General features: G+C 64.4%; 462 protein-coding genes, 9 tRNA genes, 1 other RNA gene and 2 pseudogenes (1 of these 474 only partly in view). 274 read left to right on the top strand and 200 right to left on the bottom strand.

Annotation, left to right across the window (positions count from 1 at the left end; translation table 11 throughout):
* Positions 1–1,951 carry the 5' portion of a phosphoenolpyruvate--protein phosphotransferase gene (ptsP, locus tag WJS89_RS05730; RefSeq protein ID WP_346339959.1) on the bottom strand. The gene continues 311 nt to the left of window position 1, outside the view, so the window shows 1,951 of its 2,262 coding nt (coding positions 1–1,951); it begins with the start codon at positions 1,949–1,951; the stop codon falls past the left edge of the window.
* Positions 1,952–2,079: 128 nt separating this feature from the next.
* Between ptsP and WJS89_RS05725 the strand changes: the two genes are divergently transcribed.
* On the top strand, positions 2,080–2,484 hold the full coding sequence (locus tag WJS89_RS05725) for a hypothetical protein (protein ID WP_346339958.1): 405 nt from the start codon (positions 2,080–2,082) through the stop codon (positions 2,482–2,484).
* A gap of 69 nt (positions 2,485–2,553) precedes the next feature.
* Here WJS89_RS05725 and WJS89_RS05720 read toward each other — a convergent pair whose 3' ends face one another.
* The 3 genes from WJS89_RS05720 to WJS89_RS05710 form a co-directional block, all read right to left on the bottom strand.
* On the bottom strand, positions 2,554–4,221 hold the full coding sequence (locus tag WJS89_RS05720; RefSeq protein ID WP_346339957.1) for a serine hydrolase domain-containing protein: 1,668 nt from the start codon (positions 4,219–4,221) through the stop codon (positions 2,554–2,556).
* A 92-nt stretch (positions 4,222–4,313) separates the two neighbouring features.
* Positions 4,314–5,324 carry an NAD(P)H-dependent flavin oxidoreductase gene (locus WJS89_RS05715; RefSeq protein WP_346339956.1) on the bottom strand — a complete coding sequence of 337 codons (1,011 nt, stop codon included), beginning with the start codon at positions 5,322–5,324 and terminating at the stop codon, positions 4,314–4,316.
* A 2-nt stretch (positions 5,325–5,326) separates the two neighbouring features.
* On the bottom strand, positions 5,327–6,520 hold the full coding sequence (locus tag WJS89_RS05710) for an aspartate kinase (RefSeq protein ID WP_346340082.1): 1,194 nt from the start codon (positions 6,518–6,520) through the stop codon (positions 5,327–5,329).
* 45 nt (positions 6,521–6,565) lie between these two features.
* On the opposite strand from WJS89_RS05710, the gene ubiG reads away from it, so the two are divergent.
* Positions 6,566–7,285, top strand: a complete 720-nt coding sequence (ubiG, locus tag WJS89_RS05705) for a bifunctional 2-polyprenyl-6-hydroxyphenol methylase/3-demethylubiquinol 3-O-methyltransferase UbiG (RefSeq protein ID WP_346339955.1) — start codon at positions 6,566–6,568, stop codon at positions 7,283–7,285.
* 140 nt (positions 7,286–7,425) lie between these two features.
* Here ubiG and WJS89_RS05700 read toward each other — a convergent pair whose 3' ends face one another.
* The 5 genes from WJS89_RS05700 to WJS89_RS05680 all read right to left on the bottom strand — a co-directional run bounded on the left by WJS89_RS05700 (position 7,426) and on the right by WJS89_RS05680 (position 11,392).
* Positions 7,426–8,097, bottom strand: coding sequence for a glutathione S-transferase family protein (locus WJS89_RS05700; protein WP_346339954.1), 672 nt, complete (start codon positions 8,095–8,097; stop codon positions 7,426–7,428).
* A gap of 78 nt (positions 8,098–8,175) precedes the next feature.
* Positions 8,176–9,150 (bottom strand): DUF2059 domain-containing protein, encoded by a 975-nt coding sequence (locus WJS89_RS05695; protein WP_346339953.1) that lies wholly within the window; start codon positions 9,148–9,150, stop codon positions 8,176–8,178.
* Between the two features lie 28 nt (positions 9,151–9,178).
* Complete coding sequence (locus WJS89_RS05690; RefSeq protein WP_346339952.1) at positions 9,179–10,006, bottom strand: undecaprenyl-diphosphate phosphatase; 828 nt, start codon at positions 10,004–10,006, stop codon at positions 9,179–9,181.
* 6 nt (positions 10,007–10,012) lie between these two features.
* Positions 10,013–10,966, bottom strand: a complete 954-nt coding sequence (locus WJS89_RS05685; protein WP_346339951.1) for a complex I NDUFA9 subunit family protein — start codon at positions 10,964–10,966, stop codon at positions 10,013–10,015.
* A gap of 117 nt (positions 10,967–11,083) precedes the next feature.
* Complete coding sequence (locus tag WJS89_RS05680; protein WP_346339950.1) at positions 11,084–11,392, bottom strand: PilZ domain-containing protein; 309 nt, start codon at positions 11,390–11,392, stop codon at positions 11,084–11,086.
* Between the two features lie 175 nt (positions 11,393–11,567).
* On the opposite strand from WJS89_RS05680, the gene WJS89_RS05675 reads away from it, so the two are divergent.
* Together WJS89_RS05675 and WJS89_RS05670 are read left to right on the top strand one after the other, a co-directional pair.
* Positions 11,568–11,654, top strand: a tRNA-Leu gene (locus tag WJS89_RS05675).
* Positions 11,655–11,945: 291 nt separating this feature from the next.
* Positions 11,946–12,212 (top strand): hypothetical protein, encoded by a 267-nt coding sequence (locus WJS89_RS05670; RefSeq protein ID WP_346339949.1) that lies wholly within the window; start codon positions 11,946–11,948, stop codon positions 12,210–12,212.
* A gap of 9 nt (positions 12,213–12,221) precedes the next feature.
* Here the strand turns inward: WJS89_RS05670 and WJS89_RS12435 are convergent.
* From WJS89_RS12435 to WJS89_RS05595, 16 genes and pseudogenes are all read right to left on the bottom strand, one after another.
* Positions 12,222–13,250 (bottom strand): annotated as a pseudogene (locus WJS89_RS12435) (recombinase family protein); the annotation flags it as partial.
* Positions 13,247–15,007 carry a hypothetical protein gene (locus WJS89_RS05665; RefSeq protein ID WP_346339948.1) on the bottom strand — a complete coding sequence of 587 codons (1,761 nt, stop codon included), beginning with the start codon at positions 15,005–15,007 and terminating at the stop codon, positions 13,247–13,249. The gene WJS89_RS05665 and the pseudogene WJS89_RS12435, both read right to left, overlap by 4 nt.
* A 98-nt stretch (positions 15,008–15,105) precedes the next feature.
* Positions 15,106–15,348: a hypothetical protein gene (locus WJS89_RS05660; protein WP_346339947.1), complete on the bottom strand. Its 243-nt coding sequence runs from the start codon at positions 15,346–15,348 to the stop codon at positions 15,106–15,108.
* A complete protein-coding gene (locus tag WJS89_RS05655; protein ID WP_346339946.1) occupies positions 15,341–15,988 on the bottom strand; it encodes a hypothetical protein in 648 nt (215 codons plus the stop codon). The genes WJS89_RS05660 and WJS89_RS05655 overlap by 8 nt, the downstream gene beginning before the upstream one ends.
* 87 nt (positions 15,989–16,075) lie before the next feature.
* Complete coding sequence (locus WJS89_RS05650) at positions 16,076–17,950, bottom strand: MobA/MobL family protein (protein WP_346339945.1); 1,875 nt, start codon at positions 17,948–17,950, stop codon at positions 16,076–16,078.
* Positions 17,951–18,103: 153 nt separating this feature from the next.
* Positions 18,104–18,742: a hypothetical protein gene (locus tag WJS89_RS05645; RefSeq protein ID WP_346339944.1), complete on the bottom strand. Its 639-nt coding sequence runs from the start codon at positions 18,740–18,742 to the stop codon at positions 18,104–18,106.
* Between the two features lie 11 nt (positions 18,743–18,753).
* Positions 18,754–19,314 carry a hypothetical protein gene (locus WJS89_RS05640; protein WP_346339943.1) on the bottom strand — a complete coding sequence of 187 codons (561 nt, stop codon included), beginning with the start codon at positions 19,312–19,314 and terminating at the stop codon, positions 18,754–18,756.
* 269 nt (positions 19,315–19,583) lie between these two features.
* Positions 19,584–20,309 carry a M48 family metallopeptidase gene (locus WJS89_RS05635; RefSeq protein ID WP_346339942.1) on the bottom strand — a complete coding sequence of 242 codons (726 nt, stop codon included), beginning with the start codon at positions 20,307–20,309 and terminating at the stop codon, positions 19,584–19,586.
* On the bottom strand, positions 20,306–23,590 hold the full coding sequence (locus WJS89_RS05630) for a type I restriction endonuclease subunit R (protein WP_346339941.1): 3,285 nt from the start codon (positions 23,588–23,590) through the stop codon (positions 20,306–20,308). The genes WJS89_RS05635 and WJS89_RS05630 overlap by 4 nt, the downstream gene beginning before the upstream one ends.
* Positions 23,587–24,657 (bottom strand): DUF4917 family protein, encoded by a 1,071-nt coding sequence (locus tag WJS89_RS05625; protein WP_346339940.1) that lies wholly within the window; start codon positions 24,655–24,657, stop codon positions 23,587–23,589. The genes WJS89_RS05630 and WJS89_RS05625 overlap by 4 nt, the downstream gene beginning before the upstream one ends.
* Entirely contained in the window at positions 24,657–25,829 is a 1,173-nt protein-coding gene (locus tag WJS89_RS05620) for a restriction endonuclease subunit S (RefSeq protein WP_346339939.1), read from the bottom strand. Before WJS89_RS05620 ends, WJS89_RS05625 begins: the two co-directional genes overlap by 1 nt.
* Positions 25,826–26,860, bottom strand: coding sequence for a RhuM family protein (locus tag WJS89_RS05615; RefSeq protein WP_346339938.1), 1,035 nt, complete (start codon positions 26,858–26,860; stop codon positions 25,826–25,828). The genes WJS89_RS05620 and WJS89_RS05615 overlap by 4 nt, the downstream gene beginning before the upstream one ends.
* Positions 26,860–28,368 carry a type I restriction-modification system subunit M gene (locus WJS89_RS05610; RefSeq protein ID WP_346339937.1) on the bottom strand — a complete coding sequence of 503 codons (1,509 nt, stop codon included), beginning with the start codon at positions 28,366–28,368 and terminating at the stop codon, positions 26,860–26,862. Before WJS89_RS05610 ends, WJS89_RS05615 begins: the two co-directional genes overlap by 1 nt.
* A complete protein-coding gene (locus WJS89_RS05605) occupies positions 28,365–28,988 on the bottom strand; it encodes a restriction endonuclease subunit S (RefSeq protein ID WP_346339936.1) in 624 nt (207 codons plus the stop codon). The genes WJS89_RS05610 and WJS89_RS05605 overlap by 4 nt, the downstream gene beginning before the upstream one ends.
* 503 nt (positions 28,989–29,491) lie before the next feature.
* The gene (locus WJS89_RS05600) at positions 29,492–30,145 is read right to left on the bottom strand and encodes a hypothetical protein (protein ID WP_346339935.1); all 654 of its coding nucleotides are present in this window, start codon (positions 30,143–30,145) and stop codon (positions 29,492–29,494) included.
* Between the two features lie 76 nt (positions 30,146–30,221).
* A complete protein-coding gene (locus tag WJS89_RS05595) occupies positions 30,222–30,368 on the bottom strand; it encodes a hypothetical protein (RefSeq protein ID WP_346339934.1) in 147 nt (48 codons plus the stop codon).
* 633 nt (positions 30,369–31,001) lie between these two features.
* On the opposite strand from WJS89_RS05595, the gene WJS89_RS05590 reads away from it, so the two are divergent.
* Positions 31,002–31,433 (top strand): thermonuclease family protein, encoded by a 432-nt coding sequence (locus WJS89_RS05590; RefSeq protein ID WP_346339933.1) that lies wholly within the window; start codon positions 31,002–31,004, stop codon positions 31,431–31,433.
* Positions 31,434–31,582: 149 nt separating this feature from the next.
* On the opposite strand, the gene WJS89_RS05585 is transcribed toward WJS89_RS05590, so the two are convergent.
* The gene (locus WJS89_RS05585; RefSeq protein ID WP_346339932.1) at positions 31,583–31,957 is read right to left on the bottom strand and encodes a hypothetical protein; all 375 of its coding nucleotides are present in this window, start codon (positions 31,955–31,957) and stop codon (positions 31,583–31,585) included.
* Positions 31,958–32,454: 497 nt separating this feature from the next.
* On the opposite strand from WJS89_RS05585, the gene WJS89_RS05580 reads away from it, so the two are divergent.
* The gene (locus WJS89_RS05580; RefSeq protein ID WP_346339931.1) at positions 32,455–34,251 is read left to right on the top strand and encodes an ATP-binding protein; all 1,797 of its coding nucleotides are present in this window, start codon (positions 32,455–32,457) and stop codon (positions 34,249–34,251) included.
* A 228-nt stretch (positions 34,252–34,479) separates the two neighbouring features.
* On the top strand, positions 34,480–35,004 hold the full coding sequence (locus WJS89_RS05575; RefSeq protein WP_346339930.1) for a gamma carbonic anhydrase family protein: 525 nt from the start codon (positions 34,480–34,482) through the stop codon (positions 35,002–35,004).
* A 54-nt stretch (positions 35,005–35,058) separates the two neighbouring features.
* Here WJS89_RS05575 and WJS89_RS05570 read toward each other — a convergent pair whose 3' ends face one another.
* Genes WJS89_RS05570 through WJS89_RS05560 form a run of 3 tightly spaced genes read right to left on the bottom strand, consistent with a single transcriptional unit; the run spans position 35,059 to position 39,704 of the window.
* Positions 35,059–36,252: a beta-barrel domain-containing protein gene (locus WJS89_RS05570; protein ID WP_346339929.1), complete on the bottom strand. Its 1,194-nt coding sequence runs from the start codon at positions 36,250–36,252 to the stop codon at positions 35,059–35,061.
* Between the two features lie 12 nt (positions 36,253–36,264).
* A complete protein-coding gene (locus WJS89_RS05565; protein ID WP_346339928.1) occupies positions 36,265–38,385 on the bottom strand; it encodes an ATP-binding cassette domain-containing protein in 2,121 nt (706 codons plus the stop codon).
* Positions 38,382–39,704 (bottom strand): TolC family protein, encoded by a 1,323-nt coding sequence (locus tag WJS89_RS05560; protein ID WP_346339927.1) that lies wholly within the window; start codon positions 39,702–39,704, stop codon positions 38,382–38,384. The genes WJS89_RS05565 and WJS89_RS05560 overlap by 4 nt, the downstream gene beginning before the upstream one ends.
* Positions 39,705–40,112: 408 nt before the next feature.
* Here WJS89_RS05560 and WJS89_RS05555 point away from each other — a divergent pair, with 408 nt between their 5' ends.
* The 3 genes from WJS89_RS05555 to WJS89_RS05545 all read left to right on the top strand — a co-directional run bounded on the left by WJS89_RS05555 (position 40,113) and on the right by WJS89_RS05545 (position 50,110).
* Positions 40,113–42,779: an Ig-like domain-containing protein gene (locus tag WJS89_RS05555; RefSeq protein ID WP_346339926.1), complete on the top strand. Its 2,667-nt coding sequence runs from the start codon at positions 40,113–40,115 to the stop codon at positions 42,777–42,779.
* A gap of 353 nt (positions 42,780–43,132) precedes the next feature.
* The gene (locus tag WJS89_RS05550) at positions 43,133–47,887 is read left to right on the top strand and encodes a beta strand repeat-containing protein (protein WP_346339925.1); all 4,755 of its coding nucleotides are present in this window, start codon (positions 43,133–43,135) and stop codon (positions 47,885–47,887) included.
* 483 nt (positions 47,888–48,370) lie between these two features.
* Entirely contained in the window at positions 48,371–50,110 is a 1,740-nt protein-coding gene (locus WJS89_RS05545; protein ID WP_346339924.1) for a calcium-binding protein, read from the top strand.
* A 15-nt stretch (positions 50,111–50,125) separates the two neighbouring features.
* Here the strand turns inward: WJS89_RS05545 and WJS89_RS05540 are convergent, their stop codons facing one another.
* Positions 50,126–50,371: a hypothetical protein gene (locus WJS89_RS05540; RefSeq protein ID WP_346339923.1), complete on the bottom strand. Its 246-nt coding sequence runs from the start codon at positions 50,369–50,371 to the stop codon at positions 50,126–50,128.
* A 155-nt stretch (positions 50,372–50,526) separates the two neighbouring features.
* Between WJS89_RS05540 and WJS89_RS05535 the strand changes: the two genes are divergently transcribed.
* Positions 50,527–51,222 carry a pirin family protein gene (locus WJS89_RS05535; protein WP_346339922.1) on the top strand — a complete coding sequence of 232 codons (696 nt, stop codon included), beginning with the start codon at positions 50,527–50,529 and terminating at the stop codon, positions 51,220–51,222.
* Positions 51,223–51,265: 43 nt separating this feature from the next.
* On the top strand, positions 51,266–52,588 hold the full coding sequence (locus WJS89_RS05530) for a hypothetical protein (protein ID WP_346339921.1): 1,323 nt from the start codon (positions 51,266–51,268) through the stop codon (positions 52,586–52,588).
* Positions 52,589–52,597: 9 nt separating this feature from the next.
* Here the strand turns inward: WJS89_RS05530 and WJS89_RS05525 are convergent, their stop codons facing one another.
* The 15 genes from WJS89_RS05525 to WJS89_RS05455 form a co-directional block, all read right to left on the bottom strand.
* A complete protein-coding gene (locus WJS89_RS05525; RefSeq protein ID WP_346339920.1) occupies positions 52,598–53,215 on the bottom strand; it encodes a DNA-3-methyladenine glycosylase family protein in 618 nt (205 codons plus the stop codon).
* A gap of 1 nt (position 53,216) precedes the next feature.
* A complete protein-coding gene (gene rlmB, locus WJS89_RS05520; protein ID WP_346339919.1) occupies positions 53,217–53,960 on the bottom strand; it encodes a 23S rRNA (guanosine(2251)-2'-O)-methyltransferase RlmB in 744 nt (247 codons plus the stop codon).
* Positions 53,961–53,997: 37 nt separating this feature from the next.
* On the bottom strand, positions 53,998–54,330 hold the full coding sequence (locus tag WJS89_RS05515) for a hypothetical protein (protein ID WP_346339918.1): 333 nt from the start codon (positions 54,328–54,330) through the stop codon (positions 53,998–54,000).
* Between the two features lie 102 nt (positions 54,331–54,432).
* Complete coding sequence (gene phoB, locus WJS89_RS05510) at positions 54,433–55,131, bottom strand: phosphate regulon transcriptional regulator PhoB (RefSeq protein WP_346339917.1); 699 nt, start codon at positions 55,129–55,131, stop codon at positions 54,433–54,435.
* Between the two features lie 20 nt (positions 55,132–55,151).
* Entirely contained in the window at positions 55,152–55,871 is a 720-nt protein-coding gene (phoU, locus tag WJS89_RS05505) for a phosphate signaling complex protein PhoU (RefSeq protein WP_346339916.1), read from the bottom strand.
* Complete coding sequence (gene pstB, locus WJS89_RS05500) at positions 55,864–56,643, bottom strand: phosphate ABC transporter ATP-binding protein PstB (protein ID WP_346340081.1); 780 nt, start codon at positions 56,641–56,643, stop codon at positions 55,864–55,866. The genes phoU and pstB overlap by 8 nt, the downstream gene beginning before the upstream one ends.
* An 85-nt stretch (positions 56,644–56,728) precedes the next feature.
* On the bottom strand, positions 56,729–57,994 hold the full coding sequence (pstA, locus tag WJS89_RS05495; protein ID WP_346339915.1) for a phosphate ABC transporter permease PstA: 1,266 nt from the start codon (positions 57,992–57,994) through the stop codon (positions 56,729–56,731).
* Entirely contained in the window at positions 57,987–59,366 is a 1,380-nt protein-coding gene (gene pstC, locus WJS89_RS05490) for a phosphate ABC transporter permease subunit PstC (protein ID WP_346339914.1), read from the bottom strand. Before pstC ends, pstA begins: the two co-directional genes overlap by 8 nt.
* Positions 59,367–59,397: 31 nt before the next feature.
* Positions 59,398–60,432, bottom strand: coding sequence for a substrate-binding domain-containing protein (locus WJS89_RS05485; RefSeq protein WP_346339913.1), 1,035 nt, complete (start codon positions 60,430–60,432; stop codon positions 59,398–59,400).
* 125 nt (positions 60,433–60,557) lie between these two features.
* Positions 60,558–61,562 carry a sensor histidine kinase gene (locus WJS89_RS05480; RefSeq protein WP_346339912.1) on the bottom strand — a complete coding sequence of 335 codons (1,005 nt, stop codon included), beginning with the start codon at positions 61,560–61,562 and terminating at the stop codon, positions 60,558–60,560.
* 59 nt (positions 61,563–61,621) lie between these two features.
* Positions 61,622–62,062 (bottom strand): hypothetical protein, encoded by a 441-nt coding sequence (locus tag WJS89_RS05475; RefSeq protein WP_346339911.1) that lies wholly within the window; start codon positions 62,060–62,062, stop codon positions 61,622–61,624.
* A 75-nt stretch (positions 62,063–62,137) separates the two neighbouring features.
* Complete coding sequence (locus WJS89_RS05470) at positions 62,138–62,482, bottom strand: hypothetical protein (protein ID WP_346339910.1); 345 nt, start codon at positions 62,480–62,482, stop codon at positions 62,138–62,140.
* Positions 62,483–62,533: 51 nt separating this feature from the next.
* On the bottom strand, positions 62,534–63,100 hold the full coding sequence (locus WJS89_RS05465) for a LuxR C-terminal-related transcriptional regulator (protein WP_346339909.1): 567 nt from the start codon (positions 63,098–63,100) through the stop codon (positions 62,534–62,536).
* 177 nt (positions 63,101–63,277) lie between these two features.
* A tRNA-Tyr gene (locus WJS89_RS05460) sits at positions 63,278–63,363 on the bottom strand.
* Positions 63,364–63,463: 100 nt separating this feature from the next.
* Positions 63,464–63,537: transfer RNA gene (locus WJS89_RS05455), tRNA-Gly, on the bottom strand.
* Between the two features lie 108 nt (positions 63,538–63,645).
* On the opposite strand from WJS89_RS05455, the gene ku reads away from it, so the two are divergent.
* Both ku and ligD read left to right on the top strand, forming a co-directional pair.
* The gene (gene ku / locus WJS89_RS05450) at positions 63,646–64,485 is read left to right on the top strand and encodes a non-homologous end joining protein Ku (protein ID WP_346339908.1); all 840 of its coding nucleotides are present in this window, start codon (positions 63,646–63,648) and stop codon (positions 64,483–64,485) included.
* A complete protein-coding gene (gene ligD / locus WJS89_RS05445; protein WP_346339907.1) occupies positions 64,482–66,269 on the top strand; it encodes a DNA ligase D in 1,788 nt (595 codons plus the stop codon). Before ku ends, ligD begins: the two co-directional genes overlap by 4 nt.
* On the opposite strand, the gene WJS89_RS05440 is transcribed toward ligD, so the two are convergent.
* The 4 genes from WJS89_RS05440 to WJS89_RS05425 are packed head-to-tail and all read right to left on the bottom strand — an operon-like array spanning position 66,266 to position 69,721.
* The gene (locus WJS89_RS05440) at positions 66,266–66,610 is read right to left on the bottom strand and encodes a hypothetical protein (RefSeq protein ID WP_346339906.1); all 345 of its coding nucleotides are present in this window, start codon (positions 66,608–66,610) and stop codon (positions 66,266–66,268) included. The genes ligD and WJS89_RS05440 overlap by 4 nt on opposite strands.
* Positions 66,607–67,560: a prolyl aminopeptidase gene (pip, locus tag WJS89_RS05435; RefSeq protein ID WP_346339905.1), complete on the bottom strand. Its 954-nt coding sequence runs from the start codon at positions 67,558–67,560 to the stop codon at positions 66,607–66,609. The genes WJS89_RS05440 and pip overlap by 4 nt, the downstream gene beginning before the upstream one ends.
* A gap of 8 nt (positions 67,561–67,568) precedes the next feature.
* Positions 67,569–68,939, bottom strand: a complete 1,371-nt coding sequence (locus WJS89_RS05430) for a glutamate--cysteine ligase (RefSeq protein ID WP_346339904.1) — start codon at positions 68,937–68,939, stop codon at positions 67,569–67,571.
* Between the two features lie 41 nt (positions 68,940–68,980).
* Positions 68,981–69,721, bottom strand: a complete 741-nt coding sequence (locus tag WJS89_RS05425) for a 16S rRNA (uracil(1498)-N(3))-methyltransferase (RefSeq protein WP_346339903.1) — start codon at positions 69,719–69,721, stop codon at positions 68,981–68,983.
* Positions 69,722–69,776: 55 nt separating this feature from the next.
* Between WJS89_RS05425 and WJS89_RS05420 the strand changes: the two genes are divergently transcribed.
* Genes WJS89_RS05420 through WJS89_RS05410 form a run of 3 tightly spaced genes read left to right on the top strand, consistent with a single transcriptional unit; the run spans position 69,777 to position 73,578 of the window.
* Entirely contained in the window at positions 69,777–71,276 is a 1,500-nt protein-coding gene (locus WJS89_RS05420) for a phospholipase D-like domain-containing protein (RefSeq protein WP_346339902.1), read from the top strand.
* A gap of 31 nt (positions 71,277–71,307) precedes the next feature.
* Positions 71,308–72,213 carry a 4-hydroxybenzoate octaprenyltransferase gene (ubiA, locus tag WJS89_RS05415; RefSeq protein WP_346339901.1) on the top strand — a complete coding sequence of 302 codons (906 nt, stop codon included), beginning with the start codon at positions 71,308–71,310 and terminating at the stop codon, positions 72,211–72,213.
* A gap of 18 nt (positions 72,214–72,231) precedes the next feature.
* Positions 72,232–73,578: a TldD/PmbA family protein gene (locus tag WJS89_RS05410; RefSeq protein ID WP_346339900.1), complete on the top strand. Its 1,347-nt coding sequence runs from the start codon at positions 72,232–72,234 to the stop codon at positions 73,576–73,578.
* On the opposite strand, the gene WJS89_RS05405 is transcribed toward WJS89_RS05410, so the two are convergent.
* The 4 genes from WJS89_RS05405 to WJS89_RS05390 form a co-directional block, all read right to left on the bottom strand.
* Positions 73,575–74,612 carry a zinc metalloprotease gene (locus tag WJS89_RS05405; RefSeq protein WP_346339899.1) on the bottom strand — a complete coding sequence of 346 codons (1,038 nt, stop codon included), beginning with the start codon at positions 74,610–74,612 and terminating at the stop codon, positions 73,575–73,577. The genes WJS89_RS05410 and WJS89_RS05405 overlap by 4 nt on opposite strands.
* Positions 74,613–74,822: 210 nt before the next feature.
* A complete protein-coding gene (locus tag WJS89_RS05400) occupies positions 74,823–75,734 on the bottom strand; it encodes a zinc metalloprotease (RefSeq protein WP_346339898.1) in 912 nt (303 codons plus the stop codon).
* 123 nt (positions 75,735–75,857) lie between these two features.
* Positions 75,858–76,295 (bottom strand): CoA-binding protein, encoded by a 438-nt coding sequence (locus WJS89_RS05395; protein WP_346339897.1) that lies wholly within the window; start codon positions 76,293–76,295, stop codon positions 75,858–75,860.
* A gap of 31 nt (positions 76,296–76,326) precedes the next feature.
* A complete protein-coding gene (locus tag WJS89_RS05390) occupies positions 76,327–77,295 on the bottom strand; it encodes an Mrp/NBP35 family ATP-binding protein (protein ID WP_346339896.1) in 969 nt (322 codons plus the stop codon).
* Between the two features lie 71 nt (positions 77,296–77,366).
* On the opposite strand from WJS89_RS05390, the gene hflK reads away from it, so the two are divergent.
* The 6 genes from hflK (at position 77,367) to WJS89_RS05360 (ending at position 83,499) form a co-directional block, all read left to right on the top strand.
* Positions 77,367–78,500: an FtsH protease activity modulator HflK gene (gene hflK, locus WJS89_RS05385; RefSeq protein WP_346339895.1), complete on the top strand. Its 1,134-nt coding sequence runs from the start codon at positions 77,367–77,369 to the stop codon at positions 78,498–78,500.
* A 4-nt stretch (positions 78,501–78,504) separates the two neighbouring features.
* Positions 78,505–79,359 carry a protease modulator HflC gene (gene hflC, locus WJS89_RS05380; RefSeq protein ID WP_431993780.1) on the top strand — a complete coding sequence of 285 codons (855 nt, stop codon included), beginning with the start codon at positions 78,505–78,507 and terminating at the stop codon, positions 79,357–79,359.
* Between the two features lie 142 nt (positions 79,360–79,501).
* Positions 79,502–81,067, top strand: a complete 1,566-nt coding sequence (locus tag WJS89_RS05375) for a Do family serine endopeptidase (protein WP_346339893.1) — start codon at positions 79,502–79,504, stop codon at positions 81,065–81,067.
* A 72-nt stretch (positions 81,068–81,139) separates the two neighbouring features.
* Positions 81,140–82,741, top strand: coding sequence for a helicase HerA-like domain-containing protein (locus WJS89_RS05370; protein ID WP_346339892.1), 1,602 nt, complete (start codon positions 81,140–81,142; stop codon positions 82,739–82,741).
* Complete coding sequence (locus WJS89_RS05365; protein ID WP_346339891.1) at positions 82,738–83,118, top strand: nuclear transport factor 2 family protein; 381 nt, start codon at positions 82,738–82,740, stop codon at positions 83,116–83,118. The genes WJS89_RS05370 and WJS89_RS05365 overlap by 4 nt, the downstream gene beginning before the upstream one ends.
* A 72-nt stretch (positions 83,119–83,190) precedes the next feature.
* Positions 83,191–83,499 carry a hypothetical protein gene (locus WJS89_RS05360; RefSeq protein ID WP_346339890.1) on the top strand — a complete coding sequence of 103 codons (309 nt, stop codon included), beginning with the start codon at positions 83,191–83,193 and terminating at the stop codon, positions 83,497–83,499.
* Positions 83,500–83,502: 3 nt separating this feature from the next.
* Here the strand turns inward: WJS89_RS05360 and queF are convergent, their stop codons facing one another.
* Positions 83,503–83,949 (bottom strand): preQ(1) synthase, encoded by a 447-nt coding sequence (queF, locus tag WJS89_RS05355; RefSeq protein ID WP_346339889.1) that lies wholly within the window; start codon positions 83,947–83,949, stop codon positions 83,503–83,505.
* 121 nt (positions 83,950–84,070) lie between these two features.
* On the opposite strand from queF, the gene WJS89_RS05350 reads away from it, so the two are divergent.
* Positions 84,071–84,298 (top strand): hypervirulence associated TUDOR domain-containing protein, encoded by a 228-nt coding sequence (locus WJS89_RS05350; RefSeq protein ID WP_346339888.1) that lies wholly within the window; start codon positions 84,071–84,073, stop codon positions 84,296–84,298.
* Between the two features lie 62 nt (positions 84,299–84,360).
* Positions 84,361–85,191 carry a sulfurtransferase gene (locus WJS89_RS05345; RefSeq protein ID WP_346339887.1) on the top strand — a complete coding sequence of 277 codons (831 nt, stop codon included), beginning with the start codon at positions 84,361–84,363 and terminating at the stop codon, positions 85,189–85,191.
* Between the two features lie 181 nt (positions 85,192–85,372).
* On the opposite strand, the gene WJS89_RS05340 is transcribed toward WJS89_RS05345, so the two are convergent.
* The 6 genes from WJS89_RS05340 to WJS89_RS05315 all read right to left on the bottom strand — a co-directional run bounded on the left by WJS89_RS05340 (position 85,373) and on the right by WJS89_RS05315 (position 91,775).
* Positions 85,373–85,918 carry a winged helix-turn-helix domain-containing protein gene (locus WJS89_RS05340; RefSeq protein WP_346339886.1) on the bottom strand — a complete coding sequence of 182 codons (546 nt, stop codon included), beginning with the start codon at positions 85,916–85,918 and terminating at the stop codon, positions 85,373–85,375.
* A gap of 1 nt (position 85,919) precedes the next feature.
* Positions 85,920–86,315 (bottom strand): DUF3035 domain-containing protein, encoded by a 396-nt coding sequence (locus WJS89_RS05335; RefSeq protein ID WP_346339885.1) that lies wholly within the window; start codon positions 86,313–86,315, stop codon positions 85,920–85,922.
* Positions 86,308–86,796 carry a signal peptidase II gene (gene lspA / locus WJS89_RS05330; RefSeq protein ID WP_346339884.1) on the bottom strand — a complete coding sequence of 163 codons (489 nt, stop codon included), beginning with the start codon at positions 86,794–86,796 and terminating at the stop codon, positions 86,308–86,310. Before lspA ends, WJS89_RS05335 begins: the two co-directional genes overlap by 8 nt.
* Positions 86,793–89,612: an isoleucine--tRNA ligase gene (ileS, locus tag WJS89_RS05325; RefSeq protein WP_346339883.1), complete on the bottom strand. Its 2,820-nt coding sequence runs from the start codon at positions 89,610–89,612 to the stop codon at positions 86,793–86,795. Before ileS ends, lspA begins: the two co-directional genes overlap by 4 nt.
* Positions 89,613–89,684: 72 nt before the next feature.
* Positions 89,685–90,611, bottom strand: coding sequence for a bifunctional riboflavin kinase/FAD synthetase (locus tag WJS89_RS05320; protein ID WP_346339882.1), 927 nt, complete (start codon positions 90,609–90,611; stop codon positions 89,685–89,687).
* A gap of 129 nt (positions 90,612–90,740) precedes the next feature.
* Positions 90,741–91,775 carry a succinylglutamate desuccinylase/aspartoacylase family protein gene (locus WJS89_RS05315; RefSeq protein ID WP_346339881.1) on the bottom strand — a complete coding sequence of 345 codons (1,035 nt, stop codon included), beginning with the start codon at positions 91,773–91,775 and terminating at the stop codon, positions 90,741–90,743.
* Between the two features lie 238 nt (positions 91,776–92,013).
* Between WJS89_RS05315 and rpsM the strand changes: the two genes are divergently transcribed.
* From rpsM to WJS89_RS05300, 3 genes are all read left to right on the top strand, one after another.
* Positions 92,014–92,382, top strand: coding sequence for a 30S ribosomal protein S13 (rpsM, locus tag WJS89_RS05310; protein ID WP_346339880.1), 369 nt, complete (start codon positions 92,014–92,016; stop codon positions 92,380–92,382).
* 60 nt (positions 92,383–92,442) lie between these two features.
* A complete protein-coding gene (rpsK, locus tag WJS89_RS05305; RefSeq protein ID WP_343343767.1) occupies positions 92,443–92,832 on the top strand; it encodes a 30S ribosomal protein S11 in 390 nt (129 codons plus the stop codon).
* Positions 92,833–92,927: 95 nt separating this feature from the next.
* A complete protein-coding gene (locus tag WJS89_RS05300) occupies positions 92,928–93,983 on the top strand; it encodes a DNA-directed RNA polymerase subunit alpha (protein WP_346339879.1) in 1,056 nt (351 codons plus the stop codon).
* Positions 93,984–94,293: 310 nt separating this feature from the next.
* Here WJS89_RS05300 and WJS89_RS05295 read toward each other — a convergent pair whose 3' ends face one another.
* Both WJS89_RS05295 and WJS89_RS05290 read right to left on the bottom strand, forming a co-directional pair.
* The gene (locus WJS89_RS05295) at positions 94,294–94,872 is read right to left on the bottom strand and encodes a hypothetical protein (protein ID WP_346339878.1); all 579 of its coding nucleotides are present in this window, start codon (positions 94,870–94,872) and stop codon (positions 94,294–94,296) included.
* 219 nt (positions 94,873–95,091) lie between these two features.
* Positions 95,092–95,526: a globin domain-containing protein gene (locus WJS89_RS05290; RefSeq protein ID WP_346339877.1), complete on the bottom strand. Its 435-nt coding sequence runs from the start codon at positions 95,524–95,526 to the stop codon at positions 95,092–95,094.
* A 281-nt stretch (positions 95,527–95,807) separates the two neighbouring features.
* Here WJS89_RS05290 and rplQ point away from each other — a divergent pair, with 281 nt between their 5' ends.
* Together rplQ and WJS89_RS05280 are read left to right on the top strand one after the other, a co-directional pair.
* Positions 95,808–96,224 carry a 50S ribosomal protein L17 gene (gene rplQ / locus WJS89_RS05285; RefSeq protein WP_346339876.1) on the top strand — a complete coding sequence of 139 codons (417 nt, stop codon included), beginning with the start codon at positions 95,808–95,810 and terminating at the stop codon, positions 96,222–96,224.
* A 148-nt stretch (positions 96,225–96,372) separates the two neighbouring features.
* Positions 96,373–97,002, top strand: a complete 630-nt coding sequence (locus WJS89_RS05280; RefSeq protein WP_346339875.1) for a DUF305 domain-containing protein — start codon at positions 96,373–96,375, stop codon at positions 97,000–97,002.
* Here WJS89_RS05280 and WJS89_RS05275 read toward each other — a convergent pair whose 3' ends face one another.
* Together WJS89_RS05275 and WJS89_RS05270 are read right to left on the bottom strand one after the other, a co-directional pair.
* A complete protein-coding gene (locus WJS89_RS05275; protein WP_346339874.1) occupies positions 97,003–97,734 on the bottom strand; it encodes a MauE/DoxX family redox-associated membrane protein in 732 nt (243 codons plus the stop codon).
* Positions 97,731–98,006, bottom strand: coding sequence for a metal-sensitive transcriptional regulator (locus WJS89_RS05270; RefSeq protein ID WP_346339873.1), 276 nt, complete (start codon positions 98,004–98,006; stop codon positions 97,731–97,733). Before WJS89_RS05270 ends, WJS89_RS05275 begins: the two co-directional genes overlap by 4 nt.
* 81 nt (positions 98,007–98,087) lie before the next feature.
* Between WJS89_RS05270 and WJS89_RS05265 the strand changes: the two genes are divergently transcribed.
* The 7 genes from WJS89_RS05265 to WJS89_RS05235 all read left to right on the top strand — a co-directional run bounded on the left by WJS89_RS05265 (position 98,088) and on the right by WJS89_RS05235 (position 104,954).
* Entirely contained in the window at positions 98,088–99,806 is a 1,719-nt protein-coding gene (locus tag WJS89_RS05265) for a copper resistance system multicopper oxidase (protein WP_346339872.1), read from the top strand.
* Complete coding sequence (locus WJS89_RS05260; RefSeq protein WP_346339871.1) at positions 99,803–100,873, top strand: copper resistance protein B; 1,071 nt, start codon at positions 99,803–99,805, stop codon at positions 100,871–100,873. The genes WJS89_RS05265 and WJS89_RS05260 overlap by 4 nt, the downstream gene beginning before the upstream one ends.
* Before the next feature lie 71 nt (positions 100,874–100,944).
* Positions 100,945–101,187 carry a hypothetical protein gene (locus tag WJS89_RS05255; RefSeq protein WP_346339870.1) on the top strand — a complete coding sequence of 81 codons (243 nt, stop codon included), beginning with the start codon at positions 100,945–100,947 and terminating at the stop codon, positions 101,185–101,187.
* Complete coding sequence (locus WJS89_RS05250) at positions 101,184–101,345, top strand: hypothetical protein (RefSeq protein ID WP_346339869.1); 162 nt, start codon at positions 101,184–101,186, stop codon at positions 101,343–101,345. The genes WJS89_RS05255 and WJS89_RS05250 overlap by 4 nt, the downstream gene beginning before the upstream one ends.
* On the top strand, positions 101,345–102,064 hold the full coding sequence (gene gntA, locus WJS89_RS05245) for a guanitoxin biosynthesis heme-dependent pre-guanitoxin N-hydroxylase GntA (RefSeq protein ID WP_346339868.1): 720 nt from the start codon (positions 101,345–101,347) through the stop codon (positions 102,062–102,064). The genes WJS89_RS05250 and gntA overlap by 1 nt, the downstream gene beginning before the upstream one ends.
* The gene (locus tag WJS89_RS05240) at positions 102,064–102,645 is read left to right on the top strand and encodes a DUF1989 domain-containing protein (RefSeq protein ID WP_346339867.1); all 582 of its coding nucleotides are present in this window, start codon (positions 102,064–102,066) and stop codon (positions 102,643–102,645) included. Before gntA ends, WJS89_RS05240 begins: the two co-directional genes overlap by 1 nt.
* Before the next feature lie 98 nt (positions 102,646–102,743).
* Entirely contained in the window at positions 102,744–104,954 is a 2,211-nt protein-coding gene (locus WJS89_RS05235; RefSeq protein ID WP_346339866.1) for a prolyl oligopeptidase family serine peptidase, read from the top strand.
* A gap of 46 nt (positions 104,955–105,000) precedes the next feature.
* Here the strand turns inward: WJS89_RS05235 and WJS89_RS05230 are convergent, their stop codons facing one another.
* The 6 genes from WJS89_RS05230 to WJS89_RS05205 all read right to left on the bottom strand — a co-directional run bounded on the left by WJS89_RS05230 (position 105,001) and on the right by WJS89_RS05205 (position 110,939).
* Complete coding sequence (locus WJS89_RS05230; protein WP_346339865.1) at positions 105,001–105,870, bottom strand: sugar-transfer associated ATP-grasp domain-containing protein; 870 nt, start codon at positions 105,868–105,870, stop codon at positions 105,001–105,003.
* On the bottom strand, positions 105,867–106,646 hold the full coding sequence (locus WJS89_RS05225) for a 7TM domain-containing protein (RefSeq protein ID WP_346339864.1): 780 nt from the start codon (positions 106,644–106,646) through the stop codon (positions 105,867–105,869). The genes WJS89_RS05230 and WJS89_RS05225 overlap by 4 nt, the downstream gene beginning before the upstream one ends.
* Entirely contained in the window at positions 106,630–107,520 is an 891-nt protein-coding gene (locus WJS89_RS05220) for a hypothetical protein (protein WP_346339863.1), read from the bottom strand. The genes WJS89_RS05225 and WJS89_RS05220 overlap by 17 nt, the downstream gene beginning before the upstream one ends.
* 150 nt (positions 107,521–107,670) lie before the next feature.
* Positions 107,671–109,779 carry a hybrid sensor histidine kinase/response regulator gene (locus tag WJS89_RS05215; RefSeq protein ID WP_346339862.1) on the bottom strand — a complete coding sequence of 703 codons (2,109 nt, stop codon included), beginning with the start codon at positions 109,777–109,779 and terminating at the stop codon, positions 107,671–107,673.
* Positions 109,776–110,156 carry a response regulator transcription factor gene (locus tag WJS89_RS05210; RefSeq protein WP_346339861.1) on the bottom strand — a complete coding sequence of 127 codons (381 nt, stop codon included), beginning with the start codon at positions 110,154–110,156 and terminating at the stop codon, positions 109,776–109,778. The genes WJS89_RS05215 and WJS89_RS05210 overlap by 4 nt, the downstream gene beginning before the upstream one ends.
* 84 nt (positions 110,157–110,240) lie before the next feature.
* Complete coding sequence (locus tag WJS89_RS05205; RefSeq protein ID WP_346339860.1) at positions 110,241–110,939, bottom strand: hypothetical protein; 699 nt, start codon at positions 110,937–110,939, stop codon at positions 110,241–110,243.
* Positions 110,940–111,241: 302 nt separating this feature from the next.
* On the opposite strand from WJS89_RS05205, the gene WJS89_RS05200 reads away from it, so the two are divergent.
* Positions 111,242–111,793: a hypothetical protein gene (locus WJS89_RS05200; RefSeq protein WP_346339859.1), complete on the top strand. Its 552-nt coding sequence runs from the start codon at positions 111,242–111,244 to the stop codon at positions 111,791–111,793.
* Between the two features lie 185 nt (positions 111,794–111,978).
* Here WJS89_RS05200 and WJS89_RS05195 read toward each other — a convergent pair whose 3' ends face one another.
* The gene (locus tag WJS89_RS05195; protein WP_346339858.1) at positions 111,979–112,359 is read right to left on the bottom strand and encodes a response regulator transcription factor; all 381 of its coding nucleotides are present in this window, start codon (positions 112,357–112,359) and stop codon (positions 111,979–111,981) included.
* 296 nt (positions 112,360–112,655) lie between these two features.
* Between WJS89_RS05195 and guaA the strand changes: the two genes are divergently transcribed.
* The 3 genes from guaA (at position 112,656) to WJS89_RS05180 (ending at position 115,628) form a co-directional block, all read left to right on the top strand.
* Positions 112,656–114,230, top strand: coding sequence for a glutamine-hydrolyzing GMP synthase (gene guaA, locus WJS89_RS05190; RefSeq protein WP_346339857.1), 1,575 nt, complete (start codon positions 112,656–112,658; stop codon positions 114,228–114,230).
* Positions 114,227–115,078, top strand: coding sequence for an ATP-grasp fold amidoligase family protein (locus WJS89_RS05185; RefSeq protein WP_346339856.1), 852 nt, complete (start codon positions 114,227–114,229; stop codon positions 115,076–115,078). Before guaA ends, WJS89_RS05185 begins: the two co-directional genes overlap by 4 nt.
* A 103-nt stretch (positions 115,079–115,181) precedes the next feature.
* Positions 115,182–115,628, top strand: a complete 447-nt coding sequence (locus WJS89_RS05180) for a CHRD domain-containing protein (protein ID WP_346339855.1) — start codon at positions 115,182–115,184, stop codon at positions 115,626–115,628.
* A 16-nt stretch (positions 115,629–115,644) separates the two neighbouring features.
* Here the strand turns inward: WJS89_RS05180 and WJS89_RS05175 are convergent, their stop codons facing one another.
* Together WJS89_RS05175 and WJS89_RS05170 are read right to left on the bottom strand one after the other, a co-directional pair.
* Positions 115,645–115,887, bottom strand: coding sequence for a hypothetical protein (locus tag WJS89_RS05175; protein WP_346339854.1), 243 nt, complete (start codon positions 115,885–115,887; stop codon positions 115,645–115,647).
* Position 115,888: 1 nt separating this feature from the next.
* Positions 115,889–116,962, bottom strand: a complete 1,074-nt coding sequence (locus tag WJS89_RS05170) for an AI-2E family transporter (RefSeq protein WP_346339852.1) — start codon at positions 116,960–116,962, stop codon at positions 115,889–115,891.
* Between the two features lie 163 nt (positions 116,963–117,125).
* On the opposite strand from WJS89_RS05170, the gene WJS89_RS05165 reads away from it, so the two are divergent.
* The 4 genes from WJS89_RS05165 (at position 117,126) to WJS89_RS05150 (ending at position 122,668) form a co-directional block, all read left to right on the top strand.
* Positions 117,126–119,165 carry an acyltransferase family protein gene (locus tag WJS89_RS05165; RefSeq protein ID WP_346339851.1) on the top strand — a complete coding sequence of 680 codons (2,040 nt, stop codon included), beginning with the start codon at positions 117,126–117,128 and terminating at the stop codon, positions 119,163–119,165.
* 75 nt (positions 119,166–119,240) lie between these two features.
* Positions 119,241–120,419, top strand: a complete 1,179-nt coding sequence (gene purT, locus WJS89_RS05160; RefSeq protein ID WP_346339850.1) for a formate-dependent phosphoribosylglycinamide formyltransferase — start codon at positions 119,241–119,243, stop codon at positions 120,417–120,419.
* The gene (locus tag WJS89_RS05155; protein WP_346339849.1) at positions 120,403–121,245 is read left to right on the top strand and encodes a DMT family transporter; all 843 of its coding nucleotides are present in this window, start codon (positions 120,403–120,405) and stop codon (positions 121,243–121,245) included. The genes purT and WJS89_RS05155 overlap by 17 nt, the downstream gene beginning before the upstream one ends.
* Positions 121,246–121,288: 43 nt before the next feature.
* Positions 121,289–122,668 (top strand): MATE family efflux transporter, encoded by a 1,380-nt coding sequence (locus WJS89_RS05150; RefSeq protein ID WP_346339848.1) that lies wholly within the window; start codon positions 121,289–121,291, stop codon positions 122,666–122,668.
* Here WJS89_RS05150 and WJS89_RS05145 read toward each other — a convergent pair.
* Positions 122,659–123,654, bottom strand: coding sequence for a serine hydrolase domain-containing protein (locus WJS89_RS05145; RefSeq protein WP_346339847.1), 996 nt, complete (start codon positions 123,652–123,654; stop codon positions 122,659–122,661). The two genes, WJS89_RS05150 and WJS89_RS05145, sit on opposite strands and share 10 nt — an antisense overlap.
* A 97-nt stretch (positions 123,655–123,751) precedes the next feature.
* Between WJS89_RS05145 and WJS89_RS05140 the strand changes: the two genes are divergently transcribed.
* Positions 123,752–124,351, top strand: a complete 600-nt coding sequence (locus WJS89_RS05140) for a phosphatase PAP2 family protein (protein WP_346339846.1) — start codon at positions 123,752–123,754, stop codon at positions 124,349–124,351.
* Positions 124,352–124,353: 2 nt separating this feature from the next.
* Here the strand turns inward: WJS89_RS05140 and WJS89_RS05135 are convergent, their stop codons facing one another.
* Positions 124,354–124,701, bottom strand: a complete 348-nt coding sequence (locus WJS89_RS05135; RefSeq protein ID WP_346339845.1) for a response regulator — start codon at positions 124,699–124,701, stop codon at positions 124,354–124,356.
* Between the two features lie 14 nt (positions 124,702–124,715).
* Positions 124,716–125,789, bottom strand: coding sequence for a PAS domain-containing protein (locus tag WJS89_RS05130; RefSeq protein WP_346339844.1), 1,074 nt, complete (start codon positions 125,787–125,789; stop codon positions 124,716–124,718).
* Between the two features lie 156 nt (positions 125,790–125,945).
* Here WJS89_RS05130 and WJS89_RS05125 point away from each other — a divergent pair, with 156 nt between their 5' ends.
* Both WJS89_RS05125 and WJS89_RS05120 read left to right on the top strand, forming a co-directional pair.
* Positions 125,946–126,308, top strand: coding sequence for an arsenate reductase (locus WJS89_RS05125; protein WP_346339843.1), 363 nt, complete (start codon positions 125,946–125,948; stop codon positions 126,306–126,308).
* A 52-nt stretch (positions 126,309–126,360) separates the two neighbouring features.
* Positions 126,361–126,642: a DUF427 domain-containing protein gene (locus WJS89_RS05120; protein ID WP_346339842.1), complete on the top strand. Its 282-nt coding sequence runs from the start codon at positions 126,361–126,363 to the stop codon at positions 126,640–126,642.
* A 24-nt stretch (positions 126,643–126,666) separates the two neighbouring features.
* Here the strand turns inward: WJS89_RS05120 and WJS89_RS05115 are convergent, their stop codons facing one another.
* Genes WJS89_RS05115 through WJS89_RS05105 form a run of 3 tightly spaced genes read right to left on the bottom strand, consistent with a single transcriptional unit; the run spans position 126,667 to position 128,850 of the window.
* A complete protein-coding gene (locus WJS89_RS05115; RefSeq protein ID WP_346339841.1) occupies positions 126,667–127,173 on the bottom strand; it encodes a hypothetical protein in 507 nt (168 codons plus the stop codon).
* A gap of 35 nt (positions 127,174–127,208) precedes the next feature.
* Positions 127,209–128,348: a hypothetical protein gene (locus tag WJS89_RS05110; RefSeq protein WP_346339840.1), complete on the bottom strand. Its 1,140-nt coding sequence runs from the start codon at positions 128,346–128,348 to the stop codon at positions 127,209–127,211.
* A 19-nt stretch (positions 128,349–128,367) separates the two neighbouring features.
* Positions 128,368–128,850, bottom strand: a complete 483-nt coding sequence (locus WJS89_RS05105) for a methyltransferase family protein (RefSeq protein WP_346339839.1) — start codon at positions 128,848–128,850, stop codon at positions 128,368–128,370.
* A 91-nt stretch (positions 128,851–128,941) separates the two neighbouring features.
* Here WJS89_RS05105 and panB point away from each other — a divergent pair, with 91 nt between their 5' ends.
* The 5 genes from panB to WJS89_RS05080 all read left to right on the top strand — a co-directional run bounded on the left by panB (position 128,942) and on the right by WJS89_RS05080 (position 133,992).
* Positions 128,942–129,811 (top strand): 3-methyl-2-oxobutanoate hydroxymethyltransferase, encoded by an 870-nt coding sequence (gene panB, locus WJS89_RS05100; protein WP_346339838.1) that lies wholly within the window; start codon positions 128,942–128,944, stop codon positions 129,809–129,811.
* A 132-nt stretch (positions 129,812–129,943) separates the two neighbouring features.
* On the top strand, positions 129,944–130,651 hold the full coding sequence (locus WJS89_RS05095) for a tetratricopeptide repeat protein (RefSeq protein WP_346339837.1): 708 nt from the start codon (positions 129,944–129,946) through the stop codon (positions 130,649–130,651).
* Positions 130,652–130,653: 2 nt separating this feature from the next.
* Complete coding sequence (locus WJS89_RS05090; protein WP_346339836.1) at positions 130,654–131,982, top strand: outer membrane protein assembly factor BamB family protein; 1,329 nt, start codon at positions 130,654–130,656, stop codon at positions 131,980–131,982.
* 49 nt (positions 131,983–132,031) lie between these two features.
* Positions 132,032–133,468: a ribosome biogenesis GTPase Der gene (gene der / locus WJS89_RS05085; protein ID WP_346339835.1), complete on the top strand. Its 1,437-nt coding sequence runs from the start codon at positions 132,032–132,034 to the stop codon at positions 133,466–133,468.
* An 83-nt stretch (positions 133,469–133,551) separates the two neighbouring features.
* On the top strand, positions 133,552–133,992 hold the full coding sequence (locus tag WJS89_RS05080; protein WP_346339834.1) for an Hpt domain-containing protein: 441 nt from the start codon (positions 133,552–133,554) through the stop codon (positions 133,990–133,992).
* Here the strand turns inward: WJS89_RS05080 and WJS89_RS05075 are convergent.
* The 5 genes from WJS89_RS05075 to WJS89_RS05055 form a co-directional block, all read right to left on the bottom strand.
* Positions 133,989–135,245, bottom strand: coding sequence for a DUF418 domain-containing protein (locus tag WJS89_RS05075; RefSeq protein ID WP_346339833.1), 1,257 nt, complete (start codon positions 135,243–135,245; stop codon positions 133,989–133,991). The two genes, WJS89_RS05080 and WJS89_RS05075, sit on opposite strands and share 4 nt — an antisense overlap.
* Positions 135,246–135,257: 12 nt before the next feature.
* A complete protein-coding gene (locus tag WJS89_RS05070) occupies positions 135,258–136,469 on the bottom strand; it encodes a DUF418 domain-containing protein (protein ID WP_346339832.1) in 1,212 nt (403 codons plus the stop codon).
* A gap of 125 nt (positions 136,470–136,594) precedes the next feature.
* Positions 136,595–137,269 (bottom strand): nitroreductase family protein, encoded by a 675-nt coding sequence (locus tag WJS89_RS05065; RefSeq protein WP_346339831.1) that lies wholly within the window; start codon positions 137,267–137,269, stop codon positions 136,595–136,597.
* Between the two features lie 109 nt (positions 137,270–137,378).
* On the bottom strand, positions 137,379–139,583 hold the full coding sequence (gene purL / locus WJS89_RS05060) for a phosphoribosylformylglycinamidine synthase subunit PurL (protein ID WP_346339830.1): 2,205 nt from the start codon (positions 139,581–139,583) through the stop codon (positions 137,379–137,381).
* Positions 139,584–139,647: 64 nt separating this feature from the next.
* Positions 139,648–140,049: a hypothetical protein gene (locus WJS89_RS05055; RefSeq protein WP_346339829.1), complete on the bottom strand. Its 402-nt coding sequence runs from the start codon at positions 140,047–140,049 to the stop codon at positions 139,648–139,650.
* A 95-nt stretch (positions 140,050–140,144) separates the two neighbouring features.
* Here WJS89_RS05055 and WJS89_RS05050 point away from each other — a divergent pair, with 95 nt between their 5' ends.
* The 31 genes from WJS89_RS05050 to tatC all read left to right on the top strand — a co-directional run bounded on the left by WJS89_RS05050 (position 140,145) and on the right by tatC (position 170,609).
* Positions 140,145–140,465 carry a hypothetical protein gene (locus tag WJS89_RS05050; RefSeq protein WP_346339828.1) on the top strand — a complete coding sequence of 107 codons (321 nt, stop codon included), beginning with the start codon at positions 140,145–140,147 and terminating at the stop codon, positions 140,463–140,465.
* A gap of 8 nt (positions 140,466–140,473) precedes the next feature.
* A complete protein-coding gene (locus tag WJS89_RS05045; protein WP_346339827.1) occupies positions 140,474–141,226 on the top strand; it encodes a motility-associated ABC transporter substrate-binding family protein in 753 nt (250 codons plus the stop codon).
* Positions 141,227–141,521: 295 nt separating this feature from the next.
* Positions 141,522–142,007, top strand: a complete 486-nt coding sequence (locus WJS89_RS05040; RefSeq protein ID WP_346339826.1) for a division/cell wall cluster transcriptional repressor MraZ — start codon at positions 141,522–141,524, stop codon at positions 142,005–142,007.
* Positions 142,004–142,930 (top strand): 16S rRNA (cytosine(1402)-N(4))-methyltransferase RsmH, encoded by a 927-nt coding sequence (gene rsmH / locus WJS89_RS05035; RefSeq protein ID WP_346339825.1) that lies wholly within the window; start codon positions 142,004–142,006, stop codon positions 142,928–142,930. The genes WJS89_RS05040 and rsmH overlap by 4 nt, the downstream gene beginning before the upstream one ends.
* The gene (locus WJS89_RS05030) at positions 142,927–143,493 is read left to right on the top strand and encodes a hypothetical protein (RefSeq protein ID WP_346339824.1); all 567 of its coding nucleotides are present in this window, start codon (positions 142,927–142,929) and stop codon (positions 143,491–143,493) included. Before rsmH ends, WJS89_RS05030 begins: the two co-directional genes overlap by 4 nt.
* Positions 143,490–145,202, top strand: coding sequence for a peptidoglycan D,D-transpeptidase FtsI family protein (locus WJS89_RS05025; protein ID WP_346339823.1), 1,713 nt, complete (start codon positions 143,490–143,492; stop codon positions 145,200–145,202). The genes WJS89_RS05030 and WJS89_RS05025 overlap by 4 nt, the downstream gene beginning before the upstream one ends.
* 6 nt (positions 145,203–145,208) lie before the next feature.
* Positions 145,209–146,624 (top strand): UDP-N-acetylmuramoyl-L-alanyl-D-glutamate--2,6-diaminopimelate ligase, encoded by a 1,416-nt coding sequence (locus WJS89_RS05020; protein WP_346339822.1) that lies wholly within the window; start codon positions 145,209–145,211, stop codon positions 146,622–146,624.
* Positions 146,621–148,012: a UDP-N-acetylmuramoyl-tripeptide--D-alanyl-D-alanine ligase gene (locus tag WJS89_RS05015; RefSeq protein ID WP_346339821.1), complete on the top strand. Its 1,392-nt coding sequence runs from the start codon at positions 146,621–146,623 to the stop codon at positions 148,010–148,012. The genes WJS89_RS05020 and WJS89_RS05015 overlap by 4 nt, the downstream gene beginning before the upstream one ends.
* On the top strand, positions 148,000–149,070 hold the full coding sequence (gene mraY / locus WJS89_RS05010; RefSeq protein ID WP_346339820.1) for a phospho-N-acetylmuramoyl-pentapeptide-transferase: 1,071 nt from the start codon (positions 148,000–148,002) through the stop codon (positions 149,068–149,070). Before WJS89_RS05015 ends, mraY begins: the two co-directional genes overlap by 13 nt.
* A complete protein-coding gene (locus tag WJS89_RS05005; protein ID WP_346339819.1) occupies positions 149,067–150,293 on the top strand; it encodes a Mur ligase family protein in 1,227 nt (408 codons plus the stop codon). The genes mraY and WJS89_RS05005 overlap by 4 nt, the downstream gene beginning before the upstream one ends.
* Positions 150,287–151,456 (top strand): FtsW/RodA/SpoVE family cell cycle protein, encoded by a 1,170-nt coding sequence (locus tag WJS89_RS05000; protein WP_346339818.1) that lies wholly within the window; start codon positions 150,287–150,289, stop codon positions 151,454–151,456. The genes WJS89_RS05005 and WJS89_RS05000 overlap by 7 nt, the downstream gene beginning before the upstream one ends.
* The gene (gene murG, locus WJS89_RS04995; protein WP_346339817.1) at positions 151,453–152,601 is read left to right on the top strand and encodes an undecaprenyldiphospho-muramoylpentapeptide beta-N-acetylglucosaminyltransferase; all 1,149 of its coding nucleotides are present in this window, start codon (positions 151,453–151,455) and stop codon (positions 152,599–152,601) included. The genes WJS89_RS05000 and murG overlap by 4 nt, the downstream gene beginning before the upstream one ends.
* A 2-nt stretch (positions 152,602–152,603) precedes the next feature.
* Positions 152,604–154,019, top strand: coding sequence for a UDP-N-acetylmuramate--L-alanine ligase (gene murC / locus WJS89_RS04990; RefSeq protein ID WP_346340080.1), 1,416 nt, complete (start codon positions 152,604–152,606; stop codon positions 154,017–154,019).
* Complete coding sequence (gene murB / locus WJS89_RS04985) at positions 154,016–154,909, top strand: UDP-N-acetylmuramate dehydrogenase (protein WP_346339816.1); 894 nt, start codon at positions 154,016–154,018, stop codon at positions 154,907–154,909. The genes murC and murB overlap by 4 nt, the downstream gene beginning before the upstream one ends.
* On the top strand, positions 154,906–155,841 hold the full coding sequence (locus WJS89_RS04980; protein ID WP_346339815.1) for a D-alanine--D-alanine ligase: 936 nt from the start codon (positions 154,906–154,908) through the stop codon (positions 155,839–155,841). Before murB ends, WJS89_RS04980 begins: the two co-directional genes overlap by 4 nt.
* Entirely contained in the window at positions 155,842–156,669 is an 828-nt protein-coding gene (locus WJS89_RS04975; protein ID WP_346339814.1) for a cell division protein FtsQ/DivIB, read from the top strand. It begins immediately after the preceding gene.
* On the top strand, positions 156,669–157,910 hold the full coding sequence (gene ftsA / locus WJS89_RS04970; protein WP_346339813.1) for a cell division protein FtsA: 1,242 nt from the start codon (positions 156,669–156,671) through the stop codon (positions 157,908–157,910). The genes WJS89_RS04975 and ftsA overlap by 1 nt, the downstream gene beginning before the upstream one ends.
* 161 nt (positions 157,911–158,071) lie before the next feature.
* The gene (ftsZ, locus tag WJS89_RS04965) at positions 158,072–159,565 is read left to right on the top strand and encodes a cell division protein FtsZ (RefSeq protein WP_346339812.1); all 1,494 of its coding nucleotides are present in this window, start codon (positions 158,072–158,074) and stop codon (positions 159,563–159,565) included.
* A 109-nt stretch (positions 159,566–159,674) separates the two neighbouring features.
* Positions 159,675–161,363, top strand: coding sequence for an SPOR domain-containing protein (locus tag WJS89_RS04960; protein WP_346339811.1), 1,689 nt, complete (start codon positions 159,675–159,677; stop codon positions 161,361–161,363).
* A 12-nt stretch (positions 161,364–161,375) separates the two neighbouring features.
* Positions 161,376–162,536: a deoxyguanosinetriphosphate triphosphohydrolase gene (locus tag WJS89_RS04955; protein ID WP_346339810.1), complete on the top strand. Its 1,161-nt coding sequence runs from the start codon at positions 161,376–161,378 to the stop codon at positions 162,534–162,536.
* A gap of 2 nt (positions 162,537–162,538) precedes the next feature.
* Positions 162,539–163,177: an NAD-dependent epimerase/dehydratase family protein gene (locus WJS89_RS04950; protein ID WP_346339809.1), complete on the top strand. Its 639-nt coding sequence runs from the start codon at positions 162,539–162,541 to the stop codon at positions 163,175–163,177.
* Positions 163,174–163,683, top strand: a complete 510-nt coding sequence (locus WJS89_RS04945; protein WP_346339808.1) for a hypothetical protein — start codon at positions 163,174–163,176, stop codon at positions 163,681–163,683. The genes WJS89_RS04950 and WJS89_RS04945 overlap by 4 nt, the downstream gene beginning before the upstream one ends.
* Positions 163,684–163,789: 106 nt before the next feature.
* Positions 163,790–164,281 (top strand): D-Ala-D-Ala carboxypeptidase family metallohydrolase, encoded by a 492-nt coding sequence (locus WJS89_RS04940; RefSeq protein WP_346339807.1) that lies wholly within the window; start codon positions 163,790–163,792, stop codon positions 164,279–164,281.
* Positions 164,282–164,365: 84 nt separating this feature from the next.
* Positions 164,366–166,090, top strand: coding sequence for an arginine--tRNA ligase (gene argS / locus WJS89_RS04935; RefSeq protein ID WP_346339806.1), 1,725 nt, complete (start codon positions 164,366–164,368; stop codon positions 166,088–166,090).
* Positions 166,090–166,755, top strand: coding sequence for an SPOR domain-containing protein (locus WJS89_RS04930; protein WP_346339805.1), 666 nt, complete (start codon positions 166,090–166,092; stop codon positions 166,753–166,755). The genes argS and WJS89_RS04930 overlap by 1 nt, the downstream gene beginning before the upstream one ends.
* Positions 166,755–167,756: a beta-N-acetylhexosaminidase gene (nagZ, locus tag WJS89_RS04925; RefSeq protein ID WP_346339804.1), complete on the top strand. Its 1,002-nt coding sequence runs from the start codon at positions 166,755–166,757 to the stop codon at positions 167,754–167,756. The genes WJS89_RS04930 and nagZ overlap by 1 nt, the downstream gene beginning before the upstream one ends.
* Before the next feature lie 40 nt (positions 167,757–167,796).
* Positions 167,797–168,549 (top strand): segregation and condensation protein A, encoded by a 753-nt coding sequence (locus WJS89_RS04920; RefSeq protein WP_346339803.1) that lies wholly within the window; start codon positions 167,797–167,799, stop codon positions 168,547–168,549.
* Positions 168,546–169,151 (top strand): SMC-Scp complex subunit ScpB, encoded by a 606-nt coding sequence (gene scpB, locus WJS89_RS04915; protein ID WP_346339802.1) that lies wholly within the window; start codon positions 168,546–168,548, stop codon positions 169,149–169,151. The genes WJS89_RS04920 and scpB overlap by 4 nt, the downstream gene beginning before the upstream one ends.
* A 41-nt stretch (positions 169,152–169,192) precedes the next feature.
* A complete protein-coding gene (locus WJS89_RS04910) occupies positions 169,193–169,438 on the top strand; it encodes a twin-arginine translocase TatA/TatE family subunit (protein ID WP_346339801.1) in 246 nt (81 codons plus the stop codon).
* A gap of 23 nt (positions 169,439–169,461) precedes the next feature.
* Positions 169,462–169,824, top strand: coding sequence for a Sec-independent protein translocase protein TatB (gene tatB, locus WJS89_RS04905; RefSeq protein ID WP_346339800.1), 363 nt, complete (start codon positions 169,462–169,464; stop codon positions 169,822–169,824).
* A 20-nt stretch (positions 169,825–169,844) separates the two neighbouring features.
* Complete coding sequence (gene tatC / locus WJS89_RS04900) at positions 169,845–170,609, top strand: twin-arginine translocase subunit TatC (protein WP_346340079.1); 765 nt, start codon at positions 169,845–169,847, stop codon at positions 170,607–170,609.
* 272 nt (positions 170,610–170,881) lie between these two features.
* Here tatC and WJS89_RS04895 read toward each other — a convergent pair whose 3' ends face one another.
* Both WJS89_RS04895 and WJS89_RS04890 read right to left on the bottom strand, forming a co-directional pair.
* A complete protein-coding gene (locus tag WJS89_RS04895; RefSeq protein ID WP_346339799.1) occupies positions 170,882–172,429 on the bottom strand; it encodes a sensor histidine kinase in 1,548 nt (515 codons plus the stop codon).
* A 33-nt stretch (positions 172,430–172,462) separates the two neighbouring features.
* Complete coding sequence (locus WJS89_RS04890) at positions 172,463–172,642, bottom strand: NepR family anti-sigma factor (protein WP_346339798.1); 180 nt, start codon at positions 172,640–172,642, stop codon at positions 172,463–172,465.
* A gap of 289 nt (positions 172,643–172,931) precedes the next feature.
* On the opposite strand from WJS89_RS04890, the gene WJS89_RS04885 reads away from it, so the two are divergent.
* Together WJS89_RS04885 and WJS89_RS04880 are read left to right on the top strand one after the other, a co-directional pair.
* The gene (locus WJS89_RS04885; RefSeq protein WP_346339797.1) at positions 172,932–173,732 is read left to right on the top strand and encodes a response regulator; all 801 of its coding nucleotides are present in this window, start codon (positions 172,932–172,934) and stop codon (positions 173,730–173,732) included.
* Positions 173,733–173,888: 156 nt separating this feature from the next.
* The gene (locus WJS89_RS04880; RefSeq protein WP_346339796.1) at positions 173,889–174,521 is read left to right on the top strand and encodes a sigma-70 family RNA polymerase sigma factor; all 633 of its coding nucleotides are present in this window, start codon (positions 173,889–173,891) and stop codon (positions 174,519–174,521) included.
* Between the two features lie 68 nt (positions 174,522–174,589).
* Here the strand turns inward: WJS89_RS04880 and WJS89_RS04875 are convergent, their stop codons facing one another.
* Entirely contained in the window at positions 174,590–174,748 is a 159-nt protein-coding gene (locus WJS89_RS04875) for a NepR family anti-sigma factor (protein ID WP_346339795.1), read from the bottom strand.
* Between the two features lie 95 nt (positions 174,749–174,843).
* On the opposite strand from WJS89_RS04875, the gene glnE reads away from it, so the two are divergent.
* From glnE to zapE, 5 genes are all read left to right on the top strand, one after another.
* Complete coding sequence (gene glnE, locus WJS89_RS04870) at positions 174,844–177,531, top strand: bifunctional [glutamate--ammonia ligase]-adenylyl-L-tyrosine phosphorylase/[glutamate--ammonia-ligase] adenylyltransferase (protein WP_346339794.1); 2,688 nt, start codon at positions 174,844–174,846, stop codon at positions 177,529–177,531.
* Positions 177,515–177,973 carry a peroxiredoxin gene (locus WJS89_RS04865; RefSeq protein ID WP_346339793.1) on the top strand — a complete coding sequence of 153 codons (459 nt, stop codon included), beginning with the start codon at positions 177,515–177,517 and terminating at the stop codon, positions 177,971–177,973. Before glnE ends, WJS89_RS04865 begins: the two co-directional genes overlap by 17 nt.
* Positions 177,974–178,058: 85 nt before the next feature.
* Positions 178,059–178,838 carry a succinate dehydrogenase iron-sulfur subunit gene (locus WJS89_RS04860; RefSeq protein WP_346339792.1) on the top strand — a complete coding sequence of 260 codons (780 nt, stop codon included), beginning with the start codon at positions 178,059–178,061 and terminating at the stop codon, positions 178,836–178,838.
* Positions 178,839–178,897: 59 nt separating this feature from the next.
* Entirely contained in the window at positions 178,898–179,395 is a 498-nt protein-coding gene (locus WJS89_RS04855; RefSeq protein WP_346339791.1) for a PaaI family thioesterase, read from the top strand.
* Positions 179,382–180,497: a cell division protein ZapE gene (gene zapE / locus WJS89_RS04850; protein WP_346339790.1), complete on the top strand. Its 1,116-nt coding sequence runs from the start codon at positions 179,382–179,384 to the stop codon at positions 180,495–180,497. The genes WJS89_RS04855 and zapE overlap by 14 nt, the downstream gene beginning before the upstream one ends.
* Here zapE and WJS89_RS04845 read toward each other — a convergent pair.
* Together WJS89_RS04845 and WJS89_RS04840 are read right to left on the bottom strand one after the other, a co-directional pair.
* Positions 180,494–181,276, bottom strand: coding sequence for a YEATS-associated helix-containing protein (locus tag WJS89_RS04845; RefSeq protein WP_346339789.1), 783 nt, complete (start codon positions 181,274–181,276; stop codon positions 180,494–180,496). The two genes, zapE and WJS89_RS04845, sit on opposite strands and share 4 nt — an antisense overlap.
* Before the next feature lie 124 nt (positions 181,277–181,400).
* Positions 181,401–181,772, bottom strand: a complete 372-nt coding sequence (locus WJS89_RS04840; protein ID WP_346339788.1) for a hypothetical protein — start codon at positions 181,770–181,772, stop codon at positions 181,401–181,403.
* A 193-nt stretch (positions 181,773–181,965) separates the two neighbouring features.
* On the opposite strand from WJS89_RS04840, the gene mdh reads away from it, so the two are divergent.
* The 3 genes from mdh to sucD are packed head-to-tail and all read left to right on the top strand — an operon-like array spanning position 181,966 to position 184,350.
* Complete coding sequence (gene mdh, locus WJS89_RS04835) at positions 181,966–182,928, top strand: malate dehydrogenase (protein WP_346339787.1); 963 nt, start codon at positions 181,966–181,968, stop codon at positions 182,926–182,928.
* A 20-nt stretch (positions 182,929–182,948) separates the two neighbouring features.
* Positions 182,949–183,437, top strand: a complete 489-nt coding sequence (locus WJS89_RS04830) for a hypothetical protein (RefSeq protein ID WP_346339786.1) — start codon at positions 182,949–182,951, stop codon at positions 183,435–183,437.
* A gap of 28 nt (positions 183,438–183,465) precedes the next feature.
* Positions 183,466–184,350, top strand: a complete 885-nt coding sequence (gene sucD, locus WJS89_RS04825) for a succinate--CoA ligase subunit alpha (protein ID WP_346339785.1) — start codon at positions 183,466–183,468, stop codon at positions 184,348–184,350.
* Positions 184,351–184,409: 59 nt separating this feature from the next.
* On the opposite strand, the gene WJS89_RS04820 is transcribed toward sucD, so the two are convergent.
* On the bottom strand, positions 184,410–185,345 hold the full coding sequence (locus WJS89_RS04820; RefSeq protein WP_346339784.1) for a glycerophosphodiester phosphodiesterase family protein: 936 nt from the start codon (positions 185,343–185,345) through the stop codon (positions 184,410–184,412).
* Between the two features lie 121 nt (positions 185,346–185,466).
* Here WJS89_RS04820 and WJS89_RS04815 point away from each other — a divergent pair, with 121 nt between their 5' ends.
* From WJS89_RS04815 to WJS89_RS04805, 3 genes are read left to right on the top strand one after another with little or no spacing between them, the layout of a single operon-like run.
* On the top strand, positions 185,467–188,235 hold the full coding sequence (locus tag WJS89_RS04815) for a 2-oxoglutarate dehydrogenase E1 component (RefSeq protein WP_346339783.1): 2,769 nt from the start codon (positions 185,467–185,469) through the stop codon (positions 188,233–188,235).
* Between the two features lie 41 nt (positions 188,236–188,276).
* Positions 188,277–189,569, top strand: coding sequence for a 2-oxoglutarate dehydrogenase complex dihydrolipoyllysine-residue succinyltransferase (gene odhB / locus WJS89_RS04810; RefSeq protein ID WP_346339782.1), 1,293 nt, complete (start codon positions 188,277–188,279; stop codon positions 189,567–189,569).
* 6 nt (positions 189,570–189,575) lie between these two features.
* On the top strand, positions 189,576–189,929 hold the full coding sequence (locus tag WJS89_RS04805; RefSeq protein ID WP_346339781.1) for a hypothetical protein: 354 nt from the start codon (positions 189,576–189,578) through the stop codon (positions 189,927–189,929).
* On the opposite strand, the gene WJS89_RS04800 is transcribed toward WJS89_RS04805, so the two are convergent.
* Positions 189,926–190,867 (bottom strand): glucokinase, encoded by a 942-nt coding sequence (locus WJS89_RS04800; RefSeq protein ID WP_346339780.1) that lies wholly within the window; start codon positions 190,865–190,867, stop codon positions 189,926–189,928. The two genes, WJS89_RS04805 and WJS89_RS04800, sit on opposite strands and share 4 nt — an antisense overlap.
* 169 nt (positions 190,868–191,036) lie before the next feature.
* Between WJS89_RS04800 and lpdA (WJS89_RS04795) the strand changes: the two genes are divergently transcribed.
* Both lpdA (WJS89_RS04795) and WJS89_RS04790 read left to right on the top strand, forming a co-directional pair.
* Positions 191,037–192,440 carry a dihydrolipoyl dehydrogenase gene (gene lpdA / locus WJS89_RS04795; RefSeq protein WP_346339779.1) on the top strand — a complete coding sequence of 468 codons (1,404 nt, stop codon included), beginning with the start codon at positions 191,037–191,039 and terminating at the stop codon, positions 192,438–192,440.
* 74 nt (positions 192,441–192,514) lie between these two features.
* Positions 192,515–193,183 (top strand): PepSY domain-containing protein, encoded by a 669-nt coding sequence (locus WJS89_RS04790; protein WP_346339778.1) that lies wholly within the window; start codon positions 192,515–192,517, stop codon positions 193,181–193,183.
* On the opposite strand, the gene sppA is transcribed toward WJS89_RS04790, so the two are convergent.
* Positions 193,180–195,039, bottom strand: a complete 1,860-nt coding sequence (gene sppA, locus WJS89_RS04785; protein WP_346339777.1) for a signal peptide peptidase SppA — start codon at positions 195,037–195,039, stop codon at positions 193,180–193,182. The two genes, WJS89_RS04790 and sppA, sit on opposite strands and share 4 nt — an antisense overlap.
* Positions 195,040–195,141: 102 nt before the next feature.
* Here sppA and WJS89_RS04780 point away from each other — a divergent pair, with 102 nt between their 5' ends.
* Positions 195,142–196,521, top strand: coding sequence for an MATE family efflux transporter (locus WJS89_RS04780; protein ID WP_346339776.1), 1,380 nt, complete (start codon positions 195,142–195,144; stop codon positions 196,519–196,521).
* Here WJS89_RS04780 and WJS89_RS04775 read toward each other — a convergent pair.
* The 3 genes from WJS89_RS04775 to WJS89_RS04765 all read right to left on the bottom strand — a co-directional run bounded on the left by WJS89_RS04775 (position 196,518) and on the right by WJS89_RS04765 (position 198,233).
* The gene (locus WJS89_RS04775) at positions 196,518–196,937 is read right to left on the bottom strand and encodes a DUF2382 domain-containing protein (protein ID WP_346339775.1); all 420 of its coding nucleotides are present in this window, start codon (positions 196,935–196,937) and stop codon (positions 196,518–196,520) included. The two genes, WJS89_RS04780 and WJS89_RS04775, sit on opposite strands and share 4 nt — an antisense overlap.
* Positions 196,938–197,037: 100 nt before the next feature.
* Positions 197,038–197,712: a DUF2382 domain-containing protein gene (locus WJS89_RS04770; protein WP_346339774.1), complete on the bottom strand. Its 675-nt coding sequence runs from the start codon at positions 197,710–197,712 to the stop codon at positions 197,038–197,040.
* Positions 197,713–197,723: 11 nt separating this feature from the next.
* Entirely contained in the window at positions 197,724–198,233 is a 510-nt protein-coding gene (locus tag WJS89_RS04765) for a hypothetical protein (protein ID WP_346339773.1), read from the bottom strand.
* A gap of 271 nt (positions 198,234–198,504) precedes the next feature.
* Between WJS89_RS04765 and groES the strand changes: the two genes are divergently transcribed.
* Together groES and groL are read left to right on the top strand one after the other, a co-directional pair.
* Positions 198,505–198,792, top strand: a complete 288-nt coding sequence (gene groES / locus WJS89_RS04760; protein ID WP_346339772.1) for a co-chaperone GroES — start codon at positions 198,505–198,507, stop codon at positions 198,790–198,792.
* A gap of 79 nt (positions 198,793–198,871) precedes the next feature.
* Positions 198,872–200,521, top strand: a complete 1,650-nt coding sequence (gene groL, locus WJS89_RS04755) for a chaperonin GroEL (protein ID WP_346339771.1) — start codon at positions 198,872–198,874, stop codon at positions 200,519–200,521.
* A 128-nt stretch (positions 200,522–200,649) separates the two neighbouring features.
* Here groL and WJS89_RS04750 read toward each other — a convergent pair whose 3' ends face one another.
* Both WJS89_RS04750 and WJS89_RS04745 read right to left on the bottom strand, forming a co-directional pair.
* Positions 200,650–200,853, bottom strand: a complete 204-nt coding sequence (locus WJS89_RS04750; protein WP_346339770.1) for a hypothetical protein — start codon at positions 200,851–200,853, stop codon at positions 200,650–200,652.
* Between the two features lie 103 nt (positions 200,854–200,956).
* Positions 200,957–201,223 (bottom strand): hypothetical protein, encoded by a 267-nt coding sequence (locus WJS89_RS04745; RefSeq protein ID WP_346339769.1) that lies wholly within the window; start codon positions 201,221–201,223, stop codon positions 200,957–200,959.
* Positions 201,224–201,416: 193 nt separating this feature from the next.
* On the opposite strand from WJS89_RS04745, the gene WJS89_RS04740 reads away from it, so the two are divergent.
* From WJS89_RS04740 to WJS89_RS04720, 5 genes are read left to right on the top strand one after another with little or no spacing between them, the layout of a single operon-like run.
* Positions 201,417–202,370 (top strand): ArsR/SmtB family transcription factor, encoded by a 954-nt coding sequence (locus tag WJS89_RS04740; RefSeq protein WP_346339768.1) that lies wholly within the window; start codon positions 201,417–201,419, stop codon positions 202,368–202,370.
* Entirely contained in the window at positions 202,367–203,263 is an 897-nt protein-coding gene (gene metF, locus WJS89_RS04735; RefSeq protein ID WP_346339767.1) for a methylenetetrahydrofolate reductase [NAD(P)H], read from the top strand. The genes WJS89_RS04740 and metF overlap by 4 nt, the downstream gene beginning before the upstream one ends.
* Positions 203,260–204,303 (top strand): homocysteine S-methyltransferase family protein, encoded by a 1,044-nt coding sequence (locus WJS89_RS04730; protein ID WP_346339766.1) that lies wholly within the window; start codon positions 203,260–203,262, stop codon positions 204,301–204,303. Before metF ends, WJS89_RS04730 begins: the two co-directional genes overlap by 4 nt.
* Entirely contained in the window at positions 204,297–206,897 is a 2,601-nt protein-coding gene (gene metH, locus WJS89_RS04725) for a methionine synthase (protein WP_431993778.1), read from the top strand. Before WJS89_RS04730 ends, metH begins: the two co-directional genes overlap by 7 nt.
* Positions 206,898–206,906: 9 nt before the next feature.
* Positions 206,907–208,886: a protein-disulfide reductase DsbD family protein gene (locus WJS89_RS04720; protein WP_346339764.1), complete on the top strand. Its 1,980-nt coding sequence runs from the start codon at positions 206,907–206,909 to the stop codon at positions 208,884–208,886.
* Here WJS89_RS04720 and WJS89_RS04715 read toward each other — a convergent pair.
* Entirely contained in the window at positions 208,883–210,535 is a 1,653-nt protein-coding gene (locus tag WJS89_RS04715) for an amidohydrolase (RefSeq protein ID WP_346339763.1), read from the bottom strand. The genes WJS89_RS04720 and WJS89_RS04715 overlap by 4 nt on opposite strands.
* Positions 210,536–210,601: 66 nt before the next feature.
* Here WJS89_RS04715 and WJS89_RS04710 point away from each other — a divergent pair, with 66 nt between their 5' ends.
* From WJS89_RS04710 to WJS89_RS04700, 3 genes are all read left to right on the top strand, one after another.
* On the top strand, positions 210,602–211,831 hold the full coding sequence (locus WJS89_RS04710) for a threonine ammonia-lyase (RefSeq protein WP_346339762.1): 1,230 nt from the start codon (positions 210,602–210,604) through the stop codon (positions 211,829–211,831).
* Positions 211,832–211,958: 127 nt separating this feature from the next.
* Positions 211,959–212,744 carry an arginyltransferase gene (locus tag WJS89_RS04705; RefSeq protein ID WP_346339761.1) on the top strand — a complete coding sequence of 262 codons (786 nt, stop codon included), beginning with the start codon at positions 211,959–211,961 and terminating at the stop codon, positions 212,742–212,744.
* A 66-nt stretch (positions 212,745–212,810) separates the two neighbouring features.
* A complete protein-coding gene (locus tag WJS89_RS04700) occupies positions 212,811–214,229 on the top strand; it encodes an HD-GYP domain-containing protein (protein ID WP_346339760.1) in 1,419 nt (472 codons plus the stop codon).
* Positions 214,230–214,298: 69 nt separating this feature from the next.
* Here WJS89_RS04700 and ctrA read toward each other — a convergent pair whose 3' ends face one another.
* Positions 214,299–215,006, bottom strand: a complete 708-nt coding sequence (gene ctrA / locus WJS89_RS04695; RefSeq protein ID WP_346339759.1) for a response regulator transcription factor CtrA — start codon at positions 215,004–215,006, stop codon at positions 214,299–214,301.
* Between the two features lie 228 nt (positions 215,007–215,234).
* Between ctrA and WJS89_RS04690 the strand changes: the two genes are divergently transcribed.
* Genes WJS89_RS04690 through WJS89_RS04680 form a run of 3 tightly spaced genes read left to right on the top strand, consistent with a single transcriptional unit; the run spans position 215,235 to position 216,826 of the window.
* The gene (locus WJS89_RS04690; protein ID WP_346339758.1) at positions 215,235–215,912 is read left to right on the top strand and encodes an RluA family pseudouridine synthase; all 678 of its coding nucleotides are present in this window, start codon (positions 215,235–215,237) and stop codon (positions 215,910–215,912) included.
* Positions 215,913–215,933: 21 nt separating this feature from the next.
* Positions 215,934–216,344, top strand: a complete 411-nt coding sequence (gene arfB, locus WJS89_RS04685) for an alternative ribosome rescue aminoacyl-tRNA hydrolase ArfB (RefSeq protein WP_346339757.1) — start codon at positions 215,934–215,936, stop codon at positions 216,342–216,344.
* A 2-nt stretch (positions 216,345–216,346) separates the two neighbouring features.
* A complete protein-coding gene (locus WJS89_RS04680) occupies positions 216,347–216,826 on the top strand; it encodes a GAF domain-containing protein (protein WP_346339756.1) in 480 nt (159 codons plus the stop codon).
* 129 nt (positions 216,827–216,955) lie between these two features.
* On the opposite strand, the gene WJS89_RS04675 is transcribed toward WJS89_RS04680, so the two are convergent.
* Positions 216,956–217,414 (bottom strand): universal stress protein, encoded by a 459-nt coding sequence (locus tag WJS89_RS04675; RefSeq protein ID WP_346339755.1) that lies wholly within the window; start codon positions 217,412–217,414, stop codon positions 216,956–216,958.
* A gap of 120 nt (positions 217,415–217,534) precedes the next feature.
* Here WJS89_RS04675 and WJS89_RS04670 point away from each other — a divergent pair, with 120 nt between their 5' ends.
* From WJS89_RS04670 to WJS89_RS04615, 12 genes are all read left to right on the top strand, one after another.
* Positions 217,535–218,872 (top strand): pyruvate dehydrogenase complex dihydrolipoamide acetyltransferase, encoded by a 1,338-nt coding sequence (locus tag WJS89_RS04670; RefSeq protein ID WP_346339754.1) that lies wholly within the window; start codon positions 217,535–217,537, stop codon positions 218,870–218,872.
* A gap of 15 nt (positions 218,873–218,887) precedes the next feature.
* Complete coding sequence (locus WJS89_RS04665) at positions 218,888–219,430, top strand: hypothetical protein (protein WP_346339753.1); 543 nt, start codon at positions 218,888–218,890, stop codon at positions 219,428–219,430.
* A gap of 195 nt (positions 219,431–219,625) precedes the next feature.
* Positions 219,626–219,904 carry a hypothetical protein gene (locus WJS89_RS04660; protein ID WP_346339752.1) on the top strand — a complete coding sequence of 93 codons (279 nt, stop codon included), beginning with the start codon at positions 219,626–219,628 and terminating at the stop codon, positions 219,902–219,904.
* Positions 219,897–220,262: an acyl-CoA thioesterase gene (locus tag WJS89_RS04655; RefSeq protein ID WP_346339751.1), complete on the top strand. Its 366-nt coding sequence runs from the start codon at positions 219,897–219,899 to the stop codon at positions 220,260–220,262. The genes WJS89_RS04660 and WJS89_RS04655 overlap by 8 nt, the downstream gene beginning before the upstream one ends.
* A 73-nt stretch (positions 220,263–220,335) precedes the next feature.
* The gene (locus WJS89_RS04650; protein ID WP_346339750.1) at positions 220,336–220,545 is read left to right on the top strand and encodes a hypothetical protein; all 210 of its coding nucleotides are present in this window, start codon (positions 220,336–220,338) and stop codon (positions 220,543–220,545) included.
* A gap of 74 nt (positions 220,546–220,619) precedes the next feature.
* Complete coding sequence (locus WJS89_RS04645; RefSeq protein WP_346339749.1) at positions 220,620–221,120, top strand: hypothetical protein; 501 nt, start codon at positions 220,620–220,622, stop codon at positions 221,118–221,120.
* Positions 221,117–221,944: a hypothetical protein gene (locus WJS89_RS04640; RefSeq protein ID WP_346339748.1), complete on the top strand. Its 828-nt coding sequence runs from the start codon at positions 221,117–221,119 to the stop codon at positions 221,942–221,944. The genes WJS89_RS04645 and WJS89_RS04640 overlap by 4 nt, the downstream gene beginning before the upstream one ends.
* A gap of 10 nt (positions 221,945–221,954) precedes the next feature.
* Positions 221,955–222,506: a hypothetical protein gene (locus tag WJS89_RS04635; RefSeq protein WP_346339747.1), complete on the top strand. Its 552-nt coding sequence runs from the start codon at positions 221,955–221,957 to the stop codon at positions 222,504–222,506.
* A gap of 18 nt (positions 222,507–222,524) precedes the next feature.
* Positions 222,525–223,940 carry a dihydrolipoyl dehydrogenase gene (lpdA, locus tag WJS89_RS04630; RefSeq protein ID WP_346339746.1) on the top strand — a complete coding sequence of 472 codons (1,416 nt, stop codon included), beginning with the start codon at positions 222,525–222,527 and terminating at the stop codon, positions 223,938–223,940.
* A gap of 72 nt (positions 223,941–224,012) precedes the next feature.
* The gene (locus WJS89_RS04625) at positions 224,013–224,777 is read left to right on the top strand and encodes a lysozyme (RefSeq protein ID WP_346339745.1); all 765 of its coding nucleotides are present in this window, start codon (positions 224,013–224,015) and stop codon (positions 224,775–224,777) included.
* A complete protein-coding gene (locus WJS89_RS04620; protein ID WP_346339744.1) occupies positions 224,758–225,435 on the top strand; it encodes a hypothetical protein in 678 nt (225 codons plus the stop codon). The genes WJS89_RS04625 and WJS89_RS04620 overlap by 20 nt, the downstream gene beginning before the upstream one ends.
* A gap of 42 nt (positions 225,436–225,477) precedes the next feature.
* Positions 225,478–225,819 (top strand): DUF3140 domain-containing protein, encoded by a 342-nt coding sequence (locus WJS89_RS04615; protein WP_346339743.1) that lies wholly within the window; start codon positions 225,478–225,480, stop codon positions 225,817–225,819.
* 6 nt (positions 225,820–225,825) lie between these two features.
* Here the strand turns inward: WJS89_RS04615 and WJS89_RS04610 are convergent, their stop codons facing one another.
* A complete protein-coding gene (locus WJS89_RS04610; RefSeq protein WP_346339742.1) occupies positions 225,826–226,911 on the bottom strand; it encodes a glycosyltransferase family 4 protein in 1,086 nt (361 codons plus the stop codon).
* The gene (locus WJS89_RS04605; RefSeq protein ID WP_346339741.1) at positions 226,908–227,792 is read right to left on the bottom strand and encodes a UDP-2,3-diacylglucosamine diphosphatase; all 885 of its coding nucleotides are present in this window, start codon (positions 227,790–227,792) and stop codon (positions 226,908–226,910) included. Before WJS89_RS04605 ends, WJS89_RS04610 begins: the two co-directional genes overlap by 4 nt.
* Positions 227,793–227,964: 172 nt before the next feature.
* Here WJS89_RS04605 and WJS89_RS04600 point away from each other — a divergent pair, with 172 nt between their 5' ends.
* The 30 genes from WJS89_RS04600 (at position 227,965) to WJS89_RS04455 (ending at position 246,852) form a co-directional block, all read left to right on the top strand.
* On the top strand, positions 227,965–228,387 hold the full coding sequence (locus WJS89_RS04600) for a hypothetical protein (protein ID WP_346339740.1): 423 nt from the start codon (positions 227,965–227,967) through the stop codon (positions 228,385–228,387).
* A gap of 200 nt (positions 228,388–228,587) precedes the next feature.
* Positions 228,588–228,959, top strand: coding sequence for a 30S ribosomal protein S12 (gene rpsL, locus WJS89_RS04595; protein WP_028969180.1), 372 nt, complete (start codon positions 228,588–228,590; stop codon positions 228,957–228,959).
* Between the two features lie 72 nt (positions 228,960–229,031).
* On the top strand, positions 229,032–229,502 hold the full coding sequence (gene rpsG, locus WJS89_RS04590) for a 30S ribosomal protein S7 (RefSeq protein ID WP_346339739.1): 471 nt from the start codon (positions 229,032–229,034) through the stop codon (positions 229,500–229,502).
* Positions 229,503–229,570: 68 nt separating this feature from the next.
* A complete protein-coding gene (gene fusA, locus WJS89_RS04585) occupies positions 229,571–231,670 on the top strand; it encodes an elongation factor G (RefSeq protein ID WP_346339738.1) in 2,100 nt (699 codons plus the stop codon).
* Positions 231,671–231,782: 112 nt separating this feature from the next.
* A complete protein-coding gene (gene tuf, locus WJS89_RS04580; RefSeq protein WP_346339737.1) occupies positions 231,783–232,973 on the top strand; it encodes an elongation factor Tu in 1,191 nt (396 codons plus the stop codon).
* A gap of 148 nt (positions 232,974–233,121) precedes the next feature.
* Entirely contained in the window at positions 233,122–233,739 is a 618-nt protein-coding gene (locus WJS89_RS04575; protein WP_346339736.1) for a hypothetical protein, read from the top strand.
* A 232-nt stretch (positions 233,740–233,971) separates the two neighbouring features.
* Positions 233,972–234,283, top strand: a complete 312-nt coding sequence (gene rpsJ / locus WJS89_RS04570) for a 30S ribosomal protein S10 (RefSeq protein ID WP_028969184.1) — start codon at positions 233,972–233,974, stop codon at positions 234,281–234,283.
* Positions 234,284–234,527: 244 nt separating this feature from the next.
* Positions 234,528–235,388 (top strand): 50S ribosomal protein L3, encoded by an 861-nt coding sequence (gene rplC, locus WJS89_RS04565; RefSeq protein WP_346339735.1) that lies wholly within the window; start codon positions 234,528–234,530, stop codon positions 235,386–235,388.
* 3 nt (positions 235,389–235,391) lie between these two features.
* On the top strand, positions 235,392–236,021 hold the full coding sequence (rplD, locus tag WJS89_RS04560; RefSeq protein ID WP_346339734.1) for a 50S ribosomal protein L4: 630 nt from the start codon (positions 235,392–235,394) through the stop codon (positions 236,019–236,021).
* Positions 236,014–236,328: a 50S ribosomal protein L23 gene (locus WJS89_RS04555; RefSeq protein WP_346339733.1), complete on the top strand. Its 315-nt coding sequence runs from the start codon at positions 236,014–236,016 to the stop codon at positions 236,326–236,328. The genes rplD and WJS89_RS04555 overlap by 8 nt, the downstream gene beginning before the upstream one ends.
* A 6-nt stretch (positions 236,329–236,334) precedes the next feature.
* Positions 236,335–237,168, top strand: a complete 834-nt coding sequence (gene rplB / locus WJS89_RS04550; protein WP_346339732.1) for a 50S ribosomal protein L2 — start codon at positions 236,335–236,337, stop codon at positions 237,166–237,168.
* Positions 237,169–237,174: 6 nt separating this feature from the next.
* Positions 237,175–237,450 (top strand): 30S ribosomal protein S19, encoded by a 276-nt coding sequence (gene rpsS, locus WJS89_RS04545; RefSeq protein ID WP_346339731.1) that lies wholly within the window; start codon positions 237,175–237,177, stop codon positions 237,448–237,450.
* The gene (gene rplV, locus WJS89_RS04540) at positions 237,450–237,827 is read left to right on the top strand and encodes a 50S ribosomal protein L22 (RefSeq protein WP_346339730.1); all 378 of its coding nucleotides are present in this window, start codon (positions 237,450–237,452) and stop codon (positions 237,825–237,827) included. Before rpsS ends, rplV begins: the two co-directional genes overlap by 1 nt.
* Positions 237,827–238,537 carry a 30S ribosomal protein S3 gene (gene rpsC, locus WJS89_RS04535; protein WP_346339729.1) on the top strand — a complete coding sequence of 237 codons (711 nt, stop codon included), beginning with the start codon at positions 237,827–237,829 and terminating at the stop codon, positions 238,535–238,537. Before rplV ends, rpsC begins: the two co-directional genes overlap by 1 nt.
* Positions 238,538–238,549: 12 nt before the next feature.
* Positions 238,550–238,984, top strand: a complete 435-nt coding sequence (gene rplP, locus WJS89_RS04530; protein ID WP_346339728.1) for a 50S ribosomal protein L16 — start codon at positions 238,550–238,552, stop codon at positions 238,982–238,984.
* Positions 238,984–239,190: a 50S ribosomal protein L29 gene (rpmC, locus tag WJS89_RS04525; protein ID WP_346339727.1), complete on the top strand. Its 207-nt coding sequence runs from the start codon at positions 238,984–238,986 to the stop codon at positions 239,188–239,190. The genes rplP and rpmC overlap by 1 nt, the downstream gene beginning before the upstream one ends.
* 15 nt (positions 239,191–239,205) lie before the next feature.
* Positions 239,206–239,475 carry a 30S ribosomal protein S17 gene (gene rpsQ, locus WJS89_RS04520; RefSeq protein WP_346339726.1) on the top strand — a complete coding sequence of 90 codons (270 nt, stop codon included), beginning with the start codon at positions 239,206–239,208 and terminating at the stop codon, positions 239,473–239,475.
* A 17-nt stretch (positions 239,476–239,492) separates the two neighbouring features.
* Positions 239,493–239,861 carry a 50S ribosomal protein L14 gene (gene rplN, locus WJS89_RS04515; protein ID WP_346339725.1) on the top strand — a complete coding sequence of 123 codons (369 nt, stop codon included), beginning with the start codon at positions 239,493–239,495 and terminating at the stop codon, positions 239,859–239,861.
* Positions 239,861–240,181 (top strand): 50S ribosomal protein L24, encoded by a 321-nt coding sequence (rplX, locus tag WJS89_RS04510; protein WP_346339724.1) that lies wholly within the window; start codon positions 239,861–239,863, stop codon positions 240,179–240,181. The genes rplN and rplX overlap by 1 nt, the downstream gene beginning before the upstream one ends.
* A complete protein-coding gene (rplE, locus tag WJS89_RS04505; RefSeq protein ID WP_346339723.1) occupies positions 240,174–240,755 on the top strand; it encodes a 50S ribosomal protein L5 in 582 nt (193 codons plus the stop codon). Before rplX ends, rplE begins: the two co-directional genes overlap by 8 nt.
* Positions 240,756–240,809: 54 nt before the next feature.
* Positions 240,810–241,115, top strand: a complete 306-nt coding sequence (gene rpsN / locus WJS89_RS04500; RefSeq protein ID WP_346339722.1) for a 30S ribosomal protein S14 — start codon at positions 240,810–240,812, stop codon at positions 241,113–241,115.
* An 11-nt stretch (positions 241,116–241,126) separates the two neighbouring features.
* The gene (gene rpsH / locus WJS89_RS04495) at positions 241,127–241,522 is read left to right on the top strand and encodes a 30S ribosomal protein S8 (RefSeq protein WP_346339721.1); all 396 of its coding nucleotides are present in this window, start codon (positions 241,127–241,129) and stop codon (positions 241,520–241,522) included.
* Positions 241,522–242,058: a 50S ribosomal protein L6 gene (gene rplF / locus WJS89_RS04490; protein ID WP_346339720.1), complete on the top strand. Its 537-nt coding sequence runs from the start codon at positions 241,522–241,524 to the stop codon at positions 242,056–242,058. The genes rpsH and rplF overlap by 1 nt, the downstream gene beginning before the upstream one ends.
* A 1-nt stretch (position 242,059) precedes the next feature.
* A complete protein-coding gene (gene rplR, locus WJS89_RS04485) occupies positions 242,060–242,410 on the top strand; it encodes a 50S ribosomal protein L18 (protein WP_346339719.1) in 351 nt (116 codons plus the stop codon).
* A 1-nt stretch (position 242,411) separates the two neighbouring features.
* Positions 242,412–243,269 carry a 30S ribosomal protein S5 gene (rpsE, locus tag WJS89_RS04480; RefSeq protein ID WP_346339718.1) on the top strand — a complete coding sequence of 286 codons (858 nt, stop codon included), beginning with the start codon at positions 242,412–242,414 and terminating at the stop codon, positions 243,267–243,269.
* A 5-nt stretch (positions 243,270–243,274) separates the two neighbouring features.
* Positions 243,275–243,472, top strand: coding sequence for a 50S ribosomal protein L30 (rpmD, locus tag WJS89_RS04475; RefSeq protein WP_346339717.1), 198 nt, complete (start codon positions 243,275–243,277; stop codon positions 243,470–243,472).
* Positions 243,473–243,552: 80 nt separating this feature from the next.
* Complete coding sequence (gene rplO, locus WJS89_RS04470; protein WP_346339716.1) at positions 243,553–244,047, top strand: 50S ribosomal protein L15; 495 nt, start codon at positions 243,553–243,555, stop codon at positions 244,045–244,047.
* Between the two features lie 105 nt (positions 244,048–244,152).
* Entirely contained in the window at positions 244,153–245,526 is a 1,374-nt protein-coding gene (gene secY, locus WJS89_RS04465; protein WP_346339715.1) for a preprotein translocase subunit SecY, read from the top strand.
* A 53-nt stretch (positions 245,527–245,579) separates the two neighbouring features.
* Positions 245,580–246,221: an adenylate kinase gene (locus WJS89_RS04460; RefSeq protein ID WP_346339714.1), complete on the top strand. Its 642-nt coding sequence runs from the start codon at positions 245,580–245,582 to the stop codon at positions 246,219–246,221.
* A gap of 103 nt (positions 246,222–246,324) precedes the next feature.
* Positions 246,325–246,852, top strand: coding sequence for a hypothetical protein (locus tag WJS89_RS04455; RefSeq protein ID WP_346339713.1), 528 nt, complete (start codon positions 246,325–246,327; stop codon positions 246,850–246,852).
* Here the strand turns inward: WJS89_RS04455 and WJS89_RS04450 are convergent, their stop codons facing one another.
* Positions 246,853–247,368, bottom strand: coding sequence for a dihydrofolate reductase (locus WJS89_RS04450; protein ID WP_346339712.1), 516 nt, complete (start codon positions 247,366–247,368; stop codon positions 246,853–246,855).
* Positions 247,369–247,420: 52 nt separating this feature from the next.
* Between WJS89_RS04450 and WJS89_RS04445 the strand changes: the two genes are divergently transcribed.
* Positions 247,421–248,824, top strand: coding sequence for an FAD-binding oxidoreductase (locus WJS89_RS04445; protein WP_346339711.1), 1,404 nt, complete (start codon positions 247,421–247,423; stop codon positions 248,822–248,824).
* Here WJS89_RS04445 and WJS89_RS04440 read toward each other — a convergent pair.
* On the bottom strand, positions 248,821–250,062 hold the full coding sequence (locus WJS89_RS04440) for a DUF2254 family protein (RefSeq protein ID WP_346339710.1): 1,242 nt from the start codon (positions 250,060–250,062) through the stop codon (positions 248,821–248,823). The genes WJS89_RS04445 and WJS89_RS04440 overlap by 4 nt on opposite strands.
* 132 nt (positions 250,063–250,194) lie before the next feature.
* On the opposite strand from WJS89_RS04440, the gene WJS89_RS04435 reads away from it, so the two are divergent.
* Positions 250,195–251,037 carry a bacteriorhodopsin gene (locus WJS89_RS04435; RefSeq protein WP_346339709.1) on the top strand — a complete coding sequence of 281 codons (843 nt, stop codon included), beginning with the start codon at positions 250,195–250,197 and terminating at the stop codon, positions 251,035–251,037.
* Entirely contained in the window at positions 251,024–251,872 is an 849-nt protein-coding gene (locus tag WJS89_RS04430; RefSeq protein ID WP_346339708.1) for a Brp/Blh family beta-carotene 15,15'-dioxygenase, read from the top strand. The genes WJS89_RS04435 and WJS89_RS04430 overlap by 14 nt, the downstream gene beginning before the upstream one ends.
* A 15-nt stretch (positions 251,873–251,887) precedes the next feature.
* Here WJS89_RS04430 and WJS89_RS04425 read toward each other — a convergent pair whose 3' ends face one another.
* Positions 251,888–253,270, bottom strand: coding sequence for an NAD-dependent succinate-semialdehyde dehydrogenase (locus WJS89_RS04425; RefSeq protein WP_346339707.1), 1,383 nt, complete (start codon positions 253,268–253,270; stop codon positions 251,888–251,890).
* 435 nt (positions 253,271–253,705) lie between these two features.
* Positions 253,706–255,454, bottom strand: coding sequence for an amidohydrolase family protein (locus WJS89_RS04420; RefSeq protein WP_346339706.1), 1,749 nt, complete (start codon positions 255,452–255,454; stop codon positions 253,706–253,708).
* 239 nt (positions 255,455–255,693) lie between these two features.
* Here WJS89_RS04420 and WJS89_RS04415 point away from each other — a divergent pair, with 239 nt between their 5' ends.
* The gene (locus WJS89_RS04415; protein ID WP_346339705.1) at positions 255,694–256,653 is read left to right on the top strand and encodes a helix-turn-helix domain-containing protein; all 960 of its coding nucleotides are present in this window, start codon (positions 255,694–255,696) and stop codon (positions 256,651–256,653) included.
* Positions 256,654–256,774: 121 nt separating this feature from the next.
* Here WJS89_RS04415 and WJS89_RS04410 read toward each other — a convergent pair whose 3' ends face one another.
* Positions 256,775–257,482 (bottom strand): VV20781 family protein, encoded by a 708-nt coding sequence (locus WJS89_RS04410; protein ID WP_346339704.1) that lies wholly within the window; start codon positions 257,480–257,482, stop codon positions 256,775–256,777.
* Between the two features lie 136 nt (positions 257,483–257,618).
* On the opposite strand from WJS89_RS04410, the gene WJS89_RS04405 reads away from it, so the two are divergent.
* Positions 257,619–258,185: a GNAT family N-acetyltransferase gene (locus WJS89_RS04405; RefSeq protein ID WP_346339703.1), complete on the top strand. Its 567-nt coding sequence runs from the start codon at positions 257,619–257,621 to the stop codon at positions 258,183–258,185.
* A 35-nt stretch (positions 258,186–258,220) separates the two neighbouring features.
* Here the strand turns inward: WJS89_RS04405 and WJS89_RS04400 are convergent, their stop codons facing one another.
* The 4 genes from WJS89_RS04400 to purS form a co-directional block, all read right to left on the bottom strand.
* Positions 258,221–258,811, bottom strand: coding sequence for a S41 family peptidase (locus WJS89_RS04400; RefSeq protein ID WP_346340078.1), 591 nt, complete (start codon positions 258,809–258,811; stop codon positions 258,221–258,223).
* A gap of 19 nt (positions 258,812–258,830) precedes the next feature.
* Positions 258,831–258,907 (bottom strand) — tRNA-Arg (locus tag WJS89_RS04395).
* A 22-nt stretch (positions 258,908–258,929) separates the two neighbouring features.
* Positions 258,930–259,595 carry a phosphoribosylformylglycinamidine synthase subunit PurQ gene (gene purQ / locus WJS89_RS04390; protein WP_346339702.1) on the bottom strand — a complete coding sequence of 222 codons (666 nt, stop codon included), beginning with the start codon at positions 259,593–259,595 and terminating at the stop codon, positions 258,930–258,932.
* Positions 259,592–259,822, bottom strand: coding sequence for a phosphoribosylformylglycinamidine synthase subunit PurS (gene purS, locus WJS89_RS04385; protein ID WP_346339701.1), 231 nt, complete (start codon positions 259,820–259,822; stop codon positions 259,592–259,594). The genes purQ and purS overlap by 4 nt, the downstream gene beginning before the upstream one ends.
* Positions 259,823–259,984: 162 nt before the next feature.
* Here purS and WJS89_RS04380 point away from each other — a divergent pair, with 162 nt between their 5' ends.
* The gene (locus tag WJS89_RS04380; RefSeq protein WP_346339700.1) at positions 259,985–260,137 is read left to right on the top strand and encodes a hypothetical protein; all 153 of its coding nucleotides are present in this window, start codon (positions 259,985–259,987) and stop codon (positions 260,135–260,137) included.
* Between the two features lie 35 nt (positions 260,138–260,172).
* Complete coding sequence (locus WJS89_RS04375; RefSeq protein ID WP_346339699.1) at positions 260,173–260,562, top strand: PaaI family thioesterase; 390 nt, start codon at positions 260,173–260,175, stop codon at positions 260,560–260,562.
* Here WJS89_RS04375 and WJS89_RS04370 read toward each other — a convergent pair.
* The 3 genes from WJS89_RS04370 to WJS89_RS04360 form a co-directional block, all read right to left on the bottom strand.
* Positions 260,559–261,680 (bottom strand): acyl-CoA dehydrogenase family protein, encoded by a 1,122-nt coding sequence (locus tag WJS89_RS04370; RefSeq protein WP_346339698.1) that lies wholly within the window; start codon positions 261,678–261,680, stop codon positions 260,559–260,561. The genes WJS89_RS04375 and WJS89_RS04370 overlap by 4 nt on opposite strands.
* Position 261,681: 1 nt before the next feature.
* Positions 261,682–262,839, bottom strand: a complete 1,158-nt coding sequence (locus WJS89_RS04365) for an acyl-CoA dehydrogenase family protein (RefSeq protein ID WP_346339697.1) — start codon at positions 262,837–262,839, stop codon at positions 261,682–261,684.
* A 72-nt stretch (positions 262,840–262,911) separates the two neighbouring features.
* Complete coding sequence (locus WJS89_RS04360; protein WP_346339696.1) at positions 262,912–263,445, bottom strand: hypothetical protein; 534 nt, start codon at positions 263,443–263,445, stop codon at positions 262,912–262,914.
* Positions 263,446–263,567: 122 nt separating this feature from the next.
* Between WJS89_RS04360 and WJS89_RS04355 the strand changes: the two genes are divergently transcribed.
* The 7 genes from WJS89_RS04355 to WJS89_RS04325 all read left to right on the top strand — a co-directional run bounded on the left by WJS89_RS04355 (position 263,568) and on the right by WJS89_RS04325 (position 271,935).
* Positions 263,568–264,815: an acyl-CoA dehydrogenase family protein gene (locus WJS89_RS04355; RefSeq protein WP_346339695.1), complete on the top strand. Its 1,248-nt coding sequence runs from the start codon at positions 263,568–263,570 to the stop codon at positions 264,813–264,815.
* Positions 264,812–265,588: an SDR family NAD(P)-dependent oxidoreductase gene (locus WJS89_RS04350; protein WP_346339694.1), complete on the top strand. Its 777-nt coding sequence runs from the start codon at positions 264,812–264,814 to the stop codon at positions 265,586–265,588. The genes WJS89_RS04355 and WJS89_RS04350 overlap by 4 nt, the downstream gene beginning before the upstream one ends.
* Positions 265,585–266,352 carry an SDR family NAD(P)-dependent oxidoreductase gene (locus WJS89_RS04345; protein ID WP_346339693.1) on the top strand — a complete coding sequence of 256 codons (768 nt, stop codon included), beginning with the start codon at positions 265,585–265,587 and terminating at the stop codon, positions 266,350–266,352. Before WJS89_RS04350 ends, WJS89_RS04345 begins: the two co-directional genes overlap by 4 nt.
* Positions 266,353–266,373: 21 nt before the next feature.
* Positions 266,374–268,440 (top strand): 3-hydroxyacyl-CoA dehydrogenase NAD-binding domain-containing protein, encoded by a 2,067-nt coding sequence (locus WJS89_RS04340; RefSeq protein ID WP_346339692.1) that lies wholly within the window; start codon positions 266,374–266,376, stop codon positions 268,438–268,440.
* A gap of 91 nt (positions 268,441–268,531) precedes the next feature.
* Positions 268,532–269,086: a cytochrome b gene (locus tag WJS89_RS04335; protein WP_346339691.1), complete on the top strand. Its 555-nt coding sequence runs from the start codon at positions 268,532–268,534 to the stop codon at positions 269,084–269,086.
* 95 nt (positions 269,087–269,181) lie between these two features.
* Entirely contained in the window at positions 269,182–270,996 is a 1,815-nt protein-coding gene (gene typA, locus WJS89_RS04330) for a translational GTPase TypA (protein WP_346339690.1), read from the top strand.
* 354 nt (positions 270,997–271,350) lie between these two features.
* Positions 271,351–271,935 carry a cell wall hydrolase gene (locus WJS89_RS04325; RefSeq protein WP_346339689.1) on the top strand — a complete coding sequence of 195 codons (585 nt, stop codon included), beginning with the start codon at positions 271,351–271,353 and terminating at the stop codon, positions 271,933–271,935.
* 107 nt (positions 271,936–272,042) lie between these two features.
* On the opposite strand, the gene WJS89_RS04320 is transcribed toward WJS89_RS04325, so the two are convergent.
* The 4 genes from WJS89_RS04320 to WJS89_RS04305 form a co-directional block, all read right to left on the bottom strand.
* Positions 272,043–273,083, bottom strand: coding sequence for an ATP-grasp domain-containing protein (locus WJS89_RS04320; protein ID WP_346339688.1), 1,041 nt, complete (start codon positions 273,081–273,083; stop codon positions 272,043–272,045).
* Complete coding sequence (locus WJS89_RS04315) at positions 273,080–274,288, bottom strand: tyrosine/phenylalanine carboxypeptidase domain-containing protein (RefSeq protein ID WP_346339687.1); 1,209 nt, start codon at positions 274,286–274,288, stop codon at positions 273,080–273,082. The genes WJS89_RS04320 and WJS89_RS04315 overlap by 4 nt, the downstream gene beginning before the upstream one ends.
* Complete coding sequence (locus WJS89_RS04310) at positions 274,267–275,082, bottom strand: N-formylglutamate amidohydrolase (RefSeq protein WP_346339686.1); 816 nt, start codon at positions 275,080–275,082, stop codon at positions 274,267–274,269. The genes WJS89_RS04315 and WJS89_RS04310 overlap by 22 nt, the downstream gene beginning before the upstream one ends.
* A gap of 75 nt (positions 275,083–275,157) precedes the next feature.
* Positions 275,158–275,231, bottom strand: a tRNA-Gln gene (locus tag WJS89_RS04305).
* 192 nt (positions 275,232–275,423) lie between these two features.
* Here WJS89_RS04305 and WJS89_RS04300 point away from each other — a divergent pair.
* Both WJS89_RS04300 and WJS89_RS04295 read left to right on the top strand, forming a co-directional pair.
* Entirely contained in the window at positions 275,424–276,458 is a 1,035-nt protein-coding gene (locus WJS89_RS04300; protein WP_346339685.1) for a Ppx/GppA phosphatase family protein, read from the top strand.
* A complete protein-coding gene (locus tag WJS89_RS04295) occupies positions 276,455–277,147 on the top strand; it encodes an RlmE family RNA methyltransferase (protein WP_346339684.1) in 693 nt (230 codons plus the stop codon). Before WJS89_RS04300 ends, WJS89_RS04295 begins: the two co-directional genes overlap by 4 nt.
* On the opposite strand, the gene WJS89_RS04290 is transcribed toward WJS89_RS04295, so the two are convergent.
* The 3 genes from WJS89_RS04290 to WJS89_RS04280 form a co-directional block, all read right to left on the bottom strand.
* Entirely contained in the window at positions 277,144–277,848 is a 705-nt protein-coding gene (locus tag WJS89_RS04290) for a DsbA family protein (protein WP_346339683.1), read from the bottom strand. The genes WJS89_RS04295 and WJS89_RS04290 overlap by 4 nt on opposite strands.
* The gene (locus WJS89_RS04285) at positions 277,848–279,212 is read right to left on the bottom strand and encodes a M48 family metalloprotease (protein WP_346339682.1); all 1,365 of its coding nucleotides are present in this window, start codon (positions 279,210–279,212) and stop codon (positions 277,848–277,850) included. Before WJS89_RS04285 ends, WJS89_RS04290 begins: the two co-directional genes overlap by 1 nt.
* Positions 279,213–279,292: 80 nt before the next feature.
* Positions 279,293–281,776: an Rne/Rng family ribonuclease gene (locus WJS89_RS04280; protein WP_346339681.1), complete on the bottom strand. Its 2,484-nt coding sequence runs from the start codon at positions 281,774–281,776 to the stop codon at positions 279,293–279,295.
* Between the two features lie 347 nt (positions 281,777–282,123).
* On the opposite strand from WJS89_RS04280, the gene WJS89_RS04275 reads away from it, so the two are divergent.
* The 7 genes from WJS89_RS04275 to WJS89_RS04245 all read left to right on the top strand — a co-directional run bounded on the left by WJS89_RS04275 (position 282,124) and on the right by WJS89_RS04245 (position 288,773).
* Entirely contained in the window at positions 282,124–283,008 is an 885-nt protein-coding gene (locus WJS89_RS04275) for an N-acetylmuramoyl-L-alanine amidase family protein (protein ID WP_346339680.1), read from the top strand.
* A 43-nt stretch (positions 283,009–283,051) separates the two neighbouring features.
* Positions 283,052–285,634 carry a penicillin-binding protein 1A gene (locus WJS89_RS04270; RefSeq protein WP_346339679.1) on the top strand — a complete coding sequence of 861 codons (2,583 nt, stop codon included), beginning with the start codon at positions 283,052–283,054 and terminating at the stop codon, positions 285,632–285,634.
* Positions 285,635–285,667: 33 nt separating this feature from the next.
* A complete protein-coding gene (gene prfB, locus WJS89_RS04265) occupies positions 285,668–286,798 on the top strand; it encodes a peptide chain release factor 2 (RefSeq protein ID WP_346339678.1) in 1,131 nt (376 codons plus the stop codon).
* On the top strand, positions 286,791–287,480 hold the full coding sequence (locus WJS89_RS04260; RefSeq protein WP_346339677.1) for a class I SAM-dependent methyltransferase: 690 nt from the start codon (positions 286,791–286,793) through the stop codon (positions 287,478–287,480). The genes prfB and WJS89_RS04260 overlap by 8 nt, the downstream gene beginning before the upstream one ends.
* Positions 287,480–288,274: a thymidylate synthase gene (locus WJS89_RS04255; protein WP_346339676.1), complete on the top strand. Its 795-nt coding sequence runs from the start codon at positions 287,480–287,482 to the stop codon at positions 288,272–288,274. The genes WJS89_RS04260 and WJS89_RS04255 overlap by 1 nt, the downstream gene beginning before the upstream one ends.
* Positions 288,275–288,347: 73 nt before the next feature.
* Positions 288,348–288,491 carry an entericidin EcnA/B family protein gene (locus tag WJS89_RS04250; RefSeq protein ID WP_346339675.1) on the top strand — a complete coding sequence of 48 codons (144 nt, stop codon included), beginning with the start codon at positions 288,348–288,350 and terminating at the stop codon, positions 288,489–288,491.
* A 138-nt stretch (positions 288,492–288,629) separates the two neighbouring features.
* Positions 288,630–288,773, top strand: coding sequence for an entericidin (locus tag WJS89_RS04245; RefSeq protein WP_346339674.1), 144 nt, complete (start codon positions 288,630–288,632; stop codon positions 288,771–288,773).
* Positions 288,774–288,889: 116 nt separating this feature from the next.
* Here WJS89_RS04245 and rpoC read toward each other — a convergent pair whose 3' ends face one another.
* From rpoC to WJS89_RS04230, 3 genes are all read right to left on the bottom strand, one after another.
* Positions 288,890–293,182, bottom strand: coding sequence for a DNA-directed RNA polymerase subunit beta' (rpoC, locus tag WJS89_RS04240; RefSeq protein WP_346339673.1), 4,293 nt, complete (start codon positions 293,180–293,182; stop codon positions 288,890–288,892).
* Between the two features lie 20 nt (positions 293,183–293,202).
* Positions 293,203–297,375 (bottom strand): DNA-directed RNA polymerase subunit beta, encoded by a 4,173-nt coding sequence (rpoB, locus tag WJS89_RS04235; RefSeq protein WP_346339672.1) that lies wholly within the window; start codon positions 297,373–297,375, stop codon positions 293,203–293,205.
* A 286-nt stretch (positions 297,376–297,661) separates the two neighbouring features.
* Complete coding sequence (locus WJS89_RS04230) at positions 297,662–298,201, bottom strand: L,D-transpeptidase family protein (RefSeq protein WP_346339671.1); 540 nt, start codon at positions 298,199–298,201, stop codon at positions 297,662–297,664.
* Positions 298,202–298,334: 133 nt separating this feature from the next.
* Here WJS89_RS04230 and WJS89_RS04225 point away from each other — a divergent pair, with 133 nt between their 5' ends.
* Together WJS89_RS04225 and WJS89_RS04220 are read left to right on the top strand one after the other, a co-directional pair.
* Positions 298,335–299,156: a YihY/virulence factor BrkB family protein gene (locus WJS89_RS04225; protein ID WP_346339670.1), complete on the top strand. Its 822-nt coding sequence runs from the start codon at positions 298,335–298,337 to the stop codon at positions 299,154–299,156.
* A 70-nt stretch (positions 299,157–299,226) separates the two neighbouring features.
* Entirely contained in the window at positions 299,227–301,233 is a 2,007-nt protein-coding gene (locus WJS89_RS04220; protein ID WP_346339669.1) for an amidohydrolase family protein, read from the top strand.
* Positions 301,234–301,236: 3 nt separating this feature from the next.
* On the opposite strand, the gene WJS89_RS04215 is transcribed toward WJS89_RS04220, so the two are convergent.
* The 6 genes from WJS89_RS04215 to rplJ form a co-directional block, all read right to left on the bottom strand.
* Entirely contained in the window at positions 301,237–302,457 is a 1,221-nt protein-coding gene (locus WJS89_RS04215) for a GGDEF domain-containing protein (RefSeq protein WP_346339668.1), read from the bottom strand.
* A 104-nt stretch (positions 302,458–302,561) separates the two neighbouring features.
* The gene (locus WJS89_RS04210) at positions 302,562–303,083 is read right to left on the bottom strand and encodes a fasciclin domain-containing protein (RefSeq protein WP_346339667.1); all 522 of its coding nucleotides are present in this window, start codon (positions 303,081–303,083) and stop codon (positions 302,562–302,564) included.
* A gap of 96 nt (positions 303,084–303,179) precedes the next feature.
* Positions 303,180–303,851, bottom strand: coding sequence for an anti-sigma factor domain-containing protein (locus WJS89_RS04205; protein ID WP_346339666.1), 672 nt, complete (start codon positions 303,849–303,851; stop codon positions 303,180–303,182).
* Between the two features lie 3 nt (positions 303,852–303,854).
* Positions 303,855–304,430 carry a sigma-70 family RNA polymerase sigma factor gene (locus tag WJS89_RS04200; RefSeq protein WP_346339665.1) on the bottom strand — a complete coding sequence of 192 codons (576 nt, stop codon included), beginning with the start codon at positions 304,428–304,430 and terminating at the stop codon, positions 303,855–303,857.
* Positions 304,431–304,531: 101 nt separating this feature from the next.
* Positions 304,532–304,906 carry a 50S ribosomal protein L7/L12 gene (gene rplL, locus WJS89_RS04195; RefSeq protein WP_346339664.1) on the bottom strand — a complete coding sequence of 125 codons (375 nt, stop codon included), beginning with the start codon at positions 304,904–304,906 and terminating at the stop codon, positions 304,532–304,534.
* 60 nt (positions 304,907–304,966) lie between these two features.
* Complete coding sequence (gene rplJ, locus WJS89_RS04190) at positions 304,967–305,473, bottom strand: 50S ribosomal protein L10 (RefSeq protein ID WP_346339663.1); 507 nt, start codon at positions 305,471–305,473, stop codon at positions 304,967–304,969.
* Positions 305,474–305,810: 337 nt separating this feature from the next.
* On the opposite strand from rplJ, the gene WJS89_RS04185 reads away from it, so the two are divergent.
* Positions 305,811–306,242 (top strand): ester cyclase, encoded by a 432-nt coding sequence (locus tag WJS89_RS04185; protein WP_346339662.1) that lies wholly within the window; start codon positions 305,811–305,813, stop codon positions 306,240–306,242.
* A 4-nt stretch (positions 306,243–306,246) separates the two neighbouring features.
* On the top strand, positions 306,247–306,510 hold the full coding sequence (locus WJS89_RS04180) for a DksA/TraR family C4-type zinc finger protein (RefSeq protein ID WP_346339661.1): 264 nt from the start codon (positions 306,247–306,249) through the stop codon (positions 306,508–306,510).
* On the opposite strand, the gene WJS89_RS04175 is transcribed toward WJS89_RS04180, so the two are convergent.
* From WJS89_RS04175 to rplK, 4 genes are all read right to left on the bottom strand, one after another.
* On the bottom strand, positions 306,507–308,126 hold the full coding sequence (locus tag WJS89_RS04175) for a glucosamine inositolphosphorylceramide transferase family protein (RefSeq protein WP_346339660.1): 1,620 nt from the start codon (positions 308,124–308,126) through the stop codon (positions 306,507–306,509). The two genes, WJS89_RS04180 and WJS89_RS04175, sit on opposite strands and share 4 nt — an antisense overlap.
* 34 nt (positions 308,127–308,160) lie before the next feature.
* Positions 308,161–309,813 (bottom strand): FAD-dependent oxidoreductase, encoded by a 1,653-nt coding sequence (locus WJS89_RS04170; RefSeq protein WP_346339659.1) that lies wholly within the window; start codon positions 309,811–309,813, stop codon positions 308,161–308,163.
* Between the two features lie 116 nt (positions 309,814–309,929).
* Positions 309,930–310,649 (bottom strand): 50S ribosomal protein L1, encoded by a 720-nt coding sequence (gene rplA / locus WJS89_RS04165; protein WP_346339658.1) that lies wholly within the window; start codon positions 310,647–310,649, stop codon positions 309,930–309,932.
* 4 nt (positions 310,650–310,653) lie between these two features.
* Positions 310,654–311,085, bottom strand: a complete 432-nt coding sequence (gene rplK / locus WJS89_RS04160; protein WP_346339657.1) for a 50S ribosomal protein L11 — start codon at positions 311,083–311,085, stop codon at positions 310,654–310,656.
* A 278-nt stretch (positions 311,086–311,363) separates the two neighbouring features.
* On the opposite strand from rplK, the gene WJS89_RS04155 reads away from it, so the two are divergent.
* Entirely contained in the window at positions 311,364–311,792 is a 429-nt protein-coding gene (locus WJS89_RS04155; RefSeq protein ID WP_346339656.1) for a ferritin-like domain-containing protein, read from the top strand.
* A gap of 71 nt (positions 311,793–311,863) precedes the next feature.
* Here the strand turns inward: WJS89_RS04155 and WJS89_RS04150 are convergent, their stop codons facing one another.
* Positions 311,864–312,037, bottom strand: a complete 174-nt coding sequence (locus WJS89_RS04150) for a DUF1328 domain-containing protein (protein ID WP_346339655.1) — start codon at positions 312,035–312,037, stop codon at positions 311,864–311,866.
* Between the two features lie 118 nt (positions 312,038–312,155).
* On the opposite strand from WJS89_RS04150, the gene WJS89_RS04145 reads away from it, so the two are divergent.
* Positions 312,156–312,815, top strand: a complete 660-nt coding sequence (locus WJS89_RS04145; protein WP_346339654.1) for a hypothetical protein — start codon at positions 312,156–312,158, stop codon at positions 312,813–312,815.
* Between the two features lie 71 nt (positions 312,816–312,886).
* Here the strand turns inward: WJS89_RS04145 and WJS89_RS04140 are convergent, their stop codons facing one another.
* The 6 genes from WJS89_RS04140 to WJS89_RS04115 form a co-directional block, all read right to left on the bottom strand.
* Positions 312,887–313,357: a hypothetical protein gene (locus tag WJS89_RS04140; RefSeq protein WP_346339653.1), complete on the bottom strand. Its 471-nt coding sequence runs from the start codon at positions 313,355–313,357 to the stop codon at positions 312,887–312,889.
* Positions 313,358–313,688: 331 nt separating this feature from the next.
* A complete protein-coding gene (nusG, locus tag WJS89_RS04135) occupies positions 313,689–314,225 on the bottom strand; it encodes a transcription termination/antitermination protein NusG (protein WP_346339652.1) in 537 nt (178 codons plus the stop codon).
* A gap of 25 nt (positions 314,226–314,250) precedes the next feature.
* Positions 314,251–314,448 (bottom strand): preprotein translocase subunit SecE, encoded by a 198-nt coding sequence (gene secE / locus WJS89_RS04130; RefSeq protein WP_346339651.1) that lies wholly within the window; start codon positions 314,446–314,448, stop codon positions 314,251–314,253.
* Between the two features lie 124 nt (positions 314,449–314,572).
* The gene (locus WJS89_RS04125) at positions 314,573–316,072 is read right to left on the bottom strand and encodes an ArnT family glycosyltransferase (protein WP_346339650.1); all 1,500 of its coding nucleotides are present in this window, start codon (positions 316,070–316,072) and stop codon (positions 314,573–314,575) included.
* Positions 316,073–316,090: 18 nt separating this feature from the next.
* A tRNA-Trp gene (locus WJS89_RS04120) sits at positions 316,091–316,166 on the bottom strand.
* A 47-nt stretch (positions 316,167–316,213) separates the two neighbouring features.
* Complete coding sequence (locus WJS89_RS04115) at positions 316,214–318,001, bottom strand: fatty acyl-AMP ligase (protein WP_346339649.1); 1,788 nt, start codon at positions 317,999–318,001, stop codon at positions 316,214–316,216.
* Between the two features lie 129 nt (positions 318,002–318,130).
* On the opposite strand from WJS89_RS04115, the gene WJS89_RS04110 reads away from it, so the two are divergent.
* From WJS89_RS04110 to WJS89_RS04090, 5 genes and pseudogenes are all read left to right on the top strand, one after another.
* Positions 318,131–318,658, top strand: coding sequence for a regulatory protein RecX (locus tag WJS89_RS04110; RefSeq protein WP_346339648.1), 528 nt, complete (start codon positions 318,131–318,133; stop codon positions 318,656–318,658).
* A gap of 109 nt (positions 318,659–318,767) precedes the next feature.
* Positions 318,768–319,328, top strand: a complete 561-nt coding sequence (locus tag WJS89_RS04105; RefSeq protein ID WP_346339647.1) for a cold-shock protein — start codon at positions 318,768–318,770, stop codon at positions 319,326–319,328.
* Between the two features lie 17 nt (positions 319,329–319,345).
* Positions 319,346–319,771 (top strand): DUF192 domain-containing protein, encoded by a 426-nt coding sequence (locus WJS89_RS04100; protein ID WP_346339646.1) that lies wholly within the window; start codon positions 319,346–319,348, stop codon positions 319,769–319,771.
* A 43-nt stretch (positions 319,772–319,814) separates the two neighbouring features.
* Positions 319,815–320,198: an NADH:ubiquinone oxidoreductase subunit NDUFA12 gene (locus tag WJS89_RS04095; protein WP_346339645.1), complete on the top strand. Its 384-nt coding sequence runs from the start codon at positions 319,815–319,817 to the stop codon at positions 320,196–320,198.
* Positions 320,176–320,577: pseudogene (locus WJS89_RS04090) on the top strand (DUF2155 domain-containing protein); the annotation flags it as partial. The gene WJS89_RS04095 and the pseudogene WJS89_RS04090, both read left to right, overlap by 23 nt.
* A 35-nt stretch (positions 320,578–320,612) precedes the next feature.
* On the opposite strand, the gene aat reads toward WJS89_RS04090, so the two are convergent.
* The 6 genes from aat to aroQ all read right to left on the bottom strand — a co-directional run bounded on the left by aat (position 320,613) and on the right by aroQ (position 324,777).
* Positions 320,613–321,329 carry a leucyl/phenylalanyl-tRNA--protein transferase gene (gene aat, locus WJS89_RS04085; RefSeq protein WP_346340077.1) on the bottom strand — a complete coding sequence of 239 codons (717 nt, stop codon included), beginning with the start codon at positions 321,327–321,329 and terminating at the stop codon, positions 320,613–320,615.
* A 353-nt stretch (positions 321,330–321,682) separates the two neighbouring features.
* On the bottom strand, positions 321,683–322,036 hold the full coding sequence (locus WJS89_RS04080; protein WP_346339644.1) for an ArsC/Spx/MgsR family protein: 354 nt from the start codon (positions 322,034–322,036) through the stop codon (positions 321,683–321,685).
* The gene (locus WJS89_RS04075) at positions 322,033–322,401 is read right to left on the bottom strand and encodes an ACT domain-containing protein (RefSeq protein WP_346339643.1); all 369 of its coding nucleotides are present in this window, start codon (positions 322,399–322,401) and stop codon (positions 322,033–322,035) included. The genes WJS89_RS04080 and WJS89_RS04075 overlap by 4 nt, the downstream gene beginning before the upstream one ends.
* A gap of 4 nt (positions 322,402–322,405) precedes the next feature.
* A complete protein-coding gene (gene accC, locus WJS89_RS04070; protein WP_346339642.1) occupies positions 322,406–323,758 on the bottom strand; it encodes an acetyl-CoA carboxylase biotin carboxylase subunit in 1,353 nt (450 codons plus the stop codon).
* A gap of 10 nt (positions 323,759–323,768) precedes the next feature.
* Positions 323,769–324,269, bottom strand: a complete 501-nt coding sequence (accB, locus tag WJS89_RS04065; protein ID WP_346339641.1) for an acetyl-CoA carboxylase biotin carboxyl carrier protein — start codon at positions 324,267–324,269, stop codon at positions 323,769–323,771.
* The gene (gene aroQ / locus WJS89_RS04060) at positions 324,253–324,777 is read right to left on the bottom strand and encodes a type II 3-dehydroquinate dehydratase (protein WP_346339640.1); all 525 of its coding nucleotides are present in this window, start codon (positions 324,775–324,777) and stop codon (positions 324,253–324,255) included. Before aroQ ends, accB begins: the two co-directional genes overlap by 17 nt.
* 50 nt (positions 324,778–324,827) lie before the next feature.
* Here aroQ and thiS point away from each other — a divergent pair, with 50 nt between their 5' ends.
* The 4 genes from thiS to WJS89_RS04040 all read left to right on the top strand — a co-directional run bounded on the left by thiS (position 324,828) and on the right by WJS89_RS04040 (position 326,563).
* Complete coding sequence (gene thiS, locus WJS89_RS04055; RefSeq protein ID WP_346339639.1) at positions 324,828–325,046, top strand: sulfur carrier protein ThiS; 219 nt, start codon at positions 324,828–324,830, stop codon at positions 325,044–325,046.
* A 17-nt stretch (positions 325,047–325,063) separates the two neighbouring features.
* Complete coding sequence (locus WJS89_RS04050; protein ID WP_346339638.1) at positions 325,064–325,846, top strand: thiazole synthase; 783 nt, start codon at positions 325,064–325,066, stop codon at positions 325,844–325,846.
* Positions 325,847–325,933: 87 nt separating this feature from the next.
* The gene (locus tag WJS89_RS04045; RefSeq protein WP_346339637.1) at positions 325,934–326,104 is read left to right on the top strand and encodes a CsbD family protein; all 171 of its coding nucleotides are present in this window, start codon (positions 325,934–325,936) and stop codon (positions 326,102–326,104) included.
* Positions 326,105–326,350: 246 nt separating this feature from the next.
* The gene (locus WJS89_RS04040) at positions 326,351–326,563 is read left to right on the top strand and encodes a hypothetical protein (protein ID WP_346339636.1); all 213 of its coding nucleotides are present in this window, start codon (positions 326,351–326,353) and stop codon (positions 326,561–326,563) included.
* Here WJS89_RS04040 and WJS89_RS04035 read toward each other — a convergent pair whose 3' ends face one another.
* The 3 genes from WJS89_RS04035 to WJS89_RS04025 all read right to left on the bottom strand — a co-directional run bounded on the left by WJS89_RS04035 (position 326,564) and on the right by WJS89_RS04025 (position 330,074).
* A complete protein-coding gene (locus tag WJS89_RS04035) occupies positions 326,564–328,228 on the bottom strand; it encodes a thiamine pyrophosphate-binding protein (protein ID WP_346339635.1) in 1,665 nt (554 codons plus the stop codon). It lies immediately after the preceding gene.
* A gap of 90 nt (positions 328,229–328,318) precedes the next feature.
* Positions 328,319–328,576 carry a hypothetical protein gene (locus WJS89_RS04030; protein WP_346339634.1) on the bottom strand — a complete coding sequence of 86 codons (258 nt, stop codon included), beginning with the start codon at positions 328,574–328,576 and terminating at the stop codon, positions 328,319–328,321.
* Between the two features lie 70 nt (positions 328,577–328,646).
* Entirely contained in the window at positions 328,647–330,074 is a 1,428-nt protein-coding gene (locus tag WJS89_RS04025) for an NAD-dependent succinate-semialdehyde dehydrogenase (RefSeq protein ID WP_346339633.1), read from the bottom strand.
* Between the two features lie 98 nt (positions 330,075–330,172).
* Here WJS89_RS04025 and WJS89_RS04020 point away from each other — a divergent pair, with 98 nt between their 5' ends.
* Together WJS89_RS04020 and WJS89_RS04015 are read left to right on the top strand one after the other, a co-directional pair.
* Positions 330,173–330,472, top strand: a complete 300-nt coding sequence (locus WJS89_RS04020) for an SCP2 sterol-binding domain-containing protein (RefSeq protein WP_346339632.1) — start codon at positions 330,173–330,175, stop codon at positions 330,470–330,472.
* A 106-nt stretch (positions 330,473–330,578) separates the two neighbouring features.
* Entirely contained in the window at positions 330,579–331,154 is a 576-nt protein-coding gene (locus WJS89_RS04015) for a hypothetical protein (protein ID WP_346339631.1), read from the top strand.
* A 284-nt stretch (positions 331,155–331,438) separates the two neighbouring features.
* On the opposite strand, the gene WJS89_RS04010 is transcribed toward WJS89_RS04015, so the two are convergent.
* The gene (locus WJS89_RS04010; protein WP_346339630.1) at positions 331,439–332,926 is read right to left on the bottom strand and encodes an ABC transporter permease; all 1,488 of its coding nucleotides are present in this window, start codon (positions 332,924–332,926) and stop codon (positions 331,439–331,441) included.
* The gene (locus tag WJS89_RS04005; RefSeq protein WP_346339629.1) at positions 332,923–333,837 is read right to left on the bottom strand and encodes an ABC transporter ATP-binding protein; all 915 of its coding nucleotides are present in this window, start codon (positions 333,835–333,837) and stop codon (positions 332,923–332,925) included. Before WJS89_RS04005 ends, WJS89_RS04010 begins: the two co-directional genes overlap by 4 nt.
* Positions 333,838–333,985: 148 nt before the next feature.
* Between WJS89_RS04005 and WJS89_RS04000 the strand changes: the two genes are divergently transcribed.
* The 7 genes from WJS89_RS04000 (at position 333,986) to WJS89_RS03970 (ending at position 338,416) form a co-directional block, all read left to right on the top strand.
* On the top strand, positions 333,986–334,693 hold the full coding sequence (locus WJS89_RS04000) for a CoA transferase subunit A (RefSeq protein ID WP_346339628.1): 708 nt from the start codon (positions 333,986–333,988) through the stop codon (positions 334,691–334,693).
* The gene (locus WJS89_RS03995; protein ID WP_346339627.1) at positions 334,694–335,227 is read left to right on the top strand and encodes a Cif family virulence factor; all 534 of its coding nucleotides are present in this window, start codon (positions 334,694–334,696) and stop codon (positions 335,225–335,227) included.
* Positions 335,227–335,868 carry a 3-oxoacid CoA-transferase subunit B gene (locus WJS89_RS03990; protein WP_346339626.1) on the top strand — a complete coding sequence of 214 codons (642 nt, stop codon included), beginning with the start codon at positions 335,227–335,229 and terminating at the stop codon, positions 335,866–335,868. Before WJS89_RS03995 ends, WJS89_RS03990 begins: the two co-directional genes overlap by 1 nt.
* A 71-nt stretch (positions 335,869–335,939) precedes the next feature.
* Complete coding sequence (locus tag WJS89_RS03985; protein WP_346339625.1) at positions 335,940–336,158, top strand: hypothetical protein; 219 nt, start codon at positions 335,940–335,942, stop codon at positions 336,156–336,158.
* Between the two features lie 19 nt (positions 336,159–336,177).
* The gene (locus WJS89_RS03980) at positions 336,178–336,993 is read left to right on the top strand and encodes an N-acyl homoserine lactonase family protein (protein ID WP_346339624.1); all 816 of its coding nucleotides are present in this window, start codon (positions 336,178–336,180) and stop codon (positions 336,991–336,993) included.
* Complete coding sequence (locus tag WJS89_RS03975; protein WP_346339623.1) at positions 336,990–337,994, top strand: NADPH:quinone oxidoreductase family protein; 1,005 nt, start codon at positions 336,990–336,992, stop codon at positions 337,992–337,994. The genes WJS89_RS03980 and WJS89_RS03975 overlap by 4 nt, the downstream gene beginning before the upstream one ends.
* Before the next feature lie 167 nt (positions 337,995–338,161).
* Positions 338,162–338,416 (top strand): hypothetical protein, encoded by a 255-nt coding sequence (locus WJS89_RS03970; RefSeq protein ID WP_346339622.1) that lies wholly within the window; start codon positions 338,162–338,164, stop codon positions 338,414–338,416.
* 205 nt (positions 338,417–338,621) lie between these two features.
* On the opposite strand, the gene WJS89_RS03965 is transcribed toward WJS89_RS03970, so the two are convergent.
* Entirely contained in the window at positions 338,622–339,530 is a 909-nt protein-coding gene (locus tag WJS89_RS03965; protein ID WP_346339621.1) for an outer membrane protein, read from the bottom strand.
* Positions 339,531–339,733: 203 nt separating this feature from the next.
* Here WJS89_RS03965 and WJS89_RS03960 point away from each other — a divergent pair, with 203 nt between their 5' ends.
* The 11 genes from WJS89_RS03960 (at position 339,734) to nadA (ending at position 348,782) form a co-directional block, all read left to right on the top strand.
* Entirely contained in the window at positions 339,734–341,077 is a 1,344-nt protein-coding gene (locus WJS89_RS03960) for a L,D-transpeptidase family protein (protein WP_346339620.1), read from the top strand.
* A gap of 66 nt (positions 341,078–341,143) precedes the next feature.
* A complete protein-coding gene (locus tag WJS89_RS03955; protein WP_346339619.1) occupies positions 341,144–341,470 on the top strand; it encodes a DUF1476 domain-containing protein in 327 nt (108 codons plus the stop codon).
* Complete coding sequence (locus WJS89_RS03950) at positions 341,470–341,730, top strand: BolA/IbaG family iron-sulfur metabolism protein (protein WP_346339618.1); 261 nt, start codon at positions 341,470–341,472, stop codon at positions 341,728–341,730. The genes WJS89_RS03955 and WJS89_RS03950 overlap by 1 nt, the downstream gene beginning before the upstream one ends.
* Positions 341,727–342,047 (top strand): Grx4 family monothiol glutaredoxin, encoded by a 321-nt coding sequence (grxD, locus tag WJS89_RS03945; RefSeq protein WP_346339617.1) that lies wholly within the window; start codon positions 341,727–341,729, stop codon positions 342,045–342,047. Before WJS89_RS03950 ends, grxD begins: the two co-directional genes overlap by 4 nt.
* A 212-nt stretch (positions 342,048–342,259) precedes the next feature.
* A complete protein-coding gene (locus tag WJS89_RS03940) occupies positions 342,260–343,513 on the top strand; it encodes a glycosyltransferase (RefSeq protein WP_346339616.1) in 1,254 nt (417 codons plus the stop codon).
* A 69-nt stretch (positions 343,514–343,582) separates the two neighbouring features.
* Positions 343,583–344,038 carry a hypothetical protein gene (locus WJS89_RS03935; RefSeq protein ID WP_346339615.1) on the top strand — a complete coding sequence of 152 codons (456 nt, stop codon included), beginning with the start codon at positions 343,583–343,585 and terminating at the stop codon, positions 344,036–344,038.
* Between the two features lie 98 nt (positions 344,039–344,136).
* Positions 344,137–344,505 carry a BlaI/MecI/CopY family transcriptional regulator gene (locus WJS89_RS03930; RefSeq protein ID WP_346339614.1) on the top strand — a complete coding sequence of 123 codons (369 nt, stop codon included), beginning with the start codon at positions 344,137–344,139 and terminating at the stop codon, positions 344,503–344,505.
* Complete coding sequence (locus WJS89_RS03925; RefSeq protein WP_346339613.1) at positions 344,502–346,124, top strand: M56 family metallopeptidase; 1,623 nt, start codon at positions 344,502–344,504, stop codon at positions 346,122–346,124. Before WJS89_RS03930 ends, WJS89_RS03925 begins: the two co-directional genes overlap by 4 nt.
* Positions 346,125–346,180: 56 nt before the next feature.
* Positions 346,181–347,047, top strand: coding sequence for an MBL fold metallo-hydrolase (locus WJS89_RS03920; RefSeq protein WP_431993775.1), 867 nt, complete (start codon positions 346,181–346,183; stop codon positions 347,045–347,047).
* Positions 347,026–347,781, top strand: a complete 756-nt coding sequence (locus WJS89_RS03915) for a DUF4230 domain-containing protein (RefSeq protein ID WP_346339611.1) — start codon at positions 347,026–347,028, stop codon at positions 347,779–347,781. Before WJS89_RS03920 ends, WJS89_RS03915 begins: the two co-directional genes overlap by 22 nt.
* On the top strand, positions 347,781–348,782 hold the full coding sequence (nadA, locus tag WJS89_RS03910; protein ID WP_346340076.1) for a quinolinate synthase NadA: 1,002 nt from the start codon (positions 347,781–347,783) through the stop codon (positions 348,780–348,782). Before WJS89_RS03915 ends, nadA begins: the two co-directional genes overlap by 1 nt.
* 66 nt (positions 348,783–348,848) lie before the next feature.
* Here nadA and WJS89_RS03905 read toward each other — a convergent pair whose 3' ends face one another.
* The 3 genes from WJS89_RS03905 to WJS89_RS03895 form a co-directional block, all read right to left on the bottom strand.
* The gene (locus WJS89_RS03905) at positions 348,849–349,535 is read right to left on the bottom strand and encodes a L,D-transpeptidase family protein (RefSeq protein WP_346339610.1); all 687 of its coding nucleotides are present in this window, start codon (positions 349,533–349,535) and stop codon (positions 348,849–348,851) included.
* A 231-nt stretch (positions 349,536–349,766) separates the two neighbouring features.
* Positions 349,767–350,174 (bottom strand): DUF4112 domain-containing protein, encoded by a 408-nt coding sequence (locus WJS89_RS03900; protein ID WP_346339609.1) that lies wholly within the window; start codon positions 350,172–350,174, stop codon positions 349,767–349,769.
* A gap of 3 nt (positions 350,175–350,177) precedes the next feature.
* Positions 350,178–351,560 (bottom strand): ABC transporter substrate-binding protein, encoded by a 1,383-nt coding sequence (locus tag WJS89_RS03895; RefSeq protein WP_346339608.1) that lies wholly within the window; start codon positions 351,558–351,560, stop codon positions 350,178–350,180.
* A gap of 180 nt (positions 351,561–351,740) precedes the next feature.
* Here WJS89_RS03895 and WJS89_RS03890 point away from each other — a divergent pair, with 180 nt between their 5' ends.
* The 3 genes from WJS89_RS03890 to WJS89_RS03880 all read left to right on the top strand — a co-directional run bounded on the left by WJS89_RS03890 (position 351,741) and on the right by WJS89_RS03880 (position 359,318).
* On the top strand, positions 351,741–353,720 hold the full coding sequence (locus WJS89_RS03890; protein ID WP_346339607.1) for a transglycosylase domain-containing protein: 1,980 nt from the start codon (positions 351,741–351,743) through the stop codon (positions 353,718–353,720).
* A 186-nt stretch (positions 353,721–353,906) separates the two neighbouring features.
* Complete coding sequence (locus WJS89_RS03885) at positions 353,907–354,062, top strand: Flp family type IVb pilin (RefSeq protein WP_346339606.1); 156 nt, start codon at positions 353,907–353,909, stop codon at positions 354,060–354,062.
* Between the two features lie 270 nt (positions 354,063–354,332).
* Positions 354,333–359,318, top strand: coding sequence for a lamin tail domain-containing protein (locus tag WJS89_RS03880; RefSeq protein WP_346339605.1), 4,986 nt, complete (start codon positions 354,333–354,335; stop codon positions 359,316–359,318).
* 60 nt (positions 359,319–359,378) lie between these two features.
* Here WJS89_RS03880 and WJS89_RS03875 read toward each other — a convergent pair whose 3' ends face one another.
* From WJS89_RS03875 to WJS89_RS03865, 3 genes are all read right to left on the bottom strand, one after another.
* Positions 359,379–359,714, bottom strand: a complete 336-nt coding sequence (locus tag WJS89_RS03875; protein ID WP_346339604.1) for a tRNA-binding protein — start codon at positions 359,712–359,714, stop codon at positions 359,379–359,381.
* An 83-nt stretch (positions 359,715–359,797) separates the two neighbouring features.
* Positions 359,798–359,873: transfer RNA gene (locus WJS89_RS03870), tRNA-Ala, on the bottom strand.
* Positions 359,874–359,952: 79 nt separating this feature from the next.
* Complete coding sequence (locus tag WJS89_RS03865; RefSeq protein WP_346339603.1) at positions 359,953–360,267, bottom strand: FYDLN acid domain-containing protein; 315 nt, start codon at positions 360,265–360,267, stop codon at positions 359,953–359,955.
* Positions 360,268–360,396: 129 nt separating this feature from the next.
* Here WJS89_RS03865 and cmk point away from each other — a divergent pair, with 129 nt between their 5' ends.
* From cmk to WJS89_RS03835, 6 genes are all read left to right on the top strand, one after another.
* Complete coding sequence (gene cmk, locus WJS89_RS03860) at positions 360,397–361,026, top strand: (d)CMP kinase (RefSeq protein WP_346340075.1); 630 nt, start codon at positions 360,397–360,399, stop codon at positions 361,024–361,026.
* Positions 361,027–361,213: 187 nt separating this feature from the next.
* Positions 361,214–362,920, top strand: coding sequence for a 30S ribosomal protein S1 (rpsA, locus tag WJS89_RS03855; RefSeq protein ID WP_346339602.1), 1,707 nt, complete (start codon positions 361,214–361,216; stop codon positions 362,918–362,920).
* A 139-nt stretch (positions 362,921–363,059) separates the two neighbouring features.
* A complete protein-coding gene (locus WJS89_RS03850) occupies positions 363,060–363,362 on the top strand; it encodes an integration host factor subunit beta (RefSeq protein WP_346339601.1) in 303 nt (100 codons plus the stop codon).
* Positions 363,363–363,427: 65 nt separating this feature from the next.
* A tRNA-Leu gene (locus WJS89_RS03845) sits at positions 363,428–363,513 on the top strand.
* 72 nt (positions 363,514–363,585) lie between these two features.
* Positions 363,586–365,202, top strand: coding sequence for a putative bifunctional diguanylate cyclase/phosphodiesterase (locus tag WJS89_RS03840; RefSeq protein ID WP_346339600.1), 1,617 nt, complete (start codon positions 363,586–363,588; stop codon positions 365,200–365,202).
* 70 nt (positions 365,203–365,272) lie between these two features.
* The gene (locus tag WJS89_RS03835; RefSeq protein ID WP_346339599.1) at positions 365,273–365,446 is read left to right on the top strand and encodes a hypothetical protein; all 174 of its coding nucleotides are present in this window, start codon (positions 365,273–365,275) and stop codon (positions 365,444–365,446) included.
* Here the strand turns inward: WJS89_RS03835 and WJS89_RS03830 are convergent.
* Positions 365,443–366,738 (bottom strand): MFS transporter, encoded by a 1,296-nt coding sequence (locus WJS89_RS03830; RefSeq protein ID WP_346339598.1) that lies wholly within the window; start codon positions 366,736–366,738, stop codon positions 365,443–365,445. The genes WJS89_RS03835 and WJS89_RS03830 overlap by 4 nt on opposite strands.
* Before the next feature lie 80 nt (positions 366,739–366,818).
* On the opposite strand from WJS89_RS03830, the gene pgsA reads away from it, so the two are divergent.
* Entirely contained in the window at positions 366,819–367,391 is a 573-nt protein-coding gene (gene pgsA / locus WJS89_RS03825) for a CDP-diacylglycerol--glycerol-3-phosphate 3-phosphatidyltransferase (RefSeq protein WP_346339597.1), read from the top strand.
* A gap of 9 nt (positions 367,392–367,400) precedes the next feature.
* Here pgsA and WJS89_RS03820 read toward each other — a convergent pair whose 3' ends face one another.
* Positions 367,401–368,315: a LysR substrate-binding domain-containing protein gene (locus WJS89_RS03820; protein WP_346339596.1), complete on the bottom strand. Its 915-nt coding sequence runs from the start codon at positions 368,313–368,315 to the stop codon at positions 367,401–367,403.
* 134 nt (positions 368,316–368,449) lie between these two features.
* Between WJS89_RS03820 and epsC the strand changes: the two genes are divergently transcribed.
* Entirely contained in the window at positions 368,450–369,133 is a 684-nt protein-coding gene (gene epsC / locus WJS89_RS03815; RefSeq protein ID WP_346339595.1) for a serine O-acetyltransferase EpsC, read from the top strand.
* On the top strand, positions 369,130–369,465 hold the full coding sequence (locus WJS89_RS03810; RefSeq protein WP_346339594.1) for a DUF2794 domain-containing protein: 336 nt from the start codon (positions 369,130–369,132) through the stop codon (positions 369,463–369,465). The genes epsC and WJS89_RS03810 overlap by 4 nt, the downstream gene beginning before the upstream one ends.
* Here WJS89_RS03810 and WJS89_RS03805 read toward each other — a convergent pair.
* Entirely contained in the window at positions 369,446–370,567 is a 1,122-nt protein-coding gene (locus WJS89_RS03805) for a hypothetical protein (RefSeq protein ID WP_346339593.1), read from the bottom strand. The two genes, WJS89_RS03810 and WJS89_RS03805, sit on opposite strands and share 20 nt — an antisense overlap.
* Before the next feature lie 78 nt (positions 370,568–370,645).
* Here WJS89_RS03805 and WJS89_RS03800 point away from each other — a divergent pair, with 78 nt between their 5' ends.
* On the top strand, positions 370,646–371,239 hold the full coding sequence (locus tag WJS89_RS03800; RefSeq protein ID WP_346339592.1) for an SOS response-associated peptidase: 594 nt from the start codon (positions 370,646–370,648) through the stop codon (positions 371,237–371,239).
* Between the two features lie 12 nt (positions 371,240–371,251).
* Positions 371,252–371,683, top strand: a complete 432-nt coding sequence (locus WJS89_RS03795) for a hypothetical protein (protein ID WP_346339591.1) — start codon at positions 371,252–371,254, stop codon at positions 371,681–371,683.
* Here the strand turns inward: WJS89_RS03795 and rsmD are convergent.
* Both rsmD and WJS89_RS03785 read right to left on the bottom strand, forming a co-directional pair.
* A complete protein-coding gene (gene rsmD, locus WJS89_RS03790; RefSeq protein WP_346339590.1) occupies positions 371,663–372,208 on the bottom strand; it encodes a 16S rRNA (guanine(966)-N(2))-methyltransferase RsmD in 546 nt (181 codons plus the stop codon). The two genes, WJS89_RS03795 and rsmD, sit on opposite strands and share 21 nt — an antisense overlap.
* Entirely contained in the window at positions 372,205–372,999 is a 795-nt protein-coding gene (locus WJS89_RS03785) for a pseudouridine synthase (RefSeq protein ID WP_346339589.1), read from the bottom strand. Before WJS89_RS03785 ends, rsmD begins: the two co-directional genes overlap by 4 nt.
* Here WJS89_RS03785 and WJS89_RS03780 point away from each other — a divergent pair.
* Together WJS89_RS03780 and WJS89_RS03775 are read left to right on the top strand one after the other, a co-directional pair.
* Positions 372,986–373,447 carry a response regulator gene (locus tag WJS89_RS03780; RefSeq protein ID WP_346339588.1) on the top strand — a complete coding sequence of 154 codons (462 nt, stop codon included), beginning with the start codon at positions 372,986–372,988 and terminating at the stop codon, positions 373,445–373,447. The two genes, WJS89_RS03785 and WJS89_RS03780, sit on opposite strands and share 14 nt — an antisense overlap.
* 96 nt (positions 373,448–373,543) lie before the next feature.
* Positions 373,544–375,253, top strand: coding sequence for an AmpG family muropeptide MFS transporter (locus WJS89_RS03775; RefSeq protein WP_346339587.1), 1,710 nt, complete (start codon positions 373,544–373,546; stop codon positions 375,251–375,253).
* Here the strand turns inward: WJS89_RS03775 and WJS89_RS03770 are convergent.
* The 4 genes from WJS89_RS03770 to WJS89_RS03755 are packed head-to-tail and all read right to left on the bottom strand — an operon-like array spanning position 375,250 to position 378,479.
* On the bottom strand, positions 375,250–376,560 hold the full coding sequence (locus tag WJS89_RS03770; RefSeq protein ID WP_346339586.1) for a bifunctional folylpolyglutamate synthase/dihydrofolate synthase: 1,311 nt from the start codon (positions 376,558–376,560) through the stop codon (positions 375,250–375,252). The genes WJS89_RS03775 and WJS89_RS03770 overlap by 4 nt on opposite strands.
* Positions 376,560–377,420, bottom strand: coding sequence for an acetyl-CoA carboxylase, carboxyltransferase subunit beta (gene accD, locus WJS89_RS03765; RefSeq protein WP_346339585.1), 861 nt, complete (start codon positions 377,418–377,420; stop codon positions 376,560–376,562). Before accD ends, WJS89_RS03770 begins: the two co-directional genes overlap by 1 nt.
* A gap of 56 nt (positions 377,421–377,476) precedes the next feature.
* Positions 377,477–378,163 carry an orotidine-5'-phosphate decarboxylase gene (pyrF, locus tag WJS89_RS03760; RefSeq protein WP_346339584.1) on the bottom strand — a complete coding sequence of 229 codons (687 nt, stop codon included), beginning with the start codon at positions 378,161–378,163 and terminating at the stop codon, positions 377,477–377,479.
* Positions 378,164–378,176: 13 nt separating this feature from the next.
* The gene (locus tag WJS89_RS03755) at positions 378,177–378,479 is read right to left on the bottom strand and encodes a hypothetical protein (protein ID WP_346339583.1); all 303 of its coding nucleotides are present in this window, start codon (positions 378,477–378,479) and stop codon (positions 378,177–378,179) included.
* Positions 378,480–378,612: 133 nt separating this feature from the next.
* Here WJS89_RS03755 and WJS89_RS03750 point away from each other — a divergent pair, with 133 nt between their 5' ends.
* From WJS89_RS03750 to WJS89_RS03740, 3 genes are all read left to right on the top strand, one after another.
* Positions 378,613–379,842 carry a serine hydrolase domain-containing protein gene (locus tag WJS89_RS03750; protein ID WP_346339582.1) on the top strand — a complete coding sequence of 410 codons (1,230 nt, stop codon included), beginning with the start codon at positions 378,613–378,615 and terminating at the stop codon, positions 379,840–379,842.
* Between the two features lie 295 nt (positions 379,843–380,137).
* Positions 380,138–380,365 (top strand): hypothetical protein, encoded by a 228-nt coding sequence (locus WJS89_RS03745; RefSeq protein WP_346339581.1) that lies wholly within the window; start codon positions 380,138–380,140, stop codon positions 380,363–380,365.
* 148 nt (positions 380,366–380,513) lie between these two features.
* A complete protein-coding gene (locus tag WJS89_RS03740) occupies positions 380,514–381,077 on the top strand; it encodes a hypothetical protein (RefSeq protein WP_346339580.1) in 564 nt (187 codons plus the stop codon).
* Here the strand turns inward: WJS89_RS03740 and WJS89_RS03735 are convergent.
* Positions 381,074–383,290: a CHASE domain-containing protein gene (locus tag WJS89_RS03735; RefSeq protein ID WP_346339579.1), complete on the bottom strand. Its 2,217-nt coding sequence runs from the start codon at positions 383,288–383,290 to the stop codon at positions 381,074–381,076. The genes WJS89_RS03740 and WJS89_RS03735 overlap by 4 nt on opposite strands.
* A gap of 120 nt (positions 383,291–383,410) precedes the next feature.
* On the opposite strand from WJS89_RS03735, the gene WJS89_RS03730 reads away from it, so the two are divergent.
* Positions 383,411–384,163, top strand: a complete 753-nt coding sequence (locus WJS89_RS03730; RefSeq protein ID WP_346339578.1) for a helix-turn-helix domain-containing protein — start codon at positions 383,411–383,413, stop codon at positions 384,161–384,163.
* Between the two features lie 38 nt (positions 384,164–384,201).
* On the opposite strand, the gene WJS89_RS03725 is transcribed toward WJS89_RS03730, so the two are convergent.
* Positions 384,202–386,580 carry an ATP-dependent helicase gene (locus WJS89_RS03725; protein WP_346339577.1) on the bottom strand — a complete coding sequence of 793 codons (2,379 nt, stop codon included), beginning with the start codon at positions 386,578–386,580 and terminating at the stop codon, positions 384,202–384,204.
* 973 nt (positions 386,581–387,553) lie between these two features.
* Here WJS89_RS03725 and WJS89_RS03720 point away from each other — a divergent pair.
* Positions 387,554–388,435 (top strand): energy transducer TonB, encoded by an 882-nt coding sequence (locus WJS89_RS03720; protein WP_346339576.1) that lies wholly within the window; start codon positions 387,554–387,556, stop codon positions 388,433–388,435.
* Positions 388,432–389,337: an energy transducer TonB gene (locus WJS89_RS03715; protein ID WP_346339575.1), complete on the top strand. Its 906-nt coding sequence runs from the start codon at positions 388,432–388,434 to the stop codon at positions 389,335–389,337. The genes WJS89_RS03720 and WJS89_RS03715 overlap by 4 nt, the downstream gene beginning before the upstream one ends.
* 27 nt (positions 389,338–389,364) lie before the next feature.
* On the opposite strand, the gene WJS89_RS03710 is transcribed toward WJS89_RS03715, so the two are convergent.
* From WJS89_RS03710 to WJS89_RS03700, 3 genes are all read right to left on the bottom strand, one after another.
* Positions 389,365–389,826, bottom strand: coding sequence for a hypothetical protein (locus tag WJS89_RS03710; RefSeq protein ID WP_346339574.1), 462 nt, complete (start codon positions 389,824–389,826; stop codon positions 389,365–389,367).
* 132 nt (positions 389,827–389,958) lie between these two features.
* Positions 389,959–390,705 carry a LytR/AlgR family response regulator transcription factor gene (locus WJS89_RS03705; protein ID WP_346339573.1) on the bottom strand — a complete coding sequence of 249 codons (747 nt, stop codon included), beginning with the start codon at positions 390,703–390,705 and terminating at the stop codon, positions 389,959–389,961.
* Positions 390,702–391,919: a sensor histidine kinase gene (locus tag WJS89_RS03700; protein ID WP_346339572.1), complete on the bottom strand. Its 1,218-nt coding sequence runs from the start codon at positions 391,917–391,919 to the stop codon at positions 390,702–390,704. The genes WJS89_RS03705 and WJS89_RS03700 overlap by 4 nt, the downstream gene beginning before the upstream one ends.
* Before the next feature lie 142 nt (positions 391,920–392,061).
* Between WJS89_RS03700 and WJS89_RS03695 the strand changes: the two genes are divergently transcribed.
* Both WJS89_RS03695 and WJS89_RS03690 read left to right on the top strand, forming a co-directional pair.
* Positions 392,062–392,265 carry a hypothetical protein gene (locus tag WJS89_RS03695; protein WP_346339571.1) on the top strand — a complete coding sequence of 68 codons (204 nt, stop codon included), beginning with the start codon at positions 392,062–392,064 and terminating at the stop codon, positions 392,263–392,265.
* 217 nt (positions 392,266–392,482) lie between these two features.
* Positions 392,483–393,034, top strand: a complete 552-nt coding sequence (locus WJS89_RS03690; RefSeq protein ID WP_346339570.1) for a hypothetical protein — start codon at positions 392,483–392,485, stop codon at positions 393,032–393,034.
* Here WJS89_RS03690 and WJS89_RS03685 read toward each other — a convergent pair.
* Genes WJS89_RS03685 through WJS89_RS03675 form a run of 3 tightly spaced genes read right to left on the bottom strand, consistent with a single transcriptional unit; the run spans position 393,031 to position 395,251 of the window.
* Positions 393,031–393,504 (bottom strand): 5' nucleotidase, NT5C type, encoded by a 474-nt coding sequence (locus WJS89_RS03685; protein WP_346339569.1) that lies wholly within the window; start codon positions 393,502–393,504, stop codon positions 393,031–393,033. The genes WJS89_RS03690 and WJS89_RS03685 overlap by 4 nt on opposite strands.
* Positions 393,501–393,872 carry a hypothetical protein gene (locus WJS89_RS03680; protein ID WP_346339568.1) on the bottom strand — a complete coding sequence of 124 codons (372 nt, stop codon included), beginning with the start codon at positions 393,870–393,872 and terminating at the stop codon, positions 393,501–393,503. Before WJS89_RS03680 ends, WJS89_RS03685 begins: the two co-directional genes overlap by 4 nt.
* A complete protein-coding gene (locus WJS89_RS03675; protein WP_346339567.1) occupies positions 393,872–395,251 on the bottom strand; it encodes a glutamate ligase domain-containing protein in 1,380 nt (459 codons plus the stop codon). The genes WJS89_RS03680 and WJS89_RS03675 overlap by 1 nt, the downstream gene beginning before the upstream one ends.
* A 47-nt stretch (positions 395,252–395,298) precedes the next feature.
* On the opposite strand from WJS89_RS03675, the gene WJS89_RS03670 reads away from it, so the two are divergent.
* The gene (locus WJS89_RS03670) at positions 395,299–396,102 is read left to right on the top strand and encodes an LD-carboxypeptidase (protein ID WP_346339566.1); all 804 of its coding nucleotides are present in this window, start codon (positions 395,299–395,301) and stop codon (positions 396,100–396,102) included.
* 106 nt (positions 396,103–396,208) lie between these two features.
* The gene (locus tag WJS89_RS03665; RefSeq protein ID WP_346339565.1) at positions 396,209–396,484 is read left to right on the top strand and encodes an SWIB/MDM2 domain-containing protein; all 276 of its coding nucleotides are present in this window, start codon (positions 396,209–396,211) and stop codon (positions 396,482–396,484) included.
* Positions 396,485–396,584: 100 nt separating this feature from the next.
* On the opposite strand, the gene WJS89_RS03660 is transcribed toward WJS89_RS03665, so the two are convergent.
* The 5 genes from WJS89_RS03660 to WJS89_RS03640 form a co-directional block, all read right to left on the bottom strand.
* Entirely contained in the window at positions 396,585–397,328 is a 744-nt protein-coding gene (locus WJS89_RS03660; protein WP_346339564.1) for an extensin-like domain-containing protein, read from the bottom strand.
* Positions 397,315–398,049 carry an NUDIX hydrolase gene (locus WJS89_RS03655; protein WP_346339563.1) on the bottom strand — a complete coding sequence of 245 codons (735 nt, stop codon included), beginning with the start codon at positions 398,047–398,049 and terminating at the stop codon, positions 397,315–397,317. The genes WJS89_RS03660 and WJS89_RS03655 overlap by 14 nt, the downstream gene beginning before the upstream one ends.
* Before the next feature lie 176 nt (positions 398,050–398,225).
* Positions 398,226–398,498: a hypothetical protein gene (locus WJS89_RS03650; RefSeq protein ID WP_346339562.1), complete on the bottom strand. Its 273-nt coding sequence runs from the start codon at positions 398,496–398,498 to the stop codon at positions 398,226–398,228.
* Positions 398,499–398,517: 19 nt separating this feature from the next.
* Positions 398,518–398,775: a hypothetical protein gene (locus WJS89_RS03645; protein ID WP_346339561.1), complete on the bottom strand. Its 258-nt coding sequence runs from the start codon at positions 398,773–398,775 to the stop codon at positions 398,518–398,520.
* A 36-nt stretch (positions 398,776–398,811) separates the two neighbouring features.
* Complete coding sequence (locus WJS89_RS03640) at positions 398,812–399,069, bottom strand: hypothetical protein (RefSeq protein ID WP_346339560.1); 258 nt, start codon at positions 399,067–399,069, stop codon at positions 398,812–398,814.
* Positions 399,070–399,188: 119 nt separating this feature from the next.
* On the opposite strand from WJS89_RS03640, the gene ssrA reads away from it, so the two are divergent.
* Positions 399,189–399,534, top strand: a transfer-messenger RNA (tmRNA) gene (gene ssrA, locus WJS89_RS03635).
* 50 nt (positions 399,535–399,584) lie between these two features.
* Here ssrA and mscL read toward each other — a convergent pair.
* Positions 399,585–400,067 (bottom strand): large conductance mechanosensitive channel protein MscL, encoded by a 483-nt coding sequence (gene mscL / locus WJS89_RS03630; protein WP_346339559.1) that lies wholly within the window; start codon positions 400,065–400,067, stop codon positions 399,585–399,587.
* A gap of 121 nt (positions 400,068–400,188) precedes the next feature.
* Here mscL and WJS89_RS03625 point away from each other — a divergent pair, with 121 nt between their 5' ends.
* The 5 genes from WJS89_RS03625 (at position 400,189) to WJS89_RS03605 (ending at position 405,180) form a co-directional block, all read left to right on the top strand.
* Positions 400,189–400,785 carry a LemA family protein gene (locus WJS89_RS03625; protein ID WP_346339558.1) on the top strand — a complete coding sequence of 199 codons (597 nt, stop codon included), beginning with the start codon at positions 400,189–400,191 and terminating at the stop codon, positions 400,783–400,785.
* An 89-nt stretch (positions 400,786–400,874) separates the two neighbouring features.
* Positions 400,875–401,750: a TPM domain-containing protein gene (locus WJS89_RS03620; protein WP_346339557.1), complete on the top strand. Its 876-nt coding sequence runs from the start codon at positions 400,875–400,877 to the stop codon at positions 401,748–401,750.
* Positions 401,751–402,422 (top strand): TPM domain-containing protein, encoded by a 672-nt coding sequence (locus tag WJS89_RS03615; protein ID WP_346339556.1) that lies wholly within the window; start codon positions 401,751–401,753, stop codon positions 402,420–402,422.
* A complete protein-coding gene (locus WJS89_RS03610; protein ID WP_346339555.1) occupies positions 402,419–402,946 on the top strand; it encodes an NUDIX hydrolase in 528 nt (175 codons plus the stop codon). Before WJS89_RS03615 ends, WJS89_RS03610 begins: the two co-directional genes overlap by 4 nt.
* 59 nt (positions 402,947–403,005) lie before the next feature.
* The gene (locus WJS89_RS03605) at positions 403,006–405,180 is read left to right on the top strand and encodes a M3 family metallopeptidase (RefSeq protein WP_346339554.1); all 2,175 of its coding nucleotides are present in this window, start codon (positions 403,006–403,008) and stop codon (positions 405,178–405,180) included.
* A 4-nt stretch (positions 405,181–405,184) separates the two neighbouring features.
* Here the strand turns inward: WJS89_RS03605 and WJS89_RS03600 are convergent, their stop codons facing one another.
* On the bottom strand, positions 405,185–406,252 hold the full coding sequence (locus tag WJS89_RS03600; RefSeq protein ID WP_346339553.1) for a phosphotransferase family protein: 1,068 nt from the start codon (positions 406,250–406,252) through the stop codon (positions 405,185–405,187).
* Between the two features lie 55 nt (positions 406,253–406,307).
* Here WJS89_RS03600 and WJS89_RS03595 point away from each other — a divergent pair, with 55 nt between their 5' ends.
* Genes WJS89_RS03595 through WJS89_RS03580 form a run of 4 tightly spaced genes read left to right on the top strand, consistent with a single transcriptional unit; the run spans position 406,308 to position 409,987 of the window.
* Positions 406,308–407,198, top strand: a complete 891-nt coding sequence (locus WJS89_RS03595; protein WP_346339552.1) for a metallophosphoesterase family protein — start codon at positions 406,308–406,310, stop codon at positions 407,196–407,198.
* Complete coding sequence (gene nadC, locus WJS89_RS03590) at positions 407,195–408,049, top strand: carboxylating nicotinate-nucleotide diphosphorylase (protein ID WP_346339551.1); 855 nt, start codon at positions 407,195–407,197, stop codon at positions 408,047–408,049. Before WJS89_RS03595 ends, nadC begins: the two co-directional genes overlap by 4 nt.
* 58 nt (positions 408,050–408,107) lie before the next feature.
* The gene (locus WJS89_RS03585; RefSeq protein WP_346339550.1) at positions 408,108–409,514 is read left to right on the top strand and encodes an NAD(P)H-dependent flavin oxidoreductase; all 1,407 of its coding nucleotides are present in this window, start codon (positions 408,108–408,110) and stop codon (positions 409,512–409,514) included.
* The gene (locus WJS89_RS03580; RefSeq protein ID WP_346339549.1) at positions 409,511–409,987 is read left to right on the top strand and encodes an SH3 domain-containing protein; all 477 of its coding nucleotides are present in this window, start codon (positions 409,511–409,513) and stop codon (positions 409,985–409,987) included. The genes WJS89_RS03585 and WJS89_RS03580 overlap by 4 nt, the downstream gene beginning before the upstream one ends.
* Before the next feature lie 18 nt (positions 409,988–410,005).
* Here the strand turns inward: WJS89_RS03580 and WJS89_RS03575 are convergent, their stop codons facing one another.
* The 3 genes from WJS89_RS03575 to WJS89_RS03565 all read right to left on the bottom strand — a co-directional run bounded on the left by WJS89_RS03575 (position 410,006) and on the right by WJS89_RS03565 (position 412,143).
* Positions 410,006–410,473 (bottom strand): hypothetical protein, encoded by a 468-nt coding sequence (locus WJS89_RS03575; RefSeq protein ID WP_346339548.1) that lies wholly within the window; start codon positions 410,471–410,473, stop codon positions 410,006–410,008.
* A 75-nt stretch (positions 410,474–410,548) separates the two neighbouring features.
* A complete protein-coding gene (locus tag WJS89_RS03570; RefSeq protein ID WP_346339547.1) occupies positions 410,549–410,962 on the bottom strand; it encodes a hypothetical protein in 414 nt (137 codons plus the stop codon).
* 2 nt (positions 410,963–410,964) lie between these two features.
* Positions 410,965–412,143: a thiolase family protein gene (locus WJS89_RS03565; RefSeq protein WP_346339546.1), complete on the bottom strand. Its 1,179-nt coding sequence runs from the start codon at positions 412,141–412,143 to the stop codon at positions 410,965–410,967.
* A 136-nt stretch (positions 412,144–412,279) separates the two neighbouring features.
* On the opposite strand from WJS89_RS03565, the gene WJS89_RS03560 reads away from it, so the two are divergent.
* The 7 genes from WJS89_RS03560 (at position 412,280) to cysQ (ending at position 419,335) form a co-directional block, all read left to right on the top strand.
* Entirely contained in the window at positions 412,280–412,528 is a 249-nt protein-coding gene (locus tag WJS89_RS03560; protein WP_346339545.1) for a hypothetical protein, read from the top strand.
* Position 412,529: 1 nt separating this feature from the next.
* Positions 412,530–412,952: a c-type cytochrome gene (locus WJS89_RS03555; protein WP_346339544.1), complete on the top strand. Its 423-nt coding sequence runs from the start codon at positions 412,530–412,532 to the stop codon at positions 412,950–412,952.
* A gap of 44 nt (positions 412,953–412,996) precedes the next feature.
* Positions 412,997–414,163 (top strand): isovaleryl-CoA dehydrogenase, encoded by a 1,167-nt coding sequence (locus tag WJS89_RS03550; RefSeq protein ID WP_346339543.1) that lies wholly within the window; start codon positions 412,997–412,999, stop codon positions 414,161–414,163.
* Positions 414,160–415,764 carry a carboxyl transferase domain-containing protein gene (locus tag WJS89_RS03545; RefSeq protein WP_346339542.1) on the top strand — a complete coding sequence of 535 codons (1,605 nt, stop codon included), beginning with the start codon at positions 414,160–414,162 and terminating at the stop codon, positions 415,762–415,764. Before WJS89_RS03550 ends, WJS89_RS03545 begins: the two co-directional genes overlap by 4 nt.
* A 9-nt stretch (positions 415,765–415,773) precedes the next feature.
* The gene (locus WJS89_RS03540; RefSeq protein ID WP_346339541.1) at positions 415,774–417,654 is read left to right on the top strand and encodes an acetyl/propionyl/methylcrotonyl-CoA carboxylase subunit alpha; all 1,881 of its coding nucleotides are present in this window, start codon (positions 415,774–415,776) and stop codon (positions 417,652–417,654) included.
* Positions 417,651–418,430 (top strand): SDR family oxidoreductase, encoded by a 780-nt coding sequence (locus tag WJS89_RS03535; protein WP_346339540.1) that lies wholly within the window; start codon positions 417,651–417,653, stop codon positions 418,428–418,430. Before WJS89_RS03540 ends, WJS89_RS03535 begins: the two co-directional genes overlap by 4 nt.
* A 98-nt stretch (positions 418,431–418,528) precedes the next feature.
* Positions 418,529–419,335, top strand: a complete 807-nt coding sequence (gene cysQ, locus WJS89_RS03530) for a 3'(2'),5'-bisphosphate nucleotidase CysQ (protein WP_346339539.1) — start codon at positions 418,529–418,531, stop codon at positions 419,333–419,335.
* Here the strand turns inward: cysQ and WJS89_RS03525 are convergent.
* Complete coding sequence (locus WJS89_RS03525) at positions 419,311–419,607, bottom strand: hypothetical protein (RefSeq protein WP_346339538.1); 297 nt, start codon at positions 419,605–419,607, stop codon at positions 419,311–419,313. The two genes, cysQ and WJS89_RS03525, sit on opposite strands and share 25 nt — an antisense overlap.
* Before the next feature lie 183 nt (positions 419,608–419,790).
* Between WJS89_RS03525 and WJS89_RS03520 the strand changes: the two genes are divergently transcribed.
* The 4 genes from WJS89_RS03520 to WJS89_RS03505 all read left to right on the top strand — a co-directional run bounded on the left by WJS89_RS03520 (position 419,791) and on the right by WJS89_RS03505 (position 421,876).
* Positions 419,791–420,702, top strand: coding sequence for a MarR family transcriptional regulator (locus WJS89_RS03520; RefSeq protein WP_346339537.1), 912 nt, complete (start codon positions 419,791–419,793; stop codon positions 420,700–420,702).
* A 62-nt stretch (positions 420,703–420,764) separates the two neighbouring features.
* The gene (locus tag WJS89_RS03515) at positions 420,765–421,265 is read left to right on the top strand and encodes a DUF2165 family protein (protein ID WP_346339536.1); all 501 of its coding nucleotides are present in this window, start codon (positions 420,765–420,767) and stop codon (positions 421,263–421,265) included.
* A 38-nt stretch (positions 421,266–421,303) separates the two neighbouring features.
* Positions 421,304–421,379: transfer RNA gene (locus WJS89_RS03510), tRNA-Val, on the top strand.
* A 62-nt stretch (positions 421,380–421,441) separates the two neighbouring features.
* Entirely contained in the window at positions 421,442–421,876 is a 435-nt protein-coding gene (locus WJS89_RS03505) for a hypothetical protein (protein WP_346339535.1), read from the top strand.
* Here the strand turns inward: WJS89_RS03505 and WJS89_RS03500 are convergent.
* Positions 421,860–423,338 carry a hypothetical protein gene (locus WJS89_RS03500; RefSeq protein ID WP_346339534.1) on the bottom strand — a complete coding sequence of 493 codons (1,479 nt, stop codon included), beginning with the start codon at positions 423,336–423,338 and terminating at the stop codon, positions 421,860–421,862. The two genes, WJS89_RS03505 and WJS89_RS03500, sit on opposite strands and share 17 nt — an antisense overlap.
* 5 nt (positions 423,339–423,343) lie before the next feature.
* Positions 423,344–423,910 carry a helix-turn-helix domain-containing protein gene (locus WJS89_RS03495; protein WP_346339533.1) on the bottom strand — a complete coding sequence of 189 codons (567 nt, stop codon included), beginning with the start codon at positions 423,908–423,910 and terminating at the stop codon, positions 423,344–423,346.
* 142 nt (positions 423,911–424,052) lie between these two features.
* Between WJS89_RS03495 and WJS89_RS03490 the strand changes: the two genes are divergently transcribed.
* From WJS89_RS03490 to WJS89_RS03480, 3 genes are read left to right on the top strand one after another with little or no spacing between them, the layout of a single operon-like run.
* Complete coding sequence (locus WJS89_RS03490) at positions 424,053–424,529, top strand: DUF6456 domain-containing protein (RefSeq protein WP_431993601.1); 477 nt, start codon at positions 424,053–424,055, stop codon at positions 424,527–424,529.
* A gap of 19 nt (positions 424,530–424,548) precedes the next feature.
* Positions 424,549–425,016: a cupin domain-containing protein gene (locus WJS89_RS03485; RefSeq protein WP_346339532.1), complete on the top strand. Its 468-nt coding sequence runs from the start codon at positions 424,549–424,551 to the stop codon at positions 425,014–425,016.
* Positions 425,013–425,699, top strand: a complete 687-nt coding sequence (locus WJS89_RS03480; protein ID WP_346339531.1) for a glutathione S-transferase family protein — start codon at positions 425,013–425,015, stop codon at positions 425,697–425,699. The genes WJS89_RS03485 and WJS89_RS03480 overlap by 4 nt, the downstream gene beginning before the upstream one ends.
* 57 nt (positions 425,700–425,756) lie before the next feature.
* Here the strand turns inward: WJS89_RS03480 and WJS89_RS03475 are convergent, their stop codons facing one another.
* The 4 genes from WJS89_RS03475 to rpsF all read right to left on the bottom strand — a co-directional run bounded on the left by WJS89_RS03475 (position 425,757) and on the right by rpsF (position 427,368).
* Positions 425,757–425,933, bottom strand: a complete 177-nt coding sequence (locus WJS89_RS03475) for a hypothetical protein (protein WP_346339530.1) — start codon at positions 425,931–425,933, stop codon at positions 425,757–425,759.
* A 120-nt stretch (positions 425,934–426,053) separates the two neighbouring features.
* A complete protein-coding gene (rplI, locus tag WJS89_RS03470) occupies positions 426,054–426,776 on the bottom strand; it encodes a 50S ribosomal protein L9 (protein WP_346339529.1) in 723 nt (240 codons plus the stop codon).
* Between the two features lie 11 nt (positions 426,777–426,787).
* A complete protein-coding gene (gene rpsR / locus WJS89_RS03465; protein ID WP_343343048.1) occupies positions 426,788–427,012 on the bottom strand; it encodes a 30S ribosomal protein S18 in 225 nt (74 codons plus the stop codon).
* A complete protein-coding gene (gene rpsF / locus WJS89_RS03460) occupies positions 427,012–427,368 on the bottom strand; it encodes a 30S ribosomal protein S6 (RefSeq protein WP_346339528.1) in 357 nt (118 codons plus the stop codon). The genes rpsR and rpsF overlap by 1 nt, the downstream gene beginning before the upstream one ends.
* A 170-nt stretch (positions 427,369–427,538) precedes the next feature.
* Between rpsF and WJS89_RS03455 the strand changes: the two genes are divergently transcribed.
* Positions 427,539–428,159: a glycosyl-4,4'-diaponeurosporenoate acyltransferase CrtO family protein gene (locus WJS89_RS03455; protein ID WP_346339527.1), complete on the top strand. Its 621-nt coding sequence runs from the start codon at positions 427,539–427,541 to the stop codon at positions 428,157–428,159.
* Between the two features lie 76 nt (positions 428,160–428,235).
* Positions 428,236–429,003 carry an SDR family oxidoreductase gene (locus WJS89_RS03450; RefSeq protein ID WP_346339526.1) on the top strand — a complete coding sequence of 256 codons (768 nt, stop codon included), beginning with the start codon at positions 428,236–428,238 and terminating at the stop codon, positions 429,001–429,003.
* A 106-nt stretch (positions 429,004–429,109) separates the two neighbouring features.
* Here the strand turns inward: WJS89_RS03450 and WJS89_RS03445 are convergent, their stop codons facing one another.
* Positions 429,110–429,712 carry an outer membrane beta-barrel protein gene (locus WJS89_RS03445; protein WP_346339525.1) on the bottom strand — a complete coding sequence of 201 codons (603 nt, stop codon included), beginning with the start codon at positions 429,710–429,712 and terminating at the stop codon, positions 429,110–429,112.
* Positions 429,713–429,899: 187 nt separating this feature from the next.
* On the opposite strand from WJS89_RS03445, the gene fabD reads away from it, so the two are divergent.
* Complete coding sequence (gene fabD / locus WJS89_RS03440) at positions 429,900–430,826, top strand: ACP S-malonyltransferase (protein ID WP_346339524.1); 927 nt, start codon at positions 429,900–429,902, stop codon at positions 430,824–430,826.
* Positions 430,826–431,563, top strand: a complete 738-nt coding sequence (fabG, locus tag WJS89_RS03435) for a 3-oxoacyl-[acyl-carrier-protein] reductase (RefSeq protein ID WP_346339523.1) — start codon at positions 430,826–430,828, stop codon at positions 431,561–431,563. Before fabD ends, fabG begins: the two co-directional genes overlap by 1 nt.
* Before the next feature lie 88 nt (positions 431,564–431,651).
* On the opposite strand, the gene WJS89_RS03430 is transcribed toward fabG, so the two are convergent.
* Positions 431,652–431,933 (bottom strand): hypothetical protein, encoded by a 282-nt coding sequence (locus tag WJS89_RS03430; protein WP_346339522.1) that lies wholly within the window; start codon positions 431,931–431,933, stop codon positions 431,652–431,654.
* 258 nt (positions 431,934–432,191) lie between these two features.
* Between WJS89_RS03430 and dnaK the strand changes: the two genes are divergently transcribed.
* Both dnaK and dnaJ read left to right on the top strand, forming a co-directional pair.
* Positions 432,192–434,141 (top strand): molecular chaperone DnaK, encoded by a 1,950-nt coding sequence (gene dnaK / locus WJS89_RS03425; RefSeq protein WP_346339521.1) that lies wholly within the window; start codon positions 432,192–432,194, stop codon positions 434,139–434,141.
* Between the two features lie 52 nt (positions 434,142–434,193).
* Positions 434,194–435,354, top strand: a complete 1,161-nt coding sequence (gene dnaJ, locus WJS89_RS03420; protein WP_346339520.1) for a molecular chaperone DnaJ — start codon at positions 434,194–434,196, stop codon at positions 435,352–435,354.
* Positions 435,355–435,381: 27 nt separating this feature from the next.
* Here the strand turns inward: dnaJ and WJS89_RS03415 are convergent, their stop codons facing one another.
* From WJS89_RS03415 to WJS89_RS03395, 5 genes are all read right to left on the bottom strand, one after another.
* Positions 435,382–437,982 (bottom strand): HWE histidine kinase domain-containing protein, encoded by a 2,601-nt coding sequence (locus WJS89_RS03415; RefSeq protein ID WP_346339519.1) that lies wholly within the window; start codon positions 437,980–437,982, stop codon positions 435,382–435,384.
* On the bottom strand, positions 437,982–438,515 hold the full coding sequence (locus WJS89_RS03410; RefSeq protein ID WP_346339518.1) for a biliverdin-producing heme oxygenase: 534 nt from the start codon (positions 438,513–438,515) through the stop codon (positions 437,982–437,984). Before WJS89_RS03410 ends, WJS89_RS03415 begins: the two co-directional genes overlap by 1 nt.
* Complete coding sequence (gene purB, locus WJS89_RS03405; RefSeq protein WP_346339517.1) at positions 438,512–439,831, bottom strand: adenylosuccinate lyase; 1,320 nt, start codon at positions 439,829–439,831, stop codon at positions 438,512–438,514. Before purB ends, WJS89_RS03410 begins: the two co-directional genes overlap by 4 nt.
* Positions 439,832–439,919: 88 nt before the next feature.
* A complete protein-coding gene (gene radC, locus WJS89_RS03400; RefSeq protein WP_346339516.1) occupies positions 439,920–440,603 on the bottom strand; it encodes a RadC family protein in 684 nt (227 codons plus the stop codon).
* 91 nt (positions 440,604–440,694) lie between these two features.
* The gene (locus WJS89_RS03395) at positions 440,695–441,540 is read right to left on the bottom strand and encodes a PdaC/SigV domain-containing protein (protein WP_346339515.1); all 846 of its coding nucleotides are present in this window, start codon (positions 441,538–441,540) and stop codon (positions 440,695–440,697) included.
* Between the two features lie 165 nt (positions 441,541–441,705).
* On the opposite strand from WJS89_RS03395, the gene WJS89_RS03390 reads away from it, so the two are divergent.
* The 5 genes from WJS89_RS03390 to WJS89_RS03370 are packed head-to-tail and all read left to right on the top strand — an operon-like array spanning position 441,706 to position 444,174.
* Positions 441,706–442,053, top strand: a complete 348-nt coding sequence (locus WJS89_RS03390; RefSeq protein ID WP_346339514.1) for an AtpZ/AtpI family protein — start codon at positions 441,706–441,708, stop codon at positions 442,051–442,053.
* Between the two features lie 35 nt (positions 442,054–442,088).
* The gene (locus WJS89_RS03385) at positions 442,089–442,844 is read left to right on the top strand and encodes a F0F1 ATP synthase subunit A (RefSeq protein WP_346340073.1); all 756 of its coding nucleotides are present in this window, start codon (positions 442,089–442,091) and stop codon (positions 442,842–442,844) included.
* A 29-nt stretch (positions 442,845–442,873) separates the two neighbouring features.
* Positions 442,874–443,101, top strand: a complete 228-nt coding sequence (locus tag WJS89_RS03380) for a F0F1 ATP synthase subunit C (RefSeq protein WP_343343015.1) — start codon at positions 442,874–442,876, stop codon at positions 443,099–443,101.
* 37 nt (positions 443,102–443,138) lie between these two features.
* Positions 443,139–443,633, top strand: a complete 495-nt coding sequence (locus WJS89_RS03375) for a F0F1 ATP synthase subunit B family protein (RefSeq protein WP_346339513.1) — start codon at positions 443,139–443,141, stop codon at positions 443,631–443,633.
* Entirely contained in the window at positions 443,626–444,174 is a 549-nt protein-coding gene (locus WJS89_RS03370; protein ID WP_346339512.1) for a F0F1 ATP synthase subunit B family protein, read from the top strand. Before WJS89_RS03375 ends, WJS89_RS03370 begins: the two co-directional genes overlap by 8 nt.
* The last annotated feature ends 20 nt before the right edge of the window (positions 444,175–444,194 follow it).

The following is a 444,194-nucleotide window of genomic DNA, read 5'->3' as shown; positions in this document are numbered from 1 at the left end:
AGCGGTCGGCCAGACGCGGATCGCCGCGATCGGCGGCGAAGAGGAACTGGGTGAGATCGTTGGTACCGATCGAAAGGAAATCGATCCGCGGCAAGAGCTGGTCGAGCATTTCGGCAAGGCTCGGCACCTCGAGCATCGCGCCATACTCGATGACGGTCGGAAGGAAACGCTTGCGCTTGCGAAGCCAGTCGACCTGGTCTTCGAAGAGCTTCCGCGCTTCCTCATATTCCCATGGCTCCGACACCATCGGGAACATGACCTTGAGGTGCCGGTTCGCGGCCGCCTCGATGAGCGCACGCGCCTGCGCCTTCATCAGGGCCGCGCGGTCGAGGCTGAGGCGGAGCGCGCGCCACCCCATCGCGGGATTTTCGGCCTCGTCCTTCTCGTCGAGATAGGGGAGCGCCTTGTCGCCGCCGATGTCGATCGTGCGGAACACGACCGGCTTTTCGCCGGCCGCTTTCAGCACGCGCTTGTAGAGTTTGTACTGGCTCTCGCGTCCGGGCAGCGTGGCCGCGACGAGGAACTGGAATTCGGTTCGGAAGAGGCCGATGCCCTCGGCGCCGAAGCCGTCGAGATGATCGACGTCTTCGGCCAAACCCGCATTGACCATCAGTTCGATTCGCTGATCGTCCTTGGTGACCGCCGGCTTGTCGCGGATCGCCGCGAACTCGGCGCGGCGTTTCTGGCTCGACGCCATCCGCCGTTCGAACAGGTCCTCGGTCTTGGCGCTCGGGCGCACGGTGATCGTTGCCATGTCGCCATCGACGAGGATCATATCGTCCTCGTAGGCGATCTGGCGGATATCCTCGATCTTGCCGACCAGCGGCACCCCCATCGCCCGCGCGACGATGGTGACGTGCGCGGTCAGCGATCCTTCCTGCAGGACGATGCCCTTGAGGCGTCGCCGGTCATAGTCGAGCAGTTCGGCGGGTCCCAGATTGCGCGCGATGAGGATCGTGTCCTGTTGCAGCCCCGTCTGCGCCGCCGTGCCCGAGCGGCCCGAGACGATCCGCACCAGCCGGTTCGACAGGTCCTCGAGATCATGCATTCGCTCCTTGAGCAGGGGATCGTCGATCTCCTGCATGCGCGCGCGCGTGTGCTGCTGGACGCGCTCGATCGCGGCCTCGGCGGTCAGGCCGCTGTCGATCGCTTCGTTGATGCGTCGGCTCCAGCCTTCGTCGTAGGCGAACATCTTGTAGGTCTCGAGCACTTCCTGATGCTCGCCGTGGACGCCGAACTCGGCGTCGCGGGTCATGTTGTCGATCTGCTCGCGCATCTTGCGAAAGGCGGTGTAGACGCGGGCGCGCTCGGCCTCGGTATCCTCCGCGACCGTCTGTTCGACGGTGACCTTGGGCTGGTGGAAGACCGCATGCCCGCGCGCCATTCCCGTGACCAGCTTCAACCCCGCCAGTTGCTGTTCGCCGGTGTCGCGGGCGCGGCCCTTGGTGCCGTCGGCGAGGCCCGCGCTGCCGAGAAGTTCGGACAGGACCATCGCCACCGTCTGCAAGGCCTCGATCTCGACATCGTCATATTTGCGGCTGTCCTCGTGCTGGACGGTCAGCACGCCGATGGGCGTTTCGCGCCGCACGATCGGCACGCCCGCGAAACTGTGGAAATGCTCCTCGCCGGTCTCGGGCCGGAAGGCGAACTGCGGGTGGCGGCTGGCTTCCTCGAGATTGAGGACGAGCATCTGTTCCGCGATCGTCCCGACGAGTCCTTCACCGAAATCGAGCCGCGTCTCGTGCACCGCTTCCTTGCGCAGGCCATGGGTCGCGTAGAGTTCGAGCTTTCCTTCTTTCAGCACGTAGATCGAGCACACTTCGCTGACCATCGCGTCGGCGATGATATCCACGACCTTGTCGAGCTTGGCCTGCGCGCCGCCGCGGCTTGCCATGACCGCGTGCAGGCCGGTGAGAATGTCGCGGGCGGAAGAAGCGGCGGTGGTGGGCATGGCCTGAAGAACTAGCAGGACGGGCAATGGCGCGCCAGCGCGATAAGAAGCTCCGTTACGGATCCGATTATGCTGGAATTATGTCTTTCGCTGCGGAATCTTGGCGCTCTTGCGGAGGACTGAAACCGATGAACATGTTCCGATCGATCGACGCCGGCGATCGCGCCATCACCGATGCCTCCGAGGAATTGCTGTCGATGGTCGATGGCTATCAGCGTGATCAGGACGGGTATCTGCTCGGGTTGCGCCTTTCGCGGCTGATGTCGGTGCTACGGCTGCACTTCGCGCGCGAAGATAGCGGAATGGTCCTGGCCGATCTCATCCGCGAGGACCGCGCCTTTGCGGACGACCTGCGCCGACGCGCCGACGAGGCGCGGCAGGTGGGCGAGACGCTCGAGCGCTATGCCGCCCGCTACGCGACCGGGGTCGGCGAGTCAGCGTTCGGCGCCTTCCGACACGAAACGCTGATGCTGGTCGGGCGGCTGGCCGAACATCTCGACAACCGGCGGAACGCTCCTCTCGCACCGAACTGACGCGGGCGCGGTGCGGGGCCGATGGCGCGTTCGCCGATCGGTCCCACGTCGCGCCGACCCTCGTCGCAACTATCGCTCGATCCGCTGCGCTTCGAGTGTCCGTGCGCCGCGCGTCATACTAAAGCCGGTGACCCTTCCGGCATGGCTCATGAATTGCAGCGTCATCGGGGTGCCGTCGATCGCGAACCGATCCTCGTCGAGCGCGCGTAGCGGCGCGGTCTGCTCGCGCTCTCCCTGCCGCATCCGCAATCTTCCATCGTCGTCCAGTTCGATATGCACGGTGACATCGGTTTCGGTTCGATAAGAGCCCGCGTAGGCAGCCAGCCGGGCGGGGTCGATCGCGACCCGTGTCTCCTCGACCCCGCCGACGCGGCGCGCTTCGATCGGTTCACGCTCGGCAGTATCGTGAAAGCGCAGCATTGGATCGCCGTCGGGTCCCCATACGAATTCGAACCAGTCGCCACGCTCCTTTTCGAAGAAGAAGCGCCGCTCGCCGAAATAGGTGACGGGCCGTGCACTGGCCCCTTCGCCCGCGAACCAGAAGCGGTCGTCGCGGTGCAGAAACTGGACGCGGCGTCCGCGCACTTCGTAGGTGCCGACCATTGGCATCGCCTTGGCCGTGTCGAGCGGTTGCTCGATGAAGCGCGGGAACGACTGTCCGAGCGCCGCTGCCGCGAGGCGTTCGGCCAGCGGGCGCACCGCGCTTCGGGGTGCGTCGCTGTTCGCGAGGATACCGACGAAGACATCGCCCTCGGGCACGTAGAGCGCCTCGGTTCGCGTGCCGCGCATCGCGCCTCCCTGAAAGTATGTGGGCTCGCCGAAGAGCTGTCCGACGCGGAAGCCGAACCCGTAGCGGGCCTCGCTACCGTCGGCGAGAACGGGCAGCGCGATCGCCTGCGCGTACATGTCGGGCCCGAGGATGCGCCCGTGGTGAAGCGCGTTCACGAAAGTCGCCAGGTCCGCGACCGTTCCCGTCATCGTCCCCGCCGCGCCCGCAATGCCCTTGTCGACGAACGGCGGGAAGGGGACCGCATCCGCGCCGGGACCATCGTAGCCTGTCATTGTCGCGCCCGGCGTGACGAAGCTGTCCAGCCCGAGTGGGCGGGCGACCAGCCGTTCCACCGATCGCTCCCATGGCTGCCCCGTCGCCTGCTCGATGATCGGCCCGAGCAGCATATAGGCACTGTTGTTATACTCCCATTCCTCGCCCGGCGCGGCCTTCGCCGGCAGCGCTGCGAGCAGCGCTACCAATTCCGCGTTGGAAAAGTCGCGGTCGAGGTTCTCGGCGATCCAGCCGGGGCGCTTGGTGATGTCGGTCAGCCCCGAGGTGTGATTGAGCAACTGACGCAGGGTCGCTGAGCTCGCGGGTTCGGAAAAACCGGAAACATAGTTCGAGATGGGGTCGTCGAGCGAGAGAACCCCTTCCTCGGCCAGCTTGGCCACCGCGGCCGCCGTAATCGTCTTGGTGATCGAGGCGAGGTTGTAGCGCTCGGTCGGGAGCATCGTGCGGCCCGTGCCGATGTCGGCCATGCCGCGAGCGTCGTGGAAAAGCGTCTTCCCGCCACGGGTTACGATGACCGCCGCACCCGGGCCGTCCGCATCATAGGCGTCGGCGAGGATGGCGGCGAGTTCGGCCTCGATCGCACGATCTTGAGAGACTGTCTCGATGGGCTGGGCGGGGCTGGCGGGGGCGATGCCGGCCCCGATCAGCAGAGGAAAGGCGATGAGCAGGTGCACGATTTTTTCTCCATCGGTTGGCATTGCCGATGGAGTGGCGTGACGCTCGCGAAAAGGCATGAGCGCGCGCTGAGGATCGCGTGAGGGTTCGCTTAGCCCCGGGTGGAAAGCGCGCCCGCGGCTTCCTCGACCAGTTCCGCGATGATCGCCGCGACCGGTTCCTCGCGCTTGACCATCCCGACCGACTGGCCCGCCATCACGCTGCCGCTCTCGACGTCGCCGTCGATGACCGCGCGCTTGAGAGCGCCTGCCCAGTAATGCTCGATCTGCAATTGCGCTTCGGCCATTTCGAGCTTGCCCGTGTCGAGATGCCCCGCAACCTCGCGCTGCTTGGCCGCGAAGGCTTCGGTTTCCTTGTTCTTCAGCGCGCGCACGGGGATGACCGGCAGGCGCGGGTCGATCTGGACGCTCGGGACGGCATCGCGGGCGCTGGCACGCAGGAACATCTTCTTGAAATTCTCGTGCGCGATACATTCTTCCGCGCACACGAAGCGGGTGCCCAATTGGACGCCGACCGCGCCCATTTCGAGATAGGCCGCGATCGCCTCGCCGCGCCCGATCCCGCCCGCGACGAAGACAGGCATGTCGGCGGCGACTTCTGGGAGGATTTCCTGCGCGAGCACGCTCGTCGACACGGGGCCGATATGACCGCCCGCCTCCATTCCCTCGACGACCAGCGCGTCGACGCCCGAGCGTTTGAGCTTCTTTGCCAGCGCCAGTGCGGGCGCGAAGGCGATCAGCTTGGCGCCGCCCGCCTTGATCCGCTCGATCGCCTTGCCGGGCGGCAGTCCGCCCGCAAGCACGATATGGCTGACGTCATGTTTGAGGCAGATATCGATCAATTCGTCGAGATCGGGGTGCATGGTGATGAGGTTGACGCCGAACGGCTTGTCGGTCTTTTCCCGCGTCGCAGCGATCTCCTTGTCGAGCAAATCGGGCGGCATCGCGCCGCAGGCGATCACGCCGAACCCGCCCGCGTTCGAAATGGCGGAGACGAGATTGCGCTCGGAAATCCAGCTCATCGCGCCGCCCATGATCGCGACCTCGCAGCCGAGAAATTCAGTGCCGCGCTGCATCAGGCGGTTCAGTTTGTCGCGGCTCATCCTCATTCCCCCAATTCGAAAGCGGCATGCAGTGCGCGGACGGCAACATCGACCTGTTCGTCCGGTACCAGCGCGCTTGCCTTGAGTTCGCTCAAGGTCGCGGCGAGCAGCGGCACCTGCCGGTCCGCGAGCACGTCATAGACTTTGGCGGCCAGCTCGGGATTTGAGCGGATGCCGACCCCCACGACCGAAATCTTGGCGACCGCATCGTCGCTTTGGATGGCGCTGTGCCCGATCGCATCGCGCGCCTTGTCGAGCGCGGCAATGGCGCGGTCGAGCGCGGTGCGTGGCACGGTAAAGTGCAGGCTGTCCGACCCCTGGCTGACCATGTCGACCGCCAGTCCCTCGTTGGCGAGTGCGGACAGCGCGGCGGCGAGGCGCCCCGGCTTGTCCTGCGCGATCAGGCGCACCAGCGCTTCTCCCCGATCGGCGGCGATGCCCGAGATTGCGGTCCGTTCCATATGATCTTCCCATGACGTGACGATGGTGGTGCCCGGCACATCCTCGAAGGCCGAGCGGACGGTGAGCGGCATGTTCTCGCGGATCGCGAGCCCGACCGAGCGGACCTGGAGCACCTTGGCCCCGGCGCCCGCCAACTCGAGCATTTCCTCCGCGCCGATGAGATCGACCTTGGCGGCGCGCGGCTCGATCCGCGGGTCGGTGGTGTAGACGCCCGCGACGTCGGTGTAGATGTCGCAGCGGTCCGCGCCGAGCCCCGCCGCGATGGCGACCGCGCTCGTGTCCGAGCCGCCGCGGCCCAGCGTGGCGATGCGTCCGTCCTCGGTCGCGCCCTGGAAGCCCGGGATGACCGCGATCGTTCCTGCCAGGAGTGCGCCGTCGAGCGCGCCGCTCTCGATCTTCTCGACGCGCGCGTTGCCGTGAACGCCCGACGCCTCGAGCAGCTGCCACCCCATGAAGCTGCGCGCGTCGGCATCCATGTTCTGGAGCGTCATCGCGAGCAGGCCCGCGGTGACCTGCTCTCCGGACGCGACCACCACGTCATATTCACGCGGGTCATGGTGCGCGGCGGCTTCCTTGCAGAATTGCACCAGCCGGTCGGTCTCCCCCGCCATCGCACTGACGACGACGCAGGTCTGGCTCTCCTCCGCCTGCCGGGCGACCAGGCGCGCGACGTGGCGGATGCGCTCGATGCCGGCCATCGAGGTGCCACCGAATTTCATCACGACGCGGGCCAGAACAATCTCCTAGGGGAAGAGCGTCCGCCCTGTTAGAAAGGGGGCATGACGAACACAAGTATCGTGGCGAGCGAAGCGGCCCATTTCGGCGGACTGGCGGGCGATTGGTGGGACCCCAAGGGCGCCAGCGCGATGCTCCACAAGCTCAATCCGGTCCGGCTGGAATTCATCCGCGAACAGCTCGACCGGCACTTCGGTCTGGACGAATGCTCCTTCACGCCGCTCGACGGCAAGAGCGCGCTCGATGTCGGGTGCGGCGCAGGACTGCTGGCCGAGCCGCTGGCGCGGCTGGGCGCGAGTGTGACGGGCGTGGACGCCGCGCCCGAACTGATCGCGGCGGCCAAGGCCCATTCGATCCAGTCGGGACTGATGATCGACTATCGCGCTGGCGAGGTGGCCGAGGTCGAGGAGCGCTTCGATGTCGTGACCGCATTGGAAGTGATTGAACATGTCGCCGATCCGCGTGCGTTTCTCTCGACCGTCGCCAGCAAAGTCGATGAGGCTGGCCTGCTGATCCTTTCGACGCCGAACAAGACGCCACTGTCGCGGCTGCTGACGATCACGCTTGCCGAAGGCACCGGCCGCATCCCGCGCGGGACGCACGACTACGAGCAGTTCATCCCGCCCGAGGCGCTGGAAGACATGCTCGCGCGCGAGGAGTTCGAGGTCGTCGAGAAAAAGGGCATCGCCTTCTCGCCGAGCAGCGGACTTCATCTCAGCGAGGACCTTCGGTTGAATTATCTGCTGAGCGCGCGGCGGATTTGACGCTCCGCGGCGATGGCCGGGATCCTTTGGCACCTAGAACCTAACGTGTGAACGTCATCCCAGCGAAGGCTGGAATCCCTGTCTCGAAGTCCAGTAACGCCAAAAAGGGCATGGGCCCCAGCCTGCGCTGGGGCGACGGACTAAAAATCCACCTTGTCGTAATGCGCCGGCGGCGCGACGCCCTCCATGCGCTCACCCAGTAGCGGTCGGAAGCAGGGGCGCGATTTCATGACCGCGTACCAGTCCTTCGACTGATCGTGCCCGCGCCAGTCCAGCGCGCCGAGATAGTCGACCACGCTGAGCTGCGCCGCTGCGGAAAAGTCCGCGAGGCTGAGACTTTGCCCCGCCAGCCAGCGGCGATGGTCGAGCAGATAGTCCATGTAATCGAGATGTCCGTTGGCTGCGCGCATCGCGTCGCGCAGGCGCACCGTGTCGGGCGGCTGGCGGGTGATGACCCGCTTCATCATTCGCTCTTCCAGCAGCGGCGCCACGACATCCGCCCAGAATTTCTGATCGAACCAGGTACACAGCCGCCGGATCTCGGCGCGCTGGCCCGCGCCCCCCGACAGCATCGCGCCTTTTTCTGACACTTCCTCGGCATATTCGCAGATGACCTGCGCGCCGATCAGCGTCAGCCCCTTTGCGGAATCGACCAGCACGGGCGTCTCGCCCGCGGGATTCATGTCGAGGAATTCGTCACGCCGCTCCCACGGATGCTCGCGCACCAGCTCGAACGCCATGCCCTTCTCGCCCAGCACGAGCCGGACTTTGCGCGAATGGGGACAGAGCGGATATTGGTACAGTTGCATCATGATCGTATCGTTCGAATAGAAAAGGCCGCCCGCCTCGTCCAGCGAAGCGAGCGGCCGTGATCGGTGGATGGGAGGGCGTTACTGCGCGCGAAGCTCGGCGGCTTCGGCGCGAAGGTCGGCGGCCATCGATTCATATTCGGCTGCCTCGCTCTCGAGCTGCGCGGCGCGCTGCTGCGGGGTCAGCTTCGCGTCCTCGGCATCGCTCGTTTCGATGCATTCGGTCTCGTCGCCTTCCTCGAGGTCGTCGCAATAGACGGGACTGGGGAACATGGGCGGCAGGTGCGCCATGCGTGCGTTCATCTTCTCGACCAGCCCCGGGACTTGCGGCACCGCGGCCGGAATCGCGCGGACGAACCCGCCATAATAGGCCGGTTCGAAACCCACGGTGGCATAGGTGCGCGCGAACTTCGCGCCCGTCGGCGTGGCGGCAAAGGCGGCAAGGTCGTTGAGTTCAGCCTCGGTGTATCGTGCGGCGAAAACCTTTGCGAGACCCTCGCGAAGCGGGCCGTCGAAGGCCGCGGCCACGGCCGGCATTTCCTCGTCCATCACCTCGCGCACGATGCGCAGGCGCTCAGGAAAATGCTCGTCCTGGTCGGCGATGAAGCTCATGATCGTGCGGTCGCCGACCATCGCCAGTCCCACGTCGACCATTTCGGCCATCGCCTCGGGATTGATCATGTCGCCCATTCCGCCGTTCTCGTCGGCCTCGATTTCCTCGCCGGTAATCTCGCTCGCCAAACCCGCGAAGTCGCCACCCAACATCGGCAGCACCTCGGCAAAGGCGGCGACGGTTTCCTTGACCCCGAATTCATTGGCAAGCTGCCGGATCGGCGTCGTCAGCATCATTTCGGCATAAGGCCCGACCATGTAATCGGCGATCGCCTCGGTATTGCCCTGCGGCCACATGATATTCACCGCCTCGCGTGCCAGCGCCAGCTTCGCTTCGCTCGGCGCGACGCGGATTTGCTCGAGCGGCTGCGCGTCGGCGGCATGCGCCGGAAGCGCGGCGGTCATGGCGGTCGCAGCGACCGCACCCAAAAGCAGTTTCTTCATCCCCAAATCCCCCAACAATCTGATCGTGTTACACGGCGCCGAGCCAGAACAGCGCGGCAATGCCGACGATGATACGATACCATGCAAACGGCGCAAACCCGATTTTCGTGACGATGGCGATGAAGGCCTTAACGACAATATAAGCGACCACGAAGCTGACGAGCGCGCCCAGCCCGATCATCCCGATATCGTCGGCAACCAGTTCGTCGCGGGCCTTGAAAAGCGAATAGACGGTCGCGCCCGAGAGGGTAGGTACCGCGAGGAAGAAGCTGAATTCGGCCGCCGTCTTACGATCCACGCCCAACGCCATCGCGCCCATGATGGTTGCGCCCGACCGGCTGACGCCAGGGATCATCGCGAGGCACTGGACGAGGCCCACCATCAGCGACTTGCCGAAGCTCATGGTCGCGACCGCGCCGCCGACCTGGTCCTCGGGAATGTCGGGACGGGCGGGCGGGTTGGCGAGTTTCTCGACCAGCAGGATCCCGACGCCGCCGATGATCAATGCCCAGGCGACGACGACCGCATTGGCCAGGAGCCCGTCGATCTGGTCACCGAAGGCAAGGCCGAGCAGAACCGCGGGCAGGAAGGCGACGACGAGATTGCGGGTGAAATCCCACGCGCCCTTCGAGCCTTCGAAAAGCCCCTTGAGAACGCCCCAGAAGGTTTTCCAGTACAGGACCACTACTGCGAGGATGGCCCCCGGCTGGATCGCGATGTTGAAGACCGCCCACTCCTCCGCCGAGAAGCCGAGCAACTCGGTCGCGAGGATGAGATGTCCCGTCGAGGACACCGGAAGATATTCGGTAAGACCCTCGACGATGCCGAGGATGATGACGAGCAGGGTGACGGACATGATGCTCTAATTCTGCTCGCGTGCACGCTGCGCGAACCGCCCGCCCGGCGTGAAACGCCCGAGCCAGTCGCCCGCAACGCTGCGCAGCGGGGTGGGGACGATGCCGAGGGCGGCCAGCCCGGGCGCGTCGTCGGCCTTCACATTGTCATGCTGGAGCAGTGTCCACTGGTCCTTGGTCATCGGCGCACCGGGCAGGAAACCGAGCTTGGAGATCATTGAGCCGAAGGCGTCAGGAAGTTCGACGAGATTGGGATCGCGTCCGGAGAGGTCGGCGATGGCGGCGTTGATCTCGCGCATGCTCATCACGTCGGGGCCCGCGATTTCGTAGGTCTTTCCGCCGTGAAGGCGCGGGTCGAGCGCCGCGGCGCTGATCGCCTGGCCGAGATCGCGGACGAACACCGGCTGGAATTTCGTGTCGGCCGCGAGAACCGGCGTCATCGGCAGGTCCATCATGCCGCCGAAACGGTTGGTGAATTCGTCTTCCGCCCCGAACACGGTGGACGGGCGCAGGATGGTCGCGCCGGCAAAGGCCTCGCGTGCCGTCTGTTCGCCTTCGCCCTTGGTGCGTGCATAGGAAGAATCGGCTTCCGCATCGGCGCCAATGGCACTGATATGCACCAGCGCGCTCGCCCCGGCCTTCGCAGCCAGTTCGGCCACGTGGCGTGCGCCCTCGACGTGAACCGCCTGTTGCTTCCCCGTATCGAAGGTGCCGACGAGATTGACGACCGCATCGGCGCCCGCGATCGACGCTTCGAGCGTTTCGGGCCGGGTGATATCGGCGGGCATCAGCGCGATCTGGCCGACGCGCGAGAGCGGCATCAGCGTATGCGCGCTCTTGGGATTGCGCTCGGCAATCCGCAGCCGGACATTATGCCGGAGCAGCGCCTCGACCGCGTAGCGGCCGATGAAGCCGCCCCCACCGATGAGCGTGATGACCTTGGGCTGGGTAGGATCGGACACGGGCGCACACACCTCTTGCTGGATCGGACGTCGAGCGCATTCAAACGCTCCGGCGTCTCTAGGCGAGGGCTCCCCCCTTCGACAAGGCGTTTTGCCGGGAGCCGCGGTCGCGCGCGTTCAGCCCTCCAGCCGGCGACGCAACAGATCGAAGACCGCAGGATAGAGCGGCTTCTCGAATGCACATCCGGCGAGAAACTTTTCAGTCCAGCAGACATGGGCCTCGAGCGGTTCGATCCCCGGCAAGGTCACCCACAACCGCTCGCCGATCCGCGGCGCATAGGGCATCTCGATGCAGCAGCCGCCGGGCGAGAGGTTGCGGATTACCGTCGGGTAGGGACGCCCGCCCTGATGGCGAGAGCGCACTTCGCCCGTCAGCGCGACGCGCGGCTGGCGGCGGTCTTCCTTCGGCGGCGTCATTGCGTTCATCGGTCGTCTCCACGGCTGTATGCGAACGAACCTCGTCGACTGGCACGCCTTCACCTCTAGAGGCGCCGCCGCTAAATAATCGTTAATTCTTCGACGTTGCGATTGGCACGCCACATTCGCGTTGACAGTCGCCATGCGCTCTCATAGAGCGCGCGGCCTACCCATCGTCTGGTGTGCCCAGGTGGCGGAATTGGTAGACGCACCGTCTTCAGGTGGCGGCGCTCGAAAGGGCGTGGAGGTTCGAGTCCTCTCCTGGGCACCACTCCCGGTCAAAGATGGGCACCTTGCCCGGCCTGTCGGGATCATGTTCGATTAGAGCCTTCTCCAAGGCTTTCGTTGTCCCGACAATTCTGACGTCATCTTCGGTCAAGATGACCTCGCTCACGAACAGTCGGAGGTAGGCCGTGCGAAAGGCATTGTCGCCAGACCGTAGAGCTGCGTTCATTCGCTGCCCGAAATCAGCAATCATCTGGTCGGTAACCTTGAGCTTCGAAGCGTCCAGCTGCGCCTGAATCAATTTCATCTCAGATTGGATCGCTGCCCTGCGGGCACGGTGTTTCGCCATTCGCGTGACGATCTCAGAGTCCTTGGCAGTGAACAGGCCACTCTCGATGCTTTCGAGCAAATTGTGCACCGCGCGCTCGACTTTCGACAGTTCCGCTTTGGCAAGTCCGAGCTCTGCGCGAAGCTGCTTGGCCTTTTCATCTGCCCTGTCCAGCAGGTGTCCCAACAACGCTACAAGACGATCGCGGCTGAAGATCTTCGCGCAGACGCTATCGAGCACGATTTCGTCGAGAATGTCGCGAGGGATGGCGGGTAGGTCGCACGCCCCCTTTGCCTTGTTCACACGCGCGGCGCAGCTGTAGTAGTGATACCGACCGCCCTTGCCAGTGCGAACGGTCAGACCCGACCCGCACCCTGGCTGGCCGCATTTGGCAATCGAAGCCGGTAGTAGCGTCGTCCCGTTGACCTCGCGCGGCGGGGTGTATTTCGGCGCGCGCTTCGTTCGGATCGCCGCCACCTCGAGAAACTCTTCCTCCGATATGATCGCGGGACATGGAACGCGTATCCATTGCGCCTCTGGAAGAGGCTCTTTAAGGTCGTTTTTCTTTCCATCGAAATAGTAGCCGACATAGTGAGTGCGCTTGAGGATGCCGTCGAGGTTCGAGTTGTTGAACTTCCCGCCGCGGATGGTGACGCCTTCGCCATTCAGCCTCTCGGAAATGGCCCTTGCCCCCATTGGGCCAGCCCCGCAGCCAACGCGAGCATAGTCGAATATCCGCCTGACGATCACTGCTTCCTCTTCGCAGATCGCCAGCTTCTTCTTCGCCTTGCTTCCCCGAGTTTCCACCGTCACGGACTTAAAACCGAAGGGGATGTTGCCTCCATTCCAGAAGCCCTCGGCCGCATTCGCATTCATCGTACGGATGGTGTTCATCGACGACTGGTCTGAGACATGCTGATTGAAGGCGCCGACGATGGAGCGCAGCAGATTGCCGCTTGCTCCCTTTTCGAACGGCTCCGTTGCCGACCGAAGATCGACCCCAGCCTTATTTAGACAACTAACGGCGACAGTCTGAGTCTCGAGATTTCGTGCGAAACGGCTTAGCGAATAGACCACGATCACGTCGAACCGCGATTTGGGCGGCTCTGCATCGGCCAGCATGCGGCGAAACACGGGGCGTCCATCGTCCTTGCCCGACATACCTGGCTCTTCGTACATCTTGACGAGGTCGTAGCCCTCGGCTTGGCAGAAGTCCTTAATACGAGCGATCTGACTCGCGATGCTGGTACCGTGCTGGGCTTGGTCCTCGGTGCTCACGCGCACATAGCCACAGGCTCGCTGCGGGCTCGTCATGTCAGCGTTTCCTTTCCTCCGATCCTTTTCCATTCTCCCTCGTCAAACCGGTCATACAGGGCCCAAAAATGGTCCACGCGAGATCGATCTCGGTCGAACTGATCGACGGCACAGCCGGAAGTTCGCAGGTAATGCACTTTCCGTGATTGCAACGGTCGCTGGCGCGGCTGCGGGGCTCGTAATGTGACATGCCCCCGATGATGGAGGATGTGCTGATTCGCCTTGTCGACCACTCCCGCCACAACTTCGCGACGCGACTGGATGAGCACTTCAGCCCAATGGATGATCCGGCTGACGCCGGTGTCGTTCGCTTCGCTCATCACGACGTCCGGGTCTCCCCATTGCCATCCGAACGGACGCCGGAATGTCGTTTCCTCCGGCAGATTGACGTTTTTCCACATGTCGACGCAGACGTCTCGACCCGACCGACCTACGACCTCACGCAAGGAGGCCGGTTCACCGCGCTGAGCAAGGCTGGCGCGGCCTGCGATTGGGTGATCTCGATCCTGTAGAAATTCGACGCGAAGGATGTCGAGGAGATGCCTCCATCGCGATTGATCGGGCCGCTCTTCCTTGTCGGCTCGCCCTCGCAGCCGGTTTGGCATGTTGTGCTCAAGCATCTCGCCAATATCGACATCAGGCCATGTCGATTTTGCGCCTTCGGCTCTGTCGATTGATCGCGCACTACTCAGAGCTAGCTTGTCGAGCGATGAAAGGTCGTGGCCCATCTTGTCGGCGATTTTCCGCTTGCGGCTCACGGTGCCTGCATCGGAGGCGCTGCCCACAATATGCTTGCCATCCCGATGCACATCCAGCCTGTCACGGGCCGTGGCCGAAGCCTCGCGCAACAAGCGGTCGATCGAATTCGTGGAGTTTCCACTTTCTGACTGATCGGCGCGCGGGCAGAATAGCTGACTGATCGCAATCGGGTCGAAGCCTAAGCGCTGTAACTGGCGCTCCCACTTGTTGATCGTCCGCTTATCATCGATACGGTCAATACCGTCGGCGCGATTCTTCTCGAAAACCTGGTTTAACTCGGACGCCAGCGAATATTGGTCGGTTGCGCGACGCAATACACCTCCGATGTAGCTCACGGGGACATAACCCACCACGATGCCGTGATGTCCTGGACGAAGCGCTCGCCAACTGAGGCATGCTTCGGTCTGAAGATATAGTGCGTCCCAGCACATAATGAGCTGCGCCACCCCCTGTGTCAGCACCGAATAATCGTCCTCGCAAGACATAGAGGCCAACACCTTAGTGACGTTATGAAGGTCACCGCGAAGAGCCGCGTCGATGAGCCTTGGGTGCTTTTCGCGCAGACGCGCCAAGTCCCAGGCGACACACCCAAAATCAAATGAGGCTTCCACATCGGAGCCTTCCCACTCGAACTCATCTCTGCAAACCGCGAGTTGAGACATGATAAGATCGGCTGCTTCATTTGACCGGGATCGACGATCTGGATCGCTCGAAGTTGTGCCAGCATGCACCATCCATCTCAGCCGAGCCTCGATTTCTTCTGCAGATTCAAGTTGGGGAAGCAGCCTGATGAACGGAGCCGCCAGATGGATATCATCCACCCTTCGAAAGTCGCTGCTGGCAAGCAGAACGAGCCCCGCCGTTTCCGGTGATGTTTGTCGTCCTGACGACAATCCCAGCGAAGCGGAACGAACAATCGCCTCTAGGCTGACGCCGGTATGAAGTTCGCCTGAAGACACGCCCCGTGCGTGGGCTTGCCGGATATCTTCAAAGTACATGGATTCCCCCTTCTTATTGCCTAAATGGCGTCATTGCCGGTCTGATTGGGGGAATTGATCTCAGGGCTCCCTTGAAAATACCCGGCACCCAGAACCTGTCAAGAACGAATTGAGAACATTTTGTCGAAGGTCTGTTCGTCGAGCAGGCGCGAGGCAGAGAGAATGGATGCTTCCAATCCATCCAACTTGTCTACCGCTCTAGCGAGAGCGTCTCGCCTTTCTTGCCCGGGCATCTCGAGAATTTGGAGCAGTTCGCCGCGAAAACTCTCGAGCTCGAATTCGATTTCCGCAAGCTCGGCCGCCCACGCCACGAGGGCGTCAAATTCGACTGCCTTACTCATCGTCACCTCCTGGCTGGATGTTCCAGATGGACGGTAGTGGCGGCGACGCGGTAAACCGCGGATTTCCCCCTGCATCTTGGATGAGGTCGAACGCGTCCCCGCGCTTAGCGATGGAGGGGGCAGATCTCCCTTCGAACTCACATATTTTCGCGACCAGGTAGCGCTGACGATTGGTTATACTCTTCTTGCGCCAGTTTTCCCGTTTGGAAACGTCCAGAGCCAGGAACTCGGCGGTCTCCTGTTCTGCCAGCTTCTTGAGCCGCTGCCACTGCAGATAGGCACCCATATGCTCCGCCCATTGTCGGACGTCCTCGAACCCCAAAAGGAGTTCGAACGCTTCCGCGAGCGTCAGATTGCGATCATCACGCTCGAGTGCGGTCATGCATAGGCCGGCGATCGGAGCCGCCAGCAGACCAGTCAGCTGGTAGCCGTCGATGCCGAGCGCATTGTGCACCTGGAAGGCAGCCCCCAGCTGATATTTCCGATTGTCGACGCTGCCCGGCGTGTCACACCGCCGTCGACCATATTGCCTCACCTCAGTCATGAGCGCGTCCAGGTCAGGTGCTGCCTCGCCGAAGAATGCAGCGAGCGACGCGATCAGTTCTTTCTGGGCCTTCTGGTTCGTGTTCGTAACAGTCATTTCTTCCTCCTTTGTTTGGAGGGAGAATCATTAAGGGGGAGCGGCGCGCTGCTTGTCGACCACTCCCCCCATTAGTTTTTGGCCCGTCTATGACCGTCCCAGGCCACCGGAGCGGGCCTTATTCAAGACATCGAGCCAATCATTATCTTCGGCGGCGTCGATGGAGGGCTCGGTTACCGTCGACTTCTGGTCGATCTTCTCTTCCATCGGTGTCTTTTCGGGCGGGGTGACGTCCTTTGTGGGGGTTGCAGTCAGGTCGGCCTCTTTCTTCTTCTCGACCTCATCGACCGTATGGCCCAATGCTGATCGATCCGCTTTGTCTGCGGTGACCTCTGCTGCCTTCGTCTGTTCTGCTCCCGCTGTCACTTTCGATGCTCGAATCTTCTCGTTGTAGTGCTTCTCTTTTTCCCGTCTGAGACGAAAGAGCCTCTCTTCTCGCAGGATATCGTCAATGATGTCGGGGACACTCTCCTCGCTCGCCAACGCCTTGAACATGTCGGGTAGCTCGTCGGCCACCAGACATGCGCTCTTCCCTTCGACGGCGATGCATCGCTCGAGCATTTCTTCGTCCCGCAGCAACTGCTGGTGCAGGACATAGGTTGGGAAGTACCAGTCGTCCCGGGCGAGATCGGTTGGACCGACGCCCTCAAAGTCGGCTGCCGAGATGCCATCGAGTCGCATGGGGTTGGGAAACTTCGCTCTGATCCGTTCCAGATAGGTCGGTTTGGCCTTCTGCTGTTCAATGGCGACACTGCCGCGGAGGTCGGCGACGGTTTCGAGCTTCTTTGAAAGATATGCGGCAATCGCCCCCATCACTCGCATGCGGGCTGCCTCATCCTTCCGAATAACGGCGTTGGCACCCTGACCAATCGCAGTCGCTGTAGATGCCTCCACGCCACGATCGGCTTGCGAAACGCCGCTGTAGCGTATCTTCGAGTTTTCGTAGGCAAGATGGCAGTTGAAGATGTCGGCCATGTGACGGCGAAGCCATTTGATCCCGTTCGGCGAATTCAGTTCGCTCGCCTTGCAGGCCTCGAAACTCCACTCGCCATCTCCTTCGACGCGAAAGGGCCGGGTGCTCACCATGAAGTGGCCGTGGAAGTTCCGGTCGTCACCGTTTGGGTCGGCCTTTTGCGCACTTGCGACGTAGGGCAGGTGAAGTTCATCGAGCAGATCTCCGATATCCTTCATCGCTGCCGAGCGTCCTTCCGGCGAGAGCTCGTATGGTAGGGCAAGGATGAGATGCAGCACGACATTGCCGTTTGGGTCGACGACGTGCTCGTGACTTTCCAGCGCGCGGCAAAAGTCGACAACCTCCTCACATTCGGGAAGTGAGATGGTCAGACCCTGCTCGCGACCCTCCGCCGGAGTGGTGACGTTGGTGAAATAGGCGAGAATGCCGTTCTCGGCCCCTTCAGGACGCAGAATATAACGGGCGAGGTTGGCCGCATCACCAGCCCGATATGCCGGGGCGTTTCTGCCCCCCTTGAAGCCGCGCGAACTTACCTTGAGAACGATATTCCGATACCCGTCGGAGGACATGCGACCTGAGGGGCGGATCCATCCCGTTGGCTTTCGAACGAGCGGTGCCTGGCGATTATAAAGCTTCTTGGGGCATACCACGGACAGCTTCGCCCGAGCGCTGGGCCAAACGCTTACATTCACCCTTAGCATTTTCGATTCTTCAAGCAGAGATCGCCGCGAGAGATAACCGATGCGCCGCAGGAGCTGATCGCGTTCGCGCTCGTCTCGCTCTGCCTTTCGTCTGGCCTTGGCCGCTGCGGTTCGCATCGCCTTTTCCTCGCGCTGCCATTGCATCATCGCGCGGTGCTGACGCTTGCGATCCTCGAATTCTTTTCCTCTTCGTTCGGCCAGCCATTCGCGCCGCGCGGCATTTGATTGCTCGCGGGCGGCGCCTGCCGAAACCCGTTTTCCATCGATGCTGAATGTCGTCTTGTTCATTCCCCTTGGACCTTCCTTCTGCGGATGATCGGGGGGTGGTGCTAAGGGGAAAAATCCGCCCAGGCGTCTGGGGCGGAAATTCCCCTTTATTGCGCACCACCCCCTAATCTCACCTTCGTGACCTGAGGTCCAAGGCATAGCTGTTCGACCAGATCAGCTTGTCGAGCACTCCTTTTGATACTGTTTCCACGACCGCAACGCGGCCTTGCGCCCGGCGTCGCTGGACACCTTCTCATCGATACCGATCCATCCGAACCGCGATAATTTTGCGGTGAGAACGAGCGCATGGACATGGCCCGGGACGTCACTCCCCACCAGGTAGGGGGCGTGTAGGACGAGGATGACGGGAAGGCGCATCCCGAGTACGAAATGCTCGCGCACCCAGGCGCGGCTTTCCTCATATTTTGAATGCAGATTGGGCGCGTCGGGGAAATGCAAGGTCACCTGCGCGATCGCGGTCGACGCATCCGACGGCAGCGCTTCTTCGTAGCGCTGCACGAGGCGATCGATGTCGACATACTCCTCGGGGGCGTCCGGGGGGAGTAACACCTCCATGCGCGCCGCGGCCCTGTGTCTTGCACCCGTCCCGGCAGGATGTCGCTTCTTCGCCAGATGTCCCTCTAGTGACGCGCGTGGCCCATCACCGTCAGGCCAGTAGAGCCTTGCAAACCCGAACTTGCCGTCGCCTTCATGCGGGTGAAACTCACCCTTAAGCGCTCGCGACGCGAGCGCATCGTCGGTCTTCGCCTTGCTTTTCTTGCGGGCCGCTGGAGGAGTGGCGGTCTTGCCCATGCGCGCAGCCATCAAATCCACCCCTTTATGACCGTGGACAGGTATTCGTTCCCCAAGGTGATCCCACGCCAACGGCCGATTTCATCGTCGAACGGCGCCTCATTGGCGAGTTCAAGCCCATTGGCGGTGAGCCTGACACACTTGCCCGGCCCAGCGCTCGGGATCAGCCATGGGGCCTGTTCGGGGTGATCTTTCCAGAGGCGATAGTCTGTGAAAGTGCGCGAATGGCCACAGAAATGCACGTCGAAGCTCATCTTCGAAATCGCGTCACCGCTCCGCGCGACAATGACATCGGTGGATAGGCTCTGAGAGAGGCTGCATGCCTCCGCGATCAGCAGCGGGCGGCACCAATCGGTGCCAACAATTCCTAAGCCAGCTTGCTGCAATATGATCACGTGCTTGATCGATGGATGACATCGGACAGGTTTTTCGTTGCTACCGCCGTCTATAAGAGTAGCCAAAGCGTGCATCAGGCGCATTGTCGCTCCGCGCGGCTGCGGGAGAGAGACGATCTCGACGTTGGTCTGGTTGTGGGGCTGATGTTTCAATTTCTCGTCCTTGCTTTTGGACACCCGTGACGGCTAAGCCCCGATGGCCACGGGCTGAATTTCATCTCGATCGGCTTAACCGATCATCCTGACCTTCTATCATTAACTCGAAAGGCCGCTCGCGCGATCGCGCGTCGAGCGGCTCGCAGAGCAACCTTCTGCAGCTTTTAAACCGATTGTGGACTGCCTGGAGCCATTGCGGAGGGGAGGGTCGGCCATCGCGCGGAATTATGGTTCGGGCGGGCATCGGCAAAGCGGCTATTCAATGAATCCAATGACGACACAGACAGTCGTCAATCATTTCCTGCCAAGACTAGCTCGGCTATCGAATCCAGCTCCCGTTTTGCGCTCTCCCAAGCCGGCATTTGCTTGGTGAGCAAGTCGAAGAAGCGCTTGCTGTGGTTGTGTTCGACCAGATGACAGAGTTCGTGCAGAATGACGTATTCAATGCAATGACGTGGTGCCCGTATGAGTGCGGGGTTCAAGTAGATCACCCCGTCCGGGGAACAGCTGCCCCACTGCGTCCTCATTCGCATAAGTTTCAGCGGTGGGAGTGCTTCTATCCAATTCAACCGGCCTGAGATTTCCGAAAATTTGTCGCTCAGGTATTCGTCTGCGCGAACATCATACCATGCATTCAATCTGCGTCTGACGGCGGCTCGATCAACCACTGGCAGGGTTACAATAAGCTTGCCTCGCAAGAGTTTGACTTCAGAAGGCTGCGCACTGCTCCCATTGACGATAAGCTTGTGTCGCCGCCCTAAATAAAAGTGCGTCTCGCCGCTCACATATTCGCGCGGTAGCGCCATTCGCCGCGCGGCGATTGCTGCGTTCCGATGTTGGAAGATCCATCTTGCGCGTCGCTGCGCTGCCGCCCTGATCTGACCCGTTTCCTTATTGCTGGGCGCTTCGATTTCGACATCACCGTTGGGGTAAACATGGATGCGGATGCGGCCCGTGACAGCTGCGGTTTGTCGAACGAGGCACGACACCTCTTGATCGCCGTATCGGACAATCACGTTCTTGCGCTACTTCCACGAGCAAGGCCAATGCGGGTTACCTCGACAACCTTCTCGGTAATAACCTTTGCCTTGTCCAAGCCGGTCAGGCCGAACAGGCGCGGTAACAAAGCTTTTCGGATAGCCGCTTCAATGTTTGCCGGGTTCAACGAGTTTTCTGCAATGGCACTCTCCACGGACTTCTCAATGTCCAGCGCTGCCTGGATGAATTCTTCTTGCTCATCCCCCTTTGCGAGCTCGTCCCCTATTTCCAACCGGATGATCCCGAAATAAGCGCTCGCATGGCGGTGACCTTCGAGGCGTTGGGGCAGGTCGTCGATGGACCTGGAGGCGAGCCTTTCCTCCAAATCCTTGAACAGGATATATTGCTTGTAAGGGTGGTCGAAAAGCGCAGATGCTTCCGCAATGGCCCGCTTGAGCAGATCGGAAAAGAACAGCTGCGCATAGGGATCGTCGGCCAGTTCCTGCTCGATCGTCTTGCGGACTCTGGATCGGATGATGTCAGTTTCGTTGCGTGTTTTCTCAGGGGACCAGGTTTCGGCGGACTGCTGATTTCCAAGCTCGTTGACGATCAAAACGCCGTCCACGTTCTCCACGTCCTCGCCCACGACATAGCGATCGACCAATCTCCTGATCTGATCCTCGTAGGCGTTGTAGTCGACGGTTTCCTGTGCGTCCTGCTTCACGATCTTGCGCAGATTAGTGAAGAACTTGAGGTCTCGCTTGTATTCCGCAATCTGTCCTTCGGTGATTGATGCGTCTTCGAAGAACGAACGCGACCCCAGAGCAATCTTCAGGCACATGCCGTAGGCTGTCAGGGCCTCATAGAAATCCTCCCGTATCTTCTGGTTCAGGTCGATCGGTATTCCATCCTCGCTCTCGCGTGTCTGAGGAACCAACAGCTGCCGATACTGCTCGATATCGGCCCTGTTCCTGACCGGCTTGAAGATTTCCCAGAGGTTGGCGTGGAGGCTGGACAATCGCTTATACTCGGTGCTGACATCGGCATAGAGTTCGTCAATGTCGGCGAGATCGAAGCCGCCTTGCGTGCGTTCGGCGAGGTCCTGATATTCAGTGAGCGCGGTATCCAGCGCCTTCAGAATTCCCCGATAGTCGATGAGCAAACCGTACTTCTTCTGCTCATGCAGCCGGTTTACGCGAGCAATGGCCTGGATCAGATTGTGCTGTTCAAGCTTCTTGTCGATGTAGAGGACAGCGTTTCGCGGCTCATCAAATCCGGTGAGGAGCTTGTCGACCACGATCAGAATGTCAGGTCGGCCCTCGGTCGAGAAGTCTTCGATGACTTGGCGCTCGTAATCTTCGGCGTCGCCTTTGACATTCTCCTTCCACCATTGCTGCACCTCCGGCAGCTCCGCCTCATCCACTTCCGAATGGCCTTCTCGAGTATCTGGGGGCGAAATGATGATGGCGCTGCTGACTAGACCGGTGGCATCCAGCGCCTTCTTGTAGCGGATGGCTGACCGCTTCGAATCAGTTGCCAGCTGACCCTTAAGGCCGAGATCTAGATCCTTGAAGTTCTCCTTGAAGTGGGTCGCGATATCGAGTGCGATCAGATTGATGCGGTCGCCAGAGCCATAGACCGCGCCCTTAGTCCCGAACTTCTTTTTGAGATCGCCCCTTTGCTCATCGGACAGGCCAGCGGTGACCTTCTCGAACCAGTTGTCGATCGCGCGCTCGTTCACGTCGAGGATCGGCTTGCGTTCCTCGTAGAGCAACGGCGTCACCGTGCCGTCCGAGACGGCGTCCTTCATCGTGTAAGCGTGGACGATCCGCCCGAACTTGTTAGCCGTCTTGTCGTCCTTCAGTAGTGGCGTACCGGTAAACGCGACATAGGCGGCGTTAGGCAGCGCCTTGCGCATCCGCTCGTGGTTCTCGCCGCCCTGGCTACGGTGGCCTTCATCAACGAGCACGATCATATCCGCGCTGTCATTTCGGCATTCGGCGTGGCGAGCAGCGCTGCCGAACTTGTTGATGATCGTGAAGATAATCCGCTCGGTGCCCTTGCCGATGCGCTTGGCTAGATCGCGGCCCGATTGCGCCTTGGCCTTGCCCGCATCTTTCGAGCCTACGTCCGAACCGAAGGCGCCGCCGGTCAGGAAGTTGCCTGCCAGCTGCTTTTCCAGATCGCGGCGGTCGGTCACCACGACCAGACGGCAGGCCTTCAGCTTCTCGTGCAGCAGCAGCGCCTTGCACAGCATCACCATCGTGAAGCTCTTGCCCGAACCGGTGGTGTGCCAGATCACCCCGCCTTCGCGCGCGCCATCGGGTTTGATCCGGCTGATCTGGTCGAGCAGCGCGCGGATGCCGAAGAATTGCTGATGGCGGGCGACGATCTTGTCTACCTTGCGGTCGAACAGGACATATGAGCGGACGAATTCGAGCAAGCGCTCGGGCGTGCACAAGCCGATCAGCAGGCGGTCCTGCGCGGTCACGGCTTGCTCGTCGCTCCACAGGTGCTGGAAGTGGTCGCGCACCTCGCGCACATGGTTCTTCAGGATCGCCGCGCGCGGATCGATTTCCTTTGCAGCGTTCTTGATCTGGCGGAAGTGATCCTCGGAAAACTCTTCCTCGCGCCATTGCGCCCAGAACTTGCGCGGGGTCTTGGTGGTACCATAGCGGCCATCTGTCATGCCGATGGACAGCAGCAGATGGGCATAGGCGAAAAGGTGCGGGATTTCCTCCTGCCCCTGGTTGCGGATCGTCTGGCTAATGCCTTCGTCCACCATCGACTTGTTGGGATTGCCGCTGTCTGGCCGCTTGGCCTCGATCACCAGCAGTGGGATGCCGTTGACGAAGCCGACGATATCGGGACGACGCGTATGCGTGCCCGGCACGGCGAGCACTTCCATCTCCTCGCTGGCAATAAAGCTGTTCGCCAGCGGATGCGCCCAGTCGATGATCGGGACGGTGACGCTGTGCTTCTTGCCATCGACGAATTCGGTGACGGTGATGCCCAGCGTGATGGCGTTGTAGAGCTTCTCGTTGGCGGTGATCAGCCCTTCATTAAGCGCGGGCGAGGTCAGCTCGCGAACGATCTGGTCGATCGCGTTGGTTGAAAGCGGATAGGTCCGCCCCTTGTAGTCGAACGTCCGTCGCCGCAGCTGCTCGACCAGCACATCGCGCAGCACCACCCCCTGATTGCCACCACGCGCGGCGAGACAATCCTCTGGGGAGAGATAATCCCAGCCCAGCGACACTAGCGTGGCGAGGGCCGGGATATGGGAGCTGTAAAGCTCGGCGGTGTTGGGAGTGATGGTCAATTGTCGCCCCAAACGTTCGCGGAGGCTGCATCATAGAAGACTACCTCTAGTGGGGCGCTTGCGTGTCGCATAGCCGCCAACTCTTGCGCTCGTGCCATGATGCGTTGATTGTCGTCGGTCAGAGGGTCTCCAAAAATGCCCACGTAGAGTTTCTTGAATCGGCCTCGACCAATGCGAACGAGAATATGATCGTCGTTTTCTGCTAGCGAATGACCGAAGATAAACATGCAGTGGGTTCCGACCTTGATGTTGGCCGTAAACTGCTTGAAGCCTTGGTAGAGGTAGGCGTTGTGGCGAATTTTCGCCTTCTTCTTCGCGCTGGTGCCCTCGGCGACAAAGAGCGGGTACGCATCCACCGCAATGGCTGCACGGGCCTGATCTACAAGCGGGACATTCGTCCGAACCCAAGTGTATTTCTTTAGCTCTGCCCCTGAATCGAAGAGGTGCAATGCACCGTGAAGAAAATGCACGCGCGCATCGTGGGCGCCGGTCTCACCCTGCCACACAACGTATTCCGCATCGGGATCGTCCTCATTGTTTCCAAACCCATCGTTCTTGGCCAAGTCGATTGGATCGCCGAACGGCATGGCGTCATGCATCAGCGTCCAGTAGAGCAGCAGGTCATAGTTGAGTGTGAATACCTGCCCTGCTTTAGGCCCGGTGAGGAAATGCGAAAGGAAGCGACGGCAAGCCCAAAACTTGGCATCAGGAATGTCCGACGGAACGTTGGGATGATTGCCGGCGATCGTTTGGACCAGAATCTCCTTTAGCGCATCGGCGTGCTCGAGCATCTTGGCGATGGCTTCATCACCATGCACGACATAGGGTGGCAAAATCCTAGCCGCGTTCTCCAGTGAGCGGATTGCCTGCTCGAAGTCTTGCGTGCCGAGAGCGGCGAAAACGGCTGCGACTTCGGGAACTTGGGTGAAATTAGCCTGCTCAAAGAGCGACCCATAGTGAAATATGTCGGCCCGGCAGGCGATGCTGAAGCCATTGCCGAGCAACAGGTGCCGCTTTGAGTGCCTTTCGGAGTCCTCTATTGCTTCTTCGAATGTCATCAGCGGCATCAGACCACCTCGCTTTCCGGAAGTTTGACCCGTCGTTTGCCGGTGAGCAGTTGCTGCATCAGCGCGGCCTTTTCCTGGCGGAGGGCGGTCAGTTGCGCTTCGTGCGCCGCGATTTCCTTGTCCGCGCTGGCTGCGACTTCACCGATTTTCACCTGTTCAGATCCTGGCGGAACGGGGATCGAGAACTGGCTCAGCGCCTTTTTCTGGATGTTGGGGAGCCCTGATCCAACACGTAGCGACATGATCTGGCGCTCACGATGTTTGAGCACAGCGAAAAGATAGTCCCGCTCCACCTGCAGATTTTTCAGAGCGTAGCAATGGCCGCCGCACCAGAAGGGCTGCGTGATCAGATCGACGTAGCCGCACGAGTTGCCGCCCTCGGAAATCGTGATGGTATCGGCGGAGGTGTTGGGGTGGTCGGTGTATCCGGACGGCGTGATGCCACCGTTGATCACAGGAACAGGGCCGTCCTCAGCCAGACTGGCCCGGCCTTTTTGTTTTCCCTTGGATATATCGGCCAGCGAGCCGAGCTTTGCCTCGCGCCACTCCCCCGAAAAGCCGGGGAGGCGTTTTTTGGGTGGGGTGGTGCCTTGCGGGAGCAGCTGCTGCATCAGCGCCTGCTTCTGCGCGCGGGCGTTGGCGATCAGCGCCTCGACCGTCTCGATGGCGTGGTCCCAGGTTTTAAGCGCTGCGACAATTCCACGCTGCTCGCCCAGCGGAGGAAGGGCAATTTCAAATGACTTCACGGCAGCGATTGAAAACTCAAGGCGCGTAGTGCCGACCGTTACCGACTTGATGCGCCGCTGAGTCTGGGGTGCCTGAAGTTGGTAAGCGACATACTCAGCGTTCGCCTTTCCGTTAGGGCGGATACGGGCAATCTCGCGAGCAATGTTTCCGCTAAAGCCCGACGGTACAATCCCCACTTCTCCGATGGTTCCTTTGACGGAGATCAGCACGTCACCAGCCTGCACACGGCTATTCTTGTATTTCCCCTCAATTTCCGGGGAAGCCAGGTGGAGAGGCACCTTACCAATTTGATTGATGTATTTGATCGGCACGATCGGAACCCCGCCCGGGGTATTCGCGCCGATCTGCACAACGCCATATCGGATGGAAGCGCGCGGGTCGGAAATCTCCGCAAGCGTAACTTTGGCCCACCCCTCCGGGATCATTTCGCACCGCCCTTGCCCTTGGCGGGCTTGTCGGCGGCGAGCTGCTTCACCTTGGCGGTAGCCTCAATGAAATGTTGCTCGACCGCGCTCGGCGCGTTGATCGCGCGGGTGTGCCAGCGGTCGTATTCGGCGTCGACGTGGCGTTGCGCCTGCTTGGCGGAAACCCGGCCCGCGCCATCAAGCAGCGGGTGATCGCCCAGCTTCAGGAAGTCGTCCAGCTTGGCGATCCAGTCGGCCATGTGCATCGGCTTGCGGTTCTTCGCCATGGCCTCGGCAAATTCGAGGAAGGCGACGGTGATGCGGTTCAGCGTCTCCATCTCGTCGTCAGCCAGATAGTTCTTCGCCACCTGCGCATCTTGCTTGGTGGGCAGGCGGCCTTTCTTCTCACCGGTCCAGCTGGTCAGCCCCATCATCGGCTTGGCGCTGTCAGCGCGCGCGAGCTTAGTTTCCGCCGCCGTCTGGCCATGGGCCGCATGGTGCATCTTGTTCTGCACGGTCTGGAAGAATTGCTGACTCGTTTCCGCCTTCGGATCATAGTCCACGGCGGTGGCGTAGATATCGAGTACCTTCTTGTAGAACAGCTTTTCCGACGCGCGAATGTCGCGGATGCGGGCGAGCAGTTCTTCGAAATAGTCGTTGTCCGGTTCTTTCAGGCGCTCGTCGTCCATGACGAAGCCTTTGACCAGATATTCGCTCAGCGCCTCCGACGCCCAGCGCCGGAATTGCATGCCTCGCAGCGACCGCACGCGGAAGCCGACCGCAAGGATCATTTGCAGGTTGTAGAGCAGAATCTGGCGGGAAACCTTGCGCTTACCTTCGGTTTGAACTGTCAAGTTTTCTTTGACAGTTGCCGCTTCGTCCAGCTCACCCTCTTCCAGAATGTTGCGGATGTGCAGGCTGATGCTCTGCTTGGTAGTCTGAAACAGCTCGGCCATGTCGGCCTGGCTCAGCCACACGCTGCCATCGCTCGCCTGAAGGCGAATGACGGTGACGCCGTCCTCCGTCTGGTACTGGATGATCTCGCCTGCCATCAGTAGCCAAGCTCCTTGAGGTAGCCGTCCATCTTCTCTTCCAGTGCGGCGAGTTCGGCCTTCAGCTTCAGCCGTTCGGCGCGGACGGCGACCAGGTCGATCTCTTCCTCTTCCTCGAAAGTGTCGACATAGCGCGGGATGTTGAGGTTGTAGTCGTTCTCGGCCAACTCTTCGGGCGTGGCGAGATAGGCGTATTTGTCGACCGTCTCACGCTTGCGGTAAATTTCGACGATCTTCGCGATGTGGCCTTCTTCGAGCTGGTTCTGGTTCTTGCCCGACTTGAACTCACGGCTGGCGTCGATGAACAGCACCTTGTCGTCCGCCTTTGTCTTGCGGAAGATCAGGATACAGGCCGGAATGCCTGTGCCGTAAAACAGCTTTTCGGGCAGGCCGATCACCGCTTCGAGTAAGTTCTCTTCGATCAGCTTCTGCCTGATCTTGCCCTCGCTCGATCCCCGGAACAGCACACCATGCGGCGCGACCACGGCCATGCGTCCGGTCTTCGGCTTCATCGTCTCGATCATGTGGAGGATGAAGGCATAGTCGCCCTTGGTCTTGGGCGGTACGCCACGCCGGAAGCGACCGAACCGGTCATTCTCCGCCGTATCGACGCCCCACTTGTCGAGGCTGAAGGGCGGATTGGCGACGACCACATCGAAGTGCTTCAGCCGGTCCTCGGCGTCGAGCAGCTTGGGGTTGCGGATGGTGTCGCCCCATTCGATGCGGTGGTTGTCCTCGCCGTGGAGGAACATATTCATCTTGGCGAGCGCCCATGTGCTGCCAATCGATTCCTGGCCATATAGCGCGTATTTCTTTGATCCGGCGAACTTGGCCTGCACGCGGCGACCGCACTTCATCAACAGCGAGCCGGAACCGCAGGTGGGGTCGCAAGCTTCCTCGCCTTCGGCCATGTCCATGATTTCCGCCATCAGTTCGGACACTTCGGGCGGAGTGTAGAATTCGCCCGCCTTGCGGCCCGCGTCGGCGGCGAAGTTCTTGATGAGGAATTCGTAGGCGTTGCCGATCACATCGAGATTGCCGATGCGCGAGGGTCGCATGTTCAGCTCGGGGCGTGAGAAATCCTCCAGCAGATGGCGCAGGATGTCGTTCTTTTGCTTCTCCTCGCCCAACTTGTTGGAGTTGAAGCTGATATCCTGGAACACGTCGCGCAGCTTGCCGACGTTTGCCTCTTCGATGGCGTGCAGCGCCTTGTCGATCCGCTCACCGTTCCCGGGCTCGTGCCGCGCCTTGTAGAGCGTGGTGAAGTTGGCGGATTCCGGCAGGACGAAGCGCTCGTTCGTCATCAGCTCCGCGATCAGCTCAGGCGTATCGCCATACTGCTTTTTGTACTCGTCGTAGTGGTCCTGCCAAACGTCCGACAGGTACTTCAGGAACAGCATGGTCAGGACGTAGTCCTTGTAAACGTCGGCAGAGACCGTCCCGCGAAAGGTGTCGCAGGCGGCCCAGACGGCCTTGTTCACTTCGTCTTGTTTGATCTGGTCGTTCATGATGCTCTCTGTTCCGGGCGCTGAAAGGCTGGTCCAAGCAGCTGTTGGGCAATGGCCGTCATCTCGGCGGCCCTGTTGTCGATAAGTCGGGTTAGGATTGCGCGCTCACCTCGCATTGCCGCGTCCAGATCGGCGATATGTTGTTGCTGTGCGAGCGGTGGGATCGCGATTGGCAAATTCTCCACCACCTCGCGTTTGAGATTGAGGATGTAGGAACCGGTCGCGCCCGCCGCGAAGTAGTCCTTCGCCGGCTTCTGCATCATCTGCCAAGCCAGGAATTGGGGGAGGATCGCGTCGGTCCTCACGCGGATCACGAAGAAATGCGGCGAGCAGACGACCTGCTCGTCGCGCTCCTCCATGCAATACGGGAAGTTACGTCCACCGCGTGTGGAGAGGATGATGTCACCCGGTCGCAGAAATGCTTTCGCAGATTCTCGTGGCAGTTCGATACGCGCAAGGCCTTTCCAATCGATCCCGGTTTCGGGATCGGCATTACGCATTTGAATCACGGCAACGTCACCTTCGGGCAGGGCATCGATCTTGCCCCGAAAGGGATAGCCCGCCGAAATCGACGCTAACTCAGCAAGCACGCCCGAATCATATGCGTCAAACCGCTTCATGCTGCACCAAATGAACGAGCATCAGCATTTTGTCAACGCTGTATCTGCGTTAAGTTCTTTGATGCAAGAATTGACGATGGTTCGCTAAGGCCGATTTGGACTTGTACCCAAGACTTAAAACCGACGTCATTGCCGTCTAACGACAGAAATCTCCCAATGATTTGAGTGTCCATTTTCGTCGCCTCTGGGGCACCATTTTCAAAAATGGCGGGAAACCGACGATTTCGCGCACCCCCATAGAGGACTGCTGAGAACTATTGGGAAGAATGGCGGCTTGGCGGCCGATATCGGTCACAGGAACGATCGCCGCCCGCCGAGAGTAGCGGTCCAAGTTTAGACCTCCCCCCCCCTGACCAGTTCTCCTATCGCGTAAAACCGGCCGCGAGTTAAAAGAAATACACCCGCATACGGGCCTGTAGGCAGACAGATATTAGGCAGGAAGGCCGCTCACAGCCCTCCCGCCCTTCGCAAGAACGCTCAAAAAATGCGCTCTATTTGATCCCTCAAAAAGCCGCCGAGTTGTTTTTTGGTGAAAGCTGATCAGCTTCGCGCATGACAGCTTCTGTCTCCGTTTTACTCACAGTGCTTCCACGTTCAGCAAGGATCGAAAAAGACACGGTCGTGTCAAAACCCTGCTGGCTAATTGTCCTGAAGTACGGATTGTCTTCGCCAATCCCACCGCACCTCGTTGCGCCATTAGTGCACCACACCCCGTTCTTGACAGTTCCCCCTGTCGGCAAACCGTATTTAGCCGACACTTGCTCCTCAAAACGCGCAAGATCGAACCGGTCACTGGTCACATATAGCTTAAGTGTGTCGATTACCGGCCCTAGCTCGGGATGCGCCAGGCCAATTTGCAGTTCTTCACCACTTTTTCCTTCGCACCACCAAAAACGAGTCCCGCTTTGCTGAGGCCAAGCTTCAAACTCGCCGTTTCGGCGCTTTATCTCTGACTGCACTCGTTCTTGGAAGGTCTTTATCGTTCCAGAAGAACGGCAGGCATAGTTCGCAGCAATCAACTTCTGCTCCGCTTCCGCCCATTCCATACCGAGCTTCACGCCCGCAATGTCCATATCGTTAGGTCCCGCAAGAGCGCTGGTCGCGAAAGTCGCCACCCCCAAAGCAACCAAACTTACGCGATGAAAATTTTTAGCCAAATTGCGATCCTTTATTATCAGTATCAGGATGAGTTACACTTTGACCAGAACTAGCGATGTACAAGCCGTGCGTTGCTTATTCGCCACCCGTTCCAGCAGCCTGGGCGATCGCCCATTCCAGAGAATAGCGAAAGACATTCGCTATGATGGCAAACACCATGCAGGGTATGGCGGCCGCGACAAAAAGATCTCCGGACCAGAAGATGAGCGAGGCCAGCGCCATTAGCCCGAAGGCAGCGCCGGATAGAAACGCAACCAGAGAGGCTAGGCCTATAAAAGGACCTAGAATGGTTCCGAAGGCTGTAACGAAAATTCCCCTAATCACTTGCGCACCTTTCGGCTTCTGCGTTGTCCGAAGACATTGTTTTGAGATAGAAATTTTGAGTACATAGGTTGAAAGGTAATACAAGTGCTCTTAAGAGAAAGTTTATTCTCCCTTTCTGCCCGACTGACCGTAGGTACCCTTTAGGTTCCTACTTGAGCCCTCTCTTTTACTGCCCGCGCGGCTCGCCGACAGGCGGCAGTACCGTCGCATGGGCATCACCGCGCGCCCCGCACCTTGAGCATTTGAATCTGTGCGCTAGCGTCCGAAGCTCTGCCGTCGCGGCCCCGCGCTGTGCTAGCTTCATTCCATCAAGCGTGGCCGCATTCCCGCAGTTAAGACAGTGGACCTTAAGCCCCGCCCCAAATCGGACTAAATCGGAAACGGTGCGAATGTGCTTAGTGGACATGCCGCACAAATGCTTCGCAAGGGAGAACAGATCAAGAACGGATCGTGAGATTTCTGTGGATCGTTTCGGGCCCCAGCTCTCAAATATTGACATAGTTTGGGGCCCTAGGGATGACTGCGTACACGATGCTGATCGCTCTACTTTTTGCGCTTGCGCCGGTCGTGCCCGCCGGTAGCGGGTTTGAATGCACACCGATTGCCGTCTGGGATGGTGATGGGCCAATCTGGTGCGAGGAAGGTCCGCGTGTTCGCCTGTCTGGGATCGCGGCGCGCGAACTCGATGACGAATGCCGTGCCAATCATCCGTGCCCCGATGCGTCCGGCATTGCTGCGCGCGATGCGCTGGTCGAGTTGCTTGGAGGTCCGCGCGGTAAACTATCGCATGGTCATGTCATTGTGAATGCACCGGCAATGTCATGCATCTCGACCGGTTCGGCTGGTGGTTCGCGTACTGGCGCGTGGTGCGTCACTGCATCCGGCGTTGATCTGTCGTGCGCGATGGTGTCGCGCGGGTATGCGCTGCGATGGCAGCGTTACTGGGGGCGACATCGCTGCTGACAAAAGCGGGCCAAGCACCGCCTGAACCGCCCAGCTGCGTTTCGCAGTTTCGAAGCTCAGGCCAAATGCTCGCCAATGTTCGTCGAGGAGGATAACGCTGGAAGCGGACGGTCCGTTATCGGCCCAAAAGCGGACTTTCCGGCAAGGAGTTAGCAGTTAGATAGGCAAACAACATCGGCGCCGGGAAGGAGGTCGCCACTGACTTCCAAGACGACTCCATTGGGCAGCTGATAGGTCGGTGCGTTGAAGTTGGCGAAGTCATTCGACCCTTGTCCGACGGTATGCCTTATTTCAGGTGACGAGACCATCCTTGCGGCAACGGGAGGAACCCGATTTGCACTTTGGGGCGCGCGTCGCGCCTCTGCCTCTGCGCGGAGACGATTAGCTTCGGCTTCCTTTTCGAGAATGTCGTATTTCCGCTCGAGCAGCTGATTCATGTCCTGTGCTAGTGCGCGATCCGCTAGGCTCGCTTCTATTGCGAGTATCAACAAAACCTTAGTTGCTATCAAAAGCGGCTGGTTCATATCAATCGCCCCTATTCATTGTTGATCTAACATCCTCGTTAGCATTCTCGCCAAATGCGAATTCGATTAGCTTAGAGCCAATCTTTATCACATAACCTATGTCAGGCTAACAGTCGATTAGACGGGACATCTGCGACCTAACAAACCTGTTTATATATCGTTTCAAGTGGTCAGGTCTGCTCAGGGGGCGTTAGCGGTCCTTGACGGCATGAGGAGTATGAGTGTCGGTGCTTTTGAGCTCCCGACGCCGGAAGCAGACAGTCAGCTACCGGCCCAGGAGCCGCGATTCACTTGACCGAGGCGAGGGGTCAGGGTCTCGAAAGAGAAATTTCCCAATGATTTGAGTGCCCATTTTTGTCGTCTTTGGGGCACCATTTTCCTCGGCCTTTGCTGCGAGGCCGTCCGCCGACGGTTGGTCCGATACGGATCGGAAGCTCCTAAACAGACGTTAGATGTTCCCGTAATGTTCGGTTCTCGTGCCATCGAGAAGGCGAACCATGCTCCGTTGCTTCACACCTTATTCGGCTTTTGTCGCCATCGTCGGGCTGTACGTCGCGGCGCGCTACGCCGAGTTTTCTGCGGCGGCGGAGGTTGCCTTCTTGCTCCTGCTGGCCTGCGTAACCCTGCACGAACGCAATGCGCGCCGGCGTACCAAAGCGGTAGCGACGAAGCTGCAACGGTCGGACGATGAACGGAGAAATGCGGTTCACGAGTGGAGCGAGTCCGATCGGCTCCTGCAGATGACCGAGCAGACAGCCAGCATCGGTCATTGGGAAGTCGATCTGCGGACACAGCAGATCTTCTGGTCAGACGAGACATTCCGCATCCACGGACAGCCGCCCGGCAAGGCGCCAGATCTCGAAGCTGCGATCGCGGTGTATCATCCCGAAGACCGCCAGATCGTGGTCGACAATTTCGAGCGCGCAGTCGAGACCGGGACGGGCTACACGTTTCAGGCGCGGCTCGTACGGGCCGATGGCGAGATCCGACAGGTGGAATCGATCGCCCGTGTGCAATGCGACGACGAGGGAACGTCCGTCAGACTGTTCGGCGTCTTTCGCGACCGCACCGATGAACTGGCACGCCAGCGTGAACTGACCGCGGCCCTCAGCAGGGCGCGTTATGCGGTGGCTGCCAAGAGCCGGTTCCTCGCCAATATGAGCCACGAAATCAGAACGCCCATGAACGGGGTGATCGGGTTTACGGACCTGCTGCTACGCGAGGAACTGACCGCGACCCAGCGTCGCTACGTAAGCCTCATCAGAGACAGCGGGCGGTCGATGCTGACGCTCCTCAACGACATTCTCGACATCTCGAAGATCGAAGCGGGCAGCCTCGAACTCGCGAAGGAGGAAATCGTTCTTCGCGACAAGCTTGAAAGCTGTCTTGCGATCATGATGCCGATGGCCTCGGAAAAGGCCATCGACCTTTCGATGAACATCGACCCCGACGTCCCGCTCCGCTTCGAGGGTGACCGGCTGCGGTTTCGCCAGATCGTGCTCAATCTCATCGCGAACGCGATCAAGTTCACCGATGAGGGCGGGGTTTGTGTCACCGCACGGATGAAGGACGATAGCGAGGATGACGTGTTACTGGTCGAGGTCAGGGATACGGGTGTCGGGATCCAGGAGAAGCAACTGGAATCCATCTTTGCCAACTTCAGGCAGGCCGACGCCACCACCGCTCGGCGCTTTGGCGGGACGGGTCTGGGACTGCCGATCAGTCGGAATCTGGCGCGGCTGATGGGCGGCGATGTCCATGCGCGGGCGAATTCGGGACCCGGCTCAACCTTCACGATCGAGCTTCCCGTCCGCATCCTCGAACACAGCGACGCGGTCGCCATTGATGCGCCCGCAACGATGGGGACCATCGCGCGCGACGTCTCCCTTCTCGTCGTGGAGGATAATGCCGTCAATCAGGTGCTGATCGAGGCGATGTGCCAGAAGCTGGGGGTCGACGTGGCGATCGCATCGACAGGCCTCGATGCCATCGATTGCGTCCGCCACGCGCGCGACGAGGCACGCCTCTACGATCTCGTCTTCATGGATCTCCAGATGCCGCAGATGGATGGGTTCGAGGCCACCCGCCGCCTGAGGGCGTTGGGCTTCGATGCAGGCACGCTCCCGATTGTCGCGCTGACGGCCAATGCCTATGCCGAGGATGTAGAAGCCTGTCTCGAGGCCGGGATGCAGGATCATCTGACAAAGCCCATCACGCTCGAACAGGTCGACGAGAGGATCGCGCGCTATTCGGACAAATCGTCCGCACAGGTGGGGAAGGCCGCCCAGGGATAAGCGGCGACCGCAGGGATGCGTTTGGCCGTGGCAGCGAGGCGAGGCGGCGACTACGCTACGGGAGGGAGACGACGCGAGGTCTTGGCGACGATCCTGACGCGCTTGGCGCTTCCGTGGACTCCGACAACGTTCTCTTACGATTGGGAGATCCTGCTCATTCGCGGCGCAGGGCGCGGGTCGCCGGTTGATCGTTGCCAAGAACCGACCGCTCGTCCTAGCGTCGGCGCCATGACACTCTATCGGCTAGACGACAAAGAACCCGTTTTGGAGGATGGAGCGTGGGTGGCGCCCTCCGCCGACCTGATCGGTGACGTTCGCCTCGGTGCGCGGGCAAGCGTCTGGTTCGGCGCGATCATCCGTGCCGACAACACGCCCATCACGATCGGCGAGGAAAGCAATTTCCAGGATGGGGCGATCGGCCATTCGGATCCCGATGCCCCGCTCGTCATCGGCGCGCGCGTGACGGTCGGACACCAGGCGATCCTGCACGGCTGCACCATCGAGGACGAGGTGCTCGTCGGAATGGGCGCGCGCATCCTCAACGGGGCGGTGATCGGTTCGGGGTCGATCGTCGGCGCGGCGGCTCTGGTCACCGAGGGCAAGACCTTCCCGCCGCGCAGTCTTATCGTCGGCGCCCCGGCAAAGGCCATCCGCACGCTCGATGACGAGGCGGCGGCGATGCTTCGCGCTTCCGCCGCTTTATATGCTGCGAAGGCGGCAGCGTACCATCAAGGGCTGGTCGCCATCGACTGAGCGGCCGTTCGGGAGGGACACATTTTCGCATCCTTCCTCGATCCGACCACCGACCTATCGCTCGCCCAATGCCTCGGACGCCGTCTTGAGGATCGGCTTGGTGAGATAGTGGAACACCGTCGTCTCGCCGGTCTTGATCTCGGCGATCGCGGTCATGCCGGGCTGGAGCGAGATTCTCTCGTCGCGCGTGCGCGGACGCAGCGTCGAGGGGTCGACGGAGAGGCGCACGCGATAATAGGTGACGACGCCGTCTTCGGTTTCCTCGGAGAGCGTATCGGCGCTGACGAATACCACTTTGGCGGCGGCCGCGCCGTAGATGGTGCTGTCATAGGCGTCGAACTTGACGTTGCCCTCGTCACCCACCTGGACGAACGCGATGTCGGCGGGGTCGGCGCGCGATTCGACGATGAGTTCGTCGCCCGACGGCACCATCTGCAGCACTTCATCGCCGGCCCGCAGCACGCCACCGATCGTGGTCAGCGCGACATGCACGATGACCCCGTCGGTCGGCGCCCGCAATTCGGATGCACCGAGCACGGCCTCGCGCTGCGCCAGCTGTTGCGAGGCGGTCGCGAGTTCTTCCTGCGTGGCGGCGAACTCGGTCTGGAGCTCGGCGAGATAGTCGGTACGAAGATTGGTGATCTGTCCCTGATAGTCGGCGGCGGTACGCTGCATGCGCAACACTTCCGAACGCGCCACGTCACCGCTCTCGACGAGCGGCAGGTTGAGCTGCAGTTCCTCACGCGTGAGATCGAGCAGCGCCTGGAGCGCGCTCGTCTGCGTGGCGAGCGACTGGCGACGGCGCGTATAGAGCGAACTCTGGTTGGCGCGGAATTCGGGGAAGTCCGCGGTGTCGGCAGGAAAGGACAGCGGGCGATTGAACAATTCGGCCTCGATCCGCGCCATGCGGGTTTTGAGCGCGGCCACTTCGGCACGCGACTCGTCGACCGCGGCGGCGGGGCGGCGCTTGTCGAGAAGAACCAGCAATTGTCCCGCTTTGACCTCGTCGCCTTCCTGGACAAGAATTTCCTCGATGGTCCCGCCCTCTTCGGACTGGATGATCTGGGTACGGCCCGAGGGAATAACTTCGCCGGGGGCGCGGCTGATCTGGTCGATATGTGCCCACATCGACCACACGAGGAAGCCGACGAGCGCGAACAGCGACACGAAGATGATGACCGTGCTGGCTCTGGGCTTGAAACGCCCGTCGCGCGCGCGGGCGCCGGAGTGGAGGCGGGACTGCAACATGCGTCTGATATCCTAGCTGGCCAGCCGAACCGGCTTTTTGGGCTTGTCGGGCGAACCGCCGCCCGACTGTTTCTTCAACTGCTCGAGCACCTGCGCGGTCGGCCCCATCATCGCGACCCTGCCCGACTGCATGACGATGAGCTTCTGCGTCAGCTGGAGGAGCTTCATGCGATGCGTCGAAAGGATGACGGTCGCGTCGCTGCCGAACAAATCGTGGAGGGTCTTGAGCAGCTTCTGCTCGGTCCCCTGATCGAGATTCGAGGTCGGCTCGTCGAGCAGCCAGATCGAGGGCTTCGCGAGCATCAGGCGTGCCATGTTGACGAGCGTGCGTTGCCCGCCCGAAAGGCCGCGGCCGCCCTCCTGGATCTGCAATTCCAGCCCGTGCGGATGATTGGCGACGAGCGGGGCCAGGCCGACCTGCTCGATGGTCGCCATGAGCTTTTCATCGCCCGGATCGGACAGGCCCATGAGCAGGTTCTCGCGCAGGGAGCCGTTGAGAAGGCGCGTATCCTGCGGAAGATAGCCGACATGGCGGCGCAGCACGTCGGGTGCGATCAGCCCCATGTCGAGGCCGCCGACCTGAACGTTGCCCGCTGCCGGCGCATAGAGCCCCGCCATCAGGCGAAGCAGCGTCGACTTGCCCGAGCCGATGCCACCGATGATCCCCACGCGGTCGCCCGCCTCGATCTTCAGCTTCTCGATCTCGACGCCCGTCCGCACACCGGGATAGGCGAAGGCCGCCTTGTCGAGCGTGAGCGTGGGATCGATCTTCTCGGGCCGCAGGCCCTCGACTTCGGGGTCCTGGTCGAGCGGCAGCGCCATCAGCGCATCGAGCATCCCGAGCGAGGAACGGGCATAGCCCCACTGGACGAGCAGGTTGGGAAGCTGCGCGACGAGCGGTCCGTTGACGCGGCCCGCGATGATCGCGCAGGCGATGAGCGCGCCCGCGGTCAGTTCGCCCTCGGCCACCAGCACCGCGCCAAACGCGACGATCAGCACGTAGGTTGTCTGCTGGAGTGCCGTGAACATCGAGGTCGCGATCGAGCTCCAGCGCTTGACCGGATCCTCGTGCATCTGCACCTCGTCCATCAACTGGTTCCAGCGCGCGAGCATGTGCCAGTTTCCGCGGTTGGCCTTGATGGTCTCGGCCGCATCGAGGCTTTCGACCAGCATCCCGTTCTTGCGGTTGCCCGACACCTGCGCGCGCGCGGTATCCTTGCGGATCAGCCGGGCGAAGATCAGCGCCAGGACGACCGCGATCGGGAAGCTGACGAGCGGGACGTATGCCAGCGGTCCGGCGATCATGAAGATCACGAAGATGAAGAAGATCGCGAACGGAAGATCGGCGACGAGGAAGATCGAGGCGGAGCTCATCAGCCCGCGGATCTGTTCCCAGCCGCGGATCTGCGAGGCCATCGTACCGATGCCGCCGCCGCGCGCGTCCAGCCGCACCGCCTGGCTGCGGGCGAAGAAATATTCGGAGACCTCCGCATCGATCTTCGCGGCCTCGCGCTCGATCATGAGGCTGCGCGTCGTGCGCAACAGGAAGTCCAGCGCCAGCGCGATCAGCACGCCGACGACGAGAACGTAGAGCGTGGAGAAGCCGCCGCGCGGAATGACGCGGTCATAGACCTGCATCGAGAAAAGCGCGGTCGCGAGGCCGATGAGGTTGACGATCACGGTCGCGACGATCGCGGAGAAGAACACCCCCTTGCGGAGGATCAGCGCGCGCCAGAAGACGTCGATCGCCTTCTGGCTGCCGCCGCGATCGCGCAGCTGCGGGATCTTGAGATGATAGAAAGCCGCGCCTTCGGGGATCCTCATCACGCGCGCGCCGGTGGGTCCGTTGACGCGCACGCTGTCGAGCGATTCCCATTGTTCGGCGATGACCCAGCCCTTTTCGGGCAGCAGCATCAGGAGCGGGAACTGGTTGGGACGCGGGCGACCGCGCACTTGCGTCGGCTCCTTCCATCCCGCGGCGCGCGCCAGCGCGTACAGGCCGTCGTCGCTATGATAGAGACCGTTGGACGTGGTGGTGTCGAAATCCTCTTCGCCCAGTTCCAGCCGCCAGTTGGGCGACAGGTCGGCGCCCTGCGCCGCGGCGAGTTTCTCGACCAGTAGGGTGAGGCTCATTCTTCAATCTCCGTGAGGGCGAGATAGGGTCGCCACTCGCAAGTTCTGATGCGGATCCGGGCGGCGGACGACATCGCGCTCACCTCGGATTCAGTCAATCCGATGCGCGCGTTGATGGCTTCGCGCACGGCGTTCATGACGTCGAGCCAGGTGCGCCTTCCGGCGATGAACTGGCGTAGGTAGCTGTCGGTCACATTCTCCGACGCGTCGGCTGCGGCGGCGCTGCTCTCGATGCGGCTGCGCGCGGCCTGGTTCTCGACGAGGTCGAGAATGAGCTGTTCGCGGGTCTGGCGCTGGGCGACGGTAATGTCGATGAAGCTCGCGTCGGCACGCGCCCGGGCAGCGTCCGCGGCGATCAGCGGCGACAGGCCCGAGGTCGTCGAGGCGGTCACGGCGAGGCCGAGCTGGCTGCCGCGAAATTCATCGTAGCGATACTGCACGCCGAGCTCGGGATAGATGGACGCCTTGGCAATGCGCTTGTCGGCGTCGGCCACTGCCGCCTCGGCCGCAATCCGCTCGATCGTGGGATTGCACAAAAGGGCACTGTCGATTGCCTGCTGATAGTCGGGGTGGTGCACGGCAGGATCGTAGGGCTCGAACGGCGGGCCCGGTGCGGCGTCGTCGCCGGTCAGCTCACGAAAGCGCTCCTGCGCCGCATAACGTTGCGCGGTATTGAAGGCGAGCTGCTGACGTACTTGTGCGAGGCGCGACTTGGCGAGCTCGAGATCCGATGCCGGGCTGACATCGCGATCGACGCGGCGCTGGATACTGTCGACCAACCGCTGGTGTTCGGCGAGACTTTCCTCCAGCGCGCCCTCGAGCTGCGTCGTGCGGACGATCTCGTAATAATTCTGCGCCAATCGAAGGAGAATGTCCTGCGCGATTTCCCCGACCCGGGCGATCTCGACCATCTTGACCGCCTTCGCCCGGTCGATCGAGCTTTCGATCTTCCCGAAGGTATAGACGGGCTGCACCACCGTGATCTCGGGGCTGATGCCACGAATATCGCGGGTCAGCGCCGACACGTTGACGCTCGGTCCCCACAGCCACTTGGCGGCATTCACATCGATGTCGGCGGCCTCGATCGAAGCGCGCGCCGAGCGGAGCGAAGGATAGGTCGAAAGCGCGTCCACGGCGCCCTGTTCGAGCCGCGGCGGAATTCCTGTCGCCTCGGATGGAACAACAACGAGGGGCTGAACGTCCTCTTGCGTATCGACGGGGCCGTAGATCGAGACTTCCTGGGCGGACGCACCTGCGCTCGCAAGGGAAGCGAAGACTACGCTCCCGAGAAGAATTTTTGGGAATCGAGACGTCATCATCTGCGCTTCGCTAACTTTACGGACAAATGCATTCGGCAAGGCGCTTGACCCTTTCTTCAAGGCGAGCGGTGATGAGAACGGCGATGCGAACCCCCGCGTCCGCACCCGCCCTATGACACGGAAACCTATGCATTCCAAGAACATGTTCAAGATCGAGCACGCATTGAAAGCAAGTCCTTATGGAGGAGGCGAAAAGTCTTCTCGCCTGCGAAACGATTGGCCTTATCGGGCGACCGTTTCGGCCCGGACGCGCAACAAAGTTGCAAATTTACGGCTTGAACAACTCAATTCGCCATGTAGGAGTGGCGGATAAGTCCACTCGGAACAGGAGGCGGGGTGCAGGTGCGCCTGTCCTTCGTGGGGGCTGAACGACCAAGGTATACGTAAGAGTATAAAAGGGAGAATGATATGACCGACGCTGTAGGATCGATCGATACGTCGAATGCAGACAGCGGTGCGGAAGCCGTCGAGACGGAAGCCGTAACCGAAACGCAGGCGCCGGCGACGGCTCCGACTCAGGCGCAGATCGCCGCTCAGGCTGCCGCGATGGCCGCCGCCAGTGCCGAAGCCGCCGCGGTTGACGCGGAAGCGGTCGCGGCCGACGTCGACACTGCGAAGGTCGAGAAGGTCGACGCGAAGGCCGACAAGGCCGACGACGCCGACGAAGACAAGGCCGACGCCGAAGAAGATGAAGACGTGTCCTCGGATACGACGGTCGAAGACGTTGCCGTCATCGCCGAAGCCGTGCTCGGTCAGGACATGGACGGCGACGGCATCGACGACGACTATGAAGATTGCGGCCCCGAAGATAACGGCATCGTCTACCTCGCGCTCGGCGCGCTGGCGATCGGTGCGGGCGTCGCGCTTCTCGCGCTCGGCGGGGACGACGATGACGACGTCATCGTCACTCCGATCAACGTTCCCCCGACGGCGGCCGATGCAAGCATCACCGTCACGGAGGACACGACGGCGACCGGTCAGCTCACGGCGACCGACCCGGACAGCAGCAACCTGACCTACACGCTGGTCGGCGATCCGATCCCCGGCCTGACGCTCAACAGCGATGGTAGCTACAGCTTCAATGCGGGCAACGCTGCCTATCAGGATCTCGACACGGGCGAATCGGAGACGATCGTTGCGACCTTCCAGGTCAGCGACGGCCAGTCGACCAACAACGGCACGCTGACGATCACCGTCAACGGCGTCACCGACAACTTCGCTCCGGTCGCGAATGCCGACACGGCGACGACCGCCGAGGACACGGCCGTCACCATCGACGTGCTCGCCAACGACACCGACGCCGACGCCGACGATCTCACGATCACGGCCGCCACGGTCCAGGGCGGTGCTGCTGTGGGTACGGTCACCATCAACGATGATGGTACGCTGACCTTCAATCCGGCCGCCGACTTCAACGGCACCGCGGTCATCAACTACACCGTCAGCGACGGCATGGCCTCGTCGTCGAGCACGGCGACGGTCGTCGTCACTCCGGTCGACGACGTTCCGGTCATCGGCGACGATCTCCAGTTCGACGGCGTCGAAGACACGGACTTCAACATCGATATCCGTGACAGCATCATCGATGTCGATGGTGATGACCTCACGATCACCGCGGCCGACTCGGACAACGGGACCGTGATCATCAATGAAGACGGTACGCTGACCTTCATTCCCGACGACGATTTCGAAGGTGCGGCGGTCGTGAACTTCACCGTAACCGACGGCACCACCAGTCAGGATGGCTCGTTCACCGTCAATGTCGCGGGCGTCAACGACGCTCCGGTCGCGATGGACGATGCCCTTGGTAACGTCGATGAAGACGCTGGCCTCGTCACGGGCAACGTGCTCGACAACGACCTGGACGTCGATGGCGACACGCTGACGGTCTCGCTCGCGGACGGCGAAACGCTTCCGCCGGGCTTCACCGTCAATGCCGATGGCAGCTGGTCGCTGGATCTCACCGATCCGGAATACCAGATGCTCACCGACGGCGAGACGATGTCGTACAGCTTCGACTATGTCGTCATGGACGGCAACGGCGGCATGGACACTGCGACGGTTTCGTACACCGTGGTTGGCTCCAACGATGCTCCGACGGTCGTTCTGGGTGACCCGATCGCGGCCACCGAAGACACGGCGGTCGTCATCGACCTCTCGGATCGCGTTTCGGATGCAGAAGGCGACATGATCACGATCGTGTCGGCCGATGCGGTCAATGGCACGGTGGTCGTCAACGCTGACGGCACGCTGTCCTATACGCCGGATGACAACTACTTCGGCGCCGACTCGCTGACGGTTGTGTTCTCGGACGGGACGACGACGACGACGGAAACCTTCATCGTCGACGTCGCGTCGGTCAACGACGCGCCGGTGGCGATGGACGACATGGTCATGACGGACTTCGATACGGCCGTCGTCATCGACGTTCTTGCCAACGACATGGACGACGACAACGACATGCTGTCGATTTCGGCTGCTTCGTCGGACGACGGTACGGTCGTGGTGAATGACGATGGTACCATCCTCTTCACGCCGAACGCCGGCTTCGAAGGCGATGCGACGATCAGCTACACGGTCGTTGACGGCCAGGGTGGCTCGGACACGGCGACGGTAACCGTTTCGGTTGCGGCGGAAATGACGGTCATCAGCCTCGATCAGGATGATGACGGCGATCCCAACACGCTGTTCGCTCTCGATATCGATGCCAGCGACGATGCCTACGATTTCGTCGACGACGCTTCGGTCGCCAACCTCGTGTCGGTCTCCGGCTTCGGTGCCGACGACACGATCACCTTCACCAGCGAACAGACCGTGGCCTTCAGCGGCTCGGACTACGATGGTGACGGTGTGGCGGATGACGTCCAGATCATCATCAACAACAACGGCCAGGTCAGCGAGATCTACCTCTACGACGTCATCACCGAAGACGACATCGTCTTCGATGCGGCGTCGGCGGAAGCGGCGATCGGCGACGGGGTTCAGAACTTCTTCTTCGAAGCCCCCGATGCGGCGGTTTCGGGTGGAGCGGAAGACCTCTCCCTGGTTCCCGATCAGACCTTCCTGTTCGGTTAAGCCAACGAAAAGGGCCCCCGCTCGGAAACGAGCGGGGGCCTTTTTTTCGTTTAGCCGAGACGCCGGAGCGTCCCGTCGCAGGCCGCTGCCCATCGCGGGAGCATTTTTGCGGACCGTTCGTCATGAAAAAGGATGCGCACGAGTGTGGTGCGTTATCTCATCGAGCCAAGGAGTAACGGCGCGACGTGACATTCCAACATCAGTTTCGAAAATCTTGAGGACGCTAACCCGTTATTGACCATTTCTGGCCAAATTCGGGTTTGCCTCTGACATCGCTTTCCGTTAGGCAAAAGCAGCGCGACAATTTTGGGTACACACCATCTCCCTTAACAGGGGGGCAATAGGAGTAAAAAATGGCACGTTTGATTCTTACCGAAGGCGGCTTCCAGTTCGCCGGTAACGATGGGTCGGATCCCACGGAAGTCCGTGGTACGGTCGAAGGTAGCGAAGAGATCACGGTTATTGGCGGTATCGTCAATTTCGGTGCGAGCTTCGGTACGGGTGGTGGCGACATCATCAACCTCCCGGGCAGCGCCGACGACTATGTCGTTTCGCGTTCGGGTAACGTCGTGATCTTCACGAACCCCGACAACGGCGACGTCATCACGATCCCGACGGGCGCCAATGCCAACACGATCACCTTCGACGGCGGCGCCGACGCGCGTTCGCTCAGCATCGTCGACGGTCAGTTCCAGCTCGACGGCCAGGTCATCACGACGACCGAGCAGCCCGTGTTCGCCGACGGCTTCGTGCCCGAGGAAGTTCCGGTCGCCGCCAACGATTCCTTCACGGTCGCTGAAGACGGCATGGTCATGGGCGACGTCGGTGCCAACGACACCGATAGCGACACGCCCGCCGGGAACCTCACCTTCGCCCTGGTCGAAGGTACGGACGTTCCGGGCCTCACGTTCAATTCGGACGGCACCTTCACGCTCGACACGAGCGATGAAGCCTATCCCGAACTGACCGACAGCCAGACGGCCACGGTCACGTTCAGCTACACGGTCACCGATCCCGAGGGGAACACGGACACCGCCACGGTCACCGTCAACGTCAACGGCGTCGATTCCGACCCCGTCGCGATGGCTGCCACCGATTCGGGTGACGAAGACACGACGATCAGCGGCTCGCTCGCTGACAATGCGATGGATCCCGAAGGCGAAGACCTCACCTTCTCGATCGTCGGCAATGCGCCCGCTGGTTTCACGCTGAACCCCGACGGCAGCTATACGCTCGACGCCTCGGTCGCCGCCTATCAGGCGCTGAACGACGGCGAGAGCCAGGATGTGGTCGTTACCTATCAGGTCACCGATCCGGCCGGTAACACCGACACCGCGACGCTGACGATCACCGTCAACGGCACGTCGGCCCAGGCCAACAACGTGACGCTCCTCACGCCGGGCATCGATCTTCTGGACGGCACGCTCGACCAGGACATCTACATCGCGCGTAACAACGAGCTTGGTGCGGGCGACGTCATCGACGATCCCAACCAGGGCGACAATGACGAGCTGCGTCTCTTCATCAACGCCGACAACACGCTCCAGAACTACGGCGCGTTCGAACTCGATTCGATCGAGCGTTTCGTCGTCACCAACGACGACACCGCGCCGGTCACGATCGACCTTTCGTCGAGCACGGGTCTGGAAACCGTCGCGTCGCGTAACAGCTCGGAAGGCGTGACCTTCACCGAACTCACGAACCTTGCTGGCGTCGAAGTCAACAACGTCACCGGCAACAACGCGTTCGTCGAAGTCGAGTATCAGAACGAACTGCTCGACGGCGACAACGACGCTGTCGACCTGACGGTGAACGGTGCCAACTCGGCGCGCATCACCATCGGTGGTACGGACGGCATGGAAGGCATGGGTGTCGAGACGATCAACCTGACCGTCATCGGCAACAGCACCATCGGCAACCTCGATTCGGAAATCACGACGCTCAACGTCTTCGGTGAAGGCAATGTCGTTCTCCAGGATCTGCCGGACACGCTGGAAACCCTCGACGCGAGCGGCCAGGTCGGCAACACGACCGTCGTTCTCGACGATCTGAGCGACACGCCGACGATCATCCTGAGCGGCAGCGAAGGCGACACGATCGTTTCGGCCGACGCCGACATCAACGACGTCGATTTCACCAACTTCGAAGGCATCAACGTCCTCACGGCGACGAACGGTTCGTCCGTCGAGCTGGGCGCCGAAGCTGAAGAAGCTGGCATCGACATCGTGAACCTCGGCCTCGGTTCGACCACGGCGACCAATCTCGACGCCATGGCCTACGAGACCTCGCTCACCGTGAATGTGGATGGCGGCAACAACACCGTCGACCTCGGTACGGCGAACGACATCGTCAACGTCACCAATGTTGCGGACACCGACAACATCGATGGCGGTGACGGCGACGGCGACGTCCTCAACATCCGTACGTCGGCGAACCTGTCGAATGCGAACCTGCTGAGCGGTTTCGAGCAGATCAATCTCAACCCGACCAATGCGACGGGTGATTTCACGATCAACCTCGACGACGACAATGCTCCGTCGGTCGGCGAAGTGCTCAACATCAATGGCGGCAACCTTGGTGCCGGCAATGTTCTGACCTTCAACGGCAATGCGATCACGACCTATAACGTGAACGTAACCGGTGGTGCGGGTAACGACGCGCTTTATTCGGTGAACGGCGTTGGTGGTGACACTCTCAATGGCGGTGCTGGTAATGACATTCTGCAGGCATCGGCCGAGGCTGGCGTTGCCGACACGCTCAACGGCGGTGCCGGTAACGATAGCCTTACTGGTCTCGGCGGAGATCTTGTGATCAATGGCGGCGAAGGCGCCGATGAGATCTTCAAGTTTGCCAGTGGCCTTTATGATGTCTCTGCCGGAGCCGGTAACGATATCATTTATGTCGAAAATGCGACTTGGACGGCGGCCGACATCGTGGACGGTGGCGACGGCACGGATCAATTCTGGTTCGGCGCCAATAGCGGCCCGGTAACGGACGCTCAGTTCGCGAACAAAACCAGCGTTGAAATCCTGGGTAAGGCCTTCACGAGCGAGTCGGTCACCATTGGTGCAAATGCGCAGGCTGCGGGCATCCGCACGGTTGCTCTGTCGTCCACTGGGGATGACACGCTGGATGCATCCGCGTACACGGTGGGTCTCACCGTCGATACGGAAGCTTCGCTCACGCTGAACAACCCGCCGTACGGACCGAACACCTACGAGATCGGTGCCGGTAACGACACGGTCATCACCGGGTCGGGTGCCGACGTTGTTCTCATGAACGACGGCGACAGCAACATCACGCTCAATGCCGGTAACGACGTTGTCCGTGCGGAAGACGGTGAACTCACGTTCGCCGACGTCATCTCGGGCGGTGCAGGTACCGACACCGTCGAGCTGGACAACAGCATGGGTGGCGTTGATGCCTACGTCGATCTCGACAACGTCTCGAGCATCGAGAACTTCGAGCTCACCTCGAGCGGTGATCGTACTGCCGGTGTCGATGCCGACGACAACCTGCTGGTCTTCACGGGCGACAGCGACAGCGTGACCGACGTCACGGTGATCAATGTCGATGCCTCGATGCTGACCGACACTGCCGACAGCCTGACGGTTCGTCTCGATGGCGGTCTTACGGAAGGTGACTACAGCTTCGTCATTACCGGTGGCGCTGCGACGACGATCGTCGACAAGGACAACCTCGGGGTCGACAACAACATCGACTTCAACGGTGGTTCGGGTGAGGACATCCTCCAGATCAACGGTGACGACCTCGGTTCGACCGTTGAGTTCGACGGCAACGGCGGTCGCGACGTCATCTACCAGACGGGTGGCACGATCACCGACGACGGCTTCATCTCCGTCTTCGATGTCGAAGTCATCTCGGGTGATGCAGGCATGATCGACGTCGTTCTCGGCCAGCGCGCCGAAGCGGCAGGCATCAACGAAGTTGAAGGTACCGACGGCGACGACTCGGTCGTGCTGGGTGCAGGCTATGACGGGACGCTGACGCTCTCGCTCATGGGCGGTACCGACACGGTCAACGGCGGTGCCGGCGACGCGGTCCTGGTCTTCGAATATGACGATCTGAATGACCTCGGTGGCGAAGACACGCTGACCGGTGGCACTACTGCCAACGATCGCATCAACGCGACCTTCTCGGCCGGTGCTTCCAGCCTCGACGGCGTGGCGGGTGTCGAAACCCTCAACATCGCCACGGCGGGCAGCAACGGGACGACCGTCCCGGGCGGCCAGCTCTATGTCGATCTGGGTGGCATCAGCGCAGCCGATGCGCCGGGTGGCTTCACGGTCAATGCGACCGGCCTGAACGGGTTCGAAGACCTGTTCATCGACGGCATTGGCGCTTCGGTTGCTCTGACGATCAACTCGGGTGGCGGTGACGACACCATCTATGGTGGCCTCATGGCCGATCGCATCAATGCCGGTGGCGGTGATGACACGGTCTACGGCGAAGCCGGGAACGACGTCATTTACGGTCAGGGCGGTGCGGACTCGCTGTATGGCGGTGCCGGTCGTGACGAGATCCACGGTGGTGACGGCGACGACACCGTCGAAGGTGGTGCCGGTGGCGACATGCTCTGGGGCAATGCTGGCGCTGATACGTTCGTCTACAACGACCAGAGCGAAAGCTTCGGTGGTCAGGCGAGCACCCGTGACACCATCATGGACTTCGTGAGCGGTGAAGACGTGATCGATCTGACGAACATCGACTTCAACATCACGTCGGGCGATGCTGGCGATCCGGTTGCCACGGGCAACCTCGAGTATCTGGGTGAGGTCAACACCTTCGCCGACGTCGAGGGTTCGCTCTCGGGTGGCGGCAACGTCCAGGCGATCTTCCTGATCGACGACGACGGTGTCGGCGGCACGCTCTACATCGACGCCGACAACGACGGCGATGTGTCGGCCAACGACATCCAGATCCGGTTCGAAACCGTTTCCGATCTCGATGCTGCGGACCTGCAGTATGGTGGCGGCGACGCGATCGACAGCGATCCGGGCTCGACGGCGGTTGCTCCGGCGAACGACGGCATCGACATGATGGTCAATCCGTTCGACATGCACATGCTGGCGGGTGAACTCGGCTAAGCCGAACCTCCCATTCCAGTAAGTGAGGTGAGGGCCTCCTACCGAAAGGTAGGGGGCCCTTTCCTTTTGGCGAGATGCGCGGGCCGAGCCGTCCTATCGGGCCCGACCCCCACGACCCTCACTCACCGTCCGCGTGCTCCCCGTCGGTGCGCTCGATGCGCGCGTCTCTGGCTGTCGGATCGCGCGCTTCAGGCTTGCTCGCTCTCGAGGTCCGCGCCGGAGATGGCCGCCTTTCCCTTCTCGAACCCCTGTCGATCTCGTCGCGCCTCCCCCGGGCGTTGGCCTGTGCTGGCGGACATCGTCGGCAACGTGTTTCGGCATCCCCCCGGCAAGACCCCGGGGAATCGACGCGCCATCCGTTCCGGGCATCGGACACGCCGCCGCTTGCGCCCGACCGCCGGTGCGCGCTTGCCTGCCGATCGTCTTGCAAAGTCACCGCCCGCGCTCCACGCTGCGTCTTTGATCTTCCAAGGAGTGCGTCCCATGGCCCGTCTGATCCTGACCCGCGGCGAAAGTGTCTTCATTGGCGGAGAGGCCAGCGTGGTCGGAACGACCGACGGCGCCGAGATCGTGACGGTCGTCGAGGGCGTGATCCGCTTCGACGCGAGCTTCAATACGGGCGGGGACACCATCAACCTCCCGGGCCAGGCGAGCGACTATACGGTGTCCTCGTCGGGAGCGGTGATCACGCTCCAGAGCGCGACGACCACCGCAATCATCCCCGCCGGTCCCGCGGGCGCGACCATCACGTTCGACGGCGGCACCGATGCGCGCCTCCTCAGCATCGACCCCACCACCTTCACGATTACGCTCGGCGACACGATCGTATCGCGAAGTCCGCAAACGCTGCCCGACAGCGATGCGTCAAACGAGACGCTTGTCGTCACCGGTTGGGACGGGAGCCAGGAGCTGGAGGGTGGCGACGGGTTCGATGTCCTTCGCGCGCTGGTGACGGAGGATGTCTCGATCCCGGATGCGTCGCCCTTTTCGGGGTTCGAGCGGATCGAAGTGTCGGCGCAATCCGGCGTGACCTCGATCGCGCTCGATTTCGACGACATCAATGCGCCTTCCTTCGGCGACCGGCTCGTCGTCGACGCGAGCGCGCTACCCGCGGAGACTGCCATCGACCTCGTCGCCTTTCCGGATGTCAGCGCCTATTCGGTGACGTTCATCGGCGGGGCAGGGGGCGATTATCTCGACGCCGACAATGCCCGCGGCGGCGACCTTCTGGTCGGCGGCCCCGGTGGGGACGAATTATGGGCGGGGAGCAGCGCGGCGACGGGTCTTGGCGATCGCGCCTTCGGCGGCGAGGGCGATGATTTCCTCAATTCGTCCGGCAGCCGCTTCAACGCGCTATACGGCGAGGGCGGGGATGACACATTCTTCCTCTATGACGAAGGCGCAGTGCTGCTCGACGGGGGCGTGGGCAATGACGATTTCTACACGCTGGAATATCTCGGCGGCGACGTGCGGGTCCGCGGCGGGGAGGGGTCGGACACGATCTTCACCCGCGGCGAACTGGTCGATGCCGACTTCGCGCTCGTCGAGAGCGTCGAGGCGCTGGTCGGCTTCGAGACCAGTTTCCTGACGCTAGGGGCCAATGCGCAAGCGGCAGGGATCGGCAGCGTCGCCTTCGGCTTCGATGGTACGAACAGTCTCGATGCCACGGCGTTCACGCGCGCGTTGCTGGTGGATGGCTCGAACGGAGACGATGTGCTGCGTACGGGAAGCGGGACGGACCGCGTGGCGGGGCTCGGGGGTGCGGACACGCTGCAAGGCGGAGCGGGCGCCGACCTGTTCGTCTATTTCGCGGCGAGCGATTCGATCGACGGGATCGCGGTGGACACGATCCTCGATTTCGCGCCGGGCGAGGACAGGATCGCGATCGTCGACGCGCTCGCGACGCCGGACAGCTTCATCTTTCGTGGCAGCGTCAGCAGCATCGCGGAAGCGGAGGCGCTGCTCTCCGACAGCGTGGGCGACGGCGGCATGCTGGAAGCGGTGTTCGTCACCGGGGAAGGCGGCGGCAGCCTGTGGATCGATACGCAGAACGACGGCACGCTGGGCACGGGCGACATGCGGATCGAGATGGACGGCGTGGGCGCGCTCGCGGCGTCGGATTTCGGCTTCTACACCACCGCCGACAGCGGGGCAGCGGCGCAGATCTTTCCGGACGCGCCGCCGACCATGGTCGTCATCGATGCAGGCGTGATCCTCGGCTGAGGATCCACGCTGCGATCAGTCGGCGCGCGGCACCTCGTTGAGCGCGCCGCAGGTGCATTCGACGATCAGGATCTGCGGGGTCTCGAATGCCTTGTAGAGCAGTTCGGGGCCGCCATTGTCGACGATGACCTGATCGCACTTGCCGCAGCGCGTGCTTCGGTCGCTGTTGCTTTCGATGATCGGCAGCTTCTCGGCGCGGATATGCGCGTGCTTGCCCTGGACGGTTTCGTCGATGGTTTCGAGCCGGACGTCTTCGGCCATAAGAATAGTTCCTTTCTCGCCCGCGTGGGGCGAATGTCTTCGTGTCTCTCTTCTTCTCTGGGGTGCCGAAGGGGCGCTTGCAAGGGGCGAAGGGTCGCCGGGGTCACATCGCTGTGCCTTCTTGACCGGGCACGGGGGCTGCCCATCTTGGGGGCATGATCGATATCCGACCCTTCGAAACGCTTGGCCACGCCGACCATGGCTGGCTCGATGCCCGCCATCATTTCAGCTTTTCCAGCTATCACGATCCCGCGCGGATGAGCTGGGGGCCGATCCGCGTGTGGAACGACGACCGGATCGCTGCGAAGAGCGGCTTTCCTCCGCACCCGCACCGCGACATGGAAATCATCACCTACGTCCGCACCGGCGCGATCAGCCATCAGGATTCGATGGGCAACAAGGGTCGGACGGGCGCGGGCGACGTGCAGGTGATGAGCGCGGGTACGGGCGTGATGCATGCCGAATATAATCTCGAGGACGAGGAGACGACGCTCTTCCAGATCTGGATCGAGACGGCGCGGCCGGGCGCACAGCCGGGCTGGGGGCAGATGCCCTTTCCCAAGGACGAACGTAACGGCAAGTTCCAGCTTCTCGCGAGCGGCGATCCCGATGACGGATCGCTGAGCTTCAATGCGGACGCCACCGTCTGGGGTGCGACATTGGGGGAAGGCGAAAGCCTCGTCCATCGCACCGCTCCCGAGCGCCACGTCTATCTCGTTCCCTCGGCCCGGGTCCGCGTCAACGGCGTAGAGGCGGGGCCGCGCGACGGTGTCGCGATCCGTGACGAAAGCGACGTGACGATCGAAGCGCTCGACGGTCCGTGCGAACTGGTGCTGGTCGACGCCGCCTGACGGCTTGCATCCGTTTCAAAAGGCTGGTTTGAGCGGGGCCGTCATGAGTTTTTCGCCTTCCTCCCGCTTGTGGTTCGCCGCGCTGATCGGGGTCGGTGCGCTGCTGCCCGTCTCGACCGCGGCAACCGCGAGCGCGACCCCCACGCCATCGAACGTCATCGCCATCCCGCCGCAGGGCGATACGCGCGACGACTCGCGGGTGATCGGGCCGGAATCGCTTCGCAACTTCTCGCTCGAGCGCCCCTCGCAGCAACGCGACGAGCAGCCCTCGTCAACGACGACGAACATTCCGCCGCCCCTCGACCTTCCGTCGCCGACGACCACGACGTCGCGCTCGCCGCAGCGCGCGCCGACTCCCGCACCGCGCGATGTGGTCTCGGAGTCCTCCGCGACTGGTGCTGCAAGCGCGTCCGACGAGGCCGAGGAGACGCAGCGCGAGGTGGTGCTTCCTTCGCTCGAGCCGGTCGAATCGCCGAGCCTCGCGGCGCGCGACGAGGCGCAGGACACGGCCATCGAGCCGCGCGGGCTGGAGGGCGATGCGCTGGACAGCGGGGGAGCGGTCGCCGGTTGGTGGTTGCTGATCCTCCTGCCGCTCCTTGCCATCGGCGCGGCGGTCTTCGCCTTCCGGAAGCGCGACGATGGGCGACCGGTCGGGGAGGGTGCGCTCGCCTTTGCCGGGGCCGCGCCTGCACCCGCACCCGCACCTTCACCGCAGCGATCGCCCACGCCCGCGCGCAGCGCCTCGCCTCCGGCGACGCCCCTCGACGACCTCGCACCACCGCGCCCCCGCGCTGCACCGACGAGGCTTCCCGAACCGGCGCCCCGTCGCGATCCTGCGCCGAAGCCTGCCGCGCCCGTCGGAATCGTGAGCACGGGCTTGAAGCCAAGGTTGATCGCCAGCCTGCGGCCCAAGCGTGCGGTGCTCGACGACGACCAGTTCAGGCTCGATTACGGGATCGAGGTCGGCAATTCGGGCAATGCCGCTGCGACCGGGATACGGATCGATGCGACGATCGTGAATGCGGGGCCCGACCAGCAGGACGCCATCGACCGGGTCATCGAAACGCTTGCAGCACAGCCACGCGCGGCGGACATTCCGCGGCTCGAGGTCGGCGAGGGTGTCCAGACCGATGCGACCGCGCGGCTGCCGCTCGACAAGGCGCGCGTGCTCCAGGCAGGCGACCGACAGATCATCGCACCGCTGCTCGTCCTGCACATCCGCCGCGAGACCGGCGGCGTTCCGGTCGAAGTGTCGACGCAATCCTATGTCATCGGACGCGCGGGCGGTGCGGATGGAAAGCTTGCGCCGATCCGTGTCGATCAGGGCGCGCGCATCTATCGCGAGATCGTTCTCAAGCCCGTCTAGGCCGTCGCGCTAGAGTGGCGGCGCCATATAGGAATGCCATGCGAGGATGGCGGCGGCACCGCGATGCGGCGACCAGGGCTCTGCCCATTGCCGCACCAGCTTTTCGGGTGGGCGCTCCTCGCGATCGAGGATGCGGGCCAGTTCGATCTGCACTGCAAGGTCGCCCGCCGGAAAGGCATCGGGTCGGCCTTCGGAGAAGAGCAGGTAGATTTCCGCCGTCCAGCGACCGATGCCCTTGATCTTCGTCAGTTCGGCGATGGCAGCTTCGTCATCGGCGGGGAGGTTCGCGAAGTCGACGGCGCCGTCGAGAACGAGCTGCGAGAGGCTGCGCGCATAGCCCGCTTTCTGGCGGGACAGGCCGGCCTCGCGCAGGCTGATATCGTCGGCGCCGGTGAGCGCTTCTAGGTCGGGATCCTCGCCGAAACGGCCGGTGAGCTTGGCCCACATACTGTCGGCCGCGGCGACGCTGACCTGCTGGCCCACGATGGTGCGCAGGAGCGTCACATGACCGGTGGGGCGGACGCGTGGGTCGGGGCGGCCGTGGCGCTCAATGGTGCGCGCGAAGGCGGGTTCGATGGCGGCCAGCGCGTCGAGCTCGCGGTCGAGGCTCTCGCGCGTCAGGACCATATCAGGAGGCGGTGGCGGCGGCGTAGAGTGCGATGGCGGCGGCGTTGGAGACGTTGAGGCTCTCCATCGCGTCCGAGATCGGCAGCTTGGCGAGCGCATCGCAATGATCGCGCACGTTGGCGCGCATGCCGGGGCCTTCGGCGCCCAGCACCAGCGCGACCCGTTTGGGGCCCAGGGCTTCGGCGAGCGTCATGTCGGCCTCGCCCGCCAGCCCGATCTTCCAGAAGCCCGCCTCGGCCATCTCGTCCATCGCGCGCGCGAGGTTGACGACCCGCACCCAGGGGATGGTTTCCAAGGCGCCCGAAGCCGCCTTGGCGAGCGCGCCGCCCTCGGGAGGGGCGTGGCGGTCTTGCGTGACGATGGCGATGGCCCCGAAGGCCGCCGCCGAGCGCAGGATCGCGCCGACATTGTGCGGATCGGTTACCTGGTCGAGGACGAGCAGGATCGCGTCTTCGTCGGCCTCGGCGAGCACGTCGCCTAGCCAGATTTCCTCGAGCGGCTCGCACTCGATGACGACGCCTTGGTGCGGCGCGTCCGACGGCACGAGGCGCGCGAGGTCGGTCACCTCGGCGCGCACGACCTGCACCTCGGGCGGAAACTGCATGAAATTCGCGGCTTCCTGCGTCGCCCAGGCTTTCAGGACGCGCCGATCGGGATTGTCGAGCGCGGCGGCGACGGCGTGTTTGCCCCAGAACCGGGGCCGGTTGGGGTTATCGCCGCGTTTGGTTTTGCGTTTGCGAGCCATGGGTGCGCAATGCCCTCTGTTTTAACGAAGGGCAATACTATCGCCGGAGTATCGCGTCCACGGCGACCGGCTCGCAACTCTCCACAGATAATTTAGGACTATCAAGGCGCAGGTAGAAGGATTCCGTATCGAGCGACCATTCTTCGCGACCCCAATTGCGATCGAATCCTCGCTTCGCGTAGGAAGTCTGCTTGGCGTCGTAAAGGAAACTGCGACGTTCTCTATCATAGCAGAGTGAGACGTTTCGTTCGCAGGGCAATACGTTGCGTTGATTGGTATCCGAGATGACCATCGCTCCAGTTACGGTGTTGAACAACACCTCTGGAATTTGGCGCCCTTCTCCATCGCAGAAACGGATGCGGTCAGCCATCTCCCCAGAAGCACAACCACTTAAAAGTAACGTACCGGAAACTATCAAAATCCTCATGCCGCGTCCTGATCCATTGCGGTCGCTTCATTTCGCACGGCGGGGCTACCGCGCCCCCTCGGCATCCAGCGCGTAGCCCGCCGCGCGGACGGTGCGGATGAGGTCGGGGCCGCCGTGCTCGTTCAAGGCAATGCGCAGGCGGCGGATGTGCACGTCGACGGTGCGCAGTTCGATATCCTCGCTGTGCGGCCAGACGGTCTCGAGCAGTTGCTGGCGCGAGAAGACGCGGCCGGGGTTCTCGAGGAAGTGGCGCAGCAAGCGATATTCGGTGGGGCCCAATTGAATCGGCTTGCCCTCGCGGCGTACGCGGTGACCCGCGAGATCCATCTCGATGCCCGCATATTCCAGCTCTTCGGCGGCCAGCGCGGGGCGGACGCGGCGCAGCACGGCGCCCGCGCGGGCGACCAGTTCCTTCGGGCTGAAGGGCTTGGTGATATAGTCGTCGGCACCGGTCTCGAGCCCGCGGATGCGGTCGTCTTCTTCCCCGCGCGCGGTCAGCATGATGATCGGCAGGTTGGCGGTGGATTGGCGACGGCGTAGGCGGCGGCACACTTCGATCCCCGAAATGCCCTCGATCATCCAGTCGAGGAGGACGAGATCGGGAGTGATTTCCTCGGCGAGGATCATCGCTTCCTCGCCGTCGCCGGTGCGGGTCACGTCATAGCCGGCACGTTCGAAATGGTAGGTAACAAGATCGGCCAAGGCGCGATCGTCTTCCACCAGGAGCAATTTCTTGTCGGCCATCGGTACGGGTACCCCTTCCCCTAGTCGTCGCTCTCCGCGTTGAGCGCATCGGTGATCTGCCCGCCGGTGGCCGCATAATAGACCATCTCGGCGATATTGGTCGCATGGTCGCCGACCCGCTCGATATGCTTGGCGACGAAGAGCAACTGCGTCGCCGGGCCGATATTGTGGCTGTCTTCCATCATGTGCGTGAGCAACGTGCGGAAGATCGAATTGTAGAAGTCGTCGACCGCCTGATCGCGGCGCGAGACGCGCAGCGCGGTTTCGGCATCGCGCTCGACGAACGCGGTCAGCACGTCATGCACCATCTCGGTGGCGATGCGCGCCATCTCGGGCATCAGCGACAAGGGTTCGATCCCGTTGACGCCTTCGATTTCCTCGACGCGGCGGGCGATATTCTTGGCATAGTCGCCGATGCGCTCGACGACGCTGGCGATCTTCAATGCGGCCACGACGTCGCGAAGGTCGGCGGCCATGGGGGCGCGAAGGGCGATCGTCTGAATGGCGCGCTGCTCGGTCTCGACCTCGAGCGCGTCGATCTTCTTGTCGTCCTCGACCACCTTGCGCGCGCCCTCGACGTCGCGCTGGACGAGGCAGCGCATGCTCTCGCGGATCTGGTGCTCGGCGAGCCCGCCCATCTGGCTGATGAGCGCGCGCAGCTGGTTGAGGTCCTCGTCGAAGGCCTTCAGCGTATGGGCCGAGATATGCGGTTCGACCGGATTGGATTTGGAATCAGCCATAACGTCCCGTGATGTAATCCTGCGTACGCTGCTGCGTCGGATTGGTGAAAATCTGGCCGGTCTCGCCATATTCAACGAGGTCGCCCAGGTGGAAGAAGGCGGTGCGCTGCGAAACGCGCGCGGCCTGTTGCATGTTGTGCGTGACGATCGCGATGGCATAGCGCCCGCGCAGCTCGTGGATCAGTTCCTCGATCTTGGCGGTGGCGATCGGGTCGAGCGCGGAACAGGGCTCGTCCATTAGGATCACCTCGGGATCGACCGCGATGGCGCGCGCGATGCACAGGCGCTGCTGCTGGCCGCCCGACAGTGCCGTGCCGCTGTCGTCGAGGCGGTCCTTGACCTCGTCCCACAACCCCGCGCGGCGGAGCGAGCCCTCGACGATCTCGTCCATCTCGGTCTTGTTCGTGGTCAGACCGTGGATGCGCGGGCCGTAGGCGATATTCTCGTATATCGACTTGGGGAAGGGATTGGGTTTCTGGAACACCATGCCGACGCGTGCGCGCAGTTGCACGACATCCATCTGCGGCGAATAGACGTCCTCGCCGTCCAGCTCGATGTGACCCGTGACGCGCGCGGCGTCGATCGTGTCGTTCATGCGGTTGAAGCAGCGCAGGAAGGTCGACTTGCCGCAGCCCGACGGGCCGATGAAGGCGGTGACCTTGTCCTCGAAGATGTTCACCGAGACGCCCTTGATGGCCTCTTTGGCGCCATAATAGACGTGGACGTCGTCGGCGCGCATCTTGGGGCGCTGGCCGCTGTCCACATCGTGCATGACGGATGCTTGCGGGGTGGTCGCCGCGTCGGTCGCTTCGGGTTTGATATCGGTCGTATCGGTCATCGAAATCTCTGTTGGCATCCTACCAGCGGCGTTCGAACTTGTTGCGAAGGTAGATGGCGAGCGCATTCATCGCCAGCATGAAGAGCAGCAGGACGATGATGGCGGCGCTCGTCTTCTCGACGAACCCGCGATCCACTTCGTCCGACCACAGGAAGATCTGCATCGGCAGCACCGTCGCCTTGTCGAGGATACCATCGGGCGGCGAGGCGATAAAGGCGCGCATGCCGATGAGCAGCAGCGGTGCGGTTTCGCCGAGCGCGCGCGCCATGCCGATGATGGTGCCGGTGAGGATGCCGGGCAGAGCCAGCGGCAGGACATGGTGGAAGACGACCTGCATCTTCGAGGCGCCGACGCCCAAGGCCGCATCGCGGATCGAGGGCGGGACGGCCTTGATGGCATTGCGCCCCGCGATGACGATGACGGGCATGGTCATCAACGCGAGCGTCAGGCCGCCGACGAGCGGTGCGGAGCGCGGCAAGTGCATGACGTTGAGGAACACCGCGAGGCCCAGGAGGCCGAAGATGATCGAGGGTACCGCGGCGAGATTGTTGATCGACACCTCGACCATGTCGGTCCAGCGATTCTTGGGCGCGAATTCTTCCAGATAGACCGCCGACAGGACGCCGATCGGGAAGGCCAGGAGCATCGTCACGACGATGGTGAAGAAGCTGCCCTTGAGCGCGCCCCAGATGCCGACCGCAGTCGGGTCGGTGCTGTCGCTCGAGGAAAGAAAACTCCAGGCGAAACGGGTATCGAAATGGGCGCGATCGTCGATGCGTGCGGCGAGCGCTTCCATCTCGGCGCTGCCATCGCCCTTCACCGCGAGGTCGAGACCGCTCGAAACGGGAAGGTAGAAGGTGCCGCCGGTGCGCAGCAATTCGGGCTCGTCGATCAATGCGTCGGTCAGCGTGATGGTGGCGCCGTCGGAGAAAATGTCGGCACTGTCCTCGCCATATTGCGCGTCGGCCGCCGAGCGGATGATGCCTGGGAGGCCGGCACTTCCGAGGACGTTTCGTGCGCGCGACCCTTCGAGCATGAACGGCTCGAGCATCACGCCCGAGCTCTGGAAATCGAGATCGAGACGCGCTTCGGTCTTGAAGAAGCCCGATGCGCCGTTGGCGATCATCGTGACGAGCAGGAAGGCGAGGAAGGCGACCGACAGGCCGACCGCCGCCATGCCGAAGAACTTGAAACGCTTCTCGGCGGCATAGCGCGCCCTCACGCGCTTGCTCATCGCATCGCTCTTCCAGCGTTCGCCGGGGGAGAGGGCGGGCGCGTCAGTCATAAGCTTCACGATATTTGCGGACCACGCGCAGCGCGTAGAGGTTGAGAATGAGCGTGATGAAGAAAAGCACGAACCCCAGCGCGAAGGCGGCGAGCGTCTTGGCGCTGTCGAACTCCTGGTCGCCCGTCAGCAGCGCGACGATCTGCGCGGTGACGGTGGTGACGCTGGCAAAGGGGTTGGCGGTGAGGTTGGCGGCAAGGCCCGCCGCCATCACCACGATCATCGTCTCGCCGATCGCGCGGCTGACCGCGAGCAGGATGCCGCCGACGATCCCCGGAAGCGCGGCGGGCATCACGACCTTCTTGACCGTTTCCGACGGGGTCGCGCCCAGCGCGAGGCTGCCGTCGTTCATCGCGCGCGGGACGGCGGCGATACTGTCGTCGGCCATCGAGGAAACGAAGGGAATGATCATGATGCCCATCACGAGACCTGCCGCGAGGGCGCTTTCGGCGGTGGCGGGGATCCCGAGCATGACCCCGAAATCGCGCACTGCGGGTGCCACGGTGATGGCGGCGAAGTAACCGTAAACCACGGTCGGCACGCCCGCCAAAATCTCGAGGATGGGCTTGAGCCAGGTGCGCACCCTGGCGTGGGCATAGTTGGTCAGGAAAACCGCGCTCATCAGGCCCAGCGGGATGGCCACGATCATGGCGATGATCGCGCCGATGAAGATCGTGCCCCAGAAGAGCGGGATAGAACCGAACGCGCCCGAGGAGCCGGCCTGGTCGGCGCGGATCGCGGTCTGCGGCGACCATTGCGTGCCGAACAGGAATTCGAGCGGATTGACCATCTGGAAGAAGCGCAGCGTCTCGAAGAGCAGCGAGAGCACGATGCCGAGCGTGGTGAAGATGGCGATGAGCGACGCCCCGACGAGCAGGATCATCGTCCAGCGCTCGACCCCCGTGCGGGCGCGGAAGTGGACGCCGAGCCGCCGCATCGCGAGAAACAGGCCGATGCCCGCGGCGACGAGCGCGACGATCGAACCGATCCAGCCGAAACGGCTCTGCGCTGCGGCATAGACGGGCGCGATCGCAGCCGATTCCTCATAGAGACCGGTCGAGCGATACCCCTGAGCGATGCTGCGCGCCTCGTTGAGGATCGCCTGTCGCGCAAGGTCGAAGTCGGGCAGCGCTTGTCCGGGGCCCGAGGCCAGCACCGCCTGCATGACGAGCTGGTTCTGGACGATGCTCCAGATCGCTAGGATCGCGAGGGCCGGCAGCGCGCCCCAGAGGAACACATAGACCCCATGATAGACGGGCAGGCTGTGCAGCCGCTCGCCACCACGTCGCAGGCCCTGCGCGCGCGAACGGGCATAGATACCCGCAAGCACGCACAGTCCTACGATCAGGATGGCGGTGAGCAACAAACTCATCGTGTCTCGTCCGGCAGGATCGTCCGCGGTCCTACTTGAGGTCGGCGGCGTTGAGCGGGGTCAGGCCGTCGGCGCGGGAATCGCTTTCGGTCCGGCCCGCATCGTCGAGCGCGACCAGGCCTTTCGTCGACAGAAGCCCGCCGGGCTGCCACGCCTGTCGGTAGGCATTGACGAATTCGCGCAGCGAGGGCTTCGCCTGAACGTGCGCGCCCTTGACGTAGACATAGAGGAGACGCGCGCCGACATAGTCGAGGTTCGAGATCGTGTCGGACGTCGGCTGCACGCCGTCGAGCGTGACCGGCGAGATGCGATCCTGGTTTTCCTCGACGAAGCTGTAGCCCAGAACGCCCAGCGCGCCCGGTTCCTGCGAGACCTTCTGGACGAGGAGATTGTCGTTCTCGCCCGCTTCGACATAGGCGCCGTCTTCGCGGATCTTGGTGCAGGTCTGCTTGTGCTGGTCGCTGTTGGATTCCTTCAGCGCTTCCATTTCGGCATTCGAATCGCAGCCCGCCTCGAGGATCAGCTCGGCGAAGCTGTCACGCGTGCCACTCGTCGGAGGGGGGCCGTAAACGAGGATCGGACGATTCGGGAGCGAGGGGTCGATATCCGACCAGTTCTTCGCCGTCTGCTCCTTGCCATAGGGATTGGCCGCCAGCGCTTCGTAGACCTGCGCGGTGGTGAGCGACAACGGCTCCTGGTCGGCGCCCTGAATGAGCGTGAGACCGTCGATGCCGATGGTCAGTTCGACGACATTGTCGACGCCCGCTGCGGCGCAGGCTTCATATTCGCTGGCCTTCATGCGGCGCGAGGCATTGACCATGTCCGGCTGGTCGGCGCCGAGGCCCTCGCAGAACAATTTCATGCCCGATCCCGTCCCGGTCGATTCGACGATGACGGTCGCACCGGGGTTGGCGCGCTGGAACTGCTCGGCGACCGCGGTCGTGAACGGATAGACGGTGGAGGATCCGACGATCTTGATCTCGCTCGCGCTGGGGTCTCCACCGCCGCCACCGCAACCCGAAAGAAGCCCGGCCATCGCCGCGCCGATAAGAAATTTCTTCAGCATGTCGTTCCCCTAGTGGGCCGCGAATGACGCGGCGTTCTCGCTGGCTACGTGCCTAGCGGGTGGTCCCGACGCCCATTGTGGCCAAGAGGTGACATTATCATGACTATGGGCGCCAAGCCGGGGGGCTATCGCATGATCGGAAGATCGATCGTGACCGTCGTCCCGCGCCCTACGGCAGAGGCGATGTTGAGCGTTCCGCGATGGCGCTCGGCGATATGTTTGACGATCGCCAATCCCAGGCCGGTTCCGCCGCCTTCGCGACTGCGCGCGGCATCGACCCGGTAGAAGCGTTCGGTCAGGCGCGGCAGATGTTCGGGCGCGATGCCGGGACCTTTGTCGGCAACCGTCAGGCGGACGCGCTCGCGGCCCGACCGACCGACCGCGACCCGCACAAAATCGCATTGCTCGCCGCACCCGTATCGGATGGCGTTGCCGATGAGATTGTCGACGACCTGCATCAATTGCGCCTCGTCGCCCGCAATGGTGGGCAGGTCCGGCTCGACCTGCGTATCGATGCGGCAGCCACGGCGTTGCGCGAGAGACTGGCTTTCCTCGACCGAATCGACGACCAATTGTCCAAGGTCGATCCGCTCGCGCGGGACGATGAAGCGGTCCGCCTCGATTCGCGACAGGCCCATCAGATCCTCTACGATGCGCAGCATCCGTCGCGCCTCGCTCTCGATCGTCCCGGCAAACCGGCGGCGTATGGCTTCGTCGATCTCGCCTTCCTCCGACAGCGTTTCGGCATAACCGAGGATACCGGCCAGCGGCGTGCGCAGTTCGTGGCTGGCATTGGCGACGAAATCGACCCGCATCTTTTCTGCCGCGCGTTCGGCGGCGCGATCGATCATGCGCACGAGCACGATGTCGTCCTCCAGCGGGATCACGTGGACGCGCCAGGGCTGATCGGCGCGACCGATCCCCTCGACGTCCAACGTCGCTTCATCGCCTGCGGTGAGGGCATCGAGTACCTCGGGGTGGCGGACCGCGAGCCGGATGTCGCTGTTGGCGAGCCGCAACCCGACCTGGTCGCGCGCCGCCTGGTTGATGGCGATGAGGCGGCTGCCCTGCACAAGCATGACCGGGTCGGCGATGGCATCGATCAGGGCGGCGGAAATGGAGTTGAGCATGGCTCCGACTGTAAGGGGGCCATGGATGCGTGGCCAGCGCCTACGCAGACGGAGGGCCGTCAGGCCGGAGCGGCACCCGACGGCGGCCGCCTGTCACCAGTTTTGCGCCGACGCAGTGTCGCGACAAACAGGATGAGGAGGATCGGGTAGACCCAGAATTGGGCCGCGACCGCATAAGCGGCGGGCAAGAGATCGACGTTCACCGCCTTGATCGCGTGCGAAAGGCTGGTCGTCAGCTGGATGCCGGCGACCCACAACGGCCAGTAACGGCGCGATCGCAGGGCGAGTGCGATATAAACGAACAGAACGGCAAGATCGATCGCCATGACGCCCATTTCGGTCCGTCCGTACCGAAGGTCGATCGGGGGGATGATCCATAGCGATCCGAGGCTGGCCACGATCGAGGTGACCGCGACGATCCGTTCTTCCACGCCGCCTCGCCAGATTGCGAATGCGCAAACGATCGCGAGGATGGTGAAGTAGAGTTGGACCGGAAGCATCGATGATCGATCCCGTGTTGAGTGGCCGTGCGCGAGCGACCGGGCGACGCGCTCGCGCCGCCCGACACCACGTCTTTACGCGACGACGCGCAGCGTATCCATGCCGGACGGCGGCGGCGTCTCGGCGACATCGCCGTAGTTCATTTCGCGAAGGCCCGGCACTTGCTGGCTCGTGCCCTTGAGGAGCGCGTGCGCCGAGGCGATCTGGCCGCGGCCAGCGACGATGCTGCCGAGCGCCTGCGCGACTTCGGCGAGCGCTTCCTGGCCGATATGCGGACCGACGCGGGCGGTCGAACGGGCATTCAGCATGCTGGTCTGCAGATAAGCGAGTTGCTCGAGCGTATGGTCGATCGATTCTTCGAGGCTGCGAAGCTGCGTCGCGACATCGCGAGCGGCGGACTGGACGGCTTGTTTACGCATGGATGGCTCCTTCACGATCGCGGAGCCTGCACCATCCGATGAGCGCTATCGTCAGCCGCCGAGGAAGCGCGAGAGGCTTTCCAGACCGGCCATATACATGCCCGCGCTGAACAAGGCCCCGATCGCAATCAGGACGATCCATGTCAGCCGGGCGCCGACGCCCATGTCGTTGTGCGGACGGTTCCGCGTGGCAAACGGCAAAGGCAGGGAGAACCGGATACCATCGACATCCTGCTCGGATATGGACGCCGCGGCACCGGAACTCCCTGCGCGACCGGCGTGCCGAATCTCATTGCCGATCGCCCCGTCTGTTTGGGTCGGCTGGAGACTTTCGGCGATATGCGGCGATTGATGTATCAAGCGTTGATATGGATCCTCGCCCGGCGCCGCTTCGGCTTCGGCGAGAAGGCGCGCGGCCTGCTGGCGTCGCGGGACACCGAGGATCGCGAGCGACTGGCGGATGCGCTGGTCGACCGTATGCGGCGAGATCTCCAGGATCGCGCCGATTTCCTTGCTGCTGTGATGCGCGGCGACAAGGCGCAGGCATTCTTTCTGAGCCTCGTTCAGAAGGTCGTTCGGGGAAAGGTCGGACCGGCCTTGGTCGTCACCCTCGATCATGAATTGGCCCTGTGTCCCTAGAATCACGTTTTGCGCTCGTTACGTTGCGAATACGCATCACAGCTTAAGTCAAAATGACGCACAATACTACCAAAGGCGATTAATCAACGCAGGTTAAGCGCGCCGTATCCCTCGCAAAGGCGGACGGTAAGGGTCGATTGCATAAGGGAAGGGGGGTGGTGGACAGGGCTGGATTCGAACCAGCGTACGCTTGCGCGGGCAGATTTACAGTCTGCTGCCTTTAACCACTCGGCCACCTGTCCACACAGATGCAAGGCAGGCGCGCCAAATGGCGAAACGCCGTGCTTGTGTCAACCGCTCCGGAAGGGTCGGTTGCCCTCCACCGAAATCCGCAGGGGTCGGTGGAGCGGGTAACGGGAATCGAACCCGTATATCTAGCTTGGAAGGCTAGTGTTCTACCGTTGAACTATACCCGCAACGCCAAGAGGTGGCTCCCTGCCAAAAGCCGCGTGCGCGGTCAATCGGGAACGCGTCGGGAACGCATGGGCGAAGCAGCGCTTTGACATGTCCGAAAGGAATTGCCCATGCCCGCTCGTGCCAGCTGGAAAGGCCAGATCCGCCTCGCGCTCGTCTCGATTCCCGTGGAACTGTATCCCGCGACCAAGTCGGGAAGCACGGTCAGCTTCCACCAGGTTCACGAACCCTCGGGGCAAAGAGTGCGCTACGAGAAGGTCGTTCCCGGCATCGGCCCCGTCGACCGCGACGAGATCGTCAAGGGCTACGAAATCGACAAGGGCGAATATGTCCTCCTCGAGCCCGAGGAGATCGAGGCGGTCAAGCTGGAGAGCAAGCGGACATTGGAGTTGATCCAGTTCGTCGAGCAAGGCGAGATCGACCCCATCTATTTCGAGAAACCCTACTTCGTCGTCCCCGAGGACGAGCTAGCCGAAGACGCCTTCGTGGTGCTGCGCGAGGCGCTCAGGAAAGCGAAGAAGGTCGGCATCGGCCAGCTGGCGATGCGCGGACGCGAATATGTGGTGAGCGTCAAACCGTGCGGGCGCGGGCTGGTGCTCGAGACGCTCCGCTACGAGGAGGAGTTGCGCAAGGCGGAGGGCTATTTTCGCGAGATCGGCGACGACAAGCCCGACGATGACCTCCTCGAATTGGCGACCAGCCTCATCGACAAGAAGACCGCGCCGTTCGACGCAAGCCAGTTCGAGAATCGCTACGTCGAAGCGTTGAAGGACCTCATCGATGCCAAGGTAAAGTCGAAGGGCAAGCGCCAGATCGGCGACGCGACGTTGGACGAGCCGCCGAGTAGCGGTGACAATGTCGTCGACCTGATGGCGGCATTGAAGAAGAGCCTCGAGGCCGACAAGAAGAAACCGAAGAAGAAGGCTGAGCCCAAGAAAAAGGCGTCGTGAGCTTTCGCAAACCCCAGCTGGCGACGCTGGCCGATGGCGTGCCGACGCGTGGGGACTGGCTGTTCGAATATAAATATGACGGCTATCGCCTGCTGCTCGATACGGGTGCGGACAAGGCGTGGACGCGCAACGGCAAGGATTGGTCGGATCGGTTCGCGGCACTCCTCGAAGCAGCAAAGAAGCAATTCCCGAAAGACTGCCTGATCGATGGCGAAGCGGTCATGCTCGGCACGGACGGCAAACCCGATTTCGGAGCGCTGCAACGGGCGGTGAAAGACAGCGGAGCGCAAGGCGTCAGCTTTTTCGCCTTCGATCTCGTCGAGGATGCGGGCCAAGACATTACCGCGCTTTCCAATGCCGAGCGTAAAGCGCGGCTCGCCAAGCGGATGGCGAAGGCCAAAGCGCCACTCTTCTATGCCGACCATGTCGAGGGGGCGGGAGAGGCGATGCTGGACAGCATCTGCGCCGAGGGCGGCGAGGGGATCATCGCCAAGCAGGCCGGCGCGCCCTACCGCCACAAGCGCAGCCGCGCCTGGCTCAAGATCAAATGCGTGAACCGGCAGGAATTCGTCATTATCGGCTGGGCGGAAAGCGACAAGAAGGCGCGGCCCTTCCGGTCGCTGCTGCTGGCGGTGAACGAGGACGGCGCGCTTCGCTATGCCGGCAAGGTCGGGACGGGTTTCACGCACGACATGATGGTGGAGCTGAAGGCGAAACTGGAACGGCTGGAGCGCAAGACCCCGCCCGCCGAGGTGCCGCGCTCGGATGCGAGAGGTGCACACTGGGTCACGCCCAAGCTCGTCGCGGAGATCGCCTTTACCGAATTCACGTCTTCGGGGACGCTCCGTCACCCGAGCTATCTCGGCCTGCGCGCCGACAAGAAGCCTTCGCAGGTGAAGCGCGAGGTCGCGCTCCCGACAGCCGAAACCGTTGGCGTGAAAATTTCCAGCGCGGATCGCTGCATTTTCCCCGATGCCAGCGTCACCAAGGGCCAACTCGCCGACTATTATGCCGCCATCGCGCCGCTCCTGCTCGCGCATGTCGCCGAACGACCCGTCACGCTGGTGCGCTGTCCGCAGGGGCGCGCCAAGCAATGTTTCTTCCAGAAGCACGGCCCCGACGCGCTGGGCGATGCCGTGCACGGAATCGCGATCGAGGAAACGGACGGCAAGCAGGAGGACTATCTCTGGGTCGAAGACGCGAAGGGTCTCGTCCAGTGCGCGCAGATGGGGACGATCGAATTCCATGGTTGGGGGAGCCGCAACGCAGCGCTGGAGAAGCCTGATCGACTGGTATTCGACCTCGATCCCGACGCGGGCCTCGACTTCGCCGCCGTCCGCGAGGCGGCGGGCGAGGTTCGTGACATCCTCGAGAAGATGGGCCTCGAAAGCTGGCCCTTACTGACGGGAGGGAAAGGCGTTCACGTCGTCGCCCCACTCGATGCGAGCGCCGACTGGCCCGCGGTGAAAAGCTTTGCCGAGCGCTTCGCACGCGCACTGGCTTCCGACCGGCCCGATCGCTTCACTGCCAATATCCGCAAGAACAAGCGCGGCGGAAAGATCTTCCTCGACTGGCTGCGCAACCAGCGCGGCGCGACCGCGGTGATGCCGTACAGCGCCCGCGCCCGCGAAGGCGCCCCCGTCGCCGCGCCCGTCACATGGGAGGAATTGGCGTCGAGCGACGGCGGCAACCGTTTCGGCGTCAGCGACCTCGAAGAACTGCTTCGGCGCGGGGACAGGCTGAAGGGCTGGGGAACCGCCGACCAGTCCTTGCCCGACCTCTAGTCCAGGGAGACGATCAGCGCGACGATCGATGCCACGCACATCACGAGCGCGAGCAGGAAGAGCAGTGCGGCGCCGCCCGAGATGCTGGCGCTTTCTGCCAATTTCGAGAGGCCCTGGTTGGTCAGGTGATAATTGCCGCGATCGGTTTTCACGACCCATTCGCTTGCAATCATGTTCGCGAGGATCTTCTCGTCGCCTTTCTTCGGCGGCGTATAGGCGACCGCCTTGCCCGATCCCGTCGCGCCCTTGTCCTTGAGGTCTTGCAGGATCGCCTTTTGCCGGCTCGCGACCGACGCCGCCGCGATCGCCGCACTGGCGCCTGCGCTCGTCGCGGCGTTCACTGGCCCGCGAACCGGTCGGTGGCGCGCACGAGACCGTCGAGGATGCCGGGCTCGGCGTAATTATGTCCGCCGTCGTCGACGATCTGAAGATCGACCTCGGGCCATGCCTGCTTCAGCTCCCACGCCGAGCGGGGTGGCGTGCAGCTGTCATGCCGCCCCTGGACGATGACGCCCGGGATCTCGCGGATCTTGCCGACGTCGCGGAGCAACTGACCCTCGTCGAGGAAGCAGCCGTGGCGCATGTAGTGCGTTTCGATCCGCGCCATAGCGAGCGCCTGGTGCGCGTCCTGCATATGCTCCATGACCTTGGGGTCGGGCAGGACCGTCACCGTCACCGCTTCCCAGCGGGACCAGTGCTTGGCGGCCTCGAGCTTCTTCTCTTCATCGTCGCCCGTCAGGATGCGGTTGTAGGCATTGATCGGATCGTCGCGCTCGCCTTCCGGCAGCACCGAGAGGAACCGCGCATATTCGTCCGGATAGATTTCGCTCGCGCCATATTCGAACAGCCATTTGTACTCGCGCTCCTCCGACAGGAAGATGCCGCGCAGGATCAGCTCGGTGACCCGGTCGGGATGCGCCTGCGCGTAGGCGAGGCTGAGCGTCGAGCCCCAGCTGCCGCCGAACACCTGCCATTTGTCGGCGCCGTGATGCTCGCGGAGCTTTTCGATGTCTTCGATGAGCTTCTGGGTCGTGTTGTCCTCGAGGCTGAATTGCGGCGTTGATCGCCCGCAGCCGCGCTGTTCGAACAGGAGCACGTCATATTTCTCGGGGTTCCACTGGCCGCGATGGCTGGGGCCGAAGCCGCCGCCCGGGCCGCCGTGCAGGAAGACCGCCGGCTTGGCGCCCTTGGTGCCGACGCGCTCGTAATAGAGCGAATGACCGTCCGACACGTCGAACATGCCGCTCTCATAAGGTTCGACAATGGGATAGAGGGTACGGCGCTCGGTCATGGTTTCTCCTAGAAGCTTTGTTCGTCGTAGACGGGCGCGACCGATCCGTTCCAGCGGCCATGATAGGCCTCCAACAGCTGGTCGGCAGGCGAGGCTTTTCTGGCGAGAATGTCGCGCAGTGGGTCGAGAAAGCCCGTCTCGTTATCGCCCGACTGGCCGAGTTTGCCACGCGCGTTGAGGCCGGCCGCAGCGATGTCGACCACTTCCTCGGCGAGTTCCTGGATCGTGCCGCCGCCCGGGACCGCGGTGCGCAGACCCTGTTTGGGCACGTCGGCGCGCAACTGCTCGCGCTCCTCGATCGCCCAGTGCTTGACCCGGTCCCATGCGGCATCGAGCGCGCCCTGGTCGTAGAGCAGGCCGACCCACAATGCGGGCAGCGCGCAGATGCGGTTCCACGGGCCACCGTCGGCACCGCGCATCTCGAGAAAGCTCTTCAAGCGAACTTCGGGGAAGATCGTCGAGAGATGATCGGTCCAGTCGGCGCGCGTCGGGCGTTCGCCTTCCAGGCCTTGAAGCTTGCCATCCATGAAGTCGCGGAAGCTCTTGCCCGCCACGTCGTGGTAGAGGCCGTCGCGAAAGACGAAGTACATCGGCACGTCGAGCGCATAGTCGCACCAGCGTTCGTAACCGAAATCTTCGTCGAACACGAAGGGCAGCATGCCGGTGCGGTCGGCGTCGGTGTCGGTCCAGATATGGCTGCGATAGGAGAGGAAGCCGTTGGGCTTGCCCTCGGTGAAGGGCGAATTGGCGAACAGCGCGGTCGCAACCGGCTGGAGCGCGAGCCCGACGCGGAATTTCTGCGCCATGTCGGCTTCGGACGAATAGTCGAGATTGACCTGGATGGTGCAGGTGCGCAGCATCATGTCGAGCCCGAGGCTACCGACCTTGGGCATGTAGTTGCGCATGATCCCGTAGCGCGCCTTGGGCATCCAGCTCATGTCGGAGCGGGCCTTGTCGGGCCACATGCCGAGCCCGAGAAAACCGACGCCCAGCTTCTCGCCGACCGCCTTGCATTGCTTCAGGTGCCGACCCGCCTCGTTGCAGGTCTGGTGCAGATGCTCGAGCGCGGCGCCCGACAGTTCGAACTGGCCTGAGGGCTCGAGACTGATGGTGCCGTCTTCGCCCGTCAGCGCGATGATCTTGCCGCCCTCGATGACCGGCTCCCAGCCGAATTCGGTGAGCGCGGTCAGGAGGTCGCGGATGCCGCCTTCCTCGTCCCAGCTGGGGGCCGAATGATCCTCGACATTGTAGACGAACTTCTCGTGTTCGGTGCCGATCTTCCAGTCGGATTTGGGCTTCTCGCCGCCCGAGAAGATGGCGAGCAGGTCATCGCGGCTCTCGATGACCGGGCTTTCGGAAAGATCGGTGCGCGTCGTCATGACCTAGCGCCCTAGACCTTCATCTGCGTTTCGCAAAGCCACTAAGCCGTCCAGTCGCCCGCGCTCGCCATGTACGCGGCGATCGCGGCCAGCGCTGCCGTTTCGGCGCGCAGGATGCGGGGGCCAAGACTGATGGCGACGGCGCCCTCCTCACCGCGGATCATGGCGCGTTCTTCCGGCGTGAAGCCGCCTTCGGGACCGATCAGGATCGTCGCGGGCGGCGGTGCGAAGCTGTCCAGCGCGGGCGCGCCCCCTGTTTCGTCGGCGAAATAGAGCGGACCGCCATCGCGCTGCATCAGCCATTTCTCCAGCCGCACCGGCGTGCGCAATTCGGCCAGCGCCGTGCGTCCGCACTGCTCGGCGGCCTCGACGATATTCTTCTCGATCCGCTCCGCACCGATCCGCGCCGCATTGGTACGCTGCGTCAGGACAGGCTGCAGCGTTTCAACACCCAGTTCCACGGCCTTTTCGATCAGCACGTCGATCGCCTGCTTCTTGATCGGCGCGAAGGCGAGCGTGACGCCGGTCGGCGCCTCCTGCTCGCGTGTCTTGCCGGTCAGCTTGAGCATCGCGCGCTTCTTGGCGACATCGACGAGTTCGCCGCGCCATTCGCCGTCGCGGCCGTTGAAGACATGCAGCGCATCGCCGACCTGCCGCCGCATCACCGTCCCGACATAATGGGCCTGGCGCTGGTCGAGCGGCACGGCGGCGCCCTCGTGCATCGGCGCATCGATATAGAGGCGCGGCAAGCTCTCTGGCGGCCAGGCGGGAACGGCGGTCATGTCCCGACCTAACGCGCGATGGAACGGGCGGGAAGCCTCGATGCTTTAGACAATCGTGAGCGAGGACATCCAACCTATCGTCGCCGTCGGGCGCAACGTCTGGCGGATCGAGCGGGCGCACGATGCGCGCGTCGTGATCGACGCTGCCGCCTATTACAAGCTCATCGCCGAGGCGATGACCGAGGCGAGCGACCGGATCTTCATCGTCGGCTGGGACTTCGATACGCGGATCAGCCTCGTGCCAGACGAGGACGGCCAGTATCATTCGAGCCTGGGGCATTTCTTCCTCGAACTCGCGCGCAACAAGCCCGAGCGGCAGATCGACATCCTCAAGTGGAATTTCGGCGCGCTGAAGCAGTTTTTGTCGGTCCGTGCGGCCTATTGGCTATTTCGCTGGTGGATCGCCAAACCGATCAACATGAAGTTCGACAGCTCCCACCCGATGGGCTGCAGCCACCACCAGAAGATCGTCATCCTCGACGAAACCTTCGCGGCTTGCGGCGGGATCGACATCGCGATGCGTCGGTGGGACACGCGCGACCATGCGCCGGAGAATTCCACCCGCACGACCCCCAATGGCAAGCCCTATCAGCCCTGGCACGACATCACGATGATCATGCGCGGTCCGGTCGCAGGCGCGCTCGCCGATCTGGGCCGCGAGCGCTGGCAAGTGGCGACCCACCAGGAGATCGAACGGTTGCAGAACGACGGCGAGGGCTACTGGCCCGACGATGTCGAACCGATGTTCGAGGACGTCGATATCGCCATCGCCCGCACACGCGCCGACTATGAGGATGTCGAGCAGGTCCGCGAGAACGAAGCGTTGTTCATCGATATGATCGAGCATTCCAAGCGCTTCATCTACATCGAGAACCAGTATTTCACCTCGCCCCGCATCGCCGCGGCGATCTGCGAGCGGCTCGGGAAGGACGATCCGCCCGAAATCGTGCTGGTGATGCCGCGGACGGGGGACGGCTTCCTCGAGGCCAAGGCGATGGACGGAACGCGCCAGCGCTTGTGGGAAACGATCGAGAAATCGAAGGGGGGCGAGAATTTCCGTCTCTATATCCCCGTCAACGCGGCCAAAGAGAATATCTATGTCCACGCCAAACTGTCGATCGTCGACGATCGGGTGATCCGCGTCGGGTCCTCGAACCTCAACAACCGCTCGATGGGCCTCGACAGCGAGTGCGACGTGATCATCGACTGCGGACTGCCGCAGAATACCGGCAAAGGGCACGAGGACACGATCCGCGCGATCCGCCAGGACCTGATGGCGGAGCATCTCGACGTCGAACCCGAGCGAGTCGCCGAAGAGGAAGCGAAAGGCACGGGCCTGATCGCGACGATCGAGGCGCTGCGGGGCGAGGGCAAGACGCTCGACCATCTCGAGAAGCGCGAACTCGGCGACATCGAGGGTTTCATCTCCGACCACGAGCTGGGCGACCCCGAATCCACCGAAGAGATGTTCGAACCCTTCGCGCGAAAGACGCTCCGCCAGCGATGGTGCCAGCGGCGCAAGATGATCAAGAAGCGTTTCTCGCGAAACGGTTGACGCCGCCGGCCCGCGCGCGCCATTTCGCCCCATGACACCCGTCCCCGACAGCGAGCATACCGGCCTCGTCGCGGCGCTTCCCGCGCCCTGGCGCCCTTATGCCGCGCTGATGCGGCTCGACCGGCCGATCGGGACATGGCTCCTGTTCTGGCCCTGCGCGATGGGCACCGCGCTCGCCGGGGTCGAGGGACGGTGGGATCTGTTCGCCTGGTTCCTGCTCGGCGCATTCGCGATGCGCTCGGCGGGATGCGCCTACAACGATCTCGTCGATCGCGATCTCGACCGGAAGGTGGAGCGCACGCGGCATCGTCCGCTCGCCAGCGGCGACGTCAGCCCCAAACAGGCGTGGGCCCTGATTGCGGGTCTGCTCGCAATCGGTCTCCTCGTCCTGCTCCAGCTCCCCTGGCGCGCGCAGATCGTCGCCGTGGCAAGCCTCGTGCTGGTCGCCGCCTATCCCTTCATGAAACGCATCACCTGGTGGCCGCAGGCGTGGCTCGGCCTCGTCTTCAGTTGGGGCGCGCTGGTCGGCTGGACGGCCGTATGGGGCGAGCTTGCGCCGGCAGGCCTGCTTCTGTGGGCCGGCTGCGTATTCTGGGTGATCGGCTACGACACCATCTACGCGATCCAGGACGTGGAGGACGATGCCCTCGTCGGCGTGAAATCCTCCGCCCGCGCGCTCGGGTCTAATGCGCAGGCGGGGGTCGCGGTCCTCTATTTCCTCGCCATGCTGTGCTGGGCGGCCGCCGTATGGCGCATCAAACCCACGCCGCTCGCCGCCTTCACGCTGCTGCCCGCCGCGCTGCACATGGGCATGCAGCTGGTGCGCATCGACCCGAAGGACGGGCCAGGCGCACTCGCGCTCTTCCGTTCCAATCGCATGACCGGCTTTCTCGTGACCCTCGCCTGCCTCACCGTCGGCTTGTCGCGCCTCGGCTGAGGCCCTACGTCGCACCGCATGCGTACTTGTGATGAGGCCCGCGAGGCCGCCGCCCGGATCGTCGAACTTGCCGTCAACGCAGGCGCCACTGCCGCCGACGCCGCGCTGGTCGCGCAGGCATCGCTGCAGGTCGAGGTGCGCAAGGGCGCGCTCGAGGACGTCAGTCGTTCGGAAGGCGAGAAGCTGGGGCTGCGGGTCATGATCGGGCAGAAGGTCGCCAGCGTCGCGACGTCGGACCTTTCGGACGAGGCGCTGGCGTTGCTCGCCGATCGCGCCGTGTCGATCGCAAGGGCGGCAAGCGACGACGAATTTGCAGGGCTGGCGCCGCAGGATCGCCTCGCGGACGGTAACGGGCCCGACCTCGATCTCGATCCCGGCGAAGAGATCGCACCCGAGGATCTGAAAGCGATGGCGCTCGACTGCGAGGCCGCGGCGCTCGGTGTCGAACGGGTCACCAATTCCTCCGGCGCCAGCGCGAGCGCCCAGCGCAACATCTTCGCGCTCGCGACCAGCCACGGTTTCGCGGGCGCGTTCGAGGCCTCGGGGCTCGGCTGCTCGGTCGCGGTCATCGCGGGCGAAGGGGCCGGCATGGAGCGCGACTATGCCGCCCACAGCGCGCGTCGGCGCGCCGACCTCGACGCGCCCGAGGTGATCGGCAGGCTTGCCGGGAACCGCGCCGCAGATCGGCTCGATCCGCGACCGATCCCCAGCGGCCGGATGCCGGTGCTGTTCGATCCGCGCGTGTCGACGACCCTGCTCTCGCACCTTTCCGGCGCGCTGTCGGGCGCGGCGGTCGCGCGGCGCGGCAGCTTCCTGCAGTCGAAAATGGGCGAACGCATCTTCGCTCCCGGCGTGACCATTACCGACGACCCGCTGCGCAAAGGCGGGCTGCGCAGCCATCCGTTCGACGGCGAGGGACTTGCCGTGAGACGGATGCATATCGTCGAGGACGGGCGGCTCCGGAGCTGGTTCGCCGCCAGCGCGCCGGCGCGTCAGCTGGGGATCGCGCCGACGGGCCATGCGATCCGCGGCCCGGGCGGTTCGCCCGGCGCGGGGCCGAGCAACTTCTGGATCGAGGCAGGTCGCCGCAGCCGCGCGCAACTGCTCGCTTACGCGCCCCGGATGCTGCTCGTCACCGAACTCATGGGGCAGGGCGTCAATGTCGTGACCGGCGATTATTCGCGCGGGGCCGCGGGCTATCTCGTCGAGAATGGCGAGATTGCGGGCGCGGTCAGCGGGATCACGATCGCGGGCAACCTCGCCGACATGTTCGCCTCGCTCGAGCCGGGCGCCGACCTCGATTTCCGCAAGGGCGTGGATGCGCCGACGCTGCTGGTTCCCGAAATGACGGTGGCTGCGGCCTAGTTTCGGCGCGCGTCACCGCGGTCGAGATTGATTGCGGGCCGCGGAAGGTTGCGGAGCGAGCCCAGCGGGCGGAAGCCCTTCGACCAGGTCACGTAGGTGAGCTTCTGGCCGCCGCGAAGATCCTTCACGAACACGTTCGGTCGTCCCTCGACGTCATATTTCCACACGCCGCCGTAGAGGCCGCGCGGCAGGGCCCGCTCCGACGGGACATTCGAGGCTTCGCTGACCGTCGGCGCGCGCCGGCCACCACGCTGGGCATAGGTCCCCCGATCGGCGATAGGATCGGGCACCGCGACGGGATCGCCCGGATTGTGGGGCGCGCCCAGAGTGGGCAGCGGATCGGGTTCCGGCGCGGGCGCGGGCTCGGGTTCGGGGGCCGGCGGCGGGGGCGGAGGCGGCGCGCCATACATGGTGACGCTGTTGAGGACGTCCCAGTCGACCTGCCCGGGATCGCTGTTGTCGAGTCCGCCGTAGACATCCGCCGCATAGTCCATGCAGCTGCCGAGATTGGCGTTGTAATGGTTCTCGTCGAGGTGCCCCAGGCCGAACGTGTGCCCCAGTTCGTGGCACATGGTGAACTCGCGCCGCTCGGGCCGGTCGTAGTGCGACTGATAGTCTAAGAAACTGTCATTCATCTTGGCGTTGGCGCGCACGATGCGATTGCTGCTCGACCAGATCTGCGCCTGCCCGACCCAGCCGGTATCGCTCCCATATTCGCTCGAGCAGACGAGGATTTCGTAGGCGTCGGGCTCGCAAAGGGCGGAATCCTTGCCCACCGCCTTGCCGAGGTTGTTGAGGACGAGCGGCGAGCGCGGATCCTCGTTCCATTCATCGAAGCTGTTTTCGCGCCCGGTGATGTAGAAGGGAAGCCACTTGTGCTCGGTGGCGGGAGAGAAGGCGTGGCGAAGATGCAGGGTCGGCGCCTGACCGACGGTGCCCCAGTAGAGGTCGCCCCATTGATGGCCGGTTCCCGCGACCGCCGCCCCGCTCGCCATGGTCACCGCGATTCCTGCCAAGAGCGATTTCGAACGCATCACAGTAGCTTCCCATACCTGCCATCCCCAGCGCCCTCACGCTGCTCGTCAGGATGAATAGAAAGACCAAACCTTAAGATTCAACCAAGTGTCTGTTTATTTTGGAGAATTAATTTCAAGTAACTTCGACCCGATGCCGCAAATCAGAAAGGGGCGCCGACCGTCGCTGGCCAGCGCCCCTCCCATCGATAAGCTTCGAAGACGGTCGGTCTAGCGCTTCGAGCCTTCGGGCTTGTAGTTCTTGGCCCACATCACGAAGGTGATCCTCTTGCCACCGCGAAGATCCTTCACGAAGATGTTGGGACGGCCCTCGTCGTCATAGCCGAGGACGCCGCCGAAGCGACCGCGCGCGAGGCCGCGTTCGGAAGCATTGGGATCGGCAACGAGACCGCCGAGCTTGTTGCCCTTGCCCGGCTTGCCGCTACCGCCGCCGCCATTGCAGCCGCGACCCTTGCAGGGTGCGGGATCGGTGGTGCCGCCACCGCCCGTGCCGTACATGGTCGCGCTGTTGAGCACGTCCCAGTCGACCTGGCCGGGATCGCTGTTGTCGGGCGGGCCCATGACATTCGCGGTATAGTCCATGCAGCTGCCGAGGTTGGTGTTGTAGAAGCCCTCGTCGAGGTGGCCGAGACCGAAGGTGTGGCCGACTTCGTGGCAGACCACGAACTCGCGCTGTTCGGGGGTGTCGTAGAAGGAATCATATTCGTAGAAGCTGTCGTTCATCTTGGCGTTGGCACGCGTGATGCGGTCGCCCGACGGCCAGATCTGCGCGATCCCGACCCAGCCGGTGTTGTTGCCATATTCGTCCGAGCAGACGAGAATCTCGCCCGCGCTCGGATCGCAGGTCGCGCTGTTCTTCTCGGGCGCTTCGCCAAGATCGTTCATGACGAGCGGCGACTGCGGATCGCTGTTCCACTCGTCGAAGGCGTTCTCGCTGTTGGTGAGATAGAGCGGCAGCCACTTGGCCTTGGTCGCGTCGCTGAACTTGTGACGCAGGTTGAGCGTCGGCGACTCGCCGACATTGCCCCACAGATAGTTGCCCCACTGGTGTCCCGTGCCCGCAACGGCGGCACCCGCCACCAGCACGCTCGCCCCGGCGGCGATCATCGATAGTTTACGCATGAAAACAGTCCCTTCCCCAATTCGATCATGCAGTACCCCACCGCATGTCCCGGGGTCGGAGTGAAATGACATTATTGTGAACAGTCAACCAAGCTGCTGATTAACTTATGCAATTAACGGCAACTAATCGGCGGGTGTGACTTTTTCGACACCAAGGCGAGGGATTTCGATCTTCGGGCAGCGATCCATGACGACCGTCAGGCCCGCCGCTTCCGCGCGCGAGGCCGCCGCTTCGTCGACGACGCCCAATTGCATCCAGACCGATTTGGCGCCGGTCGCGATCGCCTCGTCGACGATGTCGCCGACCCGCGCGGCGTTCACGAAACAGTCGACCATGTCGATGGGCACGCCGATCTGCGCCAGTTCGCGCCAGACATATTCGCCGTGCACATGCTCGCCCGTGATGCGCGGATTGACCGGCATGACGCGATAGCCGCGGCCCTGCAGATATTCCATGACCCGGTTGCTGTCGCGGTGCGGTTTGTCGGACGCGCCGACCATGGCGATGGTGCGGGTTTCGCGCAGAAGCTCGGCGATGGCGGCGTCGTCGGTAATGGGCATGGTGCAGGTCTCCTTTGCCTGCCCGAACGGTTCAGCGCCCCGACTGGCTCCGAACCGCCTCGACCCGATCGAGAATCTTGCCCGCCAGATCGACGAACGCGTCCCGCGCGGGCCCCTCGTCGAGCGCGGCGGGATGCCCCTCGTCGCTTGCCGCGCGCAGGCTGGCCGACAGCGGCAGGCGACCGAGGAAGGGAATGTCCATCGACTTGGCCGAGGCTTCCGCGCCACCCTGTCCGAACGGGTCGCTCGTCTCGCCGCAATGCGGACAGGCGTAGCCCGCCATATTCTCGATGATGCCGAGCACCGGGACACCCGTCTTGGCGAACAGGTCGACCGCGCGGCGCGCGTCGATCAAGGACAGGTCCTGCGGCGTCGACACGATCACCGCGGCTGCGGGTCGCGCTTTCTTGATAAGGCTGAGCTGCACGTCGCCCGTCCCCGGCGGCAGGTCGATGACGAGCGTGTCGGCATCGCCCCAGTCGGCATCGATCAGCTGGTTCAAGGCACTCGTCGCCATCGGCCCGCGCCACGCCAGCGCCGTATCCGCCGACACCATCTGCCCGACCGAGAGCAAGCGGATGCCGTGCGCCTCGACCGGAACGAGAAGATTTTCCCGGGCCTGCGGCTTGTCGTGCGCGCCGAAGATCGTCGGTTGCGAGGGGCCGTAGATGTCGGCGTCGATCATCCCGACCTTGCGCCCGAGGCTGGACAGCGCGATCGCGAGATTGGCGCTGAGCGTCGATTTGCCGACCCCGCCCTTGCCCGAACCGACCGCGATCAGCGTCCGCTCGACCTTCTCGGCGGTGAAAGCGACGCGCACGCTTTCGACACCCTCGATCACCCCGACGGTCGAGCGCAGTTCCTCTTCCATCGCGCGCTGCTCGAGATCGCTCAGCCCGGTCGCGTCCACCACGAGGCTTGCAACCCCGTCCTTGAGGCGGCGCGCGCGGATGCGGCGGGCGTGGAGGTGGGCGTCGAGAATCTGCAGGGGATCGGCCATGGCCACGGCCTTAGGTCGCACCTCGCCGAATGTCCCTTACTTTTCGTGCCCGCCTTACTATGTTCGGTGCCATGAGCATTTTCTCAGGTCGGCGCCGGTGGGCGCTCTTCAGTGACAGCAAGGGACCGTGGGGATCGCCGGGAGGCGGGTCCGGCGGCGGCAAAGGCAGTGGTTCGGGCTCCGGCGGAAATGGCGGCGGCAACGGGCCGTGGCGCCCGGGCGCCCCTCCGCCCCCGGGGGGCGGCAAGCCTTCGAACATCACCAGCCTCGATGAATGGCTGAACAAGAATCGCTCGCGCTTCGGCGGGGGCGGGGGACGCGGCGGCTCCGGCCTTCCGTCTCTGCCTTCTGGCGGCCTCATCATCTGGGCGATCATCGCGCTGGTGCTGGTGCTGCTGCTGTTCTCCTCGGTCCATCGCATCGCGCCGGAGGAACGCGGGGTCGTGACGCGCTTCGGCCGCTATATCGACACGCTCTCGCCGGGTATCGGCATTACCTTGCCGGCTCCCATCGACCGTGTCGAAAAGGTCAACATCGAGCAGATTCGCGAGACCGACGTGGCCACCGAGGCGCAGGAAAACCTGATGCTGACGGGCGATGAAAATATCATCGACATCGCCTACCAGGTGCGCTGGAAGGTCCGCGATCCCGAGAATTACCTCTTCGAGATTAGTGACCCGCAAGAGGAGACGGTGCGCCAGGTCGCGGAAAGCGCGATGCGACAGGTCGTCGCCAACGTGAGCCTGCAGGACGCGATCGGCGAGGGCCGCAGCGAGATCCAGCAGCGCGCGCAGGTCGAGATGCAGGACACGCTCGACCGCTATCGTTCGGGCATCGAGATGCGCGGCGTGGAAATCAAGCGGGCCGATCCGCCGGGCGCGGTCAACGAGGCCTTCAAGCAGGTCACCGCCGCGCAGCAGGACGCGCAAAGCTACATCAACCAGGCGCGCGCCTACGCGCTCCAGCTCACCGCCAAGGCGCAGGGCGAGGCCGAAGCGTTCGACAAGGTGTACGAGGAATATCGCATGGCGCCCGAAGTCACGCGTCGCCGCATGTATTACGAAACCATGGAGCGCGTCTTGAAGGAAGTCGACAAGACCATCATCGAGGCCGACGGCATCCAGACCTACTTGCCCTTGTCCGAAGTCGGTCGTCGTGGCGGGGCCGAGGCCGCCGCCAATGTCTCCAACTCGGGAGGCCAGTAAGATGATTTCGACCATCAAGCGTCACCCGATGATGAGCCTGTTCATCGCGCTGCTCGTGCTCGTGGTGCTGCTTGCCAGCTTCCCGATCGCCAACGAGAAGAGCCAGGGCGTCGTCGTGCGCTTCGGCAAGCCGCATCGCATCATCAACCCTTACGTCGACGGCAAGAGCGTCGGTGACGAAGGCGCAGGCATTACCTGGCGGCTTCCGTTCGCGGAGGACGTCGTATGGATCGACAAGCGCGTACGCGATATCGACATGGACACCCAGCAGGTGCTCTCGACCGACCAGCTGCGCCTCGAGGTCGACGCCTTCGCGCGCTACCGCATCGTCGACCCGCTGCAGATGTATGTCGCGGCCACCAGCGAGGAACGGCTGGAAGCCACGCTCCGCCCGATCCTGGGGTCGCAGCTCCGCAACGAGCTCGGCAAGCGTCCCTTCGCCTCGCTCCTCTCGCCCGAGCGCGAGGGGGTGATGGAGAATATCCGCGCCGGCCTCGACCGCGTCGCGCGTCAATATGGCGCCGAAATCATCGACGTGCGGATCAAGCGCGCCGATCTTCCCGACGGCTCGCCGCTCACGTCCGCGTTCGAGCGTATGAAGACCGCGCGCGAGCAGGAAGCCCGCTCGATCCGTGCGCAAGGCGCCAAGCAGGCGCAGATCATCCGCGCCGAAGCCGACGCCGAGGCTGCACGCACCTATGCGGCGGCGTTCGGCAAGGACCCGGACTTCTACGACTTCTACCGGGCGATGGAGAGCTATCGGGCAACGTTCCTCGAGGACGGCGAAACGCCCAATGGCGACACCTCGATCGTGATGGGGTCGGACAACGAATATCTGCGTGAATTCAAGGGCCGCTAGCAGCAACGGTCTGCCGCCTCGTGCATTTGGTAGAAGCGACGATGTCGTTCGTCGATGCGCGACCGCGATATTCAATCCGCATTCAGAGCGGACGCGTAGCTTCGATTGCAGGTTGAACGGTTTGAGTTAAGAAGGATTTCGAATGGTCAAGGAGAGGGTCGCCGTGCGCTACGTCTATGGGGTTGCCGCCGCATTGTTGCTGGGGGGTAGTGCCTATTCGATGACCGGGGGCGAGCTTGCGGGAATGCAGGAAGCGCAGAATGCGCGCCCGGTGCCCGCACTGGGCGCGCCCGAAAGCTTCGCCGATCTCGCCGCACGCCTGCAGCCCGCCGTCGTCAACATCTCGACGCGCCAGCAGATCGAGGTCTCCTCGCGCCGCCAGAACGATCCGTTCGAGCAGTTCTTCCGCCGCTTCGGCGTCCCCAATCCGCGAGGGCAGCAGCAGGAAGAAGCCGAGCCCATCACCCGCGAGACGGGCTCGCTCGGTTCGGGCTTCGTCATCTCCGCGGACGGCTATATCGTCACCAACAACCATCTCATCCAGAGCCGCACCGACAGCGACGGCGTGGTCGACGAGGTGTTCGTGACCTTCCCCGACCTTACGGAATATGAAGCGCGCATCATCGGGCGCGACATCGAGAGCGACATCGCAGTGCTCAAGATCGACGGGCGCAACCTGCCGCACGTCAACTGGGGCGAGAGCGACGACGTGCGCGTCGGTGATTGGATCATCGCGATCGGCAATCCCTTCGGCTTCAACGGCACCGTCACGGCGGGCATCGTCTCCGCGTTGCAGCGCGGCGTGCCGGGCGCGGGCGGTCTCACCGGCCCCAACCGCTACATCCAGACCGACGCCAGCATCAACATGGGCAACTCGGGCGGTCCGATGTTCGACATGGCCGGCAATGTCGTCGGCGTGAACTCGGCGCTCATCTCGCCCAACGGCGCCAACGTGGGGATCGGTCTTGCCATCCCCGCCGACCAGGCGCGGCGCGTGACCGACGCGCTCATTCGCGGCGAACGCCCGCAGCGCGGTTACCTGGGCGTCGAACTGCAGCCGGTCGGCGAGGACATCGCCGCCGCGCTCGGTATCCCCAAGGACCGCGGCGAGATCGTCGGGACGGTGCAGGATGGCCGCCCGGCAGACCGCGCGGGACTTCGCCAGGGTGACGTCATCCTGTCGATCGACGGCGTACCGGTCGATCCCGAACGCAATGTCTCCTACCTCATCTCGAACACCCCCGTCGGCGATACCATTCCCGTCACCATCATCCGCGACGGTGAAACGCGCACGATCAATGTCGAAGTCGGCCAGCGTCCGAGCGTCGAGGAATTTCGCGCCATGAGCGCGCAGGACGACGATGACGACGGCATGGCGCCCGAGGATCAGACTCCGGCCGAGGGCGGCGAGGCGCTGGGCATGGCGGTGCAGCCGTTGAACGACCAGATCCGCCGCGCGCTTCGGGTGCCCTCAAGCATCGACGGGCTCGTGATCACCCGCGTGGATCCCGGCAGCGACGCCGCCCGCCGCGGCCTTTCGCGCGGCGACGTGATCATGTCGGTCGATCGCCGCGCGCTGACCGACGCCACGCAAATCTCGCGCGCCGTTTCTGCCGCTCGCAGCGCGGGTCGCGACGGCATCCTCCTGCGCGTCTATCGTCGCGGCGCCAGCCCCGAACAGCGTTATGTCGGGATCGGCATCGAATAGGCCACACGTCGTTTGAGGGCTTGCGCCCCGCGCGCCGCCACCCCTAGTCTCCTCTTCCAAGAGAGCGAGGGGATGGCGGTGAGCGAGACGATCTTCATCGGAACGGCGGGCGAGGGCGGCGAACCGCAGGCATTGCGGCTCGATCGCAGCAATCGCCACGGCCTCATCGCGGGCGCCACCGGCACCGGCAAGACGATCACGCTGCAAGGGCTCGTCGAGGGTTTTTCCGCAGCAGGCGTTCCCACCTTCCTGTCCGACGTCAAGGGCGACTTGGCGGGCATCGCGATGCCCGGATCACCGACCCACAAGTTGCACGAGGCCTTCACCAAGCGCGCCGCCAAGATCGGCTACGCGGACTATTCCTACGCAAGCTTCCCGGTGCAGTTCTGGGACCTGTTCGGCAAGCAGGGCCATCCCGTGCGCACCACGGTCAGCGAAATGGGGCCGCTGCTCCTCGCGCGCCTGATGGACTTGAACGACACGCAGGAAGGCGTGCTCACGATCGCCTTCCACCTCGCCGATGCCGAGGGCCTGCTGCTGCTCGACCTCGACGACCTCCAGGCCATGCTCGGTCATGTCGGTGAGCGGGCAGCCGAGCTTCGCAACGATTATGGCAACGTCTCCTCGGCCAGCGTCGGCGCGATCCAGCGCAAGCTGCTCCAGCTGCGCAGCCAGGGCGGCGACCTCTTCTTCGGCGAGCCCGCGCTTGCACTCGACGACTTCTTCGGGGTGGACGAGGAGGGCAAGGGCGTCGTCAACATCCTCGCCGCCGACCAGCTGATGCAGAGCCCGCGCCTCTATTCGACCTTCCTCCTCTGGCTCCTTTCCGAACTGTTCGAGGAATTGCCAGAGGTCGGCGATCCCGCCAAACCCAAGCTCGTCTTCTTCTTCGACGAGGCGCACCTCCTGTTCGACGATGCTCCCAAGGCGCTGGTCGAGAAGGTCGAGCAGGTCGTCCGCCTCATTCGCTCCAAGGGCGTCGGCGTCTTCTTCGTCACCCAGAACCCCATCGACATTCCCGACGATGTCGCGGGCCAGCTCGGCAACCGCGTCCAGCACGCGCTGCGCGCCTTCACCCCGCGTGACGAGAAGGCCGTCCGCAGCGCCGCCGAAACCTTCCGCGAAAATCCGGCAATCGACGTTGCAGAGGTCATCACCGAGCTGAAGGTCGGTGAGGCGCTCGTGTCCGTTCTCGACGCCGAGGGCGCGCCGACGCCCGTCGAACGCACGCTCGTCAAACCGCCGCGGGCCCGTGCGGGCGTTCTGTCGACCGGTGAGCGCGCCGCGATCATCGCTTCCGACGCCATCGGGTCGCGGTACGACGAGCGGCTCGACCGCGAAAGCGCCGACGAGATCCTCGAAGCCCGCGCCGCCGCCAAGGCCGAAGCCGCCGCCGAAGAAAACGCGCGCCTCGAGGCCGAAGAAGCGGCCGAGAAAGCGGAGAAGGAGCGCGCCCGCGAAGAGCGCAGCCGCCGCTCCAGCCATTCCGCTTCGCCCGTCGATCAGGTCGGCAAGGTCGTGCAGCGCACGATCGTCAACAAGATCGGCCGCCAGATCGGCAACGCCATCCTGCGCGGTGTGCTGGGGGGGATGGCGGGGGGCCGCGCCGCGCGCGCAACCGGCTCGACGAAGCGCCGTTCCGCGAAAAAGCCCGCATGGTCCAAGCTCCGATGACCGACGACCGGGCGCTCGTCGCGCAGCTCGAGGCCGAATGGCGCGAGGCCCTGTTCGCCAAGGACGAGGCCAAATTGCGCGCGCTCATCCATCCCGACTTCCAGCTCGTCGGGGTGCGGGGCAAGGAGCCCGTCAGCCTCGATCTCGACAGCTGGATCGATGCGCTCGCCAACATGGATGTCGTCGATCTTACGGTCGACGTCACCCATTGCACCCGCCACCAGGGGACGATCGTCGCCACCGTCGATGCGCGCTGGAGCGTGCGCTACCTCGGCCAGGTCATTCAGGAACGCGTATTGCTCACCGACCTATGGGTGCAATGCGAAAAGGGCTGGAAGGTGCTGCGGCGCCACTCGTCCCCGCTCGCCTGCGACTAGCGATACGCGCAACTTGAATGCGTGCAAGTCGTTGCCATATATAGCGAAACCGGTTTCGTGGAGGGAACGACAATGAGCATGTTGATGATGGCAGTCGCGATGAGCGTCTCGGGTCAGTCGGCCGATTCGGTCACCGCTCCGCGTACGCGATTCGATGAATGCCTCCAGCAGCGCGTGGCCGCCGCCAAGAGAGCGGGGGAGACGCCCGACAACTTCCGCAAGGCCGTGCGGACCGCCTGCGCCGCCGAAGCCGCTGCCTTCAGGACCGCGCTGATCGCCTACGACCGGTCGACCGGACAGAGCCAGGCCGAAGCCGAAAGCTGGGCCGACCAGGATATTGCCGACCACCGCGATGCCGCCGCACGGCGCTACGAGCGCTAGGCCTCAGCCCCGTCCCCGATACGTCTGGACACCCTGATCCGGGAGCCACAGGGCTTCCGGCGGCGCGCCCGTCTGCCAGAAGACATCGATGGGGATGCCGCCGCGCGGATACCAGTAGCCGCCGATCCGGAGCCACTTGGGCTTCATCTCGTCGCTGAGCCGTTTGCCGATCCCCACCGTGCAATCCTCGTGAAACGCCTGGTGGTTGCGGAAACTTCCCAAAAACAGCTTCAGGCTCTTCGATTCCACGATCGTGTCGCCTGGCGCATAGTCGATGACGAGATGCGCGAAGTCGGGCTGGGCCGTCACCGGGCAGAGCGAGGTGAATTCGGGTGCCGTAAAGCGCACCAGATAAAGTTCGTCCTTGCGCGGGTTGGGGACATAATCGAGTTCGGCCTCGTCCGGCGAGGCGGGAAGCGGGCTGTCGCTGCCGAGAAATTTGGGTTCCATGCCGCTGCCTCTAGCGCAGCGGCGACCACGCGCGCAATCGGCGGCTGCGTCCACGTCCTTTGGTCCAGTCGAGGGAGCGCGGGCCGCGGTTCGCGCTTTGATGGATCGAAAGGAAACCATCATGAGCAATTCGAACAGCTTCCAGACCGATCAATATGTCGAGTGGGACTGGGGTAACGGCAAAGGCAAGGGCCAGATCGAGGAGCGCTTCGAGCGCGAAGTCACCCGCACGCTCCAGGGCACCGAGGTCACCAAGGAAGGCGACGAGGACAATCCCGCCTATCTCATCAAGCAGGAAGACGGTGACAAGGTGCTGAAACGCGGGTCGGAACTGAGCGCCCAGAACTAGACGCGGACCCAACATCCGTTCGTTTTTCGACAGGCTCGGGACGAACGGGTAGGGGAGTTGGCATGGACACCCTCGTCACGCCCGAATGGCTCGCCGCCCACCTCGACACCGTGCAGGTGGTCGACGCGACGACCTTTCTCCCCGGCACGCCGCGCGATGCCGAAGCGGAATTCCGCGCCGCACACCTCCCGGGCGCGGTACGGCTCGACATCGGGACGTTCGCCGATCCCGATGCCGCGGCGCCGCACATGCTGTCTCCACCCGCGCTCGCATCGCAGATGCTCGAGGCGCTGGGCCTTCACCGCGACCGATCGATCGTCGTCTACGACGACAGTCCGCTCCGGACCTCGGCGCGCGTCTGGTTCACGCTGCGCCATTACGGCGCGCGCGATGTCGCCGTGCTCGATGGTGGGCTGGCGCGATGGAAGGCGGGCGGCCATCCGCTCGAAAGCGGCGCGCCGTCGCCCGTTCCCGGCCATTGGCCCGTCGCCGAACGGACCCGACCCATCGTCACCAAGGCGATGCTGCTAGAGGAGGCCGCGCCGCCGGTCGTCGATGCTCGCGCGTACAATCGCTTCATGGGCGAGGCCAAAGAGCCGCGCGAAGGGACGGAGTCCGGGCATATCCCGGGAGCGCGCAGCCTGCCCTTCGGGGAACTGTACGCCGACGACGGGACGATGAAACGCGGCGCTGACCTCGAGGCGGCGTTCGCTGCACGGGGCGTCGATCCGCACGCTCCCTTCACCGCCAGTTGCGGATCGGGCGTCACGGCCTGCTCGAGCCTTCTGGCGGCGCATCTGCTCGGCTCGGACGCGGGCCGTCTCTACGATGGAAGCTGGTCGGAATGGGGCGCGGACCCCGACACGCCCAAGGAGCAGGGGCCGCCCGCCTAAGCGCCGTGGTCTAGAGCGACAGGTGCTTGGGCCGTTCGGCCTCGCAGCCTTTGGTGCGCCGTTCACAGCCCTCGAAGGCTCGGGGCGATGCACCTGCGGTGCGGGCGATAAAGTCTCGAACGGGCAGGGGAGCGATCATGCGGCCACAATGCAGCCGCAGGTCTAAAAAACCCCTTAACGCCTACTGGTCGATGTCGCGCAGGATCCAGCCGCGCTGAGGGATCGTCTCGATGAATTCCGCACCGCCGCTCGCGCTGCGCAGCTTCTTGCGCAGCTTGGAGATGAAGACGTCGATGATCTTGGGCTGCGGCTGGTCGTCGGCGCGGCGATAGAGATGCTTCAGGAGCATGTTGCGCGTGACGACATTGTTGCGCGCATAGGCGAGCAGTTCGAGCACGCGATATTCCATCTCGGTGATGCCGATGGGATGCCCGTCGATCCGAATGAGCCGCTGCACGCTGTCGACGTTCATCCGTCCTCCGCACAGGCTCTCGGGGATCTCGTCGCCCTGCGCCTTGATGTCGGCGAGCAGCTTGGACGCGGTTTCCTCCGCATCGCCGGTCGCGCCGCTCGATGGCGAACCGAGCACCTCCTGCTGGATGTCGCTCAGCGCCTGCTGCGCCTCGGCGACGAGCTCGAGCCCGTCCTCCAGTTTGCGCTTGGCGCGTTCCAACCGGCTCTCGACATCGACGAGTCCGTTCTGCAGCTTTGCCCCCGCGTCGCTCATCTTACTGCGGACGCTGCGTCGTGGCTTCGGCGGCATCGCTCTCGGGCGTGGAGAGGATGGTCTGCGTAGCGGCGCCCTTGTCGACGACCCGCGTATCGGGGTCCCCCGCGGTCGAGCGTGCGCCCAGCGGGATCACGCCGTCGGCGGCTTCGGAAACGACCACGCGTTCGACCGGTGCGCGCGCGGCGGGGCCGCCGTAGAGCGCTTCGAGCGCTCGGCTCTGCGCGTCGTCCGCGCTGGTCGATACGGTGCCCGCACGCGGCGGCTCCAGCGTGTAGTCGGGCGGGATGACGAGCGGCGCGTTGCGCGTCACCGCATATTCGTCGAGCGTCCCGCGCGTCGAGCCGCAGGCGGCAAGCGTGCCAGCCAGCAGGATGATGGGAAGGGCGTTACGCATGTTGTTTCTCCTCGGCATTCCGCGGCCAGAAGGCGCGGGCCAGCAATAGCACGACGCCGATCGTAATGGCAGCGTCCGCGATGTTGAAGACATAGAAAGGACGAAATTCGCCGATATGCAAGTCCAGGAAGTCGACGACATAGCCGAACCGTACCCGGTCGACGATATTGCCGAGCGCCCCGCCGAGGATCAGCGCGAAGCCCGCGCGGTCCCCCGCATCGCCCGGCCGGGTGATCCACCAGGCCACGAGCCCCGCGATGATCGCGGTCGCCGCGACCAGCCCCCAGCGCATCACATCGGAGGTCGCCTGCAGCATTCCCAGGCTGATGCCCCTGTTCTCCACCCAGGTGAGGTTGAAGACGGGCAGCAGATAGATCGAGCCCACGGCTTCCAGATCGAGCGGCCCGATCATCCACCATTTCACGATCTGGTCGACGATGAAAATCGCGAAGGCGATCGCGAAGGCACGGCGCTGGGTCACGAAAGCACCTCCGCGCAACGACCGCACAGGTCGCCGTCCTCGCCCACTTCGGGAAGGTGACGCCAGCAGCGTCCGCATTTGGAATGATCGGTCACGGTGATGCTCAGACCATCGCCCTTGTGAACGGGCCCTGAAATGAACAGCTCGGCGAGGAAATCTGAGTCTTCCGTGCTGTCGACCGTGACTTCCGCCGCAAGGCTCGAGCGGATGACCTTGTCCTTGCGATAGGGCTCGATCGCTTCGGTCACCTCGCGCCGCAGCGCGCGCAGCTTGCTCCACCGCTCGGCCAATGCCTCGTCGCGCCAGTCGTCCGAAATCCCCGGCCAGTCGAGCGTATGCACGCTGCCCCCGTCGGGATAGCGCGTGCCCCACGTCTCCTCGGTCGTGAACACCAGTACCGGCGCCATCCAGCGCACCAGCGCGTGGAACAGCACGTCGAGCACCGTCCGGTAGGCCGCACGCGTCGTCGTCTGTTCGCCCGAGGCAGGATCGACGTCGCAATAGAGCCGGTCCTTGCGGATATCGAAGAAGAAGGCGGACAGATCGTCCTGCGCGAAGTCGACCAACCGCCGCACGTAGGCATTGAAGTCGTAGCCCGCGATGTCGGCCTTGAGCGCGTCCGACAGCTGGCTGAGCCGGTGGAGCATGTAGCGCTCCAGCTCGGGCATATCGGCGGGCTGGACGGTCTCGCTGTGATCGAACCCGTCCAAGGCACCGAGCAGGTAGCGGAAGCTGTTCCGCAGCTTGCGATACTGGTCCGCCACGCCCTTGAGAATCTCGTCGCCGATGCGGTGGTCCTCGGTATAATCGACGCTCACCGCCCACAGCCGCACGATATCCGCGCCATACTGCTCCATGATCGTGAGCGGCGAGACGGTGTTCCCGAGGCTCTTGGACATCTTCATGCCCTTGGCGTCCATCGTGAAGCCATGGGTGAGGATTTGGCGATAGGGCGCGCGCCCGCGCGTTCCGCAGCTTTCCAGCAGCGAGGACTGGAACCAGCCGCGATGCTGGTCGGAGCCTTCGAGATAGACGTCGGCGGGGCTTTGAAGGTCGGGCCAGCGCTCGCTCTCGAGCACGAAGGCATGGGTCGAGCCAGAGTCGAACCAGACATCGAGAATGTCGGTGACCATCTCGTAATCGTCGGGGTCGCGATCCGGCCCGAGAAACTCGCCCGCACGGCTTTCGTCCCACGCATCAACGCCGTCGACCTCCATCGCTTGCGTGATCCGCGCATTGACGGCCTCGTCGACCAGCAGTTCGCCCGACTTGCGGTGCACGAACAGCGCGATCGGGACGCCCCAGGCGCGCTGGCGACTGATCAGCCAGTCGGGCCGCCCCTCAACCATCGTGCCGATGCGGTTCTTGCCCTTGGGCGGGAAGAAATCGGTATCGTCAATCGCGCCCATCGCAGTCTCGCGCAGCGTCTTGCCGCCGAGATGCTCGCGTTGCTCATCCATGCCGATGAACCATTGCGGGGTGCAGCGATAGATGACCTTGGCCTTCGAGCGCCACGAATGCGGATAGCTGTGATGATAGTCAGCGCTCGCCGACAGCAGCGCGCCGGCTTCGCGAAGGTCCGAACAGATCGGGCCGTCGGGCGCGTTGAACGGCTTGTTGATGACGCTGCGGCGCCGCTCGTCGTGTGCGCCGAGCCACAGCCAGTCGTCGCGATAGACGCCATTCTTCTCGACCGCGAAGACGGGATCGATGCCGTGCTTCTTGCACAGCAGGAAATCGTCCTCGCCATGATCGGGGGACATGTGGACGATGCCGGTGCCGCTGTCGGTCGTCACGAAATCGCCTGCGAGCATCGGCCGCGGCTTGGCGTAAAAGCCGCCGAGATGATGCATCGGGTGGCGGACAATGGTGCCGGCGAGGTCCGCGCCTTTGCCGATCCAGACTTCTTCCATCCAATCGGTGGGCTGATGTTCAGGCATAAGTGCGCGTTGAGCCACTTCGGCAATCAGATCGCGTGCGATTAGATACGAGCCGATGACCGCCTGATCCTTCCCGCCTTTTACGCGATAGAGAATATATTCAATCTCCGGCCCATACGCCAAAGCCTGGTTCACCGGGATCGTCCAAGGTGTCGTCGTCCAGATCACCGCATGTGCGCCGACCAGTTCCGCGATCGGGCTCTCCACGATCTCGAACGCGACGTCGATCTGCGGGCTGTCCGTCAGGTCCTGATATTCGACCTCCGCCTCGGCCAGCGCGGTTTCCTCGACCGGCGACCACATGACGGGCTTGGACCCGCGATAGAGCTGGCCCGTCTCGGCGAACTTGAAGAGCTCGGCGACGATCTGCGCCTCGGCCTCGGGCCGCATCGTCAGATAGGGCTTGTCCCATTCGCCGATATTGCCGAGCCGCTGGAACTGCTCGGTCTGCACCTCGACCCATTTGGCGGCATAGTCGCGACATTCGGCGCGGAATTCCTTCGCCGGCACGTCCTTCTTATCGCGCTTCTTCTTGCGATACTGTTCCTCGATCTTCCACTCGATCGGCAGGCCGTGACAGTCCCAGCCGGGCACGTAGGGCGCGTCCTTTCCGAGCAGCGTCTGCGCGCGCACGGTCACGTCCTTGAGCGTCTTGTTCAAGGCATGGCCGATATGGATGTCGCCGTTCGCATAGGGCGGGCCATCGTGCAGGATGAATTTTTCGCGGCCCTGACGGCTCTCGCGCACCTGCTCGTAAATCTTCTCCGAGCGCCATTTCTCGAGGATCCCCGGCTCCTTCTGCGGGAGCCCGGCCTTCATCGGAAAATCGGTTTTCGGTAGGAAGACCGTGTCTTTGTAGTTCGGCTTGTCGGACATTCGGCGAGCGATACTTGTGTGTGTCATCGCACACAACACCTATCGTCGCCCCAGCCTTCGCTGGGATGACGCCTAGCAACCCAACAGCCGCCGCGCCTCGACGGCATCGGCGTCCATCTGCCGCTTGAGCGCATCCATGTCGTGGAATTTGGCTTCGGGGCGCAGATAATGGTGCAGCGCCACTTCGACGTCCTGCCCGTACAGATCGCCCTCGAAGTCGAAGATGTAGGTCTCGAGCAATTCTCGTGGCGGATCGAACATCGGCCGCACCCCGAGGTTCGAGACCGCGTCATGCTCCGACCCGTCGGCGAGCCGCACTCGCGTCGCATAGACGCCGTAGGCGGGGCGCACATAGTCGCCCATCTCCATGTTCGCGGTCGGCCAGCCGAGCTCGCGTCCGCGCTTGTCGCCATGCACCACTTCGCGCTTCACCGCGAAGGGCCGCGTCAGCAATCGCGTGGCGGTAGCGGGATCGCCCGCCTGCAATGCCTCGCGAATACGGCTCGAGCTGATTTTCGCCTCCGCCAGCCCCACCGGCGCGATCGCCTCGGCCACCAGTCCATGCGCAGCGCCCACTTCGCGCAGCACCTCGACGTCGCCGTCGCGGCCCTTGCCGAAGGTGAAATCGTCCCCCGTCACGATCCCCGCCGCCTGCAACCGCCCCACCAGAAGATCGACGATGTAGCTTCGAGCGCTCATTCCCGCCAGCGCCGCGTCGAACCCGAACACGAGCATCGCGTCGGCGCCCGCGTGGGCGAACAATTCCTCGCGCTGGTCGAGGCTCGTCAGCCGGAAGGGCGGGGCATCGGGCCGGAAGTGCCGCACCGGATGCGGATCGAAGGTCGCGATGATCGCGGGGCGCCCCTCGTGCGCCGCCCGATCGATCGCCCGCCGCGCCACCGCCTGGTGGCCCAGATGAAACCCATCGAAATTCCCCAGCGCGATGATCGCGCCGGAAAGGCCGGAGGGCAGGGGATCGGTATGCGTGAAGCGGATCATCGCGAAGGCTGGCCGGAATTCATTCCCCTCCCATGCCGTTCGTCCCGAGCGAAGTCGAGGGGCGCTTGCTCGGACGCCTCTCGACTTCGCTGCGCTCCGCTCGAGACGAACGGCTTTTGAGAAGCGAGACTAGTCGATCTCATGCTCGTCGAGCATCATGCCCGACAGGCGTTGTTCGGTTAGGGGGTCGAGGTAGATGTTGTTGTCGCCGAGCTGTGCGATGTGGAGCAGGGCGTCGCCTTTGTTCTTCACGCCCAGATTGCTGTGGCCGATGACGATCCCCTCGATCGGCGACTTGAGGACCATCTCCTCGCGCGGATCGGTCGGGTCGCGGACGGTAGCCACGACCTGTCCCAGTGAGACGCGCCTTCCCGACGGCGTCTTGACCGAGGCGATGCCGCCGCGTGGCGCACGCAGCCAGAGCGAGCGCGTGGATTCCAGAGGCTCGACATATTGCCGCTTGCTGGGCTTGAGTTCGAGCATCTGCATTTCCTGCATCACGCGCAGGATGCCGTTGACGCCCGTGCGGGTGGTGAGTTCGTCGAAGCGCAGCGCCTCGCCCGCTTCGTAGAGCAGCATCGGCACGCCTTCCTCGAGCGCCACCCCGCGAAGGCTCCCCGCGCGAAGGCTCGACACCATGATGATCGGCGGGTTGAACGCCCGCGCCAGTTCGCGCGCTCGGCTCGAATCCTCGCTGACGCGGATCTGCGGAAGGTTGTAGCGGTGGATGGCGGCCGAATGCAGGTCGATCGCGAAGTCCGCGCGGGCGAGCAGCGTGGTGCGGTAGATATAGGCGATCTGGCTCGCGAGGCTTCCGTCCTCGTTGCCGGGGAAGGCGCGGTTGAGGTCCTTGCGGTCGGGCAGGTAGCGCGAGAAGCCGACGAAGCCGAAGGGATTGACAATGGGCACGGTGATGAGCGTGCCGCGCAGTTTCTTCGGCCGCACCTTGGCGAGCAACCGCCGGACGACCTCAATGCCGCTGATTTCATCGCCGTGCACCGCCGCGCTAATCAGCAGCGTCGGCCCTTCCTCGCTCCCGTGGACGATACGGATGGGCATGTGGACATAGCGGCCCGTCGCGTCGCGGCTGATCGGCAGGTCGACCGACAGGCGGGTTCCGGGCTTGGCGACATGGCCTTCGAAATCTAGGGGTTTTGCGCTCATGAGCACGAGGGCATAGCGGGGTGGGCCGGAAGGCGCTATCCCTGCGGTTCGTGGAGTGCGAACAGTTGACTCTGCGCGCCCCTATCCCTATCTCGCGCCCATCCTGATCCACCGGGTACCGGCGGCGCATCCCGTGCGTCTGCCGTTTTTTCGTTGAGAATCGGGATGCAAGAAACGCTTTGAGATAGGGCGCCCCGTGCCGGGCCACGCCCTGTGGAGCTTGAGGAGACTGTTTTTTATGGCACGTATCGCTGGGGTCAATATCCCGACGAACAAGCGCGTCGCAATCGCGCTCACCTACATCCATGGCATCGGTCACACGACCGCCAAGGGAATCATCGAAAAGCTGAAGATCGCGCCGGAACGCCGCGTCTCGGACCTGTCGGACCAGGAAATCCTGCAGATCCGCGAAGCCATCGACGCCGACCTCACGGTCGAGGGTGACCTCCGCCGCGAAGTGGCGATGAACATCAAGCGTCTGATGGACCTTCGTTCCTATCGCGGCCTTCGTCATCGCGCCGGACTCCCGGTCCGCGGCCAGCGCACGCACACCAATGCGCGCACCCGCAAGGGCAAGGCCAAGCCGATCGCCGGGAAGAAGAAGTAAGCGCCCTCAAGGCCGCTTCCTTCCTTTCCGCAGCACAGCTTTTAGAAGAGAGAATTTCCAATGGCACGTGAACCGCAACGCGTTCGTCGCCGTGAGCGCAAGAACATCACCGCCGGCGTCGCCCATGTGAACGCCAGCTTCAACAACACCATGATCACCATCACCGATGCGCAAGGCAATGCCATCAGCTGGTCCTCGGCCGGCATGATGGGCTTCAAGGGCAGCCGCAAGTCGACGCCCTATGCCGCGCAGGTTGCCGCCGAAGACGCCGGCAAGAAGGCGCAGGACCATGGCGTGAAGACGCTGGAAGTCGAAGTGAAGGGCCCGGGTTCGGGTCGCGAGAGCGCGCTTCGTGCGCTGCAGGCGGTGGGTTTCACCATCACCTCGATCCGCGACGTGACGCCGATCCCGCACAACGGCGTGCGTCCGTCCAAGCGTCGTCGCGTCTAACCCACGCGCCGATCGCTTGCCGGGGCCCCGATGGGCCGCGGACCACCATTACCGAAAAAGGCGGGGGACGCCCCGCCACCAGATCTGGGGACATTATGTCGATCAACGCGAAAAACTGGCAGGAACTGAAAAAGCCGCAGGGCCTCGACCGCAAGCCCGGCACCGACGCCAAGCGCAAGGCGACCTTCGTCGCCGAACCGCTGGAGCGCGGCTTCGGCATGACGCTCGGCAACTCGCTGCGCCGCGTGCTTCTCTCCTCGCTCCAGGGCGCGGCCATCACCTCGATCAAAATCGAGGGCGTTCTCCACGAATTCTCGTCGTTGGCCGGCGTGCGTGAGGATGTCACGGACATCGTCATCAACGTCAAGCAGATCGCGGTGAAGATGGAGGGCGAAGGCCCCAAGCGGCTGCAGCTTAGCGCGACCGGCCCGGGTGAAGTCACCGCGGGGCAGATCGCCACGACGGGCGATATCGAGATCACCAACCCCGACCTCGTCATCTGCCACCTCGACGACGGCGCGACGCTCAACATGGAACTGACCGCCGACATCGGGAAGGGCTATGTCCCCGCCGCGATGAACCGTCCCTCGGACGCGCCCATCGGCCTCATCCCCGTCGACAGCCTCTACAGCCCCATCCGCCAGGTCGCCTACAAGGTGGAAAACACCCGCGTCGGCCAGGAACTGGACTATGACAAGCTGAGCCTCACGATCGAAACCGACGGCACGGTCACGCCGGAAGACGCCGCTGCCTATGCCGCGCGCATCCTCCAGGACCAGCTCCAGCTGTTCGTCCACTTCGACGACAGCGCGATCGCTCCGGCGCAGCAGCAGAGCCAGGCGGGCACCGCGGAAGGCGGGCAGGACACCAACCAGCTCAACCGTTACCTGTTGAAGAAGGTCGACGAGCTGGAACTGTCGGTCCGTTCGGCCAACTGCCTCAAGAACGACAATATCATCTACATCGGCGACCTGGTGCAGAAGACCGAAGCCGAAATGCTGCGCACGCCGAACTTCGGCCGCAAGTCCCTGAACGAGATCAAGGAAGTGCTGGCGTCGATGGGCCTGCGCCTCGGCATGGAAATCCCCGGCTGGCCGCCCGAGAATATCGAAGAGATGGCGAAGAAGCTGGAGCAGGAATTGCTGGGCTAAGCAGCGTGCCACCGAGCATAAGAAAATAGGCCGTCCCGTCCGGGGCGGCCTTTTTCTTATGTCGAAGAGAGGGCGGAACGCGGCTGACCTGCCACGCAGTGGATGGGATAGACAGGCTCAGGCTGCCGTGACCCGTCTCTACCTACGCCACGCCAAACTTTCGCTTACTCTGACCTGGAGATCATCCTGCGGATTGGACGTCCATTATCCGCGGGCAAGAAGCTCATCAGGCAATTGCTGCTTTCCCTTTCTCGACGTCTCCACGCAAATAACGCTGTCCTACAATGAACCAAATGGGTTATATGCTTTCCTATCGGGAGCGGAGGTGTAGCATGGAACGACGGGACGCAACGGTCTGGGAGCAGCGTTTTCTCGAAGCCTTGTCGCGGTGCGGTAACGTGCGGATGGCGGCGCGGGCGGCGGGGTGGATCATTCGACCGTATATACACGGCGGCGGATGTCGGCAGGGTTTGCCGAGCAGTGGCGCGCGGCGCTGGCGACGGTGGAACGGATGGGCGTCCGTCCGCTCGAGGACGCTGCGCCGGGCGCCGAGTTTGTCGCGCAGGGCGGCAAGCAGGTGCGTGTCGGGCCGGGGCGGTGGGGCGCACGGGCGCAGAAGGCCTTTATCGAGGAACTTTGCGCGAGCGCGCATGTCGGGCGGGCTTGCGAGGCGGCGGGATTTTCGAACACGGCGGTCTACCGGCGCCGGCTGAAGGATGCGCATTTCGCGGCGGAATGGGACGCGGCCGTGGCGGTCGGGCGTGCGCATCTGGAGGCCATGCTGGTGCACCGCGCGGCGCACGATCTCGATCCCGATGCCGTGGCCATCGGAGACGGCACGACGGGGCGGCCGATGATGGTCGCCGAAGCGCTTGCGGTCCTCAAGCATGGCTCCGGACGCGGTCCGAGCGGAGCGCCGAACATGTCCCGAATGCAGACGGCGGAAGAGGCGGAAGCGGCGGAGGCGGGGGTCATGGAGGTGCGCGCGCGGATCGCGGCGAAGCTCGACCGGTTGGGGGAAAAGATCCGGCGGCAGAAGATTCGCCGAAGGGTGGAGCGAGTTCGAAGGGCATCTCATTCCGCCCGGCTGGGTGCGGGCGGCAGACGCTTAGGCGGTCGCGCTGGTCGTGCTGGAGGAGCACGCCGCGCCCTGTTGCATGGCGAGGGCGACGCGGCGGTAGGCGGCGTTCCAGGCGAGTTGGAGGTCGAGCGTGAAGTCTTTGCGCAGCACTTGGCCAAGCGCCCAGTTCAAGGCGCCGCGGACCCATTCGTAATGATGCGGCTCGGTCCCGTATCCGGTGTGGCGCGCGCCCATCGCGGCGAGGTCGGGCGCGATGACCTCGAGACGATCGAGCGCGGCGACCACGATGGCGAGCGTCTCGACGAACTTGGCCTGCTGGGGGCCCATGTCGGCCGGGAAGATGTCGCGCAGCTCGGGGTGGATGGCGAAAAGACGGTTGTAGAAGAGCGCGGAGAAACGGCGCGGATCGGCGGCAACTATCGAGAGGCTGTCGCGGACGAGCTCGATCTGACGTGGGGTCATGCGCACGATCCTACCTTGTCCCCCGGGAGGGGATAGCCCCAAAATCTTTCGCTCGACTCGCACTTTTACCTCGCTTGCCAAGAAAGCCGTAATACCGTAGCGTCAACGGGCTTTTGCTTGACTTGCGCGCGCGGATCGTGTCTTGGCGCGCTACAGATGGCGATGCGCCTGTGCGCGCAACGCTTTCCCATGGGACATCGGCCGACCTCCCGCTTTTCGTCCAAGCGTCGGCCAGGCTGCGGGTACCTCGTACGGCCCGCTGACGAACGGAGAATGAAATCATGCGCCATCGCGTAGGCCATCGTAAACTTCAGCGCACCGGATCGCATCGTATCGCGATGCTCCGCAACATGGCGGCAGCGCTGATCAAGCACGAACAGATCAAGACCACCACGGCGAAGGCGAAGGAACTGCGCCCGTACGTCGAGAAGCTTGTCACGCTGGCGAAGAAGGGCGGGCTTTCGAACCGCCGCCTCGCGCACGGCAAGCTGATGGACGACACGCAGCTCAGCAAGCTGTTCGACGTGCTGGCGGATCGGTACGCGGACCGCAACGGCGGGTATATTCGCATCATCAAGGCTGGCATTCGCAAGTCGGACGCCGCGCCGATGGCGATCGTCGAATTCGTCGACCGCGACGTCGATGCCAAGGGCCAGGACTCGGGCCCCGTCGAAGTGATGGAAGACGAGGACGCGTAAAAAACGCTTCGCTCGCTTCATCCGGGACGAAATCAGGAAAGGGCGTCGATCGCAGGGTCGGCGCCCTTTTTCGTTTGCATTCTCGCTACGGACTTTCCGGAACCCCCCGGGGGTATCGGCCATTCGTGCGGATAGCACGGAGGACAAAATGGCAGACGAGACGCAAGCGCACGACCGGCACCACGAACAGGATCATCATGGCAAGTGGACGACCTTCTTCGCGATGATCGCCACGAGCATCGTGACGATGTTCGTGTTGAAATATTCCAACGTCTGGGAGCCCAGCCACGTCTATTTCAGCCAGACGCGGATGTGGATGGCGCTGATGATGGGCAAGGCGATGATCGTCATCATGCTCGGTTTCATGTGGGGCATGTACAAGACGCTGAAGACCAAGATTGCGGTCATGGTGCTGGCGGTGCTGGGGTTCGTGCTGTTCCTGTTTCTCGCGCGCAGCCAGACGACGGTCGGCGACGAGGCGTGGATGAAGGCGATGATCCCGCACCATTCGATCGCGGTGCTGACGAGCGCGCGGGCGAACATCTCCGATCCGCGGGTGCGGGAACTGGCGGACGCGATCATCGAGGCGCAGGTCAAGGAAATCGCCGAGATGGAGCTGTTGCTCGAGGATATCGAGGCGAACGGGGAGATGGGCGACGGGACGGTGCTGCCGCCGCGCACGACCGAACTGACGCCCGAATTGCTCGACCAGGCGAAGGATCGGGTGAAGCGCGACCTGACCGACGACGCGCGCGAGGAGGTCGAGGTCGGCGAGTAGCTAGAGCAGCGCCGGCTTGATCAGCATCCAGATGGCCATGCCGATCATGAAGAGGTTTTCGGTCAGGGACACGAAGCCCAGCGGCACGTTGCTGTTGCCGCCGACGCAGGCGCATTTCAACGAGCGCTTGTCGAGGTAGACGGCCTTGAAGACGCTCAATGTGCCGATGGTGCCGATGAAGAGGGCGACGGGGATCGAGATCCAGTCGAGGAGGTGGGCGGTCATGAGGACGCCGGCCAAGCCTTCGGCCCAGGGATAGACGAACGAATAGGGCACCCAGCGGCGCGCGAGCAGGTCGTAGTTGACGAAGGAGAGCGAGAAGGCCTCGACGTCGCGCAGCTTGAGATAGGCGAGCAGGCACATCGAAAAGCTGACGAACCATTCGGCGGTGAGGATGGAGAGCCATTCGCCGGTGGCGAGGCGGGCGGCGCCCAGCGCCATCAGCGCGGTCATCGCGAAGAGGATGCCGACGGGCCAGTAGGTGGTCCCCTCGTTCACCTTGCCGAGATGTTTGCGCAGGTCCGAATAGCCGCCGATCCGCTCGCCCTCGATCCAGATCTGCGGGGTGGTCGGGACGTCATGTTTGGCCTTGAAGGCGTCGGTCTGCGGGCGGGTTTCGAGGTGATTGTCGTCGACCTCGAAGCCCGAGCGCTTGAGCAGGTCCAGCGCCTTGAGGCCCGAGGGACACAGATGGTCGGGCATGACCATGCGGTAGAGGGTCGCCTGTTTCATCGTTTCGCCTTCTCCATGAGATCGATGAGTTCGGAAAACTTCTCGCGCTGCGCTTGCGGGTCGCCGCTCTCGATCGCCTCGGCGACGCAGCAGGCGGCATGATCCTTGAGGATCTCGCTTTCCGCGCGGGCGAGGGCGGTCTTGACCGCCTGGAGCTGGGTAAGGATGTCGATGCAGTAGCGGTCGTCCTCGACCATCTTGGCGACGCCGTTGACCTGTCCGGCGATGCGCCGGAGACGGTTGACCTTCGCTTTGGTGCGTTCGGGCGCCATCGCCTCTTTTCCCGTATTGCTATACCCTGTGGGGGTATATAGTGGAACGTGCGCGGCCCCAGTGCAAGAGGACATTGCCATATGCGTTCATTCAGTCGGCGACAGATGCTCGGTGGAAGCCTTGCCACCGGTGCGCTGCTGGCGGCGACGCCGGCGTGGGCGCGCGGGCAGGACGTGCGGCACGGCAGCGTGAAGCGCGGCTTCGACGCGGTCGAGGGGCCGCGGATCGACCTGACGGTCGGACGCGGGATGTTCGCGACGGGCGGGCGCTCGGGCCATGCGGTCAGCGTCAACGGCAGCGTGCCGGGGCCGTTGTTGCGGCTGAAGCAGGGCAGCGACGTCTCGCTCAACGTCCACAACCGTTTGGACGAGGATACGTCGGTGCATTGGCACGGGCTGCTGGTGCCCTTCCAGCTGGACGGGGTGCCGGGGGTGAGTTTTCCGGGGATCGCGCCGGGTGCGAGTTTCGCGGCAGAATTTCCGGTGCGGCAGGCGGGGACCTATTGGTGGCACTCGCATTCGGGGCTGCAGGAGCAGGCGGGACATTACGGGCCGATCATCGTCGAACCCGAGGGCGACGATCCGGTCGCGTACGACCGCGACTATGTGGTGCTGCTGAGCGAGTTCACGCCGCTTCATCCGCACACGATCTTCGAGAAATTGAAGAAGGGCGAGGGCTATTTCAATCGCCAGCAGCGAAGCTTCACCGACGATTATCCACTGAGCCGCGCCGACCGGCTAATGTGGGCGAAGATGCGGATGATGCCGACCGACATTCTCGATGTGACGAGCGAGACCTACACCTATCTGCTGAACGGGCACGGGCCGATGGACGGGCTGGAATATGCCTTCCGACCGGGCGAACGGGTGCGGCTGCGGTTCATCAACGGCAGCGCCATGACCTTCTTCAATATCCGGATTCCGGGACTTGCGATGACCGTGGTGCAGGCGGACGGGCAGGACGTGAAGCCCGTCGAGGTGGACGAATTCCAGATCGGCGTGGCGGAGACCTACGACGTGATCGTGCAGCCGACGGGCGCGGCGCATACGCTGGTGGCCGAAAGCATGGACCGCTCGGGGATGGGGCTGGCGACGCTGGCGAGCCGTCCGGGCGCGCGGGCGCCGATCCCGCCGCTGCGCAAAGCACCGCTGCTGACCATGAAGGACATGGGCATGGGCGGCATGGATCATGGCGCGGGCGATATGAACGGCATGGATCACGGCTCGATGGATCATGCGATGCGCGATACGTCGCTGCTGCCCGAGCATGTCGAGCATGGGCCGGGCGTGGAGATGGTGAGCGCGATGCCCGTCGACCGGATGGGCGATCCGGGGATCGGGCTCGACGATATGGATCACCGGGTGCTGCGCTATACCGATTTGCGGGCGCTGCAGGCCGATCACAGCGTGCCGGACCCGACGCGCGCGATGGAAATCCACCTCACGGGCAACATGGAACGCTACATGTGGTCCTTCGACGGCAAGAAGTTCGCGGCGGTGAGCGATGTGCCGATCCGGTTCGCTTATGGCGAGCGGGTGCGGGTGAAGCTGGTCAACGACACGATGATGGCACACCCCATCCACCTGCACGGCCATTTCTTCGAACTGGTCAACGGTGCGGGACATGGCGAGCAGCCTAGGAAGCATACGGTGACGGTGCAGCCGGGCGGAAGCGCGGTGTTCGACCTGACGGCGGACGAGCCGGGCGACTGGGCGTTCCACTGCCACCTTCTCTATCACATGCACGCGGGGATGTTTCAGATCGTCAGCGTCGCCTTTCCGGACGGAGAGAGCGCATGATCGGGTCGATCGCGGCGCTATTGCTGCTGCAGGACACGCACGCGCACCATATGCCGCCGCCCGAGAAGAAGGCGGAGGAGGCGCAGGTCGCCGATCCGCATGCCGGGCACGACATGGGCGCGATGGAGACGCCGCCGCAGGACGCGAACGCGCACGCCGGGCATGACATGGGCGCGACGCCGCCGCCGCAGGACGCGGACGCGCACGCCGGGCACGACATGGGCGCGATGGAGACGCCGCCGCAGGACGCGGACGCGCACGCCGGGCACGACATGGGCGCGATGCAGGACCATTCGATGCACGCCATGGGGATGGGCGCGGACAAGCTCGCGGGCATTCCCATGGGGCCACCACCGCGTGGTGCCGGCGAAGGGCCGGCGCGGGCGGCGGAGGCATTGTATGGCGTCGAGGCGATGCAGGCGGCCCGCGCGCAGCTGATCCACGAGACCGGGCAGCAGAAATTCTTCGGATTACTCGGCGAGCGGGTCGAGGCGCGGCTTGGCGGCGATAGCGTCGGTTTCCTGTGGGACCTGGCGGCGAGCTACGGCGGCGATCTCGACCGGATCTGGATCGAGAGCGAGGGCGAAGGCGATGTCGAGGAGGGCGTCGAGGACGCCGACATCGAGGCGAACTGGGGACACGCAATCGCGCCGGTCTGGGACCTGACGATGGGGGCGCGGCAGGATATCGTGGGGTCGCGGCGGACGTACGCCACCGTCGGCGTGCAGGGGCTGGCGCCCTATCTGTTCCACGTCGATGCGGGGGCGTATCTGTCGAGCGAGGGCGAAGTCACCGCGAGCATCGAGGCCGAGCTCGACCAGCTGGTGACCAACCGTCTCATTCTTCAGCCGCGAGGCGAGGTGCTGCTGAGCGCGCAGGACATTCCCGAGCTGGGGATCGGCGCGGGGATCGCGAAGGTCGAGGCGGGGGTGCGGCTGCGCTACGAATTCAGCCGCGAATTCGCGCCCTACGTGGGCGTGGCGCAGGAATGGCGCCTGTCGGACGGCGGCGCGGGCGGCGATGATGGCGCGACGCGAGTCGTCGCGGGGGTTCGTTTCTGGTTCTGAGGCGCTCGCCGACTAACAATCGTCATGACGATTGAGCGGAACGACCCAATTCGGGCGATGGTTCGCTTCATATGTTCACCCAGCTCAATCCCCCGTACCCCGTCCATGTCGAGGGCAAGGGTGCCGGAAGCGCCTTTGCGGTGATCGACTATGGCGCCGAGCATCACCTGATCTGGGTCACCGCGATCGACGATGGCGGCGAGATCTGGTGTGCGCCGAACCCGAAGGTCCGGATGCAGGCGAACTGGACCATGGAGCGCACCGGGCGCCGCACGTCCGCCGTCCCGCTCGCGCCGGTAGGAGCGCAGGGATGAGCGGTACCGGCAATGGGTTCGATGGGATGCCGGACGACCGGATGCTGGCGCGGCTCGCGGCCTTCGAGGCGGAAAAGGTCTCGAGCGAGCTGCAATGTGACTATTTCGGCTGCGACGAACAGCAACTCGAGAAGATGCGGTCGAAAGTCTCGCGCTGATGCCGACCCTTGCGAGCGAGAAGGACCGGCCCGCCGGAAGGGCCGGGGAAGGCCGCGCGCTCGTCGCGCGGTTCGAGACCATGATCGAGGAGAGAGGCTATCCGTGCGTCGGCGCCAAGGGCGCGATCGCGCGGGGGCAGGTCCATGCCTATGTCGGCCGTTCGATCGGGTCGGCATGGGACGATGTCCCGTTGGCGCAGCAGCTCGGGCGCTTCGGGCGACACTATGCCGAGCATCGTCCGTTGTTCACGACCTTCGTCGCGCTCTTCCCCGAAAGTCCGCCTCTCGACGAGGCAGCGTTCGAAGAGGCGCTTTGGGATCGGATCGGTTCGCTGCAGGCGAAGGACGACTGGCTCGGGCAACCCACGGATCCCGATGTCGAGGGGGACCCCGGAAGCCCGATGTTCTCGCTGAGCTTCGGCGGACAGGGTTTCTTCGTGGTGGGCATGCATCCGGAAGCGAACAGGCCCGCGCGGCGGTTCGACTGTCCGGTGATGGTCTTCAACGTGCACGACCAGTTCGAACGGTTGCGCGCGGACGGGCGCTACGAGAAGATGCGCGAGACGATCCTGTCGCGCGATGCGGCGCTGGCGGGGTCGGTCAATCCGATGCTGGCGCGCTTCGGCGAGGAATCGGAGGCGCGGCAGTATAGCGGCCGGGTGGTCGGGCCGGACTGGGAATGCCCTTGGCCGGGGCGCCGAAAGACAGGGGAGAGCTAATGGAACGACAGCGGATCGAGGCGCGCTCGGGCACGGCGTTCGAGATTTCCAAAGGGCAACGTTTCGAAGTGGTCGATGTCGAAGGCTGCCAGGTGTCGGACCTGCTGGCCTTCAACGCTGCCGACGTGGGCGAGGTCATCAGCAACGGGCGCACCTTCGACTATCAGGAGACGATCGCCATTCGCAAAGGGCATCTGCTCTATTCCAACCGGTCGAACCCGATGCTGGAGATCGTCGAGGACGATGTCGGACGGCACGATTTCCTGCTGACGCCGTGCAGCAAGGAGACGTTCGCGATGTGCTATGAGAACGAGCCCGAACATCGGGGCTGCTTCGGCAATCTCGCGGCGGCGCTGGAACCCTATGGGGTGACGGAGGACATGATCCCCTGTGCGTTCAACATCTTCATGAACGTGCCCGTCGACGCGTCGGGAAAGCTTCAAGTGCTTCCACCGACGTCGAAGGCGGGGGACCGGATCGTGTTCGAGGCGAAGATGGACCTCGTCATCGGGCTGACGGCCTGTTCGGCGCCGACATCCAATGGGGGTACCTGCACGCCCATCGATTGGCGGAAGCTGTAGCGCGGCTTTTCAGCGCCGCTTCATCCGCACTGCTTTACAAAGCCGTCGAGGCTGGCCGATACGGTCGGGGAACGAACATTCGGGACGGAGAGAGACTCATGCGCATTTTTGGTGTGACCGCGATTTTGCTGGCGACGACGGCCTGTGCGGGGACGTGCAACCGGCCGATGATGTCGTCCTCGGCGGCGGTCGTGGAGGAAGAGCCGATGGCCATCGCCCCGATCGACTATCCCGAAACGCGGCGCGAGGACGTCCGCTATTCGGTGGGCGCGCTCGAGGTCGAGGATCCGTACCGCTGGCTCGAGAACGACGTGCGCGAGGATCCCGCGGTGGCGCAATGGGTCGAGAAGCAGAACGAAGTGACGTTCGATTATCTCGAGGAGCTGCCGGGGCGCGACTGGTTCAAGAACCGCATGACCGCGATCTACGACTATGAGCGGATCGGCACGCCGACGCGCAAGGGTGGACGCTATTTCTATTCGCGCAACGACGGGCTCCAGCCGCAGTCGGTCCTGTACGTGCGCGACGGGCTCGACGGCACGCCGCGCGTCCTGATCGATCCCAATACGTGGAGCCAGGACGGCGCGACCGCGCTGGGCGAATATGCGATCAACGAGGATGGCACGATGCTCGCCTATGCGATCCAGGACGGGGGATCCGACTGGCGCACGGTCAAGGTCATGAACGTGCTGACGGGCGAGGTCATGAATGACACCGTGGAATGGGTGAAATTCTCCGGCCTCGAATGGGCCAAGGACGGCTCTGGCTTCTACTACAGCCGTTTCCCCGCCGCCGAGGAGGCGGGCAAGTTCACCGGGCTCAACACCGACCAGGCGGTCTATTTCCACCGCCTCGGCACGCCGCAATCGGCCGACCGGCTCGTGTTCGCGCGCCCCGACATGCCCGAACTCAACAATACCGCCGAAGTCTCGGACGACGGCAAGTGGCTGATCACGACCAGCTCGAGCGGGACCGACGAGGCCTACGAGATCGCGCTCGTCGATCTCACCGATCCCGATGCCGAGCCGCGCGTGATCGTGCCGGGGTTCGACTATGATTATGGCTATGTCGGCAACGTCGGCGACACCTTCTATTTCCGCACCAACGAAGGGGCGCCGCGACTGAAGGTCGTCGCGCTCGACGTGTCGGGCGACACGGTGCGCCGCCGTGACGTGATCGCCGAGAGCGATGCGACGCTGGGCGGGGTGTCGATGGTCGGCGACCGGATCGTCGCCAACTATCTGCGCGACGCGAAGTCGGAAGTGCGCGTCTATGGCATGGACGGCCAGTTGCAGCGCACGGTCGAACTGCCGGGAATCGGCAGCGCGGGCGGCTTCGGCGGCGATGCGGACAATCCCGAAACCTTCTACAGCTTCTCCAGCTTCGGGACGCCGGGCAGCGTCTATCGCTACAATGTCGCGACCGGCGAGACGAGCGTCTGGGCGCAGCCGCAAACGCAGTTCGACCCCGCCGACTATGTGACCGAGCAGGTGTTCTACACCTCCAAGGACGGCACGCGCATTCCGATGTTCATCACCCGCAAGGCGGGGACGCGCGGGCCGGTGCCGACTTTGCTCTACGGTTATGGCGGGTTCAACATTTCGGTGACGCCGAGCTTCAACCCGGTGCGGCTGGCGTGGCTCGACGCGGGTGGCGCCTATGCGGTCGCGAACATCCGCGGCGGGGGCGAATATGGCAAGGCGTGGCACGATGCCGGGCGGCGCTTCAACAAGCAGAACGTGTTCGACGATTTCGCGGCGGCGGGGGAATATCTCAAGGCCAATGGCGTGACGACGCCGAACGGTCTCGCCATCGAGGGACGCTCGAACGGCGGGCTGCTGGTCGGCGCGTCGATCAACCAGCGCCCCGATCTCTACGACGCGGGCCATGCTGCGGTGGGCGTGATGGACATGCTGCGCTTCGACCGCTTCACGGCGGGGCGCTATTGGGTCGACGATTACAACACGCCGCAGGAAGAACGCGATGCGCGCTACAACCTGACCTTCTCGCCCTATCACAATGTGCGCGCGGAAACCGATTATCCCGCGGTGCTGGTGACGACGGCGGATACCGACGATCGCGTGGTGCCGGGGCATAGCTTCAAATATGCCGCGATGCTGCAGGAGAAGGCGGGCGCGGGCGACGATCCCTTGCTCATCCGCATCGAGACGCGCGCGGGGCACGGATCGGGCAAACCGACCGACAAGATCATCGAGGAAGCGGCCGACGTGGCGGCGTTCCTCGCGTATCACACGGGGCTGAGTGTCCCGATCAGCGATGCGCCGATGATCATGAGCGGCGAACGCTAGAACCTAGGCGGCGGCAAGACCGAGGGTCGAGCCGCCGCCGATCCGTTCAGTTGGCGCGGGCGCGGCGCTCCTCGCGGCGGACCTGGCGGAGATGCTGAGCGATGCCGCGGGCGTTGATGTTCTGGATTTCGAGGCCCGGGAAGGCATTGCACTCGAGAACCTTGACGCCCTCGGTCGCGTCGATGACCAGATCAACGCCGACGTAGCCCAGTTCGAGCGCCGCCGAGCAGCGGATCGCCGCGTCCATCAATTCGGCCCAGAAGGGCATCTTGTAGCCGACCAGCAACTCGCCGGTAGAGGGATGGTGCGTGACGGCGCGCTTGGCATCGACCGCGCGCGTGACCGTTCCGCTGCCCATGTCGAGCGCCGCGCCGACCGCCCCCTGATGGAGGTTCGCCTTGCCGCCCGAAGCCTCGGTCGGCAGGCGCGCCATCCCGATGAGCGGCGTGTCGCGATAGCAGATGATGCGGATGTCGGGCAGGCCGTAGGGGACCAGCCGGGCGAGACTGTCGTGCGTGCGGATGAGCGGCTCGATGAGCGCACGATCCTCGAATGCGCCCTCGAGGCTCATCTCGCCGTCGAGGATGTGGCTGACGTGATTGACGAGATAGTCGGGACCGAACAGCGCGTCGCCCGGGGTGACGAAGCATTCGCCACGACGCGCGACCGAGAGGAGAATGCCTTCGCCGCGGCGCCCGCGATTGGGCTTGACCGCGAAGGCGTCGGGCAAAGCGGCGACGTCGAAATGGGCGAGCTCGTCACGATTTTCGATGAGCGCGAGGGTGCGGGGCACGGGAACGCCGTGCGCGGCGAGCCGCTCCTTGGTTTCCCACTTGTCGTTGACGCGCCTGATGGCGTGCCGCGGATTGACGCGGGCGATGAGCGCGTTGCGCGCGTTCATGCCGAGGACGCTCATGCGAACGGGCTCTCCGCGTCTCCCTTGCGGGCGGTGCGGAAGCGGGCGAATTCGGTGAGGCGAAGCCCGGTATAGCGCCCCATGAGGATCATCGCGATCGCGCAGCCCAGCGGCAGGACGATGGGGTGGAAGTCGACCAGCTCGGTGGTGAAGCGGCTGGCGACGATTTCTTCGATGACGACCGCAACGACGAGCGTCGCGCCGGCGATACGCAAGGCCTTGCGCAGTCCCTCCGATTCCCACGACGTCCACCAGCGCTCGACCACGAGGGCGGTGACGACGATGGGGAAGGCGGCGACGATGAGGTCGGCCTCGAGCCACATGTCGAACAGCACGAGCGCGGTGACGACGATGCCGATGAGCGCGCCGAGAAACGCGACGCGGCTCAACTGCAAGCGTTTGAGAAAGGGCGCGAAGCTCATGCCCACAAGGATCGCGCCGGTCGAGATGGCGGGGCCCAGGAGCGGGCCTGTCTGAAGATAGGCGAGCGAGAGCAGCATCGGCGTGAACAGGCCGAATGTCTGCGCCCCGACGATCATGCGGGTGAAGACCACGATTGTGGCCCCCAACGGCAGCGTGGCAAGCAGGAAGAAGGCCGAGAATCCCCACTGGCGCTGGGGATCGCCGAAGGTCCCGGCATAGCCGCGCGAGAGGCCGCTATCGAGATCGAACAGCACTTTCCAGGCGATCACGAAAAAGGCGAACACACCGACGGTCGCCACGATGTAAGGAAGGCGGCGGCGCCACAGCGCGCGTTCGTTAGAGTTCGATGCCAACTTCAACCCCCAGTCGATACCCGTTTTCGTCATACGCCGGATCGGTCGACGAGCGGGCGATATATTGCGCCTCGCCGGTGATCATGAAATCGCCCGGCGAATAGAGAAGGGTCAGTTCGGGCAGCCAGACCCGGTCCTCGCGGACGGTGCCGTCGGCGAGCGGGGCCACGGGGCGGCCCGGATAGTCGATCGCGCGGTAGGAAAGCTGCGGACGCACGCGCAGGTCGCGCGCGACGGGGCGCGTATAGCTCAGCGAGGCGATGGTGCGCGCGAAGCGGCGACGTTCGGTGTCGCTGTCGATGGACTCGCGCACGAGGTCGGCACCAAGATAATGATTGGCGGCGAATCGGTAACGATAGTCGGCGCGCAGCTCGGGGCCATCGCCCGACGACCGTTCGAGATCGTCGTAGGTACGCCAGCGCCAGCCGCCGCCGACGCGCAGGCGATGCTCGGTGCCGATGCGATGTTCGAGGCGCGCGCCTGCTTCCCATTGGTCGGTGTCGGAGTATTCGGCGGTCGAAAGGCCGGTCCCGCGCTCGGCGTACGCAAGGACGTCCGTGTCGCCGGATGCGGCGGTGCCGACCTCGAGGCGATGGAGGTGGCGCCAGCGGTCGGCGCGTCCATCGTCGAGATAATGGATGAAGCGGTTGCTGCTCGAGGCGCGTACGCGGAAACCTTCCCGCGCCCAGACGAGCGACGGGGCGATACGCAGCGACAGGGCATCGCCGTCGGCGATCAGCTCGTCGTCGAGGATCGGGGCGTCGACGATCGAGATGCGCGCGGACAGGTCCAGCGCAGGCTCGAGGTCCTGCGCGAGGGCATTGGCAGGGCAAAGAGCTGCCACGAGCGCGATGGACAGGGTACGGATGGTCATGGGCGAAACTCGAAGGATGCCTAGCGGCGACGAAATCGAATCGTCTGCACGGTGGCGGAAGGGTGGGCCTAATGCCCGATACCTTGCGTTTATCAAGTTTCCCTGAATGAATGAATAACGTCGAAGTTCCGTATCACGCACAGCGCCTTCCTATGCCGCCAACGAACCCGACTCCGCCCGTTCGAGATCGGCGGTGGCTTCGAGAAAGCTGCGGTAGAGACCCTCATCGCCAGGCGTGCCATTCTCGAGCGCGCGGGCGGTGTCGCTGAGGCGGTACAGGCCGAGCATGCCGGCCTGGCTCGCCAGATTGTGGGCGAGCGAAGCGCGTTCGTCGGGGGCGGCCTCCAGTGTTCGGCGGGCAAGCGTGGCGAGGTCGGCGAGATAGGCGTCGACCTTGTCGCGGCCCAAAAGATCGACGACGCGGTCGAAGGCTTCGCGGTCGAAGGGCGTGGTTTGGGGGTCGGGCGTTGGATTGGGCGCGCAGTCTTCGTTGCCGAGGATGGCGGCCAAAGCGGCGGTCAAGGCGTCGCGTTTGATGGGCTTGGCGACATGTGCGCCCATCCCTGCGCGTCGGTAGGTGGCGAGCTGTTCGGGCAGGCTGTTGGCGGTCAGGGCGACGATCGGCACGTCGCCATGGGGGGCGGGGAGCGAGCGGATGGCGCGTGCGGCGGTGACGCCGTCCATGCCGGGCATCTGGATGTCCATGAGAATGCAGTCGAACCGGTGCGCGCGGGCGGCGTCGAGCGCGGCGAGGCCGTCGTCGGCGATGGTGACCTTGTGGCCCATCGCCCGCAGCAGCGTGGCGGCCATCTCCTGGTTCATGGGCACGTCCTCGACGAGCAGGATCGAGGCGGGGCGCATATCGGTGTTCGCGAGCGCGGCCTGCTCGGGGGCGGCACCCTCGGCGAGCGGCAGGTCTAGCGTGAAGGTCGAGCCTTTCCCGAGCGTGCTGGCGACGTGGATCGACCCGCCCATGAGATCGGCGAGGCGGCGGCTGATCGAAAGGCCGAGGCCGGTGCCGCCATAGTCGCGCGCGATCGAGGCGTCGGCCTGCGTGTAGGGCGCGAAGAGACGCTCGAGGTCGCCCTGCGCGATGCCCTTGCCGGTGTCGCTGACAGTGAAACGTAGCTGGCCGCCATGCGGGGCGGCGCGGATGGTGACCGAGCCCGACGCGGTGAACTTCACGGCATTGTTGAGGAGGTTGAGAAGGATCTGGCGGATCCGGCCTTCATCGCCGCGATAGAAATCCGCACAGGCGGGGTCGACGATCGCGGGCAGCGAGAGGCCCTGCGCGGCGGCGGCGGGGCGGACGACTGACACGCAATTGTCGACGAGCGTTTCCAGCGCGAAATCCGCCTCGGCGAGCTCCATCATGCCCGCTTCCATCTTGGACTGGTCGAGCACTTCGTTGACGATCGAGAGGAGCATCGCGCCTGCGCTCGAGATGATCTCGACGCGGTGGCGCTGTTCCTCGTTCAGTTCCTCGTCGAGCAGCAAGAGGTCGGCGAAGCCGATGACGCCGTTCAAAGGCGTGCGGATCTCGTGGCTCATGACGGCGAGGAAGTCGGCCTTGGCGGCGGCGAGCGCGCTGGCCTCGCGCTCCATGCGGGCGAGCTGCTTGGCCCATAGGCGCGCGGGCTTGCCGATCAGGAACCAGGCGAGGACGAGGAGGAGGACCGCGACGATACTGCCGACGAGGTTGGCATCGAGAATGGTGTCGATCTGTTCGCGCTGCGAAGCGACATGGGCGCGGGACCGGGCGCGGATATCGCTCAGATTCTGCGCGAACCCTTCGCGCAGCGCATATTGGTCGGTCGCCGCGAGCCGGTCGGCGGCCTCTGCGGTGCGCCCCGCGGCGGCAAGGTCGAGGATGGCCGCGTCGGCGGCGCGGATGACGCCGAGCGTATCGACGAGATTGGCGAAGGCCGCGCGGTTGCTGTCGAGCTGGATGGCGGCTTCGAGTTCGCCGAGCGCGGGCCGGAGGGCGGAGGCAGACCGTTCGTAGGCGAGACGATCGCTCGGCGTGCCCGTACCGATGGCGCGGCCGAGACGGCGATCCATTTCGGTATAGGCCACGCCGACCCGTTCGGAGGCGACCTGCACCCGGTCCTGCGCCTGCCCGATCGTGCGGATGCGCTCGCCGATGAAATAGTTGATGCCGATCGACCCCAGCGCGACGAGGATGAGCGCGACGAGGCCGACGACGAGCGCCGCCTTGGGGAAGACGGGACGATCCGCCTCCGATGGGGCAGGCGTCATCCCGCACCGCGCTGCTGATGGTCGAGCAAGGCGGCGACGCGGATCGACAACTGGTCGGGGTCGAAGGGCTTGCGGAGATAATCGTCGGCACCCGCGTGGAAGGCGATGCGCTCGTCCGATGCGCTGGTGCGGCCCGTCAGCATGAGGATCGGCAGGTCGAAATTGGTCGAGCGGCGGACTTCGCGCAGGGCGTCGATCCCGTTCACGTAGGGCATCGAACAATCGAGGATCATGAGATCGGGGCGCTTGTGGACCGCGACGTCGGCGACCGAACTGCCGTCGGGAAGCGCGCCGACAATATGGCCATCCTTCTCCAGCGTCGCGCGCACGATGTCGATGGTCATGGGATCGTCATCGACGATAATGATTCTGGCCATGTGTCCGAGCAGCCCTTTGTTGAGCGTCCGGATTACCAGCGAGATGGTAAACGAAGAATTACCGCCCGGTCTATTCGGGCGACGTCAGCCGCCCGTGATGAGCGCGTCGACGATCACGTAGGTTTCGGGGCCGAAGCGGACGGTCACCTGGTCGCCGTCGCGGGTGGTGCGGAAGTCCCAACCGGCGGAGCCGTCCGCCTCGGCACTATCGGCGCTGGTCGGGGTCGTGCCGGTGAAGAAGATCGCGCGTTTGCGGCCATCGGGCTTCTGGACGTCGACGAGATGGGTGCCGTCCTCGCCCCAGTTGCGTTTGACGCCGACGTTGCAGTCCCGGCCGGGCGGATTGCCGTCGAACCCGCACTTGATGATCGAGGTAGCGTTATAGTCGGTGCCCGCGACGAGCGTGTCCTGTGCGCCCATCCGCTGCGCGGTGGCGAGCGGGACCGAGACGAGCTGGATGCCGTCGATCTTTTCCACGATGCGTCCGTCCTCGAGTGCGTCGGCCGAGGCGAAGTCGGGGCAACCGACGAGGATCGCGCTGTCGTCGAGCCAGTTGGACGTGGCCTGGCTTTCCCCCAGCTGACGGCAGGAGTCGCCGGCCTTGGGGTAGCCTTCGCCCATCGGCGCGAGCATTTCGGGGATGGTCCCCGCCTGTCGCTCGGCCGCGGGATCGGGCTCGACCTCGACGGCCTCGGGATCGGGCGGCGCCTCGAGGCCCTCGTTCTCGCAGGCGGTGAGGGCGAGCGCGAGTGCGGAAGCGGCGATCATTGCGGTCCGGGTCATGGCGGTTTCCTCTGACGGCACGTTCGCAGGACGCGCGGATCTCTAAGAACATTATCTCCCGTGCAATGGAGCTTGGCAAGCCGAGCCGAGACGCGTGGCAAGCGCGAGCGGGATAAAAATGCGCGTTCGCCCGTTGGAAGAGCCGAGTGGAAGCGGCGCGCATTCGCTGAACGGTAGCCAACGGCTCCGTTCAGACCGAATGCATGACGCGCTTGCTATAAAGGTTCTGAAATCGGGGCGAGCCTGCCCGCATCGGCGGAGCGGCCTCGGTGGGAAACGTAAGACGAGTAGGAGGTCCCATCATGGCCAATACAATGAAGAAACTGGGCGTTGCAGGCGCCATCGCCGCGAGCGCGGCATTCACCGCAGCCCCCGCACAGGCGCAGGTCTATGGCGGGAACAATACCGCCGAGCGGATCATCGGATCGATCCTCAACGGCGTGCTGAACGGCGGCAGGTCGTACGACTATGGTCGCTATCCCAACGGCAATTACGGTTATAACAATTATGGCGTCAACGAGCGCTCGGCCGTGGATCGCTGTGCGCGGGCCGTCGAGATGCGTCTCGACCGCGAATATCGCGACAGCCGCTACGACCGCTACAATCGCTACGACAACAATTATCGTCGCTACGATCATGGCGCACGGGTTACCGGCATCACCAACGTTCGCCGCACCCGCAGCGGGCTGACGGTCTATGGCGTCGCCTCGACGGGCTATGCCAACCAGAACAGCCGCTACGGCAACCAGGCGGTGAGCGACCTGACGTGGAACTGCGACATCGATTATCGCGGACGGATCCGTGACACGGATGTCGACCGTCGCCAGACCGGCAACCGCTATTATCGCTACTAAGACGACGAACGGGGCCGACGACCATCGGCCCCGTTTTACCGTGACCGGTTCGGGCCGCGGCAGGATTTCCCCTGTCGCGGCCCTCGGCGATTCGGCACGCCATGAATTTATTCTAGATCAAGCGACGACAAGACTCACTAGTCCTGAAGTCGGTATCGCCTCCGATCCGGTGCATTTCGCCATCCTCACGCGCACAGGCGCGCCTGGCTGAGCAGCGCTTCGACCCGGACCACCAGTTCGTCATGGTCGAAAGGCTTGACCAGATAGTCGTCGGCGCCCGCCTGGAAGGCGATCTGCTTGTCGGCATGACTCGAGCGGCCGGTCAGCACGAGCACCGGCGTCTGCGGCGACAAGCCGCGCGAGCGCATCTCGCGCAGCACCGTTGGCCCCGATTTGCCGGGCATGCTGCAATCGAGGATGAGCAGGTCGGGCCGTTTGACCGCGACGATATCGGCGACCTGTTCGCCGTCCGGCAAGGTGCCGACGATATGGCCGGCGTCCTCCAGCAGTGAGCGGACGAGATAGCTGACGACCTCGTCGTCGTCGGCCATGATGATGCGCGCCATAAATGTGCCTCCCGTTGCGTGGAGGCGGACCGCCTGCCCCGAAGGGCTGCGCGAGCCGCCGGAGCGATGCCCCGAGGCCACCGGCTGCGATAGGGACGCAGCCGGTGGCAGGGGTGGAGCATCGATTGCGGACGGATTGTGGGCTAGCAGCGCAAGCGGCCGATGACCCGCCTTTTTGCATCCGGAATGGAGAGGATCGTCGGGTGATCGCGGCTGGCGAAACGGCCGCACTGTGGTGGACAGGGTGCGCGCGCGCTCCTATCGCTCGGCCAGCATGCGAGGGAGACCATAGGGACATGAGCGAGACGGACTTCGGCGACACCATCTTGATCGTCGATTTCGGGAGCCAGGTGACGCAATTGATCGCGCGGCGGGTGCGCGAGGCTGGCGTCTATTGCGAGATCGCGCCTTTCTCGATGGCCGAGGATGCCTTCGCGCGGTTGAAGCCGAAGGGGATCATTCTTTCAGGCTCGCCCGCGAGCGTGCCCGCCGAGGGGTCGCCGCGTGCGCCCGAAATGCTGTTCGAGAGCGGCTTGCCCATCCTCGGCATCTGTTACGGGCAGCAGGTGATGACGCACCAGCTGGGGGGCGAAGTGCGGCCGGGGCACGAGACCGGAGAAGGCGGCGAGTTCGGGCGCGCGTTCCTGACCGTGACCAAGGACTGCGCGCTGTTCGACGGGCTGTGGCAGACGGGCGAGCGGCATCAGGTGTGGATGAGCCACGGCGACAAGGTGACGCAGTTTGCCGACGGCTTCGAGATCGTGGCGACGAGCGACGGCGCGCCCTTCGCGGTGATCGCCGACGAGGCGCGCAACTATTACGGCACGCAGTTCCACCCCGAGGTGGTGCATACTCCCGACGGGGGCAAGCTGATTGCCAATTTCGTGCGGCACGTGTGCGGCTGTTCGGGCGACTGGACGATGGCGGCGTATCGCGACGCGCAGATCCAGGCGATCCGCGAACAGGTGGGGGACGCGAAGGTCATCTGCGGACTGTCGGGCGGGGTCGACAGCGCGGTCGCGGCCGTTCTCATCCACGAGGCGATCGGAGAGCAGTTAACCTGCGTCTTCGTCGACCATGGGCTCATGCGCGCGAACGAGGCGGAGCAGGTCGTCTCGCTCTTCAAGGGGCATTACAACATCCCGCTGGTGCATGTGGACGCGGAAGAACGGTTTCTCTCGGGACTGGCGGGCGAGACCGACCCCGAGAAGAAGCGCAAGTTCATCGGCAAGACCTTCATCGACGTGTTCGAGGAAGAAGCGCGCAAGATCGGCGGGGCGGATTTCCTCGCGCAGGGGACGCTCTATCCCGACGTGATCGAGAGCGTGAGCTTCACCGGCGGACCGTCGGTGACGATCAAGAGCCATCACAATGTCGGCGGGCTGCCGGAGCGCATGAACATGCAGCTGGTCGAGCCGCTGCGCGAACTGTTCAAGGACGAGGTGCGCGATCTGGGGCGCGAGCTGGGGCTTCCCGATGCGTTCGTCGGGCGGCATCCGTTTCCGGGGCCGGGGCTCGCGATCCGCATTCCGGGCGAGGTGACCAAGGAGCGGTGCGACATCCTGCGCAAGGCCGATGCGATCTACCTCGACGAGATCCGCAAGGCGGGGCTGTACGATGCGATCTGGCAGGCGTTCGCGGTGCTGCTGCCGGTACGCACGGTCGGCGTGATGGGCGATGCGCGGACCTACGACAGCGTTTGCGGCCTCCGCGCGGTGACGAGCGTCGATGGCATGACGGCGGACGTCTATCCGTTCGACAGCCAGTTCTTGCAGGACGTGGCGACGCGGATCGTCAACGAGGTGCAGGGCATCAACCGCGTGGTCTACGATTATACCTCGAAGCCGCCGGGCACGATCGAGTGGGAGTGACGCGGAGGCTGCGCCGCGCCGGCTTGGGGCTGTTGCAGCGTCTGCCCGAGACACGGCGGGGCGACCGGTTGTTCTCGACGGCCTTTTTCATGGAGGCCCACCGGCGACTGCCGAAGCGGGACAGCGGGCTGTTCAGCGATTTTCTCTTCTTCGAGAAATTGCGCGCAGCCGATGCGCCGCTTCGGCGGACGATCTCGGACAAGTACGAGGTAAAGCAGTTCATCGCCGAGCGGGCGGGGATGCGCTACGTCGTGCCGACGCTCGGGCTGATCGACAATCGGGCAATGGTGCAGGACTACGCCTTTCCCGAACGCTGCTGCATCAAGCCGACGCATGCGAGCGGAGCGGTGATCCTGCGCACGGCGGGCGAGCCGGTGGATCGCGCTGAAATCGAGCGCTGGTTCGACTTGGATTATTACCGCGCAGGGCGCGAGCGCAACTACAAGGGGCTGGAGCCACGCGTGATCGTCGAGCCGCTCGTGTTCGACCGGGTCGATAACGAAGATCTCAAATTCTTTTGCCGGAATGGCGAGGTGCGGGCGGTGCAGGTCGATTTCGACCGGCGGACCGACCATCGGCGGCGTTTTTACGATCGCGACTGGAACGAGCAGGACTGGTCGATGGGATTTCCGCGCGCCGCGCGCGGGATGGAGCGGCCGGACAATCTCGAGGAGATGGTCGCGGTGGCCGAGACGCTGAGCGCGGGCTTCCCCTTCCTGCGGGTGGATTTCTATTCCGACGGGCGCGACATCCTGTGCGGCGAGCTGACGAACTGGCCCGAGAATGCCACGGGACGTTTCTTTCCGCGGAGCGCCGAACGGTCCGCCAGCGCGATTTTGCTCGATTGAAGCGGAATTAAATCGGCGCACGCCAGCCTCGTTTCGTCGCAGAACCGGAACGATCCGCGTAGATCAGCGATTTTCTGTCCTGAATATTTTAGGAGACGGAAACATGAAGTTGATCAAAGCTATCGCCGCTGGAACGGCTCTTACCGCGCTTGCGGCCTGCTCGACGGTCGAGGAAACCGTCACGGAAAACGTGTCGGAAACCTACACCGCCTATCTGGTCGGGTCCGAAGTGCCGGGCGGCGGTGATGCCGACGGCTATGCCCGTGCGGAAATCAGCGTGTCGGACAATCTCGACCGCATCTGCTGGGAAATCGACGAAGTGCGAAACGTGACCCCCACGGCGGCGCATATCCATCAGGGCGTCAAGGGCGCGACGGGCGGTCCGGTGCTCGAACTCAAGGCCGAGGACGGCATGTGGACGGGTTGTTCGGAAGGCACCGAAGCGCTGCAGAACGGCATCGAAGCCATGCCGAGCAACTATTATGTCCAGATCCATTCGGCGCAATATCCGAACGGTGCGATCCGCGGACAGCTGTACGACCGCGACTAAGCGCTCGTTACACGCATCAGGAGAGAGGGGCTGCCCGAAAGGGCGGCTCCTTTTTCGTTGTGCCTTTGCCAATCGCGCCGAGGATTGCGCCGGCGAGCTGCCAGCTTCTGGAATAGCCGGTGTCGGGGCCGGTGAGGACGGCCCAGAGATTCTTGAAGGTATCGATCCCCTGACGAGCAGGGCGGGAGGAGCCCTGATAGACTTTCAGGCCGCGCGCGGGGTCGGGAATGGGGCGACCCTGCTTGTCGAAGCGGGCCATGTCAGGGCGTTGCGACGGGGGGCTCGGACTGTTCTTGGCCCGCGTCTTCCCCGTCGTCGGCGCGGCCCGGAACCGTGACGTCGTGGCCGAGCGTGTCGCGGCTCCAGAGCATGGTGACGAGCGTGTAGAGGACGACCGTGAGCGGAGCGGCGAGGATGACGCCGATGAAGCCGAACAGGCTGCCCAGCGCCGCGAGCGCGAAGATGAGCAGCGCGGGCGGGATCGAGACCGCCATGTTTTGGACCAGCGGAGTGAGGACGTTGCCCTCGATCTGCTGGGCGACGAAATAGACGAGCACGGCGTACCAGAAGAGGTCGGGCACTGCGGCGAAGGCGATGACGAGGCCGGGGATGGCGCCGATGAAGGGGCCGACGAGCGGGATGAAATTGGCAACACCGATGGTGAGGCCGAGGGCCGCGGCGCTCGGCACGCCGACGATGGCGAGGCCGATCCAGACCATGATGCCGACGATGCTCATGGTGAGGAGCTGGCCGAGCAGATAGCGTTTGAGCGCATGGCCGCTGGCATCCACCGCCTCGACGACCTTGTTGGCGCGGTCCTTGGGGAAAAGCTTGGCGAGGCCGCGCTTGTAGACGTCGGGATCGAGTGCGAGATAGGCGGCGCCGACGATCACCAGCACGAGGTTGGTGACGAGGCCGATGAGGCCGAAGGCGAAGCCCAGCGCACGCCCCGCGAACTGCTGGAGATCGGGCGTCTTGCTCGCCAGATCCCCCACGAGAGGAACCGTGGAAAGGCGTTCGCGCACGACGGGGATCGCTTCCGTCAATTGTGTTTGCAGCGTGCTGAACTGGCCGGACAGTTGCGCGCCGAAGAGCCATCCGAACAGCCCGAGCGCGACGAGGATCGAGAGCAGCCCTAGGAGCACGGCGGCAGTGGTGCCGAGGCCGAGCTGCATGAAGGGCCAGGCGGCCGAGCGGATAAGCACCGCGATGAGGATTGCGCCGAAGATGAGCATCAGCGTGGGCGCGAGCAGCGGGACGAGCAGCGCAAGGCCGACGATGAGGAGGACGACGAGCGTCGAGCGCACGAGCGTGCTCATGGTGGCCTGCGGCATATCTCTATCGTCCCCCCCCTGTCATGCGCCGCACGGTGCGCGGGAATGCGCGGCGATGCAAGCGCGCGTGCGCGGGGGGCGGAGGGAAGACTATTTTAAGGCTTTGCGGCCAAGATGGTTAACGACACGAACAGGATGCGGGCGCGAAGAGGCGGGCAACAGGGTGACGATACACCAGGATTTCACGGCAGCGAAAGGCTGGCGGCGGTGGTTTCCGCGGCGGCTGATCGTGTCGGGCGGGGTCGGCACGGGCGATCTCGCCGCGCGCCCGGGCAAGCCGCCGCAGGAAGACGCCAAGCATTTCTATCGCCCGGAGATCGACGGGCTTCGCGCCCTGGCGGTGCTGCCGGTCATGCTCTTCCATGCGGGGATCGCGGGTTTCGAAGGGGGATTCGTCGGGGTCGACGTCTTCTTCGTCATCTCGGGCTATCTCATCACGACGATCATTCTCAACGAGGTCGAGGAAGGGCGCTTCTCGATCGCAAAGTTCTACGAGCGGCGGGCGCGGCGGATCCTGCCGGCGCTCTTCTTCGTGATCGCCTGCTGCGTGCCGTTCGCCTGGTGGCTGATGAGCCCCGCGCAGATGGCGGATTTCGGCATGAGCCTATTCGCGGTGGCCTTTTTCGCCTCGAACATCCTGTTCGCGCAGGACGCCGGCTATTTCAGTCTCGCCTCGGAAGAAAAGCCGCTGCTGCATACGTGGAGCCTCGCGGTCGAGGAGCAATTCTACCTCGTCGCGCCGTTCCTGTTCCTGTTCGGATGGCGCTTTCTCGGGCGGCACGGCATCTGGCTCATTCTCGCGCTGGCGGCGGGGAGTCTGGGGCTCGCGCACTGGATGGAGCCGCGCGCGCCATGGTGGAATTTCTATCTCGCGCCGACACGGGCGTTCGAGCTGTTCGGCGGGTCGATCGCAGCCTATCTGCTGCGCGAGCGCGGCGTCCTGAAGAACGAATTGCTGGGCGCGCTTGGGCTGGCGATGATCCTGGCCTCGATCCTGATCTATGACGGCGATACGCCCTTTCCCGGCGTAGCGGCGTTGCTGCCCGTCGGCGGCACGATGCTGGTGATCGCCTGCGCGGGCGCGGGGACGTGGGCGGCGCGGCTTCTTTCGGTAAAGGCGATCGTGGCGGTGGGGCTCATCAGCTACAGCGCCTATCTGTGGCACCAGCCGCTGTTCGCCTTTGCGCGGATCGCCATGGTCGACGCGCCGGGACCCGGCGTGATGCTGGGGCTGACGGCGGCCTCGCTGGGGTTGGCGTGGCTGAGCTGGCGGATCGTCGAGCGGCCGTTCCGGCAGAAAGGCGTCCTGTCGGCACGGGCGATCTGGCGCTTTTCGGGCGCGGGACTGCTGGCGATGATCCTGCTCGCCTGGGGCGCGGTGCAGACGGAAGGCTTCAAGGCCCAGCGTTTTGCCGGGTGGCAACAGGCGCTGATGGCGCAGTCGCAGCGCAGCCCGATGCGCGAAGCGTGCCATTCCGAACCCGCGCGTGCCCTGTCCTATGCCGATGCCTGCATCTACGGAGGCGACGGCCCCGCGCGCGTGGCGGTGATGGGGGACAGCCATGCGGTCGAACTCGCGCACGGGGTGGCCGAGGTCGTCGCGGCGCGCGGCGAGCGGGTGCGGCACATGACGTTTATGGCCTGCCCGCCGAGTTACAGAAATTTATATGACGACAAGGTAGATTGCGCTCGCTGGACCGATTCGATGGTAGCGGGGATGCTGGCAGACGCGGAGCTCGAAACGGTCGTGGTGAGCTACCGGATGAATAAGCATCTGTTCGCCGAACATCGATTCCACTATCCGCAAGTGCCCGACGAGATCGGAAGTAAAGACCGCGAGGCGGTGTGGAGTTCGTTCCTCGATATGCTCGAGGTGTTGCAGGCCGGCGGAAAGAAGGTCGTGTGGGTGCGGCAGGTGCCCGAACTTTCCGAACTGGTCGAACTCCGCATCGGACGGGCGTCGAACAGTGCGGGCGTGACGGGCGTGCCGCGTGCATGGTGGGATGCGCGGCGGGCATGGGTCGATGCGCGACTGAACGAGGTGCCCGCGGACGTGACGATCGTCGATGCGACCGAGACCTTCTGCGATGCCTCGACCTGTTATGCGGCGCGCAGCGGAACGAGCGACTATTTCGACGACAATCACCTTTCGGTCGGGGGGGCGCGGCGGGTGGCCGGGTTGGTGGCGCCGCATTTGCGCTGAGGGGCGGGTTTCGCGAGCGATGCGGCTGGGGTAGGGCGGGGGCAATCTGACGCCGCTACGACGAGGGACCCGCCGATGACACCGACCGCGACCATCCTGCTGCTTGGTTCGGGCGAGCTGGGGAAGGAGTTCGTCATTTCGGCCAAGCGGCTGGGGTGCCGGGTGATCGCCTGCGATGCCTATGCCGATGCGCCCGCGATGCAGGTGGCGGACGGGGCGGAAGTCTTCTCGATGCTCGACGGGGAAGCGCTGCGGGCAGCGGTCGAGAAGCACCGGCCCGACCATATCGTGCCCGAAGTGGAAGCGATCCGCACCGAGATGTTGGTGATGCTTGAAGGCGAAGGGTGGCACGTGGTGCCGACGGCGGAGGCCACGCGGCTGACGATGAACCGCGACGCGATCCGCGACCTGGCGGCGGGCGAACTGGGACTGGCGACCTCGCCCTATCGTTATGCCGAGAGTTACGATGAACTGGAGACGGCGGGGGCGGCGATCGGATTCCCGCTGGTGATCAAACCGGTGATGAGCTCGAGCGGCAAGGGCCAGTCGGTGGCGCATCGGCCTGCCGACCTGGAGACAAGCTGGCGCTATGCGTGCGAGGGAATGCGCGGCGACCGGGTGCGGGTGATCGCCGAGGGGTTCGTCGATTTCGACTACGAGATCACGCTGCTGACGGTGCGGCACAAGCAGGGCGTGAGCTTCTGCCCGCCGATCGGGCACCGGCAGGAGCGGGGCGACTATCGCGAAAGCTGGCAGCCGGCCGCGATGGAGGATGAGGCGCTGGCAATGGCGCAGGCGATGGCCAAGGCGGTCGTGGACCGGCTGGGCGGGCACGGGCTCTTCGGGGTCGAGTTCTTCGTGAAGGGCGAGGAGGTGATCTTTTCCGAACTGTCGCCGCGCCCGCACGATACGGGGATGGTGACCCTGATCAGCCAGAATTTGAGCGAGTTCGACCTGCATACGCGCGCGATCCTCGGGCTGCCGGTGCCGGACATGATCGCGGCGCGGCCGAGCGCGAGCGCGGTGGTGCTTGCGGACCGCGAGGCGGAGGATTTCCGCATCGCAGGCCTCGCGGAAGCGATGGAGGCGCCCAAGGGGGCGTCGGTGGACGTGCGGATTTTCGGCAAGCCCGTGACGCGGCCGTGGCGGCGGATGGGCGTGGCGCTGGCGAGCGCGCCGGGGGCCGGCACCGACCGGGCGCGCGAGATTGCGATGGCGGCGGCGGGCAAGGTGCGGATTGACTACGACGCCTGAGCGCGGCGGCGCTTTGTGGGTGCTGGGAGCGCTGGCGATCCTGGCGTTCGCGGCCAACTCGCTGTTCGCGCGCGCGGCGTTGGCGGACGGGGCGACGGGGCCCGGGGTCTATGCGGCACTGCGGATCGGCGCAGGGGCGCTGGTGCTGTTGCCGCTGGTAAAGTGGCGCGAGATCGGGCGCGATGCGGCGGGCGGCGTAATGCTGGCGCTCTACGCGGCGGGGTTCGCCTTTGCCTATGTGCGCCTCGATGCGGCGAGCGGCGCGCTGATCCTGTTCACGATGGTGCAGGCAAGCGTGCTGGTCGGCGGAAGGCTGGCTGGCGGCACGGTCGGCGTGCGCGGATTGGTCGGTGTGATGCTGGCGCTGGCGGGGGTGGCGTTGCTGCTCGCGCCCGGAGCGGCGTCGGTCGACGGGCGCGGCGCTGCATTGATGGCGGCGGCGGGCGTCGGGTGGGGCGTCTATACGCTGATCGGGCGCGCGTCCGGACGGAACGCGGCGGCGCTGACGGCGGGGAGCTTTCTGGTGGCGGCGCTGCTGTTGGCACCGCTGCTTCTGCTCGACGAACCGGTCGGGCGGGCGGGGGCCATCTATGCGATCCTGTCGGGTGCGGTGACGAGTGGATTGGGCTATGTCGCCTGGTACCGGATCGCGCCGTCGCTCTCGCTGTCAGGCGTCGCGGCGGTGCAGTTGGCGACGCCACTGGCGGCGGCGGTGATGGCGTGGCCGCTGCTCGGCGAGGCGCCGACGGGGCGGCTGGTGCTGGCGGGGGCGATCATCCTCGGCGGGATCTGGCTGGCCATGAAGAAGCCGCGCACCACCGACTAAGGTTTCGCTGGCCAGCGCGGTGTCGGGTCGGTAGCGGCGGGGCATGGCCGACGCCGACGCTCCTCAAAAACGCCAAGCCAAGCTCGTCACCGGATCGATCCCCGGACATCTGGTGAGCCAGACGCTGCCGATGATGATCGGCGGGGCCGCGCTGATGAGCGTGGGGCTGATCGATGCCTATTTCATCGGGCAACTGGGCGCCAAGGAGCTGGCGGCGGTGAGCTTCATCTTCCCGATCACGGTGGCGCTGTCGTCGCTGGGCGTGGGGGTGATCGCGGGAATTTCGAGCGTTACCAGCCGGGCGCTTGGCGAGGGCGATGAAGAAAAGGCGCGACGCCGTGGCAACATGGGTGTGGTGGTCGCGGGCGGGTTCGGCATCGCGATCGGATTGCTGCTCTACCTGCTGCAGGTACCGCTGTTCCGGCTGATGCAGGCCGAGGAAGATCTGCTGCCGCTGATCACCGCCTATATGGGGCCGTTCGCGCTGGGGTTTCCGCTGCTGCTCGTCAACATGAGCGCCAACGGCTGCCTGCGCGGGCAGGGGTTGGCGAAGCGGGCTAGCTCGGTGCTCCTCTTCTACGCGGCGGCCAACTGGCTGCTCGATCCCATCCTGATCACCGGCGCCTTCGGCTTCGAGGGCTTCGGCGTGGCGGGGGCGGCCTATGCGACCATCGGCGGGTGGATAGCGGGGGCGCTTGCGGGCTTCTTTTTCCTCCAGCGCAGCGACCTGCCGTTCCAGCCAAAGACGCTCGAGCAGTGCGACTGGCGGGGCGGGACGAAAGCCCTGGCGCGGGTGGCGGGACCGGCGGCCTTTTCCAACTCGATCAACCCCATCGGACTGTCGGTGCTGACGGCCTTTCTCGCGGCGGGCGCGGGCGAAGCGGCGGTGGCGGGGTTCGGCACGGGCGGGCGGTTGCAGAGTTTCGCGGTGGTGCCGCTCCTCGGGCTGTCGGCATCGATCGGCGCGATCGTCGGGCAGAATTGGGGCGCGGGGAAGCTGCCGCGCGTGCGCGAGGCGTTGCTGTGGTCGGCAGGATTCTGCGTGGTCTACGGGCTGGGCATCGGCGCGGTGCTGGTGGCCTTCCGCGAGACGCTGGGTGGCTTCTTCAGCGAGGATCCAGCGGTCATCGATGCGGTGAGCGCCTACCTCTCCATCGCGGCGTGGGGCTATGCGGGCTATGGCGTGCTGATCGTCGCGAACGGGGCGCTGAACGCGCTCGATTTCGCCGGGAATGCGCTGGTGCAGAGCCTCGTGCGCGTGCTCGTAGTGATGGTGCCGGTGGCCTGGTTGCTGCAGGCGAATGCGAACGGGGTATATATCGCCGAACTGACGGCGAACCTCGTCGGCGGCGCGATCGCCGCGGCGATGATCTGGTGGGTCGTGTGGCGGCGCGAGAACGCGCCCGAGGAAGTTCAGTCCTGAAGCGTGTCGGCCCAGTCTTCCATCGCGGCTTCCAGCGGGCCGTAATCGTCTGAAGCGGTCATGGCGGCAAAACCGCGGCGGCTGACGGGATCGTAGGCGGCGCGCGACTTGAAGGCGCCGTTGCTGCCCGAGAGCCAAAACAGCGACGGCGAACCCGCGCGCGTGCGGACGCGGCCTCCTAGCGCGTACTGCTCCTCCGGCGAGGTGTTGCGGACGAGCGTGGCGCGGCTCTCCGGGCCGAGCGCGGCGGTCGCGACCCAGTCCATCAGGCGGACGAGGTCGGCAGGGGTGGTCACCATGCCGCCCGCGCAGCCCAGCCATGCGGGGATGGTGACGTTTCCCTCGATGGCGGGGGCATCGGCGAGAGCGGGCATCCCGCTGGAGAAGCGGGTCGCCGAGAGGTCGGCAGCGCTCTTGCCGAGCAGTTCGGTCTGCATGAGGCGGTCGAGGGGTTCGCCGGCCTCGCGTTCGAGAATGGCCTGGACGAGGATCCAGTTGACGAGATCGTAGGAGAAACGGGTGTCGCGCGGGGCGGCGGCAGGGCCTGCGGCGAAGCGGTTGGCGGCACTTGCGGCGTCGAGGTCGAGCGCGATGACGGCGGCGGGTCCGTCGGCTTCCAATGCGGCGGTAAGCCCGTCCGAAAGACCCGCACGATTGGCGAGCAGATCCCGCACCCGCACGTCGCGGGGGCCCTCGAAGCCGGGCAGCAGGTCGACGATGCGGTCCGACAGCGCGAGCTTATTCCGGTCGACGAGCCGTAGGACCGCGACCGAGCAGACCCATTTGGCGATCGATCCGGCCTGGAACTGGGTGTCGGACGTCAGCGCGCCCGCAGGCGTCACGCGCACGGTGCCGTCGTGCGACCGGGTTGCGACGACGCTCGACGCAATCGTCGCCGGGCCATCGCCGGCCGGCGCGTCGGGGGCGGCGGTCAGCGTGCAGGATGCCAACAGTAGGCTGACGCAGGAGAGGAACGATCGGCGCATCGGCACTGTAATAGGCGAATAACACGGTTAGGTGAAGAATTGTTTCGACGAACGGCGGGAGACGCTTTTTTTCGTCGCGCCGTGCGTTGAGACCCGCATGAGCGACGAAAAGCGTAATCTCGACGAGGCCTACGAGGCCGAGGGACCGATCGGAAAGATCGATCTGGCGATCGTGAAGGCGGCACAGCCGTACGAGGACAGCCTGCCGGTGCGGGTGCTGGGACCGTTGAGCGAACTGGCCGACCAGCCGCCGATGGTGACGGCCTCGCTGGTGACGCTGGGTGTCGGACTGATCGGGCCCGACCCAAAGGTCGCGCGGGCGGGAGCGCGGATGCTGGCCGCGCACGCGCTGGCGACGTACGTGAAGACGCTGATCAAGGACCGGATCGACCGTCCGCGCCCCCAGAAGGTGGCCGAGGACGGCGAGCATGAGGTCGAGGAAGGGACGAGCGAGGACGGCGAGGACCGTTCGCTGCCTTCCGGGCACAGCGCCGGAGCGGTTGCCGTGGCGCGCGCGATCGTACGGGAGGCCCCGGGGCTGGCTCCGCTCGCTTATGGAGCGGCGGGGCTGGCCGCGGTGGTGCAAGTGCCGCGCAAGGCGCATTTTCCGAGCGATGTCGTGATCGGTATCGGTATCGGGCTTGCGGCGGAATGGCTGGTGGACCGGGCCTTTCGGGCGATGCCCGACGGCGACTGATTTCAGGCGGCGAGGCTGCCGATGCGTCCGACCACTTCGTCCGCCGGGGTGGGCTTGGCGATCACGGGCGCGTCGAAGCGGCGGAGGAATTCGCCGACGCGGTCGAGATCGCCCGTATGGAGAATGAAGGGAATGCCGCGGCGCTTGAGCTCGTCGGCGATCGGCTCGCACGTCTGGCCCTTGCCGAGATTGACGTCGAGAACGGCGCCGACGAAGGTTTCCTTCTCGAGCAGGTCGAAAGCTTCCTCGATATTGAGCGCGGTCGCGGCGGCGAGACCTTCATCCTCGAACGCATATTTGAGATCCATCGCGATGAATGGCTCGTCTTCGAGGATGAGATAGGTTTTCACGAAACAAAACGCCTTTATTCGAAGGGGAAGTCGATGCAGGCGTGGAGGCCTTCGGATTTCCAGTCCAGCTTGAGTTCGCCGCGCGTGAACTGGAGCAGGTTTCGCAGGATGTCGATCCCCGTCCCGTCATTCTCGTCGGGCTCGGAGACTTCAGGGCCGCCATGCTCGATCCAGTTGATCGTCAGCGCCTTGAGCCCCTCCTCGCCGCGGCGGTAGGACCATTGCACGTCGACATGACCGTCTTCGGTCGAGAGCGCGCCATATTTGGTCGCGTTGGTGGCGAGTTCGTGGAGCGACAGGCCGATCACCGACACGACATTAGGTTCGGCGCGACTGTCAGGGCCGTCGTAGGTGATGCGCCCGCCGGAATCGTATGGTGCCAGCACCGAGCGGATCGCCTGGCCGATATCGATATTGCCGAGGACCGCATCGTCGAAGGTCGGCTCGTAGGAGCGCCCCAGCGCCTGGACGCGTTCGTTGATCTTGCGAGCGACGGGGCGCGCGTCCATCGCGCGGCCGGTAACGTTGACGATGCCGCCGATGACCGAGAAGACGTTCTTCAACCGGTGCGAGACTTCGCGGGCGATAGCCTTGGCATGGCGCTCCTGCGCTCTGGCCTGATGGATGTCGGTGACGTCCCACTGGCTGCCGAAGAAATAGCGGAGCTTGCCGTCGTCATCGTAGATCGGCCCCAGGTGGAGCGTGTTCCAGAAACTGGTGCCGTCCTTGCGGTAGTTCAGAAGCTCGACGACCGCGACATCCTCGTTGGCGAGGGCTTTGCGAATACGCGCGACCTGGTTTTCGTCGGTGTCGGGTCCCTGGAGAAAACGGCAGTTGCGGCCGACGACCTCGTCGCGGGAATAACCCGTGAGATTTTCGAAGGCCTCGTTGCAGAAGACAATCGGATCGTCTTCGAGGTGCGGGTCGGTAAGGCAGACAGCCATGCGGGTCTGCGCCATTGCCTGTTCGAACAGCAGGCCGCTCGAGCCCTCGAAATTGTCACGACGCTTCTCACTCGCGCGCCGGTCGAAGGGCTGCATCGCCTGATTGGAGGATTTGAGCCCTCTGGGTTTGTCGTCTTCAGCCATGAGCGTGCCGTGATTGCGGAAAAAAACGAACGATACAAGCGGACCGAAAGGTCCATGCTCGCAATATGAACGCCTCGCAGCAAATGGCGGACCGAAAAAGGTTGATGGCGCGGCGGTGCGCGCACATATGGGCGCCCGAGAGTGGAGGTATCAATCGTGGCTGAGCAGATTACGCTATACGGCATTCCCAATTGCGACACGGTCAAGAAGACCCGGCAATGGTTCGAGAAGCGGCAGATCCCTTACGTGTTCCACGACCTCAAGAAATCGGGGATCGACAAGGATACGCTCGAGATGTGGGTGCTGGAGAAGGGTTGGGAGCCGCTGTTGAACAAGCGCGGCACGACCTTCCGCGAATTGCCCGACCCGCTCAAGAAGGACTTGGACGGCGACAAGGCGATCATGCTGATGAACGCGCACCCGACGATGATCAAGCGCCCGGTGGTGACCGACGGGGACGAAATCCTCATCGGTTACGACAGCACGGGCTATGAAAAGATGACCGGGATCGACGGCTAGGCCGGAACGCGTCTCTACGGCCCTCCGTTGAAAGGGCCGAAGGAGATGCACGATGGTACAAGCAAAATGGAATGGCGACGTTATCGCCGACAGTGACGACACGGTGGTCGTCGAGGACAATCATTATTTCCCGCGCGGGGACGTGAAGATGGACCGGCTGGTTCCGTCAGACACGACAAGCCATTGCCCTTGGAAGGGCGAGGCGAGCTATTATTCGATCAAGGCCGATGGCGTGACGAACGCCGACGCGGCCTGGACATACAAGGACCCCAAGGACGAGGCCAAAGAGATCAAGGACCGCATCGCGTTCTGGAAGGGCGTCGAGGTCGGCTAGACCCCGACGCGGGTCGCCGCGCGATCAGTAAGCGCGTTCGAGGCTTTCGCGGCGGCTGCGGACGTCGGCGAGACGGCGCTCGGCCTCGCGGGCCTCGTCTCTAGCCTCCGATAAGTCGCGTTCCGCGCGATCGACGCGGCGGCTGCGATCGGAAAGCGCTTCCTGCGCCTCGGTCACCTCTTCGGCGGCATCGGCGCGGCGACGCTGCTCGGCGGCGATATCCTCGGGACTGCCGACGGGCGGCGGAGCATTTTCGTAGGCGGCGTAGGCGGCGCGCGCCTGCGAGAGCTCATCGCGTGCCTGCTCAAGGCGGCGGCGGGCGTCGCGCAGATCGTCCTCGGCATCCTCGACCTCTTCGCGCGCATTCTCGGCACGGTCGATGAGATCCTGCTCCTGCGCGGCGAGTTCGCGCCATTCGGCCTCATATTGCGTCCCCGCGACCGAAGCGGGGACGATGAGCGCGGGCTGGCTGTCGGAAGCGCAGGCGGAAAGGGCGAGCGCGGCGGCGGAAATCAAGAGAAGCTGTTTCATGGGGCCATAATGGGAGAAGGGCGCAGCGAGTTCCCTCAGTCGCTAGAGCGAGCGGAGGCCCCGCCGAGCGGGCGCAGCCGGATGCGGTAGCGGCCGGGCGGGGCCGAGAGCTTCGGCCACGACGCCGCGTCCTCGCTTGCGTGGACCGCGAGCCAATCGACGGGGATCGCGACATCGGGGTCGCCTGCGCGCAGTACCTCGACGAGCGTCCAGCCCGTCGGAGCGCGCCAGCTTGCCGGGAGGCAAAACTCGACCGCATCGTCGCGCCGGACGCGGAAATCGGCGGGCGGAGCGGTTTCGATGGCAAGGTCGGTTCCCACGAAAGGGCGTACATCGTCGGGCACGACGAGGATACGCGGCGCGGCGCCGGCATCGCCCGTGCAGTCGGTCTGGCTGATGGTCAGCGGGTCGATGCCGGTGGCGGCGGCGAGGCGGCGGGCCATCCAGTCCATCGTCACGCCCTCGTCCCATTCCGAGGCATCCTCGGCGACGTGACCATGGCCGACGTGGACGAGCATTTTTGCGGACGGATCGGCGGCAAGGACGGCGGCAAGGTCGCGCGCCTGTGCGGTTTCGCGGGCGGCAACGCGCTCGTAGGGCGTCGCCTCGTCGCGTGCCGCGCCATGCTCCTCATAGGCAACAAGCCGGTAGTCGAGGCGCTTTGCGGTCTCGACGAGATGACCGAAATGGGGCTCGAAATAGGTGCCGTCGGTACGGCGGACATGGGGTTCGCTTTCATGGCGCACGATCGGATCGGGACCGTCGGTTCCCCTGCGCGCGAAGGTTTCTGCCGCGAAATGGGTGTACCCCGCGGCCTTGAGAGGTTCGAGCAGGGCGGCGGTGGTGGCGCGGTGCCACGGCGCGACATGGGCCTCGTTGATGATGACGAGGCGCGTCGCGGCAGCGCGTCCGACGAGATCGGCCTGGGTAAGGCGGTCGTCGGTCCGGCAGGCGCGGCGCTCGTGAAAGGTCGACCGAGAGGCGATGACGTCCGAGCGACCGACATGGGCGAGCGCCTGGTGGTTGCGCTCGTCGGACAGGTCGTCGGCGTCGGTCGGGTCGATGTCGGGAAGCATCTCGACGAAGAGATTCGTGTGCGGTTGGGCACCGACCCATTCGATCCGTTCGATCACGAGCTGGGGCGACGCGGCCATGAGAAGGATCGCTGCGAGCATGGTTTCGGTTCCTTTTGGTCTAGAGCCAGCGGCGCGAGCGGGCGAGATAGTCGCGGTAGGGCGCGCCGAAGCGGGCGAAGAGATAGGCTTCCTCGCGCCGCACGACGAAGCGATCGACGATGACGAGGATGATCGGGAGCATCGCGGCGATGACGATGCAGCCCGCGATGAACGCGATCCCGAAATAGATGAGCGTCATGCCGACATACATCGGATTGCGGGTGAGGCGGTAGGGGCCCGTGAAGGTGAGGGCGCGCGTGGCCTTCCACGGTTCGGGCGGGGTAACGGCGCGGCGGAAGGCGATGCCGGCGGTGACGATCAGCGCCGCGCCCGCGATGACGATGACGGCGCCGCCCCAGGCGCGTACCGGCCAGGAGAGGAGCGACAGCGGGATGTCGAAACCGCCGACGAGACGGTGGAAAAGGATGCCGGCCACGAGCGGCACGCCGAAGAGGAGCGGCGGGGGCGCGATGACGCCGGGGATGTCGTCTTGTTCGGACATGCAGCGAGAGTAACGCCGACATTCTGGGGTGCAATCGGGGATTTGCGCGGCCCTGCTAGCCGCGGCGGGGCGGGGGCGCTATGCGCAGGACATGTCCAAGATCACGCTCGACAGCGATACCTCGCGCGCCACCCCGTCCCCCAAACCCGGCAAGCGGATGACCGCGCCTGCCGTCATGGCGCGCAAGCAGGACGGGAAGGTCGACGAGCCGCTGGTGATGCTGACCGCCTACACGATGCGGATGGCGCAGCTGCTCGACGCGCATTGCGATATGCTGCTCGTCGGCGACAGCCTCGGGCAGGTGATCTACGGCCTCGATAGCACGATCCCCGTCAGCCTCGACATGATGTGCGCGCATGGGGCGGCGGTGGTGCGCGGCTCGTGGCATGCGATGATCATCGTGGATATGCCGTTCGGCAGCTACGAGGCATCGCCGGAAAAGGCCTTCGAGAGCGCGTCGCGGATCATGAAGGAAACGGGCTGCGCGGCGGTGAAGCTGGAGGGCGGCGAGGCGATGGCGGAGACGATCCGCTATCTCACCCGGCGCGGCATTCCGGTGATGGGGCACGTCGGGCTGACCCCGCAGGCGGTGAACATGCTCGGTGGCTACCGGGCACGCGGGCGCGACGATGCGGAGGAGGAAAAGATCCTCGCCGATGGGCGCGCGGTGGCGGATGCGGGGGCCTTTGCGGTGGTGGCGGAAGGCGTGATGGAGCCGATCGCCGATGCGCTGACCGAGGCGCTGGCCGTGCCGGTGATCGGGATTGGGGCGTCGAAGAATTGCGACGGGCAGGTACTGGTGACCGAGGATATGCTCGGGTTGTTCGAGCGCACGCCGCGCTTCGTGAAAGTGTATCACGACCTGGCGGCGCAGATTTCGAGCGCGGTCGAGACCTATGCGGGCGAAGTGAAGGCACGCAGCTTCCCGACCGACAAGCAGACGTACCGGCCCAAGAAGTAGGGCGAGGGGCGCACCGTCGAACGCCCTTTGCCTTTCGCTTTGGACATCGCTAAGCCAGCGCACGTTCATTTTGGAGCGGGGATGAGGGTGGCTGCAAGCGGCCCCGACCGCTCGATATTTCGAGGATTTTCCGTGGCGCTTCCCCCGCAAGACAGTGCGCAGTTCGAACGCGAGGTCGACGAGGAATATCGTCGCCAGCAAGCGAGCGATTTCGGCAAGAAATACGGCATCTGGATCGGCGTCGCGCTGGTCCTGTTCCTGGGCGCGATCGGCGGCTGGCTCTACTGGCAGGATCGCCAGCAGAAACAGGCCGAGGCGGACACCGAGGAACTGGCGGGCATCATCGCCGACGTCAGCCAGGAGGAAAATCCCGAGAATGTCCGCGAGCGGCTGCAGGCTGTCGCGGCGGATTCGGACGGTGCGGCGGCGGCCTCGGCGCGGATGATCGAGGCGGCCTATGCGCTGCAGGAAGGCGATCGCGGGGCGGCGATCGAAATCTACAAGGCGCTGGCGCAGGACGAGGCGATGCCCGAACCCTATCGCGGTGCGGCGCTCATTCGTTGGACGTATCTCGATTTCGACCAGGTCGAGCCCGATGTGGTGGTGGCGCGGCTGCAGGGCCTGGCGCAGCCGGGCGAACCCTATTTCGCCAGCGCGGCCGAACTGACCGCTTTGGCGCTTCTCAAACAGGGACAGGACGATGAAGGCGCGCAGCTGTTCAAGGCGATTGCCGAGGACCGCGATGCCCCGCGTACGCTCCGCTCGAGGGCGGTGCAGATCGCCGGCACCTACGGGGTCGATGCGAGCGCGGCGCTGGCCGACATCGAAGCACAGGAATGACCATGACGAAAATCTCCCGTTTGACCTTTCCGCTGATCGCGGCGGCGCTGCTCGGCGGCTGTTCGATTCTCGGCTCGCGCCCGAGCGATGAAACCCCGGTGATCGGCGAGCGCCAGTCGGTGCTGGGCGCCGAAGTCGATATCGGGATCGACCCGACGACCGCCGCGCTGCCGATGGCGCTGCCCGCCGCGCGGGCCAATGCGAACTGGGAGCAGTCGGGTGGCAATGCCGCCAAGTCGATGGGCCATCTGGCGCTCGGCGACAGCCTCGGACAGGCCTGGTCGCGCTCGATCGGGCGCGGGGGCTCGAGCACCGCACGGCTGACCGCGACCCCCGTGGTCGCCGACGGCCGCCTGTTCGTGATCGACACGGCGGGCGTGGTCAGCGCGATGGATGCGACCTCGGGCGCGGTGCAGTGGCGCACCAACAGCGCGGGCGAGAATGCCAATCGCGACGCTCTCTATGGCGGCGGCGTCGCCTACGGAAACGGACGCGTCTACGCGACCAACGGGGTGGGCGACGTGGTCGCGCTCGATCCGGCGAACGGCGGGGTCGTCTGGCGGGTGCAGCCGGCCGGGACGCTGCGCGGTGCGCCGACCTTCGATGGCACCAACCTTTACGTCACGAGCCAGGACAACCAGCTCTACGCGCTCAACATCTCCGACGGATCGACCCGCTGGTCGACCTCCGCTTCGCTGGAAATCGCGGGCGTGTTCGGCAATGCCGCGCCGGCGGCGGGGCGCGGCACGGTGGTCGCGGGCTTCTCGAGCGGGGAACTCAACGCCTATCGCTACGAGAACGGCAACCCGGTGTGGGGCGATGCCCTTTCGCGCACTTCCATCTCGCGCAGCGTCGCGACGCTCACCGACATCGACGCGGACCCGGTGATCGACGGCAACCAGGTGATCGCGATCGGGCAGGGCGGTCGCATGGTCGCGCTCGACCTGCTGCGCGGCCAGCGCCTGTGGGAACTCAGCCTCGCCGGGACGGCGACGCCCTATGTGGCGGGCGAATGGGTCTTCGTGGTGACCGAAGCGGGCCAGTTGCTGAGCATTGCGCGCAACAATGGCGGCGTTCGCTGGATCAATTCGCTGCCGCGCTATCGCAATGTCGAGAAGAAGCGCGGGCCGATATTCTATTCGGGACCGGTGCTCGCGGGCGGGCGGCTGATCCTGACGAGCTCGGAAGGCATGTTGATCGAGGTCGATCCCAGCGATGGTTCGATCCGGTCGCAGCGCGACCTGGGGCGGCCCTTCTCGCTGCAGCCCGTGGTCGCGGGCTCGACGCTCTACCTGCTCGACGACAACGGGGTGCTGACCGCGCATCGCTAGGCTCCGGCGCGCTTGACCGCGAACGGCGGAGCGCCCAGAGGCTGGCCCCATGAAACTGCCTGTCGTCGCGCTGATCGGTCGCCCCAATGTGGGCAAGTCCACCCTGTTCAACCGACTGGTCGGTCAGCGGCTGGCGCTGGTCGACGACCAGCCCGGCGTGACGCGCGACCGGCGCGAGGCCGATGCGACGCTGCTCGGCATGGACTTCCGGCTGATCGACACGGCGGGCTTCGAGACCGACGACGCCGCGACGCTGCCGGGGCGGATGCGCCAGCAGACGCAGGCGGCCGTGCGCGAGGCCGACGTCGCGGTCTTCATGATCGACGGACGCGCAGGGCTGACGCCCCTCGATCGCGAGATCGCGCAATGGCTCAGAAGCGCCGACACGCCGATCATCGTGGCTGCCAACAAATCCGAAGGCCGCGCGGGCGAGGCGGGGCGTCTCGAAGCCTATGAGCTGGGGCTCGGCGATCCGTTCGCTCTGTCCGCCGAACATGGCGAGGGAATCGTCGATCTGTTCGACGGGCTGCGCGAGCATCTGGAGAAGGACGGCCCGGAGGAGATCGAGGGCGAGGGCGAGCACGCGGACGCGGACGATGGGGCGGTCGCGATCGATGTGCCGGTCGATCCCGAGGAGGAATATCGCGAGGGCGAGGTGCTCGATCTGGGGCCGCTCAAGCTGGCGATCGTCGGCAGGCCCAACGCGGGCAAATCGACGCTCGTCAACCGGATGCTCGGCGAGGAGCGGATGATCACGGGCCCCGAGGCGGGGATCACGCGCGATTCGATCCATCTCGACTGGGAATGGCAGGGCAAAGAAGTCACGCTGGTCGACACGGCGGGCCTGCGCAAGCGCGCCAAGGTCGATGAGAAGCTCGAGCGGCTGTCGGCGGCGGATACCAAGAAGTCGATCGATCGCGCCGAAGTCGTATGCCTGCTGCTCGATGCGACGCGGGGGCTGGAGGCGCAGGATCTACGGATCGCCGACCAGGTGCTCCAGGAAGGCCGCGCGCTCCTGATCGGCCTCAACAAATGGGACGTCGCTGACAATCCCGCGCGGCTCTACAACGGCATCCGCGAGGCGCTCGACGAAGGATTGGCGCAGGTGAAGGGCGTGCCGCTCGTCGCGGTCAGCGCGATGACGGGCAAGGGGATCGACCAGTTGATGGAGGCCGCCTTCGACCTTCGGGAACGCTGGTCGACACGCGTGCCGACGGGGCTCTTGAACCGCTGGTTCGACGACGCGCTGGAAGCGCATGCGCCGCCCGCAGCCAAGGGAGTGCGGATCAAGCTGCGCTATATCACGCAGGCCAAGACCCGCCCGCCCACCTTCGTCCTGTTCGGGACACGCGTGGACAAGCTGCCGACGAGCTATACGCGCTATCTGGTGAACGCGCTGCGGCGCGACCTCCATCTCGGGGCGATCCCCATTCGGCTCATCACGCGAGCGCCCAAAAACCCGTACGGGTCGAAGGGCCGACCTTAAACCAAGTCTTTACCCTCTTTGCCTACGATCCTCATCGATCGGCGACCCGCGGTGCACGGCGGGACGCGAAGGGGAGTTTTGCGTTGGACGACACGGCCAACATCGTTGACTGGAAATACTTCGAGGAGACGCGATCCCAGTTGGGGCCGCAGTTCGTGAAGATTCTCGGCTATTTCCGCGAGGACGGGGTGACCTCGCTGCAGAAGATCGAGGCGGCCTTCCATGCGAAGAATACCGCCGCGCTGATCATTCCCGCGCACACGCTCAAGGGCGAATCGCGCCAGTTCGGCGCCGAGCCGCTGGCGGCGGTGGCCGAGCGGATCGAATTTGCGGCGCGCGACTGTGTGGAGCAGGGACGCTTTCCCGACGAGCTGGTGCCCGATGTCGTGAAGCTGAAGGAGCTGTTCCGCGTGACGCTGGAAGCGTTCGACGAGGCGGTCAGCCCGTTGATGAAGCGCGAGCGCCCGACCGGCTTCGGCACGCGCGGGGTTCAGAACAACAGTTTCGGCCGCGCCTCCGGCTAGGCCGCCGTCCGCACGAAGGGCTGGAGGCGGAAGCGGCTGAGGGTGCGCCACAGCCATTCGAACGGGCCGTAGTGGAAGCGTTCCAGCCAGGGTTTGGACCAGAGCAACATCAGCCCCCACATCGCGACGACGAACAAGAGGAGCGTGGCGCGACCCAGCGAGGCATAGAGCGCGCCGCCATAGCCGTAGAAGAGCGTCGTCATCACGATCGAGGTGGTGAGATAGTTGGTGAAGGCCATGCGGCCCGTGGCGGCGACCCGGCGCTGAAGCGACCCGTCCGGACGATGCTGCGCCCACAGGGTCACGAGCGCGGCCCAGCCGACCGCCATCAGGATATCGAAGGGCACCGAGGCGGCGACCGCGGCCCAGAAGACGGGCATGGCCGCAAAGCCCGATGCGACCTGCCATGCGGCCAGTGCGATGAGCGGGGGGGTGGCGATCAGGAAGGCGTTGCGCGCCCAGCGACGCGTGCGCTCCGATGACCATTCGCCGGTCAATAGGCCCGATCGGAAAAGCGCCATCCCGATGAGCATGATGCCGAGCGTTTCGGGCAGGAGGCCGAGCGCGTTGGTGAAAGGTTTGAAGCGTTCATCGACGAAGCGGCTGTCGACGATGGAGGCGTAGGTGCCATCCCGATAGCGCGCGATGTCCTTTGCTTCGGCGGCGTCATTGTCGCCGAAATAGGAGGTAATGGCGGCGACATTGGTGTCGAAGCTGGCGCGCTCGGACGCGCTCATCTCGATCATGCCGTTCTGGACCGAGGTGAAGTAGAGCGCGTTCATGTTGAAGAGGATGGTGCTGACGCCGATGAGGCCGATCGCCCAGTTGCGCAGCACCTTCACGCTCGAATTGCGCCACAGGTAGAGGAGCAGCCCGCACTGTGCGTAGAGCGCGAGGATGTCGCCCCACCAGATAAACCAGAAATGGACGAGCCCGAAGGCGAGCAGCCAGAGCATGCGCGCATAATGGCGAAGCGCGGGACGATCCTCGCGCGCGCGGGCGCGCTCGATGACGAGCAGGGTCGAGGCGCCGAACAGCAGCGAGAACAGGCCGCGCATCTTGCTGTCGATGAAGACGAATTCGATCCCCCACAGCAAGAGGTCGAGCCCGCTGTCGCCGCCGTAGGAAGAGGGATTGGCATAAGCGGGCGTCGGCAGTGCGAAAGCGTAGATGTTCATGAGCAGGATGCCCATGACCGCGACCCCGCGGATGATGTCGAGACTGGCGATGCGGGCGCGGGTGGTAGTGGCCATGCTCCGCCTGCCTCAGGCCGCGACCAGCGCGCGGCGGACGGGCTGGGGTTGGCCCCGGCTCAGCGAGCGCCAGATCCACTCGAGCGGTCCGTAGCGGTAGCGGGCCAGCCAGGCGGGCGAGAAGACGAGCATGATCGCCCAGAGCGCGGGGACGAAGAACAGCCACAATTCGGCGCGCGAGAGCTGGTTGTGGAGCCCCAGGCCATAGCCATAGAAGAAGGGCGCGGTGAGCAGGGTGGGCAGCAGGTAGTTGGTCATCGCCATGCGCCCCGTGGCGGCAAGGCGGACGCCCATGCGAGAGGCGGGATCGATCGTCAGGACGATGAGCGCGATGAGCCCGATGACGGTGGCGGGACGCAGCAGGCTGAACAGGGTGTTGCGAAGGACCGCGAGCAGCAGCGGGTCGAAGTCGCGGAGCGCGACCGCGAGCGTGGCCAGCGCGGCAATGCCCAGCGTCAGCCCCGCGCCCCAGATCGCCCAGCGGCGGTAGGAGGCGCGCGCTACGTCGCCGGACAGGAAACCCGAACGCAGCAGCACCATGCCGAGCAGCATGAAGCCCATGAACTCGGGAAGGATGCCGACGAGCTGGAACGGGAGGACGTGGAGGAGGAGGCCCGAGGCCCAGCCTGCGTAAGTGCCATGGTCGGCGAAATGCGCGCTGAAGGCGGCGGCCTTGGCGGCCTCGATGGGCGCGGATTGCAACGCCGGCAATTCGGTGCCCGCCTGCGCGAGCTTCACGAGGATGACCGCTCCGGCCACGTCGAGCAGGATGCTCAGCACCAGGAAGATGATCGCCCAGCTCAGCAGCACGCGCTGCCCGTGGCGCGCGAACCCGAAGGCGAACAGGCCGGTGAAGGCCAGCAGCGTGAGGACGTCGCCCCACCAGAAGAAGGTGAAATGCAGGACCCCGATCGCGAACAGGATCGCGAGCCGTGGCAGATGGGCGCGCCAAGGTCGCTGCCCGCGTGCGCGGGCACGGTCGGAAATGATCATCAGCGAGGCGCCGAAGAGGATCGCGAACAAGGCGCGGAAGCGACCCTCGACCAGCCAGTAATTGACGGCCCAGCTTGCCTTGTCGGCCCAGCCTTCGAAGCCCAGCAGGACAGGGTTGTAATAGGCGTGCCACATCATCCCCAGCGCCGCGATATTGACCGACAGGATTCCCATCACCGCGATGCCGCGGATGATGTCGAGCCTGTCGATACGGGCGGGGGCGGGGATCATGGAAGAGGAAGTATTTCCGAGCATGGGGGAGGCGATACGGACCATGTGACAGGGTGCGCGCGCGCTGACCAGTCCTCGTTCGACGAGCGACCGAAGGCGGGACAGGAGGTTCGACCAACGACGGGTCAGAGGATCGACATGATCTCCTCGAGCGGCTTCTTCATGGCGGCGTGAAGGGGAACGGTGGCATCGGCGGCGGGAAGGCCCGCGACGATGATCATGACGGGTTTTTCATCGGCGGGGCGACCACAGATATCGCGCAGGAAGCCCATCGGCGAGGGCGTGTGGGTGAGGGTGGCGAGACCCGCCTCGTGCAGCGTGGCGAGCAGGAGCCCGCAGGCGATCCCGACGCTTTCGATGACGTAATAGTTCTGGCGCTTGTCGCCCGCCGTCGGCCCGCCTTTGCGCTGGGCGAAGACGATGATCAGATAGGGCGCGGTTTCGAGGAAGGGCTTGTCGGCATCGGTGCCGATGGGGGCGAGGGCGCCCAGCCATTCCTCGCCCGCCTTGCCCGCGTAGAAGGCGCGCTCTTCTTCCTCGGCGGCGGCGCGGATCTTCGCCTTGATCGCGGGGCTTTCGACGATGGCGAAATGCCAGGGCTGGTGGTTGGCCCCGTTGGGGGCGGTGCCGGCGGCGGCGATGGCTGTCTCGATCACCGCGCGCGGGACGGGAGCGTCGGCGAACATGCGGCACGAGCGGCGCGTCTTGATCCGGTCGTGGAAGGCGCGGGCGCGTTCGACGCGCTCGGCGTCGGTGAGCGAGGGGAGGTCGGTGTAAGGCTGCGAGGGGACGGGTTTCATGGATGAAGCCTTAGCTTCTTTCGTCATCCCAGCGAAGGCCGGGATCCATAATGTCTTACGACGGCACGGTCGCGAAGGCATGGGCCCCGGCCTGCGCCGGGGCGACGATCTAGAGTTCGCTCTGCATGAGAGCGGGGAGGAAGGCTTCGTTGGCCTTGCGCAGTTCGTCGAGCCCGATGGCATCGCCGAACAGGTGGAGCGCGTCGCCCCCGGTGGTGCCCAGCGGTGTGAGGTCGATGCCGAGACGGGCGCCGACCTCGGCGATGGCGGCGAAGTCGCCCGCGACGAGGTAGCAGGCCTGATGTTCGCCGAACCAGAATTCGGGGTCGCCGGTTTCCCAGCCGAGCGTCACGCCGCAGTTTCCGGCAAGCGCCATTTCGGCGAGCGCCACGAGGGGGCCGCCGTCGGAAACGTCGTGGACGGCCTTGGCGAGGCCGGCGTGGATCAACTCGCGGATGAATTCGGCATTGGCCTTTTCCGCTTCGAGATCCACGCGCGGGGGGAGGCCTTCGCTGCGTTCATGGAGGAGCTTGAGCCAGAGCGACTGGCCGAGTTGCTTGGGGTAGGTGACGTCGCCGACGAGAATGAGGTCGTGGCCGGGTTCGAGCGCGATGCTCGCGGCCTTGTTCCAATCGTCGATCACGCCGACGCCGCCGATGGCGGGGGTGGGGAGGATCGCGCTGCCGCCGCCCGTCGCCTTCGACTCGTTGTAGAGGCTGACGTTGCCCGAGACGATCGGGAAATCGAGCGCGCGGCAGGCTTCGCCCATGCCGTCCAAGCAGCCGACGAACTGCGCCATGATCTCGGGACGCTCGGGGTTGCCGAAGTTGAGGCAGTTGGTGACCGCGAGCGGGGTCGCGCCGACGGCGCTGAGATTGCGATAGGCCTCGGCGATCGCCTGTTTCCCGCCCGTGACGGGATCGGCATAGCAATAGCGCGGCGTGCAGTCGGTGGTGATCGCGAGCGACTTGTCGCTGCCGTGGACACGCACGAGCGCCGCGTCGCCGCCAGAGCCCGCGACCGTGTCGGCGCCGACCTGGCTGTCATATTGCTCCCAAATCCAGCGGCGGCTGGCGAGCTGGGGGGAGGCCATGAGCTTGATGAGGTCGCCCGCGAGATCGGTGACTTCGGGAACCTCGCCCAGCGGCTCGATCTTGGCCCAGTCGCGATAGTCGTCCTGGCCCAAGTGAGGGCGGTCATATTCGGGGGCCTTGTCGGCAAGCGGGCCAAGCGGAATGTCGCAGACGGTCTCGCCTTCGAATTCGAGGACCATGCGCTGCGTGTCGGTCACTTCGCCGATGACCGAGAAGTCTAGCTCCCATTTCTCGAAGATCGCCTTGGCCATCTCTTCCTTGCCGGGCTTCAGCACCATGAGCATGCGCTCCTGGCTTTCGCTCAGCATCATCTCGTACGGGGTCATGCCCTCTTCGCGCTGTGGCACCTTGTCCATGATGAGATGGAGGCCGGTCTCGCCGTTGGTGGCCATTTCCACGCTGGAGCTGGTGAGGCCCGCGGCGCCCATGTCCTGGATGGCGACGATGGCGTCGGTGGCCATCAGTTCGAGGCAGGCCTCGATCAGCAGCTTTTCGGTGAAGGGGTCGCCGACCTGCACGGTGGGGCGCTTTTCCTCGATGCCTTCATCGAAGTCGGCCGAGGCCATGGTGGCGCCGTGGATGCCGTCGCGACCGGTCTTGGAGCCGACATAGACGATGGGGTTTCCGATGCCGGTGGCGGCCGAATAGAAAATCTTGTCGGCCTTCGCGACGCCGACGGTCATGGCGTTGACGAGGATGTTGCCATTGTAGGCGGGGTCGAAATTGGTCTCGCCGCCCACGGTCGGCACGCCGACGCAATTGCCGTAGCCGCCGATGCCCGCGACGACGCCCGAGATGAGGTGGCGCATCTTGGGGTGGAGCGGGTCGCCAAAGCGCAGCGCATTCATGTTGGCGACGGGGCGGGCGCCCATGGTGAAGACGTCGCGCAGGATGCCGCCGACGCCCGTCGCCGCGCCCTGGTAGGGCTCGATGTAGCTGGGGTGGTTGTGGCTCTCCATTTTGAAGATCGCCGCGTCCCCGTCGCCGATAGCGATGACGCCGGCATTCTCCCCCGGGCCTTGGATGACCCATTCGGCTTCGGTCGGAAGCTTCTTCAGGTGGAGCTTGGAGGATTTGTAGGAGCAATGCTCGGACCACATGACCGAAAAGATGCCGAGCTCGACGAGGTTGGGCGCGCGCCCGAGGCTGTCGAGGATGGTCTGATATTCGGCCTTGGAAAGGCCGTGTTCGGCGACGATGTCGGGCGTGATCTCGGTCATGGCGCGCCTCTTACGGGCGCGGACGCGCGGTGAAAAGCCCTTGGAACGCCGATGGGGAGCCGGATCAGTCCTGCTTCTCGCAACGCTGGCCGTCCAACTCGATCCGGTCGGCCTCGGGCGCGCCGACGAGTTCGTTGCCGTTGCCGACGAGCGGGCCGAAGCGATCCTCGCGCGCGAGCATGGTGGCGCTGCCGCCGGCGGGGGTAGCGCGGGCCTGCGTTTCGCGGCCTTCATCGCCGTCCCGCGTCAGCCAGTCGATCGAGAGGGTGGTGCCGTCCTCGCAGGCGTAGGCGTTGGTTTGAAGAAGCTCGAGCTCGCCTTCGCCGGTGATGGGTGCCTGCGGCCCCGCCCAGGCGGGGTCGGTGGTGCCGGCGGGTTCCTCGACCTCGACGATGTCCGGGCTTTCGGGAGTGTCGGAACAGGCCCAGAGGGTCGCGGCGATGAGGAGGATGGCGGGCGTTTTCATGACCGCGAGCGTCTAGACGCGGGCGGAGCGCTGGCAAGCCTTAAAAATGTCATCGCGCGTTGCATCGGGCGCGGGGGGGTCGTAGCACGGGCGTCATGGATCGCTTTCCTCTGCGGCGCATCCGGGCCGGTGTGACCGGGCTGGCAGGCGTGTTTCTCCTCGTGTTGCTGGGAACCGCGCTGGTGAGCGGGCGCGAGGACGTGCCTGTCGATGCGTCGCTTGCGACCGAACCCGCCGAGCCCTTGTCGGAAATCGGCGCGGCGCCGGGCAAGCCCGCCGAAGAAGCGCCGCCGATCGACCCCATTCCCATCCCGATCGATCCGACCACCGAGGAACTGATCATCGACGAGCCCGCGCGGGTGAGCGTGCCCGCGACGCCCGCGCCGCAGCGACCGGGCGAACGGCCCTCGCAATGAGAGTGACGGTGGCAGCGCTGCTGATGGCGGTGCTGATGGCCTGTTCGCCGCAGGACGAGGCGGCGGAGACCACGCCCGAGACGATCGCGCCGACACAGGCAAATGCGACGGGGGAAGCGCGAAAGCCGACCTTGTTGCTGGTATCGAGCCTGCCGATCCTGTTCGGGCCGGGTCTGCCGACGGGGGCGGAATTCTCGATCGAGAAGGTGCAGGACGGGAGCGAGAGCGCGCTGCGGGCGGTGCTGGAGCAACGCTTCGACTTGCTCGGCATCGCCGCAACGGGGCCGGAGGAGCTTGCCAAGGGCGAGCTGCTGTTGATGGCGCATCCGCGCGCGCAGACCGCCGAGCATCTCGTCGCGCTCGACGAATGGGTGCGCGCCGGGGGGAAGGTGCTGCTGCTCGCCGACCCGGCCTTCGCGGTCGAGATGGGGCCGCCGACGCTCGGGGGCGATTATCCGCCGCCTTATTTTGCCGACACGGGACTGCTCGGCCATTGGGGCGTGCTGCTCGACGGGCCGCTGTCCTACGGCGCGGCGCAGCTCGAATTGGCGGGCGAGACGGTCACGGTGCGCTCTCCGGGGCGCTTCGAGGTCGTGGGCGAGAATTGCACGCTCGAGGCGGACGGATTTCTCGCCGATTGTGCGCTCGGCGAGGGGCGGGCGCTGATCCTCGCGGACGCCGATTTCGTCATCGAGAAGGGCGAAGCTGGTAGGGCGAACCTTGCCGCGCTGAAGGGCCTGCTGGAGCGGCTCGCCGGCTGACGACTCGCCCGGGCGCGAACGTTCACCAACAAAGTTATCCACAGGATTGGCGGAATTCCGCCATCGGTTCGACACGTCCATCGGAGGTGTTGCAAACCCGCACGAATCCGCGAAAAACCATATTGGACCATGAAATCCCATGATATCCCATTGTGCACCCATCACTTTTGGGGTATCCACAATGGTGTTCGGTAGCCCCGCTTGCCGATCGCCCGTCTCGCGGTCTGGTTAGGCCTCGGTCCCCGGCGGACGAACGGCAAGCGGTGGCCCCGACAGCGGGCGGAAAACGGGGAACATGGCGCTAGAACATCTATTCCAGGGAAGCGCGGTCAACGCGGTAGACGCCAAAGGGCGCGTCTCCGTCCCCGCATTCCTGCGATCGGTGATCGAGCGGCGCGGCGATGCGCGGACCATCGTGCTCGCCAAGAACAATGTCTTTCCCGCGCTCGACGGCTACGATCCCGGCTATGCCGCGCTGAAGCATCAGAAGATGGAGCGGCGGGCCGAAAAGGCCGAGACCGCGATCGGCGCCGAACTCGATTACATGCAGGCGAACCTCATGGCCTTCGGTGCGACCGAGGAAGTCGGCTACGACAAGACCGGGCGGATCGTGCTGCCGCCGATGATGCGTCGGAAGGGCGGAATCGAGGATCTGGCGCTGTTCATCGGCACGGGCGAGACCTTCCAGATGTGGAACCCCGACACGTTCCTCGCCGACGAACGCATCCCCGAGGACATGAAGGATATCGCGCGCTTCCGGCTCGAGGAGCGCGGACGATGAGCAAGGCTCCCCATATCCCGGTGCTGCTGGGTGAGGTCGTGCGCGAACTGCGTATTGGCGCGGGGGCGCGGATCATCGACGGCACGTTCGGCGCGGGTGGGTATTCGCGCGCCATTCTCGAGGCGGGGGCGGGCGAGGTGATCGGCTTCGACCGCGACCCCGATGCCATTGCGGCGGCGGCCGAGCGGCTGCCCGACGAACGGCTGACGCTGGTGACGGCCACCTTCAGCCAGATGGATGCGCGGGTCGACGGCAGCGTCGATGGCGTCGTGCTCGATCTCGGTGTGTCCTCGATGCAGATCGACCAGGCCGATCGCGGTTTCTCGTTCCGCGAGGACGGGCCGCTCGACATGCGGATGGAGCAGTCGGGCCAGACGGCGGCGGATTTCGTGAACACTGCCGACGAGGGCGAACTGGCGCGCATCATCAAGCGCTACGGCGAGGAGCCGCGCGCACGCCGCGTCGCGGCGGCGGTCGCCAAGGCGCGGCCCCTGTCGCGGACCGGCGAGCTTGCAGACGTGGTGCGCGCGACGCTTGGCTACCACAAGGGCATGAAGACCGATCCTTCGACGCGGACGTTTCAGGCGATCCGCATCCACCTCAATGCCGAGCTGGAGGAACTGGAGAAGGGCCTCACGGCGGCCGAGCGGGTCTTGAAGCCCGGCGGGCGGCTCGCGGTGGTCAGCTTCCACAGCCTGGAAGACCGGATCGTCAAGAATTTCCTGCGGGAGCGCTCGGGCAACCTGCCGGGGGGATCGCGCCACCTGCCGCAGCGGCAGGACGGGCCGACGCCGACCTTCGAGGAGGTGAGCAAGGCGATCGCGCCGACCGAAGCGGAAATTGCGGCGAACCCGCGCTCGCGCTCGAGCAAGCTGCGCGCGGCGACGCGGACGGATGCGCCGGCATGGAGGGACGCGGCATGAGGGGCTTTTCGCATATTCTCTGGACGCTGGGCGCGGGGGTCGCGGTACTGACCTGCTATCTCGTCAGCCTCGAGGTTGCGTCCTCGCGTGCCGAGCTCGAACGGGTGGAGCGCGACATCGCACTGGCGATGCGCGAGGTGCGCACGCTCGAGACCGAGATCGGCACGCGCGGACGGCTGGCACAGCTCGAGCGGTGGAACGTGAATTTCCTGCAGCTGAGTGCGCCCGACGCCGACCAGTTCGTCGGTAGCGCCTATACGCTCGCTTCGATGGTGCGGCCCGAGGATGCCGACGACCGCATGAGCGCACCGCTGGTGCTGGCGGCGGCGCCCGATGGCGAGGCGTCGGGCGAGGCGGGCGAACTGTTCGTCCAGGCAAGTTACACGCCGTCGGAGGCTTCCAGCGCGAAGCCGAAGGCCGCGAAGGTTGAGGGCGCGGGGCCCCAAGGGGCGTCGCCGGCAAACACGGTGTCGGCGACGCCCAAATCCGCGACTTCATCCACAGAAAAGTCGCGCGATCCGCTGGCGCCCTTGCCCGAGAAAGACGATAACGCCACGCCATGAACGCCATGCCTCCGCCCCGCAGTGCACCCAAGCCCGCGCCCGAGCGGCTGAAACTGCAGGGACAGAAGCGCAAGACCCTCTCGATGATGCACCAGCGGCTGATGGTCGCGATGCTGGCGTTCGCCTTCGGGATCCTGACGATCGGTGGGCGGATCGGCTATCTGGCGGTGTTCGGATCGGGCGATGCGGCGCAGCGGCTGGCAAGCGCCTACACGCCCGCACGCGGCGATATCGTCGATCGCGAGGGGCAGCCGCTCGCGCGCACCATCGAGGGATGGACGGTCGCGGTGCAGCCCAAGAAAGTGATCGGCAACAAGCTCGACCTGGCGCGGCAGCTGGCCGTGCTGATGCCCGAAAAGGACGAGGCCGACTATTACGAGCTGCTGACGAGCGACAAGAGTTTCGCCTATCTCCAGCGGCGCGCGGGGCCGCGGCTCGTCGAGGCGGTCAATGCATTGGGCGAACCCGGGCTGCAGCTGACGCGCGAGCCCGACCGGCTGTATCCGCAGACCTCGCTCGCGGCGCACGTGATCGGCTATACCGACGTTGACGGCAATGGCGTGTCGGGCGCGGAGAAAGCTTTCGAGGAAGAGCTGACCGACCCCAATCGCAAGGGCGAACCGGTGGCCTTGAGCATCTCGGCGCCCGTGCAGGGGGCACTGAAGGCCGAACTGGCGGCGGCGATGGAGAAGTTCAGCGCGATCGGGGCGGCGGGCGTCATCATGGACATCCACACCGCCGAAATCCTCGCACTGACCAGCCTGCCGCAGCTCAATCCGAACATTGCGGGGCAGGGGGGCACCGAAGCGCGCTTCAACCGCGCCAGCTTAGGCGTCTACGAACTGGGCTCGACCTTCAAGCCGTTCACCGTCGCCATGGGGCTCGAAAGCGGCCAGATCCGCTCGATGGGGCAGATGTATCCCTGTCCGCAGAAACTGCGCGTCGGCAATCGGTCGATCGGCGATACGCACCCGTTCGGACGGCCGTGCAGCGTCGCGGAAATCATGATGGAAAGCTCCAACGTCGGCACCGCGCAGATCGCGCTCCAGTTGGGGGCCAAGCGGCAGGAAGCCTTCCTCAAGAAAATGCATTTCACCGATCGGCTGGGCTACGAACTGCCCGAGCGGGGCACGCCGCTGACGCCGCGCGAATGGGGCGATACGGCGACCGCGACGGTGGGCTACGGGCATGGCATCGCCGTGACCCCGGTGCACCTTGCGAGCGGCTATGCGACCTTGTTCAACGGTGGAGTCTATCGCACGCCGACGGTCCGCAAGGTCGATGCGAACAACCCGCGTGCGAAGGGGGAGCGGGTCTTCTCGCCGCAGGTCAGCGAGCAGATGCGCGCCCTCTTGCGACTGGTGGTGACGCACGGCACGGGGCGCAAGGCCGATGCGCCGGGCTACCGGATCGGCGGCAAGACGGGGACGGCGGAAAAGATCGTGGGCGGGCGCTATTCCAGACAGCTGGTCGTCAACAGTTTTGCGGGTGTCTTCCCGATCGACGATCCGCGCTACGTCATCGTCGTGATGCTCGATGAACCCAAGGGCCTGCCCGAGACGTTCGGCTTCCGGACGGCGGGTTGGAACGTCGCGCCGGTGGTGTCGAAGACGGTCTCGCGGATCGCCCCGATGCTGGGCGTGACCCCCGACCCCAAACGCGAACCCGATATGACGCAGGTGCTGCCGCATATCCGGGAAGAGGGGTAGGTAAGAGTGCGGCTTTGCGATCTCGCGCGGCGTGCGAGCGACATCAGGATTACCGGTTTCGCCATCGACCACCGCAAGGTGGTGGAAGGCAATGTGTTCGGCGCGTTTCGGGGTGCGAGCGTCAACGGCGAGGACTTCATTGCCGGCGCGGTCGAGCGCGGCGCGATCGGGGTGATCGCGCGACCCGGGGCCCGGGTAGAGGGCGCAGAGCATATCGCGGTCGACGACCCCCGCGCCTATTTCGCCGAGGTGGCGGGGCGTTTCTATGCGCCCTATCCCGACCATGTGGTCGCGGTGACGGGGACCAACGGCAAGACCTCGACGGTCGAGATGACACGCCAGCTGTGGCGGATGATGGGGCATCGCTCGGCCTCGATTGGCACGCTCGGTGTGACGACCGCCGATGATCAGGTGAAGACCGGGCTGACCAGTCCCGATATCGTGACCTTCCTTCACAACATGGCCGGCCTCAAGCGGATGGGGACGACCCATGTCGCGTTCGAGGCGTCGAGCCACGGGCTCGACCAGCACCGCGTTTCGGGACTGCCGGTGGAAGCGGCGGCGTTCACCAATTTCAGCCGCGACCATCTCGATTATCATGGCGACATGCAGAGCTATTTCGACGCCAAGATGCGGCTGTTCGACGAGCTCCTCGACGCGCGCGGGACGGCCGTGGTCTGGACCGACGATCCCAAGTCCGACGAGGTGATCGCACGGGTCAAGGCGCGCGGCGTCAAGCTGATGACGGTCGGCAGTCGCGGCGAGACGATCCGTATCGAGGAGCGACGCGCGACGCCTTTGGGGCAGGCGATCAACGTCACGCACGATGGCGAGAAGCGGCTTTTGAAACTGCCGCTGATCGGTGAATATCAGGCGGCGAACGTGATGGTGTCGGCGGGGCTGGCGCTCGCATGCGGGGCGGGCTGGGGCGCGCTGTTCGAGGCGATGGGACGCTTGTCGCCCGTTCGCGGGCGTCTGGAGCGCGCGGTGATCTCGGCCCGCGGGGCGCCCGTCTACGTCGATTATGCGCATACGCCCGACGCGCTGGAAGCGGCGATCGCGGCGCTGCGCCCGCACGTCGAAGGGCGGCTGATTACGCTCTTCGGGGCGGGCGGGGACCGGGATCCCGGCAAGCGCGAGCCGATGGGCGAGGTCGCCGTCGAACATTCGGACATCGTGATCGTCACCGACGACAATCCCCGTTCGGAAGACCCGGCTGCCATTCGCAAGGCGGTGCTGAAGGGCGCGAAGGGCGCGATCGAGGTCGCCGACCGTCGCGCCGCGATCGCGCGGGCAATCGACCTGGCCGGCGCGGGCGACATCGTCCTGCTGGCGGGCAAGGGGCACGAACAGGGACAGATCGTCGGCGAGCATGTGCTCCCGTTCGACGACGTCGAGGTGGCGCGGGAGTGCGCGGCGTGAGTGCACTCTGGACGTCCGACGAGATCGTCGCTGCCACCGGCGGGGTTGCGAGCGAGACGTTCCATGTCTCGGGCGTTGCATTCGACAGTCGCGAAATCGAGCAAGGCCATCTGTTCGTGGCGATGCCGGGGACGGCATTCGACGGGCATGACTTCATTGACAAGGCGTTTGCGAACGGGGCGGTCGCGGCCCTGGTGAGCCGCGATGTCGAGGTGCCGCACGTGCGGGTCGACGACGTGCCCGCCGCGCTCGAGGCGCTGGCGAAAGCGGCGCGCGCGCGGATCGCGGAAGACGCGGTGGTGATCGGCGTGACGGGAAGCGTCGGCAAGACCTCCACCAAGGAAGCGCTCTACGCTGCCGCCGACCGCATCACGCGCGGGAAGGCGCATCGGTCGGTGAAGAGCTACAACAATCATACGGGCGTGCCGCTGAGCCTGGCGCGGATGCCGCGCGAGACGCGGATCGGCGTGTTCGAGATGGGCATGAACCATTCGGGCGAGATCGCCGCCCTCACGCGAATGGTGCGCCCGCACGTCGCGCTCGTCACCGCGATCGCGCCCGCGCATATCGAGAATCTGGGTTCGATGGAGGCAATCGCCGACGCCAAGGCGGAGATCTTCGAAGGGCTCGAGCCCCAGGGCACCGCGATCCTTCCAGAGGCGAGCGACTATCGCGACCGGCTCGTGAAGGCCGCGCGGCGCCATGCAGGCCGGACGCTGACCTTTGGCGGCCAGGAGGGCGATGTCGCGGCGGTCAATCAGGCGAGTGCGCGGCGCGGCGGGAACCTCGTGACCGCACGGCTGCCGGGGCGCGAACTCACTTTCACGGTCGCACAGCGCGGCGAACATTGGGTGTCGAACGCGCTGGCGGTGCTGGCGGCGATCCACGCCGCGGGCGGCGATGTCGCCATCGCCGGGCTGGCGCTTGCCGACATGGCCGGGCTCGCGGGTCGCGGCGAGCGCCTCACCGTTCCGGTAGGCGAGGGCGAGGCGCTGCTCATCGATGAAAGCTACAACGCCAACTCCGCTTCGATGGCGGCGACGCTCAAGAGCCTCGGTGCCGAGGCGGCCGGGCGTCGGATCGCGGTGCTGGGGGCGATGAAGGAATTGGGCGCGGAAAGTGCGCGGCTCCACGCCGACCTTGCCGGCCCCGTGCGCACGGCCAAGGTCGATGTCGCGATCCTCGTCGGCGCGGAGATGGACCCGCTGGCCGAGGCGCTGGGACGCGATGAAATCGAGGTCGTCCGCGTCGAGGATGCGCACGAAGCGACGCGCGTGCTGCGCGAGCGAATGCGGGCGGGCGATGCCATCCTCGTGAAGGCATCCAACTCGATGGGGCTTGGCAAGCTCGTCGAGACTGTGAAAAGGGAGGGCGCATGCTCTACCTGATCGCCGAGTGGCTGGGATTTCCCGGGCCGCTGAACCTCATTCGCTATATCACCTTCCGTGCCGGCGCGGCGACGGGGACGGCGCTCGTCATCGGGCTGCTGCTAGGGCCGGCGTTCATCAACTGGCTGCGCAAGAAGCAGGGCAAGGGCCAGCCGATCCGCGCCGACGGGCCGCAGAGCCATCTCGCCAAGCGCGGCACGCCGACCATGGGGGGCTTGCTGATCCTCATCTCGGTGTTCGCCTCGGTGCTGCTGTGGATGGATCTCACCAACCGCTATGTGTGGGCGGTGCTGCTGGTGACGGCGGGGTTCGGGCTGATCGGCTTCATGGACGATTACGACAAGGTGCGAAAAGCGCACCATGCGGGCATCCCCGGCAAGGTGCGACTAGCGCTCGAATTCGCCATTGCTGGGGTGGCGACCTGGCTCATGATCGATGCCTCGGGCACCAATATGTACCTGCCTTTCGTGAGCCGCCTGGGCTTCGATATCGGCTGGTTCTACATCGTCTTCGGGGCCTTCGTGATCGTCGCCTTCGGCAATGCGGTGAACCTGACCGACGGACTGGACGGGCTGGCGACGATGCCCGTCATCATCGCGAGCGTCGCCTTCACGCTGATCGCCTATCTGGTCGGCAACGCCGTCTTCGCCGAATATCTCGGTATTCCGCATGTGCTGGGGACGGGCGAGTTGACCGTGGTGCTGCTTGCGGTGGTCGGCGCAGGGCTGGCCTTCCTGTGGTTCAACGCGCCGCCTGCGGCCGTCTTCATGGGCGATACGGGTAGCCTTGCCCTGGGCGGGGCGCTGGGTGCGGTCGCGGTGGCGACGCATCATGAATTCGTGCTGGCGATCGTCGGCGGGCTGTTCGTGCTGGAAGCGGTCAGCGTCGTACTGCAGGTCTTCTTCTTCAAGCGCACGGGGCGGCGCATCTTCAAGATGGCGCCCATCCACCACCATTTCGAGCAGATGGGCTGGTCGGAACCGACCGTGGTCATCCGCTTCTGGATCATCAGCTTCGTGCTGGCGCTCGCGGGCCTCAGCACGCTCAAACTGCGGTGATCCTCGCCGAGGCCTGGCAGGGGAAACGCTACGCGGTGTTCGGGCTGGCGCGCTCGGGCCTGGCCACCGTCAACGCGCTGGTGAAGTCGGCCTGCGAGGTCGCCTGCTGGGACGACCGCGAGGAGGCACGCGTGGCGGCCAATCCCTTCGCCGAGCGGGTGAATTTCCTCGAAGAGGGTCTGGACGGGTTCGACGCGCTGGTCGTGTCGCCCGGTGTGCCGATTCATAAGCATCCGATCGGCGCGATGGCGCGCGAGGCGGGCTGCGAGATCATCGGCGATGTCGAACTGTTCGCGCGGGCGCGGGGCGAACTGCCGCGTCATGCGGTCGTCGGCATCACGGGCACGAACGGCAAGTCGACGACGACCGCGTTGATCGATCACGTGCTGCGCGAGGCGGGCGTGCCGAGTATCGCTGCCGGGAATATCGGCGCGCCGATCCTGAGCCTCGATCCGTTGCCGCAAGGCGGGGTCTATGTGCTCGAATTGTCGAGCTACCAGATCGACCTGACGCAGAGCCTCGGTTGTGAAGTAGCGGTGCTCTTGAACATCACCCCCGATCATCTCGATCGCTACGATGGGTCGTTCGAGAAATATCGGGACAGCAAGCTCCGCCTGTTCGCGATGCAGGATGCGGACGGGGTCGCGATCGACATGCGCGAGACGGGCGCGCCGGAAGGCGAATATGGCGAAGCACTACGCGGGCCGCACAATGCGCAAAACGCGGCGGCAGCGATTCTCGCCTGCTCGGCGCTTGGGCTGGAGCGCGAAGCGATCGCGCGCGGTTTCCAGAGCTTCAAGGGCCTGCCGCACCGCATGGAGATCGTGGGGGTTCGCGACGGCGTGCGGTTCGTGAACGACAGCAAGGCCACCAATGCGGAATCGGTGGCGCCCGCGCTGGCGGCCTTCGAGCGCATCCGCTGGATCGTCGGGGGCGAGGCGAAAGCGGACGGGCTGGAGCCCCTGCTCGGCGATCTCACGAAGGTCGTGAAGGCCTATCTGGTCGGCGAGGCGGCGGAACGGTTCGCCACACAGCTCGGCGACCGGGTGGCGCATGTGCAGGCGGAAACGGTCGAGGAAGCGGTGCGAATGGCCGCCGAGGAAGCCGAAGACGGCGACACGGTGCTGCTGTCGCCGGCCTGCGCCAGTTTCGACCAGTTTCGCGATTTCGAAGAGCGGGGCGAGGTGTTTCGCGCTGCGGCGAGGGAAGCGGGGGCATGCTGAAGACCGCTCCGACCCGATACGGACGCGCCGACCGATCGGCCTTCGCGCGCTGGTTCTGGGAAATCGATCGCGTGCTGCTGCTGCTGCTCGCGCTGCTCATCGTGATCGGACTGATCGCGGTGGCGGCGGGCAGCCCGGCGGCGGCGCAGCGCTATTCGGGGCCGGGGCTGCGCTTTCCCGAGCTCTACTTCTTCTACCGGCAGGTGATGTGGATCCTCGCCAGCATCCCGGTGATGCTGCTCGTGTCGATGCTACCCAAGGGAATGCTCGCGCGATTGTGCCTCGTCGCGACGGGGCTCGGGCTGATCGCGCTGGCGCTGGTGCCGATCGTGGGGAGCGAGGTCAATGGGGCGAAGCGGTGGCTCGACCTCGGGGTATCGCGCTTCCAGCCGTCGGAATTCATGAAGCCCGCTTTCGTGGTGGCGCTGGCGTGGATCTTCACGCGCAAATGGAGCTTCGCGGTGCGCACGGCGGTGTCGGGCGGGCTCACGGGCGTGACCGCGATCCTGCTGATGCGCCAGCCCGACTTCGGCACGACGGTCATCTTCGCGGCGAGCTGGGCGGCGCTGTTCGCGCTCGCCGGTGCGCGCGTGAAACTGGTGGCGGCGCTGGGCGTGGCGGGGATCGTCGGGATCGTCGCGGCCTATTTCCTCTATCCCGTCGCGACCGCGCGGATCGACGGCTTCCTGTTCGGCGAGGGCGACAATTTCCAGACGACCCGCGCCATGGCGACGCTGACGGCGGGCGGCATCTTCGGAAAAGGGCCGGGCGCGGGAACGATGAAGTTCAACCTGCCCGAGCCGCACACCGATTATATCTTCAGCGTGATCGGCGAGGAATTCGGTCTGATCGCCTGCCTCGCGATCGCGATCCTCTACATGCTGATCATCGGACGCGTGCTGATCAAGCTCCTCGACGAGGAGCAACCGCTGGCGATCCTCGCGGCGGCGGGGCTGGCGCTGCAGTTCGGGCTGCAGGCGTTCATCAACATGGCGGTCAACGTGCAGATCGCGCCGTCCAAGGGCATGACGCTGCCGTTCATCAGCTATGGCGGGAGTTCGATGCTGGCGTTATCCTTGGGGATGGGATTGCTGCTCGCGTTCAGGAGGCGCAACCCGTACCTTAACCGATCACCCTATGTCGTTCGATGGAGCGGGACATGAACATCACTCTCGCGGCAGGCGGAACGGGCGGGCATATGGTCCCCGCGCATGCGCTGGCGAACGAACTGAAGAGCCGCGGTCACGGCGTGATGCTGGTGACCGATGCGCGCGGCGCAAGGATCCCCGCGATCTTCGAGGACGTGCCGGTCGAGGAATTGCCCGCGGGGCGGCTCGGCGGCGGGCCGATCGGGATGGTGAAGGCGTTCTTCAGCGTGCTGAAGGGACGCAAGGCCGCCAAGCAACTCTACCGCGATTTCACGCCCGATTGTGTCGTGGGCTTTGGTGGCTATCCCGCCTTTCCCGCGCTGCTGGCGGCACAGGGGATGCGCATCCCGACCATCCTGCACGAGCAGAATGCGGTACTGGGGCGCGTCAACCGGATGCTGGCGCGGCGCGCCGATGCGATCGCGACGGCCTACAAGACCGTGCAACGCTCGAACGACAAGTCGAAGGAAGTGCTGGTCGGCAATCCGGTGCGCGTCGAAGTGGCACGGCTGGGGGAAATGCCCTTTCCGAGCTTCGATGCGACGAGCCCGCTGCACGTGTTGGTGACGGGCGGGAGCCAGGGGGCGAGCATCCTGTCCGAAGTCGTGCCCGAGGGGCTGGGTCAATTGCCCGACGAATTGCGGCATCGCCTGAACGTCGTACAGCAGTGTCGGCCCGAAGATATCGAGCAGGTGCGCGCGCGCTATGCGGCGCTCGATATTCCCGCCGAGACGCTGACCTATATCGAGGACATGCCGCGCAGGATCGGCAATGCGCATCTCATCATCGCGCGGGCGGGTGCCTCGACGATCGCCGAACTTACGGCGGCGGGTCGACCCGCGATCCTCGTACCGCTGCCGATCGCGACCGACGACCACCAGACCGCCAATGCGCGCGAAATGGCGAAGGCGGGCGGCGCGGTGATGATCAAGCAGCCCGATTTCACGCCCGAGAAATTGGCCGCGCAGGTCGCGGAGATCTGTAGCGACCCGCAGGCGTTGGACAATGCGGCGCAAAGGGCGCTGTCCGTAGGACGGCCGCGCGCGGCAGAAGACCTCGCGGATCTCGTCGAGCGCATCGCGGCGGGCGATACGCCGGTGCCCGTGGGACCGGTCGGCGTGGCGCGTCCCGGCGGGCGTCCGGCAGGAGCGGTGGCATGAAGATGCGTGCACAGGGGCAGGACCTCGGCACTATCCATTTCGTCGGTATCGGCGGCATCGGCATGTCGGGGATCGCCGAAGTGATGCACCAGCTGGGCTATGACGTGCAGGGCTCGGACATGAAGGAAGGCCCGGTCGTCGAGAAGCTCAAGAGCCTCGGCATTCCGGTCCATATCGGCCATTCGGCAGACAATCTTGGCGATGCCGAGGTGGTCGTGTGCTCGACGGCGATCCGGCGCACCAACGTCGAGGTCGAGGCGGCCAAGGAGAAGCGGCTGCCGCTGGTGAAGCGGTCGGAGATGCTTGCCGAGCTGATGAAAATGCAGCGCACGATCGCGGTGGCGGGGACGCACGGCAAGACGACGACGACCAGCATGGTCGCCGCGCTCCTCGATGCGGCGGGGATCGACCCGACGGTGATCAACGGCGGGATCATCAATCGCTATGGCTCGAACGCGCGGTTGGGCAGTAGCGAATGGATGGTCGTCGAGGCGGACGAGAGCGACGGCAGCTTCCTGCGACTGGACGGCACGATCGCGATCGTGACCAACATCGATCCCGAGCATCTCGACCATTATGGCGGGTTCGACGAGGTGAAGGCGGCCTTCTGCCAGTTCGTCGAGAATGTGCCTTTCTATGGCCTCGCGGTGATGTGCATCGATCATCCCGAAGTGCAGAATGTCATCGGGCAGGTGCAGGACCGACGCATCCGCACCTATGGCTTCTCGCAGCAGGCGGACCTGCGCGCCGACAATCTGCGGCCCGAACTCGGCGGCACCTGCATGGACGTGGTCTTCACCGATCGCGACGGCGAGGTGACCACGATGCGCGACATCCACGTCCCCATTCCCGGCAAGCACAATATCCTCAACGCGCTGGCGGCGATCGGCGCGGCGATGGAACTGGGCGTGGACGAAGAGCAGGTCCGCGAAGGCTTCAAGGCGTTCGACGGAGTCAAGCGGCGCTTTAGCAACGTGGGCGAAGTGGGCGGCGCGACGATCATCGACGATTATGCGCATCACCCCGTGGAAATCCGCGCGGTTCTGGAAGCGGCGCGCTATGCCTGCCCCGAGAGCCGCGTGATCGCGGTGGTGCAGCCGCACCGCTACACGCGCCTTCAGGACCTGATGGACGAGTTCCAGACCAGCTTCAACGAGGCCGATATCGTCATGGTGACGCCGGTCTACGAGGCGGGCGAGGACCCGATCGAAGGCGTCGATGCGCAGGCGCTCGCCGATGGCATCCGCCAGCGTGGGCACCGCATGGTCCGCACCGTCGAGGACGAGGACGATCTGGCCGATGCGCTGCGCGACGTGGCGGCGAAGGGCGATGTGATCGTCTGCATGGGCGCGGGCGACATCACCAGCTGGGCGGCGCGGCTGGCGGACGGCATCCGCGCGGCGAGGGAAGCGAAATGAGCGCGCCGGACGACATCGAGGTTCAAGGCAAGCTGACCGCGAATGCGCCGCTGGCGAAGCTGGTGTGGTTCAAGTCGGGCGGAAATGCGGACTGGCTGTTCGAGCCGGCCGACGCCAAGGACCTCGCCAATTTCCTGAGCGAACTCGACGATGACGTCCCCGTGATGGGGCTGGGGCTTGGCTCCAACCTCATCATCCGCGACGGCGGTGTCGAGGGCGTGGTGGTGAAACTCGGCAAGGCGTTTGCGACCGTCGAGCAGGTCGACGAGGTGACGCTGCGCGCAGGCGCGGGAGCGCATGGCGTGCTGATCAGCTCGGCGGCGCGCGATGCGGGGATCGCGGGGATGGAATTCCTGCGCTCGATCCCGGGCACCCTGGGCGGGTTCGTGAAGATGAACGGCGGGGCCTACGGGCGCGAGACCAAGGACGTGCTGGTCGAGGCCGAGATCGTCACGCGGGACGGCAGCCAGCTGACCTTGTCGAACGGGCAGCTCGATTATGCCTACCGGCACAGCAACCTGCCCGACGGGGCGATCGTGATCGGCGCGGTGCTGCGGGGAGAGCCGGGCGATCCGGAGGCGATCCAGGCGGAGATGGACCGCATCCAGGCGGCGCGCGAAGAGAGCCAGCCGGTGCGCACCAAGACGGGCGGTTCGACCTTCAAGAACCCCGAAGGCGGTTCGGCGTGGAAGGTCGTCGACGAAGCGGGTTGTCGCGGGCTCACGCGAGGCGGGGCGCAGGTCAGCGAGAAGCATTGCAACTTCCTCATCAACACCGGCGATGCGACGAGTGCGGACATCGAGGGGCTGGGCGATGAAGTGCGCGAGAAAGTGAAACGGCATTCGGGCACCGAGCTCGAATGGGAGATCAAGCGGGTTGGACGCAAATGAGTGACCTGAACAAGGATATGCATGTCGTCGTCCTGATGGGCGGCTGGTCGGCCGAGCGCGACGTGTCGCTGTCGTCGGGTGCGGGCGTCGCGAAAGCGCTGAAGGCGCGAGGCTTCACGAAGGTCACGACCGTGGACATGGATCGCAACGTGGCGAGCGTTCTGGCCGAGCTGCGCCCCGACGTGGTGTTCAATGCGTTGCACGGCACCCCCGGCGAGGACGGGACGGTACAGGGCCTGCTCGAGATCATGCAGATTCCCGTCACCCACTCGGGCGTGACGACCTCGGCGGTGGCGATCGACAAGCAGCTGACCAAGGCGGTGCTCGAGCCACACGGCATTCCGATGCCGCCGGGCAAGATCGTCGAGAGCGCGCGCCTGTACGAGGGCGACCCCATGGCGCGGCCCTACGTATTGAAGCCCGTCGACGAAGGGTCGTCGGTGGGGGTCGCGATCGTGACCAAGGAGTCGAACTATGGCTCGCCGATCGGACGCGAGGCGGAAGGGCCGTGGCAGGAATTCGACCGGCTCCTGTGCGAAGAGTTCATCGCCGGGCACGAGCTGACCGTGGCGGTGCTGGGCGAAGAAGCGTTGGCGGTGACCGAGCTCAAGATCGAGAGCGGCTGGTACGATTATGCGCACAAATATCAGGACGGGCAGACGGTGCATGTCTGCCCCGCCGACGTGCCGCCCGAGGTCGCCGACCGGATGCAGCAGATCGCCCTGGAGGCGCACCGGCTGCTGGGGTGCAAGGGGTGTTCGCGCTCCGATTTTCGTTGGGACGAAAGCCGCGGGCTGGATGGCCTGTTTCTGCTCGAAGTGAATACGCAGCCCGGGATGACGCCCTTGAGCCTCGTTCCCGAACAGGCGGCCTATCGCGGCATCGACTATGGCGAATTGTGCGAACGGCTGATCGCGGAGGCGCTGGCGTAGGTGGCGGCAGCGAAGCGGAAAACAACGCGCCGGAAAGCGCCCGCCAAACGCAAGGTGCAGCCGACACCGGGTGCCGACCGCGTCGCCAGGGGCGCGCTGGCGGCGCTGGTGGGCGTGGCGCTGGTGGCGGTGCTGTTCGTGCTCGACGTGCCGGGGATGGCCTTGCGCGCCGGCGGCGAGGCGATGGGCGCGGCGGGGCTGCGCGTGCGCTCGATCGAGGTCAAGGGTGTCGAGCAGATGCGGTCCGAACCCGTCTACGAGATCGCGCTGTCGCAGCGGACGCGCGCGCTGCCGTTGGTGGATGTCGGCGCGGTGCGCTCGGAATTGCTTGAATTTCCCTATGTGCGGGACGCGCGGGTGTCGCGGCGCTATCCCGATACGCTGGTCGTGGATATCGTCGAGCGGACCCCCGCGGCGCTGTGGCAGGGAGAGGACCGGCTGTTCCTCATCGACGAGGAGGGGGTCGTGCTGAAGCGCGTGCCGATCGCCTCGATGCCCGATCTGCCGCTCATCCGAGGGCGGGGCGCGAACCGCGAGATGGAGCAGCTGGAACGCCTGCTCGAGCGCGTGCCGTCACTGCGTCCGCAACTGGCCTCGGCAACCTGGGTCGGCGAGCGGCGCTGGGACCTCAATGTCCAGTCGGGCGAGATCCTGGCGCTGCCAGAGGGCGAGCGCGAGGCGGGCGAGGCGCTGGAGAAATTCATGGCGCTGGATCGCAAGGCGCCGATGCTGGGGATCGGGGTCGAGCGCTATGACCTCCGTCTGCCCGGGCGCGCGATCGCGCGCTCGCCGATGTTCAAGGATGCGCGCGAGGAGGCGGCGAACTGATGGCGCGGAACGAAACCAACCTGATCGCGGCGCTCGACATCGGCTCGTCGAAAATCGCGACGCTGATCGCGCGGGCGGACGAGGACGGCAAACTCGAGATCGTCGCCTCGGGGCAGCGCGAGAGCCGCGGTGTGAAGCGTGGCTATATCGTCGATATGGCGCAGGCGGAAACGGCGGTGCGCGAGACCGTCGACCTTGCCGAACGCACCGGCGGCATCGCGATCGAGGACGTGACGGCGGGCTTCTCGGCGGGGGGCCTGCGCAGCGACGTCGCGCAGGTCGAGACCGAGCTGGGCGGGCTCGAAGTCGAGGAAGCGGACGTGTCGTCCTTGCTCGAGACGGGCCGCGAGGCGCTCGATCGCGACGGGCAGGTCGTGCTGCACGCGCAGCCCGCGCTCTATACGCTCGACGGGGTGACCGGCGTGTCGAACCCGCGCGGGCTCCACGCCGAAAAGCTCGGCGTATCGATCCACGTGATCGCGGCGGACCAGGCGCCGTTCAAGAATATGGATTATGTGATCCGCTCGGCGCACCTCGGCGTCGGCGCGATCGTGGCGGGGCCGATGGCGGCGGCGCGGGCGTGTCTGTCGAAGGACGAGCGCGAGCTCGGCGTGGCGCTGGTCGAATTGGGCGCGGACGTGACGAGCGTGTCGCTGTGGATCGGCGGGATGCTCGCGGGACTGCGAACCATTCCCATCGGCGCGCGCGACATCAGCGAGGATATCGCGATGGCGTTCGGGGTGACGCGGCGCGATGCGGAGCGGATGAAATGCTTTCACGGCTCGGCGAGCCAGAGCCCGAGCGACAATCACGAACGGATCGATACCGAGACGGGCGGCGCGGGCGATGCACTCAGGATCACGCGCGCGCAGCTCAACAGCGTCATCCGCCAGCGGCTGGACGAACTCGCCAACGAGATCGACGGGGCGCTGAAGGCGCTGGGGTTCGGCGGCCATGCCAAGCGGCAGGTGGTGCTGACGGGCGGCGGCGCGGATCTCAAGAATATCGAGGACTACATGCAGTCGGCCCTGGGGCATCGCGTACGGATCGGGCGCCCGAAGCGGATCGCGGGCCTGCCCGAGGCGCAGTCGGGGCCGGGCTTCTCGGTGCTGGTGGGGCTGCTGTTGCTGACACATGAGGACCAGGACGGACAAGGCCGCGACATGGCGATGCGCGGGGCCCGCCGTCGACGCCGGGGCGGGTGGATCGACCGGCTGATGACAGCCTTGAAGGGCGAGTGAAGCGTCCCGAATTGAATCAGCGGGTCGATTAATCGTCCCATACTGAATCATTTCTTCACTATTTGTCCGATCGGCACATTTTTCGCTTTGGCGCGGACTCGCGATGTGCAAAGATTCGGGAAGAGGATTCAACAAGTTGCGCGAACCGGGGAGGCACCTCAATGAGCATCGATTTTCAGCGGCCTGAAGTGGACGAATTGCGTCCGCGCATCAGTGTGATCGGCGTCGGCGGCGCGGGCGGCAACGCCATCGCCAACATGATGGACGCGGATGTGCAGGGGGTCGATTTTCTCGTCGCCAACACCGATGCGCAGGCATTGAACAATTCGGTCGCTTCCACGCGGCTGCAGCTCGGGCTCAAGATCACGCAGGGACTGGGTGCGGGATCGCGTCCCGAGATCGGCCGTGCCGCAGCCGAGGAAACGATCGAGGAAATCGAGCGCGCGCTCGACGGCAGCCACATGGTGTTCGTCGCTGCCGGCATGGGCGGCGGCACGGGAACGGGCGCCGCGCCCGTCATCGCGAAAGCTGCCCGCGCGAAAGGTATCCTCACCGTCGGTGTCGTCACCAAGCCGTTCGCGTTCGAAGGCTCGCGCCGTGGCCGTGCCGCGGAAAGCGGGATCGAGGAACTGCAGCAGCATGTCGACACGCTGATCGTCATTCCCAACCAGAACCTCTTCCGCCTCGCTACGCCGGACACGACCTTCAAGCAGGCCTTCGAGATGGCCGACGAGGTCCTCCAGCAGGGCGTGCGCGGCATTACCGATCTCATGGTCATGCCGGGGCTCATCAACCTCGACTTCGCCGACGTGCGTTCGGTGATGGGCGAGATGGGCAAGGCGATGATGGGCACGGGCGAGGCCGAGGGCGAGAACCGCGCCATCGAGGCCGCCGAGAAGGCCATCAGCAATCCGCTTCTCGACGGGGTGAGCATGAAGGGCGCCAAGGGCGTCATCATCTCGATCACCGGCGGGATGGACATGAAGCTGATGGAGGTCGACGAGGCCGCGAGCCACATCAAGGAACTGGTCGACGAGGATGCCAACATCATCTGGGGTTCGGCGTTCAACGACGATCTCGAAGGCAAGATCCGCGTCAGCGTGGTCGCTACGGGCATCGACGGCGAGGAAGCGATGAAGCCGGTTTCCGGTTCGACCTCGTCGAGCCAGGGCCAGGTGTTCAGCTTCCCGGGATCGGGTCGCTCGAGCATGGGCGGCGCCAGCGCAGTGCGTCCGAGTTTCGACATGCCGACCGCGACTACCTCGCCGGCGGTCGACAAGGACGAGGACCTGCTCGACCTGACCGACGAAGTCGGAGCCGAGGATGCGGCACCGAACGAAGATACGCTCGATCTGGAAGCCGACGACATTCTCACGTCGCCCGTCTCTGCCGTGCCGGTGGCCCCGCCCGCCGACGAGGACGAGGAGGCCGGCGATGCGGGTCTCGACGCGATGCCCTCGCTGCTCGCGCCCAAGGGTGAAGCGCGCAAGGCCGACATCACCACCCCGCCGCCGAGCGGTGGCGGCACCCTGTTCGAGCGCATGAGCAACATCGCGCGCGGCGCGCAGGCTGCCGACACGGAAGCCGACGAGGGACCGGGCTTCGGGCGTGGGGAAATGGATATTCCGGGCTTTCTCAACCGCCAGAACAAGTAGGTTACCGAACCCATCGGCACCTGTCGTTCCATCGTTCGATCGACACGGTTGATCGCACGGGCTCCTGTGGGTCAGTGCAGGGAAAGCTTTTGCATGACACACCGCCTGAATGCGTAAGGTGACACGATTCGGACGCGGCCCCCGTTTGTGGGCCGCCGCACTCGCTTTGTCCGTCGCGGGCGGACTTCCTGCCATGGTGATGGCGCAGCCGTCGGCATCGGATGCGCTCACGCGCAGCCTCAATGCGCTCGAGCGCAATCCCAACGACGTCGAGGCGCTGCTGAGCGCCGGCGCGGCGACGCTCGACATCGGCGATCTGCCCTCGGCGGCGGGCTTCTATTCGCGCGCTTTCGAGCAGCAGCCGCAGGACCCGCGCGTCCTTGCCGGACTGGGCTCGCTTGCGGCGCAGATGAACCAGCCGGACAAGGCGCTCGAATATTTCGAACAGTCGGCGGCGCTCGGGGGCTCGGAGGCAGTGATCGGCGCGGGCCGCGGGCTGGCGTTCGATCTCAACGGCAATCGTGCGGCGGCGGAGGTCAATTATCGTGCCGCGCTGCGGGGCGGCGACGCGGAGCTCGCGGCCCGGCGCCTCGCGCTCAACCTCGCGATGGCTGGGGACCGCACGGCTGCGATGGCGCTCATCAATCCGCAGATCGGGGCGGGCGATATCGATGCGTTGCGCACGCGCGCCTTCGTGTTGGCGTTGACCGGCGATACCGATAATGCGCGCCGCGCGATCGAGAGCGCGATGCCGGGGGCGGGCGAGCAGATCGATCCGTTCCTGCGCCTGCTTCCGCGCCTGTCGGACCGGCAGAAGGCGGCGGCAGTGCATCTCGGCATCTTTCCGCAAGGCAGCGATGTCGAATTTGCGACCAACACCACCCCCCGTCGTCCCTCCGCAGCGCCTTCGGCCACGCCGCGGCTGACACCGCGCGCGCCCACCACGGCGAGCCGCAGGCCCGGGCGCGATGCGCTGATCGACGCGGTCGGCGCCGGACGGCGCGCGGCCGAGACCGACAGCCGCGCGACGACGACGATCAATCCCGGCCGCGAGCGGGGCGGCAAGATCGAGGGTAATCCAGAGCGAGAGCGGGGCGGCAGGATCGAAATCAGCCGCGCGCCGATCGAAGCCGCGCCCGCTCCGGCCCCCTCGCCGGTGCAGAGCGTTGCGGCAGCGCCGGTCCGCACCGCCGCCGTCACGCCGGTCGAACTGCCCGCCAGCGATCCGCGCGCCGAGGCCATGGAACGGGCGACGCCGATCGCGACGGGCAGCGCAGGCCCGAGCGATCCCGGTCAATCCGGCAGCAGCCGCGTCGATCGGCTGGGTTCCATCGACAGCATCTTGAGCGAGACCCCGCGCACCGCATCTGCGAGCACGAACGTGCCCGCGGCGCCGACGCCCAAATATGAAGCACCGCCCGCGCCGCGCCCCAAATATGACGCACCGCCAGCGCCCCAGCCCAAGGTGGAGGCCCCGCGTCCTTCGGTCGCCGCCGCAGCGAGCGCCGCGGCCAAGCCCGACCTTGGCGTGACGGGCACCTATTTCGTGCAGCTCGCCGGAAGCGGCGACCGCGCAGCGATGAAGTTCGAATGGCGGCGCATCTCGCGTGCAGCGGGAGACTTGCTCGACGGACGCGATGCGCTGCTGACGCGCGGGGTGGACTTCCACCGGCTGCTGGTCGGGCCTTTCGCCACCCGCGCCGAAGCGCAGGCGCTGGTCACCAAACTGAAGGCACAAGGGGTGGACAGCTTTCCTTGGACGCGCAACCCTTCTGCGCTGGTGATCGACAAGCTCTAGGGGCGCGACCAAGTGCTGGCAGCATCGCTTCAGAGCGACCCCGCAAGCTCGCGGGGCCGCCAGCATTGCGAGGACGACCGGGGCCCGCGGGGCCCGCGCGACGCCTTCCAGCGCGACCGCGACCGTATCATCCATTCGGTGGCGTTCCGACGGCTGCGTCACAAGACGCAGGTCTTCGTCGCGCCCGACGGCGATCATTATCGCGTGCGGCTGACGCACAGCCTCGAGGTGGCGCAGATCGGGCGGGCGATGGCGCGCACGCTCGGGCTCAACGAGGATCTGACGGAGGCGCTGTGCCTGGCCCACGATCTCGGGCATCCGCCCTTTGGTCATGCGGGAGAGGATGCGCTCGGCGAAGCGCTCGAGGACGCCGGAGGGTTCGACCATAACGGCCACAGCCTGCGGATCCTGACCCGGCTCGAATGCCCTTATCCCGGCTTCGACGGGCTCAACCTCACCTGGGAAACGCTCGAGGGCTTGGCGAAGCACAACGGGCCGGTGCTGGCGCCGGGGTGGGCGTTGGAGGAGGTGGATGCGGCTTTCGATCTCGCGCTTGCCAGCCATGCATCGCTTGAGGCGCAGGTCGCGGCGATTGCCGACGATATCGCCTATGACAATCATGACATCGATGACGGGCTGCGCGCGGGGATCCTCGAACTCGACGCGCTGCTCGCGCTTCCGCTCGTCAGACGGCATTGGGACGCGATCGAGGCCCGGCACCCGGGGCTCGACCGCGCGCGCAAACAGGCGGCACTGGTGCGCGACATGATCGGGACGATGGTCGCTGACGTGCTGGACGAGACGCGGCGGCGGGTGTCCGCGGCAAAGGTCGCGACGCCCGACGAGGTGCGCGGCGCGGGCCATGCGCTGGTCGGCTTCTCGGACGCGATGCGCGAGGAGGAGCGGGCGCTCAAACGCTTTCTTTACGCCAATCTCTACGACAGCGACCAACTGCAGCCGATCCGGCGCGGCGCCAAGGCGATCGTGTCGGGACTGGCGGAAGAATTGATCGACGGGCGCGCGGGCCTTCCGGAGGGCTGGCCGACGGGGAACGGCGAGACGGGTCGCAAACGCGCGATCGGCGACTATATTGCGGGGATGACCGATCCCTTTGCCATCCGCCGTTACCGCGACTGGCGCGGCACCTCGCCGCTGCCCGTGGACCGTTTCTGAACATGGCGCGCGTCGCGCTCGTCGGTGCCAGCGGGCTTATCGGCTCGCATCTTGTCGACGATCTTGCTGGACATCACGTGCTCGGTCTGTCGCGGCGTCCGGTGCTGCCCGACCGGGAGGGCGTGCGCGAAAAGGTCGGCGAGATGGGCGACTGGCCCGGGCTGGTCGAGGGCGAGCAGGTGGATGTCGCCATCGCGACGATCGGGACGACCTGGGCCAAGGTGAAGGACTGGGAGAAATTCGACCGGATCGACCGTCACGCGGTCGTCGATTTCTGTCGTGCGGCGCATAGCGCGGGCGCGCGGCAGGCGATTGTCGTTTCCTCGACGATGGCCGATGCGACCTCGAAGAACCGCTATCTTGCGATCAAGGGACAAATGGAGCGCGACGTCGAGAGCCTCGGTTTCGAGCGGCTCGATATCGTGCGGCCCGGTCTGCTGCGCGGCAAGCGCGGGAGCGAGCGACGCCTCAAGGAGCGGCTCGGGATCATGGTCTCGCCGCTCGTCAATCCGCTGATGCCGCGCAATCTGCGCGCGATCGATGCGGCGTTGGTCGCGAAGGCGATGGCGGCGCTGGTCGGGCGCGAGGGCCAAGGCACGACGATCCATACCAATGACGCGATCAGGGCGTTGGCGAAATGATGAAGCCGTTCGTCCCGCGCGCGCCGATCGTCATGGCCTCGATCATCGGAACCTTCGCAGGCACCGCGGTGCTGGTGACGCTCTCCTTCCTGCTGCCGCGCGACGCGTCGGGCGCCGCGTTGCTCGATGTGCCGCTGCTCCTCATGATGACGGGTCTGCTGGTGCCGATCAGCGCCTTCGGCATCCTCATCTTCGGCTATCCCGCCGCGAGCGCGGTCGGCGAAGCATGGGCGAAACCGTGGGTCGGGGTCGCGGCCTTGTTGATGGGCGCGCTGGCCGGGTTCATGACGCGCGTCACCTTGACGAGCGTGGTGGCGGGCGGGTTCGCGCGCGGCGAGAGCTTTTCGCTGATGCCGATCGACGCAGGCGCGGTCTACGGGGCGTGCGTCGGCCTTGCCTACTGGATATTCGAGCGCGACTGGCGCTTGCGTGATGCCGCACGGCGCGCGGCGGAGGGGCCGGGCGAGGAAATTCCGTCATCGGAGGAATTCGCGCGTCTGCCCTGAGCACGACCTGCGACCAACCTGTGCGAAATCGGGGCGAGACGAAGACCGTCGCTTTGCGCTTGGTTAACTTTTCGTATAACGAGAAGATGAGACCGGGAGGGGTGACATGATTCTCGAAAGCCTGATCGCCGCAGCGATGCTTCTAGGACCGGACAGCGCCGAGGAGGCCGAGGCGCCGACCTTCAAGATCGTGACGCCGCCGAGCCTCACCGCCGCGCCGCAGCCCATGGCCGCGAGCGTAGCGGCCTTCAGCATCGACGGCGCCGTGTCGGTCGGACGCGGGTGGGGGAGGGTGACCTCGACCCATCGCAGTCCCGAGCACAATCGGCGGGTCGGCGGTGCGCGCAATTCGCATCACTTGCGCGGACGGGCGATCGACATCGCGCGGCGGCCCGGCGTGACGCACCGCCAGATCGAGGCGGCCTATCGGCAGGCGGGCTATCGGCTGATCGAAAGTCTCGACGAGGGCGATCACAGCCATTTCGCCTTCGCCGATCCGCGTTCGGAGCCGACGCGCCCGATCGCGACCATCGTGGGCCGGGACGACAAGGATCCGGGGCGCTTCCGGATCGTCTTCGCACCGGTCGCGCGCGACTGAGGGATAAGGCTTTGCGCGGGCAAGCGCGAGACGGTAGGAGCGGGCGGAACTCCCATTGTCTTTTTTCCGGAAAAACCTCTCGCCATGTCCCTTTACGCCCGTTTTCAGTCCTCGCTCGATGATATTCTCGACGCGCTCGTCGCCGATGGCGTCCTGCCGGATGGATTGAAGCGCGGGGGGGTTGCGGTCGAGCCGCCGCGCGATCCTGCGCATGGCGATCTGGCGACCAACGCGGCAATGGTGCTGGCCAAACCGGCCGGTACCAACCCGCGCGCGCTGGCGGGCGACATCGCAGCGCGTCTGGAGAAGCTCGACGGCGTCACGGGCGTTGAAATCGCCGGGCCGGGGTTCATCAACCTGCGGCTCGAACCCGGCATCTGGAACAGCGAGCTGGCGACGATCATCGACGAGGGCGAGGCCTACGGCCTCGGCGCACCCAAGGGCGACACGATCAATGTCGAATATGTGAGCGCCAACCCCACGGGGCCGATGCACATGGGACATTGTCGCGGCGCGGTGGTGGGCGATGCGCTTGCTAATTTGCTCGAGGCAGCGGGCCACAAGGTGGTGCGCGAATATTACGTCAACGATGCGGGCAGCCAGGTCGACACGCTCGCGCGCTCGGCGCACCTGCGTTACCGCGAAGCGCTGGGCGAGGACGTGGGCGACATCCCCGAGGGCTATTATCCGGGTGAGTATCTGATCCCCGTCGGCGAGGCGCTGGCGGCGGATTATGGCGACAAATATGTCGGCAAGGACGAGGCCGAGTGGCTGCCTGTCTTCAAGCCCGCGGTGGTCGAGAAGATGATGGATCGTATCCGCGCGGACCTCAAGCTGCTGGGCATCGAGCATGACGTCTTCGCCAGCGAGGCCGAACTGCAGGCCTCGGGCAAGGTCGACGAGGCGATGGAGACATTGCGTGCGAAGGGCCTCGTCTACGAAGGGCTGCTCGAGAAGCCTAAGGGCGAGACCCCTGATGATTGGGAGCCCATCGAGCTGACCTTGTTCCGTTCGACCCAGTTCGGCGACGATCAGGATCGTCCGATGAAGAAGTCGGACGGCAGCTGGACCTATTTCGGCGCGGACGCGGCTTACCATTACCAGAAGGCGGACACGGCCGATCATCTCGTCAACATCTGGGGTGCGGACCATGCGGGGACGGTCAAGCGGGTGCAGTCCGCCGTGACTGCGCTGACGGGCGGCGAGACCGAGCTGGACGTCAAGCTGGTGCAGATGGTGCGGCTGTCCCGCGGCGGCGAGCCGGTGAAGATGTCCAAGCGGTCGGGCAATTTCGTCACCCTCGCCGAGATGGTCGAGGAAGTGGGCAAGGATGTGGTGCGCTTCATGATGCTCACCCGCAAGGCCGATGCGCCGCTCGATTTCGATTTCGCCAAGGTGACCGAGGCCACCAAGGAAAACCCCGTTTTCTACGTGCAATATGCCCATGCGCGCATCTCCTCGTTGCAGCGCAAGGCGGCCGAAGCGGGGCTGGATGCGGGGACGGCCGACCTGTCGCTTCTCGACGAGGAGGAACGCGGTCTCGTCAAGCTGGCGGCGCAATATCCGCGCATCGTCGGTGCGGCGGCGGCGGCCTACGAGCCGCATCGCATCGCCTTCTATCTCTACGATCTCGCGGCCGCATTCCATGCGGCGTGGAACCGGGGCAATGACGACCCCGAAAAGCGCTTCCTCCTGGAAGATCGCCCCGACCTGTCGCGCGCGCGACTGGAATTGGCGCGCGCGATCGGGCAGGTCTTGAAGAACGGCCTCGCCATCATGGGGGTGGAGGCCGCCGAGGAGATGCGTTGATGGGGGAAGCCGCCGGTACAACACGGGCCGACGAGGATCGGCTTCCCTGGCTGGAGGCGGTCGAGGACGAGGATGCGCCGCGCGCGATCTCGGGCACCGCGATGGCCGTGGGCGCGCTCGTGGTCATCCTGCTGATGGCGGGGGTCGCGGGGGCGAGCTTCTACTTCGGGCGCGATGCGGGCGGCAGCGGAGCGGCCGATGTCGAGATCATCGCTGCGCCCGAGCAGCCCTACAAGGTGCGGCCCGAGGATCCCGGCGGCCTCGACCTGTCGTCGGAGAGCGGGACGGCCTTCGCGACCAGCGCGGGCGAGGATCCCGACGCGCGGCTCGATACCAGCAAGCTCGGCGACGAGCAGCCGCGCATCGCGGTCGCGGAACCGGAACCCGAGCCCGAGGCGCCCGCAGCGGCGCCCGCTCCCGCCGCGCCGGCGGGGCCGCAGGTGCAATTGGGCGCCTATTCGACCCGCGCCAAGGCCGAGACGGGCTGGGCGCTTTTGTCTTCGCAATTTCCCGAGGTGGCGGCCTTGCGCAAGAATATCGTCGAGGCGACGGTCAACGGGCAGCGGCTTTTCCGTCTGCGCGCGGTGGCGGCGGACGCGGCGGGCGCACGGGCGACCTGCAACGCGCTTGACGCGGCAGGGGAAAGCTGCGTGATCGTCAACTGATGCAAGCAGTGATCTACGGCCTGTCGGGGCCCAAACTGACCGATGACGAGCGCGACTTTTTCCGTGACGCCAATCCGGCGGGGTACATCCTGTTCGGGCGCAATGTGGAGGATCGCGGACAGCTGCACGAACTGACCGAAAGCCTGAAGGAAATTCACGGTCGTTCCCGGCTGCCGATCCTCATCGACCAGGAAGGCGGACGCGTCTCTCGGATGAAGGAGCCCGAATGGCCCGCCTTTCCGCCGATGGGCGTGTTCGCGCAGCATTACGAGAAGAACCCGCTTGATGCGACCCATGCGGCCAAGCTCAACGCGCGCGCCTTGGGGCTGATGCTGCGCGATGTCGGCATCACGGTCGATGCACTCCCGGTTCTCGACGTACGGCAGGAAGGCGCGGACGAGATCGTCGGCGATCGCGCGCTCGGCACCGATCCCGTGATGGTCGGACAATTGGGCCAGGCGGTGATCGACGGTCTGCACTCGGGCGGCGTCGTCTCGATCGTCAAGCATATCCCGGGCCACGGGCGCGCGATGGTCGACAGCCACAAGGAGCGCCCGATGGTCACGGCGCTGGGTCCCGAACTCGACATCGACCTCGCGCCGTTCGAGAAGCTCGCGCATGCCCCGATGGGGATGGTCGCGCATATCGTCTATACCGCGTGGGACCCCGATCATATCGCGAGTCAGTCCTCGACCGTGATCGAGGATATCATCCGCAACCGCATCGGCTTCGATGGCTGGCTGATTTCGGACGATCTCAACATGGCGGCGATGGAGGGGTCGATGGCCGAGCGGGCGATCGGGGTCATCTATGCGGGCTGCGACGTCGCGCTGCATTGCTCTGGAAAGATGGAAGAGATGGTCGAGGTCGCCGAAGTCGCGCCCGAAATGGCCGCACGCGGTATCGCGCGAATGCAGGTCGCCATGGCCCTCGAACCGGACTTCGACCCGATGGACTTCGACGAGTGCGTCGCCAAGCGAGACGAATTGCTGGGGCGGTGATCGCCTTGCCAACGGGGCTGGCGGCGTTACCGTCCTTCTCGTGAGCGAGGAACTGCAATTCAGCGCGCGGCCGGAACGCGAGCCACTGCATCTCGAGCTGGAGAGCTGGGAAGGGCCGCTCGACCTGCTGCTAGACCTCGCGCGGGCGCAGAAGGTCGATCTCGTCCATATCTCGATCCTCGACCTGTCGATCCAATATGCCGATTATATCGAGCGCGCGGCCGAACTGCAGCTCGAGGTGGCGGCCGACTATCTCGTGATGGCGGCCTGGCTCGCCTATCTCAAGAGTTGCCTGCTCCTTCCCAAGGATCCCGAGGCAGATCCGAGCCCCGAGGAACTGGCGCTCAGATTGCAGCAGCGGTTGATGCGCCTCGATGCGATGCGCGAGGCGGGGGCGCGGCTCCTGGCCCGCGACCGGCTGGGCCGCGACGTCTTCGCGCGGGCGGCCCCCGAAGGACTACATACCGAGCGGCGCGCGCAGTGGCAGGCGAGCGCCTATGATCTCTACGCCGCCTACGGTCAGGTGCGGGCGCGCACGCAGCCTGCGATGCACGTCGTTCACGACCGGCGTGTGATGACGCTGGAGACGGCGATGGAGCGGCTTGGGGCGATGCTCGGGCTGGCGGCCGACTGGACCGATCTCGAGCGCTTTCTGCCACGCTCGGATGATCCGCAATATTTGAAAAGCTGTCTGGCGTCGTCGTTTCTCGCGAGCCTCGAGTTGGCGCGGCAGGGAATGCTCAGTCTCGAGCAGGACGCGGCGTTCGCGCCGGTGAAGGTGCGGCGGGCATGAGCGACTTCACCCGTTCGGTCGAAGCGGTTCTGTTCGCGAGCGAGGAGCCCCTCACGGTCGAGCAGATCGCGGACCATGCGGGCGAGGGAGATGTGAAGGCTGCGCTGACGGAACTTGCGGCGCATTACGAGGGGCGAGGGATCGCGCTCGTCGAACGGGGCAAGCGCTGGCATTTCGAGACCGCGGGCGACCTTGCGCACCTTCTGCGACGCACCCGCGAGGAGCCGCGCAAGTTGAGCCGCGCGGCGACCGAGACGCTGGCGATCATCGCCTATCACGAGCCGGTCACGCGCGCGGAGATCGAGGCCATTCGCGGCGTGCAGATTTCGAAGGGCACGCTCGATGTCTTGATGGAGGCGACATGGGTGCGCACCGCCGGTCGGCGCGAGGTGCCGGGCCGACCGCTGCAATATGCGACCACCCGCGACTTCCTGACCCATTTCGGGCTGGAATCGCGGCGCGACCTTCCGGGCATCGATGATCTGCGCGCTGCCGGCCTGCTCGATCCGATCGACGAGGAAGCGCTTCAACTCGCGCTCGATGACGAAGAGATCGACGGGGACGATGAGGATGATGTGGTAACTGCGCTCGATAGTGACTAGATAGGCGAGGAACGTCCTTTTCGCAGTTGGAGCCTCCCGCCATGGGCAATATCGGTCTTCCGGGTCTTCTGATCCTCGCTTTCCTCGTCCTGCTCCTGTTCGGGCGCGGGCGTTTCTCGAGCATGATGGGCGATGTCGCGCAGGGGCTGAAGAGCTTCAAGAAGGGCATGGCCGACGAGGACGAGCCCGCGCATCGTCCTGTCGAACCGCGCCAGCTGCCGCGGGAGGATCGCACCATCGATGCCGAAGTGAGCCGCGACCGCGAGCAGGACCGCCCGGCCCGCTAGGGTCGCGGCTGGAGCGATCATAAATGTTCGGGATCGGGTCGGTCGAGCTCCTGGTGGTGGCGATCGCCGCGCTGCTGTTCGTCGGCCCGAAGGAATTGCCGACCGCGATGCGCGCCGTCGGCCGCTTCGTCGGCAAGGTCCGCGCCTACACCCGCCATTTCACCGCCGGCATCGACGCCGTCGTGCGCGAGGCGGAGCTGGAAGAAATGGAGAAGCAGTGGAAGGCGCAGAACGAGGCCATCATGGCCGAATTTCCCTCCGACATGTACGCTGAGACGATGCTTCCCAAGCGCGAGGGAGGGGAGGAGAGCCCCGCCGATGAGGACAAGCCCGCGTCCGCCCCCCGTCCCAAGGCCGGCCCCGACGGGGAGCCTGAACTGCCGTGAAGGATGTCGACGACACCAAGATGCCGCTGCTCGAGCATCTGATCGAACTGCGCACGCGCTTGCTGTGGGTGGTCGCGACGCTCGCGGTGGCCTTTTTCGCCTGCTATTATGCCGCCAAGCCGATCTTCGCCGTGCTGGTCCAGCCGCTGCTCGACGCGGGGCAGGGCAAGCTCATCTTCACCGACATCTTCGAGGCCTTCTTCGTCGAGGTGAAGGTCGCGTTGTTCGCGGCATTGATGATCACCTTTCCCGTGCTCGCGGTGCAGCTCTGGCGATTCGTCGCGCCGGGCCTCTACAAGCGCGAGAAGATGGCGTTCCTGCCCTTCCTCGTGCTCACGCCCTTCTTCTTCGCGGCGGGCGCGAGCTTCGCCTATTTCGTCGCCATGCCCATCGCGCTCGAATTCCTCCTGGGCTTCGAGGGCGAGATCGGCGGGGTCGAGACCGAGGCGCTGCCTGCCATCGGCAATTATCTGTCCTTCTCGACCAAGTTCCTGTTCGGCTTCGGGGTCGCCTTTTTGTTGCCCATCCTCCTGATGATCCTCGAGCGGGCGGGACTGGTAACGCGCGAGCAGCTCGCCGGTGGGCGGCGCTACATGATCGTCGCGGCCTTCGCGATCGCAGCGGTGCTGACCCCGCCCGACGCGGTCAGCCAGATCATCCTCGCAGTCCCGCTGGTGCTGCTTTACGAATGTGCGCTTCTCGCGATCCGTCTCACGCACTGGCGGCGCGCCAGACGTGCGCGCGGGGCGAAGGACGCGGAACAGGTTGCGGGCGACGAGGCCTGACGCACCCGGCCCTGCGCTGACCCGAAAATTCCGTCTCTGCCGACGCCGTATCGCAAGCGTTCAACGACGCTCGGGCGGACATTGTTGGGAAAGGGGCACCCCCTTAAAAATGGGGGCCCGGATTTGCCACCGGGGGGGGGAGGGTTGGCAAGTCCGGGCCCGCTGTATCGGATAGCGAGAGCGGGGGGGCAAAAGGTCACTATCCAAAGCTTACAACGCCACTTTCAGCGAGGGGTTCCTGCCCCCATTCACTTTTTTCCAAAAATTTTTTCTTAAGCCGGACGGGCGTTCTTGTCCTCGGGGAAGACCGGCAACTCGACCGCATAACTTCCCAGTTTCTTGTCGAGCGGAGAGCGTAATTGGCGCGACAGTCCGTCGATGATTCGTTCGAACTGCCGGTGCCCGTCGGCGTCGCCCTCGTCGCCGATCAGCGCTTCGCTCGCGACCGCGAGCCGTGCGGTCAATTCGCTGGTTCGACGCAGCGCGATCTCGATGCTTTGCGACACGCCCCGATCGAACGCATGCTCGACTACTTCGGTAACGAAGAAAGCAGCCGAGACAGCGGCATCCTGCGTCGTGGCGGCGGCATCGAGGTCGAGCGAGAAATCGATCGATATCCCCTGTGGCGCACTGGCGCGGAGCGAGGCGGCAAGTTCGGTGACGAGGGGGCGGAGCTGAATCCCGCGGGTTTCCTCCACCTCGGCGAAATGGTTGCGATGGACGACCGCAAGCGCCTCCACGCGTCGCCCGATCCCCGCATAGGCGGCGCGCGCTTCTTCGCCCTCGACACCGCGCGAATGGATGTTGAGGAGGCTCGCGACGACCTGCAGATTGTTCTTCACCCGGTGGTGGACCTCGCGCACGAGTTTCTTCTGGTTGTCGACCGCGTGCAGCAGATCGCCTTCGCTTTCCTCGATGCGACGGACGGTGTCGGCGAAGCTGTCGCCCAGATCGCGGATCTCGTGCGCGGTTCCCAGCTTTTCGGGCACCACGAAATTATGTGTTTCCGGATCATAGTCGCGCACCGCGCCGGTGAGACGACGAAGCGGACGCATCAGCAGGAAATGCACCAGCGCCCACGACAGCACCGCCGCGATCGCCCACATCGCGATCGGCAGGAAAATGATGGCGCGGTCGCGCAGCGTGATGTCGTTGAAGTCGGCGGATGCGTTGGCCGTCAGCCGCTGGCGTGCAATGTCGATTTCGAGCGTCTCGCGTTCCCGACCCCCATCGATTGCGTCTGCCGAACTCAGGATCTCGAGCGTGCGCGCCCCGTCGGACACACTGAAAGCCGAAAGCGTGGTCGTCTCCGCCGCGATCGCTTCGGCGAGTTCGCTGCGATCGATCCGTCCGGTGGCGATCGCTCCCGGAATCCCGATCGAAAGATAGAGACCGTCGCCCGCGCGGTTCACCCACAGATCCACCTCTCCTGGCTCGGGCGGCGCGCCCGGCCGCACGCCGCTCGGTTCAAGCGTCCCGCACAGGATATCGCCCTCGCTGGAGGAGATGCGGAAGTCGCGCTGGACGGCAGGCGTGATCGAGAGGGTTTCGCGCACGGCGTCGCATGGGTCGGCTTCGCCGGCGGTCAGTGCGCCATAGGCGGCAATGCGCAGCGCCAGCGTGTTACGGCCAAGGAGCCCTTCGATCGAACGGGCGGCGACCAGCATGTCGCCCTGCGCCGAACCGCGCAGCGCGCCGCGACGATCTTCGAATTCGGATATGGTCGCCCACATGATGAGCGCGCCGATCGGCAGCAATGCGAGCGTCAGCGCGAGAAACAGCTTGAAGGGCGTCGAGCGCGGCGAAAAGGAGGAACTCATGGCCGCGCTGCTCATGAAAGATGCCTCGCAGCGTCAGCCGAGTTTTGAGAGGAGGTCGCGGAACTCGTCGGGAATCTCTTCACGAAGGGTGTCGTCGTAGACGGTCTTGAGAACGCGGCTGACCGACTCGGAGTCGCCCTTCTTGCCGTTCTCGCCCATCTTTTCCTTGGGGGCAGGCGCATCGCGCTTGTCGCTTTCTGGCTTGCCACTCAAACGTATAGTCCTTTCGCACGCGGGGCGCATGTGGCTCCGCAGACTCTCATCAGGCCGGCATGTTCGCTTGCCGACAATTTCAATTCGAAGGCGGCAAGTAGCGAGAGGTTCCCCCACCCGTCAACTGCTCACCCCCCGTGAGATTGTTAGCCCCTTGCTCCGGCGAGCGTCGTCGGCAACAAGCGGGTTCGAGGGTGAAACCAAATCGCCTGCGCTTTGTTCCCTCAACGAAACGTCGCTCCCGATAGGGGGGCGGCGACACGCTTTCATCAAGGAGTTGAGCGCTTTTATGTCACTTGGTCAGGAACTCGCCCCGCATCTGCCTTTCCTTCGCCGCTATGCGCGCGCATTGACCGGCAGCCAGGTTCACGGCGACAATTATGTGCGCACGACCTTGGAAACCATCGTCGAGAATCCCGACGAGTTTCCGCGCGACCGCGATCCGCGCCTCGGGCTCTACCGCACCTTCCACGCCATCTGGGGCAGCGCCCATATCGACGATGACAGCGATCCCACCGCACGCGAAGGCGATGACGCCGAGAGCATTGCGCAGGCCCGTCTCGCCAAGATCACGCCGTTGTCGAGGCAGGCGCTCTTGCTGACCAGCCTCGAGGGATTCTCCAACGAGGATACCGCCTATCTGATCGACAGTTCGCCCGAGGACGTCGAGAAGCTCGTCAAAGAAGCGACCAGCGAAATCGAGAAGCAGACGCGCGCCGACGTGCTCATCATCGAGGACGAACCGATCATCGCGATGGATATCGAAACGATCGTCCGCGACCTTGGTCACAATGTGACCGGCGTTGCGGTTACGCGTGATGAAGCGGTGGCGCAGGCCAAGTCGGACCGTCCCAGCCTGGTTCTCGCCGACATCCAGCTGGCCGACGATTCGAGCGGCATCGACGCGGTGAAGGACATACTAGCGGACTTCCGCGTGCCGGTCATCTTCATCACGGCGTTCCCCGAGCGACTGCTGACGGGCGAACGTCCCGAGCCGACCTTCCTCATCACCAAGCCGTTCCAGCGCTCGACGGTGAAGGCGGCGATCAGCCAGGCGCTGTTCTTCGACGCGGCGACCGTCCCGGCCTGATCAGGCGACCAAGCGACGTCCGGTAGGGACGTAATCGCCTCGGCACCGTCATCGACGGTTGTTTCACGAGCGGTTCGTCCCTACCTTCGTTTCAAGTGAATAAAAGCGTTCGACGTCGGTCGGCGCTTTTTCAGTCTTTGTGTGGGAGGGGTTTCGTTGGCCAATTCGCAGGAACAAGAGGACGGCGAGAAGAAGCCGGATCCCGTTCCGCTTCCCGACGACGAGTTCAAGGACCAGCTCGCGCAGGTCATTCCGCATCTGCGCGCCTTCGGCCGGTCCCTGTCGGGCAATCGCGACACTGCCGACGATCTCGTCCAGGAAACGCTCCTCAAGGCCTGGGCGGCGCGTAAGCGTTTTCAGGCCGGCACCAACATGCGGGCCTGGACCTTCATCATCCTTCGCAACCTCTTCCTGTCCCAGATGCGCCGTGCGCGCTTCAAGGGGGAATGGGACGATGTGACGGCGGCCAAGATTCTCGCGGCCCCTGCCGCGCAGGATCGGCACGTCGAACTCGGCGACATGCAGCGCGCGCTTCAGCAGCTGCCCCAACCGCAGCGCGAGGCGCTGATCCTCGTCGGTGCGGGCGGTTTTGCCTACGAAGAGGCGGCGCAGATCTGTGGATGCGCGGTCGGCACCATCAAGAGCCGTGTGGCGCGCGGGCGCGTCGCGCTCGAGAATCTCATGAACTCGGACGAGCTGGCGCCGCGCAAGCAGCATGACAGCGACCCCGAGCGGTCGGCGTTGCAGAACATCATGAGCCAGGTCGACGAGCTGTCGAACGAAAAATAAGCGCCGCGGGAATTCCCGCGGCGTTCAGCTTTTATCGAATTTTCGTCCTCGAAAAATGCAGGGCCAGCTCAGTCGAGGCGGTCGATCAGCTCCTGAAATTCGTCGGGCATCTTCTCATGCCGCGCGCGATCGTACACGAGGCGCAGATGGCTCGCGACAGGATCGTTCGCGTTCAGCCCGCGCAGCTCGGTCCGCTGCCGGTAAGGGTCGTCATGTTCAACCATCATGGTCTTTCGGGCGTGATTTCCATACATCTTAAAGTCTATAACGCCCCAATGCGCGAACCGTTTCATCGCGGGACGCGATCGGGCATGGTCGGTCCATGAGTGCAACGCAGAATCGACGGGAAAATGCGGTGTCGCGAGCTCGCGACAATGCCCCATTCCTGCGGAGCGCGGAGCGGCGGCACCCCGACATCGTCGAAACCTTCCTCCGATCCGGAGCCGATGCAGCGGTCGCCGACGCGCTGAGCCGAGCCGGCGACACGCCCGAAAGCGAGCTTCGCCGCCGCCGCGATGCGCTCGCGCTGGCGGTCGCATTGTCGGACCTGTCGGGCGAATGGGGCCTTGGCCAGGTGACGCGGACCTTATCGGACTTTGCCGACGCGGCCATCGATCGTGCACTGGCCGCGGCCATCCACCGGCAGGCGGACGGCGCCCCGCTGGAAGGAATGGCCGTCATCGCGCTCGGCAAGCTCGGGAGCCGCGAACTCAATTATTCCTCCGATGTCGATCTGATCCTGCTCTACGATCCCGACCGCCTGCCGCGGCGCGAAGGGCGGGACGCGGGCCCGGCAGCGGTGCGGATCGCGCGTGATTTCGTGGCATTGCTGCAAGAGCGGACGGCGGACGGATATGTGGCGCGCGTCGACTTGCGGCTGCGTCCGGCGAGCGAGGCGACCCCGATCGCGCTTTCGGTCAACGCCGCCATCTCGCATTACGAAAGCGCCGCAATGGGCTGGGAGCGGGCCGCCTTCATCCGCGCGCGTGCGGCGGGCGGCGACCGGCTCCTGGGTCAGCGTTTCCTCGATGCGGTGCAGCCGTTCGTCTGGCGCCGCGCGATCGACTTCGGGGTCATCGACGAAATTCGGACGATCGCGGGGCTGGTGCGCAGCGAATATGCGGGCGGACAGGCATTCGGGCCGGGGTATGACGTCAAGCGCGGCCGCGGCGGGATCCGCGAGATCGAATTCACCGCCCAGTCGCTGCAGATGGTGCACGGCGGGCGCGATCCGGCGCTGCGTGCGCCGGCCACGCTCGATGCGCTGGAGGTGCTGGAGGCGGCGGGCCATCTGGAGGCGGCGCAAGCCTCGATGCTGCGCTCTGCCTATGTCGCGCTGCGCGATGCGGAGCACCGGCTGCAGATGGTCGGCGACCAGCAGACGCATACGGTGCCCACCGATAGTGATGCGCTCGATCATGTTGCGCGGTTGGCGGGTGCCGACGACGGCGGCGCCTGGCTGGCGAGGCTTCGGCCCCATGTCGAGGCCGTCGCGCCGCGCTTCGATGAGCTTGTCGCCGAGCAACCCGAACGCCTTCCGACCGACAAGGAGGCGCTGGAGGCGGCGCTCGACCAGCGCGGCATGGCCGACCCCGCCAATGCTGCGCGGCTGATCGCGGGCTGGCGCGCGGGCAAGGCGCGCTCGTTGCGCTCCGCCTCTGCGCGCGATGCGTTCGAGGCGATGCTCCCCACGATGCTCGAGGCGATTGCCGCCGCGCCCGACCCCGGACATGCCTTCAACCGCTTCGCCGATATCGTCGAGCGGGTCCCGAGCGCGATCAACTTCTATCGCCTTCTCGAGAACCAGCCCGATCTCGCCGAACTGCTGGCGCGCCTGCTCGCCTTCTCCCCGGCCCTGTCGAACCAGCTGGCGCGGCGCCCGGAGCTGCTCGATGGCCTGCTCGACAAGTCGGCGTTCGATCCGCCGGGATCGGCGCAGGGCTTCGCCGAGCGGCTCGAAGCGGCGACAGCCAAGCTCGACTATGACGTCGCGCTCGATCGCGTCCGCGCGCTCGTCAACGAGAAAAGGTTTGCGCTGGGGGTCCAGCTGATCGACGGCAAGGCCGACCCGCTCGATGTGGCGCGCGGCTATGCGCATGTCGCCGAGGGCGCGATCCGCGCGCTCGCCGCGCGCACCATGGCGGAATTCGAAGTGGTGCACGGCCGTTTCGACGGCGCGGGGCTGGTCGTTCTGGGTCTCGGCCGGCTGGGGGGCGAGGCGCTCACCCACGCCAGCGATCTCGACCTCGTGTTTCTCTACGATGCACCGACCATGCCGCGCTCGGACGGCGCCAAGCCGCTCACCCCCGCCGATTATTACAACCGGCTCTCCAACCGGATCGTCTCCGCGCTGTCGGTGCCGACCGCCGCGGGGCCGCTCTACGATATCGATACCCGCCTGAGGCCCGAGGGGCTGACCGGCGCGCTGGCGGTAAGTTTCGACGGCTTTTCCGCCTATCAGCGGGGCGAGGCGTGGACGTGGGAGCATATGGCGCTGATGCGCGCGCGTCCGGTCAGCGGCAGCGCGGCGGGGCGCGATGCGGTCGCGGCGATCCTCGCCGACATCATCGGCATGGAGCGACGGGCGGGCGACGTGGCACGCGACGCGGCGATCATGCGCGCCGACATGCTCGCGCACAAACCGCCGATGGGGCCGCTCGACCTCAAGCAGGGCGAGGGCGGACTGGTGGACCTCGAGTTCGCGCTCCACACCCTGCAACTGACCGACAAGGTCGCGATCGATCCCGACCTGCACCGCGCGGTCGAGCGCCTCGAGCAGGCCGGACGCGCGCCCCGGCATCTCGTCGCCGATCACGACCTGCTGACGCGGATGCTCATTCTTCTTCGGCTGGTCGCCCCCGACAGCGCCAGTCCGTCGCGCTCGGCACGATCGCTGGTCGCCACGCGTTTGGGGTTCGAGACCTGGGAGGCGGCGCTGTCGGCGCACGATGCCGCCCGAACACGAATAGCCAATTTCTGGAAAGAGGTGCGTGATGCTGAACGAAGGTGACAAGGCCCCGACCTGCACGGTCAAGACGGGCACGGGCGAGATGATCGACCTACACGATCCCAAGGGCAAGCTGGTGATCTTCTTCTATCCCAAGGACAATACGCCCGGCTGCACCAAGGAAGCGATCGGCTTTTCCGAGCATCTCGAGGCGTTTGCCGAGGCGGGGGCCAAGGTTATCGGCGTGTCGCGCGACCCGATGGCGAGCCATGATCGCTTCACCAAGAAGCACGACCTCACGGTGCCGCTGGTGGCAGACGAGGACGGCAGCGTTTCGGACGGCTTCGGGACGTGGGGCGAGAAGAAGAATTACGGGCGGACGTATCAGGGAATGCATCGCTCGACGTTCGTCGTCGGCGAGGACGGCACGATCCTCAAGGCCTGGCCCAAGGTGCGCGTGAAGGGTCATGTGGAAGAGGTTCTCGAAGCGGTAAAGGGGCTCTAGGGCCTTCGACTGTCTTGGCAGCGCGCGCTCGCACTGCCATATGCCCCAGCAACGAACGATCGTAGCGATGTTAAGGACGTGACCCGTGGCCGAATTCACCCTGCCCAAGAACAGCAAGATCAAGAAGGGCATCGCCCATGAGGCGCAGGAGGGCGCGAACCTCAAGACCTTCAAGATCTACCGTTACGATCCGGAAACGGGGAAGAACCCCCGATACGACACCTATACCGTCGATCTCGACAAGTGCGGGCCGATGGTTCTCGACGCGATCATCAAGATCAAGAACGAGATCGATCCGACGCTGACCTTCCGCCGCTCGTGCCGCGAGGGCATTTGCGGTTCGTGCGCGATGAACATGGACGGCAAGAACGGCCTCGCCTGCACCAGCGCGATCGAGGATTACAAGGGCACGCTGACGATCACCCCGCTGCCGCACATGGAGGTGGTCAAGGATCTGGTGGGCGATTTCACGCACTTCTACGCGCAATATGCCTCGATCCAGCCCTGGCTCAAATCCGCGAGCCCCGAGCCTTCGGGCAAGGAACGCGAGCAGGCTCCGGAAGACCGCGCCAAACTGGACGGCCTCTACGAGTGTATCCTGTGCGCCTGCTGCTCGACGAGCTGCCCGAGCTATTGGTGGAACTCGGACAAGTTCCTCGGCCCCGCGATCCTGTTGCAGGCCTATCGCTGGCTCGCCGACAGCCGCGACGAAGCGACCGGCGAGCGGCTCGACCAGCTCGAGGACCCGTACCGTCTATATCGCTGCCACACGATCATGAACTGCGCGAACAGCTGCCCGAAGGGCCTCAATCCGGCCAAGGCGATCGCGGAAACAAAGAAGATGATCGCGTCGCGAGCTGCGTAGGCTGTCTTTCGCCGGGATGACGCTTGTGAGGGTGTGCGCCGCCCGCTAACCGCACGTGCATGACCGACGCCGCATCAGAGAAGAAGCCCGAGCGCACCTACGAGGAGCACCCCGACCACCCCGGATGGTACTGGTGGGGCGGCTGGCAGAACCCCGACAGTTTCGCCGCGCAGGTCGGATTGATGCTGTTCCGCAAGGGCGAGGCGGCAGGCACCGGCATCGTGCGGATGTTTCCGGAGGAGCGGCACCTCAACCCCGGCGGGTCGATCCACGGCGGGTGCGTGATGAGCTTCATCGACATGGCGATGTTCGCCGGCGGATTCGCGGCGGGGATGACGCGCGGCCATTACGTGACGCTCGACTGCTCGACGCGGTTCATGGATCGTGGACGGGCGGGCACGCCGCTCGACGCGCATGTCACGCTGCTGCGCGAAACGCCGGGCGGGATCGCCTTTCTCGCCGGTCATCTCGAGCAGGAAGGGCGGCGCTGCTATTCCTTCTCGGGCACCGCCAAGCGCGTGCGCGATCCGAAGAAAAAGGCCGATGACGATCGCTGAGGGTCCGGTTCGCGCGGCCTACGACGCCAAGGTCGCGAGCGGCGACATCAGCCGCGACGAGGACCAGCTCCGCGCGGTGGCCGCGCTCGATCGCTTCGCCGCCGATCTCGGGCGGACGCGCACGGGCTTCCTGTCGCGGTTGTTCGGGCGCGAGACGCCTGCGCCGTGCGGCGTCTACATGTGGGGCGGGGTCGGACGCGGCAAATCGATGCTGATGGACATGGCGTTCGAAGCGATTCCCGCCGAGCCCAAACGCCGCGCGCATTTCGCGCCCTTCATGCTCGACGTGCACCAGCGGCTGCGGGCCGCGCGCGATGCCGAGATCGAGGATCCGCTGATCCATGTCGCGAAGGCGATCGCGAGCGAGGCGCGGTTTCTCGCCTTCGATGAAATGATGGTGACCAATACCGCCGATGCGATGCTGATGAGCCGCCTGTTCACCGCGCTGATCGACGAGGGTGTGGGGATGGTGACGACGTCCAATCGACCGCCCGACGATCTCTACAAGGACGGGCTCAATCGCCAGCTCTTCCTGCCCTTCATCCGACTGATCGAGGCGCAGATGCAGGTCGTGCCGCTCAATGGCCCGACCGATTATCGCCTCGATCGGCTGAAAGCGCTCGACCTGTGGCATTCGCCGCTGGGGCCAAAAGCCAATGCCGCGTTGAGCGATGCCTTCTTCCGCCTGACCGGACATGCCGAAACCGAGGCTGAAAACGTGCCTTCGCAAGAACTCGACGTGGGAGGTGGACGCACGCTGCACGTTCCCAAGACGTTGGGCGGCGTCGCGGTGTTCAGCTTCAAGCGGCTGTGCGGCGAGCCGCGCGGTTCATCCGACTATCTTGCCATCGCCGAGGCGTTCCACACCGTCATCCTCGTGGGGGTGCCGGTAATGGGACCCGAGATGCGCAATGAGGCCGCGCGGTTCGTGAGCCTGATCGACGCGCTCTACGAAGGCGGCGTGCGACTGCTCGTCGCCGCGGAAGCGGAGCCGGAAGGGCTCTATCCCGCGGGCGACGGCAGTTTCGAATTCGAGCGCACCGTCAGCCGCCTCGAAGAGATGCAGAGCGAGGCATATCTGGAGGGGCGCGAAGACGCCTAGACCAGCTTCGCCGCCGGCTCCGCCTTGTGCTCGATGTGGAGTGCGGCCCAGCCGGCGTTGGTGAGCGCATAACGACGACCATGGGTGACGGGCGAGGCGACGGCCTTCAGCAGTCCCGCTTCTTCCATGTCCGCCAGCTTGTCGGCGACTTTGAAGCGCGGCAGTTCGAGGTCGGCGCCGATCCCTGCCGCGGTGCGATAGTCCCGCTGCGTCAGCGCATCGAGCACCGCCTGGTCCTCGTTGGTCAGGCTCTTCACGAACAATTGCTGCGCTTCGGAAAAGTCGTTGGCGGCTTCCTTGTGCTTTTCGGCGGCCTTCTTGGCGGCTGCGCCTTTCACTTCCTTGCGCACTTCGGCCGACCGGTCGTCGACATATTCGGCGAGAGCGCGGTTCTTCGCCTGCGCCTCGCGCAACTGGTCGCGCATCGCGTCGAGATCGTCGAGCATCCGCCGGTCCGAACTCTCGACCGCGAACCGGCTCAGATAGCTGGCGACGAGGCCGAGCCCGAACAGGATGACGAGATTTTCGTAGATGTCGGCCCAGTCGGCAAGAAAGATGCCCGTAACCAGTTCCGAGCGCACGAGGCTCAGCATGAGCGGAACGGCGCCCGCTGCGACGATGCCGACCATGAGATAGGTCGCAAGCCCGTAGCGCCGCGCCCCCCGGCGCGACAGGTCGCCCATGTCGGGCCGGTGCGGATGGCCCATGAGCCATGCCGCAAGACTGCCGAAGATGGCAGCCGCGAAGATGACCGCCGCGACGGCAATCACTTTATCCATTGTTCATCCCCTAATTCCCCGGAATTGCGAGACCATGTTGATCGGGGCAGGGGCTGTCAAAGAAAAAGGCCGCTCATAAGAACGGCCTTATTCGAAGGTTAATTGTTGCGTTGCTCGAACGAGACTAGAAAATCGCGTTCAGCACCTCGCGAACGATCAACGTGGTCGGATCGACGCGATAGACATAGTTGTTGTCATACACGTAGCGCGAGCGCAGATCGAGATTGTAGTGGCGACGCACGTCGTACGGGATGCGGTCGTACGGTGTCCACTGGTCGTAGCCCGAGCGAAAACGATAGCCCTGCTCGTACATCTTCTTAGCCTGACCCGGCGCCATGCAGCCGTTGTTCTTCTTGGCGAGACCCGGCGGGCAGCCCTGCTGGACATAGCCCGAATGGTTCTTGTGCTTGCCACCCTTTGCGTGCGCCGGCTGCGCGGCAGCAGGGGTGGCGGCGAATGCGGCGGCGCCAAGCGCCAATAGTGCGATCTGTTTCATGTCCAAAACAATAGCAGACCGGCATGAACGGTTGCTTGCGGAAAGCCCGGTTTACGGCGGGTCGAGTGCGGCGGACGACGGTTGGGGTCGGCTTGAGAGGTTGCGGGCACGCGCGGGCCAAGCTAGGTGCGCGCACAAGAGAGTCGCCTCGCCGCGACCGCCAAAAATAACGACCATCCCCGAAAGGACCCTCATGGCCCGCAAGAAAATCGCGCTCATCGGCTCCGGCATGATCGGTGGCACGCTCGCCCACCTCGCCGCGAAGAAGGAAATGGGCGATGTCGTCCTGTTCGACATCGCGGAAGGCCTGCCGCAGGGCAAGGCGCTCGATCTGTCGCAATGCGGTCCCGTCGAAGGGTTCGACGCCAAGATCACGGGCACCAATGACTATGCCGATATCGCGGGCGCCGACGTCGTGATCGTCACGGCGGGCGTGCCCCGCAAGCCGGGCATGAGCCGCGACGATCTTCTCGGCATCAACCTGAAGGTGATGAAAGCGGTCGGCGAAGGCATCAAGAACAACTGCCCCGACGCGTTCGTCATCTGCATCACCAACCCCTTGGACGCGATGGTTTGGGCGCTGCGCGAATTCTCCGGCCTGCCGCACAACAAGGTCGTCGGCATGGCGGGCGTGCTGGACTCGGCGCGCTTCGCGACCTTCCTGGCATGGGAATTCGACGTTTCGGTCAAGGACGTGAATGCCTTCGTTCTCGGCGGGCACGGCGACACGATGGTGCCGGTGCTGAGCTACTCGACCATCAACGGCATTCCCGTCACCGACATGGTGAAGATGGGCAAGTCTTCGGACGCCCGGCTCGACGAGATCGTCCAGCGCACGCGCGGCGGCGGCGGCGAGATCGTTGGCCTCTTGAAGACCGGCAGCGCCTATTACGCTCCCGCGACCAGCGCGATCGCGATGGCCGAGGCCTATCTCGGCGACCAGAAGCGCGTGCTGCCCTGCGCGGCCTATGTCGAGGGCAAGTATGGCGTCGACGGCCTCTATGTCGGCGTCCCCGCGATGATTGGCGCGGACGGCATCGAGGATGTCGTCGAAATCCAGCTGTCGGACGAGGAAAAGAACAACCTCAAGGTCTCGATCGACGCGGTCGAGGAGCTGGTCGATGCCTGCAAGGGCATGGACGAAAGCCTGAAGTAAGCGAAGAGGAGTTCCTGTCGATGCGTTTCATCCTTCCCGCAATCGCTCTTGCCGCACTGGCGGCCGGTCCCGCCACCGCACAGGAGAAGGTGCCGTCCGCCGCGCATGTGCTCGAATCGCTCGATGCCTGCATGACGGTCGTCGATGCCGAGTGGATCGAACTCAACGAACTGCGCTCGCTGGGCTACGACAATGCCCGCGCCAAGGCCCGCAACAACCGCACCCGCAGCGTGCGCGGCCTTTACCAGAAGGCCGGGAATCCGGCGATCATCATCATGTCGAAGGCCGAACTCGACGAGAAGCATTGCGTCGTCTCGGCAGCGCTCGCGCAGACCGCCGATTATATTCCGCTGGCGCAGGAAGTGTCGCAGACGCTCGGCATGCCGGTCAGCCAGGACGGCGCGGCCTACTTCTGGGCCAAGGACGACCGCCGCATCAAGATCGAGCCCGAAGGCGACGCCGAAAAGCCCTTCGCGCGCTTCACCGTGAGCGTCGCGGACGCCGACTGATCCTTTCTCCCGGTTTCAAGGACCCAATATGAGCATTCTCGTCGACAAGAATACCAAGGTCATCACGCAGGGGATGACCGGTGATACCGGCACGTTCCACACGCAGCAGGCGCTCGATTATGGGACGCAGATGGTCGCGGGGGTGACGCCGGGCAAGGGCGGGACGACGCACCTTGGCCTGCCCAACTTCGATACCGTCGCCGAGGCCGTCGAGGCCACCGGTGCGGACGCGAGTGTCATCTACGTGCCGCCGCCCTTTGCGGCCGACGCCATCTGCGAGGCGATCGCCGCCGAGGTGCCGCTGATCGTCGCCATCACCGAGGGCATTCCCGTGCTCGACATGGTCAAGGTGAAGGCGGCGCTCGAAGGCTCCAAGTCGCGGCTGATCGGTCCAAACTGCCCGGGCGTGCTGACGCCGGGCGAGTGCAAGATCGGCATCATGCCGGGCAAGATCTTCTCGAAGGGCAGCGTCGGCGTGGTCTCGCGCTCGGGCACGCTCACCTACGAAGCCGTGTTCCAGACCACCAACGAGGGCCTCGGCCAGTCGACCGCGGTCGGAATCGGCGGCGATCCCGTCAACGGCACCAATTTCATCGACGTGCTCGAACTGTTCCTCGCCGACGATGCGACGGAAAGCATCATCATGATCGGCGAGATCGGCGGCGACGCCGAAGAACAGGCCGCGCAGTTCCTCAAGGACGAAGCCAAGAAGGGGCGCAGCAAGCCCACGGTCGGCTTCATTGCGGGTCGCACCGCGCCTCCCGGGCGCCGGATGGGCCATGCGGGCGCGATCGTCTCGGGCGGCAAGGGCGGCGCCGAAGACAAGATCGCGGCGATGGAAGATGCGGGCATCACCGTCTCCAAGAGCCCGAGCGAACTCGGCACGACGCTGAGTGCGGTCCTGAAGGGCTGAGCCCGACACGCTATTGATAACGACGGGGGCTCCGCGCTGCGGGGCCCCTTTTCGTATCGTCAGCCCATGCAGCGGCGCGCCGCTACCGCGAAATCCTGGTCGCGCTGCAAGGCTTCGTACGCGAATGTAGGGCGATCGGAGGACAGGATGTGCAGGCCTGCTCGGCCGAGCGCGGCGTAGGCGTCGGCACTGGCGGCTTGTTCGTCGAGCGTCGCATAGGCACCGTAGTTGGCGCTGATCCCCTCCTCGCCGAGAGTGCGCCACAGGTCGATCTTGGGGGCGCCAAGCCCCGTCCATGCCGTGATCCTGTCGGCGGGGACGCCCGCTGCGGCGAGGTCCGCCAAGTCGCCTTGCTTGCCGACGCTCGCCGAGATGAGGAAGTCGCTCTCGCGCGCCACGGTCGCGGCGTCGCGCGCGTTGTAGGTGATGATGAGTGCGCGGTCCTCGGCATCGCGCGCGGAGAGCCAGTCGAGCAGCGGCGAGAAGGCTACGCCGGGCTTGACGTCGAGCTGGAGAATGGCGCGCCCCCTGGCCCATTCGAGCACGTCCTCGAGCGTCGAGATCGCGAAGCCCCCTTCGTCGTAGCGGTAGGTCGAAAGCTCGGCCATCGTGTGCGACGAGACGGGGCCCGTGCCGTCGGTATCGGCGTCGAGTTCGTCGTCGTGGAAAAGGACGTAGGTGCCGTCGCTCGTCTGACGCACGTCGATCTCGAGCATCATCGGCGCGCTCGACAGCCGATGCGCCATCGTCTCGATCGCATTTTCGGGATAGCCCGCCGACGGGCCGCCTCGATGCGCGCTGACGATGGTGGCGCCCTGGCCGCGCAGGCAGGAAAGAAAGTCGGCCACATCCCCTCGCGGTGCCAGCGCCAGCGCAGGCTCGGGCAGGCCGCTGCGCGAATCAACGGACGCATCGACGGGCGCGGGCTGGCGCGCGGCATCGGCGCAGGCAGCGAGCGACAGGCAGGTGGCGGCGAGAAGGACGGTGCGGAACATCGAAGTTTCCCCTTGCGAGAGGTCTAGCCAAGGCTGGTTGCGGGGCGTAATCCCCGCGCTCACGAAACCACCTAGCTTCCCGAACGTAGGTCGGGAAGACGAAGATGACGCCGGAGCCCTCATGGACGCCCTCACTCCCGAACGTAAAGAAGGTCCCTCCTGGGGCCGCGACAATTGGCCCGTCACGACGCTCGACGAGATCAATATCGGGCTCGATCCGGTCGAGGCGAATTTCGTCGAGAAGGCGAAGGAAACGGCGCGGGCGGCAGGCGTGGTCGACGAGAGCGAACTCATTCGCGTCGCCGACAATTCGATCCGCGCGATGATGCTCATCCGCACCTATCGCGTCCGCGGGCATCTGGCGGCGCAGCTCGATCCCCTGGGCCTCTCGCACCACGACTTTCCCAAGGAACTGACCCCCGCCTATCACGGCTTCCCCGACATGGACCAGGAAGTGTGGCTGGGCGGCGTGTTGGGGCTCGACCGCGCCACCATCCGCACCATCACCGGTATCCTGCAGGCCAATTACTGCGGCACCGTCGGCGTCGAATATATGCACATCAACGACCTCGACGAACGGCGCTTCATCCAGGACCGGGTCGAGGGCAAGGACACCGAGATCCAGTTCACGCCCGAGGGCAAGATCGCGATCCTCGAAAAGGTGATCGAGGGCGAGCAGTGGGAAAAATTCCTCGCGCGCAAATATGTCGGCACCAAGCGCTTCGGCCTGGATGGCGGCGAAAGCGCCATTCCCGCGCTTGAATCGATCATCAAATATGGCGGCCAGATGGGCGTCACCGAAATGACCATCGGCATGGCGCACCGCGGACGGTTGAACGTGCTCGCCAATGTCATGGGCAAGCCCTATCGCGCCATCTTCCACGAATTCGCGGGCGGCGCGTCCAACCCCGAGGACGTCGGCGGGTCGGGCGACGTCAAGTATCACCTCGGCACGTCGTCGGACCGCAGCTTCGACGGCAACGAAGTGCATCTCAGTCTCGTCCCCAACCCCTCGCACCTCGAGGCGGTCGATCCGGTCGTGCTCGGGAAGGCGCGCGCGATCATGACGATCCGTGCCGACAAGCATGCCAAGACCGTGCTGCCCATCCTGCTGCACGGCGATGCTGCCTTTGCGGGGCAGGGCGTGGTCGCCGAATGCTTGATGATGAGCGGGCTGCCGGGTTACGGTACGGGCGGGACGATCCATTTCGTCATCAACAACCAGGTGGGCTTCACCACCTCGCCGCAGTTCGCGCGCTCCAGCCCCTATCCTTCGGATATCGCCAAGTCGATCCAGGCGCCCATCCTCCACGTCAACGCGGACGATCCCGAGGCCGTGACCTGGGCCTGCAAGGTCGCGATCGAGTTTCGCCAGACCTTCGGGCGCGACGTGGTCATCGACATGTGGTGCTATCGCCGCTTCGGCCACAACGAGGGCGACGAGCCGAGCTTCACCCAGCCGTTGATGTATGACGAGATCCGTCAGCATCCGCCGATCAGCGAAGTCTATGGGAAGCGGTTGATCGAGGAAGGCGTGGTCGGCGAGCAGTGGATCGAGGGCAAGGTCTCCGACTTCACGCGCCATCTGGAGGAAGAGTTCGAGGCGGGGAATGCCTACGAGCCCAAGGAAGCCGACTGGTTCGGCGGGCGCTGGTCCAAGCTGCACATGCCCGATGAGAGCGTCTCGGGCCGCCGCAACACGACCACCGCGATCGACGAGGCCTGTTACGACAAGCTGAGCGCGGTGCTCACCGACGTTCCCGACGCGCTCGACATTCACAAGACGCTGGCGCGCATCCTCAAGGCCAAGAAGAAGACGCTCGAGACGGGCGAGAATATCGACTGGGCGACGGCCGAGGCGTTGGCCTTCGGCAGCCTCGTCATCGACGGCTATGGCGTGCGCCTGTCGGGTCAGGATTCAGGTCGCGGCACCTTCTCGCAGCGTCACGCCGCGTGGATCGACCAGAAGTCGGGCGAGAAATTCATTCCGTTGCGCGAAATGGAAACGGGCGACGGGCCGCGCTTCGAAGTGCGCGATTCGCCCTTGTCCGAATATGGCGTGATGGGCTTCGAATATGGCTATTCGATCGCCGACCCGATGACACTCGTGCTCTGGGAAGCGCAGTTCGGCGATTTCGCCAACGGCGCGCAGATCATGATCGACCAGTTCATCGCATCGGGCGAGGCCAAATGGCTCCGCGCCTCGGGCCTCACCTTGCTGCTTCCGCACGGCTATGAAGGGCAGGGGCCGGAGCATAGCTCGGCGCGGCTCGAGCGCTTCCTGCAGCTGTGCGCGGAGGACAATATGCAGGTGTGCAACATCACCATGCCGGCCAATTACTTCCACGTGCTGCGTCGCCAGATGAAGCGCGATTTCCGTAAACCGCTGGTCATCATGACGCCCAAAAGCCTGCTGCGGCACAAGCGCGCCCAGTCGACCAAGGCGGACTTCCTCGACCCCGAGACCGCGCATTTCTACCGCATCCTGTCGGACCCCGACGGCTGCCCGTCGGACACGGTCAAGAAGGTCGTTCTCTGTTCGGGCAAGGTCGCCTTCGACCTCATGGACAAGCGCGACGAAGCCGGGATCGACGACACGCAGATCATCCGGATCGAGCAACTCTATCCCTTCCCGATCGAGCCGCTCGTCAAGCGCCTGTCGGAAATGCCGAACCTCGAGAAGCTGACCTGGTGCCAAGAAGAACCGCGAAACCAGGGGAGCTGGCTGCTCGCGCACGAACTGCTCGACCGATGCCTCGCCGAAGCGGGTCACGAGGGGATGCGCGCGGTCTATGCGGGGCGCGATGCCTCGGCCTCGCCCGCAACCGGCCTCGCCAGCCGCCACGCAAAGCAACAGGCCGCCTTGATCGAAGACGCCCTGGGCCTCTAAGGCCCGCAACAAAGAACATTCGAAGGAAGAGACGAACCGCCATGGCAACCGAGGTCAAGGTCCCGACACTGGGCGAAAGCATCACCGAAGCGACGGTCGGCGAGTGGCTCAAGCAAGTCGGCGATCCGGTCGAACAGGACGAGCCGATCGCGAGCCTTGAAACCGACAAGGTCTCGGTCGACGTGCCGAGCCCCGTTGCGGGTGTGCTGGAAAGCCAGGAAGTGGGCGAGGGCGATACGGTAGAGGTCGGCGCGCTGATCGCGAAGATCGGCGAAGGGCAGGGTACTGCCTCGGTCGCCGACGAGAAAGCCCCCGCACGCGACGAGCAGGCCTCGGGCGCGGGCCCCGATGACATCCAGGAAAACAACAGCGTCGTCGAGCAGGACGAAGCGGCCGAAGTCGCGACGCAGGAAGGCGCTCATGGCGACCTCACCCTGTCGCCCTCGGTGCGCCGCGCGGTGCTCGAGCATGGCGTCGATCCCTCGAAGATTGCCGGCACCGGCAAGGACGGTCGCATCACCAAGGACGATGTGCTGAAGGCTGCGAAGGAAAAGAGCGAGGCGCCGCGAGCGCGCGCTGCCGCCGCTTCCGGTGGACAGACCTCCGCGCCGACCAACGTGAGCGTGTCGGGCGAGCGGCGCGAGGAACGCGTGAAGATGACGCGCATCCGCCAGACGATCGCCAAGCGCCTCAAGGAAGCGCAGAACACCGCCGCGCTGCTGACGACCTTCAACGACGTCGACATGAGCGCCGTCATGGAAGCGCGTTCCAAGTACAAGGATCATTTCGCCAAGAAGCACGGCGTGCGCCTTGGCTTCATGAGCTTCTTCATCAAGGCCTGCAGCCTGGCCGCCAAGGACGTGCCCGCGGTCAACGCGCGCATCGAGGGCGACGAGATCGTTTATCACGACTATCTCGATGTCTCGGTCGCGGTCTCGGCACCCAAGGGCCTCGTCGTCCCGGTCATCCGCTCGGCAGACCAGATGAGCTTCGCCGACATCGAGAAGACGATCGCCGACTATGGCGCGCGCGCCAAGGACGGTACGCTAAGCATCGAGGAAATGCAGGGCGGCACCTTCACCATTTCCAACGGCGGGGTATTCGGCTCGCTGCTCTCGACCCCGATCATCAATCCGCCGCAGTCGGCGGTGCTTGGCATGCACCGGATCGAGGAGCGTCCCGTCGCAGTGGACGGTGAGGTCGTGATCCGTCCGATGATGTATCTGGCGCTAAGCTACGACCACCGCCTGATCGACGGGCGTGAGGCGGTCACCTTCCTCGTGCGCGTGAAGGAAGCGCTGGAAGATCCCACCCGCCTGCTGATCGACCTCTAGGATCCGATGACACAAATCCGTCATTCCGACGATTGCGGGAATTCGCCCAAGAACAGCGCCGTCGAAGCGCTGGCGATCGGGCTTGAAGGCGGCCCTTGGCCGGACGACATCTCGCTGATCGACGCGATCTGGACGAGCGCGGAAGGCGATTGCGTCGTCGGGCCTCAGGCGATCAGGGATGCGGCCGAGGCGTCGCCCGTCTCCATTCGCATCGAGCATGTGACGACGCACGGCAAAGTCGGAGCGGTAACGGGCCTATGCGATGGCCACGCCTTCGCGCATGTCTTCACCTTCACGTCCGCAGCGGCCAAGCAGCTCGCATCGATCGACAGCTATCGAAAGCGCGCGCCTGCGGATTAGATGGGTGAGGCTTCGCTGCCGCGCCCTTCTGCGGCGCGGATGGCCATCAGCGCTGCGCCGCCGGTCAGGATCGGATCGTCCTGGCTGACGGTCCAGACGGGGGCCTGCATGACGAGACGCTGGAAGGTACGGCGCTTGACGAAGGCGCCGTCGAAACTCGTTTTGCTGCCCGCGCCCGTCAGCGATGCGACGCGTGGGCCCGCGAGGATCGCGCCATCCCATGCGCCGTACGCATGGACGAGACCCACGACATAGCGGCCGAACCACTCGCCGAGCATCCGTTCGCGGTCGAGTGCGCGCAGTTCGGTAAAGCCGTCCCACAAAGCATCGTCCTTGCCGAGCGTGAGCATCTGTTCCCAGCTCGTCTGGCTCTGATCGCCGCGCCGCTTCTCCGCGATCCGAAGTTCGCGCTCGTTATGCGCGGCGAATTCGAGATGGCCGGCTTCGGTCTCCATGACGCGGCGGCGTCCGTCTCGGTCGATATCCACGATTGCCGCGCCGACGCCATCGCCGACGAACAACATGATCATGCGTCCCGGGCGCTTGAAATCGGGCTGGGCGCGCGCACCACGCAGCGCGGCGATCCGCGCACGGTCCGACTGCGCGCCCCACGCCATCGCGACGACATCGTTGATGACGCGCACGCGCGTTCCGAACAGGGTCGAAAGGCCCGCGCGCGTCACCGTCCAGTTGGCGCGCGCGAAACTGATCGTCTCGCCCGAGGCGGCCCCGGCGATGCAGAACAGGGGCGCCAGCTCCCCGAGATTCTCGCCGGTTTCCCGCGCATAGGCCTGCAGCACGTCGGTGAAGGTGGGTTTGCCGGCCAGCGCGACCTTGTGGACGGCGCCCGGAATGGGGCGCTCGGAGGGTGCGATCTTGGAAAACCGTGCATACTCGCCGCCCGTCGTATCGACGATCAGCCACTGGCGTTCGTTCATGGTCGCACTCACTCCAACCCGTTGAAAGCGCGCTTTTAGTCCGCCGAAGTTAAGGAGTTGCAACCGCGCGGCGACATGGCGGCGCCGCGCCTGGGCGAGTTGCTTTGTCGCTCCGAGGCATTATGTGGAGCGCAACGACTTTCTTCTCCAACGATCTGGCAGGTTTTTCATGGCTGAATACGACTATGACGTTCTCGTGATCGGTGCCGGTCCTGGCGGCTATGTCGCGGCGATCCGTGCCGCACAGCTCGGCCTCAAGACGGCCTGCGCCGAAAGCCGCGAGACGCTGGGCGGCACCTGCCTCAACGTCGGCTGCATTCCCTCGAAGGCCCTGCTCCACGCCTCGCATCTCTACGAAGAGGCAAAGGGCGGCCACCTCAAGAAGTTCGGGATCAACCTCGAAGGCGCGAGCCTCGATCTGTCCCAGATGATGGAAGAGAAGAAGGAGGCCGTGAAGGGTCTCACCGGCGGCATCGAGTTCCTCTTCAAGAAGAACAAGGTCGACTGGCTCAAGGGCCATGCCAAGTTCACCGGCGCGCATACGGTCGAGGTCGACGGCAAGAGCGTCACCGCCAAGGACATCGTCATCGCTACCGGCTCGAGCGTCACGCCGTTGCCGGGCGTCGAGGTCGACAATGACGGCGGCATCGTCGTCGATTCGACCGGTGCGCTCAAGCTGCCCAAGGTGCCCGAGCATATGGTCGTCATCGGCGGCGGCGTGATCGGGCTCGAACTCGGCAGCGTGTGGCGGCGTCTGGGCGCGAAGGTCACGGTCGTCGAATATCTCGACCAGATCCTGCCCGGCATGGACGAGGAAGTCCGCAAGGAAGCCAACAAGATCTTCAAGAAACAGGGCTTCGAGTACAAGCTTGGCACCAAGGTCACCGGCTGCGAGGTGAAGGGCGACAAGGCAATCCTGTCGATGGAGCCCGCCAAGGGTGGAGACACCGAGACGCTCGAGGTCGATGCCGTGCTCGTCTCGATCGGCCGCCGCGCCAATACCGACGGGCTCAACCTGGATGCGATCGGCCTTGAGACGAACGAGCGCGGCCAGGTCGATGTCGATCATGACTTCGCGACCGGCGTCGAAGGCGTCTGGGGCATCGGCGACGTCGTTCCGGGCCCCATGCTCGCGCACAAGGCCGAGGACGAGGGGATCGCCGTCGCGGAGAATATCGCGGGCGAGGTCGGCATCGTGAATCACGACCTCATCCCCAGCGTCGTCTACACCTATCCCGAGATCGCGGGCGTCGGCCTGACTACCGAACAGGCCAAGGAAGAGGGCTTCGAAGTCAAGATCGGCAAGTTCCCCTTCATGGCCAACAGCCGCGCCAAGACCAATCGCGATACCGACGGGTTCGTAAAGATCATCGCCGATGCCGAGACCGACCGTGTGCTCGGCGTGTGGATGATTTCCAGTCTTGCCGGAACGATGATCGCGCAGGTCACGCAGGCGATGGAGTTCGGCGCCACCAGCGAGGACATCGCCTACACCTGCCACGCGCATCCGACCCACGCCGAGGCGATCAAGGAAGCGGCGATGGCGGTGCAGGGCAAGCCCATCCACATCTAGGCATCCGGGCGCCCCGGCAACGACCGGGGCATATTTTCGCGCGGGTGGATCCCGGCCTGCGCCGGGGAGCAGACATGAACCTACGCAAGACCTTGCGCCGCTGGCACATCTGGCTCGGCTGGCTCGTCGGCGTCCCGCTCCTGTTCTGGACCCTGTCGGGGTTCTTCATGGTCTTGAAGCCGATCGAGGACGTGCGCGGCGAAAATCTCCTCTCGCCCGAGCCCCGACCGCAGCTCGAACGCACCCCGCTCCTTCCGGTCACGATGAGCGGCGAGACGACGCTCGAACTGGTGCAGCGCCAGCGTGGGCTCTACTGGGTCATGAACGGCGACACGCTGATCGAAGCTGCCGCGGGCCGCCGCGCCGAACCGTTCAGCGCCGAGGACGCACGCGCGGAGGTGGCGGCGCGCTACATCGGCACAAGCCCGATCGCGTCGGTCGCGGCCATCGACCCCGCCGACCCGCCGCTCGACTGGCGCCGCGACACACCCGCATGGAAGGTCGAAACCGAGAACGGCACGCGTTTCTACGTCGAGCGGGACACGGGGCGTATCGCCGCGGTGCGCACCGGCTGGTGGCGCGCCTTCGACTTCATGTGGGGTGTGCACATCATGGACCTCCAGACGCGCGAGCACATCTCCAACAATTGGGTCCGAGCCTTCAGCGCCATCTCGTTCGCGAGCGTCCTGATGGCACTGGTCCTCCTGCCGCTCTCGCAGCGCCGCCGTCGCCGGCGCGGCTAGTCCAGCCGGGCGAGAAGCCTCGCGACGAACGACAGTTCTTCCTCCCCTGCGGAGCCGGTGGGCACGGGTGCGAACCGTTCGCACGCAAGGCAGCGCGCCTGCATCGCGGGGCCGCGCAGCAATTGCTCGATCGTGTGTACCGCCTGCGCGAGCTGCGCGTCCGGACGGCCGGTGACCTGCGTCCACGGGTCGATGCTCGCCGCATTCGCGCGCGCACCGAGCAGGGTGGCGAGAAAGCCGAATTCGTCGGCGCGCTCGATTTTGCGGATCGACGGATCGCCCTCGATCCCGGCGAGTTCGGCCGCATGGGCAATCGCCTCGTCGAGCCCGCCGAAGCGGTCGACCAGCCCCAGTTGACGCGCCGTCCCGCCATCGTAGACGCGCCCGCCGCCGAGCGTGTCGGCGCGTGCCTTGGGGATGTCGCGGTTCTGCGCCACGAGGGTCAGGAAGCGGTCGTAGATGCTGTCGACACCTGCCTGCAGCACCACGTCGGCCTCCGCCGAGGGCCCCGCGAACAAGTCCGGCTCGCCCGACAACGGCGTCGTCTTCACCCCGTCGACGCCGATCCCCAGTTTCTCCATCGTTCCCTCGAAGCTCGGCAGGACGGCGAACACGCCGATCGAACCGGTGACGCTCGAGGGTTCGGCGAAGATGGCGTCGGCGGGCATCGCGACCCAATAGCCGCCCGACGCCGCGACGTTGCCGAAGCTCGCCACCACGGGAATGTCGAGATCGTTCTTCACGTCCTCGATGGCGACGCGGATGGCCTCGGACGCCAGCACCGAGCCGCCCGGGCTGTCGATCCGCACGACCAGCGCCTCAAGACCCCCGTCCTTGCCCGCTTCGCGGATCGCTTCCGCGATACTGTCGCCCGCCGCCTGGCCCGTCGGCGCGAAGCCGTCGACGATCGTTCCCGCGATGGTCACCACGCCGATGTCGCCGTCGTTTTGGTCGTCGAGCTCGGTACCGATATAGTTGGCGAGCTCGATCCGCTCGAACCCGCCGATCGCATCTTCATCGACGCCGCCGAGTTCGGCGAGCCGTGCCTCATATTCGCGCCGCGTCGAGAGCGTGTCGACCAGCCCCAGATCGAGCGCCGCGCGCGCCAGGTCGGGCTGCGCCTCCGCCACCTCGGCGGGGTCGCGAAGCAACCGGTCGATGTTCGCGACGGGGCGCGCGGCCTTCACATCCTCGCGCCACTGGTCGAACAGCGCGCCCGCCAGTTGTTCGGCATTCTGCCGTGCCTCGGGAGACATATCGCTGCGCGTATAGGGCTCGGTCGCCGACTTGAAGTCGCCCGCTCGATAGACGTTGGCGGTCACGCCCAGATTGTCGAGAAGCTCGGCGAAGTAGAGATTGTTGCCGCCAGGCCCCGCCAGCGCGACGGTGCCCAGAGGATTGAGATGCACTTCGGTCGCGTGCGCCGCGAGCTGGTAGCCGTCCCCGACATAGGCGGTGGCGTAAGCGACAACGGGCTTTTCCTCCGCGAACTCCTCGATCGCCGCGCCGAGCGTGGTCATGGCGACGAGGCCGCCGCCGAGAAACCCGTCGAGATCGAGCGCTACCGCCTCGACCCGGTCATCGTCCTTGGCGGCCTCCAAGGTCGCGACCAGCTCGGCCACTTCCCATTCCCCGATCGAGGGCGCGCCCGCGAGCGCGCTGAGCGGGTCGGGTGCGCTCGCCTGTTCGACGACGATGCCGTCCAGGTCCATCACCAGCACGCCGTCGCCGACGACCGGATCAGGCGTCCCCTTCAGGGCCACGAAAAGCAGGCCGAAAAAGAGGAACATGAAGATGAGGACCATCAGGTCCTTCACCCCGACCAGCAGCTTCCAGATGGTGCGCGCGAAACTCATGTGTCCTCCTTGCCTCTATGCTGGAAGATAGGGACGCACGCGCGCTGCGCCACCCTTATTCGCTGGACGGGGGCGCCGGCGCACGGCTAGCCGCACCCGATCATGGTTACGAGCGATACGAGCACCGACTGGCAGCGCGAGCTTCGCGCCACGCTGAAGCTCGCCTGGCCGCTCATCCTCACCAACCTCACCATGGCATCGGTGCAGGCGATCGATACCTTCTTCATCGGGCGCTACGGCACCAGCGAACTCGCCGCCGTGGCGCTGGCGCTGAACCTGACCTTCGCGCTCAATCTCATCGCATTGGGGCTCATTACGGCGGCCAGCCCGATGATGGCGACGGCGCTGGGGCGCGGGCGGGGGCGCGTCAAGGACGTGCGCCGCAGTTTCCGCCAGTCGGTCTGGATGGCGGCGACGGTCACGGTGCCCATCTGGCTCATCCTCATGAACGCCGATACGGTGATCGGCTTGCTCGGGCAGGATCCTTCGCTTGCAGCCAATGCGCAGGTCTTCCTTTGGGGCTACCTCTGGTCGACCTTTCTCTTCCTCCTGTTCAATACCCTGCGCCACTTCCTCGCCGCGCTCGAGCGGCCGGGCTGGATCCTCATCATCAGCGCGGCGGGCATCCCGCTCAATTCGCTCCTCGACTATGCGCTCATCTTCGGCGAACTGGGTGCGCCCGAACTGGGTGTGTTCGGCGCGGGGATCGCAAGCACCATCACCTGGACCGCGATGCTGGTCGGAATCGTCCTCGTTATCCTCTCGGACCGCCAGTTCCGCCGCTTCCATCTGCTGGCGCGCTTCTGGCGACCCGACTGGGGACGTTACCGGCAGATGTGGAAGCTGGGCCTGCCGATCGGGCTGGCGATGGGGTTCGAGGGCGGGATCTTCTCGGCCGCCGCCTATCTCATGGGCCTCGTCAGCGAGGATGCGCTCGCGGCGCATGCCATCGCGCTCCAGATCGCGGCGCTGTCCTTCATGGTGCCTTGGGGCATCGCGCAGGCAGCGACGGTGCGGGTCGGCATCATGCTCGGTCGCGGCGACAAAGCGGGGATCGCCATCGCCGGCCGCGTCGCCTGGATGCTCGGCATCGGCTTCATGAGCTTCATGGCGATCTTCCTGTTTCTTTTCCCCGAGCAGTTGATCGGTCTGTTCCTCGCCGACACGCCGGAGAATGCACGGGTAGTGGCCTTGGGCGCGAGCTTTCTCGTCATCGCCGCCATCTTCCAGATCGTCGACGGCGCGCAGGTCGTCGGCGCGGGCGTGCTGCGCGGGCTGCACGATACACGCGTGCCGATGATCTTCACCTTCATCGGCTACTGGCTGATCGGCATCGGCGCGGGCGCCTGGCTCGCGTTCGAGGCAGGCTGGGACGGGGTCGGCATCTGGTCTGGCCTCGCCATCGGGCTTGCGATCGTCGCGGTGTTGATGTTCTGGCGCTGGACCCGTCGCGAGGCACTGGGGCTGACGAGCGAGGCCTAGTCTTCGTCGGGCGGGCGCACGTCCTCGCGCCGTATTTCCGGTACGAGCCGCCGCAGCGTCTCGGTCCGTGTCACGCTCTCGGTTTCCTCCACCTGTGTCATGCGGATTTCTTCCACGAGCCTTAGCTGGCGGGTCACCACGAGCTCCTCTTCGACGACGGACAGGATCGTGACCCCGTCCTCGGTGCGCGGTGCGGGCGGCTTGTCCACGAGGCGATCGCAGGTCACGCGCTCGATTTCGACGCGTCGGTGACGAAGATCCTCGCTGAACTCGACGTCCTCGCGCACCGCTCGGGTCATGACGGTCACGTGCCGCTGCCGTTCGCGGATCTCGAGATCGACGCACTCTTCCACGATCGGAACGGTGACTTTCTCGTCGTCGACGCCGTCGTCGGGGCCGGATTGCGGATCGGTCATTTGCGGTCGCCCTTTCTCATATGCAGAATGCGTTGAAAAAAGGGGCCGGTGCACGATGGCAGCCGACCCCACATACTCTCGTGATCGTTGCGGTGGAGCGCTAGCGATCGCGACGCTTGTTCTTCTCGATATCGACCTTGGTCTTGCGGACCGTCTCATCGACATGTTCGACCTTGTGTCCGCTGCGCTTCTGCAACACGACCTCGTCGGTGACGACCGCATCCTTCGCGACGACGGCCTCTTCGCTGCGCTCGGTCATGCTGACGCTGTCGCCCTCGAACATGGCATCGGCATCCTCGCCCGATACGCGCCGGTCCTTGACGTCGCGCCGCTCGGCGGTGACCTCTTCGGTGCGCAGACGGACATCTTCGGAAACCTGTTCCTTTTCGACGCGGGTGGTGACGGTCATTCCCTTTCCACCTTCGCGAACGCGTTTACCGATCGCGACGCGCTCCTCGACGATCGGGATGACCTTTTCCTTGGAGACCTCGGTCTTGCCGTAATCGTTGTCACGATTGGCAAAGGCCTCGGCACGATCGCCGTAGACGACCACGTCGTCATGGATGTCGAGCGGTTCGACGGCGGTGCAGCGACCGTCTTCCAGTCGAACGGCGGCGACCTCGTTGCGATCGCCATCGACGAGCAGATCGTCGATCTTTCCGATCCGCCTGCCGTCGGCAGTGACGAGCGGATAACCGCGGATGTCCTGCGCCTCGTTGCTCAGTTCGTAATCGTCGATGCGGTCGAGATTCTCGTAGCGTTTGTCGTGCTTCATGGGAAAACTTCCTAGTTGGAGGGGGTTGCCATCTCGATGGTGCGCGCGACGACATAGCGGTCGACGTTGGCGGGGACCTGCGCATCGATGGCGGAGGGGATGGCTTCATCGGATGCGAACACGTCGCCGGTAATCGACAGCATCGATCCCGGATTGATGTCGAATTCGCCTTCGGTCATGTCGGCAGGCGTCTGTTCCTGATCGAAGATCACGAAGGTGCGTCGTTCGTCTATGTCGGCCCAGAAGGACATATCGCCAGCAAGTTCGGTGACGCGGACATTGTCGACGTCGATCGAGGAGCCGATGGCGAGGACGTCGGTAAGCTCCGTATCGTCCATGACCATGATGTCGTTGGAGGGATCGGCCGAATATTCAACGGCATCGGCGTCCGCGTCGGCCGCGGCATCGTCGTCGTTTGCGGCGATCAGCCACCAGACCAGCGCTATGATCGCCAGAAGCGCCAGCACCCAGACCCACCAGGGGATTCCGGAGGAGCGTTTCTCTACGGGAATTTCAGCCATTCGGGATATCCGTTCTTTTTTGTCGCGTGGACCTCCCGAATAGGCCGCGAGCAGCCAAAGCTCATTATAGTGTATCAATATAATCAGGAACTTAGAAAGCGATCGCCGTAAGCTGCCCTGCACGGCACCGCGCGCTCGCGGCATCCAGCGGAATTTTTGATCGGCGGGGTTGTTGACAGGGTGGACACGGCTACCCAAATGCGAGCCACGGCTGGCACTCTGTTCGAACGAGTGCCAGCCAAGATCATCATTAACAGAAGAGGGGCCGCAAATGGCTTTCAAACCGCTTCACGACCGTGTCCTCGTCCGCCGTGTCGAGGCCGATGAAAAGACCGCCGGGGGGATCATCATCCCCGACAGTGCCAAGGAAAAGCCGCAGGAAGGCGAAGTCGTCGCCGTCGGCACCGGCATCAAGGCCGAAGACGGCAAGGTTACGCCGCTCGACGTTTCCGCAGGCGACAAGATCCTGTTCGGCAAATGGTCGGGCACCGAGGTCAAGATCGACGGCGAAGACCTCATCATCATGAAGGAAAGCGACATCCTCGGGATCGTCAGCTGAGCGCATGCGACTGCCCGGTGGGAAAGCCGGGCGTAGCGTGACCTTCGTGAACTTCCACACCAATTAGAAAGGCAATCACATGGCTGCCAAAGACGTAAAATTTAGCCGCGACGCGCGCGAGCGCATCATGCGTGGCGTGGACATCCTCGCCGACGCCGTAAAAGTGACGCTCGGCCCCAAGGGTCGCAACGTCGTCATCGAGAAGAGCTTCGGCGCACCGCGCATCACCAAGGACGGCGTCAGCGTCGCCAAGGAAATCGAGCTCAAGGACAAGTTCGAGAACATGGGCGCGCAGATGCTGCGCGAAGTGGCCTCGAAGACCAACGACATCGCCGGTGACGGCACGACCACGGCAACGGTGCTTGCCCAGTCGATCGTTCAGGAAGGCATGAAGTCGGTTGCGGCGGGCATGAACCCGATGGACCTTAAGCGCGGCATCGATATCGCCGTCCAGAAGGTCGTCGCCGATCTCAAGGATCGTTCCAAGCCCGTCTCGGGTTCCGAAGAAGTCGCGCAGGTCGGCATCATCTCGGCCAACGGCGACCGTGAAGTCGGCGAGAAGATCGCCGAAGCGATGGACAAGGTCGGCAAGGAAGGCGTGATCACCGTCGAGGAAGCCAAGGGCCTCGAGTTCGAGCTCGACGTCGTCGAAGGCATGCAGTTCGACCGCGGCTACCTTTCGCCCTACTTCATCACCGATCCCGAGAAGATGACGGTCGAACTCAACGATCCGTACATCCTCATCCACGAGAAGAAGCTCTCGAACCTCCAGGCGATGCTCCCGATCCTCGAGAGCGCCGTCCAGTCGGGTCGTCCGCTGCTTATCATCGCGGAAGACATCGAAGGCGAAGCGCTGGCCACCCTCGTGGTCAACAAGCTGCGCGGTGGCCTCAAGGTGGCGGCCGTCAAGGCGCCGGGCTTCGGCGATCGTCGCAAGGCGATGCTCGAGGATATCGCGATCCTGACGGGCGGCGAGATGATCTCGGAAGATCTTGGCATCAAGCTCGAGAACGTGACGCTCAACATGCTCGGCACCGCGAAGCGCGTGCAGATCGACAAGGACAACACGACCATCGTCGACGGCGCGGGCCAGAAGGACGCGATCGAAGCGCGTACCGGTGCGATCCGCCAGCAGATCGAGAACACGACCAGCGACTATGACCGGGAGAAGCTCCAGGAGCGTCTTGCCAAGCTTGCGGGCGGCGTGGCCGTCATCAAGGTCGGCGGCGCGACCGAAATCGAGGTCAAGGAGCGCAAGGACCGTGTCGACGACGCGCTGCACGCTACCCGTGCTGCCGTTGAAGAAGGCATCGTTCCGGGCGGCGGCACCGCGTTGCTCTACGCCAAGAAGGCTCTCGACGGCCTTTCGGGCGAGAATGACGATCAGACCCGCGGCATCGACATCGTTCGCCGTGCGCTGGAAGCTCCGGTCCGCCAGATCGCGCAGAACGCCGGTTTCGACGGCGCGGTCGTCGCGGGCAAGCTGACCGATGGCAACGATCCCTCGATGGGCTTCAACGCCGCCAACGACACCTACGAGAATCTCGTGAGTGCCGGCGTCGTCGATCCCACCAAGGTCGTACGCACCGCGCTGCAGGACGCCGCGTCGGTGGCCGGCCTGCTCATCACCACCGAGGCGACCGTCGCCGAACTGCCGGAAGACAAGAATTCCGGTGGTGGCGGCGGCATGCCGGGCGGCATGGGCGGCATGGGCGGCATGGATTTCTAAGCTCGAAGCGGCCCGGGGTAGCCGATGCTACCCCGGGTTTCGCCGAGAGCCGGACGGCCTGCGATCGCAGATCGACAGGACCGACGGGGTCAGGACGTCCTGACCCCGATCCGCGCACCCGGTCTGAATTAGAGAGAAGGGTCGGTCGCCTCGGCGTCCGGCCCTTCTTGCGTCGGGGCTTCCGCGCGCACCAACGGGTCCGCCGCCTCCGCCGCATCGAGCCGCGCTTCCATGCTCATGAGCCGTTCGGTCGCCTTCTCGCTGGGCCGCTCGGGCGTCTTTTCGCTGCAGGCCGCGAGGGCGAGACACAGGAAGAGGGCGACGCGGGTCATGATCCGCATCATAGCCCCACCCGCCTGAAAACATGCAACAAAAAAGGGCCGCCCCGACCGGGGCGACCCTTCTTCGTTTATCGCGAAATGCGAGAAGGCTGGCTTAGTCGGCCTGCGCTTCTTCGACGCTTTCGTCCTGCATGTCGGCTTCGACTTCAGCAGCTTCGGCGTCCATTTCGTTCATGGCATTGTCGGCGGCATCGCCGGCTTCCATGGCAGCGCCTTCGACGGCGTCGCCAGCGGCTTCAGCGTCCGCTTCCATGGCTTCGCCAGCGTTTTCCATGTCGTTTTCGACGGCGTCGTCGGTCTGCGCTTCACAAGCGGCGAGGCCGAGGCCGAGGACCATGGCGGTCAGAGCAATCTTCTTCATGATATATTCCATTTCCTTGTCAGCGTGCCCGCTCAACGCGACCACAAGGCAAAGACCCGCCGATAAGGGCGGGTCTGACACTATTTTTACTAGTCCGCGAACCCCCATGCAACAGTCATGTGAAATGGCTCGCTGCTGCAGAAATAAAGGATATTCGTTGCATCACATAAAGATGTCGTTATGTCTTTATCTAATGGAACAGCCCCTCAACCTCCTGTCAGCCTTCCAGGCGCTCGGCGACGATACGCGCCTGCGGATCGTGCTGCTCGTGCGCGAGATGGAACTGACCGTGGGCGAGATCGCGCAGGCGCTCGGCCAGTCGCAGCCGCGTGTGTCGCGGCACCTCCGGATTCTCGACGAGGCATCGCTCGTGACGCGCCGTAAGGAAGGCGCCTGGACGTTCGTCGAACGTGCGGAAGCCGTCGACGGCTTCTATCCGATCATCGACGAGCGACTGGCGGGTGACCTGGCCCGCGCGACCGCGGCCGATGCCAAACGCCTGGAAGCGATCCGGATCGAGCGTGCCGAAAGCGCCAGTCGCTGGTTCTCGCAGCGTTCGGAGCGATGGGACTTTCTCCGAAAACTTCATGCGGACGAAGAAGAGGTCGAGGCGGCGATCGCCGAGGCGTTGGCGGGGCGACCGCTCGGCCGGCTGGTCGATGTCGGAACGGGAACGGGCCGCATGCTCGAACTCTTCGCGCCGGGCGCGGCGGAAGCGATCGGTATCGACCGCTCGCCCGATATGCTCAAGCTGGCGCGTGTGCGGCTCGACGTCGCCGGTGAAGCGGGGGCGAGCTTGCGGCAGGGCGACATGTTCGCGCTGCCTCTTGCCGACGCGGCGGCCGATACGGTGATCCTCCACCAGGTCCTGCACTATGCGCACCAGCCGCGCGCGGCGATCGACGAAGCGGCACGGATCCTCGCACCCGGCGGACGGCTCGTGATCGTCGATTTCGAGCGGCACGACCGGGAAGAGCTGCGCCGCGAACATGGGCATCAGCGCTTGGGTTTCTCGAGTGATGGCATCCGCTCGATGGTGAAGCTGGCGGGGCTGCGCTCGTCCAAACCGGTGCGGCTCGAGGGCGATCTCAATGTCATGATCTGGGTCGCCAACCGACCGCAGGGCAGGAGGGAATTGGCGGCATGACCGACACCACGGCCGACGCGCCCACACCCTTGTTCGAGCGCCCCAGCGGCGACGTCGACGTAAGCTTCGAATTTTTTCCGCCCAAGACGGACAAGATGCAGGCGCGGCTGTGGGACGCCGTCGAGCGGCTCGCCCCGCTGCATCCGCGCTTCGTGTCGGTCACCTATGGCGCGGGCGGGTCGACGCGCGAGCGGACGCATGAGACGGTCAAGCGGATCGTCGAGGAAACCGCGCTGACCCCTGCCGCACATCTGACATGCGTCGGCGCGAGTCGAGGCGAGGTCCAGGAGATCGCGCAGAACTATTGGGACGCCGGCGTGCGTCATATCGTCGCGCTTCGGGGCGACCCCAGCGAAGAAGGCGCGGCGTTCGAGCCGCATCCCGATGGCTATGCGCATGCGGCCGAATTGGTGGCGGGGCTCAAAGAGGTCGCGGACTTCGACATTTCGGTCGCCGCCTATCCCGAATGCCATCCCGAGGCGCTGAGCTTCGAGGCCGATCTCGATCACCTGCTCCGCAAGGTCGATGCGGGGGCAAATCGCGCAATCAGCCAGTTCTTCTTCGACCCCGCGCCCTTCTTCAAATTACGCGATGCGCTCGCGGCACGGGGGCGCGAGATCGAATTGGTGCCGGGCATCCTGCCGGTGTCGAATGTCGAGCAGACACGAAAGTTCGCAGGCCAATGCGGCGCGCAGATCCCGTCATGGATGGAAGAACGGTTCGAGGGGCTGGACGATACGCCGCAGGCCCGCGAGCTGGTGGCGGCGACCATCGCGGCGGAATTGTGCGGCCAGCTTTATGCGGGCGGCGTGCGGCACTTTCATTTCTACACGCTCAATCGGGCGGAGTTGAGCTTCGCCATCTGTCGCTTGCTAGGAGTGAAGCCGTCATGAGCAAGGCCGAGACATTAAAGGCGCTCGCCGCCCGGCGCGTGCTGGTGAAGGATGGTGCCTACGGCACCGCAATCCAGAAGCTGGGCCTCGGCGAGGCGCAGTTCCGCGGCAATGTCGCGCTGGAACGCGAGCAGCGCGGCAACAACGATCTGCTCAACCTTACGCAGCCCGAGGCCATCGAGGCGATCTGCGTCGCTTACGCCGAAGCGGGCGCACATGTCTTGGCCACCAACAGCTTCAACGCCAATGCGATCAGCCAGGCCGATTACGATGCGGCGCATCTGGTCGAGGACATCAATGTTGCCGGCGCAAAGATCGTGCGGGCGGTCGCGGATCGCTTTTCGACGCCAGAAGCGCCGCGCTTTGTCGCGGGCGCGGTGGGGCCGACCAACAAGACGTTGTCCCTGTCACCCGACGTGGCGGATCCGGGCTTTCGCGAAGTCGACTTCGACGAGGTCGTCGCGGTCTATGAAGGGCAGGTGCGTGCGCTCGCGAAGGGCGGCGTCGACTTCATTCTTGTCGAGACGGTGTTCGACACGTTGAATGCGAAGTCCGCGATCGTTGCGGTCAGGAATGTCGAACGCGAGTTGGGGCGTGAGCTTCCGATCATGTTGTCGATGACGCTGACGGACCTGTCGGGGCGCAATCTTTCGGGCCATACGGTCGAGGCCTTCTGGGCCACGGTGCGGCACGCCAATCCGCTCACCATCGGGTTGAACTGCAGTTTCGGTGCCGAGGCACTTCGACCGCACCTGAAGGCGCTCCACGCGCGCTCCGCAAGCCTCGTCATGGCCTATCCCAATGCGGGGCTCCCGAACGATCTCGGCGAATATGACGAGGGACCCGAGGAAACCGCGCGGCAGGTTGCCGACTGGCTGGACGAAGGGCTGGTCGATGTCGTCGGTGGGTGCTGCGGCACCACGCCCGCGCATATCGCGGCGATCGCGCACGCGTGCGAAGGCGCCGCACCCCGCGTGCGGGCGGCGCGCGAAACCGAGATGGTGCTGGCGGGGCTCGAACCGCTCGAGGTGGCATCGTGACGAGCGCAGCAACCCAGTTCATCAATATCGGGGAGCGAACCAACGTCACCGGCTCGGCGCGCTTCCGCAAGCTCATCCAGGCGGGCGACTATGACGCCGCGGTCGAGGTGGCGCGCGACCAGGTCGAGGCGGGCGCGCAGATCATCGACGTCAATATGGACGAGGCGCTCCTCGACGGCGTGGAAGCCATGACGACGTTCCTGAAACGCATCGCCGCCGAGCCCGATATCGCGCGGGTGCCGGTGATGGTCGACAGCTCCAAATGGGAGGTGATCGAGGCGGGGGTGAAATGCGTGTCGGGTAAGCCGATCGTCAACTCGATCAGCCTGAAGGAAGGCGAGGAGGCATTTCTCGCGCTGGCGGGGAAATGCCGCGATCTGGGCGCGGCGGTCGTCGTCATGGCGTTCGACGAAACGGGTCAGGCGGACACCAAAGAGCGCAAGGTCGAGATTTGCGCGCGGGCCTACGACCTTCTCCTCGCCAACGGCTTTCCGCCGCAGGATATCATCTTCGACCCCAATATCTTCGCGGTTGCGACCGGGATCGACGAACATCGCCGCTACGGGATCGACTTCATCGAGGCGACGCGCGAAATTCGCCAGCGCTGCCCGCATGCGCATATCTCGGGCGGGCTTTCGAACCTCAGCTTCTCCTTCCGCGGCAACGAGACCGTGCGGCGCGCGCTGCACTCGGTGTTTCTCTACCACGCGATTCCGGCGGGGCTGGGAATGGCGATCGTCAATGCGGGGCAGCTCGACGTCTATGACGAGATCGATCCTGAACTGCGGCAGGCGTGCGAGGATGTGCTGTTCGATTCCGACGAGGGCGCGACCGACCGGCTGATCGAGCTGGCGCAGCGTTATCAGGGGCAGGGCGCCAAGGCGCAGGCCAAGGACGACAGTTGGCGCGAGCGGTCGGTGGAGGAGCGGCTTTCCCACGCGCTCGTGAAGGGGCTCGATGCGTATATCGAGGAGGATGTCGAGGAAGCGCGGCAGGCCAAGGGTCGGGCGATCGAGGTCATCGAAGGACCGCTGATGGACGGGATGAACACCGTCGGCGACCTGTTCGGCTCGGGCAAGATGTTCCTGCCGCAAGTGGTGAAATCGGCGCGGGTGATGAAGAAGGCGGTGGCGCGGCTGCTGCCCTACATCGAGCGCGAGAATGTCGGCGGACATAATTCGACCAAGGGGCGGATCGTGCTCGCGACGGTGAAGGGCGACGTCCACGATATCGGCAAGAATATCGTCGGGGTCGTGCTGCAGTGCAACGGATACGAGGTCGTCGATCTGGGCGTGATGGTGAGCTGGGGCGACATTCTCGATGCGGCGCGGGCCAAGCGGGCGGACATGATCGGCCTGTCGGGGCTGATTACGCCGAGTCTCGATGAAATGGTGCACAATGCCAACGAGATGGAGCGCGAGGGACTGGCGATTCCGCTGCTCATCGGCGGCGCGACGACGAGCCGCGTACATACGGCACTGAAGATCGCGCCAGCCTATTCGGGGCCGGTCGTGCACGTCATCGACGCGAGCCGCGCGGTGGGGGTGGCGTCCAAGCTGATGGGGGCGGGGGCGCGCGACTATACCGACGCGATCGCTGCCGATTATGCCAAGGTGCGCGAGGGGCGTGCGGGTAAAGGCAAAGGAGCGATCCTATCGCTCGCCGAGGCGCGGGCGAATGCGCCTGTTTTCGATCCGTCGGGGGTGGCGCCGGCGCCTCTGAAGCCGGGGCGGCACGTTTTCGACGATTGGGATCTGGCGGATCTGCGCGAAACGTTCGACTGGACGCCCTTCTTCCGCAGTTGGGAATTGGCGGGGACCTTCCCGGCGATCCTTGAGGACGAAGTGGTAGGCGATACGGCGACGGAACTCTATGCCGAGGCGCAGGCGATGCTCGACCGGATCGTGGCGGAGAGATGGCTGACAGCGCGCGGTGTAGCGCAGGTCTGGCCCGCGCTGCGCGACGGTGACGATATTATCGTCGAGGCGAAGCGCGTGCCCTTCCTTCGCCAGCAGGTGAAGAAGCCGGGCGGTCGGCCGAACATGTGCCTTGCCGACTTCGTCGCTACCGAAAATGATCATCTCGGTGGGTTCGCGGTCGCTATCCATGGGGCCGACGAGCGGGCGAAGGCGTTCGAGGCGGCAGGGGACGATTTCTCCGCGATCCTCCTGAAGGCGCTGGCGGACCGTTTCGCCGAGGCGTTTGCCGAGCGGCTGCATCAGCATGTGCGGACCGACCTTTGGGGCTATGCGCCCGACGAGGGGCTGACCAACGAGCAGCTGATCGCCGAGCGCTATCGCGGCATCCGTCCCGCGCCGGGCTATCCGGCCTGTCCCGACCATGGGTTGAAGCCGCTCCTGTTCGACCTTCTGGGCGGCGAACCTGCCGGAATCACCCTGACCGAGAACAATGCCATGTGGCCCGCGAGCGCGGTGTCGGGCTTCTATTTCGCGCACGAGGATGCTGCGTATTTCGGCGTGGCGCGGGTCGGGCCCGACCAGCTTGCGGACTATGCCGAGCGGTCGGGGCTTGGCCTGGCTACCGCCAAAAAGCGGTTGTCGCCCAATCTCGACGAGGCGGCGGCGGCCAGCTAGGGCGGGGCCATGCTTGGCCGCTTCTTCCTCACCTTCCTCTTGTTGCTGGCGGCGCTCCCGGCGCAGGCACAGCAAAACCATATCCGCCCCACGTTGATCGCCGAACAGGGTGTCCCCGTCGGTGGCGGCGACGTCGAGCTCGCGATCGTGTTTCGCGCCGATCCGGGCTGGCATGGCTATTGGCTCAATCCGGGTGACGCGGGGCTGCCGCTTCAGATCGAGTGGGACCTACCGGAAGGGGCGGAGGTGGGCGAGTTGCGCTTTCCGACGCCGGTCGAGTTCGAGGCGGCCGGGCTGATCAACTATGTCTACAAGGGCGACCATGCGATCCTGACGAGGTTGAGCGTGCCGCCGCGCACGTCCGGCCAGGTACGGCTGGCGGCGGACCTGCGCTGGTTGGCGTGCACCGACAAGGTGTGCGTGCCCGAAAAAGGGCGCGTAGACATCGCAATCCCCGTCGGAGAGGGGACGGATCGTAGCCTCCAGTTCGACGCGCTGCGCCGTGATCTGCCGCGGCCGCTCGATGCCGACGCGACCTTCGCCTCGGCGGGAGAAACGCTGTCGATCGCGCTCCCCATCCCTGAAACGCTCGAGATCGGCGAGCCCTCGCTGTTCCTCGCCGACGATCGGATCATCGATTATGCCGCCGAACAGCGTTTCCGGCGCGACGGCGACCTGTTGATCGTCGATCTTGCGATGCGCGAAGGGGCCGAACCCTCGGCACTATCGGGCGTCTTGCGACTGGGCAGCGGGCAGGGCCTCGAATTCGACGCGGTGCCCGGGATCGTCCCGACGGGCGGCACGCCCGTGACGGGACAGGGCGGCGAGACCACGGTCTGGCTGGCGCTCGCGGGCGCGTTGCTCGGGGGGCTGCTCCTCAACCTCATGCCCTGCGTATTCCCGGTGCTGACGATGAAAGCCTTGCACCTCGCACGCACCGGCACGAGCGAGGCTCGGGCGAAGCGCGATGCGCTCGGCTACACGCTGGGTGCGGTTCTGGGAACGGCGGGGCTGGGGTTGGCGCTCATCCTCCTGCGCGAAGGCGGCAATGCGGTGGGCTGGGCCTTCCAGCTACAAGATCCGCGAACGATCTTTCTCCTGCTGATCCTCGCCGGGGCGATCACCTTCAATTTGCTGGGATTGTACGAACTGCCCGTCGTGGCGGGCGATGTCGAGACGCGCTCGTCGGTGGGGACGGGCGCACTGGCGGCGTTCGTCGCGACGCCCTGTGCGGGGCCGTTCCTCGGCACGGCGATCGGCACCGCGCTGGTCCTCCCCCCCGCTGCGGGCGTCGGGGTGTTCGCGATGTTGGGGCTTGGGCTTGCGCTGCCGTTCCTCGCGCTGGGCTTCATCCCCGCACTGCGCAATCGCCTGCCGCGCCCGGGGCACTGGATGGTGACGTTCAAGCGATGGCTCGCGCTGCCGATGGCGCTGACCGTCGCCGCCTGCCTGTGGCTCTTGTGGCGGCTCGCCGGCCCAGTCGGGCTGATGGGCGGCATCTTCGCGCTCGGGATCATGGCAGCGCTGCTCGCCTTCTTCGCGCGGCGCGTCGGGATGCTGAAGACCGCGCTGGCCGGGATCGGGGCGATCGCGCTGCTGGGGGTCGTGGTGCTGCCCTCGCGGCCCATCGACCGCGAGACGAGCGTACCGGGCACGACCGTCTGGAGCCCCGAGCGCGTCGCGGCGGCTCGTGGGGCGGGACGGCCCGTGTTCGTCTATTTCACTGCCGACTGGTGCCTCACCTGCAAGGCCAACGAAAGCGTCGCCATCGCCCGCGACAGCGTGCAGGAGGCTTTTGGCGAGGCAGACGTAGCGGTCTTGGTCGCCGACTGGACCGACGGCGACGACGAGATCACCCGCTTTCTCGAGGAACGCGGTCGCGCGGCGGTGCCGCTCTATCTCTGGTATGCGCCGGGCGAGGAAGCGGAGGAACTGCCGCAGCTCCTCACGCCCTCGATGCTGACCGAGCGGGCCGCGGCGGCGTCCTAGTCGCCGGCGCTGAAGACCCGTTCGCCGCCGACGTAGGTGGCGAGCACTTCGGTTTCCGAGATGTCGCTGGGATCGACTTCGGAAATATCGCGGTCAACGATGATGAAGTCGGCATATTGGCCGGGCTCCAGCGCGCCGAACTGCTCCTCCGCGAACCCCGCGTAAGAGGCACCGTGGGTGAAGGCGGCGAGTGCCTGGCCGAGCGTGATCGCTTCCTCCATCCGCCAGCCGCCGACGGGCTGACCGCTGGCGTCGGTGCGCGTCACCGAGACTTCGAGCCCCGCGAAGGGGTTGGGATGCTCGACCGGGAAGTCGGAGCCGAAGGCCAGCAGCGCGCCGCTGTCGAGCAGGCTCTTCCACGCATAAGCGCCGTCGAGGCGATCCATGCCGAGGCGCTTTTCGGCCATCGCCCAGTCGCTCGTCTGGTGGACCGGCTGCATGGAGGCGATGACGGACAGTTCCGACAGACGAGGCAAATCGACGGGATCGACGATCTGCACATGTTCGATGCGATGCCGTGCCGCGGCGCCGCCCGCGAGACCCTCGAAGATATCGAGGACACCGTCGTTTGCGGCATCGCCGATGGCGTGAATGGCGAGCTGAAAGCCGGCCTGCGCACCCATCGCGGCCTGTTCGCCCAACTCGTCCATCGGAGTGACAGGGAGCCCGAGCGTATCGGGCTTGTCTTCGTAGGGCTCCTTGAGCAGCGCGCCGCGCGATCCGAGCGCGCCGTCAGAATAGAGCTTGATGCCGCCCATTCTGAGCTTGCCCTCGTAGAGCCAAGGCGTCGGGCCGGTACCCGCGATCGTCATCGCCGGTTCGAGCGCCGCGGAATAGCTCATGATGCGCATCTTCAGCCGTCCCGCGTCGCCGGCGCGACGCATGGCATGCCAACCGTCTATCGAGGTACCCATGTCGGCGACGGCGGTGAGGCCTTCAGACAGCGCGAATTTCTGCGCGGCGGCCAGCGCGCGATCGGCATCGGCCGCATTGCCGCGCGGCAGTCCGGCGTAGAGCAGTTCCTCGGCGGTATCGACGAACACGCCTGCGGGGCGCCCGTCGGCCAGTCGTTCGATTGCACCACCCTCGGGGTCCTGCGTGTCGGCACTGATCTTGGCACGGGAGATGGCGGCGGTATTGGCGACGACCGCATGACCGTCGACGCGGCCGAGAATCACGGGGCGGTCGGCCACGACGCGGTCGAGATCGGCGGCGGTGGGGAAGCGGACCTCGTCGAATAATTCCTGGTTCCAGCCGCGCCCGATGATGACGGGCAGGTCGGGGTTGGCCTCGGCATAGGCCGCGAGGCGCTGCTGGAGGTCGGCGATCGAGGAGGTGCCGGTGAGGTCGAGCGTCAGTGTCGCTTCGCCCAATCCCATGACGTGTCCGTGCGCGTCGATCAGGCCGGGGAGCACGTGTGCTCCGGCCATGTCCACGACTTCGTATCCGCCACGCGGTAGCGACTGGCCTTCGACCATGCGCGACACGATGCGGCCCTCGGCGCTGACGACGAGGCCGGTAAAGCGTGAGAGTTTGCCGTCTTTATCAGCATGAAGACCATCCATGTTGGTATAGACGGTCTGCGCGTCGGCGGGCGTGGCGGCGAGGGCGAAGGCCGCGGTCGCGGCAAGGAGCAGGGGCTTGATCATGTGCGTCTTGATAGCATTGTCTCTGCCAAGCGGAAGGGCTAGGCGCTCGTCCCCAAGGAGAGAGAGATGACGGTCACGATCGACGACGTGCGCGCCGCCCACGAGCGGATCGCGGGGCAGGTGCTCGACACCAAGATGGCTAAGAGCGTGACGCTCGGCGAGATTATCGGCGCCGAGGTGTGGCTGAAGTTCGAGAACTATCAGTTCACCGCCGCCTACAAGGAGCGCGGGGCGCTCAACAAATTGTGCCAGCTGACCGACGAGGAGAGGAAGCGCGGCGTCATCGCGGCGAGCGCGGGCAATCATGCGCAGGCGGTGGCCTATCATGGCGCACGGCTCGGGATTCCGGTCACCATCGTGATGCCGACGCCGACACCCACCATCAAGGTCGAGCAGACCGAGGGGCATGGCGCCAACGTGGTGCTCGAAGGTCGTGTGTTCGACGACGCCTTCGCCCACGCGACGGCCTTGGCGGAAGAGAAAGGCTATGTCTTCGTCCACCCGTTCGACGATCCCGACATCATCGCGGGGCAGGGGACGGTCGGCATCGAGATGCTGAGCGTCGCGCCCGACCTGGATTGTCTCGTCGTGCCGATCGGCGGCGGCGGGCTGATGAGCGGCATCGCGATCGCGGCACGCGCGCACAATCCCAACATCGAGCTTATCGGGGTGGAAGCCGAGATGTTTCCCGCGATGAAATGCATCGTCGAGGGCACCGAAGCTGTCACGGGCGGCGCGACGCTCGCCGAGGGCATCGCGGTCAAGCAGCCGGGGCAGATCACCCGCGCCATCATCGCCGAGCATGTCGATCGGATCGAACTCGTCAGCGAGGCGGCGATCGAACATGCGGTGGCGCTGCTGGTCGGAATCGAGAAGAGCGTCGTCGAGGGCGCGGGCGCGGCAGGGCTGGCGCACATGCTCGAAAAACCCGAACGGTTCAAAGGCAAGAAGGTCGGGACCGTCCTGTGCGGCGGCAATATCGATCCGCATCTCCTGTCCAATGTGCTGGTGCGCGAACTGGTGCGTGCGGGGCGGATCGCGCGGCTGAAGATTGCGGCGGAAGACCGGCCGGGTGCGCTGGCGCAGATTACCGCCAAGTTCCACGAATGCGGCGTCAACATCATCGAGACCAACCATCACCGCGTCTTCAATGCGCTGCCCGCCAAGGACACGCTCATCGAGGTGGAATGCGAAGCGCGCGATGCGGCTGCGATCGAACGGCTGATCGACCGGCTCGTCGAATGCGGCTTCGGCGTCGAGCGCGCCGACCGACTCAGCGCAGCGGAGGGGCATTAACTCTCATCCGTCCCAGCACGGCACAAAATGACTCAGAACACGGCACTTGGGCCGATGCTAAAGTGTTGCGTTTCCGTTAACGTCGACCGACATTGCATCGCGTAGTTCGACCGAGGAGACCGTCAGGGTGAGCGCCCCATTTCGCTTCCCGAAATTTTTCGTCACCAATCCGGCGCCCTGCCCCTATCTGCCGGGCCGGATCGAGCGGAAGGTCTTTACCGAGCTCACCGGTCGCAATGCGTCCGAACTCAACGAAGCGCTCGGCAAGATCGGCTTTCGCCGATCGCAGAGCGTTGCCTATCGGCCCAGCTGCACCGATTGCGATGCCTGCGTGTCGGTGCGGATCCGCGCCGGTGAATTCGCGCCGAGCAAATCGCAGAAGCGGTTGATGAAGGCGAATGGCGATCTCGTCGTCACCGCGCAGCGCCCTTGGGCGACCGAAGAGCAATATGATCTGCTGCGGCAATATCTGGCCGCGCGCCATCCGGGCGGGGGCATGGCCGAGATGGACGAAACCGATTATGCCGACATGGTCGAGCAGTCGCCGGTCGATACCTACGTGATGGAATATCGCGAGCCGACGGCGGACGGCAGCGCCGGCAAACTGGTCGGCGCGTGCCTCGCGGATCGCCAGAGCGACGGCTTGAGCATGATCTACAGCTTCTTCGATACCGGACCCGAAGCCCGCAAGGGGTTGGGGACGAGCATCATCCTCGACCATATCCAGCGGGCGCGCATGGACGGGCTGCCGTTCGTCTATCTCGGCTACTGGATCGAGGGGTCGGACCGCATGAACTACAAGGCGCGCTTTAAGCCCATGGAGCGGCTCGGTCGCGACGGCTGGCGTCCGATGGAAGAGCCTGCGGCAAGCCGTGCGCTGACCGACCGGCCCGCGCCCGTCCGTCCGCGTTAAGACCGCTTAACCCTCTTCGTACACATCGACTTACGATCTGCTCCGCTATTTCTTCGCGCACCACGCGTGGGAGAGACGGGCATTTATTTCCAATCCGACATCGACCGGGGCACAGGCGACCCGCAGCCGCTCGGCACGGGTCGGCTCGACACCAAGGCACCCGGCATGACACGCGCGGGCCTTCTCGGCGGCTTGTCCTACGCGCTCGACATGACCGAAGGGCAGCCGGCCGGACACAGTATCCGCGCGACCTATATCGCGATGCGGCTGGCGGGGCGGCTGGGGCTGACGCGTACGGAAATGGGGCACGTCTATTATGCGACGCTGCTGAAGGATCTTGGCTGCTCGAGCAACGCCGCACGGATCGCCGAGCTCTACGCGACCGACGACCGCGACTTCAAACAGGCGTGGAAAACCGTCCCCGTCGGGCTGCCCGCGACCTTGCGGTTCGTCTTTTCGCAAACGGGGCGCGGGGCCAAGCTCTCGACGAAAATCGCTCGGATCGCGAATATCCTCAAGAATGGCGACGGCATCGCGCAGGAGATGATCGAGGCACGATGCACGCGTGGCGCCGACATTGCGCGCCGGTTGCGATTCGACGAGCCGGTCGCGCGCGCCATCTATCACCTCGACGAGCATTTCGACGGATCGGGGCGGCCCGACGGCTTGGCGGGCGAGGCGATTCCCGTCGCCTCGCGGATCGCGCTGCTCGCGCAGGTCGCGGACGTGTTTCACCGTCATGGCGGCCGCGATGCCGCCGAGACCGAGATTGCCATGCGCGCCGGGAGCTGGCTCGATCCCAAGCTGACCCGGCAGTTCGCGCGCATCGCCGGGGAACACGGCTTCTGGTGCGGGTTGGAAAGTCCCGTCGTGGACGCGGTCGTCGCGGGGCTTGCGCCTGAAGACGAAGTGATCGCGGTCGATGACGACCTGCTCGACGATGTCGCCGCGGCCTTCGGTGCGGTGGTCGATGCCAAGAGCCCCTACACCGGCGGGCATTCGGGACGGGTCGCGGAATATGCGGGATCGATGGCGCGCGCGCTTGGAATGGATGATGGCCGTCAACGGTGGCTGCACCGGGCGGCGCTGCTGCACGATATCGGCAAATTGGGCGTGTCGAGCCGGGTGCTCGAGAAGCCCGGCAAGCTCGAAGACAGCGAATGGGTCGAGATGCGTGAACATGCCGGGCACACGCAGGCCATCCTTGCGCGCGTGGGATGCTTTGCCGACATGGCGGGCGTGGCGTCGGCCCATCACGAGAAGCTCGATGGCACCGGCTATCCGCTCGGACTGTGCGGACATGAAATCCGCCAGGAGACGCGGATCATCACGCTCTGTGATTTCTACGACGCGCTGACCGCGGATCGTCCCTATCGCGCCGCCATGCCGCAGGAAAAGGCGCTCCAGATCATCGAAAGCGAAATCGGCAAGGCGGTCGACGGGCGTGCGTTCGAGGCGCTCCGGCAGACGCTCGCGGCGGCCTAACCGCGCACGAAAAAGGCGGCGCCGTCTCCCGTCGGCACCGCCTTCCTTCCCGCTCGTCGCGTTTGATGCTTACGCGGCTTCGGTCTCGCCGCTCGTTTCTTCTTCCTGGTCGCGTAGCACATAGCCGCGGCCCCAGACGGTCTCGATGTAATTCTCGCCGCCACACGCGAGGCTGAGCTTCTTGCGCAGCTTACAGATGAAGACGTCGATGATCTTGAGTTCCGGCTCGTCCATTCCCCCGTAGAGGTGGTTGAGGAACATTTCCTTGGTGAGGGTCGTGCCCTTGCGGAGGCTCAGAAGCTCGAGCATCGCATATTCCTTGCCGGTGAGGTGGACGCGGTTGCCGTCCACTTCGACCGTCTTGGCGTCGAGGTTCACTGCCAGCTTGCCGGTGCGGATGACCGACTGGCTGTGACCCTTCGAACGGCGGACGATGGCGTGGATGCGCGCCACCAGCTCGTCGCGGTGGAAGGGCTTGGTGACGTAATCGTCGGCGCCGAAGCCCAGTGCACGGACCTTGGAATCCATTTCGCCGATGCCCGAGAGGATCAGGACCGGCGTCTGCACCTTGGCGGTGCGGAGTTTCTTGAGGACGTCATAGCCGTGCATGTCGGGCAGGTTGAGGTCCAGAAGGATGATATCGTAGTCGTAGAGCTTGCCGAGATCCAGGCCTTCCTCGCCAAGATCGGTGACATAGGTGTTGAAGCCTTCGGTCGACAGCATCATCTCGATGCTCTTGGCGATCGTCGCTTCGTCTTCGATCAAAAGAACTCGCATATCTCTTCCCCCGTTTAGTCCGACGTTCACTGGGCGATGTCTTTACGAAACTTACTGGCCCTTAACGTCGTCTAAGCGTCCATTAACCATTCCGTATCTGATGCCAAAAGGTTAACAAAGTCATAAAGGTTAACGCGAGCGATTTTGGGTCCATTCTGTGACTCAAAAGACTCAGTCACGAAGATGGCGGCCTTTCGCCGTTTGGCGCGAGCGGCTAGGGCGACGCGCATGAAACTTAACGAGCGAATTCTCTTCATCGACGCCGACGTCGTGGGCATCGACAAGCCGCAAGGTCTGCCTGTGGATACCCCGCGACGCGGTGGCGATTCGGTCGAGGCGCGGCTCCCCGAACTGCGCGAGAATTACAAGCGTTTGCCGGCAATCATGCACCGACTCGATCAGGATACGTCCGGCTGCCTGCTGCTCGCGCGCCACCCGCCCGCGCGCAAATGGGTGCAGAAGGCGTTCGAGGAGCATCTCGTGCGCAAGCGCTACCTGGCAATGGTTGGCGGCGTCGTCGCGGAGGAAGAAGGCATGATCGAGCTGGCCGTCGCCAAGGTTTCGAGCGAGCAGGCGGGCTGGCGCATGGTCGCCGATCCTGCCGGAAAGCCGGCGGTGACCAAATGGCGGCGCCTCCACGTCGAGGGCGAACAGAGCCTCGTCGAATTCATTCCCGAGACGGGGCGGACGCACCAGATCCGCGTGCACGCGCGCGAGGGGCTGGGGCATGGGATCGTCGGCGACCGCGTCTACGGGTTTCCGGGCGGCCCGATGCTGCTGCACGCCGAGCGCCTCGAAGTGCCGCGTCCCAAGGGCAAGATGCTGCGCCTTCGCGCCCCGCTGCCGCCGCATTTTCCGGAATGGGCCGCGGCGGCCGCCGGCGTCGAACAGGACGAGGGCCTGTGAGCTTCGTTACCGGAGGCGCGGATGGCGCCTGAGAATGTGAGCATCCCCGAAGAGGCGCTCGACGAGACGTTCCTCGCCGCCTCGGGGCCAGGCGGTCAGCATGCCAATACGTCGGAAACCGGTGTGCAACTGCGCGTCGATTTGATGGCATTGGGGCTCAACGGTCGCGTGCTCAACCGCCTGCGTCATCTCGCGGGCAGCCGCGTGACAAAGGACCGGCGCGCGCTGATCCTCACCGCCAAGGGCTCGCGCAGCCGCAAGGACAATCGCGATGCGGTGCGCGCGCGTCTTGCGGAGCTGATCGCCAAGGCCCACGTGGCGCCAAAGAAACGCAAGAAGACGAAGCCGAGCTGGAGCGCGAAGCAGAAGCGCGTCGATAAGAAGGTCAAGCGCGGACAGAAAAAGGCGCTGCGCGGGAAGGTGGATTACTAGGAATGTACGATTTCAAGATCGAGGCCGCGGACAAGGCGGCCTTCTACGACGAGCTGGCGAAGGCGTTGGAAAGCCTCGTGGCGGGAGAGCCGGACGCGGTCGCCAACATGGCCAATGCCTCTTCGCTCATCATGGAGCAGTTGGGCGATCTCAACTGGGTGGGCTTCTACCGCAACGTGGGCGGCGAACTGGTGCTGGGGCCGTTCCAGGGCCGCGCGGCCTGTATCCGCATTCCGTTCGGCAAGGGCGTGTGCGGCGCGGCGGCGGAAACGTTGGAGACGCAGCGCGTCGAGGATGTCCACGCGTTTCCCGGGCATATCGCCTGCGACGCGGCGAGCCGGAGCGAACTGGTGGTGCCGATCATAAAGGACGGCGAACTGGTCGCCGTGCTCGATCTGGACAGCCCGACGCCGGCGCGGTTCGACGCCGAGGACCAGGCGGGCTGTGAGAAATTGTGCCGGGTGCTGGAGCAGGCGCTCTAGTATTCAGAGATGGGGTCAGGGCGGCCTGACCCCGTCGGTCCTGTCGCTCGGAAGAGCGCAGGCCGTCCGCGCTTCGCGCTCTCTTATGGAAGGACGCTCGCTGCGCTCCTCTTTCCTTCCATTCGGGCACTACGCCAACAGCTCGATCCGCTCGTCATCCAACCCGCCCGGCACCAGCAAGATCGGACAGGGCAGATCGCCCGCGCCCTCGCCGGTGAAATGCTTGACGATGGGGCCCGGATTCTTCCCCGCCTTCGCGCCCAGCACCAGCGCGGCGAGGTCGTCGCGTTCGTGGATCATCTCCTTGATGACCTTGATGGGGTCGCCCTGGCGGATCGTGATCTTCGGCTTGATCCCGCTCGTCTCGACGATTTCGCCGACGGTGGACGCGATCGCGGCCTCGATGCGGTTCATATCCTCTTCCTCGATCGCCGCCTGCACGCCGCCCCATTGGACGAAATCCTGCGGCTCGACGATCGCGAGCACTTCCACCCCGCGGTCGGTTTTCTGCGCGCGCTTGGCGACGAAGCGGAGCGAGACCTTGGCCTCTTCGCTCTCGTTGACGATCACCAGATAGGTCTGGTCCATATCTGCCCTCCACTGACGGCGTGGACGCTGCGGCAAAACCGCTGGGCGCGCAAGGTGGCGCGGCCCCTTGACGCTAGGGAGACCATCGGCTTTGAGCGGGCGGACAGGAGGAATGTTTCGATGGCCACCGAACTCAAGATGCCCGCATTGTCGCCCACCATGGAGGAGGGGACGCTTGCGAAATGGCTCGTCAAGGAAGGCGACACGATCGCGTCCGGCGACCTGTTGGCCGAGATCGAGACCGACAAGGCGACGATGGAGTTCGAGGCGGTCGACGAAGGCACGCTTCTGAAGATCCTCGTCGAGGAAGGCACCGACAATGTCGCGGTCGGCACGGTCATCGCGATGATCGGTGAGGAAGGCGAAGAGGTCTCCGCCCCGTCGAACGACGCGCCCAAGGCCAAGAGCGCTCCCGAGGCCGCGCCCGCGCCCGACAAAGGCTATGGCCGCGACGACGCGCCCAAGACGGAATCCAAGTCGGTCGACGCGCCTGCCAAGAGCGCGGCCCCCGCCGACACCAAGGCGCCCGCCGCGCCGCTGAAGGACGGCGAGCGCGTCAAGGCCTCGCCGCTCGCGCGCCGCCTGGCCGAAGCGCAGGGCATCGACCTGACGGGCCTGGAGGGTTCTGGCCCGAACGGACGGATCGTGCGCGCGGACGTGGACGCCGCGGCAGGCAAGGCACCCGCCAAGGATGCCGCGCCCGTCGAGGCCGCCGCGCCGTCGCCGAGCGCGCCGGGCGTCGCGCCCGCCGAGGTCGAGCCGCTCGACATTCCGCACGAGGTCGAGAAGCTTTCGAACATGCGCAAGACGATCGCGCGCCGCCTGACCGAGGCCAAGCAGCAGATCCCGCACATCTACCTCACGGTCGATTGCCAGCTCGACGCGCTGCTCAAGCTGCGCAGCCAGATCAACAAGAGTATCGAGGAGCGCGGGCAGAAGCTGTCGGTCAACGATCTGCTAATCAAGGCGCTCGCCAAGGCGCTCATCGAAGTGCCCGAGTGCAACGTGTCTTTTGCGGGCTCGAACCTCATCAAGTACAAGCGCGCCGACATTTCGGTCGCGGTCAGCATCGACGGCGGGCTGATCACCCCGATCGTCGCGGGCGCGGACACCAAGTCGCTGTCGGCGATTTCGGACGAGGTGAAGGACCTCGCGGGGCGCGCCAAGGAAGGCAAGCTGGCCCCGGAGGAATATCAGGGCGGCACCGCCAGTATTTCCAACATGGGCATGTTCGGCATCAAGCAGTTCGACGCGGTCATCAACCCGCCGCAGGCGATGATCCTCGCGGTCGGTGCGGGCGAGAAGCGTGCGCACATTGTCGACGACGCGGTCCAGATCGCGACCGTGATGAGCGCCACCGGCAGCTTCGACCACCGCGCCATCGACGGCGCGGACGGCGCCAAGCTGATGCAGGCGTTCAAGCGACTGGTCGAGAACCCGATGGGGTTGGTGGCTTAGGGGAGATGCGCGCTCATGGCCGTTGCTTCCATCCTGACTTTGATGGTCGCAATCGTTCTGGCTATCTCGTTAGGCCCGCGAGGCAATTCAAAATCCAAACGGTTTTTTCTCGCGAAGACCATGCTCGTCAGTTGGGCATTCGGTGCGATACTGGTTCTTGGGAAGATATTGAGTCCTAATCGAGGCTTTCCGGAATTTCGGCATATTTCAAGCCTTGGCGATCTTGCCGCGGTGATTCTCATGACCCCAGTGGCAGGTCTCTTCGTCGGGCTGTTCTTCACGCCCGCCGTTGGGTTCGTCATCTGGCTTTTCGAGAAGTTCGCGCGGTCGCGACTCCAACACTGGAGGCTAGCTGCCATTCTTCTTGCGATCGGTCTCAGCGTGATAGTCGGAATGTCGGTTGGCTGGGCAAGCGGGATTTTCGTCGATCCGACGCAATCAGAAAATCCCTTTGCGTTCCTGATGGATCCAGAGGTTTTGGCGGTGATCTTAGTTGCTGCGGGGATAGCGAGCGGATCGGTGTACGCTCTCATGAGCAGGAATCCGATCGATGCCTGACCCCCTCATCCGCGTCACAGAGATGCAGGCGAACTTCGCGCGAGCTAACCATGAGCTGGCGGAGACTCAACTCGAAGCGATCGCATAATGCGACTCCGGGATGTCATTCTCCGCATACTCATTATCGCGATTGCAGGAGCGTTTTTATCTGCTTCGACTTTCGTATTCATCAGCCCACTTCGGGACGCTTCGCTCATGACCGAGTGGGGCATCTATTTTTTCCAGGGTTTGTCGATCTATGTCGTTGGAGGGTTCATCGTGTTGCCGGTTTTGCTCGGCGTACGGTTGCGAGCGCCTCGGTACGCTAGACCCGCTTCAGTTCTGATTGGTGGGGTCGGGCTACCGCTTCTCTCAAGTCGACTACCCAATCCGATTGCCTATTATTTCGTTGTCGGACTGACGGGGGCAATGATGGGATTTCTCGCCTATCACCTCATTCTCGCAAAATGGTCGGATAGGAAAATGAATGCCTGACCCCCTCATCCGCGTCACCGCCATGCCCTCGGACACCAATCCCTACGGCGGAATCTTCGGTGGCTGGCTGATGAGCCAGATGGCGCTGGCGGCGGGGTCGCTGGCCTCGCGCCATTCGAAGGGCAAAGCGGTCGTCGTCGCGGCCACCGATCTCGCCTTTCCGGGCGCGATGGCGGTGGGGGACGAGCTTTCCGTCTATGCCGACTTGGTGAGGGAAGGCACCACCTCGATGACCATCCGCGCGCGGGCTGAGGGGCGCGAGCGGGACAGGGACGCCACGTTCGAAGTGGCGAGCGGTGTTTTCACCTTCGTCGCGGTGACCAAGGACAATAAAAGGCGATCCGTTAACGAGCGTTAACAATCGTAACCTTTTCTTCACGCGGCACCCGCATTCTCGGGATCGGTGGAGTTCGGGAAGGGACTTGAAGCCGATGAAATGGATGACGGCCTTGTTGCTGGGAGGGTTGATGGCCTTCCTGCTGCCGATGTTCCTCGGGGGGAACGGCGGCGTATGGATGGGAAGCATGGCGAGCGTAGGGACGGTGCGGCCGTTCGCCCATTCGCCGGGCCTCCTGTTTTCGATCCCGCTGTTCCTGTTCGCGGCCTTCGCGCTGCGCAGCTTCTTCGAGTGGCATAGCTGAGCGGCGGCGTCTTCCGCGCCATATCGACATTCTTAACCGCTTGGCGCTAGCGTTTCCTCTTCAGGGGGGACGCGATGGGTGACGCACGTTTCTGGCAGGACCGGGGGTGGATGCACCTCCATCCGCTGACCGCGGTGCAGCTGACGATCGTGACCGGCATGGCGGTCGCAGTGCTGTGGTCGGCCTGGTCGATCGACCTCGAGGGCAAGGGCTTCGGCGACTTCCTGCGCTCGATGCTCGGCGTGGGGGTGCTGGCCTTCATCGTGCAGGCGCTTTTCACCACGCCCTTCACCTGGGCCGCGACGGTCTTCGCCAACAAGAATGCGCAAAATCACACGCGGCTCATGTGGGCGGCACATTATGCGATGATGTTTCTTTTCGGCTGGTGGCTCGGCTGGGCGGTCTTCGACGAAATCTTCTCGCCATTGTTCGGCTCGATGCAGGACGAGCTCCTCGAAATCTGGTGGTATCCGCTGGGCAACATCGTCTTGTGCAGCCTCGCCGCCAATGCCGAGGGCGCGCGGCGAAAGCAGCGGCAGGGCGCGGATCGGCGGGTGGACGCGGGGCTGGCGTGAACGCCTTGCGGTTCGGCGCCGACGACGCCTCCAACATCGCGTTCACTGCCTTCGTCGTGCTCGTCGGCGGGGCGACGTTGCTTCACGCGCTGTCCGCACTGGTCGCCAAGGCGCGGGGCAAGGGGAAGAAGCGTTCGCTCGCGGAAATCGCGATGGGGGTCGGGATCCTCCTGGTGCCCTTCGCCGCGCTGGCGACAGTCATCGCGATTCCGCTCGGCACGAGCCTGCTCGCGATCCCGCTGTCGCGCGGCGGCTGGATCCTGGTCGCGGTGGCGGCGGCCTTCTTCCTCTATCGCGCGACCCGGATGCGCGGCTACGGAATCGAGGGCTGCACCAAGCTCATCGCTTGCATGATGATGGCCTATGCGCTCGTATGGGCGCTTACCGCGCTGTTCAGCGGCGCTGGGGAAGTGGCTGGCGGGGTGGCGGCCGAACCCGTCGAGGAAAGCGTCGCGATCGGCTTCGAACTCCTGCGATCGCTCCTCGTGGCGCTCCCGTTCGTCTTGTTCGTCGGCTTCATCACCGAAAAGCAGCCCTCGGCGTTTCTTCTGGGCTTGCTGATCATGCTCGCCTTGACCGCGAACCTCGCTTTCGTGCCGGTTGAAGAGGGGAGGGTCGGCTGGCTCCCACAAGGCGATGCGCTGCGTTTCCCGATCGTCGGCGCGCTGGCGATGATGGCGTGGACGCTGCCGTGGATCGCCGGCCAGCTCATCTTCGATCGCAAGAAGTTCGCCTGGAAGATGTGGCGCAATCTGTGGCTCGTGCTCGGCGCGACGGGCGCGCTGATGGGCGGGCTTTGGGCGCTCTTGCGGCTTTCGTTCTGAGGAGGCGGAAATGTCCATCGAACTCGACATGATCAACCGCAAGCGCAAGGCGGATCGCGCGTGGGGATGGGTGTTCGACCTGTTCGTTCTCGCCTTTCCGATCGCGCTCGTCGCGGCGGCATTCGGAAGTGGGGACGAGGGCCGCGACTTCCTGCGCGCCTCGCTCGTCGCGCTTCCCGCGACCCTATACCTGACCCGCGATCCGAGAAAGGCCGGACTGAAGTTCCTGCTCGGCTTCCAGTTCTTCTGGACGCTGGTGATGTGGATGGTCTTCACGAGCCCCGGCGCGGGCGATGTTGGCTGGTACGAGCGGGTCATCGATTTCTATGCTCGGGAGGCCGGCACGAACGGTATTGGGCCGGCCCGAAACGAATGGCTCGCGTTCCCGCTGCGCGGCGCGCTGGCATTCGGTGCGGTGGCGCTGGCCTTCCTGCTACCCTTCAAGCTTATCTTCCAACGCCTCTTCGGAACCTGGCGCAAGATGGCGCTTACTGTCCTGCGCGTTGCGGCCTTCGGGGGCTTGTTCGGGCTGTTGTGGGCGGGTAGTCGGCTCCTGTTCTGAGAAGAAGGGGATAACCGCATGGCCGACGCTTACGATCTCATCGTTCTGGGAAGCGGGCCTGGCGGCTATGTCGCGGCGATCCGCGCCAGCCAACTAGGGTTGAAGACCGCAATCGTCGAGCGCGAGAGCCTGGGCGGTATCTGCCTCAACTGGGGCTGCATCCCGACCAAAGCGCTGCTGCGCTCGGGCGAAATCCTCCATCACATGAAGCATGCCGAAAGCTTCGGGCTGAAGGCGGAGAATGTCGGCATGGACCTCGACAAGGTCGTTGCGCGCAGCCGCGGGGTGGCCAAGCAGCTCAATCAGGGCGTCACCGGTCTGATGAAGAAGAACAAGATCGACGTGCACATGGGCACGGGGGTCCTCAAGAGCGCGGGCGAGCTGGAGGTGACGGGCGAAGACGGCAAGGCGAAGAGCCTCAAAGCCAAGCATATCATCGTCGCCACCGGCGCGCGCGCGCGCGACCTGCCGTTCGCGGCGGCGGACGGGGACAAGATCTGGACTTACCGCCACGCGATGGTGCCTAAGGAAATGCCCAAGGATTTGCTGGTGATCGGCTCGGGCGCGATCGGCATCGAATTCGCGAGCTTCTACAACGACATGGGCGCCAACGTGACCGTCGTCGAGATGATGGACCGCATCGTGCCGGTCGAGGACGAGGAGATCTCCGCCGAACTGCTCAAGCAGCTCAAGAAGCAGGGCATGACGATCATGGCCAAGGCGGGCGTCGAGAGCCTCAGCGCGACCAAGGGCGGCGTGAAGGCCAAGATCAAGGACGACAAGGGCAAGGTCGAGGAAAAGAGCTTCTCGCACTGCATCGTCGCGATCGGTATCCTGCCCAACACCGAGAACATCGGGCTCGAAAAACTGGGCATCAAGACCACCAAGGGTCATATCGACACCGACCATCACTGCCGCACCAATGTGAAAGGCGTGTGGGCGATCGGCGACGTGACCGCGCCGCCGTGGCTCGCGCACAAGGCCAGCCACGAAGGCATCATCTGCGTCGAGGCGATCGCGCAGGAGATGGGCAACAAGGACGTGCACCCCCACGCGATGGACGTGAAGAACATCCCCGGATGCACCTACTGCCATCCGCAGGTGGCGAGCGTCGGGCTGACCGAGGCCAAGGCCAAGGAGGCCGGCCACAAGGTCAAGGTCGGCAAGTTCCCCTTCATCGGCAACGGCAAGGCGATCGCGCTGGGCGAGACGCAGGGCTTTATCAAGACCGTCTTCGATGCGGAGACGGGCGAGCTTCTGGGCGCGCACATGATCGGTGCCGAAGTGACCGAACTCATCCAGGGCTATACCGTCGGCAAGCAGGCCGAACTGGTCGAGCAGGACTTCATGAACACCGTCTACCCGCACCCGACGCTGTCGGAGATGATGCACGAAAGCGTGCTCGCGGCTTATGGGCGGGTGCTGCATATCTAGCGCGCGCATCGGCACGGGGGTGGGGTTGCGCACCGAGGCCGCTAAGGGTCGTTTCAGTCCGAACGCAGGAGAATGAGCGTCTCGTCATCCACCGAACCAAGGCGGCCCATCGAACCCGCGATCGGGAGTGCGGGCACTGCGGATCACCGCGACCGTCCCGAGGTCGGTCACAAGGACCGGCGCTTGCCGCTCGCATGGCGCGAGATTGTGGGCGTTCTGGTCCTGATCGCCTTGGGGACGCTCGCTTATTATTCCTACATTCGCGACCAGATCTGGGTCGAGCGCGGCGCGGAAGCCGGGTTGAGTGAAGACGAAGCCTTGGCGCGGCAGGGTAGCGACGCGCGGGCGCTGGCGGCGGACCTCGGGATCAGCGACGAGCTGCGCGACATCATCCGCGAGGAAGAGGGGCAGGTGCTGACCGTCTACCGCGACATCACGGGCAAGCCGACGGTCGGAGCGGGTCATCTGGTCGTCCCCGCCGACAAGCTCGCGGTCGGCGACCGGATCAGCGCGCGGCAGATGGAGACGTTTCTCGACCGCGATCTGAAAAAGGCTGCGAAAAGCGTACGCAAGCTGCTCGGGCGAACGAAAGTGAAGCAGCATGAATTCGATGCTCTCGTCGATCTCGTCTACAATGTCGGACCGGGCAATGTCTCCGAGACCAAGAGCCCGGGACTGAATGCGGGCATCCGCAACGCCGATTACAGGCTGATCTCGGAGAATTTGCATTATAGCCGTGCGGCGGATGGCCGGCGGGCGGGCGGTCTCGTCAACCGCTCGGAACGGCGCCGGCGTATATTCGAGAAGGGAGACTATGGTGATCCGCGTGAACGCTAGAGGGCTCGCTGCCGGGCTCGCCATCCTGGCCTTGGCAGGCTGCGGCGCGCAGGACGACGAGCCGCGCCCGACGCAGGCGATCGAGGAGGCGAGCGCTGACGGTTCGCGCGAGACGGCGGGGAGCGATGCCGCGGAAGATTGCCTTCTTGCGATCTGGGCAACGCGCGAGGGGGCCGAGGATTATGGTGGGGAGAGCGAGCGCGCCTTTGACCGTAGTCATGATTCGGCGTCGGGGGGCGCGATCAGTTGTGCGACCTCGACCAGCGCGTCGCAGTTCGAGAAGACGCTGGAAGCGCTACGCAATGGCGCGACTAACGGAGATCGCGCGCAACTGCTCGCCGAGGCGGGCATCCCGCTCCTCTTTATCGATAGCGAGGGGAAGGCCACGCAGATCGAGGACGTGGAATCGCTCGAAAGCGCGTTCGACCAGGTCTTCACCACCGAGACCATCGACAAACTCCGCCAAATCGCGCTCGAGGATATGACGGTCGTGCCGGAAAAGGGCGGCTTCTTCGATCTTGGAGCGATCTGGCTGGTCGTCCCCGAGACGGGTGGGCGACCGCAATTGGTGACCGTCAATGATCAGGCCGCGGCGGAAGCGGCCGTGACCAGAGCGCGCGATGCTGCCGAAGCTGCCGAACGGGCGGGATCGGAATAGTCGCCCAGCCCGTTCGGTTTCTCAGATAAAGGAGAGTGACGGATGAGCGAACGTAACGAGGACGAGAAAGTCGAGATCCGCAAGGAATTCCGCGACAAGGTCAACATGAGCCCGTCCGAGTTGGAAGACTGGCTCGACACCGAGGAATCCAAATCTGTCGGCGATAGCGACGGTAGCGAGAGCACCGGTCACAAGTCGGGGCGGCGGATCGTGAAGATCAAGCGCAAGAATGTCGACGAGCTGACCGCGGACGATCACGATCACATGGAAAAGGTCGTCGGCTATATCAATCGCCATTGCGCGCAAGGGCCCGACAGCGATGTCGAGAACAGCGACTGGCGCTACAGCCTCATGAACTGGGGGCATGACCCGCTGAAGGATTGATCGCCTTCAGGCGGGCAGCAGGCCCGGCGTGGCGCGGTTGGCCCGCGCAGCTTCCTCTTCCGCAAAGTCCGACAGGCCCGCGACGAAAGCGTCGGTACAGCGCGACCAGCGATAATGGCTGGCCTCGGTCTCGCAATCGAAAGGATCGCAGTCCAGCGCCCGATCGATCGCCGCTGCAAGGTCTTCGTCGAGCGCGCCGACCGGCCGCGTCCCGCCATGGGCACCGCATCCGTCCACGCCGATGATGTCGGCAGGGCCGGGGACGGGGAAGGCGGCGACGGGAAGCCCGCATGCCATCGCTTCGATGTTCACCAAACCGAATGTGTCGGTGCGGCTGGGAAAGACGAACAGGTCGGCAGCGCGATACGCGCCGACCAGCGCGTCGCCCTCGAGCTTGCCAAGAAAGACCGTGTCGGGAAACCGGCGGCGATACTCCTCGAGCGCCGGGCCGTCGCCGACCACGACCTTGGTGCCCGGCGTGCCGAGCGACAGGAAGGCCTCGAGGTTCTTTTCTACCGCAACGCGCCCGACGCTGATGAGGATCGGGCGAGGCAGGTTGGCCATCGCGGGCGGCGGCGGTGCGGGTCTGCCGAAGCGGGCAAGGTCGACGCCGCGCGACCACAGATGGACGGGGCCGATGCCGCGCGCGGTGAGTTCGGCGGCCAGCGAAGGCGTCGCGACCATGATACGCCGCGCGGGCGCATGGAAACGCTTGATGAAGGGCCAGAAGGCGGCGGCGGGCAGGCCGGTCCGCGCGGCGGCATAATCGGGAAAGCGCGTATGGAAGCAGGTCGTGAAGCTACGATGCTTCTTGCGGCACCAGCTGCGCGCCGCCCAACCGACCGGTCCCTCGGTTGCGATGTGGATGGCGTCGGGCGAGAATGCCGACAGCCGTTCCGCGACCTTTCGGCGGCACCCTAGTGCGAGACGGATTTCAGGGTAGGTCGGACAGGGGATCGAGGCGAAGTCGGCCGGCGTCACCATCTCCACCTCGTGTCCACGCGCGAGGAGGCACCGGATGGTCGCATCGAGTGAGCGAACGACGCCATTGACCTGCGGAAACCAGGCATCGGTAGCGATGAGGATTTTCATCGGACCGTCTCGCGCGTCGATCGAGCCGGGTGCGCCGCCATCGGTTCGATCTTCCGCTGTTTCGCACCCCACTCGAGGATCTCCATGCTGCCGTCGTCATGCTCAACGAGCGCGGTGCAGCTTTCGACCCAATCGCCGTCGTTGTAGTAGGTGATATCGCCGATCTGGCGGATTTCGGCGGAATGAATATGGCCACATACGACGCCGTCGACCCCGCGTTCCGCAGCAGCGCGCGCGACCGCCGCCTCGAAATCGCAGATGAAATTCACCGCATTCTTCACCTTCATCTTGAGGTGCGCGGACAAGGACCAGTAGGGCAGGTCGAGCCTGCGGCGGATGGCGGCATTGAGGCGGTTGAGTTTGAGCAGCAGCGTGTAGGCATGGTCTCCGAGGAAGGCGAGCCACCGGGCATAGCGCACCACGCCGTCGAACTCGTCGCCGTGGACGACCAGCAGCCGGCGACCGTCGGCGGTGGTATGCACGTCATGCGCGCGCACTTCGATGCCGCCGAACTCGAGGCCGACATAATCGCGGAACAGTTCGTCATGGTTGCCGGGAACGAAGATGACCCGCGTGCCGTGCTTGGCCTGCTTGAGCACGCACCGCACGACATCGTTGTGCAGCGAGGGCCAGTACCAGCCTTTGCGAAGCTGCCATCCGTCGACGATATCGCCCACGAGATAGAGCGTGTCGCAATCGATCGAGCGCAGGAAGTCCAGGAGCATGTCCGCCTGGCAGCCCTTGGTCCCGAGATGGGTGTCGGACACGAAGACGGTGCGATAGCGCGTGCGCTTCTTCTTGGGATCGAAATGGCGCGGCGTATCGAACCAGTCCGCAAACTGGCCAGGCGTAACAAAGCCTTTTTCGGTTGCGTCGAACATGCATCGCTCCTCTTGCGTTCGACGCCGGTCATAGCGGCGCGGCGATACATGCCATTGACACGGATATGTCGGTTTCGCGGCGATACGGTGGCGATCCTGTAACAATGGGGGAAACGCTCGTGGATGGCGTGGCGGCTTTGAAATCGGGTCGGTGGCTTCCTATATTGTTGATATGCCCGAACACGATCGCCCGACCGGAAAGTTCAACCGCCCGCCCGGCACGAGCGTGGTACAGAAGTTTGCGCAGATGGCCGGACGGGTCCGGCATCAGGGCAACAGGATGGTCGCGGAAATGCGCGCGGTCAGCGTTGCGCGCGAATTGTACGCCATGGGACGCATCACGCCCGACGACGTGGCGCGCCTCCAGCAACTGATTCGGCGCGTTCGCACGGCGCCCCGAGATCGCGCCGCCCGCGCCGAGCTTCTCGCCTTTGTCGGCGAACTGGTTCGGCGGCGTGGCAATGGCGGGGGAGCGGCGGGGCCCGATGTCCTTCCGGAACCCGTTCGACCGGGCGGTGGAAAGCCGTCGCTCGAGGGCGGGGCCGCTGTTCCGATCCCTCGCGAAGAAGGCCCGGACGAACCGACCGCCGCTTGACGGCTGGGCGTCATTCTTCTAAGGGCGCGCACGTCCGTTCGGAATAGGTTCCGTCCGGGCAAGAGCTGAACAACGACAGGCGAGATTTTCCAAGGGGTCCGTTCCCGGGAGTTAGCCGGGAGGGGAGACCCTTCGATTGCTGTTGCGCCTGTTCGCAGTAACCGCCGGAATGACCCGGTAAGATGAAAGGTGAAGGCTTCATGCCGACGATTAACCAGCTGATCCGGAAGGGTCGCGAACCGCAGAAGGCCAAGTCCAAGGTCCCTGCGATGGAACAGAACCCGCAGAAGCGCGGTGTCTGCACCCGTGTCTACACGACCACCCCGAAGAAGCCGAACTCGGCGCTGCGCAAGGTTGCCAAGGTGCGCCTCACGAACCAGCGCGAAGTCATCAGCTACATTCCGGGTGAAGGCCACAACCTGCAGGAGCACAGCGTCGTGCTGATCCGCGGCGGCCGTGTGCGCGACCTTCCGGGTGTGCGCTACCACGTGCTGCGCGGCGTGCTCGACACGCAGGGTGTCAAGGATCGCCGTCAGTCGCGCTCCAAGTACGGTGCCAAGCGTCCCAAGTAAGCTGGTTCATGTCGGTCGCGGCGGGAGGCCTCGTGCCCGTCCCGCGCGCCGCTCTACATAAAGGATAAGAATATGTCCCGTCGTCGTCGCCCAGAGAAGCGCGTCATCCTCCCCGATCCCAAGTTCGGTGATCTGGTCCTGTCGAAGTTCATGAACAACATCATGCTCGACGGTAAGAAGTCGGTTGCGGAAAGCATCGTCTACGGTGCGCTCGACAATGTCGAAGCGCGCATGAAGGCCGATCCGCTCGGTGTCTTCCACGAAGCGCTCAACAACATCAAGCCGGGCGTCGAAGTACGCTCGCGCCGCGTCGGCGGTGCCACCTACCAGGTGCCCGTCGAGGTCCGTCCCGACCGTGCGCAGGCGCTCGCCATCCGCTGGCTGATCTCGGCCGCGCGCAGCCGTAACGAGAAGACCATGGCCGCGCGCCTGTCGGGCGAACTGATGGACGCCAGCCAGAACCGCGGCAACGCGGTCAAGAAGCGCGAAGACACGCACCGCATGGCCGAAGCCAACCGCGCCTTCAGCCACTATCGCTGGTAGTCGCATTCAAACTGTAACGGATGGGGGCCATCGGGCCTCCATCCAGTAATCCGAAAGAGAGACCCCCCATGGCCCGCAGCCATCCTATCGAGCGCTATCGCAACATCGGCATCATGGCGCACATCGACGCCGGCAAGACGACGACGACCGAGCGCATCCTCTATTACACCGGCAAGTCCTACAAGATCGGCGAAGTCCATGACGGCGCCGCCACGATGGACTGGATGGAGCAGGAGCAGGAGCGCGGGATCACGATCACGTCGGCCGCGACGACGACCTTCTGGACCGTCAAGAACGGCGACGATGTGGGTGAAGAGCACCGCATCAACATCATCGACACCCCGGGCCACGTCGACTTCACCATCGAAGTCGAGCGTTCGCTGCGCGTCCTCGACGGCGCGGTCGCGGTGTTCGACGGCGTTGCGGGCGTGGAGCCCCAGTCGGAAACGGTGTGGCGTCAGGCGGACAAGTACAAGGTTCCGCGGATGTGCTTCATCAACAAGCTCGATCGCACCGGCGCGGACTTCTACTACTGCGTCAATTCGATCGTCGAGCGCCTCGGCGCGACCCCGCTCGTCCTCACGCTGCCGATCGGCGCGGAAGACCAGCTGCAGGGCATCGTCGACCTCGTCGAGATGCGCGGCGTCGTGTGGGAGAATGACGGCCTGGGCGCCGAATTCAACTATGTCGACATCCCCGACGACCTCAAGGACAAGGCCGAGGAGTATCGCGAGAAGCTCGTCGAGCTCGCCGTCGAACAGGACGACGATGCGATGATGGCCTATCTCGAAGGCGAACAGCCCGACACCGCGACGCTCAAGAAGCTCATCCGCAAGGGTACGCTCGGCCGCGCGTTCGTGCCGGTGCTGTGCGGTTCGGCGTTCAAGAACAAGGGCGTTCAGCCGCTGCTCGACGCGGTGGTCGAATATATGCCCTCGCCGATCGACGTTCCGGCCATCGAAGGTGTCATCCCCGACAGCGAAGAGACGGCCAAGCGTCCTTCGAGCGACGAGGAGCCCTTCGCGGCGCTCGCGTTCAAGATCATGAACGACCCGTTCGTCGGCTCGCTCACCTTCGCCCGCATCTACTCGGGCAAGCTGTCGAAGGGCAGCGTGCTCAACACGGTGAAGGACAAGAAGGAAAAGATCGGGCGCATGCTGCTCATGCACTCGAACAACCGTGAAGACATCGATGAGGCGTTCGCTGGCGACATCGTCGCGATCGCGGGCCTGAAGGACACCACCACCGGGGATACGCTGTGCGCCGAACGCGCGCCGATCATCCTCGAGCGGATGGAATTCCCCGATCCGGTCATCGAGCTTTCGGTGGAACCCAAGACCAAGGCCGACCAGGAAAAGATGGGCATCGCGCTCAATCGCCTTGCCGCCGAGGATCCCTCGTTCCGCGTCTCGACCGATCACGAATCGGGCCAGACGATCATCAAGGGCATGGGCGAATTGCACCTCGACATCATCGTCGACCGCATGAAGCGCGAGTTCAAGGTCGACGCCAACGTCGGTGCGCCGCAGGTGGCCTATCGTGAGTCGCTCAAGAAGCAGACCGAACTGAACTACACCCACAAGAAGCAGTCGGGTGGTTCGGGTCAGTTCGCCGAAGTGAAGATCCAGGTCACGCCGGGCGAGCGCGGCGCGGGCATCACCTTCACCGACAACGTCAAGGGCGGGAACATTCCCAAGGAATATATCCCCTCGGTCGAGAAGGGCATGCGCGAGACCGCCGAGACGGGTTCGCTGATCGGCTTCCCGATCATCGACTTCGACATCGAGCTCCTGGACGGCAAGTACCACGACGTCGACTCCAGCGCGCTGGCGTTCGAAATCGCGGGTCGTGCCGCGATGCGTGAAGTCGCCCAGAAGGCCGGCATCAAGCTCCTCGAGCCGGTGATGAAGGTTGAAGTCGTCACCCCCGAGGACTATCTCGGCGACGTGATCGGCGACTTGAACAGCCGTCGTGGTCAGATCCAGGGTACCGACAGCCGCGGCAACGCACAGGTCGTCGAAGCCATGGTCCCGCTGGCCAACATGTTCGGCTACATCAACGAGCTGCGCAGCTTCACTTCGGGTCGTGCCCAGTACAGCATGCAATTCTCGCACTATGACGAAGTCCCGCAGAACGTTGCGGACGAACTCAAGGCGAAGATGGCGTAACCTCGAGGGGCTAGCGCTCCTCGAAAATAGACGTTAAGGGCGCTCCGGTCTGACGGGAGCGGAGCTGCCCGCAACACACTTTAAGACATACGAACAGATAAAGAGGCGTATCATGGCGAAGGCAAAATTCGAGCGGAACAAACCGCACGTCAACATCGGCACCATCGGTCACGTCGACCATGGCAAGACGTCGCTGACCGCGGCGATCACCAAGACCCTGGCCGAAAGCGGTTCGGGCACGGCGGTCGATTTCGCGAACATCGACAAGGCTCCCGAAGAGCGCGAGCGCGGCATCACCATCTCGACGGCGCACGTCGAGTATGAGACGGAAAACCGTCACTATGCCCACGTCGACTGCCCGGGCCACGCCGACTATGTGAAGAACATGATCACCGGTGCCGCCCAGATGGACGGCGCGATCCTCGTGGTGTCGGCGGCCGACGGCCCCATGCCGCAGACCAAGGAGCACATCCTGCTCGCCAAGCAGGTCGGCGTGCCGACGATGGTCGTCTTCCTCAACAAGGTCGACCAGGTCGATGACCCCGAGCTTCTCGAACTCGTAGAACTCGAAATCCGCGAAGAACTTTCCAAGCGCGACTTCGACGGCGACAACATTCCGATCATTGCCGGTTCGGCGCTTGCTGCTCTCGAAGACAGCAACCGTGAAATCGGTCAGGAAGCGATCCTGAAGCTGATGGCGGCGGTTGACGAGTGGATCCCCGAGCCGGATCGTCCGCTCGACAAGGACTTCCTCATGCCGATCGAAGACGTGTTCTCGATCTCGGGCCGCGGCACCGTGGTGACCGGCCGTATCGAGACCGGCATCGTCAACGTGGGTGACGAAGTCGAAATCGTCGGCATCAAGGACACCACCAAGACGACCGTGACTGGCGTCGAAATGTTCCGCAAGCTGCTCGACCAGGGCCAGGCGGGTGACAATGTCGGCGCGCTGATCCGCGGCGTCGGCCGTGAAGAAGTCGAGCGTGGCCAGGTCCTGGCCAAGCCGGGTTCGATCACGCCGCACACCGACTTCGAAGCCGAAGTCTACGTCCTGTCGAAGGATGAAGGCGGCCGTCACACGCCGTTCTTCGCCAACTACCGTCCGCAGTTCTACTTCCGGACGACCGACGTGACCGGTGAAATCACGCTGCCCGAAGGCACGGAAATGGTCATGCCCGGCGACAACGTGTCGCTCGGCGTCAAGCTGATCGCTCCGATCGCCATGGACCAGGGTCTGCGCTTCGCCATCCGCGAAGGCGGCCGTACGGTCGGCGCGGGCGTGGTCGGCAAGATCACCGCGTAAACCTCGCGCGCTCCTTCACGGAGCGTTCGACAAGAAAAAGGCCCGGTGCTTCGTCATGAAGCGCCGGGCCTTTTGTTTTTTCTACGTCTCACAAAGGCCTGCTCACGATCCCATTGCACCCATCCGAGCCCCCATTTATTCAATCTTTGTGAAACAGCTAAAACTCCGATTGGCTATAGCCGCTTGTGCATTCTTAAGCGGATGCACGTCTGTGGATTTTGTGCCCGATGACGGCTGGCAGGACGATGATTGGAGCGCAGACTTCTACGAGCAATGGTTCGGTGAGCAGTTGGCCGCTGCCCAAGAACCATCGTTTTCAGAACCCGCCGATTTCAAAGAATTCTCACGTCGTTTCAGGCTTCTCATACTTCCATCCTTCGCACCGGCTTCAATCTACCGGATTGATGAGACGCAATCTGGAAGAATGATCCTGACCTACACTTTGCTCACCGGGAAAGGAGTGTACGACGCGGGGCGAATTGCGCAAACGAACCAGCGTGTCCTGTCACTTTCAGAATCGGCGTCTTTCAGAGAAGTCGTCGATCGCGCTCAACTGAGATCGATGACGCGCGAAGCCGCTACCGTTTTCGTAGACGAGAGTGGCAACGAAATAGCCATGATCTGTGCCGACGGAACGCAAGTCGTGGCCGAGCGCCTCACTACTGAAAGAAGACTATTCATCACGCGCCACGAATGTGAGTTGGAGCGATATCCTCGATTTGCGGCGCTCTATGATTTTGTATCGAAGCTAAAAGCCTCCGACTAACGCTGACAGTTCACTTTCCACCCTGAAGCTGACCCTCTTGAACGAGATATCCATTAGAGGGCTTGATCTCCTCCGGCACTGCCTGTAGACGCGCCCTCACAGACGGGGATTCGTCCCTGTCGCACAAGTTCAATGGAGGTCGCCCGTTCCGGTACGCCGGGCAGAAGCGGGATTGGCCTCTTGTTTTTTTGGGCTGGAAACAGCCTTGGCTCTTTCGCATCGGTGAGTGGACATGGAAACGCAGAATATTCGCATTCGTCTCAAGGCTTTCGACCATCGGGTTCTCGACCAGGCAACTGGCGACATCGCCGATACCGCACGCCGCACGGGTGCCCTCATTCGCGGTCCCATTCCGCTGCCGACGCGTATCGAGAAGTTCACCGTGAACCGCTCGCCCCACGTCGACAAGAAGTCGCGCGAGCAGTTCGAGGTCCGCACCTACAAGCGGCTGCTCGACATCGTGCAGCCCACGCCGCAGACGGTCGATGCTCTGATGAAGCTCGACCTCGCCGCAGGGGTGGACGTCGAGATCAAATTGGCCTAAGGGCCACGTCAACTCAGCCAAACGGTTGTTTTGATTCAAGGTTTGGAGGCTCAGGGCCTCTGCACCGCTGACGGCCTTCGGGCCTGACGGAAGCACTAGGGATACCGCACGGCATCGCCGTGGACTGCGTCCCCCGCCTCCTTCCCATCGGAAGGAACGACCCATGCGGGGGTTCGCACATTTTTCGGGTCGCAAGCACGTGGGCGATGAGCGTCCATCGTGCCTCTGATGGGAGTTACAGGTCATGCGCACTGGCGTGATCGCGAAGAAGATGGGGATGACCCGCTTGTTCCAGGAAGACGGCCGGCACGTTCCGGTGACCGTCCTCCAGCTGGAAGAGCTGCAGGTCGTTGCCCGTCGTGAAGCCGAACGCGACGGCTATAATTCGGTGGTTCTGGGTGCTGGCAAGGCGAAGGCGAAGAATGTCGCCAAGCCGCAGCGCGAAGTCTTCGGCAAGGCCGAGGTCGAGCCCAAGAAGAAGCTCGCCGAATTCCGTGTCGACGAAGATGCGCTGCTCGATGTGGGCGCGAACATCACCGCCGACCATTTCATCGCCGGCCAACTGGTCGACATCCAGGGCGTGACCCAGGGTAAGGGCTTTGCCGGCGCGATGAAGCGCTGGGGCTTCGGCGGCATGCGCGCGACGCACGGCGTCTCGATCAGCCACCGTGTGCACGGTTCGACGGGTAACCGCCAGGATCCGGGCCGCGTCTTCAAGAACAAGAAGATGGCCGGTCACATGGGTGCGCGTAACCGCACGCAGCAGAACCTCATGATCGTGCGTACCGACGTCGATCGTGGTCTTATCTTCGTGAAGGGCTCGGTGCCCGGCTCGAAGGGTGGTTGGCTGATGGTCACCGACGCGGTCAAGGTTGCGGCCCCCGAGGGCGTGCCGTTCCCCGCCGCGATGCGTCGCAATGCCGACGAGGTCGCCTCGGACGAAGCGCCCGCCGGCATGATCGAAGAAGCAGCGACCCAGGACGCCGCGCCCACCTTCACCCAGGAACAGGTTGAAGCGATGGCCGCCGAGCAGACTGCGGACGCCAACAAGGAAGCCGACGGCGAAGGCGACAAGCCCGAAGCCGGCGAAGGCAAGGAAGGCTAAGCGATGAAGGTCAAGGTACAGACCCTCGACGCCAAATCGGGCGGCGACGTGCAGCTCGACGAAGCGATCTTCGGCGTGGAGCCGCGCGAGGACATCCTCCACCGCGTCGTCACCTGGCAGCTCGTCAACCGCCGCGCCCCGGCGCGCGCGACCCGCGAGCGTTCGGATGTCGCACGCACCGGCAAGAAGTACGGCAAGCAGAAAGGTGGCGGCACCGCCCGTCACGGCGACCGCAAGGCCCCGATCTTCGTCGGCGGCGGCAAGGCGCACGGCGCCCGCGCGCGGACGTTCAGCTCGAGCCTCAACAAGAAGGTGCGCGTGCTGGGCCTCAAGATGGCGCTTTCCGCCAAGGCCAAGGACGGCAAGCTGATCGTGCTCGATAATCTCGACATGAACGGCGATGCCAAGACCAAGGCGCTGCAGGGCAAGCTGGAAAAGCTTGGCTTCGGCAAGACCAACCTGGTCATCGACGGTGAAGCGCTGAGCGTTGGTTTCGCTCGCGCAAGTGCCAACCTGCCGGGCATCAACCTGCTGCCCGCGGTCGGCGCCAACGTCTACGACATCCTTCGTCACGACACGCTGGTCCTCACCAAGGCCGGCATCGAAAAGCTGGAGGCCCGGTTCAATGGCTAAGGCAGACAAGAAGCAGGTCGAGAACCGTCATTACGACGTGATCCTCGCACCGCACATCACCGAAAAGGCGACGATGGCGGCCGAGCATAATGCGGTCGTCTTCAAGGTCGCCGGCACGGCCACCAAGCCGCAAATCAAGGAAGCGGTCGAAGCGCTTTACGGCGTGGAAGTCACGAAGGTGAACACCATCGTTTCCAAGGGCAAGGTCAAGCGCTGGAAGGGTCGTCCCTACAAGCGCAGCGACGAGAAGAAAGCGATCATCACCCTGAAAGAGGGTGACATGATCGACTATACGAGCGGGGTCTAAGGAACCATGGCACTCAAGGCATATAAACCGACGAGCCCCGCGCGCCGCGGCCTCATCCTGGTGGACCGTTCGGGTCTCCACAAGGGTGGTCCGGTCAAGGCGCTCACGCACGGTCTCACCAAGTCCGGTGGTCGCAACAACAAAGGCCATGTCACCGCGCGTGGCATCGGCGGCGGTCACAAGCAGAAGTATCGCATCATCGACTTCAAGCGCCGCAAGGAAGGCGAGGCGACGGTCGAGCGTCTGGAATATGATCCCAACCGCTCTGCCTATATCGCGCTCGTCACCTATGGCGACGGCGAACAGGCCTACATCATCGCGCCGCAGCGTCTCGCTCCGGGCGACAAGGTCGTCGCCGGCGAGAAGGTCGACGTGAAGCCGGGCAATGCGATGAAGATCGGCCAGATGCCGGTCGGTACCATCGTCCACAACATCGAGCTGAAGCCCGGCAAGGGCGGTCAGATCGCGCGCGCCGCGGGCACCTATTGCCAGGTCGTCGGCCGCGACAAGGGCATGGTCATCGTCCGCATGAACTCGGGCGAGCAGCGCTACATCCGCTCGGACTGCATGGCTTCGGTCGGTGCGGTGTCGAACCCGGATAACAGCAACACCACGCTCGCCAAGGCCGGCCGCAACCGCTGGAAGGGCAAGCGCCCGCTGACCCGCGGCGTCGCGAAGAACCCGGTCGACCACCCGCACGGCGGTGGTGAAGGCCGGACCTCGGGCGGTCGCCATCCGGTGACCCCGTGGGGCAAGCCGACCAAGGGTGCGCGCACTCGTAAGAACAAGGCGACGGACAAGTATATCATCCGCTCGCGTCACGCGAAGAAGAAGGGCTAAGCAACCATGGCTCGTTCCGTCTGGAAAGGTCCCTTTGTCGAACTGTCGCTCCTCCGCAAGGCCGAGGAAGCGCAGGAGCAGTCGAACGCCAAGCCGATCAAGACCTGGTCGCGTCGTTCGACGATCCTTCCGCAGTTCGTCGGGCTCACGTTCAACGTCTACAACGGCAAGAAATTCGTGCCGGTCGCCGTCTCGGAAGAGATGGTCGGCATGAAGCTCGGCGAGTTTGCGCCCACGCGCAGCTTCCCCGGCCACGCCGCCGACAAGAAGGGTAAGCGCTAATGGCCAAGCCTAAGTCTCCGCGCAAAGTCGCCGACAACGAGGCGCTTGCCACCGGCACCATGATCCGTGGGTCGGCGCGCAAGCTCAACCTCGTCGCCGGCCTGATCCGCGGCCGCAAGGTCGAGGACGCGCTCAACATCCTCAAGTTCTCGAACAAGGGGATGGCCGAGGACGCCTACAAGGTGCTCGCATCGGCCGTCGCCAATGCCGAGAACAACCATAATCTCGACGTCGACGCGCTCGTCGTGGCGGAAGCCTCGGTCGGCAAGTCGCTCACCATGAAGCGTTTCGCGACCCGCGCGCGCGGCCGTTCGACCCGGATCGAAAAGCCGTTCAGCCGTCTGCGTGTCGTCGTTCGCGAGCAGGAAGAAGCCTAATGGGTCATAAAAGCTCTCCCATCGGCCTGCGGCTGCAGATCAACCGTACCTGGGACTCGCGCTGGTTCGCGGAAGGCCAGGATTACGGCCAGCAGCTGCTGGAGGATCTCAAGATCCGCCGGTTCATCATGAAGGAACTGCCGCAGGCGGCGATCTCGAAAGTCGTGATCGAACGCCCGGCCAAGCTGTGCCGCATCTCGATCTATGCCGCGCGCCCCGGTGTCATCATCGGCAAGAAGGGTGCGGACATCGAGAAGCTGAAGGCCAAGCTCGCCAAGATGACCGACAGCGAGGTCTCGCTGAACATCGTCGAGATCCGCAAGCCGGAAATCGATGCGCGTCTCGTGGCGCAGGGCGTCGCCGACCAGCTCGAGCGTCGTATCGCCTTCCGCCGCGCCATGAAGCGCGCGGTGCAGTCGGCGCTGCGTCTGGGTGCAGAAGGGATCCGGATCACCTGCGCGGGCCGTCTCGGCGGTGCGGAAATCGCCCGTACCGAATGGTATCGCGAAGGCCGCGTGCCGCTGCACACGCTGCGCGGGAACGTCGACTATGCCGAGGCGCAGGCGCACACCGCCTATGGCGTGTCGGGCATCAAGGTCTGGGTCTTCAAGGGCGAGATCATGGGTCACGATCCCATGGCCCAGGAAAAGCTCATGATGGACGCGCAGACGTCGGGCGTTCGCCCGGCGCGCGACGACCGGCGCCGGTAAGGAAACAGAGAAATGTTGCAACCAAAGCGCACCAAATTCCGCAAGGCCTTCAAGGGCCGCATCCATGGCAACGCCAAGGGTGGGACCGAGCTGAACTTCGGCGCCTACGGCCTCAAGGCCCTCGAGCCCGAGCGCATCACCGCGCGCCAGATCGAAGCGGCTCGCCGCGCGATCACGCGTCACATGCGTCGTCAGGGTCGCCTCTGGATCCGCATCTTCCCGGACGTGCCGGTCTCGAAGAAGCCCGCCGAAGTCCGCATGGGTAAAGGTAAGGGCAGCCCCGAATTCTGGGCCGCCCGCGTCAAGCCCGGCCGCATCATCTTCGAGCTGGACGGGGTTCCCGGACCGCTCGCCAAGGCCGCCTTCGAGCGCGCTGCGGAGAAGCTGCCGATCAAGACCAAGGTCGTGGCCCGCCTCGGCGAGAGCCTGATCGAGGAGAAGAAGTAATGGCGAAGATCGACGATCTCAAAGCCAAGACCGACGACCAGCTGGCCGACGAGCTGACCCAGCTGAAGAAGGAGCAGTTCAACCTGCGCTTCCAGTCGGCCACCGGCCAGCTCGAGAAGCCCGCCCGCGTCCGTGAGGTCCGCCGCAGCATTGCGCAGATCAAGACGCTTCAGAACCAGCGCCAGGCCGAAGCGGCCAAGGCCTAAGGTAGGAGACGAAGAATGCCGAAACGTATCCTTCAGGGAACGGTCGTCTCCGACAAGGGAGACAAGACGGTCGTGGTCCGTGTCGAGCGCCGGGTGAAGCACCCGCTCTACGGCAAGATCATCAAGCTGTCGAAAAAGTATCACGCCCACGACGAGAACAACGAGATCTCGCAGGGCGAGGTGGTGCGCATCGAGGAATGCACGCCGATTTCGAAAACCAAGAGCTGGAAAGTGCTCGAACGTGTGGCAGCGGCGGACCCCGCCGACCTGCCCACCGAAGCGTAAGGGAAGGATGATCTGATATGATCCAGATGCAATCCAATCTCGACGTCGCGGACAATTCGGGTGCCAAGCGCGTCCAGTGCATCAAGGTGCTGGGTGGCTCGAAGCGCCGGTTCGCGACCGTCGGCGACACGATCGTCGTGTCGGTGAAGGAAGCCGCCCCGCGCGGCAAGGTGAAGAAGGGCGACGTGCATCGCGCCGTCATCGTGCGCACGGCGAAGGACATTCGCCGCGCCGACGGTTCGGTCATTCGCTTCGACGGCAATGCCGCCGTTCTGGTCAACAAAAACGAGGAGCCGATCGGCACCCGTATCTTCGGCCCGGTGGTCCGCGAACTGCGCGCCAAGAAGCATATGAAGATCGTCAGCCTAGCGCCGGAGGTGCTCTGATGGCCGCAGCGAAAATCAAGAAGGGTGACAAGGTCGTCGTCCTGTCCGGCAAGGACAAGGGACAGACCGGTGAAGTCACCAAGGTCCTTCCCAAGGAAGGCAAGGTCGTCGTCGATGGCGTGAACATCATCACGCGCCACAAGAAGCCGACCCAGATGGACCCCAATGGCGGGCTCGAGAAGCGCGAAGCGCCGATGTACGTCTCCAAGGTCGCCCTCGTCGACCCCAAGGACGGCAAGGCCACCCGCGTGCGCTTCGAGACTGTCGACGGCAAGAAGGTGCGTGTCGCCACGCGCTCGGGAGAAAAGATCGATGGCTAAGGATTATACCCCGCGCCTGAAGACCGAATATGACGAGAAGATCGTCAAGGCGATGACCGAGAAGTTCGGCTACAAGAACCATCTCGAAGTCCCGCGGATCGAGAAGGTCGTCATCAACATGGGTGTCGGCGAAGCCACGCAGGACAAGAAGAAGGTCCAGAAGGCCGCCGAGGAAATGGAACTGATCGCAGGCCAGAAGCCGGTGATCACCAAGGCCAAGAAGTCGATCGCGCAGTTCAAGCTGCGTGAAGACATGCCGATCGGTGCGAAGGTCACGCTTCGCCGCGAGCGCATGTACGAATTTCTCGACCGCCTGATCACCATCGCGCTGCCGCGCGTGCGCGACTTCCGGGGCCTCAACCCCAAGTCGTTCGACGGCCGTGGCAATTTCGCGATGGGCCTCAAGGAGCAGATCGTCTTCCCCGAAATCTCATACGACAGCGTCGATACGGTCCGGGGCATGGACATCATCGTCACCACCTCCGCGAAGACGGATGAGGAAGCGCGCGAACTGCTGCGTCTCTTCAACTTCCCGTTCCCCGCGGAAGCGAAGCAGGAAGCGGAGGCCGCGTAGCAATACGCAGCCTCTCTTCTCCGGCTCAAGCCAAGGAAAGAGAGAACTTAAGTCATGGCGAAACTGAGTTCCGTGAACAAGAATGAGAAGCGCAAGAAGCTCGCGAAGCAATATGCTGACAAATATGCGAAGCTGAAGGCGCAGGCCAACGACAAGAGCCTCGATGAGACCGAGCGTCTCATCGCGCGTCTCAAGATGGCCGAACTTCCGCGCAACGCGAACCCGACCCGCATCCGCAACCGGTGCGAGCTGACGGGCCGTAGCCGCGGCTATTATCGCAAGTTCCGTCTCTCGCGCATCATGCTGCGCGAGCTGGGTAACAAGGGCCTGATTCCCGGCCTCACCAAGTCTAGCTGGTAAGGAGTGCTGGCATGGCAATGACCGATCCCCTGGGTGATATGCTCACCCGCATTCGCAACGGCCAGCAGGCGCGCAAGGATTCGATCCTGTCGCCCAAGTCCAAGCTTCGTGCCCACGTCCTCGACGTGCTCCAGCGCGAGGGTTACATCCGCGGCTATTCGGAAGAAGAGCTTGCGGGTAAGGACGGCCTGCGGATCGAACTGAAATATTTCGAAGGGCAGCCCGCGATCCAGCATGTGGCGCGCGTGTCCAAGCCCGGTCGCCGGGTCTATTCGGGTGCGAAGGATCTTCCGCGCATCCGCAACGGCCTCGGCATCACCATCGTGTCGACCCCGCGTGGCGTTCTTTCGGACGCCGAAGCGCGCGAGAACAATGTCGGCGGCGAAGTGCTGGCGGAGGTGTTCTAATGAGCCGTATCGGCAAGAAACCTGTTGCGCTCCCCGATGGCGTGACCGCGAAGACCGAAGGGCAGACGCTCTCGGTCAAGGGTCCCAAGGGCGAACTCGCGATGGAAATGATGGACGACCTGATCAAGTTCGACATCAAGGACGGCGAGATTGCGGTTGTCCCGCACAACATGTCGCAGCGCAGCCGCCAGGTCTGGGGCATGCAGCGTACGCTCGTGCAGAACCTCGTCGACGGTGTGACCGAGGGCTACCAGAAGGTGCTCGAGATCAACGGCGTCGGCTATCGTGCGCAGGCGCAGGGCAAGAAGCTCAAGCTGCAGCTCGGCTATTCGCATGACGTCGATCTCAACGTGCCCGAAGGCATCGACGTGAAGACGCCCGATGCCACCACGGTGGAAGTGTCGGGCATCGACAAGCAGAAGGTCGGCCATTTCGCGGCGGAAATCCGCAAGTGGCGCAAGCCCGAGCCGTACAAGGGCAAGGGCATCAAGTATCGCGGCGAATATATTTTCCGCAAGGAAGGCAAGAAGAAGTAAGATGGCGAAACTTTCCCTCTTCGAACGCCGCCGCCGCCGGGTCCGCTCGGCCCTCAAGGCGCGCGCAGCTGGCCGTCCCCGTCTGAGCGTCCATCGCTCGGGCAAGCACATCTACGCGCAGGTCATCGACGACATGGCCGGCAAGACGATCGCTTCCGCCTCGACCCTCGACAAGGACGTCAAGGGTTCGGGCGCGAACGTCGAAGCCGCTGCCAACGTCGGCAAGGCCGTCGCCACCAAGGCCAAGAAGGCCGGTGTCGACAAGGTCGTGTTCGACCGCGGCGGGTTCCTGTTCCATGGCCGCGTCAAGGCGCTGGCCGATGCCGCCCGCGAAGAAGGGCTGGAGTTCTAATATGGCTGACGAAAAGAAAACCGAAGACACCAAGGTCGAAGAGACCAAGGCTCCGGAAGCGGCGGCCGAAACTCCGGCGACCGAAACCAAGCCCGAAGAAACGGCGCACGGCGAGCAGGCTCCCGGCGTTGCGGAAACCCCCGAGGTTGCCGCTGCGCAGGCCGAGGCCAATCTCGAGAATGCCGGTCAGAAGGCCGAAGAGCAGGCCCGCAAGGGCGGTCGCTCGAACCGCGGTGGCGGCGGACGTGACAATCGTGGCGGTGGCCGCGGTCGTGGCGGTCGCGACAATCGCGGTGGCCGTGGGCGCACCCAGGATGACGATGGCGAAGAGCTGATCGAGAAGCTGGTGCACATCAACCGCGTGTCGAAGACGGTCAAGGGCGGTAAGCGCTTCGGGTTCGCCGCGCTCGTCGTCGTCGGCGACGGCAAGGGTAAGGCCGGCTTCGGTTCGGGCAAGGCCCGCGAAGTGCCGGAAGCCATCAACAAGGCGACTGCAGCGGCCAAGAAGGCAATGGTCCGCGTGCCGCTCAAGGAAGGCCGCACGCTGCACCATGACGGCAAGGGCCACTTCGGTGCCGGCAAGGTCGTCGTGCGCTCGGCGCCTCCGGGCACCGGCATCATCGCCGGCGGTCCGATGCGTGCCGTGTTCGAAAGCCTCGGCGTGGCCGACGTCGTGACCAAGTCGAACGGTACCGCCAACCCCTTCAACATGATCCGCGCCACCTTCGAGGCGCTCAAGGATCAGACGAGCCCGCGTTCGGTCGCGCAGCGTCGCGGCAAGAAGGTCGCCGACCTTCTGGGTCGTGGCGGCATGGACAAGGCGGAAGCCGAAGCCACCGCCGACGCGGTCACGGAGTAAGTCTCATGGCGAAAAAAGACGACAGCAAAACCATCAAGATCACGCAGACCGGTTCGCCTATCCGTCGTGACAAGACGCAGCGGGCAACGCTGGTGGGCCTCGGGCTCAACAAGATGCACCGCACCGTCGAAGTGAAGGCGACGCCTGAAGTCCTCGGCCAAGTGAAGAAGGTCCAGCACCTCGTCACCGTCGAAGACGCGTAAGCCTTCAACGAACATCGGGTCCGGCCATGTGCCGGACCCATTCTTTTCAGCGCGAACAACAGCGAAAGCGAGTGCATCTCATGACCATCAAGATCAACGACCTCCGCGACAACGACGGCGCCCGCAAGGACAAGATGCGCGTCGGACGTGGCATCGGTTCGGGCAAGGGCAAGACCGCCGGGCGCGGCCAGAAGGGCCAGAAGAGCCGTTCGGGCGTCGCCATCAACGGCTTCGAGGGCGGCCAGATGCCGCTCCACATGCGTCTGCCGAAGCGCGGGTTCAACAATCCGTTCGGCAAGGACTATGCGATCGTCAACCTGGGCCAGGTCCAGAAGGCGATCGACGACAAGAAGCTGGACGGCAAGAAGGTCATCGACCAGGACGCGCTCAATGAAGCGGGTCTGACCCGTGGCGGCAAGCACGGCGTTCGTCTGCTCGCCAAGGGCGAACTCAAGGCGAAGGCGAGCTTCAAGGTTGCCGGCGCCTCCAAGAGCGCGATCGACGCGGTCGAAAAGGCCGGCGGCAAGGTCGAACTGACCGCGCCCGCCAAGACCGACGAGACGTCGGAAGACTAAGCATTCCAGGGCAAGGGGTGGGCAAAGGCCCGCCCCTTCCTATATCGGAAGCCCTGGGGGGACGGCCCGCCTGACGGGCGTCCGGTAAATCGAGGAATGTGACATATGGCGACCTCCGCCGAAAACATGGCTGCCGGCATCAGCATGGGCAGCTTCCGCAAGGCCACCGACCTCAAGAAGCGTCTGTGGTTCACGCTCGCGGTGCTGATCGCCTATCGCTTCCTATCCTTCGTCCCCATCCCCGGCATCGATCCGCGGTCGATGAGCGCGCTCTTCGACACGCAGCGCGGCGGGGTGCTCGACTTCTTCAACGCTTTCTCGGGCGGAAGCCTCGAGCGCATGAGCATCATCGCGCTCGGCATCATGCCCTACATCACCGCCTCGATCGTCGTTCAGCTCGGTGCTGCCCTCCACGAGCCGTGGAAGCAGCTCAAGAAGGAAGGCGAGGTCGGGCGCAAGAAACTCAACCAGTATACGCGCTATCTCACCGTCGCGCTGACGGCGGTTCAGGGCTATTTCATCGCGACCGGGCTCGAGGGTCTTGGCGCCGCGCAGGGCATCCAGGCGGTCGTCGACCCAGGCCTCATGTTCCGCGTCTCTGCGACGATCACGCTGATCGGCGGCACCTTGTTGCTGATGTGGATGGGTGAGCAGATCACCGCTCGCGGCATCGGCAACGGCATCAGCCTCATCATCATGGCGGGCATCGTCGCGACCATGCCGCAAACGCTGGCGCAGCTGTTCGAAGGCGGCCGTTCGGGCACGCTCGATCCGGTCGTGGTCGTCGGCATCATCGTCGCGTTGATCGTTCTCGTTCTCGTCATCTGCTTCGTCGAGCGGGCGCAGCGCCGCGTGCTCGTGCAATATCCCAAGCGTGCCACCGCACGCGGGATGATGCAGCAGGAGCGCAGCCACCTTCCGATCAAGATCAACACCGCGGGCGTCATCCCGCCGATTTTCGCCTCGTCCATTCTGCTGATGCCGCTGACGGTCATCCAGTTTGCGGGCGGCGGCGCCGAAGCGGGTAGCGGCACGAGCGAAATTCTCATCACCCTGTCGACGTACCTGCAGCGCGGCGCGCCGCTCTACCTGCTGCTCTACGGCGCCGGCATCGCCTTCTTCTGCTTCTTCTACACTTCGGTGCAGTTCAACTCGGAAGAGACGGCGGAGAATCTCAAGCGCGCGGGCGGCTTCGTTCCGGGCATTCGCCCCGGCAAGGCGACCGAGCAATATTTCGACTATCTGCTCAACCGCATCACGACCGTCGGCGCCATCTATCTGGTGCTCATCTGTCTCATTCCGGAAATCCTGTTCACGCAGTTCCCGATCGGCAGCGCGCTCCTTGGCGGCACCAGCCTGCTCATCATCGTCAATGTGACGATGGACTTCGTGAGCCAGGTGCAGAGCCATCTGATCGCCCATCAATATGGAGATCTGATCAAGAAGGCGAAGCTCAAGGGTGGCGGACGCCGTCGCTAGGCGTTAGTCGCTGTCACCAGACGGTAACGCGAATCCGAGGGGCCAAGCGCACGATGGACATCATCCTTCTGGGACCGCCGGGTGCGGGTAAGGGTACGCAGGCACATCGCCTTGAAGACACGCGGGGGATGAAGCAGCTCTCGACCGGCGACATGCTGCGCGCGGCGATCAAGGCGGGAACGCCCGTCGGGATGCAGGCCCAAGCGGTGATGGACCGCGGCGAACTGGTGTCGGACGCCATCGTCTCGGCCTTGATCGGCGAGCATCTCGACGAAGCCGACAAGGGCGCGATCTTCGACGGCTATCCGCGCACCCAGCACCAGGCCGAAGCGCTGGAAGTGCTGCTCGCGGATCGCGGACGCGACCTGAAACATGTCATCGAATTGGTGGTCGACGAGGATGCGCTCGTGGAGCGGATCTGCGGTCGCTTTTCCTGCGCCAATTGCGGCGCGCTCTATCATGAGACCGCCAAGCCGCCTCAAGAAGAAGGCGTGTGCGACGTTTGCGGCTCGACCGAGTTCAAGAAGCGTCCCGACGATAACGAGGAGACCGTCCGCAAGCGGATGGCCGAATATCGCGCCAAGACCGCACCGATCCTTCCGTTCTACGAAGAGCAGGGGCTGGTGCGAAAGGTCGATGGCATGGGGAGCGTGGACGCGGTTGCTGCCGCGATCGATGCCATCCTCGACAGTTAGGCGCGCGCCCCGGCATTGATTTGTCGTGGTTCCGGCATAGGCTGGGCCCGGGTTTCGCGACGGAAACAGGCCGGTCGCGCTCGATGAAGCGGCGGAGGACGACATGCGATATTATCTAGCAGCGACATTGGCGGCGCTGTCGGCCACACCCGCCGCCGCCGAGGTCGTCAGCTCGGGACCGAACCATTTCCACATCCGTCACACAGTGCCGCTCGTCACCTCGACGACACGCGCTTATGAGCTGCTCGCGCGCCCCTCGGGCTGGTGGAGCGACGCGCATACCTATTCGGGATCGGCGAGCAACCTCCGTCTCGAGCTGGCGCCGGGCGGTTGTTACTGCGAGCGGTGGGACGGCAAGTTCGTGAAACATATGGAGGTCGTGGCGGCCACTCCGGGCGAGCAGATCGTGCTCGAAGGGGCGCTCGGGCCGCTGCGCTTCGCGCCCGCGTCGGGCACGATGATCTGGGCAGTGAAAGCCGCCGGCAACGGCTCTGAAGTCACGATCGACTACAAGGTCACGGGCTTCGCGAATGGCGACGGTGCGGCGATGGCCGTGGCGGTCGACCGTGTGCTCGGCGCACAGGCCGAACGGCTTCGCGAAGCGGCAGTTTCGCTCCCCCGCCAGCGATAGTCAGGCCGCGGTGGTGTCCGTGTCCCGTTCGAGCGTGATGAAGGAATAGGCCGGGCGGCCCTTTTCCGCCGGATGCGTAATTTGCTCGACGACCGTCCACCCGGCGGCGGCGCGGGGATCGTCCATCGTGGTATCCCCCTCGATATCCGCATGGATCTCGGTGAGCTCGATCCGGGATGCCTGCGGCATGAAAAGGCGGAAGATTTCGGCGCCGCCGATGACCCAAATGTCCCGACCGCGAGCGGCAGCGAGGGCTTCCTCCACCGACGCGACCATCGTGACCGCTGCATCGTCGGAGCGCTTCGGTGTCCGGGTCAATACGATATGGGTGCGCCCGGGGAGCCGGCCCGGCAAGCTGTCGAACGTCTTGCGGCCCATGATCATGCAACTGCCCATCGTCAGCGTCTTGAAACGCTTGAGGTCGGCGGGCAGGTGCCATGGCAGGTCGCCATCCTTGCCGATCACGCCGTTGCGGGCGCGGGCGACGATCATCGAAACAGGTGGCCGGTCGGTCATGTGCCTATCCATGCGGCTTTGCGCGACGCGAGGGAAGGGGTAGGAAAGCGGCATGAGCGATGCGGTGCGAATGATCGAGGAACTGCGGGCCATTCTCCCCGAGCGGGCGATCGTTTCCGATCCTGAGGCGATCGCTCCCTGGCTGACCGATTGGCGCGGGCGTTGGACCGGCAAGGCAGCGGCACTTCTACAGCCCTCGTCCACCGAAGAGGTGCAGGCGATCGTGCGGGCATGCGCCGCGCACCGCGTGCCCATCGTCCCGCAGGGCGGAAACAGTTCGATGGTCGGCGGCGCAACGCCCGATGACAGCGGCCAGGCGGTCATCCTGTCGCTGCGGCGGATGACGAGGATCCGCGAGCTGGATGTCGGCCCGCGGCAGATCGTCGTCGAGGCGGGCATGGTTCTCGAGACGCTGCATGATAAACTGGCCGAACAGGACCTGCGTCTGCCGATCGACCTCGGCGCGCGGGGCAGTGCGACGATCGGCGGGCTTGTCAGCACCAATGCGGGCGGAACGCAGGTCCTGCGTCACGGAACGATGGGCGAGCGGGTCGTCGGACTGGAAGCGGTCATGGCGGACGGATCGCTGCTCGACACACTGAACCCGCTCAAGAAGGACAATCGCGGCCCACGCCTCGACCGATTGATGATCGGAGGCGAGGGGCTCTTCGGTATCGTGACCGCCGTTCGCCTCGCGCTGACCGACCTGCCGAAGGCATCCGCCACCGCATGGGTCGGAGTCCGCGATCCTGCCGAGGCGCTCGAACTCCTGCGCTTCTGCGACGCCCGAACCGATGCCATCGAGGGGTTCGAGATGATGCCGCAGGACGTGGTAGCGGCCGCAGAGGCGGAGTTCGGTCTTCGGGCGCCGCTCGACGAGCCTCAGGCGATCCACGTACTCATCGAAGCCAAGAGTTCGGATGGGGCGCTGCGTGGGGCGATCGAGGCCATTCTCGCCGACGCGCTCGAAGAGGGACTTGCGACCGATGCGGTCGTGGCGCGCTCGCAGGCGCAGGCCGATGCGATGTGGGCCATCCGCCATTCGCTGTCGGACGCCGAGAAGCGTTTCTACGGCATGGCCAACAGCCACGACATCTCCGTTCCCGTCGATGCGCTGCCGGCGTTCCTCGACGACGCCCGGGCGATGATCGAAGGGGATTTTCCCGGCGTTTCGGTATCGGGCTACGGCCATCTGGGCGATGGCAACATCCATCTGCACGTGCGCGCGATGGATCGTGCGTCTGACGGGTGGCGCGCAGGCGAGGGGGCAGCGATCGAGAAACGCGTCCATGATCTCGTCACCGATCATGGCGGTTCGATCAGCGCCGAGCATGGCATCGGCGTGATGAAGCGCGGAGAACTCGAACGGCTCGATCCGATCCGAACCGAGATGCTCCGGCGCATCAAGCGCGCGCTGGACCCTGATGGGATTCTCAATCCGGGAAAGCTGGTCTAGCGTCCAAACGCTTCGCGATAGGCGCGAGCCATGTCCTCGGCGTCGGCCTCCATCTCGGCGCGCTTCACCCCATGATCGCGAAGGGCAGCGGCGTATCGCGCAAGATGCGTGGTGAGGCGCGCGTCCTCCCCGAGCCGCGCCGCAACGCCCATCCGTTCGATCATGCGGATGACGATCGCGGGATAGGCGGCCGCGGCCTGCCGGAGCGCGGCGAGCGGGGCGTCGAAAAGTCGTTCGAAACTGGCCGTCGGGCAGGCGACGCGATCCACTTCGCGCAGCATCTGCCCCGGTTCGACGAGCCGATCCTTCTGGTGCAGCATGATCTCCGCGAGCGCATCGCAGCAGGCCCGTGCGGTGTAGAAGTCGTTGACGGCCGGCGACAGAGCACGGGCGGCGATTTCGACCAGCAGGCGGATGCGGTAGGACAAGCCTTCCTGGTCGCTGCGCGTGGCGCGGACGGCGAAAGCCTTGGCGACCGCGTCCTCTTCGTCCTGCGACAGGGGGCGGCGTGCGTGGAGCAGCGCCTCGCCTGGGAGGACATGATCGCCCGCACTCCGCAAGAGGCGGAACTCGGTGTCGAAGCGCGTCGCGAGCTTCGAGAGCAGGTGGATGTCGGTCGTCTCGATATAGCCTTGCCAGCGGGCCCCGAACGCATGGGGCTGCGGCCAGTCCTCGAGCAGAACGCGCTCGAAGTCGGGCGGGCGATGTTCGATGACGTCGTCACGGATCCGCGCGATGGCGGTGTCGACGAAGACGGCCTTTCCCAGATCCTGTAGGGCGAGCGCCAGCCACACGATTTCGACCAACAGCATGGCGGCGAGGACCAGCGCAGGAAGGTGCGGCAGCGCCTCGGCGGAGGCAGTTTCGTCGACCGCCAGGAGGAACACGAGGCTGAAGGCGAGGACCGTGAGGAAGAAGGCCAGCGTGAAGCGGATGAAGGGCCGCTCGATCCATCGGTCGATGAGGCGAACGCCGAGGTTGCCCGCCGCGATCGTCAGCACGAGCAGTGTGATCGAGACGTACAGCGTGGCGATTGCGCTTGCGACACCGACGGCGACTTGTGCGCCGTCGGCCATCGTCGTCCCGCTCTTCGTGAGCACGAGATTCCGCATGTCGAGCCAGTCGGCCGCGCCAGCACCGTCGATCCATCGAAGCAGGGCGAAGAGAAGCAACGCGCCCGCGATCATCAGCGCGGGCAGCAACCAGTAACTGTTCCAGAGCCGCAGAAAGAGCCCCAACGGTCGCGATACGTTTTTTGGTTCAGGTCGCTGCGGCATCGGGAACCAAAGACTTCACGGCCTCTTTGTTTCCCGTTCGTACACGGAAAGTGAACGGTTTTCGGGTGCGGCTTTGCTTTGGAGATCAGGCCAATGGAAAATGTCGTTACCAATATCGAGAACCTCGTCGCGCTGACCGACCAGCAGTATACGCTGGGCTCGCTCATCCTGATGGTGAGCTACGGAGCGCACTTCGCCTTCATCCTCTACTTCCTCTATTCGATGCGCGACCTTGCGCCGCGCTATCGCCTCGTGCCGCTACTCTCGGCCCTCGTGATGGCATCGGCGGGCCTCAGCCTGCTGCGCGAATTCTCGCTCTGGCAGGAAAGCTACACTTTTGCGGGCGGGCTCTATACGCCGCTTGCCGAAGGACAGACCTTCACCAACGCCTTCCGGTACGGGAACTGGACGATCACCGTGCCGCTGCTTCTGACGCAGTTGCCCCTGGCGTTCGCACTCGGACGGCCCGAGGTGCACAAGCGTGCGATCCGCATGGCCATCCCCGCCGTCCTCATGATCTGGACGGGCCTCATCGGGCAGTTCGGCGAAACCGACAATCTGGCGCATCTCAATCTTTGGGGCATCATCTCGACCGTCTTCTTCGTCTGGATGCTGGTCGAGGTCCGCGGCACCATTTCGCGCGGTCGCACCGAAGCCCCTGCGGAGCTCAAGGCGTTTCCCGACAAGCTGTGGTGGTATTTCCTCGCGACCTGGGGCCTGTATCCGATTGCCTACGCCCTGCCGCAGCTCGGCACGAACGGCGACATCGTGATCATTCGCCAGCTGCTCTTCAGTATCGCGGATATCTCCACCAAGCTGATCTATGGCGTCATTCTCTCGCGGTTCCTCCTGCGCCGCAGCGCGCTCGAGGGCTATGCGCCCGCGATCGAGGCCATGGGCGCGGTACCGACGCCGGTGAAGGGTGCACGCGACTAGACCTGCCCTGCTGGGCGGCGAGCGGCGGGACGGGTTCGTCTCGCCGCTCTTCGTTTATGCGCTATGTGCCGTTGCGGGTGGCGGGCTCGTACTGCTCGGCGTCGCGCCCGGATGGATCGCGGCCATCCTGTTCGGCCTCGGCGTGTTCCACGGTGGTCTCGACCGCGAAGCCGGGCGGCTGGTGCTCCCGGGGGCAGGCTATAGCGCCATCTACCTGCTCGTCGCCGTCGCGGTGTTCGCTGTCCTCTTGTTCGACCCCGCTGCGGGTCTGGCCGCTTTCTTCGCGCTTTCCGTCTGGCACGTGGCGCGAGAGAACGAGCATCGTGGCACGCCGCGTCCAGCCGCCATCGCCGAAGCGCTCGCCCTCGTGGGCGCGAGTGCATTGCTGCGCCCCGCCGAAACGCTGGCGCTGGTCGAAGCGATCATCGGGGAAGGCGCGGTTGCGCTGGTGATGCTCCTTTCCGCCGCGGGGGCGGGCGCGATCCTTCTCAGCCTATGGGCGCTGGCGACGAGGCCCGCGACGGCGTTTCCGCTTGCGGCCTCTATTGCAGGCTACGCGCTTCTGCCGCCGCTGGTCGCCATCTCGGCTGCCTTCTTCGCACTGCACGCCTATCCGCGCATGGCGGCCATCGTGGCCGAAGCGGGTTGGGGCGCCGGGGTGCGACTCCTGGCCTTCGGGTCCGCAGCCATTCTGGGAGCGGCGGTGCTCATCGTCGGGACATCGCTGGGTTGGTGGAGCATCGCGCTGATGGCGGCGGCATTCCTCGCCCTGGCGACCCCCCACATGCTGCTCGACCGCACCCTCCGTGAGGAAGGCGCGGCCGAGGCATTTTGAGGGAAGGCAATCGTCCTAGCTGTTGAGGAAGACGGCCTTGGCGTTGGTGAATTCCTTCATTCCGAAACCACCATGTTCGCGGCCGTAACCCGAGTCCTTCACGCCACCGAAGGGCATGTTGGGATCAGCAAGACCGAAACCGTTGATGAACACCATGCCCGTATCGAAATGGTCGATGGCGATCTGGCGGGCGCGTTCCTCGTTTTTGGAGAAGATACCGCCGCCGAGGCCATAACGGGAGGAATTGGCAATCCGGATCGCGTCCTCATCGTCGACCGCCTTGATGACGCTCGCCACCGGACCGAAAAATTCCTCGTCATAGGCCGGCATGCCGGGTGCGACCTTGTCGAGGATCGTCGGCTCGAAGAACCAGCCCTTCCGGTCCAGCTTCTTGCCGCCCGTCAGTAAGCGCGCGCCCTTGTCGATGCTCTCCTCCATCTGCTCGATGAGCTTTTCGCGGAGGTCTTCGCGCGCCATCGGGCCAAGATCGGTGTCCTCGTCGAGCGGGTCGCCCAGCTTGCAGGCTTCGAATGCCTTGACGAACTTCTCGACGAATTCGTCGTAATTCTTTTCCGTCACGATGAAGCGCTTGGCGTTGATGCAGGTCTGCGCATTGTTGTAGAGGCGACCTTCGACCGACAGCTTCACTGCCTGATCGACGTCGGCATCCTCGAGCACGAGATAGGCATCGTTCGAACCAAGCTCGAGCACGGTCTTCTTCAGCTTCTTGCCTGCCAGTTCGCCGACATGCTTGCCGCTGGCGTCGCTGCCGGTGAGCGTCACGCCGCGTACGAGATCGTTCTCGATAATGGTGTCGGAAACGTCATGGTCGATGACCAGCACGGTGAAGAGGTCTTCGGGAAGGCCGGCCTCTTCATAGAGGTGCCGCAGCATGATCCCCGAACCGGTGCAGTTGGATGCATGCTTCAGAAGCACGCCATTGCCCGCCATCAGACTGGCTATCGAGTAGCGGACCACCTGGTAGGCGGGAAAATTCCACGGTTGGATGCCGTAGACCACGCCGATCGGGCGGTGGGCGACGACACCCTTCCCGTCACCCGCAAACAGCGAGCGTTCCTCGTCGGCCAGTTCCTTCGGCCCGTTTTCCGCCGTGAATTTGCAGATGGCGGCGCACAGGTCGACTTCATCGCGGCTATCGCCGATGAGCTTGCCGACCTCTTCGGTCATCTTCTGCGCAAGCTTTTCCTTGTTGGCGGCGAGCGTCTCGCCAATCTTGCCGATGATCTTCGCTCGCTCCTCGGCAGGCCGTTGCGACCAGAGGACGAAGGCTTCGTGGCAGCGCTGGACCGCATCGGCGGCATCCTTTTTGCTGACGAGTTCGAACGTATCGATCTCTTCCTCGGTGGCGGGATTGATGGTGGTGATCGTGTCGGCCATGGGACTTGGCGCTCCTTCCAAAAATGTCAGTTCGAAAGAAGAACGGGTCTCGGCGGCATCGCGTTGCCTGATCGGTCGCGGCGAACCACCGCCCGGTCGCGCTTGCGCGACGAATAGGGGCTTCTGCGTCCGAGCATTGCGCCAAGACCCAAAGAAAATGGCGCACCCGAGGTGAAAATGGTGGGCACGCTCGACATTTGGAATGGGCGAAATCTGCAGCGAGACCGCAAAGGTTCGATCAGAATATGATCACGTAAGCGGCCGCCGCTATTGCGACGAAGATAGCGATCCTCATCGCCTTGTTGATTCGCGGAGAGTGGGACGGAGTTCTCATGTTTCAAACGCTCCAGTTCATGAAAATCTATCATTGTACAAAGAAGTCGGGAGGCTTGACCGAACCGCGGGAAGAGCCTCCTTCGGTGGTCGATTGAGCATTCAGTTCGGGTCGCTCGCTTCCATCCTGCCATAGAGCGGCACCGCCTCGAACCCATCTTCGGAAATTGCGAGAACAGTTCCAAATCGAGCCAAGCTTACCGCGTCTGCCGACGGCACCCCCGCCATTTCAGCAATTTGGGGAGCGGTGTTGGAATGAGCGATAACCAGCGCAGACGAGCCCTCCTGAATGATCTTCTCGAGCAGGAGATCGGGGCGACCGGGATCGTAAGTTTGCATTCTCAATCCTCGCAAGGCGGCGAGCGGCGCTGCCGACTGGCGCGCCCGTGCTGTATCGGTCACGTAAATGGCAGTGATGCCCCGTCCGGCCAGCGCCTCTGCCAATTGGCGTGCCTGCATGTGTCCGGTGGCATTCAGGTTGCGTTCTCCTCCTTCTTCGGCCTCGAAGTGCCGGGCCACGATCATGCTGAAGCTGCTTTTCTCCGACCGGTATTCTCTACGCTTCGCAATGCGCGATGCGTCGGCAAGCATCCTATCGAGTTCAGCACGAGTGTAGAGACGGCCGTCTGCCATCACCGCGATCGGCTGGGCCAGCGCTCGCAAATCCTCGAGGGGATTGGCCGACAGCAGGAGCAGATCTGCGCGCATCCCTTCTTCTATCGTTCCGAAATCAGCGGCTTGTCCGGTTGCCGAACCTTGATTGGGGAGCGAACGGAAATAGGCAGCCGGGACACTTGTCGCCGCGCCTAAGGCTCTTTCGGCTCCGATGATCCCGGCTAGCGCGCGGATTTCCGCATGCAACGCAGGGCCCCAGACATGAAACGCCTGGGCGGTATCCGAGCCAGCCATGATAGGAACGCCGCGCGCGTCGAGTTGGCGCACGATTTCCCGGCGCAAGGTGAGCAGGTCGGCGGCGTGATTGGCGGGAACTTGCGATTGCAGTTGGGCGCGCTGCTGTTCCCATTGCCCGATCGCATCATCACCCACGAACGCCATTTCGGGCAGCTTTTTTAGGTCGTCCGAACCGAGAGCACGATCGAGCAGCTTTTCGAACAGGGAGAGGGTCGGAACCTGATAGGAATTCTCGCGCGCGGCCAAATCGAAGATTGCCGCATCGGACATCCGGTCTCGATCGATAGCGGCAAGAATCGGGGGCGGCGGAATCTGTCCGAATTCGATCTCCCGTTCCGGGGCACCAGGCGGCAGGAGCGCTTGGATAAACCCATCCAGATGCTCGATCTGCTGCTTTCTGCGCATCGCGCGTTCGAGCCCCACGGCATTGGCGACGTGGCCTGCAGTGGCCAGACCGTGATCGTCCGCATCATCCTTCACTGCCTCCCAGAGCGCTGCACCCGAGATGAAGTGCGACTTGATGAAGTCGTAGCCGGACGTTTCGATTTCGCTCACCATCTTTCGCGCGTCGTCCTGCGACGACAGGTTCTTGTCGGACAGGGCGATGGATCCCGCATAGATACGCGGACCGGGGAGCGCGCCCGACGTGATACGCTCGCGAAGAAGAAGATGTTCGGGCGCACCCGCCATACTGCGAGCCGTGGTCACTCCATGAGCGAGCATCACTGCGGCAGCGCGCTGTGCGGGGTCGCCGGCCTCGCCGACGAAGGGCGCAAAATGCACGTGCATATCGACGAGACCCGGCATCAGAACTTGTCCACGGGCGTCGATTACGTTTCCTCTGATCGTGAGGTCGCTCGTTCTAAACGGACGCACTTCCCGGATGCGATTGCCCGTGACCACGACGGTTTGACGGGTAAGATATCCTTGCTGCGTCATCGGAAGCACATCCGGGCCCGCAATCACGACTCGGTCGTCCGAAATAGAGGCTACAGGATGGGTGTCATGAGGAACCGCGGCGCAGCAGGTCAGTGCGATCGCGACGCTTACGAAGGTGAGAAGGCGGCCGAACGCTCTCGGTAGGAGGCTGAAAGACTCTGTGATCATTTCGATTTGATAACAGGCGCCCCCCTCTTCGAATTGACCGCGGTTGCGAAAATTCGAAGACCATTTGGCTCATGGCCCTCGTCAGTCGTTCGTCGATACGACGGCGCGCCGTCCGCGAGATAATGTATCTCGATGCAATGCAAACTGCCGTTCACACGCATTGTAATGCGCTTTCCGAACCGTCTTTCGTGCACCTCTATGGACGCTTAGGGGCAGACCTTCGAATTGCGCCCATATCATCGGGGGCGGTCATTCTGTCGCAGATTTCGGGCGGGCAATCAGTCAGTCCTGGTCGTGGTTCGATTGCCATCAAATATGTTGCCGAAGGCACGGAATATTATCATCTGGGCGGGCGGCCATATGTCGTGGAAGCCGGAAATTTTCTTTTCGTGCCGGAAATGACCGAGGGCGAGGCTGGCCGTTCGAGCCAGCGGGAAACCGCTCATGGCCTGTGTGTCTATCTCCCGGAAACGCGTTCTCTTCCTTCTTCAGCTCAACCACTGGAAGAGCCGCTGCTTTTTCCGGCTCACGGCTCTGATCTCGGTCGCATGCTCGAGAGCATGCACCGAAATTTATTCTCAAGGCCTTGGCGCGGGAGGCTGGAAGTCGCAGCGATGGTCAAGGCGGTCGACGGTAATGTCGGCAAATTGATGGCGGATGCCCTTCGCAGCATTCAGTCCATCGAAGCGGTGAAGGGCTCGACTCGCTATGAAATTTTCCGCCGTTTGACGCTCGCTCGCACGTATTTACACGATATCGACGACCGCCCCGTCGACCTCGTTGAATTGGCGAAGGTCGCGCGAATGTCGCGTTTTCAGCTCACGCGCCTGTTCGCCGACCAATTCGGTTCGCCCCCGGCGACCTATCATCGACGGCTTCGACTCGAACGTGCTGGCGAAACGATCGCATCAGGTCATGCGACCTGCACGGAGGCGGGGTTTCGATACGGGTTCAATGGCGCCACCCAATTCAGCCGCGCCTTTCGTAAGACTTTTGGAGTTTCGCCGTCGAAGCTTCGCCGGAAGCAGTGAGGTGCTCTCGATCCGCGGTGTCAGCGGCAAACGGAGGACTTTGCCAAACGGTGAGTAATCAGCTGCCTTCGGTGGTTTCGCGAGAAATGGTTAGATGCTGGCAGGATGCATCTTGATGAAGTCATTCGACGTAGGTCCGACTTGCCGGATCCTGGAACACCGAAAGCGCCAGCGCAGCGACAGTGAGTGTGCGCGCCAAGCCGGGGTCAGTCTCCTCCGGTATGATGAGTTCGCGGCTACCATTGAGATTGAGCGCGCCAATGACGCGAGAATTCTGTTCGAAAATGTATCCGATGGGAGTGATCGTGCCGATCGAAGTGCCTTCGATATCGTGATTAGAACGAATTTGGACGATCTCGCCGCCCAGCGCGATCTCTCCAAAGCGCTCGTATCGGTAGGCAGCGGTGCCTGCGCCGATCGCCTCCTGCAATTCGAACCGGGCGGAGATCGGGATACCATCGGCAGTGAAGTCGCAGCGAAAGGCCATCGGCTTCGTAGTCACTTCTATCCCGCGACCAAGATCCAGAGCGCGCTCGCGCATCCGGCATCGCGCTTCGATCGTCGAAGAAATTTCCGGTCCGGCGACCGTAAATCGCGCGCTCCCCGATCGCTGAACCAAGGTATCGAAATAGGCCAGTCGCCCCTCGGAACGCTGAAAGGTGCCGTAATAATCACTCGCCCCGAATTTGCCGGTGTTCCAACCGTTAAATCCGGTGAACCTGGTGGTCGAGATTGCGGTCCAGTCGGCAGGGAGATGCATCTGCGCCGGCTTGATCGCAGCGCAGGAAGCCAGTGCCAAAACGCTGAACGAAGCCAGGTAACGATGCATAGGAAGCCCATCCATTCCGAGCCAGCCTTAATGCCCGGTCTTGCTTCGATGTGTTCCGATTTTGATGAACTGAAGCTGTCCGGACGCCCCATCGTAATTCGGTGTCTGGAGCGGGGTGGACATAAGGAATAACGTCATGAAGCTAGTCGTGCCCGGACTGAGATACCTCCCATCATATTTGGAAGCGCTCGAGCGAGGATGGTCGCCCGATAATGTTCGTGGCAAGGAAGCTGCGGACGAGCAATTGAGCCGGATCGAGAAAGATGCAGACGGCTTTCTCGCGTCTCTCGACGACCCTGAAGGGCTCGGTGAACCCATAAGGCTGCCGGACGGGACTCTCGTTCCTCGCCTCCCCAGCATGGTCAGATGGATGTGGGACGGTGAATTTTGCGGAAGTATCGGCTTTCGTTGGCAGCGCGAAACAGGTGCCTTGCCGCCATCCTGTCTTGGACACATCGGCTATGCGGTCGTCCCATGGAAAAGGCGTAAGGGCCATGCCACCGCCGCCCTGGCGTATATGCTCGACGAGGCGCGCCACCGAGGATTGCCATACGTCGACATCACGACCCGACCCGAAAATTTGGCCTCTCGCCGGGTCATCGTGGCTAATGGGGGTACACTGATCGAGAAGTTCGTGGTCGATGCGGCGTTTGGCAGCCGGGAAGAAATTCGCTTCAGGATCGAACTCGAACCCCGATCTTGAGCCAAGGACTAGGAGGGGATGAAGGGGGCCGTTTCTTAATGGGCCGACCCGATCTGGACGGAGGAACACTCAGATTGCCTCGCCAGCCATATTTTTGCGGATTCCACCACGGCATCGTCGGGATCGACCGACGAGCCCGGTCCCGCCGAAACCAATGTGTCCGGCACAATGCCGTCGGGGTAGATGCGGCCGTCGCGATCAGCCATCATTGCCGTCGTCACCACGACGTTGATCCGATCGGCGACGATGAAGCCTTCGTTGGAGCTCGCTACTCCATAGGTCTTCTCTCCGAAGAAGCGCGCTTTCGGCCGGCCCCTGAAGGCTACGGCAACCCCTTCTCCGGAACTGCCGACCGCGTCATCGATCAACACGGCTACTGGCACTGTCGCTAGCCGGGGAAGAGACCGCCAATCGTCCATTCGCACGATCGTCTGCCCCTGGTAATCGCCTTCTCCGGCAATCGCTGCACCGTTTTCAAGGTAGCCAGCGGAAGTGGTCTTCCCGTCAGCATCGACCTCGAAGCTTCGCCAGTTCTCGCCGAGAAGAGGCGTAAGTCCCACGACCATGGGCCAGACGTTACCGCCCTGATTTCCGCGAAGATCGCAACTGACGGGAAAACGGCTCAGATACGAGATTTTTGAAAAATGGTGCGCCCGGAAGGATTCGAACCTTCGACCTCAGGATTAGAAGTCCCGCGCTCTATCCAACTGAGCTACGGACGCATCGCCATCGCTCGTAAACCAGTCAGGCGACGGTTTCGAGCAGGCTTTCGAACAATCTTCGGCCGTCCGTGTTTCCGTGCGCGGCTTCGAAGGCGCGTTCGGGATGGGGCATCATGCCGAGAACGTTGCCGGTCTCGTTGACGATGCCCGCGATCGAGCGCGCCGAACCGTTGAGGTTCTCGACATAGCGGAAGGCGACCTGCCCCTCGCCCTCGATCCTGTCGAGCGTCTTCGCGTCGGCCTGGTAGTTGCCGTCATGATGCGCCACGGGGATATGAATGGTCTCACCCGACGTATAACCGCGCGTGAAGGGGGTTCGGGCGTTGGCTACCGTGAGGGCGGCCGTGCGGCAGATGAAATGCAGACCGGCATTGCGCATCAGCGCGCCGGGCAACAATCCTGCTTCGGTCAAGAGCTGGAAGCCGTTGCAGATACCGATGGTGGGCACGCCCCGACCTGCCGCATTGGCGACCGCGCGCATGATCGGCGAGCGCGCCGCCATCGCGCCCGAGCGCAGATAGTCGCCATAGGAGAAACCGCCGGGAAGCCCGATGAGGTCGATGCCGTCGGGGAGTTCGCTCTCCTGATGCCAGACCCGAACAGGCGCGGTTCCGGTCGCCTGCTCGAAGGCGACTTCCAGATCGCGGTCGCAGTTGGACCCGGGGAAAATGACGAGCGCGGTCTTCACAGGATCTCGATCGAATAATTCTCGATGACGGTATTGGCGAGCAACTGATCACACATCTTGGCGATCTCGTCCTCACCGGTGCCGTCGGCGAGGTCGAGCATGACGACCTTTCCGATGCGGACGTCCTCGACGCCGTCGAACCCGAGGCTCCCCAGGGCATGATGCACCGCACGACCCTGCGGATCGAGAACGCCTTCTTTCAAGGTGATGGTGACCCGTGCCTTCATAGTCCGCCTTCCCCGCGCATAAGTGAATGCGACACGCCGCTATCGCAACGCCGGAACGGGAGCAAGCTTTACCCTTTGCTAACCTTGTTTTGGTCTAAGGAGCGCGTCGCCGGGCAGGGAAGGGCCCGGGCGACGGGATCATGTGCGTCCGGGAGGCGAAAAATGCTGGTTGCCCTTTCATCCATGTTGTTCGTCGCGCTGTTCGGCTGGGGGGACATGTATTTCGGCTGGTCCGATCCCGACGGGCACATCCAGTTTGCCCTGTTCACCGCCTTTATTCTCGGCATCCTTGCCGGTTACAAAACCAAGGGCTGACCTTCGCATCGCGCGCTGCTAGCGAGGCGGCTGCGATGGTCGAACTTCCTCCCTATGCCCGCCTGCTGCGCCTGTCGGCCGCCGAGATCGACGGGCGGCTGACCTTTACCATGCCCTTCCACGACGATGTCACCGGGCGGCCTGGCTTCCTGCACGGCGGGGCGATCGCGGCGCTGCTCGAATTCGCGGCGTTCGGGACGCTTCGGCGCGAGCTGGATCGCGACGGAGCGGCCGCCAGCGCCGCGATGAAGCCGGTCACCGTCACCACCGACTTCCTTCGCGGCGGACGTCCGAAGGACACGATGGCCACCGCACGGATCGAGCGTCTCGGACGCCGAATCGCGAATGTCGACGCGGTCGCCTGGCAGGATGCACGCGACGTCCCGATCGCCAACGCGCGGATGACGTTCCTGCTGGAACGCTAGCGAGCGGCGACCTTGAGCGCATGGAAGTTCGGGCTTCCGAACAGCTCGTCCACCACTGCCTGGCGCTTCATGTAGAAGCCGACGTCATGCTCGTCGGTCATGCCGATGCCACCGTGCATCTGGATCGCCTCCTGAACCGCGAGGCGGCTGACGCTGCCGGCCTTGGCTTTGGCGACCGATACGAACAAGGCGGCGTTCGGCTTGCCCGCGTCCATCAGTTGCGCAGCCTTCAGTGCGGCGGCACGCGCGATCTCGATCTCGCCCCACAGGTGCGCGGCGCGATGCTGCAACGCCTGGAAGCGACCGATTTCCTGGCCGAATTGCTTGCGCTGCTTGAGATAGTCGTTGGTCATCGCGAAGGCGCCTGCCGCCACCCCGGTCAGCTCCGACGCGGCGCCCGCGCGGCCCGCCGACAGCGCGCGCTCGATCACGGCATGGCCGCCGTCCACCTCGCCGACGACCGCATCGGCATCGACCTCGACATGATCGAGCGTCAGCCGCGCGGCCTTCGAATGATCGGCAAGCGCGACATTCTCGATGTCGAGCCCTTTGGCGTCGGGCTTCACTGCGAAGAGCGTGATGCCCTCTTCCTCGCCCGCGCTGCCGCCGCTGCGCGCCGCGACGAGCAGGAGGTCGGCGCTCGCGCCATGAACGACGAACTGCTTGGCGCCCGACAGGCGGAAACCGTTGCCGGAGCGTTCGGCTTTCATCGCGATGGCGGCGGGGTCGTGGTGCGGGCCCTCGTCGATCGCCAGCGCGGCGATCGTATCACCCGCGACGATGCCCGGGAAATGCGCGTCGGCGTGTGCGGTGCCTTCGAGCGCGCGGACGGCTGCGACGGCGGTGGTGAGGAAGGGGGAGGGGGTGAGATTGCGCCCGATTTCCTCGAGCACGACATTGGCCTCGACCTGCCCGAGCCCGCTGCCTCCCGCTTCCTCGGGAATGAGGATACCGGTCAGCCCCAGTTCGGCGAACTGTTTCCACAGCCCGTGGCCGAACCCGTCCTTGCAGCCCTTGTCGCGCCAGTGGCGCAGTTGCTGTGCGATCGCGCCCTCGTCGGCCATGAAGGGCCGGACGGTATCTTGCAGCATGATCTGGTCGTCGTTGAGTTTCAGCATGTCAGGCTCCCGGAAGGCCGAGGATGTGTTTGGCGACGATGCCGAGCTGGATCTCGCTCGTCCCGCCTTCGATCGAATTGCCCTTGGTGCGCAGCCACTCGCGCGGCTTCTTGCCTTCGCTCGAGCGCTCACTCTCCCACTCGAGCGCGTCCGAGCCGCCGCCCTGCATCACCAGTTCGTGGCGGCGCTTGTTCAGTTCGGTGCCCGCATATTTCATCATGCTGGGCTCGGCGGGATGGGCTTCGCCCGCCTTCAGCTTGTCGATGAACGCCTCGCTCATCGCCTGGTAGGCGAGCGCGTCGACATCGAACCGCGCGAGGTCGGCGGCGAGGATGGGATCGGCGTCGGAAATGGCTTCCGACAGCAGCGAGCTGCCCGCTGCACCGCCGAGCCCCATGCCGCTGATCATCTCGCGCTCGTGGCCGAGCAGATATTTGGCGACCGTCCAGCCCTCGTTCTCCTTGTGGACGAGCTGGTCCTTGGGGACTTTCACGTCGTCGAAGAAGGTCTCGCAGAAGGGCGAATAGCCGCTGATGAGCTTGATCGGTTTGGTCGAAACGCCCTCCGACTCCATGTCGAACAGAAGGAAGCTGATGCCCCCGTGCTTCGATTCCTTCGATGTACGTACGAGGCAGAAGATCCAGTCGGCCTGGTCGGCGTAGCTGGTCCAGACCTTCTGGCCGTTGACGAGATAATGATCGCCCTTGTCCTCGGCGGACGTGCGCAGTCCGGCAAGGTCGCTTCCCGCGCCCGGCTCCGAATAGCCCTGGCACCAGCGGATCTCGCCACGCGCGATGGGGGGAAGATATTTTTTCTTCTGCTCTTCGGTGCCGAACTCGAGCAGTGCGGGCCCGAGCATCGAGATACCGAAGCTGGTCAAGGGCGTGCGCACCCCCATCTTCTTCATCTCGGCCTTGAGGATCTTGGTTTCCTCGGGGCTAAGCCCGCCCCCGCCATATTCCTTCGGCCAATCGGGTACGGTCCAGCCGCGCTCCCCCGCCTTGTCGAGCCAGGCGCGCTGGTCATCGCTCATCTCGGCGTTGCGTCCGCCCCACACGAGGTCCTTTTCCCCCGTCGCGGGGCTGCGCATCGATTGCGGGACATGCTCTTCGAGCCAGCGGCGGGTGTCCGCGGCGAACTGTTCAAGGTCGACCATCATTCTCTCCTACACCGCGCCATCATGCGGCGGCGCGCCGCCACGTCAACGGTTTCGAAGAGAAACGGGCTTTCCCTAGGGACGGCGCTCCTCGAGTTTGGTGCGATAAATGCGCCAGTGGCGCTCCTCCTCGGTCGATCCGGGGACATCGTTCGAGCGCCGCATCACGAATTCGCCCTCGAGCAGAAAGCCACCGCCCGTCGCCAAGGTGCCCGTGATCCGGGCGGGGACGGTCAGATAGGTGGAGCCCGCCGCACCGCTGCGGTCGAGCGGATCGTCGAAGTCGCAGTCGTAGGCGTCATAGCGATCGAGATGGTCCTCATCGACGTCGCCGTCGGTCCAGTAACGCGCGGCCTGGGTGTCGTCGCCGTTGGCGACCGCCGCGCAATAGGCCTCGAGAACCGCGACCGCTGCAGCCGGAGTCGTCAATTCGGGCGGCGTCGCGGGAACGGTGTCGTCGATCAACTCGCCGACTACCTCGCTCGTAAGATCCGGTTTCTCGGCAGTGGGCGCGTCGGGGTCGGGACGATCCTGGGTCTGGCCCTCCTGCTGAGGGTTGGAGCAGGCGGCGAGCGCGCACAGCGCGGCGGCGACGAAGGCGATTTTCATGCGCTGGACAACCAATGCCCACGTCAGCCGTTCCCTTCTCGACGGCCTTGTGCTTCCGGAGCCTGCGTTCTAGCCAGTTGCACGAAGCTACCGATCTGGACGGCCGCAGGAGAGCAATGCCGATGGATTTCGACCTCACCGAGCGTCAGGCGCATTTCAGGAACCGTGTCCGCGACTTCATCGACGAACATGTCCGCCCGCGCGTTACCGACTATCATGCGCAGATCGCCGAGGGCGATCGATGGCAGCCGGTGGCGGTGATCGAGGAACTGAAGCCCAATGCACGCGAGGCGGGGCTGTGGAACCTGTTCATGCGGCCTGGCGGCGCCTTGACCCATGTCGATGAAAGCTTCGCCTTCGAGGGCGAGCAGCTCACCAACCTCGAATATGCGCTCTGTGCAGAGGAAATGGGGCGAATTCTCTGGTCGAGCGAGGTCTTCAACTGCTCGGCCCCGGACACCGGCAACATGGAAGTGCTGCACCGCTACGGCACTCGCGCGCAAAAGGATCGCTGGCTCGATCCGCTGATGAAGGGCGAGATCCGCTCCGCCTTCCTCATGACCGAGCCCGGCGTCGCATCGTCGGACGCGACCAACATCGAATGCTCGATCACCCGCGACGGTGACGACTACATCATCGACGGGCGCAAATGGTGGTCGTCGGGGGCTGGCGACCCGCGCGCCAAGCTCGCCATCGTCATGGGCAAGACCGATCCCGAGGAACATCGCTACAAGCAGCAGTCGATGATTCTGATGCCGCTCGATGCGGACGGGGTCGAGGTGAAGCGACCGCTCCACGTCTACGGCTACGACGATGCGCCCCATGGTCACATGGAGATCGTGCTCGACAAGGTTCGCGTCCCCGCCGACAGTCTGTTGCTCGGCGAGGGAAGGGGCTTCGAGATCGCGCAGGGGCGCCTCGGGCCGGGCCGGATCCACCATTGCATGCGCACCATCGGCGCCGCCGAGGAAGCGCTCGAACTGATGGTCAAACGCCTCAACAGCCGCGTCGCCTTCGGCAAGCGCATCGCCGAACACAGCATCTGGGAGCAGCGCGTCGCCGAGGCGCGGATCGAGATCGACTGCACGCGGCTCCTATGCCTCAAGGCGGCCGACATGATGGACCGCGTGGGCAACAAGGAAGCCAAGGCCGAGATCGCGATGATCAAGGTCAAGGCGCCGCAGATGGCCTTGAAGGTCATCGACGATGCCATCCAGGCGTTCGGCGGCGCGGGCGTCAGTCAGGATACGCCGCTCGCGCACATGTGGGCAGGCATCCGGACACTGCGGCTGGCCGATGGTCCGGACGAAGTCCACGCCCGTTCGATCGCGCGACTCGAATATGCCAAACATGCGGAGATCAGCCGATGACCGATCCCTTCGACCTTTCCGGCAAGACCGCCATCGTCACCGGCTCCAGCCGCGGCATCGGCAAGGCGATCGCCGAAGCGTTGGCGCAGCGCGGTGCCAACGTCGTCATCTCCAGCCGCACGCAGGAAGCCTGCGAGGACGTCGCGCAAGGCATCAATGACGCCCCAGGCGGCAGCGCCATCGCGGTCGCAGCGAACATTTCGGACAAGGCCGCACTCCAGTCACTGGTCAAGCAGGCGGAAGACGAATTCGGGCAGGTGGACATTCTCGTCTGCAACGCCGCGTCGAACCCCTATTTCGGACCGATGGGCGGCATCACCGACGAGCAGTTCGAGAAGATCCTCCAGAACAACGTCATCTCCAATCACTGGCTCATCCAGATGGTCGCGCCCGGAATGCTCGAGCGAGAGGACGGTTCGATCGTGATCGTCTCCTCGATCGGCGGGATGACCGCGAGCACGACCATCGGCGCCTACAACGTCTCCAAGGCCGCCGACTTCCAGCTGGCGCGCAACCTCGCGGCCGAATTCGGGCCGAAGAAGGTCCGCGTCAATTGCATCGCGCCCGGCCTCATCCGCACCGACTTCGCCAAGGCGCTGTGGGAAAACCCAGACCTCCTCAAGAAGATCACCCGCCATATGCCCTTGCAGCGCATCGGGGAGCCCGAGGAGATTGCGGGCGCCGCGGTGTTCCTCGCCTCGCCCGCGTCCAGCTACATGACCGGCCAGAGCATCGTCGTCGATGGCGGCTCGACGATTGGGGCGGGGCTTTGAGCGGCAGCGCAGAAGGTCGGCTCGAAGGCAAGGTCGCCATCGTTACCGGCGCGGGCTCGGGCATCGGGCGCGCGACCGTCGAACTGTTCCGCGGCGAGGGCGCGACGGTTGTCGGCGCCGATCTCAAGAATGCCGATGTCGAGGTCGACGCAGGGAGCGAGGACGGGGTCAAACGGCTGGTGCAGGAGACGGTCGAGCGCCACGGACGCCTCGATATCATGTTCGCCAATGCGGGTGTGTCGGGCGGCTTCGACGGCATCTTCGATCAGGATGAAAAAATCTGGGCGGAGATCTTGCGCGTCAACCTGATCGGCCCCGCCATGGCGATCAAATATGCCGCGCCCGAGATCAAGAAGGCGGGCGGCGGCTCGATCATCGCAACCGCGAGCGTGGCGGGGCTACGCTCCGGCGCGGGCGGCCCGGCCTATACCGCGTCCAAGGCGGGGGTCATCAACCTCGTCCGCATCGGCGCGCAGCAGCTCACCGGTTCGGGCGTGCGGGTCAACGCAATCTGCCCGGGACTGATCGAAACGGGCATGACCAAGCCGATCTACGACTACGTCCGCGAGAAGGGCGTCGAACGGCACATCGGCCAGCTCAATCCGCTGCAGCGGGGCGGCGAGCCCGAAGAGATCGCCGCCGCCGCACTGTTCCTCGCGTCCGACGAGGCATCCTACGTCAACGGCCATGCGTTGGTGGTCGACGGTGGCCTCACCTCATCCCACCCTTACACGCGGCAGGTCTATGGCCGCACCGCCAGCTGAACTTCAGGAGAAATTTCGAACATGAGCGACGATCCGATCACCACCGAAAACCATAGCGACGTCCGCATCATCTGGTCCGACAACCCACCGGTGAACGCGATCAGCGCGCCTGTGCGCCAGGGCCTCGTTCGCGAGATCGAGGCGGCCAATGCCGACGACAGCGTCAAGGCGATCGTGATCGCCTGCAAGGGCCGCACCTTCTTCGCGGGCGCCGACATTTCGGAATTCGGCAAGCCGCCGGTCATGCCGTGGCTGCCCGACGTCGTCGACAAGATCGAGGCGAGCGACAAACCCGTCGTCGCAGCCATCCACGGCACGGCACTGGGCGGCGGGTGCGAAATCGCCTTGGGCTGTCACTACCGCGTTGCGCTGCCCACGGCCAAACTGGGCTTCCCCGAGGTCAATCTCGGCCTGCTCCCCGGCGCGGGCGGCACCCAGCGCGCACCGCGCGTCGCGGGGCCGGAGCTGGCGCTGCAGATGGCGGTGACGGGCAAGCCGATCAGCGCCCATCAGGCTGCCGATGCGGGGCTCGTCGACAAGATCATCGAGGGCGACCTTCTCGAACATGCCGTTGCCTATGCGCACGAGGTCAAGGACACGCGTCCGTTGCCGCGCTCGAGCGAGCGGCAGGACCGCGTCGAGAATGTCGACGCTTCGCTGTTCGACGACTTCAAGAAGTCGAACGCCAAGCTGTTTCGCGGCGACGTCGCCCCGCAGGCCAACCTCGAGACCATCCAGGCCGCGACAACCAAGCCGTTCGCCGAGGGCATCATGTTCGAGCGGCAGAAGTTCATGGAGCTGATGGCGGGCCCGCAGGCGCGGGCGCGGCAATATTTCTTCTTCGCCGAGCGCAAGGCCTCCAAGATCGAGGGCGTCGACGACAGCGTCGAGCCCCGCAAGATCGAGCGCGTCGGCGTCATCGGCGCGGGCACGATGGGTGGCGGCATCTCGATGAACTTCCTGTCGGCGGGCATCCCCGTGACCATCGTCGAGATGAACCAGGACGCACTCGACCGCGGCACCGGCATCATGCGCAAGAATTACGAGGCGACCGCGTCGAAGGGCAAAATGACCGCCGAGCAGGTCGAAGCCGCGATGGGCGCGTTGAACCCCACGCTCGACTTCGAGGAACTGTCGAAGTGCGACCTCATCATCGAGGCCGTCTATGAAAATATGGACGTGAAGAAGGAAATCTTCGCGCGCCTCGACGGCATCGCCAAGCCGGGCGCGATCCTCGCGTCCAACACCTCCTATCTCGACGTGAACGAGATCGCAGCGGCCACCAGCCGCCCCGAGGATGTCGTCGGGCTGCACTTCTTCTCGCCCGCCAACATCATGAAGTTGCTGGAAGTCGTCCGAGGCGACAAGACCGCCGACGACGTGCTCGTCACCGCGATGGCGCTCGCCAAGAAGATCAAGAAAGTCGCGGTCATCGCGGGCGTCTGCTACGGCTTCATCGGCAACCGCATGCTCATCCCGCGCCAGCTGGAAGCGGAAAAGCTGCTTCTGGAAGGCGCCACCCCGGCGCAGGTCGACAAGGTCCATGTCGAGTTCGGCATGCCGATGGGCCCCTTCCAGATGGCCGACCTCGCGGGCGTCGACATCGGCTGGCACCGCGACCCCGAGCGGATCGACAATATCCGCGACGCGCTGTGCGCCAAGGAGCGCTGGGGCCAGAAGAAGGGCGCGGGCTTCTACGATTATGACGACAAGCGCCGCCCGAGCCCTTCCGACGTGACCGCAGGTATCATCGAGGATTTCCGCGCGAAGAAGGGGATCACCGAGACGCGCGAGATTTCCGACGAGGAGATCGTCCAGCGCACCATCTATTCGATGGTCAACGAGGGCGCCAAGATCCTCGAGGAAGGCAAGGCCCAGCGCGCCAGCGACATCGACGTCGTGTGGATCTACGGCTACGGCTGGCCGGTCTATCGCGGCGGCCCGATGTACTGGGCCGATCAGGAAGGGCTCCAGAAAATCGTCGACGGGCTCAAGAGCCAGGAGGAGCGGATGGGCGAGACCTTCAGCTTCTCGAAGCTGCTTCTGGACAAGGCCGCGGCGGGCGAGAAATTCACCGCCAAGGGCTGACGATCGATCGAAACGAGTGGGGCGAAGCAATCCAGTGGCGCAAGCTGGATCGCTTCGCTACGCTCGCCTCTTCAACAAGGGGGGCCTGCCCGTGCGCGACGCGAAGAAATCCCGGTATACGACCGTTTCGGTTTGGTTTCACTGGATCAGCGCGATCCTCGTTCTCATCCAGATCTGGTCGGGCTTCCAGTTCCACGACATGGATCGCGGGCCCGCGCGCGATGCCATGTTCGACTGGCACAAGCTCGTCGGCGTCACGATCCTGCTGCTCGCCGTCGCGCGCCTTCTGCACCGGCTCGTCGTTCCCCCGCCCGCACTCCCCAGGAAGATGCCCGGCTGGGAAAAGGCCGCCGCCAACGTTAGCCACGTCGCGCTCTACGTGCTGATGATCGTCTTGCCGTACACTGGCATCGCCGCCGTTTCGGCGCGGGCGGATGGCGGCATGATCGACCTCAAATTCGGTCTGCAATTCCCCGCCCTTCCCGGCGCTTCTCTGGTCGGGGACATCGGGTCCGTACACGAACTTCTGGTCAAGCTGCTTATCGGGCTGCTCGTCCTCCATGTGCTCGCGGCGCTGTACCACCAGTTTGGTCCGACCAAGATCGGATCGGGCCGTATGTGGCCCTTAAAGTCCAAGCGGATCTGAAGTTTTCGCCCCTAGCCTTGTGCAATGCAGCACTAGGCAATCCGTGCCGCATCGTCTAAGGGGCCGCCGAAACCCCTTATTCGAGTAGAAAAATCATGCAGCTACGCAACGTGGCCATTATCGCGCACGTCGACCATGGCAAGACCACGCTGGTCGACCAGCTTTTCCGCCAGTCGGGCACCTTCCGCGAGAACCAGCGCGTCGAGGAACGCGCGATGGATTCGAACGAGCTCGAGAAGGAGCGCGGGATCACGATTCTCGCGAAGTGCACCAGCGTCGAGTGGAACGACACGCGCATCAACATCGTCGACACGCCCGGCCACGCCGACTTCGGCGCCGAGGTGGAGCGCATCCTGTCGATGGTCGACGGCGTCATCCTGCTGGTCGACGCGGCCGAAGGCCCGATGCCGCAGACCAAGTTCGTCACCGGCAAGGCGCTGGGTCTGGGGCTGAAGCCCATCGTGGTCGTCAACAAGATCGATCGTCCCGACGCGCGCGCCGCCGAAGTCCTCGACGAAGTATTCGAACTTTTCCTGAACCTCGACGCATCTGACGAGCAGCTCGATTTTCCCGTGCTCTACGCGTCGGGCCGTTCGGGCTATGCCGGCCTTACCGACGACGTGCGCGAGGGCGACCTCACGCCACTGTTCGAAAAGATCGTCGAGCATGTGCCGGCACCGGGCCTCGATCCCGATGCCGAGTTCAAGATGCTCGCGACCCTGCTCGACCGCGACAACTTCCTCGGGCGTATTCTCACCGGCCGCGTCGAGCAGGGCACGCTCAACGTGGGCGACCCCATCCTCGCGATGGACGTCAACGGCAAGAAGGTCGAGAGCGGTCGTTGCACCAAGCTCTTCAGCTTCGACGGCCTGGAACGCGTTCCGGTCGAAAGCGCTAAGGCGGGCGACATCATCGCGATCGCCGGCCTCGTCGATGCGACCGTGTCGAACACGATCGGCACGCCGCAGATGACCGAGCCGCTCGAAGCGCGCGAAATCGATCCGCCGACCTTGAGCATGACCTTTGCGGTCAACGACAGTCCCTATGCGGGGCAGGACGGCGACAAGGTGCAGAGCCGCGTCATCCGCGACCGCCTCGAGCGCGAGGCCGAAACCAATGTCGCCATCCGCATCACCGAGAGCGCCGACAAGGACGCCTTCGAGGTCGCGGGCCGCGGTGAACTGCAACTCGGCGTCCTCATCGAGAATATGCGCCGCGAGGGCTTCGAACTGTCGATCAGCCGCCCGCGCGTGCTGTTCCGCGACGGACCGGACGGCAAGGAAGAGCCCTACGAGACCGTCGTCGTCGATGTGGACGACGATTATTCGGGCACGGTCATCGACAAGATGGCGTTGCGCAAGGCCGAGATGACCGACATGCGTCCCTCGGGCGGGGGCAAGACCCGCCTGACCTTCTCGGCGCCCAGCCGCGGCCTCATCGGCTATCACGGCGAGTTCCTGTCCGACACGCGCGGCACGGGTATCATGAACCGAATCTTCGAGAAGTACGGGCCGCACAAGGGCAAGATCCAGGGTCGCCAGAACGGCGTCATGATCTCGATGGATCAGGGCGAAGCGGTTGCCTACGCGCTCAACGCGCTGGAGGATCGCGGCATCCTGTTCATCAATCCCGGCGACAAGCTCTATCAGGGCATGGTGATCGGCGAGAATGCCAAGCCGCAGGATCTCGAGGTCAATGCGCAGAAATCCAAGCAGCTGACGAACTTCCGCTCGACCGGCAAGGACGAGGGCATTCGTCTGACCCCGCCCAAGCGCATGACGCTCGAACAGTCGATCGCCTATATCCAGGACGACGAACTGGTCGAGGTCACACCCGACGTGGTCCGAATCAGGAAGCGCCATCTGGATCCGCACGAGCGAAAGAAGGCCGCGAAGAAGATCGGCGACTGATATCGTCGTGTTCGGCGCGTCGGCGAAGCGAGGGTTCTTCGCCGACGAACCGTTTTTGTCCCGATCTGGTTCATCTAAGAGACAGCAAAATCGGGCCTCTCACGACAAGAAATTCAATGATTTCAAGGGGTTGCAGTTTTCGTCGCGCGGCGAAAACGGTTTAACGACATGAGGGTTTTTTTCTGCGTAATGGGAACTAAATAGAACCTGTAACGAGAGAGAGCGAGGGCTCGCACCACCGTGGAGGGTCGGTGTCGAGCGAGGGCGAGACGGAAAAACCGACGCATCGCAGCGATGGCCATGGACGAGCATGGTCGCGATCGAACGGGGACGCCGCACAAAAACAGATAGTACATGACCAAGCTTTTCAGCTCCGGCTTCGCGCCGGTGATCGGTGCCGCTTTGCTTGCCACGGCCGGCGGTGCCCAAGTTCACGCCAACCTCATCACATCCCCCGTCCTGACCGACGAACAGCGCGCCGAGTTTCTCGATCGCGCCAAGGACATCGCCGACGACAAGCCGCTCTATGCGCTGGTCGCCGAGCGCAAGGGCATCGCCGATGCCGAACTCGACGCCCAGGAATGGTGCCTCGCCAACGCCGTCTATTTCGAAGCGCGCGGCGAGAGCCTCGAGGGCCAGCTCGCGGTTGCCGATGTGGTCATGAACCGCACCGACAGCGAGCGCTATCCCGACAATTGGTGCGATGTCGTCAAGCAGTACAAGCAGTTCAGCTTCGTCGAGAACCGCCGCTTCCCCCGCATTAGCGAAATGCAGGCCTGGGACACCGCAAAGGCGGTCGCCAAGGTCGCTATCGACGGCGCCGATGAAGTCGTGCGCGGCGACGTCCTTTGGTATCATGCCGACTATGTTGCGCCCCGCTGGCGCACCGCCTTCAGTGAAGTCACGAAGGTCGGCGTTCACATCTTCTATCGAGCCTAACGGCGATACGCCGGGCAGAACGTCCCGGCAGAGCCTCTCTCTCGTTACACACTGAGAGGGAAGGGGTCGGCGCAGTAATGCGTCCGGCCCCTTTTGGCGTGCGCGTTCTAGATCATCGCGAGCTGGCGGTTGGACAGCCGTCCGCCGTAACTCTGCCGCAGCCGCACCTTGCGCTCGAGATCGTCGATGATCGCGCCCGTGAAATCCTTGCCCGAGGCGTCGTCCATGTAGCTGATGGCGCCTGGCGTATCGACATTCACTTCCATCATCTTGTCGCCGACCACGTCGAGACCTGCAAGATACATCCCATCGGCGATGAGCTTGGGCGCGACCAGTTCCGCGACGCGGAGCATTTCCTCGTCGGGCTCGATCATCTCGGTCGACCCGCCCGCCGAAATGTTCGAGCGGGCATCGTCGCTCTCGTTGTAGCGGCGTAGGCAGGCATAGGTGCCGTCGACGACCAGCGGGCGCCCGTTCAGCGTGATCATCCGCACGTCGCCATCGGCGGCGCCGGGAAGATACTCCTGCACGATGGCGTAGCCGTCGCGGGTGACGGCCTCGACCGTTTGCGACAGGTTCTGCCGGTTGTCCTTGTCGAGCACGAAGACGCCTTGACCGCCGGAGCCCTGGAGCGGCTTGATGACGGCCTTGCCGCCCTGCGCATCGAGAAAGGCGCGAATTTCGTCTTCGGAGCGTGTGATGCAGGTCTTGGGGCGGACCGCCTCGGGGAAATGCTGGAAATAGGTCTTGTTGACGGCATCGGTCAGATAGCTGGGATCGTTGAGGACGATCGGTCCGTCCTTTGCGGCAAGCTGGCCGAACAACAACGCGGCGGCCGGCGCCCAAGGCCGCTCGGAAAGTTCTTCCGCGGGATCGGAGCGCAGGAGGAGCACATCATATTCGGCAAGATCGATCCGTTCGCTCTCCGCATCCTGAACGGCCTGAAGATAGGTCGCGTCCGACTGGAAGCGCTTTTGCGGCGCGACGCTCGCGTGGGCGCAAATCGAGCCGTCGGCATCGTAGATGAAACGCCCGAGTTCGATAAGCGCGACGTCGTGGCCGCGGGCTAGGGCGATGCGCCCCATTCGGGTGGAGGAATAGTCCTCCTTCTCGGTGGCGACGCGGTTGACGACGAAGGCGATTTTCATGACGCGGGACTTTCCTGGTAAAGATCGACGATGTCGGCGGTCCGGACAAATTGCAGGCGTTCCAGTGCCTTGTCGTCGTCGAGATAGGTAGGCAGCAGATCGGGGCGATTGATGAGGCCGCGATCGACCAGCCGTTCGAGTGTCGGAAGCTGCTTGAGCGAGAATTTGCCGAGGAACAGCAGCTCGTAGTCCCCGCCGTGATGAAGATAGGCGACCAGTTCGACGAGACCCTTGAGGTAGAGCGCGTCCTTGGTGAAACATCCGCCCCGCAGCGCGCGCAGCATCGTGTCGAAGGCATCGTCGTCGTTAAGTCCGCACGGGTCCCGCATCGCGTCGAAGATCTCGGTCGGAGCATGCTCCTTGACCGCCATGTCGGCAGCGATCACCCGCGCGGCGAGCATTCGCAGGCGGCGCGGCGGAAGGAAACCGGTGAGATATTCGCCGAGGACCGCAAGCCCTTCCTGCAGGACGTCATAGTCGGCCAAGCCCATCGACAGCGTGACGAGCGGCTGACGCAGCCCGTTGTGCCGCGTGATGCTGTGGGTGCCGACTTCGTGCTGGATGAGCGGCGCGATGCGATCGCACGCCACTCTGAAGTCTCGCGGGATATTGAGGTTGCCGTCCTCGGTGAAGAGGCCGGTGCCCTCGTTGGGATTGACGATCGCTTTCTGCGCAAAACCGTTGCCGCGCTCCGCGAGGCGGGCGAATTCGGCATTGGCAGCTTCGAGGAAACGGTCGCAGTCGCAATCGAGATCGGGCTCCTTCGCATCGGGAACACCGTCGAGGATCGCCTCGGCGCGCTCGCGCATCCGGTCGCCAACGCCGCCGAAGAGGTCGGTCGAGGCCTGCGCGATCCCTTCCTTCCCGCGCATGCGGATGAGCTCGATCTGCCGATCGAGTTCGCGTTGCTTCTCGATCAGCAACACTTCGATGAGGGGATCGTCGATGTCGTGGACGGGGAGCGCGAACAATTCTCGGCGCAGGGCGTCGACATCGATGTCGAGCGCCGGGTAGGTCACCTCGGGAAGCGTCCGGAAGCCCGATTCCACGAAGGCCTCGTGGACCTCGCTGATGTTGGTCGGCATGAAATAGTGCAGCCAGTTCAGTTCCTGATCGAGCGCGGCGAGGCGTCGATCGACCTTTTCGGCGGCGGGCGAAAGTTCGTAACGCGGGCCGATGACCATCAGCGCCTCCCGGCGAGCCATTCGCGCGCATCGGCGACCGCGAGCGAAAGCCCGTGGCGGAGCGCCTGCAGTGCGAGGATATCCGCGCTGCGACCCCATTCGTCCATGAAGATCTTCTTGTACTCCAGCGTCATGATGCACGCGTCTTCGCCATAGCGGGCGTGGAGCCATTCGGGGAAGTTCCCCCCGTCCTCGAAGCGCTTGTTCTCGCGCACATCGGGCGTGCGCCCGTCGATCGGGACGCTCCTGAGCTTGCGCGCGAACCGCTCGACGAGCTCGCCGTAAACGGGCTTGTCGAGCGTGGTGACCCCGAGGTCGATGTCGGGGTTGTCGGGCAGCGGCGCAGGGTCGCCGTCCTTTCCTTCGCGCAGATGATTGTAGCTGTGCAGGTCGAGCAAGAGGATGCGGCCGTGCGCGGCGATCATGGCGTCGATGCGCTTGGTCGCGGCAGCATAGAAAGCGTCGTGAAGCTGGCGCGAACGTTCCATCTGTTCTTCCGGCAGGTCCTCGCGCCAGATCGTGAGGCCCCAGGTATCCTCGGGATCGTTGGAGATGCAGCCGTCACGCGGGCGATTGAGGTCGCATTCGAAGCGCGATCGGTTGGCGCGCACCATCGTGTCGCCGACGGTAAGGAAATAGTCCGTCATCGGGTCCTCTTCCCGAAGGCGCCCCAACTCGTCCATGCAGAGCCACGGCTGCAGCTCGAGGCGGACGTGGTGACCTGCATGAATGGATGTCGTCATGACGGGCCCCTCGGCAGCGACGAGGTTCCAGGCCGGTCCGTTCTCCGGATCATGTTCGATCGATGTGAGCATGAAACCATAATGGTCCGCGCCCACGCAAAGTTGCGAGCGAGCGCATCGAGCGGCGGCAAATGATCGGGGAAGCGCTGGATGCCCCACGTGGATTCGAACCACGATTGACGGATTCAGAGTCCGTAGTCTTACCATTAGACGATGGGGCAATCTGGCGCGCCGATCGTGGCACGCCGCATCGCGTGGAGCGGGCAATTAAGCCGCGCGCCTGCCGCTGTCAACCGATTGGAAGCGGGCGGGTTTCGTGCCTGCATTGCATCTTCGCGGTTAACCGCGCTATGACAGGGTCAGGTCAGCCGCCCGGGACGTTTCGGCGCGGTGTCGAATTGAAAGTTTTCGTTATGGCGCAGGACGCCGCCCACCAGCCCCCGCCCCGCCGACGTGCGCGGCCACGGGGCCCCAGTTCCAAGACGCCCGCCGCTTACGGCGCGCTCGATCTTGGCACCAACAATTGTCGCCTGCTCATCGCGCGGCCCGACCAGCGTGAGGGGTTCACCGTCATCGACGCCTTCAGCCGGATCGTGCGGCTCGGGGAAGGCTTGTCGACCAGCGGGCGCTTGAGCCAGGAATCGATGGACCGGGCGGTCTCTGCGCTGTCGGTCTGCTCGCAAAAGCTGCGGCGCCGTAACGTCACCTTGTCGCGTTCGGTCGCCACCGAGGCCTGTCGCCGCGCCGCCAATGGACGCCAGTTCGTCGAGCGGGTGAAGCGCGAAACCGGGATCGTGCTCGACATCATCGCACCGCAGGAAGAGGCACGGCTGGCCGTGCTCGGCTGTCACAAGCTGCTGGGGCCGGGGAAGGGCCCGGCGGTCATCTTCGACATCGGGGGCGGATCGACCGAACTGGTCCTCGTCGAGCCGCAGGACGACCTTCCCAAGATCCGCGCCTGGTGGTCGGCGCCCTGGGGTGTCGTCAGCCTTACCGAGAGCGAAGGGCGCGAGAACCTCGAAGGACCCGACCGCGTTGCCGCCTACGAACGGATGCGCCGCCGCGCCCGCGAAGGTTTCGCGCGCTTCGCCGAGTGGCTGCCCAAGGACCAGGACGATATCCGCCTGCTCGGCACGAGCGGAACGGTGACGACGCTCGCGTCCGTCTATCTGGAACTTCCCGCCTACGATCGCCGTGCGGTCGATGGCCTGCACGTGCCGGTGGACGCCATGCGCGGCATCACCAACCATATTGCCGAAGCCGATTTCTCGGGCCGGGCGGCGCTCCCGTGCATCGGGTCCGAGCGTGCGGATCTCGTGGTCGCGGGATGCGCGCTTCTCGATGCGATCCTCGATATCTGGCCAGCGACCAAGCTCGGGATCGCCGACCGCGGAATCCGCGAAGGCATCCTTCGCAGCCTGATGGCCCGCGACGGCTATTCGCTGTGAGCAGGGGAGGGCGCGGTAGCCGTGGAGGCGGCAAGGAGCGGGTCAAGACCGCCCGTCGTCGAAGCGCCGGCTCGACCCGCTGGCTCCAGCGCCAACTCGACGACCCGTACGTCAAGAAAGCCAAGGCCGACGGCTATCGCAGCCGCGCCGCCTACAAGTTACTCGAACTGGACGAGCGGTTCGACCTGCTGAAGGGCGTAAAGAGCGTCGTCGACCTGGGCGTGGCGCCCGGCGGTTGGACTCAGCTCGTCCGTCAGCGTGTTCCGGGTGCGCGCATCGTCGGCATCGACCTGCTGCCGACCGACCCGATCGAGGGCGCCGTCCTGTTGGAGATGGACTTCATGGACGATGCCGCGCCCGAACGCCTGAAGGCCGAACTTGGCGGCCCCGCCGATCTCGTGCTGTCGGACATGGCGGCCAATACGATCGGTCATAAGCAAACCGACCATCTGCGCACCATGGGCCTCGTCGAAGCGGGTCTCGACTTCGCGCTCGAAATTCTCGAACCGGGCGGCGCCTTCGTCGCCAAGGTGCTGGCAGGCGGGGCCGACAAGGCGCTGATCGACCTGCTCAACAAGAATTTCGACAGCGTGAAGCACGCCAAGCCGCCCGCGAGCCGCAAGCGCTCGAGCGAATGGTATGTGGTCGCGAAGGGCTTTCGTGGACGCGCGGCCGGCTCGGAGGCCTAGCCCTCGCGGGCCTTGGCGACCGCGGCCTTGTAGCTTTCGTAACTCTCGGCGCCCGGAATGATCGTATCGCCGATCACGAACAACGGCGTCCCGCTCGCGCCAAGGGCATTGGCGATATCGAAATTCTTCTGGAGTTCGGCGTCGAACGCGGGGTCCTGAAGCGCACTCCGCTCGATGCCGACCGCCGCCAGTGCTTCATCGATCGAAGCTTCGCTCGGGCGTCCCGCCGCCCACATCGCCTGGTGGAAAGCGTCGAACTTGCCTGCCTTGGACGCCGCCAGCGAGGCGCGCGCCGCGACCATGCTATCGGGGCCAAGGACGGGAAGCTCGCGGTAGACGACGCGCAGCTTGGGGTCTTCGGCAAGCAGCCGCTCGACTTCGGGCTTGGTCTGCCGGCAGAAGCCACAGGCATAGTCGTAGAATTCGACCATCACCACATCGGCCTCTTCTGCCGACGCACCCTTCGCGCTCGAGAAGAAGGCGGTTTCGATGGCGCCGCGGTTCTGTTCGAGCACGGGCTCCAGTTGTTGGCGGCGAAGGGCTTCACCGGCATCGACGAGGATCTCGGGATGGTCGGTCATCGCCGTGCGCACCATCCGCTCCCCCATCAGCTGCGGGCCTGCCGCCACCAGGATCGCCGCCGTCAATCCTGCGCCAAGCACCCCGCCGCCAAGCGCCGCCAAAACCGTCTTGTCCGCCATCAGTCTATCTTCTCGCCCGCTTTTCGAAGTTCATATTCGCTCGTCATGGCAATATCCTCCGCGCGAAGCGAGTCCGGTGTACCGGCGGGGAGGTTGGCATAGGCCATGCGCGCGGCGCCGAGCGCGAGCTTGTGCTGCCCGAGGAGCTGGAACCGCTCGGCCGAAGCCAATGCGGCACGGGGCGTGTCGCCGCGACGGTCGTAGATGATGCCGAGGTTGTACCAGGCAAAGGCATTGGTCTTGTCGCGAAGGACCGCCGCCCGAAGGATCGTCTCGGCCTCGGCCATCTTTTCCGCATCCTCGCTCGAAACCAGCGCATGACCGAGTGCAGCCATGATCAGGGGTTCGTCGGGTGCAATCTCGAGGGCGTGGCGCAGCGGCGCCACGGCCGCTTGCGGATCGCCGCCTTCAAGCAGGATCTGGCCCTGGAGTTCGAGGACGTAGGGATCTTCGGGACGCTCTGCGATCAGGGCAGTGGTCTCCTTGAGCGCTTCGTCGGGATAGCCGCCGCGATGATAGGCATACGCACGCGCCGTATGGCCGGCCGCGCTAGTGTCGGAATGCGGATAATCGCGCAGCGCACGCTCGGGATTGAGATAGCCCAAGAGCTTTGCCTTCACGCGCTGGAACCGGGCCTCGAGATCGGGATCGACCGGCGTATCCCACGCGTCGTCCTTCTCGTAGAGATCGCGCAAGGAGGCGATCCGGTCTCCCGTCAGCGGGTGGGTGCGCGCATAGCCGTTATCCTGACTGATGAACCGGCGATATTCCTGGTTCTGGAGTTTCTTGAAGAATTCCAGGCTGCCCTTGCCCGACAGACCGGCTTCCTGGAGATAGCGTGCGCCGGCCATGTCGGCGCTCGTTTCCTGCGTGCGGTTGAAGGAAAGGAAGTTGGCCATCGCCATCTGCTGCCCGAGCGCCATGGCGCCCATTCCCGCCTCGCCGCTGCCCGCAGCCATGGCGAGCCCGCCGAGAATGAGCGACATGATCGAGACCGCCGTCGCTTGCTTCGCTCCGCCCTGGAGGCGGATGATGTGGCCGCCTTCGACATGTCCGAGTTCGTGCGCGATGACCGCCTGCAACTGGCCGACATGATCGGCTTCCATGAGCAGGCCCGAATGGAAATAGACACGCTGGCCGCCCGCGACGAAGGCATTGATCGACGGATCGTCGAGCAGCACGAATTCGACATTCTCGGGTCGCAGTCCGGCCGCTTCGACGAGCGGCGCGGCCGCGTCCATGAACAATGCCTCGGTCTCGGCATCGCGAAGGAATGTCTGGGCAGCGGCCGGGCGCGCCATCAGCGCGACCGACGCGAAAAGCATGGCCAGCCATAAGGCGGCCGAACGGATTGTGCGCGTCATGGGTGCGGCTGTGCGCCCGCGGGGCTGAACGCGCGCTGAAACCCGCCGCGCCGATCGAACGGCGCGGCGGGGTTCCAGGATCAGCCGAAGGTCCGCTGCCACCAGCCGCGGCGGGGCGGTTCGTCCGATGACGAGGCCTCGGACTTGGGTTCGGCGGGTGTTTCTGCGCTCTTCGTTTCCTTGGGCGCAGGCTTGGCCTTGGGCTCGTTGCCGGCGGCCTTCGTGGCCGACCCCAGGGCAGGCTCCTTGGGGCCTTCCTTGGTTTCCGGCGCATCCTTTGCCTTCCGGGCGCGCGCTCGCTTGGGCTTGGGCTTCTCGCCTTCTTCTGCGGGAGTGCTGGGCCCATCCGCCGCCGCATCGCTATCCGCCTTCTTCGTGCGGGTGCGCTTGGCTTTCGGCTTCTCCTCGGTGGCCTCCGCCGGCTTTGCGTCCGCTGCCTCGTCGGACTTGGGCTTCGCGCGCGGACGTCGACGGGTCTTGGGTTTCTCCTGCTCTTCCGCGACCTCGGAAGATGCGTCCTCGGCCTGCTCAGAACCCGGCGCGTCGCTCTTCTTGCGGCGCGAACGCTTGGGCTTTTCGGCGGGGGTTTCGTCCCCGTCCGTCGGCGCGTCGGCGTCGGAGTTTTGGGTGCGCCGGCCGCGATCGTCGGATCGCTCGTCACCGTCCTCGTCGTCGCGGGAATCGCCACGGCCACGACCGCCGCGTCGACGACCACGACCACCACGGCGGCGGCGGCGACGCCTGGGACGTTCGTCCTCGTCGTCGTTCCGGTCGTCCTCGTTCCGCTCCTCCTCGTCGGCGCTTTCGTCTTCGGGTTCGCCCTCGCCCTCGTCCTCGTCGATTTCGTCCTCGTCGTCCTGGTTCGACGGGGCATCCACGATGGGCTTGTTCTCGACGCGCTTGTCGGGTCGGGGGCCCTTGCTTTCGACGCGCATCTTGGCGCCTTCATATTCCTCGTCGATCTCGACTTCGACCGTGACGCCGTAGCGCTCCTCGACCTCGGCCAGTTCGGCACGCTTCTTGTTAAGGAGGAAGATCGCGGTGTCGCGTCCGGCACAAAGCGTGATGATCGAGCCCTTGCCGCGTGCGGCTTCGTCTTCGATCATGCGCAGCGCGCTCAGGCCCGAGGAGGATGCCGTGCGCATCAGCCCGGTGCCGTCGCAGTGCGGGCAGGTGTGGGTCGAGGCTTCGAGCACGCCCGTGCGCAGCCGCTGGCGGCTCATTTCGAGAAGACCGAAGCTCGAGATCCGACCGACTTGGATGCGGGCGCGATCGTTCTTGAGCGCGTCCTTCATCGCCTTCTCGACCTTACGGACATGGCCATTCTGTTCCATGTCGATGAAGTCGATGACGATGAGCCCTGCCATGTCGCGAAGACGCAGCTGGCGGGCGATTTCCTTGGCCGCTTCCAGGTTGGTCTGGAAGGCGGTGTTCTCGATATTATGCTCCTTGGTGGAGCGACCCGAGTTGATGTCGATCGAAACGAGCGCCTCGGTCGGGTTGATGACCAGATAGCCGCCCGACTTCAGCTGCACGGTCGGGTTGTACATGCCCCCGAGGCTGTCCTCGATCCCGTAGCGCTGGAAGATGGGGGTGGGGTCGTCATACTGCTTCACGCGTCGCACATGGCTCGGCATGAGTAGCTTCATGAAGCGGCGCGCGGCCTTGTAGCCGTCCTCGCCCTCGACCATCACCTCGTCGATCTCGCGCGAGTAAAGATCGCGGATCGCGCGCTTCACCAGGTCGCTGTCGCGATAGACGAGGCTCGGCGCGGAAGACTTGAGCGTCTTCTCGCGGATTTCGTCCCACAAGCGCGCGAGATAGTCGAAGTCGCGCTTGATCTCGGTCTTGGTGCGCGACAGGCCGGCTGTGCGCACGATCAGGCCCATGCTGCTCGGCAGCTTCAGGTCGGCCATGATCTGCTTCAGGCGCTTGCGGTCCGAACCGTTCGAAATCTTGCGGCTGATGCCTCCGCCATGGCTGGTGTTGGGCATGAGCACGCAATAGCGGCCCGCGAGGCTGAGGTAGGTGGTGAGCGCCGCACCCTTGTTGCCGCGCTCTTCCTTTACGACCTGGACGAGCAGCACCTGACGGCGCTGGATGACGTCCTGGATCTTGTAGCGACGACGCAGCGCCCGGCGCTTGTTGCGGACCTGCTCGACCGCGGTCTCGTCGACCGGCGATTCATCCGACGCAAGGCCTTCTTCCTCGATATCGGATTCATCGTCGCCCGCCTCTTCCGCCTCGTCGTCGCGCAAGCGCGCTTCCTCGGCAGCATGCTCGGCTTCTTCACGGAGCAGATTGTCGCGATCCTCTTTGGGGATCTGATAATAATCGGGATGGATTTCCGAAAAAGCGAGGAAGCCGTGCCGGTTGCCGCCGTAATCGACGAAGGCGGCTTGCAGCGAGGGTTCGACCCGCGTCACCTTGGCTAGATAGATGTTACCCTTGAGCTGTTTGTGCTCGGAGCTTTCGAAATCAAATTCCTGAATTCGGTTTCCGTCGGCTACGGCCACCCGCGTTTCTTCCGGGTGGCGCGCATCGACTAGCATGCGCGTGGACATTGGACATTCTCCGGCCACCGGGCGGCGTCGCAGCGCGCGGCGGTGGCATTGTTGAAGCGCCCGACCGAACAGTCGAAACGGGCGCGGATGCGTGAAAAACTGCTGCTGCATGCATAAGCGACGCGCCGCGCGGCCGGTGGGCAATCGCGCTGGGGGCTTTCGTCGGACTCATGTAGCGTCAACCTCTTGAGAGCGCCGGGACGGGCTCCTTGGAGCCTGAAAGCACGACCCTCGGGTCGGTTCCAGACTGAAACGGGGTAGCATCGCCGAGTCGTACTGACAACAATGTAACGCGCACCGATAATGAAGGTGGCGAGAGCGGCGCTGGATGGTAGGACAAACGCGTCATGTCGAAACGCCTCGTCATCCTTTTTCTTGTCATTGCCGCGCTTCTCGCTGGCGGACTCTGGCTGTTCGCGCCCGACACGCGGGCCCCCGCCGAACGCGAAGCCGATCGCGCCCTGCTGGGCGAGGCGCGGCGCGGCGGCCTGCGGGCCGGCCTGCAGGTCCCGCTGGCCGATATCGCGATCACCGATGCGCGTCTTCCCGAGGCTCCGCTCGTACTCATCGATCCGGGGCATGGTGGCCGTGATGGCGGGGCGCAGGGCGTGGGCGGCGCGAGCGAGAATGCATTGACGCTGGCGATGGCGCGCGAGGTGCAGGCGCGCCTGGTCGAGCGCGGCCGGGTCCGGACGGCCTTGTCGCGCACGGGGGACGACACCCTTAGCCTGGAGCAGCGCGCCGACCTCGCCCGCCGTCTCGCGCCCGACCTGTTCGTCTCCATCCATATGGACGCGGCGCCCAATCCCGATGCGACGGGCGTGACGATCTATTCGCTCGCGGACATTGCCTCGACGACCGAGGCCGCCGATCTCGCCGCTGCCGAAGCCGAGCGGGTCGGCACGGTCGTGTCCGATACAGACAGCAAGGTCGAATTCCTGCTGACCGACCTGGCGTTGCGCGACCAGATGGCCGCCAGCGCCGCCTTCGCCCGTCGCTTCCTGCGCCGCGCCGAGCAGGACGACGGGGTGCCGCTGCGCCCGACGCCGCACCAGTTCGCCAATTTCTACGTGCTTCGGTTCGCCCAGGTACCGGGCGCGCTTGTCGAGGCAGGCTATCTTTCCAACCGGGTCGATGAAGCGCGGCTTCGCTCGAAGGAGGGCCGCGCACCGCTGGTCGAGGCCCTCGCAGAAGCGATCGAAGCCGATCTCGCCGCCCGGTTGGTGCGCTAAGGTTCATTGTGCGCTCAAACTAGGCAGGCTAGGAACGTGCGTCATGGTCCGTCTGCCCGATTTCTCACGCCTCGCCGAGCGGCTTCCCGATCTCGTCTCGTTCAACAATCGCGTCCACGCCCGGCTCGATCCGTGGCGCGAGCGGCGCTGGTTCCGCTACGGCTTCTACCTGCTGGTCGCGGGGTTCATCGGCTTCATGGGCCTGTTTGTCGCCGCGGCGATGGATACGATGAGCGAAGAGGAAATCCTCGCCTATCGACCGAGCCTCCCGACGATCGTGCGCGGATACGACGGTGAGCCGATCGGTACCTACGCCCGCCAGCGCCGCGTGGAACTGGCGTATGACGATTATCCGCCCGAAGTGGTGCAGGCCTTCATCTCGGCCGAGGACAAGACCTTCTTCCAGCATGGCGGCATCGACTATCCGGGCCTGTTCGCGGCGATCGGCGAATTCACCGTCAAGACCGTCACCGGCGGCGGACGCTCGCGCGGATCCTCAACCATCACCCAGCAGGTCGCCAAGAACCTGTCGGGCGACGACGATTATTCGGTGCTGCGCAAGATTCGCGAGGCCGTGCTGGCTTTCCGGATCGAGGATACGCTGTCGAAGCAGGAAATCCTCGCGCTCTACCTCAACGAAATCTTCCTCGGGCGGAATGCCTACGGGGTGCAGGCTGCGGCGCGTGCCTATTTCGACAAGGACGTCGGCGATCTCGATATCGAGGAAATCGCCTATCTCGCGGCCATCCCCAAGGGCCCGAGCAACTATCATCCGGTGCGCAACAAGGAGCGCGCAACCGCACGACGCAATTACGTCCTCCAGCAGATGGCGAACAACGACTATATCAACGAGGCGACCCGCGCGCGTGCCTCGGCGTCCGAGCTTGTCGCCATTCCACAGGGTTCGGCGGAGGCATTCCGCGAGCGTGGCGGCTATTTCCTCGAGGAAGTGCGCCGCGACCTGCTCGACCGCTATGGCGAGGAAGCCGAAGATGGCGAGAACAGCGTCTATGCGGGCGGCCTGTGGGTGCGTACCTCGATGAAACCCGACATGCAGGACGCCGCTGCCGAAGCGCTGCGCGAACAGCTGGCGCGCTTCGACGGCCCGCGCGGCTGGCGCGACCTGGGTATGACCATCGATATGAACGAGGATTGGGAGAGCCAGCTCCGCATCGCCCGCGTCGGCACCGGTTTTTCCGACTGGAAGAAGGCGGTGGTGGTCGAAAAGGACGGCGGGCAGGCGACCATCGGGTTTGTCGGCGGCGAAACCGCACCCCTGTCGCGCGGGCAAGCGAACATGGCCGTGCGTGGTGGCGGTGGCATCGCCTTCGACCAGTTCCGCCCCGGCATGATTATCGTCGTGAAGGACGAAGGCGAAGGGCGCTACGCGCTTCGCTCGGTGCCCGAAGTGGGCGGGGCCTTCGTCGCGCAGGAAGTCGATACCGGCCGCGTGCTCGCGATGCAGGGCGGGTTCGACGTTACCGGCTCCTCGTTCAACCGCGCCACGCAAGCCAAGCGCCAGCCCGGCTCCTCGTTCAAGCCGATCGTCTATCTGACCGCGCTCGAAAATGGTTATACGCCGGCCTCGATCGTGGTCGACGGTCCGTTCTGCGTCTGGCAGGGCGCCGCTCTCGGCGAGAAGTGCTTCCGCAACTTCGACGGCAAATATTCAGGGCCCAAGACGATGCGCTGGGGCGTCGAGCAATCGCGCAACAACATGACGGTGCGCGTCGCCAGCGATACCGGTATCAACAAGATCGTCGCCAACGCGAAGAAGCTGGGGCTGGGCGATCCCGAGCCGTTCCTTTCCACCGCGCTCGGCGCCAGCGAGGTGACGGTTCTCGGCATTACCAACGCCTATGCGATCCTCGCCAACCAGGGGCGCGAGATCCGCCCGACCCTCATCGATTTCGTGCAGGACCGCTCGGGCAAGGTCATCTTCCGCTCGGACAATCGCGGCGACGCGATGGAGGGCCTGAATGCCGCCGACTGGAACGGCGGACCGATGCCCCGCCCGCCGCGCCGCGGCCGCCAGCTCGTCGACCCGATGGCCGCGTACCAGATGGTGCATATCCTCGAAGGCGTGGTCACGCGTGGGACGGCGCAGAGCCTCGCCAGTCTCGACCGGCCGTTGTTCGGCAAGACGGGCACCACGACCGGCCCGACCAATGTCTGGTTCGTCGGCGGGACGCCCGATGTCGTGACCGGCACGTATATCGGCTACGACGACAATCGCGAAATGGGCGGCAATTGGGTGCAGGGCGGCTCGACCGCGGGTCCCGTGTTCAGGATGTTTGCCGAGAAGACGCTCGCCGATGCGCCCAAGACGCCGTTCGTGGCGCCGGAGGGCATCCGCATGGTCCGTATCGACCGGCGCACGGGCGAACGTGTGTTCGGCGCCTTCCCGCGTGAGGAGGAGAAGACCAGCGCGGTCATCTGGGAGGCATTCCAGCCGGAAACCGAACCCCGCCGCAGCTTCCGTTCGCGCCGTAGCAGCGAGGACGACGACGAACCGACGACGCCCGCGCCTACGCGCCGCCCGGCGGTCGTCCGCAGCGAGCCGACGCCTCCACCGCCACCGCCCGCCGAGAGCGACTTCTTGCAAAGAGAGGGCGGGATTTACTAGGGCGGTGCCCACACCCCAGTTCAGGAATTTCCCATGCGCGCCGAAGCGCAAGCACACGCCGACCAGATCACCGCCGCTACCCAGCTCCTTCGTCGCTTCATCGACTGGGACAAGGCACAAAAGCGTCTCGACGAACTGAACGCTGCCGCCGAGGACCCGGACCTATGGTCGGATCCCAAGAAGGCGCAGGAGTTGATGCGCGAGCGCACGCGCCTCGACGGCGCGATCGGCGCGACGCGGCGGCTCGAGACGGAATTGTCCGACACGCTCGAACTGATCGAGATGGCCGAGGCCGAGGGTGACGACGGCATGGTCACCGAGGCGCTCGCCTCGCTCGGCCAACTCGCCGCCCGCGCCGAGAAGGACAAGGTCGAAGCGCTTCTCGCAGGCGAGGCGGATGCCAATAACGCGTACGTCGAGGTCAATGCGGGCGCGGGCGGCACCGAAAGCCAGGATTGGGCCGAGATGCTCCAGCGCATGTATACGCGCTGGGCCGAGCGGCGCGGCATGAAGGTCGAACTGATCGATCATCATGCGGGCGAACAGGCCGGCATCAAGTCGGCGACGCTGCTGCTCAAAGGCGAGAATGCCTATGGCTACGCCAAGACCGAGAGCGGCGTGCACCGCCTCGTCCGCATCTCGCCCTATGACAGCTCGGCGCGGCGCCACACCAGCTTCTCTTCCGTGTGGGTCTATCCCGAGGTCGACGAAGACATCGACATCGAGATCGTCGAGTCGGACCTGCGCATCGATACATACCGGGCGAGCGGTGCGGGCGGTCAGCATATCAACACGACCGACAGCGCGGTTCGGATCACCCACATCCCGACCAACATCGTCGTGGCGTCGCAGTCGCAGCGCTCGCAGCACAAGAACAAGGCCGAAGCGATGAAGCAGCTGAAGGCGCGGCTTTACGAGGCCGAACTGCAGCGGCGCGAGGAAGAGGCCAATGCGGCGAACGCCACCAAGACCGAGATCGGCTGGGGCCACCAGATCCGCTCTTACGTCCTCCAGCCCTACCAGCAGGTGAAGGACCTGCGCACCGGCGTGGTCTCGACCGCTCCTGGCGACGTCCTCGACGGCGATCTCGACAAGTTCATGGCCGCGGCCCTGTCGCAGCGCGTGACGGGCGAAGCGGTCGAGGTCGAGGACGACGATGTCTAGGGCCTTTGCCCTCCTCCCGCTGCTGGCGCTCGCCGCCTGCAATCAGGGCCCGAAGGTCGACGAGGACGGTTTTCCGACGCTCGGGCGCCCCGTCGCGCCGATCGTCTCCGACCGCTTCTCGACCGAAGACGTGCGCGACCGGCTGGGCGAGGCCGAAGCGGTCATGGAACTGGCCGGCGTTTCGGCGGGCATGAACATCGCCGACATCGGAGCGGGGGAGGGCTATTATACCGTTCGCCTCAGCCCTCGCGTGGGAGCTGAAGGACGGATCGTGGCGCAGGACATCCAGCCCGCGGTGCGCGATGCGCTCGCCCGGCGCGTCCAGCGCGAAGGACTCGACAATGTTTCTGTGCGCCTCGGCGAAGCCGACGATCCGCGCCTTCCCGACGAGAGTTTCGACCGAATTTTCCTCGTTCACATGTATCACGAGGTGACCGAGCCCTATCAGTTCCTCTGGAACCTGCGGCAATCCCTGAACGAGGACGGCCTGATCGTGGTCGTCGATGCGAACCGCCCGGTGAAGCGGCACGGCATTCCGCCCGCGCTTCTCGACTGCGAATTCGGTGCGCTCGGACTTTCGCGCGTCGACATGACCGAGCTGGACGGCGGCGAAGCCTATTTCGCGACCTTCCGCATCGATGGGGCGCTCCCCGAACCCACCGCCATTGAGCCCTGCAACTGATGCGCCCATATCTCGACCTCATGCAGCGGATCCTCGACGAGGGCGCACGGCAGGACGACCGGACGGGCGTCGGCACGCTGAGCGTCTTCGGCGCGCAGATGCGCTTCGACCTCAGCCAAGGCTTTCCCCTCGTCACGACCAAGAAGCTGCACCTGCGCTCGATCATCGTCGAACTTCTGTGGTTTTTGAACGGCGACACGAACGTCAAATATTTGCAGGACAACAAGGTCAGCATCTGGGACGAATGGGCCGACGACAATGGCGATCTCGGCCCAGTTTACGGGAAGCAGTGGCGGCGGTGGCAGACGCCGGATGGCGGCGAGATCGACCAGATCGAGGTCCTTGTAGAGCAGATCCGCACCAACCCCGCGAGCCGGCGCCAGATCGTCTCCGCCTGGAACCCCGGCGAATTGTCGCAGATGGCGCTCGCTCCCTGTCACTGCCTGTTCCAGACCCATGTCGCGAACGGCAAGCTGTCGCTCCAGCTCTACCAGCGCAGCGCCGACCTGTTCCTGGGCGTTCCCTTCAACATCGCGAGCTATGCGCTGCTGACGCACATGCTGGCGCGCGAGACGGGGCTCGAGGTCGGCGACTTCGTGTGGACGGGCGGCGATGTGCACCTTTACTCGAACCATCTCGAGCAGGCGCGCGAGCAATTGAGCCGCGAGCCGCGCGCGCTGCCGACCTTGAAGATCGAGGACCGGGGGCAGGGGCTGTTCGATTACGAGCCGACCGATTTTACGTTCGAGGGCTACGATCCGCATCCGCACATCAAGGCGCCCGTCGCGGTCTGACAGCGCTCGAACGATAACGCGCAACCAATTTCGCTTCCGTATCGTTTGGCTTTCACCAAAAGTGGGAGACTGAATGATGATCCGCAAGATGATGCTCGCCGCCCTCGTTGGCAGTGCTTTCGCCGTTTCGGCCTGCAACACGGTCAAGGGCGTCGGTGACGATATCAGCTCGGCCGGCGAATGCGGCGAGAACGTGCTCGACGGCGACAAGTGCTGAACTAGTCCGTTCGAAACCCAACCTAGGAAGGCCTCGCCCGTGCGGCGGGGCCTTTTTCGTTGCAGTTCATGCTGGCGCAAGGCGCGGCCCAGCAGCATGATGCGCGGGACAGTGAAGCTTTACGGAAGGGTTCGACAGATGAAACGGATGATCGCGAAATTCTCGATCCTCGCCTGCGGCGCGCTCGCGCTCGCGGCGTGCAACGCGGTGCAGGGGCTGGGCGACGACATCAAGTCCGCCGGCGAGTGCGGCGAGGACGTCATCAACGGCGAAAAGTGCTGATTGGCATCCGCTAGCGATAAGAAAAGGGCCCCGGCGCAGAACGCTCCGGGGCCCTTTTTTTGTGAAGTTGCGGGGAGAGAAGAGGGGGAGGCGCGTCGAACGCCTCCCGCTACTCCTTACTCCTCTTCGCCGCTCGCGTCGGCATAGTCGCCCGCCGCCGCGTCCGAACCGTCGCCCGAGGGCGTCACTTCGGCGAGCGGATCGGTCGTTGCCGCAGCGACGATTTCCGGATCGGCATCGCGCTCGGCGTCTTCGGCCTTCTTCAGTTCCTCGGCCGTCTGCGCCGCCGCCATCGCGTCCTGCAGCTTCTTCTGCTGGGCGCGGAGCGCCGCGTCGCGGCTCGAAGCGGCGATGCGGACACGGTTCATGCCCGCACCGGTACCGGCGGGGATGAGGCGACCGACGATGACGTTCTCCTTGAGCCCGTTCAGCGTATCGACCTTGCCCTGCACCGAGGCTTCGGTGAGCACGCGGGTCGTTTCCTGGAACGAGGCCGCCGAGATGAAGCTGCGGGTCTGCAGCGACGCCTTGGTGATGCCGAGGAGGATGGGCTTGCCCTGTGCCTTCTTCTTGCGCGGGGGAAGCTTGGCATTGGCTTCGTCCATCTCGTCGCGATCGACCTGTTCGCCGGTGAGGAGCGTGGTGTCGCCACCATCGGTGATCTCGACCTTCTGCAGCATCTGACGAACAATCGTCTCGATGTGCTTGTCGTTGATCTTCACGCCCTGCAGTCGATAGACTTCCTGGATCTCGTTGACGAGATATTCGGACAGCGCTTCCACGCCCATCACTTCGAGGATGTCGTGCGGATCGGGCGAACCGGCGACGAGATTGTCACCCTTCTTGACGTAATCGCCTTCCTGCACGTCGATCACCTTGGTCTTGGGGATCAGATACTCGACCGTATCCCCTTCCTCCGGCACGATCGCGACCTTGCGTTTGGCCTTGTAGTCGCGAACGAAGGTGAAGCGGCCCGAGATCTTGGCGATGACCGAATTGTCCTTGGGCTTGCGCGCCTCGAACAGTTCGGCGACGCGCGGCAGACCGCCCGTGATGTCGCGGGTCTTGGCGGCTTCCCGCGGCAGACGCGCGATGACCGTACCGGCCTCGACGGTGGCCCCGTCCTCGACCGCGATGATGGCGCCCGGAACCAGGCGATAGACGCCCGCTTCCTCGTCCTTGTCGCCGGTCATGGTGAGGCGCGCCTTGAGGTCGTCCTTCTTGGTCTTCGACTGGTCCTCGGTCACGACGCGCTGCGAAATACCGGTGCTCTCGTCGGTCTGCTCCTCGAGCGTACGACCTTCGATGATGTCCTGATATTTCACCTTGCCGCCATGCTCGGTGATGACCGGGCTGAACGAGGGATCCCATTCCGCCAGCTTGTCGCCGCGCTCGACCACATGGCCGTTGTCGTAGATGAGCGTCGCGCCGTACGGGATCTTGTGGGTCGACAGTTCGCGCCCGTCCATGTCGAGGATGGCGAGTTCGCCACCACGCGACAGCGACAGGGTGCGTCCCTTGCTATCCACGATCGTCGGCATGTCGCGATACTCGAGCTTGCCGTCGACCGGCGCCTCGAGGTTGGACTGCTCGTTGAGCTGCGCCGCGCCGCCGATGTGGAAGGTCCGCATCGTCAGCTGGGTGCCGGGCTCGCCGATCGACTGCGCCGCGATGACGCCGACTGCTTCGCCGATGTTCACCGGCGTGCCGCGGGCGAGGTCACGTCCGTAGCACTTGCCGCAGACGCCCTGCTTGCTTTCGCACAGGAGCGGCGAGCGGATCTTGAGTGCCTGGACGCCGAGATCCTCGATCTTCTTCGCGAGCGCCTCGTCGAGAAGCGTCCCCGACTTGATCGCGACCTTGTCGGTTTCGGGATCGACGATGTCCTCACCCGTGGTACGGCCGAGAACGCGCTCGGACAGCGAAGCGATGACGCTGCCGCCCTGCACGATGGCGCGCATTTCAAGGACGTTGTCGGTCTTGCAGTCGTTCTCGACGATCGTGCAGTCCTGCGAGACGTCGACGAGACGACGCGTGAGATAGCCCGAGTTCGCCGTCTTCAGCGCCGTGTCCGCGAGGCCCTTACGGGCGCCGTGGGTGGAGTTGAAGTATTCGAGGACGGTCAGACCTTCCTTGAAGTTCGAGATGATCGGCGTCTCGATGATCTCGCCCGACGGCTTGGCCATGAGGCCGCGCATCCCGGCGAGCTGCTTGATCTGCGCGGGGCTACCACGCGCACCCGAGTGGGCCATCATGTAGATCGAGTTGACGTCGCTCTCGCGGCCGTCCTCGTTCTTCTTCACCGCCTGGATCTCGTCCATCATGGCGCTCGCGACCTGGTCGCCGCAACGGCTCCAGGCGTCGATGACCTTGTTGTACTTTTCCTGCTGGGTGATGAGGCCGTCCTGATACTGCTGCTCATAGTCGGCGACCATCGCACGCGTATCGTCGACGAGCTTCTCCTTGGCGTCGGGGATGATCATGTCGTCCATCCCGAAGCTGATCCCCGCCTTGAAGGCGTTCTGGAAGCCCAGCGTCATGATCTGGTCGGCGAAGATGACCGTCGCCTTCTGACCGGTGTGACGATAGACGGTGTCGATGACGTCGCCGATTTCCTTCTTGGTGAGAAGGCGGTTGACGGTCTCGAACGGCACCTTGTGGCTGGCGGGCAGCTTTTCGCCCAGCAGCATGCGGCCCGGCGTCGTTTCCACGCGGACCATGTGGGTCTCGCCCTTCTCGTTGGTCTGCGGGATGCGCGCCGTGATCTTGGTGTGGAGCGTCACCGCGCCGACGTTCAGCGCCTGGTGCACTTCGGTCATGTCGGTGAAGATCGACCCTTCGCCCGGCTCGCCCTCTTTCTGCATCGTGATGTAGTAGAGGCCGAGGATCATGTCCTGCGAGGGCACGATGATCGGCTTGCCGTTGGCGGGCGAGAGGATGTTGTTGGTGCTCATCATCAGCACACGCGCTTCCAGCTGCGCCTCGAGGCTCAGCGGGACGTGCACGGCCATCTGGTCACCGTCGAAGTCGGCGTTGAAGGCGGCGCAGACCAGCGGGTGAAGCTGGATGGCCTTGCCCTCGATCAGCACGGGCTCGAACGCCTGGATGCCGAGGCGGTGGAGCGTCGGGGCGCGGTTCAGCAGCACCGGATGTTCGCGGATCACCTCGTCGAGGATGTCCCAGACTTCCTTGCGCTCCTTCTCCACCCACTTCTTCGCCTGCTTCAGCGTCATGCTGAGGCCCTTGGCGTCGAGGCGCGAGTAGATGAACGGCTTGAACAGTTCCAAGGCCATTTTCTTGGGCAGGCCGCACTGGTGCAGCTTGAGTTCCGGCCCGGTCACGATGACCGAACGGCCCGAATAGTCGACGCGCTTGCCGAGCAGGTTCTGGCGGAAGCGGCCCTGCTTGCCTTTGAGCATGTCGGAGAGCGACTTGAGCGGACGCTTGTTGGCGCCCGTGATCGTGCGACCGCGGCGGCCGTTGTCGAACAATGCATCGACCGATTCCTGCAGCATGCGCTTTTCGTTGCGCACGATGATGTCGGGCGCGCGCAGCTCCATGAGGCGCTTCAGGCGGTTGTTGCGGTTGATGACGCGGCGATAGAGATCGTTGAGATCAGACGTCGCGAAGCGGCCACCGTCCAGCGGGACGAGCGGACGCAGATCGGGCGGAATGACCGGCACGACGTCGAGGATCATCCATTCGGGCTTGTTGCCGCTCTCGATGAAGCTCTCGACGATCTTCATGCGCTTGATGATCTTCTTGGGCTTCAGGGTCGACTTGGTCTCTTCCAGTTCGACCTTGAGGTCCTCGAGTTCCTGCTCGAGATCGAGATCCATCATCATCTGCTTGACGGCTTCCGCGCCGATGCCGGCACTGAAGGCGTCCTCGCCATATTCGTCCTGCGCGTCGAGGAGTTCGTCCTCGGTCAGCAGCTGGAACTTCTCCAGCGGCGTGAGGCCGGGTTCGATGACGACATAGGATTCGAAGTACAGCACGCGCTCGAGCTGCTTGAGCTGCATGTCCATGAGCAAGCCGATGCGCGAGGGCAGCGACTTCAGGTACCAGATGTGCGCGACCGGCGCGGCAAGCTCGATATGGCCCATGCGCTCGCGGCGGACCTTGGAGACGGTCACTTCCACGCCGCACTTCTCGCAGACGATGCCCTTGTACTTCATGCGCTTGTACTTGCCGCACAGGCATTCGTAATCCTTGATCGGACCGAAGATGCGCGCGCAGAACAGGCCGTCACGCTCGGGCTTGAACGTACGGTAGTTGATCGTCTCGGGCTTCTTGATCTCGCCGAAGCTCCACGAGCGGATGCGATCCGGCGAAGCGATGCCGATCTTGATGCTGTCGAATGTCTCCGGCTTGGAAGCCGGGTTCGCGAAGTTGGTCAGTTCGTTCATTTCAATATATTCCTCTTCGCTTACTCGGCGGCGATGGCAGGGGTGTCGCCATCTTCGTCGTCGTCTTCGGCAACCGAATTCAGATCGACGCTCATGCCGAGCGAGCGCATTTCCTTGACCAGCACGTTGAAGCTCTCGGGAATGCCGGCCTCGAACGTGTCGTCGCCCTTGACGATCGCCTCGTAGACCTTGGTGCGGCCGACCACGTCGTCGGACTTCACCGTCAGCATTTCCTGCAGCGTGTAGGCGGCGCCGTAGGCCTGGAGCGCCCAGACCTCCATCTCGCCGAAGCGCTGGCCGCCGAACTGGGCCTTGCCGCCCAGCGGCTGCTGCGTGACGAGGCTGTACGGCCCGATCGAACGCGCGTGGATCTTGTCGTCCACGAGGTGGTGCAGCTTGAGCATGTAGATGTAGCCCACGGTGACCTTGCGGTCGAAGGCCTCGCCGGTGCGCCCGTCGAACAGGGTGACCTGTCCCGACCGGTCGAGACCGGCCTTCTCGAGCATGTCGGCGACATCTTCCTGCTTGGCTCCGTCGAAGACCGGGGTGCCCATCGGCACGCCGTAGACGAGGTTCTGCGCGAGCTCCATCGTCTTCTCTTCATCGCGCCCGTCGATCTCGGCGTGATACTTTTCGCCGTAGACGCCCTTGAGGTGCTCCTTGACGCCCTGAAGGTCCTTTGACGCGATGTCCTTGCCCTTGGCATGGATATCCTCGAGCAGGCCGCCGATCTGCTGGCCGAGGCCGCGCGCGGCCCAACCGAGGTGCGTCTCGAAGATCTGCCCGACGTTCATGCGCGACGGCACGCCCAGCGGATTGAGGACGATGTCGGCATGGGTGCCGTCCTCGAGGAACGGCATGTCCTCGACCGGAAGGATCCGGCTGATGACACCCTTGTTGCCGTGACGGCCGGCCATCTTGTCGCCCGGCTGCAGCTTGCGCTTTACCGCGACGAAGACCTTGACCATCTTGAGGACGCCCGGGGGGAGCTCGTCGCCCGCTTCCAGCTTCTGGACGCGATCCTCATACTTGGCGTCGATGCGCCCGACGGCCTCGTCATACTGCGCCTTCATGGCTTCGAGGTCGGCCTGAGCGGCATCGTCCTTGACGGCGATCTTCCACCAGAGCTTGCGTTCGACGCCTTCGAGCATCTGCGGATCGAGCGTCGCGCCCTTCTTGATGCCCTTGGGAACCGCGGTCGCGGTCTGTCCGACGAGCAGCTCGGCGAGACGGTTGAACGTCGCGCGGTTGAGAATGGTCTTCTCGTCGTGCGCGTCCTTCTTGAGACGATCCTTTTCCTCGGCCTGGATGGCGCGCGTGCGGTCGTCGATGTCGATGCCGTGACGGTTGAAGGTCCGCACGTCGACGATCGTCCCGGCGACGCCCGGCGGCAGCCGCAGCGAGGTGTCGCGCACGTCGCTGGCCTTCTCGCCGAAGATGGCGCGGAGGAGCTTTTCTTCCGGCGTCATCGGGCTTTCGCCCTTGGGCGTGATCTTGCCGACGAGGATGTCGCCCGGATGCACTTCGGCACCGATGTAGACGATCCCGGCTTCGTCGAGGTTGCGCAGCGCTTCCTCGCCGACATTGGGAATGTCGCGGGTGATGTCCTCGGGGCCGAGCTTGGTGTCACGGGCGGCGACTTCGAATTCCTCGATGTGGATCGAGGTGAAGATGTCGTCCTTCACGATGCGCTCGGAGATGAGGATCGAGTCCTCGTAGTTGTAGCCGTTCCACGGCATGAACGCGACGAGCACGTTGCGGCCCAGCGCCAGTTCGCCGAACTGGGTGGAGGGACCGTCGGCGATGATCTCGCCTTCCTCGACGCTCTCGCCGACCTTCACCAGCGGACGCTGGTTGATGCAGGTGTTCTGGTTCGAGCGCTGGAACTTCTGGAGCGTGTAGATGTCCACGCCGCTTTCGCCCGCCTTGATGTCTTCCGTCACGCGGATGACGATACGGGTGGCGTCGACCTGGTCGATCACGCCCGAACGCTTGGCGGCGATGGCGGCGCCACTGTCGCGCGCAACCGTTTCTTCCATGCCGGTGCCGACCAGCGGCGCGTCGGCCTGGACGAGCGGCACGGCCTGACGCTGCATGTTCGAGCCCATCAGCGCGCGGTTGGCGTCATCGTTTTCCAGGAACGGAATGAGCGATGCGGCGACCGACACGAGCTGCTTGGGGCTGACGTCCATCAGCGTGATCATGTCGCGCTGCGCCATCAGGAATTCGCCGGCCTGACGGCTCGAGACGATTTCCTCGACGAAGCTGCCGTCGTCGGTCAGTTCGGCATTGGCCTGCGCGATGGTGTGCTTCTGCTCTTCCATCGCCGAGAGGTAGACGACCTCGTCGGTGACCTTGTTGTCGATGACCTTGCGGTACGGCGTCTCGATGAAGCCGTACTTGTTCACGCGGCTGAAGCTGGCGAGCGAGTTGATGAGGCCGATGTTCGGGCCTTCGGGCGTCTCGATCGGGCAGATGCGGCCATAGTGGGTCGGGTGGACGTCGCGGACTTCGAAGCCCGCGCGCTCACGCGTCAGGCCGCCCGGCCCGAGCGCCGAGACACGACGCTTGTGGGTGACTTCGGACAGCGGGTTGGTCTGGTCCATGAACTGCGAAAGCTGCGAGGAGCCGAAGAACTCGCGCACCGCGGCCACCGAGGGCTTGGCGTTGATGAGGTCGTTGGGCATGACCGTCGACACGTCGACGCTGCTCATGCGCTCCTTGACCGCGCGCTCCATGCGCAGGAGGCCGACGCGATACTGGTTTTCCAGCAGTTCGCCGACCGAACGGACGCGGCGGTTGGCGAGGTTGTCGATATCGTCGATCTCGCCCTTGCCGTCCTTGAGGTCCACGAGCTGCTTCACGACCGCGAGAATATCCTCGCGGCGCAGCGTGGTGACCGTGTCCTCGGCGTCGAGGTCGAGGCGCATGTTCAGTTTCACGCGGCCGACGGCCGAGAGGTCGTAGCGCTCCGGATCGAAGAACAGGCCGTAGAAGAGCGCGTCCGCGGTCTCGCGGGTCGGCGGTTCGCCGGGGCGCATGACACGGTAGATGTCCGCCAGTGCCTGGTCGGTATCCTCGGCCTTGTCGGCCTGCAGCGTCTTCTGGATCCACGGGCCGGTGTTGTTGTCGATGTCGAGCAGTTCGATCGACTTGATCTTGGCCTTGTCGAGCTTCTCGAGATTCTCGGCCGACACTTCGTCGCCTGCCTCGATGTAGATCTCGCCCGTCTTCTCGTTGATGAGATCGTAGGCCGAGAAGCGACCGAAGATTTCCTCGGTCGGAATGACGAGCGTTTCGAGCCCGTCGCTTTCGGCCTTCTTGGCCTTGCGCGGGGTGATCTTCTCGCCGGCTTCGAACACGACTTCGCCGGTCTTGGCGTCGACGAGATCGTAGGTCGGCTTGGTGCCGCGCCATGCGTCGGCCTTGAACGGCAGTTCCCAGCCGCTCTTGCCGCGCTTCCACGTCACGCGGTCGTAGAAATGCTCGAGGATTTCCTCATGATCGAGGCCCAGCGCATAGAGAAGCGTCGTGACCGGCAGCTTGCGCTTGCGGTCGATACGGACGTTGACGATGTCCTTGGCGTCGAACTCGAAGTCGAGCCACGAGCCGCGATAGGGGATGACGCGCGCAGCGAAGAGATATTTGCCGCTCGCGTGGGTCTTGCCGCGGTCATGGTCGAACAGCACGCCGGGCGAACGATGCATCTGCGAGACGATGACGCGCTCGGTGCCGTTGATGATGAAAGTGCCGTTCTCGGTCATGAGCGGCATGTCGCCCATGTAGACATCCTGCTCCTTGATATCGATGACCGACTTGGCTTCGGTGTCGGGGTCGATCTCGAAGCTGGTGAGGCGCAGCGTGACGCGCATCGGCGCGGCATAGGTCAGCCCGCGCTGGCGGCACTCTTCGGTGTCGAACTTGGGCTTTTCCAGCTCGTAGCCGTCGAAATCGAGATGGGCGGTGCCAGCAAAGTCCTGGATCGGGAAGACGCTCCGCAGCGTTTTTTCCAGACCCGAAACGTAGTCGCGCTGCTTGTCGGAACGCAGGAAGTCCTCATACGATTCGCGCTGAACCTCGATGAGGTTGGGCATTTCGGAGACTTCGTGGATGTTGCCGAAGATCTTGCGGATCCGGCGCGACTTCATCGAGCGACCCTGGGTGGTCGGCACGTCTTTTTGCTGGGTAGCCATGAAATTCCTTGGCGCTACGGGCGCGCGCCATCATGCGTCGCGGGCCCTCAGTTCAAAGTCCGGCGCTTGTCCTGTTTCTCCCTTCCATTCGTTCTCCCCATGCGCAAATTGGGAAGTGGCCCGGAAAGGCAGGAAGGCCCCGGGCGCAGCGGGTGCTGCGGCGGAGCCACATGTGTTGGATAAGTCCTATTTAACATCGCGACCGGACTTTGCAAGGGCTCGCGAGTCTGAAAGGGCGCCGCCGATTGCACGACGACGCCCTGCCGACAGACGAAAGATCCACGGATTACGCGACGACGTGTACCATCGTCTGCCGGGTCTTCGTCACGCCGAACAGTTTTTCGGCGAATTCGTGGGGCAGGCGCACGCAGCCGTGGCTGGCGGGCTGGTCCTTTACCGCGCCCGCATGAAGCGCGATGCCGTCCCAGGTGAGGCGCTGCATGAAGGGCATGGGGGCGTTGTCGTAGAGGTTGCTGTAATGCTCCTCGTTCTTCTGGAGGATCTCGAAGCTGCCGGTGGGCGTCTCGTGGCCCTTCTTGCCGGTGGACACGGTCGAGACCGCCACAAGATCGGCGCCGTCGTAGACGAAGGCCAGTTGCTCGGACAGATCGACGACGATCTCGACATCGTCGCCGGCGGCATCCGAGAACCAGCGGTAGTCGCCAGCAGCCAGCGTGGTCGTACCGGCGCGATCGTAGAAGTCGCCCATCGCGGCTTCGGTCACGAGATTGTCGTTCCCGGTCGCGTCGGAGGCCAGTGCCGGATCGGCAGCGCAAAGAGCAAGGGTGGCGGCGGCGGCGAGGCCAGTCAGAAACACTTTCATCATACACCTTCGAATTCGGTTTGCTTTTGCCGAATCAAAGCGCTTAGGCATTCCAGGTTCCAAAGGTTGCGATACCGTAACATATTCGCTTTGATTGGCGGGCATCTTTTTGCGCGATGCGTCCGTTAGGGGTTCCATGCAGATCGTCGACACCGCCCGAGACAGCTGGAGCCGCGCCACAGAAGACAATGTCGGGCTGCTCGCGGCGGGGGTCGCCTTCTATGCTTTCCTGAGTCTCGTGCCCCTGCTCGCCGCGATGGTGCTCACCTACGGCCTGTTCGCCGATCCGAGCGATGCGGTGAAGCAGGCGGGTGCCGTTGCCCGCGCCTTGCCCGAGAGCGCGGCGCAGATCGTGATCGAACAGATGCAGAGCCTCGCCTCGGGCGACAACGGCAAGACCGCGCTGGGGCTCGTACTCGCGCTGGCGACCGCCATCTATGGCGCCACCAAGGGGGCCAAGGCGATCATCGTCGCGCTCAATATCGTGAACCATGCCGAGACCAAGCGCGGGTTCATTTCGCAGACGCGTGCGTCGATCCTCATCATCCTGTTGCTGCTCGTGACGATGCTGTCGGGTTTTGGCGCGATCGCGCTACTGGGGTTCGTCGAGAACCTCCTTCCCGGTCTTCCGGGATGGGGACAGGCGCTGCTGAAATGGGGCGTCTGGTTGGGCTTCGGACTGATCGCGCTGTTCAGCCTCTCGCTCATCTACCGCTTCGCTCCGGCGGCGGGGCGGCCCGGCAGGAAGGGAGCCGTCGGCGGCGCTGCGGTGGCCGCGTTTCTCATCGGCGTGGGCACCATGGCCTTCGCCCTCTATGTCGCCAATTTCGGAAGCTACAATGCGACCTACGGCGCGCTCGGCGCGGTGGTCATCCTCCAGTTGTGGCTCTATCTCACCGCCTACGCACTGCTGCTCGGCGCCGAACTCGCGCAATCGGTGACCGAAGGGCGCAACTGAACCCCTTGTCATCGGCGCGGCGGAGCGCAATCGTTCCGCCGACACACCGATGAAGGGGGATCGTTTCGCCATGTTCAAGACCATGCTGCTCGCCGCCACCGCGCTGGCGCTTCCCGCCACCGTGCTCGCGCAGGAAAGCGAATATCGCGTCCTCACCAACGATGCCGACATCGGCTACGTCAAGATCGACCGCGACGGGCAACGGATCGAGATCGAAACCGACATCAAGCAGAACGGACGCGGGCCGACGACGCAGGAAGTCGTGCAGCTGAACGCGGAAGGTCTCCCCGTCAGCTGGACCGTGACCGGAACCACGACGTTCGGCAGCCCGATCGACGAGCGCTTCACGTTCGAGAACGGCCGTGCGGTCTGGCAGGACGCGGCAGGCGGCGGCGAGAGCGATGCGCTGGCCTTCTACATCTCGCAATCCGGAAGCGCGACGGGTCTCGCCGAATTGCTCGTCAACGCCCCCGGCATGGAATTGCCGGTCCTCCCGGGCGGAACCGCGCGGCTGAAGGAACTGGAGCGCCACACCTATGACGGCGAGGACGGTCCGCTCGACACCATCACCTATGAGATGAGCGGTCTCGACCAGACGCCGAGCTATATCACGCTCGATGCGCAAGGCCGCTATTTCGCAAGCGCCTCACCCGGGAGCGCGGCCGTCCGTAAGGGTTACGAGAGCGCGGAAAAGCGGCTGCGCGACCGCGCCGCCGATTATAGCGCCGAGCGGCTGTCGAACCTGCAGACCGAACATGCCAGAAATTTCGATGGTCCCGTCCGTATTTCCAATGTGCATGTCTTCGACAGCATCGCCAAACGCCGCACCGGTCCGCACGACGTGGTCATCGCGGGCGATCGCATCGCACTGATCGAGCCGTCGGGATCGCCCGCGACCAAGGGCGAGACGATCATCGACGGGGAGGGCGGGACGCTCGTCCCCGGTCTCTACGAGATGCACGGCCATGTCGGGCAGGAAAGCGCGCTCACCAACATCCTCGCCGGCATCACCTCCATTCGCGACGTCGGCAATCGCAACGACGTGCTCGATGCGCTGATCGCGCGCATCGAGGCGGGCGAGATCGCGGGGCCGCGGATCACGCGGTCGGGCTTCATCGAGGGCAAGAGCGACTTTTCCTCGCGCACCGGCATCCTCGTCGACAGCGAAGCGGCTGCGGTGCAGGCCGTGCGCGACTATGCCGCCCGCGGCTTCTGGGGCATCAAGCTCTACAATTCGATGAAACCCGAGTGGAACGCGGCGGCGATCGCGGAAGCGAAGACGCTCGGCCTCAAGGTCCACGGGCATATCCCCGCCTTTGCCACCGCCGACGAGATGATCGCGCTCGGCTATGACGAGATCACCCACGCCAACCAAGCGATGCTCGGCTGGGTCATCGAGCATGACGAGGACACGCGCACGCTGTTCCGCTTCACTGCGATGAAGCGCTTCCCCGACCTCGGTGCCGATGCGCCCGAAGTGCAGGCAACGCTGGATGCGATGGTCGCCAACAATGTCGCGCATGATCCGACGCTGGTCATCCATGAGCTGGGACTGACGGCCGAGAATGGCGTGGTCGGGCCGGGTTTCATCGACATCTACGAGAACATGCCCGCCGCCACCCAGCGCTCGATGCGGCAGGAACTGTTCGGAACCGAGAATGCGGCCGAGCGCGCCGAATATGTCGCGGCATATGACTTCATCAAGGATGTGCTGTCGCAGATGCACGAGCGCGGCATCATGCTCGTGCCGGGGACCGACATGGGCGGCGCGCATGCGCTCCACCGCGAACTGCAGCTCTTCGAACAATTGGGCATGAGCCGCGAGGAGGTGCTGGCGCGCGCGACGATCGACATGGCGCGATACATGGGACAGGACGAGGATCTGGGTTCGATCGAACGCGGCAAGCTCGCCGACCTCTTCCTCGTCGCGGGCGACCCGACGCAAGACCTCAAGCAACTCAAGAATATCAGCATGGTGGCCAAGGACGGCCGGGTCTATTTTCCTGCCGACATCTACCCGTCCTTCGGGATCAAGCCCTTCGCCGCGCCGCCCCGGATCGTCTCGGGCGGCGAATGAGGTTCAGGCCACGCCGCGGATTTTGGGGGTCGGGGCGTGATAGGGCAGGTCGGGAGTGCCGTTGGCACTGACCACGCGGTCCCGCCCCGTCGTCTTGGCCTCGTACAGGGCCGCGTCGGCACGCGCGAAGCATTTCTCGAAGGGCTCGTCGGCCTGCCAGCGCGCCGTCCCGATCGATCCGCTGATGATGCCGTCGAAGCCTTCCGGCGAGGGGACGACGCGTAGCCGCGCGCCGATCGAGATGGCGACATCGCGCACCGCCGCGTCGCGAAGGCCCCTGACCATAATGGCGAACTCCTCGCCGCCCAGCCGCGCCGCGAAGGCCTCGTCCGGAAGCGCATCGGCCGTGCTTGAGAAGAGGTTGCCGGCCGCGCACAGCACCTCATCGCCCCCCGCGTGGCCGGCGGCGTCGTTGACACGTTTGAAATGGTCGAGGTCGACGAGGATCGCCGACCAATGGTCGCGCTCGCCATCGGAGGCGATCCGCTCGATCGTGCGCTGAAAGGCGCGGCGGTTCATGAGGCCCGTGAGCGGATCGTGATTGGCGAGCCGTTCCTTTTCTGCAGCCGTCGCCCGCAACTGTTCGGCAAGAGCCTCGTGCGCATCGGCCAGACGCTTGTTCTCGACGACGAGGCGGCCGGTCTTCTGGGCTTCCTTCGTAAGGCCGAAGCTGAACGAAAGGATCGCGAAGCTGATCGCCACGATGGTGATGAGCGGCCCGAAGCCGAGCGAGCCGCTGACCGCGACGAGCCACAAGACCATCGGCACCGCGAAACTGGCGAGAAAGGTGAGGACCACGCGTGGTACCGGCGAGGCTGTCGCCACCACGAGGCTGACGCCCGTGAGCAGCACCGTGAGGACGAGGACGCCGCCGAGGCTGGTCAACTCCTCCACCGGTACCGCCCAGAACAGCCCGCCCCAGGTCAGGCCCGCGAAGCTCATGCCGAGCGCGAAGCGATTGACGAGGCCCGTGATGGGGCGCTCGTTCTCGATCGCGCCGAGAAGGCTGCGTGTGTTGAACGCCGTCACAATCACCGCAATCACGCGCAGCGCGACCGCAATGGCGAGCGCGCGTCCGAACGGCAGGACGAAGCAGGAATAACCGAGAATCGCGAGCCCGACGAAATTGGCGACGATCGACGCATTCGCCCGGTCGATCATCGCACGGATGAATGCGCGTTCGACATCGCTATCGTAGCGACCACGGGTGCGGGACGAGAACATGACCCAAGCTTTATCACGCAAAAACTGAAGTTTGAGTGAAAAAAAGGCCGCGCCGGTACCGGACCGGCGCGACCTCCTCGCGTCGCGTATGCCTGAATGCAAATTTAAGGTATCAACACGCCGTCGATCACGTGGATGACGCCGTTGGAGACATCGAGATCGGTTTTAGTGACCGCGATCCGGTTGCCCTTTTCATCGGTCAGAATCAGTTCGCCGCCCGATAGGCTGGCAACGAGTTCGCCGCCCTGAACGGTGGGGATCGCCGCACGTCCGCCGTGGTTCTCTACCAGATTCAGCACGTCGGCGGCTTTGAACTCGCCAGCCACGACATGATAGGTGAGGATCGAGCGGAGTGTGTCGCGATTGGCGGGCTTGACCAGTTCGCCGACGGTACCGTCGGGCAGCTTGGCGAAGGCGGCGTCGGTCGGCGCGAAGACGGTGAAGGGTCCGTCGCCCTGCAGCGTTTCCACCAGATGCGCGGCCTTCACCGCGGCGACAAGCGTTTCGAACTGGTCGTTGGCGGCAGCGGCGGCAACGATATCGGGCTGGTCGTGGTGGTCGTGCGCGGCAGCGGGCAGGCTGGCGGTTGTGCAAAGCAGCGCCGCGGCGATCATCAGCGTGTTCATAGGTCGTTCTCCTTTTTGCATCGCTCCCGAGGGGGAGAGCGAACGGAGATACGGGGACTGATGCGCAGCGGATGATCGAATCGCCGCGCGCCAAGCTCAGACTGCCGTGAGAATACCTTCGGCCACGACCTCTCCGGAAGGCGTGGTCGGCGCCTGTCCGACGGGCTCGAAGGTGATCATCAGGACGGTGCCTTCGGGGAGGTGGCGCGTCGTGCGGGCCTTGACGCCTCCGTCGACGACATCGAACGTTCCGAGCGCTACCGCCTTGCCGTCGATTTCGGCCCATAGCTGCGCGCTGTGACCCTCGGGGATCGGCATATCGCCCGGCATCATCAGCGTCTCCGCTCCACCGTCGTAGATGCCGACGCGCGGCGCGTCGGCGCCCGCGATGGTGAAATTGGCCATCATGGGCGCGCTGGCCGTCACGACCGGTTCCCCCGTGGGGATCGCGGGCTCGGGAGACTGGAACACCAGCAATCCCGCCAGCACAAGTGCGACCGCACTCGCCGCGACCGTGCCGAAACGCCACGGCCGTGCATCGTTGGCGGGCGACGGCAAGGTGGCCCGCATGACCTGTTCCTCCAGGGAGGCGGAGGGCTCTTCTGCTGGGATGCGTGGGAACAAAGTCGCGAAATGATCGCGCCAGCGCGCCACCTCGGCGCCGAATGCGGGATCGTGGAGTTGGCGTCGGAGCGCGGCCTCGCGTTCCTCGCCCTCCAGCAGTCCCAGCGCCAGTTCGGCGGCCAGCATGTCGGTATCCTCGCTCATCTCTCAGTCTTCCATACAGGTCTTCAGCGCCATCAACGCGCGCCGCATCCGGCTTTTCATCGTCCCCAGCGGAATGTCCTCTCGTTCCGCCAACTGCGAATAGGTCAGCCCGCCGAAAAAGGCCGTCCGTACGTAGCGCGCACCGGGATCGCCGAGCGCCTCGACGCATCGCTCGAGCCGCGCATCTTCCTCGGCCCGTTCGAGCGTGCGATCGGCAAGGGGCCGGCGGTCGGTGGGCTCGACGATGTCATCGAGCCGCGGGGCAGGACGGTTGGACGCGCGACGTCGCCAGTCGATCGCCTTGTTACGCGCGATGGTCGAGAGCCAGGTGATGGGACTCACACGGCCGGGCTCGTAGCTCTCGGCTCGCTTCCAGATCGTCAGATAGGCCTCGCTCATCACGTCCTCCGCCGCGGACGACTCGCCACAGATACGAAGCACGATGCCGAAAAGCTTCGCCGAGGTGCGGCGATAGAGATCGCGGAACGCCGCGCGGTCTCCTCCCGCCGTTGCTACCAGCGCCGTTTCGAGGGCAGCGCGCTCGCGGGCGGCAGCGGTGTCGGAAGGAGCGCGGTCCATCGGGGCGCGAGGCTATGAGCGCGGCGCCGAAAAGGAAAGGGCGACCCTCCCTGTCGGGAGAGCCGCCCCTTTCTCACGTCTCGAAATACTCGAGAAGACGCTTACTTGAGCTCGACGGTACCGCCGGCCGCTTCGATCTTCGACTTGATCTCTTCGGCTTCGGCCTTGTTGGCACCTTCCTTGAGCGGCTTCGGCGCGCCTTCGACGAGCGCCTTGGCTTCGCCGAGGCCGAGGCCGGTGATCGCGCGGACTTCCTTGATGACGTTGATCTTCTTGCCACCGTCGCCGGTGAGGATCACGTCGAACTCGTCCTTTTCTTCAGCGGCGGCTTCGCCACCACCGGCGGCCGGGCCGGCAACGGCGACGGCGGCCGAGGCCGAAACGCCCCACTCTTCTTCAAGCTTCTTCGCGAGCTCGGCGGCTTCCATGACGGTAAGTTCCGAGAGGTCTTTTACGATTTTATCCAGATCAGCCATTTGTATCTCCATGTGGGCTCATTGCGCCCGAAAGTGTGTATTCAACCAAACCAAGTTCGATCAGGCCGCAGCCTTCGCGCTCAGGACGCGCGCGAGCATACCCGCGGGCTCCTTCGTGATCCGTGCGATCTTCGTCGCCGGGGCGTTGATGAGGCCCACAAGCGTACCGCGCAGTTCATCGAGCGAGGGCAGTTCGGCGAGTGCCTTGATGCCATTCACGTCGAGGACCGTGTCGCCCATCGCTCCGCCGAGGATTTCGAACTGTTCGTTATCCTTGGCGAAATTGACGGCCACCTTCGCCGCCGCGACCGGATCGGCCGAGGTGGCCAGCGCGGTCGGACCCTTGAGCAGGTCGCTGATCGGCTGGTAGGTGGAGTCTTCGAGCGCGATGAGCGCGAGGCGGTTCTTCGCAACCTTGAACTGGGCACCGGCATCACGCATCTGATTGCGAAGGTCGGACGACTGCGCGACCGTGAGCCCGTTGTTCCGGGTCACGACGACGACGCCCGTCTCCGCAAAGACGGCTTTGAGCTCGGCGACCAGATCAGCTTTTTGCTGACGATCCATGCCTTAACTCCCATTGCGTTCGCACCTTTGCACCATTGCAAAGACGCGTCGCCTCGACGGCCAGGCCGACGAGGCTAAAGTCCAAGGGGGAGGGGATCGACCGGTTCGGCTGCAGCGCTCGTGGAGCGGCGGGCCGGAACATGTCTTTCTTCGTCCCCGTCTAGGTCGCGAATTAAGGGCTGGCCCAGCGACTGTCTCGGACGAGAAAACCGCCCGGGGGCGGCTTCGGCTCGCTTCCTACGCATATCGGCCGGGGAGTCAACCCTGCGCCGGAGGGATCGATGCGGCGTCCCAGTCATTGAGAGACCAAGTAAGTCATCGAAAAGGAAGAAAAATTATGGGCCAGGAAGCCAACCGCAAGTGCGTCGAACGCTGGGGCGAGGAAGTCGCCACCAACCAGAAATACGACGTGCTCGACGAACTGCTCGCCCCCTCCTTCGTCGATCATGATCCCGCGCCCGACCAGGGACCGGGGATCGAAGGGCTGAAGGATTTCTTCCGCTCGATGCACAAGAGCTTCCCCGACCTCAAGGGCGAGGGGAAGGAACTCGTCGCCACGGACGATTACGTCACCATGCGCTACACCTTGTCGGGCACGCACAAGGGCGAATGGAAAGGCGCAGCGCCGACCGGCAAGACCTTCGAGGTGGCCGCTGTCCAGCTCGCGAAGTTCGATGATCAGGGCCGTTGCACCGAACGGTGGGGCTCGACCGACGAACTCGGCCTCGCCCAGCAGCTCGGCGTGCTCGACCAGATCGACAAGGAATAGGACCATGGCGGGCGGCTGGACGCGTGACGGCGCGGTGCAGGAACAGATCGACGATACGGTGAGCGACGCGGTCGCCGCCGCCCGCGCACGGCTCGCAAAGGGCGAGAGCCTCGAGGAATGCGAGGAATGCGGCGAGGACATCCCGCCGCGCCGCCGCGAGGCGCTGCCGGGGGTGCGGACCTGCGTCGAATGCCAGTCGGGCCGCGACGCGCAAGTCCGGCATAGCGCCATCAACCGCCGCGGCTCGAAGGATAGCCAGCTGCGCTAGCGAGCGATCCGCGCCCCCAGGCGACGGACGCCCGCGAGCGGGCTGAGCCGATCCTCGTACCAGTCGAACATCAACAGGCCGTCGCGCAGGTCGAGCGTATGCGGGCCTGACACCGTGTCAAAGGCGACCCGCGACACTTCACGTTCGCGATAGCCGGTCGCCGTCATTTCCTCGATCTCGAACAGGATGAGCCCGTCGCCATAGGCACGGCGATAATCCTGCCCGATCCGATAGAGGGTGCCGCGCTGACGCAGGATCGGGCCGCCCATTCGCGCGCCTGCGCTCGAAACGCGCACCGGGCTTGCGGGATGTTCCTCGAAGCGCCCGTCGGGTAGATCGGCGCTCCACAAGCGCAGCACCCCGCTGGCCTCGCCCGCGATATTCGCGAACAGGAAGCACCCTTCGTCGGTGACATGCAGGGTCGGATCGACCAGCGCCGGCTCGTCGATGTTCAGCGTGAATCGCGTGACGAGCTTGCCGCGATCGATCGCGAAGGCCTGCTGGCGCCCGCTCGCCTCCATTTCGGGGAGCAGGAGCCGCTCGCCCTGCCAGACGAAGCTCGAGGGATAGCTCCAATGGTTCGCGCCGTCGGTCAGTCGCTCGGAGGTGCCGCCGCCCAACCGCAACAGCTGTCCCTTTCCGGTCCGCGCGTCGAGCGCTTCGACGATCCGGTCGTCGCGGTCGTCGTGGAAGAAGGGGTCGGCGGTGAAGGCGTATCCGGGCGGAACGGTCAACGTCTGCCACGCGGCGCGGCGTTCTTCGAGGATCGTTAGCGCCTCGGTAAGCGGCATATCGCCGATCTCGAGCGTCGAAACCCGCCACTTTTTCTCTACGAACGCTCCATAGGCCGCGCGGCGCACCTTCGATGCTCCCAACCGCGCGCCGACCTTCGCGACCGTCGCGTTCGATGGAAGACGATGGTTCCTCCCCTCCCGCGCCATCTCGATCCGCTCGCCTGTCGCGAGCCGCTCCAGCGCCTCGTCGAGCAGATAAGGCGATGCGGCGTAGGCACGTTCGAGCGTCGCCCGGTAGCTGTGCGGGACCACCGGTGTTTGCGCGAACGCCAGCACTTCGCCCCCGTCCAGACGGTTCGATAGGATCTGGACCATCTGCCCCATCCGCACCTCGCCCGCTTCGAGCTCGTAGAAGCCCGCGGGACGCCCGCGATAGGTGCGGGGATCGCCGTGATGATAGGACAGGATCGGTGTCGAGAGTGCGTCGGGCGGCGGGATGCGCAGGAGATTTAGCGCGCCCTTGTAGATCGCATCGAGATCGAGGTCGCGCAGTCGTGCGAGGAAGGCTGTCGGCATCCGCACCCAGGCGCCGTCGGCCTCGGGGACGAACGAGACGGGCGGCTCGACCGGATGCCCGATCGTATCCCAGTCGAGCGGCACGCGGCGTGTCATCCGGTTGCGTACCGCCAGGAGATTGAGCGCATAATAGCCCGCGTGGCGTGCCCACTGCCTTGTAAGCGCAGGCGGCTCGTTCGCGACCAGCGGAACGAGCGTCGTACCGGCGGGCAGTCGCCGGATCGCCTCGCGCTCCCAGAACGCCAGCGTCTCGCCGTCCGTGATGATGCCGAGCCGCACGCGCGCTCCCGATGTTGGAATGGCCAAGGTGGGGAGGCGTGCCGCGTCCAAGGCCTCCAAGTCAATCGTCGATGCGGCCGGGCGGCTCCTTGCCGAGCTTCTCGTGACAGGTCGCGACATGGCTCCAGATCGCGCTCACGACGACCGATCCCTCGCCGACCGCGCTGGCTACGCGCTTGACGGAGCCGGCGCGCACGTCGCCGACCGCATAGATCCCCGTGGCGCTCGTTTCGTACGCCATCTCCCTGCCGACATCGGCGCCGGTTTCGACGAACCCATTGGCGTCGAGATCGACCAGGCCCGAAAGCCAGTCGGTGTTGGGCGCCGCGCCGATCATGATGAAGAGCCCCGCGCACTCCTCCTCGCGCTCGCCGTCGCCGTCCCTGATCGTGACCGACGAGAGTTTCTTCTCGCCGTGCAGCGCGGTGACTTCGCTGTTGTAGTGAATGCGGATGCCGTCGTCGGCTTCGAGACGTTCGCGAAGATAGGTCGACATGGTGTCGCCGAGGCTGTCCCCGCGCACGAGGATATGCACGCAACTTGCGTGTCGCGAGAGATACATCGCCGCCTGGCCTGCCGAATTGCCGCCGCCGATGATGATCGCCGGGCGCGAGCGGCAGAAGCGCGCCTCCATCTCGGTCGCGGCATAGTAGATGCCCGCGCCCTCGAACTCCTTGAGCCTGTCGAGCGGGAGCCGGCGATATTGGACACCCGTCGCCACCAGGACCGCATGGGCGCAGACTTCATCGCCATGATCGAGCGTCGCACAGAAAAGATGCTCGCCGTCGCGCCGCATGCCGACGACGCGACGCGGCATGACGAACCGTGTACCGAACTTGAGCGCCTGCACCTGGCCGCGGTAGACGAGGTCGGCACCGGAGATGCCGGTCGGAAAGCCCATGTAATTCTCGATCCGGCTCGATGTGCCCGCCTGTCCGCCGATGGCGGTGTCCTCGATCACCAGCGCGCTCAGCCCTTCGGCGCCCGCATAGACCGCCGCCGCAACCCCCGCCGGCCCGCCGCCGACGACGAGGAGGTCGACTTCGGTTCGTTCGCGGACGTTGAGATCGAGCCCCAATAGCTGTGCGACCTTGCGCGGGGTGGGATCGTCGATGACCATGTCCTGCGCGAAGATAACGGCGGGCTCGTGATCGACCAGCTTGCACAGCCGCAGCCCCTCGTCTTCCGCCTCGTCGAGGTCGTAGGTCTGGAACGGAATGCGGTTGCGCGACAGGAAGCGCGCGACGTCCTGCACCTTGGGGTCGCGATCGGCGCCGATGAGCTTGATCGAGCTGCGGTGATCCTCGAACTGCTTGCGCCGCCGCGCCGCGAACACGCTGATCACATGGTCGGACAGTTCGGGCACCTTGCTCATCAATTCGAGCATCTTCTCGCGCGGCGCTTCCAGGGTTTGCGTCGGCTCCGCGGCCCGCATGGGAAGCGTGAAGCTGCCCGCGTTCAGGAATGCCAGTTCGCCCATGAATTGCGTGGGCCCCAGGCTGCTCTCCATGAGCCGCTCGCCCGAATAGGGATCGACGACCTCGATCTCCCCCTCGAGCACGTACACGAACCGATCCATGGGATCACCGACCTCGGCGACCATCTCGCCTTCGTCGTAGTGACGATGGGCCGAGATGGCGCGGATAGCCTCGACATGGTCGTCCGCGAGCGGGACGCGCTTCATCTCTTCGAGATCGACACCGATATTTTCCATGGCGCTGTGAACGCGCAAACGGCGGAAAGGCCGCGTCGCCAGACGGGGTGCGCAACGAAAAAGGCCGGCAGCGAAATCGCCACCGGCCCCGTTCGTTTGCAGCAAAGCTGGAAGGCTTAGGCTTCCTTGGCCGCCTGCGTGCCTTCGATGTCCGCGAGGTCGAGCTTGAGGCCCGGACCCATGGTCGAGGTGATCGCGACCTTCTGGACATAGCGGCCCTTGGCGCCCGAGGGCTTGGCCTTGATGATCGCGCCGACGAAGGCGTCGAAGTTCTCGCGCAGCTTGGCTTCGTCGAAGCTCGCCTTGCCGATGCCGGCATGGACGATGCCGTTCTTCTCGGCGCGATACTGGACTTCACCCGCCTTGGCGGCCTTGACCGCTTCGCCCGGATTGGGCGTGACCGTGCCGAGCTTGGGGTTCGGCATCAGGCCCTTGGGACCCAGCACCTTACCCAGACGGCCGACGACGCCCATCATGTCGGGGGTCGCGATCACGCGGTCGTAGTCGAGGTTGCCGTTCTGCATGTCTTCCATGAGATCTTCGGCACCGACCTTGTCCGCACCCGCGGCTTCGGCTTCCTCGGCCTTGTCGCCCTTGGCGAACACGGCGACCTTCAGCGTCTTGCCGGTGCCGTTGGGCATGGCGACGACGCCGCGCACCATCTGGTCCGAGTGACGCGGATCGACACCCAGGTTCATCGCGACTTCGACGGTTTCGTCGAACTTCGCCGAGGCGACGTCCTTGAGGAGCTTGATCGCCTGGTCGACCGAGTAGATCTCGTCGTTGTCGACCTTCTTATACTGTTCCTGCTGCTTCTTGGTGAGCTTCTTCGCCATGTCCTTAGCCCTCCACCACTTCGAGACCCATCGAGCGCGCGCTGCCCTCGATGATCTTGGTTGCCTGATCGAGATCGTTGGCGTTGAGGTCGGCCATCTTCTGCTCGGCGATCTCGCGGACCTTCGAACGCTTGATGGTGCCGGCGATGTCGGTACCGGGCGCAGTCGCACCCTTCTTGAGCTTGGCGGCGCGCTTCAGGAGGAAGCTGGCGGGTGGGGTCTTGGTCGTGAACGAGAAGCTGCGATCCGCATAGACCGTGATGGTCGTCGGGATCGGCATGTTCTTTTCAAGATCCTGCGTGGCGGCGTTGAACGCCTTGCAGAATTCCATGATGTTGACACCGCGCTGACCCAGCGCCGGCCCGATGGGGGGCGAGGGGTTGGCGACGCCGGCTGGCACCTGCAGCTTGATATAGCCGCTGATCTTCTTGGCCATGATGGCCTCCTTTCACACTGTCGCCCCGGTGCGTGCCGGGGCTCATGTTAAGCGGTAATAGCGGGTTGCCGTGAGGCGAGCCCTCCCGCGCGAAGCTTCATCTTTCGATGGAACGGCGCTGCCGATAGCGACAATGCGCCGCGAATGCAACATCGGGGCGCATTGCCGCACGCATCGCGCATTTTCGCCGATCCGATGCCCGCAAGCGCCGAGCCGTGGAGCGATGGCTGACTGCCGGTCGTTGAGATCATGAAACGAAAACAAAGGAGTAGCATATCATGGCGACCATTTTGAAAACGCTGACCGACACGACCTTCGATTCGGTCGAAGGGTATAAACGGGCGGCCGAAAAGGCCGAGAGCCCGCAATTGAAGCAGGTGCTCAACGAGCAGGCCACCAAGCGCCAGGCGCTGGTCGCCAAGATGAATGCCGAACTCGAGCGTCGCGGCGAGGAACTCGTGACCAAGGGCACGACCGCCGGCAAGTTGCACCAGCTTTGGGTCGAAGCCTCGAACCTGTTCGAGAATGGCGACGAAGCCGCGACCGAACGTGCCGAGGAAGGCGAAGACTATCTGGCCAAGAAGTTCGAGGAAGCGCTCAAGAAGGACGACCTCGATCCGCAGGAGCGCATGCTCATCGAAGCGGGCTATGCCGAGGTGAAGGAAGGCGAACGCCTGACCGACATGCTCGAGAAGCAATACGACTAACGGATCGTCTCATACGAGAGAGAGGAAGGCCGGGGCGCACGTCGCTCCGGCCTTTTCTTTGCGTCTTCCCATCAGGTCAGCTTCTTTCCGGCCTTCCAGCCGAGGAAGAAAAAGAGCGCGGTGAGCAGCAGCGCGATGACGAAGATCACCATCGCGATATCGGCCAGCGCGCCGGCGATGCCGCCGAACCCGAGGATCGCGGCGACCAGCGCGACGACGGCAAACATGATAGCCCATCCGAACATGGATTTTCTCCTTCTGTCCCGCGCCAACGGACCGCGAAGGTGCGCCGTTCCGGTTTCGCAGTGGAAGAGCGGGAAGCTGGAGGCTTGCAATGTAGGAATTGCTTTGCTCCTTCTGAGCATGAGACCCGATCCTACACATGCGACGAGCGCCCGCGCGGGGCGCAAGCTGACCGATGCCGAACTGGCGGTGTTTCTCAAGCGGCTCGCGGCGACGGGGAATTTCGCCTTTGCCGCGCAGTGCATCGGTAGGGTGCCCAACGGTCTCTACAAACGCCGCAAGCGCGATCCGTTGTTCGATGCCAAATGCGTCGAGGCGCTGGCGCGGTTTCGCGAGCGCGGGCACGCCGAGCCCAAAGGCGGCGAGGGCGCCCGTGCGGCGAGCGGCACGCTGCGGCTCGTGCCCGCACGCGGCGGACGGCCCGCGCAATTCCGCCGTGTTCCGGCAGGAAGCCTGACGGCGGCGGGCGAGGCCGACTTCCTCGCCGCCTTCTCGGCGACGGGCAACGTGCGGCTGGCGGCGGCGAGCGTCGGCATCAGCCCTTCCACCATCCACCGCCGCCGCGCACTGGACGCCGACTTCGCCCGTCGCTTCGAGGAGGCCGCCGACATCGCCAGCGCGGCGCTGCAGAGCCTGATGTTCGAACGCGCCTCGCGCACCTTCGACGAGGATTATCGCAAGATGGTGACAGGCGAGATGAAGCTGGCGGAGCAGGACCGGGTTTCAGTGACCGAGGTGCTGCGGTTCGTGGCGTGGCTGGACCGGAAGGGGCGGCGGTGAGGCGTGAGAGGTCGGTCGAGGTTAAATGATCGCTGTCGACCCGTTTGCGGTCGTTGTCAGCTGGCTTTTGATTACCTGATTTTTGTCGTCAGTTTGATGCTGACTAGGCGCCAGCGCAATCCATCTCGCTCGAACCGATACGAGTTACCTTTCTGGTCATCGCGATCAGAAGGAGAGGCGATAAACTCATCGATCCCTATTCGTTCAAACTCCCAATTCTCCGTTGTCTCCATCAATCGTGGCATCACTCCTGTCGGATCCTCAGAGTTAAGTTCGTCGGGTAGGCCTAAAGCGGCCGCGAATTGCCAGTCTCCATAAGGCTCGGCGACGAAGGCTCTGATCGCATTTGGATCGGTCATCGCATCGAGAACAACGTGTTTTGTCAAAGGAGGTGGATATGTCTCGAATTGCGGCAACATCTGCTGCTCGAAGCTCGATCGCACTTTGCCACGATCGTAAAATGCAGTCAGTTCCTGAGACGCTGTATTCCAATCACTGAGCTGCGAGATAGCGTAATGAGGTGACAGAAAATACCAGCCCACGAAAAATAGCGCAGGTCCGAAAACGACCGCGGCAATCGAAAGAGAGCGCGCGAACCTCATGGCAGTCGGGGTCGTGCCCGACCGATTGCGCAACTGTTTAGTTTGTAACCAATCACTCAGGGTTTATCCGATTCAGCGGCAGCTTGAGGCGATATATTCTATAAAACCAGACAATCCGCTATCCACCCAAATCCGGACGTGGTTTGGGACCCAAGCCCTGACCTGGTCGGTCCTGTCGCTCGAACGAGCGCAGGCCGTCCGCTGCTTGCTGTCTCGACAGAAACACGGAATGCCTTCGGCAGTCCTAACTTTCTGCTCGGCAGCGCGCTGGCTACTTGACCAACTCCACCTGGTCGAACTCCAGCTCGACCGGCGTCGCGCGCCCGAAGATGCTCACCGATACCTTGACCATATTCCGGTCGAAGTTGAGTTCTTCCACGATGCCCGAGAAGCTCGCGAAGGGGCCTTCCAGCACCTTGACGTTGTCGCCGATCTCATAGTCGACGTTGATCTTCTGCTTGGGCGCGTCCGCGGTCTCGTCCTTGGTGTCGAGCATGCGGTTGGCCTGCGCGTCTGGGATCGGCTGGGGCTTGCCGTTCAACCCCAGGAAGCCCGTGACCTTGGGCGTGTTCTTGACGAGGTGGAAGACATCGTCGGTCATCACCAGCTTGGCGAGCACGTAGCCGGGCATGAACTTGCGTTCGGCCTGCACCTTCTTGCCGCGCTTGATCTCGGTGATCGTCTCGGTCGGCACTTCGACGCGCTCGACGGCCTCTTCCAGCCCGAGACGCTTGGCCTCCGACAGGACGGCTTCCTTCACCTTGTTCTCGAAGCCCGAATAAGCGTGGATGATGTACCAGCGTGCCATGCTCTCAAATTACCTTTGTGTCGCGTCAGCCGAGGAGGCCGATGAGGAATTCCACGATGCTGGAGAACACCGTGTCGATGCCGAGGAAGAAGATGGCGAGGATCGTCGTCATGATGAGGACCATGATCGCGGTCTGCACGGTTTCCTTGCGCGTGGGCCAGACGACCTTGCGCGTTTCGGTGCGGACCTGGTTGATGAACTCTGCCGGGTTGGTCTTGGCCACTTGCTCTTCCGTCCTTCGCGTGTCTTTCGGGTAGGAGGCTTCCCCCGCCGCCGGAGCTTCGTCCGGTGCGGGGAAGTCAGACTACCCATGTCGCATGGGAAGGCGATGTAGCGGCGGTGCGCGCTTATTGCAAGCGCGGCGGCGGCGGAGCGGGCGCAGTGGCAGCGGGCGCCCGATAGAGCGTGGCGCCGAGATATTCGTCGACTTTCTCATAGTCGCCGAACTGCGCCTCGATCATCTGGCGGGCGGTGTCGGGGCAACTCCTCCCGTCAATGAGCCAGCGGGGGCGCTGGGCGCGGATGGCGGCGACTTCGCGTTCGGGCTCGACGCGGTCGAGCCATTCGTAGACGTGGAGGATCCAGAAGGGGTAGTCGGTCAGGTCGCGCAGGTCGAGCAGCAGGTAGAGGACCGGCTGGTCGCACACGACATAGCCCGTGCTGCCGGGCTCGACATGAGCGGAGAAGCGCTGCGCGACGGCGCGGTTGCGGTCGAGTTCGGGATCGGCCTCGAGGCGTGCGGCGCTGACGGGGCCGTAGCCGCGATCCAGTTCGCCCGCTGCCAGGGCGAAGCCAGGGATCGCCGTCAGGACCAGCGCCGTCGTCAGCAGCCGCCGCTTCGCCTCGCGCGCCGAGGCGATGGCGCTCGCGGCGACCAGGAAGAGGCCCGGCAGCGCGAGATGGAAATAATGGGCGAAGAGATGCACCGAGGCGAACGCGACCGTGATCGCGCCCGTCGCCGCGAAAGCACCGATGCGTGCGGCGGTGCGGACGAGCTTCTCCTGCCGGGCGATCAGCGCGGCGATGAAGGCGAGGGCGAGCAGCGGCGCCAGTTGCCACTTGAGCGGCGGAATTTCCTCGGCCCAGTTGATGCGGTCGGGACTGCCCTGGTAGCCGCGCAGGAATTCCATCTGGATGTCGAGATAGGCGCCGAGCGTTCCCGCCACGACCAGCGGGACGAGCAGCGCGAGGGCGACGAGGATCGAGACCACGCCGGAGGTCAGGAGCCATCGGACGTTTTGCCTGGGACCGAGCAGAAGCGCGCCGAGGTAGAGATAGGCGAGGAGCGGGCCGGCGAGATAATTGATCTGCACCGCGATCCCTGCCGCGATGCCGGACAGGAGGGCCGTGGGAAGAGGGCGGACGGTGCCGCCGACGAAGGCGAGGAAAGCCGCGATCCAGCCCAGCACATAGGCGATCACGATCATCTCGGTATTGGCCGAGAAGCCTTCGAGACCGAAGGCGATGAACACCCAGCAGGCGGTCAGGCCGAGCGCCCAGGCCGTGCCGAGCGCGAGGATACGGCGCAGGATCCAGAAGAAGGTCAGCGCGGTGGCCAGCGCGGATAGCGTCGTCAGCCAGCGGATACTGGAGGGGTCGGGCCCGCCCAGCGCCATCGCGGCGGCATAGTGGTAGTAGGTCGCGACGGGCTTGTGATCGAAATTGCCGCCGCCCGGCCAGATGCCGCCCAGAAGGTCGCGCGCGACGAGCATGTAGGCGCTCTCGTCGACGGTCAGGACGGCGATCGAATGGAAGGGCAGTCGGAAAAGGAGAACGAGCGCGACGAGCGCGACCGCGGCGATCAGATCGGCGCGGTCAGGCGCCTGGTCGCGTGTCGATCCGCGCATGTTTCCCCCCGGACGGCCTGGCAGGGGCAGCAGGACTTGAACCCGCGACCCTCGGTTTTGGAGACCGATGCTCTACCAACTGAGCTATACCCCTAAGGCCGAGGCGGGCTGATAGGCCAACCCGCCCTCATTATGCAAGCGTCAAGCCGCCATATCGACGGGGCGGATCTCGCCGGACACATACATGTTGCGCGCCTTGACGCGGCTGAGCTTGCCCGACGAGGTGCGCGGCAGGCTGCGCGGGGGCACCAGTTCGACGATCGGCGAAATGCCGGTGATCGAGCGAACGCGCTCCTTGATGTCGTCCTTGAGGCGACCGCGCTCATCGACATCGGACACGCGGCAGTGGACGAGGACGGCAGGCAATTCTTCACCCGTATCGGTGGTGAGCGCAAAGGCGGCGATGTCGCCCGACTTGAAGCCGGGAAGCTGCTCGACCGCCCACTCGATGTCCTGCGGCCAGTGGTTGCGCCCGTTGATGATAATCATGTCCTTCGCGCGGCCGACGATGAAAATATAGTCGTCCGAAAGATAGCCCATATCGCCGGTGTCGAGCCAGCCGTCGTCGGACAGGCAGGCGCTGGTCGACTCCTCGTCGCGGAAATAGCCCGTCATCACGCTGCCGCCGCGCACGAGCACGCGCCCGACCTGGCGATCGGGCAGGATGCGGTCGTCGGCATCGCGGATCTCGATTTCCATGCCTTCGACGGCCTTGCCGCAATTGACGATGGCCCGGTAGCGCTGCGGGCGATCGTCGCCGCCCGGGGCAGGGGCGCTGCCGGCGAGCTTTTCTTCCTCGACGAGCTCGAGACGAATGCCTTCGCCCGGCGGCATGAGGCTGACGGCGAGCGTCGCTTCGGCAAGGCCGTAGCTCGGGCAGAAGGACTTGGGGTCGAAGCCCGCATCGGCATAGGCATCGACGAAGCTCTGCATGACGTCGGGACGGATCATGTCCGCGCCATTGCCCGCGATCCGCCAGCGCGAAAGGTCGAAACGATCCTCGGCCTTGGTCTTCGACGAGATCCGGCGCGCGCAGATGTCGTAGCCGAAGGTCGGCGAATAAGAGAGCGTCGTGCCGGGGTTGCGGCTGATGAGGTCGAGCCACGTCAGCGGCCGCCGCGCAAAATCCTCGGTTTTCATGTAATCGGCACTCATCTGGTTCGCCATCGGCGAGAGCATGCAGCCGACGAGGCCCATGTCGTGATACCAGGGCAGCCAGGAGACGCAGCGGTCGGTGTCGATAGCGGCGACATTGAGGCCGAGCCCATGGGCGCGCAGATTGTCGAGCAACTGACGGTGGGTGACGGCTACGCCGTGCGGGAAGCGGGTCGAACCCGAACTATATTGCAGATAGGCGATCGCGTCGGGATCGGCGTCGGGCAGGTCGGCGCTGTTTGCCTCGATTTCGGCAAGGCTTTCCCAGCTGCGGTGCGCGACCTTTCGATCCTCGGCTGCATCGGTGCAGAAAGTCGCCATTTCTTCCGGATAGAGAAAGAGCTGCGGATCGCTCGATGTCATCATGACGGTAAGCTGGTCGGTATAGGCGTCGCGCCCGCCGAAACTGGTCGGGAGCGGGAGCGGCACGGGCCACAGACCCGCATAGACGGCGCCGAAGAAGGCTGCGGCGAACTCGGGGTTCGTTTCGGCTACGAGCGCGACACGATCGCCGGGTTTAAGCCCCAGCGACACGAAGCGTTGCGCGTTGGCGAGTGCGTCCACCTGCAACTGCGCATAGGGATAGACGTGCGTGAGCGTGCCGCGCGCGTCGTGAAAATTCATCCCGCGTACGCCGCGAGCGGCATAGTCGAGCGCCTCGCCGAGCGTATCGAAATCGGCGATCCGACGCTGCAGCGGGTCGCGCGTCGGTGTGGCACCCTCGGGCGCAAGATCGTCGGATTGGGTCGCGGTCGTCGTGTCGAGCACTGTCATGAAATCCTTCATATTCCCCGTCGCGCCGGCTGGGTTGCAGGCGTGCGCGCGCCCCTGTTCGGACGTGTATCCGAGTCCCTTGCGCAGCGACTATGGCACAAACATGGCGAAATGTGACAGGCTCGGCCCATGAAACGTCCGCCAAAACCGCTCGATTCGGCGCGTCTGGAAGAATTGGCGCTCCACTATGTGGGCCGGTTCGCGACGACGCGGGCGAAATTGCGGACCTATCTCGACCGCAAGATCCGCGAGCGCGGGTGGGACGACGAACGGGACCCCGACGTCAAGGCCCTCGCGGATCGCTTCGCCGAGCGCGGGTACGTCGACGACAAGGCCTACGCGGCGATGAAAGGTCGCGACCTGGCAGCCCGTGGGTACGGGCCGCGCCGGGTCGATCAAGCGTTCTACGCGGCGGGAATCTCGGAAACGGACGGCGCGGAAGCCCGTACCGCAGCGATGGATGCCAAGGTAGCGTCGGCGCTGAAGTTCGCCGCGCGACGTCGCCTCGGTCCCTATGCCAGCGCGCCGCTCGACGATCCCGCAGCGCGCAGGCGCGCCGTCGCGGCGTTCGCGCGGGCCGGCCACGACTTCCAGCTTGCCTCCCGGATCATCGATTTGCCGCCCGGTAGCGAAATCGACCCCGACGACCTCGCATAACCCTGTCCCGCGTTAAGACGCGGTTCGCGGCAAAAAAATAACCTGTGTCGGTTCCTCGACACTCATTAATTTGCTACGGTTCGGTTACGCGACGTGAAGGAGAAGTGCCGTGTATCAGGGCGAAGCTCGGAATCCGCTCGAAAATGCACCATCGAACGAAGAGGCCTACGAGGTTTGCGGCCAGGTCAAATGGTTCGATGCCACGCGCGGATTCGGGTTTCTCGTCAGTGACGAGGTCGACGGCGATATCCTAATCCATTTCTCGTTGCTGGAAGCGTATGCCAAGCGCACGCTCGAAGAGGGAACCACCCTCGAGGTCGTCGCCAGCGAGCAGGATCGCGGCTGGCAGGCGAGCGAGATCCTGTCGATCGACGAGAGTACGGCCTTGCCCACAAGCCCGCGATCGTCCATTTCTTCTGCTGAACGGGCGGATCGCGAAGCCTTGATCGAAGGCGCCGATCCGTTCGAACCGGTGGAGGTCAAATGGTTCAATCGCGTCAAGGGCTACGGCTTCGTCAATCGGGTGGGCACCAGCGAACCCGATATCTTCATCCATATGGAGACCGTCCGCGAGGGGCAGATCCTGCACCTGGAGCCGGGGGACGAACTGGAGGCGCGCATCGCCAACGGTCGCAAGGGCTTGACGGCCGTCGCCTTGCGGCAGGACTAGCACTTGCGCTGATCGCCATGCCGGTGGCGGCGTGCCAGCCGGCGGCGGAAGAGGTCGCGGTCGCGCCGTCCGGACTCGCCGAGCGCCAGCTGACCGTAACGACGCAGGGCGGCCAGACGCATAATTTCACCGTCGAAGTAGCCGAAACCGCCGAGCAGCAGTCGCGCGGTCTGATGTATCGCGAGAGCCTGGCGCCCGATCGCGGCATGATCTTCGTCTACGACACGCCGCGCGTCGCCAGCTTCTGGATGCGCAATACCTATATCCCGCTCGACATGGTGTTCATCCGCGCGGACGGCACCATCGCTCGGATCGAGGAGAATACGCTGCCGTTGTCGGAGACGCCTTATTCGAGCCTCGAACCCGTGACGACGGTGTTCGAGATCGCGGGCGGGCGCGCGGCGGAGCTCGGCATCAGCGAAGGCGATACGGTGCGCTTCTAAGCGCTTGCGCTCGTACCGCTCCATCGCCTAATCGCTTCGACCCATGGGAATGCTTGGCAAGATCTTCACCTGGTGGAACGGCGCGAGCGTCGGGACCGACCTGTTCACCTCGCGGCATGGCGAGAAGATCGGGACCGATGCGCACGGCAATGCCTATTATCGCCACAAGAAGGACCCCAAGCGTCGCTGGGTGATCTACGAGGGCGCCAACGATGCGAGCCGCACGCCGCCCGAATGGAACGCGTGGCTGCGCGGAACGATCGACGAACTCCCCGAAGAAAGCATGCCCGCGCGGCGCCGTTTCCAAAAGGATCCGACGCCGAATCTTACCGGGACGGCCGAGGCCTATCGTCCGGGCGGAGCGCTCGGCGGGCCGGGGCAACGCGCGGCATCGACGGGCGATTATGAAGCCTGGACACCTGAATAAGCTCTTCCCCCTCGCGCTTGCCTGTCTCGCGCTCGGGGCCTGCCGCGACACCGCGCCGCCGGTGAGCGAGGAGGAAGGCGAACTCGAGATCGAGCAGAGCGACGAGGTCGTCGACAACAGCGACCTGCCCGGCGTGACGCCGATGGGCGAGCGCGTCGCGGTGCTGGGCATTCTCAACAAGCGCAATGGTCTGACGCGCGACATCGAATTGAGGCCCGGGCAGCAAGTCCGTATCGGCGACGCGCGCGTGCGGCTACGCGCCTGCGAGACTACCGCGCCGTGGGAGGACCAGCCGTGGACCGGCGCGTTCGTCCAGCTGGACGTGGTGAGTCGGGCGAGCGGCGAGTTCGAGCGGATCTTCTCCGGCTGGCTCTACAAGGAAAGCCCGTCGCTCAACACTGTCGAGCACCAGGTCTACGATGTCTGGCCCAAGAGCTGCGAAATGAGTTTTCCGGAAGGACCCGGCGCGCCGTCCGGGACGGCCTCGGCCAGCACTTCGTCGAGCCGGTCGAACGCTGGCAGCGCTTCCGCGCCCGATGCGGATCCCGCGCCGGCACCAGACCCCGCGCCCGAGGAGTCGCCCGAGCCCGACGAAAGCGCATCGGAAAGCACCTGAAGGTAACGCGCGCGGGGCACCACGATCGCGCCGAGACTTTCGAGATGATCGGTCATGAACTGGCAGTCGAGCAGGCTGAACCCGCCGACGCGTAGCCGCGCGACCAGCCAGGCGAGCGCGACCTTGGAGGCGTCGGTCATGCGGCTGAACATGCTCTCGCCGAAAAAGGCGCCGCCCAGCTGGACCCCGTAGAGGCCTCCCACCAGCGAACCATCGTGCCAGACTTCGATCGAATGGGCGTGGCCCGCGGCATGGAGCCCCGTGACGGCTTGCACGATGGTCGGGTTGATCCAGGTCTCGTCGCGATCGGCGCATCCCTCGAGCACCTCTTGGAAGGCGCGGTCGTGGCTGACCGTGAATTTGCCCGAGCGCAGTCGTTTGGCGAGGCTGCGCGAGAGATGGAAGCCTTCGAGCGGCAGGATCGCGCGCTGGCGCGGTTCGACCCAGAAGATGTCGGGAGCGTCGGCACTGTCGGCCATGGGGAAAATCCCCGCCGCATAGCCGCGCAGCAGCATTCGAGGATCGAGAAATTCGCTCACGGCCGCATCCTAGCAAAGCGGCCCGCAAGAATCTCCCTTTCTATCGCGCCTGGTGCGGTGTCCGTTTCGGATAGCTTGTCGGCAGGGCGCGGCAGTCGGCATCGGGGGCCGAGGGGCCCGCGCATTCATGCGCAGTTTCGGCGTGCAAGCGGGGGGCAGACCGGTGCGGCTCGGACTGCGGCACCAAAAAGGCCGCAGCGCCGAGGATCGCGAGCAGGAAGAGCGCAAGTGCCTTCATGGATCGATCCTTCGCACCCCCTTTGAAACAAGAGGTCGAAGGATAGGAACGCGATCCTAACGCAAGGTAAAACGGCAAACGCGGGGCGGCATCAGAGAATGTCGCGAACCTTGTCCTGCGGGCGTGCGAGCACGACGCCCTTGTCGGTTTCCACCAACGGACGTTCGATGAGGATGGGGTGCTCCATCATCGCATCGAGGATCGCCTCGCCTTGCGTCTCGTCGTCGAGAAGGCCGAGATCGCGGGCAATCGGTTCTTTGGCGCGCAGGGCTTCGCGCGGCGACAGGCCGGCGCGCTCGAGCATGCGAACGAGTTCGGCGCGGGGCAGGTCGCCCTCCAGATAATCGATGGTGGTGACGTCGTAACCCTCAGCCTCGAGGATGGCCTTGGTCTTGCGCGCGGTGCCGCAGCGCGGGGTAAAGGTCATGGTCGCTGATCTGCTCACGGGGCCTGCATCTCCTTGAGAATCGCCATCGCCGCATGCCGCTTTGCCCAAGGCACGAAGAGATGGTCATGGTGGAAGGCCGCGACCACGTTGCACGGGATGCGCGCGGCGGCGAGCGCGCTGGAGACCTTAGCCGTCAGACCGATGCCGTCGAGGCGGCTCTCGAAGCCCAGCGTGACGAGCGCCCAGCTTCCCGCAGGGTCGAGATGGAGCGCTTCCAGCTCGTCGAATGGCGCGATGACGCTGGTGCCCTGCGGTTCCTCGAAGGTCGCGAGCGGGCGCAGCGCCTCGGGCCAAGGGTCGCGCTCGTCGATGGTCGCGAAGCCGAACTGGGTCGGCGCAAGGAGGGGGCGGACGGACGGCATCGCGTCAGTCTTCCTGCCCCTCCAGCCATTGCTCGAGCCATTTGATCGTATAGTCGCCGGTCGCGAATTCGTCCGTCGCGATAATACGCTGGTGCAGCGGAACGGTCGTCTTCATCCCGTCGAGCACGAATTCCTCGAGCGCGCGCTTCAATCGCATGATGCACCGCTCGCGGTCGGTGCCGTAGACGATCAGCTTGCCGATCATGCTGTCGTAATAGGGTGGCACGGTGTAGCCCGCGTAAAGCCCGCTATCGACCCGTACGTGCATCCCGCCGGGTGCGACATAATTCTTCACCTTGCCGGGACTGGGCGCGAAGGTGCGCGGATCCTCGGCGTTGATGCGGCACTCGATGGCGTGGCCGTGGAGCTGGACCTGGTCCTGGGTGACCGACAGGCCGTCGCCCTGCGCGATGCGGATCTGCTCGCGCACGAGGTCGATGCCGCTGATCATTTCGGTGACCGGATGCTCGACCTGCAGGCGGGTGTTCATCTCGATGAAGTAGAACTCGCCATTCTCGTAGAGGAACTCGATGGTCCCCGCGCCGCGATAGCCCATCTGCGCCATCGCATCGGCGCAGACATTGCCCATGCGCGCGCGTTCTTCGGCGCTGATGACGGGGGAGGGCGCTTCCTCAATGACCTTCTGGTGGCGGCGCTGGATCGAACAGTCGCGCTCACCGAGGTGGATCGCCTGTCCCTCGCCGTCGCCGAACACCTGGAATTCGATGTGGCGCGGGTTGCCGAGATATTTCTCCATGTAGACGGTTGCGTCGCCGAAGGCATTCTTCGCCTCGCTCGACGCCTGCTTCATGAGGCTCTCGAGCTGATCGGCCTCGGGCACCACCTTCATGCCGCGCCCGCCGCCGCCGGACGCGGCCTTGATGAGGACGGGATACCCGACTTGGGCGGCGAGTTCCCTGGCCTGTTCGGCGCTGTCGAGCGCGCCTTCGGAGCCAGGCACCAGCGGCAGGCCCAGCTTGCCCGCAGTGCGCTTGGCTTCGACCTTGTCGCCCATCACGCGGATATGTTCGGGCTTGGGGCCGACCCATGTGATGCCGTGCGATTCCACGATCTCGGCGAACTTGGCATTCTCCGAGAGGAAGCCGTAGCCGGGGTGGATCGCGTCGGCGTGGGTCACCTCGGCGGCCGAGATGATGTTGGCGATGTTCAAGTAGCTGTCGGCCGAGGGCGGCGGGCCGATGCAGACGGTCTCGTCGGCGAGCCGGACGTGCATGGCGTCGGCGTCGGCAGTCGAGTGGACCGCGACCGTCTTGATGCCCATCTCGTGGCAGGCCCGGTGGATGCGCAGCGCGATTTCACCGCGATTGGCGATCAGGAGCTTCTGGATCTTGGCCATGACCTGGCCCTTAGCCGATGACGACGAGCGTCTGGTCGAATTCGACCGGCTGCGCGTCGGCGACGAGGATCTGCTTGACAGTGCCCGAGGTCGGCGCGGTGATCGGGTTCATGACCTTCATGGCTTCCACGATGAGCAGCGTGTCGCCTTCCTTGACGCTGTCGCCTTCGCTGATGAAGGCCGATGCGCCGGGCTCGGGCGAGAGGTAGGCGGTACCGACCATCGGCGCGAGGACCTTGGTGCCCGACACGTCGCCTTCTGCCGGTTCGGTCGGTGCGGCCGCGGCGGGCGCGGTCGCACCGGGCTGCGCAGGAGCGGGAGCAGGCGCATAGTTCGGCATTGCGGCGGGTGCGGACGCATAGACGGGCGCGCTTTCGCGGCGCACCTTGATCTTGCGATCCCCGTCCTCGACCTCGATCTCGGTCAGCGCATTGTCGCTCAACAGCTCGGCAAGCTCGCGGACGAGCGCCGCGTCGACGCGCATGGCGTCCTTGTCAGTGCTTTTGGTCATCGGAAATTCCCTGTTGTGGAGCGGGCGGCGTCGGCGCCTTGCCCTTTTTTTGTTGTTTGCGGCTTTGAATGATCCGGTGCGCGGCGTCCAGCGCCATGAGGTAGCCGTGAGTGCCGAAGCCCTGCAGGCCGCCTGCCGCTACCGGGGCCAGAATGCTCTGCCGCCGGAAGCCCTCGCGAGCGTAGATATTGGTGATGTGCACCTCGATCACCGGCGGCTCGATCGCGGCGATGGCGTCGTGGAGCGACACCGAATTGTGCGACAATCCGCCCGCATTGAGAATGATGGCATCGACCTTCTGCGCGTCGGCCTCGTGGAGCCAGTCGATCAACTGGCCCTCGTGGTTCGACTGCTTCACGGTGACCTGCAGCCCCGCGGGCTTGGCACGTTCCTTCATCGCGACCGTGATCTTGTCGAGCGTGTCGGTCCCGTAGAGATGCGGCTGGCGATGGCCCAACAGGTTGAGGTTGGGACCATTGAGGACGAGGACTTGTGCTGGCGAACTCATGGGGCCTCCCTATATGGGGCAAGCCTACGTAACGGAAGGAAAAGTGTCACATGTCATTCGACAGCTCGCTGGCGGTCCGCGTCAACGGCGATCATCGCCGCGTGAAGGAGGGGACGAGCGTCGCGCAACTCGTGCGCGAGATGGGGCTCGATCCGCACCGTGTCGCGGTGGAGCGCAACCTAGAGGTCGTGAAGCGCGGGACGCTGGAAGACGTCGAGGTCGCGGACGGCGATGAATATGAGATCGTCCATTTCGTCGGCGGCGGATGAAAGGTAGGACGGCGCGCATGACTCAGGATAAGCAAGACACATGGTCCGTTGCGGGCCGCACCTTCTCCTCGCGACTGATCGTCGGCACGGGGAAATACAAGGATTTCGCCGAGAATGCCGCCGCGGTCGAGGCTGCCGGCGCCGAAATCGTCACCGTCGCGGTGCGCCGCGTCAACGTGTCGGATCCCGGCCAGCCGACGTTGCAGGATCATATCGACCCTCGGAAAATCATCTACCTGCCCAACACGGCGGGTTGCTTCACCGCCGACGAGGCGATCCGCACGCTGCGGCTGGCGCGCGAAGCGGGCGGCTGGGATCTCGTGAAGCTCGAAGTGCTGGGCGAGGCCAAGACGCTCTATCCCGACATGCGCGAGACGCTGAAGGCAACCGAAACGCTCGCCAACGAGGGCTTCCACCCGATGGTATACTGCGTCGATGATCCCATTGCCGCCAAGCAATTGGAAGAGGCTGGCGCGGTCGCGATCATGCCCTTGGGGGCGCCGATCGGCTCGGGGCTCGGTATCCAGAACCGCGTGACGATCCGGCTGATCGTCGAGGGGGCGAATGTGCCGGTCCTGGTCGACGCAGGCGTCGGAACCGCGAGCGATGCGGCGGTGGCGATGGAACTGGGCTGCGACGGAGTGCTGATGAACACCGCGATCGCGGAGGCGAAGGAGCCGGTGCGTATGGCGCACGCCATGCGGTTGGCGGTGGAATCAGGGCGTCAGGCGTATCTGTCGGGACGGATGGCGCAGCGGCGTTATGCCGACCCTTCGAGCCCACTCGCAGGCCTGATCTAGCCGAAGCGAGGTTCGATTGCGCCCAGCCGAGGGTCCGTTCTCCTCATCCCCGCGTTGATGGGGTAATAGAAACAAGGAGTACGACAAATGGGTGAACTCACCGACAAGATCAAAGGCAATGTCAACGAAGCCGTAGGCGAAGCGAAGCAGGAATCGGGCAATCCCGAGACCCGCGCCAAGGGCCGCGAGCAGGAAGCCAAAGGCAAGGGCCAGCAGTTCAAGGGCGAAGTCGAAGGCAAGCTCGGCAACGACATCTAAACGCCGTCAAACGACGACATCCGGGTTCTAGCCCGGACGTAAAGGGTCGATCCATCGGGTCGGCCCTTTTTCGTGCTCGCTTGCTAGCGCTCAGTAGGAGAACCCGAGGGCAATTTCGACTTTGTTTACCTTCCTTTCGCATAAGGCTTTTGCCGAAGCGATTTGATCCGAAGCGGACCGGATAGCTTGCAGGTCTTGAAACGAAACGGGGTAAATATGGCGTTATCGATTTCGGAGGAAACGATAATGAGCGCCAAAGCCTTGTCCTACGGTCCGAGACTGCCGCAATCGCTCGACGTCGATACCGACGGCAATTTCACCGACGCCACCGACGCGCTGCCGAGCCTGTTCGCCGATCCAGACGGGCGCGGAGCGCGGCGCTGGTCCCAGATGTTCGATAGGGCGCGGTGCGAGCCGATCGACTTCGAGAGCCTGCTTTCGGGCCTTCCGAAAATCTGATCAGCCGCTCTTGCCGCGCACGTCGTCCAGCGTTCTGGCGTTGGTAATCTGCTCGATATCGGTCAGGCAATGGAGGAGCCGGATGCCCGATTTGGATAGCGCTTCTTCCAACGCTGGGGCGAATTGATCGGTCGTCTCAACACGGCGTCCCCAGCCGCCGAAACTTTCCGAGAGTTTCACGAAATCGGGGTTTCCGGGAGCAAGATCGGTCGCGCTGACGCGGTTGGGATAATCTCGCTCCTGGTGCATACGGATGGTGCCGTAGGCGCCGTTGTCGACGAGGATGACGAGAAGATCGACCCCGCGACTGGCGGCGGTGGCGAGTTCCTGTCCGTTCATCAGGAAATCGCCGTCCCCGGCGACGCACACGACAAGTCGGTCGGTAAAGCGCAGCGCGGCGGCAACCGCGGCGGGCAGGCCATAACCCATCGTGCCGCTCGTGGGCGCGAGCTGCGTCGGGGGCGGCCCATGATGCCAGTAACGGTGCCACCAGCCGGAGAAGTTGCCCGCGCCGTTACAGATGATCGTATCTGCGGCCAGCGCCGCGCGCATGTGGGCCACGCACAGGCCGAGATCGAGCGCGACGCCCTCGCGCGGCTTCGCAGTCGACCACTCCAGCCATTCGGCATGGGCGTCCTCACCTGCACCGAAACGCACGAGGTCGGGATCGTCCCACGCGTCGAGGGTCTCGGCGAACTCGGCCATGTCGGCGACGATCGGTAGATCGCACCGATAGACGCGGCTCAATTCGTTGGGATCGGGGTGGACGTGGACGAGAGTCTGGTCGGGGTGGTCGGGGGTCAGCAGCGTATAGCCGTCGGTGGTCGCCTCGCCGAGGCGCGCGCCGACCGCGATGACGAGGTCCGCATCGCGCACGCGCTGCTGGAGTTTGGGGTTAGGACCATAGCCCAACTGTCCCGCATAGACGGCGCATTCGTTGTCGATCGCGTCCTGGCGGCGGAACGCGGCCGCCACGGGAAGGCCGATCCGTTCCGCCCAGCTGGCAAAATGATGCGCCGCACCGGGATTCCAGTCGGCTCCGCCGATGATCGCGATGGGGCTTGCGGCGTCCTTCAGCAGGTCGTGAAGCGCGCCGATCGCACCGGGATCGGGCGCGATGGGGGCGGGAGTGATGGCCGGCCGGTCGAGCGCGTCGACTTCGTCACGGAGCATATCTTCGGGCAATGCGAGCACCACGGGGCCGGGACGACCGGCGGTGGCGACGCGGAAGGCGCGTGCGACATATTCGGGGATGCGCCAGGCATCGTCGATCCGCGCGGCCCACTTGGCGATCGGACCGAAGAAGGCGGCGAAATCGACTTCCTGAAATCCTTCGCGGTCGCGGTCGCCGCGGTCGAGATCGCCGACGAACAGGATCATCGGCGTGGAATCCTGCATCGCCACATGGACGCCTGCGCTGGCATTGGTCGCGCCGGGCCCACGGGTCACGAAGGCGATGCCGGGCCGCCCCGTCATTTTGCCGTCGGCATCGGCCATGTAGGTGACGCCGCCTTCCTGACGGCACACGACCGTATCGATTTCCGGACTGTCGTGGAGTGCGTCGAGAACGGCGAGGAAACTCTCGCCGGGAACGGTGAAGATGCGATCGACGCCCTGGTTCAAGAGCTGGTCGACGAGGATGCGGCCGCCGGTACGTTTGGTCATGCACCTCGCCTTATCGGGCAGCGAGACAAAGAAAAAGGGCGATGACACCTCGCGGTGCCATCGCCCTCGTGATTTGTCGGGAAGCGACCCTTACTCTTCGTCGGCTTCCGCTTCGTCGACGCTGATCGTCGGCGTTTCGACGGTGACTTCTTCGGTGTCGACATCGACGTCGCCGACATCGCTCGAGACGTTGGGAAGCTCGCCGCCTTCGACGTTGACGTCGACTTCGGGCATGTTCCCGCCTTCGACATCGGTGTCGAAGAAACCGGTCGCGTAGGCGATGATGACGAGAACGGCGATGACGGCGACGATGATAAGGATCGTCTTGTTGCCGGAACCTTTGGTCATGGAGGTGAACTCCCTTTCATTGCTATGGCGTAATCAATAGGCCAACCGTGCAAATGTTCCGCCGAAACGATCAACTCATGTGGATCGCCTTGACGACCTGATAGGTTTCGAGCCCTTCCTTGCCGCCTTCCGAGCCGAAACCCGAGTCCTTGACCCCGCCGAACGGCGCGTCCGCGCTCGAGATGGCGAAATTGTTGATTCCGACCATGCCGGCCTCGATCATGTCACCGAGGATATTGGCGCGTTGGAGCTGGTTGGTGAAAGCGAAGGCGGCCAGGCCATAGGGTAGCCGGTTGGCCTGTTCCAGCGCCTCGTCGAGGGTTTTGAAGGGGCGGGCGACGGCGACGGGGCCGAACGGCTCGTCGTTCATGATCCGCGCTTCCAGCGGCACATCGGCGAGCAGCGTCGGCTGGAAAAAATTGGCATTGCCCGTCGGCTCTCCGCCCGCAAGCACCCGCGCGCCCTTGGCTTTCGCGTCCGAGACGAGATCGCCGACCGCGGGCAGACGCCGTTCGTGGGCGAGTGGGCCCATCTGTACACCATCGTCCATCCCGTTTCCGACTTTCACACGGCCGGTGCGTTCGGCGAAGCCCTTGAGAAAGTCCTCGTAGATTCCTTCCTGCACATAGAAACGCGTCGGTGAGACGCAGACCTGTCCGGCATTGCGGAATTTCTGCGGCACGAGCTTGTCGAGCGTCGCCTCGAGATCGACATCATCGAACACGAGCACGGGGGCATGTCCGCCCAGCTCGAGCGTCAGACGCTTGAGGCCGTCTGCGGCAAGAGTCATGAGATGCTTGCCGACGCCCACCGAGCCGGTGAAGCTGACCTTGCGAACGATGTCCGAACCCATGAGGTGGCGGCTGACCATGTCGGGATCGCCGTGGACGAGCTGGAAGACGCCATTGGGCAGACCCGCATGCTCCAGCGCCTTGGCGACCGCGTTGACGCAAGCGGGCGTTTCCTCGGGCGGCTTGGAGATGACGCTGCAGCCTGCCGCGAGCGCCGCGGCGACCTTCTTGGCGAGCAGGTAGATGGGAAAATTCCATGGCGTGAAAGTCGCGACCACGCCCACCGGCTGGCGCTGGACGATCGAGCGCTGGCCGACAGGCCGGACCAATGTGCGGCCATAGTCGCGCTTGGCTTCTTCGGCGTACCATTCGAACATCGAGGCGGCGCCGTGAACCTCGCCAACCGCCTCGGCGAGCGGCTTGCCTTGCTCCTGCGTCATCGATGCGCCGATATGCTTGGCGTTATCCTTCAGGTAGCGTGCGGCCTTGTGCAGGATTGCAGCACGTTTTTCGACCGGCGCGGCGCGCCAGTCAGGGAAGGCGCGCTCGGCGGCGTGGAGCGCGGCGTCGAGGTCGTCCTTCGTCGCCATCGGCACTTCGGCGAGCGTCTCGCCAGTGGCGGGATTGGTGACGGGCATGGCGTCGCGGCCCTCGGAGGATTGCCAGGCGCCATCGATGAAGAGCTTGAGATCGTTCTGATAGGTCATGAGCCGTGACATAGGCGGGTCGTTTCGCGGTTGAAAGGGGGCGCGGGCGCGCTTACGTCTTCAGAAGCAATCAACAGGAATGTCAGGAGCACGCTGTCATGGAAAAAGCCGAACTCGCCGCCAAAATGCAGGAAAACGAGGCCTGGGTCGAAGGCAAGAAGGTCAAGATCGACTATGACGACAAGGGCGTCATCATGCTCGACGGGGTCAACCACCAGGTGACCGAAGAGAATGGCGATGCCGACACGACCATCAAGGTGGCGTGGGACGACTGGCAGGCGATGGCCGACGGTCAGCTCGACGGCATGACGGCCTTCATGACGGGCAAGCTCAAGGTCGAAGGCGATATGTCCAACGCCATGCAACTGCAGGGCGTGCTCGCCAAGCTGCGCGGCTAAGGCCAGCGACCCAAGATTTTGCGCGAAAGGGCGTTGCCGCAATGGAAGCGGTGACGCCCTTTTCCGTTTGGGATAAGGTGCGACCAACTTTGTCAGGAGATCCGCCATGCGCCATGCCGTCGCCCTCGTTCTTCCGCTGTTGCTGCTGGCCGGATGCGAAGATCGTTCGCCAGAGACGCCCGGCGACACGACCGATGAAATGATGACGGCAGAGCCGCGCGGGATGGCGGTGGGCGGCGATGCCGTCGTGGACGAGGAAGCGGTCGCCACGCTGCTCTACAATGAACTGGAAGATGTTCTCGCCAGCCCCGACGGACTGACGCTCCAGATCGGAACGGCCGACCTCGACGATGACGGGACCGACGAGGTGCTGGCCTATGCGATGGGGCCGATGCTGTGCGGCACAGGGGGCTGCGGCCTCTACGTGCTGCGTAGGGCTGGCGACGGATATCGCATCCTCGACGAAATCGGGCCCTCGCAATTGCCGGTGTACGAGCTCGCGCCCGGCGCGGACGGATGGGCCGAATTGGGCGTGACCGTCTACGGTGGAGGAATGGGCGAACAGGTGATGGCGGTGCCGCACGACGCGGCGGGCTATGCCGACAACCCGACGGTGGCGCCCGCGCGTCCCGTGACCACAAGCACCGACACCGTCATCATTGCCGCGCCGGTGATCGACTAGAGCCAGCCCGCCGCGCGCAGGTCGGCGATGCGGCTGCGGGCGATTGGAGCCTCAAGTTCGTCCGTGCCGAGCGTCAGGAAGGCGCGGCGCGCCTCGCGCCTCGCGCCTCGATCCGGTAACCGCGTCGCGCGCGACCCACCAGCTGCGATGCACTTGCAGCGGCGAGATCGTCGCGCACCGCGGACATCATCTTCCGGGGTTCTTCATCTGCTCGCCGGCTCAGCGCTTTCGCGCTGGGCCGGGTGCTCTGGCAGTGGCTTTTCGGCTAACCGTGCCGCTTTGCTTCAGGGCTGCGGCGCGCGGAAGCGGTCGACGATCTGCGAGAGGCCCTTCTTCTGACCCTGCATCAGCAGGCTCTGGCGGAACAGGCGGGCGAGGAGGAACAGCATGAGCGCGGTGAAGCCCAGTAGCAGAAGACCGGCACCGATGAGCTCGATCGTCCCAATCCCGGCACCAAGACGCGCTAGTACCACGAAGGGTGTCAGCGGCGGGACCCAGGTCATCGCCTGGACGATGCCGGTCGCACCGCCGGTGATCATCGCCTGCAGGAGGAAGCTGACCGGCAACAGCAGCACGATCATGATCGGCATGAGATAGCCCTGCGCCTCGTTCATGTCGTCGGAGAGGACACCCACGCCCAAGAACAGCGTCGACAGGGCGATGTAGCCGACGATGTAGAAGAAGAGGATCGTCACCACGGCGCCCACATTGGCGACCGGTTCGATGGCCGTTCCGATGATTTCGGCGATCGCGCCTTGCTGGGTGAGCCCGACGAATACCGCGCATGCGACCCACACGAAGGTCATCGACAGTCCCACAGCCGCCGTCCCTGCGAGCTTTCCGAGCATCAATTGCTGCGGGCGCACGCAGGCGAGCACGCTTTCGATGAGCTTGTTCGACCGCTCCTCGACCGCGCCCTGCACGAGCCAGTTGCCCGACAGAAGGATGCTCATCATCAGCATATAGGCCAGGGCGATGGGGAGGAGCGAGCGGATCGCGGTCACGTCTTCCGCCCCGCCGCCCGGCGGAGGCGTCGAGATGGCGATCTGGGGCGCGCCGGCATCGATCGCGGCGATGTCCGAGGGGGACAGGCCGGCATCGCCGAGCATCCGCGCGCGTTGCTCGGCCTGCGTCGTCCCCTGAAGGAGCGTCATCAGCGAGCGGCGCGGATTTTCGTTCGACCAGAGGCGAACAACCGGCCTTTCCGCATAGTCCGCGTCGACCAGCAGGATGACGTCGGGCGACGGGGCGCCGTCCTCCTGCTCTTCGAAAAATTGCTCGCGCTGCTCCTCGATCTCGGCGGCGCTGGCCGAGGCGAGGGCGGGCGGCGTGTCGATGATCTCATAATCGCGTGCCGGGGGCTCGAATTCGGGTACGGTGTCGTCGCCGAGTGCCTCGATCCGGGCCAAGGCGCCGTCGAGACCGCCGGCTTCCTGGAAGGCAGCGAGGTCGGCGGGACCATATTCGCGGCCATAGTCCGTCCACACGGCGTCGATCCGCTCCTCCAGATCGTGGCGACGGGCGAACCGCGACAGCGACCGCAACTGCGCCAGATCCTCTTCCATCGCGATCGACTGCGTGATCGTTTCGCCTACCTGTCCGGAGTCGCGGTCGATGAGGACGATCCGATCCGGCTCGTCGTCGTCGAGCACGTCGGCGATCAGAGGCCCGACGAAGAGCAGCGCGGGCAGCAGCAGCATCGTGAGCCAGAAGCTCTTCATCTTCAGGATGTGGCGGAATTCGCGCGCGGCGATGAGCAGGATGTTCTTCACTTGACGTTCTCCTCGCCGACGAGGTGGACGAAGACGTCGTGCAGGCTAGCGCGATCGACGTCGAAACGGCGTAGCGGCGTGCCGCTGGCGGTGAGCTCTTCGAGCAGCGCGGCGGCCTTGGTATCGGGCGCGAGCGTGACGACATGCTCGTGCCACCCGTCCGCTCCTGCGCCTTCCGCCTCGACATGGGCGACGCCTGCGAGCGTGGCGGGGTCGAGCTTGCTCGTCAGGCGGATCTTGGTCGGCAGGATCTCGCGCGCCTCGTCCGGGGTGCCCTCGAACTGCTTGGCGCCTTTCTTGAGCACAAGCATGCGGTCGCACAGACGCTCGACATGCTGCATGACGTGGGTGGAAAAGACGACCGCGGCGCCCTTGTCGCGTGCGCGCAGGATTTCATCTTCGAGGAGTTGCTGGTTGACGGGGTCGAGGCCGGAGAAAGGCTCGTCGAGAATGAGGAGGTCGGGGGCGTTCACGATCGAGGTCGCCAACTGAACCTTCTGCGCCATGCCCTTCGACATGTCGGCAATCGCGGACTTCGCGCGATCGCCAAGCCCGAAGCGTTCGAGCAGGGCCATGCCTTCCGCTTTGGCGGCAGCAGGGGTCATCCCCTTCATTCGGCCGAAATAGACGACCGTCTCGATCGCCGTCATCTTTGGATAGAGGCCGCGCTCCTCGGGGAGAAAGCCGATGCGGTTGCCCTGCTCGGGCCCCGGCGGGCCGCCCAGCACCTCGATACGCCCGCCGGTCGGCCGGATGATGTCGAGCACCATCCGCATGCTGGTCGTCTTGCCCGCCCCGTTCCCGCCGAGAAATCCGAAGATCTCGCCGGGCGTCACCTCGAACGATACGTCGTCTACCGCGACGAGATCGCCGAACTTCTTGGTGACATGATCCATCAACAGCAGTGCCATGACTGCAACTCCCCACCCCGTTGTCTTTTCGGTCGCCAAAAAGGCTGCGGCGGCCGGTCGAGTCAAGCGCGGGTTCGACGAACGGCTTGTCAGGCCATGCGTGCGACCGTAGGCCGGTCCGCAATCAGGAAAGGAAAGCTCTCCACCGATGAAACTCATCTACGACAGCGCCGCCGCCGCCCTCGACGGCATCTTGAAGGACGGCATGCTCATCGCCGCCGGGGGCTTTGGCCTGTGCGGCATTCCCGAACGACTGCTCGACGCGATCCGCGACAGCGGCGTGAAGGATCTGACCTTCGCGTCCAACAATGCGGGCATCGACAATGAAGGCATCGGCAAGTTGCTGCGCACGCGGCAGGTCAAGAAGATGATTTCCTCCTATGTCGGCGAGAACAAGGAGTTCGAGCGTCAGTTTCTCGCCAAGGAACTGGAGGTGGAGTTCTGTCCGCAGGGAACGCTTGCCGAACGCATGCGCGCGGGAGGTGCGGGGATCCCGGGCTTCTACACCAAGACGGGCGTCGGCACGGTCGTTGCCGAGGGCAAGGAGGTCAAGGAATTCGGCGGGGAGGATTATATCCTCGAGCACGGTATCTTCGCCGACCTGTCGATCGTGAAGGGCTGGAAGGCGGACGAGGCGGGGAACGTCATGTTCCGCAAGACGGCGCGCAACTTCAACCAGCCTGCCGCGACCTGCGGCAAGATCTGCGTCGTCGAGGTCGAAGAGATCGTGCAGACGGGAAGCCTCGATCCCGACTGCATCCACCTGCCTGCCGTGTTCGTGGACCGGCTGATTTCGGGCGCGCCCTATGACAAGAAGATCGAGTTCGTGACGACGCGCGAACGCGAGGACGCCTAGATGTTTGCGATCGCCATGGCGCTGGGATTCGCCGCGCCCGCCTCCGACATGCAGCAGATGGACGAAGCCAGCATCGTCGCGCCGCACGATGCCGAGGATGTCGCTGCGATCGGGCAACTCATGGAAGACGTCTACGCCGTTATCTCCGGGCCGGCCGGACAGATGCGCGACTGGGATGCGATGCGCGCGATGTTCACCGACGATGCGCGACTATACGCCATCGGCCCGCAAGGTTTGAGGGGAGGAACGCTCGCCGACTATATCGAGACGAGCGGGCCCTTCCTGATCGACAACGGCTTTACCGAGCGCGAGATCGCGCACCGTCTCGAACTCTACGGCAGCCTGGCGCAGGTCTGGTCGTCCTACGAGGGCACTTTCACCATGGACGGCGAGCAACGCTCCATCCGCGGCATCAACAGCTTCCAGCTGATGCAGGATGCGAGCGGCGCCTGGAAAGTCCATTCCATTCTCTGGCAGCAGGCGCGGCCCGACCTGCCGCTGCCCATCGACATGAACGACGAGGGAGGCGACTGATGCCTTGGGATCGCAACCAGATGGCCGCACGGGCGGCCGAAGAACTGATGGACGGCTATTTCGTCAATCTCGGGATCGGCATTCCGACGCTGGTCGCCAATTATATCCCCGAGGGGAAGACGGTGATGCTCCAGTCGGAAAACGGAATGCTCGGGATCGGGCCGTTCCCCACTTCCGACGAGGTCGACGCCGATCTCATCAACGCCGGCAAACAGACGATCAGCCAACTGCCCCAGTCGAGCTATTTCGACAGCGCGACGAGCTTTTCGATGATCCGCGGCGGGCACATCGACCTCACCGTGCTGGGCGCGATGGAGGTCAGCGAAGGCGGTGACATCGCCAACTGGATGATCCCCGGCAAGATGATCAAGGGCATGGGCGGGGCGATGGATCTCGTCGCGGGGGTGAAGAAGATCATCGTCGTGATGGAGCATGTGTCCAAGAACGGCGACCCCAAGTTCAAGCCCGCCTGCGACCTGCCGCTGACGGGCCAGAACGTCGTCGACATGATCATCACCGATCTGGGCGTCTTCCGCCGCAAGGATCATGACAGCAAGTTCGAGCTCATCGAACTGGCACCGGACGTGACGCAAGAGGAAATCGCGGAGAAGACGACGGCGGCGTATGAGGTCGCGCTTTGAGGCTTTGGGCCGGACTTTCGGTTTGCATCGCCTTTGCGCCGGCGGGATGCGGGGGAAGGGCCGACCCCACCGTGATCGACGGGTCGAGCGAGGAACGCTTCGTCGCCTCCGCCGCGGCCGCCCGCGCCGAACTGGCGTTCGAGGACCGGCGCATTTTCGACGAGGCGATGAATTCGGTCGGGCAACGCTCGTTTCGGACGACCGATAAGGAATTGCTGCGCCGTCGCAGCTTTGACGGTATGACCGCGCAGAACGTCGTCGACGACGCCCGCGCGCGAGGGATCGAATAGCCCCGGGTTGGAGAGAAATATGTTCAATCGCCTTATAGCCGTTGTTATTGCCGCCGGTGTTGCATGTCCTTCCACGCTCGCCGCGCAAGATGCCGAAATCGAGATGTGGCGGCTGGATTGCGGAACGCTCCAGATCGACGATCTCGGTGCTTTTTCGGATACCGGCAATTTCGCAGGCGAGAAGCGATTGCTGGCAGATAGCTGCTATCTCATTCGCAATGGTGATCGCTACTTGCTCTGGGATACCGGACTGGACGGTGACTTGGCGGGAAAGCCACGCGATACGAATGGGAGCAAGCTCGACGACCGGATCGTCTCCCAGTTGGACGCCATCAATCTGACCGCCGACGACGTCGATTACGTGGCGATCAGTCACTATCACTACGACCATATCGGCCAATTGGCAGACTTCCCGACCGCTACCCTATTCGAAGGGGCGGACGATTGGACAATTATCAAAGACCGGGCCTCGGTCGAACCTATCTACCGTCCGTGGCTAACGGGCGGCGCGACGCTCGAACTCGTTGCCGGGGACAAGGACATCTTCGGTGACGGCAGGGTCGTCATGCTCGACTTGCCGGGACACACGCCCGGACATCACGGCCTGCTCGTCCGGCTCGGGAGCGGACCAATTCTCCTTTCGGGCGATCAGTATCACTTCAACGAGAATCGCGCTGACCGCGGGGTGCCGACGTTCAACGCCGACCGCGCCGACACGCTGGCGTCGCACGACCGGATCGAAAAATTGGCAGAAAATCTGGGTGCGACGTTGATCATTCAGCACGAATGCGCGGACATTGCCAAGCTTCCTGCCTTTCCGGAGAGTGCCAAATGAAGATCCTTCGCAGCCATGAGCCGGGCGGCCCCGAAACACTGACACTCGATACCATCGACGCCCCCGAACCCGGCGCGGGCGAGGTGCGGGTTGCGGTGAAGGCGGCGGCGATCAACTATCCCGACGTCCTCATCATTCAGGATCTCTACCAGATGAAACCGCCGCGCCCCTTCGCGCCGGGCGGCGAGATCGCGGGCGTGGTGGATGCGCTGGGCGAAGGGGTCGAAGGCGTGTCGGTCGGCGACCGCGTGATCGCGGTACCGGGCTATGGCGGGCTCGCCGAGCAGGTCGTCATCCCCGCGAAGAGCGCCGTGCCGCTGCCCGACAGCCACAGCTTCACCGACGGGGCGGCCATGATGCTTACCTACGCGACCGTCATCCATGCGCTCAAGGATCGCGGACGGCTCGCCGAGGGAGAGCAGATGCTGGTGCTCGGCGGCGCGGGCGGCGTCGGGCTCGCCACGATCGAACTTGGAAAGGCGATGGGGGCACGCGTCGTTGCCGCCGTGTCTAGCGACGAGAAGGCCGAGGCGGCCCGCGAAGCGGGGGCGGACGACTGCATCGTCTATCCGCGCGGTGATCTCGACCGCGATGCGCAAAAGGATCTCGCCCGCCAGTTCAAGGATGCGGCAACCGGCGAGGGGTTCGACGTTGTTCTCGACCCCGTGGGCGGCGCCTATGCCGAGCCCGCGCTGCGCAGTCTTGGCTGGCAGGGACGCTATCTCGTGGTCGGCTTTCCCGCCGGTATCCCCGCGCCGCCGCTCAATCTCACGCTGCTCAAGGAAGCCGAGATATCGGGTGTTTTCTGGGGCGCCTTCGCGATGCGCGACCCCAAGGCCAATGCCGCGCATGTTGCCGAGCTCTTCAAGCTTTGGGACGATGGCAAGATTGCGCCGTCGGTTACCGCCACCTTTCCGCTCGAGCGGGGAAGTGACGCGATCGCGACGCTCGCCAGCCGCGAGGCCATCGGCAAGATCGTGGTGACGATCAACGGAGAGTGATGAATGACCGCGACGATCGCTGGATGTCCCGCCTTCGACTTCGTGCGGCGGGAGGTTGGCCTCCTTCGTCCTTCGATCGGGTTGCTTAGGCAAAGGCGATCCCGCTCCTTCATCGTGCGCACAAGCGAATCGTGACACCGGAGAGCGACAAAGAGGATCTTCCTCTCATGCCGAGCGGCTGCTGGGCGGTACCGCTGGGGATCGTGGCGATTGCGTGGTTGGTCGACGTCGACCGCTCACCGGACGGGGCAATGCCGTGGTGGTCGGCCCTCGTCGGCCTGATCTTCCTTGCGACGGCGATCGAGCAATTGTGGGCCGTGGTTCGGGCCCGGCGGGCCGGACGAACGCACGGAATGTTCGGGGCCATGGTGCTCCTGGCCTGCGCGGTCGCATGGCTCAGCCAGTACATCCTCAGCCGATAGTGCGGGCTCTTCAAGAACGCGCTTGAGGGGAGAGGGGCGGGGCTTTGCCTTGCCCCCACCCACAGAAATCTCCGCAATTTGCGATACGCCGACTGGTCGTCAATTCCGAATGCCTCGCGCCCCTGGCCGCGATGCACGCAAAAAAAGGGCCGGTCCGAAGACCGACCCTTTCTTGTCTTGGCTGCCGTTACCGGCTGCCTCCGGCTTAGCCGCGCTCCGGCTCGGGCGGCGGCGGCGGCGGCGGCGGCGGCGGCGGCGGCGGAGGACATTCCTCGGTCGCCAGGATCACCGTGCCGTCGGGGCAGGTGATCGTTGCCGGCGGCGGCGGCGGGGGAGGCGGCGGCGGGGGCGGCGGCGGCGGCGGCGGAGCACATTCCGGCCCACCGAAGCTGAAGATCAGGCTGCCCAGAATGCTGTGCGAATCCCAGTTTTCGTTGACGCTCGTCAAAACGTCGCTCTGGGCGCCCGGAATAAACGTCGCCAGCTCATCGCCGTCGCGATCGAGCGTGAAATAGCGATACTTCACGCCGACACCGATGGCGTCACTGAGATTGAAGCGAACACCCGCGATACCCTGGACCGCGATGCCGCCGTCCTTGATGCCATACTGTTCGGCCTCGGCATAACCCGCACCGACACCGCCGTACACACCTGCGCGGCTGTCGCTGATGTCGATCAGCGCGTTGATCATGCCCGACCAGATCGTGATGTTCGAGTCGTTCGTGTCGACAATGAAATCGGCGTCGGTCAGAAAGTCCGAGCCAGTGATGTCTGCATCGGCAAGCGCGATGTTGTAGGTGTTGCCGAAGCGCGAAAAGCCTTCGACATCCTCAAGATCGGCGCTCTTGTAGGCACCTTCGGCTTCCAGACGGAAATAGCCGAAATCATAGCCGAAAATGGCGTCGACATCGTAGCCGTTCTCGAAATCGCGGACGACGCCGTCCTGGATCTCGAAATCGCCGTCACCGTCGATGTCTGCGAGGAGGCGAGCTTCCTGATCTTCAGGGAACAGGACCCCGCCTTCGATGCCGAGGTACCAGCCTCGGTCCTGCGCAAGTGCGGGCGACGACAGCATCGTCGCGCCGAGCGCTGCTAGAGCGAATGTTTTCTTCATAGATGAAATACCCTCTTACTGCTGGTTCCATGCCAAAGCTCGATACGAGGATGTCGTTCCACGATTGCCCCCGCTTGTTTGAACTCGTTGCAGAATCGACACAGTTGTTCAAGCCTTTTCGACGCCAATCGCGTTTGTCAGGACCCCGAAAAGCCCTATGTTGTTCATCGTAAACCAAAACAAACTGTTGTAGAGCTTCTCGCATGATCAAAAGCACCGCCTGGATGGCCCTCGCCCTCGTCGCCCTCGCCGCATCGCCCGCCGATGCGCAATCCAAGAAAAGCAAGAAAAGCCGTAGCGAACCCGTTTCCGCTGCACCGGTGGTGCCCGAGGCCAGTCCGCGCTGGTCGGGTTCCGCCGATCATATGCAAGCGGCCGAGCGGCTGATCAAACTTCTCGAGACGGCGGATTTCGAAGGTTATGAGGAAGGCCCGGCGCTCGCGGCGCAGGCGAGCGAGTTGCAGCGCAGGGCAGCGGCGGGCGACGCGACGGCCGCCAAGGGCCTCGCGAGCCTGCTCGACGGTGCGTATCTCGGCTATGTCATGACCCTCCAGGAAGAAGTGCCGTACGTCGAATATGGCGACAGCGCGCAGATTCCGCGGCGTTTCTCGCGCACCGACCACATGACCTTGCTCGAACATGCGCCCTCGCTCGACGTGCTGGTGCGCCAGCAGACGACGATGAACGTTGTTTACGAGGGCCTGCGCCAGCAGGCGCAGGTCTACGGTCGCGGCCTCGAGCCGACGGCGAAGGAAGCGCTCAAGGGGACGCTGATGCGGCTGCGCGCGCTGCCCAAGCGCGATCGCTTCGTGCTCGTCGATATCGCGAGCCAGCAATTGTGGATGTACGAGGGCGGACGTCCCGTCGACAGTATGCGCGTCGTCGTCGGCAAGAACGAGATGGACGGCAACATCGATCTTCGTACGCCGATGATCATGTCGACGATCCACTACGCCACGCACAATCCCTACTGGCACGTGCCCTTCAACCTCGTCCGCAAGTCGGTCGGGCGCAATATCAAGAGTCAGGGCAATGCCTATCTGAAGAGTCGCGGCTACGAGATTGTCGACCGCTGGGCGAACGACGCCGCGATTCTCGATCCGAAGACTATCGACTGGTCGACCGCGCTGACCGTTCCCGATGCGCTGAAGGTACGCCAACTGCCGGGCGGCGCCAATTCGATGGGTGATTTCAAGTTCAATTTCCCCAACTCGACCGGCATCTATCTGCACGACACGCCCTTGAAGGAATATTTCGGGCGCGACGACCGTGCGCTCTCCAACGGTTGCATCCGGCTGCAGGATGCCGAGCGGTTCGCCGAATGGCTCTACAAGGGCCAGGGCATTCCCGACATCAAGGCCGCCGAGACGCATGACACGCTCCCCGAGGGCGTGCCCGTGTTCGTGACCTATCTTACCGCGCAGGCGGTCGACGGGTCGATGAGCTATGCGGCCGATATCTACGGGTTCGACGGCGAACGCGAGCGGGTCGCCGCAATCGACGCCGCCGCGGAAAAGGCCAATGCCGACGAGGCCAAGAATCTCTAGGCCGTTGCGTGGCGGCGCGACGCCGATTATCGCGCCGTTTCGAAGTTTCTTATCGAGGAGGGCCCCATGGCCGACATGAACGATCGCGAAAAGGCGTTCGAGAACAAGTTCGCGCGCGACCAGGAAATGCAGTTCAAGATCACCGCGCGCCGCAACCGGCTGCTCGGTCATTGGGCGGCGGAAAAGATGGGCCTGACCGACGTCGAGGCCGACAATTACGCCAAGGAAGTCGTCCGCGCCGATTTCGAGGAAGCGGGCGACGAGGATGTGATCCGCAAGGTCCTGGGCGACCTCACCAACGCGGACTGCGACGTCAGCGAGGCCGATATCCGTGCCGCGCTCGAGCACAAGGCGGTCGAAGCCCGTCGTCACTTCATCGAGAGCATGGACTGATGCCGATGAGCGCGTCCGCGATCGAGGCGCATATCAAGGCCGCGATCCCCGACGCGCGCGTCGAACTCACCGATCTGGCGGGCGATGATGATCATTGGGCCGCCGTCGTGACCAGTGCCCAATTCGAGGGACTGTCGCGCGTGCGCCAGCATCAGAAAGTCTATGCCGCGTTCGGGGACAAGATGGGCGGGGAGTTGCATGCGCTCCAACTGACCACCAGATGTCCGGCAGACGAGACACAAGACGGAGACGCACGATGAGCGATATCAAGACCCGCATCGACGACCTGGTGAAAGCCAACGACGTCGTCCTTTTCATGAAGGGTTCCAAGCTCTTCCCGCAGTGCGGCTTTTCGAGCCGCGCGATCGCGATCCTCGATCATTGCGAAGCCGAGTTCGAGACGGTCGATGTGCTGCAGGACCAGGAGATCCGCCAGGGCATCAAGGAATATTCGGACTGGCCCACCATCCCCCAACTCTACGTGAAGGGTGAGTTCGTCGGTGGCTCCGACATCATGATGGAGATGGTCGAGAGCGGCGAGCTTCAGAAGCTCATCACCGAGAAGACCGCAGGATAAAGAAAAAAGGACGGTGAAAGGGGACCAGAAACCTCTTTCACCGTCCTTTTAGCTTGGTTTGTGGAACCAATGTGGACGCTAGATACACTGCAGGCCGCGTGCCAATTTTCGCGAACGCCTGAAAACCGCGCTTTTTGTCGAGTGCGATGGACGGCTTCCGATCCGGGCTGTCAAATTCTCCGACAGGTCGGACACGCCGGACAGGCCGGTTGATGGCAGATAGCGCATCCATGCCGCTGACCTTTTGCGATCTCACGCAGAGCTGGTCGGAAACCGGCGGCGGGATTGGCACCTATATCCGCCGAAAGCGTGACCATCTGCTCGCGGAAACCGAGCACCGTCATCTCTTGATCGTGCCGGGAGACGAGGACAAGGTCACGATCGACGGTCGTGCGATCCACTGCACGGTCAGGTCGCCACTTGTCCCCAAGCGCACCAATTATCGCCTGCTTTTGCGCAACAAGGCCGTGCGCGCGGTGCTCGACGAGCATGCGCCCGACCTTATCGAGTGCCAGGACGCCTATAATCTGCCTTGGGCTGCACTACGCTACGCACGCGCGCACCCCGGCGTCGCGACCGTCGGCGGATACTGCACCGACTTTCCGACGGTCTATGTCGGCGAGGCGTTGGAGGGCATGGGCTTCCCGAGACTGGCCGCATGGGGCCGAAAGCGGGCCTACGCCTACTGCGCCAAGCTCTATAAGAAGTTCGACGCCGTTTACGCGATGAGTGTCCATGGAGGTGGGCGGCGGCTCGAGGAGCTTGGCATCGACCCCGTGCATCGGATGCATCGTGGCGTCGACCTTGCCCGGTTCACCCCCGATCGCCGCGACCCGCAACTGCGCAAGAGCCTCGGCGTCGCGCCGAACGCGCCCTTGTTCATTTACGTTGGTCGCCTCGATGCGGAGAAGGGCGCCGACGTGGTGGGCGAAGCATTTCGTCGGCTGCCGAGCGCGCTTGGCGCACACCTGCTGCTACTTGGTCACGGGCCGATGCAGGAGGAGCTTGCGGCCTCTCATCCCAATATTCACGCGCCAGGATATGTCGCCGATCGTGACCTGCTCGCACGATGGCTCGCGAGCGCCGACGTCTATGTTTCGGGCATGGCGTTCGAGACGTTCGGAATCTCGATCATCGAGGCGCAAGCGTGCGGACTGCCGGTGGTGGGCGTCGCGGCGGGTGCGATGATCGATCGCGTGCCGGAGGGCGGTGGGAAACTCGTGGCGGTCGGAGACGCGTCCGCGATGTCGGACGCGATGCAGGCCGTCTGGGCAGGGGCGGGCGTGGACGCTTCGAGGCGCGCCCGAGCGCTCGCGGAACCGTACAGCTGGGACAATGCGATGGCGCGCCTGTTCCGCACGATCTATCCCGCGGCACTCCGCAGCAGCGCGGCGCGGGCGAGGGCCGAGGGCGCGGCGGCCGAGGCTGAGCGCGCCGAGGCGTCGGCCGAGCGCATCGGCCGATAAATTCACTCGCGGTTCAACCGTGCTCCCCGCTAGAGGGGGCGCATCCTTCATGGAAGAAAGTTCAGGCTCATGATGTTCGTATCCATCCTCGCCTTGTCGATGACGCAGCAGGCAATCGATCTGCCGCCGCCGCCGCCCGCGCCGACGCCCAAGATCGAGACGAGCGAGCGCCCCGCGTCGACGGGCCCCGAGACGGCCGCCGACGCCGCCCCCGCACGCCGTGCAATGAGCGAGGCGGAACTGCTCGAGCGACGCTGTCCGACCCGAGGGATCGTGGAGTCGGTCGAGGCGATCGACGACACCGGTACCCCGCGCAAAAGCCGCGTGACGTTGTGCGCGAAGGACAACAGCGATGAAACCTATCGCAGCCTTCTCCAGAATGCGCGGCAGTCCATCAGTACCGCGACCCGCCTGACGGTCGAAAGCCGCGCGTCGTTGCTTGAGCGCATCGACGAAGAGTTGGCGCTGCTGGGTGGGGAGACGGCCGTTGCCGAGCCCGAGCCGGGAACGCCCGTCGGCCGCTAGGCTGTCTTCAGACGAGGCGTACCGTTCATCGAAAGCGGGTTGACGATTACGATTATAGTCGTAATGACTACGAGCGTAATCGAAAAGGGACCCAAGCGATGGACAAGCGCGTCAGCGAGGCCGAACTCGAAATCATGGAGGCGCTCTGGTCGGCGGACGCGCCGATCGCGGCCGCCGACGTCGGCGCGAGGGTCGCCGATCGCGGCTGGAGCCTCCCCACTGTCAAGACGATGCTCTCGCGCCTGACGCAGAAGGGCGCGGTCGATTATGTGGAGGAGGGGCGGCGCTATCTCTATCGCCCGACCATCGAGCGCGACGCCTATGTAGGGGGCGAGTCGCGCCGGCTCGTCGATCGGCTCTTCGGGGGGAAACTGTCGCCGATGATCGCGCGGCTGGCCGAGGACGAGGCGCTTTCCAACGAGGAGATCGACGAGATCGAGGCGCTCCTCAGGGAGCTCAAGCAATGACGGGGTGGCTGGTCGAGACGCTTCTTTGGACCAGCGTCCTCATGCTCCTCGTGCTGCTCGTTCGGGGTCCCGTCGCCAGCCACTTCGGTGCACGTGTTGCCTATGCCCTGTGGTTGATCCCCGCTGCCAGATTTCTGACGCCCACGTTGACGACGGTAGTCCAGCGTGCGCCCAGTCCCGCCTTGTCCGAGCCGACCATGCTCTCCCCGGTGGGCGAGGTTGCCGCCGTGTCTGTGGCCGACGCCGCTGCTCCGGTCGCCAATCTGGGTATGGGCGACGCGCAGCTCGGGCTTGCGGCCGACGCCTCCAGCCTCGGCTCCGTCGACTGGGTTCTGCTCTTCGGTCTGCTTTGGGTGACCGGCGCGATCGTCACCTTCGTCTATCATCATTTGCGCTATCTTCGCGATCGCCGCGCGATCCTTTCCTCCGCAACAGAATTGGCGAGGATCGGCGGGATCCGTCTCGTCGTCTCACCCGATGCACCGGGGCCGATGGCGCTTGGTATCCTCGACCGCGTCATCGCCTTTCCGGAGCGCTACCGTCTCCAGTGCAGCGAGGCCGAACTCGATCTCGCGATCGAGCATGAACTCGCCCACCACCGTTCGGGCGACCTGTGGGCCCGCTCTGCGGGACTCGCCATGCTGTCGCTCCACTGGTTCAACCCCATCGCCTGGAAGGCCTACGCCGCCTTCCACTTCGACCAGGAAGCCGCTTGCGATGCCCGCGTGCTGGCGCGTCACGGAGGCGCCGCGCGCGCCGACTATGGCCGTGCCATCGCCCGGGCGGTCGCTCCTGCACGCATCCTGACCGCCAACGCCCGCGACACCGATCTCAAGAGGAGATTGAAGATGATGAAGAATGTGTCGCACCGCCCGCTGGGACTGCTGATGATCGCCGCGCTGACGGCGGCGATCGTTCCGGCGACCGCCAGTCGGGCCATCGAGTTTGCGGAACAACCGGTGCCGCCCGAACCGCCCAGTGCGCCGACGCCGCCCGAACCGCCCGCGCCGCCGTCGGCGAGCGAGATTCCGCTGCCGCCCGAACCGCCGCTTCCTCCCGTCCCGCCATTGCCGCCCGAACCGCCGACCGTCGACCGAAACGGCAATCTCGTAAAGATCGGCACGACGGTCGAACGTGACGGATCACGAAACTACGTGCGCCTCGATGGTGAGCGACCCTACAGCCAGATGAGCCGCGAAGAACGGCGCGAATATGACGAAGCTCTCGTCGAAATGCGCGAGGCGCTCACCGAATTGCGCCAGGAGCGCGTCGAAGCGCGACTGGAGATGCGCGAGGCCATGATGGAAGCGCGCCGAGAGATTGCCGGAAGCCGCGAAGAACGCCGCCGTGATCTCGAGGAGGCGCGCCGCGATATCAGGGAGGCGATCGCCGAGGTCGAGGCCAACTCTGCCGAGCTACGGCGCGACGGCAAGGATCCCGAGCTGATCAAGGCGAGCCTGCGCGCGAGCATGGCGGCGCTTCGCGATCTCCAGATCGAGCCGGTCATCGAAGCCTCGCTGTCGTCCGTCGATGAGTCGGTGGTCGATGCGGCCATGGAAGGTGCAGAACAGGGTCTCCGGGCGGCGATTGCCGCGATGGAAGCGCGTCGGAACCGATAGGATCCGTCCCTAAACCCCACGGAGTCTGGCGTGCGGGGGGCGTTCATGGCAGGAGACTGCCCGTGAGCGCCCCTTACGCCTTTCCCGAAACGCTGCGCCCCGGCATCGAGCGCCTGCTCGCGCGCAATCCCTCGCCCTATACGCATACCGGCACTCAGACCTATCTGCTCAGCGACGGGCCGGAAGTGGTCGTCGTCGATCCCGGCCCCGGTCTCGACGAGCATGTCGATGCGATCATCGAGGCGATCGGGACACGCGACCTCTTGGCGATCGCCTGCACGCATACGCATCGCGATCACTCCCCCGCATCGCGCCCGCTGCAGTCGAGAACGGGGGCACCGATCATCGGCTGCGCCCCGCTGTCGCTCGACGATACCGGGCCGCGCGCCGACGCCAGCTTCGATAGCGATTATGCGCCCGACCGAGTCCTTGCCGATGGTGATGTCCTGACGATCGGCAACCATGCGATGACGGCGGTCGCGACTCCCGGCCATACGTCCAACCATCTGTGCTTCGCCTATCGTGGCGCGTTGTTGACGGGCGATCATGTCATGGGCTGGTCGACGACCGTGGTGGTGCCTCCCGATGGCGACATGGGGGCGTACCTTCGCAGTCTGGAAAAGATGATCGAGCGCGCCGAGGACGAGATCTATTTTCCCGCCCATGGCGCGCCGGTGGAAAAGCCGCAGCGACTCGTGCGGCATCTGCTCGGGCACCGCAGATCGCGCGAGCGGCAGATCCTGCAAGCGGTGGAGGCAGGCGACCATACGGTGCCCGCACTCGTCGCGACCTGCTACCCCGGACTGGACGAGCGGCTTGTTCCGGCTGCCGGCGGATCGGTTCATGCGCATCTGATCGAACTTGAACGGCAGGGGCGCGTTGAGGAAGTCGAGGAGGGCCTGTGGCAACCGAACCGGAAGTAAATGCATCGCAGGAAAAGCCGTGGTGGCGCTCGATGCTGGCGCTTGTGGTCGGCATCGCGATCATCACCTTTCTCTGGCTGATGGCGCGCGATCTGCTCGATCGCGGCGAACGCGGACCCGATCCCGATACGATCGTATCGACAAGCCTTCAGGCGATGCAGGCACAGAACCGGCTCGTGCCCTTCACCGCGCGGTTCGTGTCGGTGGTGACCTCGCGCCAGCGGCGTTTCGCGGGACTGCTGGAGGCCGAGCGCACGCTCATCCTGCCGGGGACCGCACGCTACGAGATCGACATGGCCGATCTTCGCCGCGAGGACCTGGAGTGGGACGCGGCGACCTCGACGCTTACGGTCACGCTCCCCGAACTGGAAATCGCCGGCCCCGAAGTCGACCTTGAAGGCGCGCAGGAATATGCGAACGAAGGCATTCTCGGCGCGGTCACCAACGCCGAGGAAGTGCTGAGCGAGAGCAATCAGCGCGCTGCGCTTGCGGACCTGCGCAAACAGGCGCGCGGCGCCGTGCCGATGAACGCGGCGCGGGAGGCCGCGCGCGATGCGGTGTCGCGCAATTTCGAACTGCCGCTCGCGGTCGCAGGCATTCCGGAGGCACGCGTCGTCGCGCGTTTCGCCAGCGACCCCGATGAGGACAATGTAGAACGGCTCGACGTATCGCGCCGCCCTGAAGACGCGATCGCCGATCGCAACGCGCGCCGCGCGCGCCAAGGAGAGCAATGATGAGTGCCCCCGAACGTCCGCCCGTCGGCGACGACCTGCTTGCCGAGATCGAGCGCCTCAAGAAAGAGCGCAACGCCGTCATCCTCGCGCATTATTATCAAAAGCCGGAGATCCAGGATCTGGCCGATTTCGTGGGCGACAGCCTCGACCTGTCGCGCAAGGCGGCGGCGACCGATGCGGACGTCATCGCCTTTTGCGGCGTTCGCTTCATGGCGGAAACGGCGAAGATCCTGTCGCCGGAGAAGACCGTCATCCTGCCCGACATGGACGCCGGGTGCAGCCTCGAGGACAGCTGTCCGCCCGACCAGTTCAAGGCGTTTCGCGAGGCCCATCCCGACCATATCGCGCTCACCTACATCAACTGCTCGGCAGAAGTGAAAGCGCTCTCGGACATCATCGTGACGAGCAGCTCGGCGCAGGTGATCCTCGACCAGATCCCGCAGGACCAGAAGATCATCTTCGCGCCCGATCGGCACCTCGGCGGCTATCTCGCGCGCAAATCGGGGCGCGACATGCTGCTGTGGCCCGGCATCTGCATCGTCCATCAGGCCTTTTCGGAAACCGAACTGCTCAAGCTCAAGGCAGAACATCCCGATGCGCCGGTTGCCGCGCATCCCGAATGTCCCCCGCACATCGTCGAGCATGCCGATCACGTCGGGTCGACCAGTTCGATCCTGAAATTCTGTGCCGAGGCCGAAGCCGACACGGTGTTGGTCGCCACCGAGCCACACATCATCCATCAGATGCAAAAGGCGCGGCCCGACACCAATTTTATCGGCGTGCCGGGGGGCGATGGGAACTGCAATTGCAACATGTGTCCCTATATGGCGCTCAACACGCTCGAGAAGCTTTACGTCGCGCTGCGCGATCTCGAGCCAAGAATCGAGCTCAGCGATGAACTGATGGAAGCGGCTCGTAAACCGCTCGACAAGATGCTCGACATGGCCGGCCGTACGGTAGGGCAGGGCGATGTCGGCAAACCGCAGCTGCGCGGCGACTAGGTCATAAAAAAGACGGCCCCGCGCTCGCCCGCGGGGCCGCCAGATACGGTGCCATGGGGGCGCGCCTTACGCGCCGATCAGCACCGTCGAACCAATGTCGGTCGTCGAATAGATATTCTTGGCAAATTGCTTCGGCAGGCGCACGCAACCCGCGCTCGCGGCGTAGCCGGGGTTGGGGCCGGCGTGGAGCGCGATGCCATATTTGTCGAGGAACTGCGTGTAGGGCATCGGCGAATTGTCGTACGCCTTCGAATAATGCATCGACTTCTTCATCCAGACCGGAAAAATGCCCTGCGGCGTCAGCTTGCCGTCGCGCGCGGTCGACACCGACGCGGCACCGACGAGTTCATCGCCAACATAAGCGAACGCCAACTGACGGGCGATCGACACCACGATACGGCTTTCCCCGGAAGCGCCCTTGGCGTCCCACTTGTACTTGTTGGGGGCGATGTCCGAGACGCCGAACTTGGCCTTCATGTCCCGATAGCCCTGCTCGGCCTGCTTGGCGGCTTCGGCACGGGCGGCGTGGGTTTCGAGGGTGTTCGTTCCCCCGGCGATGTCGCCCACGATCGAGACGTCCTCGGCGCTATATTCGTAGGTGACGCCGTTATAGGTGTAGGTGCGTGCCGTGGAACCGGCGTCGTAGGAGATTTCGACGGCATCCTTGCCGTTGTTGTCGGAGTTGAAGGCGGCGGTCGCGGGGGTCGAAAGGACGAGCGCGGCGGTCGCCAGCATCGTAGCTAGCGTCTTCATATCTAGAACCTTTTCAAATGCGAGTTTCGTGAAATCAAACCCGCAGGACCCGTCAAGTTCCTTTCGTTGCGACACCGAAACGCTAAACGGAATTCTTGCGTTCGATCAATGGTCGGGGGCTCAAGGGACGCACCGTCCCTCGCGAGCGCAGCACGGGGCCGTTAGCCGACTTGCCGACGCACAGATGGGCAGCGGACTCAGGGGGTCGGGCCGGCGACCCGGCAACGGCGATCAGTGCGAGGCGTCGTCGCTTTCCGGTAGTGTCGGATGATGCCGGTCGAGATGCTTGCGCACGATCCGCAGGTTGCGGCTGTTCGACCGGAAGAAGAAGTCGGGCACGACGCCGATCACCGGAATGGCCCCGATCGCCATGTCGAACAGCGTATTGAGGTTCATGCGCGCCAACTGCCATTTGGAAAGGCCAAGGTTGCGCGCTTCCCAGACGAGATAGGTGCCAAGCGCCGCGCCCGAAACGGTCCCTACGCCAGGGATCAGGCTGAGGATCGCATCGAGACCGATGGGCTTGCCGATACCGGGAACGACCACGAGCCGTTCCAGCAGTTTCTCGAGCCCTTCGATGCGACGCCGCACGTCGACGGGGTGCTTGGAAAGGCGGGCGCGGTCATGAAGATCGGGCATTGATCAGCGGCTTCCGTTCGTGCGCAGGCGAGCGACAGGATGGCTGGCGAAACGGTTTACGGTAAATCCGTCGAGTCCCTGAGCGACCAGCGACCAACGTACGGGAGCGGTGAGGGGGAGAAACAAGGTCTCTTCCTGCATCAGGACCGCTGCCTCGCGCAGCAGACGCGCCCGGTCGCCGCGGTCGGTCGCGGCGCGTGCGGCATCCAGACGTTCATCCGCTTCCGGGCTGCAGAATGCGTGGATCCCGCATCTGAACCCTCGCAGGAACCATGCTGCGCTGGCCGCAGGCGCGACCTGGTCGACGAGCGAGAAATGCGCGGGCGGGCCCAGTGGCTGCGACCGTTCGACGGCAAGGCCGATAGCGCCCCAATCCGCACTCAGCCTCTGGAACAGGAGATCGGCGCCCGGCCCCTCGGGCAGGTCGAGGAGGACACGCGCTCCATCGAGCGAGCGTGCCGCCAAAAGCGCCCGCGCATCGGCGCGCCGATCCTCGATCGTGCGCGATACGAAGGCAGGGGCGGTGCCCGTGGCTCGAATCTCGAGCCCGGCCTGGAGGAGCGTGGCACGCGGGAGCAGGTCGGGGACGCCCATCGCACGCACCAGCGCGTCGCGGTCGATCGCGGCATTGAGCGCCGCGCGGACCTCGGGGTCGGCGAGCGCCCCCGTCGACGACATGGGGAGGAGGCCGAACAGACCCGCGACCGGGTCGTAACTCGGGCCGCCGAACAGCCCTGCCGCCTCGCGCGCTAGCGGCAGCGTCGTGAAGGTGCCGCCCGTCACGAGGTCGGCGTCGCCAGCGGAGAATTGCGCGATGGCCGCCGCGGCGTCGTCGACCGCGGTGACCACGACCCGGTCTTCGGAGAGGTCGCCGTCCTCGCCGACAAGACGACCAAGATCGGTTTGCGCCTCATCGATTTCCTCTCCGGCGAGGCGTCGATAGGGTCCGGTACCCTCGTCGCCATCGCGAATGGCAAAGGCGGGCTGGGCGAGCAACTGGAGGAGGAAGGGGCGCGGCGAGGTCAGTCGAATCTCGATAACCCTGTCGGTCATCGCTTCGATCTCCTCGATCACGCCGACGCTGTCGCGCAGGCGATTGTCGGGATTGCCCAGTCGTTCGGTGAGGATCTGCGCCACGATCTCGGCGTCGACCTCCCGCCCACCCTCGAACGTCGTCTCGTCAATCCGGAAAATGTAACTGAGACCGTCGTCGCTGACATGCCAACTGTTCGCCAGCGCGGGGATGATGCCCCCGTCGCTATCGAAGGAGACGAGGCCCTGAGCGGTCGCCGCAGTGACGATATCTTCCGCGCCGCCCTCGAGAACGAGAATGCGCGTCTCGCGTTGCTCGGCGCCCGAGCAGCCGCCGAGCGAGAGTGCGACCAAGGCTGCAAGGCCGAACGTTCGCAGGGAAGATGGCAGAGACGTCATGATCACAGCCGGGCTTTCACTTCTCGTTCATCGCGCCGAGGGCCTCTACGAAGCTTGGTGTTGGACACGACTGTCTTATTGCGATAATACAGATGTTTCCGCAAGGGTTTCACAGGAGCGCGTCCGAAGTTTTGCATGGCCGAACGTGATTTTCTCGATGAGCTGGACGGCCCGGCCACGCAACAAGTTCCCACCGGCGAGCCGTTCGACTGGGAGGACTGGCGTGACGACCCGCCCGAGGATCCACCGGGACGATCCGGGAAGTCGCGGCGACGCTGGTGGCGTTGGGGATTTACGGCCTTTGCCGCTTTGCTGCTGGCGACCCTCTTATGGCTGATCGTCACCGCGCCACTGGGCCGCAGCCTCCAGCCGCTCGACCAGCCGGCGATGCTCTTTCTCGATAGCGACGGCACGCCGGTCGCCCGTCGCGGCGCGCTCAAGGAGGAGCCCGTCGATGTGACGCAACTGCCCGCGCATGTCGGTGCCGCGTTCGTGGCAATCGAGGACAAGCGCTTCTATTCGCATTGGGGTGTGGACCCGCGCGGGATCGCGCGTGCAGCGGTTCAGAACGCGCAGGCGGGCGGCGTGCGCCAAGGCGGATCGACGATCACGCAGCAACTCGCCAAGACGGCCTTTCTCAGTGGCGAGCGCAAGATGACACGAAAAGCGCAGGAAGCGATCATCGCTTTCTGGCTCGAAGGCTGGCTCTCGAAGGACGAGATCCTCTCGCGCTATCTGTCGAGCATCTATTTCGGCGATGGCGTCTACGGTTTGCGCGCGGCGGCGGGTCATTATTTCGATCGCGAGCCGGAAGATCTGACCGTCGCCGAGGCGGCGATGCTGGCGGGGATGGTCAAGGCGCCGACGCGGCTTGCTCCCACTCGCGATCTTGCAAAGGCCCAGGAACGAAGCCGCATCGTGCTGCAGGAGATGGCCGACACGGGGGCCATCACGCAGGCCGAGGCCAGCGAGATGGCGTCGGCCAGGTTGCGGGGCCGACGCGCGAACCTGCCGAGCGGGACCTATTTTACCGACTGGATCGCGCCGCGCGCCGCGCGCACGATGCAGGCGGACTATGGCCTTGCCACCGTGCCCACCACGCTCGACAGCGATCTCCAGCGGATCGCGGTGCGCGCCACCGTCAATGCGAACCTTGGCGATCGCCAGGTCGGCTTCGTCGCGATGCGCCCCACGGGTGAGGTCGTCGCGCTGATCGGCGGACGTTCCTACAAGAAGAGCCCCTACAATCGTGCCACGCAGGCGCGCCGCCAGCCGGGAAGCGCGTTCAAGCTGCTCGTCTATCTCGCCGCGCTTCGGTCGGGGTGGGATGCTGACGACATGATCGAGGATGCGCCCATCACGGTCGATGGATGGACCCCGCGCAACAGCGACGGCCAATATCGCGGCATGATCACGCTGCGCGAGGCCTTCGCGCGGTCGTCCAACGCTGCGACGGTACGGCTCGCGCAGGACGTCGGGCGCGAACGCATCGTTCGCACCGCTCGCGAACTGGGCATCACCGCCGATATTCCCGACGGACCGAGCTATGCGCTGGGGACGGGGGGCATCCCGCTTATCGAGATGACCGCCGCCTATGCCGCCATTGCGGGCGGACGCTACCCGATCGAGGTATCCGGGCTGGCGAGCGAGGCCGACCGCGACGCGCGGATGGTCGGCCGCCAGGCGCAGCTCGACCCCTATGGCGTGTGGGAACCGATGCTCGACATGCTCTATGCCGCGGCCAACACGGGAACGGGTCGTCGCGCGGCGCTACGAACCCCCACTTTCGGCAAGACCGGCACCACGCAGGATAATCGCGATGCGATCTTCATCGGGTTCGCCGGGAATCTCGTCGTCGGCGTCTGGGTCGGGCACGACGACAACGAGTCGCTCGGTAACGTGTCGGGTGGCACCTTGCCCGCCTCGATCTGGCGCGACTTCATGACGAGTGCACTCCAGGTCGACGGAACGCGAGGACCGCGCCTGCCGCGCGACTTCCGCCCCTTGCCGCCGGTGCGCGAAACCCCCGCACCGCTTCCGCCGCCCGACAATCTTGGCGACGATCTTCTCGATGCAATTTCGAGAGAATTGGAAGACTTTTTCGATCGGCTTTAGGAAATCCCGGCGGAATTGCGCCATTTCGGTTCTAATTGGTTAACGCGAAAATACCTGCCGTTTTAAGGGTTTCTCAACTCCTTTGCCCGTAATCAGGACCTACCGGATGCGGGCAATCCCGTGTCGGCGGACATGGGGAGCCTCACAGCTTTCCGAAAAAATTGTGGAGCCATTAGGAGACCAGTGATGACCAAGATTCTCAAGAACCTGAACGACAAGGGTGCAACCGCCATCGAGTACGGCCTGATCGCCGCCCTGATCGCCGTCGCCGCCATCGCCGCGATGACCTCGATCGGTGAAAACCTCGGCAGCACCTTCAACGAAGTTGCCAACGAACTCTAAGTCCTAACCGACTTACGAGCCTTAAGAGGGCGGCGGGAGCGCGATGCTTCCGCCGCTCTTTTTTTGCGCGCGTGGCCGACGCGCATCGTTTTCGATCGGCCCGCGCAAATCCTCGATTTATAGAGTCGGCTTATCGACGTAAGGGCGGGATTCCCATCGATCCCCGCATCGTCCGTTCGTCGCCGCCATCAGTCTGTCATTTACGTTTCCCATTGCGCTCGATCATAGTCCATTCCGGACAGAATCGATTCACTCAGGGGACGGAAAATCATGGTTGCTGGCACGAACTCGCGTATCTTCATCAACGAAATCCACTACGACAATGACGGTACCGACGCCGGCGAATTTATCGAGATCGTCGCGCCCTCGGGGACCGACCTTACCGGCTGGACAATCGTGCTTTACAACGGCTCGAGCACGACCCGTTCAGTCTATCAGACGATCGACCTGTCTACCGCCAGCGTGACGGACGACGGGACGAACAGCTATTTCGTCGTTTCGACCCCGGGTGTCCAGAACGGATCGCCGGACGGCATCGCGCTTGTCGACGCTGGCGGTGCGGTCGTGCAATTCCTTTCCTATGAAGGAAGCTTCACCGCGACCGACGGACCTGCGGAGGGGCTGACCAGCACCGACATCGGTGTTTCCGAGACCACCACTTCCCCGGTCGGCCAGTCGCTCCAGCTTACCGGCTCGGGGTCGACCTACGGCGATTTCACCTGGGCCACCGTGGCCGCTGAAACGCCCGGCGCCGCCAACAATATGCAAACCATCGAGGGCATCGCGAACCTCGTCATTAACGAGATTCTTGCCGATCCCGCTGCGGGCCTGCCCGGTGATGCGAACGGAGATGGCGTCGGGAGCACGACGCAGGATGAGTTCGTCGAGCTCGTGAATAGCGGCAACGCCGCGCTCGACCTTTCCGGCTACACGCTCAGCGACGGGTTTGGCGTGCGCCATACCTTTGCGGACGGTACGGTACTGCAACCGGGTGAGGCCATCGTCGTCTTCGGCGGCGGCACGCCGACAGGCGATTTCGGCGGCGCGCAGGTGGTTGTCGCGAGCACGAACGCGCTCGGGCTGAACAACGGGGGCGATACGGTCACCATCAGAGATGCTGGCGGCGAAATCGCGGCTGAGTTTGCTTATGGGTCCAACGGCGGCAACGACCAGTCGCTCGTTCGCGACCCCGACCTCACCGGCGAGTTTGTCCTTCACGGCGGCGCGGCAGGATCGGGCGGCGCGCTCTTCTCGCCCGGCACGCAGACCGACGGCACCGCGTTCGGCTCGGTTGCGGCCAGCCCCGGCGTCTTCAGCATCGAGAGCGAAAGCATTTTCGAAGGCGATACGGGCACGACCGAACTCGTCTTCACCGTCACCCGCTCGGGCGGGTCGGACGGCGAGGTCAGCGTCGATTACAACACGGGCACCTTCGTCACCAACAACGCGACCTTCGGCGATGATTTCACGCCGCAATCGGGCACGCTCGTTTTTGCCGACGGCGAAACCAGCAAGACGATTACCTACACGATCAACGGTGACGTCGAGATCGAAGGCGACGAACGTTTCGCGGTGGTGCTGACCAACCCGACCGGCGGTGCCACGACCGACCCCTCGGCCTTCCAGGCCGTCGGTACGATCCTCGACGATGACAATCCCGGTGCCTTCTCGATCGGCGATGTCAGCGTGGAGGAAGGCGATGTCGGCACGACGCTGATGACCTTTACCGTCACGCGCGATGCGACTGCGGGCGAGGTGACGGTCGACTTCGTGTCGAGCCTCGTCAGCGCGTCGGCAGACGATTTCGTCTCGCTGCCATCCGGGGGGACGCTGACGTTCGCGGACGGCGAGGCAAGCCGGACCATCACGGTCGAGGTCGCCGGCGACCAGATCATCGAGGGCGATGAGAGCGTTCAGATCGACCTCGTGAATGCGACGGGCGGCGCGACCATCGCCGACGGCACCGCGACCGGTGTCATCGTCGACGACGATACGCCGTCCGCATCCGGCCTCGTCATCAACGAGATCCTGTACGATCCCTCCTCCACCTCCGGCGACGCGAACGGCGACGGCGTGGTCAACACGACCAACGACGAGTTCATCGAGATCGTCAACACGAGCGGTAATCCGATCGACATTTCGGGCTACAGCCTGTCCGATGACGACGGCGACGATTTCGTCTTTCCCGAGGGCACGGTGCTTGCGCCCGGACAGGCCGCGGTCCTCTTCGGTGGCGGCACGCCGACCGGTGATTTCGGCGGCGCGCTCGTCTTCGTCGACGACGGTTCGATCGGCTCGGGCCTCAGCAACTCGGGAGACGTGGTCGAACTGCGGGACGCCGCGGGCAATCTCGTCGATAGCGTCGGCTACGGCAATGCCGGCCCCGTCTCGGGCGGCAGCGACCAGTCGGTGACCCGTTCGCCCGATCTTGTCGGCGAGTTCGTGGATCATGAAACGGCCACCGGGTCGGGCGGTGCGTCCTACTCCCCGGGCACGCAAGTAGGCGGTGCCGCGTTCGACGCGCCCAATCCCGCCGGCGCGATCAGCGTCGAGGACGCGATCGTCATCGAGGGCGACGACGGCAGCAGCACGCTTGCCTTCACCGTGGTTCGCGGTGGCGGCAGCACGGGGGAAGTCACGCTCGACTATGACGTGATCCTGGGCTCCGGTCTCACGGCCGCCGATCTCGCCGACTTCAGCGGCGAGACGAGCGGGCAGGTGACGCTGGCGGACGGCCAGACCTATACGCAGATCTTCATCGAGGTGTCGGGCGACACGCTTGGCGAAACCGACGAGAGCTTCACGCTCCAGCTCAGCAATGCCACAGGCGGTGCCGACATCGTCGATGCGACCGCGACGGGCACCATCCTCAACGATGATCCGCTGGTGCTGGAAATCGGCGAGATCCAAGGCGAGGCGCACGTGTCGCCCTATGACGGGCTCGAAGTCACCACGACAGGCGTCGTTACCGCGACCGACACCAATGGCTATTACATCCAAGATCCCGACGGCGACGGTAATTCCGCGACCTCCGACGGGATTTTCGTCTTCACCGGCGGCTTCCCGAGCGTGAGTGTAGGCGACCTCGTCGAAGTGGTCGGCACGGTCAGCGAGTTCGATCCGGGAGGCGAGACCGAACTCAGCGTCACGCAGATTTCGCGTCCCGTGAGCGAGACCGTTCTCGCGACCGGCCAGCCGCTGCCCGCGGCGATCGTCATCGGACCTAACGGCATCGCGCCGCCGACCGAAATCATCGAGGACGACAACTTTGCGAGTTACGACCCCCTGACCGACGGCATCGATTTCTGGGAAAGCCTCGAAGGCATGCGCGTCACGATCGAGAATCCGGTCGTGGTCCAGGGCACCAACGGCTTTGGCGAGCTGTGGGTCGGTGCCAGCGACGGTGACGGCAACATCCTGGGGACCAATGTGTCCGAAGACGGCCTGTTCGTCATCGACAGCGAGAACGGGCTGCTCGGCCGATTCAACTCGAACAGCCAGAGCGACTTCAACCCCGAGCGCATCCAGATCGACGACGGCTTCCTCAACGACCTCGGTGCGCAGGTGCCCGACGCCGCGATCGGCGACCAGCTCGGCGACGTGACGGGCATCGTCTCCTACGGGTTCGGCAATTACGAAGTGCTACCCAGCGAGGCGATCGGGGCGGTCACGTCCGGCAACAACGTCGCCGAAGTCACCGATCTCGCAGGATCGGATCTCTATTTCACCGTCGCCACCTACAACGTCCTCAATCTCGACCCCAACGATGCCGACGGCGATACCGACGTGGCCGACGGACGCTTCACCGAGATCGCTCGCGACATCGGTTATTCGCTGGGCGCGCCCGATGTCGTCGTGCTCCAGGAAGTGCAGGACAATAACGGTTCGGAAGGCGGCGACATCGTGTCCGCTTCGGTCACGCTGCAGATGCTCGTCGATGCGATCTTCGAGGAAAGGGGTGTCCAGTACGGCTGGATCGACACGCCGCTAACCGAGGCCGACAACACCGGCGGCGAGCCGGGCGGCAACATCCGCGTGGCGATGCTCTATCGCATCGACCGTGTCGATCTCGATCCGGAATCGGTCTTCACGATTACCTCGGGTGGCCTCGATGGAGCACGCCCGGTGCTCGGCGCGGACTTCGAGTTCAACGGCGAGACGATCACCGTTCTGGGCGCACACCAGACCGCGAAGGGCGGATCGACTGGCCTGTTCGGCGAGATCCAACCGCCGATCAACAATGGTGCCGAGCGGCGTCTCGACCAGAACCAGCAGATCGCCAACTATGTCGCGAGCGTGCTGGCGGCCGACCCCGATGCCAACATCGTGGTCGCGGGCGACTTCAACGAGTTCCAGTTCGAGGAACCGATGCAGGTGCTCTACGACGACCTCGACAACCTCACCTTCCTGCTGCCCGAGAACGAGCGCTATTCGGTGCTGTTCGAGGGTAATGCGCAGCAACTCGATCATATCCTCGTGAGCGGTGCGCTGAGCGATCGCGCGCAGATCGACATCGTCCACGTCAACACGATCGTCGAAGGCGGTGCGTCGGATCACGATCCGGTGCTCGCGCGGTTGCTGGTCGCGGGCGACACGCCGGTCACCGGCGGCAACGTCATCGGGACCAACGGCAACGACAATATCCTCGGCGGCATCGGCGCGGACGTCATCGACGGCCGCAACGGCGACGATTTCATCGAAGGCTTCGAAGGCAATGATATCCTGCGCGGCGGCAACGGCAACGACCAGCTGTTCGGCGGCGATGGGGACGACGATCTCGACGGCGGGAACGGCATGGACCGACTGTTCGGCGGCGCGGGCAACGACCGTGTCGACGGCGGGAATGCCGATGACGAACTATTCGGCGGCGACGGCGAGGATTTGCTGTTCGGCGGTAACGGCGACGACCTGCTCGACGGCGGCGCCGGGTCCGACATCCTGCGCGGCGGCAACGGTGATGATGTCTTCATCATCGACGGCAGCGCGACGGGAGCCGACGGCGACTTCATCATGGACCTACAGGAGGGCGATACGATCCGCCTGACCGATGCTGGAAGCTATTCGCTCGAGCAGTCGGGCGAGGACGTTCTGATCATCGTCGGCGGCGAAGTCGTCGCGACCATCGTCCAGCGGGACGTGGCCGAGGTCGATGCGACGATCGAGGTCGAGGCCGCTCCCGCGGTGGTCGCGCCGATGGGCTATGTCGATATCGCCGACGACCTGATGATCGTGCCCGACAGCGCCTTCCTGATGTAGGGCCAACGGTTCGCGATGCGCACGGAGGGCGGTTCCCGGCGGGGAGCCGCCCTTTGTCGTTCAGGCGAGGCGCGCGCCGTCGGGAACGTCCTCCACGCTCGCCAGCCGGATTGCGCCCTGGTCGTCCGGACAGCCCAGGACGAGCACTTCCGAGCGGAAGGGGCCGATCTGCCGTGGCGGGAGATTGACGACGGCGAGGATTTGCCGACCGACCAGATCCGCGGGCGCATGATGATCGACGATCTGGGCGCTGCTCTTGCGTGTCCCGATCTCCTCCCCGAAGTCGATCCACAATTTGATCGCGGGTTTGCGGGCTTCCGGAAAGGCTTCGGCGCGCCGGATCGTACCCGAGCGGATGTCGAGCTTCAAAAACGTATCGATATCGCTTTGCTCCATGCTCGATGGAGTAGCGCAGAAAGCCGGATGACAAACGAAAAAAGGCGCCCCGCAGGACGCCTTTTTCACGATTGGCTGAAGGATGGTGGAGCCGAGGGGGATCGAACCCCTGACCTCTACAATGCCATTGTAGCGCTCTCCCAGCTGAGCTACGGCCCCGGTCCTTCAAGCGTGGGCGCGGTGTAGGAAAATCGGCGCGCTTTGCAAGCCCTAAATTCGCCTATCCGCAACCGACGTTCTAGTTGTCGTCGGTCTCGTCGTCGTCCTTGGAAACCTTGATGTCGGCATCGCCGGTATCGAGATCGACGTCGTCGTCGGCGCTGCCGCCGTCATCGTCCTCATCGACGTCGAGATCATCGCCCGCGAGATCCTCGTCCTTCTTCTTGGTGTCGGCATCGTCGAAGGGCAAGGGCTGCTTGGACTTGAGCACCGGCTCGGGGATCCACTCCTCGCCGCACTCGATGCAGGTGACCGGCTCTTCGTTGCCGAGATCGTAGAAACGCGTGCTGCACTTGGGGCAGGTGCGCTTGGTTCCCCATTCGGGCTTGACCATCAATTCCTCGCTTGGATTTACGGTGTTGGTCGCAGCGCATCGATCGCTCCGCGACGGTATCGGCGGCGCCTTGCCATAGGGTGCGGGCGCTGTCAAAGCCCTGTCATGAACAATGCGCGCCCATCCGCGATCGTTATCGCCGTCGACGGCCCTGCCGCCAGCGGAAAGGGCACCATCTCCAAGTCGCTCGCGAAGCATTTCGACCTGCCGCATATGGACACGGGGTTGCTTTATCGCGCGGTCGCGCTGTCGCTGTTCCGCTTCGGCGGCGATCCCGGCAATCCTTTCGAGGCGCGACGCGCGGTCGAGGCCTTGGAGCAGATCGACATGGACGATGCCGAACTGCGCACCGAGACGGTCGGCGAGATCGCCAGTCGCGTGTCGGCGTATCCCGGCGTGCGTACCGCGTTGCTGGAGCGGCAGAAGGCCTTCGCTGCACAGGACGGCGGTGCGGTGCTCGACGGGCGCGACATCGGCACCGTGATCGCACCCGAAGCGACCGCCAAGCTGTTCGTGACGGCTTCGCCGGAAAGGCGCGCCGAGCGTCGGTGTGCCGAGTTGCGGGGCAGGGGCCTCGACGTGCATTATGAAGACGTCCTCATCGACATCCGCGCGCGCGACGAGCGCGATGCGGGCCGTGAGAGCGCGCCCCTCCTGCAAGCCACCGATGCGGACTTGCTCGATACGAGCGAAATGACTATAGAGCGCGCCGTCCGACGGGCGATTGCGCTCGTGGAGGCCCGTCTCCCGGCGAGTTGATTGTTCGGCAAGGATTTTTCCTCGCCCGCTCGCCCGTTGAAGCCTGCACGACCGATCGAAACCGGAGGATGCGTGTTCGGGATGAGCCCGCGCGCGCAACACAAGGTTTGTCCAAGTCCGCAAGGAGAAGAGTGCTCCGATGGTGGAGGCTCGCGCGGCAAACCAGAGACGAAAGAAACAGTAGCTTATGGCCGATACGGCATTTCCCACACGCGATGATTTCGCGAGCATGCTCAACGAGAAACTGGGCGGCGAAGACGAAGGTTTCGAAGGCAAGGTCGTCACCGGCAAGGTGACGGGGATCGAGAACGATCTCGCCATCATCGATGTTGGCCTCAAGAGCGAAGGCCGCGTTGCGCTCAAGGAATTCACGCCCCCGGGCAAGGAATGCGAAATCAGCGTCGGCGATGAAGTCGAAGTCTACGTCGACCGCGTGGAAAATGCCAACGGCGAAGCGATGCTCAGCCGCGATCGCGCCCGCCGCGAAGCCGCCTGGGACAAGCTGGAGAAGGAATTCGAAGCCGACGAACGCGTCGAAGGCACGATCTTCGGTCGCGTGAAGGGCGGCTTCACCGTCGACCTCGGCGGCGCAGTTGCCTTCCTTCCGGGCAGCCAGGTCGACATCCGCCCCGTGCGTGACGTCACCCCGCTGATGGAAATTCCCCAGCCGTTCCAGATCCTCAAGATGGACCGTCGTCGCGGCAACATCGTCGTGTCGCGTCGCGCCATCCTCGAGGAAACCCGCGCCGAGCAGCGTTCGGGCCTCATCCAGAGCCTCACCGAAGGCCAGGTCATCGAAGGCGTCGTCAAGAACATCACCGATTATGGTGCGTTCGTGGACTTGGGCGGCATCGACGGCCTGCTTCACGTCACCGACATCAGCTACAAGCGCGTCGGTCATCCCTCGGAAGTCATCAACATCGGTGACACGGTCAAGGTGCAGATCATCCGCATCAACCGCGAAACGCAGCGCATCAGCCTCGGCATGAAGCAGCTCGAAGCCGATCCCTGGGAAGGCGCATCGGCCAAGTATCCGATCGACACGACCTTCACGGGCCGCGTCACGAACATCACCGAATATGGTGCGTTCGTCGAGCTGGAGCCGGGCATCGAAGGCCTCGTCCACGTCTCGGAAATGAGCTGGACGAAGAAGAACGTCCATCCGGGCAAGATCGTCTCGACCAGCCAGGAAGTCGAAGTGAAGGTGCTGGAAGTCGACGAGGAAAAGCGTCGCATCAGCCTCGGCCTCAAGCAGGCCCAGAGCAATCCCTGGGACGATTTCGCGGACAAGTTCCCGGTCGGCACCGAAGTCGAGGGCGAGGTCAAGAATTCGACCGAGTTCGGCCTGTTCATCGGCCTTCCGGGCGACGTCGACGGCATGGTTCACATGTCGGACATCGCGTGGGGCATCACCGGCGAGGAAGCGCTGCAGCTTCATCACAAGGGTGAGACGGTCAAGGCCGTCGTGCTCGACGTCGACGTCGAGAAGGAGCGCATCAGCCTCGGCATGAAGCAGCTCGAGCGTGGCGGCGTGTCGGCCGATGCCGACGGCGTCAAGAAGGGCGAGACCAAGACGGTCACGGTCCTCGACGTGCGCGACGGCGGCCTCGAAGTGCAGGCGGGCGACGATGGCCCCATCGGCTTCATCCGCCGCTCGGACCTCGGCCGCGACCGCGACGAGCAGCGTCCGGAGCGTTTCCAGGTCGGGCAGAAGTTCGACGCGATGGTCACGGGCTTCGATCGTTCGAAAAAGCCCAACTATTCGATCAAGGCGCTGCAGATTTCCGAGGAAAAGGAAGCGGTCAAGCAGTACGGCTCGTCCGACAGCGGCGCCTCGCTTGGTGACATCCTTGGCGCAGCGCTCAAGGAGAAGGGCGGCGACGAGGCCGAATAAGCTTCGCGTTCGTTCGACGAAAAAATGGGGGCGGTGCAGGCAAGGGCTTGCACCGCCCCGTTTTTTTTACCAGTCTCCCTGCGATGAACCGGGCGCCGGGGGGCGTTCCGCAAATGTTACTACCGGGGGTTGCACCACCATGATCCGTTCCGAACTCGTCACCAAGATCTGCGAGGACTTTCCCGATCTCACCCAGCGCGAGGTCGAGAGCGTGGTGTCGAGCCTGTTCGACAGCATCACCGACCATCTTGCCGACGGCGGGCGTGTCGAATTGCGCGGCTTCGGCGCCTTCTCGACGCGCCAGCGCGAGGCCCGTACGGGACGCAACCCGCGCACCGGCGAGCCGGTCGACGTGGCGGCCAAGCGCGTGCCCTATTTCAAGCCGGGCAAGGAGATGCGCGAGCGCCTCAATCTCAACGCCCAGAAAGCCGACAACGACTAGATTTGGCCGGCGCCGCGATCGAGCGTCTTGGCGCGCCTGAGCCGAACGTCTAGGCGTTTTTCCGTGCGGACGTGGCGGAATGGTAGACGCTGCCGACTTAAAATCGGCTTCCCCAACGGGAGTGCGGGTTCAAGTCCCGCCGTCCGCACCACATTCTTCCTCACATCGTGATCGACGGGGAAGGTGCGCGAAATCTTAACCTGTCCCAGTGCAGGTTTCACGCATGAACGGTGACGTGACTTCGCTCGGCGGCAGGCCGGCACCCGGGGGATGGCGCGGCAGGCGCGAACTGGTCGTTCTTGCGATTCTGCTCGCAGCGTTCGGACTTCTGGTCTGGAACGGCACCAGCTTCTTCATGCAGCTCGACGAAGGCATCGAGGGCATCACCTCGGACCTTGGCTTTGCCGCGACCGCCATCACGCTCAACATTGCGCTGATCCTGTTCGGCTGGCGCTATTATGTCGACGTGCAGCACGAAGGCATGAGGCGCGAGGAAAGCGAGCGGCGGGCGCTCGAAATCGCCAGCACCGACGGGATGACCGGGCTCCTCAACCGGAAGGGGTTTTCCGAAGAGGGCGCGCGATTGGCGCGGGCGCATCATGATGGCGGCGGGCAGATCGCGGTCATTTCCGTGCAGCTCAACCGTTTCAAGATGATCAACGAACGGCACGGGTTCGACATCGGCGACGAATTCCTGAGACGGATTGCATCGGTGGTGTCGCAGACGGTCAGCGCCCACGCCTCGGTCGCGCGCGTGGCGGGGGACGAATTCGCGATCATCGTGCCCGACGGGGGCAAGAATGCGCGCGAACCCATCGAGGCGCTGGCAAGCGTGATCCTTGAATCGGTGACCCGGCCTTTCGAGATCGGCGACACGATGATCCAGATCGGCGCGCATGTCGGGATCGCCCAGGCACCCGCCGCCGAACTCAAGGTCCGCGATCTCTTGCGGCGCGCCGACATTGCGCTGGCGGCAGGCAAAGCGGGACGACTTGCGAGGCCCGTGTGGTTCGACGCCGGCATGGAACGCGAACTGCTCGTTCATTCCGAAATCGAGCAGGGCATCCGGCACGGGATCGAGACCGAGCAGTTCCTTCCCTATTTCGAACCGCAGGTCGATTTCGCGACCGGCGCGATTTCGGGGTTCGAGGTCTTGGCGCGCTGGGACCATCCGCTCGCCGGCCTCATCACGCCCGACCGTTTCATCCCGGTGGCGGAAGAACATCATCTCATCGGACCGCTGACCGACGGTGTCTTCCGCGAAGCGATGAAGAGGGCGACGAGGTGGCCCGGGGAGATCGACCTGTCGATCAACATTGCGCCTTCTCAGCTGACCGATAGCTGGCTCGCCCAGAAGCTAGTGCAGATGCTGACGGAGACGGGTTTCCCCGCCGAGCGGCTGGTCGTTGAAATTACGGAAGGATCGCTGTTCGCCGACATCGACATGGCGCGCACGATCGTCGCCAGCCTGAAGAACCAGGGCATCCGGATTGCGCTGGACGATTTCGGAACGGGCTTTTCAAGCCTTTCGCACCTGCGCGCCTTGCCGCTCGACCTCATCAAGATCGATCGCAGCTTCGTCTCGAGCCTCGCCAAGGATCGGGAGAGCCGTGCGATCGTTCGTGCCGTCACCACGCTCGCCGACGCGCTCGAGGTGCCGGTCGTGGTCGAAGGCGTGGAGACCGCGCGTACCCATGCAATGGTCATGGAGATGGGGTGCCGGTTCGGGCAGGGCTGGTATTTCGGGAAACCGATGACCGCCGACCAGGCCGAGCAGCTTTTGCGTAACCCGTCTTCGGGCGAGGAGAGCGGCGAGGATTTGCAGCGCCACGCGGGCTGAGTTTCCCGATCCGGGACAGGGTGAATGCGGCGATTTGCCAAAATAGTAAACGGCGCGTTAGGGATTGGTCATGGAGACCACAGCCCGCCTTCAATTCGCTCGTTTCATCGCCGAAATGCGGCGCGCCTACCGTGTTACCTTCGCGGCGCTGCGCGAGTCCGAGAGCGAACGGATGAGCGATGTCAGGCTGTTCGCGATGACCTTTGCGGGTGGCTTTCTCTTCACGACGCTTTTCATCGCCTAGTCGCGCCGCGCGAGCAGTAGCGCCGCCACCGCGCCCGCAAGGGCGAAACCCGCCGTCAGCAGCAGCGTCCCCGCAATATCGACTCCCGACTGGATCACCGATCCCAAGGCAAGCGATGCGGCGACCATCATCGCGGCGTTGACGACGTTGTTCGCGGCGATCGCGCGTGCGGTCATCGAGGCGTCCACTCGGGTCGTCAGAAAGGCGTAGAGCGGCACGACGAATATGCCCGCGAGCAGGGCGATCCCCAGAATATCACCCAGAACCCACCAGCCGTGATTGGTGTCAAGGAAGGCGGGAATGTTTCGAAGCTCGCCACCGAAGACCGCCTGCGCTTCGACACGGCGCTTGAGGTCCCAGAGCAGAATCGCGATGCCGAGCGCGGCGGGAGCGCTGAAGCGGGCGCTGACCACGCCCTTCAGCAGGCGGTTCACGAGCACCGAGCCGATCGCGATGCCGACCGAAAACAGCGCGAAGACGAGAACGGCGACGCTTTCATCGCCGCCGAGTTCGTTTTTGGTGAGGGGGGGAAACTGTGCCCCGAGCAGCGCGGCGAACGACCAGAAGATGCTGATGGCGACGATGGCGAGCGCGAGATCTGCGCGGCGCATGATGTCGCGTAGCAGATGCCAGGTGGCACGGAAGAGGTTCCAGTCGATGGGCCGGCCCGCCATCGCCTTGGCGGGCGGTGCTGGCGGCATGCGTCCGGCGAACCAGCGTCCGATGGCCGCGGTCACGAGAACGCCGACCGCCCCGATGCCTGCGCTTTGCGATCCATCCGCCTGTTCGACGAGCACGAGCCCGCCGAGGATCGTGCCGGTCAACACCGCGACATAGGTACCCGCTTCGATAAGGCCGGTCCCGCCCAGCACTTCCTCCGCATCGAGATGCTGGGGCAGGACGGCATATTTGATGGGACCAAAGAAGGCCGACTGAGTGCCCATTAAGAACAAGGTGCCAAGGAGAAGCGGAACGGACTGGACGATCAGCCCCACCGCCCCGCCCATCATCACGAGTATCTCGGCAGTCTTGATGTGCCGCGTGAGCATCGCCTTGTCGCGGCTGTCGGCGAGTTGGCCCGCGAGCGCCCCGAAGAGCAGGAAAGGGAGGATGAACAATCCGCCCGCCAGCGCCGAAAACGTCCCCTCGCGCGTGGGGTCGGCGTAGATCGAGAAGATCACCAGCAACACCATGGCCGAGCGGAAGAGATTATCGTTCATCGCGCCGAGGAACTGGGCCCCGAACAAGGGTCCGAACCGGCGTTTCCCAAGCAGGCTGGCAGCGCTTTTCATGACGGAAGCTTAGGGGCGCTTCGTCACCCGGTAAAAAGAAAATGGCGCTGGCCTGCGCTTTTGCCTATCAAGGCGCGCACATGCTGACGCTTCCCAACATCCTGACGCTCTCGCGCATCTTCGCAGTGCCGATCCTCGTGTGGCTGCTGTGGAAGCCGAGCCCTCTCGATTACGCCATCACGTTCGTTCTGTATTCGCTGGTCGGGGTGACCGACTATATCGACGGCTACCTCGCCCGCGCGCAGGGGCAGATTTCGAGGCTGGGACAGTTTCTCGATCCCATCGCCGACAAGATCATGGTGGTCGCCGTCATCATCATGCTGGTGGCGACACGGCGCGTGGCGGACGAACCCGAGCCGGTCATCGCCGGGCTGACGATCATTCCCGCGCTCGTCATCTTGTTGCGCGAGATCATCGTGTCGGGGCTGCGCGAGTTTCTGGGACCGCTCAACGTCTCGGTCCCCGTCAGCCGCCTCGCCAAGTGGAAGACGACGCTCCAGATGCTCAGTCTCGGGGCGCTCATCCTCGGCGGTGCGATCCCGTCGCAGCTGTGGATCCACCAGGTCGGGATCGCGAGCTTGTGGGCAGCGGCGCTGCTGACCTGCATCACCGGCTACGACTATCTGAGGGTCGGCCTCCGTCACATGGACTGAGGCTGCGGATCAGTCGGCGAGCAATTCGGCGATCAGGTTACGGAGCAGATCGGCCAGAAGGCCGAATTCGTCGGCGCGGGGTGAATTTCGGCGCCACGCGAGCGCAATGGTGCGCGCGCCGTTGCTGCTTTCGACCGGACGCGCTTCAACGCCCGTATGCTCGATGATTCCGGCCGCCAGCGCCATCTCGGGGACGAAGGTGAGGCCGAGACCATTGTCGACCATCTGAACGAGCGTGTGCAGGCTCGTCCCCATCATCGCGGCCGACGCGCGGATTTCCGGCCGGTTGCAGGCGGCGAGGGCATGATCCTTGAGACAATGACCGTCCTCGAGCATGAGCAGGCGGCCCTCCTCGATCCGATCGGGCGGAATGGTCGCGAGATCGGGCGCTTCGCCCTTCGGATAGGCGATGAAAAGCCGGTCCGACGCCACCTCGATGCTTTCGACATCGCCGCATGCATAGGGAAGCGCGAGCAGCACGCAGTCCAGCTGGCCGCGATGGAGCGCCTCACAACTCGCCTGACTGGTTTCCTCGCGCAGGAAGAGATCGAGGTCGGGATAGGCCGCGCGCACGCGCGGGAGCAGTTTGGGCAACAGAAACGGGGCGATGGTCGGGATGACGCCGAGGCGAAGGTCGCCGGACAAGGGCTGACCCTCGGCCTGCGCCATGGCGGCAAGCGTCTCGGTGTCGGCGAGCACGGTGCGGGCCTGGGCGACAATCTTCTCGCCCAAGGAGGTGAATCGAACCACGCGGCGGGTGCGCTCGACGAGCGTGGTGTCGAGGATGGTCTCGAGTTCGCGAAGGCCTGCCGACAGGGTCGACTGAGTGACGAAACAATGCTCGGCCGCGCGCCCGAAATGGCCATGCTCGTGGAGCGCCACCAGATATTGAAGCTGCTTGAGGGTAGGCAGGTGGACAGCCATCTTTATTGATCGATTCTCCTGATTACTGCGGCGTCATAGTATTGGAAGGTTGAACCAAACAAGCGCGCGATGATTTGCAGCATGAGCGCTCGCATCCTACATGGGCGCAAACGAGGCGAAGAAGGCGACCCGCATTGGCCAACCGGCTGACACTCTATCTCGACAGCATCAAGGCGCGCGACCCCGCGGCACGCAGCCGGTGGGAAGTGCTGTTCTATCCGGGCGTGCTGGCGCTGGCGCTGCACCGGGTGGCCGAGGATCTGTGGGGGTCGCGGCTCTATTTTTTCGCGCGGATGATCAATCATCTGAGCCGCGCGCTGACGGGGATCGACATCCATCCGGGTGCCCGGATCGGCAAGCATCTCTTCATCGACCATGGCTTCACGGTTATCGGAGAGACGAGCGAGATCGGGGATAATGTCACGATCTACCAGTGCGTCACACTGGGCGGGACGTCGCCATTCGACGGAATCGGAGGCAAGCGCCATCCGACGCTCGAGAGTGACGTCGTGATTGGATCCGGCGCGCAGATCCTGGGGCCGATCACCATCGGACAGGGCGCGCGGATCGGCGCGAACTCGGTCGTGGCCAAGGACGTTCCAGCGGGTGCGACGCTGGTCGGGCCGCTTGCCAAGCCCATTCCGGTCGGTGCCGAAAAGGCGGGCGATTTCATGCCTTATGGAACGCCCTGCGACGAGCTGTCCGACCCGATCGAGAAAAGGCTGTGCCAGATGGAGCGTGAAATGGAGCGGCTGAAGGCCGAACTGCGCGCCAAGGATGATGTCCAAACCGTGCGTGACGAAAGTCGCAGCGCATGAGCGTGGTGATGCCGTTCCCCGCAGGCGGGCAGCAGACCGGCTGGGACCGCGAGGAATTCATGACCATTCTCGACCTCTATGGTCGCATGGTCGCAGCGGGCCATTGGCGCGATTATGCGGTACGGATGGACCGCGACGTCGCGATCTTCGCCTGCTTCCGCCGGACCGCCGAAAATCCCGAAATTCGCATCGAGAAGCGGCCGGCGCTGCGCAACAAGCAGGGCATGTATGCCGTCATCACCGAACAGGGCCAGGTGCTCAAGCGGGGGCACGAGTTGAAGCCCGTGCTCGCCCCGCTCGAGCGGCGCCTCATCAAGTTGGTTGGCGATTGATCGTCGAGGGCTGCACCGAATGCAGGTCGGGCAGTTTCGTCCGCAGGCTTGCCGGTAGCAGTGCCACGACAGCCCCTCGCGCCTGGTGCCAGAAGGCCGACAGCAGCAGCAGGGCCGAACCGATCACGAAGGCGGTCAACGCGATGTTGAGTTCGACCGCCCCGAATTCCTCGAACAGTTCCGTGAGCGCGTAGAGGACATAGGCAAGCCCCGAGACGAGCAGGGCACGGCGGTCGATCGCGAGCGCGGCCAGGCCGAGGATGACGTAGAGCACGATCACGAGCAGCCCTTCGCCGACGCTGGCGCTGCCGTCATTCAGCCCCAGAAGCGTGAAAACCGGATGGACGATGAGCGGTGCCGCCGCGAGATGTAGCCAGAAGGCGACGTCGCTCTTGCGGGTGACGCGCGCAGGATCGGCGCCGTCCCATCGCATCGCGAACAGGAAGATCGCGACACCCATGACGAGCGCAGTCACGAGCAGCGCGCTGGCAAGCACGTCCTGGGACACGCTGTCACCGAGCAAGGCGGCGACAATACTGCCGACAATTACCGCTGCGGCGACGGCTCCGGTCGCGACCGTGACGGGTACCTTGAACCGTTTCCAGTGCAGCCATGCCCCAGCTGCGGCGATGGCAGCGGACACGGCAGCGATGACGGCGATCCAGCGTTCGCCGGGATCATCGACGCTCGCCTCGACGATCAGCCCGAGCGTCAGACCAGAGGCCGCGAACAGTCCGCCGATGAAGGCGAACAGGAAGAGGATGGAGGGGAGCGCCATGCGGCGTTTGGCGGTGAAATAGGTGGCCAGACCCCATGCAGCAGCCGCGACGAGCGCGCCGCCGAGGGGAGAAGGACCATCATTGCCGATGACAAGCTCCGAAGCCTGGCCCAGCCACTGGCCGATCCAGCCAACCGCGAAGAAGAGGATCGCGCCCGCGATGGCGACGAAAATGTCGTTGAATCCGGTGATGAGGCGGAAATGCTCCTCGTCGACGAGGCTCGCGTTTCGCTGCCCGGCGACGAAAGCACGCAAGGCGTTGGCGCTTTCGTTGGTGATTGCGCCGGCGGCAACCGCGTCGTCGACTTCCTGCTGGCTGTACATGATGCACACTCCCCTATTGAAGATCGAACTGGTACACCTTAGTGTATTAGCGAGTCAATACAGTAGGCCGAACGAGCGATGTGCAACCTCTACCGGATGACCGCGACCGTCGACGAAATGCGCAAGCTCTTCGGTGCGTTCGAGGGCGACCGGTCCAACGTTGCGTCGCAAGAAGAGATCTACCCCAAGATGGTCGCGCCGGTGGTCAGGACGGGGTCGGAGGGAGCGCTCATGCTCGACCGGATGGAATGGGGATTTCCCGGTCCCAAGGCTGCGGGAGGTCGTCCGGTCACGAACGTCCGCAATCTCTCTTCACCTTTCTGGCGCTCGGCGCTGGTCAACCCCGAGCGCCGCTGCCTGGTGCCGGTTACGTGTTTCTCGGAGTGGAGCGCGAAGCCCGATCCGGCGACCGGGCGAAAGGTGAAGCACTGGTTCGGGCGCTCGGACGAGGAGCCATTCGCATTTGCGGGGCTGTGGCGTCCGGGAGAGGCAGGAGGCTACTATGCCTTCCTGACTTGCGAACCCAACGAAACGGTCGGTGCGGTGCATCCCAAGGCGATGCCGGTGATGCTCGAGCGCGACCAGCATGACATCTGGCTCAAGGGCGATGCGGAAGAGGCGGCCGCGCTTGCCCAAGCCTATCCCGACGAGAAGATGACGCAATTTGCGTGAAGGAGCGCCACGATGGCCAAGAAGAAGAAAAAGAAGAACGAGATCGTGAGCGAGGCGGAGGCTGCCAAACTCGCGAAGAAGAAAGCGAAGAAAGCCGAAAAGAAGGCGCGCAAGGCCGAGCGCATCGAGGCCGACGATGCGGCAGGCGAAGCGGCAGGCGATGCGTCGAAACGCGACAAGCTCGACGAAGGTATGGAAGCGCTCGGCCGACTGGTCGACCATCCGCTGGTCGCCGACGTGGTCGCGGCGGGTGCCGTGGCGGCGGTGGCGAGCCTTGCGGAAAAGCAGGTGACGCAGGCGCGTGGTGCCAAGGCAGGGTCGAAGGAAACGCTGAAATTCGCGGCCAGGGCTGCCGGCGCCGCGATGGGCGCGCGCTTCATGGCCGAGATGCAGGCCGCCAAGGCGCGGCGGGCCGAGAAGGATTCAGGGAGCGAGAAAGAATAGGTTTACCCGCGCCCGTCCGACCTTCCGGTCGACGACAAGCGTGAAGGGGCCGGGTTCGGTGCTTTCCTTCGCGTCGGTCTCGATCGACAGCCAGCCGCCGGGCGCAACCCAGCCGGCCGCGGCGACCGCTTCGACGACCGCATTGCCGCTTCCGGGTACATAGGGCGGGTCGGCGAACACGATATCGAACGGTCGCGGTGGGGATGGAAGCGCGAGCGCGGAACCGCCGCTGATGCGGGCACGTCTCGAGAGATCGAGGGCCTTAAGATTCGCCTCGATCGCTGCGCGAGCGGCAGGGTCGCTGTCGACGAAATGCGCATGATCGGCGCCGCGCGACAGTGCCTCGATGCCGAGCGCTCCCGAGCCCGCGAATAGGTCCGCCACCGCCAGTTCGCCGAAGCTGCCGATACGGCTGGTGAGCATCGAGAAAAGCGTCTCGCGCGCCCGGTCCGACGTCGGCCGCGTCGCCTGTCCGGCAGGCGCGACGAGAGAACGTCCTCGATATTGGCCGGCAATGACCCTCATAGCGTCTTGCGGAAGTGGAACAGCGTCTCGCGATCGACCTCACGCAGCTGGCTATTGTCGATGTCGTCGAGCCCGAAGGGGCCATAGGCCGTGCGGATGAGGCGCGAGACCTCGAGCCCCAGATGTTCGAGCACGCGGCGCACTTCGCGGTTCTTACCCTCGGTCAGCGTCATCTCGACCCAGATGTTGGCGCCGGTCGACCGCTCGAGATTGGCGTCGATCGGGCCGTAGCGCATCCCCTCGATGGTGATGCCCTCGGCAAGATCTTCGAGCTGCGACTGCTCGACGCTTCCGAAGGCGCGGGCACGATAGGTCCGCGGGACACCGGTTGCGGGCAGTTCGAGCTGGCGCTTGAAGCTGCCGTCATTGGTCAGCAGCAAGAGCCCCTCGGTATTATAGTCGAGACGCCCGACCGGCATGAGGCGCGGGAGTTTGCCGTCACGGGGGAGTGCGTCGTAGATGGTGCGACGCCCCTTAGGGTCGCGTTCGGCGGTCAGACAGCCGCGCGGCTTGTGGAAACGGAACAGTCGGGTTTGTTCGGTCGGGCCGACGGGCTCGCCGTCGACCGTGACGCCGCGCAGATTCTTCACCAGCGTGGCGGGCGTTTCCAGCACTTTTCCGTCGATTGCGATGCGGCCAGCCTCGATCATCCGCTCGACTTCGCGGCGCGAGGCCACCCCTGCGCGCGCCAGGAGTTTCGCGATACGATGCTCGTCCTTCGTATCGCGCGGTTTCGACGATGTTTTTTCGGAACCGGAACGGCCTTTCCGGCGATTGTTGTTTGAGTTCATCTGCCGACCTGTAGGGGCCATCATCCTGTTCGGAAAGTCAAAGCGCGCGATCAAACGCATTCTCGTCGTCGAGGACGAGCCGCTGATGGCGTTTGACAACGAGCAGCGGCTCGAACGCCTGGGCTATGAGGTGGTCGGTACACGCGATACCTACGAGGATGCGCGGCGCGATCTGGAATTCGAGGAGGTCGATCTCGTCATCGCCGACATCAACCTGTCGGGCGACAAGAGCGGCATCGATGTCGCCGAGGTCGCGCACGGACGCTCGGTCCCCGTGCTGTTCGCGACGGGCAATCCCCCCGAGGACTGTGCGATCTATGCGCTGGGCGTGCTCGAGAAACCGTACAGCGACCGACAGCTTAAAGAGGCCGTCGAGGCGATCGACAGCATCATTGCGGGCAAGCGGCCGCGCGAGGTTAAGGGGCTTCGGCTCTATCTCGACCGCTAGGGCGGCGCCGCGCGTCATCGCGCATTCAGCCCCTTTTCCGCAGCCTCCATGCCGCCTAGCGTGAGCGTTTGGGGATGAATCGGGAGCAAGACATTGGTGGACGAATCGGCGAACAAGCCGGGCTGGCGTGACCTGCTCGGGGCTTTGAAGCACCCCAAGACAATCTACATGCTGCTGTTCGGATTTGCCGCAGGGCTGCCCTATTCGCTCGTCTTGGGGACGCTGTACGCCTGGTTGTCCGAGGCCGAAGTCGATCTGGAAACGATGGGTGTCTTCTCGCTCATCGGATTGGCATATGCGTTCAAATTCCTCTGGTCGCCCGCACTCGATCGGTTCGACATTCCGGTCCTCAAGCGCCTCGGTCACCGCAAACAGTGGATCGTGACCGCGCAAGTCCTGATCGGGATTTGCCTGCTGACGCTTTCGATCCTCAACCCGCTCACCCAGCTGGGATGGTTCTCGCTGCTCGCAGGCATGGCCGCCTTCGCGTCGGCAACGCAGGATATCGTGATCGACGCCTGGCGTGTCGATGTCGCCGACGAGGTCGCGACGATCGACATTCTCTCGACGATCTACCAGATGGGGTATCGTCTGGCGGCACTGGCGGGGGGCGCACTGGCGCTCATCCTGGCGGCCCGTATCGGCTGGCCCGAAACCTACGCGATCTTCGGCGGCACCATCTTTCTCATCGGCATCATCGGAATCGGGGCGCCCGACGCGCGCCGAACCCAAGGTCAGATCGAGGCGGCAGCGGACGAACTCAGCGCGCTTCGCCAGCCCGGCCAGCTCACGCCGCGGGCCCGCCGCAACGCGCTGCTGGTCATCGGTGCCCTGTGGGCGCTGGCGCTGCTCATCGTCGGCACGTTCATGGTGATGAGCCTTTCATCCGACTCCGAAGCCCGACCTGACTCGGTCGTCTTCATCACATGGTGGGGTCCGATCATCATGCTGGCGACGATCGTGATTCCGGGGTTGATCGCGGCGTGGCTGGTACGCCGACAGAAAAGGGGTATCGATGTGCTGCACGCTCCGGAGCCCGCAACGACCTCGGGCGAGCGCGCGATGGACTTCGGATACCGGGCATTGGTGCTGCCGCTTACCGAGATCATCGGGCGCCTCGGCTCCTCGGCGGTGCTGGTCATCACCCTGGTGCTGACCTACCGCATCTGCGACGCCATCTGGGGAAGCTTCGCCTATCCCTTCTACCTCGGCGAACTCAATTACACGAACGACGAGGTCGCGGTCGCTTCGAAATTCTTCGGCGTCGGCGCGCTGCTCGTCGGTCTTGCCTTGGGCGGCGTTCTGCTGACGTTGATCGGGCGGATGGCGGCGCTCAGCCTGGGCGCGCTGGTCGCGGCCCTGACCAACCTGCTCTATGCCGACCTCGCCATCGGTGGCGCCACCATGCAGTCTGTCTCCGATGCGATCGGCTTCACGGCACTGGTCACCAGCTTCCCCGGAGGCACTCCCGATCTTGCCAAGCTCATGATTACGATTGCGGGTGAGAACCTCGCGGTGGGCCTCGCCGGGGCGGCCTTCGTCGCTTATCTCTCCAGCATCGTCGCGAAAGGCTATAGCGCCGTTCAATATGCGCTTTTGTCGAGCCTTGCCCTGCTCGTGGGCACCTTGGGGCGAGCGCCGCTTGGCCAGCTCATCGAAGAGCAGGGCTATTATTTCGTCTTCATTCTGACAACCGGGATCGGGATGATCGCCTTCGTCCTCTGCCTCGTCGAGTGGGCGCGCCAGCGTCGTGAGGGGGGGCGCGGAATTCAGAATGCGCCCCCACCGGAAGCGGATTTCGCCTAGTCGGGCGGCGTGCCGTTTGCGTCGAGGAAGGCGCCCGCGAGGTAGAGCGATCCCATGACGAGGACGGTGTCGTCCGGCCCGGCAATGCTTGCGATGCGGTCCAGCGCGGCCGCGAGGTCGGGTGCCGGGCGGCTGTCGGTACCATCGACCATGGCGGCGAGCGCGGTGGGGGCGTGGTGCTCGTGATCGGGCACGGGCACCGCGGTAAAGCTCGCGAGGGTGCGCGCGAAGGGCTGGAGCAGGCGGTGCGGGTCGCGGTTGGCGAGCACCCCCATGACGAGGTGGACAGGGCGGCGGCCAAGCGTCCGAGCGATGGCGCTAGCGGCTTCGCCATTATGCGCGCCGTCGAGATAAAGCTCGATCTGACCGGGAAGGCGGGCGCAAAGGACGCCTTTCTCGATACGCTGCATCCGCGCGGGCCAACGCGCCCACTGGGTCATGAGGGCAAGCGAGGTACGATCGAGCCGTAGAACCTCCTGATGGTCGAGCATGGCAAGCGCGAGCCCGGCATTGTCGATCTGGTGAGGGCCGGGGAGGGCCGGGAGTGGAAGCTCAAGCGCGTCGCGGCCGACGTAGATCATGCGGTCGGCATGGGCGCGGACGCTCCAGTCGCGATCCTGCAGGAAGACCGTGGCGCCCGCATCGACGGCAGCACCGAGGAGCGGGTCGAGCGCTTCCGGGCGCGGACGCTGGATTGCGAGCGGTACGCCTGCCTTGGCGATGCCCGCTTTTTCCCGCGCGATCTCGGGCAGCGTCTCGCCGAGCCAGCGCTGGTGGTCGAGGCCCAGGGCGGCAATGCCGCAGGCCGCGGGCTTCGCGACCACGTTCGTCGCATCGAAGCGGCCGCCCATGCCGACTTCGAGCAGAAGCGCATCCGCGGGCTCGCGCGAAAAAGCCAAAAAGGCGGCGGCGGTCGTGGCCTCGAAGAAGCTGGGCGACAAACCCTTCGCAGCGACCCTGTCGAGCACTTCTTCTAACAGGGAGGCAAGCGCCTCGTCCTCGATCAACCGGCCACCGAGCCGCATCCGTTCGTTGAAGCGAACGAGATGGGGAGAGGTGAAGACGTGAACCCTCTTTCCCACCGCTTCCAGTCCAGCGCGGAGAAAGGCGATGGTCGAGCCCTTGCCGTTGGTTCCCGCGACATGGAAGACGGGCGGCAGCCGGTCCTGCGGATTGCCGAGCGCGGCGAGGAGCGCCTCAATGGGTTCAAGCCGCTGGGCGCTGCGGTCGCCGCCGTGTCCGAGTGCCTCGAGCCGGTCGAGCTGCCGCTGGACGGCCGGATCGTCCGACCGTGCCCCGTCGTGCATCAGGCCGCCTCTTCGGCCTCGGTATCCGGCGCGAGATAGCCGATCAGCTGCCCCAGCCGCTCTTTGAGATCGTGCCGGTGCACGACCATGTCGAGCATGCCATGCTCGAGCAGATATTCGGCGCGCTGGAACCCTTCGGGGAGCTTTTCGCGGATCGTCTGTTCGATGACGCGCTGGCCCGCGAAGCCGATCAGCGCGCCCGGTTCGGCGATCTGGATATCGCCGAGCATCGCATAGCTGGCGGTCACCCCGCCGGTGGTCGGGTCGGTGATGACGACGATGTAAGGGAGCCCCGCTTCCTTCAGCCGTGCGAGGGCGACGGTCGTGCGCGGCATCTGCATCAGGCTCAATATGCCCTCCTGCATGCGCGCGCCGCCCGCGGCGGTGAAGAGGATGTAGGGACATTCGCGCTGGATGGCGGCATCGATGCCCGCGACGATCGCCGCGCCCACCGCAGTCCCCATCGATCCGCCCATGAAGGCGAAGTCCTGCACCCCGACGACCGCGCACTGCCCGTCGATCGTGCCGAAAGCGGTGACGAGCGCATCGTGCATGCCGGTCTTTGCGCGCGCGGCTTTCATGCGGTCGACGTAGCGTTTGTTGTCGCGGAACTTGAGCGGGTCCTCCTTGCCCTCGGGCGCGGGGAGGATGAGCGGTGCTTCGTCGAGAATCTGCGCGAACCGCTCTTTCGAGCCGATCCGGTCGTGATGCTCGCAGCGCGGACAGACATAGCCGTTGTCGGCCCACTCCTTGGTGAAGATCATCGCCTCGCACGCGCTGCACTTGTGCCAGAGCTGATCGTCGCTCTGACGTTTGGGCAGGAAGGGAATACCGTTACGGACGCGGTCGATCCAGCTCATCGCTGCAAAACTCCTTGGATGTTCGGGCGCGGTGCTACGTCGTGCCCGGCCGACTGTCAAAGCGCGTCGAGATCTCCGGCGATGGCCTTGATTGCCGCCTGCGGATCGCTGGCCTCGGTGATCGGACGCCCGATGACGAGGGCCGAAGCGCCATCGCGCACCGCATCCTGCGGCGTGACGACGCGCTTCTGGTCGGCATTCGTCACCGCTCCCTCTGGCCGCACGCCCGGCACGACGAGATAGCCCTCTGGCCAGGCCTTGCGCATCGCTTTCACCTCGAGCCCCGAGCAGACGATGCCGTCGAGCCCCGCTTCGCGCGAGAGATCGGCGAGCCGATCGACGTAGGCGCGCGACTTCATGCCGACACCGCCGCGCTTCAGATCCTCGTCGTCGAGGCTGGTGAGCATGGTCACGCCGACCACCTTGGTGACATCACCCGCGGCCTGCTTGGCAGCGCGCATCATCTCGATCCCGCCCGCGGCATGGACGGTGAGGATGCGCGGACGAAGGTCGGCGATGGCCTCGACCGCTCTGGCGACCGTGTTGGGAATGTCGTGGAGTTTCAGGTCGAGGAAGATGGGCAGACCACGCTCGCGCAGACGTTTGACGCCTTCGCGGCCCTCGGCATTGAAGAATTCGAGTCCGAGCTTGAGCCCGGCCGCGTGGGATTTGACCGCGACAGCGAGATTCTGCGCGACGTCGACGCGCGGCGTATCGATGGCGACGAAAACGGGACTGGTCATGGATGCACTACCTCTAGAAGGGGCTGGTGGGTTCCGGCGGGGGCGCACGGCGAGGTTCGGGTGGCTGGGGAGGGCGATGCGTGTCGACGCTCTCATACTGCGAAAGGCGCTTTTTCAATCGTCCGATCCGCCAGCGATCGACGAGCCAGGTCGGGAGAAAGCCGCCGAGGAAGGTCAGCGCGAGCAGAAGCGGAAGCTTGATCGCCATGCGCTGTCCGCCCCATAGGTCGATCATCACATCGTGCCAGTTGGTCAGCGTCATGACGACGAGGAAGAGCAGGATGGCGCCCAATGCAATCAATCGAACGGTTCGCATGGCGCAGGGTCTTGCCCGAGCGCGGTGATAACGTAAAGCTCGCTTCGACTTGCCGGGCCTTTCGCTCGTGGTCGGACGAAATGTATCGCGAGCGACTGGAGAGAAGGCGCGGGTGACAAACAATTCACGGGTAATGAATCTGGCACTTCCGCTTCTGCTGTTCGCCTGCGTGGTTGGCGGAGCGAAGGTGCTGGGCGCCGAACCGGCGGCGGTGGAAGAAGAAGAGACCAGCGCAGTGGTTCGCGCGCCGCTGGCGCCCGTCCAGGCGGCCGAGCGCGAGAGCATCGACTTCATCGCGATGGATGCGCGGCTCCATCGGCTCATGGACGAGCATGGTCCGATGGTCGCGATGGCGGTGGGCGTGGTCGTCGATGGCGAGATCGCGTTCCTCAAGGGCTATGGCGAGACCGAAGTCGAGGAGGGCGATCCGGTCGATATCGACACCATTTTCCGCTGGGCGTCGGTGTCCAAGGGCGTGGCCGGAACGATGGCCGCCAAACTCGATGCGGAGGGCGAATTGTCGCTCGACGCGCCGATAGCGCAATATGCCGCCTCGCTGCGGCTCCCCGACAACAACCAGTTCACCGCGACGCTTCGCGATACGCTTTCGCATCGGCTCGGGCTATGGCGCAATGCCTATGACGATCGGCTCGAAGAGGGGCAGGACCCCCGCCAGATCCGCCAGCAGCTGGGCGAATTGTCGCAGGTCTGTCCCATCGGCACATGCTGGAGCTACCAGAATGTCGCCTTTGACGCCTCTTCCGAAGCGATCGAAAAGGTCACCGGCCAGACCTACGATACGGTGCTGAAGGAAAGACTTTTCGGTCCGCTCGGCATGACTCACGCCAGCGCGACCCGCGACGGGCTGGTCGAGGCGAAGCGCTGGGCCCACCCGTTCAATCGTGGCGGGCGCGAATATGAGGTCGACCAACACTATTATGGCGTGCCTGCGGCGGGTGGCATCAACAGCTCGATCCTCGATGCAGGGCTGTGGCTCAAGGCGCAGCTCGGCGGGATGCCTAACATCGTCTCCCCCGAGATGTTGGAGGAAGCCCACCGCCCGCTGATCGAGACCCCGGGCGAGATGCGGCGGATGCGCAATTATCGCGAACGCCTGTCGGATGCGCGCTATGGCCTGGGGTGGCGGACGTATGAGTATGCAGGCCATACGATTGTCGGCCATCGCGGGGGTGTCGACGGCTACCGTAGCTTCATTCTCATGGATCCGGCACGCAAGAGCGGGATCGTCGCCTTCTGGAACAGCGACACGGGGCAACCGCACGGTCTCCAGTTCGAGTTTCTCGACATGCTCTACGGGCTGGAAAAGCGCGACTGGCTCGAGCTTGGAGAAGCGGGGGCCTAGAGTCGCTTTCGGAGTCGTTTTCGCAGCGAATCGGTTGCAACCTGCGATTTATCGCGGAAATGGCGGTTTTTTGCCTTTTTGTTGTTTCTCTTCTACAACAGTCCCACTATCGCCCGATCGCTCCCCCTAGACTGGCACCACGCCGTCCCGCCGCTTACGGCCCCACGAGCGATTCCGATATTCTACCCGTCAGCACGCACCGTCCGGTGCGGGCGTCCGCCCAACCAACGCTGACGTTTCCGTTCCCCCGGGCGTCGCAACCGTGAAGCGTCGCCTCAATGCTAGGAGACCTTTTTTGGCCCACCAAACCGAATTCCTCATCGAACGGATGGAAGAAGAACGCGCCAAGGCCGAAGCCGCCACGCTGGCCAAGGTGAAGGAGCGTCACGAACGCGCCGCTGCGAGCTGGGAAAAGCTCGCCAACCGCGCCATCGCCGCCGACAAGCTGCGTGCGGCCGAAGAAATTCGCAAGGCCGAGATGCGCGCCGAGCAAGCGCAGATGCAGCAGCCGATGCCAGCCTGACGAGAGCGCTTCTTAATCGAAGATACGAAAACGGGCGTCCCGACGGGGCGCCCGTTTTTCGTTGAGGCGCGCGCGAGACGGCGGTGACCCTCCGGGCGCCCGAGCGGAAATCTTGCATCGGGGTCCTTCTTGCGCTTTCGTAGCAAACATGGAGGGGGCTATCGTCTTTGCGTCGCTGATCGTCGGCGTCGCGCTGACCGATCTGCTGACGAGCCTGCACCGGCTGCTGCGAGCGCGCGACCGGGTGCGCTGGGACGCGCTGCCGCTCGTCTTCGCAGCACTTGTGGTGCTGAGCGTGGTGATGACCTGGTGGGCGGTCGCGGGCGCGTCGGGCGCAATCACGATCGGCGGCTTCCTGCCGACGCTCGCGACGCTAGTCCTCATCTTCCTGCTGGCGAGTGCGAGCCTGCCCGACGCCGACGGCGAGGGTCCCGCGGCAGGGATTGACCTGACCGCCTTCTGGGCGCGGGAGTCGCGTTACCTTTGGGGGTTGCTGTTCGTGCTCATCGCGCTCGATTTTCTCGAGGACGTCATCATCTACACGGACAGCATTGGCGATGTGGCGATCTATTTCTGGCAGCGCGCGGTCGACACGCTGCTGCTCGGCGCGGTGCTGGCCGCAGCGGTGGCGCGGCGACGCTGGGTCGACTGGGTCGTGCTGGCACTGATGGCGATCGGCCCCATCACTTGGCTCGGCCGGAGCCTCGGCTAACGCCCCGAGCGATCAATCGCTCGCCTGACCGCGAGCGCCAGTCTCGGAAGATTGTACGGTTTGGGCAAAAGCGTGACGCCTTCGTCCAAGCGCTCGTTGTGGACGATGGCGTTGGGCGTGAAGCCGGTCGTAAACAGAACGGCGAGATCGGGGCGTGCCTCGAGCGCCGAGTCCGCGAGGCGGCGACCGTCCATCCGGGGCATGACGACATCGGTGAACAGCAGGTCGATGCGGGCATCACTGGCGACGATGGCGAGCGCGGCCTCGCCGTCGGCGGCCTCGAGTGTAGTATAGCCCAGCGACTGGAGCGCGCTCAGGCTGGTCTCGCGCACGGCGGGTTCGTCCTCGACGACGAGAACGGTTTCGCCCGCGACGGCGTGCGGCAGGTCGTCGCCGTCGACCTTGCTGGCGATCGTTCCGGTCTTCGCCGCACGCGCGGCGCGGGGAAGGTAGAGCTTGATCGTGGTGCCTTCCCCTTCCTCTGAATAAAGCGCGAAATGGCCGCCGGATTGCTTGAGGAAACCGAACACCTGGGACAGGCCGAGGCCGGTGCCCTTGCCGATCTCCTTGGTGGTGAAGAAGGGGTCGATGGCCTTTGCCTGGACCTCCTCGCTCATGCCGGTGCCGGTGTCCGTGACTGCGATAAGAACGAACTGCCCTTCGGGCGCGTCCTCATGTTCTTCGGCATAAGCGCGGTCGAGGTGGCAGTTGCTCGTCTCGATGGTGAGGCGGCCGCCGTCGGGCATGGCGTCGCGCGCGTTGACGGCGAGGTTGGCGATGGCATTCTCGAGCTGGCTGGGATCGACGGTGACGGGCCACAGGCCGCCCGCGAGCACGGTCTCGAGCTGAATCTGTTCGCCGAGCGTCCGGCGCAGAAGTTCGGACATTTCGGCGACCATGCGGTTGCAGTCGACCGTCTCGGGCAGCAGCGTCTGACGACGCGAGAAGGCGAGCAGGCGCTGGGTGAGTTCGGCGGCCTTGTTCGCGCCGAGCATGGCGCGCGAGAGAGCCTTGTCGCGCTTGCCGGCATCAGTGCTGCGCTGCGCCATGTCGACATTGCCGGTGATGATGGCGAGCATGTTATTGAAGTCGTGCGCGATGCCGCCTGACAATTGCCCGACCGCCTCCATCTTCTGCATGTGGCGAACCTGCGCCTCGGCCTCGGCCCTCGCTGCGGCCTCCGCGATCAATTGCTCGTTGGCGGCTTCTAGGTCCCGCGTTCGCGCGCGCACCTGCTGCTCCACCCGGAGGCGGCCGCGTTGTTGCTGCGAAATCAGCAGGGCGACGAGCGCCGTGAGGGCGAGGCCGGTCAGGAAAGTCATCGCCATGCCGGCGACCGGACTGGGAGAATAGTATGAGGGCGTCGGGCTGACGCGGATGAAGAGGCGGTTGCCACCGATGGTCAATTCACGCGTTGCGGGAAAGGGCAGGATCTCCGCGTCCAGATTCTCGAACAGCAATGTCTCGGTCGACGGCTCGCCGCTATACACGCCGACCTCGACATCCTCGTAAAGCGGCTCGTCGGTGATGGTGCTGAAGAGATCGGTTGCGCGCAGCGGCGAGTAGATCCATCCGATGAAGGTGTCCTGACCACCGATCGGTTGGGTAACGGGCATGTAGAGGAGCAGGCCCGCCTGCTTGTTTTCGTCGATTTCCTGCACCAACTCGATCTTGTCCGAGAGCGCGATCTCCCCCGTCTTGCGTGCGCGTTCCATCGCGGCTCGGCGTTTGGCCTCGCTCATCATATCGAAGGCGAGGGCAACACGGTTACGGTCGTTCTGGGGTTCGAGGAAGGTGATGATGGAGTAGCCGTCACGGCTGCCCTCGGGCCAGAGAAATCCGAATGGTTCACCTTGCCGATAGGCGGACGCGAGCCGATTGGCCTCGCCGATGCTGGGTGCATAGACGGCAAAGCCGACCCCGCCGATACCGGGATTGAACCGGGTGAGATTCTGCCTCTCGACATAACGGGAGAAGTCGCGTTCGGTCACGGCATTGGAAGCGCGGAAGAGGGCGGCTCCCCCACGCAGGACGGCGGACTGCAGCGCGAACTTGTTTTCCACCGAGAGTGCGGCGCGGTCTGCAAGACGTTCGAGCTGTTGCGCGTAGCGACGCTGGGAATCCGCGTGGGCGGCCATCGCGGCGATCGCACTCAGCACCAGGCCCGCGACAAAGACGAACAACGGCAGGCGGTAGCGACGCAACAAGGACATGAACGGCAGCGATCCCCGGAATCTCGATCGCTCTGTCAACCAGCCGACACAGAGGCGGTTCCCGCCGTGGAGAACGGCGGCACGCTTGGCGCTCCCCGTCGAGCAGGGTAGGTTGCAGCAATGGACAGCGGTATCGACGATCTAAGCGAAAAGGAGCGTGAGGCACTGCGGCTGCTGCTGGCCGGGCACGATGCCAAGTCGAGCGCGCGCGAATTGGGCATATCGCACCATGCGATCAACGACCGGCTACGGAGCGCACGGCGTAAGCTGGGGACTTCGAGCAGCCGCGAAGCCGCATTGGCGCTGGCCGAAACCGAGGGAGAGACCCCCGAACCGCTCGTGCACAAGCCGTTGGGGGATGATCGCGACTACCCGACGGACGATGACGGTGCCGACGCATCCCTGAAGCGGCGCCTCTCTCTGCGCTCGCCGATGCGCCGGAAAGGAATTATAGTCATGATGTCCATCGCGGATGACGTGTCGCGCGCCGATACGCATCCCGTGCAGTCGGTCACCCCGACGAGCGCGCAATCATCCGCGCCGGCGCTCGACTTCCTCACCAAGCTGGATGCGGGTGACGCAAAGGGTACCTATGCCGCTGCGGCGCCCAGCCTGCGCGAGAGCTACAATTTCGACATCTGGGAACTGGGCGTGCTGATGAATCGCATGAAAGGCGGCGCCGCGCAGCGGACCCTGACCAAGGTCGAGCGCATCGAGAAGCCCGCCAACCCCGATCACGAGCGTCTCGAGATCCTCACGTTCGATACCGCGCGGCTCGATGGCGAGCGACGCATCGAGAGGATCGTCATGGCACGCACGGGCGGTGCGTGGAAAGTCGCAAAGATCGACGTCGACAATCCCGACGCGCAGTAGGCGTATCGCCGTGCGCGGGGGTAGCGGCCCGCGCTTGCTCAGCCCTCGAGATTGACGAAGCTGTCGACGACCCGCTTGCGCCCGGCTTTCTCGAAGTCGATCTCGAGCTTGTTGCCTTCGATGAGTGCGATGGTGCCGTAGCCGAACTTGCCATGGAAAACGCGCTGGCCGAGTTCGAGGTCGTCGCGGCCCTTGTTGCCGAGGGAAACGGCGCTTGCCTTGCTGTCCAACGGTCCGCGGCTGCGGGCGATGAGCTCGCCGCGCGACAGGCGTTCGTCGCCCGCCGAGGAAACGGCGCGCTTGAAGCCGGGGCCACGCGAGGCGGGACGGGCGACATGGGCGAAGGGATCATCGTTGGCGCTGAACTGTGCCTGCCAGAGCGAGGCGCCGCCGGTCATCGTCTGCTCTTCCTCGGTATGATCCTCGGGGATCTCCTCGACGAAGCGCGAGGGAATGGAGCTGGTCCACTGGCCGTAGATGCGGCGATTGGCGGCGTGGAGGACGGTAGCGCGTTCGCGGGCGCGGGTAAGCGCCACATAGGCCAGGCGACGTTCTTCCTCGAGGCTGGCCTGTCCGCCTTCGTCGAGCGCGCGCTGTGAGGGGAACAGGCCCTCTTCCCAGCCGGCGCAGAAGACGACGGGGAATTCGAGTCCCTTGGCGGCGTGGATGGTCATGAGCGTGACGCGTTCGCCGTCGGCGCCGCGGTCGGTGTCCATGACGAGGCTGACATGTTCGAGGAAGCTCTCGAGCGTGTCATATTCCTCCATCGCGCGGGCGAGTTCGGCGAGGTTGTCGAGGCGGCCTTGCGCCTCGGCGGACTTGTCGGCCTGGAGCATGGCGACATAGCCCGATTCCTCCATGACCTGTTGCATGAGTTCGGAGGGTGTCAGTGCCTTGGTCCCGCTCTCCATCACCTGACGCTCGCCGCTATCGGTTGGCATCGGCGAGGTGCCGGCACCGAGCGTGCGCCAGCGGGCGATGTCGGCAACGAAACGCCCGAGGCTCCCACGCGCGCGTGCCTGCAGTTCGTCGCTGTCGAGCAACTGCGCGGCGGCGAGGAGGAGCGAGTCCCCCGTGCGACGGGCGAACTGGTGGATGGTCGCAACGGCTTTGTCGCCGAGACCGCGTTTCGGGGTGTTGACGATGCGGTCGAAGGCGAGGTCGTCCTGCGGCTGGTGGACGAGGCGCAGATAGGCGATGGCGTCGCGGATCTCGGCACGTTCGTAGAACCGGAAGCCGCCGATGATCTGATAGTCCATGCCGATGGCGATGAAGCGCTCTTCGAACTCGCGGGTCTGGTGCTGGGCGCGCACGAGGATCGCGACGTCGTTCAACGACCGGCCTTTGGAAACCTGGTTCTCGATCTCCTCGCCGACGCGGCGCGCTTCCTCGGGGCCGTCCCACACGCCGATGACGCGGACCTTGTCGCCCATGCCCGCTTCGGTCCAGAGCTGCTTGCCGAGACGCCCGGAATTGTGCGCGATGACCCCGCCCGCGGCTGCGAGGATATGGCCGGTCGAGCGGTAGTTCTGCTCGAGGCGGACGATCTTGGCGCCGGGGAAATCGCGCTCGAAGCGCAGGATGTTGGACACGTCGGCGCCGCGCCACGAATAGATCGACTGGTCGTCATCGCCGACACAGGCGATGTTGTTGTCGGGCGCGGCGAGCAGCCTCAGCCATTCGTACTGCGACGCGTTCGTATCCTGATATTCGTCGACGAGCAGATATTTGAAGCGCTTCCGCCATTCTTCGAGCACATCGGGATGCTTCTTGAAGATCGTGAGCATATGCAGCAGCAGGTCGCCGAAGTCGGCAGCGTTCACGGCCTTCAGCCGTTCCTGATATTGCGCATAGAGGTCGCCCGCCTTGCCATCCCCCCACGCCTGGGCGTCGGCGGGCTCGATATGGGCGGGGGTCAGGCCCTTGTTCTTCCACTGATCGATGAGCCCCGCCAGCGCGCGCGGCGGCCAGCGCTTGGGGTCGATCTGCGCAGCTTCGACGAGCTGCTTCAGCAGGCGTAGCTGGTCGTCGGTATCGATGATGGTGAAATTGCTCTGGAGGCCGACCAGTTCGGCGTGACGGCGGAGCATCCGCGCGCAGACGCTGTGGAAGGTGCCGAGCCAGGGCATATTGTCCACCGCACCGCCGGTGATCTCGGCGACGCGCTCCTTCATTTCGCGGGCGGCCTTGTTGGTGAAGGTGACGGCGAGGATCTGACTGGGCCAGGCGCGGCGCGTGGCGATGAGGTGGGCGAGGCGAGCGGTGAGCGTGGCGGTCTTGCCCGTGCCCGCACCCGCGAGGATGAGCACGGGGCCGTCCAACGCTTCGGCGGCCTCGCGCTGAGCGGGGTTGAGCCGCGCGAGATAGGCGGGCGGCGGCGTGTCGCCGGAAGGTTCGGGAGATACGGATTCGGTCACGCGTGACAGGTAGGGCGAGCGGAACATTTGGGCAACCCGGACGGATCACCCGTCCGACGCGTTCGCGTGGCCCTTGCGAATCGGCTTGGCGCGGGGTAGGGGGCCTGCAATTCTGCCGTCGTGCCCGCGAAATTCGCCACTTACGCACGATATCCCCGTTATCCACAGGCAGAAACATCCTTTAAGCGATTGGAAACCTTGCCGCTTCCGCCCATAAAGAATGGGTGATCGGGACGAAGCGCCCGGCCTTCTTCGGAAGGAAGGGATCGCAAGTTCCGATCTCCGCCGGCAGGCGATGAGATGCGGCGACCGGGGGAGCCCGGACGGTCTTCGGACCGAAAGGGTGTCGAACCCAGCTGCCACCATCTTGGACCAGCCGGTTTGAGAGGCGCCGGAAGAACCAGGGGTGCCTGACGCAGCTGCGCTGCTTTCGCCTTCGGGCGACGGGAGCGATGGGCGCGACAAGGTCCCTGGTCCAAGAAGGGCCGCCACGAGCCACTCGGAGGCGCATCGCTTGACGGTGCGGCTGTCGAAGACGCCGGAGCAGAAGTCATCGTGAGTGCAAGCTCGCAATGACGTCATGCAAAGGCTGCTACGGGAGAGCCCCTGTATGGGGGCAGACCGGATGGTAACGAGCGACGCCTGAGCAGGCGCGCGAGGATGGTCGAGGTGGCCGAAAGCCTTCGGGCGGACGGCAAACCGGACCAACACCGGCAAAGTTGCTCGGCGCATGTGGGGATCAGAAGCTCTGCTTCTGGTCCCCATTCTCGTTTGGGGCGGGTTCGACGATTATCGGAAGGCACGAGGTAGGGTGAAGTCCCGCATCGCGGTTGACTGCAGTTCGCGACGGCGGAGAGGGTTGCGGGGTATCGGAACTCTTCTAGGATGATGTCCTGGGCGGCCGCCCGTCAGTGAGGCGTCAGGATGCATTATGCAGATCTCCAAACACTCTCTAACAGTATGCACTCTTGTCATGGCGATGGCGTTTTCCGAGCCAGTTCTCGCGCAAGAGGTGATCGCCGTCCCGGCGCGTCCTATCCAACCCACGGCGATCATCGGGTCCGAAGATTATCCCGCCGAAGCGCTCCGTAATAAAGGAGTCGGATCAGTGCGCGTCCTGGTCGACGTGAACGCCAAGGGCGGCGTCAGTGATTGCACCGTGATGCAGTCGAGCGGCAGTCGCTCACTCGACCGGATGACCTGCGCGGAAACGCGTCGGAACGCTCGTTTCCATCCCGCGCTCGATTCTTCGGGAAGGGCGGTCACATCGACCTACCTCATGCCGACGATCACTTTCGCCATTCCCGGAAAAATACCCGAGCCAAAGAAGACGATCCTGAATGAAACGCTGTTTCCCGAACAACTCGAGCCGATGGAAATCTGGTTGGATGTGGCAGAGAGGGGCGGCGTAGAGCGATGCACAGCCGTGGTTGGGGGTTTGTTGCGCGAATGTGCTCCGTGGCAGCGCTGGGTCGAGGCCGTCGAGATCGAAGGCACCGCGAGCGAGATGGCGGATAAGGCATTGGTCATCACCTTCGCGATCGAGCGCAACACTACGCTGAACGCCTTTATGGAAACCGCGGAAGAACGCTGGTCCGCGCGCGGAAACGGTCTGACGCTTGCTTATATCGACAACGGGAGTTTCATGGGCTGCGCAGGTCGTGCGCCAACGTCGATTGACGGCAATTCAGTTGCGATGGGGATGGCGGCGGTGTCCTGTCCGCACACCGTCGAAGACGGCAAGCCCAACCTGCGCCTTCCGCCGCCCGGAGCCGAGCGAACAGTCATCTACCGCGTCGTGCACGACCGCCCGCTGTCGGAATGGCCGGGGACGGAAGGACAGGCCGTGCAGTGACCCTCCTCGCCGTTTTAGCGACGCTCGCAATCGCGCAGGAGACGCCGCCTCAGCCCACGGATCCGGGGCTTGCCGCGCTCCCGCGGGGAAACCTCTCCGGCATCTTCACGGTGAACGATTATCCCGCCGAGGCGCTGTCAAACGATTGGGAGGGGGTCGTGCATGCGCGTCTGACGGTCGATCCCGAAGGATCGGTTTCGGGCTGCGAGATCATTGAAAGCAGCGGGCATGCGCTGCTCGACGACACGACCTGCGCCATTCTGCAGGAACGCGCGCGCTTCGAACCCGCGCGCAATTCGCTCGGGGAAAAGGTCAGCGCCACCTTTGCCGCTCCTCCCATCGAATGGCGAAAAAAGCGTGAATCGCGCAGTATCATCCTTCCGGCGCTATCGTTCGCTCTTTCAGAAACGCTGGACGTGGATGCCTGCGCGCTGTGGTTCAGAGGCGACGGCGAGACGGTCGTCCGGCCCTGCTCGAGCGGACATCTGGGTTTCGCCGAGCAGGTCGCGGATGGTTTTTTCGACGATCAGGCCTTCGCGGAGGGGGTCTGGACGGCCCGGGCCATGTGGGGCGAAATTCCATTCTTCGAGATGTTCGACGCTTCATCGATGCCGGACGCCCAAATCGTCCGCGAGCAGCGTTACGACCTCGTTATGGAAGCGGCAGAAGTAACCTCATGCGCTCTTTCGTATCATTATCCGGCTAGCAATGATCTGAGCGTGTGTTCGTCGGACATCCGCCCCATTCCCTGTCGCATTCCCCAGCGCGCGCAGGCGGCATTCTGCGACGGGCCTATCGTCTACCGCATGGTGCTGGCGCGCGACCATTCGGATCTCGCCGGATCGGTGATCGAACGCGCGCGCGATGGGCGGTTCGATGGGTTGCCGAAGTATGTGGAGTGAAAGGCCGCAGCGGCATCGCTTCGTCGGCTAGATCGAGATGCGATCCGACCTGGCGCCGTCGGCCTGTTCGATGATGCGCCTCAGCTTCTTGATCGTTTCCTCGAGAAGGATCAGCGCTTCATCGACCACGAGATGCGCCATGGCGCTGATCTTGCGCCCATCGAGTTCGCGATTGATGATGACGGAAACCTTTTCGTCGCACTCGGCGAGGCGATCGAGCAAAGTGGCAAAGTCATCGTTGGCCGGAAGGTCAAAGGAGTCGAGCGAGCAGCAAGTCGCGCATTCGGCAATGCCGACCTCGCCACCGACCTCCTCGATTGCCTCTTCGAACCGGGCAACCAGACCGGCGCGATTCGACGCGCAGTGCGACAATAATTCGGACAGTTGGCGATTCTCGATTTGCGCGGCGACGTGACGATAGCGCTCTTCCGTCAGCGCGCCATAGAAGCGCACGACATCGAGCATATAACTGTCGTCCTTGTCGGGCACCGAAACTCCGTCATCAAGAATTGCACGCTGGAGCCTCACTGGTGCAGCAAAGCCCGCCCGCCTGACGACCTAACGTTAAGGTAAGGCCGAGGTTTCGAACAATTCAAAAAATTAATCGAAGTTACCTCTTTCTCAGTCGCGGCGTGCGATGGCCTTGACCTGATCGGAGTAGAGACGGCCAACGGGTTGTTCGGTCTCGTCCGCGAGCCGAGCGATCCATCGGCCCGACGCATTGCGGGAGAAGCCGTCGATAAAATCGCGGCGGACGATCGCCGAACGGTGGAGGCGGACGAATAGCGCGGGATCGAGCCCTTGCTCGAGCGAGGCCATGGAATGGTGGACAAGCCAACTGCGCTTGCCGACATGGAGCCGCATATAGTCGCGCTCGGCAGAAATACGGTCGATGTCGGTCGAGGCGATCCTGACCAGTCCCGACAGGTCGGATGCCCAGAACTCCTCGAGATAATCGCTCTCATCGGCTTCGGACGCTTGTTCTTCGGCTTCGGCCGTAAGCCGCGCGCGCGCGCGGTCCAGCGCTTCGCCGAGCCGCCCCGCCTCGACGGGCTTCATCACATAGTCGACGGCTGCGACCTCGAAGGCGGCGACCGCGAACTGATCGAAGGCCGTGACGAAGACGACCGCGGGGCGGGGGCGCTGCTTCGACAAGGCGCGCGCGACCTCTATGCCGTCGAGTCCCGGCATCGCGATGTCGAGCAGGACGATGTCGGGCTTGAGCGCTTCTGCCTTCTCGACTGCTTCCTCGCCGTCGGCGGCGGTGCCGGCGTGCGTGACGTCGTCGCGGCGCGCGAGGAGGGTTTCGAGGCGCTCGGCGGCGAGCGGCTCATCGTCCGCAATCAGCACCGTGAGTTTCTGGGTCATGACGAAATCTCCTCGCGAGGCATGATGAGATCCACGCGATATCCGCCCTCGACCGGACCGAAGCGGCAGTCGCCCCGGCTTCCGAAATGGGCGGCGAGACGCGCGGCGACGTTGGTGAGGCCGGTGCCGGTGCCCGCGTGCATGGGTCGGCGGTCGTCGGCGGCCTTGGGCAGGGTATTGAAGACGGAGATCCGGGCCCGACCGTCGTCGAGCGTGGTCGCGCCGATGGAGAGATGAACGGCGTCTTTGGCGCGGCTGACGCCATATTTGATGGCATTCTCGACGAGCGGCTGGAGGATGAGCGCGGGAACGGCCATTTCGGAAAGCGCGTCCGGAACGTCGATCTCGACCTCAAGGCGCTTGGGAAAGCGCTGCTGCTCGATCTGGAGGTAGAGGCGCTGAAGATCGATCTCGCGCGCGAGCGTCACGCTTTCGTTCGGATCGAGTGATAGCGAGTTGCGGAAGAAATTGGACAGCGCGATGAGCATGCTCTCGGCCTGCTCCTGTCGTCCCGTCATCACCAAGGAGGACAGGCTGTTCAACGTATTGAACAGAAAGTGCGGATTGACCTGATAGCGCAAGGCTCGGACCTGCGCGGCCTGGGCTTCGGCGCGCGCCGCGGCGAGCCGACGGCGGGTTTCGGCCACCTGTGTCGCCGACACGGCGGCGAGATAGACGGCGCTCCAGGCGGCGAAGAAGAATAGCCAGACGACCGCGGCGTCGGCAGCGGCACGCAGCTGGATGGTCTCGTTGAGTTCATCGATGCGCGGGAGGGTGAAGACCATCGGACCGTCGCCGACGTCGCCCTCGACAATGATTTCGTTGCCGCGCTGCGTGATGACCGCGCCCTCGTTGCTTTCGAAGCGCCATTCCTCCCCTTCGCCGCTGCGGGTCGGCGCCATGGCGATGATCAGGAACGCTTGCGCGATCGCCGCGAGGATCGAGGCGAGGCCCGCGATCGTGGCGCGCAGTTTCACGCTCGTGTCGTCGTCGACCGCCTGCATGACGAGGTAGATGCAGCCGGTGAGAACGATTCCCGTTCCCACCATCGGCAACCGCTGCGCGATCACGGATACGGGGTCGTCACTCAGCAGCGCGCGTCCGATGACCAACAGGCCATAGGCCAACCAGAAGGCAAGAATGCTCCCCGTCCCCAGTTTCCAATCGGAAAAGAGCGGTTTCACGGTTCCACGGTTGAGCGGCGCGTGCTGCATGGAAGGTGCGATAAGCACAAAGAGAGGAAGGTAAAAGCCTTGGCCGACGGCTTTTCGATGAATGGGCGTGTTGGCCCTGCGAGGAACGGTGCCACGAGGTGGCTCGTTGTCAAGCCAAGACATCAGCCCAGGAGACAGGATCATGCATCACGACAACGAAGCCGAACATGCTGCCAAGGACGAGCCGAGCAAGGAGATCGAGGAGGAAGTGCGCAAGCACCCGAACGATCAGGACGCCCAGGTGGATCTTGGCTCCGATGAGTCCATGGACGCCTCCGATCCGATTTCGGTAACCCGCGGCAAGGACGACAAGCCGCATCCCAATTCGGACGCGCCCAAAAAGTAGAAATGCCGCAGCTGTTGCGGTGGCGCAACGGAACGTTATCCACAGTGACCTTTTTCACGCACCCGCCGGATTAATCTCCGGCGGGTGTTTTGCTGCTTGCCTGTGCACGATCTCGCTGCCTCAATGCTTCAGGCGGGAGAGACGACGAGAACATGGTTAAGTTTTGATAAAGGACTACATGCTATCGTCGGTCTGAAGGCAAAAGGAGACTGATGACATGAGTGGGATCACGGGTGGGGGCCCGAACACGGGAACGGTTCTGATCGGGGAAATGAAGGAATTCGCTTCCTTCCCCAAGGCGACGCAGCGTTACATTCGCCGTTCGCTCGACACCGCCTTCGGGCGCAAGGACCCGGTCGATACATGGGCGCGCAGTGAGGAAGAAGCTCGCTCGATCCGCGAGCAGAAGCGCTTCTACGTCCAGCTCGACCATGTCCGCTCGGACATTCCCGACGATCATGCGATCGACATGCTCGAGCCGTTCGTCGGCATGCTGGCAACGATCAGCGCGTTCGATCTGGCCGAAGACCGGATCGACAGCTTTGCCGCCTATCGCTTTTTGTACGAGCGCCTGCTGGGCGCGGCGGTGCGCCCGTGGCTGCCCAGCGCGTTTTGCGCGGCGGCGGGACTGCCGACGCTGCACCCCGAGCGACGCCGCATTCTGCTCCAGTCGATCAGCGAGAGCGCTGCGACGGCAGCCGGATGGTCGACGCGTGAGCCGGTCTTCTGGCCCGAGTGGGTCGACAAGGTTGACCTGGAAGCGGCCTAGAGGTCGTAGATTTCGCCTAGCGCCTTGAGCGTTGTTGCGGGCGATGTGTGGAGGATGAAGCGGCCCTGGCCCTCGTTCTCCCATGTCGCCCGTTGCTTTTCCCGATCGTCGACGAGGACGTCGCCGGGCTCGGCATAGCGCCATTTATCGCGCGCCATGCAGGTGATGACCGCAAGGTCGGGAAAATGCTTTTTTGCCCAGGCGCGCTTTTGGGGTTCGGCCCATTTTCCCATCGGCAGTCCGGTGAGGATCGTCGGTTCTAGGTGCCGTACGGCATCCACCAGCTCCGCCGCGCCCGGCAACGGATCGAGATGCTCATAGAAGCCGTCGGCGCGCGCAAGCGTTTTCCAGAAGCCGCCGCGGCCTGCTTTTTTTGTGTAGGCGTCGGGATCGAGCCCCGTCAGATGACGCACGCCGCCGTCGAAATCGGCGAGGACGCCGTCGCAGTCGAGGAATAGCCGAGGCGTCATGCCACGAAACCCGGTGACGCTCCGAACGCGATCGGCGCGACGGAAGCGAAGCCGTGCTCGGCGATGAGCGTATTGCTGTCCTTCGGCGCTTTGCCACGCGCGCGGTCGAGGCTCCAGGTGCAGTGGAAAAGATTGCCGTCGGGTCGTTCCATCTCGCCGTCAACGGTCACCACAAGCGCTTCGATCCCGTCGCCCGCATCGGCATGGCCCACGACGGCAAAGCTCGCGGCTGCAGGCAGCGAGGCGCGCTTCCTGTGTCCCCACAAGGTGACATGGTGGGCGATGGTTTCCTCATAGCGAGGCGGAAAACGGCCGAGCAGGCGAGCGCGGTCGGCGGGGTCGAGGATCCAGCCGACGGGTCGCGCCATCAGGCGGCGCGCTCCCCAATCGCGGCGACGAGGTCGCGCGCATAGGCGATCAGGCTGTCGTCGCGTGCGCCCATGACGAGCACGATGTCCCCGGGGCGCGCGTCCTCGGTGATCCGCTGTGCGATGGTGTCGCGATCAGGGATGTGGTGCGCGATACTTCCAACCTGTTCGGCCAACCAGTCGCTCCCGCGTTTCCGGTCCACCGTGCCGCCGTGGTAGACGGGGTCGGGAAGATAGAGCCGGTCGGTTTCGCGCAGATGTTTGGCGAAAGTCGCTGCGAGTTCCTCGCCCATCTGCGAGAGCGGTCCATAACCGTGCGGCTGGAACATAACGAGCAGGCGACGATCGCGCGCGCGCATCGTCTTCAACGTGGCAGCCACCTTGTCGGGATTGTGGCCGAAATCATCGTAGACGGTGACGCCGCCGGCTTCGCCCACACGCTCGAGGCGGCGCTTCAATCCCGCAAAACGCGCCAGCGCCGCAGCGCCGTCGGCGAGGGATACGCCGACACGGTGGCAGGCGGCGAGCGCTGCAAGCGCATTCATCGCATTGTGGCGGCCGGGCATGGGCAGGTGAACGGCATGCGCATCGCCCTCGTTGAGGACCGTGAAGCGCACCTCCTCGTCGTGCAGTTCGAGATCGGTACCGCGATAGGCCGGGGCGTGCGCGATATCGAAGCCGAAGCCCGCTGCGTCCTCCGGCGCGATGGCGCGGCATTCTTCATCGTCGGCGTTGAAGAGCGGCTGGGCCCCCTCACGCAGGAAATCACCGAACAGGCGGCGGAGCTCCTCCATCGACTGATGGTCGAGGCTGATGTTGTTCACCAGCGCCACCGTCGGGCGGTAAAGCGCAATCGATCCGTCGCTCTCGTCGACTTCCGCGGCGAACAGATCGGGGTCGCCGACGAGGGCGCTGGCAAAGGGCGCATGAGGGCCTGCGAAATTCTTCATCACCGCGCCGTTCATGACGGTAGGGCGGCGGGCGGCTTCGTGGAGGATCCAGCCGACCATGCCGGTCACGGTGGACTTGCCGCTCGTGCCGCCAATGGCGATGCTGGTTGCGGCGGCGTTGAGCAATTCGGCGAGCAGTTCAGGGCGGGCCATGCGGGCGAGCCCCAGTTCCTTGGCGCGCACCACATCGGGCACGCTGGCCTCGACCGCCGCCGATGCGATCAGCGTCTGACCCTCGGCGAGGCCGGAGCCGTCCTGCTCGTGCAGGTCGATGCCTAGGTTGCGCAGATAATCGAACTTGGCGGCCATTCGCCCCGCGTCGAGCGAACGGTCGCTGCCCGAGACGTGCGCACCGCGCGATTTGACGATGGCGGCGAGGGGGAGCATGCCCGAACCGCCGATGCCGCAGAAAAAGTAGCTGTTGGTCATTGGCGTGTCGCTATGCCATCCGGAGGCGAACCGCAATCGGAGGACCCATGAGGATCGCCATCGTCGCGCCGAGCTGCCCGCTCGATAGGGCCGTCGTACCCATGTTGGAGGCGCGCGCTGCGGCGGCGGGCGCCGAGCTTGCGATCCACCCCCAATCGTTCATGACGCAGGGCCATTTCGCGGGGCCGGATGCGGCGCGGCTCGACGCACTGCGCCAAGTGCTGGGCGACGACAGCGTGGATGCGATATGGTGCGCGCGGGGCGGATACGGATCGAACCGGATCGCCGAGGCACTGACCAGCGATTTGCCGGAAGGCGCCCGCTCGAAGGTCGTCTTGGGTTATTCCGATTCCGGGTTTCTCCTCTCGGCGCTGCACCAGAAGGGTGTTGAGGTGGTGCACGGCCCGATGGCGCAGGACGGGCTTCGCACGGGCGGAGAAGCCGCGCTCGACCGGGCGCTCGCCTGGTTGGTCCGCCGTGATGCGGCAGCGCTGGAGCCCGACATCGCGAACGACCGGCCGACCTATGCGTTCAACCTCGAAGTCCTCGTGAGCATGCTTGGCACCCCGATCGCGCCCGATCTCGAAGGCTGCGAACTGTTGATCGAGGAAGTCGCCGAACATCTCTACGCGATCGACCGCGCGATGTTCGTGCTGACGGGTCAGGCGGTGCGTCCGGCGAGCCTGCGCCTCGGGCGCGTAAGCGCGGTACCCCATAACGAACCGGACTTCGGCGAGCAGCCCGAGGCGATCGTGCGCCACTGGTGCGCGCGGAGCGGAATAGAGTTTCGGGGGAGCGCCGATATCGGACATGATGCCGACAACCGGATCGTGCCCTTCGCGCAACGTTAGGTTTCCGAAATTCGCACAGAGAGGAAATGTTCGCATTCCCCTTGTGTGCGCTCTAAAAGCGCGCTCTATTGATCCTCTTAGTTTTTCAACAGGAGGGCCAATCAACATGGCAGAGAAGAAGAGCGGGACGGGGCGTAAAGCCGGTGGTGGACTTGCGCGGCCGGTGACCCCGTCGCCCGAACTGGCGGCGATCGTGGGACCGACCCCGCTTCCGCGCAGCGAAGTGGTTTCAAAGGTCTGGGCGCACATCAAGGCGAACGACCTGCAAAACCCTGAGAACAAGCGCGAAATCATCGCCGACGACAAGCTGCAGAAGGTCTTCGGCAAGGACCGCTGCACCATGTTCGAAATGAACAAGCACCTCTCGCGCCACCTCTCGTAGGCAAGGATGCGGCGGCTCCTCCTGGGGCCGCGGGATGAAGAGGCCGTGGAAGCAGGACGCTTCCGCGGCCTTTTTCATGCCATCCATGGACCGAAACGACTCAGCGGCAGGCGGTCCAGCCCGCGCTCCCTTCGCGCATGGCGAGGTGGAAATGGTCGGCGTGGGCAGCGTTGTAATCGGGTGAAAGCACCGAGGAGAAAAGGTCGCACGCCCCGTCGCGCACCTCTCGCAGGAAGGCCGCGTCCTCTGGCGCGCCTTGCCAATCGCCAAGAACGCTGACGCTGCGCCCGTCCACGAGCCGGAAGCCGGTGATGTCGACCGCGTCGGCCGTAGCGTGGCGCGACCAGGCCCCCTCGCTGCGCCCGTAAAGGCGTCGGCAGTTGTAACTGCCCGCGTGGCTGAAGGACGCAAGAGGGCTGGCCAGGTGGGTCTCGGCGGCGGGCGTGACGACGTCGCGTTGCCACAGGTAAAGCGCAGCGGCGGCCGGGCATGCCGTGATCAGGTCGGCGGGATTGGCATCAAGGGCGCCGACGGCGATACCATCCTCGTAGCCGCATTCGGGATTGTCGCTACGTCGCGGGGCGGCGAGGGCATCAGCGACGTCGACCTCGCGCAGGAGAGCGAGACAGGCTTGCGGATCCTCAGCGAGGTCGGCGAGCTTCTGCGCGGTGAAAGGGCCCACGGGGTCGTTCAGTGACAAGGGCGTGAAGGGAAACTTCTCGGGATGTTCGTCGACGTAGCGCTGCGCTTCCAGCCAGACGATGTAGGCGATGACCGCGGCGATCGCGAGGCCGACGAGGACCAGCAGCCCGCGCGCGCTTTGCAGTGCCCTATCGCTCGCCACGAAAGGCTTCGCGGGTGGGGACAGAGGTTACGGGGTAGCCGAGGCCTTCAGGAATGCGGATCATTTCCTCACCGTCGATCTCCTCGATCCAGGGGATGATCTTGGTCGGCGGATGCGCCGCCGCATCGGCGAAGATGGCGTCGGTACTGCCTGCCTGCGCAAGCCGTTCCAGCGTGCGCAGGGTAGGAAAGATGGCGTGGGCCTCGCCCGCGGCGATTTCGTCGAGCAGCGTCGCGGGTTCGACCCAGCGCGCCTCGGCGACTTCGCTCTCCTGTAGCGACAGATCGCTATCGCGGTCAGGCGCGTGCGCCAGGAGGAACCAGGTATCGAAGCGCCGTTTGAGGTCGAGTTCTGGCGCCCATCGCGCGAAGCGCCTCAGCGCGTTCGGCACGAACGCGAGGCGATGGCGGTCGAGAAGGTCGCGAAGCGACGCACCGGACAGCAGTTCGGCCTGCAGGCGATACGCGAGATCCTTGTCAGGCAGCGGATCGAGTCCGACGGCGAGCCCGACTTCCTCGAGCATTTCACGCACGCCCGCGACCGTGTCGGGCGGCGGCCCCTCGGGGAGCGTATCGGCAACATCGATCCGTCCTCCGGGCCAGACCCATGCATTGGCGGCAAAGGCCATCGTGCTCGTGCGCTTGACCATGAGGGTCTCCGCGCGCCCTCGGGCATTGTCGCGGACGAGGAGCAGGGTCGCAGCAGGGATTGCGGGCTTCATCCGCGTCACCATTGTCGGAGAGTGGCGTGGCGTCCAGCCTCTTTGATCGCAAGCATCTCGACACAGGACGTTCGATTGAAGTTCGCGCCGAGAATGTGTCTGCCACCACGACAAAAAAGGCCGGATGCGGCTAACGCATCCGGCCTCCTTCGTTGGTTCGATTACCGTGGAAGCCCTTAGAGGCCGACGACGTCGTCCGTTTCGGGGTCCTCGGCCATCACGTCCTCTTCACCGATTTCGGTGGAAGGCGCGGGGGCCGGCTCAACTACCGGCTGCTCGACTTCTTCGATGACACCATCGTCCATCGCTTCATCGAGGCTGGCGGCATTCTCGTCATAGCTTTCATCGACGATGGTCTCGTCGGCTTCTGCCGCTTCATCGGCCTCGTTCGCGCAAGCGGCGATGGCGAGGGTCGAAGCACCGAGAATTGCGAAGGCAATCTTTTTCATGTTTTTCTCTTTCAGAGCCTTACCGGTTGTCCGCCTCGGCGATGTCTGCAGCACGCTCAGCCTCTTCGATCTCGCGATCGAGATCGGCGGCCTGCTGCTCGAGGGCCTCGGCTTCCGCATCGGCGTCGATGGCAGGAGATGTCGCCACCTCGTCGCCAACGATTTCGACCGGATCCCCGTCCGGCGCTGCGACATCGCTGTCGACATCGTCGGACGGGTTGCAGGCGATGAGCGCAAGTGCCGAGGCACCCACAGTCGCGCGAGCGATGCGCTTCATCGTGCGGTTTTCCGGGTAAGAAACGTCGGGCGGTTCTTAGAGAACGTCGCCGTCGGCGTCTTCAGCAGCTTCTTCAGCGACTTCGCCCTGCTCTTCGACCTGTTCGGCCTGCATTTCGAGGTCTTCGGCGGCGGCTTCGTTGCCCATGTCTTCGGCCATGTCCGACTGCTCTTCGAGCGATTCGACTTCAGCGTCGGTCTGCTCTTCGACCATGTCTTCCTGGTCCTGTTCGGCGCTGCAAGCAGCGAGCGAAAGGGCGGCGGCGCCAGCGATGGCGAAAGCAATCTTCTTCATAATGATGTTCCTTGTAATGAATGGTCTCCACAGCGTCCGCCCGTTGGGGGCGTGACACCATTGAATCGCACAAACGACGATCCTCGCGCGATGGTTCCGCTTGCGGCACGAGATGTCAATGACTTGTTCTTCCGCTCGTCGCATCCTATCTGCGTATTTGCCGGTTCGCCGGCTATGTCGGTAGAGTATCGGACGGAATAAACGCATCGGACCCGGGGGGCAGTACCCCGGCGCCTCCACCACCACGGGTGAAGATTTCACCCATGCTGACGGGGGCGAAATAGGATCGACGAGCGTGGTAAAGGTCCGGTTGCCGATCGGTATGGATGCCACCGCAACGGCGCAATTTCACAAGTGCTAACGATAACGAAGCACTCGCTATTGCTGCGTAACCACACGGCTAACGCCTAAGGTTACAATGAAATAAGCGCGGTCGGACCCCACCGGGCAACAGAAGGGGATTCCAGCGGTTCGGGGGGTTTCCGGGCAACAGAAAACCCCCCATTTTTCGCTTCTTAGCCTTGCGGTCCCGCGACCGGCGATCCGGCGCCGACCCCGCGTTGCGCCTTCAATTCGTCACGGATTTCCTTGAGAAGGTCGATCTCGCTCGGACCTGCCGGTTCGGGCGCGGCCTCTTCCTCCACCTTTTGGGCTTCGATAACCTTCTTCACCCAGCGCACCATGAGGAAGATGATGAATCCCAGGATGAGAAAATTGAGGATGACGGTGAGGAACTGCCCCCAGCCGAGCACCGCGGCGCCGGCTTCCTTCAGCTCGGCATAATTCGTCATCGACCCGCTATATCCCTCGGGAACGGGTCCCAGCAGCGTGAAATAGTTCGAGAAATCGAGGCCGCCGAAGATTACGCCGACGATCGGCATGATGATGTCGTCGGTGAGCGCCTTGGTGATCAGCGCAAAGGCGCCGCCGATGATGACCGCCACCGCGAGATCGATGACGTTCCCCTTGGCGATGAACGCCTTGAAGTCCTTGAACATGATCCTGTCTCCCGTGAAGATTGTGTCCACCGCCACCTTATGTCATCGCCTCGACATTGAAAGAGGACTTTTGGCGTCCTACCTTGGTAACACACGAAGTCATACGGGGAGTTGAGCAGACATGAGCATCGTGAGGAAAACCGGCCTTCTGGTTCCGCTGGCAGCGCTCGGGCTGGCCGGTTGCGGCATCAACAGCGTGCCGACCGCCGAGGAGCAGGTGAACGCCGAATTCGGTAATCTGCAGGCTGAGTATCAACGGCGCAGCGATCTTATCGGCAATCTCGTCGAGACGGTTCAGGCTTCGGCCGACCGTGAGGAATCGACGCTCACGCAGATCACCGAGGCCCGCGCCCGCGCGACGTCGACCAGCCTGTCGCCCGAACAGCTCGACAATCCGGATGCGGTGCAGGCCTACGAGGAGGCGCAGGCGGGTCTGTCGGGAGCGCGAAGCCTCTTGGGCACGGTCATCATGGAGCGTTACCCCGAACTCCAGTCGCAGCAGCGCTACGCCGATCTGATGACGCAGCTAGAAGGGACCGAGAATTCGATCCTTGTCGCGCGCCGCGATTACAACGAGGCCGTGCGCAACTATAACACCACCATCCGCACCTTTCCCGACGCCATCGGCGCGAAAGTGATCCACGGCGCGGAGCCGAAGGTCCCCTTCGAGGCGGCAAGCGGCGCTGACGTCGCGCCGACGGTCGAGTTCGACCAGTAAGGGTGAGCGCCCGGTCCTTTTCCTCAATGCCAGCGCGAGCGAAGCAATACATCATCGCCTGGGTCGCCGCGTTACCGGCGTTCCTTGCGATGACACTTGCCTTCGCGAGCCCTGCCTCGGCGCAGGATATCGACTTCCCACCGCCGCCAGAAAACAGCTGGTTTCTCGATCAGGGCGAGTTCCTGACGGATGCGGAAGAATTGGCGCTCAACCGACGGTTGCAGGACAATTTCGAGGCGACGGGGCGAGCAATCTACGTCGTAACGTTGCAGGACCTCGATGGCTCGACGATCGAGAATTACGGCTACCAACTCGGCCGCACGTGGGGCGTGGGCGATGCGGAGGAAGACGACGGCGTCATCCTGCTGATCGCACGCGAGGAACGGCGGATGCGGATCGAGACGGGCTATGGCGCGCGCGTCTTCCTGCCCGACGTCGTCGCGGGGCGGATCATCCGCAACACGATCACCCCCGCCTTCAAGGCCGGCAATTTCGCAGGCGGAATCGGTGCCGGGCTGACGCAGATGTTCGAAAGCCTTGCCTTGTCGCCCGAGGAAGCGGCGGCGCGGGCCGATGAAATCGCGCAGGAGGAAGCGGCGCGTTCGGAGCGATCGGCCGGCCCGTCGGGCGCCTTCATTTTCATGGTCGCCGCCTTCATCGCGCTCAGCTTCCTGCGCGGCATGGGCCGTTCCGGTCGGCGCTATCGCGGTCGTGACGATGACGATCAGGATGATGACGGCAAGGGCGGCAAGCGCCGGCGCCGGCGTCGGCGGGGTGGAATGGACTCAGGCGATGTCGCGATCATGCTGTGGGGCCTCGACGCGATCTCGCGCGGGAGCCGCGGCGGCTGGGGCGGTGGCGGCGGCTTCGGTGGTGGCGGCGGTTTCGGCAGCGGCGGCGGTGGTTTTGGCGGTGGTTTCGGCGGCGGCGGCTTCGGCGGCGGCGGGGCCTCGGGAGGCTGGTAGATGATACGACTGACTCCTGAGGATCATGCGCGGGTCAGCGCCGCGATCGCCGAGGCGGAACTTAAATCTGACGGCGAGATCATTGCCGTGACCGCGCAGACGAGCGACAAGTATCACGACGCAGGGCTGCAATGGGCCATTCTCGGCACCTTCGTCCTGCTGGCACTGGCGGCGACGTTCCCGGACGCGCTGGAGGCGGTCGAGGTCGCGCTGTTCGGCGGCTGGGCGGAGCCCACGTTGCAGGCTTTGCTGACGATGCTGCTGTTCGGCGCGCTGCTGACGTTCGTCATCATCTGGCTGGCGCTGCGCTATATGCCCTTGCGGCTGCTGCTCGTGCCCGGCCCGACCAAGACGCGGCGCGTTCGGCGGCGCGCGATACAGATCTACAAGGCGGGCGCCGAGCGACGCACGATCGGGCGCACAGGCATCCTCATCTATCTGTCGATGGGCGAGCATCGCGCCGAGATCGTCCATGACGATGCGATCACCGAGGCTGTCGAACCCGAGGTGTGGGCCGAGGCCATGGCGGCCTTGCTCGTGCCGGTGAAGGAAGGCCGCGTCACCGACGGTATCTGCGCGGCGATCCACGAGATCGGGCTGGTTCTCGAGCAGCACTTCCCCAAGACAAGCGAGGATACCAACGAGATCCCCGACAAGCTGATCGAGCTTTGAACGACACGTCGGAAATCAAGTATGAGGGCGATTTCATCGTCGCGGTGAAGGAAGGGCGCTGGGAATATGTCCGCCGCGCGCGGGGGATCCGCGCGGTGGTGATCGAGGCGATCGTCGAGGGGCGGCTGCTGATCGTCGAGCAGCATCGCATCCCGATCGGGAAATCCTGTCTCGAATTGCCCGCCGGCCTTATCGGCGACGACGAGGGCGGCGAAGACGATACCGTCGAAAAAGCGGCGCGGCGCGAGCTTGAGGAGGAGACAGGCTATCAGGCTGGCAGTATCGAGATCGTCGGCGAATTCTTCTCCTCGCCGGGCCTCGTTTCGGAAAGTTTTACGGCCGTTCGCGCCCATGACTGCGTGAAGGTAGGCGAGGGCGGCGGTGTCGATAACGAGGACATCATCGTCCATGCGGTCCCGCTCGACGAGATCGAGAATTTCGTGGCGCGAAAACGCGCCGAGGGCGTCGGGGTCGACGTACGATTGATGGCGTTTCTGGCCGAAAGCCGCGCCTCTTACGCTTAGGTTCAGTTTCGCTATGCTACCCGTCAACGCAATCGATTTGCCGAAGGAAATGATACCGTATGACCAAGAAGATTTTGTTCGCGAGTGCCGCGAGCCTCGCGCTGACCGCCTGTGGCACCATGGGCGAGGATGACGCCATCGCCACGGCAGCCGCCATGGCCGCTGCTGCCGCCGACAACCAGGCCGCGCAGGCGGTGGTCTCGAACCCGCTCCTGCAGGAATGGGAAGGCCCTTACGGCGGCGTTCCCCAGTGGCAGGATTACGACGTCTCGATGTTCGACGAGGCCTATGAAGTCGCCATCGCCGACTATCTCGCCGAAGTCGAATCGATCGCCGACAATCCCGCCGCGCCGACTTTCGCCAATACGATCGACGCGCTGGAGCTGTCCGGCGAGAAGCTGGGCCGCGTCCAGTCGGTCTTCAGCGTCTATTCGAGCAATATCTCGACGCCCGAAGTCCAGTCGGTCGACAAGGAGTGGAGCCCGAAGCTGTCCGCTGCCTATGACAAGGTGACGCTCAACGACGCGCTCTTCCAGCGCATCAAGACGCTCCACGACAACCGCCAGAGCCTCGGGCTGACGAGCCAGCAGATGCGCGTGCTCGAGCGCCGTTATGAAAGCTACGTCCGTAACGGCGCCGAACTGGACGCCGCGGGCAAGGCGCAGCTTTCGGCTTACAATGCGCAGCTCGCCGAGCTGTTCAGCGACTTCTCCGCCAAGGTTCTGGCCGACGAGAATGTCGTGACCTACGCGAGCCTCGATGAGATGCAGGGCGTTCCCGCCGACGTGATGAGCGCTGCCGCGGCGGCCGCCGATGCGAGCGATGCGGCCTACGCGATCAAGAATACGCGCTCGATGGTCGATCCAGTCCTGAGCTACGCGAAGGACCGTGCGTTCCGCGAGAAGATCTGGCGCAAGTTCGTCGGGCGCGGCGACAATGGCGATGCCAACGACACCAACCAGGTGATCGCCGATATCGTGAAGGTCCGCGCCCAGCGCGCCGACCTGCTCGGCTATGAGAGCCACGCTCACTGGCGGATGCAGGACACGATGGCCGGCACGCCCGCCAACGCGATGGACCTGATGATGAAGGTCTGGCCCGCCGCAGTCGCGCGCGTCGATGAAGAAGTCGAGGACATGCTCGTCTTCGCGCGCAAGGACGGCGTGACCGAGATCGAGCCGTGGGACTACCGCTATTATCAGGAGATGGTCCGCAAGGATAAGTACGACCTCAGCGCCGACGAGCTGAAGCCCTATTTCGAATTGAACAACATGGTCGCCGGCATGATCTGGTCGGCCGAGCAGCTCTACGGCATCACCATGACCGAAAACACGGGCGCGGTGCCGGTCTATCATCCCGACATCCGCACCTTCGAGGTGAACAACAAGCGCACGGGCGAGAATATCGGGCTGTTCTACTTCGATACCTACGCGCGAGACGGCAAGCGTTCGGGCGCGTGGATGAACAGTTTCCGCATCGGCACCAAGCTGGAAGGCGACGAGCCGGGTCTGTTCTCCAACAACAACAATTTCAACAAGCCGCAGCCGGGCGAACCGGTGCTCATCAGCCTCGATGATGCGCAGACGCTCTGGCACGAATTCGGCCATGCGATCCATTACATGCTGGTCGACGTCGATTATCCGAGCCTTACGGGCAACCAGCGCGACTTCGTCGAATATCCTTCGCAGGTGAACGAGAATTGGCTGCTGACCGAGCCGGTGCTCACCCGCTTTGCGAAGCATTACGAGACCGGCGAGCCGATGCCGCAATCGTTGCTCGACAAGATCGAGGCGAGCGCGACCTTCAACGAAGGCTTCTCGACGGTGCAGTATCTGTCCTCGGCGCTCGTCGACATGAAGCTGCACATGGACCCCGATGGCGACGTCGATGTCGACGCATTCGAGCGGCAGGCACTGGCAGAAATCGGGATGCCCGACGCGACCGTGATGCGTCACCGTCTCCCGCAGTTCAATCACCTCTTCTCGTCCGACGCCTATTCGGCGGGCTATTACAGCTACCTGTGGTCGGAGACGATGGATGCGGACACGTGGGAGGCCTTTGCCGAAACGGGCAATCCGTACGACCCCGAGGTTGCCGAACGCTTCATGCGCAACATTCTCATGACCGGCAATGCGACCGATCGCGCCGAGGCCTATCGTGCCTTCCGTGGTCGCGACCCGGACGTCGATGCGCTGCTGCGCCGTCGCGGTTTTCCGGTCGGGGGATCGAACTAGAGACTTATAGCCGGGCCGCCTGGGCATTGCCCCAGGCGAGCTCTGCGAGCGGTTCGAGCGCCTTCGCGGTTTCCACCGCGTGGGCGCTCGATGCGTTTCCGCGCGCCACACGTCCCTTGATGCCGTGGACGATCGCGGCCAGCCGGAACATGTTGTAGACGATGAGATAGTCGAGATCGGCCAGTCCTTCGCGGCCGGTTCGTGCGCAGTAGGCGTCGACATAATCGGCTTCGCTAGGAATCCCGAGATCGTCGAGATCGCGCCCGAGCAGGCCGGTGAAGCTGCCCGCGCTCGGCATCCGGTACATCAGCAGATGATAGGCGAAGTCCGCGCCGGGATCGCCCAAGGTCGATAGCTCCCAGTCGAGCACGGCATCGACACGCGCAGCGTCGGGCGCGAAGATCATGTTGTCGCAGCGAAAGTCGCCGTGAATGACTCGGACGGGTTCGCCGGAGCGATCGGGCGCGTTGGATTGGAGCCAGTCGACGAGCCTGTCCATCGCATCGACACGGCCTGCCGCGGCGTCGCCGAGATACTGCTCGGACCAGCGCTTCAACTGCCGTGCGACGAAGGCCTCGCCCTTGCCGTAGCCGCCGAAACCGATCTCGGCGGGGTCGTAGGAATGGAGCTGCGCGATCGTCGCGTTCATCGCATCGAAGTGCGCCGCGCGATTTTCGATGCCCGGAAAATGCGCTTCCCACACGATCCGCCCCGGTACCATGTCCATGACGAAGAAGGGCGTTCCGATCACGTCCGCATCCTCCTCCAGCTCGTAGGTGCGCGGTGCGGGAAAGCCCTGCTCGCCAAGCGCACTCATGACCTTATATTCGCGCTCGACCGCATGCGCACCCGGCAGCAGTTTGCCCGGCGGTTTGCGGCGCAGCACATAGGCCGCTCGCGGCGTCGTCAGCTTATAGGTGGGATTGGATTGGCCACCCTTGAATTGTTCGACCCTCAGCGGTCCCTCGAAGCCTTCGACATGCGTGCCCATCCACTCGGCGAGGGCAGTCTCGTCAAAGGCGAGACGTTCGGAGACGGGAGCGGTGCCCGTGTTGGCGGTTGTGCGATCCATGACGCCTGCCTACCCAAAGGCTGAACAATCGCAAAGGCCGGAGCATTATCAGCGCATGCATCGCATCCTACACCTGTCCGACGTCCATTTCGGGATCCACGAGGAGCATCTGGTCGCGGCCTGCGAGCAATATATCGCCGACACGCACGCCGATTATCTGATCGTCGCGGGCGACCTGACACAGTGGAACGACCCCGAGGAATATCGCCTGGCGCGCCTTTGGCTCGAGAAGATCGAGGAGCGGGGACACAATCTCATCGTGGTGCCGGGCAATCACGACGTTCCGAGCTTCGACCTGGTGAAGCGCTTCACGCGGCCGGTCGCCGATTACGTCAAGCACATGGGCGAGTATGGCGAGGACTTGAATCCATGGATCGAGGACGAGGGAATCGCGATCCTCGGCCTCAACACTGCGCGCGGCCTCGTCATCAAGAACGGCAAGATTTCGAACAGCCAGATCGAATTGATGCGCGAGAAGTTCGGTGCGGCCTCGCCCAATGCCCTGCGCATCCTGACCTGCCATCACCCGCTGTGGAAACTGCCGCGCGGCGAGAAACTGGGCGATGCGGTCCAGAACCAGGTCGCCGCCGTCAGCGCGACCGACGATTGCGGCATCGATCTCATTCTGACCGGTCACAATCACACGAGTTCGGTGCATCGGACGCTGGACCTGCCCAAGGGCGACGGCAGTGCGCTTGCGATCCAGGCGGGCACGGCCTTCTCGACCCGTATCAAGATCGAGCCCGCCAGCTTCAATCTCATCGAGGCCGACCGCTTCAATTGCGTCATCACGGTGATCGGCTGGGACGGAGACAGTTTCGTCGAGCGCCGCCAGCATCATTACACGCGCGAGCATGACGAGGCGCATTGGCAGCCGACCAGCGCCAATGCGATGGGCCTCGTCGCCGAAGTCGCGCGCGCGGCGGAAGGAAAGACGAAGATATGAGCGATCCGTTGGACGGGTTCGACATCGACCGTTTCGTCGACCTGACGCTGCAGGAAGATCTGGGGGCAGGGGGCGATGTGACGTCGGCTTCCACATTGCCCGACGACGCCATGTTCGAGGCGGTCATGGACACGCGCGAGGAGATCGTCGTCGCGGGACTGGACGTTGCCGCCGCGTTTTTCCGCCATCTCGATCCCGAGGTCGAGATCGAGCTCTTGGTCGAAGACGGCGAGAAGGTCGAGGCGGGGCGCGATCTCATGACGCTCACCGGCAATGCGCGCGCGATGCTCGCCGCCGAACGCTCCGCCCTCAACACGCTGCAGGTCCTTTGCGGCATCGCCACCATGGCGCGGCGCTATGCCGATGCGATCGAGGGTACCGGTGCGGTCGTGCTCGACACGCGCAAGACCATTCCGGGCCTGCGCGCTCTGTCGAAATATGCCTCGCTCATGGGCGGTGCGTCCAACCACCGACTGCGGATGGATGACGGCTTGCTCATCAAGGACAATCATATCGCGGTGAACGAGGGCGATATTTCCGCGACCGTCAGCGGGGCCGCAAAGGCTGACCACGGGCTCGACGTGCAAGTCGAGGTCGATCGGATTGACCAGATCGAACCCGCGCTTGCAGCAGGCGCTAACCGCCTGTTGCTCGACAATATGCCGCCCGATGTGCTGCGCGAAGCCGTTGCGCTCGTGAACGGGCGCGTGCCGCTGGAAGCCTCGGGCGGGATCGACCTCACGACCATCCGCGCGGTGGCCGAGACGGGCGTTGACTTCATCTCCACGAGCAAGATCACCATGGGCGCGCCGGCGGTCGATATCGGGCTGGATTTTGCACTGACGGATTAAGGCGCCATTGTGGCAGCGCGAGCGGCTGCTATAGCGTCTCCAACTTCAGGAGACACAAGTGACGTTCAAGGGTCTTTCCAAGATTGAGTATAACGGCAAATCCGTCTGGCCGCTGATCGAAGGCGGCAAGGGGGTCAGCGCGACCAACCATGCCTCCTCGGGTGCATGGGCGGCAGCAGGCGGCATCGGAACGGTCAGCGCGGTCAACGCCGACAGCTACGATCCCGAAGGTCGCATCATCCCGCAGGTCTACGAGGAAATGACCCGCCGCGGGCGCCACGAAGAACTCGTCCAATACGCCATCGACGGCGCCACCGCGCAGGTCACGAAGGCTTACGAGATGGCCGACGGCAAGGGCGCGATCAACGTCAACGTCCTGTGGGAAATGGGCGGCGCCGAGCGCGTGCTCGAAGGCCTGCTCGATAATTGTGCGGAGATGGTCGACGGCGTCACCTGCGGCGCGGGGATGCCTTACCGCCTGTCCGAAATCGCGCGCGAGCACGGCGTCAAATATCTGCCCATCGTGTCTTCGGGGCGCGCGTTTCGTGCGCTGTGGAAACGCGCCTATTCCAAGCATCCCGAGGGATTGGGTGCGGTCGTCTACGAAGATCCTTGGCTTGCGGGCGGGCACAACGGCCTGTCCAATGCCGAGGATCCGAGAAAGCCGCAGGATCCTTATCCGCGGGTCGCCGAACTCAGGCAAATGATGCGCGATGCCGGCACGCCCGAAGTGCCGATCGTGATGGCAGGCGGCGTGTGGCGTCTCGACGAGTGGAACGACTGGATCGAGAATGACGAACTGGGGCCGATCGCCTTCCAGTTCGGTACGCGACCGCTGCTGACGCAGGAAAGTCCGATCCCGCCCGAATGGAAGGCGCGGCTGATGGAACTGGAAGAGGGCGACGTCCTTCTCCACAAATTCTCGCCGACGGGTTTCTATTCGAGCGCCGTGCGCAATCCCTTCCTGCGCAGTCTGGAAGCGCGCTCGGAGCGGCAGATCCCGTTTACCAAGGAGCAGGAAGGCGACCACCAGTTCGCGCTCGATGTCGGCATCAAGGGCCGCAAGCAATATTGGGTGACGAAGGCCGACCTTCAAAAGGCGCGCGAATGGCACGCGGCAGGTCACACCGAGGCGATGAAGACGCCCGCCGACACGCTTGTCTTTGCGAGCGAGGAAGAGCGTGACATGATCCGCAAGGATCAGGCCGACTGCATGGGCTGTCTGTCGCAGTGCAGCTTCTCGAGCTGGGCGGACAACGAGAAGAACACGACGGGGCGCCTCGCCGACCCGCGTTCCTTCTGCATCCAGAAGACGCTGCAGGACATCGCACATGGTGGGCCGGTCGACGAGAATTTGATGTTCGCCGGACACGCCGCCTACCGCTTCAAGCAGGATCCTTTCTACTCGAACGGCTTCGTGCCGACCGTCGGCCAGCTTGTTGACCGGATCCTGACCGGCGCATGATCCGCTTCTTCGCCCTGATCGCGGCGCTGTTGCTCGCCACCTCCGCCTCGGCGCAGGACGAACGAGAGGTGCCTTACTGGGCCTCGATCAGTTCGGGCGAGGCGATGATGCGGACGGGGCCGGGGCGCACTTATCCCGGCACTTGGCTCTACCAGCGCCGCGACCTGCCGGTGAAAATTGTCCAGCGCTACGACAATTGGCGCAAGATCGAGGATCCCGACGGGGAGACCGGCTGGATGTCGGTCGCGCTCCTCACCGAACGCCGGACCGCGATTGTAACGGGCGACGAACTCGTCGACGTGCGCGCGACGGTCAGCATCAAGAGTCCCGTGCGCTACCGGGCCGAGCCGGGCGCGGTCGGGAGGCTGGCGGAATGCAACGGCACCTCGTGCCGCATCTCCTTCGGCGAACGCGAAGGCTGGATCGCGCAATCCCGACTATGGGGGCTCGACGAGGGCGAAACGCTCGAATAGCGCTTCGCCCCCGATGCCTCAGGTCCCGGGCGCTTCCTTGGCGACCGGCGCATAGCGGACGCGCTTCATTTCCATGGTCATGCCGGTCTCGGAGTTGGTGACATAGCTCTGTCCGACAGCGATCGGCTGGGGCGGACCGTCCCAGCACTGGTCGTTATCGTTCTCCATCACGCTGTCGTAGCAGACCTGGCCATCCTTCCAGGACCAGGTTCCCTGGTCGCGCACCTCGCCACCGCCACTATCTTGATAGGAGCCGTCGCTTCGGAGCGAGGTGGTAATCGTCGTGCCGTCGTTACCGAGATATTCCCAAGCGGTGTCCGCATAGGGCGTTCCCGCGACGGCCGACGTCTCGTTGCCGAGTGCGACTTCGCCGTTCTCGGCGACCGTGATGTCGACATTCTCGCCTTCGGGCGCGTCGACGTCGTTGCCGCCGCAGGCGGCAAGCGCGAGCGCCAGCGGCGCGGCGAACAGGATCGATTTGTTCATAATGGTTTCCCCTTCGTGTCGCGCTTCAACGCGCCAGTGCGGGGTAGGTGCCAATACGGCCTGCGCGGCGCGCGGTCAGGTCTTGCGTTGCAGCCGCGCGCCAGGCGTCCGATCGTCTTTGATGATCCAGCCAGTGGCGTCGCGCGTGAAGCAGAGCTGGTCGTCGTTGCTTTCGGTGAGGCACAGCTTGCCCTCGATCATCGCGATCGTCCCAGTGCGCCGATGGCCGCCGACGTCGATCCCCGACCAGCGATTGCCCCGTTCGACGGTCAGTCTGGCACGCTGACCTCCCGGGGCCGTGAGTTCCCATTCGCCGGGTTCGAGGATGTCGGCGGCGTCATGGAGGGGTGAGGGCGCAGGGGTCGAAGCATCGGGCCATGTGACCGCTCCGTCACGCTCGACCGATGTCGTCGCCGCATCCGCCTCCTCGCTGGCGGAGCCACATGCCGCGAGCGCCATCGCACCCGCGGCAATCGAAACAAGCCGCATTCTTACGCCATCTCCACCGCGATGGCAGTCGCTTCCCCGCCGCCGATGCACAGGCTCGCGACGCCTTTCTTGAGGCCGCGATTTTTGAGCGCGGCGAGCAGGGTCACGAGGATGCGCGTACCGCTGGCGCCGATGGGATGACCCAGCGCGGTGCCGCCGCCGTTGACGTTGATCTTGTCGTGCGGGATGCCGAGGTCCTTCATCGCGAACATGGCGACGCAAGCGAAGGCTTCGTTCACTTCCCACAGGTCGACATCGTCGACGCTCCAGCCGGCCTTATCGAGGCACTTCTGGATGGCGCCGATGGGGGCGATGGTGAATTCCTCGGGTGCCTGCGCGTGGGCGGCGGTGGCGACGATATGCGCGACCGGCGTCTTCCCCGCGGCCGAAGCGGCCTCGGCGCTGGTGACGACGACCGCAGCGGCGCCGTCGGAAATGCTCGAGCTGGTGGCGGCGGTGATGGTGCCGTCCTTGGCGAAGGCGGGGCGCAGCTGCGGGATCTTGTCGGGATTGCCGCGGCTGGGTGCCTCGTCCTTGTCGACGACCGTCTCGCCCTTGCGGTCGGAAATCGTCACCGGCACCACCTCGTCGTCGAAATCGCCCTCGGCGATCGCACGCTGGGCGCGGGCGAGGCTTTCGATGGCGTAATCGTCCATATTTTCGCGCGTCAACTGATAGTCGTTGGCGGTGTCCTGCGCGAAGGCGCCCATCGCCTTGCCTTCCTCGTAGGCATCTTCCAGCCCGTCGAGGAACATATGGTCGTAGGCCGTGTCATGCCCGATGCGTGCGCCCGAGCGATGCTTCTTGAGGAGGTAGGGCGCGTTGGTCATGCTCTCCATGCCGCCCGCAATGATCGTGGTGGCATTACCCGCACGGATCGCCTCGTCGGCCTGAATGACCGTCTGCATGCCCGAGCCGCAGACCTTGTTGACGGTGGTCGCCTGAACGCTCTTGGGCAGACCCGCCTTCAAGGCCGCCTGCCGCGCCGGTGCCTGACCGAGCCCGGCGGGGAGCACGCATCCCATGTAGATGCGGTCGATGTCCTCGCCCGCAACGCCCGCGCGATCGACCGCCGCCTTGACCGCGGTGGCCCCCAATTCGGTCGCGGTTGCACCGGACAAGGCGCCCTGCATCGAACCCATCGGTGTGCGGGCATAGGATAGGATTACGGTCTGGCTCATTTGCGGCTCCTCGTGTATGACGGTTCGCGATCCACATAGGGTTACGAGCCAGCGCTATCAATCGTGCGTTAAGCTTGGTTCGTCAGGGTGGTGGCACGGCGCGACGATTGCAGCGTAGCGTAAGGGGACGAATGCGATGATCGAATTGCTTGCAGCAGCGGCTTTGGCGGCCGAACCTCCCATGGCCATCGCCTCGAGCGCGATGCTGAGTGGCGGACAGGCTGCGGTGCAGGCACGCGACCCCAAGGACGATGACGACGACAATGCCGAGGACCGACCCAAGAAGGCGGATCGCAAGCCCGATCGCCGCAAGGTCAACGACTGTCGCCGCAATATCGTGACGCAGCGCTGCTCGCTCGGTGGCGCGCCCACCCCCTTCCTCTAGGATGAAATTTCTCCCTATCACGGCGCTGGCGATCGCCGGCGCCTCCTTTGCCGTGGCCGCGTCTGCGCATCCCGAGCACAAGGAAATGATGGAGAATGCGGAGGTCCTCGACCCGCAGACGCCGCCCGCTGAGGTGATGGCGGTCATGAGCCACTTCACCGACGCCCTGGGCGTGCGCTGTTCGCATTGCCATGTCGGCGAGGAAGGTGCGCCATTGTCGACCTACGATTTCGCCAGCGATGCCAAGCCCGCCAAAAACCAGGCGCGCGCGATGATGCGGCTGACGATGATGATCAACGAGAGCGAGCATCTGCCTGGCGAGCCCTTCGCCTCGATGACCGACATGGACCGCAACCGCGTCAATTGCGCGACCTGCCATCGCGGTCAGCCGCGCCCGACGCTCGAGGCCGAACCCGGCTTGTAAGCCCGCTTCCTCTCCTGCTACGCGGCCAAGCGAACAGGAGAGACATGACCGTGAGCAACGAACCCGCCCTCGACTTCATGCTCGGCGAGATGGCCGACCAGATTCGCGAGACCACCCAGCGCTTCGCCCAGGACAAGATCGCGCCGCTGGCCGAAGAGATCGACCGCGAGGACCGCTTCCCCAGCGAGCTGTGGCCGCAGATGGGCGAATTGGGCCTGCACGGCATCACCGTTTCCGAAGACGATGGCGGCTTGGGGCTCGGCTATCTCGAACATGTCGTCGCACAAGAAGAGATCGCGCGCGCCTCGGCCAGCGTGGGCCTCTCCTATGGCGCGCACACGAACCTGTGCATCAACCAGATCGCCAAATGGGGGTCGGCTGCGCAAAAGGAAAAGTATCTCGCTCCCCTCATTTCGGGCGAGCATGTCGGCGCGCTCGCGATGAGCGAGGCCAATGCGGGCAGCGACGTGGTCAGCATGAAGCTGAAGGCCGAGAAGGTCGACGGGGGCTATAAGCTCAACGGCACCAAATTCTGGATCACCAACGGCGCTTACGCCGACACGCTCGTCGTCTACGCGAAAACGGGGGAGGGATCGCGCGGCATTACGACCTTCCTCATTGAAAAGGACGACGAGGGTTTCTCGATCGGCCAGAAGCTCGACAAGATGGGGATGCGCGGGTCGCCCACCGCCGAACTTGTCTTCAACGATTGCTTCGTCCCCGAAGATCGAATCATGGGCCCCGAGAACGGCGGGGTCGCGGTGCTGATGAGCGGGCTCGATTATGAGCGCACGGTGCTGGCGGGGATCCAGTTGGGGATCATGCAGGCCTGTCTCGACACGGTCCTGCCCTATGTGCGCGAGCGAAAGCAGTTCGGGACGCCCATCGGCTCGTTCCAGCTGATGCAGGCCAAGATCGCCGACATGTATGTCGCGCTCAATTCCGCGCGTGCCTACGTCTATACCGTCGCGCGCAACTGCGATGCCGACAAGACCACCCGCTTCGACGCGGCGGGCGCGATCCTGCTGGCGAGCGAAAGCGCCTTCAAGGTCGCGGGCGAGGCGGTGCAGGCGCTGGGCGGCGCGGGCTACACCAAGGACTGGCCGGTCGAACGCTACCTGCGCGACGCCAAATTGCTCGACATCGGCGCGGGGACGAACGAGATCCGCCGCATGCTGATCGGCCGCGAGCTGGTGGGGGCGGGGGCTTGAGCGCTCCTACCCTCAAAAGCCAGATCGACCTCGACGGCGAGGAAGCCAAAGGTCGCGCCGAGCATAACCGCGCGCTCGTCCAGCGCCTGCGCGACGATGTCGCCAAGGCCGCGCTCGGTGGTTCCGAAGGCTCGCGCGAGCGGCATGTGGGGCGCGGCAAGCTGCTTCCCCGTGAGCGGGTCCAACGCCTTCTCGATCCCGGCTCGCCCTTCCTCGAAATTGGCCAGCTCGCCGCGTACGACATGTACAAGGACGACATCCCGGGCGCGGGCATGATCGCGGGCATCGGGCAGGTCGACGGGCGGCAGGTGATGATCGCCTGCAACGATGCCACCGTGAAGGGCGGCACCTATTATCCGATGACGGTGAAGAAGCATCTGCGCGCGCAGGAAATCGCGCAGAAGTTGCGGCTTCCGTGCATCTATCTGGTGGACTCTGGCGGCGCGAACCTGCCGCACCAGGCCGAAGTCTTCCCTGACCGCGACCATTTCGGGCGCATCTTCTTCAACCAGGCGAACATGAGCGCGAAAGGCATCCCGCAGATTGCCTGCGTCATGGGCAGCTGCACCGCGGGCGGCGCTTATGTCCCCGCGATGAGCGATGAAAGCGTCATCGTGAAGGAGCAGGGCACCATCTTCCTCGCCGGACCGCCGCTGGTGAAGGCCGCGACGGGCGAAGAGATCAGCGCCGAGGATCTGGGCGGCGGCGGGCTGCACGCCAAGACGAGCGGGGTCGTCGATCATCTCGCCGAGAATGACGAGCATGCACTGACCATCGTGCGCGATATCGTTTCGACGTTGCCCCAGCCGGACGCGAACACCGATCTCAATTATCGCGAACCGCGCCCGCCCAAGTTCGACCCCGAAGAACTCTATTCGATCATCCCCGAAGACGTGCGCGCCCCTTACGACGTGCACGAAGTCATCGCGCGGATCGTCGATGCGAGCGAATTCCACGAGTTCAAGCCGCTCTACGGCAACACGCTCGTCTGCGGCTTCGCGCACATCCACGGAATGCCCGTCGCGATCCTCGCCAACAATGGCGTGATCTTCTCCGAGGCCGCCATGAAGGGCGCGCATTTCATCGAGCTGGCGGCCGAGCGCAAAGTGCCGCTCCTCTTCCTCCAGAACGTCTCGGGCTTCATGGTCGGCGGCAAATATGAGGCGGAGGGGATCGCAAAGCATGGTGCCAAGCTCGTTACCGCCGTCGCCACTGCCCAAGTTCCCAAGGTCACTGTGCTCATCGGCGGCAGCTTCGGGGCGGGCAATTACGGTATGGCGGGTCGCGCCTACTCGCCCGACTTCCTCTTCACCTGGCCCAACAGCCGCATCAGCGTGATGGGCGGCGAACAGGCGGCCAGTGTCCTCGGCACCGTCCACCGCGATGCCGACAACTGGAGCGAGGAAGAGGCAGAGGAGTTCAAGGCTCCCATCCGCCAGAAATACGAGGACGAGGGCAACCCCTGGTACGCCACCGCGCGGCTTTGGGACGACGGCATCATCGACCCCGCACAAACCCGCGACGTGCTTGGTCTGGCGTTCGAAGCCTGCCTCAACGCCCCCATCGACGACCAGCCGAAATTCGGCGTGTTCCGGATGTAGAAGGTGACCATGTTCGATACCCTCCTCATCGCCAACCGCGGCGAAATCGCCTGCCGGGTCATGCGCACCGCGCAGAAGATGGGCATTCGCTGCGTCGCGGTTTACTCCGAGGCCGATGCCAACGCGCTGCACGTGCGCATGGCGGACGAAGCCGTCTGCATCGGCCCCGCCGCCAGCGCGGAGAGCTATCTGAAGGGCGACAAAATCATCGCGGCGGCGCAGGAGACAGGCGCCGAGGCGATCCACCCCGGCTACGGCTTCCTGTCGGAAAATGCGGACTTCGCGCAGGCGGTGATCGACACCGGGCTGATATGGGTCGGCCCCAGGCCGCAGAGCATCCGCGACATGGGGCTGAAGGATGCCGCCAAGAAACTGATGGCCGACGCGGGCGTGCCCGTGACGCCCGGCTACCTCGGCGAGGATCAGTCGGCCGAGCGGCTCGCATCAGAAGCCGACGCCATTGGCTACCCTGTCCTCATCAAGGCCGTCGCGGGAGGCGGCGGCAAGGGCATGCGCAAGGTCGAGGACGCGAAGGACTTTGCCGACGCACTCGACAGCGTGAAGCGCGAAGCGACCGCGAGCTTCGGCAACGACGTCGTCATTCTTGAGAAATGGATCACCAACCCGCGCCACATCGAAGTGCAGCTGTTCGGCGACAGTCATGGTACGGTCGTCCACCTGTTCGAGCGCGACTGCTCGCTCCAGCGCCGGCACCAGAAAGTGATCGAGGAAGCTCCCGCACCGGGAATGAGCGAAGAGACCCGCGCAGAAGTCTGCGCCGCCGCCGTGCGCGCCGGACAAGCGGTCGACTACGAGGGCGCGGGAACGGTGGAATTCATCGCCGATGCCTCCGAGGGCCTTCGCGCCGACCGCATCTACTTTATGGAAATGAATACGCGCCTTCAGGTCGAACATCCGGTGACCGAAGAGATCACCGGCGTCGACCTGGTCGAATGGCAACTCCGGGTCGCCGCAGGCGAACCCATCCCGCTCGCGCAGGACGAACTCGTCATCAACGGTCACGCCATCGAAGCCCGCCTCTATGCCGAGGATCCAGCGACGGGGTTTTTGCCCTCGACCGGCCGCCTCGACCATTTTGATCTCGGTCGTAACCAGTGGCGCGGAAAACGCCGCAAGCGCATCGAGACGGGCGTCGAGGAGGGCGACAGGATCAGCCCGCACTACGACCCGATGATCGCCAAACTCGTCGCGCGCGGCGAGGATCGCGACGCCGCCATCGATACGCTCGCGGGCATGATCGCGCGGCTCGAGATCTGGCCCGTCAAATCGAACGCGGCCTTCCTGCTGCGCGCCCTCACGCACGATGATTTCATTGCCGCCAATCTCGATACCGGCTTCATCGCCGAGCACGAAGACGATCTGATCCCCGGATGCGGGCCTGTCGAGGCGGAATGGCGTACCGCCGCGATGATCGCGATGGCGGAAGAAGAACCCGATCCGCTGGCCGGTTTCCGCCTCAACGCCGACCCGCGCGCCGCGGTGGCGCTGGGCCATGACGGTGAGACGCGAACGATCGACCTCGCAGACGAGGGCATTACGCTCCCCGCTTCGGGTTTCCGCGATGACGAGCGGGTCGTGCTGTTCTCGGCGGGCAATGCGTTCGAATTCGCGCTGACGACACGCCCCGGCGCGGGTGCGGCAGCAGGCGACGGCGCCATCGTCGCGCCGATGCCGGGCAAGGTGACGAGCGTCGCGGTTGAAGAGGGCCAGTCCGTCGCGGCAGGCGACCGGCTTCTCACGCTCGAAGCGATGAAGATGGAACATGCACTGACCGCACCCTTTGATGGGACGGTCACCGAATTGAACGCAAGCGCAGGGCAGCAGGTCGCTGTCGACACGCTGCTCGCAACAGTGGAGAAAAGCGAATGAACGTCGATGGAGTAGCAGCAGTCGTTACAGGCGGCGCGTCGGGTCTCGGTGAAGCCACCGCCCGCAAATTGTCGTCGATGGGCGCGAAGGTCGCCATCTTCGACCGCAACGGCGATGCGGGCGAGAAGGTCGCGTCCGACATCGGCGGGACCTTCTGCGATGTGGACGTCACCAGCGACGACGCCGTGAAAGCCGGGTTCGAGAAAGCACGCGCCGCCAACGGTCAGGAGCGGATCCTCGTCAATTGCGCGGGCGTCGCCAACGCCGCCAAGACGGTCGGCAAGAACAAGGAAACCGAGGAGCGGACGCTCTATCCGATGATCCAGTTCGAGCTGGCCATCAACATCAACCTCATCGGCTCGTTCCGCTGCATCGCCCATTCGGCGCACGGCATGGTCGGCCTCGACCCGCTCGACGATGGCGAGCGCGGCTGCATCATCAATACTGCGTCCGTGGCCGCAGAAGACGGGCAGATCGGGCAGGCGGCGTATAGCGCTTCCAAGGGCGGCGTGCTCGCCATGGCGCTTCCCATCGCGCGCGACCTCATGGGCGACGGTATCCGCGTCAACACCATCCTTCCGGGCGTGTTCAAGACCCCGATGGTCGCGATGATGCCGGACAAGGTTCAGACCGCGCTGGCCGAACAGGTGCCGTTCCCCAAACGGCTCGGCACGGCGGAGGAATATGCCGAACTCGCCGCCTTCATCGCGCAGACGACATATTTGAACGCCGAAAGCATTCGCCTCGACGGCGGCATCCGCATGGCGCCGCGTTAAGCGACCCCATCTTCGTTCGTTCTGAGCGAAGTCGAAGGACCGCTCTCCCGTCGACTGCCAAACAGGGCGGTCGTTCGACAACCTCAGGACACACGGATTTGATCGCCAACGCCACTCTTGCCGACCAGCTTGCCGCCGCCGCTCGCGAGGCTGCTGATGCGATCCTGCGCGTGGTCCGCGAAGGGTTCGATGTCGAGCGCAAGGGCGACGACAGCCCCGTCACCCGCGCCGACCGCGCGGCCGAGGCCGTTATCCTCGACGCGCTGGGCCGACACGCACCGGGCGTTCCCGTCATTGCCGAGGAGCAGGCGGCAGCCGGCCACATTCCCGCGCATGGCGACACATTCTTTCTCGTCGATCCGCTCGACGGAACGAAGGAATTCGTGCGTGGCGGGGATGATTATACGGTCAACATCGGACTGATCGAGCAAGGCGTGCCGACCCTCGGTGTCATCCAGGTGCCCGCAACGGGACAATTGTTTGCCGGGCGTGTGGGGCAGGGGGCATGGCGCGAGACGGAAGGTGGCCGCGATGCCATGGCGGTGCGCGCATGGCCCGATTTGCCCGTCGCCGTGACGTCCAAATCGCATCTAAGCGCATCGACCCTCGCCTACCTCGAGGCGACAATGCGATCGGGCTTCCAGCGGACCGGGATCGGCTCGAGCCTCAAATTCTGCCTTCTCGCCGAGGGTCGCGCCGACATCTATCCCCGACTGTCGCCAACCTGCGAATGGGACACGGCGGCGGGCCATGCCATCCTGTCGGCTGCGGGCGGGCAGGTCGATGGCCCTGACGGACGGCCGCTCGCTTATGGGAAGCGCAAGTTTTTCAACCCCGGCTTTCTCGCGGCGACGCGCCCGGGCCAAGTGCCGATTGAAGCCTATTTCGACCCGCCTGGCTCCTGAGCGATCGTTTCTCGGACGTTTTCCGTCCAGTGCGCCAACTGGCGCGTGAGGGCCTGCTGTGTTGCGGGTTCGACCGGACGTGACGTCCCCAGGCCGCGTAGGCGGTCGACCTCACGCTGCGCCCGCTCGATCCGCTCGAGAAGCATGATGACCTTGTCGCCCCCCTCGGCACGCTGGAGCAACGTCCGACATTTGCCGAGAACGGCATCGAGGTCGGCGAGGCGGCGAGCGCGTTCCACGGCGCGCCGGGCGGTCTGTGGCTTCTGCGGCATGACCAGACTCTAGCCGAAAGAGGATTCACCAAGAGTTTCACACTAGTCCGATCCGGATCGATCGGGATTAGGACTGGCGATGCGTGCCCTGCGGCGCTAGCGTCTGCGTCGCTCGGAACCTTGTACGGTCCGGTCGGGCATGGCCCGCCGGCTGCCTAAGTAATGTGGGGGACGAGCGTTACCATGAACCGGCAATCCAGTTTCGCGGCGGGCACCGAGCCGCTGCTACCGCCCGCGATCGACCTCGTCGCCGACAGTGACGATCAACTCGCGCGGGTCGGCGCGTTCATCGAGCGCCTCGGGATCGAAGTCGTCGACCGGCATCGCTGGCAGGATATTACCGTCGACAAGCTTGGCCACCGTCCTGTCTGGATCGAGCTGGACGAGGATCCGGGCACGGCACTCGACCATTGGCTGATGGCCTTCGACGCCCGTTCCGACAGCGGTGAATTCGCAAGCACGATCGCCATGCCCGCCGCGCTGCTCGACCCCGTCAGTTCGGTCGTCGGCAATCACGTCGATCTCGTCGTCGCTCCTGACGAGGTCACGCGGGCGAGCGCGCTGTCGATGCTCGCCGCGCAGGGCGCCGAGGGTGCGCGTGCTGCGGAGGCAGGCGCGAATGATCCGGAAGCCTTGCGCCGCTTGTCCGATGAAGTCCAACGGATTGCCGCCGCGCTCGCGCGGATGAGCGACGGGGGGTACCAGGCCGGTCCCGCGCCGCAGGGACCGGTCACGCCCGCCGATCCCGATGCCGATCTCGATGTCGAGACTGTCCGCTCGCTGATCCGCGCGCGACGTCTTCGCGCCGACTATTTCGATGCCGATCTGTTTCACGATCCCGCATGGGACATGATGCTCGACCTTCTCGCTGCCGAGGTTGCGCAGCATCGCGTTCCGGTCAGTTCGCTCTGCATGGCGGCCGCCGTCCCGCCGACGACCGCGCTGCGCTGGATGAAGACCTTGACCGACAAGAAAATCTTCCTGCGCCGCTCCGATCCCCACGACGGCCGCCGTGTCTTTGTCGAATTTTCTCAGCAGGCCAGCAGTGCGCTACGCGCCTACTTCGCCAAACTCGCTCCGCGTCTCGCCATCTGAACGGGCCCCTTGCGCCGACTATGACGCAATGTCAGGATTGATCCATTGCAAGGGGGCAATCCATGTTTTCAATCTATATCAAGCCAATGATCGTGTTGTTCGGAGGGCTGCAGGGGCTTCTGTACGGTATTCACAACATATTGAACTTCGAGGCTGCGGCGGGATTCGTCGGGCTCGTTCTCGGCCAATCGCAAAACGCGATATATTCCCAGTCGCTAGTCCCGGCCGTCGAGTCCCCATGGCTGATAATTGTCGTTCTGATCGGGATCGTATTCCTCGAGATCGTCGGCGGAGCGATCGCGATCGGAGGCGCCGCGGGTATGCTGACGGCGCGAGACGAGCAGCCCGAACGGCGCGAGAAGATGCGCGATGTGGCAGCGAGCGGTCTTGGCCTGTTGGTTTTGTGCTGGTTCGGCCTCTTTCTTTGTCTCGCCAGTGCGGGCGCGCAGATGTGGCAGTATGAGGCGGGCGGCAACGCGATGAACGGCGCGTTCATCTACGGGGCGTCGAGTGCTCTCATCATTCTTCTTCTGATGGCGCCGGAACGTCGCAAGGCGACTTGATCGTGGGTGCTATCTGGGGCAGGAGCCTCGGCGCGTCTGGGCGGTTAGCTCAGTTGGTAGAGCATCTCGTTTACACCGAGAGGGTCGGCGGTTCGAGCCCGTCACCGCCCACCAGGCGCGCTGCGCATCCCAGATCTTAACGCTTCGGCGGTAGGCTTCTTGCCGGAAGGAGCAAGATGATGGTCATGAACGCAGCCGGCGCGATCGCTTATATCAAGAACCGTCTCGAAGCGCAGTTCACCCGCGAGGGCGACCGTCTGTTGTTCGTCAACGACCGCCTCGGCCCGCCGATCGCGGTCACCGCTGCGGACCGAAAGGACTATGTCGAGGAGAGCTTCAGGAAGGTGATGGCGACTGTCCTCATCTACGCACTGCTAGGAGGCTTTCCGTTGATCCCCGTGACGGCGGTGCTGAAGCTCTTCATCACGCCTGAATATGTTGGCTGGATTTCCGTCGGGCTTTTCTGCGCAGGCCTCTTCACGCTGCTCCAGATCCGCTTCGATCGCCTGCGCGATGAGGCGTATCGCGGCTGGAGCTATGGCGATGCCCATACCGACCGGCTCGGTCCGCTTGGCGAGGCGGGTCGGGCCCGTTTCACCCTCGACGAGTAAGGTGCCGTCGCCAGCGCCAAGCGATGAGCAGCAGCACTAGACCGAGCAGCGTGAGCCCCCACGAAAGCCACTCTACGCCAAGAGTGCGCCGTTCGATCGTGCAGTCGGCGGCGGGCAGTCGGATGAGTCCGCTGTCGTCCTTCACCGCCGGCGCGCGCCTGCCGTCGCAAACACTCTGCCAAATGGGAAACCAGTAACGCGGCGCCACCTGCGCATCGGCCTCGGCAAAGCGCCGCACCGCAACCGCATCGTAGCGCCCGTTTCCGCTCCAGCCGGGCTTGATTGTACCGGGGGGCAGCATCTCCACCACATCGGCATGGTTATCGATCACGAAGTCGCGCGGGAGCGTCTTTTCGCGCGTGTCAACCACCGCCAGCACGGGCAGCATGAAATGCCCGAGCGCGGCCGCTGCGACTAGCTTGGGTCCCGCCTTGTCGGCGACCGCGAGCGAGAAACACAGCCAGAGCGGCACGAAGCCCGCCGCGCGAAACGGAAATTGCACGCGGTCGAGCAGCGGCACGTCGAATAGCGGCACGATCCCGCTCGAGGCGATTGCCACGACGAGCGCCAACGCGCTCGTCCACGACCGTGTCATCCAGAACATCGCAAGTGCGCTGACGCCCGACAGGGTGATGATGCCGAGCAGCGGCGCGATGAACGGCCCTTTTTCGCGAAAAACGAGGTTCCAATAGGCCGGACTGAAGTACGTGCGCCCCCACAAGACCTGCGTGCTCCGCTCGCCCTCGAGCGCAATGGCGGGCACGACGAAGACCGCCGCGATCAACAGGCCGACGACGAACGGCGCGATCATGCGCATCACATCGCGCGGCGCACGGCTCAGCGACAACGCATAGGGGATGGCGAGAAACAGGATCGCCAGCATCGCGATCAGGAGGTGGCTGAACAGCAGTAAGGCCACCGCGACCGCGCCCGTCACGAGATCACCGTCTCGGTGCGTGCGCAAAATGCCGAGCCCCACGAGCGGTAGAACCGCATAAGCCAGCAATTCGGCCAATGCGCCGCGAAACAGGATGTCGAAGGCGAAGAAGGGGGCACTTGCATAAAGCAAAGCGGGAAGCAGCGCCCGCCGCCCTGCCGCACGGAACCAAGCATGAGCGCACAAGGCCGCGAGAAAGACAACCAGCGCATTGACACCGACGAGCGCCTGGTCGGTCGACAACCCCCCTGCCTTGAGTGGCAAGGCGAGGAAGAAGGCGAGGGGTGGATAATAATAGAAGCTCGGTGCGCCCAGCCCGCCATGGCTTTCATTGAGCCAGCGGGGATAAAGATCCCCCGCGAAAACCTGCCGCGCGAACTGGTCGAGCCAACTCCAGTTCACCCACCAGCTCTGGTGCCAATAGGGTTCCTCCAACGCCGGCCGCGCGACGAACGCAAGCGCGATCAGCGCCGCGCCGACGATAAGGATCGGGCGTTCGGACTTCTGCCCCTGTACCCCCTGCATCGTGTCTACAGCGTCCGCACGAGCGTTTCGGCGACGGCGACCCATGCCGGGTCCTTGACCACGCTCTGGCGGCTGCCGGGGCCGGGGGGGAGGATGAGGAGCTGGCCGTCCTGCCGGTCGATCAGTCGCCCGAACAGGTAGCGCCCGGCAGGTCGCGGGACGAGAACGTCGCGGTTCATCGCCGCGCCGATCGCGTCGGACTCCAGCCGTTTGCACCAGATGTCGTCGCCCGCCCGATAGTCACCCACGCCGGCGACCACGCGCACCACCACCGTGTCGTCACGCGGCTGCGGAGGCAGGGCGAGCGTGCGCCGAGTGGGTGCCTTGGCGGTTCCGTTGCCGTCGAGTAGCGCGTCGACGCCGGCGTCCTGCACGTCGGCATGCGCGACCAGTTCGCTGCTGTCGACGCCCAGCGCACTCGCGATGCGATTGACCCAGCCGAGCGACAGCGTGCGCGTTCCGGTTTCGAGGCGGCCGATCGTCTGCGCGGTCGTCGGCGGGTCGCAGCGCTCGGCGACTTCGGCCAAAGTCAGGCCCTTGGCGCGGCGGACATCGCGGATCCGTGACTGCATTCTTCCCTCCCTTGAACCATATCGGTTTTTCTCTGTCCTACAGCCGTGCCGACATGGCAAGAGCCTTTTTGGTTGATTCGGATCAGGTGAGGAGATGCAGATGGGTGAGTGTAGGGCAACACAGACGGAGAAGCGGGCGAAGTTGGCAGACCCCCGATTGCTCGAAGAGGTCGGTATCCACGGCGACACCGTAGGCGGCAAGCCTTCGCGGCGGAGCGTGACCGTCAACCGCCTCGAAAGTCCCCTCGGTTGGCTGCGGTCGCGCGGTCATATCGAGGAGCGGCACTATCTGGCGGGGGAGCGACTGCGCAACGATTACGAGCGCGCGCAACTGTCGCAGCGCACGACCATGGCGTGGGACGCCGCTCCCGTTTCCCGAAGCCGCGGCGGCGGTTCGTCCGCGCCCGATCTCACGGGCGCGCAGCTCGATGCCAAGGCGCGCTTCGAGGCAGCGATCGATCATGCGGGCCCGGGTCTGTCCGACATTCTCTGGCGCGTCGTCTGTGCGGGCGAGGGGATGCGGGAGGCCGAAACCGCGCTTGGCTGGCCCGCCCGCTCGGGCAAACTCGTCCTCACGCTGGCCCTCGACCGCGTCGCGGCTTATTACCGCATCGAGTAGCGCGCCATAGGAGCCCGACATGCCCAAGATCGATCTCGACGCCATCGAGGCGACCAATGCGACGGGCTATCCGCCGCCTTTCGACGCCGACGTTGAAGGGCGCTGGTACAAGCGCCTCGCGCCGGTGACCGGGCTGAAGAAGCTTGGCGCCAGTCATGTCCGGCTCGACCCCGGTGCCTATTCCTCGCAGCGTCATTGGCACGCGGTGCAGGACGAAATAGTCGTGTTTCTGGAAGGTTCGGCCGTGTTGATAGACGATGAGGGGGAGACGCCGGTCGGCCCGGGCGACGTGCTAGCCTTTCCCGCCGGCGTCCCGAACGGCCATCGCCTCCACAATCGATCGGACAGCCCCTGTTTCTTCGTTGCGATTAGTGCAGGCAGCCGCGAGGAAGATGCTGGGGAGTATTCCGATATCGACATGATCTTCGACGCAGAAGGTTATGCTCGTAAAGACGGTACGCGATACAGCAGCGAGCGAGTAAAATGAGCCAGATCACCATCTTCGGGGCGAGCATGTCGCCATTCGTGCGCAAGGTAATTGCCGGCGCGATCGAGAAAGGCGTCGACTTCAAGCTGAAGACAGTCGGCTTCCAGGACCCCGACCCTGATTTTCGACGTGCAAGCCCGCTCGGCAAGATGCCCGCGATCCTCGATGGTGACTATGGCCTCGCCGATTCCAGCGCGATCCTCCATTATCTCGACGCCCGATACGACGGCCCCGCCTTGCTCCCCGCCGACCCGCAGGCGCGCGGGCGTGCGGTATGGTGGGACGAATATGGCGATACCGAATTGTTCGCAGTCGGGCGCAAGCTGTTCTTCAACCGCATCGTCGCGCCGCTCTTCCTGAAGCGCGAGGGCGACGCGGCAATGGCCGACCGCGCCGAGGCCGAGGATCTGCCTCGCGTCTTGGACTTTCTCGAAGAGCGCGTGCCTGACGTCGACGGCTTTCTGATCGGTAACACGCTGACGATCGCCGATCTCGCCGTCGCCAGCCCCTTCGTCAATCTCGACCATGCCAATGCGGCGATCGACTGGACTGCCTATCCGCGTCTGGATGCGTGGACAAAGGCGATGGCTTCGCGTCCCTCCTTTGCCAACTCGATCGCGCACGAGCAGGGCTTCTTCGCCAAGATCGGTCACAAGGTCGCGGGACGGTTGGGCGCGGCATAAGAAAAGGGCGGCAACCGCAGTCCGGTCGCCGCCCCTTAATCGGGTCTTCAGAAGAGCCTATTCTTCTTCTTCAAGGTTCGCCTTGAGGCCCTTTTCGGGCTTGCCCTGTCCTTTTTCCTGATATTTCACAGGGTCGAAATTGTCGCTGTCCATCGCTTCGATGCGCGCCTTTTCCGAATAGCTTTCGGGCTTGGGGTCTTTCTCGAGCCGGCTGTTGTCCTTGGTATCGCTCATCAATTGTCTCCTTCTTGCCCTACCAACGGGAGGGGCGGGGGAGGCGTTCCAAGCCGATACGAAAAGAGCCGCCCGGTTTCCCGAGCGGCCCAATTCGATAAGCCATGAGAAAAGAGGGGCTTACTCTTCTTCGCTCTTGTCTTCGGCGGTGTCTTCCTCGCCCGTCGCTTCGGCGACTTCTTCCTCGGTAGGAAGCTCGTCGGCGGTGCCCTTGAGGGGATGTTCCTCGACACCCTCGGCGACTTCGATCTCGCCTTCCTCGTTGACGACTTCGCCCGGCTCGAGAACGGCTTCTTCGTCCACGCCAGCTTCGATCGCGGTCGAGCGCAGTTCTGCCTGCTCTTCCTCGTACATCTGCTGGATGATGTCGATGCCCTGGCTCTGCAGCTCGGCTTCTTCCGGGCTACGCGCGACATTCGCCTTCACGACCACAGTCACTTCGGGGTGCAGGACGATATTGACGTCATGCATGCCGATGGCCTTGATCGGGCGAACGAGCTGAACCTGGCTCTTCTCGACCTTGAAGCCCTTCTCGTCCATGCCGGAAACGACGTCGCGGGTGGCGACCGAGCCGTAGAGCTGGCCGGTGTTCGAAGCCTGACGGATCATCACCAGTTCGGTGCCGTCCATCTTCTTGCCTTCGTCCGCAGCGACATCGCGCTTCTCGGCATTTTCCTTTTCGATGCGCTCGCGGTTCGCCTCGAAGACGGCCTTGTTCGCGGCATTGGCGCGAAGGGCCTTCTTGTTGGGAAGCAGATAGTTGCGCGCATAACCGTTCTTGACGGTAACGACGTCGCCGATGGCGCCGAGCTTCTCGACGCGTTCAAGCAGGATCACGTCCATATCAGTTCTCCTTACTTAACGACGTACGGCATCAGGCCGATGTGACGCGCGCGCTTGATCGCCTTGGCGAGTTCGCGCTGCTTCTTGGCGCTGACGGCGGTGATACGGCTGGGGACGATCTTGCCGCGCTCGGACACGAAGCCCTGCAGCAGGCGGACGTCCTTGTAATCGATGACGGGCGCGTCGTTGCCCGAGAAGGGGCAGGACTTGCGGCGACGGAAAAACGGACGGGCCATTAGCTGCGCTCCTTCTTCTTGCGCTCGGAGCGTTCGTTCTTGCGCATCATCGCGGACGGGCCTTCTTCATGCTCGTCGACGCGGATGGTCATGTAGCGAACGACATCTTCGTTGATGCGGGTCTGGCGCTCGAGCTCGGCGATCGCGGCCGGCGGCGTGTCCAGGCGAAGCATCACGAAATGCGCCTTGCGGTTCTTCTGGATCTTGTAGGCGAGGGACTTGACGCCCCAGTTTTCCGTCTCGACCACCTTGCCGTCATTGTCGGTGATGATCTTGGACGCTTCCTCGGTCAGCGTGTCGACCTGCGCTTGCGCAAGGTCCTGACGCGCGAGGAAGATATGCTCGTAAAGAGCCATATCATTTTCTCACATGTTGGCCGATCGCTGATGGCCGCACCATGCGCACCACCCCTCCGGCTGTCGTCATACGTTATGGCCGGAAGCGGGCAGCCCCGTCCGGTCGAGGGCGCACTTGCCCGAAAAGGGAAGCGATGGCAAGGGCGAAGGCACTGGGGGGATACCGTTCGATGGCCGAAATTCCGGACGAGAGGCGCGAGGCCGCCGAAGCCTATGCAGGAAAGCTCAACGCATTGCCGCACGGCCTTTTCGGCGCATGGCTGGGCATTCTCATCCTTTTCTGGCTCCGCGCCTACGGAATGCGGTCGGCCGATGCGCCGCCGTTCGAGGCAAGCGTCACACCGCTGCTCGCGCTGGCGATCGCGATGGGCTTCGCGGTCGCATTGCTTCCGCGGGGCTGGTACGTGCCACGCTCGCTTTGTGTGGAACATCGGCTCTATCGGCTATTAGGGGCGGATCGGCTCCGCGCCATCATTACCGATGGGGATCGCATCAACCGCAAGGTCCGTGCGCGTTTTCCGGGCTATCGCGTCCATGTCGGCGCTGATGCGTTGGAGGCGGCGGCGCGGCGCAGCTTCACCTCCGAACGGGCGCATCACGGCTTCTGGTGGTTCGGTGTCGGTTCCAGCATCGCAGGCTGGATCGGAGGCTGGCCGGCGTGGGCGATCGGGCTCCTGGTGGGCAACGTCCTCGTGAACCTGCTTCCGATGCTTCTCCAGCGCGCCACGCGAGCACGGATCGTTCTGTTGCGCCCTGCGGCCGTCCACGCAGCATTCGAACGGTCTGCCTGATCAAATGCGAATCGCCGGAACGGCGTCGCGCGAAACTCCGTTGCGGATTGGAACCCACCAATCACGGAGAAAATTCATGAGCAATCGCTTCGAGGGCAAACGCATCCTCATCACCGGCGGCACCAACGGTATCGGTCTGGCGACCGCCAAGCGGATCGTCGAAGAGGGCGGCGAGGTCGCGGTTACCGGACATAGCCAGGACCATCTCGACCAGGCAGGGCGCGAACTTCCGTCGGGAAGCCTCGTGCTTCGCAACGACGCGTCGGACCCCGAGGCCGCCAAGGAACTCGCATCCAAGGTCAAGGACCAGATGGGCCAGGTTGACGGCCTCTATCTCAACGCGGGCTACGGCGGGCGCACGCCGGCGGGCGAAACCGAGCAGGAAACCTTCGACCGCATGATGAATACGAACGTGCGCGGTCCTGTACTGCAAATGGCGCAGCTTGCCGAGCATGTGAAGGACGGCGGGGCGGTGTTGCTCACGGGCAGCGTGGCCACCCATAGCGGGATGCCGGGCGGCGGCGTCTATGGCGCGACGAAGGCCAGCGTTTCGGCACTCGCGCGCAGCTGGGCGAAGGAACTGGGTGAGCGCAAGATCCGCGTGAACTCTGTGGCGCCCGGGCCGATCGACACGGGCTTCATGGCCAAGTTCGCCGAGGAATCGGGCGGCATGGACGAGGAAGACAAGAAGGAAATGGCCAAGCGCATCAAGCAGCAGGTCGCATTGGGTCGGTTCGGCAATCCCGAGGAAGTCGCGGCGGTGACGACCTTCTTGCTGTCGGACGACGCTTCCTACGTGAACGGTAGCGAATATGTCGTCGATGGCGGCATGATCCTTCGCTGATCGCCCCGACAGAAAACAAACAAAAAGGGGCCGGTGGCACTACGCCGCCGGCCCCTTTTTTCATGAAGCGAAGCGACCCGCCGGAGCGGGCCGCTCGCCAAGCCGCTTAGAACTTCAAGCCGAAGCCCGCGGTGGCTCGTACGGTGTCGAACTCGATCGTATCGACGCCCACGCGCAGGAAGCCCGGGCCGACGCCGATGTCGGCACCGACGCCGAGGAGATAACCACTGCCGATGTCGTCGCCGTCGAGATAGCTTTCCACGTCGCCAACGAAGAGGTCGCGATCGGCGCCGACGATGCCGAGATCATCGGCCGATTCCAGCGCGATGTCGGTGACGTCGAAATCGACCCACTGATACCCACCCTTGGCGAAGATCCGGCTGTTGGTGCCGATGTTGCTGCCGACGAGCGCGGCGACGCCATATTCGCGATCGATCGCATCGTCACCGAACATGTAGTTGCCCTCGACGCCGAACTGGATGCCGCTGTCGGAAGGAATGGTCACGCCACCGAAGGCGCCGTAGATGACGCTGTCGATGTCGGTCTGCGCGTCGATGCCGATCTCGTTGAAATCGATCTCGTCGATCTGGTGATAACCGACCTGGCCGCCGACGTAGATGTCGGGACCCGAGGCGGCGTCCTGCGCGAGAGCGGGGGTCGAAGCCATCGCGAGCGCAGCGCCGCAGCTGAGCAAAATCTTTTTCATCATAATAAGTTAGTCCTAAAATTCAGCCGACTGACGAAACCAAACTTCGGCTTCCGCGGCCATGGGGTCGCTGCTCAATCGACGCGACGGTTAAAGGTTCCATTCTGAAACTTATACTTTCGACGAACGGCCTGCCTTGCGTCGCGGGACGGCAGGATTTAGGCGACGGGCACGACAGGAGAGCATGTTTATGGACGCCTATATTTTTCCCGGTCAGGGGAGCCAGAAGGTCGGCATGGGGAGCGAACTCGCCGGTGCCAGCGCCGTCGCACGCGACACCTTCGAGGAAGTGAACGACGCTTTGGGGCAGGACCTCGCGAAGCTGATGCGCGAGGGCCCCGAGGACGAACTGACGCTGACCGCCAATGCGCAGCCTGCCATCATGGCGCATTCGATTGCGGTGCTGCGGACCTTGGGCGTGAATGTCGCCGACAAGGCGAGCTTCGTCGCAGGCCACAGCCTCGGCGAATATAGCGCAGTTTTTGCTGCGGGCGGTTTCGATCTCGCCACTACGGCGAAGCTCCTGCGCATTCGTGGCGATGCGATGCAGGCGGCGGTGCCGGTGGGCGAGGGGGCGATGGCGGCGCTCCTCGGCGTCGACGTGACGCGCGCGTCCGAAATTGCCGAAGCGGCTGCCGAGGAAGGCGAAGTCTGCACGGTCGCCAACGACAACGATCCGGGGCAAGTGGTCGTCTCGGGCCACAAGGCGGCGATCGAGCGGCTGGTCAGGCTGGCCAAGGACATGGGCGCCAAGCGCGCGATCCTGCTGCCCGTGTCGGCGCCCTTCCATTGCGCGCTGATGATGCCCGCGCAGGATCGGATGGCCGAAGCGTTCGCGGTGAACGGACCCTCGGATGCCAGCATCCCCGTCATGCAGAACGTCTCTGCCAGCGCGGCGCGCGATGCGGCGACGCTCGAGCGACATCTCGTCGAACAGATCACCGGCCGCGTCCGCTGGCGCGAGTGCGTGCTGGCGATGGGCGAGGCCGGCGTGACCCGCTTCGTCGAAGTTGGGGGGAAAGTCCTCTCGCCGATGGTCAAGAAGACGTTGGGCGACGTGGAAACCGTCAGCCTCGTCTCGATGGCCGACATCGAAGCATTTGCGAAGGAAGTCTGATGTTCTCACTCGAAGGCAAAACCGCTCTCGTCACTGGCGCCTCCGGCGGCCTCGGCAGCGAGATTTCAAAAGCGCTGGCCGCGCAGGGCGCGCGTCTGGCGCTGTCCGGCTCCAACCAGGAGAAGCTCGACGCCTTCGCGGCGGATCTCGGTGGTGATCACGTCACTCTGGTCGCCGACCTGTCGAACGGCGAGAGCGTGGACGGCCTCGTCCCCGCCGCGGTCGAGCAGCTCGGCAAGCTCGATATCCTCGTCAACAATGCCGGGATCACGCGCGACAATCTCGCGATGCGGATGAAGGACGAGGAGTGGGATGCGGTCATCAAGGTCAACCTCGAGGCCGCGTTCCGGCTGATGCGCGCGGCGGTCAAGCCGATGATGCGCGCGCGCGGCGGACGGATCGTGAATATCTCCTCGGTCGTCGGCGAGACAGGCAATCCGGGTCAGATGAATTATGTCGCAGCGAAAGCGGGTCTCGTCGGCATGTCGAAGGCGCTGGCGCAGGAAGTTGCGAGCCGGAACATCACCGTGAATTGCGTGGCGCCGGGCTTCATGGCCAGCGCCATGACGGATGCGCTCGACGACAAGCAGCGCGAGGCGATTCTTTCGCGGATCCCGATGGGCAGCATGGGTGCGGGTGCCGATATCGGCGCAGCGGTGGCCTATCTCGCCAGCGATGAGGCCAGTTACATCACCGGCCAGACGCTGCACGTGAACGGCGGGATGGCGATGCCCTAGGGCGCGCCTAGCGTTCGGCTGTTGGCGCGGCAATGCGTCCGGTAGCGCGTCGGCTCGACATGGAGCCACGAGCCCGGTCGACGAAGCGTCAATAGGAGACGAGCGTGCGGTTCCAACGCTTATCGCAAATGTGGCGATGCGTTGGTCCGGCCCCGATCGGCTGGAGCATCGTCACGTCCTTGGCATGGAGATGCCCATCGTCCTGCTCTTCGCGATCGAACGCCACGCGGCAGTGTCGTTTGAGGTCGGTCTGACCGATTTCCTTCAGATCGTTTCGGTCGACGATGACTTCGGCACCGTCGTCTTCGGCCTCGATCACACCAGCGTGATGGTCGTCATTATAAGCGATAAGCCTACCATACTCGGTCATGTGCCGTCTCCCTTTGGCTTGAAAGGCAGTCGGCTAGGCGGGTCATCAAATGTTGGTGGCACAGCGTCTAGCTGACCCTCCGGATTTATCACAAGTTAACCATTTTCGCAATTGCGGCCGAGGACCTCTCGATGGCGAGCGATCCTGGCCGCCGCCCTTGATGCCTCTTTTGGGCCACCTATATCGCCTGCCGAAGTTCAATTTCGGGGCCGCAGCCGTGCGGAGCCACGGGGGACCCGAGAAGAGAGGGAAGTATACATGGCCAAAGTTATCGGCATCGACCTTGGGACCACCAACAGCTGTGTCGCCGTCATGGAAGGCGGCAAGCCCAAGGTCATCGAGAATTCGGAAGGCGCGCGCACGACGCCGTCGATCGTCGCCTTCACCAAGGACGGCGAGCGCCTCGTCGGCCAGCCGGCCAAGCGCCAGGCGGTGACCAACCCCGACAACACCGTGTTCGCGGTCAAGCGCCTGATCGGCCGCCGGTTCGACGACCCCGTGACGAAGAAGGACACCGAGTTGGTGCCCTACGAGATCGTCAAGGGTTCGAACGGCGATGCCTGGGTGAAAGCGGGCGACAAGGATTTCTCGCCCTCGCAGATTTCAGCCTTCATCCTCCAAAAGATGAAGGAAACCGCCGAGGCGTATCTCGGCGAGACGGTCAGCCAGGCGGTGATCACCGTGCCGGCCTACTTCAACGACGCGCAGCGCCAGGCAACCAAGGACGCCGGCCAGATCGCGGGTCTCGAAGTGCTGCGCATCATCAACGAGCCGACCGCGGCGGCGTTGGGCTATGGTATCGACAAGCAGGAAGGCAACAGCACCATCGCGGTCTACGACCTTGGTGGCGGGACCTTCGATATTTCGGTGCTCGAGCTGGGCGACGGCGTGTTCGAAGTGAAATCGACCAATGGCGACACCTTCCTCGGTGGTGAGGATTTCGACGCCGCGATCGTCGAATATCTCGCCGACCAGTTCAACAAGAAGGAAGGCATCGACCTTCGCAAGGACCGCCTCGCGCTGCAGCGCCTCAAGGAAGCGGCCGAGAAGGCGAAGATCGAACTGTCGTCGACCTCGACGACCGAAGTGAACCAGCCCTTCATCACCGCGCGCATGGAAGGTGGCTCGTCCACCCCGCTCCACCTCGTGGAAACGATCACCCGTTCGGACCTCGAAAAGCTGGTGGGCGACCTCATCAAGCGCACGCTCGAGCCGTGCAAGAAGGCATTGAAGGATGCAGGCGTGTCGGCCAGCGAGATCGACGAAGTCGTGCTCGTCGGCGGCATGACCCGCATGCCCAAGGTGCGCGAGACGGTCGAGGAATTCTTCGGCAAGAAGCCGCACACGGGCGTCAACCCCGATGAAGTCGTCGCCATGGGCGCGGCGATCCAGGCGGGCGTGCTGCAGGGCGACGTCAAGGACGTGCTTCTCTTGGACGTGACGCCGCTGTCGCTCGGCATCGAGACGCTCGGCGGGGTCATGACCAAGATGATCGACCGCAACACGACGATCCCGACGAAGAAGTCTCAGACTTTCTCGACCGCGGACGACAACCAGAATGCGGTGACGATCCGGGTCTTCCAAGGCGAACGTGAGATGGCGAGCGACAACAAGATGCTCGGCCAGTTCGACCTCGTCGGCATTCCCGCGGCTCCCCGCGGCGTGCCGCAGATCGAGGTGACCTTCGACATCGACGCCAACGGCATCGTGAATGTGTCCGCCAAGGACAAGGGCACGGGCAAGGAGCAGCAGATCCGCATCCAGGCCTCGGGCGGTCTGTCGGACGACGACATCGAGAAGATGGTGCAGGAAGCCGAGCAGTTTGCCGACGAGGACAAGAAGCGCCGCGAGATGGCGGAAGTCCGCAACCAGGCCGACAGCCTCGTGCACCAGACCGAAAAGCAGCTCGAAGAGCATGGCGACAAGGTCGATGCCGAAACCAAATCGGCGATCGAGGACAAGCTGCGCGAGACAAAGGAAGCGCTGGAAGGCGATGACGCCGAACTGGTGAAGTCGAAGTCCGATGCGCTGGCGCAGGAAGCGATGAAGCTGGGTCAGGCGATCTACCAGGCCGAACAGGCCGCGGGTGCCGAAGCCCAGGCTGATACGGCCGACGGCGCTGCCGACACGAGCGCCGACGACGATGTCGTCGATGCCGAGTTCAGCGAAGTCGACGAAGACGAGAACGACAGCGAAAAAGCGGACTGATGTCCGCCGTTCGATCCAATGACACGGCGGGGGGCCCAGCGTCTCCCGCCGAATGTCATTACGGTTCGGGCGGACGTGGGGATTTCTCGTGAGCAACACCGACTATTACGATCTGCTCGGTATCGACCGTGGAGCCGATGCCGCCGAGATCAAGCGTGCCTACCGCAAGGCGGCGATGGAATCGCATCCGGACCGCCATCAGGGGTGTGCCGATCAGGAAGCGCGTTTCAAGGCGATCAGCGAGGCATATGAAGTCCTCAAGGATCCGCAGAAGCGTGCGGCCTATGATCGTTTCGGCAAGGCCGCGTTCGAGAATGGCGGCGGCGGTGCGGGCGGTCCCTTCGGGGGCGGTGGCGGCGCAGCCGACTTTTCCGACATCTTCTCTTCGATCTTCGGCGAGATGGCCGGCGGCGGTCGCGCCGGGCGGCGCCCTGCGCCCGGTCGCGGCTCCGATCTGCGCTACGATCTGGACCTGGGGCTCGAAGAGGCCTTCGCGGGAACCAAGAAGACGATCACCATCGAAGCGATGGCGGACTGCGAACCGTGCGAAGGCAATGGCTCTGCCGGGACGTCGAGGCCCGTTATCTGCGAAACTTGCGGCGGTGCGGGCAAGGTTCGTGCGCAGCAGGGCTTCTTCGTGGTCGAACGCGGCTGCCCAGGCTGCATGGGCACCGGGCAGGTCGTCGCCGACCCGTGCACGCACTGCAATGGCGAAGGCCGCGTCCTCAAGAAGCGCAAGCTATCGGTCAACATACCCGCAGGCGTCGACGAAGGGACCCGCATCCGCGTCGCGCGCGAGGGTGAGGCGGGGGTGCGCGGCGCTCCCGCTGGCGATCTCTACCTCTTCGTCCATATGAAACGGCACCCGCTCTTCATGCGCGAGGGCTCGACGCTCGTTGCCGACGTCCCAGTCAGCTTTACGACAGCGGCGCTCGGCGGCGATGTCGAAGTGCCCGGCGTCGATGGCGAGAAGGTTCAGTTCAAGATTTCCCCCGGCATCCAGTCGGGCGAGACGCTCCAGAAACGGGGGGCGGGCATGAGTCTCGTCAATTCCAAGGGTCGCGGCGACATGGTCGCGCGCATCCATGTCGAGACGCCCGTGAAGATGTCGAAGAAGCAGAAGGACCTTCTCCGTCAGTTCCGCGAAACCGAAACGGGCGACGAATGCCCCGCGACGAAGGGCTTTTTCGGTCGCATCAAGGAAATGTTCTAGCGCGCCGGAGGCGGCGTCCGCAGCGGACTATTTACCGAAATGCTCGCTCAGTCGGCGGGAGACATTGGCGATCGTATAGGGCTTTTGGAAGACCATCCGGTGACGATGCTCCTCGGGAATCGAGGCTTGCTCTCCGTATCCGGTCGCGAACACGAAATCTATTCCGTTGTCGGCAAGCACGTCGGCAATCGGGAAACTGTTCGAATCGCCCAGATTGATGTCGAGCATCGCAAAATCGAACTGGTTGAGATCGATCGCCCCGAGAGCTCCCTCGACACTCGCTTCGGTCACGACTTCTCGTGCTCCCAGCCGCTGTAAAATATCCTCGGCGTCGAGGGCGATGATGAGGCTGTCTTCCACGAGCAGAACCTTCTTGTCCTCGAGCAGACGCTCATTGGACATGGCATCCGTTTCGACTTCGACCTTCGACGACGGCTTCGCGTCGCGCGGCGTGACCGCATGCTTGCCTTCCTCGCCCGTATGACGGGTGAGGTGACGCGGCGGAATGAGGAACGTCGCCTCAAGACCGTCCGGCTTGTACTCCATCGTCGCCTTGCCCCCCAGATCGTAGGGGATCGACCGTTCGATGATCGTCGTGCCGAAGCCCTTGCGCGTGGGTGGCTTGACCGTCGGACCGCCTTGTTCGACCCAGCGGATCTGAAGATGACCTGCATCATCGATCCGCCAGCGGATATCGACCGATCCCGAATCCGAAAGGCTCCCATATTTTGCCGAATTCGTAACCAGTTCGTGGATGACGAGGGCCATTGTAGAATAGGCCTGCGGGTTGAGCAGGACCGCGGGCCCGTCGCTCCGCACGCGGTCGGCCTGATTGACCAGAAAGGCTGCGACTTCGGCGTCGATAAGCTGCTGGAAGCCGGCCGGACCCCAATGGTCTTCGGTAATCTGGTTGTGCGCGCGTGCGAGTGCGTGGATGCGCCCGTCGATCATTTGCACGAAATCCTCGATCGAGACGCTCTCGTCGGGCTTCGACTGGCGGATGAGGCCACGGATGAGCGACAGGATGTTCCGTACCCGGTGGTTAAGCTCGGCGATCAGCAGTTCCTGCCGATCCTGCGCGGCCTTGCGCTCGGCACTTGCCTCGTCGGAAAGGCGCAGCACCACCTCGATCAGCGTCGCGCGGAGCGTTTCGGCAATGCGCTGTTCGACCTGTACGAATGGCTTGGAACGACCCTCCACCGTCTCTTTCCATTCCTCGAAACTCTGGCGCGGGTGGAGGCGCATCCCGTTGGGACCGTAGCTCGCAGGTTTCTGCGGATTGCCCGCCCAGCGCACCGAACGGATCCGTTCCTCGCGAAACAGCACGACATAGTCGCGCGGTGTGCGGCTGATGGGAATGGCCAGAAGGCCTGCCGCCTTCGCGGAATATTGGTCGGCGTCATCGACGAGGCTGCCGATATGGTCGGTCGTGTACACCCGGCCAGAGGCGGTCCCGTTCAGCGCGCGGACGATCCGCGCAAACTGCTCGGTGTCGGGGGTCTGTCCGGAGAAGGCATAGTTTCCGTTGATCCACACGGCCACGCCGTCGGCCGGGATGACCTTCGTGATGATCTCGGCGAACCAGCTCGGGTCGCTCAGCAGCGATTCATCGGTCGCGATCGCGCCGAGCAACTGGTCGGACATGTCGCGCGCGCGCCGTTCCAGATGCATGACTTCCTGACGCTCGCGCGATTCGATACGCATGGAAAATAGCTGGGCAAACAGCTCGGCGACCGATCGACGTTCGAAGGACGGGCAGCGCGGCGAATAATGGTGGCAGGCGATCAACCCCCACAATTCGCCTTCGACGATGATGCTTATCGACATGCTCGCCGCGACGCCCATGTTCTTCAGATATTCGATATGGATCGGACTGACCGCGCGGAGCACCGACATCGACAGGTCGAGCGGTTGATCGTCGAGGTCGCGCTCGGGCACGATCGGGACCGGCGCGGAATTCACGTCGGTGATGACGCGAAGGAGCGAGCGTTTGTACAGTTCGCGCGCCTGTTTGGGGATGTCGGTGGCCGGATAGTTGAGGCCCATGAAACTGCCGATGGAGCCCTTGGCGGCTTCGGCGACGACTTCGCCCGAACCGCTTCGGTCGAAGCGATAGAGCATCACCCGGTCGAAGCCCGTCAAGGCGCGAACCTGGCGCACCCCTTCGTTGAAGAAGCGCGCCATCTCCTCGTGACCGTCGAGGCGGCCGACCATCGATCGCACCGTGCCGGTGGCGTCGCCATAGTCCTTTTCCTTCGCCGGCTCGGCCTCGAGAATCACCTGGTTGTCGATCATGTGGACGGCGACGTCGAACTTGGTATCGACCTTGTCGCTGAGCGTCATATTGAACACGCGTTCGATCGCGTCGGGACCGCGAAGGAGTGCCAGGCGGTTGCGTAGCGAATGGATCGCCTCGCCGGAGAAGAAATCCGCGACCCGCACGCCAAGAAGGTCGTCGGGGACATGGGGGAGAAACTCGCGGATATTCGCGGAATGACGCATGACCTGCCAGTCAAGCGACAAGGCCAGCAGAAAGCCGATCGGCTGAATCGCGCCCAACTGGTGGATCGGTTCGCGATCGCAGTTGGTAAGATCTACCGGGCCGTCAAACTCTTCGACCTTGTTCATTACGTCCCCAAATACTCACGCGCGGCCGTGGAAAATGCATCGAAGGTTTTCGTCGCTGCCTGCACCGCTACGGCACGATCAACGGGGCTGGCTAACCTTTGTTCAAGTAGCGCAACGAATTCCCGCCATGCAAGGGGTGACTCATGGGTGAGAAACGCCTTCGGCAACGTATCCGGCACTCGGCGCTCAAGCAATTTCCCGCCGAGCCGCGACCCTTCGAGAACATAGAGCGTGCCGAGGACGTCGGGCTCTCCCACGACGGATGAAACCGCCACCGGCTTGGGCAGCGGGATGTCGAGCGCATCGAGGTCGCCGAGCAGGCTTGCTGCGCGCCGGTGCGCCGGCCAGTCGGCGAGGGTCTGCGCAGCGCCGGCATGATCGAGCGCTGCTTCATAAGGAAGAAGAGCGGCCGCCTGGATGCGCAGGAAGCGTGCATAATCTGCCGCGTTCGACAGATCGAGCGAGCCCATCATCGCATCGAGGGTCTCGTGCGCTTCGGACGTCGCCTCCCTGAGAGTGAAGCGCGCGCTCAAGACCCGAAAACGCGGTCGAAAATGACGTCCACGCGCGCCAGATGATGGTCGAGATCGAACAGGGCTTCCAGTTCTTCATCGCTCATGCGGGCGCCCACCTCATCGTCGGCCTTGAGAAGCTCCAGCAGCTTGAGCTGTCCATCGCTGTCCCAAACCTTCATCGCGTTGCGCTGGACGATGGCGTAGCTTTCCTCGCGCGTGAGGCCTTTCTGGGTAAGCGCCAGCAGGACACGCTGCGAATGGATGAGACCCCCCATCTTGTCGAGGTTCGCCTGCATCCGATCGGGATAAATGACGAGCTTGTCCATCACCCCGGTCAGCCGCGCGAGGGCGAAATCGAGCGTAATGCAGGCATCGGGGCCGATGAATCGCTCGACCGACGAGTGCGAGATATCGCGCTCGTGCCACAGCGCCACATTCTCGAGCGCGGGAAGCGCATAGGCGCGCACCATGCGGGCAAGGCCGGTGAGATTTTCGGTCAGCACGGGATTGCGCTTGTGCGGCATCGCACTCGAGCCCTTCTGGCCGGGCGAGAAATACTCTTCCGCCTCGAGCACCTCGGTGCGCTGGAGGTGGCGGACCTCGACCGCGACCCGCTCGATGGACGAGGCAATGACGGCGAGTGTCGCGAAGAATTCGGCATGGCGATCGCGGGGGATGACCTGTGTCGAAATCGGCTCCGGACTCAGACCCAATTCCTTTGCAACGTGCTCCTCGATCCGCGGATCGATGTTGGCGAAGGTGCCGACCGCACCCGAAATCGCGCAGGTTGCGATTTCGTCACTTGCGGACTTCAGCCGCGCCAGACCGCGATCGAATTCGGCATAGGCACCGGCAAGCTTGAGGCCGAAGCTCGTCGGCTCTGCATGAATGCCGTGACTGCGCCCCATGGTGGGGGTCGCCTTATGCTCGTAGGCGCGGCGCTTGAGGACATCGAGAAGCGCCTCCATGCCCTCGATCAGCAAGTCCGCCGATTGCGTCATCTGCACGGCAAGGCTGGTGTCGAGTACGTCCGAACTCGTCATTCCCTGATGGAGGAAACGCCGTTCGGCCCCCAGCTTTTCGCCTGCCCAGGTCAGGAAGGCGATCACGTCATGCTTGGTAACCGCCTCGATCGCGTCGATCGCAGGGACGTCGATCTCGCCGAGAACGTCGTCGTCATATGCCTTGCGAATCTTGCGCGCATCCTCGTCGGGGATCATCCCGATCTCGCCCATCGCCTCGGCCGCGAAAACCTCGATCGCCCACCAGATGCGATAACGGTTTTCGGTCGACCAGATGGCGGTCATTTCCGGGCGGGCGTAACGGGGGACCATGAGAGGACTCCGGGCTGTGAGGGACAGCGCCGCCTAGCAGCCTCGTTTCACGCCTACAACCAGTGCCTTCTGCGGTGCCGTCCCCTGTTCACAGCAGGCCTTGTTGGCGGAAGCTCAGGGGCCGCGCGCCGCCCACGATGACGTGATCGTGGACCGCGATCCGCAGGACGCGTCCGGCTTCGACCAGGTCACGGGTGATCGCCTTGTCGGCGCGGCTGGGCGTGGGGTCGCCGGAGGGGTGATTGTGGACGAGGATCAGCGCGGCCGCCTTGAGCTGGAGCGCCCTTGCCATGACCTCGCGGACATGGACCGCACTTTCATCGACCGTCCCTTCCCACAAACGTTCGTTGGCGATCAGGCGATTCTTGGTGTCGAGGAAGAGCGCGCGCACTTCCTCGGTCCCGCGCCACGCCATCTTGGCATGGAGATAGTCGAGGAGCGCGTCCCAGCTCGAGAGAATATCGTCTTCGCGCGCCTTTTGCTCGAGCAACTTGCGCGCCGTCGCGGCGGCGATCTTGAGCGCACCGATCTGCGCATCGCTGACGCCTTCGGCCCGAAGCGTGCCGACATCGGCATCGAGCAGGGGGACGAAGCCGCCGAACTGGGTGAGCAGCCGCTTGGCCATCGACTTGGTGTCGGCGCGCGCATTGGTGACGGTCAGAAGATATTCGACCAACTCATGCTCGAGGAGGGCGTCTTCGCCTTCTTCGAGAAATCGCGTGCGCAGCCGCGCGCGGTGGCCGGAAGGAGAAGCGGGGTCGGTGTCGTTCATCGCTCGCTCGCTCAAGCCCGCAAGCGTCACCGCTTCCGGGGGAATGTCCGAGCGGGGATGAGGAATAGAGTCCTGAAGCGCGAACGCAAGCCTAGCCGGCGCTTTCGAAACTGCCCGCATATTCGGGTGCGAGCGCGGAGAAGATCACCGCGTCGACCGGAATTTCCATGCGATACTCGCCTTCCGCATAGGGACCGGCGACATAAGGGTCGGCGACGAGCGTGAACCGCTCGAACTTGCCGTTGCCGTCGCGGTCGGTCGGCACCACGCTGACTTCGCTCGCGAGGTCGGGGCACTCGCCGAACATTCCTTCGACCTTCACATTCCCGCGCTTCTCAGCCCGCATCTCCTCGAGTTGGGCGCAGAAGGGGGCCTTCAGCGCATCTTTCAGTTTCGCATTCCTCCCGAAAAGGAGGCGGATTGGAATCTCTTTACCGGCTTTGAGATCCCACAGCAGCGTGGCCGTGCCGCTATTGGGGTGCGCCCCGCCGGTGTAGCTCGAGACACTCGCGAGCAGGCTGAGGAGGCGGTCGGAGCGACCCGCGCTTTCCCACTCGGTCGAACCGAAGAGGCCGTTGAACTCGTCGCCCCGCTCGGCACGTGCCTTTCGTTCTTCGCCGGCAATACGGCGAAGGTCGGCTTCTGCCGCTCGCGCTTCCTCCCGGAACCGCTCGTCGATCGCGTCGACCGCGGTCGCTTCGGCAGGCCATGCGTAGGTAAAGTCGACGAGCGCATCCTGTTCGACGATCCGTACGGCGGTCGGCCTGGCCTCGGGCGCCGGCGGATCGCTGATCGAAACCGGCGGATCGGACGGCGCTGGTTGGGAGGGCGTGGCACTATCGCTGGCGTCCGCGTCCCCGCAGGCAGCAACGAGAAGAGCGAGCGAGGCAACGAGGGCGGTCCGCGATGCGGACGCGCGAGGGGTGAAGAAGCTCATGCAGGGCAAGCGCAAAAACCACCCGGTTGTTCCGCCCCTTGCGGTTGACACTGGAGGCCTCGGTTCATAAAGGGGCGCTGCCTTTCGGGCTTGTCTTTTCAAAGCCCCGGCTCCTGGTGCCAGCTTTCGCCCGAAACGCTGGCACTTGGTTTACGGGAGGAACGAGTGTCCAAGGACGAACCCGACAAGCAAGCGCCAAAGCTTCCCGAGGATGCGCGGATCGATTCGCTCGAAGAGCGACTGCGACGAGCACAGGATCGCGAAGCGGAGCGGACAGGAGCCAACCGCGCCCCGCCCGACAAGAACGAGGCGGCCGGATCGCGGGTTCTGTCCTATCTCCTCGGCGGTTTGTTTGGCGGCGGGCTGGTCGGCTGGATGGTCGATCGCTTCGCGGGCACGGGCAACATCGGTCTGGTGGTCGGCCTGATCCTCGGGATCGTGGGCGGCTTCTGGAGCATCATCAAGTTTTCGAGCACGCAGGGTAGCGGGTTCGGCAAAGACGGGAACGACTAGTGGCTGGCGAAGCAGAAGGCGGCAAGATCGATCCGATGTACCAGTTCGAGGTGCATCCCCTGTTCGGCGAGAACTGGGAAATCGCAGGCTACCAGATTCCCTTCACCAATTCGGCCGCATGGATGGCGGTTACCCTCGGCGTCCTGGCGATCTTCATGCTCGGCGGCTTGAAGCGCGATCTCATCCCGGGTCGCTGGCAGATGGCGGTCGAAGGTTTCACCGGCTTCATCACCGACATGATCGACACGAACATCGGCAAGAACGGTCGCGCCTTCGTGCCCTATGTCTTCTCGCTCTTCATGTTCATCCTGTTCGCCAACCTGCTCGGTCTTTTCCCGACGGCGCTGTTTGGCGTGCACGCCTTTACCGTGACGAGCCACCTGACGATTACCGGCGTTCTCGCCGTGGTCAGCTTCGCGCTAGTGCTGATCGTCGGCTTCGCCAAACACGGCCTGCATTTCTTCAGCCTGTTCGTGCCCCACGGCACGCCCAAGCTGATGATCCCGCTCATCTTCCTCATCGAGCTGTTCAGCTTCCTGTTCCGCCCGATCAGCCTCGGCCTGCGTCTCTTCGTGGCCATGACCGCAGGACACATCCTGCTCAAGGTTCTCGCGGGCTTCGTCATCAACGGTTCGGCGGGCGGCATCGCGACGCTCGCGGTCGTCAGCCTTCCCTCGATGCTTTTGATGATCGGCGTCTCGATGCTCGAGATCCTTGTCGCCGGCATCCAGGCCTATGTTTTCGCCCTGCTCACGTCGCTGTATCTCAACGACGCGATCAATCTTCACTAATCACTGACATTTCAACTGGGAGTTTTATCATGGACGCAGAAGCTGCAAAACTGATCGGTGCGGGTCTCGCCGCCATCGGCGCCGGCATGGCCGCCATCGGCGTGGGTAACGTCTTCGGCTCGTTCCTCGAGAGCGCGCTGCGCAACCCGGCCGCCGCCGACAGCCAGCAGGGCCGCCTGTTCATCGGCTTCGCCGCCGCCGAACTTCTCGGCCTGCTCGCGTTCGTCGTCGCGATCATCCTGCTCTTCGTCGCCTAAGCGTCGAAGCATTCAAGGTCCTTATTGAGGTCGGTTCATGCCGCAAATTGCGCAAATCGCGGAAATCTACGCGTCGCAGATCTTCTGGCTGACGGTATTCTTCGGCGCCATCCTGGTCTTCATCGGCTATGGGATGTTGCCCAAGATCCAGCAGACGGTCGACATGCGCGACGACAAGATCGCGGCCGACCTCAAGGAGGCCCAAGATGCGCAGGACGCGGCGGACAAGCTCGAGGAGGACTATCGCGCCTCCCTCGATGCCGCCCGTAGCGAGGCCGCGAAGGCCAATGCGGAGGCCAAGGCCGAAGCGGCGAAGAACACCGCCGCCAAGGTCAAGCGCGCCGACACCAATATCGACAAGAAGCTCGCCGCCGCCGCGGACGAGCTGATCACCCAGCGCCAGACCGCGCTCGCCGAACTGGAGGCAATTGCCGCCGAAGCGACGCAGGCGATGATTGCCAAGGTATCGGGCCTGACCGTCGACAAGCGTACCGCCAGCGCCGCGGTCAAGAAGGAACTGCAGCATGGCTAGCCAGAACCCTCCCGGCGAGCCCATTACCGAGCTGCCGATCACGACGCACGAGGAAGGCTATACGAGCTATTTCGCCGATGGCGCCGTGTGGGTCGCGATCGCCATGGCGCTCGTCATCCTTCTGATGGTCTGGAAGAAAGTGCCGTCCGCGATCGGCAAGAGCCTTGATGCCAAGATCGCGGCGATCCGCGAGCAGCTCGACGAAGCCAAACAGCTTCGCGAGGAAGCCGAGGCGCTGCGCACCGAATATGAGGGGAAGGCCAAGGCCGCCGAGAAGGACGCCGCCGCCATCCGCGCTCGTGCCGACGAGGAAGCTGCCGCGATCATCGCCAAGGCGGAAACCGACGCCAAGGACATGGTAGAGCGAAAGAAGGCCATGGCCGAAGCCAAAATCGCTTCCGAACAGCGCGCCGCCGTCGCCGACCTCAAGGCCAAGACTGCGATGGCTGCCAAAGCCGCTGCCGAACAGATCATCGCTGCCAAGGCCGACGAGTCGATGGATGCAAAACTCATCGACGAGGCGATCACGAGACTGAACTGATCGCAGTGATCGGAGAATAA

It is taken from the genome of Sphingomicrobium aquimarinum (assembly GCF_039655735.1).
GTDB lineage: Bacteria > Pseudomonadota > Alphaproteobacteria > Sphingomonadales > Sphingomonadaceae > Sphingomicrobium > Sphingomicrobium aquimarinum.
This window is presented reverse-complemented; position numbering and strand designations above follow the sequence as displayed.

Excerpts from the sequence above, each read along its gene's own strand:
- WJS89_RS05725 (WP_346339958.1), top strand. The coding sequence starts at position 2,080 with ATGAACATGTTCCGATCGATCGACGCCGGCGATCGCGCCATCACCGAT.
- WJS89_RS05715 (WP_346339956.1), bottom strand. The coding sequence starts at position 5,324 with ATGAGCCGCGACAAACTGAACCGCCTGATGCAGCGCGGCACTGAATTT.
- ubiG (WP_346339955.1), top strand. The coding sequence starts at position 6,566 with ATGACGAACACAAGTATCGTGGCGAGCGAAGCGGCCCATTTCGGCGGA.
- WJS89_RS05700 (WP_346339954.1), bottom strand. The coding sequence starts at position 8,097 with ATGATGCAACTGTACCAATATCCGCTCTGTCCCCATTCGCGCAAAGTC.
- WJS89_RS05695 (WP_346339953.1), bottom strand. The coding sequence starts at position 9,150 with ATGAAGAAACTGCTTTTGGGTGCGGTCGCTGCGACCGCCATGACCGCC.
- WJS89_RS05690 (WP_346339952.1), bottom strand. The coding sequence starts at position 10,006 with ATGTCCGTCACCCTGCTCGTCATCATCCTCGGCATCGTCGAGGGTCTT.
- WJS89_RS05680 (WP_346339950.1), bottom strand. The coding sequence starts at position 11,392 with ATGAACGCAATGACGCCGCCGAAGGAAGACCGCCGCCAGCCGCGCGTC.
- WJS89_RS05665 (WP_346339948.1), bottom strand. The coding sequence starts at position 15,007 with ATGTACTTTGAAGATATCCGGCAAGCCCACGCACGGGGCGTGTCTTCA.
- WJS89_RS05660 (WP_346339947.1), bottom strand. The coding sequence starts at position 15,348 with ATGAGTAAGGCAGTCGAATTTGACGCCCTCGTGGCGTGGGCGGCCGAG.
- WJS89_RS05655 (WP_346339946.1), bottom strand. The coding sequence starts at position 15,988 with ATGACTGTTACGAACACGAACCAGAAGGCCCAGAAAGAACTGATCGCG.
- WJS89_RS05650 (WP_346339945.1), bottom strand. The coding sequence starts at position 17,950 with ATGAACAAGACGACATTCAGCATCGATGGAAAACGGGTTTCGGCAGGC.
- WJS89_RS05645 (WP_346339944.1), bottom strand. The coding sequence starts at position 18,742 with ATGGGCAAGACCGCCACTCCTCCAGCGGCCCGCAAGAAAAGCAAGGCG.
- WJS89_RS05625 (WP_346339940.1), bottom strand. The coding sequence starts at position 24,657 with ATGCCGCTGATGACATTCGAAGAAGCAATAGAGGACTCCGAAAGGCAC.
- WJS89_RS05620 (WP_346339939.1), bottom strand. The coding sequence starts at position 25,829 with ATGATCCCGGAGGGGTGGGCCAAAGTTACGCTTGCGGAGATTTCCGAC.
- WJS89_RS05615 (WP_346339938.1), bottom strand. The coding sequence starts at position 26,860 with ATGGCAGGCGAGATCATCCAGTACCAGACGGAGGACGGCGTCACCGTC.
- WJS89_RS05610 (WP_346339937.1), bottom strand. The coding sequence starts at position 28,368 with ATGAACGACCAGATCAAACAAGACGAAGTGAACAAGGCCGTCTGGGCC.
- WJS89_RS05605 (WP_346339936.1), bottom strand. The coding sequence starts at position 28,988 with ATGAAGCGGTTTGACGCATATGATTCGGGCGTGCTTGCTGAGTTAGCG.
- WJS89_RS05595 (WP_346339934.1), bottom strand. The coding sequence starts at position 30,368 with ATGGCGCTGGCCTCGCTCATCTTCTGGTCCGGAGATCTTTTTGTCGCG.
- WJS89_RS05590 (WP_346339933.1), top strand. The coding sequence starts at position 31,002 with ATGCTGATCGCTCTACTTTTTGCGCTTGCGCCGGTCGTGCCCGCCGGT.
- WJS89_RS05585 (WP_346339932.1), bottom strand. The coding sequence starts at position 31,957 with ATGAACCAGCCGCTTTTGATAGCAACTAAGGTTTTGTTGATACTCGCA.
- WJS89_RS05580 (WP_346339931.1), top strand. The coding sequence starts at position 32,455 with ATGCTCCGTTGCTTCACACCTTATTCGGCTTTTGTCGCCATCGTCGGG.
- WJS89_RS05575 (WP_346339930.1), top strand. The coding sequence starts at position 34,480 with ATGACACTCTATCGGCTAGACGACAAAGAACCCGTTTTGGAGGATGGA.
- WJS89_RS05570 (WP_346339929.1), bottom strand. The coding sequence starts at position 36,252 with ATGTTGCAGTCCCGCCTCCACTCCGGCGCCCGCGCGCGCGACGGGCGT.
- WJS89_RS05565 (WP_346339928.1), bottom strand. The coding sequence starts at position 38,385 with ATGAGCCTCACCCTACTGGTCGAGAAACTCGCCGCGGCGCAGGGCGCC.
- WJS89_RS05560 (WP_346339927.1), bottom strand. The coding sequence starts at position 39,704 with ATGATGACGTCTCGATTCCCAAAAATTCTTCTCGGGAGCGTAGTCTTC.
- WJS89_RS05555 (WP_346339926.1), top strand. The coding sequence starts at position 40,113 with ATGACCGACGCTGTAGGATCGATCGATACGTCGAATGCAGACAGCGGT.
- WJS89_RS05550 (WP_346339925.1), top strand. The coding sequence starts at position 43,133 with ATGGCACGTTTGATTCTTACCGAAGGCGGCTTCCAGTTCGCCGGTAAC.
- WJS89_RS05545 (WP_346339924.1), top strand. The coding sequence starts at position 48,371 with ATGGCCCGTCTGATCCTGACCCGCGGCGAAAGTGTCTTCATTGGCGGA.
- WJS89_RS05540 (WP_346339923.1), bottom strand. The coding sequence starts at position 50,371 with ATGGCCGAAGACGTCCGGCTCGAAACCATCGACGAAACCGTCCAGGGC.
- WJS89_RS05535 (WP_346339922.1), top strand. The coding sequence starts at position 50,527 with ATGATCGATATCCGACCCTTCGAAACGCTTGGCCACGCCGACCATGGC.
- WJS89_RS05530 (WP_346339921.1), top strand. The coding sequence starts at position 51,266 with ATGAGTTTTTCGCCTTCCTCCCGCTTGTGGTTCGCCGCGCTGATCGGG.
- WJS89_RS05525 (WP_346339920.1), bottom strand. The coding sequence starts at position 53,215 with ATGGTCCTGACGCGCGAGAGCCTCGACCGCGAGCTCGACGCGCTGGCC.
- rlmB (WP_346339919.1), bottom strand. The coding sequence starts at position 53,960 with ATGGCTCGCAAACGCAAAACCAAACGCGGCGATAACCCCAACCGGCCC.
- WJS89_RS05515 (WP_346339918.1), bottom strand. The coding sequence starts at position 54,330 with ATGGCTGACCGCATCCGTTTCTGCGATGGAGAAGGGCGCCAAATTCCA.
- phoB (WP_346339917.1), bottom strand. The coding sequence starts at position 55,131 with ATGGCCGACAAGAAATTGCTCCTGGTGGAAGACGATCGCGCCTTGGCC.
- phoU (WP_346339916.1), bottom strand. The coding sequence starts at position 55,871 with ATGGCTGATTCCAAATCCAATCCGGTCGAACCGCATATCTCGGCCCAT.
- pstB (WP_346340081.1), bottom strand. The coding sequence starts at position 56,643 with ATGCACGATGTGGACAGCGGCCAGCGCCCCAAGATGCGCGCCGACGAC.
- pstA (WP_346339915.1), bottom strand. The coding sequence starts at position 57,994 with ATGACTGACGCGCCCGCCCTCTCCCCCGGCGAACGCTGGAAGAGCGAT.
- pstC (WP_346339914.1), bottom strand. The coding sequence starts at position 59,366 with ATGAGTTTGTTGCTCACCGCCATCCTGATCGTAGGACTGTGCGTGCTT.
- WJS89_RS05485 (WP_346339913.1), bottom strand. The coding sequence starts at position 60,432 with ATGCTGAAGAAATTTCTTATCGGCGCGGCGATGGCCGGGCTTCTTTCG.
- WJS89_RS05480 (WP_346339912.1), bottom strand. The coding sequence starts at position 61,562 with ATGCTCAACTCCATTTCCGCCGCCCTGATCGATGCCATCGCCGACCCG.
- WJS89_RS05475 (WP_346339911.1), bottom strand. The coding sequence starts at position 62,062 with ATGCTTCCGGTCCAACTCTACTTCACCATCCTCGCGATCGTTTGCGCA.
- WJS89_RS05470 (WP_346339910.1), bottom strand. The coding sequence starts at position 62,482 with ATGCGTAAACAAGCCGTCCAGTCCGCCGCTCGCGATGTCGCGACGCAG.
- WJS89_RS05465 (WP_346339909.1), bottom strand. The coding sequence starts at position 63,100 with ATGATCGAGGGTGACGACCAAGGCCGGTCCGACCTTTCCCCGAACGAC.
- ku (WP_346339908.1), top strand. The coding sequence starts at position 63,646 with ATGCCCGCTCGTGCCAGCTGGAAAGGCCAGATCCGCCTCGCGCTCGTC.
- pip (WP_346339905.1), bottom strand. The coding sequence starts at position 67,560 with ATGACCGAGCGCCGTACCCTCTATCCCATTGTCGAACCTTATGAGAGC.
- WJS89_RS05430 (WP_346339904.1), bottom strand. The coding sequence starts at position 68,939 with ATGACGACGCGCACCGATCTTTCCGAAAGCCCGGTCATCGAGAGCCGC.
- WJS89_RS05425 (WP_346339903.1), bottom strand. The coding sequence starts at position 69,721 with ATGACCGCCGTTCCCGCCTGGCCGCCAGAGAGCTTGCCGCGCCTCTAT.
- ubiA (WP_346339901.1), top strand. The coding sequence starts at position 71,308 with ATGACACCCGTCCCCGACAGCGAGCATACCGGCCTCGTCGCGGCGCTT.
- WJS89_RS05410 (WP_346339900.1), top strand. The coding sequence starts at position 72,232 with ATGCGTACTTGTGATGAGGCCCGCGAGGCCGCCGCCCGGATCGTCGAA.
- WJS89_RS05405 (WP_346339899.1), bottom strand. The coding sequence starts at position 74,612 with ATGCGTTCGAAATCGCTCTTGGCAGGAATCGCGGTGACCATGGCGAGC.
- WJS89_RS05400 (WP_346339898.1), bottom strand. The coding sequence starts at position 75,734 with ATGCGTAAACTATCGATGATCGCCGCCGGGGCGAGCGTGCTGGTGGCG.
- WJS89_RS05395 (WP_346339897.1), bottom strand. The coding sequence starts at position 76,295 with ATGCCCATTACCGACGACGCCGCCATCGCCGAGCTTCTGCGCGAAACC.
- WJS89_RS05390 (WP_346339896.1), bottom strand. The coding sequence starts at position 77,295 with ATGGCCGATCCCCTGCAGATTCTCGACGCCCACCTCCACGCCCGCCGC.
- hflK (WP_346339895.1), top strand. The coding sequence starts at position 77,367 with ATGAGCATTTTCTCAGGTCGGCGCCGGTGGGCGCTCTTCAGTGACAGC.
- WJS89_RS05375 (WP_346339893.1), top strand. The coding sequence starts at position 79,502 with ATGGTCAAGGAGAGGGTCGCCGTGCGCTACGTCTATGGGGTTGCCGCC.
- WJS89_RS05370 (WP_346339892.1), top strand. The coding sequence starts at position 81,140 with ATGGCGGTGAGCGAGACGATCTTCATCGGAACGGCGGGCGAGGGCGGC.
- WJS89_RS05365 (WP_346339891.1), top strand. The coding sequence starts at position 82,738 with ATGACCGACGACCGGGCGCTCGTCGCGCAGCTCGAGGCCGAATGGCGC.
- WJS89_RS05360 (WP_346339890.1), top strand. The coding sequence starts at position 83,191 with ATGAGCATGTTGATGATGGCAGTCGCGATGAGCGTCTCGGGTCAGTCG.
- queF (WP_346339889.1), bottom strand. The coding sequence starts at position 83,949 with ATGGAACCCAAATTTCTCGGCAGCGACAGCCCGCTTCCCGCCTCGCCG.
- WJS89_RS05350 (WP_346339888.1), top strand. The coding sequence starts at position 84,071 with ATGAGCAATTCGAACAGCTTCCAGACCGATCAATATGTCGAGTGGGAC.
- WJS89_RS05345 (WP_346339887.1), top strand. The coding sequence starts at position 84,361 with ATGGACACCCTCGTCACGCCCGAATGGCTCGCCGCCCACCTCGACACC.
- WJS89_RS05340 (WP_346339886.1), bottom strand. The coding sequence starts at position 85,918 with ATGAGCGACGCGGGGGCAAAGCTGCAGAACGGACTCGTCGATGTCGAG.
- WJS89_RS05335 (WP_346339885.1), bottom strand. The coding sequence starts at position 86,315 with ATGCGTAACGCCCTTCCCATCATCCTGCTGGCTGGCACGCTTGCCGCC.
- ileS (WP_346339883.1), bottom strand. The coding sequence starts at position 89,612 with ATGTCCGACAAGCCGAACTACAAAGACACGGTCTTCCTACCGAAAACC.
- WJS89_RS05320 (WP_346339882.1), bottom strand. The coding sequence starts at position 90,611 with ATGATCCGCTTCACGCATACCGATCCCCTGCCCTCCGGCCTTTCCGGC.
- WJS89_RS05315 (WP_346339881.1), bottom strand. The coding sequence starts at position 91,775 with ATGAGCGCAAAACCCCTAGATTTCGAAGGCCATGTCGCCAAGCCCGGA.
- rpsM (WP_346339880.1), top strand. The coding sequence starts at position 92,014 with ATGGCACGTATCGCTGGGGTCAATATCCCGACGAACAAGCGCGTCGCA.
- rpsK (WP_343343767.1), top strand. The coding sequence starts at position 92,443 with ATGGCACGTGAACCGCAACGCGTTCGTCGCCGTGAGCGCAAGAACATC.
- WJS89_RS05300 (WP_346339879.1), top strand. The coding sequence starts at position 92,928 with ATGTCGATCAACGCGAAAAACTGGCAGGAACTGAAAAAGCCGCAGGGC.
- WJS89_RS05295 (WP_346339878.1), bottom strand. The coding sequence starts at position 94,872 with ATGCTTGAGGACCGCAAGCGCTTCGGCGACCATCATCGGCCGCCCCGT.
- WJS89_RS05290 (WP_346339877.1), bottom strand. The coding sequence starts at position 95,526 with ATGACCCCACGTCAGATCGAGCTCGTCCGCGACAGCCTCTCGATAGTT.
- rplQ (WP_346339876.1), top strand. The coding sequence starts at position 95,808 with ATGCGCCATCGCGTAGGCCATCGTAAACTTCAGCGCACCGGATCGCAT.
- WJS89_RS05280 (WP_346339875.1), top strand. The coding sequence starts at position 96,373 with ATGGCAGACGAGACGCAAGCGCACGACCGGCACCACGAACAGGATCAT.
- WJS89_RS05275 (WP_346339874.1), bottom strand. The coding sequence starts at position 97,734 with ATGAAACAGGCGACCCTCTACCGCATGGTCATGCCCGACCATCTGTGT.
- WJS89_RS05270 (WP_346339873.1), bottom strand. The coding sequence starts at position 98,006 with ATGGCGCCCGAACGCACCAAAGCGAAGGTCAACCGTCTCCGGCGCATC.
- WJS89_RS05265 (WP_346339872.1), top strand. The coding sequence starts at position 98,088 with ATGCGTTCATTCAGTCGGCGACAGATGCTCGGTGGAAGCCTTGCCACC.
- WJS89_RS05260 (WP_346339871.1), top strand. The coding sequence starts at position 99,803 with ATGATCGGGTCGATCGCGGCGCTATTGCTGCTGCAGGACACGCACGCG.
- WJS89_RS05255 (WP_346339870.1), top strand. The coding sequence starts at position 100,945 with ATGTTCACCCAGCTCAATCCCCCGTACCCCGTCCATGTCGAGGGCAAG.
- WJS89_RS05250 (WP_346339869.1), top strand. The coding sequence starts at position 101,184 with ATGAGCGGTACCGGCAATGGGTTCGATGGGATGCCGGACGACCGGATG.
- gntA (WP_346339868.1), top strand. The coding sequence starts at position 101,345 with ATGCCGACCCTTGCGAGCGAGAAGGACCGGCCCGCCGGAAGGGCCGGG.
- WJS89_RS05240 (WP_346339867.1), top strand. The coding sequence starts at position 102,064 with ATGGAACGACAGCGGATCGAGGCGCGCTCGGGCACGGCGTTCGAGATT.
- WJS89_RS05235 (WP_346339866.1), top strand. The coding sequence starts at position 102,744 with ATGCGCATTTTTGGTGTGACCGCGATTTTGCTGGCGACGACGGCCTGT.
- WJS89_RS05230 (WP_346339865.1), bottom strand. The coding sequence starts at position 105,870 with ATGAGCGTCCTCGGCATGAACGCGCGCAACGCGCTCATCGCCCGCGTC.
- WJS89_RS05220 (WP_346339863.1), bottom strand. The coding sequence starts at position 107,520 with ATGACCATCCGTACCCTGTCCATCGCGCTCGTGGCAGCTCTTTGCCCT.
- WJS89_RS05215 (WP_346339862.1), bottom strand. The coding sequence starts at position 109,779 with ATGACGCCTGCCCCATCGGAGGCGGATCGTCCCGTCTTCCCCAAGGCG.
- WJS89_RS05210 (WP_346339861.1), bottom strand. The coding sequence starts at position 110,156 with ATGGCCAGAATCATTATCGTCGATGACGATCCCATGACCATCGACATC.
- WJS89_RS05205 (WP_346339860.1), bottom strand. The coding sequence starts at position 110,939 with ATGACCCGGACCGCAATGATCGCCGCTTCCGCACTCGCGCTCGCCCTC.
- WJS89_RS05200 (WP_346339859.1), top strand. The coding sequence starts at position 111,242 with ATGGCCAATACAATGAAGAAACTGGGCGTTGCAGGCGCCATCGCCGCG.
- WJS89_RS05195 (WP_346339858.1), bottom strand. The coding sequence starts at position 112,359 with ATGGCGCGCATCATCATGGCCGACGACGACGAGGTCGTCAGCTATCTC.
- guaA (WP_346339857.1), top strand. The coding sequence starts at position 112,656 with ATGAGCGAGACGGACTTCGGCGACACCATCTTGATCGTCGATTTCGGG.
- WJS89_RS05180 (WP_346339855.1), top strand. The coding sequence starts at position 115,182 with ATGAAGTTGATCAAAGCTATCGCCGCTGGAACGGCTCTTACCGCGCTT.
- WJS89_RS05175 (WP_346339854.1), bottom strand. The coding sequence starts at position 115,887 with ATGGCCCGCTTCGACAAGCAGGGTCGCCCCATTCCCGACCCCGCGCGC.
- WJS89_RS05170 (WP_346339852.1), bottom strand. The coding sequence starts at position 116,962 with ATGCCGCAGGCCACCATGAGCACGCTCGTGCGCTCGACGCTCGTCGTC.
- purT (WP_346339850.1), top strand. The coding sequence starts at position 119,241 with ATGACACCGACCGCGACCATCCTGCTGCTTGGTTCGGGCGAGCTGGGG.
- WJS89_RS05150 (WP_346339848.1), top strand. The coding sequence starts at position 121,289 with ATGGCCGACGCCGACGCTCCTCAAAAACGCCAAGCCAAGCTCGTCACC.
- WJS89_RS05145 (WP_346339847.1), bottom strand. The coding sequence starts at position 123,654 with ATGCGCCGATCGTTCCTCTCCTGCGTCAGCCTACTGTTGGCATCCTGC.
- WJS89_RS05140 (WP_346339846.1), top strand. The coding sequence starts at position 123,752 with ATGAGCGACGAAAAGCGTAATCTCGACGAGGCCTACGAGGCCGAGGGA.
- WJS89_RS05130 (WP_346339844.1), bottom strand. The coding sequence starts at position 125,789 with ATGGCTGAAGACGACAAACCCAGAGGGCTCAAATCCTCCAATCAGGCG.
- WJS89_RS05120 (WP_346339842.1), top strand. The coding sequence starts at position 126,361 with ATGGTACAAGCAAAATGGAATGGCGACGTTATCGCCGACAGTGACGAC.
- WJS89_RS05115 (WP_346339841.1), bottom strand. The coding sequence starts at position 127,173 with ATGAAACAGCTTCTCTTGATTTCCGCCGCCGCGCTCGCCCTTTCCGCC.
- WJS89_RS05110 (WP_346339840.1), bottom strand. The coding sequence starts at position 128,348 with ATGCTCGCAGCGATCCTTCTCATGGCCGCGTCGCCCCAGCTCGTGATC.
- WJS89_RS05105 (WP_346339839.1), bottom strand. The coding sequence starts at position 128,850 with ATGTCCGAACAAGACGACATCCCCGGCGTCATCGCGCCCCCGCCGCTC.
- panB (WP_346339838.1), top strand. The coding sequence starts at position 128,942 with ATGTCCAAGATCACGCTCGACAGCGATACCTCGCGCGCCACCCCGTCC.
- WJS89_RS05090 (WP_346339836.1), top strand. The coding sequence starts at position 130,654 with ATGACGAAAATCTCCCGTTTGACCTTTCCGCTGATCGCGGCGGCGCTG.
- der (WP_346339835.1), top strand. The coding sequence starts at position 132,032 with ATGAAACTGCCTGTCGTCGCGCTGATCGGTCGCCCCAATGTGGGCAAG.
- WJS89_RS05075 (WP_346339833.1), bottom strand. The coding sequence starts at position 135,245 with ATGGCCACTACCACCCGCGCCCGCATCGCCAGTCTCGACATCATCCGC.
- WJS89_RS05070 (WP_346339832.1), bottom strand. The coding sequence starts at position 136,469 with ATGATCCCCGCCCCCGCCCGTATCGACAGGCTCGACATCATCCGCGGC.
- WJS89_RS05065 (WP_346339831.1), bottom strand. The coding sequence starts at position 137,269 with ATGAAACCCGTCCCCTCGCAGCCTTACACCGACCTCCCCTCGCTCACC.
- purL (WP_346339830.1), bottom strand. The coding sequence starts at position 139,583 with ATGACCGAGATCACGCCCGACATCGTCGCCGAACACGGCCTTTCCAAG.
- WJS89_RS05055 (WP_346339829.1), bottom strand. The coding sequence starts at position 140,049 with ATGAAAACGCCCGCCATCCTCCTCATCGCCGCGACCCTCTGGGCCTGT.
- WJS89_RS05050 (WP_346339828.1), top strand. The coding sequence starts at position 140,145 with ATGGATCGCTTTCCTCTGCGGCGCATCCGGGCCGGTGTGACCGGGCTG.
- WJS89_RS05040 (WP_346339826.1), top strand. The coding sequence starts at position 141,522 with ATGGCGCTAGAACATCTATTCCAGGGAAGCGCGGTCAACGCGGTAGAC.
- rsmH (WP_346339825.1), top strand. The coding sequence starts at position 142,004 with ATGAGCAAGGCTCCCCATATCCCGGTGCTGCTGGGTGAGGTCGTGCGC.
- WJS89_RS05030 (WP_346339824.1), top strand. The coding sequence starts at position 142,927 with ATGAGGGGCTTTTCGCATATTCTCTGGACGCTGGGCGCGGGGGTCGCG.
- WJS89_RS05025 (WP_346339823.1), top strand. The coding sequence starts at position 143,490 with ATGAACGCCATGCCTCCGCCCCGCAGTGCACCCAAGCCCGCGCCCGAG.
- mraY (WP_346339820.1), top strand. The coding sequence starts at position 148,000 with ATGCTCTACCTGATCGCCGAGTGGCTGGGATTTCCCGGGCCGCTGAAC.
- WJS89_RS05000 (WP_346339818.1), top strand. The coding sequence starts at position 150,287 with ATGCTGAAGACCGCTCCGACCCGATACGGACGCGCCGACCGATCGGCC.
- murG (WP_346339817.1), top strand. The coding sequence starts at position 151,453 with ATGAACATCACTCTCGCGGCAGGCGGAACGGGCGGGCATATGGTCCCC.
- murC (WP_346340080.1), top strand. The coding sequence starts at position 152,604 with ATGCGTGCACAGGGGCAGGACCTCGGCACTATCCATTTCGTCGGTATC.
- murB (WP_346339816.1), top strand. The coding sequence starts at position 154,016 with ATGAGCGCGCCGGACGACATCGAGGTTCAAGGCAAGCTGACCGCGAAT.
- WJS89_RS04980 (WP_346339815.1), top strand. The coding sequence starts at position 154,906 with ATGAGTGACCTGAACAAGGATATGCATGTCGTCGTCCTGATGGGCGGC.
- ftsA (WP_346339813.1), top strand. The coding sequence starts at position 156,669 with ATGGCGCGGAACGAAACCAACCTGATCGCGGCGCTCGACATCGGCTCG.
- ftsZ (WP_346339812.1), top strand. The coding sequence starts at position 158,072 with ATGAGCATCGATTTTCAGCGGCCTGAAGTGGACGAATTGCGTCCGCGC.
- WJS89_RS04960 (WP_346339811.1), top strand. The coding sequence starts at position 159,675 with ATGCGTAAGGTGACACGATTCGGACGCGGCCCCCGTTTGTGGGCCGCC.
- WJS89_RS04950 (WP_346339809.1), top strand. The coding sequence starts at position 162,539 with ATGGCGCGCGTCGCGCTCGTCGGTGCCAGCGGGCTTATCGGCTCGCAT.
- WJS89_RS04945 (WP_346339808.1), top strand. The coding sequence starts at position 163,174 with ATGATGAAGCCGTTCGTCCCGCGCGCGCCGATCGTCATGGCCTCGATC.
- WJS89_RS04940 (WP_346339807.1), top strand. The coding sequence starts at position 163,790 with ATGATTCTCGAAAGCCTGATCGCCGCAGCGATGCTTCTAGGACCGGAC.
- argS (WP_346339806.1), top strand. The coding sequence starts at position 164,366 with ATGTCCCTTTACGCCCGTTTTCAGTCCTCGCTCGATGATATTCTCGAC.
- WJS89_RS04930 (WP_346339805.1), top strand. The coding sequence starts at position 166,090 with ATGGGGGAAGCCGCCGGTACAACACGGGCCGACGAGGATCGGCTTCCC.
- nagZ (WP_346339804.1), top strand. The coding sequence starts at position 166,755 with ATGCAAGCAGTGATCTACGGCCTGTCGGGGCCCAAACTGACCGATGAC.
- scpB (WP_346339802.1), top strand. The coding sequence starts at position 168,546 with ATGAGCGACTTCACCCGTTCGGTCGAAGCGGTTCTGTTCGCGAGCGAG.
- WJS89_RS04910 (WP_346339801.1), top strand. The coding sequence starts at position 169,193 with ATGGGCAATATCGGTCTTCCGGGTCTTCTGATCCTCGCTTTCCTCGTC.
- tatB (WP_346339800.1), top strand. The coding sequence starts at position 169,462 with ATGTTCGGGATCGGGTCGGTCGAGCTCCTGGTGGTGGCGATCGCCGCG.
- tatC (WP_346340079.1), top strand. The coding sequence starts at position 169,845 with ATGCCGCTGCTCGAGCATCTGATCGAACTGCGCACGCGCTTGCTGTGG.
- WJS89_RS04895 (WP_346339799.1), bottom strand. The coding sequence starts at position 172,429 with ATGAGTTCCTCCTTTTCGCCGCGCTCGACGCCCTTCAAGCTGTTTCTC.
- WJS89_RS04885 (WP_346339797.1), top strand. The coding sequence starts at position 172,932 with ATGTCACTTGGTCAGGAACTCGCCCCGCATCTGCCTTTCCTTCGCCGC.
- WJS89_RS04875 (WP_346339795.1), bottom strand. The coding sequence starts at position 174,748 with ATGATGGTTGAACATGACGACCCTTACCGGCAGCGGACCGAGCTGCGC.
- glnE (WP_346339794.1), top strand. The coding sequence starts at position 174,844 with ATGAGTGCAACGCAGAATCGACGGGAAAATGCGGTGTCGCGAGCTCGC.
- WJS89_RS04865 (WP_346339793.1), top strand. The coding sequence starts at position 177,515 with ATGCTGAACGAAGGTGACAAGGCCCCGACCTGCACGGTCAAGACGGGC.
- WJS89_RS04855 (WP_346339791.1), top strand. The coding sequence starts at position 178,898 with ATGACCGACGCCGCATCAGAGAAGAAGCCCGAGCGCACCTACGAGGAG.
- zapE (WP_346339790.1), top strand. The coding sequence starts at position 179,382 with ATGACGATCGCTGAGGGTCCGGTTCGCGCGGCCTACGACGCCAAGGTC.
- WJS89_RS04845 (WP_346339789.1), bottom strand. The coding sequence starts at position 181,276 with ATGGATAAAGTGATTGCCGTCGCGGCGGTCATCTTCGCGGCTGCCATC.
- WJS89_RS04840 (WP_346339788.1), bottom strand. The coding sequence starts at position 181,772 with ATGAAACAGATCGCACTATTGGCGCTTGGCGCCGCCGCATTCGCCGCC.
- mdh (WP_346339787.1), top strand. The coding sequence starts at position 181,966 with ATGGCCCGCAAGAAAATCGCGCTCATCGGCTCCGGCATGATCGGTGGC.
- WJS89_RS04830 (WP_346339786.1), top strand. The coding sequence starts at position 182,949 with ATGCGTTTCATCCTTCCCGCAATCGCTCTTGCCGCACTGGCGGCCGGT.
- sucD (WP_346339785.1), top strand. The coding sequence starts at position 183,466 with ATGAGCATTCTCGTCGACAAGAATACCAAGGTCATCACGCAGGGGATG.
- WJS89_RS04820 (WP_346339784.1), bottom strand. The coding sequence starts at position 185,345 with ATGTTCCGCACCGTCCTTCTCGCCGCCACCTGCCTGTCGCTCGCTGCC.
- WJS89_RS04815 (WP_346339783.1), top strand. The coding sequence starts at position 185,467 with ATGGACGCCCTCACTCCCGAACGTAAAGAAGGTCCCTCCTGGGGCCGC.
- odhB (WP_346339782.1), top strand. The coding sequence starts at position 188,277 with ATGGCAACCGAGGTCAAGGTCCCGACACTGGGCGAAAGCATCACCGAA.
- WJS89_RS04805 (WP_346339781.1), top strand. The coding sequence starts at position 189,576 with ATGACACAAATCCGTCATTCCGACGATTGCGGGAATTCGCCCAAGAAC.
- WJS89_RS04800 (WP_346339780.1), bottom strand. The coding sequence starts at position 190,867 with ATGAACGAACGCCAGTGGCTGATCGTCGATACGACGGGCGGCGAGTAT.
- lpdA (WP_346339779.1), top strand. The coding sequence starts at position 191,037 with ATGGCTGAATACGACTATGACGTTCTCGTGATCGGTGCCGGTCCTGGC.
- WJS89_RS04790 (WP_346339778.1), top strand. The coding sequence starts at position 192,515 with ATGAACCTACGCAAGACCTTGCGCCGCTGGCACATCTGGCTCGGCTGG.
- sppA (WP_346339777.1), bottom strand. The coding sequence starts at position 195,039 with ATGAGTTTCGCGCGCACCATCTGGAAGCTGCTGGTCGGGGTGAAGGAC.
- WJS89_RS04780 (WP_346339776.1), top strand. The coding sequence starts at position 195,142 with ATGGTTACGAGCGATACGAGCACCGACTGGCAGCGCGAGCTTCGCGCC.
- WJS89_RS04775 (WP_346339775.1), bottom strand. The coding sequence starts at position 196,937 with ATGACCGATCCGCAATCCGGCCCCGACGACGGCGTCGACGACGAGAAA.
- WJS89_RS04770 (WP_346339774.1), bottom strand. The coding sequence starts at position 197,712 with ATGAAGCACGACAAACGCTACGAGAATCTCGACCGCATCGACGATTAC.
- WJS89_RS04765 (WP_346339773.1), bottom strand. The coding sequence starts at position 198,233 with ATGGCTGAAATTCCCGTAGAGAAACGCTCCTCCGGAATCCCCTGGTGG.
- groES (WP_346339772.1), top strand. The coding sequence starts at position 198,505 with ATGGCTTTCAAACCGCTTCACGACCGTGTCCTCGTCCGCCGTGTCGAG.
- groL (WP_346339771.1), top strand. The coding sequence starts at position 198,872 with ATGGCTGCCAAAGACGTAAAATTTAGCCGCGACGCGCGCGAGCGCATC.
- WJS89_RS04750 (WP_346339770.1), bottom strand. The coding sequence starts at position 200,853 with ATGACCCGCGTCGCCCTCTTCCTGTGTCTCGCCCTCGCGGCCTGCAGC.
- WJS89_RS04745 (WP_346339769.1), bottom strand. The coding sequence starts at position 201,223 with ATGAAGAAGATTGCTCTGACCGCCATGGTCCTCGGCCTCGGCCTCGCC.
- WJS89_RS04740 (WP_346339768.1), top strand. The coding sequence starts at position 201,417 with ATGGAACAGCCCCTCAACCTCCTGTCAGCCTTCCAGGCGCTCGGCGAC.
- metF (WP_346339767.1), top strand. The coding sequence starts at position 202,367 with ATGACCGACACCACGGCCGACGCGCCCACACCCTTGTTCGAGCGCCCC.
- WJS89_RS04730 (WP_346339766.1), top strand. The coding sequence starts at position 203,260 with ATGAGCAAGGCCGAGACATTAAAGGCGCTCGCCGCCCGGCGCGTGCTG.
- WJS89_RS04720 (WP_346339764.1), top strand. The coding sequence starts at position 206,907 with ATGCTTGGCCGCTTCTTCCTCACCTTCCTCTTGTTGCTGGCGGCGCTC.
- WJS89_RS04715 (WP_346339763.1), bottom strand. The coding sequence starts at position 210,535 with ATGATCAAGCCCCTGCTCCTTGCCGCGACCGCGGCCTTCGCCCTCGCC.
- WJS89_RS04710 (WP_346339762.1), top strand. The coding sequence starts at position 210,602 with ATGACGGTCACGATCGACGACGTGCGCGCCGCCCACGAGCGGATCGCG.
- ctrA (WP_346339759.1), bottom strand. The coding sequence starts at position 215,006 with ATGCGAGTTCTTTTGATCGAAGACGAAGCGACGATCGCCAAGAGCATC.
- WJS89_RS04690 (WP_346339758.1), top strand. The coding sequence starts at position 215,235 with ATGAAACTTAACGAGCGAATTCTCTTCATCGACGCCGACGTCGTGGGC.
- arfB (WP_346339757.1), top strand. The coding sequence starts at position 215,934 with ATGGCGCCTGAGAATGTGAGCATCCCCGAAGAGGCGCTCGACGAGACG.
- WJS89_RS04680 (WP_346339756.1), top strand. The coding sequence starts at position 216,347 with ATGTACGATTTCAAGATCGAGGCCGCGGACAAGGCGGCCTTCTACGAC.
- WJS89_RS04675 (WP_346339755.1), bottom strand. The coding sequence starts at position 217,414 with ATGGACCAGACCTATCTGGTGATCGTCAACGAGAGCGAAGAGGCCAAG.
- WJS89_RS04670 (WP_346339754.1), top strand. The coding sequence starts at position 217,535 with ATGGCCACCGAACTCAAGATGCCCGCATTGTCGCCCACCATGGAGGAG.
- WJS89_RS04665 (WP_346339753.1), top strand. The coding sequence starts at position 218,888 with ATGGCCGTTGCTTCCATCCTGACTTTGATGGTCGCAATCGTTCTGGCT.
- WJS89_RS04660 (WP_346339752.1), top strand. The coding sequence starts at position 219,626 with ATGACCGAGTGGGGCATCTATTTTTTCCAGGGTTTGTCGATCTATGTC.
- WJS89_RS04655 (WP_346339751.1), top strand. The coding sequence starts at position 219,897 with ATGCCTGACCCCCTCATCCGCGTCACCGCCATGCCCTCGGACACCAAT.
- WJS89_RS04650 (WP_346339750.1), top strand. The coding sequence starts at position 220,336 with ATGAAATGGATGACGGCCTTGTTGCTGGGAGGGTTGATGGCCTTCCTG.
- WJS89_RS04645 (WP_346339749.1), top strand. The coding sequence starts at position 220,620 with ATGGGTGACGCACGTTTCTGGCAGGACCGGGGGTGGATGCACCTCCAT.
- WJS89_RS04635 (WP_346339747.1), top strand. The coding sequence starts at position 221,955 with ATGTCCATCGAACTCGACATGATCAACCGCAAGCGCAAGGCGGATCGC.
- lpdA (WP_346339746.1), top strand. The coding sequence starts at position 222,525 with ATGGCCGACGCTTACGATCTCATCGTTCTGGGAAGCGGGCCTGGCGGC.
- WJS89_RS04625 (WP_346339745.1), top strand. The coding sequence starts at position 224,013 with ATGAGCGTCTCGTCATCCACCGAACCAAGGCGGCCCATCGAACCCGCG.
- WJS89_RS04615 (WP_346339743.1), top strand. The coding sequence starts at position 225,478 with ATGAGCGAACGTAACGAGGACGAGAAAGTCGAGATCCGCAAGGAATTC.
- WJS89_RS04610 (WP_346339742.1), bottom strand. The coding sequence starts at position 226,911 with ATGAAAATCCTCATCGCTACCGATGCCTGGTTTCCGCAGGTCAATGGC.
- WJS89_RS04605 (WP_346339741.1), bottom strand. The coding sequence starts at position 227,792 with ATGTTCGACGCAACCGAAAAAGGCTTTGTTACGCCTGGCCAGTTTGCG.
- WJS89_RS04600 (WP_346339740.1), top strand. The coding sequence starts at position 227,965 with ATGCCCGAACACGATCGCCCGACCGGAAAGTTCAACCGCCCGCCCGGC.
- rpsL (WP_028969180.1), top strand. The coding sequence starts at position 228,588 with ATGCCGACGATTAACCAGCTGATCCGGAAGGGTCGCGAACCGCAGAAG.
- rpsG (WP_346339739.1), top strand. The coding sequence starts at position 229,032 with ATGTCCCGTCGTCGTCGCCCAGAGAAGCGCGTCATCCTCCCCGATCCC.
- fusA (WP_346339738.1), top strand. The coding sequence starts at position 229,571 with ATGGCCCGCAGCCATCCTATCGAGCGCTATCGCAACATCGGCATCATG.
- tuf (WP_346339737.1), top strand. The coding sequence starts at position 231,783 with ATGGCGAAGGCAAAATTCGAGCGGAACAAACCGCACGTCAACATCGGC.
- rpsJ (WP_028969184.1), top strand. The coding sequence starts at position 233,972 with ATGGAAACGCAGAATATTCGCATTCGTCTCAAGGCTTTCGACCATCGG.
- rplC (WP_346339735.1), top strand. The coding sequence starts at position 234,528 with ATGCGCACTGGCGTGATCGCGAAGAAGATGGGGATGACCCGCTTGTTC.
- rplD (WP_346339734.1), top strand. The coding sequence starts at position 235,392 with ATGAAGGTCAAGGTACAGACCCTCGACGCCAAATCGGGCGGCGACGTG.
- WJS89_RS04555 (WP_346339733.1), top strand. The coding sequence starts at position 236,014 with ATGGCTAAGGCAGACAAGAAGCAGGTCGAGAACCGTCATTACGACGTG.
- rplB (WP_346339732.1), top strand. The coding sequence starts at position 236,335 with ATGGCACTCAAGGCATATAAACCGACGAGCCCCGCGCGCCGCGGCCTC.
- rpsS (WP_346339731.1), top strand. The coding sequence starts at position 237,175 with ATGGCTCGTTCCGTCTGGAAAGGTCCCTTTGTCGAACTGTCGCTCCTC.
- rplV (WP_346339730.1), top strand. The coding sequence starts at position 237,450 with ATGGCCAAGCCTAAGTCTCCGCGCAAAGTCGCCGACAACGAGGCGCTT.
- rpsC (WP_346339729.1), top strand. The coding sequence starts at position 237,827 with ATGGGTCATAAAAGCTCTCCCATCGGCCTGCGGCTGCAGATCAACCGT.
- rplP (WP_346339728.1), top strand. The coding sequence starts at position 238,550 with ATGTTGCAACCAAAGCGCACCAAATTCCGCAAGGCCTTCAAGGGCCGC.
- rpmC (WP_346339727.1), top strand. The coding sequence starts at position 238,984 with ATGGCGAAGATCGACGATCTCAAAGCCAAGACCGACGACCAGCTGGCC.
- rpsQ (WP_346339726.1), top strand. The coding sequence starts at position 239,206 with ATGCCGAAACGTATCCTTCAGGGAACGGTCGTCTCCGACAAGGGAGAC.
- rplN (WP_346339725.1), top strand. The coding sequence starts at position 239,493 with ATGATCCAGATGCAATCCAATCTCGACGTCGCGGACAATTCGGGTGCC.
- rplX (WP_346339724.1), top strand. The coding sequence starts at position 239,861 with ATGGCCGCAGCGAAAATCAAGAAGGGTGACAAGGTCGTCGTCCTGTCC.
- rplE (WP_346339723.1), top strand. The coding sequence starts at position 240,174 with ATGGCTAAGGATTATACCCCGCGCCTGAAGACCGAATATGACGAGAAG.
- rpsN (WP_346339722.1), top strand. The coding sequence starts at position 240,810 with ATGGCGAAACTGAGTTCCGTGAACAAGAATGAGAAGCGCAAGAAGCTC.
- rpsH (WP_346339721.1), top strand. The coding sequence starts at position 241,127 with ATGGCAATGACCGATCCCCTGGGTGATATGCTCACCCGCATTCGCAAC.
- rplF (WP_346339720.1), top strand. The coding sequence starts at position 241,522 with ATGAGCCGTATCGGCAAGAAACCTGTTGCGCTCCCCGATGGCGTGACC.
- rplR (WP_346339719.1), top strand. The coding sequence starts at position 242,060 with ATGGCGAAACTTTCCCTCTTCGAACGCCGCCGCCGCCGGGTCCGCTCG.
- rpsE (WP_346339718.1), top strand. The coding sequence starts at position 242,412 with ATGGCTGACGAAAAGAAAACCGAAGACACCAAGGTCGAAGAGACCAAG.
- rpmD (WP_346339717.1), top strand. The coding sequence starts at position 243,275 with ATGGCGAAAAAAGACGACAGCAAAACCATCAAGATCACGCAGACCGGT.
- rplO (WP_346339716.1), top strand. The coding sequence starts at position 243,553 with ATGACCATCAAGATCAACGACCTCCGCGACAACGACGGCGCCCGCAAG.
- secY (WP_346339715.1), top strand. The coding sequence starts at position 244,153 with ATGGCGACCTCCGCCGAAAACATGGCTGCCGGCATCAGCATGGGCAGC.
- WJS89_RS04460 (WP_346339714.1), top strand. The coding sequence starts at position 245,580 with ATGGACATCATCCTTCTGGGACCGCCGGGTGCGGGTAAGGGTACGCAG.
- WJS89_RS04455 (WP_346339713.1), top strand. The coding sequence starts at position 246,325 with ATGCGATATTATCTAGCAGCGACATTGGCGGCGCTGTCGGCCACACCC.
- WJS89_RS04450 (WP_346339712.1), bottom strand. The coding sequence starts at position 247,368 with ATGACCGACCGGCCACCTGTTTCGATGATCGTCGCCCGCGCCCGCAAC.
- WJS89_RS04445 (WP_346339711.1), top strand. The coding sequence starts at position 247,421 with ATGAGCGATGCGGTGCGAATGATCGAGGAACTGCGGGCCATTCTCCCC.
- WJS89_RS04435 (WP_346339709.1), top strand. The coding sequence starts at position 250,195 with ATGGAAAATGTCGTTACCAATATCGAGAACCTCGTCGCGCTGACCGAC.
- WJS89_RS04425 (WP_346339707.1), bottom strand. The coding sequence starts at position 253,270 with ATGGCCGACACGATCACCACCATCAATCCCGCCACCGAGGAAGAGATC.
- WJS89_RS04420 (WP_346339706.1), bottom strand. The coding sequence starts at position 255,454 with ATGACGCAGCAAGGATATCTTACCCGTCAAACCGTCGTGGTCACGGGC.
- WJS89_RS04415 (WP_346339705.1), top strand. The coding sequence starts at position 255,694 with ATGGCCCTCGTCAGTCGTTCGTCGATACGACGGCGCGCCGTCCGCGAG.
- WJS89_RS04410 (WP_346339704.1), bottom strand. The coding sequence starts at position 257,482 with ATGCATCGTTACCTGGCTTCGTTCAGCGTTTTGGCACTGGCTTCCTGC.
- WJS89_RS04405 (WP_346339703.1), top strand. The coding sequence starts at position 257,619 with ATGAAGCTAGTCGTGCCCGGACTGAGATACCTCCCATCATATTTGGAA.
- purS (WP_346339701.1), bottom strand. The coding sequence starts at position 259,822 with ATGAAGGCACGGGTCACCATCACCTTGAAAGAAGGCGTTCTCGATCCG.
- WJS89_RS04380 (WP_346339700.1), top strand. The coding sequence starts at position 259,985 with ATGCTGGTTGCCCTTTCATCCATGTTGTTCGTCGCGCTGTTCGGCTGG.
- WJS89_RS04375 (WP_346339699.1), top strand. The coding sequence starts at position 260,173 with ATGGTCGAACTTCCTCCCTATGCCCGCCTGCTGCGCCTGTCGGCCGCC.
- WJS89_RS04370 (WP_346339698.1), bottom strand. The coding sequence starts at position 261,680 with ATGCTGAAACTCAACGACGACCAGATCATGCTGCAAGATACCGTCCGG.
- WJS89_RS04365 (WP_346339697.1), bottom strand. The coding sequence starts at position 262,839 with ATGATGGTCGACCTTGAACAGTTCGCCGCGGACACCCGCCGCTGGCTC.
- WJS89_RS04360 (WP_346339696.1), bottom strand. The coding sequence starts at position 263,445 with ATGAAAATCGCCTTCGTCGCCGCCGCGCTGTGCGCGCTCGCCGCCTGC.
- WJS89_RS04355 (WP_346339695.1), top strand. The coding sequence starts at position 263,568 with ATGGATTTCGACCTCACCGAGCGTCAGGCGCATTTCAGGAACCGTGTC.
- WJS89_RS04350 (WP_346339694.1), top strand. The coding sequence starts at position 264,812 with ATGACCGATCCCTTCGACCTTTCCGGCAAGACCGCCATCGTCACCGGC.
- WJS89_RS04340 (WP_346339692.1), top strand. The coding sequence starts at position 266,374 with ATGAGCGACGATCCGATCACCACCGAAAACCATAGCGACGTCCGCATC.
- typA (WP_346339690.1), top strand. The coding sequence starts at position 269,182 with ATGCAGCTACGCAACGTGGCCATTATCGCGCACGTCGACCATGGCAAG.
- WJS89_RS04325 (WP_346339689.1), top strand. The coding sequence starts at position 271,351 with ATGACCAAGCTTTTCAGCTCCGGCTTCGCGCCGGTGATCGGTGCCGCT.
- WJS89_RS04320 (WP_346339688.1), bottom strand. The coding sequence starts at position 273,083 with ATGAAAATCGCCTTCGTCGTCAACCGCGTCGCCACCGAGAAGGAGGAC.
- WJS89_RS04315 (WP_346339687.1), bottom strand. The coding sequence starts at position 274,288 with ATGGCTCGCCGGGAGGCGCTGATGGTCATCGGCCCGCGTTACGAACTT.
- WJS89_RS04310 (WP_346339686.1), bottom strand. The coding sequence starts at position 275,082 with ATGCTCACATCGATCGAACATGATCCGGAGAACGGACCGGCCTGGAAC.
- WJS89_RS04300 (WP_346339685.1), top strand. The coding sequence starts at position 275,424 with ATGGCGCAGGACGCCGCCCACCAGCCCCCGCCCCGCCGACGTGCGCGG.
- WJS89_RS04290 (WP_346339683.1), bottom strand. The coding sequence starts at position 277,848 with ATGGCGGACAAGACGGTTTTGGCGGCGCTTGGCGGCGGGGTGCTTGGC.
- WJS89_RS04285 (WP_346339682.1), bottom strand. The coding sequence starts at position 279,212 with ATGACGCGCACAATCCGTTCGGCCGCCTTATGGCTGGCCATGCTTTTC.
- WJS89_RS04280 (WP_346339681.1), bottom strand. The coding sequence starts at position 281,776 with ATGTCCACGCGCATGCTAGTCGATGCGCGCCACCCGGAAGAAACGCGG.
- WJS89_RS04275 (WP_346339680.1), top strand. The coding sequence starts at position 282,124 with ATGTCGAAACGCCTCGTCATCCTTTTTCTTGTCATTGCCGCGCTTCTC.
- WJS89_RS04270 (WP_346339679.1), top strand. The coding sequence starts at position 283,052 with ATGGTCCGTCTGCCCGATTTCTCACGCCTCGCCGAGCGGCTTCCCGAT.
- prfB (WP_346339678.1), top strand. The coding sequence starts at position 285,668 with ATGCGCGCCGAAGCGCAAGCACACGCCGACCAGATCACCGCCGCTACC.
- WJS89_RS04260 (WP_346339677.1), top strand. The coding sequence starts at position 286,791 with ATGTCTAGGGCCTTTGCCCTCCTCCCGCTGCTGGCGCTCGCCGCCTGC.
- WJS89_RS04255 (WP_346339676.1), top strand. The coding sequence starts at position 287,480 with ATGCGCCCATATCTCGACCTCATGCAGCGGATCCTCGACGAGGGCGCA.
- WJS89_RS04250 (WP_346339675.1), top strand. The coding sequence starts at position 288,348 with ATGATGATCCGCAAGATGATGCTCGCCGCCCTCGTTGGCAGTGCTTTC.
- WJS89_RS04245 (WP_346339674.1), top strand. The coding sequence starts at position 288,630 with ATGAAACGGATGATCGCGAAATTCTCGATCCTCGCCTGCGGCGCGCTC.
- rpoC (WP_346339673.1), bottom strand. The coding sequence starts at position 293,182 with ATGAACGAACTGACCAACTTCGCGAACCCGGCTTCCAAGCCGGAGACA.
- rpoB (WP_346339672.1), bottom strand. The coding sequence starts at position 297,375 with ATGGCTACCCAGCAAAAAGACGTGCCGACCACCCAGGGTCGCTCGATG.
- WJS89_RS04230 (WP_346339671.1), bottom strand. The coding sequence starts at position 298,201 with ATGATGAAAGTGTTTCTGACTGGCCTCGCCGCCGCCGCCACCCTTGCT.
- WJS89_RS04225 (WP_346339670.1), top strand. The coding sequence starts at position 298,335 with ATGCAGATCGTCGACACCGCCCGAGACAGCTGGAGCCGCGCCACAGAA.
- WJS89_RS04220 (WP_346339669.1), top strand. The coding sequence starts at position 299,227 with ATGTTCAAGACCATGCTGCTCGCCGCCACCGCGCTGGCGCTTCCCGCC.
- WJS89_RS04215 (WP_346339668.1), bottom strand. The coding sequence starts at position 302,457 with ATGTTCTCGTCCCGCACCCGTGGTCGCTACGATAGCGATGTCGAACGC.
- WJS89_RS04210 (WP_346339667.1), bottom strand. The coding sequence starts at position 303,083 with ATGAACACGCTGATGATCGCCGCGGCGCTGCTTTGCACAACCGCCAGC.
- WJS89_RS04205 (WP_346339666.1), bottom strand. The coding sequence starts at position 303,851 with ATGAGCGAGGATACCGACATGCTGGCCGCCGAACTGGCGCTGGGACTG.
- WJS89_RS04200 (WP_346339665.1), bottom strand. The coding sequence starts at position 304,430 with ATGGACCGCGCTCCTTCCGACACCGCTGCCGCCCGCGAGCGCGCTGCC.
- rplL (WP_346339664.1), bottom strand. The coding sequence starts at position 304,906 with ATGGCTGATCTGGATAAAATCGTAAAAGACCTCTCGGAACTTACCGTC.
- rplJ (WP_346339663.1), bottom strand. The coding sequence starts at position 305,473 with ATGGATCGTCAGCAAAAAGCTGATCTGGTCGCCGAGCTCAAAGCCGTC.
- WJS89_RS04185 (WP_346339662.1), top strand. The coding sequence starts at position 305,811 with ATGGGCCAGGAAGCCAACCGCAAGTGCGTCGAACGCTGGGGCGAGGAA.
- WJS89_RS04180 (WP_346339661.1), top strand. The coding sequence starts at position 306,247 with ATGGCGGGCGGCTGGACGCGTGACGGCGCGGTGCAGGAACAGATCGAC.
- WJS89_RS04170 (WP_346339659.1), bottom strand. The coding sequence starts at position 309,813 with ATGGAAAATATCGGTGTCGATCTCGAAGAGATGAAGCGCGTCCCGCTC.
- rplA (WP_346339658.1), bottom strand. The coding sequence starts at position 310,649 with ATGGCGAAGAAGCTCACCAAGAAGCAGCAGGAACAGTATAAGAAGGTC.
- rplK (WP_346339657.1), bottom strand. The coding sequence starts at position 311,085 with ATGGCCAAGAAGATCAGCGGCTATATCAAGCTGCAGGTGCCAGCCGGC.
- WJS89_RS04155 (WP_346339656.1), top strand. The coding sequence starts at position 311,364 with ATGGCGACCATTTTGAAAACGCTGACCGACACGACCTTCGATTCGGTC.
- WJS89_RS04150 (WP_346339655.1), bottom strand. The coding sequence starts at position 312,037 with ATGTTCGGATGGGCTATCATGTTTGCCGTCGTCGCGCTGGTCGCCGCG.
- WJS89_RS04145 (WP_346339654.1), top strand. The coding sequence starts at position 312,156 with ATGAGACCCGATCCTACACATGCGACGAGCGCCCGCGCGGGGCGCAAG.
- nusG (WP_346339652.1), bottom strand. The coding sequence starts at position 314,225 with ATGGCACGCTGGTACATCATCCACGCTTATTCGGGCTTCGAGAACAAG.
- WJS89_RS04125 (WP_346339650.1), bottom strand. The coding sequence starts at position 316,072 with ATGCGCGGATCGACACGCGACCAGGCGCCTGACCGCGCCGATCTGATC.
- WJS89_RS04115 (WP_346339649.1), bottom strand. The coding sequence starts at position 318,001 with ATGACAGTGCTCGACACGACGACCGCGACCCAATCCGACGATCTTGCG.
- WJS89_RS04110 (WP_346339648.1), top strand. The coding sequence starts at position 318,131 with ATGAAACGTCCGCCAAAACCGCTCGATTCGGCGCGTCTGGAAGAATTG.
- WJS89_RS04100 (WP_346339646.1), top strand. The coding sequence starts at position 319,346 with ATGCCGGTGGCGGCGTGCCAGCCGGCGGCGGAAGAGGTCGCGGTCGCG.
- WJS89_RS04095 (WP_346339645.1), top strand. The coding sequence starts at position 319,815 with ATGGGAATGCTTGGCAAGATCTTCACCTGGTGGAACGGCGCGAGCGTC.
- aat (WP_346340077.1), bottom strand. The coding sequence starts at position 321,329 with ATGCTGCTGCGCGGCTATGCGGCGGGGATTTTCCCCATGGCCGACAGT.
- WJS89_RS04075 (WP_346339643.1), bottom strand. The coding sequence starts at position 322,401 with ATGCCGTCCGTCCGCCCCCTCCTTGCGCCGACCCAGTTCGGCTTCGCG.
- accC (WP_346339642.1), bottom strand. The coding sequence starts at position 323,758 with ATGGCCAAGATCCAGAAGCTCCTGATCGCCAATCGCGGTGAAATCGCG.
- accB (WP_346339641.1), bottom strand. The coding sequence starts at position 324,269 with ATGACCAAAAGCACTGACAAGGACGCCATGCGCGTCGACGCGGCGCTC.
- aroQ (WP_346339640.1), bottom strand. The coding sequence starts at position 324,777 with ATGAGTTCGCCAGCACAAGTCCTCGTCCTCAATGGTCCCAACCTCAAC.
- thiS (WP_346339639.1), top strand. The coding sequence starts at position 324,828 with ATGTCATTCGACAGCTCGCTGGCGGTCCGCGTCAACGGCGATCATCGC.
- WJS89_RS04050 (WP_346339638.1), top strand. The coding sequence starts at position 325,064 with ATGACTCAGGATAAGCAAGACACATGGTCCGTTGCGGGCCGCACCTTC.
- WJS89_RS04045 (WP_346339637.1), top strand. The coding sequence starts at position 325,934 with ATGGGTGAACTCACCGACAAGATCAAAGGCAATGTCAACGAAGCCGTA.
- WJS89_RS04040 (WP_346339636.1), top strand. The coding sequence starts at position 326,351 with ATGAGCGCCAAAGCCTTGTCCTACGGTCCGAGACTGCCGCAATCGCTC.
- WJS89_RS04035 (WP_346339635.1), bottom strand. The coding sequence starts at position 328,228 with ATGACCAAACGTACCGGCGGCCGCATCCTCGTCGACCAGCTCTTGAAC.
- WJS89_RS04030 (WP_346339634.1), bottom strand. The coding sequence starts at position 328,576 with ATGACCAAAGGTTCCGGCAACAAGACGATCCTTATCATCGTCGCCGTC.
- WJS89_RS04025 (WP_346339633.1), bottom strand. The coding sequence starts at position 330,074 with ATGACCTATCAGAACGATCTCAAGCTCTTCATCGATGGCGCCTGGCAA.
- WJS89_RS04020 (WP_346339632.1), top strand. The coding sequence starts at position 330,173 with ATGGAAAAAGCCGAACTCGCCGCCAAAATGCAGGAAAACGAGGCCTGG.
- WJS89_RS04015 (WP_346339631.1), top strand. The coding sequence starts at position 330,579 with ATGCGCCATGCCGTCGCCCTCGTTCTTCCGCTGTTGCTGCTGGCCGGA.
- WJS89_RS04005 (WP_346339629.1), bottom strand. The coding sequence starts at position 333,837 with ATGGCACTGCTGTTGATGGATCATGTCACCAAGAAGTTCGGCGATCTC.
- WJS89_RS04000 (WP_346339628.1), top strand. The coding sequence starts at position 333,986 with ATGAAACTCATCTACGACAGCGCCGCCGCCGCCCTCGACGGCATCTTG.
- WJS89_RS03995 (WP_346339627.1), top strand. The coding sequence starts at position 334,694 with ATGTTTGCGATCGCCATGGCGCTGGGATTCGCCGCGCCCGCCTCCGAC.
- WJS89_RS03990 (WP_346339626.1), top strand. The coding sequence starts at position 335,227 with ATGCCTTGGGATCGCAACCAGATGGCCGCACGGGCGGCCGAAGAACTG.
- WJS89_RS03980 (WP_346339624.1), top strand. The coding sequence starts at position 336,178 with ATGTTCAATCGCCTTATAGCCGTTGTTATTGCCGCCGGTGTTGCATGT.
- WJS89_RS03975 (WP_346339623.1), top strand. The coding sequence starts at position 336,990 with ATGAAGATCCTTCGCAGCCATGAGCCGGGCGGCCCCGAAACACTGACA.
- WJS89_RS03970 (WP_346339622.1), top strand. The coding sequence starts at position 338,162 with ATGCCGAGCGGCTGCTGGGCGGTACCGCTGGGGATCGTGGCGATTGCG.
- WJS89_RS03965 (WP_346339621.1), bottom strand. The coding sequence starts at position 339,530 with ATGAAGAAAACATTCGCTCTAGCAGCGCTCGGCGCGACGATGCTGTCG.
- WJS89_RS03960 (WP_346339620.1), top strand. The coding sequence starts at position 339,734 with ATGATCAAAAGCACCGCCTGGATGGCCCTCGCCCTCGTCGCCCTCGCC.
- WJS89_RS03955 (WP_346339619.1), top strand. The coding sequence starts at position 341,144 with ATGGCCGACATGAACGATCGCGAAAAGGCGTTCGAGAACAAGTTCGCG.
- WJS89_RS03950 (WP_346339618.1), top strand. The coding sequence starts at position 341,470 with ATGCCGATGAGCGCGTCCGCGATCGAGGCGCATATCAAGGCCGCGATC.
- grxD (WP_346339617.1), top strand. The coding sequence starts at position 341,727 with ATGAGCGATATCAAGACCCGCATCGACGACCTGGTGAAAGCCAACGAC.
- WJS89_RS03940 (WP_346339616.1), top strand. The coding sequence starts at position 342,260 with ATGGCAGATAGCGCATCCATGCCGCTGACCTTTTGCGATCTCACGCAG.
- WJS89_RS03935 (WP_346339615.1), top strand. The coding sequence starts at position 343,583 with ATGATGTTCGTATCCATCCTCGCCTTGTCGATGACGCAGCAGGCAATC.
- WJS89_RS03930 (WP_346339614.1), top strand. The coding sequence starts at position 344,137 with ATGGACAAGCGCGTCAGCGAGGCCGAACTCGAAATCATGGAGGCGCTC.
- WJS89_RS03925 (WP_346339613.1), top strand. The coding sequence starts at position 344,502 with ATGACGGGGTGGCTGGTCGAGACGCTTCTTTGGACCAGCGTCCTCATG.
- nadA (WP_346340076.1), top strand. The coding sequence starts at position 347,781 with ATGAGTGCCCCCGAACGTCCGCCCGTCGGCGACGACCTGCTTGCCGAG.
- WJS89_RS03905 (WP_346339610.1), bottom strand. The coding sequence starts at position 349,535 with ATGAAGACGCTAGCTACGATGCTGGCGACCGCCGCGCTCGTCCTTTCG.
- WJS89_RS03900 (WP_346339609.1), bottom strand. The coding sequence starts at position 350,174 with ATGCCCGATCTTCATGACCGCGCCCGCCTTTCCAAGCACCCCGTCGAC.
- WJS89_RS03890 (WP_346339607.1), top strand. The coding sequence starts at position 351,741 with ATGGCCGAACGTGATTTTCTCGATGAGCTGGACGGCCCGGCCACGCAA.
- WJS89_RS03885 (WP_346339606.1), top strand. The coding sequence starts at position 353,907 with ATGACCAAGATTCTCAAGAACCTGAACGACAAGGGTGCAACCGCCATC.
- WJS89_RS03880 (WP_346339605.1), top strand. The coding sequence starts at position 354,333 with ATGGTTGCTGGCACGAACTCGCGTATCTTCATCAACGAAATCCACTAC.
- WJS89_RS03875 (WP_346339604.1), bottom strand. The coding sequence starts at position 359,714 with ATGGAGCAAAGCGATATCGATACGTTTTTGAAGCTCGACATCCGCTCG.
- WJS89_RS03865 (WP_346339603.1), bottom strand. The coding sequence starts at position 360,267 with ATGGTCAAGCCCGAATGGGGAACCAAGCGCACCTGCCCCAAGTGCAGC.
- rpsA (WP_346339602.1), top strand. The coding sequence starts at position 361,214 with ATGGCCGATACGGCATTTCCCACACGCGATGATTTCGCGAGCATGCTC.
- WJS89_RS03850 (WP_346339601.1), top strand. The coding sequence starts at position 363,060 with ATGATCCGTTCCGAACTCGTCACCAAGATCTGCGAGGACTTTCCCGAT.
- WJS89_RS03840 (WP_346339600.1), top strand. The coding sequence starts at position 363,586 with ATGAACGGTGACGTGACTTCGCTCGGCGGCAGGCCGGCACCCGGGGGA.
- WJS89_RS03835 (WP_346339599.1), top strand. The coding sequence starts at position 365,273 with ATGGAGACCACAGCCCGCCTTCAATTCGCTCGTTTCATCGCCGAAATG.
- WJS89_RS03830 (WP_346339598.1), bottom strand. The coding sequence starts at position 366,738 with ATGAAAAGCGCTGCCAGCCTGCTTGGGAAACGCCGGTTCGGACCCTTG.
- pgsA (WP_346339597.1), top strand. The coding sequence starts at position 366,819 with ATGCTGACGCTTCCCAACATCCTGACGCTCTCGCGCATCTTCGCAGTG.
- WJS89_RS03820 (WP_346339596.1), bottom strand. The coding sequence starts at position 368,315 with ATGGCTGTCCACCTGCCTACCCTCAAGCAGCTTCAATATCTGGTGGCG.
- WJS89_RS03810 (WP_346339594.1), top strand. The coding sequence starts at position 369,130 with ATGAGCGTGGTGATGCCGTTCCCCGCAGGCGGGCAGCAGACCGGCTGG.
- WJS89_RS03805 (WP_346339593.1), bottom strand. The coding sequence starts at position 370,567 with ATGTACAGCCAGCAGGAAGTCGACGACGCGGTTGCCGCCGGCGCAATC.
- WJS89_RS03800 (WP_346339592.1), top strand. The coding sequence starts at position 370,646 with ATGTGCAACCTCTACCGGATGACCGCGACCGTCGACGAAATGCGCAAG.
- WJS89_RS03795 (WP_346339591.1), top strand. The coding sequence starts at position 371,252 with ATGGCCAAGAAGAAGAAAAAGAAGAACGAGATCGTGAGCGAGGCGGAG.
- rsmD (WP_346339590.1), bottom strand. The coding sequence starts at position 372,208 with ATGAGGGTCATTGCCGGCCAATATCGAGGACGTTCTCTCGTCGCGCCT.
- WJS89_RS03785 (WP_346339589.1), bottom strand. The coding sequence starts at position 372,999 with ATGAACTCAAACAACAATCGCCGGAAAGGCCGTTCCGGTTCCGAAAAA.
- WJS89_RS03770 (WP_346339586.1), bottom strand. The coding sequence starts at position 376,560 with ATGCACGACGGGGCACGGTCGGACGATCCGGCCGTCCAGCGGCAGCTC.
- accD (WP_346339585.1), bottom strand. The coding sequence starts at position 377,420 with ATGAGCTGGATCGACCGCGTCCGTAACGGTATTCCCTTCCTGCCCAAA.
- pyrF (WP_346339584.1), bottom strand. The coding sequence starts at position 378,163 with ATGACCAGTCCCGTTTTCGTCGCCATCGATACGCCGCGCGTCGACGTC.
- WJS89_RS03755 (WP_346339583.1), bottom strand. The coding sequence starts at position 378,479 with ATGCGAACCGTTCGATTGATTGCATTGGGCGCCATCCTGCTCTTCCTC.
- WJS89_RS03750 (WP_346339582.1), top strand. The coding sequence starts at position 378,613 with ATGAATCTGGCACTTCCGCTTCTGCTGTTCGCCTGCGTGGTTGGCGGA.
- WJS89_RS03740 (WP_346339580.1), top strand. The coding sequence starts at position 380,514 with ATGGAGGGGGCTATCGTCTTTGCGTCGCTGATCGTCGGCGTCGCGCTG.
- WJS89_RS03735 (WP_346339579.1), bottom strand. The coding sequence starts at position 383,290 with ATGTCCTTGTTGCGTCGCTACCGCCTGCCGTTGTTCGTCTTTGTCGCG.
- WJS89_RS03730 (WP_346339578.1), top strand. The coding sequence starts at position 383,411 with ATGGACAGCGGTATCGACGATCTAAGCGAAAAGGAGCGTGAGGCACTG.
- WJS89_RS03720 (WP_346339576.1), top strand. The coding sequence starts at position 387,554 with ATGGCGATGGCGTTTTCCGAGCCAGTTCTCGCGCAAGAGGTGATCGCC.
- WJS89_RS03705 (WP_346339573.1), bottom strand. The coding sequence starts at position 390,705 with ATGACCCAGAAACTCACGGTGCTGATTGCGGACGATGAGCCGCTCGCC.
- WJS89_RS03700 (WP_346339572.1), bottom strand. The coding sequence starts at position 391,919 with ATGCAGCACGCGCCGCTCAACCGTGGAACCGTGAAACCGCTCTTTTCC.
- WJS89_RS03695 (WP_346339571.1), top strand. The coding sequence starts at position 392,062 with ATGCATCACGACAACGAAGCCGAACATGCTGCCAAGGACGAGCCGAGC.
- WJS89_RS03690 (WP_346339570.1), top strand. The coding sequence starts at position 392,483 with ATGAGTGGGATCACGGGTGGGGGCCCGAACACGGGAACGGTTCTGATC.
- WJS89_RS03685 (WP_346339569.1), bottom strand. The coding sequence starts at position 393,504 with ATGACGCCTCGGCTATTCCTCGACTGCGACGGCGTCCTCGCCGATTTC.
- WJS89_RS03680 (WP_346339568.1), bottom strand. The coding sequence starts at position 393,872 with ATGGCGCGACCCGTCGGCTGGATCCTCGACCCCGCCGACCGCGCTCGC.
- WJS89_RS03675 (WP_346339567.1), bottom strand. The coding sequence starts at position 395,251 with ATGACCAACAGCTACTTTTTCTGCGGCATCGGCGGTTCGGGCATGCTC.
- WJS89_RS03670 (WP_346339566.1), top strand. The coding sequence starts at position 395,299 with ATGAGGATCGCCATCGTCGCGCCGAGCTGCCCGCTCGATAGGGCCGTC.
- WJS89_RS03665 (WP_346339565.1), top strand. The coding sequence starts at position 396,209 with ATGGCAGAGAAGAAGAGCGGGACGGGGCGTAAAGCCGGTGGTGGACTT.
- WJS89_RS03655 (WP_346339563.1), bottom strand. The coding sequence starts at position 398,049 with ATGAAGCCCGCAATCCCTGCTGCGACCCTGCTCCTCGTCCGCGACAAT.
- WJS89_RS03650 (WP_346339562.1), bottom strand. The coding sequence starts at position 398,498 with ATGAAAAAGATTGCCTTCGCAATTCTCGGTGCTTCGACCCTCGCCATC.
- WJS89_RS03645 (WP_346339561.1), bottom strand. The coding sequence starts at position 398,775 with ATGAAGCGCATCGCTCGCGCGACTGTGGGTGCCTCGGCACTTGCGCTC.
- WJS89_RS03640 (WP_346339560.1), bottom strand. The coding sequence starts at position 399,069 with ATGAAGAAGATTGCTTTCGCCATCGCTGGCGCCGCCGCCCTTTCGCTC.
- mscL (WP_346339559.1), bottom strand. The coding sequence starts at position 400,067 with ATGTTCAAGGACTTCAAGGCGTTCATCGCCAAGGGGAACGTCATCGAT.
- WJS89_RS03625 (WP_346339558.1), top strand. The coding sequence starts at position 400,189 with ATGAGCATCGTGAGGAAAACCGGCCTTCTGGTTCCGCTGGCAGCGCTC.
- WJS89_RS03620 (WP_346339557.1), top strand. The coding sequence starts at position 400,875 with ATGACACTTGCCTTCGCGAGCCCTGCCTCGGCGCAGGATATCGACTTC.
- WJS89_RS03615 (WP_346339556.1), top strand. The coding sequence starts at position 401,751 with ATGATACGACTGACTCCTGAGGATCATGCGCGGGTCAGCGCCGCGATC.
- WJS89_RS03605 (WP_346339554.1), top strand. The coding sequence starts at position 403,006 with ATGACCAAGAAGATTTTGTTCGCGAGTGCCGCGAGCCTCGCGCTGACC.
- WJS89_RS03600 (WP_346339553.1), bottom strand. The coding sequence starts at position 406,252 with ATGGATCGCACAACCGCCAACACGGGCACCGCTCCCGTCTCCGAACGT.
- WJS89_RS03595 (WP_346339552.1), top strand. The coding sequence starts at position 406,308 with ATGCATCGCATCCTACACCTGTCCGACGTCCATTTCGGGATCCACGAG.
- nadC (WP_346339551.1), top strand. The coding sequence starts at position 407,195 with ATGAGCGATCCGTTGGACGGGTTCGACATCGACCGTTTCGTCGACCTG.
- WJS89_RS03580 (WP_346339549.1), top strand. The coding sequence starts at position 409,511 with ATGATCCGCTTCTTCGCCCTGATCGCGGCGCTGTTGCTCGCCACCTCC.
- WJS89_RS03575 (WP_346339548.1), bottom strand. The coding sequence starts at position 410,473 with ATGAACAAATCGATCCTGTTCGCCGCGCCGCTGGCGCTCGCGCTTGCC.
- WJS89_RS03570 (WP_346339547.1), bottom strand. The coding sequence starts at position 410,962 with ATGCGGCTTGTTTCGATTGCCGCGGGTGCGATGGCGCTCGCGGCATGT.
- WJS89_RS03565 (WP_346339546.1), bottom strand. The coding sequence starts at position 412,143 with ATGAGCCAGACCGTAATCCTATCCTATGCCCGCACACCGATGGGTTCG.
- WJS89_RS03560 (WP_346339545.1), top strand. The coding sequence starts at position 412,280 with ATGATCGAATTGCTTGCAGCAGCGGCTTTGGCGGCCGAACCTCCCATG.
- WJS89_RS03555 (WP_346339544.1), top strand. The coding sequence starts at position 412,530 with ATGAAATTTCTCCCTATCACGGCGCTGGCGATCGCCGGCGCCTCCTTT.
- WJS89_RS03550 (WP_346339543.1), top strand. The coding sequence starts at position 412,997 with ATGACCGTGAGCAACGAACCCGCCCTCGACTTCATGCTCGGCGAGATG.
- WJS89_RS03540 (WP_346339541.1), top strand. The coding sequence starts at position 415,774 with ATGTTCGATACCCTCCTCATCGCCAACCGCGGCGAAATCGCCTGCCGG.
- WJS89_RS03535 (WP_346339540.1), top strand. The coding sequence starts at position 417,651 with ATGAACGTCGATGGAGTAGCAGCAGTCGTTACAGGCGGCGCGTCGGGT.
- WJS89_RS03525 (WP_346339538.1), bottom strand. The coding sequence starts at position 419,607 with ATGCCGCAGAAGCCACAGACCGCCCGGCGCGCCGTGGAACGCGCTCGC.
- WJS89_RS03520 (WP_346339537.1), top strand. The coding sequence starts at position 419,791 with ATGAACCGGCAATCCAGTTTCGCGGCGGGCACCGAGCCGCTGCTACCG.
- WJS89_RS03515 (WP_346339536.1), top strand. The coding sequence starts at position 420,765 with ATGTTTTCAATCTATATCAAGCCAATGATCGTGTTGTTCGGAGGGCTG.
- WJS89_RS03505 (WP_346339535.1), top strand. The coding sequence starts at position 421,442 with ATGATGGTCATGAACGCAGCCGGCGCGATCGCTTATATCAAGAACCGT.
- WJS89_RS03500 (WP_346339534.1), bottom strand. The coding sequence starts at position 423,338 with ATGCAGGGGGTACAGGGGCAGAAGTCCGAACGCCCGATCCTTATCGTC.
- WJS89_RS03495 (WP_346339533.1), bottom strand. The coding sequence starts at position 423,910 with ATGCAGTCACGGATCCGCGATGTCCGCCGCGCCAAGGGCCTGACTTTG.
- WJS89_RS03485 (WP_346339532.1), top strand. The coding sequence starts at position 424,549 with ATGCCCAAGATCGATCTCGACGCCATCGAGGCGACCAATGCGACGGGC.
- WJS89_RS03480 (WP_346339531.1), top strand. The coding sequence starts at position 425,013 with ATGAGCCAGATCACCATCTTCGGGGCGAGCATGTCGCCATTCGTGCGC.
- WJS89_RS03475 (WP_346339530.1), bottom strand. The coding sequence starts at position 425,933 with ATGAGCGATACCAAGGACAACAGCCGGCTCGAGAAAGACCCCAAGCCC.
- rplI (WP_346339529.1), bottom strand. The coding sequence starts at position 426,776 with ATGGACGTGATCCTGCTTGAACGCGTCGAGAAGCTCGGCGCCATCGGC.
- rpsR (WP_343343048.1), bottom strand. The coding sequence starts at position 427,012 with ATGGCCCGTCCGTTTTTCCGTCGCCGCAAGTCCTGCCCCTTCTCGGGC.
- rpsF (WP_346339528.1), bottom strand. The coding sequence starts at position 427,368 with ATGGCTCTTTACGAGCATATCTTCCTCGCGCGTCAGGACCTTGCGCAA.
- WJS89_RS03455 (WP_346339527.1), top strand. The coding sequence starts at position 427,539 with ATGGCCGAAATTCCGGACGAGAGGCGCGAGGCCGCCGAAGCCTATGCA.
- WJS89_RS03450 (WP_346339526.1), top strand. The coding sequence starts at position 428,236 with ATGAGCAATCGCTTCGAGGGCAAACGCATCCTCATCACCGGCGGCACC.
- WJS89_RS03445 (WP_346339525.1), bottom strand. The coding sequence starts at position 429,712 with ATGATGAAAAAGATTTTGCTCAGCTGCGGCGCTGCGCTCGCGATGGCT.
- fabD (WP_346339524.1), top strand. The coding sequence starts at position 429,900 with ATGGACGCCTATATTTTTCCCGGTCAGGGGAGCCAGAAGGTCGGCATG.
- fabG (WP_346339523.1), top strand. The coding sequence starts at position 430,826 with ATGTTCTCACTCGAAGGCAAAACCGCTCTCGTCACTGGCGCCTCCGGC.
- WJS89_RS03430 (WP_346339522.1), bottom strand. The coding sequence starts at position 431,933 with ATGACCGAGTATGGTAGGCTTATCGCTTATAATGACGACCATCACGCT.
- dnaK (WP_346339521.1), top strand. The coding sequence starts at position 432,192 with ATGGCCAAAGTTATCGGCATCGACCTTGGGACCACCAACAGCTGTGTC.
- dnaJ (WP_346339520.1), top strand. The coding sequence starts at position 434,194 with ATGTCATTACGGTTCGGGCGGACGTGGGGATTTCTCGTGAGCAACACC.
- WJS89_RS03415 (WP_346339519.1), bottom strand. The coding sequence starts at position 437,982 with ATGAACAAGGTCGAAGAGTTTGACGGCCCGGTAGATCTTACCAACTGC.
- purB (WP_346339517.1), bottom strand. The coding sequence starts at position 439,831 with ATGGTCCCCCGTTACGCCCGCCCGGAAATGACCGCCATCTGGTCGACC.
- radC (WP_346339516.1), bottom strand. The coding sequence starts at position 440,603 with ATGAACGACACCGACCCCGCTTCTCCTTCCGGCCACCGCGCGCGGCTG.
- WJS89_RS03395 (WP_346339515.1), bottom strand. The coding sequence starts at position 441,540 with ATGAGCTTCTTCACCCCTCGCGCGTCCGCATCGCGGACCGCCCTCGTT.
- WJS89_RS03385 (WP_346340073.1), top strand. The coding sequence starts at position 442,089 with ATGTACCAGTTCGAGGTGCATCCCCTGTTCGGCGAGAACTGGGAAATC.
- WJS89_RS03380 (WP_343343015.1), top strand. The coding sequence starts at position 442,874 with ATGGACGCAGAAGCTGCAAAACTGATCGGTGCGGGTCTCGCCGCCATC.
- WJS89_RS03375 (WP_346339513.1), top strand. The coding sequence starts at position 443,139 with ATGCCGCAAATTGCGCAAATCGCGGAAATCTACGCGTCGCAGATCTTC.
- WJS89_RS03370 (WP_346339512.1), top strand. The coding sequence starts at position 443,626 with ATGGCTAGCCAGAACCCTCCCGGCGAGCCCATTACCGAGCTGCCGATC.